This is a genomic window from Parabacteroides sp. ASF519 (genome assembly GCF_000364265.2).
Taxonomy (GTDB): domain Bacteria; phylum Bacteroidota; class Bacteroidia; order Bacteroidales; family Tannerellaceae; genus Parabacteroides; species Parabacteroides goldsteinii.
In genome coordinates, this window is record NZ_AQFV02000006.1 from 115,343 (window position 1) to 576,715 (window position 461,373).

The following is a 461,373-nucleotide window of genomic DNA, read 5'->3' on the forward strand; positions in this document are numbered from 1 at the left end:
AAAATTCAGTTCTTCCTGTTTGTCTTTAGGCAGATAAGCGATCGAGTCTTTCATTATGCTTGATTATGTACAACGTTAAAATACAAAAGTACATTATTATGTGAACAACTGCTACTTATTGGATCTTTCTTTGAATCTGTCGGCAAGAATTTCTTTGCAGACTTCTTTAAGCTGACCGATAATCTCTTGTCCTTTTTTACGGGAAATACGGATACCCTCGCCCACGACAAGCATGTCTTCAATAGTTGGATTTCCGCTGCCGTTAGCAGTTGTAGCGTGTTCACCATTATAACCGCCACTACATCTTGTCAAATCGTAGGCTGGTGCCAATTCCCATTGGGCGTTCCTATAATAAAAACTGAAGTTTTTAGCATGGTCGTCTTTGTTTTCAGCCAGTATATTAAAGACCATTCTTCGGAACATTTCTTCCACCTGAACAGGGTCTTGCGTGATGACCCCGGTTAAAGCCAATAAATTCTCATAAGTCAATGCCGGATAATGGATAGATTGGTTAAGTAAAGCTCCGGCTGTTGCGGTGTGTAAACGTTGACCATCTTCTATATCAAATCGTTTTGTAGCAAAATATTTATTTTCAATAAGTTTAAAGTCAGGCACATTGATACCTGATGCACGAGCAGCTTTATTATATTGATATTCCATTTTACCCATATCTTTCGGATCATTGATATGACGGAATTTCAATATCCAATCTCCTTCCTCATCTTTATAAAGTGATTTTGGGCGACAGCCACCTGAATTACCACTATTAAAATAAAGAACATCGACATCCTTATCCGTTTTCTCGGCAAGCACCTCGAGAGCTAAATTTTGCATATAATCTAATTCCGGTAGACCTTTTGGCTCACCGATATATAATTCAGGCACATACGATAAGGCCCCCATTCCGGAAGCGCCAACAATACTTAAACGTTGCACAGGAGTCAAGCTGGTATCATCTATCCCCTCTTTTTGCAATATTCTGTTTAAAAGATAACGCCCGTACCCGTCAGGCAGGCTGTCTTCAAAAATTCCAAAATTGCCATAGAAAGGTTCTATGGGGGCAATAAACAAACCTTCTTTCAAGTCTAATTGCCTTGGAGCAATAGAAAAACCGGACTTTAGCCATTCTTTATCATATTCAAAAGCACACCTTTGAGTAGGAGTCATAGCAAGTTCACCCACCTTTTTGTCTCCATAGAATACAGACACTTTATTTATCTGTCTGATTTTCTCCAAAGACCTTATTTTCCTGGTTTCACTCTTTTTCTTTCCTGACATTACGGCTTCCTCTTTTCCTGTTTAAATTCCTGTTTATCTCATCCAGTTCAGCCATTGTGTTGTATAATGGTTCTGACAATAATTGTTTCAAATCATTGGTATATCCCAACGCTTTTGCCAATGCAACAAAAGAAACTAAAGATATGACATGCTTCGTTTCAAATTTCGCGATTGTAGCAGCAGGAACCTTACTCAAATCTGCCAAAGCATCTCGTGAGAGGCCTTTTTCCAAACGTCTCTTCTGACAGTTTTGTGCCAGAACCTTCATTATGGCTTCTGTCTTATCTTCGTCGAATGTATATAATAAAGTCATACTATAGTAGCAATAAACGGCTTAATCAATATTATTGTATTAGTTACAAAGATAATATTTATTTCCAGTAAATACAAAAAGGACAACTATCGAAAGTGTCAATGTATCTATATACCACTCTGCTCCCCATACTCCTTAATTTTCGCCTCACAAATCCGCTTCGTTATATCCCTAAGCAATTCGACTTTTGGGATAAGCGCATCGATATCCTCTTTAGTCACGACGAAGTGAGGATTATACCGGGCATCCACATAAGCGGCTTTTAATAGTTTAAAAAGTCGTTTCTCTTCAAGTGTGTTTTGAGGGAATACAGTACTCAGATCATCGGAATAGCGCCTGGTGGTAGAAGATAATTTGGATAGATTATGTTGTTTGTTATTTCGCAAAGTAAATGTCAATCGGATAGCATAGTAATAATTTTCACAGGATTGATGAAGATAAAAAGATGCCATTTGATACCTATCTCTTTCTTTATTTGTTATGGCATCATCAAAAAAGAAATTTCCTTTTTCAAACTTCTCATTAAAATAATCCTGTGCCTGTTTCTTTATCTCATCAAAATTGAGTTTTCTCCTACGGGACAATTTGTATTTTCCACTATCATAAAGTATAATTCCTTCCTGCTTTATTTGTGTATGGAAATACCGACCCTCTTCAATAAACTTATTAAGCTGCTTAATATCATCGTTGATAAACTCGACCGGAGTGTCGCGGTCAAAATCTTTTCCGGCAAAGAAGATATCTTCTACGTTATCCAGGATGGTTTCCGTTTTTTTGCTGTTTATTCCGCTTGTTATCACGTAGATGTCATAATCTGAGATTTTAACGGTAGGAATACCGCCGTCTTCAATTCGTATGCTACGGCGAACATAATTACCCCTCGCATAACTTCCATACAGAATAATAAACTCCGTCTGAGGTAAGCGACGAAGTATCTCCGTTACAAGAAAATTCAGTTCTTCCTGTTTGTCTTTGGGCAGATAAGCGATTGAATCTTTCATTATGCTTGATTATGTACAACGTTAAAATACAAAAGTACAAAAAAAGCAGAATTGCCTTTAGCTTTTTGATTCTAAATCATATATTTACACAACGTTCCTGTTTTTATTTGTTTTGTTTGATAGTACAGAATGAATAAGTCTATATAATACAGGCAATTAAAATATCATAGTATTAATATAAGCTCGATTCCTCCGAATCAGGCTTAGAAAGGAACGTATTCATATGGACAATAATAATATAACTGGAATAAAAGGCTATTACTATCTGCTACAACAAATTACTTCTTTATTAAATCTGTCATTACCAGAAATCAGACAGAAATATATAAACTATCCATATTGCTTAATTGACTATTTCGAAAAAAATGTGGAAGAAAAATCGATCGAGATACGATTTGACCAGGAAGCATTTACGATGACTTGTCTTTTCAGCAACGAAGGTAAATGTGAGTTTGTTTATTTATTCCCTGATAAAAATGAGTATGTAAAGGGGTTCATCTCTTATCTGGAGATAACCCAAAACTACGACTATTTAATGAATAGATGGGCGATACCAGGTTGTTACATAAAAGCGAAGGCAATAGAACATCTATCCAATAATATTTGCCTGATGTTTTATAATTAACCGGTAGTCCCTAAACCATAAGAAGACTATAGCAAAAGCCTTTTTATACTTTCTTACAGGCACGGATTATACGGATTTGACAAATTGCTTATTTATCTAAACAATGAAATCTGTATAATCCGTACTTGAATTATATTATTATGAAGAACTCACGAATATCAAACTGTCAATTCAACCCTCCTATGGAAAGGCTGCACGGGAGAGAATCAAGACCTGCTACCTTTTACATCACTGTCAGCAACTTAAGAAATAACATATCATCTTGCCTGAAGCAAACAAAACAGCATTATGCTGCCCATATCAAATAAAACAAAACAATCGACCAAATATTTATCGTATACACTACATATTGTCAATCCACTTACAACACTCATCTGCCTTGTTATAGAACACAAAAAGTGTTATTCAACATGCTTTTATACTACAAAATAGCTTCAAAAGAGGCCATAATCAACACTTATTAACAAAGAATTTCCCTTTAAATAAATCCCTATCTCATTTAAAATGAAAAAAAATTCGTTTTAAACGAGATGGAAAATCCTTTTAAACGAATTGCAAAAGTCATATACCTAAAGGGGATTGTTAAATATTGTATTCAACACTCTTCTATAACACTAATTTGACATAACATACAAGTTACTAAAAGAGCTATAATGAAATCTTTTTATTCAAAAGAAAAGCAATATTACCTCATTTTGTCAAATTCCATAATTTCACTTCAAAAGTTCGTGTTGTCATCTTATCATTTCACGTAATATCCCACTTTAACACATTGCATTAAAGGATAAAACAGCTGTTTTCCAAATATTTACTATCTTTGGAGATGAGTAAAAATTGTATTCTTAGAAAATACAATTGCCACAATGGAGTCTTAAATCAAATAAAAAGAAAAGACATATGCTTGAATCCAAAAACGTTGATAGAGCAGGTACTACTTTCGGCAATATTCTGACCGACAGGTTGATTATACGGTTAGCAAACCCGGATGATGCGGAAGAAATATACGCTTACCGCTCTGATACTATTGAAAACCAATATCAGGGCTGGTTCCCCGAATCTGTGGAGGAAGTTCGTAATTATATAACCAATATGCCGGTGACTATAGATATAGCCGACATATGCTTTCAATTTGCCATTCTTACCAAGAATGAAAACCGTCTGATCGGAGATTTGGGAATAATCTTCACAGGACACGAAAGAATGCAGGTAGAGGTCGGTTGTACGTTGAATAAAACTTTTCAAGGCAAAGGATATGCCACCGAAGCATTAACGGCAATGGTAAACTATTTTTTCACAATCCTAAAGAAACATCGTATTGTAGCATCTATTGATCCAAGAAACACCGCCTCTATCCGACTTATCGAACGACTGGGATTCAGGAAAGAAGCTCATTTCAAAGAGAGTTATTTCCTTCGTGGCGAATGGGTAGACGATATAATTTATGCCATGCTCGATAAGGATTGGGGTAACAAATGAATACTTACACTTTTTCCAATGCTGCGATCATATTTTTCTTCGCTTATATGTATCTCTATATTCCCGGAGCAATTGATTGACCATAGCATCACCACCTTCAAATGTTCTCATCCGCTTCAACATGCGGGCTACACAATCATAAGCAGAGGAATGAGTTATTAAAGCCTCTTCCTCTACATAGTCATGGTAAATATCCAATATCTCTTTTTCGAAATGTGGCTTTAGAGAAAATTCTCGAACGAGCCAAGTATTTTAAAGAAAAGCTAAAGGTATTGTTTCCGGCTGATACGCAGCAAACGGAAAGGGCAGGAATAATCATTTGCCTTACGTCGTTAGTCCTGAATATTCGTTTTGCGGAACGGATGCAGCAGTTACAAGACAATGATATGAAATACCGTTATCTCCTGATGAAATGAAAAGCGGACGGGAAAAGCCTTGATTTGCTGGAGATGAATTTTAACCGGAAACGGGATAATGTATTTATTCAAAGCGTAACAGATACGGTTATAGATTTTGAATATCGTAGCAGGTTGTCATCTTCAGGCAGCACCTTGAAGAGGTGGTTTATCAAGTTGCCGTTTAAACTGCTCGGGATATTTTATTTGCTATTCTAAAATGTGTATTTCATTATTTATTAGTCCTATTGCTTCATCAATGAGATACCAATAAGACATTTTCACTTATATTTCAGTGAGAAAGTAGTTTATTCTTGTGTCTTGGGTACAACAACAGTAAACCATTCACAAAGCAACCTTGTTTCTCCTGTGAGTTTTAACCCAATTTTCTTTAATATAGAAGAATAGTATTCTGTATGAATTCTTTTCCAATTTTCTAAACTTACATCTCCTTCTTCTATTGAAAATTTTTCTGTAATACTTTCGAATTTTACAATTTCAATTTTAGTAATTTGTATTATACAGATTTCTTTATTGTGTGAATCAAGTATAGAAGCAAATTCATTTACTTTTATTATATCTTTGTATTCATTGTAGTGATAATCATATAAAGATGAAGTCGCTGTTTTTTTTCCTGATAATACTTTCATTGCTAATTCATCAGCATTACATCCAAACTGAATTTTATGTTTTATATCCATTTTAATTGTGTTCTTAGTTGATTGATATTAAAAATCGCAGATAATCTAATCAGTATACAACCTGTGTTATAGTTCATTTGCAGTTAGCAGAAGGCATTATATAATAAAGATGCAAAGTAAGGCAGAATGCAGTAAAAAAGTCTTGAAAAAATTCAAGACTCTTTTAATAATATTTTTTTTCGGATATGGCTGACGGTCTCAGGAGTAACACCAATAAAAGACGCAATTTCTTTTAGAGAGACTTCTTCTTTCAAATTGGGACACCGCTGCATTAACGTTATGTACCTCTGTTCTGGAGAATCACAATATGCCTGCAGCATTCGTTTGTATGCCATTTTAAACATAGACTCTGCTACATTACGCCCCAATCTCTGTGTATCTGCGTTCATTTCTAAGAAATCAATTAATTCTTTATATGTTAGTTGATAAACTACACAATCTGTAATGGCTTGAATGCTTACAAGTGCTGGTTCTCTATGGATAAAAGAAGCATAATCACAAACAAATTCTTTCTCGAACGAAAAACAGACAATACGTTCATTTCCAGCTTCATTCATGTAAGTATATCGAAATGAACCATTTTCTATCCATCCAGCAATTAGAGATGGAAAATTTTGTTGCAAGAAGTATTCCTTTTTTGTGTATTCAACTCTTTTGCCTTTTTCTAAGAAAAACTCTTTGAGAATTGTGTAACTATTTAAATGTGATATTGATAAATTGACCTCTGACATAGTATTTCTTTTTGCCTGATGCACAAAGATATAAAGAATATCCTATAAAAGCCTCTTTTTTAGAACAAGTGCGTACATTCCTTTTTCCTAAAACATCTTTTTTAATTTAGAATTATCCAAATCATTTATATGGGATTAAAAATTTCATTTCTATATTGACTTTGTTTACTTCAAAATTAGAAAAAACATATAAAGCAAAGTTCAAAAATTGTTGAATACTCGTTCCACATCCCCATGAACAAGAAAGATGTTTCGAATTTTCCATTGGTGAATTGTTCGATCTACCTTTTATTCCCAATAGTACCAACCCCAAAGAGGAGGAGTTCAGAAAAAGGTAACCACTTCTTTGTGTATGTTCAAAATAATTACCGCCTAAAAATCATATCTTTGCAAATATAAGCGGATTATAAGATGGTGAACTTCAATGAATACATAAATGAGATTGATTTCTCAGAATTCAAAAAGCACTTTTTAGAAAAGGGAAAGTCAATCGAGATTAAAAAGAAGGATTATTTTGTTAGACAAAATGAGCCATGTAAATATGTGGGATTTGTCGAAAGTGGCATTTTTAGATATACTCGTATTGATAATGCTGGTAACGAACCTATTGTCGGTTATAGTTTTACCGAAGATTTTGTGTGTGATTACCCATCACTGATTAAGCACATGGGGTCATTAACCAATATTCAAGCTGTTACAGATTGTTCTGTGTACGTGTTATCTATGAAAGAACTGAATGATTTTTGGGAAACAAGCATAAATACTCAACGTTTTGGTAGATTGGTAGCAGAAGAAATTTTTGTAGAAATGTATCAACGGCTACTTGGCTTTTACTGCGACACAGCAGAGCAGCGTTATGTTGCGCTACTAAAGCGCTGCACAAACCTCCCCCAGCATATTACTTTAAAAGAGATAGCCTCGTTTCTTGGTGTGACACCTGAAACCGTCAGCCATATACGAAGAAAACTACGGCAAAAATGAAAGTCTTGAAGTATTTCAAGGCTTTTTTTATTCATGTTCTCCAACTTTGCACGTATTATTATTCCCTGAATTATTATCAATTAAAATATAGTTATATGAAAAATTTATTCAGAACATTTGTAATACTGTTTTTGGCAATCGTATCCACTTCTTGCAGTAATGATAATGATGATTTTAGATTTGACTCTGAATCATTGAAACAGACGACATGGGAGGGAGTTAATCTCGTAACCGATGGAGATAAAACTATAAGGACAATTAACGTAGAGATGCAATTCTTTGATACACAGAATGGTCAATATATTCTTAGGGAAGACGGATTCGGAGCTGAGGTATATAAGTTTAACTATTCCATTGAAGGTAAAATTATGAATATAGAGGACGGACCTCTTTTTAGTAAACGTACTATGTTAGAATTTGCTAAAGATAGGATGGTATTAGAAGCACTTAGTTCATACAAGTCGACACTTACCTTAAATCGACGATATTAACGAAACTGTTTATCACCAATTATTACTGACATTTGATAATTAAAGGAAATTATAAGCAAGGGGGACTTATTCTCAAATTGGAGTGAAGTACCCCTTTGCTTGTTTTCAGAAGTTCGTAAAATTGGGGTTCAGGAAAGAAGCACTATTTCCTTCGTGGCGAATGGGTAGACGATATAATTTATGCCATGCTCGATAAGGATTGGGGTAATTGAGTAGGGGGAGCTAAATAAATATCCACATATTGTATTTCTAAACAAATTTGTTTATTTTTGTAGTGATATGAAAGATCAATTAGAAATATTGAAAGGTGTTCACCCTGGCTTATTTTTAAGCAGGGAGTTACGAAATCGTCAATTAAGAAGTGGTGCATTTGCAGAATCCATAGGAGTTCATCCTCAAACGTTAAGTGCCATCATTAAGGGACGAAGAAATATGAACATACCTTTGTCTCTAAAGATCGAGAGATCACTCCATTTAGACGAAGGACTACTAATGACCTTACAGGTTTATTATGATATTGAATTGGAAAAGAAGAAAGAAGCTCAATCATATCATCCTGATCTTTCTATATATCGTAAGATCTTGTTTTGGGATACAGACTTTGATAAATTAGATTGGAACACCAATAAACGGTATATCATTAATCGTATTTTTGAACGGGGAAATGAAAAAGAAATACTTGAAACAATTCGTTTCTATGGTAAAGACACAATCCTGTCGTTGCTGGACTTAAATAATAAGTATGCAGTCAATCTAAAATCTAACATTCAAAAATATCTGAATTATGCCAACTAAACTCAAATATCAAACAGTAACGCCATTACTAAAAAAGGTATTGACACAATTAATGTCCAATGACCTTTTTCACCCCTTCCAGCTTGTAGGTGGAACATCATTGAGTTTACAGTTAGGACACCGTATCTCTGATGATATAGATTTATTTACTGATTACGAGTATGATTCTATTGATTTTAGGGTTATTCAAGACTGGCTAAGAACTCAATTTGCATACTGTAACGGAGATTGTGGTGAAATTGTTGGTTTCGGATGTTCCTATATAATAGGTGACTCTGTTGACGATTCTGTCAAACTCGATCTATTTTATACAGATCCTTTTATTCGTCCTGCAAAAGTCATTGATAATATACGTCTAACGTCTTTTGAGGATATTATAGCCATGAAACTAGATGTAATCGGGCGTGGTGGACGAAAGAAAGACTTTTGGGATATTCACGAATTACATAATACATATTCGATAACTGAAATGTTAAACTTATATGTAGAACGTTTTCCTTACAATCATACGAAAGAAGAAATTATTCAAGGTTTCACTAATTTTGATATTGCAGATTCCGACCCCAATCCCAAATGCTTAAAAAAGAAGAACTGGCAACTGATAAAATTAGATTTCATTGATTGGCTAAAACAAACCTAGCAACCAGCACAAATCAAAAAATCCCTCTAAGAGCATCTTAGAAGGATTTTACATTTTGTGCGGCTGAAGGGACTCGAACCCCCACGCCGTGAAGCACCAGATCCTAAGTCTGGCGTGGCTACCAATTACACCACAGCCGCATTTGGTTTGCGGTGCAAAGGTAAATCTTTTTTATTAATCTGCAAGTATTTCGGGGGAGATTTTATTTATATCAGGCTCTGACAATTCTGAACCGGACAAAAGGCGTGAGATAGCAGCTTCTATAATAGTGTCTTTTCCTTTCTGCATATCTTCTTTGGTCATGGCTACTTCCTGATCCGGGTCAATGCCAAACTCTGTATGTTTCTTGTCTGCATCAAGGATCGGGCAAGCGGAAAAACGGACACTCCACCCTATGGGTAACTCCGTTGTAAAGGGAAAACCGCTACCACCTCCGGTACGGTCACCCATAATCATTACGTGGGGTAATAAACGCATCGTACTCACAAAATTATTCGTGGCACTGTAACAATGACGGTTCGTCAAAACGATAACCGGTTTCTGCCAACGAAGCCGGTCGGACGGAGAAAGATATAAAGGATAAGGAGTGGAAAAGTCATTATGCCCATTCCCTTTTTTATACATGACATAGCCGGTCAATATCTTTTCTTCCAGGAAACGTTGGGTGATCCGGTCCGAATTTGACATCGCACCTCCCCCGTTATTTCGTACGTCAAAGATGATACCTTTACAGTCTTTGAAATGCAGGAACATATTATCCAGATTACTTTCGCCTACCCCGCTGGAGAAATTACCATAGTAAACATAACCCACCTGGTTATCAGACAGACATTTATATTTCAGGCCACCGGCTATTTTATAATCTGTTCCCAGATAATTCTTCTGTATGTCCGAATCGAAATTAGCCGGATAATCCTCATACCAAGCCCAGTAACGGGCTACATCGAATGAAGAAAACAGATTCGTATGTCCGTCCTTCAGTTCCGCCAGCATTTTACCCAATACATCAAATAGGTCGTACTGGCTCATCTTATCATCGATCTGAACACTGTAACGGTCGTGCACTTCATCCCAATCAATATTCTTAAATTCGAAGAAACAATAATTCTCATCCAGAATCCGCCAAAGCGCCTCAAAGTTATCCCTGGGAGACGGATTATACTTATCCGCCTTCTCGCAAGCCGAAAGAAGGATACCCGTCAGGAATAAATAATATAGAATATGTAATTTCATTTTTTCGCTTTCAATAGTAGGCACTGCTGTACTTATGCCTCTGTTTCAGGCGTTTCCCTCCAAAGGAATAAAACTCCTTCACCAGGCCGATCATAAAGGAGTTGGATAAAACATGCGTCTTAATCCCGTTCACATCTGTCCGGTACATGCTGTTCAGATAGCCGGCCCTCACCGTAAAATTTGCTATCGGAAAGTCGAAGGTAAAATAATTCCTCATGGCGAACTTATTATGAAGCGAACTGAACTTTATCACACCGCTACGGTCTCCCTGGCTGAGATAATAATAAGGTTGACCTTTATGGATGGCAAACAGGGCACCGATAAACGGTATTTCCATCTGGTAACGGAAAGTCACCGGATAATTCCCGAACTTAAAACCATAAATCCCCATCGCCGAGAAGTTCAAATCCAGATCAGCCTTGCCCGAAGCCGGATTGTTCGTGTTACGAGTATTATAAATAAAACCACCCGACAAACGACCTGAAAGGCCTGTCAGAACTTTCAGATTCGGCAACAGGTTGGTAAATCGGTAGTGATATCCAAGCGAATAGTCCACAAAACCCACATAATCGGTTGCCACGTCCGCAGCATTCCGGGTAGATGCAAACTCGACATTGAGAAACTGCTGGCGCGATACCTTATAATCCGCCAGCCGGACAATCTTCATCCGTTCATTCTGTATCCGTACACCCCATCCCGTATATTTCGTTTCTATTCCGGGAGTCAGGTAGGTATCCATGACATTGTAACCGCCTATTCCTATCATCGTCGCCTCATTGACCGATCGCGGAATTTCGTCTTCCACATTTTTGTCTGTCTGAGCCGCAAGCGGAAACACCAGACAAAACGACAAAATCATCAGAGAGGCCAACGTCTTCATAGGCTATTCATCAAACAGCTTCATCTGCCCGGTTATTTCGTCTATAATATCCGAATCACTCTCTGTTTGCCCGGTATCGTCATTATCCGGATTACCTTCTCCACTCGTATCTCCCGGCTGTTCCGCAGGAGCGAAGCGGGTTGGTTCAAGCTCGTTGACTGTTTCCACCTCAAAGGTAGAGATACGTTTGCCTTTCGCTTTGAAGCCTTTCACTGCGATAAACTCTTCCGCGTCCAGCACAAGAGGCTCGCGGAAAGCGTCATGACCACCGAATACCACCTCAATACGGGGATAAACCTCATCGGTAAGCAACATCAGGCGGCTCTTCGGATTCTCACCCAGGAAGTTCTGCTTCTTGCTACCGGCTTCCAGCACGAAACGTTTCAGATACGGATATTTCTGGTCGGCATCATATAAAGCGGCCGTCCAAACTTTATTCGAGTTAAATTTCTCTATAATCTGTATATTGTCGTCGTAGTGATTGCTCAGATCAAAGTTCGTCGTATAGAAATCGCCGTTGCGTAAAACTACCAGGATCAGGTCATCGCTCTGGAATTCGCCCAGTTCGTCACCGCGACCGTCATAGTTCAGGCGCAGCACATCCCAGTCGAACCAAACCTGGCGTCCTCCCAACGTAGAACTACCCTTCTGTTTCAGGCTGATCTTATGCACATCCGCCTTTGTCAGGATATTTCCCATCGAGCCACGTCCCTTAATGGCGATCTCGCTGAAATCTTTTTCAAACACAAGCAGTTTCTGGCGGGGTTTCGGTTTAAGGATCACCTTGACCGTTTCAGCTTCCCCATTGGGGTTCGCACTGAAATATAACACCCGTGAACCCTCCGTTCCTTTCGTCACGTCATACTCCTTATCACGTGTCACACCGGTGACGGCAAAACGTTTGATGTAGTTATAACCGACTTTTCCATCACGGTAAATAACATTGTAAATAGTGCGGGTATCGTTACGTTTGAATACATTCACATACAAAACATCTTTCCCGACAAACATTTTATCGCTGACCTTCACAATCTTATACGTCCCGTTACGATAGAACAGGATGATATCGTCTATATCCGAACAGTTACAAACATATTCATCTTTCTTGAGGCTCATTCCCATGAAACCTTCCGCACGGTTGATATAGAGCTTTTCGTTTGCTTCCACCACCTTCGTTGCTTCGATCGTGTCGAAGTTACGGACTTCGGTCATACGCGGATAGTTCTTGCCATATTTCTCCTTCAACATGGTAAACCAGTTGATCGTATAGTCTACGATATTATCCAGATGATGATTGATGCGCTCGATCTCTTCACGAATCTGGGCAATCAAAGCATTGCTCTTTTCCGAGTTGAATTTAAGGATACGTCCCATCTTGATCTCCATCAGTTTAAGGATATCTTCGCGGGTTACTTCACGGATAAAATCAGGCTTGAACGGAGTCAGGCGCAAGTCGATATGAGCCACGGCCTCATCCATATCCTTCGAGTTTTCAAACTCTGCATCCTTATAAATACGTTCTTCAATAAATATCTTTTCGAGGGAAGCGAAGAAGAGAGTTTCTTCCTGCTCGGCTTTCTGTATCTGTAATTCGGTACGCAACAGATGCAGCGTATCGTCTGTCGAATGACGCAACACGTCGCTCACTTTGAGGAAGTGAGGTTTGTTGTCCATGATCACACAACAGTTGGGCGAAATGCTGATCTCACAATCTGTAAAGGCATACAAGGCATCGATCGTTTTGTCTGACGATACGCCCGGAGCCAGATGCACCAGGATTTCTACATCTTTCGCCGTATTGTCATCGACTTTCCGGATCTTGATCTTTCCCTTGTCGTTTGCTTTCAAGATGGATTCGATCACGGAAGAAGTCGTTCTTCCGTATGGAATTTCGCTGATTACCAATGTTTTGTTATCCAGCTTGGTTATTTTAGCACGGACTTTTACCGAACCGCCGCGCTCACCGTCATTATATTTAGAGACATCGACATAACCTCCTGTCTGAAAATCAGGATATAAAGCGAAGTCTTCCCCCTTCAGGTAAGCTATCGAAGCGTCCAGTAACTCGTTAAAATTATGAGGAAGTATTTTAGAAGAAAGACCTACGGCAATACCTTCCACTCCCTGTGCCAGCAGCAAAGGGAATTTCACCGGCAAAGTAACCGGTTCTTTATTACGCCCGTCATAAGATAGCTGCCAAAGGGTAGTCTTCGGATTAAAGACTGTTTCAAGAGCAAATTTGGAAAGACGTGCTTCGATATAACGGGGAGCAGCGGCACCGTCACCGGTAAGGATATTACCCCAGTTTCCCTGGCAATCGATCAGCAGGTCTTTCTGTCCCAACTGTACCAGCGCATCCCCGATAGAAGCATCTCCATGAGGGTGAAACTGCATGGTATGCCCCACGATATTGGCGACCTTATTATACCGTCCGTCATCCAAACGCCTCATCGAGTGCAAGATACGACGTTGCACAGGTTTCAGACCGTCATTGATATGCGGCACTGCACGTTCCAGGATCACGTACGAAGCGTAATCCAAAAACCAATCCTGATACATCCCCGACAGATGATAGGATACGCGGCCTTCTCCCTTCCCGGGTATTTTATATTCCGAATGTGTAGTAGAATCAGATTGCTCACCATTTTCCTGTGAGTCTGTATTTGTCTGTTCTATTTCCTCGTTCTCGTTTTCTTCTGTGAAATCTTCAATATCCTCTGGTTTCATATACTTATATGGTGCTCTATCTTCTTTTTCAGCCTCTGCCGGAAAGTAAATTCCAGCGTGTAAATATACGAAATATTGGCGAGATAATAAAAAAGCATTATTGTTTCGGTGAGATATCTGAATTCTCCCTATATTTGTCTCCTCAAAAATTTAGCGTAATGCTCACACTCGATAAGATTTATCAGGCATCTTTTGCCTTGAAAACAGTTATCCGTCGCACCGACCTGATCAGTGCGCCCAACATCAATCCGGATTCTCATATCTATCTGAAACCGGAGAACTTACAGATTACTGGATCATTCAAAGTCCGCGGTGCCTGCTTCAAAATCGCCCAACTGACAGAAGAAGAGAAGGCCAAAGGCGTCGTAGCCTGTTCCGCCGGTAATCATGCACAGGGTGTCGCCCTGGCTGCCACCACCCATGGCATCAAGTCACTGATCTGCCTGCCGGACAATGCACCGATCTCCAAGATAGAGGCTACCAAATGGTACGGTGCCGATGTTTGCCTGGTCGAAGGCGTGTACGACGACGCTTATCAGAAAGCCCTGAAGCTGAGAGATGAAAAAGGATATACGTTCGTTCATCCTTTTGATGACGAAGACGTTATTGCCGGACAAGGGACTATCGGACTGGAATTATTGGAACAGTTGCCCGACCTGGATGCCGTAATCGTTCCGATAGGCGGAGGGGGACTTATCTCCGGCGTCGCCTTTGCAATCAAACATCTGAATCCGAATGTAAAAATATACGGCGTACAGGCCAGCGGTGCACCAAGCATGCTGAATTCTATCGAGCACAATAAAATCGAACGGATGGGATTCGTCCGTACCATTGCCGACGGTATAGCCGTAAAAGAACCGGGTGAACATACATTTGAATATTGTAAAAAGTATGTGGATGAAATCGTTACAGTCAACGACGATGAGATTTCGACCGCTATCCTGGCTCTGATCGAACAGCACAAATTAATCGCCGAGGGAGCAGGGGCGGTAGCCGTAGCGGCAGCCATGTTCAATAAAGTTCCCATAAAAGGTAAAAAAGCGATCTGCCTGGTATCGGGAGGAAATATCGACGTAACGATCCTCTCTCGCGTTATCGGACGGGGCTTGCAGAAATCCGGCCGATCCTACACCATGACGATCGAACTGGTCGACAAACCCGGACAGTTACAGCACGTTTCTGAAATTATTGCCCGCACCGGAGCCAATGTGGTATCCGTCCATCACGAACGAGTTAGCCATACCGCCGACATCAACGGCTGCTATCTCCGTCTGGAAATGGAAACACGTAACCAGGAACATATCGACCAAATACAATATACGCTGACGGCAGCGGGGTATAAGATTATTCCGGGATAACGTTAAGAGGCTGTCACAAAGACCTGAATCAAAGAAACAGATAACTTTTGACAGCCTCAAAACACGAAAAACTATATTTAATTAAAACACAACATTCTTTCGAATCTTTTCTTATTACTCACCATAGCCAGGATTTTGCTTGATCAGGTTATTAGCACCGATAATACTGTAATGTATCGGGAAGCGATTCAGATTTTTATTATTGGTTGCCTGATGATCCCACCAGCTTTCCGTCACATAAGCATCCCAGCGAACCAAATCAGTACGTCTCCGTCCTTCACCCAGAAATTCCAGTTGCCATTCATCCAACATACGATATTTATCCAAATTGGCAGACGTGACAGGATCAGGATCGTTCCCGCCCTCAAAATAACGCTTCCGGACAGTATTGATCAGATCAGCGGCTCCCTCTTTGTCACCGGCACGCATCTTACACTCGGCCAACGTATAATAAATCTCAGCCAAGCGGATGACAGGAACATCCGGATCAAACTTACGTTTCATCTCATCCTGGTTGGGACGCGGACTGAATTTTACCAGCCGGACACAAGAGTTTTCTTCCGCCATGCCCACATTAGACGGGAGCGATTCGAGATCCGGATACTTCGCATCTTTACCCACTTTGGCAAAATAAGCGACCTGATCGACTACCGTAATTACTTCCCCTTTATATTCACGGCTTCCCGTACAAGTCCATTCCGGATGAATCGGATTAACTAACTTGCCAACAATGAACATGCCTCGATATTTACCGCTTCCTTCATATACATACGGTTGTTTGCGTACATCCCGATCGTGAAATTTTCCATAAGCACCTCCGAGTTTATACGGATATTTCTTACCTGTCGGATCCAGACTCGGTATCAATCCTATTCCATTGTTGGAGCCTGAACCTTCCAGACCGCCCAGATAATTTTTGTAATTATAAGGGACAGACCAATCCCAATAGCCGGCATCCGTCTCCAGTTTTGTATTCTGGCTCGGGATAGACCAGATCAGTTCCGGGCAGGCTTCATTGTCGAAACCAAAAATATTCGTCCAGTCGGAAGCCAACGCATACTGCCCATATTTCCCATCGATGATATCTTTACAGATACCGGCAGCTTCAGCAAACATCTCTTTACCGATATAAGATTTTGCATTGAAATAAAGACGCACTTTCAACGCAGCGGCGGCAGCTCTGTTGATACTTCCGGTCTCTTGCGCTCCCAATTCCTCCTTTAGCGGAAGTTCGGGAATAGCCTCCGTCAATAAAGAATCGATAAAATTAAATGTTTCCAAATCAGTCGACCGCCCTTTGATATCACTTTGCGTCGTCGTATAGAGCGGAACACCGCCAAACAGATCAAGCCCGTCCAAATAAAGCGAAGCCACCAACACTTTCTGCTGGTTCAGCATCGACTCGCGTGTCCCGTCGGCAAAACCCAAAGCATCGAAATCGATTTTAGCCAAATCCTCCAAAGCATCCCAGGCCAAAGCTACCCCCATGGAAAAGCCATACCATCCGTTATTGACAAATGCCATATCTTCGGTATAAGCATGATGATGCACTTTCTGGTAATAGGCCCCGTCATACCAATCGCTACCACGGGTTGGCAGGCAAAATTCATCTGTGCCAATTTCCTGCAAAGCCCAACGATCATTATTGGACCCGACAAACCAACGCCAATGTGTAAACGGACGGTTAAAGCGCTGCCACACGGCATCCTGAGAGGTATAAAACGTTTCAGGAACCGACTGCGAATAAAATGTCGGATCTATATCACAAGACGTAACAGCCAACAGGCTTATGATTCCTGATAAAAACAAATGGATTATATTTCTTTTTTTCATCTTACAATCTGTTTTAGAAGTTAAACTGCATGCCTAATGTATATGTGCGAACCATCGGATAAAAGCGTTCCGTATCCCAAAACTTCTCAGTACCCTGATCCCAGCCGGTAATGTTTACCTCCGGATTCATTCCACTGTAACCGGTAATCGTACAGACATTGCCGACTGTGCCGTAGATACGTATCCGATCGATCAGATTCTTCGTATACTTCTTCATCGGCAACGTATAACCCAACGTAATAGCGTCGATCTTCAGGAAAGTACCGTCTTCCAGATAATAATCGCAAATCTGCTTTTCCCCTTTGATATGACTGAACTTGCCGTAAGCGTCTTTCAACACATTGAAATTACCTTGTCCCTGTATACCATAGTACATATTAATTGTGTTATAGACATCGAAGTCTATCCAGCTACGGAGGTTGACACCCAGATCAAAATTCCTGTAAGTAAATGTATGACTCCAGCCGACAATCAACTTTGGGGTATAGTTTCCGACATAACGTTTGTCATTCTCAGTCTTATCCTTTGCAGGAATCACATTGTTGTCTTTGTCGTACAACAAAAAATTGCCCTCATCATCGAAACCGGCAAACTTCCAGATATAAAAAGAACCGATCGTCGATCCCTCTTCCATGCGTGCCGCATCACCCGGTGAACCCGGGGCAACGAAACCGTTACCGTTTTTATAAGTATTATTTCCCCAAAGCGTAGCAATCTTGCCCGAATTATGGCTAAGATTTAAGTTGGAAGACCAAACAAAATCCTTTGTGCGGATGATATCTCCTCCGACTTCAAACTCCCATCCCTTGACTTCCATACTACCGATATTCTGCCACTGCGTGTTCTGTGTATAAGGAGGCTGAGGCACGGCCACTTCATAAATCAGATTGTCGATCGTACGTTTGAAATAGTCGAATTTTCCATATAGCCGGTTGCCAAATAAAGAATAATCAACCCCTAAGTTCCATTCTTTCTTCTCTTCCCATCCTAAATTCCGGTTCACATTCTGCGTTTTACCGAAAGAATAAGCCCATTCACCATTCGGAAGCATCCAGTATGTATCAGATCCCAGCATATCGGCCATATAAGAGGCATCGAAATCGTTATTGCCTGTCACACCATAACCAAAACGGACCTTCAGGTCATCTACCCATTTTACCTCTTTCATGAAGTTCTCTTTGGAAATACGCCAACCGGCACTGGCAGACCAGAAATTAGCCCAACGATTGTCTGCAGAAAACTTGGAGGAACCCTCATGACGGATGGAAGCAGATAATAAGTACTTATCCCGATAAGCATAGTTAGCGCGGGCAAAGACAGAGAACAGACGTTCCGTGATATTTTTGCCGGAACTCATGCCAGCCTTACCGTCACTCAGATAACTACCTTTGCCGATATCCCAATATTTCAGACCATCGACAGAGAAATTATAGTTATCCATACCGAAATTCTCACCGTTATGCTCGAAATAAGAATAACCGGCGGTAACATTCAAGCTATGATCTTCCTTAAAATCCTTTATATAAGAAAAATATCCCTCGGAAGTCAGATTCTCAGTCTTGCTGAATGCGAGATGCGCATGTCCTTTACGTGATTCGTTCAACTCAGAACGATGCGTCCGCGGCCAATATTGGTGCAACTCCCACTGGCGGTTTTCATACCCCAGGATCTGCTGGTAAGAGAGGCCTGGAACCGGTTTGATATTCAATTTCATATTCACCTCCGGCTTAAACCATTTGTCCACTCCGTAGTAATCCTCCAGCATAGCATCGGCCACCACGTTATAATCGAGCGATTCGTTCAACCACACATTATATCCGGTTTCATTTTCCGGATCATAAGGAGAACGTGTCGGGTTATTACGCATAGCCTGCTGGAAATTTGGAAAATGGTTGTTACGTGCAGCCTGCCGATAATCGACAGACGGATGTATCTCCAACCAATCGTCAAACAGTTTGAAATTAGCATTCACACGCCCTCCATAATCCTGACGTCCATCCTGCTTGGCCACTCCCTGGTTCTTTTCATAGAAAAAAGAAGTATAGACCTGCGCCTTTTCGATTCCGAACTCCAATGCAAGATGATGCTTTTGCGAAAAATTACCATGATTCAGCAATTCATCCCACCAATCTGTATCCTGTCCATAATCGGTACCGATTTCATAATCTGCATATTCACGTCCGGAGAGCATTTCCGGAGCATTATATCCCTGTTTCTTCGTGAATTCGTTACTATAGGTTAGTTTCACTTTTCCATTCGTGTCCGAACCACTTTTGGTCGTAATCAGAATCACACCGGAGGCAGCCCGTGTACCGTAGATAGCTCCGGCAGAACCATCTTTCAAAATGTCGATCGACTTGATGTCGTCTTGCGTCAAAGACCGGATATCACCTCCCGGAAAACCATCGATGACGACTAGCGGAGCTTTGCCGGCATTGATGGAAGTCATGCCACGTAACTGGAATGTGGTGCCTGCATTGGCACTTCCAAGATTATACATCACCAGACCACCAATTTTGCCTTGCAAAGATGTAGAAATGTCGGCACCACTGACACCAACCATCAGGTCGTCAGCTTTCAAAGAGGTGATAGCGCTGGTGACTTGCTTTTTATCCAGTGAGCCATAACCGATAACTACAACTTCTTGCAGGGTCTCGGCATCTTCTACCAATTTCACTTGAATTGAATGCTGTTTCCCGACTTTCACTTCCTGGCTTATATAACCTATATAGGATATGACCAAAGTCGAATTATCCGGGATATTTTGCAGGATAACCATTCCATTATCATCTGATATATTCCCTATTGTCGTTCCTTTTACCACAACATTTGCTCCTATGACAGGCCCGGTTTCATCCCGTACCATAACAGTCACTGTTTTTTCCGCCTGATCAGGCATCCTGTTCTCTATCCAACTTGAGGTTAACAATTCAAGATTCTCATCCATAGCAAAAACTTCTGTCGGCAAACATAAAAACAAGCCACACATAATCTTTATTGCCTGGGAAATCGAATCCTTTCTTCCCGGGAGAAAATCACAATTCTTTTTTTGTTGCATTTTCTTGTATTATTTTACAGGTTAATAATAATTTGACAAGTCATAATTTTGACACGTCTAATGCCGAAGCATAAGACTTTACGGTCTCTATACCATTCACTTCACAGGCCTATTGATCTAAATGATTTTAAGAATTATTGACTTTACAAAGTTAAATTGAAAAGAGGTTACATTATATCCACATTATTTGTTACTTTTGACCGATAAAATAAGAATATTAATCAATTATTTACGAGTATGGAAACAGATTTGAAAAAACTGGTAGGACAACGCCTTCAATTACTTCGTCTGGAAAGGAATTTGACACAAGAACAAATGAGTGAAAAACTCAATCTTTCTACGAGTGCCTATTGCAAGATTGAATATGGCGAAACCGACCTCACCCTTACTCGTCTGAACAAAATAGCGGATATACTCAACATGTCCGCAGTTGAACTATTCACGCGAATAGAAGGAGATACGTATAATAACTATCCTAAAGATTATGGTCGCGTATGGATTACGCGTGACAGTAGTATTGTAAATGTAGACAATAGCGATGACCTCCGCGAATTGGTTAAATCTAATTCCCGTCTTATCGATGTTCTTTTGAAAAGGATTGAAGAGCTTGAAAAGAAATAAAGGTTTACTTGCTCCTATTCAGGACAACCACACCAAAATAACTTGTTTCAGATTTTGTCAGAAGCGAACTATCTTGTCCCCGTGCTTGACACGGGGTCGCAGAAGAACCGGCTGTATCAAAAAATACATACAGGATACGGTTTGTGCCTTTGCGATCCCGTGTCAAGCACGGGATCGGGATAGCTCAATTATTTCTACATTGGAACATCCTTTAGCTACAGTTGCTTTGTTTACTATTGAGGACTCGCTTTTCACGTGCTGCACGAATTTTCACACCGACACGAAGAGATTCCAATTCTCTTTCAAGCTCATTGCGCTCCGGTGTCCCTATTTCACCATAATAACGATCTTTTATCTGATCTAATGATGTTACGTTCATTTCTTTGCCTCCTTTCCCATCTCAACTACAATCTTTCCCCCTTTCAACACTTCATCCTGTGGTATTTTAAAACCATCGACTGGCTTTCCATTCAAAGTCACTGATTGAATGTATTTATTTTCCTTAGATGCACCGGGAGCTTCGATCACAAAAGTTTTTCCCCGACCATACTTACCGTCCAGGCGGATCGTTATTTTCGGATAACGGGGGGATGCCAGTTCATAGAAAGGCTTTTCCGAACAACCGCCCTCCATCTGAAACAGACCGATGGCACTCATAACAAACCAACTACTCATCTGCCCCAGATCCTCATCACCCGGATAAGCGTCATAAGGGGTAGTCCCGTAATACTGTTCCTGTATAGCACGTATCCATTTCTGTGTCAGATGGGGAGCACCTGACCAATTGAAAAGATAAGCCACTTCCATAGATGTCTCGTTGCCATGATTGATCGGGAAAGCAGAGAAATTATCTCCTGCCGCATTGAAATTGGCATGCGACGACTGCTCCATCGCCTTATCCAGGCGGCTTATAAAGCGTTCTTTACCGACCTCACGAATTAACTTTTCGGGGTTATGAGGAACAAACCAGGAATAATTGAAAGCATTCCCTTCCGTAAATCCGGGAGTATGATACGGATCGAAAGGTTCCACCCATTTTCCATATTCATCTTTCGGACGGATAAAACCGGACTCGGCATCAAACAGGTTATGCCAGTTGTCAGACCGTTTGTCGAAGAAATGAAAATCGTCTTTCTTTCCCAGTATTTTGGCCATCTGCCCCAGGCACCAGTCGTCATAAGCATATTCCATCGTATTAGAAACCGTCCCTTTTCCTGCAGGAATATATCCATACTTCATATAGGGAACTAAATTCTCAACACCAACAGTTCCACCGCCTTCGTATTTCTGAGGAGGTGTCGTCATCATCTTTTTCAAACCATCATACGCAATATTCAAGTCAAAATCACGTATACCACTTTGCCAGGCTCCCAGAATCTGAGAGATCGGATGCATGGCAACCATAACACCGGTATGTTCGATTCCGGCAGGGTCCGTATTGAACCATCCGCTATTCTGGTAAAGCTGAATAGCCGAACGTGCCCATTGGCTGGATATTTCAGGAGCCATCAGATTAAATAACTGCTGATTATTCCAGAACGTATTCCAATATTCACCGCTCACGATACAATCGTCCGGTTTCTCCAACTGCCTGATCCGCTCGTCTTCATCTACAAAACGACCATCCACATCGCTCCAGGTTGCTTTAGCAGCCAAGGCACGATAAAGATTCGTATAGAATTTTTTCTTTTGCAGGTAATCATCTGTTTCAATCGCTATCCTGCCCAGATATTCATCCCAGACGGAACGGGCATTATCCACGACTTTCTCAAAATCCCAACCAAACGGATCAGCCAGTTCCTGTTTCAGGTTATTTCGTGCCCCAGCCATATCAACCAGAGAGACACCCGAACGGACAAGAATCTCTTCATTCTCTTTCGTCTTATAATTTAGGAATATACCGACATCACCTTTGCCATCTATCTGCGTGATATTCTGTTTTATTTCAGCAGGAGTCTCAAACTCGTGATTCCTGTTCCATCCAGGGATATAACCGGTTACAGGTTTAACACCTTCGTTCACCCATCCCCCCATCGAGTCAAAAGGCTTACTAAATTGAAGGACAAAATATAACGTATAGTTCTGCTCCAACGTATAACCGGTAAAAGCATTGTAATAAGTCGCATACCCTTCTATCTCAGTATCATTTACTTTCGTGATATGCGCATTCACCAGATTATGCGGATACTCGTTGGGAGTAAACATATCGATCAGAATCCGGGCATCTTCCCTGGCCGGGAAAATATACCGTTGCAGGGCTGCACGACGCGTTGCCGTAATCTCCGCTTTGATCTTTGTGTCGGTCATATAAACGGAATATCTGCCTATTTCAGCTTTTTCGGAAGCCTTATCGATACGCGAACGATAACCTTCGTCGGGAAAATCCTCCCGTCCAGGATTTACTTTCAGTTCCCCGCAGGTAGGCTGCATCAGGAATCCGGTCATGGTCCAGTCGCTGAAATGATTGAAGCCCATGATATTTTCAATCGTATATTCATATCCGGCTTTCCATATCTCATCCTGGTTATCAGGGGCGATCTGCACCATACTCAGCGGGAGACTCGGTCCGGGTTTAAACATCCAGCGTGAATTACCGGTACCCATCAGCAGGTCAACATCATCCGAATAAGAATGAAGAGGCTGCCGGCTACGGGTAATTTCTCCTTTATAAACAATCTCCTTACCATCCTGAATCGTGAACTGCAAAGTTTCCTGTTTGTCATTAGTCTTGACAGCAGGCATCCATATCTCCTGGATACTCTCGCCCGTTTCAATCACACGCGAAACCGGCTGGCATCCCTCTATCCGGAACGTCAGTTCCCGGGAATGGTCAAACTGGTCCATATCCACCAGGACCGGTTGCATACGTTCCCCGTTTTCTTTCCGGTATTCGAACGGAGCTGCTTTGACAGAACGTATCAGAGAAGAAGAGGCTTTCCCCAGCCGGATGCCGGCCGGTGTTTCCAAACGGATACAATCGAAAATCGCCCAGGTTCCTTTGATTGTTCCCAACTGGATTTTATTCATCCCGGCAGTAAGCCACGCAGCAGGAAACTGTATTTTTATTTCTTTCGCCTTTCCAGTCTCCTTGTTCGTAAGTAACTCTCCTGAGTTTTCTCCGTTCAACTCTTCCTCAAACCAGTTACCGTTTATCTCCACCCGTATCTTCACAGGATGGCTGTTATGAGCCCCGGTAAAGAAAAAAGTCAGGGAACATTCTCCCTGCGCAGAGACCTTATCCAGATTAAAAAATACAGCAGGGAAATGGCGGGGATGGAACCCGGCCCAATATCCGCCGCCGGCCCAGCTATCCAGCGGTCCCGGCAAAACATAGGGCCAGTGCTTATCGGCCGACGAATAACCGACATAAAAAGATTTCTCCCCTCCGAAATTAGCCAAAAAACTATTATAGTTATCGGGATACAAAGCAAACTCAGCAGCTGAGTTATCCTGCTTGCCTATTTCAAAAAGGACCTTGTTCCCTGCGTACGTACCGGAAGACAATAGAATAAAAAGAAGAAAGAATAGATGTTTCATTTTTATTAATCAAATTAGCATACAAAAATAAAAGAATCCATGGACAATCTATTTATACATTTTTTCTATTGAGTTATATTATCTTACGTTTAAAGGAGAGTCATAATTGAGAAAACGTACAAATACTCAATGGCGATGGCGGGCCAACCTGCACCTGCGGGGCGAACAGGTTTTGCAGATGTAACTGATACGAACAGGAATAACAGCCGGCAAGCTGTCAGACAATCATTTATTTGCCGGCATTCATTATTCCCGAATCATTATCCTGGTTATATATCTTCTTCCCGTCACTCTGGTATTTGCGACCGAACCGGAAATTCCAAGCAAAGGTCAGGAAAAAGGCATGAGAGCTTTCATTGATATAATTCTCCTTGTACGAGGAAACATACTTATTCCAGTTTTCATAAATCCGTTTATAGTTATTGGCAAAAGGATTGATCATACCGGCTCCGACTGAGAACTGTTTATAATTATACCGGAGCATCAGCATATGAAGATTCTCTCCGCTCGACATTTTCTCTCCCCAGAAACTATTCCGGCGGTTGTAAATACTGAACATAGCCGTCAAATGTTTATACTGCCCCATTATCTCTGCACGATAATACCAGTTCGTATAGGTATGCCGGTAATCTTTCCCATCACTCCAGTAACGGTTCACGCCTCCGCTGAGAGAAAATTGCAGGATATTCCATAACATACCGGCCCGCAGGTTCAACTCGCCATTCAAGGACTGAAAACCATCCTGATTTTCATAAGTATGAATAAACATGCCATCCTCAATAAAAGTAGATTCCATTATCGCTTTCGGAGCATTCCGATAACGGGAAGACAAGCCGACAGAAACTTTCCCCTTCCGATATTCCATATATAAATCGGCCTGGTAACGGTTGTACGGATTCAGGTCCGGATTTCCCCGCTGTATCTGCATCGAATCGATCAGTTGCTCGACAGCACTCAACTCCGACAGTGCCGGCGGATTGTTCGTCAGGCTGCCATTCAGGCGCGCATAGAAATTATCAGAGAAAGCATAACGGAAAGAAAAACGAGGCCAGAACGTATAGGTCTGATAACCATCTTCCCCTTCCTGTTTCAGCCATGAACGGGTAACACCCACACCCAACGAATAATTGAGCTTTTGCCATTTGCCCTGAAACTCGGTATATAAATAGGTATCCGACTGTTTCATCTCCGTTTTATATGTCATATTTCCATCATAGGTATTCTCCGAAAAGGCTTGTGAATGTTTCAGTCCTGCACTTAACCGGCCTTTTTCAAAACCTTTTTCATAAATACCTTCACCAATCACGGAATATTTATTCCCTTTTACACCGGAGTAGATATCAGTCAGCAACAGATCGTTCTGCTTTTCCTGATAAGTACGCTTGGAGTCGGTGTAGATATATGTTCCGACCAGGTTGAGCGCCAGAAACTGTTTGTGCTTCAGGTTCTGCTGATAATATAAATCGACATACGGACGATGTGTTTTTTTATCATTGTTGTCCCGCATATCCGTTACATGGTCCGGATACTCGACATTATACAACTCACTTCTGTAATCCGTATGCGGTTGCAGATACCCCCAGTAACCCAACTTTGCATTCAGCAGATATTTATCCGGTTCTTGATAATTATAGGTGAAAGAACCGCCATGATTCAGTTCCTGAAAATGTCCGGGCTGCCCTTTTTCATACCGGTGCAAAGAGGTACCATCTTCAAAGAGGAAAGATTCTTCATTCGTGCGCCAGCATTTGTAAAAGTCACGCGGACTGGCATAATAACTCAGGCCAAACTCCGATTTCTTATGATTCAGTTTGGCTGATATTTCATCATTATGGAATACTACATGCGGGGAATTCATCATATCCAGGCTGACGGAGCCACCCGTTTCGTACCGACGGGTGATATAATTCAATACGGCTTCGGCATCTCCGTAACGCAAGCCGGGATTCTCCAGATATTCAATACGTATGATATCGTTCGGCTGTAATGCGGAAATATCCTTTGCATCCACTTTCGCTCCATTCAGACAAAGCTGTACAGAGCCGCCACCGGAAACACTGATATCCCTTGTCATCGGATTCACCTGAATGCGCGGTAACATCAGGGCCTGAAGCAAATTCACCCCATTTGTAGAGGCTGCCAGCTGTTGTTTATTGGGAAATACGATCTTACGATCCGCCCGGTTGACAATATTGGCGGCTGTAACTGTCACCTCATCGAGTTGTTCCGCAGCTTCATTCAATGTTAGTTTTCCCAAATCAACTGACTTGGAAAGACCATTCAGATCGGTTATATTATCTGTATACCCAATAGCGGAAATAATCAGACGATAACTGCCTGTTTCTATTTTTTCCAACTGAAAACGTCCCTTCGTATCAGTCGATACACCTGTGACAAAAGTTGAATCGAGCGTTTGCAACACGACATTGGCAAATTCAACAGAGGCATCCGTACTTCCATCTGTCACCATTCCGGAGATCTTTATCTTTTGCGCATAACATAGACTGACTGACAGAACAGCACCTAAAATAAATAGATATATTCTTTTCATATAACATAGAATTTGAGTGATTATCTGAAGGCAAAGGTAGAACCTCCGCAGTAGACAACCTTGAATTCCATGTGGACAAAGAATATCGGATACCTGTACAATGACGAACAGTTAAACTATTAATAAACAATCAAATAAAAGAATCTGTATTTTTCAAGTGGACAAATCACGCCATCAAAATCCCCACAGATAGACATCGGTCGGCTGATCCTTCCCGATCAACTCATTTTTTCCCTGATTAATCCGCTCCTTTATACGCTGTTTCCGTTTGGTGACAGAAGAGGGAGCAATACTATACAACCGGGCAATAGCCGAAGTGGACAGCTGTAATTTAATCAGGCAGCAACACTGAATATCTTCCTCCGTCAGCAACGGGAAAGAAGCACGAAGCCGCCGGGTGTAATTATTAAATATCTTATCTATCAATTTATAAATGGCAGGCCAGTCTATATCCGACAGATTACGGACTTCTCCTTTGTACAAACGTTCCAACTCTTTATATTGCAAGATAACCTGAAGAGACAATTGTTTCGTGCTGGTTGTAAGCGCTTGGTTTTGTATGACCATCCGCTCATACGAATCCATTTCAACGTTTTTTTCCGGGATATTCTGAGCATATCGGGCCATTTCCTGTTGCAGCTGCTTCTTTTCCCGGTTCAATAGCTCATTCTCCTGACGAATCCGTTCAATTTCAGAGAACTGGTCGTTCAATTGCTGTTCGGCTATTTCCTCCTGCTCCGACTGGCGGGCTGACAATTGTTCGATCGCCTCCTCATTTTGCCGGATCAGCTGTTCCTTTTCGCTTAATGCAATTTGATGCAGTCGCATCTGCTCTCTCATCTGCCGGATAAAACGTTCCTTCTTCAACAATTTACGTTGGTATAAATAAGCCAGGAAGAAAATCAGGCAAGCGGCTGCCGACAGAATATAAAGAGCCAGGCGGTGGTTCCGGTCTTTTTGAATCTTCAGATTCAGATTCCTCCGTTCCAGTTGGTTCTGTACAAACAACCGCTCTTTTTCTATTGCCACATTCCTTCTTTCCACCGATGCCACCTTTTCACAAAAATCATAGACAGCAATGATATTCAGAGCATTATTCTTCTTTACATCATAAACACTACGAAGCAGTTTCTCCACATAAAAAAAAGAGGTACGATATCCGTTCCCGTAATAATCCCGGGGGATTAAATCGCAACAATGTTCCAATTGTTTCAGGTAAACCTCCGCAGAATCCAATTTCCCCAGATTTAACCAAAGACATACATAAGTAGCAGTCTTCACAATACTATCATGCAGATGTTTCGGAGGATATTCCCGATCAAACTTCCTCATCAGCGGCAAAGCCTTTTCACTCTGATGGAAAGCATTCAAACCATCTATATAATTACGGAGAATCGAACTGTTATCAACTCGCAGCTCTTCCGCCAGTTTTAGTGCCCGTATCATATAATGCTCCATTGAATCCGGTTCCTGCCGGGAAGCATAATAACAACCGAGACCATACAAACAATGAATCATCTGCAACGAATCTAAAGCATAATAATCGAATATAATGTGCTTAACGTCTTCAGGTACCAGAGAAAGATTCCCCGGAAGCAGATCATGATAACCCAGAGTCGAAGCAAGCTCCACCAGCAAAGTGGTATCTTTATTGTTTGCTGCAATCTGTATTCCTTTTGAAATAAACTCTTTAGCCTCTTCCCTTTTATCTCCCGAATAGTTCACCTGCATAGCAGCTAACATATATGCTTCTGTCAGACGAGGGGATTGTTGTTGCTCATAACAACGAAGTGTATAATGAATCAGCGAATCATTCACCATATTCCGTCCCTGTCGTTGATGCAGCCGGGTGATCCACCAGCCATATTCCGCCCGAAGGCTATCCGAGAGTTCAGCTGGAACGACCTGCTCTTCCAGTATCATCGCCAGGCTGTCCGGATTTTCCCGCAACAGACGTTCAGCCAAACCTTCATCCGGAAAGAAAGCCTCCTGCCGTCCCCACTGACAGGAAGGTAAAAGGACAGTAAAGAACAAGATCAGACAGCAGATGTATTTCATACGAGCGTTATTAGAAAGGCTACAAAGATAATGATAATACCCCGGCAAAAGAAGCCTGTGAATAAAGTCTGACCGGTTTACCTCAAAAATATCATTATAATTATTTCATAATAAGCATATTATAACTACATTTGCATTATTGTAGCGAAAGTTACAGTAATATTGACTACAATAGAAGGATAGCTTATGAAATTTTACAATAGAAATAAAGAATTACAATTACTACATGACTGGGAAGAGTTGTCTGCCGAAGCAGCACAAATGACAATTGTAATCGGGCGCCGGCGTGTCGGAAAGACTACATTGATTAAGAAAGCTTTCGAAAACAAAAAGATGATTTACTTCTTCTGTACTAAAAAGAATGAAGTACTTCTCTGCGAAGAATTTGTAGCAATTGCCAAAGACATATTAGGTACAGATATCCTTGAATACCGTAACTTCCGGGATTTATTCCGATATCTGATGCGCATATCAACTGAACAAAACTTTACATTGGTAATAGATGAATTTCAGGAATTCTATTATATTAATCCCGCCATTTACAGCGAAATGCAAAATGTATGGGATGAAATGAAAGATCACGCAAAAATAAACTTAGTACTTTGCGGCTCGATCTATTCACTCATGAAACGCATATTCGAAAACTCCCGGGAACCACTATTCCAACGAGCCGATCATCGCATTGTGTTACGCCCATTCACAGTAGATGTGATAAAAGATATCATAAGAGATCATTTCCCATCTTTCACTCCGGAAGATTTACTGGCTTTTTATACAGTAACCGGAGGTGTTGCACGGTATATAGAACTATTAATCAAGAGCAAAGCTTTTACAAAAGAGAAAATACTGGATACTATTTTCAGCGAAAACTCTTTCTTTTTAGAGGAAGGGAAAAATGTTCTCATAGAAGAATTTGGAAAAGATTATACTGTTTATTTCTCTATTCTTTCCCTAATAGCCTCTTCTAAAACATCCCGACCGGAAATCGAAGGCGAATTAGGTGTTTCAGTCGGTCCCCAATTAAAAACATTGGAAGAAGACTTTAATGTCATTACCCGTACCAGTCCAATATTTTCAAAGCCGAATACCCGGCAGATCCGTTATTATATTGATGACAATTTCCTGAACTTCTGGTTTCGCTTTATTTACAAATACAGAAGCGCAGTAGAAATATCCAATCTGGGATTCATTCGACAGGTGGTAGAAAGAGATTACAACACATATATAGGACGAATACTTGAAAAATATTTCCGAGACCAGCTAATCTTATCCAAAGAATGGTCTGCTATCGGTTCTTATTGGGAAAACGGAAATAAAAACGAAATAGATATCGTTGCCGTAGACGAATTCAATAAGAGAATGGTCATCGGTGAAGTAAAACACAATCCTAACGAGATCAACTTAGGGACATTAGAATATAAAGCCAAAAATATTGCTGCAAGCCATAAAAAGTACACAATAGAATATAAAGGTTTTTCTCCTGATGACATGTAAGGTAAGTCTGCTCCCGGGAAAACATGCGAAGGGAAAAAAGTACTTTACTCCTTCGCGGCCAACACATAAACCCTGTGCGTTTTATATCCCATCTCACGGATGATACCTTCTTCCAAAAACTGTTTCAGCTCTTTGCCTGCCCGGTAACGAGTAGAATTGTTCAACTCTGCATAATCCGATTCATTGATGCTTTCATGCTTGCGGATATATTCCAACATCTTTTCTTTCCGGGTTTCGATGGGTTCGGAAGAAACATTTTCCCTTTTTACTTTCTTGGGACGTTCTTCTTTAACCATCTCCTTCAAACGGTTGGAACAGCGAAAATTCACCCCGTCGACAGAAACACTAAACCTGATTTTTCCGTTTTCCTCAGAAATTTTCCGGGTACGCAACGCCGGGGAGAAATGCCCGATCCCATCCAACTCGATACTATATCCATAGCCAAGCTCCCTGCCCATATATACGGTCAATGCTTCCAGCACACCTTTTATATCGGCCGAATTAACCGTGCAAGCATCCGAGAGATCTCTGCATATCTCTTCAAGACCTTTTGTTCCTCTCGAAACAAGACGTGCATGTTCTAAGTTATCTTTACTCCCTTTAGGCCGGGGAGTCTTATAAACACTGAATTTGATACTCATGGGAATTTGATTTAAAAGGTTACGTACGATATTTTTCGGGATGCCATACTGTACTAAATTTTATGCCTTACTAACTTATTGCCGACAGCCATCAGTAATATAACTGATAGCTGTCCGTAAAATTACTGATGGCTATCGATAATCTTATCGAAACCAATCGACAATCAGTTTGTTGCGGTACAAATATACGAAGGAAAGGGATAAATTATTCGCCGGAACAGGATATTTTTAGGTTAAATAGACTACCCCTGTTTCAATCCCGCAAATTACGAACTAAATTTCATTCATTCAGAATGAGTAAAAATATCGTTTTTTATTCATTTGCAATGAACAAAATATTATTATAACGATACAGAGTCATGAAAGAATCAGTAGCCAAAGCAGAATCTGAGTGATCTACTTTGGCTACTAACTAAATTATTCTATATAACCAACACTATACATTATAATACTCTTCCCATCCTTTGCGTGGCGGCTGTCCGCTCAGCATCTGGTTGGCGAAGCTGTCGTTGACGATCTCTTTGGTGGTGCGGTCGAGAACTAACTTACGGTTCAGGCGCTGTGCCAATACACCCAGGCAGAATACCTGGCTCAGCGGACCGGCGATAGAGAACGGTGAACGGGGCTTTTCCTTGCCCTGGCAAGCCAACAGGAAGTTCGCGTAATGGTTGGAAGGACTCTTCTGGTATTCGGGAAGGGTTGGATTCATTTCCTTGGCAATCTTATCCGGGATGACAGACAATGTACTTCCATGAGAACCTCCTTTGAATGTCAGCGTCTTCGTATAAATTTCCTTACCCGGATTCAGTTTCATCAATTGCAGTTTGCCACCGGCTACAGTCGGAATATTCGGATCGACATCCGAAGAACCGAAGTTTTCAGGAACAGGAGGGATATTATCCAGACCATCGTACCAGGTAACATCTATTCCCGGCATATCGCCTCTTTCGGGGAATTTGAACAGGATAGTCGACGACATCGGGAAGAAGAATTTATTATGATCTTTCAGATACAACGGGTTGATCTCTGTAGGCAATCCCATATCCAGGAATTCGTGTGCCGTATCCAGAATATGTGCACCCCAGTCACCCAGCGCACCCATACCGAAGTCATACCAACAACGCCATTGTCCCATGTGATAATCATGGTTATAGTCATGATGCTGCACTACCCCCAGCCAGGTATCCCAATCCATTGTTTCAGGAATCGGTTCTCCCATCGGCATATGCTTGATATTCGGATTCCATCCGTGCCAACGACGCGGAGAGTTCATATGAGCGGTGATAGCTGTTACATCCTTTATCAGACCAGCTTCTTTCCATGCCTTGAACTGGAAATAATTGGCTTCGGAATGTCCCTGGTTACCCATCTGTGTGACCACGCCATATTTCTTTTCACCGCGCATCATCAGTTCTATTTCCTGGAAAGTACGCGCCATCGGTTTTTCAACATATACATGTTTGCCGTGGGCCATTGCCTCGATTGTGATCGGGAAATGGGCATGGTCGGGAACCCCCACCGTCACAGCATCGATCTTATCCGCCATCTGATCGAACATCTTACGGAAATCCTGATAACGGGGAACTTTCGGGAACATGGAGATCAGTTCCTGCGTATGCTTCGCCCCCATATCCACATCGCAAAGGGCTACAACATTACACAATCCGGTCTTATACAATTCCTTGGCAATTTCACCACCCCGGTTACCAATGCCAATAAATGCGATATTAACTTTCTCGTTCGCACTAACGAACGGTACACCCGGCATTGCACCAGCCTTCGAAGGGATCCAAAACGAAGGTATTGCAGTAGCTGCCGATAATGCCAATGCCCGTTTCAGGAACGAGCGACGTGAGATGTCTTCTGATTTCATGGTATTCTATTTAGATAATTAATATTGTCTGCGCAAACATTAAAAACATCAACTTCGCAAAAATAGATATTTTTTGTTGATTTGAAAGGAATTAAGGCAGAAAGTTCATTAATTATCCGAAAACTTTACCAGGCATTATTCACCGTATGGTCAGCCAGTACCGTTTCCACCATCTTTCTGTAAACCTCGACACCTGTTGCTATATTCCTGGAAGCATCGGCACTTCCCATGCCATAAACCACCAATGGCGTCTGCCAGGTCATTCCGGCATGTATTGCACATCCCTGATAAGGACGCAGAAGTTCATCCATCGTGAAACAATTCCTGCCTCCGCTACGGTAAGCGGCATACTCCGAACCTGTTGTAGTGACGATCTGCAACGGCTTGCCGGCTACAGCTGGTGTCTTTGCCAGGGAAGTAAAGACCTCGTCCAGCCATCTTTTCAACAACGAAGGTGCTGACATCCAGTGGAAAGGAAATTGAAAGACCACCATGGAAGCATCGGATATAATCGTGCTCCACACATTTACATCAAAAGACTGATCCTGATATTCATACAGATCGTATACCATCACGCCATCGATATCTTTTACCGCATCGGCTAAAGCCTTGTTAGCCTGTGATTCTTTCAGATTGGGATGAGCCAAAAGAACTACTACTTTTTTTGAAACGTCATTCATATTATTGTGTTTTATAATGTAAAATCGTATTAAAACATAAGCTTTCACAAAGCTAAACAAATCCATGAAAATACATCAGGGAGATTTAGATTAAAATTACCAGCATTATCTAAATAACAATTGATTACATAAAAAAGCATTTCAGCAGGAGAGAAAAATAGCAGACAATAGAATATTTAACATATCGAAACATTCAAAAAAGACTCGATACTGTAAATTAAAAATTAAGGCAAACAAATGAACTATAAATATATAGTCAGCATTTTACATTTTTCTAAATGATATTGTTCTAGTAGAACTAATTCATAATATCTATCAAAAAATAGATTAGCAGTTAACATCTCATTTCTGACCTCATTTTTTTATAATTAATTACAACTAATTTGTGACAAAATTAACCCTTTTAGCGCACACAAGCTGGCGGTTAACTAATTTAAAATAGATTTATCCTATTTTAAGCAATTCATCATACTTTCTTTTTGACATAATTCCATAGTTCTACTAGAACTATGATAATAATTTAATTGATGCTGAAACACATTATACACACATCTATTTTTACTTATAAATCAAACGCTTATGTCTAAAAAATTGAAATTTCCAAGCTTGATTTTGCTTGCCGGTGCATTAGCATCTCCGATAGGAGTCTACGCCGACGTATTGCCCGACAGGCAAAGTGTAAACATTTCCCAACAGAGTGGGAAAGTAACCGGAGTCGTAGAAGACGCATTAGGTCCGGTAATTGGAGCTTCTGTGGTAATCAAAGGCACCACTAATGGTATTATGACTGATCTTGACGGTAAATTTACACTGGATAACGTCAAAAAAGGTCAAGTCCTACAAATCTCTTTTGTCGGATACAAAACAAAAGAAATCGCCTACACGGGACAAACGACAATGAAAATTCTTCTGGAAGAAGATTCACAAGCCCTAGATGAAGTTGTGGTAACAGCCCTGGGTATGTCGCGTGACAAAAAATCACTGGGTTACGCCATGACAGAACTGAAAGGAGATGAAATCGCCAAAGTAAACTCTCCTAACCCGATCAATGGTTTGCAAGGTAAGGTTGCCGGTGTACAGATTAACATGGGTAACTCCGGCCCGCAATCTTCACAACGCATCATTATTCGTGGTAACACCTCATTGGGCGGTAACAACCAGCCGATTTTCGTTATCGACGGTATTATCATCGACAATGAAGTAACAAAAACCGGCCAGGGCCAAGACTGGGGTAATGACCTGAAAAACTTGAACTCCGACGACTTCGAGTCTATGTCTGTCTTGAAAGGTGCCGCCGCTACTGCCCTTTACGGTTCACGTGCAGCAAACGGTGTGATCTTGATCACCACCAAGAAAGGACGCAAAGGAGAAGGTATCGGTATCTCTGTTTCTCACACGCAACAGTGGGAAAAGATCTATGCAACCCCTGATTTGCAAAACGAATTCGGTTCCGGTTCATCCCCCGTTTGGGCGTTGAATGATGACGGTTCTGAAAACCGTTATACCTCGGCCGGACGTAGTTTCGGACCGCGTTTCGACGGCAAGCCGTTCTATGTGGACGGTCAGGAAATGATCTATTCTGCAAAAACAAACAACTTGCAGAATTTGTATAAGACCGGCCGTTACATGAACACAAATGTGGCATTGCAAGGTGGTTCTGAAAAAAGTGCATTCCGTTTTTCTTATTCAAATCTGAATTCCGATGGTTTGACTTTCAACAATGAGTTCAAACGTAATTCATTCAGCTTAAACGCCTCACACGATATTAGTTCTCGTTTGAAAGCAGAAGGCGGTTTCTCTTATATCGAATCAACGGCACAAAACCCGACTCGGCAGGGTGGAGCTGGATCGCCGATCTACGACTTCATGTACAGCATCGCCCGCGAATATGACACAGACTATTGGCTGAAAGATAAAAAATACATCAGCCCGGCAGGCGACGGTTACAACTCGATGGACCCATACGGATACTCTAAAACCATCTACGATTACTTGGAAAACATCTACACACAAGATGAAATGAGCGTGCGCGGATACTTGAACCTGGATCTGAAACTGTTGGATTGGTTATCTGTAAAAGTAAAAGGTGACATCTATAAATTGTACACTACCAACGAGTCAAAAGTAATGGCAACAGGCGCCAGCAAGTACGATGGGGCAGCTTACAAGATCCATGAAAACAAGAAAGACCAGTACAAAATTACCGGTATGTTGACGGCCAACCATTCGTTCGAAGACTTCAACATCAGTGGTAGTGTGGCAGTTGAGCAGTGGGATACTCGCAGCGGATACCATAAAACCGACTCGAAGAACGGTTTGCGTGTACCCGGCCTGTTCGACATGACCAACTCTGTGCAACGTGCCGAAACAAGCGTGAGATACAATACCAGCCGTAAACGTATCAATTCAATCTATGCGTTTACCAATATGGACTACAAAGGCGTTTACTTCTTGGATATCACCGGACGTAACGATTGGTCGTCTGCATTGATCTATCAGAACGGAACCGGAAATACCTCTTACTTCTATCCGTCGGTAGGTGCCTCTTGGTTGTTTGTTGAAGGTCTGCGTGAACACATGCCGGAGTTCATCTCTTTCGGTAAGTTAAGAGCTTCTTACGCCATTGTGGGTAATGACTGTGCACCGTATTTAACAACAGGTACAGGTTACTATGCTTTCGACAATACATTCGATAATCAATTAAGTAGCGGAACTTATCCGTATTACAAATTTGACAAGGATGAATTGCCTAACCTGGATTTGAAACCTGAAAAACAACACTCTATCGAAGTTGGTTTGGATATGCGTTTCCTGAAGAACCGCTTAGGTTTCGACTTTGCTTGGTATAAGACCAATACGAAGAACCAAATCCTGGGATTACCGATCGCATCTGAGTCGGGTGTAGGCAAACGCTGGATCAATGCCGGTGATATCCAGAATAAGGGTATCGAGTTATTGATCACCGGTACTCCGATCGAAACAAAAGACTGGCGTTGGGACTTGTCTTTCAACTTGACACGCAATACAAACAAAATTGTTTCCCTGTTTGAAGGTGTCGACAAGTATCAGTTAGTAGGTGGCGGTACAGATACGCAGGGATGGGCAACCGTTGGCGGTTCTTACGGTGATATCTATACTTCATACGGTTACACACGTAATGAAAAGGGCGAAAAACTATTAAATGCAGACGGTTCTTATCCTCGTTCAAACGAAAGTGTAAAGATCGGTTCCTTGCAACCCAAATTCTTGTGGGGTGCTAATACTTCCGTAAGTTGGAAGGGCGTTACGTTGAATGCTGTAATTGATGCCCGTTTCGGTGGTGACATCTTCTCTGCAAGTTATTACTATGGTATGAATTCCGGTAATATCAAGTCTTCACTGGCTGGTCGCGATACACAATATGGCGGTCTACCTCGTACATTGGCCGACGGGAGAACCGTTAACGATGGTGTCATTCCGGAAGGTGTATTCATGCCCGGCACAGAAATCAAGGGACAGGATGTATCCGGCATGAGCTATCAGGCTGCTTACGAAAAAGGATTGGTTGAACCGCTGTCGGCCTACAAGTATTACGACAATGTATATAGTTGGTCTGGCGGTATCCGCGAAGAAGGTATCCACAAATGTTCATGGATTGCGCTGCGTGAAGTCTCCGTACATTGGCAATTACCTAAAAAATGGGTAGAAAAAGCATATATGCAGAATGTCAGTGTAGGCTTGATGGCACGTAACCTGGGTTTCCTGTATAACAGCTTGCCCGACAACATTCATCCGGAAGGTTTGAATACAACTTACAGTTCCGAATATATGGAAAGTGGTGGTGCGGTATTCTCACGTAACATCGGCTTCAGTGTTAATGTTTCATTCTAATCAAACGTATAGTCAAATGAAAAAGATTAAATATTATATTTTCGGTGCTTTAGCATCTATGGCTGCATTGACCTCTTGCGATGCAGATTTTACCGAAATCAATAAAAATCCCGATACGGTGTATGAGGTCGATCCGGAAGTATACCTCTATCAGGTAGAAAATGCGATGCTCAATGCCGGAGAAACCTGGGCAGATTCTTATGCCTGTCGTTTACGCTGGATGCAGTATTGTACAGGTATCTGGGGGTACGGAACGACAAACTTTACAGAGTGTGCCGGATGGGGTGGTACAGTCTATGGCAACTATAATACTGCCGGAAAGTACGCAACACATATCCCTTATTACATCCAAACAAATTTACCGGAACAGGAAGCTGCTTATAGCAACTTGATAGAAGTGGCTCGTGTCCTGCTGATCACCAAAGGTATCCAGACCTCCGATGTATACGGTTCATTGGCTTATACAGATGCCTGGGGAACACGTAACGGACGTCCGGAAATCCTCGAACCGGCATTTCAAACACAAGAAGAGTTGTACACCATCTGGAATCAGGAACTGAAAGAAGCTGCCAATAAGCTGGCTACCGCTACGAACCAGATTTCTTTCAAAAATTACGACCTGGCGTATAATGGCGATATGACTAAATGGGTGAAAGCCGTTAACGCTGTACGCCTGCGCTTGGCATTACGTCTGTTGAACCGGAAACCGGAAGAGGCTAAAGCCATTGCACGAGAAATATTGTCATCCGGTAATATATTCGACAACATTGACGATAGTTTCGTCCTTTATTTCGATAATCACTGGACTACATTGGGCGACTGGCATTCAGTCATTGACATGGACCGTGCTTCTGTCTGCTTCATGAATTATCTGAAAAAATACAACGACCCACGTAAACGTCTTTTCTTCCAGATCAACAACCTGACTCCGGAAAATGTCGCTGCATTCAACGCACTGGAAACAACAACTCCCAAACAAATCATTCCTACCAATTTGAGCCGTTGGGAAGGTGGTCACGTAAGCTATGATTTGCAGGCAGAAGATGTTTGTCGTACTTCGCGTTATCTGGATGATATCGATATGCGCCCGATGAACAGACCACAGACTCGTCTGTGGAAAGGGGCACAGGATGAAGGTACAGCAGGCGGCTGGGTGCCATTGGTGACTTATGCAGACTTCTGCTTTATGGCTGCCGAATTTACATTGGAAGGTGTGGCTAATACGAAAAGCGCACAGGAATGGTACGAAGAGGGTGTAAGAGCTTCTTTGAAATTCTGGAGCAAGATTGCCGACTACTGCAAAATCAACAACTACGAAGCCATTACAGAAGCTGAAATCGACGAATACATGGCACAGGAAGGAATTGCTTGGAACAGCGCTATGGCTAAAGAACAGATTTATTGCCAGACTTGGATAGAACACTTCAAGAACAACAATGAATCGTGGGCGATGTACAAACGTGTAGGCTATCCGAGTACAACCTCTACTTTGGTTACTTGGGAACCGATCCATGTGTACGGCGAATTACAACAAGTTCCGCGTCGCAAAAAATTCACTATGCCGGCAGATGGTTCTCCTAACTATGCTAACCAAGTAAAACGCTTGGAAGATATGCAAAAGGAATCTAACTTCGGTCGTTTGGATAGTGAACATGGCCGTGTTTGGTGGGAAAATTAGAAAACTCCAAACTAAATATTCAACATAATGATTGGTGAAACGAGAGAGGTGACCGTGATGGCCACCTCTCTTTGGTTATTGACTCTACACATTAACTTTATAGTGTTATAATCATGAATAGACATAACCTCAAACAGTTACTTTATATAGTCTTCATACTTCTTACAATATCCCCGATCTATTCTCAAACAATAAAAGAGGGAATCATGATACAAGGAAACATTCAAATCAAGATACCACGTTAATAAACTGCAGGGCAACCGCACTAAATTGTTTGAAAAAGGGCAGCAAAGACTTTTGGAGCTTCAAAAAGTCCTCGTTTTTTGTAAAAAATCAATCTCCCAATGGAGTTTTATAAATTTAATTTCACCTTTCACCGTCTATAACATATTATAAAACAGTTATTTGTAGTGAAGAAAGAGTAAAGGGTGATAAAATGTTGTTCGAACAAATGCGTACGGCTTTTCCCAAGAATACGTACGGTTTTTCCCCTATATTCCGGCAGATTATACCCTGTAAAGTAGCGTCCGGTCCCCTATATCCTATTGGTATGTACGTTATAAGGTAGGTGTACCGTCATGCCGGTACTACTATCCCATCCGCGGTCAGCATCGTAGTGTCAGCACTACTTACATGACTGTATGAAGGCGGGTGGTTCTTCCCCAACGGACAGGCATTGGTTGCCCAACGGATAACTATCCGTCCCTAAACGGATGCCTACTCACCGGAAGGTTTTTCTGTTACGGTTCCCCAAGCAGTAGTGAAAAGGCAGGGTTCACCACAATAAACTATAATACAGCGTGTTACATGTGTGAAGGCAGAAGTATGAAAATCATGGAGGGGGAGGATTGTTTCCGTCACGGACTTTCATGACTTTAAACTACCATTTCAATCATGTAAAACGGTGTTTTGTGTCGGCCAAAATGGTACTTATCAAAAAAGAACAGTTCCCCATCCGTTTTCTTTCGGGCGAGAACTGTTTTGGGGCGGTTGCCCTGAATAAACTGTCAGACATGCCATAACTTACAGAAAAAATCATTTACTTTGCAGGTTGATAATAATTACATATAGTTATGGCACAAGAAGATGTTTTCAAGAAATTAGTTTCACACTGCAAAGAATACGGATTTGTATTTCCTTCTTCAGAAATATATGACGGTTTGGGAGCAGTATATGATTACGGACAGTATGGCGTAGAGCTGAAAAACAATATAAAGAAATACTGGTGGGACAGCATGACGCTGCTTCATGAAAATGTGGTAGGCATCGACTCCGCTATTTTTATGCACCCGACCATCTGGAAAGCATCCGGCCATGTGGACGCATTCAACGACCCTTTGATCGACAACAAGGATTCAAAGAAACGCTATCGCGCCGACGTACTGATCGAAGACCACTTGGCAAAAATTGAAGAAAAGATAAACAAAGAGGTGGCAAAAGCCGCCAAACGTTTTGGCGAAGCATTCGACGAAGCGCAGTTCCGTACCACCAATGGCCGTGTATTGGAATACCAAGCCAAATGGAACGAGATACACGAACGTTTCTCTAAAGACATGAACGATTCCAATTTCGAAGACCTGCGCCAGTTGATTCTGGACTGCGAAATCGTTTGCCCGATTTCCGGTACACGCAATTGGACGGAAGTACGCCAGTTTAACCTGATGTTTGCAACCGACATGGGATCGACTGCCGACGGCGCAATGAAAGTGTATCTGCGTCCGGAAACGGCACAGGGTATTTTCGTTAACTTCCTCAACGTACAGAAGACCGGCCGTATGAAGATTCCTTTCGGTATCGCTCAGATCGGTAAAGCGTTCCGTAACGAGATCGTTGCCCGTCAGTTCATCTTCCGTATGCGTGAGTTCGAACAGATGGAAATGCAGTTCTTCGTTCGTCCGGGAGAAGAAATGGAATGGTTCAAGATGTGGAAGTCTACCCGCTTGAAATGGCATAAGGCTATGGGATTAGGTGACCAAAAGTATCGTTACCACGATCACGAAAAGCTCGCCCACTATGCCAATGCCGCTACCGACATCGAATATGAAATGCCGTTCGGTTTCAAGGAAGTGGAAGGTATCCATAGCCGCACAGACTTCGACCTGAGCCAGCACGAAAAGTTCTCAGGAAAGAAAATACAATATTTCGATCCGGAATTAAATAAAAGCTATACTCCGTACGTTATTGAAACATCTATCGGTGTTGACCGCGTATTCCTGAGCGTTATGGCAGGTTCATACTGCGAAGAGACACTTGAAAACGGTGAAACACGCGTTGTTTTGAAATTGCCGGCAGCCCTGGCTCCTATCAAACTCGCCGTATTGCCACTGGTGAAAAAAGACGGGCTTCCTGAAAAGGCTGAAGAGATCGTCAACATGCTGAAGTTCGACTTTCGTTGCCAGTATGATGAAAAAGATTCTATCGGTAAACGTTACCGCCGTCAGGATGCTATTGGAACTCCGTACTGTATTACAGTTGACCATGATACTTTGAAGGATAATTGTGTAACGATCCGTTTCCGTGACACCATGGAACAGGAACGTGTAAGCATCGACAAGCTGCACGATATTATCTCTGAAAAGGTAAGCCTGAAGACTTTATTAAAAAAGATAACTGAATAATTAAATGAAGAAGTACCTGCAATTCGCGTTGATGATTTTTTGTATGTCTGCCGTCTTTACTTCCTGTAAAGATGACGATGATAGTGATGATGTAGCCGTTGAAGCCTACAAGCTGGAAAACGAACAGGCTTTCGCGGCGAAGGCTAATGACCCGGATTTCTTTAAGGTAAGCATACAGGGAGCCGGAGAAGATTTCATTTATGCTAAAAGGCTCAAAGAAGCAGATAAACCTGAAATTCCAATCTATTACAACAGTCGTGTCACTGTTTATTACAAAGGATGGTTCCCTAACAGCGAGGATGGTGAATATTTCGATAAGAAAGAATTAGAAGACGGATCACCTTCCGAATGGGCTGTCAGTACAGCCTCTTCAAACTACAATAGTTATTATGGAACAGGAATTCCCAGTCCCATATCAGGATGGACTATCGCTCTGCAAAATATGAAAGTAGGCGAGAAATGGGAAGTCTGGATTCCTCAAAGACTAGGTTATGGTTCGGTTGACAAAAAAGACAGCGCCGGGAATGTTACTATCCCTGCCTACTCTACTTTAGTTTTTGAAATTGAAGTAGTAGAGCGGACAGCCGAAGTTGCCGGTACAACTTAATCCGTTCTTATATAAAAAGAAAGGGAACATCAATTGACCTGATGTTCCCTTTTTTATTGTCTGTTAGTTTGATATAATAAGGCTCGCATAAAGCAAACCCCTATAAACAATTAAAGCCTGTCTCACGACAAGCCCTAACCAAACTTTGTTAACCTTAAATCTAATACTATTATGAAAAAACCACAGTACAAAGATAAGGCTGTAGAGGCCTTTTGTCAAGCCTTTTCAGACTAATAAACGTTAAGCAAAACACTTATTCCAGTCAAATTTTGTTACTGAACACAAAACTATATAGATTACAGCCAAATTCTACTAAAATTAACAGCCGGAGAGTAACTTTTCCCCTCTGGAGAGGGGGCAGGGGGTGTGTTATCATTCCGCCTTATAGCTAGCTTTAACACACCCCTTAATCCCCTCTCCAGAGGGGAAACAGATACCATTATTTCACGAACTTCAAACATTCTGACTCCTGCACGGAAGTGACTGCCTGGACAAGAAACATGCCTTTAGGCAAATCAGCGATATTTATATCATAGCGGGCCTGCGGATATAAAGCCGGAAGTTGCTTTACCAATGTTCCCTGCGCCGAGTAAATGAAAAGACCATTCAAGGTCTCTTCACTCTGAATGAACAAATGATCATCCTTCACCCAGCCTGTAATCTTTTTATCCGGCGCAGTAAGACCAGTTAGTCCGGTACCGGTACCTTTCTTCTCTATCTTATATAGTTTCACGCCATACTTGGGTAAGGATACAGGGATTTCTTCGTCTTGCAATGACACATCCTGCCCGGTCCACAATTCCTTAATTCCTTTTACATCGGAAGAGGCGATTCCCAGTCTCGACAATTTTATATTTTCCGAGAAGGCCAGGTCTTTATAGTTGAAAGCCGCAACATACAAATAATCTTCCGTATCCAGCATAAAGAGATTCTCGCCGCGGTTACGTCCCCAACTATTCTTTCCCGAAGCCTTTGCCCCTTCTACCGGATAAAAAGATTTACCGATACGGGCAACTTCGTTTACTTCCGCATTCGTTGCAAACTTTTCTGCTTTCTGTCGGGCTGCCAACTCCCCGACACATGTTCCCTTCTGGCTGAAGTTATCACCCAGGATATATGTTCCGGTAATCACACCGGAGGTAATACGCATACGGTTCTCATCCTCGTTATAATCGTCTCTATGAAGCACCAGGTGGTCGGCATCATTAAAGTTATACACCTTGTCGAGCCACCAACCATAAGAAAGGCCGTTCATAACATATTCCGTATCCTCTTTGGCTCCCCAGGCATCACAACTGATACGACGGGAATTGCCGTATTGAGCCGGAAATGCAGGCGCAATGGATAGAGCCATAAACAGATCGTCTCCGCACAATTCCGTCAGATATTTCATTCCGCTGTTGTAAGCCTGAACGCCAGTCGTTACATTCTTATCATAATAAGAGTCCGCTTCAAGGATCGCATTATTCAGGAAATCGAACTTGATATATTTATAACCTAAATCTTTAAAGCGGTTGATGAAATAACTCATCCGCTGGCGGGTTCCGGGATGCGTGGGGTCCAGGGCACGGGAAGCGATCTTTTTAGGCTGTCCGTTTACATATAAATAGGCTTCCCCGTATTTATAGTTACTCCCTTCCATCGTTCGGCTGCCGTTTTCCCCCCAGTCGGAGAAAGGAGCCCAGTAAATGCCGGGAACCTGTCCGTTGGCAACACATCGTTCGGCGAATGATTTCAACTGGGTATCAGTCAGGTTATCCCAATAAGAATCGAGGATGACATAGGCCGTGCCGTCATTGGTAAAATTGTTCGGTTGCAGGTTCGTACTGATATAATCAGAGACATCCAGCACACCTTCGTAGTTCAGCTTCTCAGCCATGGCGCCCCAGCTGTTCCAACCGAAGATATTGCCTTTCGACCATTTACGGGGAGGCGCGATCAAGGCATTGGCCTCGCCATAGGCTTCCAGCCCTTCGCGCCAATCGTCGAACATACCGATTAAGAGCTTCGGTGATTTCAGTTTAGTGCCGGAAATGCTGCCGTGGGCTTTTGCTCCGGTAGCATCTATATCGTGGGTCACGCGATGGCTTATGCCGCCAAAACATTCGAGACGGTTTACCTTCTGGTTGCCGGAAGTGGAATAACGGACTCCGGTCTTCCAGGTATCGTGTTCTACCGAGCCGATTACCAACCCTTCGCGGGTATCACCACAGTAGAAAGAAGTAACCTCGAACGATACGGAGTCGACCGACAAGGCCAGGGAGGAATAGCCGATCCAGGCATCGTTATCGAAAGGGACGGATAACACGCGGTTGGAGGTATTCGTATTCAGGAAAGAGTTGACTGTTTCGGTAACAACCGGAGCGATATAATTACTCGATGTACCGGCTTCTGAAAGGATAAAAGCCTCTGTCAGGAAATAGCTTTTATCAGGATAGAAATAAAACAGCTGTTGCAAGGAAGGTGCTCCCTCCTGTCCGGCATAGGTAAATGTATATTTATGGCCGGCACCGAAAACGTCATCGACAGCTTCTTCCGAGAAGGTCGGCTGCCCGTATTCCGTACTGCGCAGCAGTTGGTCTTTATCTTTGGCCTGGACGAAGACACCAGCCAGGATTGTTTTTCCTTTATGGATAAAATCACAGGTTTTCGTATCGTTGTTATAAACGATCTTCCAGTCACCGGAAGTTATCGTCTGCTGATCAGCCGCAAACGTCTCCCTCCCGATAAACAGGCAGACAAGACAAAAAAGCAGGGTAATTCTTTGTAAATTCTTTTTCATGATCCTTGTATATTAGCTTAATTCGGTTAGTAAATAAAACACCGGGCAAAGACATGCCTCCCCGGTGTTTTTCTTCTTACAATCTTTTTGCCATTATCGACTAGTGCTTAGTCGATTACAGTTCCCTCGTAGTTCCCTGTTTTGGAACGGGGGCAGCCCTACTACTATCTGTAACCCGGGTTCTGATCGTCTTGCGTCATGTCCGGATTCTGTTCGATCTCTTCGTTAGGTATCGGATAACGGACATTATAATCCTGTATCGTACCCGAACGTTTCGCCCATTTATTGCGTTCCTTAATATACTCGACAAACTTGCCTGTACGGATCAGGTCGGCACGGCGCCAGTTCTCACCCAGAAACTCACGGATACGTTCATCCAATATCTTTGTACGGAAAACATCTTGCGACATGCCTGCATCCCATTTCTTATCAGCCGGGATACTAAAGCCCCACGCACGGTTACGCACTTCGTTTACCTTTTCGACAGCCTGCCCGGTTTGTCCCAATTCATTCAGACATTCAGCATAACTGAGAAGCACATCGGCATAACGGATAGCCGGGATATTCTTACCCGAGTTCCACATATTATTGATACCCAGTCCGGAATGCTGGTCGGTACGGAAATCTTCATATTTCTTTACATGCGGTTTCAACTCGTCATGGTCTTCACCCAGGTCTTCCCAGGCTACACATTCATAGTTGGGAACTTCGCCATAATAAGTGAAATCGTAGCGGATACTTTCTTCTTTACGAACATCTCCGTCTTCCCAAATACCGCCGTTCTCTACGGTTTCATAAGCATATTCAGTAACAACTACATGGTCGTAGCCAGCAAAATAACAACCATCGGTCCACCAGTTCTGTGCTACACGCGAACCGATCTGAAACTGAATCTGATTACGGTTCGGGTTATTGTTGAACTGAAATTCGTAGATAGACTCGGCTGTATTCGGTTTTTCGTAATTCCACAGATCGGCATAAGGAACCAGTTGGTATCCCATACCTATTACTGCTTCAAAGCATTCCTTTGCCTTATTGAAGTCACGGAGTCCTGTTTCAACCGGGGCGGACATATAGGCTTTACCCAGCATAGTGTAACCGGCACCGGAAGTAGCACGACCGGCGGTATTGGTTTTCGGAGCATACTTAGCAGCCTTTTCCAGGTCGTTGATAATGAATTGCCATACATCGGTCAGCGGCTGCCGGCCATAACCCGTTTCATCCAGCTTATCCAGGTCGATGATAGGAATTTCACCCCAGTACATAGCCAGTTCATAATCGACGAAACCACGGACGAAACAGGCTTCACCCAAAAGTCCGGCTTCTTTCGATCCCTCAACCAGTTCAGGAGTATCCAATGCACGGATAATCTTGGCAGCGGCGGTAACAATCGGGAAACGTTTGTTCCACTGATCTTTTACCTTACTATGCAATGAATTCATATTAGCATCGTAACGGTCCATTGCCGCGCCTTCACCGCCTCCTTTATTCTGAAGGGCTCCACGTTGGATTTCGTCAGTACCGGTCATCAGGAACCAGGCCCGTTCATCCTGGCGGGTGTTATCACGCCAGGTATTGTATATACCTTTCAGATTCAGTTCGATAAACTCGACATCCGAATAGATCTGCTCTTCTGTCAGTGCTTTCTTGTTCTCCTGTGTCAGGAAATCGGAACAAGATGTGGTGATCCCGGCTGTAAGCGCCAAAGCCAGTAATCCGATTAAATTATATCTCTTTTTCATAATTGTTTCCTATTTATTCCATTAAAAACTAAAGTTCAAACCTAACACATACATCTTTGTCGGAGGATAACCGTAGTCGCCTGTTTCAGGATCGAATCCCTTATATTTGGTGATACAGAACAAGTTGGATGCAGTAAAGTAAACACGCAGGTTTTCCACTTTGATCTGGCTCAACAGAGGCTTCGGGAATGAATAAGCCAATGTCAGGGTAGACAAACGCAGATAAGATGCATTCTGGATCGTGTAATCCATATCCGACGGGTTGTAACGATTGTAACCGCTGCTGGTATTGGCGATCACGCGGGGAACGGAAGCTCCTGTATTTTCCGGTGTCCAACGATTCAGCAAATCTTCGGAAGCCATGCTTGTACCTGTACTGTTAATCAATGTTTCATAATAAGAACTGATCTTCTTCGCTCCATAAGAATAGTTGAAAACAGCATTCAGGGTGATACCTTTATAGTTGAAGTCTGTTGCAAATCCGCCATAGAATTTCGGGTCTTTCTTACCCACCACTACGCGGTCAAGCTGGTCGACTACGCCGTCGGGTACACCGTCAGGACCGGAAACATCCAATGGGAACAAGTCACCCAAGCTGACATGTTTACCGTTGAAATCCAGATTTTCCCATTGGCTACGGTTCGACTCATTAGCAATACCGCCTGTTTTATAAGTATAAATGTTATTCAGCGATTCGCCCAGGAAGATGTTCTTCTCACGGTCGGAACCGTTCAGGATTTCCTTTACATCGCCATACAGTTTCGAAACCTCGTTCTTGTCAAAGGAGATGTTAGCATTTACATTCCAGGTAAAGTCTCTTGTCTGTATCGGGGTTGCGTTGATAGTCGCTTCGAAACCTTTATTCTTCACAGAACCGATATTCTCCCATGTTTCACTGTAACCGGAAGTCAACGGCAATGAATGTTTCATCAGCAAGTTATCGTTCTTGATAAAGAACCCGTCCAGAGAAACGTTCAAACGATCGTTCAGAAATGCCATATCGACACCGATATTCGTTTGTTTCTGTTTTTCCCAAGTGATGGCAGGCGTACCTCTCAAACCACTGGTCGCGTAAGAAGCCTCACCGTTGCTGACAGAAGAGAAATAAAGCGTACGATACGCATAGTTTTCGATATCCTGGTTACCAACCACACCGTAACCGACACGCATTTTCAAACGGTCAAAGATTGTCTGGTCTTCCATAAACGCTTCATTCGTCACATCCCATGCAGCAGAGAAAGAAGGAAGAATACCCCAACGGTGGCCTTCGGCAAATTTGGAAGAACCGTCATAACGGGCCGTTGCCGTCAGATAATAGCGCAGGTCATAATTGTAGTTCACTCTACCCAGCACAGAAACGAGGGTATTGCCCTTGAAATCTGAATCAAGTTCTTTTTTATCGTTAGCGGCAGCACCTTTCAGGTCGTTCCACAACAGGTCGTCGCTGGCGAAACGGTCGCCCTGCGCTTTTGTATAGTTTTCGGTATTCTTAGTCGTACTCGTACCGAACAGAAAGTTCATGCGGTGTTTGTTGATCGTCTTATCGTAAGTGATCGTGTTATCCCACTGCCAGTTCAGCTGTGACCATCTTTCATGTTTTGCTCTTGCATCACCGTTATAATGGCGGATCGCTTCCTGGATGTAGCTCGGTGTATATTCGAACCATGTCTGTGAAGAAACGTCCAGCGCGAAAGTTGAACGGATATTCAGTCCTTCAATCGGATTGATGTTGATGTAATTGGATGAAAGGAAACGGTTACGGGCACGTTCGCGGGCTACTTCCTGCGAGTTGAACGGATTATAATCGTTGTTGTTTCCTTCATTGTGGACACGGTAATACAGTGTCAGATAATCCCAGGTATAGCGGGTCGACGGATCGCGGAACGGTTCCGGATTCAGCAACGGGTTTGCATTCAGCGCCTTGTCGTACACGTCGTCTGTCGGCAAATTGTTTTCCGTACGTGAGAAAGAAGAGTTCGTACCGATCTTCAACCACGGTTTGATCATCGATTCCGCATTGACACGACCGGAATATTTCTTTTCTTTCGAATCACCGATCAATCCATCGATATTGGCGTAATCGAAACTGATATAAACGTTGTTCTTTTCCGTTGCATTGGAGAAACTTACAGAATGGTTCTGCTGGAAACCGCTGCTGATCACTTCGTCGAGCCAGTTGTAGCTTTTGCCCGAACGATACGTTTCAAATTCAGCATCGGAGAAAGCCGTATTGGTTTTCATCAGCGTATTATCGATATAATCCTGGCGGTTTGCCGTTGGATTATCATGCATGTAACCATTGGCAAAAGCATCCACACGCAGGTCGAACAACTGCTGTGCATTCAGTGTCTTCGGACGCTGGGTGATTTTAGAGAAACCTACCCATCCGTCATAGGTTACGCGTCCTTCGCCAATCTTACCTTTCTTGGTCGTGATAAGAACTACACCGTTAGCACCACGCGAACCGTAAAGAGCCGTAGCCGAGGCATCTTTCAATACCTGTACCGAAGCGACATCGTTTACATTGATCGCATTAAAACCACCATAACCATTGCCCATCACCAAACCATCGACAACGTAGATAGGGTCCGAGCCTGAGTTAATCGTATTCACACCACGGATCTTGATGCTGGAATCGTCGCCCGGACGGGTTCCCTTAGTGATCAAGACACCGGCAACACGTCCCTGAAGGGCCTCGTTAACAGTTGTTACCGGTCTTTCCTCCAACACCTTGGCGTCGACATGGGAGATAGCACCGGTCAGGTCGCTTTTCTTCATGGAAGCACCTACAATCACAACTTCGTCGATAGATTGCGAGTCTTCCGAAAGAGTTACGTTAATAACATTCTGGTTTCCAACTTTTACTTCTTTGGTGTCATATCCGATATAGCTGATCACCAGTGTGGCGCCCGGTGTTGCAGAGATGGAATATTTTCCATCCATATCCGATATAGTCCCTTGCGTTGTTCCCTTGAGAACAACGCTCGCTCCCGGGAGCGACTCCGACGTTTTAGCGTCGGTGATTGTACCTGTTATCGTTATGCCCTGTGCGAAAACGGTACCGCAGCATAACACAAGCATCATCAAAATACTAAAAAGCTTGATCTGTTTCATAATTGATAAATTTAAGAACATTTAGTTGTTTCTGATTTTATAAAGCAACGCATCCTTGGCAGGGACCGTCACAGTTAGTTTTTCCTTTACCGGTTGTTCATTTCCACTCCAGAGCTCTTTTGCCTGATAGTTTGCCGCAGGGTCAAGTCCCATACGTTCCAGTGAAATAGTGGCATTCATCTCATCTTCCGAATAATTAAAGATAGCAAAATAAGATGTACCATCTGCATCATGATGAATAAATTGATGTTCCGATTTTTCACCGTTTCCTTCTACCGGAGAGAAAGAAACCCCTTTGGCTACGGCATTCACATCCGGGTTCGTCAGGAATTTCAAGGCACGATCCTTGTCGATCTGTTTGCCGCCTTTGCTGAAATCGTCGCCAACGATATAAAGTCCGGTAATGGCGCCGGAAGTGATACGGGCACGGTTTTCGCCTTCGGTAGCTTCGCGCAACACCAGGTGGTCGGCATCATTATACTGATACACCTCATCTTGCCACCATCCGTAAGAAAGGGCATTCAGCGTATACTCGGTATCCTTGATCTTGTTCCAGGCATCACAGGCGATACGGCGTGAGTTGGCATAATGGGCCGGGAATACAGGCGAGATGGATAAGTTAAGATACATATCACCGAAATACTTATTCAGCAACTGCATACCGTAATTATATCCCTGGATACCTGTACGGATTTCCGGGTTATACCATTTGTCGGCTTCCATCGCACCATGCGTCATAAAGTCCATCTTTACATACTTGAAACCGCAACGACGGAAAAGATCGGATGTCTTCTTCATCATCTCCTCGATAGCCGGATGGGTCGGATCGATGGCATAAGCACCGTCCAGTTCCTGCGGCTGGCCATTGGCGTAGAGGTAGACATCCTGGAATTTATAGTCAGGAGCGTCTTTGATCGTCCGTTCGGGATGTTTTCCCCAATCGGTGAAAGGCGTCCAGTATACACCTGGAATCTGGCCGTTGGCAGTACAATGATTCACGAAGTCTTTCAACTCTTCTTCCGTGAAACTGTTCCAGCCTGAATCGAGGCCGATCGTCACATTCCCGTCTGTATTGACGAAATGGTTATTTTGCAGGTTTTCTTTGAAAAAGTCGGACACTTCAATTGCATTCTGATGATTCAGCCTGAACTGTAACGCGCCCCAGCTGTTCCAGCCAAAGGTAACGGCACCCGGCCATCTCTTTACAGGGGCAACCACCGCATTCGCTTTTCCATACTCTTCCAGTCCGGCACGCCAGTCGTTGAAGATACCGAAAAATACCTTAGGAGACTTTACCATTTTTCCTTTTAAAGCACCGTGTGCCTTAGAGTCGCGTGTCAACGAATCGGCAACGCCGCCGAAGCAAACCAATGAACCGATATTATTACGGTCGCCTTTCCCCATATCGATACCGGTCTTCCAGTCGGAGTGTTCCACTGAACCGATGACAAAACCTTTACGGTCGTCGTTGTTGAAGACAGTCGCTACTTCATAGCTACGTAATTGATCGAAAGTGAGCGGATGAGACTGATAACGTATCCAGCAATCGTTATCGAAAGGCTGGAATAACGCGCGGTTATCACCTTCAGCCAACACGGCCGGCATGCGGTCGATAGTAACCGGGGCCATATAATTCGATTCAACGTCAGCGGCTCCTCCCTGAAGAGTAAATTCCGTCAGCAGATAATCTTTCTCCGGATAGATGTAGAAAGATTGTACAAGCGTAGGCAGGTTGCTATCCGTGTAGGTCACCTGCAACAATGAACCCTGACCGAAAGCATCGCTGATAGCGGTGACTTTCGAACTGCTCTTTTTGTAGTCACGGGTCGTGACCAACTTATTACCCAACTTGTAGGAGGCATAAACCCCATCGGAAAGAAGCTGGTTCTCCTTCTCGATACGGTGGCCTTTCTGCACCTGGTCATAGCTAACCGTCCACTTTCCCGAAGAAACGGATGATTCGCCGCAGGATACAAGCAGGGCGAGCAATAGCAGCAGATTTAAATTGATGAGTTTCATGTATTGATAATTTATAGATAGTTTCATTGTTCCGTTATCAACAGAACGGTACTTTCATAAGTATTCCCTATCGTCAGGCTGATTCCGGCTTTCATCAGATAATCACCGGGGAAAACCTGACCGTCGCCATAGAAGGTGCTGTTCCCGGCTTTGTTCAACTCTGTGATCTTATACATTTTAGCTGGGTCCAGTCCTTTCAATCTGGTCTCAAAGAATGTTGTACGTCCGTGGTATTTCAGGCTATAAGCAAAAAACACCGATTCCTTTTTATCCTTAGATATATACATATGTGAAGCCCAGCCGGTTCCGTCGTAAGGAGATTTCAGGCGATAGAGGTCTCCAAACTGTACGATCGGGCGGATACGTTTATAATTCTTTATAGCTTGCTCAGCGAAAGGTAGTTCGTCGCCGGTCAAGTCTTCGGGTTGCAGCTCCATGCCCAGGCGGCCTGTCATAGCCACATCAAAACGGAACTTCAGCGGCGCCATCATACCCGTCTGATGATTCGGAGTAGTCGAAACATGGGCGGCCGTAGCCTTTGCCGGGAAGAAAAGATTTGTGCTGTATTGGATGAATATACGGTCAAGCGAATTGGTGTTATCGCTAGCCCAGAACTCGTCATGATATTTCAATGCACCGAAGTCGAGACGGCCGCCACCCGAAGAACACAACTGAATAAGAACATCCGGGTGTTTTGCACGAATCCGTTCGTAAACACTGTACAAGCCCTTTGTATAGTCAATCCAGAAATGAGTCTGATTTTCTTTGGACAGATATTCGGAACCGAAATTATCCACGTGACGGTTTGCATCCCATTTTATATAAGAGATATCAGGAGACAAAGCGATCACTTCATCAAACGTCTTTACAACAAAGTCCTGTACCTCCGGATTACTCAAATCGAGTAACCACTGGTTACGCATCGGGATTATATCACGTTTACCGCTCTTGACGATCCATTCCGGATGCTTCTCTGCCAGTTCACTCTTGGGACTTACCATTTCAGGCTCAATCCAGATACCGAACTTCAATCCTTTACTTACCGCATGCTTCGCCAGATAATCGATTCCGCGTGGCAGTTTTTTCCTGTTCACCTGCCAATCGCCCAAACCAACCTTATCCGAATTGCGGGGATATTTATTTCCGAACCATCCGTCATCGAGTACGAACATTTCAACGCCAAAAGCAGCAGCGTCATCGATCATATCCGTAATCGTTTTTTCATTAAAATCGAAATAAGCGCCTTCCCAGCTATTCAGGACGATAGGCAATTCCTGATCTCCATGGGCCAATGCATAGTTACGCGACCAGTCATGGAGGTTTCTCGATACCTGTCCCTTACCGGTAGAACTGTATGTCCAGACCATTTCCGGAGTCTGCAACGTTTTACCCGGTTCCAGATTATAAGTAGAGGCAAAATCATTCATCCCGCTCATGACATGCAGCAAACCGCATTCGTCTATCTCAAAGGAAGACAGATAGTTACCTAACCAGGCCAGGGAGCCGGCATACACTTCGCCCATGTCTTCATTGGCAGGGCCATTCAGGGAAAGCAGGAAAGAAGAGTTTTCAGACTGGGTAGTACGTATCCCCTTCTTGGATTCCACCCGTTTCACACCCGGTGTCAGTTGTTCTTCTACCAGTTGCATTTCGGAAGCCCAGGCCCCGTGGAAATGGGTCAGATAATAAGAATCTGCATGAAGGGGAAGATAAGCGGAGGCAATATTCTCGACAGCCAGCTTGTTTTTCTCCTGATGGGATATGGAGACTGACTGGCAGATTACATTTTCTTTCTGATAAGCCGTGAAGTTCAGGTTAACGAAAACCGGATACAAAGGATCTTTCAATTGTATCACTGTTTCTATTCTATTATTATCTATATTCTTTACCTGATGAGCTGCATATATTAATTCGGTTGTCTGAACGCCGTCGTCATGGGTCAGTTTCAATGCCGGATTCAGGAAGAAACGTCCTCCGTAAGCCGGATAGATTACCGGAGCATAACCGATTCCGTTATCCGGTTGTTCTTTATACTTCTTATGAAGGAAAGGGGAAACGTCCTGGAATTTATCGCCAAAATAGTTATACACTACTTTCTTATCCGGAGAGATCGAAAAGACCATACTCAGATCGTTTGTAGAGACGGTAATTATCCCCGTATCTTTATCCTGTGAGGAAACGGTTACGCACCCCAGCAGCAGGGCAACAGTTAACAATAGTGCTTTCATGTCTATCAAATTTATTTTACTTATTCAAGGTTGATGGTGCAAACTAAATCAATAAACAATAGCACAAAAAGCACGAACTCGCCAATTATTTGTAATTATGCGCTTAATTCATAGAGGTTTAATAAAAATGCAACATTTACGTCATTTTTTGACGCATCTGTTACAAAGGGATGATCGATCACTGATCCTTTTCTCGAGAGGCTATCAGGTCAGCTAGCCTTCTGGTCAAATAGGTTAATATATAAGTATCCACATTATCGACCGTCAAAGGCGGGTCTGCCGTCCAGAAATTTTGTTCTCCTGTTTCATCCAATGCCCTTTTAGCTTTATATAACAGATCATATTCTTGCAACAGAGGCAGCCTGGAAGATTGATAGAGACTGGCCAGACATTGTATAATCTCCAAAACAGACCTTCGTTCTTCCTGTTCTTCCAGTATAAGGAATATCAAATAATTATTTAATACAGTCTCTTTAGAGAAATACAAATTAAACTCCAGGAAAATCACCTCCACTCTTTTCTTCAATTCTTTTTGAGGGAGAGTCAGAGATGCTTGTTCAGCCATAATTTTCATATTATCACTCACAAATCCGGCATCAAGCATCAGGTTAGCCCAATTCAGAAACCTTTGGTCTATTTTTTGACCGAAAATAAACAGTGCCTGTATTTCCAGTGTTTCAGGAACTTTCAAAGTTATATCCTGCGCCTTGAAGAGTGTTCCGGGGCGAAGGGAAAAACGTTTCATCACATAAATCAACTGATCAATATCTTCACGCAAATCCAGTTTCTGAAACATTTTAAACGACATTCCCAAACATGCCATATCTGGCTCAATCACGAAAAGAGACTTGCCTTTCAGATAAGCAATTATATCTTCGGCATGTATCAGCTCCTTTTCTATCGGTACATAGAAAGGAACGGATATGAAAATCAAAGACACATTACGCCCTTTGGGATTCATTTGCCGCAAAACTTCCGTTCTAAACAGAAAATGGTCCTTCCTGCATTCCAACTGCAACCGTCCGGTTTGATTGATAGGACCATCCCATTCGTAACGCATCAAAACCGTCTGCATTAGTTCCCTCAACTTTTTGGGTTTTCTGTAATTGTTGATGAAAGTCAATAACAATGTCAAAGGCAAAATAAAGAGGAAAGGGATAAAAGAAACAGCCAATAATAATCCGCTATCTATATTTCCGGATAAAAGACCTGTTATTAATAAAATGATTACACAAGGTATACACAACAAAAGAACTAATGACAAAGAATAAACCAACCAACCTTTAATGGTTTTGAATTCAAGCAAATTCAATTCATCCATATTACCTTTCAAAAGAGAAAGATATTTTATAATATCAGCAAGTGATATTTTATCTTCATGCAGTCCTATATATTCCATAGCTTGCAAAGATAACACCTCAAAATCAAAGATTCATACAAAATGATGAGAAAAGAACCCCCTATAAACAATTAAAGCCTGTCTCACGACAAGCCCTAACCAACTTTGTTAACCTTAAATCTAATACTATTATGAAAAAACCACAGTACAAAGATAAGCCTGAAACAAGCGTTTGTCAAGTCTTTTACAGACAATATATGTTAAGCCTTTCGGGCATTGTAGCTAAAAATTGTTTCCGAACACAAAACTTTATACAATACAGACAAAAACTGCTAATTTTAACAGTTAAAACAGCCAAATCTATAGAGAAAGACGTTCTTTAAGCAACTTGTATCCGGTCAGGCTGGCACGCAGACAGACACCTGTTTTAAGACGAACCTGGTAACTTTCCTTGCCGAACAGTTCCACACGCATGATCTGTTCGCTATTAACGATACAGGAACGGTGAATACGGATAAACAGGTTTGCCGGCAGATGCGATTCAAAATATTTCATTGTCTGATCTTTTATATACTGTCCGTCGGTCGTGAAGAGTGCCACATAGTCACCGCTGGCCTGGATATAAAGTAACTCCTCCAGGTGGATCAGATGGATACGGCTGCCATCCTTCACAGAGATGCGATCCAGTATTGCTTCCTCTTCCGGTGACGATACGCCTGTTTCCGCCGGAGCATTTTCTTCTTTTCTCTGTTCCTCCTGTATCTCCATCTGCAACTCCTTCCAACGGATATAATACCACTGGGCCAAAATAATCCATCCCAGCAAACCCAACAAAATACGGAACGGAATGGTAGATGCAAACCAATCCATCCTATCCGGATAAACCAGCGCCCCGGCCATATATCCTCCGGTAACGGATATGATAAGGACGCCAACAGCCAATGCAATCTGGGCCTGTAATGGCCGCAATATGCCTGTTACATACCAGAACAGGAAACCGGAGACACAGAATATACCGACCGAAACCAGACTATCCAACCATGCGACAAGCCATCCCGTATGTCCGTAATAATAGAGGAGCAAGGCGCTTATGCTGCAACTGACCACAGCCAAAGCCACACCAGCCATTCTACACAGGACAGAATTTATAAACGGATGTGTCTGCATAATCAACTCTTAAATTCAATGCCACCGAACATAACAATTCCCCGTACAACCAGTATATGTTCTTTATCCATTTCCATAGAGGCATTAAAACGTTTATCCTCGCATGCCCCCATGATCGGACTGCCATGAAAATTGACCGCCCAATCCCCAGGAAGATAGATTTCCACACCGGCAAACTTACAATCGATATCAATATAGGTTTTAGCACTATCCAGCTTCGTTTTCCGCAAATCCAGGACCGTTCCCCCAAACACAGTCCTAATCCTGGCTCCTTTAAATACCGGATCTAAAATAATTTGTTCCACATAGCCAAATGTATTATCCGATTCCACATATCCGTCCGTATTAATAAAATCACTTTTTACTTTACCGGCAACGGCATTTCCCCGGATATCTTCTCCACCGGTATCCTCTCTCCGGCTATTGTAATGATAGGAGTTCTTTTTACGCGGTTCGAAGATCAGCATTAAACCGACAATGACAAAAGCAGCCGGCCAATAGACCTGCAACCAATCGCTATCCATCCACCCCAGTCGTGGCAGTAAAAATGCCGCACCAACCAAAAAGGTAATCAAACCGCCTATATAATGTCTCCGGGAAATACTCCCTATACCTATATACATTACAAGCATCTGCCAGGATACAATGATATGAAAAAGATCATCCGTGATCATGCCTGTGTTCCTCATGATCCATACGACCCCCACTACAATAAACGGGATGGCCCAAAATAAGTTTTTCCTAAGATTCATACGATATACAGTTTAATTGTTTGAGAGCAAAAGTATGCTCCTGTCAGCCTTCCGGCAATAGAAATACGTCCTATTACAGTCAAATATCGGTGAATTGCCGAATATTACCGATAAAAAAGGGAGTTATTTTTCAGAGAATGCCATATTTAAAAGAAAAAAGGCTTGCATTTCCGAATGCAAACCCCTATAAACAATTAAAGCCTGTCTCACGACAAGCCCTAACCAACTTTGTTAACCTTAAATCTAATACTATTATGAAAAAACCACGATGCAAATATACTGCTTAATCCAAACCTGTCAAGAGGTTTTATGCTAAATGGTGTTTCATACACTATAAGAAAAGCTAACAAGGTTCAATATGTTTGTTTTTTGCTTCCAAAGTGTTAAAATAAACACTTTTTATTCCTATTTCTTCTTTAATATACGTTGTGCACAGTCGGACAATACCACGATCGCTCCGGCTATGATTGCCGTATCTTTTATTACCAGCCGACCTGCTCCGGTCAGTAAGGGGAAACCATGTTCTCCGCTTCCCAAATCGGGCACCCACACTTCAGGTGTTGTCACCAGGAATGAAAGCGTACCCAATGTCATTATGATCGCCAGTCCGGAACCTATCAAGCCAATTTTCGGAGAAAAGATACCCAGGAAAGTCAGGATACCGATCGCCATGATCATAATGCCTAGTCCATGTGAAAAAATATAGGTATTGTTTTCTACATGCCACTGATGCTTGGCTTCATTGAATTCACCTTCTTTCAACTTATATTCTTTGTATTCCGGTGCACTCTTTGCATAGAAAAAGCTCATAAACGGACTGTTTGCCACAAAAGGAACGATCCCTTCCGCTTCATAATTATAGAATTTCAGCCCGCCGATCCATACGAATATAATCAGGATAGCTACGCGGATCAGGTTAATACCCAGTTTCTGTGAAGAAGCTGCAATGTTCAGAAATGTGTCGAATAAATCTTTTAATTTAGTAGTCATGTCTTTCTTTGTTTATCAGTTTAACTTATGATGCAAAGATCCGACATTTTTCCCCTATGGGAAATGGCAATTCTACCGGATAATTTGACAATTATTCCCTTAAACACAATAAAGCCGGTTAACAGAGGTATATTTCCCGTCAACCGGCTTTATAAATGATCCGTTATCGGAACTATTTTAATTACGAACTCCCAGCTCCACCAGTTTCTGTTCGTCCAAGGCATATTTGCGTTCGATACTCTGCAAAAGCTCTTCACTGATATTCAGAGGACGGTTCAGCTTCTTCATCTCCCGGTATCCTTTATAGACCTGCGTGATCATCTTGCGGGGATTGAAAACAAGCGATGAAGTGATCCAACACCCATGCGTACACCAGCAGTTAGCCTTGTCACCATGACCGATAGCGGCAATCTCTTGTTTCATGGCATCGCTCTCCATAATCTTTGCGATATTGCAGTCATAATCCTTGACATTACCGAGCGGTTCGCGAAGTTCACAGGCACGGAAACGACCGTCATAGTCTATTACCAGTGTTGTTTCGCCGGCCGTACAATCCATACCCCAGGGTGTCGGATGATCGATATTGGTCGCACGTACATTATATAATGTACGTATGAAACCCAGGTAGAAGAAACGGGCGATAGGTTTTCTGAACCCACCGGTTTCCTCCGCCATACGCTCCCCATATACATTATAAATAGGAACAACCTTATCCTGCAAGGCGCGTAGAGTAGGCTCGGTAAGAACCTTCACTCCGTCGTCGCGGGTCATACCGCGTGCAGCTTCAATAATATGATTGGAAAGATGGAAACGTCCCAGCATCCATATCATCAGATCCTCGACCTCATTCTCGTTATATTTGGTGATTACGGTGGCCAGGTTTTTCAACACCCTGCCGTCGTCAGCAAAGTTTTTTTCAATCAGCTTCAGTGTCCCCATCGCTTTGTAGAAATTGCCGGGAACGCCGCGCTGTATATCATGCGTATCACCGAAACCGTCCAAAGAAAGGCTCAGGTTGATATTCAGTTCCGGACAATTCTGGCGGATCTGTTTTACCCAGGCGACGATCCGGTCAGGCTTCAATCCGTTGGTAGGGATATTCACGTCCTTTATCTCGTTATTCTTGTAGAACATCTCTATAATTTCAGGTAACTCCTCACGCAGTGTCGGTTCACCGCCGGATACCCACAAACGGTTGAACTGCCCGGCTGTTTCGGAGATTGTCTTGATTTCTTCAAAAGTCAGGTCTTTCTCCTTTTTATCCATGTCTTCTGCATAGAAACACATTTTACATTTAGCATTACACCGTCCTGTGACAAACAGGAAAACAGATTCTAATTTTCTGTTTGTGCTCATTGTCCTGAAAGAGCTCTTTGTTCTTTTCGTACTCATTGTTATTATCGATTAGATTTCTCTATTAGTATTAGCTCCCATATCTTATTTAGCAGATAGACAAATATATACCATCCCAACAAATCTATCAGCAAGACTTGAAAACATTCGCAAATTTCAACTATTATACAGCACAAAACAATCTCCATTTGTGGGATTCGATGTTCTATATTTAAGATTATCGACTAACTTGTCTCAAAAAAACTATCTTTGTACATTCAATTAAGTGTATATAAAAGTATGGAAGACAATATTCCTAAATTCGACCTCCCCGTAGATTTTATTGTAGGAAACAGTATTACAGGTGAAATACTGAACCAGTACGGACGTTTCCCGTGCAAGATCAAGGCTGGCATATTCGTGCTTTGCGTACAAGGGACAGTCCACGCGACTGTAAACTTAACTGAGTTTACCATCCGGAAGAACGACTTTATCACCTTACCCCCGGGTTGCTTCATTCAGATACATGAGGTTTCCGATGATGTAAAACTGTGTTTTGCAGGCTTTTCTTCCGTATTCGTCAGCCATATCAATTATATAAAGACGATTACGAACTATCTGCCTGTCATATTCGACAGTCCGATCATGCCTCTGCCGGAACATATATCCTTACTCTACCAACAGGCTTTCGACTTGCTGATCAATGCTTATTCCATGCCTAAAACCATCGAGAACAAGGAGATTATCAAGGCAATCTTTACTATCTTCATGCAAGGGGTTATTGAATTATACAGGAATCATACGCCATATAGCAATGCTCCCATGACGCGTAACATGGAAATATGCCGGGAGTTCGTACAACTGGCGATGGAAAACTACACGAAAGAGCATAGCGTGTCTTATTACGCCAAAAGGCTCAACATCACCTTGCAGCATTTCTGTTATGTGATAAAAAAGGTCAGCGGACGGACTGCATTGGATATCCTGAGCAATATCATCATTATGGATGCCAAAGCGCAGCTTAAATCGACCGATATGCCGGTCAAGAAAATTGCATTCGCCCTGGGTTTCGACAACCTTTCGTTCTTCAACAAATATTTCCGGCAACATGTAGGAATGACCCCGCAGGAATACAGGGAGAGCTAAAAAAAGGGATATGCCGGACGCAAACCCCTATAAACAATTAAAGCCTGTCTCACGACAAGCCCTAACCAACTTTGTTAACCTTAAATCTAATACTATTATGAAAAAACCACAGTACAAAGATACAGGTATTCTCCAACTTGTCAATAGTTAAAATGCTAATTAGTGTTGTATAGCATATAAGAAACACTAACAACATTCAAGATATTTATCTATGACTTCAGAAATGTTAAAATAGGGGCAAAAAAGAAGAGGCGCTGCCATAAGCAACGCCTCTCCGGACATACATATATAATGTATATTAGTCTTGCAATTTAGCACAAATGAACTCGCGGTTCAAACGAGCGATGTTGCTGACAGAGATGTTCTTCGGACATTCCATTTCGCAAGCACGCGTGTTGGTACAGTTACCGAAGCCCAGTTCGTCCATCTTGGCAACCATTGCTTTCGCACGACGAGCAGCTTCTACCTTACCCTGAGGCAACAGAGCCAACTGGCTAACCTTTGCAGAAACGAACAACATAGCCGAACCGTTCTTACAAGCAGCAGCACAAGCACCGCAACCGATACATGCAGCAGCATCCATAGCCATTTCAGCATCTGCACGAGGAATAGCGATTGAATTGGCATCAGGTACACCACCTGTGTTCACTGATACGAAACCACCTGCCTGGATAATTTTATCGTAAGCATAACGGTCTACCATCAAGTCGCGGATTACCGGGAAACCGGCAGAACGCCACGGTTCGATTGTAATAGTTTCGCCATCATTGAAGCGACGCATATAAAGCTGGCAAGTAGTTGCGCCGGTTGCAGGTCCGTGCGGATGTCCGTTTACATACAAAGAACACATACCGCAGATACCTTCACGACAGTCGTGATCGAATACGATCGGCTCTTTACCTTCACTGACCAAACGTTCATTCAAAATGTCTAACATTTCCAGGAAAGAAACACTCTGATTGATTTTGTCTATTTGGTAAGTCTCAAATTGTCCTTTATCTTTCGGACTTTTCTGACGCCAAACTTTAAGTGTTACTTTTATATCTTTATCCATGATTCTAATTTTTGTGATTGATGATTATTACTTCTTGTAGTTACGTGTTTGAGGAACAACGAACTGATAGTTCAAATCTTCCTTCAGCATAACCGGATCTTTGTCTTCACCCTGGTATTCCCAACAAGATACGTACATGAACTTATCGTCATGACGCAGGGCTTCGCCTTCCTCGGTCTGGTGCTCTGTACGGAAGTGTCCTCCACAAGATTCGGCACGGTCCAATGCATCGTGTGCCATCAATGTACCAATCTCAATAAAGTCAGCCAAACGCAATGCCTTATCCAACTCTACGTTCAGGTTATCGGCTTCACCCGGAATATATACATTACTCCAGAACTCTTTCTTCAGCTCTTTCAACATCTGGATCGCTTCCTGCAAACCTTTTGCATCACGTGCCATACCTACATGTTCCCACATGATATGACCCAGTTTCTTATGGATAGAATCTACCGACTCTTTACCCTTGATACTCATCAATTTCTTGATGCGGTCTTTGATCCCCTTTTCAGCTTCTGCAAACTCAGGCAGGTCGGTGCTGAAACGTGGAACCTGGATCTGGTCTGACAGATAGTTCTGAATTGTATAAGGCAATACAAAGTAGCCATCGGCCAATCCCTGCATCAACGCAGAAGCACCCAGACGGTTAGCTCCGTGGTCAGAGAAGTTAGCTTCACCGATAGCGAACAGACCCGGAATAGAAGTCATCAATTCATAGTCAACCCACAGACCACCCATCGAGTAGTGCAATGCAGGATAAATCATCATCGGAGTTTCGTATGGATCGTCGTTGGTAATTTCTTCGTACATGTCGAACAAGTTACCATATTTAGCTTTTACAACATCTTTACCCAGACGGTTGATGGCGTCGGAGAAGTCGAGGAACACGGCCAGACCTGTGTTGTTCACACCGAAGCCGGCGTCGCAACGTTCTTTAGCGGCACGTGAAGCCACGTCACGCGGAACCAGGTTACCGAATGCCGGATAACGGCGTTCCAGATAGTAGTCGCGGTCTGCTTCAGGAATGTCTTTCCCTTTCTTAGTTCCGGCCTGTAATGCTTTTGCATCTTCCAGTTTCTTCGGAACCCAGATACGACCGTCGTTACGCAATGATTCAGACATCAAAGTCAGCTTAGACTGGTAGTCACCTTTCACCGGTACACAAGTCGGGTGGATCTGCACCATACAAGGGTTAGCGAAGTAAGCACCTTTCTTGTAGCACTGCCATGCAGCAGAACCGTTGGAAGCCATTGCGTTAGTAGACAGGAAGAAAGTATTTACATAACCACCTGTTGCCACCACTACTGCGTGAGCAGAAAAACGTTCGATCTGACCTGTGATCAGGTTACGTGCGATGATACCGCGGGCACGGCCATCCACCTTCACAACGTCCAGCATTTCGTGGCGGGTATACATCTTTACTTTGTTCAAACCGATCATACGGCTCAAAGCAGAGTAAGCACCCAGCAACAACTGCTGTCCGGTCTGACCGCGGGCATAGAACGTACGGGATACCTGAGCACCACCGAATGAACGGTTATCCAGCAGACCACCGTATTCGCGAGCGAAAGGAACACCCTGTGCTACGCACTGGTCGATAATAGAGTTGGAAACTTCAGCCAGACGATAAACGTTTGCTTCGCGGGCACGATAGTCACCACCTTTGATTGTATCGTAGAACAGACGGTAAACAGAGTCACCATCATTCTGATAATTCTTTGCAGCATTGATACCACCCTGTGCGGCGATTGAGTGTGCGCGACGGGGAGAATCCTGGATACAGAAGTTCAATACGTTGAATCCCATTTCTGCCAGAGAGGCAGCAGCAGAAGCACCGGCCAGACCAGTACCAACTACAATCACGTCCAGACGACGTTTGTTTGCGGGGTTCACCAGTTTCTGATGATCTTTATAATTTTTCCACTTCTCAGCCAACGGGCCCTGAGGGATTTTAGAATCTATTTGAGTCATAATGATTTATTTTCAATATTGTTACACCTTAAATTAATGTCCTGCACAAACAGCTACATAGTCACCACCTACACCATTCAGGTAGAAAACGATAGTAATGATAGCAAACACTACGCAAATAACGGTTGCTACAATCTTGGAAATGCAGATCCAACGGTTCATCCAGATCGTGTTACTCCAACCGATAGTCTGAATAGCGCTCCAGAACCCGTGAGTCAGGTGGAACCACAAAGCTACGTACCATACCAGATACAGCACTGTATTCAGGATATTACCCTGGAAATAGTAGTTGATAAACGCTGCACCGTCCTGAGGAGATACGGTTGTTGTTCCGTCGCAAAGTGTTACCATGTGATTGCCTAGGAGTTCGGCGAACATCATCTTATACCAGAACTGGCTGAAGTGCAACACCATGAACAGGATAATGATAATACCCAGTACCAGCATGTTCTGAGATGCCCATTCCACACCTTTCGGACGAGCGTTAATTGCATAACGGTCGTTACCGCGAGCCTTACGGTTTTGCAGTGTAAGGAGAACAGCATACACAAAGTGAATCACAACGCCTGCTGCCAGCACCAATGTTGCTGCCACGGCATACCAATTTGCTCCCAACAATGAACAAATCATGTTATAGGCTTCTCCCGAGAAAGCAGCCGCCACATTCATTGACAAGTGGAACAATAAGAACAAAACAAGAAAAAGGCCTGATACACTCATTATCAGCTTCTTCCCGATAGAAGAATTAAGTAACCACATAAGATAATAATTTAAGTTATTTAATTGTTTTTAGAAATTCATATCAATATACTCAATTATCAGGCAAAGGTATGCTAAATACACGTATCACGCAAACGATTAAAGAAATATTTCGCCAATCAAACCTATACATTTCAGGAGGGACAAACGGTAAATCCTATTCAATAAATAAATTAACGAAAATGTAACCAGTACTAACCGGCATTTTTATATCTTCGTGGCATAATCAGGGGATCGTATGTTACAACGTAAAATGCTGAGCTTCTTATTTATGATGATTTTTATACCGTCTGTTCGTGCTCAGTGGAAAGATAGTACGAGATTCATAAATAAAGAACATGAATTTGAAACCACTTACAACAAAATATCAGAGAATAAGGTATACCAGATGCTGCGTGTCCCTGTTCCTCTTTTCGCCATTTCAGCCATAACATATGGGCAGGGCGATAAATTCCGGACATTGCGCAATACGCATACGCCCAACTTCCATTACAGATACGATGATTTTCTGCAATATACTCCGTTGCTTGCTGTTTACGGGATGAAGCTCGGCGGTGTGGAAAGTCGTAGTTCATGGCCCCGGATGATCGTATCGAACGCTTTTTCGGCAACGATCATGGCCGCTACCGTCAACAGCATGAAATATACGATCAAACGCGAACGCCCCGACGGCTCAAAGAACAACTCATTCCCTTCGGGACACACGGCAACCGCTTTCATGGCTGCTACCATCATGCACCGGGAATATGGTCTGACCCGCAGCCCGTTATATAGTATCGGGGGATATACAGTCGCCACAGCCACCGCTTTCAGCCGGCAACTGAACAACCGCCACTGGCTGAGCGACGTACTGGCCGGGGCCGGTATCGGCATCTTATCCACAGAGTTAGGGTATTTTCTGGCAGACCTGATCTTCAAGGACAAAGGCTTGAATCTCCCTGACAAGCTCAGGGAGTCTGCCCCCAAAGGAGGGCGCCCTTCTTTCCTGGAGTTCGCCGTAGGATACAGTATCATCAACGGAAGTATCGAGGTAGGTAAAAATATACGCCTGAGCTCGCCGGGAGCAACCAATGTCAGCGTAAAAGGCGGTTACTTCTTCAATCCTTATTTCGGTATCGGCGGCGAAATAACAGCGCTGGCAAGCCCGATGGCATTCGACATGTCGCTTTATACAGGAACAACCCCTTCAACCAAATATGACATCACCCGCATCCATGCCGATCCGACCGGTGTTTTTACTTTTACGGCAGGGCCTTATTTCTCGTTACCTGTAGCCAGTAAATTGCTTTTAGGAACAAAGTTCCAGGCCGGATATTCCTATCTGGTGAAAAATGAAGTGGAAATGGACTTACAGGAAAAGCACCCCCCATACGGAACCATAAATAATATTGCTTTTATGAAAGGCAACGGTAGCAGCAACTATGTTTTACGCACAGGCATTTCAGCGACCGGGATCGTCAGCCGCAACCTGGGTATCCGTATGTTCGTAGATTACGATTATACGTTCCTGAAAGCACCTTACGAAATCTTAACCAGCCTCAGAGACAGCCAACCAGTCTACGGCGAGAGCCATTTAAGCAAGCACAAAATACACTATTTTACAATAGGGGCAACCGTAACGGCGCTGTTCTGGTAATTATCAGTCAGCAGCAGGAACCAGCCGGACTTTGATATCGCTCTCCTGCCCGCTTTCCAGACTTACATCGAAAACGATACGGCAGGTTCCCTCATTGGAAGCATCATAGCTATTCTTCGATACATTATCAAGGACGGACACAGAAGTTACGGATGGACTATCAACGATCAGTTGCATACATTTGCCGTCTTTTGTCAGTTCCACCATATGACTGTCCAATACACGGGGAATGGCCCCGGTTACAATCGTCCATCTGACAGTTGCCGGCTGACTGCCAGCTTTTACACGATCAATCACCGACAGATATTTTTCATTGATCAGAGCAACTTCACGGACGGCATTTTCCAATTCTCCGCCGAACAAGTCCGTCATATTCAGAGAAGCTCCGAGTTTATGCGCTTCCGAATAGATATTTGTCACAGGTACAAAACCGTTTACATCATGGTATTTACCGTTTACAGTCAGTGTATTATGCGCCAGGTTATTATAACGGAACACATTCCAGCGCTGCCCGTTCTGCGACATATTCCATAAATCTACATTTTCCTTTTCCAGCGAATAATATTCCTGCATCCCCAGGTCCTGCACCCAGCGAACACCCGAAGCATCGAACACAAACGATCCGGCATCCATATGGGCATGGCTGGTCGAAGCCGTTCCTCCTTTTATTCCCAGATAGAAACCTTCTCCATTCTCCCAACCCGTACGGACCAGCACGACAGGCGTCTGTCCGTTAGCCGCCCACAATTTCATAGCAGGAGGCACCAGTTCATTCATTTTATATTGTGAACCATAAATCGGAATCAACGGAAGGAAACGGCTCTCCTCATCCGAAAAAGACAACTCCGCCCGACTCAACATATCCTTTTCATTCCAAAGCAGTGTAGGGTCTTGCAGCTTGTCGGCAAACCAGTACATAGCCGGCAAAGCAAAGACACTCTCACGGGAATCGCTGAAGTTAAAGCATTTACCGGTCGTTCCGGTCATAAACTGCATAAAACGGGCAGAAGCCAGAAAACCTTCAGCCGAAGAGAGACCGCCGTCAGTCCCCAAGGCGGATTCCAACGCGGCATTCAAAAGAACCTGGAAGGTAGTCCCGTATCCCCAATAATTATATCCTTCGGGATAAGCGCCATCGGGACCATAGCCCTTCAAAGTCAAGCCGACTGTAGATAAAGCACGTTCAATGATTTCACGGGCCTCTTCCGGATGATCTTCTAAAACGGCAAGTGCACCGTAAACCAGTCCGGCATTACAGACCTGGTTCCAGTTATTGGTCGCTCTCAGAAACCAGTTATATCTTTTATCCCTCGACGGGGCAAAACCTTTATTCAGAATCGCCTCCTGCACCAGCCTCCGGGCATCCGGAGATAACCGATCGAACAACCAGTCATAACCGATTGCAACCGCCATAGTCATTTCGCCCGTATCCAGAAAATGGGACGGGTTCCAATCGGTAAACGAACACACGGCAATCATTTCCTGCTCTGCCCGCAAACGATACTTATCCTCTCCTGTCATCCGGTAAGCATATGAAAGATAGAAGATACGCCGCAAGGCTTCACGCGATACGGCCAGCAACCGTTTCCCTTCTTTTTTATATGCCAGCACAGGCGTCGTGATCAGATCGTCGCATTGCCCAAGTAGATAGTTATGCAACCGGAGCATCTCCGGATTAAGAGCCAGATCGGATTTAATCTTTTGCTCCTCTCCTTTCTTTACCAGCAACCGGGGATGAGAAGGGTAAGAATCAAAGCGTATTCCCTGTGAATACCCCGAAACGAACAGGGAAAAGCAAAACACAACAAGCAGGATAGTTTTATTCATACAGGTATTATATTTAATTGGAGTTACAAACTTACATAAAAATTGAGATTTATAAGCGCGTCTAATAAAAATAAAGACCACTCCCTGCTGTTATTCCACCGACTTTCGTTATTTTAAAGTTGTAATACAAAAAAACTATATCTTATGGACAGAGTTTGTGGTCTTGATGTGCATAAAGATAGTGTCTTTATGTGTATTCTCACAGCAAACGGTGAGAAAATTGAAGATGTGTTTGGAACTTTAACACCGGAACTGGATCGCCTTCGTGACACTTTAGTCTCTCATGGTGTTGGTAAAGTTGCAATGGAAAGCACCAGTATTTATTGGGTTCCTATTTGGCGCATTTTGGAATGCGATTTTGATGTTAAATTGGTTAACCCTTATTTCATCCGTCAACTCCCTGGTCGTAAAACTGATATTAAAGATGCCCAATGGATTGCGACTGTTCTTCAGAAAGAGCTAATTAAGGGAAGTTATATTCCTGATTCAAAAATACAGGAATTACGTCAGTACAGTCGTCGTATCTTCCATTTGACTCGTCGCAAACAGCAAGCTGAATCTGCTATCGATCTAACGTTGCAACGTTGCAATATTCGTTTGAGTAATTATGTTTCTGATATTGGTTGTAAATCCATGCGTAAGGTGGTCAATGCATTAATCTGTGGTGAAACTGATTCTGAAGTATTAGCTCTGTTGGTTCACAAGCGTATTCGTAATAAACATTGTCATGAGGTTATTAAGTCGTCTTTGACTGGTATTGTATCTTCATCAGACAGAGACATGCTTAAAATGAGTTTGGAAGAAGTGGAACTTTATGATCGTCAGCTTCTTGAGTGTAAAGAGAAAATGCGAATAATTTGCGAGGGACATTATGCCGAGGAACTGGAAATCCTTCAAACAGCTCCTGGGATAAAAGAGGAAAGCGCTATGAGAATCATAGCAGAAATCGGTGTTGACATGAAAGCCTTTCTAACAGCATCAGCTTTAGTTGGCTGGGCTGGATTAAGACCGCGAAATGATCAAAGTGCAGGAAAGATCAAAGGAAGAAAGACTTTACATGGAAACAAGTATTTACGTGTTATGCTTACACAATGTGCATGGGGAGCCTGCAGGACTCAAACATCTAAATTTTATAGCAGATATCATACCTTGAAAAAGAGAATGAATCACAACAAGGCTTTAATGGCAAATGCTCGAAAGCTACTCGTTGTTATTTGGAATTTATTAGCTAAAAAGCAACCTTATATGCCATTTGTGAATTAATGGTTGCTTCTTAATGAGCGTTCCAAGACCCTTATATTTGTGGTGGAGTAAACCCCGTTTTTGCAAACTGGTATACAGGCACGCTCTGGCAAGGAATTGCGTCTGAGACAAACAAGCTCGAAGAGGAAATTATTTATCACTCTCTGCATAGACAAAATGTAGGGACAGCTACAAAGTGATCTTATTTTAACGGGAGTTCGAAATAAGGTTAGTGTAACTTTTATTACACAGAAAATAATAAGAAAAAAGGGACCCTTATACAGACTCCCTCCCAAAGATCATACATTTCATAGTCAAGACTGTGGCAATGTTATCTCTTTGTGTTTTTCATAGTTAAAATCTTTTCGTCAAAGGACAGGTTTATTTTTCTTTAATACAAACTTTTTGTTATATTTTTACACATACATGTTATTAAACATGGCTTGACTGTTATTCTGAGGAAGGTTATGGTACTTATTTCGAACTCACGTTTGTTTATTTATAGAGGAAATATAGGAAATCGCTTGAAAAAGTGTTTTCTTATCCGGAATCCTTTTAACAGACAAGAAAATACCATTTTGCTACAATTTACAACGATTAAAGATCATTTTGTATATTTTTTACGCATATACGTATCTGCTATATTTCACAAAACAGTAGAAATAGAAGATCCGAAAACACAATATTTAACACTTAGCGTATTCATATAGATTTTCACTCTTCATTTTAAACAAATTGTAATCTCGTTTAAAACGAATTTTTTTTCATTTTAAATGAAATGGAGATTTATTGCAGATGAAAAATTTGTTAATTCTGTCCAGAAAATTTATTATAAACAGGCTTTGGGACCTCAAATCACATGCTAAACAACACATTTTATCTCCAGAATGAGTAAATATCCAGACCAAATTCCAACAGCACATTCACATATTTCAAATGTACTTTACGACATTTATCAACGACTACCACACATCATCAAACATAAAGCTACATTTATTAATCAACAATTAAAATAAAGACATTCGCAATCATCCCGTAGAGCGAATAAAAACAACAAACCTGATTTAGGACACGTACAGCTCACTGACAGAAGGACTATTTGACATTTTGACACATTGACGAAAACAGTACATATATAATAAAGTCGCAAAAGTAAGTCCGAGAAGTTGAACTTTTTTACTATGTTTGCAAAAGCATAATTAAAAATAGTAATGAAGACACTGGTACACACAGAGAAAGAACATATCGAGGAGATTATCCGTAGTTGCGATGTCTGTTTCGTCGGACTGGCTGATACGGATGGTACGCCTTACGTTATACCCATGAACTTTGGCTATCGGAACGGTGTTATCTATTTACATTCAGCGCAGGAAGGCCGAAGTATCTCAATCCTGGAACGTAACCCGAAGGTTTGCATCACCTTCAGCACCGACCATGATCTGGTATTCCAGCATCCCGAAGTGGCTTGCAGCTACCGTATGCGTTCCAAAAGCGTTATCGCATGGGGTAAAGTGCGGTTTGAAGAAGACTTCGACAAGAAAACGGAAGCGCTGGATATAATTATGAAACAGTATTCGGACAAGGAATTCCGTTATTCCGACCCGGCTGTGAAAAACGTAAAAATATGGCTGGTAGACCTCGATGAAGTAACATGCAAAGAGTTCGGGGCACCGCACAAGAAATACTAAACATTTAAGAGAGTGAATATATGAAAAATCTGTTAGCAATATTTTTAATGGTGTTCCTGTTCGCTTCATGCGAAGGACCGATGGGGCCTCCGGGACGAGACGGGGAAGATGGCGGTATAACCTACTGGATATTTGACAAGGATATACAAGTTAAGTCAAGCGACTGGGAATTAGTCGACAATGGTAATAACGAACCTTTTTACATGTATGAGTACAGAATTGCCGATAAAGATTTCGACATATATCAGGATGCTTATAAAGAAGGCTTAATTACCTGTTACATGTATCTGGATCACGGCGAAGACAAAGAAGCACAAACTGCATTACCCAACCCTGTCAATCGAATAGATAAAGAGAATAACATATGGACAGAAACCTATGCTGCCGAATATACAAAAGACGGATTCATCATCTTTAAGGTGACATTCTCCGACTTCTTTACTGATCAACGGCCGCCGGAAACGCATTTCAAAGCAGTTATAACCTATTAAAAGTACACATATATCAGATATTTAATGTACTTTTGCCCAAAATAAGACTTTCGAAATAATGGGATTGCAAAAGCATAGCAAGGTATTGAATGAAACAGTAGAAAAGCTGTCGGACGAATGTTCATACAAACAACTGTTTCATGCCTACCGCGATGAAGAGGCATTGCCTTCAGGTGAAGTACTGGAGGAGATCATTGACTTGTGCCGTGCAATCCTGTTTCCTGGCTATTACGGGAATGCGCGGATCAGTACACAGACGATCCGTTTCCATACCGGGGTCAATATTGAAAAGTTGCACGAGCTGCTCAGCCGTCAAATCTATGCGGGCCTTTGCCTGGCCGACACCAGCTGTACTTCCTGTGCGGAAGAGCTGATCTTCAGCCAGGCAGAAAAACTTTCCGAAGCGTTCATTTCCACACTGCCGGAAATGCGCTGTCTGCTTGCCACCGATGCCGAAGCCGCCTACAACGGTGATCCGGCAGCACAAAACATCAATGAAGTTATCTTCTGTTACCCGGGCTTCCGGGCAATAGGCAATTATCGTATAGCGCACCAGCTTTATAAGTTGGGCGTTCCTTTTATACCCCGGATGATCACCGAAATGGCTCATTCCGAAACCGGTATCGACATTCATCCGGGAGCTCAGATAGGACATTATTTCTCTATCGACCACGGCACGGGTACCGTGATCGGCGAAACCAGTGTGATCGGGAATAACGTACGCATCTTCCAGGGTGTCAGCCTTGCCGGAGAAAAGCTGCCGCCCGATGAGAACGGGAACGCGATCCGCGGTGTCCCCCGCCATCCCATCCTGGAAGACAATGTGACCGTCTACTCCAACGCGACGCTATTGGGGAAAATACGGGTCGGCAAAGGTGCCACGATATGCGGCAACGTCTGGATCACCGGAGATGTTCCCCCCGGTGCTGTCATTACACAAAATAAAGTAACTAAATAAATATCTTTTCTTACAACGCACGCAAATGAATAACGAGACATTTGAAATGGTGGCCAAAACCCTGTACGGGTTAGAAGAAATACTGGCCGGTGAGTTATTAGCTATAGGCGCCAACGATATAGAAATTGGCCGCCGGATGGTATCCTTCACAGGAGATAAAGAAGTGCTTTACAGAGCCAACTTCTGTTGCCGCACCGCCTTACGCATCCTGAAACCGATCTATCATTTCAAGGCAAAAGATGCCGATACGGTTTATAAGGAAGTGAAAAAGGTCGTATGGGAAAACTATATGTCACTGGACAAGACGTTCGCGATCGACTCCGTGATCTATTCAGAAGATTTCAATCACTCTAAATTCGTGGCTTACCGTACAAAAGATGCGATCGTTGACTACTTTATGGAGAAGCACAACAAACGTCCTTCCGTACGTGTGAACAATCCCGACTTATACATCAATATACATATCTCGCACAACGACTGTACCTTGTCTATCGACAGTTCGGGCGAGAGCCTTCACAAACGCGGATACCGCGTGGAACAGACCGAAGCACCGCTGAACGAAGTGCTGGCTGCCGGTATGATCCTGAAGACAGGCTGGAAAGGCGAATCCAATTTCGTCGACCCGATGTGCGGTTCCGGTACGCTACTGATCGAAGCGGCTATGATCGCCCTGAACATCGCCCCGGGTATCCACCGCAAGGAGTTCGCTTTCGAGAAATGGATCGACTTCGACCAGGAACTGTTCGACCGCATCTATAACGACGAAAGCCAGGAACGCGAATTCACTTTCAAATGCTACGGTTCGGATATCAACCCGGCCGCTATCGAGATCGCCCAGAAGAATATCCGTAGCGCAGGCCTGGCCAAATACGTCGAACTGAAAACGATGCCTTTCCAGCAATATACGGAAGCGCCGCAACCGGGTATTCTGGTAACCAACCCGCCTTATGGCGAACGTATCTCCTCCCGCGACCTGCTGGGACTTTATAATATGATCGGCGAACGCGTCAAACATGTGTTTACCGGATATAAAGTATGGATACTCAGCTACAAAGACGAATGCTTCGACAAGATCGGCCTGCGTCCCAGCGAACGGATGAAGCTGATCAACGGCTCGCTCGACTGCGAATACCGTTGTTACGAAATATTTGAAGGAAAGAACAAAGACTATAAGAAAGCATTGAACGAGGAAGGCGCGGAAAGAACGGAAGATTCCGCCTCACGCCCAAGGCCCTCGTTCCCAGAAAAAAGATATGACACCCGTCCTGCAGGTCGCCCGAACTTCAAGACCGACCGCATGGACCGCCCCGACCGTCGTTTCGCCGCTGCTCACAGTGAAGACGAAAACGAACGTACATCCGCAGCACCGGGAAAACGTTTCTTCGGTGAAGAACGCGGTGACGGCCGTCCTGCCCGCAAACAGTTCGGAGGCGAACGTGGTGAACGCCCGGTTCGTCCGATTTTGCACAAAGCCGGCGAAAAACGCCCCGTCAAAATGCGTTACAAAGACGAAGACGACAGGTTCTCTAAAAACAGAAAGAACTTCGGAGACAGAAAACGCGGAGAAGGCCGTCCATTCAAGAAACCATTCAGAAGAGAAGACAACGATGACTTTGAAGATTAAACACTTCCTGGTTCTTTGCGTGTTCGCTTTATCTACATCCATGACGCTGATGGCACAGGACAAACAACTCACATTACACGACCTGCTTCCGGGAGGGAAGACACACAATAAGTTCGTCCCGGCCAGTCTCAAACAGCTACAATGGTGTGGGGACACTTACCTGTATGTCAAAGGAGACAGTATGATATGCGGCGTACCCGAAAAGAAAGAGCAGGTTGCCTTTACACGCAGCCGACTCAATGAGGCGCTTTCGGCAGCCGGACTTCCGACGGTAGGCAGCCTGCCCGGATTTTCGGTTCCCTATAAGGACCAGCCGGTACTGGCTTTTACCAGTAAAGGCCACCGCCTGCATTACAATTTTGCCGAAAACAAGATAATTGGCAATTATCAGCTGGACAGCAAAGGATCGAACTATAACTTCTGTCCGGCCAATAACTGCCTGGCATTCACGGTGGGGAACAACATACAGATTCTTTCACCGGAGAATCAGACGAGTATTGTTACACGTGAAACAAAAGATGGAATCGTCTGCGGACAGGCAGTCCATCAACGTGAATTCGGCATCAGCAAAGGACTGTTCTGGTCACCGGCAGGTTCCGCTCTGGCTTTCTACCGGATGGACGAGAGCATGGTCACAGACTATCCTATCGTCAATATCGATGCCCGCCAGGCAAAAGCCGAACCGGTTAAATATCCGATGGCCGGCATGAAGAGCCATGAGGTAACAGTCGGTGTGTACAACCTCTCGACAGGCGAAACCGTCTGGCTGGAAACCGGAACCCCGAAAGAAAAGTTCCTTACCAACATCGCCTGGAGCCCGGATGAAAAGAGTATCTATATTGCCGAACTGAACCGCGAACAGAATGAGATGAACCTGGTTCGCTATTCTGCCCTGACTGGCAAGAAAGAAGCCGTCCTTTTCACAGAAACGAACGAACATTACGTTGAACCGCAATATCCGGTACTCTTCCTCCCGAACGATCCCGGCAAATTCATCTGGCAAAGCCAGAAAGACGGATACAACCACCTGTATCTGTATGACACCACCGGCAAACAACTAAAGCAACTGACACAGGGAGAATGGGTAGTCACCCAGGTAATCGGTTTCGACGCCAAAGGCGAGAACCTGTTTATCACTTCCACCCAACCGCACATACGGAGTTCGTTCAATTACGGCACTCCGATGAATGTAAACGGCTGGAAGCTGAATCTAAAGAAGGGGGAGACATCCCTGCTGACACCGAATGCCGCCCTGGAAAGTGTACATAACCTTTCGGTCAGCGCCTCCGGCAAATATGCGATCGACAGTTACGACGCTCCGAAAATCCCGCGCATCATCAACCTGATCCGGACCAAAGACGGCAAGGAGATCAAAAACCTCCTGACCGCCCGGGACCCATACAAAGGCTACAAACTGCCGGAAATAGAAGCTGGTACCATAAAATCTGCCGACGGTACAACCGACCTGCATTTCCGCCTGGTCAAACCTGTCGGACTGGATGAGAACAAGAAATACCCGACCATCGTCTACGTCTACGGCGGCCCCCACTCACAACTGGTAACGGGCGGCTGGCAGAACGGCGTAAGAGGCTGGGATATCTATATGGCACAACGCGGCTACGTGGTTTTCACGGTCGACAACCGCGGCACATCTAACCGGGGATTCGCTTTCGAAAGCGTGATCCACCGCAACCTGGGTGTCAACGAGATGGCCGACCAGATGAAAGGCGTGGAATACCTGAAATCGCTTCCTTACGTGGATGCCGACCGTATCGGTGTGCACGGATGGAGCTACGGCGGCTTCATGACGACCAACCTGATCCTGACGCATCCCGATGTTTTCAAAGTCGGTGTTGCCGGCGGTCCGGTGATCGACTGGAGCAACTACGAGATCATGTATGGAGAGCGTTATATGGACCGTCCGCAGGATAATCCGGAAGGGTATAAGAACGCCAACCTGAAGCTGAAGGCAGGCAACCTGAAAGGCCATCTCCTCCAGATACACGGCGACATCGACCCGGTAGTAGTATGGCAACATAGCCTGGGCTTCCTGAAAGCCTGCGTGGATGCAGATACCTATCCCGATTATTTCGTCTACCCCCGCCACGAGCACAACGTGACAGGCAAAGACCGCCCGCATCTCTACGAGAAGATAACACGGTATTTCGATGACTACTTGAAGAATACGAACAAAGAGTAACTGTTTCCCCTCTTGAGAGGGGATAAGGGGTGTGTTAAAGCTAGTTATAAGGCGGGACAATGACACACCCCCTGCCCCTCTCAAGAGGGGAAACAGTTACCATCAGATAATATAATAAACATAACGATATGAACATTCTATTATTAGGCTCCGGCGGCCGCGAACATGCAATAGCCTGGAAGATTTCCCAAAGTCCGAAAGTGGATAAGTTATTCATTGCCCCCGGCAACGCAGGTACTGCACAGGTGGGAACCAATGCATATATCAAGGCGGACGATTTCGCCGCCATCAAAGATTTTGTACTGGCTAACGATGTGAACATGGTTGTTGTCGGTCCGGAAGATCCGCTGGTAAAAGGTGTTTACGACTTCTTCAAAAACGACGCCTCGCTGGCCGGCATCCCCGTGATCGGTCCGTCCAAAGCCGGAGCGCAGCTGGAAGGCAGCAAAGACTTTGCCAAAGCATTCATGATGCGCCATAACATACCGACCGCCCGTTACAAGAGCATCACAGCCGAAAATATCGCCGAAGGATACGCCTTCCTCGAATCGCTGCCTGCCCCTTACGTGCTGAAAGCCGACGGACTGGCTGCCGGAAAAGGCGTACTCATCCTCGAAACGCTGGAAGAAGCGAAAAAAGAACTGGGTGACATGCTGAACGGTATGTTCGGCGATGCCAGCAAGACAGTGGTTATCGAAGAGTTCCTCACAGGTATCGAATGTTCGGTATTCGTCATGACCGACGGCACGAACTACAAAGTACTCCCCGTAGCCAAAGACTACAAACGGATCGGCGAAGGCAATACCGGCCTGAACACCGGCGGTATGGGTGCCGTTTCCCCTGTTCCATTTGCCGACGAGGGGTATATGGCCAAAGTGGAAACACAGATCATCCGTCCGACCATCGAAGGTCTGAAAGCGGAAGGTATCGACTATAAAGGCTTCATCTTCCTGGGCCTTATCAATGAGAACGATCCCAAGGTGATCGAATACAACTGCCGTATGGGCGACCCGGAAACGGAAGTAGTCATGCTCCGCATCCAGAGCGACCTGGTAGACCTACTGGAAGGCGTGGCCGAAGGCAACCTCGACAAGCGCACCCTGACAATAGACCCGCGTGCAGCCGTTACGGTCATGCTGGTAAGCGGCGGTTATCCCGAAGCCTACGAAAAAGGCAAACTGATCTACGGACTGAACGACATCACCTCCGACAACATCATCTTCCACGCCGGCACCGTCTCCGCCAACGACCGGATCATGACCAACGGCGGACGCGTCATCGCTGTCAGCTCTTACGGAGCCAATAAGGAAGAAGCCCTGGCCAAATCATTCGCCGGAGCAAAGACCATCATGTTCGACAAGAAATATTTCCGAAGCGACATCGGGTTCGATTTGTAAATGAACAATACATACAGCTATTCTCGCAGACACACCATTTCGGGACCGGCAACTTTTGCCTGTACCCTGATGGCCTGTGTCGCCTGCTGGATCGTGAGTTACCTGAACTCGGTCGGCTATCCGGTGTATGGAGAAGTGACGGCACCGCCCCTATGGAATGCTATCTGTCAGGTATTGCCCGGCAAGGCTTTCACCTATGCCATCGGCATGCTGCTGATGTTCGGGGCGCCTTCCTGCTCCACCGTGCCAATTATGTCCTGGTGCTGATCCGCGAGAAGACGTTGTTGCCTTTCCTGTTTTATGTACTGTTCATCAGTACCAACCCGGATTTCCTGCCGCTGAAATCCACCTCAGTCGGCGTATTCTGCCTGATTCTGGCCATCTATCAGCTATTCACCTCTTACCACGACCCCGGTGCCAAGAGCAAAGCCTACAATGCCTCTCTGCTGATCGGGATCGGAAGCCTGCTATGGGTACATATCCTCTGGTTCATTCCTCTGTTCTGGATAGGGATGTATAACTTCAGGAGCTTGAGTATCCGTACCTTTCTAGCCTCCCTGCTCGGTGTAGGTACCGTCTACTGGTTCCTGCTGGGTTGGTGTATCTGGTTCCGCGACTTCACGCCGTTCACGATTCCGTTTGCCACGCTGTTCAAGATACGCATCCTGGCCGCTGCCGGCATCGGGTTGCTCGACTGGGTCGGAATCATCGCCATCGCCATACTGACGGCTGTATCCGCTATCAACATCATCACGCACGAATACGAAGATGTGCTGCGTACACGCCAGTTCCTGTCCTTCCTGATCTGCATGTCGGTGTGGGCCTTTGCACTCTATTTCCTGTACGAGCAGGCATCGGAAGAGTTTCTGGAGACAGCCTGTATCCCCTCTGCCATACTGATCGCCCATTTCTTCACCGTCATGCGGGGTAAGATCGTTTTCTGGACCTTCTATTCCACCATTGTTCTATTTATCGCTCTCTTGTTTCTACGCCTATGGAATTTCTTATAGAATACGGATATATCGGGGTGTTCATCGCCTCTTTCCTCGCAGCGACGATCCTGCCTTTCAGCAGCGAAGTCGTCCTGACCGGTGTTTTACTGGCTGGTTCTGCCTACTGGCCCTGCATGGTCGCCGCCACACTGGGCAACTTCCTGGGCGGCATGAGTTGTTACTGGCTCGGCATGCTGGGAAAAGTGGAATGGATCGAGAAATACCTCAAACTGGATGCCAAAAAGCTGCAAAAGGTACAGGACTGGATTGCCGGTAAAGGTTCCTGGATGGGTTTCTTCGTCTTCCTCCCCGGCATCGGCGACTTTATCGCGGTAGCGCTCGGTTTCCTGCGCGCCAACGTCTGGATCGTCGCCATCTCCATGTTCCTGGGCAAAGCCATCCGCTATTGGGTATGGATGGAGTTTGTATATAAGGTGCAGGGAATGTTTTAAACTTTCTTTCCCTTATTATACTACCTGAATGATGACTTCCGTAAAGATACTACCGCGGCGCACATAGATGGAGTATTCTTTCGAATCGGTCCAATAATAATAGGTAACAGTCAATTTACCACCATCAGTCGTTATCTCGAATCCATTGGATGTTGAGTATAAGAACTCGACATCTTTCGGAAAATCCATTTCCACCACATCACCGCTGTTACTCACCTCACCGATCACGCTGCCGTATTCCGGCAAGCCTTGCGGATCGGGATAGACGGGGGCATATTTAACTACGGCTCCCACATTGACTGCCGTTCCCGTATTCGCTATATCCTTCACGATTTCAGATTCAACATAAAACTGGTAATAAGAGGCTTCGAGAGCAATCGCAGGTTTTCCGGAAGGAAATTCGAGTATCGAATTGCGATTGAAGGCCTGATAAAGGCATCCCGGTAACACGGCCGCCTTCCGCACGAGTCCGTCTCCGACCCTGGGAGGAACAACCTTTCCAATCCCGTTTGCACCACCAAGTTCCACAAGCAGGCACGACGAGCCACTGAAATTGTTTTCATCCGTGATATAAATGTCCGAATTGCCCAGATACGTTTTTCCGTTATCCTCATTGAGCATATTCAATGTGGTGACATCCTCCAATTCTACTGAATCATCATCGGAACAAGATGTTGCGAAAAATACATTCGCAACAAACAGAAGTTGAAATAATAGCTTCTTTTTCATCATTTCTTAATTAATAGTTTTACAATAGGAAACACACACAAAGTATTTATGTTATTCCGCCAGCCACTGATTCAGCTGCGTCAAGATCTTTTCCTTCATATCTTCAGGCATATTACCGATGCGGGCACGATGGCTGCCGCGAGGCTGGAAGTAGACTTGTTCATTCTTCTTTCCTTTGAAAACCGGAGCATGGGCGGCACTCCACGGGTCGATTTCACCGTAAATAAAGATCATCTTCGGATCATTGTCCTTCAGAAAATCATAAATCTTATGATAAAGGGCAGGGCGGAACTCGACCTTGCCAACCAGCTCTTTGGGCAACATGATGCGGTTCAGATAACCTTTACTGCTGTCGATAGTCAGGTATTTACGGAACGGCTTCGTGTCGTATCCGTAATAACCCAGTTCACGGGCGGCCTGAACAAAGAAAGAAATATTCGGTTGGTTCTCCGCAAAATAGTCAGGACTGCTGATATCCATCAGGTGTTTGAACAGCGTCGGGGTATCGGAATGGAGAGAAGGAATAACAGATACGGACGTTCCCCACTGCCATAAGGCAAAGGGATACTCCAGCACGCAATAATCGAGTACTTCGGGCATCGGGATACGGTATTCCAGGTTCTTTTCTTTGGAAAAAGCCTCCAGCAAAGGAAGAATCTCTTCTTTGCGTTTCAAGACCTCCTTTTGGAACGCTTCTATCTTGCGGCGCTCCTGTTTCCTACCGACCTTACGCAGGAACGGTTCGTGGCGACCGTCTTCAACGCCTTTGCACAGCGGGCCGACATAAGGGACGGAGATGTCCACATCGTCCGGGAAAAAGGCACGGTAAAGCATGGTCGTCTGGCCGCCTTTGCTGATACCGGTGCTGATCCATTTGCCGGTATAAAGCTGCTTGAAAGTCTGGTTGACGTTATGCAGGTCGTAAGCGGAATTTTCGGCAGTCAGATAATCCCAGTTGCAGGGTTCGGGTGTGGATTCCAGGAAATAACGATACTCCACAAAGACCAGGTTGGCATTCAGCAGCTTGGTCAGTTCCTCCTCGTATTTGGGATTCAGGGCATAAGCGCCGCCATATCCTTCGGTGACAATAACGGTCGGACGGTCGAAACCGACATGGCCAACAACAACGCGCTGCGTGAAAGTGCCGGCCTCCGGATTCTTAGGGTCGACAAGCTGGGTGATACGTACAAGATACTTTTCGGGATAAACGTCCGATTCCAGTTGTTCGACACTGGTGATCCCTTTCAGGGCGGCAAGCTTCTCCTTCAGTTCGCCCGGCGCGGCAAAGGCAGCCAGGGTACAGAGAAAAGAGAGAAGCAGAAGATTGAATGTTCTTCTCATGGCTTATTCTTTTTTGTTATTTATTGTTCTTATCAGTCCTTCATATTTGGCTCGTTTCACAGCCGACCCCGCAAAGATACGATTATAATCGTCGCGGGTAAAGCAGCGAAGGTCTTCTTTTTTCAAAGACAGGAAAGCCGGGGAAGGAGAAAAAGCCGCTTCACGGGTAGGACTGGCAAAGCGGTTCCAGGGACAGACCTCCTGACAGGTGTCGCAACCGTAGAGGCGGTCACCCAGGCGGGAAGCCTGTTCGGAAGGGATATCGCCTTTATGCTCGATTGTAAGGTAAGAGATGCACTTGTTTGCGTTCAGGTGGCCGGGACGTTCCAGGGCACCTGTCGGACAGGCATCGAGGCAACGGCGGCAAGCACCGCAACGGTTCTTCTGAGGGGTGTCGTAATCCAGTTCCAGGGTGGTGACGATCTCTCCGAGAAAGAAAAAGGAACCTTTGCCGGGGATGATCAGGTTGGTATTCTTCCCGATCCAGCCAAGGCCGGCTTTCCAGGCCCAGTAACGCTCCAGGATGGGAGCGGAGTCGGTGAAGAGGCGGGCGGCAGGAAGGGGGGAATCAGCCTGTCCCCGTGCTTGACACGGGCCGCCGAGGAACTGATCTCCTCATTTTCCGGTCGAAGCGGCCTGCTCACTTGCAGCCCCGTGTCAAGCACGGGGACAAGGCTTGTTATGTACTCCCAGAGCTGCCGGAGTTTGTCTTTCACAACGATATGATAGTCCTTTCCATAAGCATAATAGGAAATGCGCGGGGAACCGGGAGATTGCTTCTGTGGCGGATAGTAATTAAGAGCCACGGAAATAACGGAACGGGCACCTTCCACCAGCCCTGCAGGATCAAGCCGGATATCACGGTAGTTCTCCATATATTTCATGCCGGCATGACATCCTTCGGCTATCCACCGGTCAAAAAACAAAGCTTCGGTGTCTGCGGAAGCCACTTCAGCTATTCCGCAGGCATCGAAGCCTAATTCCTTCGCTTTGTTCTTTATTAATATGGATAAACTATGCATCTCAACTAAATGGGAACCTCAACATTCTGTCATGACGGGCTTGACAGATTATTCAAACACCTTAAACACATACCCTTCCTGCTGCAACCACTCGATAGCGCGGGGCATGGCTTCGCGCATGTTCGTTTCGGCTTTCAGGGAGTCGTGGAAGACAATGACGGAGCCGTTGCGGGTATAGTTCTTTACCACATTGAAGACACCGTTCGGAGTCATGTGAGGACTGTAATCGCGGGTCACCACGTCCCACATGATGATCTTGTACTTCCGGCGCAAGGCGACAACCTGCGGAAAACGCATATGCCCGTGGGGAGGACGATATAAATCGCTCTGAATATATTCGGCAGCCTTCTCTATGTTATCCAGATAATTCTTCGTCCAGTATTGAAGTCCCTGGATATGATTGTAAGTATGGTTCCCTACCCGGTGGCCGCGATCGAGCACCATCTGATAGATATCCGGATGTTTGCGGACATTATCCCCCACACAGAAGAAGGTAGCCTTCACTCCATATTTATCGAGTATATCCAAAACCCAAGGGGTAACCTCGGGAATAGGGCCGTCGTCGAAGGTGAGATATACACACTTCTCCTTGGCCGGTATCCGCCAGATTACCCCTGGGAACAGGACCCTGTAGAACCAGGGCGGTTGTTCTATAAACATACGTTATTTATTTCCACGCACCGAACCCCAAGCCATCCGGTAGTTGTCAAACTCTTCCTGATACTTAGCAGCGAATTCGGGATTATAATGTTTGCTGACCGTCAGCACTTGATTCATGACAGCCAGGTTATGTTCCAACTCTCTCGTTACAGAAGCCAGTTGAGAAGGTCTCAGACGGAAGAACCAGTCGATATTACGCATTGCATTCTCTGCAATTCCGGTAAAGACCTCTTCTGCCTTTTCATCCTGGTCGAGCGCATAATACAATTCGCCTGTCGTAAGAGCGGTATAATCCAACGGAACATTCTCCGGCGGCAGTACTTCCATACATTTGTTCAGTACATTCAGCGCTTTTTCACTCTTACCTTCCTTCAACAGGTCTTCAGCCAACTTATTGAACAATGCCATACGGTAGCTCTTGCACATACGCATCACGTTTTCGTCGATGTAAACGCCCGGTTTGTCTACGCCACCCCATTTGAACTTATTCATCACGTTGTCGTACATCTTTTCCGTGTTGGTGCCTTTGTTCGCCTGCTTCGGAACGATCTGGTAAGCCAGACCGGTCTGTTCGAAGTAACCGTCCAGACCGACAAACTGGTCAGGATTTACGGTGATCGCATAATAAATAGGACGTTCCCAGTTATTGGTCTGCAACATATCCAAGATCATCAGTTCCTGTTTGCCCAAAGCAGTCTTGCCTTTCAGGCTGATTGTCATTTCCTTCAATAAACCGGTCGAATCAGTAGCCAGGCCTTTAGCAACGGCTGTCGCCGAATCCACCTTATAAACAAGCGTTTCCGAAGGGATATAGTCGAGTTCCTGATTGAAACCAGGTATCTTCTTGAATTTCGGATCATTGCTACGTACAAAGTTCAGCCCGGTACTCAGGTCGATAGGTTTATCCATCATCGGGACAATATAGGCAGCATCACGCGTACCCTGTATGTAATCGGCACGGTCCCATGAAATAGGCAGCGGAGCCGATTCGTACGCCTGTTTCTTCATCTGGTCGATATACCAGTCTGTCTGCAAATAACTGGTGTTACATACGCGGACATCGGTACGGATACCCTCCACTTCCTGCGCATACCACAACGGGAAAGTATCGTTATCGCCATTGGTAAAGATCACGGCATTCGGTTCGCACGATTCCAGGTAGTTAGCACCGAAATCACGGCAGACATAACGTCCCGAGCGATCATGGTCGTCCCAGTTCTGCCCCGCCATCTGGATAGGCACGAACAGGCACAGTACTGTCGCAACAGAACCTGCCACCACCGGAGACAACTTGCCGTACTTCTGCATCAGCTTCGCCAGGGCCGCGACACCGAACCCGATCCAGATACAGAAGGCATAGAAGGAGCCTGCATACGCATAGTCTCGTTCACGCGGTTGATAGGGCGTCTGGTTCAGATAGAGCACGATAGCGATACCTGTCATGAAGAACAGGAAGAAAGTGATCCAGAAACTCTGGATACCACGCTGTCCGGAATAAGCCTGGTACAAAAGTCCCAGGATACCGAGCAGGAGCGGCAACATATAATATACATTATGTCCTTTATTGTCAGCTATATCGGAAGGCATGTTGTCCTGCGGACCTACAAGCACCTCGTCGATTGCCTTGATACCGGTAATCCAGTTACCGTTCATCACTTCACCATTTCCCTGGATATCATTCTGACGGCCGGAGAAGTTCCACATAAAGTAACGCCAGTACATGAAGTTCAGCTGATAGGCAAAGAAGTAACGCAGGTTTTCGGCAAACGTCGGCTTCATCACCGTCACGTTCTCACCGCAACGGTTGAACTTCACAGGTTCTCCCTTGAACTGCGACCATTCCTTATAAGCTCCCACATGCGCATCCACATTGCTGTACATACGTGGGAAAAGCATATTCAGTTCGTCTACATATTCATATTCCACATCGTGGCGCGAAACAAAATATTTGTCTTTTTCACTCGGATCTTTCTTGATGACGCGGCTCCATACAGCTTCACCTTCCTTGGTTACAGGAACGCAGTTACCGCCCTGGTTCTCGCGCTGTACTTCCGAAGCAAACGTCTGTCCGTACAACAACGGTGTTTTACCATATTGTTCACGAGCCAGATAAGAACGCAAAGTGAAAATATCGCTCGGAGCATTCTGGTTCATCGGCGTATCGGCCGTCGCACGGATCATCGTCAGCGCATAAGAAGAATAACCGACAACGATCACCATCAGGCAAACCAATACGGTATTCAGCATCTTGATATTCACCTTCTTGCTCATAAACAAATAAGCAGTCAGGGCACCTGTCAGAATAACCGCCAACACATAGCCGCTTCCGATAAACGGCACACCCACCAATACGATAGACAGAATAAACGCCACCTTCATGCGCACCGGATTAATTTCATCGCGCATCGTTTCCCAGATAGACCAGATCAGCACGGCGGCCAATACAATCACATAGGCAAATACACCTGAATTGTAAGGCATTCCCAACACATTGACAAACAACAGTTCGAAATAACCGCAGACTTCAACCAGTCCCTGTACGACACCATACATCATCAGTCCGACGATCGCGAACGAAACCAACAACGCATAAATAGTTCCCTTCATCGTAGGATTCGGGAATTTCTTATAGTAATAAACCAGCACGATAGCCGGGATACAAAGCAAGTTCAACAGGTGGACACCGATACTCAACCCCATCAGATAAGCGATCAGTACGATCCATCGGTCGGCATGCGGACGGTCAGCCGCCTCTTCCCACTTCAGGATCAGCCAGAAAACCAATGCAGTAAACAGAGAAGAATAAGCATATACTTCACCTTCCACGGCACTGAACCAGAATGTATCGCTAAATGTATAGGCCAATGCTCCTACCAGACCGCTACCCATAATTGTGATCATCTGACCCAATGAGATTTCACTCTCATCGTCCACCATGATCTTACGGGCCAGGTGTGTGATACTCCAGAACAGGAACAGGATCGTCAGCCCGCTAAAGAGTGCCGACATCGAATTGACCATTTTAGCCACTGAGGAAGCATCGGATGCAAGCTGCGTGAACAGGTTGGCCGTCAACATAAAGAACGGTGCTCCGGGCGGATGCCCAACTTCCAATTTAAAAGCAGAAGAGATGAACTCACCACAATCCCAGAAACTGGCAGTGGGTTCGATAGTCATCAAATAAACGGTTGAAGCGATCAGAAAAACGATCCATCCCAACACGTTGTTGATTAGTTTATACTTTCTCATGTTTGTATAAAGTGTGATAATTAGTTGTCAAATTACGCCATCCTCACACGGACAGTCGGCCGCAAAGGTAAGCATTTACGTTTAATACCAACGCCTTAATACTCCATAAATTGTATTGAAGAGATTAGAATTATATTAAAAAAAGTCTGATTTTTAGCTGACTGAAGATGACAATAATATGACACGGATGTCATATAGCAAAAACCGCCTTTTCATCGGTTACTTTGATCAGATTACCTCTGCTAGTTTCCAGGCTTGAATATGTTTTATGCCCTTATTGGAAGGATACGAAATCTCATCAAAAGAAACTACATACTTATCATAATTATCCTGAATTGCTTCCAAAGGCGCATATTCACGACGGACCGTTTGCTCATCTGACAACAAGTAGGTACTTTGCAAATAAAGAATATGATCCCCTTTCATTGCGACAAAATCAACTTCTTTATCCCGCATAGCACCGACATACACATCATATCCGGAACGCCGCAATTGTAAATAGACAAGATTTTCCAGCTTATAACCGATTCCATAGGCAAAACCCGGATAAAGATAATTTTTATAAGCAAGGTCATTAATGTAATATTTGTAATTGCCGGAAATCGTCCCCTTTCCTCTTATATCATAACGTTCAACTTTATGAATAAGAAACGTATCTTCTATATAGCCAATATAGTTAGAAATAGTATCATAGGTTGTTTTCCGCTTCTTGCTTTTAAAGAAATTCAAAATATTGGTTATCGAAATCAGGTTAGAGGCATTGTTCACAAGATATATAAAAATATCTTCCAATAACTTAGGGTCCTTTATGCTATTTCGTTGTATAATATCCCTTAATAATACGGTATCTTTAATTGCCGCAACATAATTACGCCTCGTCTCATTGTTAGGTAAGATAAATAATTCAGGTAACGCCCCACTTTCCATATAGTCTAAATAACTTTGCCTGTGATCGTCTTTTCCGGTTATCCCGATATATTCCTGATAACTAAACGGAAATATCTCAAAATTCACATATCGTCCGGACAAAAGAGTGGCAAGTTCTCCTGATAACATCTTTGAATTAGAACCACTTATAAAGATTTCATAATTATCAGCAAAATTCTGAGAATAAGAATTCACAAAATGCTCCCATCCTGTAACATTTTGTATCTCATCAATAAACAACCAGACTTTTCCTACAGGTTTTAATGCTTCTTTATATTGTTTCAACAAGATTTCCAGATCATGATAATCTTTTACGCAATCAAAATCCGTAAACTCTTTATTGATATAAAATATATTCTGAGGATTAATACCGTCCTGAACCAATCTGTAAGCAATTTGCCTAAGTATATAGCTTTTACCAGCACGACGTTGACCGACAAGCACTTTGACTAACCTGTTTCCTATATAATCAAAAATTTTATCTGTATAACCAACCCGTATAAAACCTAATTCAGGAACATTCCCATTCCAAAAATTATACTTTGCCAACAATGCAAAATTTTCTTCCATACTCGAAAATATTTCTTCAAATGTAAGAATATTCTTCCACACTCGAAAATTTCGCACTACTAAAATCACATTTTCGGTCTTACTCTTTTGATTAGACTATTTTATAAATCCTTTTTCTTCAAAAAATCCGATAAAAGGTTTTATCCGTTTGCTATAAACAGGTCGTTCAATTATCTTCATAATTTTATAAGTCATAACTTATAAACATCAGAAAATATCATCCTGTATAAGTTATGTTTGATAACCTAATAATGATACAACATATTCTATTACAAAGACCGGGGTGAGTGCGATTTTATCGCGATTGGAAAGAGACATATCCGCGAGCTCCATTGCTTAAACCATTCGCACTGAAACTCCACTGAGTATTATTTCCGTTGGGGTTATTGGCATGCCACCAGTTTGTAAGTGTTGTACCGACTGTACCCACCCAATAAATATAATCCTGATCATTACTTAGCTTCCCGCTGCTACAATCAAAAGTCAACACATAGGGAGAATTCCGACCCGGAGAAATGGAAATATCTGTCCTTACCTGAGTTCCACCGGTGAAAGAGGCACTTCCCCCCTCTTCGGAATCAATAACCATAGAAGCATCAGCCCGCGTAGCTATCAGACCCGGATCATTCGAACCAATCTCATATGTAAGGTTAAAAGCTGTTTTCTTAACCAGGACGCCTTGGCGTTCCGTAACCATCAGAACCTGCGAACATTGGTAATCGTTCAATGCTTTTTTCGTTTGTAGATTTATACTATGCAAATCACCTTTTAGTCGTGCAATATGTCCCGGATAAATTCTCAACGGATCGGTAACCTCTTTAGTTGCACTAAGCTCAAACTCATCATATTCATTCACGATTATATAAGGACGTAGCAATGCATAAGTCTCATCATAACTCCTCGAAGAGTACATCTTTTCATCGTCATCATATGCGCATGAACCTAAAACAGTACCTACCGTAACCAATAAAAGCAATAAACGAAATTTTAAATTCAGAGTATCCATAATCGTATTTTCTTAAATTAATACTTTTCTTACTTCCACCCACAAACCTTATCTTTCATTCGTTCCGGAGCAAAGATACACCAATGTTAGAATTCTCGGACAGATAATGCCCGAATTATGAGAACGTTTCGTATTTTTAAGAGATTCTCATTCGGCAATACAATAGATCACTACCAATGAGTACTTATCATTTAACAATAATAAAAGGAAAGACAGCATAACAATCAGGGTGATATCCATCTCCAGCTTATTAGATGTCTCGCACGATCGTTGTAAATAAATTAAACACTTCGATTTATATAAAAATATAAACTATGATTAAAAAGCTATTCACAAAGATCAGGAAATACCTGGACATTATAACCATCTTTCACCGGAGATATAACCCGAACAACTGCTTCTCCTTCAGCCTTGACAATCATACTATTATCTATAGCAAATAGATAAATCATCTTCCCCGTTTTGTTTTTGAGTAATCTAATAACAGCTTCCTTCCCACTATCCTTCTCATTTTTCACATACAACAGATAATAGTCATCTGTCTTTTCTTTTTTTATAAGTCCTCCTTTAATGGACATTGGCACCAATGTCTTCTCATAAAACATCTTACAATCAAATTCTTCATTTGTAACCCCTTGCATCAAAATAAATAATAACAGTAATAATTTCATATCAATAAATTTATAATCAGAACTTTTTGAAAGTCACGAACATAAGTATAGGATTATTATCTTCTGGTAGTTGAATAGCTTCATCTCCAATCATTGAATTATACTCAAAAGGAGTCAGAGGAATAACAAACTTATTTCCGATGCAACACATTGGAATTTCAGTATAATGACATTTATAAGCCTCAGTTTCACGTTGTAAAAATAAATGATCCGTTTCTTTATCTATCACCAAACGATACTTATTTTCTTTGTACATAAACTCAGCATAAATATGCGATCCTGATTCTAACAAATTGAAATAGTAGACATACTTTGTCCTACTTAACTTATTCATAAACTCTCCAGCGTCTTTCCACTCAATATCTACAAAATCTTGATCCACCCATTTATCTCCAAAATCAAAAGTATAACGAGGTTTCAATTCAAAAGAGTCAATAGTATATATAGTAGGACTATACAATGGGATATATAAAACTTCATCATCTATCTCTTGAAGGGTAACCCTTGGAGAAAAACAAACATCCAAAGGCTTATCATAAGGTAAAAATTTGCTTATTTCTCCTGATAAATACTCAGAACTTATAAACAAATTATATTGCCATTCCTTTTCCGAAGAACAACGCTGAAAATCGAATGCATACTTTTCTTTCTCAACCTGGCAGAAATGAAGAGGAGCCGGGACTACAGGTAATTTCGTTTCTCCAACAGAATACCCTTCCAAATCATAAGAAACAATTTTACCTTGCATAGCATCCAACACTTTAATTCTCTCATTATATTTACCTATAGTGATATCGGTAATCTGTACATATTCTTCTGGGCCATTGCCAATCGCATCTATTTTTGAGTAATATTTCCCATCTTCATTAAAAATAAAAACTCTATTTGTCAACATATCCGTAACAATATACTTTCCATAATGATATAAAATACGACTAATTTGACCGATTTCATTATCACTTTGCGTCTCTAAAGAGATATAAGTTACACTATCAAACATTGAGTAAAAATCATTATTGTTGGCCTCATCTAGATTTAAAACATACACATTTTCTAAATTTCTATTCTGAGGCAAACTACATGAAAATAAGAAACAAATATTTAACAGTATAATAATTAATGTTTTCATGAGATCAGAGAATAATTAATTTAAATCCAAAACCAATTTGAACTTTCACCGAAAATTCAAATTGGTCTTTCCACATTTTATTAAAGAAATATCAATATGGACAATTAAAATATCCACCACTTCTACAACTCCAAGAACAGCCATAAACAGTTACTCGATAATCACCTGATATCCAACCAATCACTTCACAACCAGCTAAAGCATCAATATTCTCCAACGCCAACTCTGATAATTCAATATCATTGTCTTGCTGAACAATATTCCATCCTGCTAAAAATGCAATCGCAATCATAGCAATAACACCAATCATTTTCTTTCTCATCTTTCAATAAATTTATTATTTAACAACCAATACAATTTTGATCATAAGACCATTTTTTATCATAATTAGCATAAAACTCTCCCCAAAGACAATCATCCCATTGATTTTTCAATCCAACGGTATAAGTTCCAGGTTCAAATTCACTCAAATCAATTGTGACACAATCAGTTTTCGATGCCGGGATCATTTTTTCATAAAGAACCTTTCCGTCTTTCAATATACATATAGTTATATCGGAACGTTGAGTACTACTATGAATGGATAAAACACCATCATTAACAAAAGCGGAGATTGGAATTGAAGAAGAAATGGAACGTGCACCTTCTTCCCATCTTCCATAAAATGAAACACTATTGTTTCCCTTCGCCGAAACACTCTGCAGTAATAGACTACTGAAAACAAAAAATACGCATATTGCCCACGTAAGCTTTTTAAAGATCTTTTTCATAACGATAATTTTATAAATTTCTACCCTGTAAAGGTATGCGGTTTACAATAGAAACAGGTAAAAACTAGTGGACAGTAGGGTGGACAGATAAAAACGCTCTAAAGCCTAATAATAAGCACTTTAAAAACGTGAGTCAAAGGTAAAATGTGGACAAGGATTTTCTCAGTACTTCCAAAGATAAGTATCAATGGTGGTTTCAACCCCTAGCGGAGTCTTTAGATGCTGATTGATCCGCTCTTTCAAACGTTGCTTGCGTTTGGTTACGGAAGAGGGAGAAATGGCAGTCAATGCAGCTATAGTAGAATTATTCAATTGCAACTTTATCAAGCAACACATTAGGAGATCACTATCTGTTAAAAAAAAGTCTTTCCTCAAACGCCCAATCAGATTCGGATAAACGATATTTATTGACTCAAAAATTTCAGGCCATTGAGATTCTTCTATATATTTTGGATCAGACTTTAAACAATCGAGTATATTTATATGCTTAATTAATTGAAAGCACAGGTATCTTTGTCGTTCAAATAAATAAGTATTTTCTGCAGTCAGCCGTTCATACGTTTTTAGCACCTCTCCTTTTTCCTTCAAACTAGAAATATATTTCTTTATATCATTCTGCAATATTTCATTTTGAGTCTGTAATGTTGCATTATTCTGGCGGATTCGTTCCATTTCCGCCATTTGATCATTTATATGTTCCTGCGAACCTATATTCTCCTCTATTTGAGAAGATAAGACTCCTATAAGATTTTCATTCTCATGAATTATAAATTCATTTTCATGTAATTGTGTTAAACGCACCTGTAACAGATCTTTATGTTCTTTAATTATACGTTCTTTCTTTACCAATTTTTGCTGATAACTATATATCAGTACACATATTATTATTAATAATGCAATCACTCCCCATAATATACTATTCTCTAATTGATTATTTATATTCAATAGTTTCTCCTGATCATACTTTGCCTGAATTTTTGCAATTTCAGAAGTACGATTTATGTTATCTATAGAATCCTTATAAACCCAATATTGCTCATTATACTTAATCGCATCCTCATATTTTCCTAAGTCCCTACATAAATAATACAAAATATGTACTGCATCTTGCTTTGTATAAGGATTAATAGTATTTAATGCTTTTTCCAAATAACAGTAAGCAGAATCAGATAATCCCATATAATAATAGGTTTCTCCGATTCCCAAATAGGTTTGTGATAAAGCAGAAGCATTATATATCTCTTTTATCTCCTTTGATTTCTGTAGATAGTACATAGAAGAATCAAGCATAGATAAGGCTTGATATACCGTCGATATTTCCCCATAAGCCAATGTTAAAGCATTTAAACTCCCTGACTGCTCCGCAATCTCTATCGCTTTTTTATAATAATCCAACGCCTCTTGCGGATTATTGTTAAGCATTGAAACACGCCCTAAATAGGAATAAGAATTTGAGATGAGCGCACTATCCTTCAATTGAATTGAATAATTCTGTGCATTCACATAGGTATCCAAAGCCAAATCGGGCAAATTACGATAAGCATATAATGTCCCCAAATGATTATTGATCAAATACAACAACCTATAATCCGTCGTATTCTTCGCCACATCCCTAGCCCGTAAATAATAATCAGTTGCCTCTTCCGCATTATGCAAATCATGGTTAACCCGTCCTTCATAATATAGAGTTGACGCTTTCCGTACCGGATCATCCTGTTTTTCAAAATAATCCAATGCAATATTGATCAAGGAATCAGAAGTATGCTTTATATAGTTTTTATCACGTGCCTGAGTAATCAACAAACACCACGTAGCATATTGAAATTTATCTGACGGAGAGGGTACTTCCATTGAATCCAATACCACCAGGGCACTGTTCGGGCAACGTTGCATAAGCGACTCTGCATAAGACAGTTCCGGCAATAACTCTTTTGGTTGTTCAGTACACATCGCGAAAGAGAACAGACAGAATACTATGTAAGATAGGTATCTCATCGCTGCATGGCATAATTGTTATAGCCTCAAAGATAATGAAACAATTCAATCCAAAGCTATTAATAATCAATTTTTTATACGAAAAGGCGTTGAACCGGATATGAGTTTCTTAGTTTTGTTTTTCAGGAATCTGATGATGGGAGAAAATAACGAATTGAAAAATAGAACTATGATTATCAATCCCTCTCAGCATGTTGACCGAACAAGTACCGAACAAGCTAACCGAACAACTTAGCACACAAATTTCAGTAATCGTAAAAGCTATTGGAACAGAACAACATTCTTTAAAAACATTAATGGAGAAAATGGAATTAAAGCATCGTCCCACTTTTATTGCTAATTATCTGACACCGGCTATTCAAGGGGGCTTTGTTACTCCTCTTTATCCTAATAATTCCAAGCATCCTCGACAAAAGTACCTGTTAACGGCGAAGGGGCTGACTGTTTTTAATTCAAACAAAACAACATAAATCGCAACTAATCGTAATTCTTATAAAAGATTCCCTCCATTATCAAAATGTCACTACTCTACCAGGTAAATTGGATTAATATACCGGGTAAATAAAAATACCCCAGCGGGTAATATTTTTTAACATATCAATCCGTTTACAAAACACTTAAATAATAATCATATTGTCATTTGTAAGAAATATAGCGAAAAGGGACTTTACGCCATCCGGTATTCCATAAAATATTCGAATCTCAATACTTAATCCTATACTTATCCAATACCTCTTTATAATTATCCTGCGCAGTCAAACAAGTATCCCGCAAATAGTCTTTGATATGATTCCACTGTTGTAATCCCCGATAATAGAACATTTTCAACTCTTCGGTGATAATAAAGGGGACATATCCGTTTGCAAGGCATTCTTTAAACAGGATCAGGCGACCGACACGTCCATTACCATCCTGAAAAGGGTGAATCGCCTCAAAACAATAGTGCCAGTCCAAAATGTCATCAAAAGATTTCTGTTTTTTCGAATTATAGGCTTTCAGCAGTGCCTTCATCTCCTTATGAACGTTCTCCGGCAGTGTTGTATCAGCACCGCCAACCTCATTTGGCAAACGTTTATAATCGCCTACGGCAAACCAATCTTTCCGGCTATCCGATGTGCCGGATTTCAGAATATTGTGCAATTCTTTAATGAAAGTCTCAGATAAATTCTCCTCAGCCCTGTCAAGGATAAGATCAATACACCGAAAATGATTGGTGGCCTCGATAATATCGTCCACATTGATGCTTTCATCAGTTACTCCGATGGTATTGGTCTCAAAAATATAACGGGTTTGGTCATGAGTCAGACGACTGCCTTCGATGTGATTCGAGTTATATGTAAGATCGATCTGCGTTTTGTGATAGATACCGCCTTTCAATTTCATCTGCTTTTGTTCGCGCAACACGGCAAGCAAAGGCATAATCTTCACTTTCGACTTTTTCTGTGAAGGCAATTCCGCATCTTCCGGTATGTTCCATGTCTTGCCAGTAAGGAATGCACCCTCGATTTTTCCGATAGCGCAATAATTACGTGCCGTACGCTCTGAAACACCGTACTTTCCTGCAAATTCTCCGACTGAAATATATTTCATATTCAAATTCTATCGGCAAGTTTTACACCGATTTTCACTTCAAAGATAGCACATCTTGCCGATATCGGCAAGATATAGAAATAAAGTATAGTATAAATATTCCATAATTATACCTACCCTGAGTACAATTCCTGCTATTGCATCGTATATTTGCCCTCAACCTTTTTTCCTGCCGACGGAATTGCCTGTCGACAATTATCGGCAGGAAAACGGGAAGGCTACGTGCTGTTTTTTCAGGTACACCAGTATAAAACAAAATAAATAAATATCCCAAATGAGACAAAAAAGATTTTTAAGTTTATTCCTGTTGAGCTTCTTCTGCCTTTTCCAGCTGGCTGCCCAGCAACAGGAATTGCAACCGTTGCCTATCGACCCGCAGGTTCGTTATGGAAAGTTGCCGAACGGATTAACCTATTACATCCGTCATAATGAACAACCGAAAGAACGGGCTGACTTTTATATCGCCCAAAACGTAGGCTCCATGCTGGAAGAAGAGAATCAGCGCGGACTGGCACACTTCCTGGAACATATGGCCTTCAACGGCTCTAAAAACTTTCCGAACAAAGGAATGGACGATTTTACCCAAAGCATCGGCATGCGTATGGGTGAAAATTTCAATGCCTATACCAGTTTCGACGAAACGGTTTATATGATCATGAATGCCCCGGTGACACGCGAAAGCGTAGTCGATTCCTGCCTGCTGATCCTGCATGACTGGTCTGGCTTCATCACGCTTGCCGATTCTGCGATCGACAAGGAACGCGGCGTGATCCGCGAGGAATGGCGCACACGCCAGGACGCACAGGCCCGCATATGGGAACAACAGCTTCCGAAAATCTATCCGGACAGCCGTTATGCCCACCGGATGCCGATCGGCACAATCGACGTGATCGACAATTTCAAACCGGATGAACTGCGCGATTATTATCACAAATGGTACCGCCCCGACCTGCAGGCGATCATCATTGTAGGCGACATCAATGTCGACCAGGTAGAAACAGCCGTCAAACGGATTTTTGCCGACATCCCGGCACCGGTAAACGCGGCTCCGCGCCCTCTGTTTGAAGTGCCCGACAATGACATGCCGCTGATCTCCGTGGCTACGGACAAAGAGGCTTCGAACACGATCCTGTCCATCTCCTATAAACACGACAAGATGCCGCAGGATATGTACGGAACGATTGCCGGATTGGTGAAAGATTATATCCAGAGCGTAGCAGCCACGATGATGAACGAACGCTTCAACGAGATGGTACAGAAAGCAAATCCTCCGTTCGTTGCCGCCCAGGCTTCCGACGGCGATTTTATGATCTCGAAAACGAAAGGTGCCTGGTCGGTAGCCGCACTGGTGAAAGATAACGAAGTGGATTCGGCCATGAATGCGTTGGTAACGGAAACGCAGCGTGTGAAACAATTCGGTTTCACCCCATCGGAATACGATCGCGCCCGCATCAATGTGTTGAAACAATATGAATCCCTTTACAACGACCGCGACAAACAAAGGAACAGCACATTCACCAAGGAATACGTACGCCACTTTACCGAAGGCGGTTACATCCCCGGAATCGAAACGGAATACGCCCTGATCAGCCAGGTTGCACAGGCTGTACCGGTAGAACAGGTCAACAAGTATATCCAGGATATGATCGGCGATACCAACATCGTGATCAGCCTGACCGGTCCGGAAAAGGAAGGTCTCGCCTATCCTACCGACGAAGAACTGCTCCGCGACTTTATGAAAGCACAGCAGATCCCTGTCGAACCTTACCGGGAGACCTTATCGGACGAACCGTTGATCCCCTCATTGCCGGCACCCGGCAAGATCACGGAAAGCAAGGAAGATCCGCTCTTCGGCGCTACCGTCCTGACATTGAGCAACGGCATCAAAGTCGTGTTGAAACACACGGACTTCAAAAAGGATGAAATACAAATGACGGCTACCAGCCCGGGAGGAAGCACACTGTTCGGCAACAAAGACATCGACAATCTGAAAGTGTTCAATGAGGTAATCGAACTGGGCGGCCTGGGCAATTTCTCGGCTACCGACCTGGGCAAGATGCTGGCCGGAAAGAAAGTATCCTGCTCCACTTCCCTGGGACTGGACAGCGAAAATGTGAACGGCTCCTCCACCCCGTCCGACCTGAAGACCTTGTTCGAACTGATCTACCTCAGCTTCACTGCTCCGCGCATGGACGAAGAAGCTTACGCTTCCTTCGAAAACCGTATGAAAGCGCAACTGAAGAACCTGGAACTGAATCCGATGGTTGCCTTCAGCGACTCGCTGACGAAAGCCATTTACAACAACAATCCGCGTGCGATGCGCATCGATCCGGCCGATTTCAAAAATATCAGCTATCCGCGTATCATGGAAATGTATAAGGAACGTTTCGGCGACGCCTCCGGTTTCGTCTTTACCTTCGTAGGAAACATCGACACCGACAGTATCCGTCCACTGGTAGAACAATACCTGGCTACATTACCTGCAAACGGCAAGATAGAGCAGGGTAACCCGAAAGAAGTACCCGCCATCCGCAAAGGCGACTACGTAAACCGTTTCAAACGCCAGATGGAGACGCCGAAAGCCTCCGTCGTGAATTTCTATTCCGGGCAAATGGACTATAACCTGGAAAATATCGTTACAGCCACCATGTTGAAGCAGGTGCTCGACCTTATTTACACCGAAAAGGTCCGCGAAGACGAAGGCGGAACGTACGGCGTACAGACATCCGCCCGCATCTCTTCCTTCCCGGAAGGACAAACATTCCTGCAAGCCTATTTCGACACCGACCCGGATAAACGGGAAAAGATGAACACGATTGTCCGCAACGAATTGAAACGCATCTCCGACATCGGCCCGACCCCGGAAGATTTCAAAAAGACGCAGGACAACATCCTGAAACGTCACGCAGAAAGCCTCCAGGAGAACGGTTACTGGCTGAATACACTGGATAATTATTATTACAAAGGCTTCGACGGCGCAACAAAATACGTCGAAACAGTCAACAGCATCACTCCTGCCAAAATACAGGCCTTCGCCAAAAAGTTACTCAGCCAGGGAAACAGTATCGAGGTGGTGATGGAGCCGTAAAACGATATAACATATACGCCAAATTTAAAATATGACAAAACTCGTATGAGATACTATCTTATTTTAAATTTGGCGATTTTATTGGAATATCACTCGGCTTATTTTACTTTTGTACCGAAAACTAAAATAACGTATTAGCTTATTTTACTTTTGTACCGAAAATTAAAATAACGCATCAGCTTATTTCAATTAGATGGTAAATCCTAAAATTAGTTTATTCCCCCGATATTATCATGAAACATCCATGAAATAAATTTCGTCCAAGAGAATGTAAATAGGGGGGTATTGTTTACTTTAGTGTCATTCACTCGAAAAAACGAATGCAATGAAAACAGTACCTTTTGAACAAGTCATCCTCCGGGGTTGTGGAATAGATGTCCACAAGGACATGGTAGTTGCTACGATAAGTGGCGAAGGTCTCAAAACTGAAACCCGCAGTTACAAGACCTTCAGTAGTTCTTTGACAGAATTAAAAGAATGGTTATTATCCAGTGGCATTACGCATGTAGCAATGGAAAGTACCGGTGTTTACTGGAAGCCGGTTTATAAGATTCTTGAATGTCCAGATATGAAAGTCTGGATCGTGAACGCACGGCACATCAAGTATGTTCCCGGGCACAAAACGGATAAAAAGGATAGTGCCTGGATTTGCAAACTGCTTTTAGCAGGTTTGTTGAAACCGAGTTATATCCCGGAGCGTGAACAACGTGAGCTTCGTGATTTAACCCGTTACCGTAACAAGTTGATCCAGCATGTATCTTCTGAGAAAAACCGTATTGTTCGTATCCTGGAAGATTGTAACATCAAACTTTCCAGCGTGGTGTGCAGCCTGGACGGAGTCGTGGCGAACAAGCTGATAGATATGTTGATCGATAAGGGTCATGTAACAATGGATGACATAACTTGCATCTATCATAAAAAACTTGAAGCCAGTCCGGAACTTCTTTATCAGGCTTGTGAAGGCTTTATAGAACCGCATCACATCTATATGTTGCAGACCATCCGTAAAGATATGGAACAGACGAAAGCCATCATAGCTGACCTTACCTGCCGTATAAAAGAGGTTTTATCTCCTTATGAGAATGTGATGGAACTCTTGCAGAAGATCCCCGGACTTAGCCGGAAAACGGTTGAAGACCTGATAGCAGAGATAGGTGTGGATATGGAAGCCTTTCCAACCGAAAAGCACCTGGCTTCGTGGGCCGGTGTCTGTCCAGGCAATAACGAGAGCGCAGGTAAAAAAAAAGTGGTAGAACCACCCATGGCAACAAACAGTTGAAAGCCGTAATCACGGAGGCTGCGTGGGCAGCCACCCGTACCAAGAACACCTTTTACAGTGCACGTTATCACCGTTTAGCCGCCCGTCGAGGGAAAAAGAGGGCTTTAGTAGCAGTAGGACACTCGATCCTGAAATCGGTATGGCATGTACTGAAAGAGGCTTGTGAGTATAAGGAACTCGGTGCGGAATATCTCAACCAAAGGATGGAGCAGAAACGGAAAAATTACTTGAAGAAAGAGCTGGAAGCACTTGGCTATAAAGTTAAAATCAGCCGTGATGATGGTCCAATCCCAGAAGTAGGTTAAAAACATAGAGAAGGTCGATTTTTACTGGCTTGTTGTCGTAAGAAACAGCAAGAGGTCGCTCATGAAACTGATCTCAACTGCTAAGCGGTCAAGACTGCGAGTCCTTTAACGCGTGTATGAAATTTTTTTTCTTAGCTGTTGTAAAATTATAAAATGCCCAAAGATAATAGCCAACCGCATTTGTATCTATACAAGTGCTCTCTTTTGTTTTGTCTGAACTCTAAAAAAATCAATTTATTAATGGTTTAAACGGCTCTCTTGAGATAGGGAGCGCAATTTATTTACATATGAAAAACTTTAAATCAGGCACATACATAAACCAAGGTTACTACAAGAGTTTTCAACCGAACTTAATTAACAACCCTTGGGTAATTGAAAACATGGAGATAGTAACATTGTTAAGCAAAGCGGACAGAATGCTTGGCAGACTAGACATGTATTCAGAACATATACCCAATATCGATCTTTTCATTAGCATGCACATAATGAAAGAAGCGACTCAATCTTCTAAGATAGAAGGTACTCAAACAAATATGGAAGAAGTACTCATGTCTAAAGAAGATTTGCCATTGGATAAAAGAGACGATTGGACCGAAGTTCATAACTATATATCTGCGATGAATGAAGCTATTAAAATGCTCGAGACATTGCCTTTTTCTGCAAGGCTTATAAGAAATGTACATAAAGTATTACTTGCCGGGGTCAGAGGTGAATATAAACAACCAGGAGAATTTCGGAAAAGTCAAAACTGGATTGGAGGTTCTTCTATTAACGATGCCATTTTTATTCCTCCGGTTTGTACTTCAATCCCTGAATTAATGGAAGATATAGAGAAATTTGTACATAATAATTCTATTTTCTTTCCTGAACTATTAAAGATAGCCCTGATACATTATCAGTTTGAAACGATTCACCCTTTTTTAGATGGTAATGGCCGAACAGGGAGATTACTAATTACCCTGTACCTTGTAAGTAAAGGTATATTAAAGCGTCCTATTTTATATTTATCCGATTATCTGGAAAGGCATAGAAGTTCATATTATTCTAATCTGATGAAAGTTAGATTTGAAAATGATATTGAAGGTTGGCTTAAATTCTTCCTCCAGGGAGTTATTGAAACAGCAGAAAACGGAGTAAAAACATTTGAGGAAATATTACTTCTACAAAAAGAATATGAAGAGTGTATAAAACAATTAGGCAGCCGATCAGCCAACGCTTTAAAAGTAATAACCGAACTGTATAAAAAACCGATTATAGATGCAGCCCAGGTTTCAACTATAACAGGTATAAGTCAGGCATCCTCTTACAAACTTATTGAAGAATTAGAGAAGCTTGATGTTTTAAAAGAGATTACAGGTGGAAAACGTGGACGAATCTATATCTTAAAAAAATATGTAGAGATATTCAGATGATATTTTTTATCTTTGTTCCTGTGAACCTTAAATTGAATAAAATGTACATACGAGTAATTCTCTATCTGTTGCCATTTCTGATACTATCCGGAAATATATCCGGACAAACTATTTCTGCTGAGACTGAGAAAATGCTGGCCAGCCTGGACTCGTTGTTGGCTAAAAATGAGACTTTTGTCATTGCCAAGGAAAAAAGAATCGAGGACCTGAGGAAAATGGAACAGAAAGTTGCAACAGAGGAAGAGCAATACTGGATGAACAAACTGTTTTATGAAGAATATATGGTCTATGACAGCGACTCTGCATTTAGTTATATCCATAAAAATCTGGAAATAGCACAACGACTGAACAATCCCCAATGGGTTGCACAGTGGAAGATCGAACAGTCGTTCATCCTGACAGCCACCGGTTTTCTGAAAGAGGGACTGGATGCCCTGAATGAAATAAACCCCGAAAACCTGTCGCCTTATTACAGAACTGACTACTATGGACAAATGATGTATCTTTACTCTCATTACGGGCAATATTCCGGTGAAAACACCGCTCAAAGTACCTTCTACTATGCGAAAGAACAAACCTATCGGGATTCGATCTTCGCCAGTATTCCCGACAACCATCCATATGGTTTATGGTACAAAGGCTGGCAATACAACAAGACTCCACAAGCTGCAGAAGTAAAAGAGCAATTGAAAGAAGAACTTGCTTCCGCCTCCTTCGATTCCAGGAAAGACGCCATGAACGCTTATATCCTGGCAATCATGTATAGGGACGAAGGTAACGAAGATGAATATTTTCGTTACCTCATTTTATCAGCCATGGCTGATATACGGTCGGCCAACCACGATATCGCTTCGCTGGAAGAACTCGGAAAAACCTTGTATGAAAGAGGTTACATCGATCAGGCATATTCTTATCTGAACTACTGCCTGGGATGTGCACAACTCTATAAGAACAGGATACGTATGGTCGGCATTTCGTCCGCACTGGACGCCATTCACAAGACATACGAACAAAGAAACAAAAAGCAGGAAGCCGACTTGCGCCGGTATCTGTACATCGTCAGCACCTTGTCGCTGGTCCTGCTGGCAGCACTGTTCTTTATCGGACTACAGATAAAACGGCTGAAAGAGTCCCGCAGAAAACTGAACGATGCCAACCAGACCCTGAACAAGCATGTAAGCGAACTGGAAAAAGCGCATACGCAACTGGCAGAAGTAAACAGCCAGCTCCAGTCACTGAACGAACAATTACTCGACACGAACTCCAAGCTGACGGAATCCAATTATGTCAAGGAAGAATATATCGGTTACGTCTTCAATATCTGTTCCAGCTATATCAGTAAACTGGACGAATACCGAAAAAATATCAACCGGAAAATCAGGACCGGTATGGTCGACGAAGTCAAAAAGATGACAGACTCCTCCACGCTGGCTGCCAACGAACTAAAAGAGTTTTACAGTAATTTCGATGCCATCTTCCTGCATATCTATCCTGACTTTGTCTCGGATTTTAATGCTCTATTACAACCCGACAAACAAATCATACCCAAAGAGGGAGAACTGCTGAACACCGAACTTCGTATCTACGCTCTGGTACGCCTCGGCATCAGCGATAGCGTGAAGATTGCCGAGTTCCTGCACTGCTCCCCTCAGACGGTCTACAATAATCGGCTGAAAACGCGCAGCAAAGCAATCGTTCCTAAAGAACATTTTGCAGATATTGTGAAATCTTTAGGGAAAATAGAGCGTTGAAACCACTCGGAAAAGCCTCCCAGACTACATTCGGAAACTTACTTTTTACGTATCAAACCACATATTCAAACCACTATATATCAGCAATATAACAATTTTATAGATTTACCGATCCGGTTTACCAGTCCATTGGCACCGGTTATTCGCGCTATACTTTTGCAAGTACAAAAAGTGTAGAACAAATTAGTACGTTAACTTTAAAAAATGTATTCGTCTTATGAAAAACATTTTATTAAAAAAGAGGCTTCTTAAAGGTATGATACCTTTGTTGTGCCTATTGTTATTTCCAACATTTGTGTTTGCCCAAAAACTGACAGTCAGTGGACAGGTCAAAGACGCCCTCGGCGAACCGGTCATCGGCGCCAATGTAGTAGTAAAAGGAACCACCAACGGGGCCATGACGGACCTGGACGGTATGTTCACCATCAATGAGGTAGAAAAAGGCTCTACCATCGTCGTTTCTTTTATCGGTTATTTACCCCAATCCATCGTTGTCTCAGGCAATGCGCCATTATCCGTTACGCTGGCGGAAGACAACCAGGCACTGGATGAAGTGGTCGTTATCGGTTACGGTGTGCAGAAAAAGAGTGTGGTAACGGCCTCCATCGCCAAAGTAGGCGCGGACGAATTGGCCCAGACAGCTCCCGTCCGTGTCGATAACGCGTTGAAAGGACTGGCAGCCGGTGTACAGGTGACCACACAGAACGGCCAACCGGGTACAGGTTCAGTTATCCGTGTACGCGGAACAGGCACCATCAACACCGCCGACCCTCTTTATATCGTAGACGGCATGCCCATCAACGGAGGTATCGACAACATCAATCCGGCCGACATTGCTTCTATCGAAGTATTGAAAGATGCCGCTTCGGCAGCTGTGTACGGTTCACGTGCCGCCAACGGGGTTGTTTTGGTTACGACCAAGCAAGGGGCCATCGGCAAAGTGAAAGTGTCTTACGACTTCTCTTATGGCTGGCAATCCGCCTGGAAAAAACGCAGTATGCTGAATGCGTCCGAATACGCGACCCTGATGAACGAAGCACAGCAGTATTCCAACGGCACCGACCGTTTTTCAAACACTAATCTGGGTGTAGGCACCGACTGGCAGGATGTATTGTTTAACGACGGCGCTCCCGTACAGAACCATCAGTTAAGCATCAGCGGGGCAAACGAGAAAGTAAGTTACTATTTCTCCGCCGGTTATTATAACCAGGAAGGTATTATCGGTGGAAATTACGACCGTTCCAACTACGAACGCCTTTCATTCCGCAGCAACACCCTTTATACCTTATTCGACGAAACGAAGAACCGCAGCTGGTTAAGAAAAATGACCGTCGGTGTCAATATGTCTTATTCCCGTATAAACAATATAGGGGTAAGCGCCGGTAACCTGACCGGTTCCCCGCTGGGAGATGCCCTTTTCCTGGACCCGACCATGGAAGTCTACGCACAGGATGAGGACCATGTAAACGGCTATACGGCAGATATTCGCAGCAAGTACGGCGACCCTGTACGCGACCAGCTCACCGGACAGGTATTGCAGATTCCGGAAAACTTCAACGAAATTACGAATCCGCTGGGCCGCATGTCCGCACAGCCCGGAAGAAAAAACAATTCAGACAAAGTCATTGCCAACCTGACGGCCGAACTCGGTATCTGGGATAACCTGAAATATAAGTTCTCCTGGGGCTCCGACCTTGCATTCTGGGGATATGACGAATGGAACCACCCTTATTATCTGGGCAGAAACTGCAACCAATCCATTGCAGACGGACGTTCCAGCGTGATGTCCGAAATGAATCGCGGCTATACCTGGCAGATTGAAAATGTGTTGACTTACGATAAAACAATCAGCCAGCATACTTTCAATGTGGTATTAGGACAGTCTGCCGAACGCAACACAGGCCGCCGCCTGTACGGTATGGCAAAAGATTTGATTGCCTACATGGGTGATAAGGCCAATATAGACTTTACGACCTCCCTGCCGAACAACGGAAACCGGAATACCGAAGGAGGATTAACCGACCCGCACTCGCTGGCTTCTTATTTCGGACGTTTAAGCTACAACTTCGCCGAACGTTACATGTTGCAGCTCACCGTACGCCGCGACGGTTCATCACGCTTCGGTGAAAATAACAAGTGGGGTACTTTCCCTTCCGTTTCTTTAGGATGGAATTTAACGAACGAATCGTTTATGGAAAAACGCCCGGACTGGCTGACCAATACAAAAATACGCCTTTCATGGGGTAAGAACGGTAACGAGGCTATCGGTAACTTCCGCTACACGGCGAATGTATCGATGAATAATAACTATCCTTTCGGCGCTTACGGCAGAGGCCAACAAATCGTAATGGGTTCCAAACCTTCCGGCACTCCTAATGCCGATTTGATGTGGGAAGAATCAGAACAGTATGATGCCGGTATTGATTTCGGCTTCCTGGGCAACGCATTGACCTTTACGGTCGATTACTACCAGAAGAAGACCAACGGTATGCTGAAAGAAATGGCCATACCGAACTATCTGGGCGAATCCAAACCCTGGGGGAACGTCGGTTCGATGAAAAACGAAGGGGTTGAATTTGAAGTCGGTTATAAATATAGCCACAAGGACTTCCGTTTCGGCGTCAACGCCAACCTCTCTTATTTGAAAAACAAATTGGTAGACTTAGGCACAGCCGACGGTTTCGAGATGATGGACCAGGTACATATCCTGGGAAATGTCGGCCGTGCGGAGAACGGTATGCCTTATCCTTACTTCTACGGTTACAAGACTGCCGGTATCTTCCAGAATCAGGCGGAAATCGACGCTTATACAAACAGCAAGGGAGAGAAATTACAGCCGCTTGCCGTTCCCGGAGATGTGAAATTCGTAGACTTTGACAATGACGGTACAATCGACGATAAAGATAAAACCATGATTGGTAAAGGTACTCCGGACTGGACTTTCGGTCTGAACCTGACGGCCGCTTATAAAGACATTGACTTTTCAGTCTTATTTTCCGGTTCATTGGGACAGGACATTATGGACGTAACCCGCCGCCTGGATGTGTCTTCCGTAAATGTGCCCCAGGAGTTTATGAAACGCTGGCATGGAGAAGGTACTTCCAACACAATGCCCCGCTTCTGTTACCCGGGTGACGATATGAACGGTAACTGGAAGAAAGTATCCGATTTATACGTCCACAACGGTAGTTTCGCCCGCATTAAAAATATGCAGATAGGTTACACCTTGCCGAAGAACCTGACACGCAAATTCTTTGTCGACAGACTTCGTCTCTATGTCGCCGCCGAGAACTTGCTGACACTGACCTCCTATAAGGGTCTTGACCCGGAAATAAATGCGACAGACGTAGCCGGAGATAAATCAAACGGCATCGACCGCGGCTATTATCCGCAGGCACGTACATTCACAGTCGGCTTAAATCTTAATTTCTAATCACTAAAAAATGGAATCGATATGAAAAAGAATAAACTATATACTTTCGCCGCTGCCATACTACTTGCATCAGGACTTGTTTCGTGCGGCGACAGTTTCTTAACCGAAGAACCGGCAAGCAGTGTGCCCATCACAGGGTATTATACTGACAATGCCAAAATGATAGAAGCCATGGCAGCCGCTTACGACCCGATGCAGTGGTTCGATTACTATAACGGCTGGTTCCCTCTGAACCTCGCCTGGGATGCTGCAAGCGATGATATTTACCCGGGTGGCAGCGATACATCCGACCAGGGTTATCTTCACGAAATCTCCTGGTATGGCTGTAGCCCTACCAATGACATAAAAGGAGCATGGACCGTTGCCTACTCCGGCATCAACCGCTCCATCCGCTTAATGGACAATGCTGAAGAGGCAAACATCTCCGAAGCAGATAAAAAGTCTTACAACGCAGAAGGACGGGTATTGCGCGACTGGTATTACCTGGTATTGTGGAAAACCTGGGGGAATGTTCCATTTTATACGGAGAACCTGACTTTCCCGTATATCGCAGAGCAGTTGAAAGCAGACGAAGTATACAATAACATGGTAACCGACCTGGAAGAGGTGCTGGATTCCAAAATTCTTCCGATGAAACGTGAACTAACATGGGCCGGACGAATGACTCAGGCAGCCGCTGCCATGATCTATGCCGATTATGTCATGTATCAGAAAGACGAAAGCCGTTACCCTAAAGCGTTGGGTTATGTAAAAGAGGTTATCGCTTCGGGACAATATAAACTGGTTACGGACTACGACGACCTGTTCACTTATGCTACGGAATGGTCCGATGAAATCATCCTCGATATCAACTACATCTCAGCCGGTGGTAAACGCGGCTGGGGCGATGCTGGGGCCTGTGGGGGTACTGTCATCCCTGCTATGATTGGTGTGGATGGTTTGACTTACGTCGGCGGTCAGGAAACGGGACATGGCCCGTATACCGAATTTGAAGGTGGCTGGGGTTTCTGTGTGATTACTCGGGATGCATATGAAGCCTTCGAACCGGGAGATATCCGTCGGGATGTAGCAGTCCTGAACCTGGATACGTACCAGGAGGAAATGATGAACAGGGGAATCGCCGTGAATTATACGGGACGTTACCAGAACACCGGTTATTTCCTGCGCAAATATCTAGGCCGTCCGGGCGGTAAGGCTGACCAGGCTGGCGATGCGGACCTGAACTGGGAAAACAACTTCCACCTGTATCGTTATGCAGAAACTCTGCTGGTTGCAGCAGAACTGGCATGGCGCACCAATTCGGGAGAAGCACAAGGTTATTTCGACCAGGTACGCGAACGTGCCGGTCTGAGTCCCAAAGCAATTTCCGAAGAAGCCATCATGCAGGAACGCCGGGTAGAATTACTGGGTGAAGGAAAACGTTATTTCGACCTGGTTCGTTTCGGTAAAGCCGCTGAAGTCCTGAAACCGGGTGGCGGTGCTATTTATGTGACAAAGGATGCCCATCGTTTTGTCTGTACGGATGGTACCGTTACGCAGGACAAGCCGAAAGGCGAAGTTAAAACCAATGCAGACGGAAAACCTCTCAATCTGGTTATCAACGGCGAACTGAAATGGACTGGGAAAGGAGCTGCTATTCCGCAGCGTCCGCAGTGGACCGAGAACAAAAAGTATCTTCCGATTCCCCAGATTGAAATTGAATCATCTCATGGAGCTACTGTTCAGAATCCATATTAATTGATTATTAAATAGGGGATATCCAAAGAATGAAATAAGCTGTTTCATTCTTTGGATATCCCTGTTTATCTTACTATGCCATGAAAATAAAACGATTATCTGTCTACCTGCTGCTTTTGCCATTCTTATCATGCGCAGAACCCCAGGGAACCCAAGAAGGAGATATTGAAAGCCGGGTGAATGCCTTGTTAGGGCAAATGACCTTGCAGGAAAAGATTGGCCAAATGAACCAGTTAAGTCCTTTCGGCGGCCTGGAAGAAATGGCCGGGTTAATCCGGGAAGGGAATGTCGGTTCGCTGTTGAACCTGACCGACCCGGAGCTGGTAAACAAAGCGCAGAGAATTGCGGTAGAAGAATCCCGCCTGGGTATTCCCCTGCTTATGTCGCGCGATGTCATCCACGGTTATAAAACCATCTTCCCCATCCCGTTGGGACAGGCGGCGACTTTCAACCCGCAACTGGTGGAAGACGGTGCCCGTGTAGCGGCTGTCGAAGCGTCGGCCGACGGCATCCGCTGGACCTTTGCCCCGATGATCGATATATCGCGCGACCCACGGTGGGGACGCATCGCCGAGAGCTGCGGTGAAGACCCGTATCTGAGCTCCGTGATGGGGGTAGCCATGGTGAAAGGTTTCCAAGGCGATTCCCTGAACAATCCGACGGCTGTTGCAGCCTGTGCCAAACACTTTGTAGGCTACGGTGCATCGGAAGGAGGACGCGATTACAATTCCACCTTTATTCCCGAACGCCAGCTGCGCAACGTCTATTTTCCTCCGTTCGAAGCAGCCGCCAAAGCCGGATGCGCCACGTTTATGACTTCTTTCAATGATAACGACGGAATTCCCTCGACAGGTAACAGTTTCATCCTGAAAGATGTGCTGCGCGGTGAATGGAATTACGACGGACTGGTGGTAACAGACTGGGCATCCTCGGCCGAAATGATTTCCCACGGTTTCTGCAAAGACGAGAAAGAAGCAGCCACGAAGTCCGTGAATGCCGGCATCGACATGGAAATGGTAAGCGGCACGTTTATCCGCAACCTGGAAGAACTTGTCAAGGAGAAGAAAGTATCGGAAGCAGCGATTGATGAAGCAGTCCGTAACATCCTCCGTCTTAAATTCCGCCTGGGACTGTTTGATAATCCATATACAGACACAGACCAACAAGTAAAATATGCGCCCACCCACCTGGCAAAAGCCAAAGAGGCGGCAGAACAATCGGTTATCTTATTAAAGAACGACCGCGAAACCTTACCTTTTACCGATAAGATACGTACCCTTGCCGTAATAGGCCCGTTGGCCGATGCCGCCCACGACCAGATGGGAACCTGGGTATTCGACGGAGAAAAAGCACATACGCAAACGGTTCTGGTCGCTTTGAAAGAGATGTATGGCGATAAAGTACGAATCATCTACGAACCCGGATTAGGTTATAGCCGCGACAAGCATACAGCCGGCATCGCCAAAGCCGTAAATGCCGCTATGCGTGCCGATGCCGTACTGGTATGCGCCGGAGAAGAATCTATCCTCTCAGGCGAAGCACACTCACTGGCCGACCTGCATTTGCAGGGAGCGCAGAGCGAACTGATAGCCGCCCTAGCAAAGACAGGGAAACCACTTGTGACGGTGGTTATGGCAGGCCGTCCGCTGACAATCGGACAGGAAGTCGAACAGTCCGACGCCGTTCTCTACGCTTTCCATCCGGGAACAATGGGCGGACCGGCCCTTGCCGACCTGCTCTTCGGAAAAGCGGTACCAAGCGGAAAAACACCCGTTACCTTCCCGAAGATGGTAGGTCAGATACCTGTCTACTATGCACATAACAATACGGGCCGCCCCGCCTCCCGCCAGGAAACATTGATAGACGATATCCCGCAGGAAGCCGGACAGACCTCCCTGGGCTGTACTTCCTTCTACATGGATGCCGGTTTCGACCCTTTGTTCCCGTTCGGTTACGGATTGTCTTACACCACCTTCGGCTATGACAACCTGCAACTGGCAACGAATCAGTTGGCTGTCAACGGAACACTGGAAATCAGCTTCGACCTGACAAATACTGGTAAGTATGACGGTACGGAAGTCGTGCAACTGTACGTACAGGACAAAGTCGGCTCCATCACCCGTCCGGTCAAAGAGCTAAAAGGCTTCCGGCGGATTCCTCTGAAGCAGGGTGAGACAAAGACAGTCTCTTTCTCACTCCCCGTCGAAGAACTGGCCTTCTGGAACATCGACCGGCAAAGAGTAGTCGAACCGGGCGAATTTAACCTCTGGGTCGGCCCTAACAGCGCCGAAGGATTACAAACAACATTCACAGTAAAATAACAGACATGAAAAAGAATATCTATTTAATGCTCATGCTCCTGCTGGTATCCGTTACCGGATGCCGGCAGCACACCGGCACTACAGATGCGGATACGGCCGACCTGCCGCCGGAAGCATTCATGCGTATCTCCAGCACCGACCTGATTACCTCCAAAGGGCAGAAGTTCTTTATCAAAGGGACGAACCTTGGCAACTGGCTGAACCCGGAAGGGTATATGTTTGGATTCAACAAGACAAATTCGCCGGGACGCATCAACCAGATGCTCTGCGAACTGGTCGGTCCCGACTTCACCGCTGAGTTCTGGAAAGCGTTCAAAGATAACTATATTACCCGCGACGATATACGGTTCATTGCGGCGACCGGTGCTAATACCATCCGTCTTCCCTTCCATTATAAACTCTTCACTGACGAGGATTATATGGGATTGACGGCCAATCAGGACGGTTTCGCCCGCATAGACAGTGTAGTCGGTTGGTGCCGCGAGGCAGGCCTCTACCTGATTCTCGATATGCACGATGCTCCGGGCGGACAGACCGGTGACAACATCGACGACAGCTACGGGTATCCCTGGCTATTCGAGAGCGAAGCCAGCCAGCAGCTATTCTGCAACATCTGGAAAAAGATTGCAGCCTATTACAAGAACGAGCCGGTTATCCTCGGCTACGAACTGGCAAATGAGCCTATCGCGCCCTATTTCAGCAATATGGAAGAGTTGAACGGCAAGCTGGAACCGCTGTATAAACGGGCTACAGCCGCCATCCGCGAGGCAGACACCAACCATATCATCCTGCTGGGCGGCGCGCAGTGGAACGGTAACTTCCGCCCGTTCACCGACTTCACCTTCGACGATAAAATCATGTACACCTGCCATCGTTACGGAGGCGACGCCTCCAAAGCAGCCATCCAGGAGATTATCGACTTCCGCGACCGGGTAAACCTCCCCATGTATATGGGCGAAATCGGACACAACACAGAAGCCTGGCAGAACGCTTTCTGCCATGTGATGGAAGAGAACAATATCGGCTGGACATTCTGGCCGTACAAGAAAATCGACAAATCCTCCTTTGCCGGCATCAAAGCACCGGCTGGCTGGGACGCTGTCGTTGCCTTCTCCGAAGCTCCCCGGGGTACATACCAGGAAATCCGTGATGCCCGGCTGGACCAGGAAACAGCCAAAACAGCTTTAACGGAGTTTATCGAGAACAGCCGTATACAGCAATGCGTCATACAAAACGAATATATCCGCTCACTAGGTTTAAAGACACAATAACAATATGAAATTAATCAAATACATCGCTTGCAGCCTGTTGTTACTACCCGGTTTCGGGCAGGCACAGCAGGAAGTCCCCACTTATCTGGACAGTAGCAAACCCATTGAAGAACGTGTGGAAGATGCCTTGTCACGCCTCACACTGGAAGAAAAGGTCGCACTGACACATGCCCAGTCCAAGTTTTGTTCGCCGGGCGTCGCACGCCTGGGCATTCCCGAATTCTGGATGACCGACGGTCCCCACGGCATTCGTCCCGAAGTCTTATGGGATGAATGGGAGCAGGCGGGATGGACCAACGACTCCTGCGTAGCCTTCCCGGCTCTGACCTGCCTGGCTGCCAGCTGGGACCCGGAAATAGCCAGGTTATATGGCAAAAGCATCGGTGAAGAAGCCCGCTATCGGAATAAAACGGTCTTGCTGGGCCCCGGTGTAAACATCTACCGTTCGCCACTGAACGGACGCAATTTCGAGTATATGGGCGAAGACCCTTATCTGGCCGGAAAGATGGTAGTCCCCTATGTGCAAGGCGTCCAGCAGAACGGCGTGGCTGCCTGTGTGAAACATTATGCACTTAACAATCAGGAAGTAAACCGCCATACGACCAACGTCATCGTAGACGACCGTGCCCTCTACGAAATCTACCTCCCCGCCTTCAAAGCAGCCGTCCAGGAAGGAAATGCCTGGGCCATCATGGGTTCCTACAACCTGTACAAGAATCAGCACGGTTGCCATAACCAGTACCTCCTGAACGACATACTGAAAGGCGAATGGGGTTTCGACGGTGTTGTCGTCTCTGACTGGGGAGGCGTTCATAACACGCAGGAAGCCATCACCAACGGACTCGATATGGAGTTCGGAAGCTGGACCAACGGATTGTCCAACGGAGCCAGCAACGCTTACGACAATTATTATCTGGCAGATCCTTACCTGAAACTGATTCGTGAAGGCAAAGTCGGAACAAAAGAACTGGACGACAAGGTAAGACGCATCCTGCGCCTCGCCTACCGCACTACGATGGATAGAAACCGTCCGTACGGCTCGCTCTGCTCGGAAGCTCATTTTGCCGCAGCCCGCAGCATCGGCGAAGAGGGCATCGTGTTGTTGCAGAACCGGAATGACCTGCTCCCTATCGACCTGAACCGGGCAAAAAGAATAGTCGTCATCGGCGAGAATGCCATCAAGATGATGACTGTAGGCGGTGGTTCTTCTTCCCTGAAAGTAAAATACGAACTCTCCCCGCTGGACGGCATCCGGAAACGGGTGGGCGACCAGGCGGAGGTTATTTATGCACGTGGCTATGTAGGCGACCCGAGCGGTGAATACAATGGCGTGAAATCCGGTCAGGATCTGGAGGACAGCCGTTCGCCGGAAGAGTTGATAGCCGAAGCCGTTGCCGTTGCCAAAGAGGCCGATTACGTCATCTTTATCGGCGGCCTGAACAAGAGCGCGCATCAGGACTGCGAAGATGCAGACCGTAAGGAACTCGGTCTGTCTTACGGCCAGGATAAGGTAATAACCGCCCTGGCAAAGGCTAACAAGAACCTGATTGTAGTAAATATCTCAGGCAACGCCATCGCTATGCCATGGGTGAAAGAAGTCCCGGCCATCGTGCAGGCATGGTATCTGGGGTCGGAAGCAGGCAGCGCCATTGCTTCGGTATTGACGGGCGATGTCAATCCGTCCGGCAAGTTACCATTCACTTTCCCTGCTTCTTTGCAGGATGTAGGTGCACATAAGCTGGGTGAATATCCGGGTACTCCCCGTAGTGACGGCAGCCCTATCGTGGATCAGAAGTACAACGAAGGAATCTTCGTCGGCTATCGCTGGGTGGACAAGGAAAAGACAAAACCGCTGTTCTCCTTCGGTCATGGCCTGAGCTATACTACTTTTGCCTACGGGAAGGCCGTAGCCGACAAGAAAGTGATGGGACAGGATGAAACGCTTACCATTACCCTGCCCGTCACCAATACAGGCTGTCGTGAAGGCTCGGAAGTGATACAATTGTATATCAGTGACCTGCAGTCATCCCTGCCCCGTCCTGTAAAGGAACTGAAAGGCTTCAGCAAGGTAAAACTGGCTCCGGGAGAGACCCGGGAGGTAACCTTTACCATCGGAAAAGAGGCATTGAGTTTCTTCGATGACACCCGCCATGAATGGGTAGCCGAACCAGGTAAGTTTGAAGCATGGATCGGCGCTTCCTCAACAGATATTCGCAATAAAGTAGCTTTTGAATTGAAATAACCAAGCCCCCTTCTCCCTAAATTATAAAGGAGCGCAAAGTTTTTTGCGCTCCTTTATTGATGATATAGCTTCTCTTGTCAGAAAAAAATTTATTCGGCGGCAACAAACGTATACACGTTTCCTCCGAAATTGACCGCTATCAACGTATTCCCCGAAACGGCTACCGAACCGAATACCGGAGCGCCTGTCGCATGCTTCCAGGCAAACCTTCCGGTCTCCTTATTCACGCCATAGATAGTACCGTCGGAAGCTCCTACATAAACCGTATTGCCTGATAAGACAGGACTTGTCTCGATAGTTGCAGATACTTTACGGGAGTAAGGGGAAGTATATACCAATGCATCTCCGGTATTAAACTTCCATTTAATCTCTAGCGTCTCGCTATCCAATGCGACCAAACCGTCTTTTGCGGAGCCGAAGATGATCTCCTTATCTGTCAGTAACGGTGTTGAGGTTACATCGACACTGAAAGGCAGTTCCTTGCGAACAATCACACGGCCTGTATTGGCATCGAGGATAAAGAAAGACTTGTCGGAGATAAGGTAGAGCAGGTCACCATGAACGGCTGCCGATGCGCCGCGGTTACGCAGACCGTTAGTGTCGGCTGTCCATTTCAACTCGCCGGTCTTCAGGTCGTTGCCGTAGAGGGCACGCCATTGGGAAGAGGCGATCAGCATATTCTTTCCTACGGAGAAGGTGGTGGTGGTGCCTTCGCCCTGCCCCCAGTCTTTATTGCGCCAGATCTCACGTCCGTCTTTAGTGTCGATGGCACAAAGACCTTTGCCTGTCCCGGCATACACAACACCGTCGGAGGCAACCAGACCTTCGATCAAAGAAGGCAGGCCGGCTACCGGCAGTTGTTTCTCCCAGCTTAATTTACCGCTTTGGGCATCTACGGCATACAGATATCCCTGGGCGTCTTGTGCCAACACACGACCATTGTCAATGGCGATAGTGTTTTTGATGGAATTACGTGTCTGGTATTTCCAAAGCAACTCGCCCGTTTGTCCGTTCAGGGCATAAATATGAGCATCACCTTGCAGGTTCTCATCGACAGAGGCAACATAAATCATACCGTTGTAAACCAATGGGGAAGTCATATAGATATTGGCTCCAATATTCTTCACCCAGGCCATTTCGAGAGGCGGGTTTACGCTCGAAGAAGCAGTCGTAACATGCTCGGGAGTTCCTAACAGGTTATTCCAGTCGGCTGACAAATCCGGTTTTACATTTGTTGGTTGATAGGTGAATACCGTTTCGGTTTCCGCCACTTCGCCATTGTTGAAGAGTGCTCTTACTTTCAGGGTAGCCATCTTCCCACGTTGAGCAGCCGTAAAGGGTACTTCGGAGTTCCAGCACCAGTCCGTAGCCTGGCTCAACTTACGATTGCTGACAAATGTCTTTCCATCTATCTGACAAGAATAAGAAACCTCTTTCACGGGAGAGACTGACGAATAGACATTCACTGTCACAGGCACAGCACCCGAAGCCAATACCGGAACTTGTCCTTCGGCCGGAGTAGAGATTTGGATACTTTTATCAAGATAAGTGTAACGCAATTCAGAGGTGAAATCACCTTTCTTGTCCACGTGCAGCACGCGAAAAGCGCTGGTAGAATGGTCGATACCTCCCTTGTCCAGGGTAGCAGTAGAGACAGAGTAGACGTTACCCTGTTTCTTTATGTAATTGATATGCCAGTGACCGTATACCCAGGCTTTCAGGTTATGGTCATTCAAGTTAATTTGTTCCTGGTCGTTGATACCGAAGATAAACTGGTCGCCGTAAGTCAGCAAGTCATGATTGAATACGACAATGGGCTTGCCTTGCGGGATTTGCGCCAGATCGTTCTTCAGCCAGCGATAGACATCTTCCTTCGTATAGCCCGGCTGATAATCGCCGCCCGCCATCGGAGTCACAATATAATGCACGCTACCGGCATCAAATGAATAAAAGACCGGACCGTAGATGCTTTCGAACAGTTCCTCACCGTATTTTCCTTTTACCAGGTCGTGATTGCCGACACAGTAGAAGATAGGGCAGTTCATATTGGCCGTATTCATCAATTTGATATGGGCTTTCAGACCGTTCTCATAACAGATATCGCCGGTATGGATAATAAAGGCGGCCTCCTCGTTGGAGGTATAATCGCGTACGTTGGATACCCAGTCACCATGATTGTCGGTGTTGAATATCTCCGTATCGGCGATATGCACATATTTATGACTGCCGTCGGATTTTATACCTCCGCTATAGGGTTGCAGCCCGAAATCGTACGAGATTTGGTCGCCATCAATACGGTGATAATGCTTATTGTTTGTTTTATAGCCGGAAGGGGTGGTGATAAAGATGAAGCGTTCCCGTTCGTGGCCGGGTAGGGTGAAAGAGCCGTCGCCAGCCGTCTTTACGACGTTCAGACCGTCAGAAACGAGAACACCTGCCATAGCTTTCTCGCCTTTATCAAATACTCCATTGTTGTTTTTATCGACAAAGACATGCCCAGTGTAGGCTGCATTGGCAAAAGAAGCGATGCCGCTCAGCAGGGCGATGCTCAAGATTGTTTTCTTCATGTTATTAATGTGTTTATTTAGAATATTAGTAGTAAGTTTTCTATTTTCTAATCGTAAAGGTTGTCAGCACAAACCCGTGATCAGAAGCATAAAAGAAGTCTTCCCCTTTGAAAGAAAATACTTCACCCAGAATATTGTCATAGCATTGGGACTCTACCGCCTGTATCGTCTTTCCTTGGTAATAAATGAAGTCGATACGATCCTGGCGATTGACTGTTTCCAGCGAATCGGCATCCGTCAGCCAGGTCGTCCCGATATTCTTCACCGGGTCGGGATTAATCTCACGGAAGCTATCCTTGAAGTTAGCAGCCTGCATTTCTTTGGAGACAGTCCAGTTCACGACGGCACCACCGTGATTATACATATCTTTGGTCGCCTCTGTCCAGTCCAGATGCGAGTGGCTGTTGAAATCGCCGCCCATGACGATAGGGATACTATCTGATTCGGCAATCATTGGTTTCAAAGCCCGAGTATCTTTCGGATTTCTTCATCGCGTGTTCCGGCATCATCCCAGGCCAATATTTCTTCTTCTGATTTATCGGTCGGAACAAGGCGCATATCCGGCAAATAGTGAATCCAAGTATCGAACAGACGGACAGGAGTCCCGTCCATATCAATCTCTACACCTCCGAAATTGAAGGTATCTATCACATCCGGAAATGTATATTTCTTTATGATCGGATAACGGCTGAAGATACAAAGATTACTGGATATCAAATAATAATCATAACCGAGCGAATCAGCAATCATAGGAGCGGCTCCATATGTTTCCACCATCAAGATGACATCAGCCTGACTTTTTTTCAGGATACCGATCGTCCCGTCACAGGCTTGCTGTCCATAAGCTTTGGAATGCCCTGCATGCCAAACATTCCAGGCAAGGACAGTGAGTTGTTGTTCTTTTTTCTGTTCAGAGCAAGAAATAAAAACACTCAAAACAAGTACTACCAAGGTAATACTAACAAAACTTTGTGTTTTCATGTATATAATTTATCAATATTAAATGTAATTCAACCGCAAAGATAGAAAGATAAAAATGATTCAAAAATATATCCCAAAAGTTCACACCTAAAATAAAAGATGTAACTTTTGAGATATATAATATTCATTTCCTACTCAAAGAGTAAAAAAGCGCTCCCGACTATTTAGTCCAAAATTTATTCTGAATTAAGTTTTTGTTCAGTACGATATCTTTTGTTGATATCGGACTATAATAATACTTCGGTTCAATAAAATTCCATTTATTAACCTGAGAAATCAAACGAATATACCCTTTATCTCCACCAGTCAGTTCAAATGTATTTCCTGCCAAAATCTCTATATTCAATTTATATTTTTCCTTATCTGCCTGTGGAATAGCATCGGCATCTGCCTGTGTTGCCACAACTGCATAATCAGGTTGTCCGTCACCGGTCAAGTCAATATAGCCTAATTCACCGATATACATACCTTCCGGAGCTTTTTCCATTAACTTACCAGCACCCCAACGCATTAAATCCGCATAACGGAACCCTTCGCAAGCCAATTCAATACGTCTTTCACGTCTAACTTCCAAAATTGCACCTTTTTGTGCAGAAGTAACATTCGGATAACGATTAGCCTGAACCGGGTCGACATTTGCCATCCAATCTGCCAAAGTAGCCCGAGGCACACCGGCACGATCTCTAATTAAATTGATACTCAAATCAATATCCTCCTGAGTTAATTCTCCTAACTCAGCTTTCGCTTCTGCATACATCAATAAGACCTCTGCATACCGGATCAATGGCAAGTCTGTATAGGCTTTACCCCATTCTGTCTGATCGAATGTCAGCGGAGAATATTTCACCTGCGGATAACCACCGATCGTTATTTTCTGGCGATGAGGTTCTGTTTCACCCGGACGCATAAAACCAGGCATCATGAAAGTTTGTCCCAGGCGGGGATCTCTGTTTTCAAAGATCTCAAGAAATGTTTTCTTATCATAACCAGGCACATCCTGAAATCTTTTTGTCTTACCATCTTCAATTACATAATAATCTTCCATTAAGTCGCGTGACAAGCCGGTTGTCCAATCAAACCGGGCACCGGCACCATGCTTACGTCCTAATTCATTACTGTAATCTTCAAAAATGATCATCTCCTTATTAGAAGAAAGATCCTGACTATTAAACAAAGCCTCATATGCGCCTTCACCGGTAGACAACTCATAATTACCTGTATTCATAATCGCTTTACAAGCATCAGCAGCCACTTTAAAGAAACGATCAGCATCATTCAGTCCTAATTCCGAATGATATTTGCGCCAACAACCTTCTGACAAGGCGATACGTGCCTGCATAGCCAATGCACCACTTCTATACCAACGTGTTCGTGCACCACTTTCATCCTTCATATGAGTTACAGCGAAATCCAGATCGGCCATGATGGAATCAACAACCAACGCACGCGGATCCTGCGGTTTAAATAATTCTTCCGTATCCGTAGTCTGCAAATCACGACTATACCAAGGTACATCCGAATAAGACAATACTTTATCATAATATAACTTTGCTCTGAACATACGAGCCAAGCCGATATAGTGATTAATTTCCGCCATATCACCTTCTGCTTTATCTGCTCTTGCCAGCATAAAGTTGACATTGCGAATACTACCCCATCCCCATACACTTGCATTATCAGGATTCAGCTCTCCTCTCATCTTAGAATAGATACTTGCCTCCTCTACATATATCACATTATCGGATGCAACATCCCAATAATCGGAAGTAACATATCCGTACATATTATTTGTATAGATTTCCAAATCACCAGCCGACTTGAAAAAACCTTCTTCCGTAATGGAAGTCTCGGAATATTTGTCCATAAACGAATCGTTACATCCGCTTAACCCTAAAATGCCAACGAATCCTATCGCAGCTATTTTCATAATATTTTTATTAATAGTCATAACTTTCAGCAATTAAAAATTAGAACGTAACATTTAAACCAAACGAATAAGAACGTTGCAGCGGATACATTTGGCCACCCAAACATTCCGGATCCAGTTTATAATGCTTATACAAACCTGTTATTTCACACAAGTTGTCACCAGAGAAGAAAAGACGTAAACGTTGGATATTTGCTTTATCTGTCCACTGTTTTGGCAGTGTATATCCGAATGTCAAGTTCTTCAAGCGAGCATAAGTCGCATTTTGCAAATAACGGGTCTGAGTAAGAGCAGCTTCTGCTCCACCTTCCGCAACATACGATTTAAAACGCGGGAAATAAGCATCCTGACTTGGGTTTTCTTCTGTCCAGCGATCATAATAGTTACCATAAGTAATATTAGTCCAAGGTTGTGCATAGATACCCCAGAAATACAAGTCCCCACTCGGACTGTAATTCTTTTTCAAAACTCCCTGTACAAACAGACTTAAGTCAAAACCATTCCAATCTGCATTCATATTGAACCCGAAACCATAACGGGCACGACTATTACCGATAATCTTATAATCACCATGGTCATCAATTGTCCAAGCGCCTTTATCAATTTTGCCGTCACCGTTTAAATCCTTAAATTTCAAATCGCCCGGTGCAATCGGTCGTGTACCGATATAAGAAGCGACCTGTGTCTGGTCGGCATGGTTATCAATATCTTCCTGAGAAGTAAAGAAACCTTCTGTTTCCAACCCCCAGATAGATCCCATTTCCCAGCCTTCATAATAACTATCCAAAGACCCTGTATCATTCGAGAACTTAGTGATCCAAGAACGACTATCACCGATATTGAAGCTTAATCCGTAATTCAACGTTTTCCCTGCCAGCTTCACATTATCACGCCAGCTAACCGTTAAATCCCAACCGGTTGTTTTCAAGTCTGCCGCATTTTCCAAAGGTTCACTGGTTCCTAAAACATTAGGTAACTCTGCACCACCTGTCAACATATCTTTTGTACGACGAATATATCCATCGACAGTGGCAGTCAAACGATTATCTAAGAAATTAATATCCATTCCCCAGTCGGCAGTCGTCACTTTTTCCCAAGTTAAGTTACCAGCAACCAGTCCCGGTGCAGAAACACCTATCGGTTGTTTACCATCTAAAATTTGAGATATCTTTCCGGAACCCATAGTAGCCAGATAAGCATAATAGTTCTCTTTCAAATCCTGATTACCCAAACTACCATAAGAGAATCTGAGTTTCAAGAAATTAACAACATCTCGTACCGGTTCGAAAAAGTTTTCCTCCGAAAGTACCCAAGCCACAGAACCGGAAGGGTTGAATGCATACCGATCATCATGTGGGAAACGTGATGTTCCATCATAACGACCATTAAATGCCAAGATATACTTATTGTTATAAATATAATTCAAACGGCCGAATACACTACGCATAGAAAGTGAATAGATTCGTTGTCCGACATTCATATCACCCGAAGCCAATCCCAATGTAGGCAAAGAAGATGAAATCAATTCTTTACGGCTCGCAGAGGTATAATTATCCCGCCAATCTTCCTGGTTGAAACCAACCATCGCCGTGAAATCGTGTTTGTCATTAAACAACTTGTGGAAAGTAGCATATGCATCAAATGTAAGTGTACGTGCATTGGTATGGTTCAAGTAAGCTTGAGATACCGGGTCTTGCTGAGCAGCCGGTCTATCCGGACCATCATAGTAATCGACAGGCAAAGAATATCCCTCTTCAGCATTTTTATTCGTTGAATAGTTGAACGAACCATTTACAAAAAGAACATCCTTGATAATATCGATCTTTGTTGTAAATTGTGTCGAGAAAGTTGTCTTCTGCTGGTTCCAACGACCTCCGTCTACCAAACGCCCGAATACGATACTACCAGCCTTTGTCCAAGAACCATCCGGATTATAAGTCACATCCAACGGATTGATACGGTTTACTTCCCAATAATAAGAATCTCCCAGATAGTTCGGAGAATCATAGTCTGAATTTACAAAGCTGGTATTATTACCCAACGTCCACCAGTCAGTCAATTTAAAATCCAATTTGGAACGAAGGTTATAACGGTTATATTTATCAGTTCCGTACTTCACCATACCATCCTGAAAATTGTAATTGGCAGAAAAATAATAATTTAAACGATCTGTCTTACCTGAAACATCGACCGTGTGATTGGTAGAAAATGCCAAATTCTTATAAGCCTCATCAAACCAATCTGTACTACCAAAATAAGAATAAGTACCATCCTGATTTAGATAATAAGGAGAAGTGCTCGGATCTTCCGAAACTTTCTTGGCATATGCCAATTGTTCTTCATTGTATAAGTTATACCAAGGGTAAGACATCGTATTACGGGTGGAAGCTACGATATAAGGATCAGTAATTACATCTGCCATCCCCGTTAACCTACGCATTGCAAAATTATTATTATAATTAATTGTCAACTTTTCCTGTCCTGCCGTCTTAGTCGTAACCAAAATCACACCGAATGCAGCACGCGAACCGTAGATAGCAGCCGACGCAGCATCTTTTAAAACGGAAATACTACCGATATCGGTAGGGTTCATTCTGTTTAACTCTTCTGCTGAAGAAACCACACCGTCTATCACAACCAACGGATTACCACCGTTGATAGAAGTCGTACCACGAATATTAAAGCTAGGTGAATCTGTTGCTTGTCCACTACCGATCGAAACAGTCAAGTTAGCAACCGATCCCTGCAAAGCCTGTCCAACGGTCAAAACCGGACGGTTTTCCAATACTTTTTTCGGCACTGTAGCTACAGCTCCGGACAGGTCCGCTTTCTTCTGTGTACCATAACCGATAACTACCACTTCATCCAAAGCCTCGCTATCTTCACTCAAAATCACATTTACTGCAGTTTTACCATTTAAAGCGATTTCCTGCGTTTTATATCCAATATAAGAAACACTAATAACTGCATTCGGAGCGACATCCGATAGAGAGAAATTACCATTGGCATCCGTTATATTCCCCATGGTAGTTCCTTTTACCATCACATTTACCCCAATCAACGGTTCGCCGGTAGCATCTTTTACATTACCTGTTACAGTGATTTTCTTTTCCTGCTGGGGAGCAACGACTGCTACCTGCTTTTTGTTTGTTTCATTCTTGCGAACGATGATTTGGCGGTCATTGATGATATACTCAATGTCCGTTCCTTCAAACATCTTTTTCAATATGGCTTCAACAGTCTGATTATTGACATCCACATTCACCTTTTTATTCAGATTGATGTTTGAACCATGGTACACAAAAATAAATTCACTGTTCTTTTCGATGTAAGAAAATACATCTTTTACAGTCCGGTTATTCATGCGGACAGTCAACGTGGTTTGTTCCGCATAAGTAGAAGCTGCGTAGATAGCAGATCCTCCATAACTTACCAGACATAAGGCTAAACATGCACTTTTAAGAAAATGAGTCGATTTTCGACTGAATTCTTCATTCTTTTTCATACATTTGTAACGTTTTTTCTTTGATACATAAATTAATAGATTAAACAAGAAACTTTAGAACCGAGTGATATGGCCGTATCGTTCGGTTCTTTTTTTTAACTCTAGGGCTTTTACATAGGCATTTTATTTTGATATTATTATATTATTATTTGCATCTGTCTTATACTGAAGGAACATTGACTGGCAAATGATATTGATTACATCTTCCATATTTTCCCGCAAATCCAACTTTCCGGAAATAGGAATATTTCCAATCTCTTCATTATACCAAATGTTACGACCGTAATAACGAGATAACCGATCCAGTGTCTCTCCAACCTTCCGGCCGTTCAACATCATCATATTATCCTTCCAACAGATATATTCAAAAACATCTACCTCCTTTATATCCGTACCTTTATCATTTACTTTAATCATCTGATTGGGAGAGAGTACTGATCTATTATTCTTTCCGGAATTAACCTCCACACTACCGTTAACCAACACAACAGAAGTGAAAGCATCTTCTTTATATGCACAAACATTAAACTGCGTACCGAGTACCTTTACTTCAAACCTGTTGGTTTTGACAATAAAAGGACGAGAAGGGTCTTTCTCTACTTCCAGAAAGACCTCACCTTCTACAAGTATTTCTCTCTTATCTTTTTTAAAGACAGCCGGATAAAAAACACGTGTTCCGGCATTGACATACATTTTCGTTCCATCCGAAAAAGTAATGTCCGCCCGCCGGCCCTTTGGCACGATAATCTGATTGATTTCCTCTTTTTTCTCTTTCTTCTCTTCTGTTATTTCCTTTTTTACGACATGCTGTTCCGCATTCGATTTTCCATCCATATCATATTTGATCGATGATTCATCTTTCAATTGCATCTTATCATCGCTTTCGATCAAAACAATCTCATCGTCGGCCAAAGACGATGTGTTGTTTTCAAGCAAGGCAAGCGACATAGAAGTATCACTCTTCGTATCCATCCAAAAATAAAGGCCTACAGAAAGAAATACAGCTATTGAAGCTGCCACAGACAATATATAACGGGAACGTAATCTGAATAAAGTGCGTGGCTGAGTCGTCCGGACTTCAATCTCCTTCCACGATGCCAGTGCCTCCAGCAAGTTATCAGACTCTGCATCATGAACTTTCCGGAGTAGGTCTTTCCCGGCCTGCTCAAATGATCTTTTATTTAATATGTTTTGCTTTTTATCCACAAGTAACCTCTTTTATCCCTATTACGGGAGAGGTCTCATTTGGTACTCACTTTTTTTGAATAAAATCAATCTTTTTTCAGATATAATTTCTTAAGACTGGATAAAGATCTGAATAACAGATTTTTACTGGATTGATAATTTATACCCATTATCTCCGCTATTTCTTCATGCTTCAGTCCATTTACATAATATAAATAGATAATTTCCTGCTGATGGGAGGACAGCAGAGAAAAAACCTGCATGAGATGTCTGGCACGGTCATCTGCTTCCGAATCGTCGAAAGAGAGTAAAGGGAATAACTCGTCTGTTATAAATACTTCTTCATACAAGGTGATATCATCAGTCGGTTTTTCCTTTTCCAATGCATCATACAGCTTGTTACGTAAGGCTTTGATCAGATACCCTTTCACATTTGGAGTTGGAGAAAGAGAGGGATAGTTCTGAATCAGTTTAATGAAAATATCCTGAATGCAATCTTTTACCAGATCTTTATCGGAAACCAGTTTGGAGCCATAATTATACAACAAAGAATAAAAGCGACAATAGATTTCCTTGAAAGCCTCCTTATCCCCTGTCAAACATGATTCCCATAATTTCTCATCGGATATTTGCATATAAACAATTGCTTATAATTTTGTTATAGCGTCTCAACTATAATTGGTGCGCAAAAATAGATACATAGTATTTCACTCATATTACATCAAAATTAAGTAAGCATTAGTATTAAGATTGTATCATTCATAAACCCATAAATAGTATTTATCTTAAAACATATATCTATCTCTTAAAAGAGTTAGGAAATAGTTCTGTTAGAACTGAGGCATATATCGTTAGTTTTTACTAACAAACAATGATTTGAGCGCTTATAGCTCTCCAGCTATTAACAGATGTTTCTTAAAACATTCATTCTTCTGTCTATTAACCTATTATAATAAAAATGAACTATATTGCATGCGCAAGGATTTAGTTCTAACAGAACTAAGGTGAAATTTTAAATATAATTGATTTAGATTGCGTACTAACAGAAATAACATCCGGTTCTATAAATAATTTTCTGCCTTACTAATCTGTTTACGAAAGCTATCGGTAATATAATCGATAACTATCAGTAATATTGTCGACAGCTATAAATAATATTACCGATAGCCATCGACAACCAGTTAGTAAGGCAGAAAATTATATACAGGACGGTATCTGAATAGAAGCCGAACCCTTATAAATAAATCTATATAGCTATTATATGGAATTATTTTACTTTAATATGGTCGAACCCTTCGCCATACACACCGATGACGGCACTCTGAGAGACAAATGCTTCCGGGTCTATATCTTTAATCAAGCGGAAAATAGTTGTCGACTCACGCTTCTTGGCCAATACGAACATCATTTTCACTCCCAACCCGGTGTACATTCCGGTCCCGTCTATCACCGTCACACCACGGTGAAGATCTTTATTGATGCGATGTCCAATTTCTTCATATCTCTTGGAAATAATAAAAAACTGTACAGACTGGCGGGCACTGTTTACCACCTGGTCAAGCACAAAGCTGGATATATAAAGTGTGGCAAAACCATAAACGACCTTTTCCCAATCATGCAGTACAAAATAACTGGAAGAAATGATAATCATATCCGTCATCAGAATAACACGTCCTAAAGTGATATCCCTGTATTTATTTATAATAGCAGCGATGATATCCGTTCCTCCCGAACTGCCATTGGCCGAAAAAGCGATACCAATACCACTTCCGCAGAAAGAAGCACCGATGACACAAGCCATAAACGGTTGGTCTTGCAACAAATGCAGATTAGATGTAGCACTTTGAATAATGGGAAGGATAGTAGTCATCACTATTACGGCAAAAATAGTTTTCACACTGAACTTCCATCCCAGAACAATAAGAGAAGCGATCAGCAACCCGCCGTTAATTGCAAAGTACGTATACTGCACATTTATTCCGGTCGCCCAATACACGATAGAGGCGATACCAGGCACCCCTCCGGTAGTAATATCATTAGGCAAAAGGAAAACGGTCCACCCAATAGCATAGAAAAGCATGCCAAGAGCGATCATTAAATAATCGTGCATCTCTCTCAGCATTAACTGCCTTGAGGTAATTGATAATGTTGGTTTCATTTTAAATGTTTATTATATATCCATATTATAAAGATCACCTATCTGCCAAAAAAATTGCAGCCCCGCAAAAACGAAGCTGCAAAATTAATGAAGATTAAATCAATTTAGCGGTATGATTTCGATGAATTTACAAAAACATATTGTTAAATTTCAAATACAACAGGACAACGACATCAATAACTCCATTTATCCTGCCATTCGATGATCGGCTGATCTCCTTCAAAACGGATCGGAAGCCAGATGTAACGCCCGTCGATTGCATTCTCGGGCGTCCAGCGGTCACCCATATAGATGAACTGTCCGGGCTTACCGGGAGCCGGCAATACATAGGTACTCTGGGAATGGAAAGAAAGGTCGGAGTCTTCACCGACAAACGGATTCTCTAATTCTTCCCAAGGCCCCCAGATAGAAGGTGCGACAGCCGAACGACCGGCATTCGGGGCCCAACCTGTACAACCAGACATGATCAGATAATATTTTCCGTCACGTTTGAACATCGCCGGTGCTTCCATGAAACGTCCGGGGAAAAAGCGGGCATACGTACCGGAATAATTAGTATAATCGTCCGTCAACAGGGAGATATGCAATGTGCTGTTCTCTTCCGAAGAATAAATGTGATAAGCCTTGCTGTCGTCATCAACAAAAAGGTTCATATCACGCGCCATCTGTCCGCCTTCCATATCACGGCCCAGCAGATTCAGACTGTCCGGGTGAGCCGGCAGACTTCCGCCTGTGAATTTACTCCTGTCAGATTCAGGAACTCTCTGTTTATGAATATCCTGCACATTTGTCGGCCAGGAACCGGCATTCGGACGCACGGCACGAAGAAATTTATAAGGACCTGCCACCTTATCGCTTACGGCAATACCGCTGAGCGCACCGGAATATCCTGCCCCTTTAGGCTCCAGATGGAACCACATCACATAGTTGTTATTCTTTTTATTATAAATTACTTTAGGGCGTTCCAGAATACATCCTTTCGCTATGCTATGTGTAGAATCGTCGGTCACAACGGATAAAGCAACGCCTTCGTCTTTCCAGTTATATAAATCTTTGGAAGAGTAACAGTGAACTCCCACCAGCGCATTATTTCCGGCAGTTCCTTCTGTTTTATGCTCGCCGAACCAATAATAAGTATCGCCGTCATGCAGGATTCCTCCGCCATGCGCATTGATATGCACGCCGTTATTATCCGGCCATAGTTCGCCCGGGGTAAATGCACCGCCAGCCTGTTCCGAACCGGACTTTCCTTTACACCCAGCAAAAGCAACAGCAAACAACAGAAAACAGAGTTGTATAATTCTTGTCTTCTTCATATGGCTAGACATCACAAATACGAATACATTTCTCCAGGGAAGCTATCTTATCCTGCTGGCGGGGAACAAACTCCTGCCCTACAAATCCTTTATACCCGGTTTCTACCAACGCTTTCATAATTGCCGGGTAATAAAGTTCCTGGGTTTCGTCAATTTCCGCCCGTCCGGGATTACCGCCTGTATGGATGTGAGAGAAGTATTCATGATACTTTCGGATATTTTCAATGATATTTCCTTCCATGATCTGCATATGATAAATATCATACAAAAGCTTAAAGTTTGGCGATCCGACACGGCGGCATAATTCTACCCCCCAAACAGTATGGTCGCATTGATAATCTTTATGGCCTACACTGTTCAACAACTCCATCGTCAGGACCACATTATGTTTTTCCGCCAGCGGCATCAGACGTTTCAATCCTTTCTCACAGTTTACCCATCCCTGAAGATCAGTCAGTCCATTCCGCTTTCCGGAGAAACAGATCAAATTTGTCAGTCCGGCTGCCGCCACCTGGGGAATTACCGCTTCATAACTGGCAACCAGTTCGTCGTGCAATTTAGGATCGTTAAATCCACGATCGATACCCAAACCGGCCCCTTGGCACATAGCGACAGTCAGGCCGTGTTTTTGTACAACCGGCCAGTCTTTCGGGTCGAGCAATTCGATCGATTCGATTCCTATATTTTTACATATCCCACAAAATTCTTCCAACGGATAGTCACCGAAACACCATTTACTAACGGAATGGCGTACATTACCCTTCAACGGTTCCTTTGTTTCTGCTTTTTTCTTTTTAGCGGGATTTGCTGCTTCCAAACCTGATACGGCAAGTGCTGCCCCGCCTACTAATGCGGTCTTAATGGCTGTTCTTCTTGAGATGTTTTCCATGTTATTCAGAATTGATAATTAATTAGATGGTACAAATATAAAGAAAAGAATCTATTTCAGAACCTTGTCTATCCACGGCAACACCCATTCCTCCTTAAAATAATGATTCTTCGGGTCGACGTTTACCAAGTTGAAATAGGTATCCCTATCAATACCTTCAGGTACTTGTTCTATTTGTTTTCGGTCTTTTGGGTCAACAAATTTCTTATAATGATAATATGTAAAGTGATCCGGTTTGCCTGAAATCTCATAGGCTTTCCGGATCAAGTCAAAATCACGGTCGAGTCCTCCTTCCGTACAAATAACCGGACGAGGGGCCAGGGCGGCAACCAGATCGGGAAAGTCAAACTGAGTTAAAAAACCGGGAATTAAATGTTCAATAGAATTAGGAAAAAGACGGATACCTTTAGGATCAGGCTTTGTCATGACAAGAATCCTTTCTAGCGTACGACACAAAAAATCATTATAAACAAAAGCATAAATAGAAGGGTCCAAAGTTCCCAAAACCATCAAAGGTTCAGTTCCCAAAGAGAAACCAGAGACAATAAGCCGATCTTTATTCACAAAGTCCAGCTCTTTCATCCAACTCAGGACATTCCAATCCTGATAAGCAGTAAGTCCCAGATAACTCCATCCCATTTCCAATAAAATTCGGGATGTATTCAAATAGTCAAAATGACCGTTATCCGAGAGTTCGGCACATGAGGGATTATCCACTGCAACTGCTACCAGGCCTCTTTTTACATAATGTAAAGCCATTGCTCCCTTCTTTACTGGTTCGACAGGAAATGAGGTCAATTCATAATCCCCTTCGGTTTCACCAGCCAGCCCTTCTTTGCTACCGCCAAATCCTGGAATGCAAAGCACGGCAGGAGCTTTATGGCCGGGATCGACGCCATCCGGAATTAACACCAAATAAGGAACAACACTGCCCGGCAACGGATAAGATTCCCATTTCTCAACCCGGTAACCATCCCGCTGAACCGTTTTGATACAAACCGGAGCAGGTAAATCCGCTATCTCCGGAAAATGCATCAACTCTTTCATTGCTGTACGCAGACCGGATTGCCATTCTTTAAACTCAGCAGGTGTAAAGGATGGATCAAAGGCATAAGCCGGTTTCATTTGTTTCAGCATATACTGAACTGTTCCTCTTGTACTCTGAAAACGCCCGTCCTGACGATCGGTGGTTATTTGAGCTTGTCCTACGACCGGTATAATAAACAACAAGGCTAAGAATAGATTTATAAGTTTATTCATGATGATTATTAGTTTAGATTGTTAACTGATCTACTTTGGGAATACAAAGTACGCTTTTTTTAAGTTTGGCAGCAAAACAATATGCCAGTTTAACTTTTTTCAGAATCTTTTGCACGGAATGAAAATCCGTTATTATCAAACACAAAAAAGCTCCGATACCCCTAAAGGATACCGAAGCCTTTTTATGTCAAGAGTTTTTTAATGTACCAAATCGAAATCAGTCATCAAGCCATAATCCATCATCTGATATTCAGAACCTGGAATCTGTTTGTCTATGTTTTTCCAATGCCACGGGGAAGCCAGGCCCGGGGCCGGATGACGATAATGCGGACCTAACAGGTTCTTATGGCTACCGATCACCCGGACATCTACTTTATTTTTACCCTCTTTCAGATAAGGGGTTATATCCAGACGATACGGATCATAAGCGATTATTCCGGCTTTCTGATCATTCACATACACTTCAGCCAAAGTACCTTTCCAGTCATTCAACTGAACGGCATACGGGGTTGAAAGAGATTTCACCTCATATTCTTTGGAATAGCTTACTCCCCAGGAATAGAACGGTTGTTTCTGTGCCTTCCAACTACCTAACGTAAGATTCTCAACCGGAGCACTGATGCTCCATCCTGTTTGTTCAGGAATAACAGCAAAATCACCCACTATATAAACCGGCTCTATCTCTGCAAAAATACTCATCGGACTCACACTCAGTTCTACGGTATTTATTCCTGTTGTCACCTGGCCGCCTATCGAATAGACGCCAAAGGAGCGGTCCAGCCACCATTCTCCCGGTATCGGTTTCACCTGTTCGCCGTTGATTTTAACAGTAAACAATTCGGGACGTTCCGCTACCAGTTTCATGTTTGAATAATCGAACTTGTCATTTACTTTAAAGCGGTAAGTCGTTGTGAAACCTCCGGTTTTAAACGTATCCCGGTCTAAAATATTTCGTTTATACTGTACCGAAGTATTCCAGGGATTGCCATTCGTAAAACCATATTCGCGGAAAGCGATATCGGCAGCCTGCGCAAAATAGACATTCTTTGTTGTTTTCCCGTTTACACTCACATCACAGAAATCGACATTCAATGCATTATCCTTCAAACGGGTAACCTGAACCGGACTAATAGCCTGAACCGGGGTAGAGCCGGCAACAGCCGGTATTTCCGGATAAGATTTCAGCGAACCTTTCGAACTATATAACAATAAACTTCCAGCCGGTTCCAAATGGAACTTCATTGTCAATTTGCCATCCGCCTTTGTCGATGGGTACGTATAAATATTTCCACTCATGGCATCCATTTGCACTGCCGATTTCCCGTTAACGGTAACCGTACCGTCTACAGCCTCATCCATGGAAGAATTAACCAGGAACAATAATTCCCCGTCGGTAAACTGACGACGTTGATGGTATAAGTTACCTCCGCTAAATGAGAACCGGCAGTCTGCATTCGAAAATGTGTCCCGGATAACCTCGTTCGTCAACCGGGGAACAGACGTTACAGACTGACCGCCAAGCAAAGTCTTCCAGGCTGTATTTTCTGCTCCGTCAACCAACGTCGGAGAAGAAAAAGTTATCACACGGCCACCCTGTTGCACAAAATTCTGCAATAAATCAAATGTCGGTTTGTTCAATGTCTCCATCATCGGAGGTAATACAACGGTCGTATAAGCGACCTTACCTACAACGAACTTGCCATCGGCAACAACCCCATGATCTTTTATGATATTCTCAGAACCAAGGTCATATTCTACCTGACCTTTTTCCAGAGTCGTTATAAAGTCCTGGAAAGCCTGGCCTACTTCCATCAGTTTCGGGCTACTCTTGGTATGTGAATAATAACTCCATAAAGTTGCATTCGGCTCTATGACCAATATATCATTCTGCTGGATACCTTTACTCATCAACAATGACAGGCGGGCAAAATAATCATTCTGCGATTTATAATCGGCCCACCAGGGTGAATGATAAGTAAATACCGGCGGATAGTCGTATTTACGGGCACCGGTCAGTGTCATATGTGCCAGATGCTGGTTCATAAAGTTCACACCCAGGACATATTCCCAATCACCAAGCCGTTTGAAATCCTTGAAAGTTTCATCCCAGCCTCCGCCACCATATGTTTCACTCAATGTACGGGAATATCCCATCTGGTTAGCCACACTACGCAGCTCTTTTACCGAACGGACATTACCAAACTGTGCGACAGGACTTTTCTCATCAAACTGATTGAACAGCATATCAATCGCCGGCGTCTGATGCCAGGCATACATAGCCATATTATCCGGTCCGTCATTCATGTAAGGCCAACCATGTTCCCAATAATGGCCGGTCCATTCCAGCTTGTTTTCCTCGCAATACTGGTGGAAAGGCTTTGACCAACGGTCGATAAACAACTGCAACAAAGTCTCCATATAGTTATGGCGTACCTTCTTCCAATCTCCTGTTTCTTCCTCCAGCAACGGTAATAACGGTTTCAGGTCATATCCCCACTTCTGCTGAAAGACTTCAAATAAATCCGGTGTCCATCGTAATCCGCCCGGACTGCTGATGTTCGGTTCATCAGAAAAGATACCTTTGATAGATGAGCCGAAATCCTCTTTGAACTTTTTCTCATATCCATTCTTCATCGTTACTTCCAGAAACTTTTCCGTTACTCCCGGAACCAACAGGTCTACATATGAATAACCTCCGTACCAGTCAGACTTACCCATATAAGTTTTCTTATACAGGTAATATTCTCCTTTAGTTCCTTTATAGTCAGCTATTTGGTCTGTAATATCTTTCCAGGCATCGTTTTCCTTTTTTAAACACATGTAATAAGGGGCTGTATCCTCCGGCAGTAATTCGGCCTTTGTCAAAGCCAATCCCTGACCCTGATTATAAGACTCAGGCATTTCCTGTGGCACATGCCCACCGGCAAATCCGCTTGGATAGGAGTTCTCATCATAAATCCAGACATTCATACCTATCTCTTTTCCGAACTCTACCGCATGTTTATAAAGAGAGAACCATTCATCTCCCAGATATTCTGTAATCATACCCGGACGGGGATGAATGAAAAGACCTCCGAAACCAGCCTCTTTCAGCTCGCGCATCGTACGCTCTACTTCGGCCTCGGTCACTTTACTGTTCCAGACTGCCAGCGGGGCACTTCTAAAATCGGCAGACGGATCCTTAAAATCCTTTTCTATAGTGGCAAAAGAATCCTGGGTTTGCACGCTGGTATCCTGACAGCTAACCAGACCAAATGATAGGGCACTTCCTGCAATAACACCGGATAAGTATTTTACAATGTTTTGTGCTTTCATATACTTAAAGATTTATTAGTTTGTACAAAAGAATAGATTAAACCTTTCTTCTAAATTATAAAATTGACAATTTAGTTGATAAAAATGATATTTCACTACTGCCTGTCATTCCTACAGAGCACATGTAATCCGATAATTCCCTGATTGCATTTCCAACTGATCCAATTTGTCCGACTTTACATCATTAATCGAAACACTTTTGGCTTTGACAGGTAACAAAACCGTAGCTTTACAGCCAACAGGAATACTCAGATCCAGGGTAAAAGATACGTCTGTCTTTTCCCATTTTACTTCTAACATTCCGAAAGGCGTTTCTTTCGCTGCGTTCACCCATGAAATACCTTTTACCAGTTGAGGCTGAATAAATACATGCTTGTATCCCGGATTCGCTTCGTCTGGGTTGATACCTCCCAAAGCCTGGTAAAACCAGGAGCCGATACCGTTATAACAGTTGTGGATATGGCTACGCTCTCCGTTCCAGTGCTCCCAGGTCGTAGTCGCTCCATTATCCAGCATATACAAATAGCCCGGATACTCTCTCTTCTTCAACATTCCATAGATAAAATCGGCCTGTTTATTCTTTACAGCCCATTCGGTTATTACAGGAATCCCCACCAGCCCTGTTGCCAGATGTCCGTTAAAACGGTCTTTCGTAACACGATACAGGGTATTTCTGACATCAGACTGTTCATCTTCCGGTGTTGCACTGACCAGCATCGGATAGATTAAATCGATCTGCGTACCTGTAGCATAACTCTTCTGACCGGAATCATAAAACGTTTTATGGATAAGCGCATTCAGATCTTTATATTTAGCCGCATACGCCTGTTTATCCTGTTCCTTTCCCAATACATTCGCTATCTTACACATCGTTTGATAGCAAACCGATATATAGCAATTATCTACGACATCTACCGATAAAGGATTTGTCTGGTCGATCCCGGTCGGAGTAGCCCAATCACCTAGATACCAATTTCGGTAATCGGTGTTCGGCCATGTTTTCAGCAGACCGTTCACGGTATATTTATCCACATACTCCAGCCATTTTTGCATATAAGGATAATAACGTTCTATCAAACGACTGTCTCCATAATTTACATAAGTAGCCCAGGAAGCTGTAATGATAAATCCGCACCAGTACGGACCTCCTCCTGCCATATAAGGATTAGGGGCCGTATGAGGCATACCTCCGTCTTCTCTCATGCAATCCGCCCATGCCTGCATCCAGTTCATGTATAAAGGAGTAAGGTTATACATTGTCTGAACGGTCTGCGTCGAAGCATTCCCGTCGCCACCATACCCCAATCGTTCGATCTGGGGGCAGTCTACCATATAACCGCCTAACGTCAAACAACGAAGTGTATAGTGGATCATATCGTGAATTGCATTTAAGTCTTCATCCGAACAACTAAAAGAGGCACTTCCGTTATAATCCGTATGAACTAGGCAAGCTGTTATATCGGTTAGGGCCGGAGCCTCACTCAGATTCGTCAGTTTCAGATACCGATAGGCCTGGTAATTGAACTTATTAACGAAGCTCTCCCCTGCTTTACCGGAAGCGATATAATAATCTTCATAAAGTCTGTCTCTGAACTGCCCCTCTTCGTTCAAAAAATCACAATAGCTAATCCGTATCTTCTGACCGGAAGCCAATGCCGGAAACTTAATTTTCGTCCATCCCGTAAAGTTTGTTCCCATATCGAAGATCCAGGCTGTGTCACCGGATGCCTGGCACGATACCGGATGGAACTCTTTCTGAATCCGGTTTAACTCAGCCATTTGCGGTGTAGCCTTATGGACCGGTATCGAAGCTACTTTTACTTTTTCCCATTCAACGCTGTTCAATGTAGAAGCAGTTAAATCCGGAAGCAGTTCGGAAGCCGTTACAACCTCACCGCCAAACTGATGCGGCCTCCAGTTTCCAGCCGAGACATAACCGCTTTTACGAGCCAGCCAGGAATCGTCCGTAACCAGAACCGTAGTCCAATCTCCTTCGTCTCTGCTTTCCAGTTGGGCGCGGACAAACGGACCACCTTCCACTACACCCGGAAGTCCGTCGCGGTACCAGCCTTTACCTAACCAGAAAACAATCTCATTACTACCTTTCCGGACAAGTTCGGAAATATCATAAGTCACGATCAGGGAACGTTTATCGAACTGAGAAACAGCTGGCGTCAATACAGCATCGCCGACATGTTTTCCATTGACATATACCTCATGGTAACCCAACGAATTCACATGGAGCAACATCTTTTCTCCAAGTGTATTACATTGGAATGTTTTCCGGAATAGCGGCGATTCCATTTGACCTTCGGCCTGGTTCATGCCGATATATCGGGCAGTCCAATCTTCCGGATGCAGCAATCCCACTCCAAAACAAGCAGGTTCACTCCATGCGGACACATTCCCTTCTCCGTCCCAGACACGCACTTTCCAATAAGAAAAGCTCCTGGAACTTAAAGGACTTCCCTGGTATAAAATCCCATTGGATTTATCTGACTCCATCTTTCCCGAATTCCACAGGTCTGCTTTTCCTTCCGACAAATACTTTTTATCCGAAGCGACCAGTATCTGATAAGCTGTTTGTTCGGCACCTTGTTCCTTTGAATTTAACACCCAACTGAAGTGAGGAGAAGTATTGTCGATTCCCAACGGCTCATTTAGGTTTTCACACTGCAAACCATCGACCTCCAACGACGAACGGGTACTGCACGAAACGACTAACAGCGAGATAAATGCAAATAATACTTTTAAATAAATGCCTTTCATATCCGTAATTATTTATTTACCTCAAACTTATAAGTTCCTGCAATCAATTCTTTAAGAGTATTCTCTCCTTCCAGATGTAATGTAGCCGTTGTACCGGGAGGCACAGTTACTTTATAAATAACTTTATCACCCACTCTTTCCCAGGCTGATTTTATCAACCCGTAAGGAGAATTATAAGAAGCTTTTACATAGGTCAGTTCTTCTACAAAATGAGGCTTCAGGATCACATTCTTAAAACCAGGGTTCTGCGGATCGACATTAATCCCCGCCAAGGCCTTATAGAACCATGCACCGATCTCACCATACATTATGTGATTCTGCGAATATCCCCAGGCAAGGCCATTATAATCCCAGTTCTCGTAAAGAGTTGTCGCTCCCTGGCGTAACCAGTTTCCCCATGAAGGATAATCCTGCTGGGTCACCATACGGTAAGCCTGTTCTACATTTCCCGTCTCCGTCAATGCATTAAGGATCGTTTTACATCCCATAATACCCACATCCAAATGATCTTTGTCCGCTTTTACCCGTTTGGTCAACTGTTCTGCAACCTTTTCTTTACAGTCTTCCGGGACTATACCCCAATATAAAGGCATACTAAGCTCCGTCTGATAGCCGTTGGCATAAATACCGGTTTCCCTATTCAGGAACTTCTCATTGATCGCATTCTTTATTTTTTCAGCCGCTGCCTTATAATACTCATAATCTTTCTCAAAACCGAACAATTTGGCCGTACGGGAAACGATGTCTGCATTTTTGTAATGATAAATAGAAGCTGTCAGTTCCTTATCTGCAACCGACTTATGAGGGACCCAGTCACCCAGACAGTAATCTCCGATCAACCCTTCCGGATACTTATTCAGCCAATAATCCGCATGCATCTTCATTGCTTCATAATTATCTTTCAAGCAAGTCGGATCACCGTAAAACTCATACAGGGTCCAGGGAATAATGGTCATCGAGCAAGTCCAGTCAGCGATATCGCCTCCCCAACCTCCGGAAGGAATGATACAACGCAGCCTGCCTCCGTCATACATATTATCCCGATGGTCTGCCATCCATTTTTCATATAAGGTAATTGCATCAAAACTATACAAACCCGTTTCAATAGCCAGATGGGCGTCACCCGTCCAGCCATTTTTCTCACGATGAGGACAATCGGTCGGATATCCGACCAGATTCGATAAATAAGAATAATTCGTAGCCCTCAGCAATCTGTTGATCAACGTATCTGAACATTCGAAAGATCCGTTTGCCGGTGAATCCGTATGAATAAAATGAGATGTTATATTTTCTGTCGTCAGATGCAGAGGCTTATCCGAGGAGACTTCCACATATTGGAATCCCTTATAATTAAAACGGGGTGTAAATTCGTTTTCCTTACCGTCCAATATCAACACATCCGTCTGGAACAATTCATCTTCAGGGTGAACCCCATATTTCAACGGCTCGTTTACATTTTGATAAAACTGGGTATTATTATCATCAAACAATCGTTTCCTGCGGGAATCCAGTTGTTCTCCATGACGTATTTTCACTTTTGTTCCGGGCGCACCCTTCGCCTTAAACGTCGTCACACCTGACCAGTTTTGCCCAAAGTCGTACAAGTAAAGCGTATCATTCAACTTTTTCAGATCAACAGGCTTGCAATATTCCGTAGCACGAATCGGATGCATGGTCTGCGATGTTATATTTGCACCCGGCCAAACAACTTCCGTTGCGTTTTTCCAGGAAGAATCATCATAAGAAACCGTATTCCAACCCGGCAGTTCTTTCCTGAAATCATAATTTTCAGCTACATAAATAGCATTGAATGTAATGGGACCGCCTTTCACCTTGAAACTTTCATCGGATGCCAGAATTTCTTTTGTCCCGTCCGTATATGTTATATGCAAATTCAGGCAGAAAGAAGGACGCTTACGCCATGGAGCTTTATCAAAGGACCATTCAGCAACCGGCTGATGGTTATACCAGCCATTTCCGAGAATTACCCCCACGGCATTATCTCCTTTACTCAAAAGATCGGTGACATCATACGTAACATACAATAACCGCTTGTCATAATCGGTAAAAGCCGGATCTAAAAAATGGTCACCGACCTTCTGCCCGTTAATGGATAGTTCATATAATCCGGCTGCCACTATGTACGCCCTTGCCGATTGGACGTTCTTGTCTAATCGAATAGCTTTCCGGAAATAGGGAGTCTCACGGGACTCTATATCTTGTCCATCTGAAATAAATGTTCCCTCCCAGTTTGAAGGCGTCAACATACCTGTTTCAAAAGAAGAAATTACTTTCCGGGATTCCTGCTTGTCTTTGTCCCAAACAGTAACACTCCAATAATATTTCGTAAAAGGCTCCAGGGCTTTCCCTTTATAACCTGCCATCGTTTTTCCGTCTGCCTTTTTCTCCTGCCACAAGATCTTCTTTCCTTTGGACAAAGCGACAGAATCTTTTCCTACAGTGATCCTGTAGGCGGTTTGAACGGCTCCGCCCCTGCTATCTTCCAGATGCCACGAAAAACGCGGAGCCTGGCGGTCGATACCTAACGGAGCAACCAGATGCTCGCATTTCAAATCTGTAGGCACACACTCTCCGGCTTTCTCCTGCGCCTCTAGTCCACAGATGTTTACAGAACATAAAAACACAATAACCATCCCTCTAATAATCTTATCCTTTTTCATCTCCTAATGAATTTAGTTAACAAATTATTCTTTGTCATGCAAAGATACGTATCAAGTATATTTCAAATGAAGTTCGTATTTTTCCAGACCTTCCACCTTATATACTTTGATTCCATTTTTCTCAGTCCGTAAGAACGGTAGTTTGATTTCTTCCCGTGCATCCAGCCATAATTCGACAGACACTGTATCCGGGATCCTCAACCGAAGGGTCCGTTTCCCTTTCTTTCCCTGCGAATAAAAATGTACTGCCCCTTTTGCTGTGTATACATCAAAATCTACTTTCTCCAAACTACCGGGCTGCGGCTCTATCTTTATTTTACCAGATCCTCCCTCTATCGGATAAATACCGGCTATCCCCTGGCTGAGCGCAATCAAAGGATACATGGCGCAATGACTCCACTGAGAGCCTTCATCCGGATAAGCAGTCCAAAACTCCTGTAATGTGTTATTTTCCCAAACAGAGCTCATTCGTCCCCATTTCGTTCTCAAGTCAGACAGAACGGATTCAATCTTCCTGTATTTAACCAATGCCCACAGACGCCACACGGCATTACACGGGTATGATATCCCCAACTCTGCAGGAGTCTGTTCCAATATTTCCAATGACTTATCTATAGAATTACCCGGGCACAGATCATAGATCAATGCCGTAGACAAAGAACGGTCACAATAACGTATCTCTCCTTCTTCCTTTATCCAGGGTAGATTATTCACATAAACTTTTCGTTCCTCATCCCAAAACTTACGGATACATCCCTGAAGTATCCTATTGCCATAAGCTTCAATCCTGTCAGCCTCTTCCTTATCTCCAAACAAACGGCACAAAGGAGCCAAAGCATTCCTGCACATTGCTATAATATAAAGATTTAACGCCAATTGTTTATGGCTGTTCTTTTTATATGCCTCATGATCGATGTAAACCGAACACATTCCTAAGTTTTCTGCCGGCACCAATTGCTCTTCTTCATTTGTCAGCGAACAGAGAAAAACAAAAAACTTAAGAAGTCTCGGATAGACTTCTTCCAATCCCTTTAAATCACCGGTATACATGTAATAATGATAAGCATCGAAACAAAATCCGATACTATGATCCAGAATAGGGCCCCAACCGGTCAATTGCATCTGCCGTTCCATCGTACGTGCCAACCGATCCCAGGCAGGCCAACTATCCATAAAGTATCCGTCTATGGAAGATCCCTGGCTAAATGTATTTATATACCGGAAAGGAAGCAAACAATCTCCCATTGTCTGAAAAACAGCATGTAACTGATGGCTACCATCTCCGCTGTATTGTTGCCTTTCCCGTGCCATTCCATCGACCAATGTTTCCTGAGCACAGTTGTATAATGTATTTACTGCAGCATTCACAACCTTTTGAATAGTATCGTCTGCTATAAATATAGCAGGTTCTTTTTGCCAGGGATATATTCTACGGCGCATACCGACCGAAGAGATCCTGACCGGACGATTAAAGTTACGAATATGTAACTGAAGCCATCTGAAACTCTCGAAATCAAATGTTTCAAATGTATTAACCCCTTCTTTACAAACAAACCGGGTCCAGGAGTTAAAATGAGAATTTATAATAGCAGGACCTCCGAGCCGATGTGCTTCATGTACCAACAATTCCACAACAGTTCCTTCCGGAGCGTCAATAGTAAAATAAGGCCACCCGACACCTTGTTCACTAAAAGAAAAGGTCAGTGCTGCTGCATTGTTTCCATTCGGCTCCACCAGCCACTCATCTCCGGACTGCCTGACAACCGGCTGATGTATAACATCGAAAGCATCACTGACCAACATATCAAAATAATCTTCCACCGGTCTCTTCCAATGAATCCACATGGATTCTTCCAGTTTGGGCCGGGTCACCGAATATTCCCGCATCAAAGGAATACTCCTCCGACGTATCTCCGACACGTTTTTATCTCCGGATATCTCCCAGGCATATTCCGAGACTCCGTTACAGACAGACGGATGACATCCGTCATCACTCACAACCAATGCTTTTACCCAGTCCGCATTCTGGATAAAGTCAGGCGTATCCCATCCATACGGATAAAGTCGGGCATCGAAAGTCTCCTGTAAAGAACGCAGAAACCATCGTTTGTATTTTCCAGGCTGCCAACTGCGGGATAAATAGCTGAACCACGAGTCATCCGTCAGTATTTTTTGCCCATCGATATCCAGATTCAGGATAAATCCGGGCTTTCCCATCGGAGAAGTTCCATCACCGGTTCCAAAATAACAGACTTCGACGGCTATTGTATTTTTTCCTTCGACTAAATATCCAGCCAGATCCAGCGGATCGGCTTCCTGCCAGCGGGGATCAGACGGAGCAGGTCCCCATTGCACTCTTTTCCCATTCACAAACAAACGATATCTGCTGTCCGCCAGTATCCATCCATCCGCTTTCAACGGTTTTTCTTTCAGTATGACATCTTTCCGGAATAAAATAAAAGTGTTTTGCAGTGTCCGGCCGGCCGGATACCAGATCCATTTCGCAGGAGACAGATTCAAAGCTCCATTCCGGTCTTCCTTCGCAAAGGAAGACATACTCACGAAAAATAAAAGTGTTATAAATAATACCTTATGAATTGTCATACTACAAAATCATTTTATCCGGATGAAACAAATATCTACAACTTATCTAACTTTTATAAAAGGACTATAAACACATGAGAATCTACTCACTCTATAATCCGCGCAATATATTAACCGGACCAAGTAAACCAGCGTCAGTCAGCGGGGTACTTCCCCTCAACATATCGAAACGGAAAACATCATGTGTTTTTGTAAAACGCTTCTCTACCGGCAATTTCCAGTCTCCAATCACCCGGTTCGCCCATAGATTGACAATATCAATCTCCAAAACATTTCCTGTATCCTTTATACAATCCGTAATATCGACACGCCAGGGAGAGCACCACAAAACACCCAGTTCTTTACCATTTAAACGAACAGCCGCCACATGCTTAACATCACCCAAATCGAGGGCAAGCCTTTCACCTGCATGAGAAAACTTTTTCTGCACATTCCCCATGTCAAATACCTTCCGATAAGTTGCTTTACCCGAATAATACTTAATCCCTTCCTCCTGACTATCAATCCAGTTAGAAAGCTTATCAAAACGTACTTCACCGGGACCACCCCAGTCTTTATCAAATAAAACATGCCATGAGTCGCTTAGCTCTTTGATCTTCTCATATTTCAAGAAATTAGGAATTCCTTTGCCGGAACTGTTCTTAGATATAGATTTGCGGAATACAATAAAACAAGAGCCATACGGCGCCAACTCCAACGACAAACCGGTAAGTCCGTCCTTCTGCTCAAAAGAACCCGCCTCTTTCATCTCACCCGTTACCGGATCCCATATCTCCGGTTGTTTTCCGGTAACTCGAAAGGAAAAGTCTCCGACTTCGGTGCTTCCTGTACGATTAATCACAAAATAAATCTCGGACTGTCCATCCACCCGATGGATATAATCGAACTTTTCAGGCTCACGTGTCTGACCCGCATAAGAAAAATCAGGTTGTATTCCATCCGCAAGCAAAACTTCACGTGCAGTCTTCCCCCAGATGATACGTCCTTTACCAAACTTCCGTTCCGTACGAGTTTTCCCATCCAGGTCACCCCAAATTTCTGCGGCAATCTTCCGTACCTCTCTGTCACAATCCGGATACCCGTTCAGTTCTGCCGACCTTTTAGGAGGTGCCCCAACTACAGTAGCCCCATCCCTAATCAATTGCCGAAGTTTCTTGATTACTGGCAGAGACATGGCATCCGAAGGATCGGATAAAACCTTCAACTGCTGATAATGCCCTACTGCCTCACATATCTCTTCTACAGGAGAAACACAATTCTGAAGATATAAAAGACGATAACTCATACCATCAGGTAATACGATCCTTCCATCTTTGACGGACATACGTGTCAGTAGTACTTCTGCATTCGTATAATCACAGTCATAGCCTACCCCGAGAGTCGGCACAACATATTTAGGTGGAACCAGTACCGGCGGTCGTTCACCTAAAAAGAAACAGACATCGCCCACAAACTTACCCTGCTGCAATAAAGACTGACAACGAGACAAATAAGAAAAAAAGGCAGAAGACTGCTCCCACCAAGTTATGTTAGGAGTAAAATGCTGACCGGCACAAAATTCAAACCCGGGCTTCCCATCTTCCGGAGGCTGACAAGTTGCCTGATGTAACATAAAACGGTTTATACCTTCACAAAAAGCATCATTTGCATAGGGTTTTAAATCATAGGGGCCCAATGACCAATGTGTACGATCCTGTTCCATCTGTGTGAAAGCTTCCGCCTGCGCTTCACGCCGGCCATATATATGTGCAGCCGAAGCTGTTTGTTTCAAATTAAGTCTGGCACTTTTACGAGAATTCATTCCGTCTTCAGGTAATTTGTAATGTACCCAGAATTCGCCTGCCGGAATATCACAACGCCCCAAGTTTTTTAGTGCATCCTGGGGAGGTGTATCATTCGGTCCTCCAGCCTCATTACCTACATCCATACCATTTTCATGACATAATTCATAGAAATGTCCATAAAAATTCTCTGCGACACAATCTTGTATCGTTCTGTCAAAATCATCCCGGAAACGAGCCGAAAATACAGAATCATTCACTGTATATCCTGCCAATATAGCCATATATGGCTTTAAATCATATCCTCGGAAACGCCGGAATTGTTCCGGGAAGTCCTGAGTCCATGTAAGTTTTCCGCATTCCCAGCTATCTGACCACAAATAAGCCAATTTACCGCCGGCCTGCCGGGTCTCTTCGATAACCAATTTACCTAGATGGTCAAAATGATCATCCAAAGCAACCGTACTCAAATAATCTATTTCGTATCCGTCTCCTCCTTCAAATGTATCGCCTTTAGGATATGCATGCCATTTACTCCAGGGATGTCCTGTCAATGTATATCCCGTTCGTAAAATGAGCCAGTCGCCTTCCGGAATATCCCAATGCAATCTCCCGTCAGAACTTATACAGTCCGTGATATCTATAGCAGTTTCCGGATGCACTGTTTTAGTTTGGCGTTCTATTTTAAATGCCTGAACCCATACATCATGGTAATAATTATCGACAGTTTCAGGTTGAGGAAATTCTTTAGAAAACGTTACAGGTCCGGTAACGATCTGTTCACTCTGAACTACTTTCTTCATCGCTTTATCCGGCGTAACCCAAGGTCCCATCATGGTCCAGCCTCCCGCCAGGTTAAATCCTATTTCAATATTCAATCGTTTAGCTTCCCGGATTGCATGCCGGTAAAGGGCACGCCATTCAGGCCCCAGCCATTCAACACCTAATAATGCCTCTTTTCCGGCATATCCACCTGTACATATCAGATTAACGCCACTGATCCCTTTTGCTTTAAACTCTTCCAGGTCACGGGTAATAGAACCTTTATTTACACGATTATAGAGCCACCACCAATAGACCCTTGGCTTTGCACGATCCGGTGGTGAGACAAACAAGTCACTAAGATCGCCTACTCGCTGACCTACAACCGAATTGCAGCAGAGAAATATGACCAGTAAAAAGAAGATAGACTTTAATCCAGTATGTTTCATGGTATTTTTCTAATAAAAATATTAACAAAACAAGGAGATTGTTATAAAGAACAATCTCCTCACTACTATCTATTTATCAATATCCCGGATTCTGTTCCAGCAAATAATTGATCTGTCTTTCTCTTAACGGGAAAGCGAATACCAAACGGTTTCCCGTTACCTCAAATGCAGAAGGAAGAATCCACTGATACTTTGCCTTCATCGTCTTTCCAAATTCGGTCATTGTTTCTATGGCTTTACCCGTACGAATTAAATCTGTCCAACGATGGTTTTCAAAGGCCAGTTCATGGCGCATTTCATCAGCTACATCCTCTGCAGTAACGCTGGTCAGCGGCTCCAATCCGGCACGGGTTCTTACCTCATTAACATAAGGTAAAGCCTCTGCATTTCGATTCTGCGCTACCAAGTTTTCTGCCAGTAACAACAAAGCACCTGCATAACGGTAAACCGGGAAGTTATCTCCTGCACGCCCAGCATACTGATAAGGAGGGTGATAATACTTCCGGATGAAGTAGTAGAAATTTTTACCAGTTGTCGGAGTAAAATCCGATACCGTCTTGACTTCTTCGCAAGTAAACTGTTCAGCGTCATCTGTCTTACCTTCTGCTACAGCAATGGAAGCATCCAAACGCTTGTCACCCGGTTCATAAGACTGAATCATCTCTTCCGTAGGAACGCACCAGCCACCGCTTGTACCTGCATAGTTCGAAAAAGTGATACCCATCAGGAAGTCATTATTACTACATTTCGGAATCAAACGCCAAGGAATATCATTATGTACGCCTGCATTAGAGCCATCTTCGATGTACTGTATTTCAAAAATAGATTCTTTCGAGTTCTTATTGGCAGGATTAAATACAGCTTCATAACTGTCCAAAAGACCGTAATTCATCTGTGTGATATCTTTCAAATCCTGTTCAGCAGCTTTGTAATCACGAGTAGGCTGTGACATATAACAATAAGCACGCAGCATTTTAGCAGCTCCCATCGTTACCCGGCCACTCTGCGGGAAAGTACTTGCAACCGGCAATCCCAAAGATATTGCTTCCGAAACATCTGTAAGTACTTGTTTATAAACATCTTCTGCCGGAGATTTAGCAGCAAAAGCTTCTGCTTCGGTAGTAACCTCTTGCAACATAAGAGGAACACCGCCCCAATGCTGTACCAAATCGAAATAATAGAAGGCTCTCAGGAACAAAGCTTCTGCTTTTACCGTTTTCTTTTCTTCTTCCGTCAATTCGGAAGCATCCAGTCTACCCAAAATCGTATTTACCTTGGCAATACTAGAATAAACGCCTTTATAACGGTCCGGACTCCAACCGACAGTTTCGTCATCTAAAAACAAAGCTAGTTTTTCAGTCGAGTTATAAGGACCTCTATCACCGCTATAGTAGGTATAGAATGTATTATCTGAACGCATCTCATCCATAAATATACCACTCAAGGCGATATTTCTCAAACCTGTATACGAAGCAACTGTAGCTTGTTCAAAATGATCTGCAGTTTTATAAAATGTTTCCGTCGTAATAGTTGTCTCAGGAGTCAGATTCAAGAAAGAGTCACTGCAAGAAGAAAGAGACAACACACTTGCCGCAAAAATATATATATTTAACTTTTTCATATTCTAATGCTCTTTAAAATTTAACATTCAAGCCAATTGTATAAATTCTGGCAACAGGATATGTTGTATGATCCACTCCCTGATATAATCCGCTTGTATTCTTATTTACTTCCGGATTCATTCCCGGATAAGAACCTACAGTAAACAGGTTTTGAGCACTTCCATAAACACGTATTCCCTTGATATAAGGATTTGATTTCATCGGAATCGTATATCCCAACGTGATATTCTTTAACGTTATGTAATTATTCTTGAATACCCAACGAGAATTGGTATATCGGAATAATTCCGTCGTACCTGTTCTTGTTCTCGGAATATTACCGTTACCTGGATTATCTTCTGAGCGCCAGCGTTCTGCGACTTCCTTACGAACATTGAATACACCGTCTATATTTTCCGTCCATTCATAAGTTCCGTCTATAATGTCTCCGCCTAATGAACCGGTAAATACAACGCTCGCGTCAAAATCTTTCCATGAGAAAGTATTCGTCATACCGAAAATACAATCCGGATTCGGATCCCCAATGAAAGTACGGTCATTGTTATCGATAATACCATTTCCATCCAAATCTTTCATACGGACAGTACCGACCATAGAAGAGGCATGTTTAGGTCCGGCTTCATATTCTTCCTGAGTCATGAAAACGCCATCATAGACGTAGCCGTAGAACAGACCTAATGGTTTACCGACTTCCGTACGGTTGTAATCTTCCTGATTGTTATTACCGCCAATCGGCGTATTGTTCGTACCCAGCTTCATTGCTTTATTACGGTTAAATGTCAAATTCAAGCTGGTATTCCATTTAAACTTGCCTGTCATATTCTTCGTTTCCAAGCCAACTTCATGTCCCCAGAATCTGAATTCACCAATATTGGATTGGATGTTTTCGAATCCGGAAGAATAAGGAATATCAATCTGATACAACAAACCATCCGTTTTCTTCCAATAGTAGTCATAAACCAAGAATACACGGTCATTGAATAATCCTAAATCCACACCGAAGTCGAGCTGTTTGGTTGTTTCCCAGGTAAGGTCCGCATTACCGATACCACTTGTTCCACGTCCGGCAGAAATTCCGTTATTGAAGACATAGTTGTAAGTTCCGATTGTAGCCAAATGATTATAGTTACCGATATTATAGTTACCTACGATACCATAACTTCCACGTAATTTTAAATAGCTCAACCTATCGAATCTCTCCATGAAGCTTTCATCCGAAGCAATCCAACCGGCAGAAACAGAGGGGAAATTAGCCCACTTCGCATTCATACCAAAACGAGAACAACCATCCCGACGGAAAGATACAGACAGTAAGTATTTACCCATATAATCATAATTGGCACGTGCCAGATAAGAGATCATTGCCCATGAACTTCTATCACCTTCACCGACCTTTGTTGTGGCGGCATTGAACCAACCCACTTCATCATCAGGATAATCTGATGCATTGATTTTTGCATTTTCAGAGGTCGTCTTCTGAGTTGAATATCCGAGCAAAAGATCAACATTATGCTTATCCGCAAATGTCTTATTGTAGGTCAACATATTCTCGATCAACCAATTCACATATTTACTGGTACCATAAGAACCGACAGCCGGTTGAGGAGGAGCAGTGAACATGGCACCATTTGCAATAGAAGGAACCCATGATTCGGTTTGATCCGATCCCAAATCAGCATTTGCGCTGATACGATATTTCAATCCGTCTATAATTTTGACATCTGCATAGGTATTGAGAGTACCTCTCATTCTCTTTTTCGGATCGTCGCGTTCATTCAGCACGAGATAGAAGTTCGGATTGGCAAACATACCCGGTTGTGAATAAGATATCGGATATGTCCCGTCATCATTCTTGTATTTCAACTGTGGATCCATCAAGAAGGCAGAACCAATTATATTACGTCCGCCGCCCAATCCGGGAATAATCTGCCCGCTCATATAAGAACCTGATAAATTCAAGCCAAACGTTACACGGTCCGAAGCTTCATAGACATTATTGGCACGTGCCGAGAAGCGTTCCGAATAGGTATTGATAATAACACCATCCTGCTTATTGTAGTTCAGGTTCACAGCCGATTTCACTTTTGTAGTTCCTGACTGCAAACTCAAGTTATAATTCTGCGTCAATGCAGTCTGCAAAAGTACATCGTACCAGTCCGTACCATTCTGCAATGAAGAAGGATTCTGATAACATTCGGGAACTCCTCCGGTATAGCCTTCATACTTAGCCTGGTCTTCATAATACTCTTTTTTGAACTGGGCAAATTCCTGTGCATTCATTACATCGGGACGTCCTCTTTTTGATACTTGTGTTGCACCGAAATAAGCACTGAACTCGACATCAGTTTTTCCTTCTTTTGCTCTTTTAGTCGTTACCAGGATAACACCGTTGGCAGCCCTGGAACCATACAAAGAGGTAGAAGCAGCATCTTTAAGGATTGTAATATTTTCGATTTCTTCAGGACTTATCGACTCCAGTCCTGTACCTTCATTCGGAGTGATCGGGAATCCATCTATTACTACAAGAGGGCTGTTACCGCCATTCACTGAAGCAGCGCCACGGATACGGATAGCCATACCACCACCGGGTTCACCGTTTGCCTGTGTAATCTGTACTCCAGAGAATTTCCCCTGCATTTTCTGACTGATATTCGGAACTGGGATATCTTCCAGCTCCTCATTATTCAATTTGCTCATGGAACCAGTTACCGCACGGGCTTTCTGAGTACCATAGGCCACAACAACAACCTCATCCAGAGCTTCTGAATCTTCCGAGAGCTTTACTGCAAAAGTAGTTTGATTACCAACCACGATGTTTTGTGTATTATAACCAAGATAAGAAATTTGTAGTGTTGCATTACGAGAAATATCCAAAGAAAATCGTCCGTCTGCATCTGTAACAGTTCCGTTTGTTGTCCCCTTCTCCAAGACATTGGCACCGATAACCGGTACTCCCTCTTTGTCTGTTACAACACCCGTAATTTTCTTTTGTTGCTGACTAATTGTTATTGACACATCCTTCAAATTGGAGTCATTAGCCGCATATACATTTGCTCCTGAGAGCATGCTTAAAAGTAATAATGGAAGTGTGGACTTTAATATAGGAGTATATTTACCCCCCCCCCCCCGTTAAACATTTTTTCATACTTATTTCACATTTGTTATGTTATTAAGAATAGAGTATTTTATCAGTCTTACCTGATATGTTTAAGATTATCAAAATTGTACTTTGTATAAATTTGATACTAGTGCTTTCAATTACAATTAGGGCATAGGCATATTACATTTAAAGTTAAACATGATAGATTCTTTGTATTATATGGCCAGTATATTTACAACAACAAAAGTATTCACTCGAAAATAAATATTGTTTAGAAAAATGACTTTAAATGTTATAAAAATGACAGAATGGTTCTTTTTGTACAAAACGCCCTATACACTTAAGTTTTATAGACAATAAAAGACTTTTATAAAGGACAATAAATAACATATATTTACACACAAATAAAGATAGCCTGCCGGTATCGTTAGATGGGATACCTACTATATTGATACCCATACAATAGACATAGGTATGCTTACACAGACTATGTACCAACCCGGATTCAAACGGGCACAATGCAATTATCCCCATCGGTCAACAGGTCGGTCACGTCGTATGTATAATATCCCAACACCTCGCATTCCGGCATAGCTGTAGTTGCAAAGAAGGTGAATGGCTTTTATATTCATTAGTCTGCCGTAGAAAACAGGCGGACGATCAGATCGAAATTGGAATCACGGAAAGAAGTTTCCCACGGGGTCGTATCCGCTTGTTCATTGCGGGACTTGAGCATTCCGGAGGCTTTTTCCATCTCGCCGCGGTAAACGGCTGCACACCACTGGGTAATCCGGTTTTCAGGGAAATCCGTTTCCCAGGAGGCAACCATACGGTCCGCTTCCGCTTCTTTTCCCAGCTCACGCAAGGCCAGTGCAGTCAGGAGATTGCCGGAACCAAACCGGGAACGTGACGTTTTATAACCGGCCACAGACGACAAGAGTGTCGCTGCTTTTTGGTTATCCCCCTGCCCCGTCAAGGCTTTTGCTTCCAGATAATCTTCCAGACGGCTATCGATCATATCGTCATAAGGTTTGCCTACTCCCAGGTTTTCGGGCCATTCCTTTGAGGCTTCCACATTTCGCATGACCTGCCTGTAGTTTTTCCGGCTCAGCTGTTCCATTGCCTGGTAGAGGTTAGCGGCACGATAAACGGCACGTCCGGCATACGAGCCTTCATTCGGAAGCACCTGCATCTTGTTCAGTAAGGAAATGCAAGGCTGGTACTGGCCTGTTTCACATAAAGCCTTTGCATATTTCAGGCCGATATAATAATTAGACGGATATTTCTTTATGTACTTCTTTCCGGTCTCTACAGCCTGCTGCCATTGGTTGTTCGCAGTATACTGATTTATCAATGCAAACCCTGTACGCCATGACATTCCGACCTGCTCCGCTTTCAGCAAGTCTACCAACCGCTCTTCACCACTCTTCAAAGAAGCACGGCTCAGATAGAAGGGGGCATAACCGGTCTCCCCGCAATCATTGAACAAAGACAATGCTTTCTCCCTGTTTTGATTTACCCAGTAGATCAAGCCTTTATAATAACTGATCTTCCAGTCGGGACGCACGGTTGCGGCCCATTCCAACGCTTTCAAAGAGCCGGGGCGGAAAGGGAAGACCATCTCCGGAGAAACTTCATTAGCACGTTGCAGCACGCGAAGGCTTTCATCGTCATTGCCTGTCCGGTGCAACAGGTAAGCCTGTTTGTAGAGGGCAACCGGATAGTTGCCGGCACAGGACAAGAGAGACAAAGCTTCTTCTGTGCAACCGACCGACTCATACCATTCAGCCAACTCCATATAAGTTTCAAAAGGAAGTTCGTTGCGTATCAATGACTGAAAATCATCTATCGGATGCCCGGAGCCGTCGCCCTGATAGAGTTGTTCAAAACGTGCTGCATGGTACAACGGAAGCTCTTCCAGCAACGGATCGATAAGCGCTTTTGCTTCCGGCAACCGGGCTGTCTTACGATAGACTACCATTAATACCTGATCCGCACTCAGGTTGCGTTTATTAAACTCTTTGCTCTTCAACGCATACTGTTCCGCCTTTGTCCAGTTACGGTCGATCAGATACATCTCTGCCAGCTTCTCATAAGCTGCACTGCGCACGGAGGGGGAATAAGACGCTACCGAGAAACCGTCTTTGGCATCCGTGTTATTTCCTAAAGCCATATTACACAAGCCATACAAATAATTGGTTTCACCCTGATACGTATTGATGCCAAGTGCCGTCCGGCAATGCGCCAATGCCTCTTCATAACGTCCCTGACGGTAATACAAAGAAGCCAGGCTTGTCAGTGCCGGAAGGAAATAAGGGTCTGCTTTCAGAGAGGCAGCCAGATACCTCTCCGCTTTGTCATAGACCTTCTGATTCATCCATTGTTCACCCTGCGTATAAAGACCATATACCGAGTTCCAGTCAAAATCGGCAGGCAATTGTTTCGGGCGACTGGTGATGTTATCCGAAGGTACCTCCGAATAAACCAGCAGGTCTTCGCCAACAACCACTTTCAGGTTTCCCCGGGCTACAGCCCCATTCAACGGAATGGAATCTTTCCAGGTCTCCAATACGCCACAGGCCAATGGGAAAGAATGCACTTCCTTTCCATCGCCGTCATACAACTTTAAGGTCGTGGAAAGTTGCTGTAACGGGGAGAAATATAATTTCAGATAACCATCCTCACGCAATACATTCAATGCCCCGACACGGCCGGCTTTCGACACGCCTTTGATCCCCTTTACCGGGAACCAGTATTCTGTCCAACGGTCTGTCGCCTGAGGGCCGAAAGCGGTATGCTTATAAGGAGTAAAACCACTGTTGGAAGCAGGCTGGTTATACATACGGCCGGATTGCAATTCGATGTACTGCCCGTCGGTATCGGTTAACAGATCTTCCCAGATACCACCTTCACGGGACAGGCCCCAAAGGAAAATCTTCATCCCCAGTTTCTCATCATAATCCGCATGATGGATAGATCCGAAATCATCATCGTGCCAGTAAGCGCCATAGAAGTCATTGTATTTGCCCAGTACATGATAAGACTTCGAGTTTCCGAAATCATTCTTTTCATACCAGGAAATATCGCGTCCCTGTTCGTCGAGCGGGAACGAATGGAGTTCGCCGCCATGACCGATATAATTGGTTCCCGGATAACAGAACTGTGCATTTCCGGCCGCCCGATAACCGGCATTCATCCACTGGTAATAAGGCTGATCGATGGAAGATCCATTATGCCAGGTTGTCGTGGTAGTAAAATAAGCCTTGTCTTTCGGCAGATTCACTTCCACAGTCCAAAACGTACGGGTCACCAGGTCGTAGGAAGAGACGTAGCAGCTTACACTGCCATCGTTCTTCTGTTGCGTCAGGTAATCGACAGGTGTGCTGGAGGTCGGCGCATGGCCTATTATACCGAAATTAAATTCGATACCGCCCGAAGTCCAGGGTCCGCGCATGGCAATATCACGGAACTTCACCACATGGTTATTATAGATAAACTCCTTTCCGGAGGTCTTATCCACAGCTCCCCATATCTTCCCTCCGATCTCCGGGAAAAGGGTCAGGCGGATATAGTCGTTTTCAAGCGTAACGACTTTCCACTCCTTGTCTATTCCTTTGGCAGAGAATCCGTCGAAACGGAAATAGGGATAAAACAAGTCGGAAGGATCGGCCACCGGATCGGGGTCGGAGAACGGGTAGGTTTTTACTGTTTGCAACGTTTCCGTTACAACCGCCTGCTGCTGTGCTGATAATGGTTGCAACATAATTGTTGCAACTAAAAGAAGGATTATATTACTTTTCATATAATGATATTTAGGCTAATAATACTGTTGAAATGCCGGAAACAATGTTTCTGACCACTTGACGCAGGGTCGAAATGGAATTCACAATGTTTCTGGCAGGTTCACCCAGGGGCGAAATCAAATTTACAATGTTTCTGGCATATTTACTCAGGGTTGAAATGGAATTTACAATGTTTCCGGCAGGTTTACTCACGGTTGAAGTGGGAGAAACATTGTTTCCGGCACTTCAACCCTAAATCACCTCAGTTATTTTTGTTGCACACTAATAATCAACCCTTTTCCTTTAGGGACAGTGATCTCATCTCCCGGTTTCCAGGTTGTTTCCGGTTGGAAATTCTCTATTTCCGGGGCATACAACGTTACTTTCGACGGATCCAGGCCAAGCGCCGTCCAATCCACGGAAAGAGTCACTTTAGCATCCGTATCTTCCCAGGTTGCCAGCGAGATCAATGTTTTTTCTCCTGTATGGCGGTAGATAGTCGCCAATGTCTTTTCGCTGTTTGTCTTCACCGGATTATCTTTCACCCAGTAGCCGATCATTTCGCTGTGCTGCATACCGAATGAATCCCATAACTTCCACAACGGGCCGTTATCTACACGCGGACTGCGGCCGGTCATGCCATACAACATGCCCCGCCACGGGTTGCCGCCGCCTTCCAGCATTTCCCCCATCAGTCCGTAAGGAATACCTGAAACCTCAATCAACCAGAACTCGGGAGGAAAATCATAATTGAAATACTCGCCGAACCACAGGCGGTCGAGATACGGGAAATGTTCGAGATAAAGGTTCGCACTGTTGGCAAAGCCGTCACGCTCATTATACTGGTTTGCCGAATGCAGGTCAATCATCGCGCCCGGATTCGTGCGGTTCATGATCTTTCGGATACGCTTCATCGTCATGCGGTCAAATGCCAGGTCATCGATATACAAGCCATCGATACCCACGTTCTTTACCAGCCAGTCGAGGCCTTCCAGATAATAATTATGCCAGCGGGAAACGCCGCTGTTTACGATTGCCGCATCTTTCAGGTGGGGCACAAACCAGGCGCCGATGTAATTCTGGTCCAAATGTTCCTGCAACCAGGAGAAACCGCCGCCGGGACCTTCCGAGAAAATCTCATTCCCCAGGCTGCGCAAAGCGAACATCTCCACACAACTGTTGGACAGTTCGCGAACCGTATTATAAATCTTCACCTTCATATCCCGGGCATGCGCTCCGTCGATATAAGCCTTCATCTCCTTCGTCCGCAGGAACGGATAGTTGATAAAAGGATTGATGCCGTTTGCATGATGTATATTAATCACATTAGCACCCACCTTTTCAACCTTCTCTATAAAATCATAACTATGATAATAACGTTCGCGCCATTGCTTATCCGTATCGATCGGACGGAACGGGGTGATGGCGATATTGAAATAATAATACAGTCTGTCTCCCTTCTTTACCTCCCGCTTCCCGGAATAGGCATTGATCCGTGTACCGTCGGCAGCCCTGTTGATATCGATGCCGCCGTTTCCGTTATTGCACCAGGAAACGGGCATATGCAGCGGTTTCTGGTGATAGAAATTCGTATTCAACGGACGTTCATATGTATTGTCGTAGAAACGGATCTGGAGGCCAGCATTGACATCGCCTACCCAGGGGCCATCCTGGTTTTTCTCCACGTTCCATTTCCAGCGGAGGTCTTTCGGGCAATAACCGCCTTTCTCTCCCAGCCCCATCATATAACGTCCTATGCCGGGTGCCAGATGCGTACGCAGTCCTATATCTTCCACGGAAGCATCTTCGCGGGCAATGAGCGTCACTTTATATTCGATATTCCCATCCGATTCCATCTCCCCTTCCAGGTCCATCAGGAAACGGCTGTTCTGGTTCAAAGCCTTCCAGGCGATAGCTCCCTGTTTGTGCTTTGTGATCTCAAAGTTCAGATTCTCCCAGGCACCGCCATCCGCTGCCAGTTCCATCGGAGCAGACAAGACAGACCGTCCGTCGGTTCCGATTCCCGTCATCGTTTCCTTAAAATAACTGGTAATGCCGGCAGGCAATCCCAAGGACGAAAGCGTAACCTCACGCCCCAGGCAACCGATTGTCTTATCTTTCATCACCAACGGCGTATAAGGAGCGATCACCTCGTCATCAAAACCTATCTGCGAATTGAGCCACCGCAGACGGGAATGGCGCCAGGGCTCGTTATCACCGTGATTCGCTATTACATTTTCAGATACACGCAAGGAGACCTGCACCGTTTTACTTTCCGCATTGGCAGCAGAGACCGTCACCGTCCCCTGATAGGTTCCCGAAGAAAGATGCTCCGGCAGTTGTGTACCGATCCATAAAGCCTGTACCTTACCCTGTTCGACGGAGCAGTTCTTCTTAAATACTGTTCCCGTCACATCCGTCCCTTCCGTATTGAAACAGGTAAACGAAGAGGCGGGTATCTGCTCGCCGGTCACAGCATTAGACAGAGCCGAAAAGTCCACATGCAGATTCTCCACATCCGTACGGGCCGCCCATACGCCCAGCTGGAATACATAATATTCGCCTTTATCGGCCTCTCCCGTAAAGGTATCGTGCCGGTCATCGGCAATCCACTTATAAGGGATATCGGTCGTCATGCGAATCGGATATTTCCGGTCCTCGGTAAACAAAATATAGTTCTCGGAAGGATGTTTTTTCAACAGGCGGGCAGTCTCGTCGGCCGTCGCGATCACCTCCATCGGATAAAAGCTATTCAACTGGTCGATCGCCTGGAACTGCACGATCCGGGCAGCCGGAAGTGAAGGAGCTTTCTTGCCCGACAATTTATTTTTCTTTACCCAGTCGGCCGAAGCGGTATTCTCGAAAGGAGGATAATTGACAGTCGGATAATAACGGCTGCCGCTCATCACATTTTTCAGGTAATAAATGTAATACTCTCCCGGAACAGTCTGCGGCTGGAAAGCCACTTCCCCTCTCTCCCGGTTCACAGCGAAACGGCATACATTGGTAATCCGTTTTCCGGTCGTCGCATCCACTACGATCAGATTCTTATCTTCCGGATTCAGGTCACGGCGGCGCCATTCGATAGTAGCCAGTACCGCATCCGCCGGTTTTTCCACCGATACGACAACCCGGTGATTACCCAGCGAGTCGGCATCCCAGTTTCCCAATCCATACAGTTCATCGGCAGGTATGTTCTGAGCTTGCAAGCCTCCGAAGGTTAACAAACCCAACAATGTAAATAGTAATCGTTTCATATACTTAGTATTTAAAATTCAAATCCGACTGACCAGTATCATAAGTTTCTTACAACAGCGTTTATCCTCCACTTACCGGATAAACTTTTCCTTCGATAATTCTATTCATCAAAGATAATAATATCTTCTTAAGTAACTTATGTAAAACTTATTATCATTTACTTTTTATTGGCAGAATAACTGTTTCAACTCCTTTTACACTACTATTCCGACGGTACCCATATACACATGTGAAAGGAATCAGGACTGGTATGCAGTCCTAATCCCCTTCATATTTATTGTCGATGCTATTTTTCCAGATCTTCACATGGCATTTTTTCTTTAAACCTTCAGTCCATTGCCTGACATATTCAAACCAGGCATCCGCATCTTTATAACCAAAAGACTCCTTCATAGAAGTGAAAACGATATGATAACTAAATGAACACCTCCCTTCCGCCTGTATAATATACAAGTCATTGTATCGATCTTCAGTTTCCTGCCGGATCAAATCGTCAGGAAGAGAAATGGCTAACCCTACCGTTTCCTTAGCGTATTTAACCGTATCGCCTACAGGCCAGTCTGTTCCCCAACAAGCCAGCGTTCCCTTATGATCGGAATAAGACCGGGAATCCTTCATTTTCAGAAGTCCTGTACTAAACACCTCCTTTTTCAACGGTTCACTAAAATAAACCTGCACTTCACAATCGCGATGTCCTGCATACAAAATATAACGGATCGTCATCTGCAAATCGGAACCCTGGTATTTCCAGCGATGAGAACGAACATCTACCACCGTCCGGATCGGACCATAGGCACATATCGTTTCACTAAAGGCTTCCGCATTCTCTATATGAGTAGCCTGCACTCCATCCCAACCTTTCAACGTACCTAGTCCGCAACTATTCCCGACAAGCAGGACATCATCCCCATAGCCTTGGGCAAGCTGCTCATCTGTCGGATAAAACTGGCTTTTCTCAATCTCCAACCGTTTTGTGAACTTTCCGTAAATATCTACCGTCTGTTTCTTATCGAAATAAATACGATAAGCAACCAACTCCGATTCGAAAGCAGGACCATGATGATGCAGATGATCATAGACATAACTGGAAGCAGGGACCGTCAGCGACCGGACCGGTATATGTTTTCCTTTAGGGTCACTGATCAACATTTCTGCATAAACACGGGACGTATAATCATTTGGCTTATCAATAGAGAAGAATTCGATTCTGAACTCCTTTCGGGAGCGAGGCGGTATATCTGCTACAAAAGCCAGTTCATCCGCTAGCCCGTTCCCATCCAGATCATCCAGTTGGGAAGCGATTTCCCGCTCACCATCCCACACCCTTACCGACCGGACATCAAAATCAATGTCAATATCTTTCAAACCGACCACAACCGGTTCATCCTGTTTATGGATTTCCCAGTCATTTACAATTTCTATCTGCCGCACAATCCCGGCAGCAAAAAGCCCGGCCGGTAACTGAACAAAAACAATAAAACACAACCAATGACCGAACTTACTGAATCCCGATTTCATATACATAGCTCTTTTTAAGAAAACCCGGATGTACCTTCCAGCCTGTCCGGTACACCCAGACCGATTTATTCCATAAGTGCCGTAGCACACCAAAGATAAGGGGCCTGCCCGTGATAATCCCCCGCAATACGCGGACGATCATAATAATACTGTTTGTCATTTTTCTTATTCGTTCCTACACAAACCTCACGAACATCTCCCTCTTCATTAATATAAGGAACCAGTGCCAACCAGGCCCTGCGTGCAACCGGAGCATATTCTTTCTTATCCAGCCATCCCTGTTTTACACCGGTGATAATCGCATAAGCAAACATCGCCGAACCGGATGTCTCAGGCCAGCAATCCGATTGATCTATCAACTGATTCCACATGCCGTCCTTTCCCTGGTAAGCTTTCAAACTATCCATCATTTTACGATAACCTTCCAGTATCCGATCCCGGTCCCGATTATTCTCAGGCAATGCCTTTAACAGCTCCGCCATGCCCGCAGCCATCCAACCGTTCCCTCTTGCCCAAAAGAAGGGGACGTCGGGAGCATGATAAAACAAGCCATTCGATCGTTGTAACTCATCCAGGTAATAGACCATTTCACGGGCAGCACGGTCAATATATTTCTTCTCTCCGGTTACCCGGTATGCCTGGCTCTGCACGATCGTGATCATGAACATATCATCGATCCAAAGACGTGTCTGCCAGGAGAAACCTTTCTCTGCATTCCTCTTTTCTTCCGGTGTGGCATCTGTCGGCAACTCCCACTGCGTATCGGCATAAGGCATCCCCAGATCATAATATTTCTGCTCTTTAGTTACCCGGTAAAACTCCAGGGGCAGACAGCCGAACATGTTCAGATCGACATGGTTCTTGACCGGCAAGTAAGCTTTCTCCTCATTAAACAAAGGCTCAAAACGTTTCTCCAGCATTCCTGTCAATTCGTTATCGCCGGCGATCTGCGCATACTTCAAAGCCCCCAACCAGGTACAAACTTCCGCATAATGTATCCACTTTCCTCCGTGCAGAAAATGTTCTCCCGGTATAAAATGCCTGCCAAGCTTCGCCCCGATCTCTCTCGGAGTAAAACCTTCAGGAAAACTCGCCGGGTCAAGGCTCTCATCCGGTACTTCCCTGACCTGGCCGTTTACCTGGTCCGCCAGCGGCTTTACTTCCAATGGGAGAGAATGAGCGCCGTCTTTCCCTCCTATCAGCAGAACCAGAAGCAAACATAGAATTTGTCTCATATATTTCCTGTTTATCATATTTTACAAATTAGCCGGATTCTTACCGGGTTTCACCGGAGCCTGAACAGACAAATCCCCCCAGGAAGCGTTCAACACATTATCTGAAATAACAGCATCGGCTCCGTCGACCGACAGTTCATCCGACTGATTTCCAAATGACAATGCAAATGCATAAATAGCCTGTGCTACCTGAGTCAGATCAAAATCTTTCTCATTACCGGAATAGATCACATAATCCACCCAACTGTTCTCTCCGTCACCCCCTTTTTCCCAGTATCCTTTCAGATGATCAAAACGAGCTTCCAGCAAGCGAATAGCAGTCTTACACCCGGATGCTTCTGCTGTAAAAGCCACATTCTCCCTGACCGGCAGACTGACATCCAAATCTTTACAACTACCGAACTCAAAACGCAGACGAAGGTCTTTCGCTTTGAACTTCCCGTCCCGTATCCTGTCGATACTGATATGTTTATCACCGCCATTTGTTCCAAAGTTAATGACAGCCAACACCTTATTCTCCTTCTGCCGGGTAAAGACAGAAGCCGTACTGAAATCATACATATCATGAAGCAGGCGGACCTGTAAATAGTGAGCCATATTCAATTCGCCCCAGTAAGCAGTCAACGGACGGCGTTGGTTCCACATGCTCGATCTCGAAACAGAAGATAGGACATAGTTATCCGTCAGATAAGCCGTCCCGACAATCTGCGGTTCTTCCTTTTCAAAGATATCTGTCTCCGTACGCGGATAGTCAGGAGTCAGAAAATAAGACAGTAAGTTTTCCGGTATATGATGTTTAGTCTTCACATCTACTCTTTCCGGGTCATATCCCAGGTTTACTTTACCTTCGGAAGCCTCTTTCAATATGCCATAATAGGATGTCGACACCAGTGTCCGGTATGAACGGCTATGCGGGCCTGCCCACTGAGCCGACTTTTTATGGTAATGGCGTGCTATCATTTCCCAGCATTTCACATATAATTCATCAATCATCCGTTTAGCTTCCGGCTCGACGATATGGCGTTGCATACGGTTCAGTTCGTCGATAGCCACGATCGAATAAGTCGGACTGTTATATTCGGAAAAGCCACCTTTCTCCTGCGTATACTCATAGAACTTCTTCAACCGTTCATTGGCATACTCCTGCATTTCAGGCATATCAAAAAGATGAGAAGTGACATAGGTCACATAGGTTCCCATGATCGCTATATTCGTATAGCCGGGACCACAGTTTCTTTTCTGTACGGATTTAGCAGCCAGTACCAAGGCATTCTCTACCTTTTTCAACAGGGCGGCAGGTAGCTTGTCTTTATGCCCCATATAAATATCCAGCAAAGAGACAGCGTTGAAATCAGCCCAGTTATAATCGATCGGCGATTTCTTTGTTGCCAACGGCTCTTCTTCATAGTAAGGCCATATACCACAGGACGGAGAATTCGGATCGGTATCCTGCAAAGAGATCGTTTTGTCTATTACATCGAAAGCACGCTGTTCGTACTCCTTCATTCCGCAGTCCAGCAAAGAGACAGCATAATAAAAGGAAGCGCGTACCTCATGAAAAGTTCCGTTCATAGCATCAGTATGGTAGTTCCAGTCTTTGATTACCTTCGTAATCATCCTGCCTTCCAGATCATACCTTTTATCCATCTCAGCAATATTCTTCAATAATATCTGTCTGTCGAAATCAGAGACGGTTACCGGTTCATATTTGATATAACCGTCATTATATTGACCGCCGTTACTGCAAGACCAGCCAATCAGTCCTGCCAACAGGAAACATAAGGAAACATATATTCGGTTCATAAGTCGCCAATTTAAGTATTAGTAAAAAAGAAAGGCAACCGCTCTCTATATGGAGAACGGTTCCTTTTATTCAGTCAGAGAATCAATAACCCGGATTCTGCCACATGATATTTTTATTGTTATACCGTGACAATTCATCAAAAGGTATTGCAAAGATCTCCCGGTATTCACCATCCATAGAATAACGTCCGCCACCTTCGTCTTCATCGAGGAAATGTTTGTTTATGACCTCCTGTGCAATTCCCCAGCGAACCAGATCATTCCAACGTAGACCTTCGAATGCAAACTCTACGCGGCGTTCCTGCATGATTGCTTTCCGAAAAGCATCCTGGTCAGGTACCGTAGCCGACGTCAAAGCGGGAAGTCCTGCCCTGCCGCGTACTTCATTCAAAATCCTGAATGCCTCTCCGTTGGCAGCATATCCTTCTTCATTCAAACATTCGGCATACATCATTTTCACATCCGTATAGCGGATAACCGGCAGATTGTTCGCCCAGTCCGATTGTGTCTGCGGCGTATACGCATCATAATGGATATATTTCAGGATATAGTGATATTTCGATTCAACCACTCCGTTGATCACCAAATTCGTCACGATAGAGACATCTTTACGCAGATCGCCCTCCTCATAGGCTGCCACCATATCTTTCGAGACATACATGGCCGTTGAATAACCGGCAAAAGGCATCAATACCCCTTCTTTATATCCTTCCGGTAACAGGCCGGTGGTAAAAGTCTGTCCTTCCCCAGTCAGGTTTCCGGTGAACTGTACTTCCCAAACCCGTTCTTTTCCATTATCGTGCGAATCGGTAAAGCAGTTCACATACTCTTCTTCCATTGCATACAAACCGGAATTGATAATATCGGCAAGATAAGGTTTAGCATCCGAGAACCTGGACTGGAACATATACAAACGTGCTAAGCCACCTTCTGCCGCATACTTCGTGATCCGGCCCAGGTTAGAGCCGCTCCATGAATCCGGTAACAAGCCAATCGCATTCTTATAATCGTCTGCTGCAAACTCAAATGTCTGCTCCTGTGTAGAGCGGGCGATCGTCTTAATTTCTGACACCGACATCTCCTTATCGATCAAGGGCATACCACCGAACATCCATCCCAACGTATAATAGGACCAGGCACGTAACGTATAGGCTTCCCCTTTGATGGCATTTTTCAGGTTAGCATCCGGAAAATCGACGGCATCTATCTTATCCAGGATCATATTGCTACGGGAAATGATCGTCCACAACTTCTGCCAGGCGGAAGACAAGTAGCTGATATCGTCCGAATCGGTAAACTGGTCTACTCCAAAAGTATAGCCGGCCCCATTCCGGGTATCGTCACTCCGGGCGATCATTAAACGATACCAGCAGTCATTCGTTTTGTAAAGCTCCTGCTGAGCTGCATAAACCGCTGCTATTGCATAGTCGAAATCCGACTGTGACTGGTAGGAACCTGCCGCACTATAGGATGATTCCGGGATCGTGGTCAGAAAATCATTACATCCCGTCAATAGTGTACAACCACCCATCGCCAGCAGAATAAAATACTTATATAGACTTTTCTTATACTGTTTCATATCCTTTATTTTTAATTAAAATACGACACTCACACCAAAAATAACCCTTTTGCTCAACGGATAAGTACTGTAATCCAGTCCCATCATCGTAGTAGCATTTCCGAAACTGTTCGTTTCCGGCGTATACCCCGGATAACTGTCGAACGTTTTCAAATTATCCAGGGAAACATAACATCTCAGATTACTCAGGATAGTATTTTTCAACACCTGCTTAGGAATTGTATAACCGAATGTTATATTCTTTATCCTCAGATAAGTGGCATCATAAATACGGCGGTCGTCATTATTGTCATTCTTACCCACCGGATTAGGAGTTTCCCCATCCCATGACAGATCGATACCATGTTGCGACAGGTAATCGACAGGCATCGGATTTTCATTGCTGCCGTATAATGCCAGATAGTCCGGCTTATAAGAACGAAGCCATCTTCTCAAACCGTTCACATTGGCACCGCCATTGTCATACTGGCGGGATCCCAGGAAGAGGACATCACCGCCGATCTGTCCCTGTAACAAGATGCTCAGGTCGAAATTATTCCAGGAGAAACGGTTCGTCAAACCGAATACCACGTCCGGCAGGTTATTGCCATAAGGAACATAGTCGGCAGAAGTGATCTGACCGTCCTTATCCTGGTCTACATACTTCACGTTACCCACTTCCTGACCGGCAAGGATCGGAACCAACGCTTTGCCATTGGCATCGAAATCGGAAGGCAACAGGATACCATCTGTCCTGTAGCAATAGAACTGGGATACAGGTCCTCCTACTTTCGTAATGAACTGGGCATCCCAGGAAGTAGAAGTGAACTGGTCAATCTCACCCATATCCAATACTTCGTTGCGGTTGCGGGAGAAGTTGAGAGAAGTCGACCAGTCAAATTTCCCAACAATATTATGAGAAGTAATATCCAACTCCCAACCTTTGTTCCTGATAGAACCGACATTCGCCGTATAAGAGGAGAAACCAGTCGTATAAGGGATGGGAACACTGAACAACAGGTTGTCCGTGGTATTGATATAATAGTCGAAATTAAACTGTATACGGTTTTTCAGGGCGGAGAAATCAAGGCCGAAGTCCAGTGTCTTCGTCGATTCCCATTGCAGGTCTTCATTAGCGATCCTGCTCGGGGCAACACCCGAAGAGACCTTATCTCCCCAGGAAGTATTGTAGCTTCCCAAGAGTGCCATATAGGTATAATCGCCGATACGGTCGTTACCCGACATACCCCAGGCAGCTCTCAGTTTCAATAAGGAAATCCAGTCGAGGCTCTCCATAAAAGACTCTTCATTGATTTTCCAGCCGGCAGAGAAAGAAGGGAACACCCCCCATTTCTTGTTTGAGCCGAAACGGGAGGAACCGTCATAACGGGCACTGACTGTCAACAGATACTTTTCCTTATAATCATAGCTAGCACGCCCGAAGAAGGAAGCGGTAGTATAAGCAGTACGCTGCGTTGTCGCTGTAGTAGGCGTCGTCGCCACATTTAATGTTTCGATCGACTCATACGGCCATCCGCTGGCAGCAGCAGATATTATATAATAATTTTTCTCTTCCGCACTTTGTCCCAGCAAAACACTCAGGTTATGATCCTTGAACGATTTATCGTAAGACAATGTATTCTGGAAAACCCAGTTACGGGTATTTGAAGAGTTACTGTTCCCCCTGGTCACATTCCCATTGGAATAAGTCACGTTACCCGGCTGGAAGAACTCATACGTTTTACCGTCATAATTATAACTGTACTGGGTTTTGAAGGTCAACCCGTCAAGAATATCATATTCTCCCCAAACAGATGCGGCCACACGCATGAATTTAGTATTATCGGTCGTGTACTTCAACTGTTCTACCGGATTCGGATAAGTTGTCCCTATATTCTCGGGGAATCCCCAGTCGCGGGTACCTTCCGTCAGTTTCATTAACGGAGTAAGCATAAGAGCATGGTGCAAAGACGATTCCTTTCCTTTACCGTTGCTACCTCCATTTGAATCTGCACCGTCACGGTCAGAATGCGAAATGGAAACATTCACCCCAGTCCGTAATTTCTTCGTGATATTCATCATCGCATTCAGGCGGGCATTCAGTCTTTCATAGTAAGAATACTTTACAATACCTTCCTGGTTCATATAACCGGCAGAGAAATAGATACTCCCGATATCGCCTTTGGCAGAAGCAGAAGCCTGGTAGCTCTGGATCGGAGCCGTATGCATGACCGCATCCTGCCAGTCGGTAAATTCCGTAGTAGACGCCCAGGAGGAAGGGATCTGATTCCCTGCACTTCTTGCCGACATCGGGTCGCTCATGGAGCCGCCTGCACGCAGGTGATTCAGGTTTCTGCGGAACATATTCCACGCTACCCATTCTTCACCGGACATCACATCCAGTTTCTTCTCCGGAGTAGAAACGCCATAATAGGCATCGAATGTGATCGTCGGTTTACCTTGTCCCTGCTTTGTTTCGATCAGGACCACCCCGTTCGCTCCCCTTGAACCATAGATAGAAGTAGCGGAAGCATCTTTCAATATCTGAATAGAAGCGATATCCGTCGGGTTAAGATCACTCATGTTGTCACGGGGAACGCCGTCAATAACATATAATGGACTGCTATCCCCGTTGATCGTATTCATACCACGGATACGGATCACCAGTTCTTCCCCCGGAACACCACCGCCGGAAGCAGAAGAACGGACACCCGCCAACTGTCCCTGAAAAGCTTCTCCCAGCGTTGTGATTGCCCTGTCTTTCACAGCTTCGTCCGTGATCTTGGATACGGAGCTGGTCAGGTTCTGCCGCTTCACCGATCCATAACCGACTACGACCACCTCGTCCAAAGCCTGTGTATCTTCCGACAGAATAACGATAACAGAGGTTTTCCCTTCCAACTTGACATCTTCAGATACATAGCCGATAAACGATACCTGCAAAACGGCATTCGGCGAAGCATCCAATGTGAATTGTCCGTCCAGATCAGTCATTGTTCCCGTAGTAGTACCTTTGACCATCACATTTGCTCCGGCGATCGTTTCGCCCGATACATCTTTCACAACTCCCGTAATCTTTTGTTGTGCCATTGCCTGTAGTGTCCCCAACAAAAGAAGAAGAAGGACACAACTCATTATTTTACGGCTTTTAAACCGCCACGACAGTTTTCTCATATTGCAATGCGTGTTTTTTATGATAAAATCCATACAATAAATTAATGATTAGTTAGTAATAAATTCAGGTTATCTCAAATACATAAGACATTTGAACCATCCCGGAAAACAACGTATCCGGTTCCTTCTCTGTACTCAGCATATCTTCATAGGCACTCGTTTTTTAATCAATTATACTATTCGTCGATCTCCTTTCATATCCCAGTAATACATACGCGGTCATCTGACCACCTCTCCAACGACAAGGATCTTTCCTATATAAGTATTGAACTCATCGAAATAGGATAATTCTTTCACACTGGACGGTCGTGAAGAATAAATTTCCTTTTTATCGAACCACCGGCTGTCAGGCTTGATTATAACGGTATGCATCCCATTGTCAAGCGTATCGAACAGGTGGTAGGAAGTACGGTTTGTATTACCGCAATACACATCGAATCGGCGTATATACTGCGATCCTTCCCCGTCCGTCTGTACGGAAATACCTCCGGAAGAAGGTCCGATCACATCAAAAAGCCCGGCACGGATACCTTTAAACCGTACCACGATGGAATCTTCCGGATCGGCGGAACTCAATAAAACAGGCAGCTTACCCGAGTCTCCCTGAAAATATTGGTACACCTTATCATCTTTCGTTACAGGCTGCCAACCTCCCGTTCGGACGAATTCATCTACAGAATACATCTTTGCCTGTTCATAATGAGTCGGATACAAAGGGGCAGGCATACGGAAAGCAGCAGAACCGGCTTGTTGCTTTCCTAATTCCGTCAGTGCCGCGGCCAGTGTCCGGGTATAGATCACATGACCGCCATCGAAAGTGGGGTGCGTACCGTCGTTCGTAAAAACAACCTTCCCCGGATAACTTTTATCTTTCTCTCCCTTAAAAACTAATTGATCTTTATTCAGTAAGTCCATCACATCATAAGCGAAGTTGACAGATGGGATGCCGTAGTGCCCGGCGACGTTTTCCATAAAACGGACCGAACGGTAAGTCTTCCCTGCTTTCAGATCATCCAGCATCCCGATATTGAGGGTATACAGAAAGCAGATATCCGTTGCCGGATCCTGCTGTTTGATCTTACGGACAATCCCTTCCATCGAATTGCAGATCAGCAACGAATCGGTTTTCGAATCGTTCACTGCAAACTCGACGAACACTAGGTCAGGATCGTGGAGGAGCACATCTTCATCGGTCCGGAAAACACCCAGGTCGGAACCGGTTCCCCCGATACCGGCATTCACGGCATGGATCTTTATCTCCGGATAGTTCCGTTCCATCCACTCCGTGATCTGCACCCTGTAACCCCGATGGTTCGTAATACTTCCACCCAGAAAGACAACCGTCACTTCCTGCTTCTCCCTGATCTTTGCAAAGAAAGCAGGAAGTCCTCCGCGGGACTGCAAACCGTCCGGATTAATACCTTTTGCCGGATTGCAAAAGAGCAACCCTCCCAAAAAAAATATACAGATCAATGGTAATATGCGGTTTCTCATCTTTATCTATCATTAAAGTTAAACAACGGGGGATTCAGACTGACCGGTGAAACTCCCCGGAACGGTAGTTCACCCGTCAGCACTTTCAGCAACGCCTGATGTGTGGAAGCATCGTTCGAATACGTATTGATATAGGTCGTTACGCGTTCAAAATACTCAGTCCCTACATAGGGGCTTCCCAATGAAATGACAATGATCTTCTTTTTATCCATCGCATTGGCCGCCCAAACCGATTGTGCTTCATCATCCCATAACTGCAACGGGCCGAAAGGAGTATGCGTATTACGTGCCACAAGGAAAATAACCCGATCGTACTTTTCGGTCGACTGGTCTTCCCATCCCTGATTCTCATATAATATGTTCCGCTGAAAATCGACATCGAATCCCTTTCTGACAAACTCTTCCTTCAGATTCAGTAAACGCGTATAATCCCGATCATTCCCTTTTTTCGCAACAGGAGTTACGGCAACCAGCAATATTTTCTTATCCTTTTCCGGTGATAAAGGTAACTTTTTATCGATATCCCTGACCAATGTTATGGAAGATTCCGTAATCTCCCGGGAAGCCTTTTTTATATCTTTCTGTTCGTCAGCCGTTAAGGCACGCAACAATTTCCGGTCAGGCGACAATAATCCGAAACGCTCCTTCATCGCCCACACACGGCCGACGGCATCATCCAGCCTTTCCATCGGGATCTCTCCCCGGGTAATGCGTGCCTCCAGCGTATCCATGTATTGATAAGAGGGCCATAACAAGATATCCACTCCTGCCAGGAAACTCTGTATTTCACCTTCCAGCCGGTCTTCATACCATCCCCGGAAACCGGCCATCGTCATGGCATCGGAGACAATGACTCCCTGGAAATTCATTTCTTTCTTCAGCAGGCCGGTCAATAACTCTTCGGACAAGGTCGCTGGTAGATAATGACCATTCATCTTTTCCTTCTGGTAACAAGGTAAAGTGATATGCCCCGGCATGATACAGGCGACACCGCTATCTATCAATGCTTTAAAAACCTTTCCATGATACTCGTCCCACTTCTCGCGGGATAAGGAATTACAGGTAGTCATCAGATGCTGGTCGCGGTAGTCCACACCGTCGCCGGGAAAATGCTTGATCGTTGCCGCCACACCGTTATCCTGTAAGCCTTTTATCTGACGGGAAAGCAGACGGATCGCCTTGTCGGGGTCGTCCGAGATACTTCTTGTATTGGCGATAGGGTTCAAGGGGTTCAGGTTCAGGTCGGCTACAGGATGAAGTACCCAGGAGATCCCCAATGAACGGCATTCCAATCCAACGCTCTTACCATAGTTATATGCCATCTCTTCCGAATCAGTAGCTCCGAGTGCCATCTCCTTCGGAAAAGGGGTCATTCCCTGCATACCGACACCCATCTCGTAATCTTGCTGGAAGATCAGCGGCATATAGGAAGCCTGCTGGTATTCTTCGACCGATTTTCTGACATACTCCACCCGGTCGGCATCGGGTATTCCGGTAAACAACTTCCAACCCATAAAGTAACCGCTCACCGGATACCGTTTGAAATAAGCTTCCAGCGAACCGTTCCCCAGCTCCAGTTCCAGTTTCCTGTCGGGAAGCATCAGCATGGTCTGCCCGATCTTTTCCCGCAGGCTCAACTGTTTCCAGGCAGTATCTTTCGGTTGCGAAAAGGCGGAAGCTACATATACCAGACTGAATAAACAAATGATTCGGATTTTCATGATAAACTATTTTCGATATTAGATTCTGTTGATTATTCTACGAGGCAAATGTATCTCCTTTACAACGGAACGGCCTTACACACTGGATTCATAAGTTAAGAACATCGTTACTTCTATATGACAGATGTTACATCATTGGGAACTACGTTACAGGGGAACTGAAAAAAGTAAAAAAAGTACCTTCCGACACTGTATATTAACATTCAGAAATCCGTTACTCTAAATAAATACCTATATATTTGGCGTGTTACTTTAATCAGAAATAAGAATGAAAACCATCATTACTCTACTTATCCTGTTACCCTTCATCCAACTATATGCACAAGAAAAGACCGCCTTGTTCAAGAATTATACCGTAAAAGACGGCCTATCGCAGAACACGGTCATCAGGACGTTGGAAGACAGCAAAGGCTACATCTGGTTCTGTACCCGTGACGGCCTGAACCGTTTCGACGGAACCGAATTTGAAGTCTACCGTGCCGACGGCTCGGAAAACTCACTTACCAGCAGCGACGTGACCACCATCACGGAAGTAGAGAACGGCGTGCTCTGGATCGGTTCGCATAAAGGGCTGACCCGGTACGACACCAATACCAAACGTTTCTACCAGTATTATAAAGAAGAAGGGGGCGGAAACAGTCTCTCCGACAACTGTATCAAACATATCTTATGTGACAAACGGAAAAGATTGTGGGTCGGAACGATCAGTGGACTCGATCTCTACAACTCCGAAACAGATGATTTCGAACGGATATCGGATGAAGGTTCCATCTTCTGGCTGATGCAACGGAAGAACGGGAACATCTGTTACCTGGTGAACAACACACTCTGTATTCTCGAACCGGAGTCGATGAAAACAAAGAAGTTCCACTTCGACAACGATGAAAAGCTGTTCTTCCTCTTCGAAGATTCGAACAACAAATTATGGGTCGGCATGTGGAGCTCCGGCCTCAAGTACTTCGAAGAAGAAACGGGAAGACTTATACAGGCTGACTTGTCGTGGACGGACGGTATCACATTCAACAACGAACAGGTTAACTACATCGTAGAAACTGAGGAGGACAATCTGATGCTGGCAACCCGCAATGGACTATTGGTGTACGACCAAAGTAAAAACAAACTGATCAACTGCTTCCGCAGCGAAGATGTAGGCGGTCTAAGCGAAAACACCATTATCTCCCTGTATAAGGACCTGTCCGAGAACATCTGGATCGGCACTTATGGCGGCGGTGTCAACTTGTACACGCCTTACAGCAACTTCTTCATCCCGTATTACCCGGCAAAGTACCTACAGAAAAATATCGGGAACATCAACTCCATCGTCGAATACAAAGGCGACCTGTGGATGGGCACCGACGGCGGACTGATCGTCTACGACCGGGAAGCCGGGACATACGAATATTGCCATTTCCAAATACCCAACTCGAAAACCAACCGGGAGATCAAATACATCCAGAAAGAGGGTGATAAATATCTTTGGATCAGCATCTACTACTGCGGATTATACCTGTACGACATGGAGAAAAGGCAGATCGTAAAAGAGATACCAGACTTCCCCTACAACCAGGTCAGACGTATCACCCGGACTGAAGACGGCATGTATTGGATCGCACTGGGTGTAGACAACCCGATCCTTTTATACGATATGGAAAAGAACACCCTGGCGGCCAGCTTCCCCGTCAAAGGGCGGAACAAGGATGTCTCCCTGATAAACGTACAGGATATATATGCCGAATCCGAATATATATGGATGGGCACCCGCGCCGAAGGACTGTACCGTTACAACGTGCAGACGCAGAAACTGGACCATTTCAGGAACGATAAAGAATCGCCCGACTGCCTCAACAGCAACCACGTCACCTGCATTTACAAAGACAAGAAAGGGAATCTGTGGATAGGTACTTTCGGCGGCGGACTAGCTCTGTACGACCGTATCAAAGAGACTTTCCGCACATTCGACCGGAAAGCGGGACTCGACAACGATGCGATCAGCAGTATCATGGAAGACGAGAAAGGATATCTCTGGATCACCACCCTGAAAGGCATCTCCCGTTTCAACCCGAAAAAGGAATCGTTCGACAACTGGGGATATAACAACGGCTACTCGCTGCAGGAAACAAACCTGCACTCCTGCCTGCGTTCGGGCGATAACCTATTCTATGTGGGAGGAAACAACTTGTTCCTCTCTTTCGACCCCACACAGCTGAGGGTGAACACACGGATCCCCCGCGTCATCATCTCGAAAGTGCTTATCTGGGCGGATAACTTCGGAGAAAAAGCAACCCGCACCTGGATAGAACCGCAAAACGACCGAATAGAACTGAAATACGACCAGACTTCGTTCACCATCCGTTATTCCGCCCTCAACTATGTCTACCCCGAAAGCAACTCGTTTGCCTATATTCTGGAGGGCTTCGACAAGAACTGGACCTACATCGGTAACGAACGGAGCGTGAACTACACCAATATCCCCCCCGGCGATTACATCTTCAGGGTCAAGGCCCGCAACAACGACGGTATCTGGAACAACGTAGGAGCTTCCCTGCATATCAAAGTTTTCCCTCCTTTTTGGAAGACCTGGTATGCTTATCTCTTCTACCTAGCCGTCTTCATTGCGATCATCATCCTCTTTATCCGTTATAAGACAAGAGAAGAAAGGCTGAAGATGGACCTGAGGATCAAGCAGATCGAAAAGACCAACATTGAGACAAGCCACCGGATAGGCGTGCAGATGTTCACCAACTTCTCGCATGAACTACGGACACCGCTCACGCTAATCATCGCCCCGCTGGACGAACTGCTGAGCAAGACAAACCTGTCCCCCGAACTGAAACGCCCGCTCGAACTGATCAACAAGAACGCCCAGCGCCTGCTTTGGCTGGTTAACCGCCTGATGGATTTCCGGAAACTGGAAGCGGGAAAGATGCATCTAAAGGCAGGACAGTACAAACTGGACGATTTCGTCAACGAGATGCTCTTATCTTTCCGCCCGCTGGCTGATAAGAAGAATATCCTGCTGGAATATAACAACACGGGGCGGGAAGCAAAGATATGGTTCGATTATATCCTACTGGAAAAAGTATTCTTCAATCTCTTGTCGAACGCCTTCAAGCACACACCCAAAGGAGGATACGTCATCATCAGCGCCAAAGAAATCGGAGAAGAGGAAATAGTACACACAGAGGAGCTGAAAGATTACCAACCCGTCGGCAATAATCCGAAGTTATTACTCGTCACCGTCGAAGATTCCGGCAAAGGCATCCCGCAGGAAATGCTTCCGAAAGTATTCGAAGCATTCTTCCAGGCGGGGGAGAACGACTATACCAGTGCCTACGGGACCGGTATCGGGTTAAGCCTGACAAAGAGCATCATAGAACTCCACCACGGCCACATCTGGGTGACCAGTGAAGAAAATAAAGGGACCCGCTTCTCGTTTGTCATCCCTCTGGGCAGGGAATTCCTAAAGGAAGATGAACTATTATCGAAGAACAAGGCGATCAAGGTAGAGCATGCCTACGACAAACCGCAGGTTGTTCTCGACGACTCGCCGGTGGAAGAAAACAAAATTCCTGCCCCTCGGAAACGTTACCACCTGGTGGTCATCGAGGACAATGCGGACGTGAGGAACTACCTTTGCGACATGCTGTGCAACGACTACAATATTACTGCCACCGAAGACTGCATGGAAGGTTGCGAAGTTGTGACCAAAGAGATGCCGGACCTGATCATCAGCGACATCATGACACCTCGGATGAACGGCATCGAGTTCTGCCAGAAGGTGAAAAGCAATATCGTCACCTCGCATATCCCGATCATACTGCTGACAGCCCGGGTTACCCTGTCACAGATCAAGGAGGGCTACGATTCGCTTGCCGACGATTACATCATGAAGCCATTCAACCCCGAACTGCTCAAGGTCAGGATAGCCAATCTCCTTGCCAACCGCCAAAAGCTGAGAGAACTGTATGCCCAAAAGATCGTAACCGGAAATTTCCCGACGGAAACAGTTTCTACGGAAGACAAGTTCATGGCAAAGGTTCTCGATTATATCCACAGCAACCTAGACAATACAGAGTTGTCTATCGACAAGTTCAGCGACGATATCGGCATGAGTCGCGTACAGCTTTACCGTAAGATCAAGGCTGTCACCGGCTCTTCGCCGAGCAAGCTGATCCTGGATATCCGTCTAAAAAAGGCTGCGGAGCTATTGTCCACCACCGACGATACAGTCACCGAAGTCTCTTACAAATGCGGTTTCAACGAAGTTTCCTACTTTGGAAAATGCTTTAAAGCAAACTATAATATCTCTCCTTCCGAATATGCCCGGAACTACAGATAAACCCATACCTGCCAGCCTTACGAGGGCCGGCAGGTTTCTTCGGGAACAGTAAGCCTCTGCATGCAAATAACTAAGTCCAAAGGATAGCATCACGGTATCTTCTGACGAAAGGGATACCGTATCAAAAAAGTTACATCAAAGTAACAAAACTCTTATAAAACCGGCTTTATGTAACCATTGTCATACATTTTGAACGACCAGTCCTACTATCCTCCCCCTTTTGTCACGTACTTTTGCCTCGTATCAAACAAACAACAACTTAATTCATTCCATTTATCAGCATGAAGATATTTTATCTGACAATACTGTTCGCCTACCTTTCCCTGGCAACCCTTCCGGCAAAAGGAAGAAAGGTTTACATATCGCCTTTACCCCGGACAGCGGTGCCCGACGGCTCCGTACAGGCTCCGTTCTCTACGATTGAGGAAGCTCTGTCTGCTTTATCTGCCGGGAAAGAAGAAAGTGCCGAACTGATTTTACTCGACGGCGATCATTTCCTGTCCGAAGGTATCCGGCTGTCTGGCAACACCTGTCCGGTCAAAGAACTGACCATTAAAGCCCTCAACTTACATAAAGCCGTCCTTCGTCTCGACAAACCGCTGGCAGGATACCTGAAACCGGTGACCGACGACCGGATCAGAAAACGGGTAAGGAAAGAAGCGGCAGACCGTATCCGGGAGATCGACCTGGAAGCACTCGGCATCCGGGTGGAAACTTTCCCCGAACGGTTCAAAGCCCGGGAGAATTTCCCGCAACTGATCTATCAGGAAGAACTGTTACCGCTTTCCCGTTATCCCAACGAAGGATATCTGTATATGAAAAAGGTTCTCGACAACTTCGGGAACGCAAAGAGAGGGGGTATCTTTGAATACGACGATCCCCGCCACGGCGCTTGGACGGAAGCACTTCCATCGGGTATATGGTTCACCGGCTACTGGAGGATCCCATGGCAGGCATGGACCGTAAAGATACAGGAAATCGACACCGTCCGCTGTATCGTGACACAGGCGGTAGGCATCGAAACGGAAAATGGGAAAGATGTCGGTATATTCGGAGGCATCGGCTCGAAATACGACCGTCCTTCCGGCTCGGGAAAAGAGAACTATTATGTGGAGAACCTGATCGAAGAGATCGACCGGCCCGGAGAATGGTGTGTCGACTTCACTTCCCATAAAATCTATTTCCTGCCCCCCGAATCTTTCGATGAAAGGCTACTGAGCTTGGTTTCACATCCGGGAACCTTGCTCGATATCATCGGAATGAAAGAGCTGAAACTGGAAGGCATCGTACTGAAAAACCATCTGGGAGATGGCATCCGCATCGCGGAAGGGGAGAAGAATCTCATTGCCGGATGCAGTTTCCGGAATATCCTGGGAAACGCAGTATCCATAACCGGAGGAAAGGAACACCGGGTACAAAGCTCCGATTTCAGCCATATCGGGCGGACCTGTATCGAGGTGTCGGGCGGTGACCGCCCATCCCTGCAAACCTGCGGTCATAGCATCGACAATAATTATTTCACCCGCTTCGGAGAGATACAGCAGAGTTATGCCCCTGCGGTAAAAGTCGGCTTCTATGAAACCGGGATAGGAATTCACGAAGGGAATGCGGTCGGGATAAAGGTTTCCCATAACCTCGTCCACAATGCTCCCCATGCCGCTTTCATTTATGGAGGAAACCTGAACGTCCTCGAATACAACGAGGTGTTCGATATTGCCCGGAAGACTGGTGATGTCGGAGCGTTCTATGCCCGCTGGGACTGGACTTCAAGAGGGAATGTGGTACGGAATAATTTCATCCACCATATCCCCCGGGCAAATGCCATCTACGGGGACGACGGACATGCGGGCGATTCGATCTACAACAATGTCGTATATCGCGCTCTGGTCGGCACGATTATCGGTGGCGGACATTATAATTACATCAGCCACAATCTCTATGCCGGTTGTACTACAGCCGGCATCAGCATCGACGCACGAGGCAAACAACGCAATTATAATGCCGGTAACCCGGACTTTGCCGACCTGTTCCGTCTCTTCAGGATACCGGAAGGAACCTGGGACAACCGCTTTCCCGGAATCAGCACTTTCCTGGAATGTCCTCATCTGGAACTCCCCCAGGAAAACGAAATAAGCGATAACATTTTCATCGACTGCAAGGAGGGCGTCCGGAAAGAAGGCCAAGAAGATGATTTCAGATATTCAAGGATAGGAAAAAACAACTGCTTACAACTTCCAGCACCGGACTTCGATGGAGTGATCTTACACAAGGACTTGAAACGAATACCCGAAGTGCAGCCAGACGAACGGTACGAACTGAAGAAATGTGGCTTGTATACCGATCACTACCGGACGGTGTTACCCGACAGAAAGCAATTACTGGATTCGATTGGGAAGCAGGAAGCCGGATTCGATTCGCTGAAAGACCAACAGACCACCAACCGGCACTTCTAAAGAAATAAGTTATTAATAGATATATATTCAAGTATTTATGAAGAAGATATTAGCATGTACCCTCCTGTTTCTGGCGGGAGTACAGGGATTGTTCTCCCAAAACAGGCAGAAAGAGACTTCACCCACAGTCATCATGGATATGGTCCATCATAACCCGGGCGAGGCTTTTACGAAAACCCAATTCAACGCCCCGTCCACGCTGGCGGACTACCATTTCAACGCGCAAGTCATTAACGAGTTCCAGTCGGTACATTGTGCCGTCACCTACGAGTCGCTGAATCCGGCGATCTTCCCGGCAGGCTCTCCGGAAAGAAAGTGGGTCGACTCGCTGGCAACGCGCATCGACCGGAAAATCGAAGAGATACATAAGCACCATCTGAAAGCCTACTATTTCACCGACATCATCGTCCTTCCCCAAAAACTGGTGGAGATATACAAAGACGAAATCTGTGATGCCGCCGGACGGGTAGACTTCAGGCGTCCGAAGACACAGGAGATACACCGTATCATGTTACGAGAGATATTCGACCGGTTCCCAACCCTCGACGGGCTGGTGATCCGTGTTGGCGAAACTTATCTGCACAATATCCCTTACCATACCGGCAACAATCCTATACCCCGCGACGAGAAATCGTGGGACCATAACTTCTCGTACAAAAGCGACGGAGGAGAAAAGATACACCGCGACCTGATCAACCTGCTGCGCGACGAGGTTTGTGTAAAATATAATAAGAAGCTGTTCTATCGTACCTGGGACTTCGGCTACTTCCATACCAATCCCGAATATTACCTAAACGTAACCGATTACGTCCCCATCCACCCGAACCTTTATTTCTGCATCAAGTATGTACAGGGCGATTATCACCGCACTTATAAATTCAATCCGACGCTGGGAATCGGGCAGCATAAGCAGGTGGTAGAGATACAATGCCAGCGGGAATACGAAGGGAAAGGTGCTTATCCCAACTATATAGCCGACGGACTGATCAACGGATTCGAGGAACTGAAGAAAGATACGGTCATCCATAGCCTCCGTCAGTTAAAGGAAACGCCCAATTATGCCGGTATCTGGACCTGGTCACGCGGCGGCGGATGGGTCGGACCTTATATCAGCAACGAGCTATGGTGTGATGTCAATACATTCGTTCTGGCGGAGTGGGCGAATCATCCGGAACTGGACGAGAAAGAGATTTTCGCTCGGTATGCCGCGTCAAAAGGCTTCCAAGGAGAAGATATAGAACGTTTCCACCGGATATGCCTGCTATCGGCAGACGCGATCGTCAGGGGACGTGCTTCCCTGGTACAGCCCATCAATGTCTGGTGGACACGCGACCAGTTCATCGGGGGAGAAAAGGAACTGGAGAAGGATTTCAGGCAGATTGTCGAAAAGAAGCTGGTGGATGCCGTCCTTGCCGAGAAAGCCGAAAGTGTAAAGATATGGGAACAGATCAACGCAATTGCAGGAGCGATTGGGAGCGGAGACAAACCGGTTGCCGATTATATCCGGACATCTTCCCGATACGGTCTGCTGCTGTATTCCATTTACGAACAAGGATGGATCATTTTGCTAAAAGGTTATGAAGGAGAGATGACAGGCCATTTCAACAAGCCATTGATCAGAAAAGCGATAAAAAGATATGACAAGCTATGGAAAGATTACCGGAAGCTGAAAGAAACGAAAGCGGACTGTGCGACACTTTACCTGCCGTATGGTTTCAACTTCAGCTTGCCTCCTGCTTATCACGATGAAAATGGAATAAAGAAAACCGTCGACAAATACAGGAACTTATAAAAAAAGGGACTGTCCAAAAAGTCATTCTTTCGTCCTTGAGAATTGAATATTTGAAATCAATCTCAGATAGGTATCCGAAATACTTTTTAGACAACCCCTTTTTTCAATGAAGCACCGCAGGAACCAAACAACGTAAGTTATTTTTCCACCACCAGCCAGGTATTTCCGCGGGCAGGAATAGTCACCTTGATGTCTACCGTATAGTCTCTGTTCAGCTTATAGGTAACCGGAGCGTTCTCTTTCTCCCTAATCTTCGCTACATCGGAGATACCGGTGTAATAAAGCGGAAGCCGGATCGTACGAGTGATCGCCTTGTCGGTCGGGTTAAACAATAGGGCAAAACCTTTCTCCTTCCCTTCCGGATCGACATGCATGAAACCGTCCCAGTCGCGTCCGTCGGCACGGCGCAGATGGATCAGTTCGCTGTTCAGGATAGTCCGGTATTTCTTGTACCAGTCGATCACCTCTACTACGGCTGCTTTCGTTTCCGGTGTATCATACAGACGCGGACCGCGGTAACAAGCCTGTACCCCCGCACCGTAATTCTGGATCATGTGCGCCTTATAGTCAGGGATATGATCTTTCAAAGGTTCGAGCGTAGCGGCAGCCCCACCGCCATGATATTGGGTAAGCGGAACGAATGTCCAGCACATACCCGGCAGGCGCTCCCACAAGCCATCGTACATCACCTGGCGTCCCAACACCAACTGCCGTTCGCGGGGAAGCGACCAGTTTACTTCACGGTAACCGATACCGACTTTCGTACCACCGTTCAACATATAACCGAAATCGGGTATATTGGTATAAATGCCATTCTCACACATCCATTGGTACAGATTCACAATCTGCTGGCGTTGTTTCCACTGGGAGTCTTTCAAACCCTTATGATGGGCATGGCTGGTCGAAGCACAGACATTGCCCGGATACGAACCGTCGTTCTCAAAGACTGTCATTCCTGTCTTCTCGTAGAAAGAACGTATCTTGCGGAAATAATCGTATCCCCATTCACTGGACAGGCAGGGAGAACTGCCGAAGATCATACCGCCGCGCTTTCCTGTTTCGGGATTGATCACGTCGACCTCATCGCTGATCCAGCGGCTGGACAACAGGGAATAACCGCCCAGTTCGATACCCTTGGAGTTGGCATATTCGGTGAATTCCTTGAATTTGGCGATATTCGCTTCGCTCTCATCCTCCATATTCAGTCCCGAACCGAAGCTGAGGATCACCATCTCATAACCGGTTTCCGCACACTGGTCGATAGCCGTCTTCACCACCTTCGGATCGGAAGATACACAATGCAGGAAGATCGGGTTTTCAGTCGTCCACGGGGCGATCTTACGGTACATCCGCTTCAGGAAAAGCCCTTTCCGGTCACGGTCATCGCTGTCGAAAGGCATCAGCCAGGTACGGAAGCTACTGAACTTAGCACCGTCGGGGATATCTTCGTCCGGCCCCATGGGCAGTTTTACCTCCAGCAAGCAAGGAGTAAGCAGCGGATAATTACATTGTGAAGTATAGCGGGGGTCGGTATTCCAGAATTCCGTGCGGTCGGCCTCCCGTTCGGTAAAGCCGAGAAACGCCCAGTCGCTCTCGACATGGATATTCGGTTTCAGGAACTGCTCCGGCCTTTTGGCTTCCACCGGTGATTCCGGTTCTGCCATCGCCAGTTGCTCCAGGGTAAATTCATCCAGCGTGATTCCCATACCGCTCTTATTCTCGATCTCCATCCATTTACTGATACAGGGAATACCGTCATAGAGGGCATAATTCAGTTTCACCTTCACACCTTTCAGGTAATCCGGTCCTTCCAGATAGAAAGAAAGTACCTTCCCTGTCGTTTCGCCCGGCTTCACCAGCGACCAGCGTTTGTTCGCCCAGTCGATACGGGGAGACAGTTCAGTAATATCGAACCCGGTCACACGGAACGAATTCGGAAGGATCGTCAGACTGTCGACCCATTTATATTGCGTATAGCCATACTCAAACTGCCCGTCGAGGCCGCCAAGCGTATACACTTTATCATCGATTTTCAGAACACCTTCGTTACTGACGGCACGCAGCATACTTTCCCCTGTCATCTGGTTAACCAGGTCGACGGTCGCCAGGTTCGGATAGATACGGAAGATACGGCTTACCAATCCATTGGAAAGGACAATATCTTTGCCATTATGCGTCTGATACACGCCAGCCTTCACCCCTTTGGCATCGAGCAGCCAGTCCGACTCCGGACGCGCCACCGGCAAATCGATGGCAGGCAGAGCAGCAACCTTACTGCGCAACGCCCTTTCCACCTCAGCAGGCATTGTCTCGATAGCCCCTTTATAATCGGCATTCACCAGCGAAGGCTTGATCTCGTTATAAGAAAAAACAGGTTCGATCCAATCGGCATGATCACCGCTTACACCGTCGCCTCCATCTTCAACGACCAGTTCCAGTACGTCGATCCCTGAAACATCGAGCGACACCTCACGAGCTTTCTCACCTCCGCGGACCATGCCACTGTTATACAACTCCTTTCCGTCACCCACCAGGCGAAAGACAACGCTTCCCTTATCAAAGGAGCCATCACCGGCACCTACTCCGACAAACTGCTTCTTTCCTCCGGTACCGTCGGTCCGGTAAAACAGCATCGTTCCGTCCGTCATCGGTATCTTACTGAAATCATCTTTTTTATAATCCAGCGAACGGTCGTTCACACCCACCTTGCAGGTAAACAACCCGGTATTCTTCCGCAGACTCAGCTTGATCTTGCTGTTTGCCTGTACGCCTACCCCTTGTCCGAAATGCTCACCGCCTACCGTCAGTTTCTCACCGGTAACGGCCGCGTTCTTCATCGGCGAACCATACTGCTGGTAGGCCAGGGATAAATCCATATCCGGCAGGGATATTTTATTCTGGGCACTGATATCCCAGCTTGAAAAGAAAAATCCTCCCATAAGGAGAAATAAAGAGATCGTCTTTTTCATGTTAGTCAGAAATTAGAATATATATAAGTCCCCAAAGATACTTAAAACATCTCCGGAGACCGCATTAGTAATATACAACATCAAATCATCGCCTATTTTCCCCAGGCCTTATTCGGGGTATCCCCCATCCATAACTCCAACAAGCCTCCGTCCGAAAAGACTGCATGAGGTATCCGGAAAGAGTTGTATTCTTTTCCGTTAAGTCGTGCACGCTGGATATAACAATTGGCTGCCGAGTTATTGTAAGTCTTTATTTTAAAGGTTTTCCCCTTGTAATAATCAGTATCCAGCGAAATAGTCACCTCGTCGAACACCGGACTTGTTATATCGTATTGCGGATCACGGGAAGAACCGCCGTCCAAGGCAAACAACCCGATCGCCATCAATGAGCTCACGCCGCCCATCTGTCCCTGGTCTTCATCATGCCCGCCATATCCCCTGTCGGGAGTAACCGCCCCGTAAGCCTGTTCCTTCACCCGGCGCACCCAGTATTGAGTCAGCCAAGGTTTCCCAGCATGCGAAAAGACATGTGCATTCGAACAACCCGGCTGGTTCGCATAACTGACATAACCACTGCCGTATCCATAGACAAAATCTGTTGACTCCGACTGCTTGAAAGCAAAATCCAACTTACTGCAAAGACTGTCATTTCCTCCCATCAACCTTGCCAACACAGGGATATCGTGCGAAAGTCCGAACGTCGCCTGCCAAGCGTTGGCCTCTACATATCCGTTACCGCTCAACGGATCGGTATGTACCCATTCACCGTTTGCCTTCTTCGGCAGGATCAGTCCCAGTTCTTTATTAAAAGAAGCAGGCCAGCCTGTAGCCCGTTTATGGAAATAGTTATAATCGCTTTTCTTTCCCATTTTAGCTGCCATTTCAGCCAAAGCCCAATCTTCAAACGCCCACTGGATGGTCAGACCGGCATTACCGGGACAATATCCGTTACGAACATAAAAATCCAACTCCTTATCCATTCCCAAGGCCAGCATTCCTCCTTTGGAATGATTCCGTTTCATCGCCTTGAACGCTTTTTGCTGATCCCACTTCCTAGTCAGTCCTTTTTGGAAAGCACTCGTGATAAGTGAAGTTGCCGGACATCCCGTCATGATATACGAATAACCACCGGCACAAGGTCCGCGGGGAAGCAGATTTCCATTCACATCGTATTCCAGCAAAGAAGCCGCAAAATCATCCAATACCGAAGGATAAGCCAATCCCCAGAGCGTATTCAGGTTCCATTGTGTCAACCAAAACGCATCGGAGTTATACATATGATGTTTCACCTTCCCTTCCCGATCCTTAGCCAGTTGCCTTACATGGAAACGGATATTTTTCGTCTGTGCCCCTACCCGGGTACCATCGGTATAATCCGGATATTCACCGTTATAATCATCCAGCTTATGCCTTCCCAGTAAAGAATGCCACAAATCGGTATAGAACTTCATTTGTTGGTCATGGCTTCCTCCTTTCACATCGATCCGTCCCAACCATTCATTCCATTCCTGCTGTGACTCCTGCCGTACCCGGTTAAAATCCCAGTGGCTGCAATCCTGCTCCAGGTTCTCCCAGGCATTGTCCGTACTGACATAAGAGATAGCCACCTTCATCAGTACCTGTTCGCCCGGTTGTACCTGATAATTCGCTTTCACACCTGAAGTGGGAGCATCATGATAACTCATTCCCTGGTTGCTCGGAATACTTTCTCCGGCTCCCTGCAACTCGCTGATATCTTTGAACTGCTCCGATCCGACCCAGCCGTCCAACGACTTGAAAGGAGTATCGAATGTAACGGCAAAATAAATCCTGACCACATCGGGACCGCCCCACAAGCGTCCGGTCGTATCGAAATAGCCTTCCACACCTTCATTTCCCTTTTTATAAACATGGGCATTTACCATTGTCGAAGTGCCGACATAACCACCCAGGTTCAGCAAAATATCAGCCGGATTTTCCTCCGTATACGTAAACCGGTAGAAGCTGACACGATCGGTAGCTGTCTGCTCCACCCACATTTTATAAGTATCCAGAAACAACCTGTGATAACCCGGTTGTACAATCTCTCCCTGATGCAGGAAAGAAGATTTCCAGGACTGTTCTCCTCCCGTCGGGTCCACCTCGCCCGTCACCGGCATCACCGTCAACCCGGACAGCATCCAGCAATGGATCTGCGGGAACCCCAGCACTTCCGTCGAATTATAATTATACCCGCCTCCATACTGATTCTTGTTTCTTGTCAGAGGCGCCGCCCCTATCATCCCATAAGGTTGATTCCCTGTGATAAAGAAAAAATACCGTCCGCGGGCAGTCTCGATATAAGGATTTACCCAGGATACATGATCCGTATAATCATCGGGAGAAGGAAACACCTCGATCTCCGAAAGCCCTACCTGCGTACCGGCGGCATCAGTCACCTCGAACCGTACCCACTCGACCTTCCGCGACTCAAACTCAATCTCTTTGGGAGTCCCGTCATTAGCCATTCCCCAGACATTGATCGTACTACCGTCACTGAAATGCAATACGCCTCCGGCTACATGTGCCTCCATGGCCGGACGGTCATACAGAATAATTTTATTGATATTCACGGGGCGTTCCCAGTCCAACTGTATCCAGGGATAATCGATCTGTCCCCCAGAAAGTCTCCGTACTTTTAGATACCCATTCCCCTTTTCCCGGTACCCGTATCAGGCCATCGGTCACCTTTGCCGCATCGTGACCGGCATCAATCGAAGAGGAAGCCGATACACGTGCTTGCGGGGCAATATTATAAGGCGTAGCCCAACTAATAGCCGGATAACTCCCCAGCAACATCAACAAAAAGGAGAATAAATTTATTATTTTCTTCATATGGAAGCACTTTATAATTCAATACAAATATAAGTCGTTATCGCCTTAAAATCAACAAAATACATGTTTGTTTTCGAAGAAAATTATTGTCCTGTAAGGCTTGGGACACCCTGTGGGACAACAAACTAAACAATAAGCTTATTCCCCTACCTCTTATGAATAAGCCCATTAACTCATCCTTCAAAACAACTCCGATAACATCACTGGGACAACCGCATGGACACCCTCTTAAATATATAAATATAATATATATAAAACTGTTTTTTTAATTTGAAAAAAGCAACACTACTGTGCCAACCAACTTGACACTATAGTGCTACTTACCATAGCACTATAGTCATACAACCAATAGGACTATAGTTTGACCAAAAACCCCCATTTCATCGAGGATTTTTCTTATTTTATGACGAAATCGGTACCTGTTGAGACCTGTATTTTAATACCTGCTAATACGAGCCACGAAGCCACCGCCCGACATCAATTCTTCTTTAAGCCGCTGGCCGGAACGAACCTTACTATCCTTAACCTCAATCAACTTCCGGTTTCCGGGAGTATCCGATGCCATTTCCATCTTATATTTCCCTTTAGGCAGGAAATCCAGTTTTATATCGAGCATTTTCGGTTCTTCCCCGTTGAGCACCGTCAGATACCACACATCTCCTTTTCTACGTGCCAAAGCGGCCAGTTTCCCGATCTCGCTTTCCGGCAATACAACCGTTTCATCCCAAGTTACAGGGACACTTTCTATAAACGAGCGACCCGGTGACGACAACATGTCTTCCATATCCGCTGCAAAGATCAACATCGGCGAAGTAAACATATAGATAGACGACAACTGATGCGCGAAAGTCACCGAAGGATGACAAAAAGCACGGAAATTCATCGGCGTATAATCGGCCGGACCGACTAGCCAACGGGTAAAAGGCAATACGGTATTATGATACGGCCAAGGTGGTCCGGGAGCCCAGCTATTTTCGCCACCGACACATTCCAAGCCTCTTACAGCCTCTTTTGCCAGTAGATTCGGGTAGGTATACGAATCTCCGGTAGGTTTATTTACACCGTGGAAGATCACCATCAGCTTTTCTTTGGCGGCATCCTTCAATATGTTTTCCATCAGGTTTACCGTAAAAGCATTCTCGGTATGAAAAAAGTCTATCTTTAATCCTTTTACACCCACTTCGGCGCATTTCTTCATAAAGCCTGCACGTTCAGCCGGATCGACCAAACCTATATCCGACTTGTTGCCAAATCTGGGAGATGAGGCTCTCCATACCCAGATATCTACATTCTTCTCACGGGCATAATCGACCAACTCTTTCAGCATCTCCCATTTTGTCCGGCCGTTAGCCTCTTTCTCTGTCTGCTGCCACAATTCCCAGCCATCATCCACTACGACCGACTCTATACCTAATTCGGCACATCCATCCACATATTTCTTATGGTTGGCTATGCTCAAACGGTCGTTACCTTCCACCAACCACGTGAATGTAGCCCTACCAGGCTTAATCCAATCCGTTTTCGCACCGTCAGGGAAAAGCGTTTTATCAGGTTGGTCGGATACCTGGGCTATAATCCGGTTATTCACCAGACCGTTCAAATCTTTTGCCAGCATAAGGACACGCCAGGGAGTAACAATTTCCCGGCTCCCCTCTTTCGGAGACACGATCCACGGTATATCACGCACTTCTTCATGCCAGTATTTCGTAGGCGGAAGGCCGGTAACTATCCCTGTTTCCATATGTCCCTTATTCTCCACATATCCGAACCGGACACAGTTCGGAGCCGTCCCCAGCAAGACAGCTCCATGATAATTAAACAGATTTGCTTCCGTTATCGCCGCATAAATCCCATTCGGCAGACGAAAGGTCGCAGGCGGAGCCAGCAATTCACCTTCTATATGATCGGTCTCCCGTTCCTGATATTCTTGTAGCCAGCCATATTGGAAAGGGCCACTGGCATACCAGGCTTTAGTTTGCGATGGAAAGATAAATGAGGTCTCTTCCCCATAAATACATACAGGTCCATCTGCCGGAACGCGGTAACGCAGGGCAATCCCGTCAGGAAATATCCGGGCATCCAAAAAGAAACGGCTACCATCGACTTGTTGGAACTCATAGACCAGGGTATTGTTCTCCTTTTTCTCCTTGCTCAACTGTTGAGCATCTTTCCCTAACAAACGGTGATCAACATTCAAACCTAAAGGTGCTTCCCGGATAACTGAATTTTCCTCATAAGAGACATCCAGCACCAATTGTTTATCGGCGTTCGCCTCTATTTTCAACTTTACCGGGGTAGCACCGGTAACAGCGTCTACCGCCTCTCCTTTCGCCACCTGACTTATATTCAATAAGAACAGAGCTATGGCTAAAAACTTCGTTATACGATTATTCATCTTAAGTTATATTAGGCTTCAAAACATTGAAATGGTAAAAATAAGAAACAAATCCAATAGATACTTTTATAAAATACGGGATTTATTTTGCAAAATCCGAGATTAAGGAAAGAAAACTATCCGCACCTCATAAAGATAGCGGATGCGATTAAATAAGCAACGGAAATGATAGAATATTCTGTTTTCTTGTGTTTTACTAAAAAAATTATCCTTACTTTGCCATGACAAATTAACCACTATAAAGAGAGGTTCCGCATGTCTTCAAAAAAATCAGTCCTGCGAAAGACTTCGGCAGGACTGAACTTTTCAACTAGATTACAACTGTAACCACAGCCTTCGGGGCAATTATCAATTCCGATAATTTATGTTCTCCCGTATATTCCAGATTTTTATCCATATCAGTAACATACATTTTCCCTTTGGTTGAATTACCACATCTAATCTTCACTTCTTTCTGCTTATCCTCATAATTGATAAAGACCAACACTACCTTTTCCCCATCCGTATAAGCAGAACTCATTAACGAAGTTGCCGCCTCCAGTTCAGAAATTTCCGGTTTTCTATCCAACGAAATCCTCCACATTCCCGGACGAATAAACAGACTAAAATTACCTGTCGCCCACAGCATCTTCGTAGGACTTACAATTCCGTCATATTTCAAACTTTCGGCTGTTGAATGCTCTTTAGGCTTCAACTGGATAGGAACATCTTCACCCAAAGAAACAGCAGTCCACCACTGCCATGCCGATGCATTGGCTACCGCCAAATCAGTATGGATAATCCGTGCAACATATAATCCAAGATTCAGACTTTTGGCAGGGGAAGGTTCACCGGATATTTCATCATTTTTCTCCAAAATACAATATTCCGAAGCCCAGAACTTAGTACCATTATCAGCCGCCGACAGAGCCCCACGTATTTTCTGTCTCAATCCAACCAATGTTTTCGCTGGGTAAGCACTCCAATAATCATGGGCAGAAACACAATTATACACATTGGGCATCCCCATAATATTGTACTGTCCTTTACGAGTAAAAAACTCTTCTATGATATTATCCGGCATTGTCAGACTGGTGTCGCAGTCGAACAAATACTTCATATCAGCCGCCTCTCCAAACACAATTTTCGATGAAACGCCATGTCTGGTTAATGCTTTATCCAATTCTTCGACAAGCATATAAGCATCTTGATTGGTTGCAAAACTACCTTCCTGCCACTTATTTTCTCCCCAATCAATCTGAGGTTCATTTATAGGACTTATATACCTGACATTAAAACCTTCATCAATGAAATGCCTGGTTGTTAACGCCAGAAAATGGGCAAAATCATCGAATTTGTCATGCTGCAAATTAATCCTCTTCTTATCCGACGCCAATGTCGAACCACTTCGCGTCATAAAATAAGGAGCCGAATTGGTAAAAAACAGAAAGTCATCGACTCCTCTTTCTTTTGCCGCCTTCATAAACCACTGCTGTCCGGCCTGCTTACTAAAATCATACGAGCCATCCGGTGATAAAAAACACTCTGTACGATTCCAGGTGCTCGTGACTTCTTTATTTTCCCGGTTTTCAAAACTCCCGGCACCAATATTCACTCTCCAGTTACTCAGACCTATACCAATCGGATTTCCGTTGGTATCCATCTTCGTACTAAAAAGTAAGTCAGCAATCCTTTCGCGTTTTTCCACCGGCCAATACCGACCGACAAAAGCGATCCTCCAGGCATCCGATGCCCCGAAATTATCGATCACCTGATATTTTATATCTTTCCTTACCTGAAACATCACCGGTTTCTCTTTCTTTTGCGTAACTCCGGCAAAAAGATTCGGAATAATACAGGCAGAAAGAAACAGCAAACCTAGATATCTTTTTAATAATCCATATACCATAATCATTCCTTTTATTCAAAATTTGTTTGAACCAGATTCGGATTTCGGTCTAGTTCCGATTGTGGTATAGGAAGATAAGTATTTTTGAAGGAACGTATTTCCAATACGACTTTATTCTCCTCTCCAGTTTTGATAACAGCCCGTTCTTCCTGAGGAATATTCGTATCCATAATGACTGTACCATAGTTGGTTGCATAAATAGGTCCGTTAAGTACTTCTTTTGCAATACCCCATCGTATGATATCACTACGTCTTAATCCTTCGAATGCAAACTCAACGCGTCTCTCACGCCTTAACAACTCACGCAAGGTTGCCTGTGTCGAATATTTATTTCTATCTACCATCGGCATCCCGGCACGTTTCCGCACCTCATCCATCAAATTGCAGGCTTCATCAAGATCTCTGTTGAGCTCGATCAATGCTTCTGCCTTTGATAAAAGCACCTCGGCATAACGAAAAACAATAAAATCGAGTCCTGTATTGTTGATATCCGAATATTGCGTAAGAGGCGACATATATTTACAGCATGTATATCCCGATTGTGAAGCATTACGTGAATCATTTGCATTATCCTTGTTCGGTTTCCCGTCTATAGTCCTATCGAGTGTATTATATATTCTGTAAACGCCGTTAGGATTCACCCAATCTGCTCCGGAGTACAAAACTGTTGCATAAAAACGGGGATCTCTATTCTTATAAGGATGAACCGGGTCATATTCTCCGTTTTTTTCAGCTTCTTCGATCGTCAGACCGGAAGATGTTTCATAAGCGTCGACCAAGCTTTGTATAGGAACAAATGCCGACCATCCCCCGTCGTTCGCATTACAAAATTCAATAATTGTCTGATTCTTATAATCATTCTCCACCTTTTTAGCAGCCAGGATAATCTCGCAATTATCTTCATTCGCTTCTTTAAACAAATCAGCATAAGGAGTCGTTCCGGCAGTAAACAAATTATAAACCCCCAGTTTCTCTATTTCATCGGCTGCTGCAATCGCTTCTTCATACTGCTTGTAATACAAACACATTCTCATTTTAAGTGCCAATGCCGCCCCTCTTGTGATACGACCAGACTCTTTAGGTGTAACATCCAAGTTTCCATCTGCCGAAAGCTCATTCAATTCATCCAATATAAATTTAACTATATCAGTTTCGGGCGATGCCGGTATTTTGGATTCTTCCAATGTAGATATAACTTCTGTTACCAAAGGAATATCTCCATAGGCTGTCGCCATCATATAATATCTCCAGGCACGAAGAAAGCGAACCTCATTCCTCAGTTGTTTCAGCCTGTTCGGATCTTTAAACGGAACTTCGGTGTTTTCGGTAAGAGCCAAGAAATTATTACAACGAGTGATCAAAGTATAATCAAACCATCCGATTCCTGGATTTGAATGCGTCGCTTTTCCGTTGGCATAAGCAGACCAATTCGTATTGATGGCACAATAGCCATTATCACTAAACACATCATTATAAACAGTAAACGTCTGATCCACATAGCCATCATAACAACCGACCACTAACATTTCAATATCTTTTTCTGTTTTCGGGAAAGTAGCAGTCGATAAAGAATCTTTAGGTGCACGATCCAGAGAACAAGAAGTAACCAGAATACCTATAATGAATAAAAATAATATCTTTTTCATACGATTAATCTTTATAAAGTGATAGAAATTCCAACCGAATTAGTTGTTATATGCGGATAATATGCTCCCCAACCGCTCGGAGCCTCAGGATCGATTCCTTCCGGACATTTTTTTATTGTCAGCAGATTTTGTCCGCTGTAATAAATACGGACAGAAGTTATCTTCATATTAGTACACCATGTCTTAGGGAATGTAAAGCCTACCTGTACATCCTTCAATCTCAGATAATTCGTATTGACCAGCCAGAAATCAGAAGTTGTCACTTCCGGCATATTATAAGTTCTGAATTTGGATGCACGCGGCATTTTATTCGTCGGATTTTCAGGAGTCCACCTATCCAACCACAACTTAGAAGGATGACCTGAATCACCGTTAAATTCACCGTACATTTCATCCGTAAAATAACGGGCAACGCCTGCCGCCCCTTGGAAGAATAAAGAGGCATCAAATAACTTCCATTTAGCCCCCAGATTAATACCAAATGTAAACTTAGGATTTTCTGAGTTCAGAATAATCTTATCCTTTTCATCGATGACATTATCCTTATTCCTATCGACCAGCTTAATGTCTCCTGGTATCAGACGTGCATTGTCAATCATCGTATATTTAGGAGCCTTATCTATCTCTTCCTGACTCTGGAAAATTCCGTCAGACTGGTAACCGTAGAATGCCTGATACGGGCGACCAACCATTGTTATGGTGCGGCTACCTTTCTGGTCGTCGAGATCTCCCAGTGACAATACTTTGTTTTTATTATAGGCAAAATTCACACCGGCATTAAAAGCCACCTGACTAATCTGCTTATTATAATTCAGAGAGGCCTCAATACCTTTATTGCTCATCTCACCGATATTGTCATAATATCCTCCGTAACCAAAGGTAGTAGGAACATTAACCTGCATCAAAATACCCGTCGTTTTACGATTATACCAATCAAGAGTCATCGACAACGAATTCAGTACAGTCATATCCAAACCAACTCCCCAGGTATAGGTTGTCTCCCATGACAAGTCATTTATTTTATTATTTGTCTGTGCTGCTCCAGTATTGATTACATTACCAAAAGGATATTTAGGAGATGTAGAATATGTATTAATATACGGATAATAATCATTCGGAATTTCCTGATTTCCTAATACACCCCAGGAAGCTCTGACTTTCATATCATCAACAAAAGTACGTGTACCAGCCATAAAATCCTCATTAGATAAACGCCAGGCTCCGGAGAAAGAAGGGAACCATCCCCATCTATATCCTTTAGCAAAACGGGAAGAACCATCCCCTCTGATATTACCTTCGAACAAATATTTATTATCAAAATTATATTTAGCTCTTGCAAAGAATGAATTCATGGCAAGTTCACGGGTATATCCGCTATTAGTCATTCCGACAACCGAACCTCCGTTCAGGTCGGTTACATCCGAAGAAGGAAAGTCTTTCCTGTAGGCTTTCGTTTCCTTGTATTTATACAATTCCGAATGGAAACCAGCCAATAGATTAACCGTATGCTTTTCTATAAATGTCTTATCGTAAGTCAACATAGCATCTGCTTGTGTACGGTTATTCGTATAATAAGATTGTGTATACTGGGTAGGTCCGTCATATTTGGCTTCATTATATTGAATTTCTTTTCTATATAAATTATAATCCTGATTTTGTACATAATATGAACCGTTCACTCTGGCTACCAATCCATCCAGAATATCATAAGAAAATTCCGCAAAAGCTGTAATATAGTCATTCTGTCTTTCACCTTTTGCCCCCGAATCCTGGAAAGCAATCGGGTTACCATCACTGATTGTTCCATATGTACCATCTTCATTCTTATAGGGAACCATCGGAGATATTCTATTTACTTGGCGGTAAGTCTGTTCGCTTGTTCCCGAATCCCAGGATATCGGATTTGTAGGCTCCTGAATCAAAGAATTGACATAATCCAGATTTATTTTGGATTTTAACCGCTCTGTAATTTTCATATCCAAGTTTACACGCAGGTTGAACTGCCTGCTTGCTGCATTTTTCACTATACCTTCCTGTTTAGAATATCCCAGCGAAGTACGGTAATTTACCCATTCGGTACCTCCACCGACACTTACATTATGCCGGTTGGTAAATCCGGAACCCACAAAGAAAAGTTTATTCCAATCTGTATTTGGATGTCCGTACGGATCGGTTCCATTTGCATACAAGTCGATATCGGTCTGAGAATAAGGCATACGCTTTGTAGCCTGTTCCGGGGTAGCACCTTCGGATATAGCACCCCAATATTCTGCTTCATTAGTCAACTGAGCTAATTCTGCCGAACTGGTACGCGGCATCAATTCCGAAGGGGAAGACCACCCGAAAAGAGCGTTGTAATTGATCTTGGGAGCCCCCTGTTTTCCCCGCTTCGTGGTAATAAGAATTACCCCGTTAGCAGCTTTAGAGCCATATATAGCAGCTGAAGCAGCATCCTTCAAGACAGATATACTTTCGATATCCTGTGTATCCACTATATTCATATCTCCTTCGATACCATCAATCAATACCATCGGTGTCGATACATTGAAAGAGCCGACACCACGAATAAGTATTTTGCCGGCATCCATACCCGGTTGTCCTCCACTATTTGTAACAGTCATACCCGGAACCAGGCCCTGTAATCCCTGAGAGACATTGGATATTGCACGATTAGCCAAAGATTCTGAATTTACGGTAGCCACCGATCCTGTCAGGTTTACTTTTTTCTGGCTGCCGTATCCGACAACGACTACCTCATCCAACGCCTGAGTATCTTCCTCCAAAATAACAGTCAATACTGTATTGTTCCCCACTTTTACTTCTTTAGGACGATAACCTATATAAGAAATCTCAAGAGTCGAACCTTCCGGCACTTCTATATCAAAATTACCATCCAGATCAGAAATTACTCCATTTACGGTTCCTATCTGAACAATATTTGCTCCTATAACAGGTTCGCCATTCGCATCTGTTACGGAACCTTTCACTGACTTATTTTTACCAGTACTCGTATTTTGAGGCTCAGACTCGGCAAGAACTACCTGAGTATCCCCTTTTATAGTATAAGAAACAGGAATCTGCCCCACAATCTGTCCCATCACGGCTTCAATACCCTGATCGTTCACTTCAACGGTAATCGGAGTAGTCATACCAAGAAGTCCTTTCTTATAGAAAAAGCGGTATTTGCTCACCTTTTCAATTTGCTTCACCACTTCCGAAGCGGGTTTGTCTTTGATATGTATGGTTATCTGAGCGTGAATCTCCAGCAACGGAAAGGTTAACAAGATTGTCAGAAAAACCATCTGTTTAAATAAATGCTTCATGTTACTCATTTTTCTTTTAATTAGAAATAAGATGTAGATAAAATAAATGTTTGTAACTTTGTAAGCAGAAGAGTCCCGTTAACAACGGCCGGTCTCCTACATCGGCTGTATCAACATAAGGGATATCTGCAAAAACAGTAATGAGGAGGTAGCTCGAAAGAGTTACCTCTTTTTGTTAATTTTTTATTCCTTTCTCATAGGCGTTGTATTAGATTAGACATATTCGTTTTATTTTTCCGTACGGTTAACTCCTGCTAAGGAACCCTCTTTCTCAAAAATACAGTATCTCCTTTATTTTCATATACAACCGGAGTTGTCAGGTTAATAATGTCGATAAAGTTTTCAAGGTTGTTATTTCGAATGGTTCCTATGTAACATACTTTTTTCAAAGATTCGTCTTCTATACATATTGTTGTATTATACAGGCGACTCATAATATGGGTTATCTCCTCCAAAGACTCACCGTCAAATGTGATCTCATTTTTTCTCCAAAGAGCTATATTCTGCATACTCTCATCTTTGTACCGGGAAAAACTTCGGTTCAATAAATCGACCTTAACCGACTCATGCGGCTTGAGGATTGCCACATGACGATCATAGCTTACCCTGACAGAACCGGAAAATAACGATGCAATAATTTTATTATCATTCTGATACGCATTAACATTGAATGAAGTCCCCAAAGCTTCGACCTGCATACCTTTTGCTTCTACAATAAAGCGTTTATCCGGATTTTTGGCCACTTCAAAATAGGCCTCTCCTACTAATGTTACGTTACGTTCTTTCAAGCCATAATCTGCCGGATAACTAATTTTTGTATCGGAGTTCAGCCACACTTTCGTACTATCAGGCAAAGTAATGAATGCCCGTTGCCCTTTTTCTGCCAATACCGTGAAATTCTGTGTCGACAGTTGCTTTTGTTTATCGTTCATACGATAATTAACCAGGCCTAAAACAATGATAATACAAGCTACCGCAATCTGTGGCCAAACCTTCCATGAAAAACGTGAACGTAATAAAATAGTTTTAGTTTTCTTCTCATCCAACTCCCGGCTCAGCCTGCGGTACATACGTTCCTGTACATCCCTGGGCATCTCATCCGGACTCTCTTTCCATGCTGTCTCAAAAAGCATGAAGAACTCCTCTTTGGATGCGCACTGCCGGAACCATTCCATCAACTGCCGGTTTTCTTCTTCGGTAGTCGTACCTGCTATCAGACGGTGAAGTAATTCTATTCTCATTATTAATCCGTTTATATATTATAGTGGGATAAATATACCTACTACTTAGTCAAAAGATAAAACAAGCTCATTTTTAACTTTAGTTCACAAACAAGCTCTACTTAAAGACAAGGAATATTCAGAAAAGAGGGAAGTCCGTTTTATAAGGAAAGATAGATAAGAATAAAAGCGACCGCTTTATTTCCAAGCACTTTACGAAGTTCTTTCAGAGCCTGATAGATATGTGCTTCTACCGTACGTTCAGACAAGGATAGTCTTTTCGCAATTTCTGCATGCGACAAGTTTTCAAAACGGCTCATGATAAAAACTTTCCGCCGCATTTCCGGAAAGGAAGAGATGACATTGAAAATATATTCTCGTAAGGAGTCGGCTTCAATCGCATCTTCTTCCGAGCTGGAAACCAGTTTCGCATCCCTGATTTCTTCCACCGGAAGGTTTCTATGAAGGGCTTCTTCCACATATTTATAGGCTAAATTACGGGCGATGGTCGAGATATAGGCTTCAAAGTTAAGCTCAGGTAATATATTTCCACGCTTTTCCCAAATAGTCAGGAAGAGTTCCTGAACGACATCTTCTGCCAAATCAGCGTCATTCAGCAAATACAGAACGGTGTTGTATACCTTCGGACTGTACCGCCAGTAGACAGTATTAAAAGCATCCCTGTCTCCCTCCTTCAGACGATATAAAAGTTCACTATCCATGTTTATACTGTAATTCTCCTCATTAAATAGCTGTCAGGTTAACAATTCGGCAAAAGATAATTATTTTTCACCTAGCAACATATCCTAATTCCGATACAAATATAAACCTATTATTATTATTACAAATAGTATTTGCCAATACATGAACCACAAAGTTATAAACAACCGGATCACAGTTATTTCTTGGAAACCGTCACATATCGTAAAAGTTCGCAATGCCCGCTGACATCCATTATTCCTTTTTTGAACAATTCGCTTTTCAACCTCTTAAACGAGACTTCTCCAAAGTTATGTAGTGTTTTCAATCTTTCTATCTCTTCATTTTCTAAAATATATCTCACTAAATCTTCCAACGTATCTATATGATTATCTCTTAAGGCATTATAGGTCCTTGTATCCAGATCAAGAGAGACAGTCAATGGCTTCTTCAGCAAAAGTTGCTGGTTCTCTAATGAAATCTTTTCCCCGGCAAACTTCATTCGCAAATCTTGCTCAGACTGCAGTTTCTTTATTCTGGCATTCAATGATATTATCTTCGATTTCAGTTCCCAGATTTCCTTATCTTTCTTTTCGCTCTCATCCAGATAACTCCTAATAAATCCGGTTTGACTACCGATATCCACCAGGGCTTCCTGAAATATGATCTTTACTTTGCGTTGTGTAATTTTCAGATGTTTTGCCACCTTTTTAATACTTATATGGGTTGCCAACGCATGGAATACGAATTTTTTGTTCTCAGAGTTAAGCAAGTTGCGCATTTCCGTTATAATAAACAGATATTCCGGAGTGAGCTTTTTAAATGATTCATATACAACATCTTTTTCGGTCACGTATTTTTTGGGGGGTACAGGTTGTGGCTGTGCTTCTACGTGTTGTTGCTCAGGCACGGAAGGTTGTTCTTCGGGTGTTGGAGAGACAATAAGAACTTCTTCCTGCAACGTTGCGTCAGGAGCTGTAAATGCGTTATTTACAAGACAAAGCTTCTGTTCTCGGGTAAAAAGAAGTTTTGCATAATCGCGTAATCTAGTTAACATACTCATCATAACATAAATAGTTTAGTTAAGTCAAAATATAAAGAATGTGATATTACTATATCAGCCGAAATTAGAACCGGGGATAATTTATGCAAACTGAAATAAAACTTTAAAATACCTTTTTTCCATAATTATAACGGAAGGAAGTCAACGCCATGGCTTCTAAAACATTCCCCACAGGAACAAAGGTAACAGATATGATTAAAAAAACAACAGATTACGGTAAGAAAATCAATGCTAAAGATTAAAACTGCCCTATCCTCGCGAACCAGACAGCTATTTACATATTTGAATATATTGTATATTATTTCAAATATGAATAGTTGGGAGCTTATAAAAAAGCCCTAACCCCCTTTTAATGTTTACCAATCCTATCTCCTTTCGCATCTTCTACATATATGAATCCAAAACCTGTTATCTTCTTTTTACAAAGAAAGCCAGAATATCCCATGCCCCAATATTCATGGCTAGGTAAAATACATAAACATCTGAATATTTTACATAGCATGGAGGAAAAGAAAAAAGCAGGACAGATTGTTATTTCCCATATGAGTAGGTAAGGGCTTGTCCTTATATTTGTCTCAAATAAAATAAGTTCGATATGGAAAGAGAAACACAGGGAAGCACGGATTTATGAGATGAATTACCTATATTTCCGCGTTCACCTGAGTTTCTTTCAGGTCAGGTCTTTTCTAATTCACTTTTCCGGTACTTACATCCACGATAGTACCGCTAATAGTACGATTTCCATTCGGACCTGTAATATAATAAACAACCAATACTTTACTATTATCAATTACTACCGGCCATGAATATCCCACATCGGTACCGCGACCATTATCGTCACGCAGAATAAACTCTTCAGCGGTAGCAAAATCTGAACATTCGGCATCCAGTATTTTGCATCTGATGCCACAAGGTTCCTGACGATAACCATAGGTCAAGAAAACACGGTCATCCGGAAGTCTTACAGCAGCCAAGGCATGCCCGTTGAAGCCCATAGTCTCCCACTTGAAGGTCTTACCCCCATCGGTAGAACGTGATATGCTTGTCTTCATATCATCCATACGAATAAAGGCAACAATATCACCTTTAGGCGTTTCATAAACCGAAGCCTCTCCAAAAGAATGTCCGCTATCGGCAGCAACCTCTCCCGAATAGCTCCAGGTACGGCCACTATCATCCGAAATAAGCAAATGATTAGAGAATCTTTCTTGTGTTGCATCATCCAGACGAGTCACGACCCAATATACACGCCCGCTTTTACCCTGATACAATGCGCCACGGTTATAAGCTGCCAACGGATCGCCAAATACGTCTTTATAATCACTACCGTCTACCCTAGGAGGATAAATAGGTGAAGACCAAGTCTTGCCATTATCGCTAGAACGTAATACATATCCACCCAACGAAACAAATCCCCGGTTATAATACACCGGTTGCTTCAATCCATTAGCCCGTTCCGCACTCAGCTTACACCAGCCGTAACCCGAACAAAGTAACGTACCGTCATTCAATTTCAGCAAACAAGGGTCTTGTGCACCACCATAAGGATGGGCATAAATCATTTCAGCATCCTGCGTCCAGTTTTCCCCATCATTGGAGCGCACCAGTTTCAGGTAACTATTAACATGAGTAAACGAATAGTTAGTTTCACCAAATAATAAATTGTCGGGGGCACTACGAAATGCCACCAAGTATTCACCATCGTTTTTTACAACAGAGGGTGATGTCACATAAAATTCGGGATTCTCATAAATCACTATATCTTTTATTTTCGTAATTTTATTTTCAATTGGCAACTCAGGATCTTCACCCTCGGGTGTCACAGGATCTGAGTCTTTACACGAAGGGCACACCAAAATAAACGATAACAATAAGACTGCAACCACGCCTGTCTTCCTAAAATTCAATATAATAGATTTCATAAACTTATTTATATTTTAGTATGATAGTCACAAGGTATCTTCAACCCTGCTTATTAATTTTATTATAGGGGGAAACCAAAACCTTGCTGTTCATCATTTCCCCCAATCAATTACATCAGTCTGTTTACTATTTCTGAGGTTCTATTTCAATAATACTTCCGGCTATATGACGCCTAGGATCACCTCCCGGACTAGTGATATAATACACTACCAACACACGGTTATTATCCATCACTACCGCCCACGGATACCCAACATCAGTACCTTGTCCATTATCATCGCGAATGATAAATTCTTTCGACTCCTTATAGTCGGTACCTTCGGCATTCAATATTCTGGCTCTTACTCCGCAAGGTTGTCTACGATAGCCATAAACCAGCAAAATTCGTTTATCCGGAAGTCTTACAGCTGTCAGAGGTAGTCCGTAGAAACCCATGTCTTCACATTTGAAACTCTTACCTCCATCGGTAGAACGTCCTATCATAGCGTTTCCTGGATAATCGGAACGAATGAAAGCCAAAATATCGCCTTTAGGAGTCTCATAAGTTGAAACTTCATTACACATAGGTACACCACCCGGATGTACTTCCGACATATATTGCCAAGTAAGCCCCTTGTCGTCCGATACGATCAAATGCGTAGAAGTTTTCTCTAATGGGAAACCGTCCATACGAGCTACAACCCAATAGATCCTACCGTTTTCACCTTCATAAAGTGCACCACGATTGTATGCCGGATACAATTTACCTAAGGGATTATAGTAGACAGTTCCTGGTAAACTGGGCGGATAAATAGGACCTTGCCAGGTCTTTCCATTGTCTATAGAACGCATAATATATCCACCAATACCCGCAAAACCATTATTAAAATACAACGGTTGTTTCAATTGGCTTGCCGCTTCCTGAGTCATATCGGACCAACCATAACTGGTACAAAGCAAAGTTCCATCACTCAACTTCAACAAGCAGGGATCCTGTGATCCTCCGAAGGGGTGAGCGACAATCAATTCCGGATCTTCAGTCCAGTTTTCCCCATCTTTAGAACGTACCATCACACAATGGCTATTAGGATCGGTGTGGTCATACCATCCTCCTAACAATACTTTGTCCGGAGCACGACGGAAAGCCACCAGATACTCACCCTCGCTCTTTACCACCGATGGAAAAGTACAATAAAACCTCTCATTTTTATAAATCACAAAATCCTTTACCTTTCGCATTCCCGGACCGTTATCTTCCGCCATCGTAGGTTCCGGAGTACTTTCATTTGCTTTAACGACATTTCCCGAATGAGTTGTCAATGTAAACAACATTAACAAACCACAATAAATACCTGTTTTCTTTATATTTGATAAAATAAGTTTCATACATGCCTTTTTTAGAATTCGACAAAAGTTTTATATCGCACATTCTTAATTATTGCCATCCGGGAGTTTGTGTCAATACTCCTCCCGACAAATTGATTTCTTTTTGACTGATTTGCAGGAAACCGCCGGTAGCCCGTATACGTTCAGTCAGATTGAAATTGATCTTATCTTTCGTTCCACAATTCCAAACTTCTACTCCATTTTGATTTCTGTCGATGACAGCACCGGCCTCTTTACCATACCATCTTAACAGATCGTAATAGCGAGATGATTCAGCAAACAGTTCGTAGAGTCGTTCACGCTGCAATGCCTCCAGAGAATAGGCAGGTAACGGTTTCAGACCAGCTCTTTTCCTTACGGTATTCATACCGTCGGGTGTTTGAGTCAATTCGGAATGCATCAGCAGGACGTCGGCAAAGCGTATCAAAACCAAATCTTGTGTGTTTGCAAAAACATAATCGTCGTTGGCATTGTCAGTAAATACCGAATATAGCGAATAGGTCTTAGCTTCTTTATTTTTCCAAACGTTGATAGGGACATACTTTTTCTGCCACCACCCTGTCATCAACATTTTAGTGGATACGATCGTTTGCTCGGGATTTACAATTCCTTCAGCCGGGTCGTTTACATTGAATACCGTACCGCTCCGACGAATGACATCGTCGGGTTCATCACGCATCCACTGCTCCACGATACGAGGATTCACAAAACCACATCCCCAACCTTTACCAAAAGGAAAGATTGCCGCTTCGTCGGCTACATCCGGGAAACCGTAAAAAACACAAACATCGTTATGATAATTAAGTCCCCAGTTACCATTGATACCAAACTGGATAGCAAAGACAGTCTCCTTATTTTCACCCGTTTCTCCGATCCATTTCAGATTTTTACCTTTATTGTAAGCATAATCTTCACCCGTATACTCGTTGGTATATGGCCACAATTCACGGAAATCGCGCACCAATCCATGTCCGCTATTTTGAATACAATCGTTCAGATAACTTATTACTTCATCTTTTCCAACATTCCCTCCTTCAAAAAGTGGCAAGGTTTCCGATTTATAATAACCAGTATAGAACAAGAATACACGTGCCATCATCGCCTCGGCAGCCCATTTACTGGCATGCCCCAAATCCGACTTCAGTATACTGGCAAACGGAGTGGCAGGTAACAGTTCGATAGCTTTTTTCATATCCGAACCGATTAATGCAAAAACCTCCGCAGCAGAAGTACGTGGAATATTGGACACATCAGATGTAGGATACAATGGCACATCACCATACATGCGCGTCAGATCAAAATAATACATACCACGCATAAAATGGGCCTCTCCCAACACCTGTTTTTTGGTTGTCTCCGATTTGAATGATATTTGATCGATCGCTTCGATCAGTTTATTACAACGGTAAACACCTTTGTACAATCTCGGCCAACGATTGGAGAACATCTCTATCGTATAGTCATTCAGATTTTCTTCATACAACATTTCCGGAGAAGAACCCGGCACATCGCCACCAAACATCTCATCAGAAAAGATCGTAGGCCCCATAAAAGAAGCTACTTGATTTTCATGCATAATATGATAGCATCCGGCCAATGCTTGTTGGGCATCGTTTTCCGTAAGCGGGAAATTCTGCTCACTTTTCTGAGTCCTGTCTTTCATGTCTAAGAAATCGTCACATTGAACAAAGGCTATCGACAACATCACCAATGTCGCACAACGTATGAAATTATATACTTTTTCCATTACTATTAGAATTTAATATTAGCACCAAATAACAATGTTCTAGGAGTCGGATACATACCGACATCAATACCTTTCGCCCAATAGTTCATACCGAAACCGATTTCCGGCTCCATGCCATAATAACCGGTAAAGGTGTACAAATTCTGTACCGTCATATACAGTCGCGCCTGACTCAGAGGCATTTTGGGGAATAACTGCTTGAAGTCATACCCTAAGGTAACGTTCTGTATACGTAAATAATCGCCGTTTTCAATATAAATGTCAGAAAAATCATTCCAGTTACGAGTAGAAGCAGCATCAATCCGTGGATAACGATTGGAGGTTCCTTCACCATGCCAACGATTTTCGTACACATGTACAGGCCAGTTTTGTTTATAATTGTTCACATCTTTATAAGTGGTAGCAATCTGATTTCCCAAAACTCCACTGGTTACAACAAGAAGATCGAAACCTTTGTAAGCGAAATTCAAAGTAAGACCAAACGTTGCATTTGGGTTAGGATCTCCAATCATAACCCGATCATCGGCATCTATCCTTCCATCATCGTTAGTATCCAAGTAAATCAAATCTCCCGGTTTGGCGTCATTCAGTTTCGCCCCTGGATAATTATCTATCTGTTCGTAATTCTGGAACACACCATCTGTTTTGTATCCATAAAAATATCCGATCGGATATCCTTCTTGTGCACGATAGATAGAAACAAAATTCGTAACAAAGGAACTAGCCTCGCCATCAATATAACCTTCATTATTAGCGATACGGGTCACCTTGTTCTTATTGACACCCACATTAAATGTTGCTCCATAGTTGAAACTTCCAACATGATCATTCCAGTTAAGCGAAAGTTCTATACCATTATTTTTCACATCTCCCCCATTAATATACGGAGCACCAGCACCGTAAGAGGCCAAAATAGGAGCCTGTACAAGCCAATCTTTCGTCTTTTTCTGATACCAATCAAAAGTAAGGCCCAAACGCCCGTCAAAGAAACGTGAGTCGAATCCCAAGTCGAACTGTTCGGAGGTTTCCCAGGTAACATCTTTATTTTGCAAAATACTGGGGTAAGCTCCCACTGTCCACGTACTCTTATCTTTGCTGAAGAAATAATAGGAATTATTGAATGAATAGAGTGCCATATATTGGAAAGGAGCAATATCCTGATTACCGTTCTGTCCCCAACTAACACGGATTTTGAGAAAGTCCATCCAAGTTTTCGTCGATTCCATAAACTTCTCATTGCTCATCACCCAACCGGCAGATACAGACGGAAAATATCCCCAACGATTGCCACGCGCAAAATTGGAAGAACCATCAGCACGCATAATCAAAGACAACAGATAAGTCTCTCTAAAGTCGTAGTTCACACGTCCGAAAAAAGAAGAGATCGCTGTTTCATTGAATGGCGCACCTCCAACATACGTTCCACTCGGGTCGAAAGTTTGAATATTACTCAAGTAAGCATAGTCCAAACCTTCAAAGCTAGTATTTTTGTTTCCTCCACTAATGCTTTCTCCTAAATTTGCCTTATCAATAGATTGCCCGATAAGCGCACTGAAATTGTGATCGTCTTTAATTTTGAACCGATAAGACAATGTGTTTTCCCATTGATATCCGTAACGTTGCTCCTGCCCCTGAGCCACTGTCGCTTCATTACGATATAAAGTAGGACACAAATAATACACCGGTCCATACGCCCGACGAGAATGAGTATTAAACGAAAATCCGAAATTAGTCTTGAATACAAGATTTTTAATCGGCTGGACTTCAGCATATATACTACCAATCAGGGAGTTTCTCTTATTTACAACCTGCGCATTGTTATAGTAATAATTACCGATAGGGTTGGGAGTCGGAGTATCATAAGTCAACGCCTCATGATAATCTCCCTTTTCATTCATAAGGGGCATCAGTGGGTTTGCCTGCAAAATGGAACGGAGGGAATTGTTGAACTTATTGCCAGTACCGAATTCTCCATCCTCCTTTTTATAGGTATAGAGCAATGTTTCACCGAACTTTAAGATATCATGCGACTTGTTTTTAATGATAGAATGTTCGGTATTAATACGTAGAGCATAACGGGTATATTTCGGAACAATAGGCTGACCTATGATACCTTCCTGTTCCGTATCTGAAATACCAATCGAATAAATCGATTGCTCCGTTCCTCCTACGATATTGAGTGAATGGTTCTGGATCAAGGCATTTTTGTTCTCGGCCTCATCCAACCAGTTCGTTCCCGTCCATCCGTTTTGTATGTCATTCCAATTGGAAAGTGTTGAAAAATCCGGATCGGGTGTTCCAATATTATAATTCGCTTCGTTTTGCAAATCTATATATTGTTGAGCGTTCAGCATATCAATCTTTTTACTGATATTCTGAAACCCCACATAACCGTCATATGAGATATGAGCCTTACCAGCTTTACCGCGTTTAGTGGTAACCAGGATCACACCATTGGCTGCACGCGCACCATAAATGGCCGATGAAGCCGCATCTTTCAACACATCGATCGATTCAATATCAGACGGGGTAACCAGATTGATATCACCGCCCACATAACCGTCAATGATATAAAGCGGATCAGAATTTCCGATAGTACCTATACCGCGCACATTTACCTTAAAACTACTCCCCGGTTTACCCGATTCCTGTACAATAGTCACACCCGGAGACTGGCTCTGCATGGCAGTTAAAGGAGAGGTTGTACTCAGTTTTTGCAAATCTTCGCCTTTTACTTGTATCGTAGCACCGGTAGTCAATTTTTTCTTCTGCACACCGTAACCAACAACAACCACTTCCTCCAAACTCTGAGTATCTTCCTGTAGTCTTACTGAAATCGTATTCTGCCCTTGCAGGCTAATTTCCTGACTGATATATCCTATATAAGAAACCAATAAGGTGGATCCGGATACATTCAATGAGAAATTTCCGTCGATATCCGTTATCGTACCGTTTGTTGTCCCCTTTTCAACAACATTAGCCCCGACAATCGGTTCTCCATTTACATCGGTCACTATCCCCTTGATCATTTTTACCTGTTGTTTTTCTAGGGACAGCTCATGTTCTTTTTCTTTATACAGAACAATATGCTTATCATTGATCACATATTTCACATCGCTGTTTTTCAACAATTTATCCAATACTTCCGACACGCTCTTATCTTTAACGTCTACAGACACTTTCCGGTCGGCATTGATCTGTCTCAAATTATAAGTGAAATAGAACGAACTTTTCTGTTCTATAATCGAAAGCACCTCTTGTAAAGGTTTGTTTTTAATATTTAAGGATAACCTGACTGTTTGTGAATAAGTCACACTAGCTGTGATTTGCATAGTGCCTAATAACAAAAATAATAGGATACATCTCATAATAATCAGACTTTTTCGAAGCCACGGCGAATTAAGCACATCGCCAATTGTGCTTTTCACGATAAAATTCATACATTTGTATTGTATTAGTTAGTAATAAATTTAGGTGTCTCTAATAAGTTACTTGCTAAATTCGAACCGGAGATGTTTGCGGCATCTTCGGTTCTTTATTTTTATATTCCGGTTTATATCATAGGCACATTATTTTGTAGGGTTACAGATTTTTATTTGATCTCCATGAATTCTATAATCCAATTTACGAGTATCTTTCAATAAAGCCATTACCTGGCCTATCGTAGCCGTTTCTTTAAAACGACAGGTAAAAATTTCGGCTGATAATTCTTGATCTGTTATTTCGATACGTACATTAAATTTCCGTTCCAACTCATTTACTATTTCATCCAACCGCTGGTTGATATAAGCAGCTTCACCCAATGTCCAGGATTTGATTACATTCGTGTCAACCTTATCATTTATCACCAGTCCGTTCTTTTTAGAATAAGCAACCTGCTGATCCGGTTTCATTGTCACCTTATGTTCGTTGTCATTCGTCACAACTTCTACTTTACCATCGGCCAAGGTAACAAAAGAGGATTCATTCTCATAAGCTTTCACATTAAACTTCGTGCCCAGCACCTTTACTTTCAGCAAATCGACATGAACAGTAAAAGGTGACTTTTCATTATGTGCCACTTCAAAAAATCCCTCTCCCAGGAGTGTCACACTTCTCTCTTTAGAAGAAAACCGGGTCGGATAAGTAAACTTAGTCCGTGAATTAAGCCACACTTTTGTTCCATCCGACAAAGTTAACGACACACGCTGCCCACCTGGTACCTCCACGACATTCATTTGCGCCGGTTCGTCTTGCAACTGTATATAGATGTTTACACTCAATAACCCGATTAGAACGGCAGCAACCGCATATTTTATCCAGAAAAAAGAAAAAGAACGAGTGCGGGGTTCATGTGTCACCTCTTTTTTCTGTAATTCAGAAATAAAACGGATATATGCAGTTTCAATCTCTTTTTTATCCGAAAAGCGTAACTCATCCTTCAGTCCCCAAATACGTTCCATCTCAAACAACCAATCGGCATTGGCCTGATCGGCAGCAATCCATTTATCCAGTTCTCTGATTTCAGCAGGAGTACAACGATGACTCAAATATTGTATTAACAGATCTTCATTCATACTTCTTTTTATTTATATATAAAGAAGACAACCGACAGATCCGAAACTACGTAGTCAAAATCAAAAAAAAAATCAATTTAAATGACAAAAGGCAACAAAAAGCAACAGAAGGTCCTTCAAATCCTCCCGCAGAAAAAGGACAGCATGCCGTATATGGCTCTCTACCGTACGATGTGAAATAGCCATTATCTTTGCTATTTCTTTATGTGACAAATCATGATAATAGCATAACCGGAAAGCCTCAGCAGTTTTAGGCGGTAATTTTTCTACTGACAGTTCTACAACCTCCCTGATATTCTGACTGATCACCTGTTTCAATACATCATTGGAATCGGTCTTATTATTAAAAAAAGCTATACGCGCTTCGGCAATCCGTATTCTAGCTTCATATTCTTCTACAACCAATTGGTGTTTCAGATAATTTAAACATCTGTTTTGTAGCCATTTATAAAGAAAAGACTGAATATTGTCCGCATCTATCAACTTTTTCTGCTCCCAATAAGAAGCAAACACATCTTGTACTAAATCTTTTGCTACATGTTCATCCACAAAGCGACAGGCTAAAGCCATTAATTTCGGATAGAAACATTCAAAAAAAGATTTGAAAACAACCTGATCTCCATCTTTTACTTTTTGTATATCTATTGGTAGTTGCACAATTTATGATTTTTCCTTTTGCAAAATAAGCATTTATATTTATATCTTATTCACAAAATCCCATATTTATTCTCTATTCAAATGAGATTGTATTGAAAATCATTATATAAATAAACATAAAAAAGAGGCGCCTAACGATCAGCGCCTCCTCTTACTATTTATAAACTATCATTCAACAAATTCATTGAAATACCGAATGCACTCTTTTATATCCGGCACGGAATTTTCCCAGTTGTATTCGTATTCAATAGAGAAAACACCTTTAAAATGCTGCCGTTTCAACTCATGCAACATTCCTTTCACGTCGAGGATACCGGTTCCCCAGATTACGTCGTGTTGCTCTTTTTCTCCTTCCTGTTTTGCTGCAATGTCTTTGAAATGGAGAGAAATGAGGCGTCCTTCGAGTTTTTTCAGGCAATCCAGCTGGTTCAGACCCTCACGACGCCAATGGCCGACGTCCGCACAGGAACCGATCAGCTTGCTACGGCCGGCGATCGCTTGCAACAGATTATCCGGATTCCAATAGTCGGATGGTTGCGGGTGGTTGTGCACAGAGATTTTTATGCCGTACTGCTCAGCCAGTTTTTCTACGAGGTCCCAGTCGTTTAAGGCAGGCTCGCAGGTGATAAACTCCATGTCCATATCTTTTGCAAATCTGAACATCTTCTCCCAGTCTTCCGACTTATCGGCCACATACACACCCGTAGCTATAATTTTTATACCTTTGGAAGCAGCCAATTCTTTCAGCTCTTTCCGGGTCTGGGTATCCAGGTCGAAACCAAAGACTTTATCGCCCCATTTTCCGCCCAGCTTATGGCCCGGATATACTTCTATATACTTCACTCCCAGTTCCTGAGTTTTATCCAACGCTTCCGTCAGCGGAAAGAGATGGAATGTATAAGACTGTATGGCTATCCTCCAATCTTGTTTTTCCGCTTTCGCCTGTTTGCAGGCAGACAAAAAGCATGCAAACAACAAAAGACAAACAACGGGGAATAATACTTTCTTTATTTGTTTCATAACATTATTCTATTAATTATTCAGGCATATCGGGTAACGAGAAGCCATTTTCGTAGGTATGCCTGATCCATTCGGATGCCATATCTGCCGCACTGAAGTCGGCATAACGCCGGTCGAAACGGGGATCTCCGTCAATTACCTTGAAATCGTCTACCGTTACAATCTTTATCTTATCATTGGGGGAAATATTCGTAAAACGCATATTTTCGCCATCCCATTGGAGTTCACGATGGAGACCGTATAAACCGGAGAGACGGACAGCCAGAACGCCCATCACAACCATCTCATTGAAAGGTCCGGAGAACTGGAAGTTGGACGATGCCTCCGTTCTACTACCCGCCGGTTCCTTACACGCACGAATCCAGTCCTGTTCATGTGCATTCGTATTCCAGATATCGCCGTTACCTCCTTTGACACGAGGTATAGTCGGTTTAGGCTGGTTGAAATTCTCCATGGCAGAGAACGGCAACAATGTGGGATTCATACCATAACAACCGGTCATGATCTTCCCTTTCGTTCCGACGAAGATAATGCCTCCGTTCTCATCTCCCATCATCTCCCCGTCTTTCAACTCTTCCGGCCGGGGCGGCATCAGGCCACCGTCATACCAATATACTTTCACCTCCGGCATCTTCACGTTGCCTTTTGACGGACGTGCCGGGAAGGTATAAGTCACCACCTGGGCATGAGGAGGGGAATACAGGTTGCTAAGGGTAGAGCTGCCGATCACACTTGTCGGATACTTCAGATCAAGCGCCCAATAAAGCGGGTCCATGATATGACAGGCCATATCGCCCAGTGCGCCGGTACCGAAATCCCACCAGCCACGCCAGTTCCAGGGAGTATAAACGGGATTGTACGGACGTTTCCGGGCAGGGCCGATAAACAGGTCCCAGTCCAGCGTCTTGGGACATTTCACGACCGTTTTCGGTTCCTGCAAACCCTGCGGCCAGATAGGACGATCGGTCCAGCAATGTACCTCATACACATCTCCTATTATACCGGATTGTATCCATTCCGCCACCTGGCGGCACCAGTCGAAAGAGTTGCCCTGGTTACCCATTTGTGTCGCCACCTTATATTTTTTAGCCAGACGGGTAAGCAGACGGGATTCGTAAACAGAATGTGTAAGCGGTTTCTGGGTATAACAATGCTTGCCCAGCGTAATTGCATGGGCGGTCACACCGGCATGGGTATGGTCCGGGGTAGCCACCATTACAGCATCGATTGAACTGCCGATCTCATCAAACATCACTCTCCAGTCTTTGAACCTGCGGGCATTAGGATAATCCTTAAAGGTCTTATCCGCATAGTGCCAGTCCACATCACATAGGGCAACGATATTCTCCGTGCTCATGTTCGCCAGGTTACGGCGTCCCATTCCACCGACTCCGATCCCGGCAATATTCAGTTTATCACTCGGTGCTGTAAACCCGAAAGAACGCCCCAGTACATGTCCGGGAACGATGGTAAGACCGGCGGCGGCAAAGGCCCCGGTCTTGATAAATGTTCTTCTTGAAATGTTCGTCATGGTATTCTTTATTTATTGTTTAGCATCCCACCACATACGGGTTGTCGTTTTATCCTCACCGATACGGGATACCGCTGCATTATAATTATCTTCATTCACAATAGCTTCCTGTGCCGGATACGTAATACGCCGGACAGATCCCCGCCAGTCACGTTCGCCGGCTTTTACTACATAACCCGGTTCGGGAGCAACAAAAGGCTCCAGATCAGGGATGTTCAGACGACGATAATCATTCCAGGCTTCCCAACCGTTATCCGGGAAATTCGCAAAATACTTCTGGGTGATGATCTTCTCCAACTGGGAGTCGTGTGAAGTTCCTTTATTTTCGAAGGGAACGGTCGTCCCGTAAGCATTCGGCATTGTCGATTTCATATATTTATCGACAGTATCGTCCGGAATTCCGGCTTCTGCCATAGAGGCTTTGATCCCTTCTTCATAGAACTCTTTTGCAGAGCCTCCCATATTCCAGCCACGGAGTGCCCCTTCCGCACGCAGGAAACATATTTCGGCGTAATACATCAGAATCTGGTCGCGGTTAAACTGGATAGTAAAAGGAACTCCCGGGGTCTTCGTGTCGCTCACATAATAGACTCCAATGCGGGAGTTATTCGTCCGGGAATTCTCGGGAAGTTCTCTTTCCGCTACCGGCAGACCGGACGGAACACCTTTCCATCTTCCCCGGAAATCTTCAGTTGCACCATTATACTCGTTAGTCACATTAAAATAAACAGGACCGCGCGGATCGACACAGGCAGGAACATTCGTATATCCTTCTCCTTCCGGGAACGGGATACCACCCAAACCAGTCAGCAATTTCTCCATCGAGTAACTCATGGTCTGCCGTTTCCCGTTGAACAAATGAGCATTCGCATAATAGAACCGTCCATCAAAGATATAACTCTGGCAACGCCAGATCTTCACATTATCGTTGTTTGATGCGAGTAATGCACCTGCTGTCACGGCGGCTTCGGCTTCTTCTTTCGCTTTCGCCGGGTCGACTTCCGTCAGGCGCATGGCAAGACGCAACCGCAAACTATTGGCGAAACTTTTCCAACGGGTTATATCTCCATTGAATATCAAATCACCTTTACCAGGGGTCGCTCCTTGTACGTCCAATGCGGCAGACGCTTCCGCCAACTCCTTGAACATATCATAATAAATATCTTTCTGAGGATCATAGGGCGCAGCCAGGCCGGAACCATCGGCAGCCTTAAAATAAGGGATATCCCCCCACAAATCGGTAGCCCTGTGAAATAGCCAGACTTTCCAGATACGAGCTATCTGAACGGTATTTACCAATTTGGGATCGTCAGAATAGTTTTTAATTATTTCATTCAGTGCATCGATCCATTGCCAGTGCATATTCCAAAAATCCTGTGTCCAGCTTTCTACCGGCACACAGTTGTTAGAGGCATATTTATCATTTGCAAAATACTGCGCGAAATTATCCACATACAGGTTGTGAATACGCTGATACATATCTACATCCAGTGTTCCTTTTATCATCGTCGGAGTCAACAGGAACGTGGGATCGACGGTCTCCGGTGTCGGGTCGTTCGGATTGAGGTTGATACTATCGAAACTCTCGCACGAGGTTAAAGCTACTCCGCAAAAAGCCAAACCTAACAAATATGATTTTATATGTATATTCATATCAAATACTATTAATGATCCAACAATCGTTTAGAAAGAAACATTCAGGTTGAAACCGAAACTACGCATGGATGGCAGTGAGGCATATTCAATACCCTGCCCGTTTCCCGTACTGTAAGAAGATTCGGGATCATACCCCGGAATATTGTTTTTAATCAGCCACAGGTTACGACCTACAAAACTCAGTTTCAGATTGGTAAACGGAGTTTTGGCCAGCATCTTATTAGGAAACATATAGCCAATAGTCAATTCACGTAACCGAAGATTGGTTCCATCGTAGATAAATTCTTCACCGGCACGAGATACACGGTCCCAGTATGCCTGAGGATTAGCTGCGACTGTATTCTGTTTTCCGTCGGCAGTAACTCCGTCCACCACGATACCGCCTGTACCGGCATACCATTCGTCACGGCCTGCCAACGACATTTCAGTTGTACCGTATTGGGAACCACGAGCCAGAGAGTTTACGAAAATATCACCACCATAACGCATATCCAGCATAAAGCTGAATGATAAATTTTTATAGGTGAATGAGTTTATCATACTTCCTGTCCACTTGGGCATATAATTACCGATTTTTGTATTCATATCGCTTTCCAACAATGGCAGACCATTCTCATCAATAATCTTACGACCTTGTTCGTCACGTTGGTAAGCCCGCCCGTACAAATCGCCATACGTACTGCCTTCCGTAGCAACCACATTCACAAAATCGGTATTCGACAGGATAAAACGCCGGGAATCCGGATGTAATTCTTTGATCTTATTGCTATTCTTCGAATAATTTACAGATACATTCCATTCAAAGTCTTTCGTCCGAACCGGAGTTCCGCTCAGAACGATCTCTATACCTGTATTCTGAATATTTCCGGCATTGATCATCCGGGAGCTCTTACCGGTTGTCGAAGAGATAGGCAGAGCCAGAATCTGGTTGGTTGCATTTTTCTTATACCAGGTAAAATCCGCTCCCAACCGATTATTAAAGAAACGGATATCGAAACCAGCCTCGGTCGATTTGATCAGCTCCGGCTTCAGGTCTGCTAATGGGATCGTACTGGCAGTCGATGCTCCCTTGATATCATCGATAACAGTATAAATACCATAAGTGGTGAGTAAGCGGTAAGGATCGGTATCGTTACCAACTTCCGCATAGGAGGCTCTCAGTTTTGCGAGGGACAACCATTCCGGCACATTCACTTCATACGAACGAAGCATATCCGACACAACCCAGCCAAGCCCTACTGAAGGATAGAAGAACGAACGGTTCCGGAAAGGCAGTGTAGACGACCAGTCGTTGCGGGCTGTCACATCCACGAAAATCCAGTTTCCATAACTCAACTGAGCAAAACCATATACTGAATTTACTGACTTCTTGGTGATATAATTACTTGGAGTAGGCGTTTCACCATTGCTGATCGCAAAGAAATCAGGGATCGCCAACAAGCCTGTCGACATCGCATACGAATTACTTTGCTGGAACATCAGGTTGCCACCGACACTCAGGCTCCCGGAGAAACCGGAATCCCACCAGTTATCTTTTGAGGCAGTTACCAAAGCATCCGTATTTCGTTCCCTGAAGTCACTCGTATTCAAGCCGTAATCACCTTTTCCGTTATATTTTCCATAAGGAGTACCGGAGGCATGGCGCCAATCCCCTTTTTCCCAATACATATCTTCACCGTGACGCAACTTAATGGTCAGCCAGGATGTAGGGGTGTACTGCAAAGCCAGAAAACCGATGAAACGGTCGCGTTGGTTATTATTCTTATTAAAATCGGTTGTATAATAGGGATTCAACACATAGTTCGCTTCATCCGTCGTCCAGCGCTTTACAACTCCGTCCTCATCTACACCACCAACCATATCCGAATAATGCACATTCCGGGGCATCATCAGGTAGTTAGCCATGATATTCTCCGGACTGCCTGTCAATTGCGGACGGTTCCAACCACGCTGTTTCACATAGTTGACTTTAGCATCCAAAGAAAGTTTTTTGCTGAGATTGACCGTAGAACGTAAGTTCAGCATATATTTATCCTGATAATTGGTAGGAATAATCCCATCCATACGTTGATACGACAACGTTCCCCGGAAAGATGTTTTTTCATTTACAGCGTTTGCTTCCAATGTGTTCGTTGTCGTCACACCGGTCCCCAGAAAGTCGGTGATATCATTATCATAGGGCGAATAAGGGCGTTCCTGACCGGTCCAGTCCTTCAGCATCTGACCTTCCATCTTCGCTCCCCAACTATAATTGCTGTTGGCATCGAATATGCCATTCGTACCTTGTCCGTACTGGTTCTGCATTTCAGGTTTAATCAACGGAGTTTCCATCATTACATTTGAGTTCCAGGTAATTCCCAGTCCTTTTGCTTTGGAACCTTTCTTGGTTGTAATCATCAGGACACCGTTACCAGCACGTGCTCCGTACAAGGCGGCAGCGGCTGCACCTTTCAAAACGGATATCGATTCGATATCATCGGGGTTTATATCAGACAAGCCATTACCGCCGTCACTACCACCCCACTGATCTATACCGGAAGTTCCACTGTTAAAGTTATTGACAGGGACACCATCCACCACCACCAGTGGTTCATTATTACCGGCAATGGAGTTATTACCACGAATGACTATACGGCTGGAACCGCCTTCCCCGTTACCGCTCCGGCTGATCTGTACCCCAGCGAGCTTACCACTCAGGCTATTCAGTACATTATTCTCGCGGGCTTCCGTCAGGGATTCGCCTTTAACTTCCTGTACAGCATATCCCAATGCTTTAGTCTCGCGTTTGATACCTAAAGCCGTTACAACAACTTCCCCTATATGCTCTGTCGAAGGATGTAATACAATAGTAAAGGTACGCTGGCTCCCTACCGGTATTTCCTGTGACAGGTATCCGATATAAGAAACAACCAATATGGCATTCGCCTGCGATATTTTCAGGTTAAAACGCCCGTCAGGATCGGTTATCACACCGTTATTAGTTCCTTTTACCAAAATATTGGCACCAATGACCGGCTCACCGGTATCATCTTTTATCACACCGGAAATATCTATTGACTGCTGAACAGAAGGCAATATAGATATAGCAGCTTCTTTCCTTTTGACAAGTATCTGCCGATTATCAATTTTATAAGTGAGATCCGTCCCTTTAAACAACTGGTCGAGTATCACCGTTACAGGCTGATTATCAACATTTACATCAACAACTTTATGGGAATCAATTACATTGTCCAGGTAGACAAATACAAATTCACTGTTTTTCTCTATGTAATTGAAAACCTCTTTGATTGATTTATTATTCATCCGCATAGTCAGCGTAGCCGACTGTGCATATGCTTCGGCAGCAAATACACTGCCTACACTCAGGTTTATTAAAAAGCAGAAAAAGAAAACACTTTTAGGTATTTTGGTAAGTGTTTTTATCAAGGCATGTTCTTTTTTCATACATTTGTGATGTTTTTTCGTTAAACAATAAATAGTTAACAGCTAACGTTTAATTGAAAACTCAGGCCGGATAATATTCCCAGTATTATCCGGTTCGTTTTTACAGTTCCAAATTCACTCCATAGGCATTACGATTTAAAAGGTTAATATTCCGAATTCATTTTATTTTATCAGTTCCACTGTAATAACATTTTCTGTTTTATCAAATGCTACCGGAGCAAAGCCTGTAACCAGTCTCAATACCTCTTCAAGGCTATCCCTCAGATCCAGTTTTCCACTCACATAATACGGTTCCCCTGCGCTTCCCTTATATCTGATATCCTGTCCATAGTAGCGGGACAAACGGTTGAACACCTTATCGAGAGGTTCCTTGTTAAATATCATCAGTCCCTGCGTCCAGCAGACATATTCCGAAGCGTCCACTTTGCGCGTACTTATCTCCGAATTTTTCATGCTGAATAACTCGTCAGGCGCTAATGTAACTTTCTGTTTTGCATTTGTTTCGACCTCAACCTTTCCGTAGACTAAAACAACCGACGATTCTTTATCCTCTTTATAGGCACAGACGCCGAATGAAGTTCCCAATACCTGGACACTCATGCCTTCCGCCTTCACATAAAACGGTCGGTTTACATCACGCTTCACCTCCAGATAAACTTCTCCGTCTACATATATCTCACGTTTTTCTTTTGAGAATACTGCGGGATAAGTAACTTTTGTTCCTGAATTCACATAAATATGTGTTCCGTCAGCAAAATAGATATGGGTACGCTTCCCTTTAGGCACAATTATCTGATTATAGACAGGAGACTCATTTGTATCAGATTTGACTTCCTGACCTACAGTCTGAGAATTAACAATGACTGTTCCATCGCTCTTATATTTCAGGCTGGCATCATCATCTACATTCAGCAGCTTTTCTCCGGTAGTAACAAGTAATATTTTATTATTCCCTATTTCCTGAGTACTTAATGTTTGTGCGAGTTCCTCAATAGATTGTCCGTCTATCCTGCCTGAATGCAGCCAAAAAGAGATACCCCCGGCGACAAACAGGACCACAGCAGCTGCTACAGCATAAAGAAGCTTGCGACGTATCGCATGCCGCTCCATCCTTTCAATACGTTCAGTGATTACGTTCCAACTTTCCTGTTCTCCTTCACCATACTTATCTGCCTCATAATGACGATAAGCAAGAAGATGTTTACGGATCATTTTCCCAAACTGTATTTTCGGTTCTTTCCCTATAGCAGATTTCATTTTTTAAGTCTTTATATCAAAAACACCTTCTACAGGAAAAAGTACTCAACTTTTTAAAGAAAAAGATGAGACAAGCAAAATTTTAACACTTCCTGATAAATACCTCTTTAAAGGGAAAGGTAAAATTCACGTAATTTGATCAATGTTCGGGACACTAAATTCTTGGAAGACTGATAGTTTATCCCCAACACCTCTCCTATCTCCTCATAGGACAGATCGCGAATAAAACGAAGATAAATTGCTTCCTTCTGACGCGAAGACAGTAATTTTATAGCTTTCTCAAGCTTCTTTTTCTGCATCCACTCCTCATCATTGTCTACAAAACGATCAAAAAACTCTTCATCTGCAGTAAAGTCGAAGAGAAAGTCTTCGATTGTTTCCATCTGTACGGAACTTGACACTTCTTTAAACAAACGATGTTTAAGTGCACAAATAAGGTATGTATTAATATTTATAGTCTCACTCAGATTACTTCTATTCGTATGTAGCTTTACAAACAGATCCTGGATACAATCCCTGACAAGCTCCGGATCATTACAAAGTTTTATACCGTAAGCAAGCAGTAACCGGTATTGCTTTTTATAAATATAAGCCAATGCCTTTTTATCTCCTTTCAGGAAAAGGTTCCATAATTCAGTATCGGATAACAAAGAATAAGGCATATCACACTATTAATAATTTAAACACTGCCTCAAAAATATCCATTTATTTTTATTTGTACCAAATTCTCAGCCCCCTAAAAGAAAAACGTAAGTTCATTTCACGAAGCCGATCTTTGGCCGTGACTTGTTTAGTGCCTTATTCTTGCTCTGTAGCTCTGCTAACGTTTCGTTGATTAGCTCTAACTGCATACGGGTATCATCGTTGATATCGTTGTAGTCGGCGAATACATCCTCTATGTACTCTTTCAATTCCCTTACCTGATTCTCCAACTGTCCTACTCTGTCAACCGGAGGATTTAATACCAGGTGACGGACCGCAACAAAAGCTCTCATAATGGATATATTTATTTCAATAGCCGTATCAGAGTTGAGAACACTACTCAACATTGAAACCCCTAACTCACTGAAAGCGTACGGCATGTATTTAGGATGCTGCCCTCTACCTTTGTTTAAGGTGCTAAAATTGCACCTTAAAGACTCCCACTCATCCTTTGTTAACTCAAACATGAAATCCGGTGCCGGGAAACGCCTAATATTATTCTTTACAGATCGTTTCAGGTATTTTGTTTCAGTACCGTACATCTCAGCTAAATCAAAGTCCAGCATAACCTTTTGCCCTCGTATCTCGTATATCTTACTTTGTATCAATTGCAGCTGTTCCATATCATTCTACTTTGATGTTGATATTCTTACCATAAACAAAAAACCGTTTACTATCATATGATAATAAACGGTCTATTTAGATTGTGTTGTCTCACGAGGATTCGAACCTCGACAGACAGAACCAAAAACTGTAGTGCTACCATTACACCATGAGACAATCCGGCGCTTTATCTAAAGCGATGCAAAGGTAAGAATAAAATCTTACCTTGCAAGCGTTTTCAGCATTTTTCTTATTTTGCAATCAGCAGATAATAGTTCTTTTTACCTCTCTGAACCAGCAGGTATTTTTCATTCAACAGAGAAGAACAGTCGATAACAGCCTCTGTATCAGCCAATTTTTCTTTGTTTACACTGATACCGCCACTCTGCACCAGTTTACGCATCTCACCTTTTGAAGCGAAAACGGCAGCTTTCTCTGTGAGCAGGTCGATAGCCTTCACGCCGGCACTCAGTTCGTCACGGCTGATCTCAAACTGCGGAACACCTTCAAATACGGCCAACAGTGTGTCTTCGTCGAGCTTCATCAAAGATTCGTGGGTAGAGTTACCGAACAGGATATTGGATGCTTCAACAGCAGCTTCATAATCTTCCAGGGAATGAACCATTACAGTGATTTCCTTTGCCAGGCGTTTCTGCAACGGACGAAGGTGGGCAGCTGCGGCCTGTTCCTCTTCCAATGCGGCTATTTCTTCTTTGCTCAGGTCTGTGAAGATCTTGATATATCTGGCGGCATCGGCATCGCTTACGTTCAACCAGAACTGGTAGAATTTGTAAGGAGAAGTATAACGACGGTCCAACCATACGTTACCCGATTCCGTCTTACCGAACTTGCCACCGTCGGCCTTTGTGATCAGCGGACAGGTCAAGGCAAATGCCTCACCACCTGTTTTACGACGGATCAGTTCAGTTCCGGTCGTGATGTTACCCCATTGGTCGGAACCACCCATCTGCAAGCGGCAACCTTCGTTCTGATACAAGAACAGGAAATCGTATCCCTGCAACAACTGGTAAGAAAATTCAGTGAAGGACATACCTACACTCGATTCGGAGCTAAGACGTTTCTTAACAGAATCCTTAGCCATCATATAATTAACTGTCAGGTGTTTACCGATATCACGGATAAAGTTCAGGAAGGTATACTCTTTCATCCAGTCGTAGTTATTCACCAACTTGGCTGCGTTAGGAGCATCTGAATCGAAATCCAGGAACTTTGACAACTGTTTTTTGATGCTTTCCTGATTGTGGCGAAGCGTTGCTTCATCCAGCAGATTACGTTCTGCCGACTTCATTGAAGGGTCTCCGATCATACCGGTGGCACCACCGACCAGAGCGATAGGACGGTGTCCGGCACGCTGCAAATGCTTCAGCATCATTACACTAACAAGGTGTCCGATATGTAATGAATCGGCCGTCGGGTCAATGCCTACGTACGCAGAAGTCATTTCTTTCTGTAACTGCTCTTCTGTTCCGGGCATCATATCATGAATCATGCCCCTCCATCTTAATTCTTCAACAAAATTCATCGTTTTAATTATTCATTATTATATAGTTAATGTGGGCAAAGATACGACTTTATGTGGATACGCAATTCATAAAGTAAACATAAACAAGACAACCGCATCAAAATAAAGATTCATTTTGTTGACAGATTGCATACATTAGAACCCAAATTGCAGATTACCATCCACAAAAAGCAACACTTTTCTACCTACTAATTATTCATAAATCCGCCAGCCATAATTTTTGCTATTTCAAACCAATATTCTACCTTTGCTACCATTACCGGGGAGAAATCCGGTATAATGTTATAGAGCATTTAATTATCTAAGTGTAAAACTGGAAATTTAACAAAGATGATATTTAGATGTTCGTGCCACGCTTATGTAATTTTTGTTACGATAAGTGGGGGTACGGGCATATTATGTATTCTCATCTTTGGGGTCTTCCAGTACCTACACTTAGGGTTTATGTATATGTTACGTGCCCCTTTTTTGTGCGGTTGCGAAACATATCTGACTTAAAATTCCGTAGGATATGAAAAAGAAAACACTAGTACAACTTCGCCACATCGCCGACCGCATCCCAAAACAATGCCCCTGTGAGATTGCCGCCTTTCTTTACTCCATCTGTGAGGAGTGGAAATTTGCTTTTTTGAACGGTTGCCTGGTATTTATAGCAGATGGAAACCCTGTCCTCGTCATGCCGCTAACCACTATTTATGGGACATTAAGAACAGGCAATACACTCTATATCCTTTGTAATAACGGAGCACTGCATTATTTCGACCGAAAAACACACCAGCATTGGGTTTCTTTCCTCGACAATACGGACGAAGACCTCTTTAACAGTATGTTCAACTGACGCGGATCAAACGAACTTATTATCAGATGTGAAAATGATCTCTCATCCTATTGATCCGATCATTTTATTGCAATGACTGGGAGAAGAGTTCTCAATGTCTTTTTACTTAGAGGTAGGTGTAAACAGATTTAGAGGTAGGTCTATTTTCATTTAGAGGTAGGTGTAAATTGATTTACACCTACCTCTAAATGAAAAGTCATTGGATACATGTCGGAGTAACTATTAGACGATACGGACAAAAGATTATGATGCGGTTGCCCCGGAACATAAACGATGTACTGTTAGTTCAACCTGGTTACCCAACTCATCAACAGATATTTGAAGGGCAGCAGCGATATGCTGATAGATTTCCTGTATAGGACAGGAGGATTCGTCTGTTTCAATCAACAAACGTTCCGGCCAGGCTTTGCGCAAAGCCGATTCCTGGAAGTGTTCCCCAAAAGAGAGGTAAAAGCCTTGTTTCAATAATTGCTCAGCCTGCTCTCCCTTTTTACGGAAGCCGTGAATGATCCAGGGCATAGACGGAGCGTATTTCTTACGGATGGCTATCAACTCTTCCCACGCCCTGACGCAATGAATGATCAAGGGTTTCTTCAACTCTTCAGAAACACGAATCTGTTCTTCAAATACCTTGACCTGCAAATCAAGCGGTATGGATATTTGCTTATCCAGCCCGGCTTCTCCTATCATTATCACTTGCTCATTCAGGGCCAATTCCCGGAACCGCGCCAGTTGCTCTACCACCGCCTCCTCCCGGATATACCACGGATGGATACCGCAGGATACAGGTTGCCCGGAAGATACATCTGAAAGAGTGCCTTTTCCTACAATTACATTGTAACAAGCCACTACATCCTCCGCCACAGAAGTCTGTGCCGAGTGAGCATGTATATCATAATATACAGTATTTATCTGCCTTTTCAATCCATTCATAATGAACGACAAATATAACAAATAGACGGAAGAATATCTCTTTCAAAGGGAGTTTGAAGTAAAATAAGAAACTGGGAAACGATTTTACGGCACCGGATCATATCCGCTTCCGCCCCAGGGATGGCATCGGAGCAGCCGTTTGACAGCCAGATAAAGACCTTTTATGGGACCGTGTTTTTTCAGTGCCTGCACAGCATATTCGGAACAAGTAGGTGTATACCTGCACGAAGCCGGTGTCATGGGTGAGATACAATATTTATAGAAATAAACCGGCAACAGGAGAAGTGTTGTAAAGAATTTCTTCATTATTCCTTGTCGCGCAATATCCTGATTGCTTTTGTCATCGCTTTCTCCATATCGGTGAAAGGATGGATTTCCTTATCCAGATAGAGGAAAGCAATAAGCATGCGCTTGTTTTTTTCTGTCAACGGATCGATCAGATCGTATTTACGTACCCGGTAGGCTTCACGCACCTGACGCTTGATCAGGTTCCGTTTTACGGCACGTTTGAATTTCTTTTTGGGGACGCTGATCAGGATAGAGACAGGAGCAGACATCTCTTCCTCCAGCGATAAATAAACAACCCGCAGTGGAAACGCCACAAACGATTGTCCTTTTTCAAATAACAGGTCAATGTAACGTTTCCACGACAGGCGCTCTTCTTTAGAAAGGGTATACCTTTTATTTTCCATTCTTTTTGTTTCCACCCAACTCTTTCTTCAGATACAAATCCAGGGCAGCCGTCATCGACGGAGCCTCGGGAGTAGGTGCTTCCACATCCAACCGGAGTCCGGCATCCTTCACAGCCTTCGCTGTCGTAGGACCAAAGCAGCCGATCTTTATATCTTCCTGTTTAAAGTTCGGGAAGTTCTTCAGTAATGAAGAGATTCCTGAAGGACTGAAGAATACCAACATATCGTAATCGAATTTCTCGTCTTTCGCAAATTCGTTACTAACCGTTCTATACATTACAGCTTTTGTGTAGTTGATTTTCTTAGCTTCCAACATAGCCAACAGATCATCTTTGTGCACATCGGATACAGGCACCAGATATTTTTCTTTCGCATGCTTTCCGATAACAGTCACCAGATCTTCAGGCTTTCCGGTCTGGCTAAAAAAGATTTTACGTTTTCTGTACACGATATACTTCTGAAGATAAACTGCAACAGCTTCTGTCATACAGAAATATTTCATTGTTTCCGGAATGGCTACACGTAGTTCTTCACATAAATGAAAAAAGTGGTCGATAGCTGTACGGGCGGTAAAAATTACTGCCGTATAGTCCAGAATAGAAATTCTCTGCTGTCTAAACTCTTTGGAAGAAAGAGCTTCTACTTTGATAAAAGGACGGAAGTCGATCTCGACCCCATATTTCTCTGCAATGTCGAAATACGGTGACTTCTCGGATGCAGGCTTCGGTTGTGATACCAGCAACTTTTTGATGTTCAATGCCATAGAGTACTCGTCTCAATAAAGTTATACAAAAAAATCATACCTTCATACAAAAATATGAGGGGTAGGATTTCTTGGGTGCAAAGGTACAAACTAATATATAAAAAACCGACATTATTCTTGTGAAATATCCGTATTGTCTTATAAATTATTACAAAACGACACAAAAAATAGAAAATACAAAACAATATTACGGGAGCTAATGTTTTACTTCCTACGAACATTAACCAGACGACCGGAATATATAATAACATCCCCCAGGACCCCATAATTGCATTATAATTCTTCTTCCAGAATTTATATTTATCAGGGGGCGAAAAAACAAAGCCTAACAAATAATAACTCAACTGTTTGAACTGGTAAAACAGAAATAATACTGAAAAAATAATCAGAATGGCAAAGAGTACATCCTTTTCTCCCAGATGATTGACCATCCCTCTTGCCCGAGCAATTGCAAACAAGGCAATACTGCAAAGAAACAAAGCCTGGAAAGTCATAAAATTACGGAAGAAAGAGCCACTTTTACCGATGGTTTCGTCAAACAGGTTTTGCCGCTCCTTCAGATACACGACATCTTTCAGCATCTTTACAAAATGCTGAAAATTAGAGCGAAATATAATAGCAAAGGCAATCAGCAGGGACAAGAGCAGCGAGAAGATCACATCATCCACCAGCTGCCCGTCCCATAAACGAATGCCTACATACCCTTCAAACATATCCATGCGCTGCGATTTAGCTTTGCAAAGATAGAGATTTAAATCAATAAAGTGCTTCTTTGATTATCTCTCCGACAGTAGGATGCGGGAATACGATTGATTTAAGTTCTTCGGCTTTCATACCTTTCTCGATGGCAAGACCAGCTATCACGATCAGTTCAGAAGCTGGATTTCCCAACAAATGAGCGCCAATCACCGTTTCATCTTCGGCCAGGATCAGCTTGCAGACACCGTTTCCTTGTTCGTTTTCTGCCACGAAACGACCGGAAAAAGCCATCGGCAACTTCTTTACCGTATAAGGGATTCCTTCCGCCTGCAATTCTTCTTCAGTTTTACCGACACCGGCAATCTCGGGATTTGTATAGACAACACCCGGTATTGCTTTATAGCTCATTCCGCCACCGGCTTTTCCCTGAATATGTTTCACGGCGACTTCCGCCTCGCTTACAGCGGTATGGGCAAGCAAAGAGAAAGCAGTGATATCACCGCAAGCATATACGTTCGGCAAAGAGGTTTGCATGTATTGATTCACTTTTATACCGTTCCGGAAAGGCTCGACACCCAACGTTTCCAGTCCGAAACCTTTGGTTACCGGGCGGCGGCCAACGCTTAACAATACTTTTTCTCCGTTGATGACAAAGCTCTCCCCGTCTTTCTCGACGGTGACTTCGCCATCATGAACGGCTGTCACTTTATGGCTCAGATAGAATTTGATACCTCTTTTTGCATATTCAGCCTGAAGCATATCGGATAATTCTTTATCCATCGGACCTAATATTTTGTCCAGCATTTCTACCACATGTACCTCCGTTCCCATGCTATTGAAGAAAGAGGCAAACTCCATACCAATCACGCCGCCACCGATAATAACGAGGGATGCGGGAAGCTCTTTTGTCTGCAATGCTTCACGGCTCGTCCAGTACTCAGTTTCTGCCAGGCCGGGGATCGGTGGGATCACCGTTTCAGAGCCGGTACACAGTAACAGGTTGGCTGCCTCATAAGTTTCTTCACCACAGGCGACAGTGATAGTTCCGTCGGCGGCACGCCCTTTAATTTCAGCCTCTCCACTAACGACAACAACCCCATGTTCCGTCATTTTCATCCGGATACCGGCAGTCAGTTTTTTCACCACCTTATTTTTACGGGCAATAATTTTAGGAAAATCAAATGCAGGATTCTCCGCTTTAACGGCATATTTCTGTGCATGTTTAATAGTATCATACACTTTAGCCGAATAAAGCAATGTTTTTGTAGGAACACAGCCTTCATTGAGGCAGACACCTCCCAAGGCATTTTTTTCAAACAACACAGTGGATAGTCCACTGGCAGCCGCTCTCTCAGCAGCCGTATAACCGGCAGGTCCTCCCCCGATTATAGCAACGTCGTATTTCATGTTTTCAGATTTAATTAAGTTTTATATTTGGATTTATTTCTAATAAAGTTGATATAAAAGTATCGATATCTTTCACAGCAAAGAAACGTTTCCGTTCAGCCTTACCTCCTGGCCAAGTATAGAATACCCTAATCCCTTTATCGATTTCTTGAATACGGTGAATCTGATCTACCTGAATCGTTCCGTTTCCTTGAAGTACATTTATATCGGTCAGCTCATAAGGTTTCAAATAGGCCACTATCATAAAAGGCAAACAACCTAGTAATCCTCCACAGTATGCAAATCTGAGTGAAGTCAACGCCACACAAAGTAAGACTAACAATAAAAAAACAGAAAATAAGACAATAGGAAACCATATCGCCTTGTGACTGAAATCTTTTTTAAATTTCGCTTTCATAATATCCCGGCATTACTCTTAATCTCGATATCCGGATTAATTTTCTTCAACAGCTTTACAAACTCTTTCTCGTTTTGCGGAGATATCAACATCCACATTTTTCCTTCTTTCCAGATAACGATCCTGTCCAACGATAAGGAATAACTAAATACAGGCAGAATGGAAGGTTGTAACGCCTCTATATCAGCGATGGCAATCTCTTTTTTAGGAAAGAAGCCGCAACGGAGCAGCAACATTCCGTCTGCCGTAATCACATAATAGGTATTAAAAAATACATGCAACGTCAATGCGCTGGCAACCAACGATGTAACAATAGCCGCTACATTCTGATGTAAGACAGATATTACACACAATACTGCCAGCACAATAATCAATAAATGATACCACCAGCCGATCTTAGATTTAAAGACTCTATCCATTTTACGAATTTTCGCGCAAGATAGTCATTTCTTCATTTACTTGTTGTAAAGCAGCCACAAATCCTTCGGTATCGACCGGATAGACCGTGTTGGTGTACTCCTTGTCTTTATAAGGTTTAGTGTAATAAATCACGACACTACCAGACTCTTTTACAAATAACTTCTCTATATCCTTGATAAGGATCGCCACAAAATTACCTTGCGTCAGATAACCTTTATCGATCTTATAAGGATAAAATACCGGTATAATGAAAATCAGGATCAAAATATAAGCAATCAACTGTATCTGGTTCAAATAGAACAATCCAAACAGGATTACTATGCTGACCGCTATCGCAACATGCTTCGGGGTCACTATTCTCTTTCCAAACGTCTTCTTTTCCATAACCTTATGTATTAAAGTTAGTAATAAGCAATATTACGAATTTTTGCTCACATTAAAAATGTTTACCGGACTAAAATATTATCATGCAGAAAAACAAATAATACAAAATAACATCAAACAATACGATATTCTAACAAAAATAGAAAATAAGCACTATTTCAGTAACTTCAATTAATAAAAAAAGAGTCGTTCCAGCATTCAAAAATAAACATATATTAACACCAAATCCTGCTTTTTCTCTTTTTTCCTACTCCCAAACAAACTCCAAAATTCGTCTAAAGCAAAATATAAATCCATTTAAAACGAAATAATAATCATTTTAAACGAGATATTATTTCGTTTAAAGGGGAAAAAACGTTCATTTATAGTAGAAAAAAACTGCTATATAGCAGTTTTTACACTCTACAACAACATTACATCCTGTTAAACTCCAACTAACAATATGTCTACAAAAATATTATTAAGACAAAATAGCAATACAATCAGCAACAAAACAGCAACATAAAGCAACCATTACGTCAAATATGCATCTTTACGATATTTCCTATCTCTCCGAGAAACGCATTAAAATCAAACGTTCAGACTCCGCATTTAAATATACGAACCACAGCCAGGGTAAAATAACATTTTGATAAAATCTCATTAAGAATAAAACAGACAAACTTCGGTGTGATCCTGATCACGACAAAAGGCAAATATCTCGGGAAACAAGAAGACAGATATTGGAGGCGTTGTCAGAATAGAATAAAAAAAGAGAGTGAATTCTAATATCCTTCAAGGAATTCACTCTCTTTTAAACAACACTCCCTATTGTTGTTTTAGCCTTTTAATCACCTTTTCCCTCAGGTAGTCGGGGAAATTCTCATGAAAAGGAAATCCGGAAGTAAAATCCGGTTCTTTTTCGATAGCATTCCGATCATCCGGTTTATTTATAAAATTGCCGTAAAAGACATTTCCATCAAACTGAGTAGATTTACTGCTACCTGTTATGAACTTATATTCCAGATCATCGTTTATTACATAAAAAATATTTTTATTGAACACCGTATTTTCCGGCCAGGGTCCTCCCCAGTTATCCATGATAAGTACCGAACGGTCTATCTCCGGTGAAGGCTTTTTCATAATAACAATCACATTCTCTTCAATAGCGGTCTGTTTTGCCGGTCCGGAAATATGTATGACAGGAGAGAACCAGCCGGGACGTGTCGGATAAGCACGCAAACCGTCGTTGATACTTACATTATGACGGATTATCGTATTTTCCGTTCCTATATTATAAGGTTCACCCAAAGTATTGCCTTCGTTACACACCATCACAAAACCTCCGGCATTATCATGGCTGAAATTGTATTGGATAACGGTATTACGACAATTGTAATCCGAATCGAAAGCCTGCCCGTCCCATTTGGCATTCTGTCCGCTTACCTCATTAAACTGGATAATCGTGTTATCACAACTCCAGGGCCAGATACCCGCAGCGGCATCTTCTATCCGCAGAAGATCAGGACTATCCCTCACTATATTATGTTCTACCAATGCACCGTCGCAGGCAATAGGAACAATCCCGTCTCCCGGAACCTGCTCGATCAGGTTCCCCCTGATAACGACATTCAGACTGGGAAACCATTTGTCACGACCACTATTACCATTACCGGTTATTCCATTCCGCTGGCAACGGTAAATATGGCAATTCTCTATCAGTAAATCAACAAAACGGGTCGGCACTTCATCTCCCCCGTTATGCCAGTAAATTCCGTTTCCGGCTCCTTCATTCTTTATACAACTTCCGTTCACATCCCTGACAGTCAGGTTTTTCAAATGGATATGATGTACGTCACCTTTATCCCAGGCATAAATAATAATACCATTTCTACCGGGATCCGGTTTTTCCCCTTTATTGGTAACTTCCAGATTATTCAACTCCCAATACTCAAGTCCTTCCAGTAGTATCGTATGTTGTTTCTGACCGTCTCCATGCAGGATAGGTTTCCCTCCGTCTCCGTATTTATCGACCATCACCGGTTTTCCTTCGCTCCCGCTACCTTTCGGTTCAAACTGCCCGACATATTCAGTCCCCGATTTAAATAAAATCCTATCACCCGGTTCAAAGACTTGCTGGTTCAGTTTATCGAGACTTTTCCAGGCTTCTGTCGGTGAAGACCCTTTATTCGCGTCATCTCCGGTTATGCTATCCACATAAAAGGTTCGCTGTGTTGAGGTACAGGCACATAATAACAATGCCAGTACGAAAGTGTACATTTTCATTTTCTAAAGTTCTATTGTTTCTAAATCGAGGTATTATAAAGAGAAGCCACCGTAAACAGGTTTAGAGTGGCTTCTCTGCTCATTCTATTCTTACCAATCAGGATTTTGTTTCAAAAGTGGATTTTTAAACAATTCTTCATTGGATACAGGATACAGATACATCTTGTCACTCCATGTACGCTTGTCAACAAGCTGGCGGGTATAAATCAATCCGTCCCCCTGTTTCTCAATCTTCACCCCATAAATATCCATTGTCTGAGGAGCGATTTTCCATCTTCTGACATCCCAGAACCGATGATCTTCAAAAGCAAGTTCCACCCGGCGTTCATTCCTGATCCGTTCAAGAAAATCATCCGAAGCAACTCCCGGCATTCCGACACGTGCCCTGACTTTGTCGATGGCTGCCCTTGGAGATAACGTAAACGTATTATCCGTATAGTCCGGATTGCCGTAGGCCTCATAAAGAGCTTCCGCATAGTTCAACAATACCTCTGCGTACCTGAAAAGTATCCAGACATGACGATCGGTAGTCGTATTGTTCGGATTCAGACTGATCGTTTCGACAACATATTTCTTCAAATAATAGCCTGTCGGTGTCGCACCATCCAGAGGCGCTCCGTTTTTACCGCCTACAAAAGTCTCAACAGCCGCATTCTTGAAAGTAGAGCCGTTCGTCAGAACAGTCTTAAACAAGCGGGGATCCCTCTTTTCCGGATTGTACATATTATCGATATGTTCCTGGTTTCCCCAGTCGAACCGGCTTCCATCCTTCATTTCAAAAGCATCCACCAGATTTTGTGTAGGACAGGTTCCGGAGTTTCCTCCCTCATAACCGATAGGAAAATTCAGTTTTTCAAAATCATTTGAATTACCTCTGCGCGTTTCCAGAATCAGTTCTTTGGAAGCCAGATTATTCCATATCTGTTCATCTACCAGTTGATACCGCCCGTCCGATTCAACCTTATCGATCAGTTGTTTGGCCGCTTTAGCCGCTGCAATCCATTTTTCCTGACCAGCCGTCCCGGCATATAAAGGGCTGGCTGCATACAGTAACGTTCTTGATTTCAAGGCCATCACAGCTCCCTGGGTGATACGGCCCGTTTCATATCCCGGCACATCTTTATAAGATACAGGCAGCTTATCCATGATCTCATCGCACTCACTGACAATAAAATCAATCACTTTATCAAAATCAGAAGGAGTCACGCTATTCGCCTCATCGAGTTCCAGGCATTCCGTAATCAGCGGGACGTTCTTATACCGTTTGGCCAACTCGAAATAGTAGAAGGCACGTAAAAAACGAGCTTCATACGGATAGTACTGATATTGCTGCATCAAAGTCTCATAATTATCATTCCATTCAATATTGGTGAAGTCTTCCTGATAATTATTCAGAAACATATTAGCAGAGCGGATTGCGGTATAGTAAGTGCCCCACACATTATCGATTGTCAGGATCGGACTCCACGAACCGTTATTATACCGGATGATGCCCGATGTATTCCAAGCATATTCCGCTTCATCGGTCGCCGCTGCCCGGGTCGCTCCGTCAAAATTACCGAAATCGGCGGGTAGATATGAATATACGGTGGTAAGCATACCTTTTGCTCTTTCAAAATAGGTGAACATATCTTCTTTGTCAAATCCGGACGATTCATTATAATCCAGATAATTGCAGGAAGACATACACACTGCAAAAGCAAATATGGCAGATAATATTTTCTTATTCATAATGTCTATTTTTAAAAATCAAGAGTTAATCCAATGTTATATGATCTGAAAGATGGATAAGTAGCATACATTTGTTCCGGGTCCATATCTTTCACATGGTCAAATGAAAACAGATTCATACCTCTGGCAAACAGGTTGATATTGCTGAGTCTGATCTTGTTTACCCATGATTTAGGTAAAGTATAGGCCAACTCCACATTTCTCAGTTTCAGGAAATTGCCGTTTTCAGCCCAGATAGAACTTTCCCTGAAATTATTATCATTCTGTTTAGTTGTCAGACGCGGATACCGGGCATTAGTATTCTCCGGTGTCCAGCGATTTTCCAGATAATGTTGAGAGACGTTCTTATTACCGACCAAAGGACGGTACATACTTGACATATTTCTAACTAACGTATAGTTGGCTACTCCCTGAAAATCTGCTTTCAGGCTTACATTCTTATATCCCAATCCAATTGAAAACCCGTACATAATTTCCGGCAAAACAGTACTGTAACCGATAGCCACCTTATCATAATCATCGATCACCTTATCACCATTCTGGTCTTTATATTTTACATCGCCCGGAACTACATTGGAGAAAGACTGTGCAGGACTGCCCGCTATATCTGCCTCATCCTGAAAGAAACCGATAGCCTCCAAACCATAATACTGCCCGATCCGGTTTCCTGTATTTTTCAGGTAATCATACGGTTTATATCCTTCGTCCATATTTACAATCTCATTACGGGCAAAAGTGAAATTACCAGCCAGCATATAGGTGAAATCTCCGATACGGTCACGCCTGGAAAGACCGGCTTCAAATCCATAGTTCTTAACTTCGCCATCATTCAAAATCGGTGTGCTGACTCCCAACACGGAAGAGTAAATAGCAGAGGAGTTCACCAGAATATTCGTCCGCTTTTCATAAAAAGCATCCGCTGATAAAGACAACCGTTTGAATACTTCCATATCGATACCGAAGTTAAACTTATAGGCTGTTTCCGGCTTCAACTTCAAATTAGGTAAACGGAACTCGCCATTACCGGATACAGAGTTATTATTATCTCCGAAAAAATAGGAGCTGATGCCCGTTTTGAAATAATATTTATCATAATCATAAGCAAACCGGTCACTTCCGGTAATACCCCATGAAGCCCTCGCTTTCAGATAATCTATCGCTGTAACTTCTTTCATAAAGTCTTCGGAAGAAATGACCCAACCGGCAGAAACGGCAGGAAAAAATGCATACTTATCAGAACTTCCCAACACACTCGACCCGGAATAAGTCAACACCAAATCAGCCAGATACTTGCTTTTATAAGCATAGCTTGCATTTCCTATATAACTCTGCCGTCTATACGTATTATTAATTCCTTTCAGGGAATTTTCTTCCTGATGATAAATGACCGCAGCATTCAGTTGATGCATATCCTGCCAGTTTTTTTCGTAATTGACTTTTGCCTCAAACGTTGTTACACGGTTCTGATATCCCAGGCTGGAACTGAAAGACAAATCCGTTTCCTGTCCGTAACGTGTACGGGTTATATCGATAATAGTACCTCCGTTATCCCTGACCGGCTGCAAACTTTCATACAGATAATTCTTTGTTTTATTATCCCAATAGCTGGCCCGGTTATCATAAGCAATAGCAAGCTCTGCACTCAAACCGGAAGTAAGAACCGACAGGTCCTGGATAATCCGTAAGTCGGCATATAAAGCCCGGTCATTTCCAACGGAAAAACCTTTAGCCACCGATTCTGCAACAGGATTTTTGCGTACATTATCACCGCCCCATACACCAGTACTCGTCTTTACCGGGAAAGCCGCTGCCGGAACATCATAGATCATCGGGAACAAAGTCGAATACTCCGTTGCCGGACGATTATGTTGCGACAATTCACCCAACAAATTCAATTTTACCAGCGTGAGTTTTGTCGCATTAATATCGAGGTTCGCCCTGGCACTCAGTTTATCCCACGACATCTGACTGGAATAATCCGGGCTGAAATAGTTCTCATTCATAAAACCGTTATCGCCGATGTAATTGATTGCAGCAAAATAACTCACATTCTTTCCCCCTCCGGTAAAAGAAGCATTAAACTGATGAGTCGTTCCTTTATTTTTCAATACTTCATCCTTCCAGTTCACATTCGGGAAAAGCTCCGGGTTAGAACCCGTACGAAAAGCTTCCAGATCAGAATTGCTATACAAAGCAGACAGTCCGTCCATCCGTAAAGCTTCGTTCATTGCCAATGCATACGTATATCCGTCCGCCATATCGGGGAGACGAAATGGAGTATTTATCCCGAACTGATAGCTTGCATGCACTTTCATTCCTTCCAAAATACCACGTTTGGTAGTCACCAGAATGACACCGTTTGCACCCCGTACACCATACAAGGCCTGCGATGCAGCATCTTTCAGAACCGTAACACTCTCTATCTCATCCTGTGACAAGGAACTGAGGGGGCGTTCAAAACCGTCGATTAGAACCAAAGGAGTTCCTGCCCCCATCGTGGCAAGACCTCTCACATACATTGTCGGATCATTATCCCATGCTACAGTCGAGCCTTGCAGACTGAACAATCCGGGAAGTTTTCCATACAGGGAATTAGCCGGATTAATATCAGACGTTTTAGAATCATCCATATATATCGTGGAAACTGCCGCCGTACTTTCTTCGCTACGCCCGGATAAATTGAATCCACGGTTTATCATTTTTGTATCCTGTGCATAGGAGAAAACAGACACAGACAAAAATGCAGCTACATATATTTCTTTTATTATTTTCATAACCTGCTTTTATGATTTATCAAATGAATTACCATCCCGGATTCTGGACCAATCCATAACCTTTATTAATCTCTTCAGGCGGGAATGCACACAAATACCATTTGGGCGACCAGTTCTTCTTCCAGTAACGTTCGGCCAACTGCCATTTTTCATATTTATAAGAACCGTCTGCCTGACGCCAGATTTTTACACCGTACAGAGGTTTGGTAAAATCTTCCGCACGTTTCCAGCGGACCAGGTCAAACCATCTGATCTCTTCAAAACCAAATTCCACGGCACGTTCATTCAGTACCATTTCACGGAATTGCTCCTGTGACAGATTACGCTGCAACTTCGGTAAACCGACCCGTCCGCGGACTTTGTCTACCCACTCATAAGCTTCACCCGTACGTCCGAGTTCATTCAAAGCCTCCGCATAGCTCAGATAAATCTCAGCCAGACGCAAGTAAGGCCAGTGAATAACCGAACCGGTCAGAGTGGCATAATCATGTTCACGAAGGAACTTACGCATAACGGAACCGGTACGGCAACGCGTCGAATTTTCAGTATTCTGTTCTTGTCCGCCGATATAGGTTTCAGCCGTACGCCCCTGCCATTTGTCGCCATTAATAACAAGAGTTTCATACAACCGGGGATCTCTGCCATCGAACGGATTGACGCCCTGCGGTATATTATCCCAGTCTATATTAAAAGACGTTCCGTCGGCATTACCGAACATATCCATATAATTCAATGTCGGACAGCTACAACCATACCAGCCGGCCGACTGCATAAAATAAAAGTTTCCATCCCAAATATCCGGGCAAGTATAAGCTACACGCGTAGATATCAGCACTTCACCGTTTCTTCTTTTATACCATGCATCCTGAAAATCCTGCCGGTAATCCCCTGTCTCAACCAACTGGTAGTTATAAGAACCCGAGTTGTTCGCCTGTTCGAATTCTTTACAGGCATCCACAACATCCTGCCAGCGTTGATCGGATTTATTTCCATACCAAACCATCAGGTTCGTACTGGCTTCGCCATCCAGATAAGGCTGGTTGTCATTAAACAAAGGACTAGCTGCAAATAATAGCACACGCACCTTTAATCCGAGTGCAGCAGCCTTGGTGAAGCGCCCGTCTTCTTCCACCGATACCTGCCAGGGAAGTACGGATGCGGCTTCATTACACAAATTGACGATAAAATTAACCGTCTTTTCAATGGTTTCACGCGGATAATTATAGTCATCGCCCGGATAAATAGCTTTATCAATCAAAGGCAAGCCGCCGAAATGACGCATCATTTGAGTGTACTGTACTGCTATCACCATCTTGGCTTCACCCTTACGGATAGCCTTTTCTTCTGCTGTCATATCCGGTACCCTGTCTACGTTTTCCAGGAAAATATACGCTTTACGGATGGCTTCCCAACTGCGTTCTTTTGTGTAAGCATACATTACATCATAGGTGTCGGCAACCGAAGCATTATATTGTCCGTTATAATAATGGCGTTCCGCACCACATCCCCATCCCAGATAAGACTGGCAAAGGTCGGTTGTCGATTCAAGCAGATCCACTCCCAGTTTGTCTTCGGCAGGGTCCCAACTGTACATAACCCCATAGGGTAAATGCCTGTAAGCCGCAGCCAGCGCACGTTCGGCATACTGCTTGGATGCAAAAATCGTATCCAGGGTAACATCTGCTCCCGGGGCTTTTTCCAGAAAATCATCGCCTATTTTCAGGTCGTTACAAGAACCGAAATAGAAAGAGGCGGCTATTATAGATATTGGTATTAATAATCTTTTCATACTATTTGTATCATTAGAAATTTACATTCACTCCAAAATTGTAAATACGCGTATTGGGATACTTGTTCTTATTACTGATTTTTGATTCCGGGTCGATAAATCCCAGATGGTCAAATGTCAGCAGGTTATATCCGTTGGCAAACACCCTGAGTTTCTGGATACCGACTTTCTTCAACACATCCGTATTCAGCGTATATCCTATCTCCAGGTTCTTCAGACGCAGATAAGAGGCATCTCTCACCCAGAAATCCGACATTTGCGAATTATGCATTCTGTTGGTTTGGGTAAAACGCGGGAATTGGGCCGATTGTCCTTTCTCTTCTGTCCAACGTTCCTCGACCATCCATTTCATCAGGGGAGCGTCACCGGTATTGAACGGACGGGTAAAGTCTTCTTCCAAACGTCTGGAAACGTTAGTTGCCCCTGTCCAATTCATCGAGAAGTCAAAACCTTTATATTCAAATCCGGCATTCAGACCGAAAATATACTCGGGATTTTCTCCATAACCGAAATAAGTTTTATCATCCCCATCGATTACTCCGTCATTATTCAGGTCTTTGAACAGAATATCACCTGGCTTGAATGTTCCCGACTGCGTAGGGATTCCCGTGATTGTCGAACCATCCTCATTAAAGTCTTTTGCCTCGAAGAAACGATCGAAAACATATCCGTAATTCAAACCGATAGAACGTCCTGTTTCATACATATAAGGTTCATTCTGTGGAATTTCATCTTTATAAACAATCTCATTTCTGGAAAAAGAGACATTTCCTTTCAGCCAGTAGCGGAACTTGCTGCCAATTTTATCGTTCCATCCCAAAGAGATTTCATATCCTTTATTGTTCACTTTACCCAAATTGACAGCAGGCAGGTCGGCTGCAACGAATCCCGGAACTGTATTTTGCTGAATAAGAATATCCTTACGTTTCTCAAAAAATACATCCAAAGAGAAATTCAAACGCTGATCCAGCAGATTCATATCCAAACCGTAGTTTTGTTTGGCAGCCTTCTCCCAGGTAACATCCGGATTTCCCAAAATCAGTTCCGATGCGCCCGGATAAGCCTGCGGAGTATTCACTCCCCAATAATATCCGCCCGAACTGGCTGAATATGAGTCCGGCAAATACAGAAAACGTTTATATTCATTCAATATATCGTTACCTACCAGACCGTAAGAGGCTCTTAATTTAAGGAAGCTGATAAAATCTACCTGCTTCATAAACTTCTCTTCCGATATCACCCAACCGAGTGAGGCAGCCGGAAAAAATCCGTACCGTTTACCCGGAGCAAAGTTTTCCGAACCATTATAACCGGCATTGAAATCGACCAGATAGCGGTCTTTATAAGCATAGGTGACACGCCCAACCAATCCCAAATATCCTTTCGGGATATCCGTATTAGCCTTGGGATAATACTGTTTGGTCATATTATACAAAAGCAAGCCGCCGACTTTATGATCCCCGAAAGTACGGTCGTAACGTAAGCTGGCCTCTACATACCAATCACGCGTCTTGGTACTCCAGTCCTCCGACGCAGACAAAGCACTCGCTGTACCTTCAAGCTGATACACAATCGTATGATCAAAATTAGGATCATCGATAGCCAATCCCGGATCGGTCAGACTGGATTTGTAGACCGGAGTATACGACTCCATCGAGCCGTTCCATGATTTACTTCCCGTATAAGAGGTATTGTAAGCTCCTTTAATATTAAAAGAAAGACCTTTGGTGATAAAATCCAGTTTTTGCGTTAAATCCATATCCAGATTCATCGTATTTTGCGAAGCCTCTGTATATCCTTTTCCATAATACATGGAGAACAGGTTACGCATTGTCATCGGGATATAACGGTTCTTAATCTGAACCAGATTTCCATCTACAAAGCCCGGACTGGAGAATGGTTGTACACGGAGAATCTCCATCCATAAATTGTTTTGTTCGCCGAATTTAGGATCCTTCTTTGTTTCCAGACGTCCGCCCAACCCCAATTTCAAAGTAGTGCTCTTAGTTACGTTAATGTCGAGATTCGCCCGGTAGTTATAACGATTATTTTTATAGTTCGGATTATAACTTTCATAAAATCTCTTCAGCAAACCATCCTGATACAGATAACCCAGGGAAATAAAAAACTTCACATCCTTCGTTCCTCCCGAGATATTCAGGTTATGCTGGGTTTGCAAAGATGTTTTCTTAAACATCAAATCTTCCCAGTTCGTATTCGGGAACATGATCGGATCGGCATTCGTCCGGAACATATCCAATACATAAGGCGAGAATCTCAAATCGTTGGGACCTAAATCGGGATTGTCGCTCAATTGCATTTCATTGAAATATTTGGCATGGTCATAACTCCCCATCATTTCCGGAACACGCATCGCTTCACTGATACCGACTGAAGAAGACAGCGATATTTCCGTACGTCCTTCTTTTCCTCTACGTGTCGTTACCAGGATAACTCCATTCGCACCCCGTACACCGAATACGGCCGTTGCCGAAGCATCCTTCAAAACAGTAATATTCTCTATTTCATTAGGGTCCATGCGGAAGAAAGAACGTTCCACCCCATCCACCAGAATCAATGGTTGTGAGCGAGCGCCATCCAAAGAAGCAATACCTCTGACAAATATTTCCGGGTCTTCAGCTCCGGGCTGTCCGCTATACTGAACGGTTGAAATACCCGAAACAGAGCCGGCCAGCATATTACCGATACTGGACGTGGGCGATTTCAATAAATCTTTTGTGTCTATCGAAGAAACAGAGCCGGTCACAGTTAGTTTCTTCTGGGTTCCATAAGCGATAATTTGCACCTCTTCCAGCAATACATTATCGGAAGTCAAAATAACATCTATGACTTTTCGGTTACCGACCTTTATATCCTGAGGCGTATAACCCAGATAAGAAACCTGAAGAATATCATTATCCGTACATTCAATTTCATAATTTCCATTCATATCAGAAAGAACTCCCTGGGTCGTTCCTTTGATAGAAATCGTGGCTCCTATCATTAATTCGCCAGCATCGTCGCTGACCGTTCCCTTTACCAGCTTCTTTTGTCCTTTTTGCTGGGTTATAGACGGGACATTACTATCCGGACCGGAAGCAAAGGCTGGATTGTTAGCTTCAGCCTGTACATCTGGTCGTATAAACAAAATAAGCAGCAACAGTACGCCGACCTTTTGAAGGGGACTACCTACCAGCTTATACTTAGCCTGTACTTGATTCATAAGTTTAATCGTATTTTTAGTTTAAAGTCAAATTCACCAATCATTTTTCTAAGAGTCCGTCGATTAGACGGAGGTGGTCCTTTCTGCATAATAATTACATTTTTTTTCATCTGATTTCAAATTTAAGATATACCGACAAATGTATAGTCTGCTTTCAAAAAGGGCGTCAAATCCTGTCTAAAAGTATTCCTCTATCGTATAATCATTTATTAATCAGCAGATAACAATCAATGGTTTTGAGTACAAATTCACTCTTCAGGCTATTATCCTTGTTGGGAAATTCATTGTTTAGCCGTATATTTGTAAAAAAAGTAAAACTGAATTATGAAATTTTTTTCACACATAGCATATATTATTCTACTCTGTCTTTTACCTGGTACCGGACGGAGTAACAACGCCAGCTATTACTTCAAACAAATAGCAATCGAGCAGGGATTATCACAATCGAGCATCAACTCTATTCTATGTGATCATAAAGGAATATTATGGATAGGAACAAAATCCGGATTAAACTGCTACGACCAACATGAGCTAAAAAGCTTCTTCAACGAAAAAGACAATAAATATTCGCTTCCCGGTAACCACATACAGTTTGTTGCAGAAGATTCACTCAATAATCTTTGGGTTTCTACTAACAAGGGACTGGTTAAATACAATCCGGACTATAACCACTTCGACCCGATCATAAAAGAAAAGATATTTTCTTATCTCTGTATACCCGGAGGGATTCTTTTCGGAGGAGAAAAAACACTCTACCGATTCGACTACAAAAACAAAAATACCGAACGTATCCTTCTCCATACGGAAAATCACCTACGGGAAACCGGAGAATACTCCATTCTCAACATATTAAAGATAGAAGGAAATAAAGTATTACTGAATACAAAAAAACATGGGCTGCTCACCTATAATTATACGACAAACGAAATTTATAAAGATAACTCGTTGCCGTTTACCAATACCGTATCCGCCATTTTTATCAATGAAAAAGGATATATTTACCTGTCACCATACAGACAGGGACTTTTCTGCTACGATCCGAAAGGAAAATTGATCGCCCACTATAAAAGTGAAGACTCTAAACTCAGTAACAATATCATTCTCAGTATTCTGGAAAAAGACGGAAACATATGGATAGGGACAGACGGAGGAGGAATCAATATTTATCATCCCGACACAAAAGATTTTACCGTCTTACAACACATTCCGGGAGATGTGAATTCACTTCCCGTCAATTCCATCACTGTTCTCTATATGGATAATGAAAATAACCTCTGGGCCGGTAGTGTGAGAGGCGGTATATTCGGAATTAAAGAAACTTATATCAAGACATTCAAAGACGTAGCCTTAAACAACACCAACGGATTAAGCGAAAAAGCCATTACCAGCCTGTACGAAGACAATGACAGTCTTTTATGGATCGGGACAGACGGCGGAGGAATCAATGTATACAACCCATTTACCGATACATTCAAACAATTCACCTCCACCTACGGCGATAAGGTGACTTCCATCACCGGCTTATCCGACACGGAGCTTTTGGTTTCGTTATTTAACCAGGGAATAGTTGTCTTCAACAAGCAAACGGGAAAATACACCCCATTTACCATTGTCAACGACCAGATCAATACAGAAGAATGTTATTACGGCTTTATGCCCCTGGCGCATAAAGTCAGCAACGACAAAATATATATTCTGTCGCTCAGTGCACGTATCTACTATCCTGAAACAAAGACCTTCTCTACCCTAAAAACAAAAGAAACCGATTTCTCCCTGGAAGCGTTGAATCTGACCTATGCGGACGATTCGCTTATTTTTATGATAAAAGAGAATTATGTTTTACAGACATTACAAAAGAACGACAGCCTGTCCCTTCTATTCACCACTGAACCAAGCGAAACGATCCATACCCTGTGTTATGACAAAAAAGGGACCGTCTGGATAGGAAGCGACCAGGGACTCAGCTATTACAATCTGAACGAGAAAGTATTACACCGAATCAATACCCGGCTTTTCAATAACGTGTCTTATCTTTTCTTCGACGATAAAGGGCGTCTCTGGATAGGTGCACAGAATATGCTCTTTTCGTATGTTATCGATGAAGGGAGATTTATTATCTGGAGCGAATCCGATGGATTTTCGCCGAATGAAATCCTGTTTATGTATCAGGAACAGTCCAAAACAAATAACATCTACCTGGCAGGAACCGACGGACTGGTAAAAATAGATAAGAATATTTCCTATAATGACGATCTTCAACCGGAAATTGATTTATCCGATATTCTATTCAACGGAAGTACCTATCTGAAACAATTCAACACGACTCACCGGTCGGTTGCAATTCCCTGGAATTATACATCTCTATCGGTCGTATTCAATATAAATCAGAAAGATATATTCAGAAAAACAATGTTCCGATACAAAATAGAAGGGGCAAACGAGCAATACATCGAATCTTATAATAACAAACTAAACCTACCGGTATTACTCCCGGGAAGTTATTCGATTATTGCATCCTACAATACGAAAAGCGGGATATGGAGCCAACCCAAAAAGATACTCACACTCCATATCACTCCCCCTTGGTATAAAAGTAACCTTTTTATTTTCAGCATAATTCTGTTAATCTTAGGAATCATTACCGCCACGGTATATATTATCCTGAAGAAAAAAGAAAACCGACTGAAATGGGAAATGAAAGAACATGAACAGGCCATGAACGAAGAAAAGATACAGTTCCTGGTCAATATAAGCCATGAACTCAGGACTCCCCTTACACTCATTTACGCTCCGCTGAAAAGACTTATCGACACCAGCCATGAGAATCTGACTCCCGAAGTTATTCACGGACAGTTAAATACTATTTACAAACAGTCGAGAAAAATGAAAAACCTGATTAACATGGTTCTCGACCTGAACCGTATCAAAACGGAGCAGAAGTCTTTACAGAAACAGCCTCATCCATTAAATAAATGGATAGTATCCGTCTCCGAAGATTTCAATACTGAATTAAAGGAAAAGAGTATCCAGCTGATATATCAGCTGGATACTCAGATTGAATCAATCTGGTTCGATGAATGGAAATGCCAGACCATTTTTTCCAACATACTGATGAACGCCTTCAAATTCAGTGAACCGGAGACACAAATAACAATATCGACCCAACTAATAGATAACTATGTCAGAGTCGCCGTCGCAGACCAGGGTATCGGTCTGCAAAATGTGGACCCGAAAAAGCTTTTCAACCGTTTCTACCAAGGTGAACATAATAAGAGCGGTAGCGGAATCGGTTTATCTTATGCCAAAGTATTGATTGAAATGCATGGAGGGCGGATAGGCGCCTATAACAATCCGGACAGAGGAGCTACATTCTATTATGAGTTACCCGCATTGACCGATAGCATCAACTCCGGACAGCAAGAGGTACAGGAAACAGAGATTAGCGAAAATCTATCTATACCGTTAGACTTGTCCGCGACCGGAATTTCCTGCGCGGGATATTCTTTACTCATCGTAGAAGATAAAGATGAACTCCGCCTTTTCCTGAAAGATTCGTTCAAAGATATATTCAAGCAGGTTTATACCGCAGAAAATGGTCTTGCCGCCCTGGAAATAACCAAAGCCAAACAACCGGATATCATCGTCAGCGACGTCATGATGCCCCAAATGGACGGCTATGAACTCTGTAAGAATATAAAAAACGATATTGAAATCAGCCATATCCCCATCATCCTGCTGACAGCCAAATGCGACCAGGAAAGTACTGCGCAAGGGTATAAACTCGGTGCGGATTTTTATATCCCGAAACCGTTTGAGTTAGACTTCCTGCTGACTATCATTCTTAATTTGCTGAAAAGCCGGGAAGCCGTCAAACAAAAATATAAGGAATCTTCTACCCTGCTCCTGCCGCAGGAAGTCACGATCAGCAATGCGGATGAACACTTCATGTCAAAGATGAATGAACTGATAGATAACAACCTGGCCAACCCGGACCTCGATGTAAGCTATCTGATGAAAAAGATGACCATGAGCCGTGCTTCCTTATATAATAAGGTAAAGGCTCTGACCGGTATGGGCGTTAACGATTACATCAATAAAATCCGTATAGAGAAAGCCTCTTTGATGCTTATACAAACGGATTTGACCATATCGGAAATATCTTATGAAGTAGGTTTCACTTATCAACGGTATTTCAGTACCATATTTAAACAAGTTAAAGGAATGACTCCAACCCAATTTAAAGAAGAAAACAGAAGGAAAGAGAGCTGACAGGGGAAAAGAAAATACGCCGCCGCTTCACAGCAACAGCGTATCCACTTAAACCGGTCAAACAATTCCAAAAAGGAATATATTTTACTTATTTCACTTCTTCGAGTACGGAATAAGATTGTAATACATTATTATTATTGTATTGCTCCGTACGGACTACCCCGATATTGGGAGCATACCATTCATATCCGTAACCTTCGATTGTTTCTTTCGGGGAACGTGATTTGATTTTAAATTTTACTTTCGTACAATCGAATGTTCCTGCCGGAGTGGTGATCTCTTCGGTTTTCACATATTCGCGGTCGTAAATCGAAATGTTCTTTCTGTCTTTACGATTCTTCTTTGAATAAATGTTGATGACTGCATCGTCGAAATAGACATCATCCGAAGATGCTCCCTGCGCTACGCTCGGATAATTGATTACAGCATCGGTAGCCGCCATTGCGGTATTCGTTGTAGTAACAAAAGATGGATTGGACAGCACCTCTTTCATATCCATAAAGAATTCGCCATCCTGGCAAAAAGCCTCCAGTTCGCCTTTGTCGATAACTGTTCCGCCATTATTGACGAACACATAATCGGCTTCGACTTCCAGGCCGGATTGTTTACTTTCCACCTCATCCACTACATAAGTCATCACACCTGACAGGTTTCCTTTGCCGTCATAACTCTTTTTCACCAGTTTTGTACCTTTTGTCGTAGGGAAAAAGAATGTACAATCTTGTGCCATAGCCCCGCCTGCCAACATAGCGGCCAAAGCTACCAGTAAAACTTTAGAATTCATATTTCAAAACGTTTAAGTATTAATAATAAGCCGGATATCCAATGCGTAGTTAAAACAGGGGAAACCTGTGAATGTTTATGGCTTTTCTTTTAAAAATAGCAAAAGAATGCCTATTTCGCCCTTATTTATAAGGAAAGGGGGCATCGAAGGGTACAACCATAAAAGTTAATTCCTAACTTTGGCGGTCTAAACAGTAATGTCTTATGGTACAAAGATTCGATTTCTTAGTGATAGGTTCCGGTATTGCAGGAATGAGTTTCGCACTTAAAGTTGCCAGCAAGGGAAAAGTAGCCCTGGTATGCAAAACTAATCTGGAAGAAGCTAACACATATTTCGCTCAGGGAGGCATCGCCTCGGTAACGAACCTGATTGTTGATAATTTCGACAAACATATTGAAGATACAATGATAGCCGGCGACTGGCTCAGCGACCGCGATGCCGTGGAAAAGGTCGTGCGCAACGCCCCTCAGCAAATCAAAGAGCTAATCAGTTGGGGTGTAGACTTCGACAAGGACGAGAAAGGCAACTTCGACCTGCACCGTGAAGGGGGACATTCCGAATTCCGCATCCTGCACCATAAAGACAATACAGGTGCCGAAATACAGGATAGCCTGATTCAGGCCATCCAAAAGCACCCCAACATCACCGTATTTGAGAATCATTTCGCAATCGAAATACTGACGCAGCACCATCTGGGTGTCACCGTCACCCGTCAGACACCGGATATAGAATGCTACGGAGCCTATATCATGGACCCGAACGGACGAATCGACACCTTCCTTTCCAAGGTAACGCTGATTGCAACCGGCGGCGTAGGTGCCGTTTACCAGACAACGACCAATCCGTTGGTAGCCACAGGCGACGGCATAGCGATGGTTTACCGTGCAAAAGGGACCGTTAAGGACATGGAGTTTGTACAGTTCCATCCAACGGCCTTGTACCATCCGGGCGACCGCCCTTCCTTCCTGATTACGGAAGCGATGCGTGGTTACGGCGGTGTTTTGCGTACGCTGGACGGAAAAGAGTTCATGCAGAAGTATGATAAACGTCTTTCACTGGCTCCCCGCGATATTGTGGCACGTGCCATCAAAAACGAGATGGATACCCGTGGAGATGACCATGTATATCTGGACGTTACACACAAAGACCCGGAAGAGACAAAGAAACATTTCCCGAATATTTACGAGAAATGCCTGAGCCTGGGCATCGACATTACCAAAGATTATATCCCGGTAGCTCCTGCCGCCCATTACTTGTGCGGAGGTATCAAAGTAGATTTGGATGCACGTTCTTCTATCGACCGTCTCTATGCGGTAGGCGAGTGTTCCTGCACCGGCCTGCATGGCGGCAACCGTCTGGCTTCCAACTCACTAATCGAAGCCGTTGTCTATGCCGATGCAGCAGCCAAGCACAGTTTGGGAATCATTGATTCATTGAAGTATCAGGAAAACATCCCGGAATGGAACGACGAGGGCACGACCTCTCTGGAAGAAATGGTCCTTATCACCCAAAGTGTGAAAGAAGTGGGACAAATCATGAGTACATATGTCGGCATCGTCCGCTCCGACCTGCGCCTGAAACGTGCCTGGGACCGTCTGGACATCATCTATGAAGAAACGGAGAGCCTGTTCAAACGCTCGGTCGCTTCGAAAGATATCTGCGAACTGCGTAATATGATTAATGTAGGTTATTTAATCATGCGCCAGGCCATCGAACGAAAAGAGAGCCGTGGATTGCATTATACGTTGGATTATCCGCCGGTAAAGAAGGAACAGTAAAATAAAAAAGAGCATCTCTGATTCACGGGATGCTCTTTTTGTTTAAAATATTTCATTTTCCTACTAGGGATTTCTGAACTTGTGTTGTCTTTTCTATACAAGACAATAAAAACAACATAAGTTAGCCTATAATGGATAAAGAGATATTACAAAGATATGTAGAAGGAAATGTCAGCCCGGAAGAAATAATTGCTGTTGTCGACTGGCTGGACGCAGATGAAAGTCATGTCCGGGAATTTATGGCGTTACACAAATTGAATGATATATCCTTATTGAATCAACCGGACAGCAAAGTCGATGTCCAAAAGAAAAAGAAAACAATTACTTTCCGTCAAATAGGCTACGAACTTGCCAAAATTGCAGCTATACTCATCCTCTTCTGGGGAGGAACAAAATTATATGAAACAACTTCAGTAAAAGAAAATGTTATCGCTTATCAAACATTATACGTACCTGCCGGACAACGTGCCGAATTAATTTTACCGGACAGCACACATGTCTGGCTCAATGCACGTAGCAAACTCGTATATCCCATCAGTTTCGGGAAAGATATCCGTCAGGTAGAACTGAACGGAGAGGCTTATTTCGATGTTATCCATAATGAAAAACAACCTTTTGTTGTAAAAACTCCTCAAATGGATATACAAGTATTAGGGACAGAGTTTAATGTGACAGCATATTCCAGTTCCTCTGATTTTGAAGTAGCATTATTAAGAGGTTGTATAGAATTATCCTCTCCCCGCTTATCTTCCAATTATAGAATGAAAGAGAAAGAACATATCAGATTACAAAATAACAAACTGATATCCAAAGACATTTCTGATTATGATTATTTCAGATGGAAAGAAGGCCTTATTTGTTTTAACAACGAATCAGTCGCTACAATCATAGAAAAACTCAAGCTATATTATGACATTGACATTGAAGTTTATAATCAGAAATTTATAAACAGCCGATATACCGGCAAATTCAGAACCAAAGACGGCATAGAACAAGTATTGAGAGTATTACAGATAGAACATAAATTTACCTATACAAAGAATAACGATTTGAATCTAATAACCATTAAATAAAAATGCCTATGATATAGAACGATCAAAGTAAAAAAAATTTAACCGGATCATGCTCCAACATAATCCGGTTATGGCAGTCAGTACTCTGACACAATAGCAAATTGATTTTAGTACCAACTTTCTAGAAATTTCAAAGTTATGAAAAAAAAACCTATAGGGGAAAAGTATGCCCTATTATTATCAAATTTTAAACACATATTCAGAGTTATGAAGTTAACCTTTTTATTATTTCTGTTATGTATTTCAGGTGTTTGGGCAAATAAAGCCAATTCTCAGACAACTAAAGTGAGTATCCAGGCTGAAAATATGCATATGAAGGATATTCTCAGTCAGATCGAATCACAAACAGACTTTTTGTTTGTTTACAATTATGAAAATGTTGACCTATCCCAAAAAGTATCATTGAATGCTTCGAATATCTCGGTTGCCGAAGTTCTGAAAATAATTTTCAGGAATTCGGATGTAGTATATGCTATGGAAGGTAATAACATTCTGTTAATGAAAAACACAGCAGAAGGGCAACAACAAAATAGCAAAAGAATAACCGGTAAAGTAACCGATTCAAAGGGAGAAGCTATTATTGGAGCAAATGTTGTAGTAAAAGGAACAATGAACGGGACAACTACAGATATGGATGGTAACTATTCTCTGAATGTTTCTCCTTCTTCTATTATACAGGTTTCTTATATCGGCTACATTACACAAGAATATCCGACACAAAACAAAAAATCTTTCAATATCATTCTGAAAGAAGACTTACAGGCTTTGGATGAAGTAGTAGTTGTAGGATACGGAACCCAGAAAAAGGAAGTGGTTACTGCTGCTATTACAACAGTAAAAGCATCGGATATTGCAGTCAGCCCATCAGCAGATGTTGCAGCAGGTCTGGCCGGACGTTTGTCGGGAGTTATCATCAATACCCGTTCCGGAGAAGTCGGAAACGAAGGTACTTCCATCTTTGTCAGAGGTAAAAGTACCTATGCTAACGGGACAGAACCTTTATATGTTGTCGATGGCATTGCCAGAACAGAAGAAGATGGAATTCTATCCAGAATGGACCCTAATGACATTGAGTCGATCTCTGTATTGAAAGATGCTTCTGCCGCCATTTATGGTTCAAGAGCAGCAAACGGTGTCATCCTGATTACTACTAAACGTGGTAAAGAAGGGGTAAAGCCTACTATTAATATCACCTACAATCATTCTTTTGCGCAACCAACCCGCATTGTTGAAATGGCAGATGCTGCGACATATGCAACAGCACACAATTGGGCTAATTTAACAAAAGGTCTTGAACCCACTTATTCTGAAGAGGAAATCCGTAAATTTGCAGACGGATCTGATCCGCTGAACTATCCGAATACCGATTGGTACAGAACAGTACAAAAAACATGGACACATCAGGATAAAGCCAATTTGTCTCTACGAGGAGGTAGCGAAAAAGTTCAATATTTCATGTCCGGCGGATTTTTGAATCAAGGTACGCCCTTTAATAATGGTTTCACCCACAACAGACAGATTAATGTCCGTTCAAATCTGGATGCCCGGGTAAATAATTATATAAAGGTCAGCTTGGATTTATCTGCAAAAAAATTAGACCGTGTTTTACCTCGTGACGGATCCGTAAACGGAGGATCTATGTATTCGCACGTAGCATTAAACTTACCGACTATATTGGCCAAATATCCGGGAACAGATCTGGCAGCACCAGCCCGTGACGGAGATAATCCTTTAGTACAAACTTCCGGAGAAGCAGGTGAAACCAAAACAGACCGTTGGATTTTTAATTCCCTGGCAAATATTACAATCGATCTTCCTTGGGTAAAAGGACTTTCTCTGGTTGGAAGTATCGCTTATGACTATTATCATCAGAAGTACAAACAGTTCAAAAATGTAGCCTATGTCTACAATTATGACCAGGCAATGAATGAGTATTCTAAAGTAATGGTTCCTACGGTATCCAGTCCGTCCCTGAATATAGAAGAAAAACGGTCGGAAAGCTTAACAGGAAATGTTCGTGCCAATTATCACAACACATTTAATAGTGTACATACGATCGATGCCTTCCTGGGATTTGAAGGAAATAAATCGAGTTCTAATATGCTGAGTGGTTATAGAGGTAATTTTCCCAGTGGAATGATTCCCGAGTTACCGTTTGGAGACAGCAACACACAGACAAACAACGGCTCCTGGTCTGAAACTGCCCGTCTGAATTATTTCGGTCGTGCTTTATATGATTATGATAACAAATATATGGTCCAGTTCCAGTTCCGTTATGATGGTTCTCAAAACTTCCCTCCGGGCAATCGTTATGGTTTCTTCCCTGGAGTATCTGCCGGATGGACCCTTTCCAAAGAAAACTTCATGTCCAATATCAATTGGCTGGATAATTTGAAATTAAGAGCATCTTGGGGACAAATGGGTAATGATGCGATTGCTGCTTATCAGTATTTGGTATTGTATGGATTATCTTCCGGTGCTGTGTTCAATGGAGCTCAGGCTTCCGGACTATATCAGAAAGGTACACCTAATCCGAATATAACATGGGAAATCGCAAACTCCTACGATGTGGGTGTAGAATCCCGCTTCTTCGGAGGCCAGTTAAGCTTTGAATTTGACTGGTTTAAATCCCGCCGTACAAACATTTTGACAAAACGTAACGCATCTGTTCCTGAATTTACCGGTTTGTCTTTGCCTGATGAAAACATTGGTATTGCAGAAAATACAGGTATAGAATTCATGATCGGTCACCAAAAGGCTGTCAATAAAGATTTCTCATATTCTATTTCCGGAAACTTCACTTACGCCAAGAACAATGTCGTATTTTCAGATGAAGCACCTATGGCAGAAGAGTATCAGAAAGCCGAGGGACATCCGATTGGCAGTTCATTGCGATACAAAGCAATCGGTATCTATAGCGAAGCAGATATAAATGACTCGAATGTAGCAAAGCGTCCGGGAACTATGGCTGGCGATATTAAAATATTTGATGCAAACGGAGATGGCGAAATCAACTCATTAGACCGGATTCGTCAGGACTTGACCGATATTCCTCAAATTGTGTATGGTCTAAACTTTAGTGCTACCTGGAAACAATTTGATATCTCATTATTGTTCCAGGGACAAGCAAAAGTAATCAATACAATCCAGGAAGCATGGGTAGATCCTTCATCAGGAGGTGCCGGAAACTTAATGAAATGGTGGACAGAAGACATGTGGACTCCAGAAAATCAAGATGGTACAAAACCACGCTTAGGAACCCCAAACAGAATTAACGGCACAACATTTACTAATATAAACGCAGCTTTTTTCAAATTAAAAAATGCTGAAATCGGTTACACTTTACCTGCATCAGCCAGAGGAAAGATCGGCGTAGCGAATGCCCGTATTTATTTAAGCGGAACAAACTTATTCTCGATCGACCATATGAGAGGTATGGGTATTGATCCGGAAGCTACAGGTTCCGGTTACGGAGGTTGGGCACTCAACCCGCAACGATTGATCAATTTAGGTGTTAATATTTCATTTTAAAAAACAGTAAGTTATGAAAAATCTAATAGTATATATAGTATCTGCCATGTCATTACTAACAGCGTGCGATGCTTTAGATATTACTCCCAGTGACAGTTATTCTGATCCCGTTGTCTGGCAGGATCAGAATTTGATAAAAATGTTTGTAAACGACCAATATGGAGCATTGGTCGGACAAGATAACTTTTATCGTTATTCATTCTTTTCAGACGAGGTATATCAAAAATACAACGATGAAGGATGCAATTATGTTCGCGAAAATATTTTAACATCTGATAATATAGGCGCTGTCGGCGAAATCCTACATTTTTGGAAAGCCGGATATAAATATATCCATAATACAAATACTTTCTTCACTAACATTGAAACGGCAAAGGTCGATGAAGACTTCAAGAAAACAATGATTGGTGAAATGAAATTCATCCGTGCCTTTATCTATTTCCGGCTAATCCGCTCCTATGGCGGTATTCCCATCATAGAAGATGCTTATGATATCAACAGCGACTGGTCTGATGTTAAGCGAAATACTTATGATGAATGTGTTGACTATATCATTAAAGATTTGAATGATGTAATAGCCACTCTACCCGACCAACCGGGAGAACGGAACCGTGCAAGTGCAAATGCAGCCCGTGCTTTAAAATCGAGAGTTTTGCTTTACAGTGCCAGTGCTTTGAATAATCCGGAAAATAAAAAAGAAAAATGGCAATTGGCCTCAGATGCTGCTAAAGACCTGTTCGATAAAGGATATGCTTTATGCGACAACTACAGAGAAATGTTTTTAGATGTAGCAAACAGTGAATATATTTATGCCAAAGAATTCAGTGAAACTTATTCCCATGCACTTGGCTTCAATCTGGCATGTACAGGAGACGGCGGCCGCGGATGGTCTACTCCTTCACAAAATTTGGTAGATGCTTATGAAACGTTAGAAGGAGAAATACCCGTACTGAATTCAAAAAGTGGAGAAGTGAATCCTAACTCGATGTATAACCCGGAGAAACCTTATGAAAACCGGGATCCTCGTTTTTACGATTGTGTTTATTATAACGGGTCTACCACAAAAGACGATCGTATAGTTGAAACATTCCAAGGTGGAGCTGATATGCTAAACCAGGATATGACAATGACCAGTTACTATTTGAGAAAGTTTGTAAATGAAAAAGAACCTATTTCTCAATCACACCATTATACGACACCATTCCCGTTCTTCCGTCTGGCTGAAATCTATTTGAACTATGCGGAAGCTGAATATCATCTGGGAAATGAAGATATAGCCAGAGAATATGTAAATAAGGTAAGAGCACGCAAAAGTGTGAATATGCCTCCTATTACAGAGAGTGGAGATGCATTATTAAAACGTATCTATCATGAACGTCAGATTGAACTGGCATTCGAGGGGCATCGTTATTTCGATCTGAGACGCTGGAAAATTGCAGACAATGCACCTATCATTGGTTTCAAAATTACTAAAAACGGAACAAATGATTATACATATGAAAGATATACATTGTCGCTGACATCTCGTGAATCAGACTGGAAAAATGCATTCTTTGTGTTACCTATTCATTATCAGGAAATACAGAAGAGCAATAACAGCCTGGAGCAAAATCCGGGATATTAATAAAATGATATGACAAGAAACTTTGTAGTTACAATAACGATCAGTAGTTTCTTTATATTAGCAGGGTGCACGTCTTCCAGTGCACCCACTGATAATATAAAAGAAATGCATACAAATTTCGTGAACCCTCCGAATATGTATCGTCCTCAACCCTTTTGGCACATCAACGGAGAATTAACGAAAGAAGGTATTTATGAGCAAATAACAGATGCCCACCGAAAAGATGGCTTTGGCGGTGTTGCTATATTACCATTAACTCCCGCACAAATGTGGAACGGAAAAGATATTTGCCCGGGAACAACTCCGGAATATCTGAGTGAAGGTTATTTTGATCGCTACCGGGATATTCTGGAATGTTCAAAAGAATTGGGAACAGAAGTAATCCTCTATGATGATGTCGATTTCCCCAGCGGTGTACTTGGAGGCAGAATGACAAAAGAATTTCCCCAACATACACAAAAGAGACTTAGCAAAGAGGAGAAAGATATCGTAGGTCCGCAAAAAGTCCACAAACATGTTCCTACAAAAGATTTGTTCATGGGAGCTGTTGCAATGAATACAGAAACCCGGGAAAGAATCGACCTGACTGACCTGGTTGCAGATGGCATATTAACCTGGGATGCTCCGGAAGGGAAGTGGAAAATTATGTCTTTCTATTTGGAATATAATGTAGACTCCCGGTTGGATTATATGGATGAAGCAGCGATTGACCAGTTCATATCAATGACTTACGAGCAATACGCTAAACGTTTCAATGATTTCTTTGGAACAACTGTTCGGAGATCTTTTTTTGACGATGTCGGTTATCTGGGTAATTCCCGATATTGGAATGCCGCACTAACCGAATCCTTTGAAAACCGTTATGGGAAAAAGGCTGTTCTTTATTATCCGGCTTTATGGTATAACATAGGATCAGAAACAGAAGCAGCCCGTATCGCATTTTACGGACTACGGGCAGAACTGATAGGCGAAGGATATCCGAAAAAAGTAGGAGAATGGAGTGCCCGCCACGACTTGATCAGTATGGGGCATCCGCCTGGAAATTATGAGCCAACGGCTGTCGATATGTATGGCGACCCGTTTAAATATTATCGCCACGTACCCGTTCCGCTGATGGATGCTATCCACGGTTATCCTTATGGCCGACCGGGATTCAAACTGATCAGTTCGGCCGCAGATGCTTTTGATCGTCCTAATGTTGCAGTTGAAATTTACGGAAATTACATCGCAGAGATGGATTCTTTGATGTTGTACCGGGCAGCAATGGAATTGATGGTTAGAGGCGCAAATCTTTTTGTACCCCATGGAATGTGGTATAATCCGGATATGGTCAAAATACCACCGTTAATCGCCCATTATAGTAAACTATTAGGACCAGCATTACATCAATACAGTGATTACATGGGACGTTCCGTTTCTCTGTTACAGGATGGGAATCGGGTTGTCGATATAGCTGTACTGTATCCGATTGAATCATTGGAAGGATGGTATGAATTGGATAATCCGAACCGCCCTACAATAGGAAAAGACGTTCCTCCCGGAACAGACTATAATCGAATCAGCGATATGTTGACAGGGCAAATTCGTCAGGATTTTACATTTGTTCATCCGGAAGAACTGATAAAGAATAAATATCAGATTATAAATGATGAACTATGCTTATCCGCTTCAGTAACACATCAGAAATACAAACTATTAATTATGCCTTCATCACAAATTCTATCAGTCGAGGCCTTGAAAAAGATCAAAGCTTTTTATGAAGCAGGAGGCAAAATATTAGCAACCCATCAGTTACCTAATAAATCCGCTGAATTTGGTCGGGATACAGAACTGGTAAATCTGATAAAAGAGATATTCGGTATTAATCCTTTGGAAACTATGCCAGACAAACAGGTTTCCGAATCAAATCCACAAGGGGGAAAAGCCTTATTTTTACCCTCTGCTGAAAAAGATATTCTAGCGAAAGCGATAGAAACTTTATTACCTGATCCGGATGTTCACATCGAAAAAGTCGACCACTTAGATCAACCGGATGCTTTACACCGTCGGTTATTAGGTGTAGATGAATACCGTAATCTTCCTTCCGAAAAGCTGGGTATGCTTTCATATATTCACAAGCAAAAGAATCGAAAGGATATTTATCTGTTTGCCAACTCTACCGATCACCCGGTAAAGACGAATGTATCATTGAAAGGAAAACTTAGTCTGGAAATCTGGAATCCGTATACCGGTTCAATGGGAAAAAAAGTGAACAGTAAGTACGAGAAAAAGGAGAATGGTATAACCTATACAACCTTTACCCTTGATCTATCTCCTGTAAATTCTGTTTTTATAATCGGAGAAGAAAAGTAAGTGAGTTTATAATTTATGAGGGCATATCATCAAAAATGCTCTCATAAATTATACAGATAATATTTCTCCATGCCTTTTGCTATTTCAACATTTCTTAATAACTTTCAAGCCTCATTCGATTAGACTAATGCTTTGAAAAATAATAGATTAATTTGTACCATGAACACGAAATATTCTGCAATTCTACTTTCCGGCTTGATTTTATCAGCCGATGTATGTCCTTGTATCGCTGCTCTGCATTCTTTTCAAAAAGAACCTGTAGCAACAGAAATCGGAAAAAGCCAATGGAAAGGGAAAAAGGTAGCTTTCCTGGGTGATTCCATTACCGATAAAAGCCATGTCGGCACAACAAAAAATTACTGGCAGTATCTGGAAGAGATGCTAGGTTTGGAAGCCTGGGTCTATGGCATCAATGGAGACCAATGGAAAGGTATATTGGCACAAGCACAAAAACTGAAAGAAGAAAGAGGTGATCAGGTTGATGCGATAATCATTTTTGCCGGAACCAATGATTATAATGAAGGTATACCTTTAGGAGATTGGTATCGAACGGAAAATACCAGTGTTGAGGTTGCCGGACCATCACAGGAAATGCGTGTTAAGCGTATCCAACAAACGGAAGATACCAATTTTAGAGGACGCATAAATAAGGCAATGTCATTCCTGAAAGAAAACTTCCCTACTCAACAAATTATTTTACTCACACCAATCCATCGTGCCCAGGCTTACTTCGGAGACAATAATATTCAACCGGAAGAAGCCTTCCCAAACAAATCAGGATTATATGTGGACACTTATGTCGATATTATAAAGGAAGCCTCCAATATATGGGCCGTCCCGGTTATAGACTTAAATAGTATTAGCGGACTTTATCCAATGGCAGACTCACATACTGTTTACTTCCATAACGAAAAGACCGACCGCCTTCACCCAAATGCAAATGGTCATTACCGGATGGCAAAAGCACTCGTTTATCAGTTATTGGCTTATCCTGCTGATTTTAAGTAAAAAATAAATGTATCACAGCAATTAATCTTACTGAAATATGAACAGACTAATTTCAAAACAATATCTATTATATATTGCTTTTTCACTTCTATCCCTCGGACATTTGATAGCTCAGGCACCTGTTGCACCTTCCCTGAGTGAATTGAACCAACCATTCGATGAAGGAGATAAAAAAACATTTTCACATCCGCCCAAAGTCTTCTACCCCGAAACCTGGTTCCACTACATCGGGGGTAACGTATCCATCAAAGGTATTACTGCTGACCTGGAAGCGATTGCGGATGCCGGATTCTCCGGGATACATCTGTTTCACGGACAGTTCGGCGGGCCCTGGCCGGGGGGCGACCCGCAAATAGCCTGCCTTAGTCCGCTATGGGATGGAATGGTGAAACATACGGCAGAAGAATGCCGGCGTTTAGGGTTACGGTTCACCATGCAGAATTGCCCGGGATGGGCAATGGCGGGCGGTCCCTGGATAAAACCGTCTAATGCCATGCGCCATCTGGCCTGGAGCCGCACGGACATAGAGGGGAACTCGGATGAGATAATGCAAAAGTTACCTCTCCCCCAGCCCAGTGAAGAAGATTGGAGGGATTATGAAGACTTAATGGTAATAGCATTCCCAACGCCCGTGGATGATGACGGAAAGCCATTGATACCAGTCTCGTTCAAAAGCAATAAAGAGGCGGCATGGGAACATTTATGGCAGGGAAAAAGTGAAAACCCGATACAGCTCACCGCAACTACTGCCGAGAACCCGTACTGGATCGAAGTCGAATTCCCGGAAAACGAGATTATCCGTACACTGGAACTTCCTTCCAGTAACGAAATGAACCACCCGTGGTGCTTTGAACCTGATATGCGTGTGAAGCTGGAGGCCTGTTTGCCTGACGGAACAACCCGGGAAGTTCTGAACACAGACCTTCCCCAGAGCAATACACAAGATAATTACCCTATCTCTTTAGCCTGTGCAGAGACAAAAGGGGCAAAGAAATATCGTATCACCCTCATTAATCAACATAATATCGCCCTTAAATCGTTACGTTTATTCACTGCTGCCCGCAAAAACAGCTGGGAGTCACAGGCCGCATGGGTATCAAGAAGCATCGAACGGACAGGCGATCTGAAACAGCATGACTCGGAAACCTACCTGAATACGAAACAAATCAAAGATATAACCACCTTTATGGATGCACAAGGCAATCTGAAATGGAAAGCACCGAAAGGAAAATGGACTGTTTTACGCATCGGCCATGTGAATACCGGACGACGTAATTCTCCAGCACCACCGGAAGGTACAGGATGGGAATGCAACAAACTCTCCGTAGAAGGTTCCAGTGCACAGTTCGCCGGATATATCGGACGGCTCTCAGGAGAAAACGGTCCTTTGGCCGGAGGGTTGCTCAATGGCTTGTTAATGGATAGCTGGGAGTGTTACACACAGACCTGGACAGCCGGACTCGACAAAGAGTTTGAACAAATCACAGGTTATCCGCTGAAAAAATGGATTCCGGCACTCTTCGGCTATATAGTGGAAGATCAAGAAACCACTTTTCGCTTTTTATGCGATTGGCGCAGGGTACTCAATACTCTTTTTGTCAATAACTTTTATGGGAATATAGCCAGGCTGGCCAAAGAGAATAATCTCTCCCTGACATACGAAACCAGTGCCGGTGACGGTTTCCCCACGGATATCCTGGAATATTACAAATTTGCCGATGTACCTATGTGCGAGTTCTGGCAACCTATGACGGAGAATTTCGTAGGTTCAATCAATTTCAAACCGATCAAACCGGCGGCCTCCGCAGCCCGCATATATGGGAAACCCCGCGTTGCGGCAGAAGCATTCACTTCCTTTAGCCATACCTGGGACGAACATTGGCAAATGCTGAAAGAAGTAGCCAATGTCAATTCTACGGAAGGAGTTACCCACCTGGTATTCCATACATATACACATAATCCGCAAGTAGGTTTTCCCCCTCCCGGAACTTCTTTCTCCGGAGCAGGCATCGGTACACCGTTCTTACGCGGACAGACCTGGTGGAAATACATGCCTGAGTTTACGACTTATTTAGCCCGATGCAACTATCTGTTGGAAAGAGGGAAACCAGTCTCCGATGTGCTTTGGTATCTGGGAGACGAGACCGATCATAAACCAGACCAGAAAGCACCATTCCCGGAAGGATTCAAATATGACTATTGCAATCCGGATGTGCTGTTGAACCGGCTTTCCGTAAACAACGGTGACCTGGTGACTCCGGAAGGTTTACGTTACCGTCTCCTCTGGCTACCGGAGGTACCGCGCATGCGCCCGGAAACAGTCGAAAAATTATATGAACTCATTTATGAAGGAGCGACTGTCGTCGGAGAAGCACCATCCGGACTTGCCACACTTTCAGGAGGAAAAGATGCACAGAAAAGATTCGACAGGACCATAAAGAAAATATGGGGAAATACGTCGGAAACAGGTATCCGGCAGATAGGAAAAGGCCGTATCATTTCCGGTATAACTTTGGCTGATGCTTTGGAACAACTGGATATTGCCCCGGATGTAAAAGGTTCGGGTTCCCTGTGGCTGCACAGGAAGACAGAGAATGCCGACTGGTATTTTGTTACAGTACCGAAAGACAAAAGTTTTCAGGGAGAGCTGGATTTCCGGAATAGCGGACATGCCGAGATATGGGACCCTCTGACAGGAAATGTTATTCCTGCCATATATGAAAAAAAGGGAGACCGGACATCTGTAAAGATCAGTTTACCCCAGGCCGGATCTTATTTTGTCGTATTCCGCAAAGACAACCCCGAAATACCTGCAAAAAGTGCTGTGGAAAAGCAAGTCATAACAACGATTCCTCTCAGCCAGCCATGGGAACTCAAATTCCCGGACGGTTGGGGAGCACCTGCATCTTTTCTGATATCTGAACTGAAACCGTGGAAAGATCTGGATACTTCAACAGAAGCGAAAGCATTTTCCGGAACAGTCGAATATTCTTCGACCTTCAATATTGATAATACATCCGGCAACCGGTTTATTCTTGATCTGGGAAGAGTGGATATGATTGCGGAAATAATCATCAACGGCAAACCTGTCCGGACAGTCTGGACCACACCCTACAAAGCCGATGTAACAAAAGCCGTTCGTCCCGGAAAAAACACACTTCAGGTAAAAGTAACCAGTACCTGGTTCAACCGTCTTGTCTATGACGCAGGACAACCGGAAAGTAACCGGAAGACATGGGTGTTAAGATGGCCGGATAAGAACGAACCCTTGAGAGAAAGCGGCCTTATGGGACCGGTAACCCTTTCAATTGAAAAATAAACAAACAATGAGTCATGAAACATAAAATCATTCTATCCTTATTAATTGCAGCAGCATTGAATAGCCTTCCCTTTCCAGGGAAGGCCGATAATCCGGATTACCCCAATAACCGCTATCCGCTTGTAAGAAAACCTTATATAGAACTACCTTTGGGCAGCATCAAACCTAAAGGCTGGCTCCTTGAAATGCTTGAACGGCAGAAAAAAGGGGCATCCAGCCAGATGGATATCCTGTATCCGGAAGTAATGGGAGCACGTAACGGATGGCTGGGAGGCGACGGCGACCAATGGGAAAGAGGTCCTTACTGGATAGACGGATTGCTGCCCCTGGCTTATATCCTTGATGATAGAGAACTGAAACAAAAGGTACAACCCTGGATAGAATGGGCTTTGAAGAGCCAGCGTGAGGACGGTTTCTTCGGACCGGCCAAAGACTATGCACCGGAACCCGGACTTCAACGGGACAACTCTGCCGACTGGTGGCCCCGGATGGTTCTGTTGAAGATCATGCAGCAATATTATTCGGCAACCGGAGATAAACGGGTGACAGACTTTATGACCCGGTATTTCCGCTACCAGCTGGAAACTCTTCCGTCCACCCCGTTGGGAAACTGGACTTTCTGGGCTGAATACCGTGCCTGCGACAATCTCCAGGCCGTATACTGGCTTTACAATATAACCGGAGATGCCTTCCTGCTCGATTTAGGTCATTTATTACATAAACAGAGCTATGACTTCGTCGACATGTTCCTCAACCGGGATGACCTGACCCGCTTCAACACCATCCATTGTGTCAATCTGGCCCAAGGTATCAAAGAGCCGGTCATTTACTATCAACAACATCCTGACAAAAAATACCTGGATGCCGTAAAGAAAGGATTTGCCGATATCCGGCAATACAACGGCCAACCGCAGGGGATGTATGGCGGAGACGAAGGATTGCACGGTAATAACCCTACGCAAGGTTCCGAACTGTGTTCTGCCGTCGAATTAATGTATTCACTGGAAAAGATTATGGAAATAACAGGGGACCTGGCTTTTACGGATCATCTGGAACGGATCGCCTTCAATGCCCTCCCGACCCAGGTCACTGACGACTTTATGGACAAACAATATTTCCAGCAAGCCAACCAGGTCATGATAACCCGCCACGCCCACAATTTCTATGAAGACGCCAACCATGCAGAAACAGATATTATATACGGGACACGGACCGGATATCCATGCTGTTTCTCCAATATGCACCAGGGATGGCCCAAGTTCACCCAAAGCCTTTGGTATGCAACCCCGGATAACGGTATTGCCGCATTGGCCTACTCGCCTTCGGAAGTAACGGCCAAAGTGGGTAACGGCTGTAAAATTAAAATTACGGAAGAAACCTGTTACCCGATGGACGATAAAATCCAACTGACAATCCGGTTGCTCGACAAAACGAAAGAAATAGCATTTCCGCTCCATTTGCGTATTCCCGGATGGTGCAAGGAAGCAACCGTAACTGTCAACGGCGTCCCGGAATCAACGGTAAAAGGAAACAGCGTGGCTATCATCCGGCGGACATGGAAAAGTGGGGACCAGGTTCTTTTACATTTGCCCATGGAGGTTTCAACAAGCAAATGGTATGAGAACTCTGTTGCCGTTGAACGCGGACCATTGGTATATGCCCTGAAAATGGATGAGAAATGGGAAAAGAAAGAATTTAAGGGAGATGAAATTACCCAGTTCGGAAAGTCTTATTATGAAGTGACTTCACCAACCAAATGGAATTATGGCATAGTTGCTTTCGATCCTGATAATATGCAGGAGAATTTCCAGGTAACGATCGACAAGAGCAAGCAGGCCGGCAATTATTTCTGGAATGTAGAGAATGCCCCCATCCTTATCAAAGTAAAAGCGAAAGAAATAACTTCCTGGCAATTGTATAACGAAATGGCCGGTCCGTTACCTTTCTCTACAGGGAGAAGCAAACAGCCTGTAGAAGAGATCACACTCATTCCTTTCGGATGTACGACTCTCAGGATTTCTGAATTTCCGCTGGTAAGATAGTAGCGGAATAGTTGAGTTAACAGATTGTTTTATCGGATATATACTGTCAGATAACAACAATCTGTTATCTTAGAAACAAGAGATAGAAAACAGGCAGATAATCTTTCAAAGCCACCCTCAAAACCTTTAACGATCTGGTAATATGGTATTCGACCCCTTTTGGGCTTATAGACAATTCTTCCGATATTTCCTTGACCGTACGGCATTCATAACGGCTCATTTCAAAAACGCGGCGGGTCTGTTCGGGCAAAGCCTGTAAGGTATCATTGACAATACGGGTTATTTCAGACGAGAATATTTCTTCCAGGTCACAAGCCTGTAAAGTCGAAATACGATAATACAGGTCACGGTCCATTTTAGAAGAGATGGATTCAGAGACAGCCTGTTTCACGTCCTGATGCTTCAAATAGTTCAGGGAACCGTTTTTCAACATCTGGACAAGCAGTGCCAGTGGATATTCAACTTTCTCCTTCTTACTGGTCTCCCACAAATTAATCAAAGATTCAGATACAATATCCTCTGCCGCCATATCATCCCTGACATATGACTTCACAAACAAAAACGAACGTTTGTAGTAGTTTGTATATATATCGCTGAAACTTATATTACTCATCTCCTAGGAAATCTAAAGAAGGCTCTCTCCATTTACTCCAATATCATACAAAAATAAGATTTATTCCATAATAGTCAATATCCATTGGCAATAATTCTTTTTTTAATCTTTCTATTACTTATCACAACTGCATTCCTTTCATATCACAGTTGGATTCCGTTTGTTTCACAGATGGATTTCTTTTGTTTCACAGCTGTGATATGCAAAGGGAATGCAATGGTAAGGGAAACGATACACCGGGTTAACGGCAGTCTCTCCCTTGTGACCGGCTCTATCCCAAGGGTAACGGAAACTATAAAGCATTATAACGGGAAGGCGATACACCAAACTGATTCGTAAAGTGCTTGCGGAATGTATTTATATCGTTATAACCGACCATTTCGGCCACCTCCTGAACAGAATATTTCTTCTGCATGATCAGGGAAGCTGCCTTGCTGATACGGATACTGCGGATCACTTCGATAATCGACAGGTTACTTTGCTGCTTCATCTTCCGGTATAAGGTAGGCTGGCTGAGATTCAATATGCTTGCCAGGCTTTTGGCACTGAAATCCGGGTTCGTCAGGTTGGCTTCGACGATACTGATTACCTGCTGCATGAAAAGGCCGGCCTGCTCTTCTTCCTCCGGCTTCTCTACCGTATGTTTCAACATCAGGGTTTTCGTATAGATACGTTTCAGCTGCTCACGCATGCGGATCAGGTTCTCTGCCTTGGCTTTGAGCACTTCGGGGTTGAAAGGCTTCATGATATAATCGTCCACACCGATCCGGGTACTTTTCAACAAATCCTCCTCTTCGGCTTTGGCCGTCAGCATGATGATCGGGATATGGGCCGTCTGCAACTCCTGCCTGATCTCCTGGCAACAGGTAAAGCCGTCTTTGACCGGCATCATTATATCCGAAATGATCAGGTCAGGGATCTCTTCACGGGCGATCCGCACGCCCTCTTCACCGTCCCGGGCTTCCAGGACACGGTATTTCTTCTCGAATAGAGTATGGATATAATGTCTTATCTCATCGTTATCTTCAATGACCAGCAATTTCTTGCCTGATTCGGGGGATGTCTCTTCACGAACCTTTTCCGGGGCAGTGAATGCTTCCTCCTTCTGTTCATCACGGGTATCCTCAACCAGTTGATATACATCTTCTTTAAAATGCTCGCGCCCCAACGGAAGGTAAAGGATGAACTCGGAGCCTTTGCCGGGAGCACTGTTCAGCAAGACTTTCCCATGATGGAGGTCCATCGTGTTTTTAACGATACGCAGACCGATACCCACCTTGGTAGAAAATGAGGGATCATTTTCGCCCGTTATAAAGGATTCAAAGATGCGTCCCTGCAAATTTTCAGCGATGCCGGGACCATTGTCTACAACGGATAATAAACAGAACATTTTCCCGTCCACTTCCTTCTCCGTGATCGTAACTCTTATCTTTCCGCCCTTCGGGGTATATTTGAGCGCATTCGAAAGAAGGTTCTTCAAGGCTGATTCTATTTTCGGAGCATCCAGCCATAAATCAAGCGACGAGATACCGGAGTTCAGGACATACTCAGTACTTTTTATCTCGGCCATATGCCTGAAAGAAGACATTACGTGTTCAACCAGAGCAACGATCTCCACTTTCGACAAATGTAGCTGAACCATTCCGGCCTCGATTTTCTGGACGTACAGCAATTGGTTCACCAGGGTAGATAATGAGGTCGCATTATTATAGACCAACGATAACTTATCATGCAAAGTTTCTGAAAGACGCTCCGTCTGCAACAACTCCTGTAAAGGAGAAAGAATCAGTGTGAGAGGTGTACGAAGTTCATGGGATACGTTCGTAAAGAAGTTTCCGCGTTCACGGTTGATCTGCTTCTCTTTCTCGCGTTCCAGATTGGAAACAAACAACTCATGTTTCAGGCGCTCCTCCTGTCTCAGCCGGGCTTGCTCTCTCCTTACACGACGTATCAGGTAATAAATAAGAAAGGCAGCCAGAGTAGCTATCAGGAAACGGAACCAGGCTGTTTCATACCAGAAAGGCAAAATGTGGATTACCATCGAAGTCGCATTCCCATTGGAACCGTCCGGCATAATACTACTTACTTCAAAAAGATATTCTCCCGGGGGTAAATTGGCATAGGAAACCCTTTCCCCATCGGCAGCAATCAGCCAGTCCGACTGAGCCGGCGTTAACCGATAGCTGTACTTCTGTAACTCGTCCGAATAAGTCAGATTACTGAACATCAGTGAAAAGTTATTATTGGCAGCAGTCAGTGTAAACTCATTGGTATAGGGAATACCTTTCTCCAGAATGACCTGATCGTTCACCTTTTGTCCGATCTCGACGGATTTGTTATCGACTTCCAATTGGGTTATTACCACTTTGTCAGAGACTGGATGGTCATTCATGGCTTCGTCCGGAAGGAAATAGGTCATATTCTTGTTATTTCCCCAGAACAAGAAATTCTTATAATGCATTACCGAACGGTTATTACCTGATATATAATAGTTATAAAAGAGTTTCTGATGCTTGCTGTAACGCGAAATGCTGGAGTTGGAACCCAGCCAAAGATGTCCTTTCGAATCCTCACTGATACAACCGATAAAGTTGCTACTCAGCCCATCATGGGTTGTATAAAAACTCTCGATCGTATCAGAAGACAAATCCATTATACCAAACCCGTCTGTAAAACCGATATACAACTTTCCGTCAGAGGAAGAAAAGAGGGAACGAATCTCCTTGGCCGGGATATTAGTTTGCTTTTCAAATCCCGAACGGATAGTACCATCTGTGAAGCTAAACTTTTTAAGTCCGTATATAGTTCCTAACCACAGACATTCTCCAGATATCTCTGTCATTGCCCGTATAGCACCGGAACCGGTAGAATAATGCGTAAACAATCCCGTAACAGGATCGAAAAGTAACAAACCGTTTGATGTCCCTAACCATAAACGCTCCTGGCTGTCAAACAATAAAGTCCAGATCCAACCCGTCCATTGAGGATTATCGGATACACGAATAGGAAAAATACTCAGCTTACCGGTATCCGAATGATAGTGAATCAGTTCAGACCTGTTATTACCAAACCACAAATCACCCCGTTTATCAGTGGTAACACACAAGACCGTATTTCCGCTACCGGACGACACCGGTTCAAAAGACAGACGGCTTTGCGGGTCAAACGGTTTCGTACTTCTAAGGATTCCTTTGTGGAAAGTTGCCAGCCAGATATATTGCTTTTTATCGGTTGCCATTCCGCATATTTCATTATGCGTCTCCTGATGAAAACGCTGATAAAACTGCTTACGCAAATCAGAAGCATAAACTCCTCCTCCCTGTGTTCCCACCCAAATAATTCCTTCAGGATCATAATAAGCAGAGATCATACGAGTCTCCAGATTGCGATGTAACTGCGATGCTGTATTATTATATACTTCTGTCGTAAAACGGGTAGAATCATCTTTGTCAGGTACCATGATCGTATATCCATTCCAGGTGGCTGCCAGGTAACGGCTGTTGCTGATCGATACCATCTGGTAAACATCCCAATGGGATAATGTTCTTACTTTGTCCTCCGGATTATAAGTATATTGCGTATAAGTTCCCGATTCCGGATTATAGCGGATCGCCCCGTTCGCCCAAGTGGCGATCCACACATATCCTTCGGAATATAAAAGTCTATGTACATGCATTTTACTAACCTTCGGCAACTCACCTTTACTTATTACCTGGAATGTCTCCGGATCGAATGTAATGATATTTCCCCAATTCGTCCCGATATAGATCAAGCCTTCCGGCGACTGGCAAAAAGCCATATAATCGGTATCGTTTCCTCCTAAACCGGTAAACTCCATTTCTACCCTCAGGTCAACCTCTGCTATATTTCCATCTTTATTTTTTTTGTAATCGATCAGGACAAGGGAAAGAACATCAGGCGATATAGACCAGAAAGAAGTATCGTTTTGCATGAGTATGTCCTGAACTCCGGTATATTTTTCACTGATCCTCACCGGTATGAAATGCTCCATCCGGCGGTCGAAACAAAACAGTTGTCCGTTGGCTATCAGCCAAAGCAAGCCGTTCTCCGTCTCGCTGATATGAAACACCTTCATATAAAGGCTATCCGAACCGAAGTTCTTAATGTTTTTTCCGTCATACCGACTCAGTCCGTTATCAGTACCGAACCACATGAAACCATCCCGGTCCTTATGGATGCAGGAAACCGTATTATCGGCCAATCCATTCTGCATAGTAAGTACCCGGATATCCTTTTCAAAAAAAGCATAGCCTGTAAAGCTATAAAAGATAACAAACGATATAACTATAATAAATTTCCTCATTTCCACATTCACGTACCTCCCTGAGGTTAACATCAGGTTCATATACAAAGAAACAAAAAAAGAAGGAGAGTAAGGACAATTAAACAAAAGAAAAACCACCCGCATAGCACGAATGAACAAAATACCCACTATCCGTGAATAAAATACAAAGTATACTGAATATCAATAAGCGAAATAAAGAAAATACCCATTGTTAATGACTAAAACACTTGCCAGTCCATTCAGGCATACCCGATACTTTTGCTTACAAAGATTATTTAAAATTTAGTATTCACAACCTTAAAACTAAAAGAGGATGAAGAAGAGAGTCACATTATTAATTGCACTGCTGATGGCCAGTATATCCTATATATATGCACAGCAGTTAACCATTACTGGTACTGTTACAGACAAGGGTCTGGGTGATCCGGTTATCGGAGCAACCATTCTGGTACAAGGAACCACCAACGGAACTGTCACCGATATGGACGGTAAGTTTTCCCTGGATGTATCAAAAGGAGATATACTACATATTTCCTATATCGGTTACCAGCCACAAACCATCAAAGTTGACGGAGTACAGAAGGTGTACACCATCCAGTTGGGTGAAGATACACAGGCACTCGACGAAGTAGTCGTTGTCGGCTTCGGTACACAAAAGAAAGTAAACCTGACAGGAGCCGTTTCCACCGTCGACACCAAAGCACTCGAATCACGCCCGGTAGCTCAGGTAGGACAAGCCCTGCAAGGTGTTGTTCCCGGTCTGAACCTTTCACTCAACAACCAGGGAGGCGCCCTGGGTAACGCTTTGAAAGTAAATATCCGCGGTACAGGTACAATCGGTGAAGGTTCTAACGATGCCCCGCTGATCCTTATCGACGGCATCGAAGGAGATATGAACGCATTGAACCCGGATGATATCGAGAACATCTCCGTATTGAAAGATGCTGCCGCATCCAGTATTTACGGTTCGCGTGCCCCGTTCGGTGTGATCCTGATTACTACCAAAAGCGGAAAGAGCGGAAAGACGCAGGTTACCTATAATAACAGCCTGCGCTGGTCTACCGCCACCAACTTGCCGGATATGATGGACTCATACACGTTTGCCAAGTACTTCAATGCAGCTGCCCTGAACAGCGGACAAAGTGCATCATTCAACGATGAAACTATCGGTCGCATTATCGCTTATCAGAAAGGAGAATTAACGACATCAACCATACCGAACAGTGCCAACGGAATGTACCAGTTCCACCAACTGGCCAATGACAACCAGAACTGGACCCGCAATCATTTCAAAACAGCTTTCAGCCATGAACATAATGTTAATGTAAGCGGCGGTACAGAAAAGCTGACTTATTTCATGTCGGGTGCCTTTATGGACCAGGGCGGTAACATGCGTTACGGCGATGATGACTTCAAACGTATGAATGCCTCGGCTAAGATCAACTCGAAAGTAAACGACTGGTTGCAGATTGGTTTAAGTACCCGCTTCATCCGTGAAGAACTCGATCGTCCGACTTATGCAAATGACGATCCGGACAATACGGCAAACGGTATCCAGGTCGGTTTATATTACCACGACATCTCACGTACCTGGCCGACCATGCCTTTCCAGGACCCAAACGGCCACTACATGCGTAACTCCAAGATCATCCAGATCAAAGACGGCGGACGTTATAAACGCCGGAAAGACATTATCTATACACAGGCCAACGTAACTATCACTCCGCTGAAAGACTGGAATATCCGCGGAGACGTTAGCCTGAAGGCAGAACATATAAACAAAGACGAAAACCTGGCTAAAGTGTATGAATGGAACTCAAAGAATGAACCGGTGCCTATGGCATTTGCCGGGAGTTATGGTCCGGGAGCAACCTATGCATGGTCTTCCGCACAGGACAATAACTTATTGACAACCAGCTTGTATACCGATTACTTCAAGTCGTTCAATAAGAATAACTTCAAAGTAATGGTCGGTTTCAACACCGAACTCTACAAGCAGAACTATGTGTATGCTAAACGTGACGATGTGATCAGCGACGAAGTACCGAGTATCGACACCAGCATGGGTAAAGATTATACTTCTGCAAACAAGAAGGAATGGGCAACTGCCGGCTTCTTCGGACGTTTGAACTACGACTACGACGGTCGTTACCTGGCTGAGATCAATATCCGCTACGACGGTTCTTCACGCTTCCTGCGTGATAAACGCTGGAATGTATTCCCTTCTTTCTCGTTGGGATACAACATCGCACGTGAAGCATTCTGGGAAGATCTTTCGGAATATGTAGGCACTTTGAAGCCCCGTTTCTCATGGGGTAAGCTGGGCAACCAGAACACGAAGGAATTTTATCCGTTCTATCCGGCACAGCCGCTGGGACTGAAAAACGGAAAATACCTGATCGGCGGACAGCAACCGACTACGGCTACTGCCCCATTGATGGTCAGCGACCTGATGACATGGGAAAAGATCACGACCACCAATATCGGTTTCGACTTCGGTGCCCTAAACAACCGCCTGACAGGTTCGTTCGAATGGTACATGAGAAAAACAGACGACATGGTCGGTCCTCCCGAAGAGAAATCACCGATCATCGGTATCGACAACGACAAACTGCCGCGTATCAACAATGCAGCTATGCAGAGCAAAGGATGGGAACTGGCTTTAACCTGGAACGACCAGATCGGCAAGGTCGGCTATACCGTCGGATTTACCCTGGCCGATGCCCGTACCAAGATCACCAAATACCCGAATGATGCACAGATCATCGACCGGAAGAATTCGGACGGAAACATGGAATACGTACCTTACAACGGCAGATACATGGGTGACATCTGGGGATTCGAAACCATCGGCATTGCCAGGACAGACCAAGAAATGCAGGATCACCTGGCAACGACAGACCAGTCACAGATCGGTAGCAAATGGGGTGCAGGAGACATCATGTACAGAGATATCAATGGTGATGGTAAGATCACGACAGGCTCCAACACGGTCGGCGATCCGGGCGACCGCAAGATCATCGGTAATGAAACTCCCCGCTACCAGGTAGGTATCACACTGGGAGCCGACTGGAACGGTTTCGACTTCCGCGCTTTCTTCCAGGGAGTCTGCAAGCGCGACATCTGGCTGGACGGTAACTTCTTCTGGGGTGCTGTAGGCGGCGGTATCTGGCAGTCTATCGGATATAAGGAACATTTCGATTACTTCCGTCCGGAAGGCGACAATATGGGTGCCAACCTGAACTCTTACTTCCCCAGACCTTACTTCGATGCCAATGCTACGAAGAATCAGAAGGTACAAACCGGTTATCTGCAAAATGCCGCTTATTTGCGCCTGAAAAACCTGCAAATCGGTTACACGTTGCCTAACCAGCTCACTTCGAAGATAGGTCTGAGCAAAGCACGCCTATTCTTCTCCGGCGACAACCTGTTTACCATTTCTTCCATCTTCGGTGTATTCGATCCCGAAGCAGTAGGCGGAGCATTGGGTAACGGTAAAATCTATCCGCTTTCAAGAACACTGTCATGCGGAGTAAATGTTTCATTCTAAAATATTAAAGCATCATGAAACATCCATGAAATAAATTTCGTCCAAGAGAATGTAAATAGGGGGGTATTGTTTACTTTAGTGTCATTCACTCGAAAAAACGAATGCAATGAAAACAGTACCTTTTGAACAAGTCATCCTCCGGGGTTGTGGAATAGATGTCCACAAGGACATGGTAGTTGCTACGATAAGTGGCGAAGGTCTCAAAACTGAAACCCGCAGTTACAAGACCTTCAGTAGTTCTTTGACAGAATTAAAAGAATGGTTATTATCCAGTGGCATTACGCATGTAGCAATGGAAAGTACCGGTGTTTACTGGAAGCCGGTTTATAAGATTCTTGAATGTCCAGATATGAAAGTCTGGATCGTGAACGCACGGCACATCAAGTATGTTCCCGGGCACAAAACGGATAAAAAGGATAGTGCCTGGATTTGCAAACTGCTTTTAGCAGGTTTGTTGAAACCGAGTTATATCCCGGAGCGTGAACAACGTGAGCTTCGTGATTTAACCCGTTACCGTAACAAGTTGATCCAGCATGTATCTTCTGAGAAAAACCGTATTGTTCGTATCCTGGAAGATTGTAACATCAAACTTTCCAGCGTGGTGTGCAGCCTGGACGGAGTCGTGGCGAACAAGCTGATAGATATGTTGATCGATAAGGGTCATGTAACAATGGATGACATAACTTGCATCTATCATAAAAAACTTGAAGCCAGTCCGGAACTTCTTTATCAGGCTTGTGAAGGCTTTATAGAACCGCATCACATCTATATGTTGCAGACCATCCGTAAAGATATGGAACAGACGAAAGCCATCATAGCTGACCTTACCTGCCGTATAAAAGAGGTTTTATCTCCTTATGAGAATGTGATGGAACTCTTGCAGAAGATCCCCGGACTTAGCCGGAAAACGGTTGAAGACCTGATAGCAGAGATAGGTGTGGATATGGAAGCCTTTCCAACCGAAAAGCACCTGGCTTCGTGGGCCGGTGTCTGTCCAGGCAATAACGAGAGCGCAGGTAAAAAAAAAGTGGTAGAACCACCCATGGCAACAAACAGTTGAAAGCCGTAATCACGGAGGCTGCGTGGGCAGCCACCCGTACCAAGAACACCTTTTACAGTGCACGTTATCACCGTTTAGCCGCCCGTCGAGGGAAAAAGAGGGCTTTAGTAGCAGTAGGACACTCGATCCTGAAATCGGTATGGCATGTACTGAAAGAGGCTTGTGAGTATAAGGAACTCGGTGCGGAATATCTCAACCAAAGGATGGAGCAGAAACGGAAAAATTACTTGAAGAAAGAGCTGGAAGCACTTGGCTATAAAGTTAAAATCAGCCGTGATGATGGTCCAATCCCAGAAGTAGGTTAAAAACATAGAGAAGGTCGATTTTTACTGGCTTGTTGTCGTAAGAAACAGCAAGAGGTCGCTCATGAAACTGATCTCAACTGCTAAGCGGTCAAGACTGCGAGTCCTTTAACGCGTGTATGAAATTTTTTTTCTTAGCTGTTGTAAAATTATAAAATGCCCAAAGATAATAGCCAACCGCATTTGTATCTATACAAGTGCTCTCTTTTGTTTTGTCTGAACTCTAAAAAAATCAATTTATTAATGGTTTAAACGGCTCTCTTGAGATAGGGAGCGCAATTTATTTACATATGAAAAAGCAATCAATCATTATATTATCGCTGGCAGTCGGTTCCCTCAGTTTCACTGCGTGTAACGATTTCCTCGACCGTGAACCCCTGTCGTCCGTCACTTCTGAACATTATCTGAACACGGAAACCGAGTTAGCCAGTTTCGGAGCTGCCCAATACGACGCACTTCCGGCACACAAACCGGGTGAATACAGCATCGGCGTCTTCAAAACAGACAATAACAGCGACAACCAATGCGCTGCAAAAGAAGATGATAACTTCGTTCCCGGCGAACGTCGCGTACCGACCAGCGGAGAATGGGATTTCAAGAAGATACGAGATTGTAACTATTTCCTCGAAACCGTACTGCCCAAATATGAAGAAGGTAAGATCAGCGGTTTAGATGCCAACATCCGCCATTATATCGGCGAAATGTATTTCTTCCGCGCTTTCCAGTACTTCACATTCATGAAAAAGTACGGAGACTTCCCGATCGTAGATAAAATCCTGTCGGACGACTATGTCGAACTTGCCGAAGCCAACCAACGCCGCCCGCAAAACGAAGTGGCACGTTTCATCCTGGCCGACCTGGATAAAGCCACAGAGATGATGAAAGAAACAGCTCCCGAATCCAACCGTTTGACCAAATATGTAGCCCTTCTGCTCAAATCGAGAGTCGCTTTGTACGAAGGAACCTGGTTGAAATATCATGCAGGAACCGACCGTGTTCCGGGCGGACCAGGCTGGCCGGGTGCCAATGCCGATTATCTGAAAGATTTCACCATCGACCTGAATTCGGAAATAAACTTCTTCCTCTCGGAAGCAAAGAAAGCATCCCAGGAAGTTGCCGATGCTTTCCCGCTGGGAGATTATTCAAGCATGTTCAACAGTGTTGACCTGTCCGATATGAAAGAGGTTTTGCTTTGGAGACGATACGACATCAGCCTGAAAGTATTCCATTACGTTGTTTCTTATCTGCAAACGGTTAATCCCTCCGGCAACGGTTGCGGAAATACAGGTTTTACCCGTACGCTGGTTGAAAGCGTTCTGATGAAAAACGGGCTGCCTATCTATGCCTCCGGTTCCGGTTATAAAGGCGATAAGACATTGGAAGATGTAGCGACCGACCGCGACAATCGTTTCCGCGAATCAATAAGTATCCCGGGCGATCCGATCAACAGCCTCAACAACTTCACCCGCCCGGGCATAACTATCGTTACGGAAAACAAGAGTACCACCGGTTATTGCCTTCGTAAAGGATTGAACCAGGATATCAACATGGGCCCGACGTTGCCGAGCAATACCGGATGCGTAATTTTCCGTGCCGCAGAAGCATATCTGAATTATATCGAAGCAAACTACGAACTCGACCATAATCTGGATGCCAAGAGTACCGCCTACTGGAAAGCCCTGCGCAACCGTGCCGGTGTGGATGAAGATTTTCAGAAAACTATTGCAGCTACCGACCTGTCGAAAGAAAACGATTTTGCCACTTATTCCGGCGAACAACTGGTAGATGCTACATTATATAACATACGCCGCGAAAGACGTATCGAGTTTTTGGCTGAAGGCTTCCGCCTCGACGACCTGTACCGTTGGAGAGCACTCGATCGAATGAAAGACTACCAGGTAGAAGGTTTCAACCTCTGGGATGAAAATTATAAGTTGTATGACGACCTGAAAGTGGAAGGTGAAACAGACGAACCGAACGTTTCCAGCCGTTACAACAAGTATCTCCGCCCGTACCAGATACAACGCAACAACAAAGCGTATCTGGGATATACCTTTATGAAGGCTCATTACCTGGCACCTATTGCTTACGATGTGATCCGGCTGAGTACACCCCAAAAGGGAGGTGATATAAGCACTGCTTACATCTACCAGAACCCGGGATGGGACATACAACCGGGAACAAGTGCACAGAAATAAGGGACATAGTAAGCAGAAAGATACGACCTACTAATCCAAACGTCCCTATCTTCTATATTTTTGACCTGGGTCGAAAACGTTTATCACCCAGGTCAAAAACATTTTCCACCTAGGTCAAAAACGTTTACTACCTGGGTCAAAAATATAAAAGGTCCCATACAAAATATTACAAAGCAGAGATGAAATACTTACCGGAATACTTACTTTTGATTACTTCCTGCCTATATGGCGGTAATATACAAGCCAAGGAGAAAGCTTCTTCCCCTAACCTGGTCTTCATCATGGCCGACCAATGGCGCGGACAGGCAATGGGTTGTCTGGGACTGGAACCGGTACAAACACCCAACCTCGACCGTCTCGCCGCCGAAGGGGTCTATTTTACAGATGCCATCAGCAGCTATCCCGTCTCCTCCCCTGCCCGGGGCATGCTGATGACGGGTATGTATCCGACGAACAGCAAGGTAACAGGCAACTGCAATTCAGCCACGGCTCCTTACTATGTGGAGCTACCCACCGAAGCTCGTTGCTGGTCGGATGTGCTGAAAGACCAGGGATATGAGCTCGGATACATTGGAAAATGGCATCTCGATGCTCCTTATCAACCTTATATTGACTGTAATAACAACAAAGGAAAAATAGCCTGGAATGAATGGTGTCCCAAAGAACGCCGCCACGGTTTCAGCCACTGGATCGCCTATGGCACATACGATTATCATCTGAAACCCATGTACTGGGATACGGATGCTTCGCGCGACGAATTTTATTTCGTCGACCAATGGGGACCGGAATATGAAGCCGACCGGGCCATCGACTACATCGCCAATCGAGATAATAAATTACGCGACGCAGGCAAACCTTTTGCCCTGGTCGTATCCATGAACCCGCCTCATACCGGATATGAGCTGGTTCCCGACAAATACAAAGATATCTACCGCAACGTAGATGTCGAAACAGTATGCAACTCCCCCATCATCGCCCCCAAAGGGACAAAAATGGGAGACTTCTACCGCAAGAGTGTATTGGATTATTATGCCTGTATGACAGGTGTCGACGAACAGGTCGGCCGTATCATCCGCCAGTTGAAAGAACAGGGATTGTTCGACAATACAATTGTGGTGTTTACTTCCGATCATGGCGACAGCATGGGGATGCACGAGCATATCGGTAAAAATATTTATTACGAAGAAGCCATGCGCATCCCGATGATGATTAGCTGGCCGGAAAAGATCACGCCGCGCCGGGATTCTACCCTGATGATCGCTTTCGCCGACCTGTATCCTTCCCTCTTGTCATTAATGGGATTCAAAGACCGGATACCGGCAGAGATCCAGACTTTCGACCTGTCCGCTTCTATCCTCTCACCGGAGAATACACAGGAGATCGTACAGCCCTATTATTATCTTCTCCCTGAAAATTTAACAACCGGATACAGGGGATTACGGACGAAAAAATATACATTTGCAGTACACGCCACAAACGGCCGGACTGACGAATGGATATTATTCGACCGCGAACAGGATCCATTCCAGCTAAACAACATAGCCCCCGATCAGCCGACACTGATTAAACAGTTTTCAAACCAGTTGAAAGACTGGCTGAAGAAGACCAACGATCCATTTATGAACTGTCTGTAAATTATATACACATGAAAACACATCTTTATCTGGCAATCTTACTGATAGCAAGTATTTTCCCGGCAACGGGACAAGAGGCGGATATCCCCCGTCCGGCCCCTCACCAGTTGAAATGGCACGAGTCGGAAATGGGCGTCGTCTTCCATTATGATCTCCATGTCTTCGATGGCATCAAATACGGTCAGGGCAACAACCGCGTCCAGCCGATAGAAGATTACAATATCTTCAACCCTACCCAACTAAATACGGACCAGTGGGTACAGGCGGCAAAAGCAGCGGGGGCCAAGTTTGCCGTCCTGACGGCCACCCACGAGACAGGCTTTGCCATTTACCAGAGCGATGTCAATCCTTATTGCCTGAAAGCGGTAAAATGGCGCGACGGGAAGGGGGATATCATCCGCGACTTTGTCAATTCATGTAGAAAATACGATATAATGCCGGGGATCTATGTCGGTATCCGGTGGAACTCACTTTTTGGCGTTCATAATTTCAAGGTACAGGGAGAAGGAGAGTTTGCCGCTAACCGTCAACAATGGTATAAGCATTTCTGCGAACGCATGGTTGAAGAACTTTGCAGCCGCTACGGTGATTTGTTTATGATCTGGTTTGACGGTGGCGCAGACGATCCGAAAGGCGACGGACCGGACGTATTGCCCATCGTCAGCAAGTACCAGCCGGAATGCCTTTTCTATCATAACGTAGACCGGGCGGACTTCCGCTGGGGCGGTTCCGAGACAGGGACGGTCGGTTATCCCTGCTGGTCTTCTTTCCCCTACCCTTACTCACACAGTAATAATACGGAAGGGAGCCGAAACCATAACGATCTGTTGAAACAGGGCGACAAGGATGGAAAATACTGGGTTCCTGCTATGGCAGACACTCCCTTGCGAGGCATGAACGGACGGCATGAATGGTTCTGGGAGCCGGATGACGAGAATACGGTTTACCCGGTTGAATCTTTAATGAATATGTATTATAAATCGGTCGGAAGGAATGCAACACTGATTGTCGGTCTGACACCCGATACAACAGGCCTGATCCCATCCGGCGACGTACAACGACTGAAAGAATGGGGCGACGAGATAAACCGCCGCTTCTCCTCTCCGATTACCTCTACCTCCGGACAAAAGAAAAGCCTGACACTGAAACTGGATAAGGCGCAACCGGTCAATCATTGCATTATCCAGGAAAACATCCGGAACGGTGAGCGTATCCGTCAATATAAAGTAGAAGCCAGGGTAAACGGTAAATGGCAAACCATTTGCGAAGGCGAATCGGTAGGGCACAAGCGTATAGAACAGTTCCCGGCAGTAGAGGCTTCCGCTTTGCGCCTGACAATCTCTCAATCGGTAGCACAACCGGATATACGTAACTTCAGTGTTTTCAACGTTCAAGAAGTAAATAAATGACAAGAAACAAGACATATTTGCTGACATTGATCCTGAGCAGTGCGGCCTGGCTCAGCCCTTCCCTCTCCGGACAAACAACCTTTGTCTATGAACGGGGAAAGATGTTCAACGATGTCGATGCTTTCCGGATGGAGCAGGCTATCGATCTGAAGAAGCAACAGACACCTGTCTATTATGAAAAGAACATACCGGGAGAGCAACAAACAGTCTCTTATAAAACGAATATACCCTCCTATAAACAAGGCATATTCTTTAGTCGCGACTCCCGCTCCGGCGATTATCAGTGGCCCAATAATACCAACCGGTTGCTGACCTGGGTATTTACCCGGCTCGACGATCTGGCGAAGGAAGATTATCCGGGTATCCCGTCTAACGGGGCGCCTTCCCTGCTGGGGGATGCCTTATTGCTGGAACTGGTTGACGGACAATATATGTTTGCCAAAGCTGTTGCCGGAGAGAATAGTATCAGCTGGTTCCGGGTGAACAGGGATGGTTCGTTAACAGTCTTCCTCTCTACTTTGGGAACAGACAATCTCGCTCCGCAAGCTCCCGTCCTGTTAATGAAAAAAGGGAAAACGGCCTATGAAGCCATTCATAAAGCATATATCGCTTTAACCGGCAACCGGGAGATTTCGGCATTGCAGAAGAGGACGGATAAAGATTATTTCGAAGCCTTTAAATACCTGGGTTGGTGTTCCTGGGAACATTATCATTACGATATCGACGAAACAAAGATACTGAACGACCTGGACGGCATCGAGGCTTCCGGCCTCCCCATCCGTTACGTCCTGATAGACGACGGCCATCTGGCGAATAAGAACCGCCAGCTTACCAGCTTCGTCCCGGATAAAGAACGGTTTCCCAACGGATGGAAGAACATCATCTCCCGGAAGAAAGAAGATAAAGTGAAATGGATGGGGTTATGGTATAACTTCTGCGGGTATTGGATGGGGATATCTCCGGAAAACGATTTCCCGGAAAAGGTGAAGCAATCGCTTTACCCCTACAACGGCAGCCTGTTACCCGGACAAAGCAGGGAGAATATCGACACGTTCTATCACTATTATATCCGGACATTGAAAGGATATGGTTTCGATTTCCTCAAGATAGACAACCAGTCTTTCCTGTTGCCTCTTTATATGGGAAACAAGGAGGTCGTACGGCAGTCTAAAGCATGTAACCTGGCATTGGAAGAGCAAACCCATAACCAGCAGGTCGGACTGATGAACTGCATGGCACAGAATATCCTGAACATAGACCATACACAATACAGCGGTGTGACCCGTGTCAGCATCGACTATAAGAAATATGATGAAGATATGGCCAAATCGCATCTGTTCCAGTCGTATACCAATACGTTACTGCAAGGACAGACAGTCTGGCCCGACCATGATATGTTCCATTCCTGCGATACGGTTTGCGGCAGCCTGATGGCCCGCTCGAAAGCCTTATCCGGTGGTCCGGTCTACCTGTCGGACTCTCCCGTCGATTTCACCCGGGAAAACATTCTTCCTTTGATCGACGAGGAAGGAAAGTTATTCCGTCCCGAAGCCCCGGCTATCCCGACACCCGAATCGATCATCACCAATCCTTTACAGGGTGGAAAGGCATACCGTGTATTTGCTCCGACCGGAGACGAGGCCGTTTCACTGATCTGCTATAACCTCAACACATCGCCTCGATACCGCAAGGTACAGGCTACGATCAGCCGGTCCGATTACCTGTTGCGTGAAACCATGACAGGAAAACCCGTTCCTCAGAACAAACGGATCATCCTTTACGACTGGACCGGACAGACGGCCAGCGAACTGGATACGGATCAACAGACAGAACTGGAAGGTTTCACCGACCGGTTATATCATCTCTGTCCGGTAAACAATGGCTGGGCGGTTATCGGAGTACAGGAGAAATTTCTGTCGCCGGCAACCGTCAGGATCATCTCCTGCAACCGGAAACAACTCACCCTCGATGTCCTCTGCTCCGGAACTGTCCGTGTATGGGTAGAATCAGGGAACAAAAAGGAATTACGCAGCATTCCGGTAACAACTCCGGGCACTATAACAATTAACAAATGAACTAAAAACGATACGAGCATGAACAAGAGACTATTTCTATCGCTGGCTACACTCCCGTTATTGGGAACAGCCGGGCAAGCCGAAGCGGCCAAACCGCAGGACCGGCCGAATATTATTCTCTTCCTGGTAGATGATATGGGCTGGCAAGATACTTCCCTCCCTTTCTGGAAGGAAAAGACACATTATAATGAAGTATACGAAACGCCTAACATGGAACGCCTTGCCCGCCAGGGTATGATGTTTACCCAGGCTTATGCATCCAGCATCAGTTCGCCGAGCCGTTGCAGCCTCTATACCGGTATGAATGCAGGCCGCCACCGGGTAACGAACTGGACGTATCCCAAAAACAAATCGACAGACCGGCAAAGCGATGTGCTGGAATTGCCAGACTGGAATGTAAACGGTATCTGTGAGGTCGCAGGCATCGAACATACCTATCAGGTCACCTCCATGGCTCAAATACTGAAAGATAACGGTTATCATACCATCCATTGCGGAAAAGCCCATTGGGGAGCGGTAGACACACCGGGAGAGAACCCGTATCATTTCGGATTCGAAGTAAACATTGCCGGACATGCCGGCGGTGGCCTTGCCAGTTATTTGGGAGAAGCCAATTTCGGTAACCGGACAGACGGCAAGCCGAATCCCTGGTTCGCCGTTCCGGGCCTGGATAAATACTGGGGAAAGGATATCTTTATCTCGGAAGCCCTGACACAGGAAGCTACCAAAGCACTGGATAAGGCGCAACAATACGATCAGCCGTTCTTCCTTTACATGTCGCATTATGCCATTCATGTCCCGATAGATAAGGATATGCGTTTCTATCAGAAATATATCGACAAAGGACTGGGAGAGAAAGAAGCCGCTTATGCCGCCCTGATAGAAGGAATGGACAAAAGTCTGGGCGATATCATGGATTATCTGGAGAAGAACAAGCTGGCGGATAACACGATCATCATCTTCATGTCCGACAACGGCGGTCTGGCTGCCGAACCGGAATGGCGCGACGGCAAACCTCATACCCAGAACTCCCCGCTGAACAGCGGTAAAGGTTCCGCTTACGAAGGCGGCGTTCGTGAACCGATGATCGTCAGCTGGCCGGGCAAGGTACAGCCGCAGAGCAAATGCGATAAATACCTGATCATCGAAGACTTCTTCCCGACCATCCTCGAAATGGCCGAAATAAAGAAATACGAGACTATCCAGCCAATAGACGGCGTCAGCTTCATGCCGCTGCTGACCAATACCGGCGATCCCTCCAAAGGGCGCAGTCTGTACTGGAACTTCCCGAACCTCTGGGGCAACACAGGACCGGGTATCGGAGCCACCTGCACAATCCGCCAGGGTGACTGGAAACTGATCTATTATTATGAGACAGGAAAAAAAGAGTTATTCAATATTCCCGACGATATAGGCGAAAAGAATGACTTGTCCGCTTCCCATCCCGACTTGATAAAGAAACTATCCAAAGACCTGGGCAAACAATTACGAAAGATGGAAGCACAGCGCCCGTCATTCAAGGCAACGGGTAAACCTTGCCCCTGGCCGGATGAGATATAATTTTTAGCAGTTATTCCTGTACTCTTTCAATATTATACCCTATCTTTGCCTGTAACAAAATTATTTAACTATGAAGAACAGGCATAAGATAAGGATTGTACCTGTTCCTGTCATACAGGAGCAGATACGGAAAGAGGAAATCCGTTTCTCTAAAGAGTTTGGAAGATACTTATTGGATCTATCGAAGCTGATCATTGGAGGAGCTGTTATTACAACAGTTATACAGCTTAACTCCGATAAATATGTGGTAATAGTATCGCTATAGGTTTAGCCATTACATTATGTATTGTTGGGTTTATAGTATTAACTTTAAAACATAAATAATTATGGGACCTGCTATATTATTATATTCTCTTTTAGGAGGCGCTGTCCTTATAGCATATATTCTCCTTTTCAAAACTAAGAAAGGTAGGGATTGGGTAGACAAGAACAGTTAAGATCATACAGTTCAGGCACGAATTACACACAACTTATTAATAAAAGCATGTGATCCGTGCCTGATTATTTATATAAACCTTTCCCTCTTCTGCAAATTCAGCAACCCGATCATCATCCACACAATACCACCTATCAAAAGGAAAATACGGTTCTTGACGATCAACCCTTCCCAGATTACCGGCAGGAAGTTATCAGGTACTTTAAAAGGATTCAGGAGGATATTCCAGAATGAACGTTCTATTATTTCCATCTCACTCGTTATCAGAAGGAGAATAGCCAGAATAATCGTAAACACAGCCGTGCCGTTACCGCTACGGGTGATGGTGGAGAGCATAAAAGCCAGATTCCCAAAAAAGACAAGGGGGAACATCAACTGGACAGACATCTCAAACGGATTGACCGGATATAACAATAATGTAGCTAGATAAGAAAAAGCCACCAGGATAAAAAATATAGCGACATAAATCATCAACAGGCGTACTCCCCAGACCTTATATTTGTAGTCAGGGATACCGAAAAGGATTTCCAGTATCCGGTTATCCTCATCATTCTGGATGCCGAATACGGCAGGATAGAATACCAGCAGGACACAAGGGAACATCAAAAGGTTATAGATCAGTCCTTCGTTGATCTCCGCCCTATTCCAGGCAGCCTGGAACATGAAATAGGCAAAGAATGCGAATGCCGCCAGCAAGAACCAGATGAACTTGCCGGCGAAGATGATCTTCAGGTTATATTTTACCACCTTGGGTAATAAAGGTATCAATTGCTTTATCGTCATAACTATCTTTTTACAACATTAATCTACCACTTGAGTCTCGCATCACGCCTGAGATTAGCAAGAAACTCATTGTCCGCTTTTCCCTTCCATATTTTTCAGCAAGCAGAGATAAGCATCTTCCAGATTCGGCTCTACCTCTACGGCTCCCTCATAAGGCGAACCGACAGACAGGTAACGCACCTGTATCGTATCTCCATCCTGTATATGATGGACCACCATCGTTTTGTCCAGCACCTGTTCGAACGACTCACGATCGATATGGAACTGCCAGACCTTACCGGTAGCCATGTCTACCATATCGGTCGGATCGCCGAAGTATTTCAGCTCGCCTTTGTTGATAACCACCACCTGGCTGCATGAACTGGAAATATCTTCGATAATATGCGTGGAGAAGATCACGATACGGTCTTTACTCAACTCTACCAGCAGGTTACGGAAACGGATACGTTCACGCGGGTCGAGACCGGCTGTTGGCTCATCCACCACCAGAATACGGGGAAGATGAAGCAGGATGAGGGCTATACCGATACGCTGTTTCATACCGCCGGAGAAAGAACCGATCTTGTCGTCTTTCCGTTCGTACATATGAACTGCTTTCAACACATATTCCAGACGTTCTTCCCTCAGCTTATTATCGGTAAGCCCTTTCAGGATCGCCTGATAATCGAGAAACTCCCAGGAAGACATATTCTCGTAAGTTCCGAACTCCTGCGGAAGGAAGCCGATCAGGCTCTGCAATTCCTCTCGGTAAATGCGGGTATCCAGTCCATTGATCCAGATACTGCCGTAACTCTGTTCCAGGATACCGCAGATAATACGCATCAGAGTTGATTTGCCGGCGCCATTAGGTCCCAGCAGACCGAACATTCCCGTACGGATCTCAAAAGATACACCTCGCAAGGCTTTGAAAGGCCTGCGCTGTTTCCCGATCAACGGAATCCCTTTGACCATACGGAACCAGGAGCGGCGAAGTCCGGCCAGTCGTCCTTTGATACGTTCTATATTGACATTCTTTTCATACAAGTATTGCGAAGAAACATATACGGCAATACAGAAGGCCCACAGAAGGCCCACAACGGAAATCAGTCCGGTATTATCCATCTTCCGGAACAGAATAAACAGGATGATCGGAGGAATACTCCAGAATATCAGACGGTTTATATATTTCACCCGCTTATTTTCCCCGAAACGGTAGAACAGGTATTGACGGACCTTCCGCCACAGATAAAGGATCGTGGCATAGATGGCAAACGACAACAGGAATATCCACAGCCTGTTATTGATGAAGAACCAGGTGAAATATATACCGAAAAGCAACATACCGAACTGCCACAGAACGTTGACAAAGTCTTTCAGCGAACGATATTCATTGCTCAGTCCCAGATGCCGGCGGATATTCAGGCCGCTATTCCACTGACGGCTGATACGTCCCGGCCAGTCGTATATCTTCACCAGGTTGCGGACAGAGATATGTATATCTTCCCCGGGATCGATTACTTTCGAACGGGCACGCCTCAAACTGGTCTGAGCAAAATAAGTCACTCCCGGAATACCGAAAACCAGAAGAACCATGTAAACAGACTGCCACAGCATCCCGTCGGCATACAGCCAAATACCAGCAACCCCCAACAGGAACAGTACCAGATGGAATATCCAGATTTTACGGGACAGGCCCCGATACCACTGCAAGGTATTCTCCAGCCCCATACAAACAGTCGGTATCAGGATCAGCGTCAGCAACGCAGAGAATGTCAACCCACCGATCACCGTAATGGCAAACGGTGCACCGATAGCACCGGCATATTCCGAATCTCCCATCGCCAACGGGAACATGGCGACAATTGTCGTTATCGACGTAATCAGGATCGGATGGATACGTGACAAGCCAGCCGTCATCAATGCCCTGTTACGCCTGTAGCCTCGTTTGCGGAGGATATTGGAATAGTCTATCAGGATGATACCGTTATTCACGACCACGCCCAGCAGGATCAGGAAACCGGTCAGCGTATTCGCATTCAACAGGCTATTGCTTGTCAGCAACAACGCCAGCAAAGAACCGATAGCAGCCAACGGTATTGAGAAAAGCAGGACAAAAGGCGTCACCAGCGATTCAAAGACAGAGGCCAGTATCATAAAGATAAGGATGAAAGCTGCCAGTATCAGGAACTTAAAATCGGCAAACTGATCTTCTTCATGGAACACCTCCACGGCAACCCCCGACGGCAGATTATAATTGGCAACCAACTGGTCGATATCCGAGCGATATCCCTCGAGCAGGTCTTTCGACGATTGCACGTCTTTAGAGAAATTATAGAACACCTCTATCTGTTTATCCTGGTTGACCCGCATGATACGGGTACGTCCCCGGCCATAATTGACAGAAGCCAGGTCCTGCAAATCATGCAGTCCGCCGTTGGCATTCTGTATCTGTACGCGGCGCAGGTCATCGACGGTTTTGTCTTTCTTTTCCGTCTCCGCCTCTTCTTCTTCGTTCTCTTCGTCACCGGGGATATCGTTACGGATGATGATATCGTAGGTATCCTCTCCGATCTTGAAAGAGGTACCCGAAGAATACTCCGGATTAAGCGCCGCCAGCCCGGAGGAAATATTGGCACGGGTAATCTCATATGAAGTCAGCAGGATCGGATCGAAATCGAGATGTATTTCAGGCTGCCGGCGGTTGTAGGAGACGCGCGAACCACGGATAAACTCCTGTTCATCGAGGTAATAGCGGAAATCTTCGGCTACCAGTTGCATCACATCGAAATCGGAACCTTTTATCACGATCCGTTCACGGTTCTCGCCGATACCCAGCAGACGCATGAAATTACCCAGACCAGCCATGGCCCTCCTCCTGCGCCACCTCCGCCGCCGCCACCCGACATCGATTCCTCCACGGAGATTTCCGCTCCCTGGATATTGGATACGGTGGCCTGCACCGTGGCTTTATATTCAGCCATTTTACTTCCCGCCTTCTTCACAAAGTCATCGGTGAAGTTAAGCGTGAGGACGGCATTCTTTTCATTTATACGACTGATCAAGTCTTTCCTGCCGGGAAAACTGTCCAGGCGCGCTTCGATCACCTTCACCAGTTTATCCGCATTATCGAGCGTACTGCCCGTCGGCATCGTCACATAGATATTGATACGGTCGGTATTCACATCTTTCATCTGCTGCACATTCATGTAGATGGAAAGGATCAGGGTGACGAACAAGACGATGATCGCTCCGAAGATCGTCACGCCCGGATTCCGCATACAGGTTTTCAGCAAAACCAGGTAGACCTGTACAGGACGCTGTACAATCGAAACCTTTTCATAAAAGACGCTCTGCCCGTTTTTCTTCCTCAGCAGCAGGTAAGTTGCCATCGGGATGAACAGCAGGGCGACAAACAAGGAGATGGTCAGGGTAGAGATAATCGAAACACCGACATGATGCCCGATCAGCTTGATCATAAAGTTGTCGGAGAAAACGAAAGGAAGAAAGACCGTCACCGTCGTCAGCGTAGCCGCCACGATAGAACGCCATACCTCCTTTGTACCCTGTGTAACGGAACGTTCGGGCGTACAACCGGAAGCCGAAAGGCGGTAGATATTTTCAAGCACCACCACACTATTGTCGAGCAGCATCCCGATTGCCAGCGCCATCCCCACCAGCGTCAGACTGTTGATCGTTATACCGAAGGCATAGAAGAAATTAAATGCCGTATAAACGGATATAGGGATTGAAAGGGCAATAAAAAATACCAGCCGCAGGTTCTTCAGGAACAGCCAGAGAATCAGTATGGCCAGCAGACCGCCCACCAGGGCGAGATTGATGATCTGGTCGATATTATTCTCCATCGTCTCAGCCGTATTCTCCTGCACCACCACTTCCACCTCGAGATAAGCCAGCTTCTCGTTCAGCCGGTCGATTGCCTCGACGGCCCGGTGCGACAAGTCGATCAGGTTCGCCTGCGAATCGCTCATCAAGGCGACCGATACCGCATCTTTTCCGTTCACACGGCTATAGGAAGTCTCTTCCTTCAGGTCGAAAAAGACGGTGGCTACATCTTTCAGCAGCACAGGACCGGGGGCGACCACGATATTCTCCAGGTCGGACACCTTCGAATAGAGAGCATTGACATGGATAAAGTATTTGCTGTCCGGTTCATTGGCAAAACCGACAAAGGCCTTATCCTGCGTGTTCTGCGTCAGCAGGCCGCTGATGGAAGACGGCGTCAGGTTCAACGCCTTGCAAGCCTCGGGATTGAGGCGTATCTCGATCGCTTTCTCCCGGCCGCCGTAGATATTGACGGAAGCAACCCCGTCCACATTCTCCAGGTCGGAACGAATCTCCTTATCCACAATATTACGTACCCTGTCGACACCGCCCGAACCGCGCACCTGCAAAACCATAAAGTTATTGGCCATCTGGCCGACATCGACCTTTTGCAACTGCACATTGAAGCCGTCGGGGAAAGTGGCTGCCAGTTCGTTCACCTTCTCCTGTAGACGGAGGGAGGTGATCTTGAAGTTCACCGTGTTTTTGAAATCTATCTGTATGGTAGACTGGCGACTGGCGACGGTGGATTGTATCTTATCCACCCCTCCGATCGAACTGATCGCCCCTTCAAGCGGAATAACGATTTCCGATTCCACGTACGAAGGGTCCATGTCCTGCTGGGATGAAACCTGTACGAACAGCATCGGCAGTTCGGCATTGGGCAATAACTCCACCGGCAACTGCTTATACGACACGTAACCGAGCATGGTCAGTGCGATAAACAGCATACAGATCGTTATTCTTCTATGTAGTAAAAAGTTCATATTCTTTTTTTTATATATTACACCCTGTAAAATACCTTCGTATCGTGCGCCGGGACTTTGCAGGCCTGCAAAATGCTTTCGCATCGTGCGCCGAGGCTTTACACGTCTGCAAAATGCTTTCGCATCATGCGCCAGGACTTTGCATGTCTGTAAAACGTTTTCGCATCATGCGCCGGGACTTTACACGCCTGTAAAACGCTTTCGCATCATGCGCCGGCATTTTACATTATTTGTTCCCTCTATTCCAGCTATTCTTGAGTCTTTCCAACACATAATAGACACATGGTATCACCATCAAACTCATCAAAGTAGATGTCACCAACCCTCCGATCACGGCAATAGCCATCGGCGAACGCAACGAAGCACCTTCGCCAAAGCTGAACGTCATCGGGAGCAGGGCAAGTATCGTAGTGAGCGTTGTCATAATGATCGGACGGATACGTTGTTGTCCGGCCTGTACGATGGCATCTGTCAAGCCGGTTCCGTCTGCTTTCAGCTGATTGATACGGTCTACGAGGATGATCGAGTTATTCACCGCGATACCTACCAGCATCACGATACCGATCACTCCCATCATATTGATCGTCGTACCGGTCAGGAAGAACAACAGGATAGCACCAACCACCGCCAGTGGAATTGTCAACAGGATCGTGAAAGGATGCAGCAGCGATTCGAACTGGGAAGCCAGCACCATATACACCAGGATGACCGACAGGGCAAGGGCAAACAGCAGACTGTTCATCGACTCCTGACGCTTCTCCTCTTCTCCGGTTACCGTAACCGAATAGTTGACCGGCAGTTCGATGCCTTTCATCGCCTGACGGATTTCTTCCGCCACCTTGTCCAGCGACTTGCCGGCATCCATATTGGCCATTATCTTGCTGATGCGGTTCTGATTACGCCGGTATATTTCTTTCGGGGCCTGCGATTCACCGAAGGTGGCTATCTCACGCAGGCGGAACTCCTGTTCGCCATTCTTGATAACCAGATCGCCCAGGGCACGCAACGGAATATCAGGAACCTTGATGACGATGTCGCGCATCTCTCCGCGATATTCCATCTTTCCGGCTTCTTTCCCGCTGAGTTGTTGTTTCAATTGTTCGATGACGGTCGATACACTCAGGTTGTTGATACCCGCGATCGTCCGGTTGATAGAGATCGTTATCTCCGGAGCACCGTCTTCAATGGAAGATACAATATTATAGAGTCCCGGTACCTCCTGCATCCGGCTTTTCACTTCTTCCGTAATATCGGCTATTTCATCCAGTTCTTCCCCTTTCACCTCAACAACGATAGGGGCACCTTCGCTACCCAGTAACGAGCTGAGAGAATTTTCCTCCTGTTTGATGGTCAGTTCCAGTCCGTCGGGATTCTCCGCCGTATGGACAAACTGCTCGATAACAGCCTCGGGAGCTACCCGGCACTCGGAGGAAAGGACTACTTTCATCATTGCCGTGTTCTCTCCTTCGAAGATGGCATTCTCCGAACCGCTACCCTCGCCGATATGGCTGTAAACGGTCAGCAGGCTATCGCCCGTAATGGTATAAAGCAATTCTTCCAGGTTCGCCACCGCCGAAGAAGTACGTTCCAGTTTTGTCCCTTCCGGCATCTTCACCACAACAGTAAAAGCCTTACTTTCCATGCGCGGCATAAACTCCGTCCCAATGAAAGGAAGCAGAAAAACCGTCAGCACCATCAACCCGACTGCCGCCGAAATAACAATCCAGCGATGTCCGATCAGGCTACGCAACAGATGGCTGTACCCTAATAACTGGATACCTCTTCCAGCCTCATTACCTGCTTCTTTTTTAGCGTCCGATGGTATCCGGCTCCCCTCTCGAGAGGGGGCAGGGGGTGTGTTCATCAACCTATCATACAACATCGGTATCACCAAAATAGCCACAAACAACGACGATACCAGCGAGAACGTCACCGTCCAGGCCTGGTCCTTGAATAATTCCCCCGAAGCTCCATGCAGGTAAACGATCGGCAGGAAAACCACAATAGTCGTCAGCGTCGAGGCAATAACAGCCCCCGCCACCTCCGACGTTCCCCTGATAGCCGCTTCACGTATGGACAACCCTTTCTCCTGGTTCCGGAAGATACTTTCGATAACGACAATAGCATTATCCACCAACATACCGGCTCCCAGAGCCAAACCTCCGAGCGTCATAATATTCAGCGTAAGCCCGTTAAAGAACATCAGGTTGAAAGTAGCGACAATCGAAATAGGAATCGCCATACTGACAATCAGCGTCGTCCCGAATCGGCGAAGGAAAACGAACAGCACGACAACCGCCAGGACGATACCTAGCACGGCACTGTCTTTCACCTCCCCGATCGCATTCTTGATAAACGTCCCCTGGTTGGTTATCACTTTAAACTGATAACCAGGCAACGCCTGTTCGATAACACCCAGCTGGCGGGATACACCGTCCACCACCTTCACGGTGTTATAACGCATTTCTTTATAGATCGAAAGTCCTATGCTACGTTTGCCGTTGATACGGACGATATTGTCGGGGCGGGCATTTTCAAAAGTTACGGTAGCGACTTCCCGCAAGAAAAGCGGAGCCTTGTCGCCCGAAGCCGTTGCCGTACCGGCGGAAGCATTCGTACCTGTTTCCTGTTTAGCCACCTGTTTATAACCGACTATCAGGTTCTCGAAATCTTCTTCCGAACCGAACAGACTGGAACTTTTCACCAGATACTGCAAGCCCAGTTCACTGACACGGCCTCCCGATATGCTCTGATTGTTTGCTTCGATACGCGAAGCGATATCTTCTATCTTCAGACCGAAAGCATCGAGTTTATAAGGATCGGTGCGGATCGTCAGGGTACTCTCCTCCTGTCCTGACAACGTTACCTCGGCAACGCCTTCCAACCGGATCAGCTCGTTGCGGATATAGCTTTCCGCCACTTTCCGGAGCTCCGCCATATCGGTTATATTCTGATGGGACATTCCGATCAGGATAACCGGTGACTGGTTCGGATCATGTTGCGTGATCTTCAACTCGGTGATATCTTTATTCTGGGCAAACGGATTCATCGCTTTCTGCAAGTCGAGGAAAGCCTCATCCATATCTTTCGTCCAGGTATATTCCACTGTGATACGGGCCGAACCGGCTTTAACAACCGACGAAACCTGCGTGACATCGCTCTGACGGATAGCCATCGACTCCATGTTCTTCACAAACTGTTTCTCGATCTCTTCCGGCGGACGCTCGCCGGCCTTCAACTCGATGAACAGCCGGGGATTATTCAGGTCGGGCAGCAGGTCGACACTCAGCTGATCGTAGGAAATCTTTCCCAACAGCAGGATGGCCAGCACGACCATACAGATAGTGACCGGATTGCTTACCGCAAATTTGACAATGTTCTTCATAATGTTCCAATATTATCAGATATAAACTGTCCGATTATTGACCGGTTGTACCTGGCTCCCCTCTTGAGAGGGGGAAAGGGGTGTCATAGTTTCGCTCTATAACTAGCTTTAACACACCCCTTATCCCCTCTCAAGAGGGGAATTGGTTACTCCCGTTACTACAAACAGATAGTTCACCTTTTTCTATTTCTGTACTTTCACTTTACTGTTCTCCTTCAATGTTTCAAAGCCTTTGGTGACAAGGTTGTCGTTTTCGCGAAGGCCTTCCAGAACCTCGATATTGTTCTCGTCTTCCATTCCGGTCTTGATATTCCGCAGGATAGCCGTATTCTTATCCACGATAAACACAAATTTGCGGCGACGGTTGGATTGTACCACGTCTTTCGGAATGATGATAGCACTGTCAGCCCTGTCAACGACGATATCCGCCTTGACGAACATTCCCGGACGCAGTTTCAGGTCATTATTCTGTATCATCACTTTTCCCTTGAATGTGCGTGTTTCCGTACTGATAGCCGGCGAAAGTTCGCTGATTACTCCCTTCAATGTATCTTCCGGCAATGTATAATGCGTAATAAATACAGGCTGATCCGATTTGACATAACTGATGGCACTTTCCGGCAGGTTGACATCCATGTACATCCGGGCATAATCCATAATACCCACCATCGGTTTTCCCTGTTCTACCCGCACATCAGTCGTGTAATGAGGCAGATCGACAATAACACCGTCGAAAGGAGCCTTTATATTCATCTTCTCCAGATTGATCCGGGCATTCTCGAGGTCATAACGGGCATTCGTCACTTTCACTTCGGTATTACGCATTTCGCTCAGGGTCACACCGCCTTTTTCATAAAGGGCTTTCTGTTTCGACTGTTCCTGTTCCGCTATTTCCAGACTCAATTCCTTGGCATCTATGGCAATACCGTTCTCATATTCCTTATCTTCCAGATGGATAATCAACTGTCCTTTAGAGACCAGGTCGCCCAGTTTGAAAGGTCTTCCTGTCTTCGGGTTGATCTGGAGTTTGTACAGACCGCTCATTTCCGAGTTAAGATCGACTCCATATGTAGGCTGTGCCGTCCCGGTCGTGTTAATCAGTTTACTGATAGAACCTTTTTTCAGTTCCGTTACCGAAACCGGTGTGGCTATATCGCTGGGAGGATTCTGCGGCTGATTGTTACAACCGGTTGTTACTATGGCAAGTAATACAAAAGATACAAAGGTATGACTATACTGTTTCATGGCTGATTATTTTTCTGATATAAAGTCTTTCATCGGAACGATCGGAGCATTCAGCTCAAAGTCGTACAGGGAAAGTATTTTAAGATTCAACAATTCGATCTTGTAATTGATCAGGGCTTGTGTATAAGAGATCTTCTTATTCGACAACTGTGTCTGAAACTGACTCATTTCCATTCCGGTCAGATCGCCTTCACGATAACGGGTCAGGTTCAGATCGTATGTACGTTGTGCATTCAGCACGTTCTGTTCGGCAATCTCTATCTGTGTCCGTAAGTTTTCCAGGCTACGCCATACTTGGCGGATATTCAATTCGATATCGACTTTATCTTCATGGAAATCGAGTTTGTTGATATTCTGGGCCACTTTCTGCGCACGGACACGGGCTTTCTTTTCTCCCCAGTCGAAGATGGGCACCGTAAAGCTGATTGCCACCCGCGGGTTCTGTGTCGGGTTTTCATAGATATTCTGAAAACGTTTGTTGTCACCTATCAAACCAAAAGAGAGTGAGATATCTCCCTTAAATTCATTCAAGGCCTTCGTCTTGATCATTTGAAAATCCAATTCTTCACTCTCGATTTCCCGCTGGCGAAGTTCCAGGCGCGACTCCAACCCATGGGCTATCGCCTGTTGCAGATTAACATCGATCGGTTTGATATCAATCTCGGCAAAAACCATCAAGTCGTCATCCAGGTTCATACCCAATGCCTGTTTTAGTTTATCTTTTGCATTCTCCAGGGAGACTTGCTGTTCTTCTACCGAAGAGCGGGCGGTTGCCAGGTTCAGTTCCGCCTGAAACAGTTCGTCTTTGGCTGACAGATCAGCTTCCACCTTATTCTTTATAATATCGTAGCTTTGCTGGGCATTCACCAATTCTTCGCGGGTAATAGCCAACTGACTTTGTGCCATATAGACACTATAGAATTGATTGGTGATGTCTTTTTCGGTATTCAAGCGTTGGAGAGCATAGCTGATATGGGCATTCTCGTAATCATACTCGATCTGTTTCAACTCCATCTTTCGCTTATTGTAAGTAAAGATTGGTTGCGAAAGTTGCAGATAGAGGTTGTTGTTAAACGCCTTATTACTATTCTTGTCACCGTCGATATTCGAATTATTATCCTGCCAGCCGAACGTATTGATCAACGAAATCTCACCATCCGTCCACAAGATAGGCTGGTCCACCCGGAATGTTCCGCTGGTACTGAGTTTTTCGTTTGTATACCATTGCGACAAACGATTGTCGAAACTCCTGTTCTTACTATAATCCAGGGGATTCAGGTTCAGTGAGAATTTAGATTTAAGGGAAGCCCGCTGGGCTATCAGCGTTTCCTGATACCGGTCCAGGTTCATGTGCGAACGGCGCAGGGTCGGACTGTTCTCTTCTGCTATATCCAATGCCTTCTCGATGGTCAGTGACAGTTGTCCGTGGGAAAACAGAGGGATTCCCGACAGGAGAACAACCACAAGGATCATCTTTTTCATCCATACTAACTCTCTTTGCATATAAGTAGACTGTTTTAATGATTATCGTTTTACCAGTTTGACGGCATCGGCCGTTACACTTCTTAATTTACATTCATTCGTCAGGGTAATGTAAGCCGTATCGGCCACAAAATAATAGACGCCCAGCTGTTCCCATCCTTCATTCGCTTTCCGGAGGTTGATATACGCATCTTCGCTTTCTTCCCCCTGTCTGATCCTGAAACGATATTCCCCCTGGGCCCGGTCATTATACCGGAGTTCGTTATCCTTACTTACATAATAATAGGCATCATAGGTACCCTCCGACGGGACAGGAATTTTCCAGGTTGCCGTCTGGCTACCGTTGCCGCTCTTTATCACATAAGCGGAACGAATATATTTACCGTAATAGTTTGCATTGGTGGTTGCCGTCCATTCCAATGGAGGCCGCCAGCTGGAAACACCTGAATACTTGAATGAAGTATCTTCCACCTTATCCAGCCATTTAGGTAATAACCCCACTACATCCGGTTCGGAAAGGATGAACAATGTACTGTCTTCATTATCTACAATAATTTCTCCCTCCGTCCCGAAAGAGGAATCGGAAATTATAAAATCTCCTTCTGCATCTATATTCTGCCTTCTCTCCTGTCTGATATTTCCGACAGGTTGATTGATCACACTCGGCAAATTACCGGATATCAAGGTATTGACGGTTACATCACGGGGAGCATCCTCCCAAACGGATACCAGTTCCTTTGTCTGGTGAGCTTCCAACGGAATCTTCCGGCTGGTACGCGGATCGATATCGTTCTGGCTGCTTCTTCCGACTCCCTGAATATCGATATGTATAATTCCATCATAATCCGAATTATTGCTGACCTGCATTTTCAGGACAAAAGATTCCTGTCCCCGGTTGGTGATTTTTGTCACTTCCGGTCGTCCCAAACTATAAATTGGCAGAGGCGTAGGATGCGACCATTCCTCCAATCCCGACCGGATATCCGCATGGCTAATCATCCCCAACGTATCCAGTAAACTTTCAAACTGGATATTCCGGAAAGTATTCCGTTCGAGTAATGTATAAAGCGAATCCCTGAATGCATTCACCCCGATATTGATCTCAGGAATAGCAAACAACCGATAAGTCTTTAAACTGATAATATTCTCCAGCAAATCCCGGTATTCCACATTACCCAGCAACTCCTTAAAGGTTTGCTTTTCCATCAGCAGGCTGGCTTTTTCATTGTTACTGATGCCATTGATCTCACGCTCCCAGCCATAGTTATCCGATTTCTTTTGCAGATAAAGTTCGATCGCAGTATTGGCGACCGGCCATTCGGGAGAAAATATATTGTACCGGTAATTATACAGTTGCGGGAACAGGAAATAAGGGTTTGCCTGCGAACTGATATTATAATTACCACGGCCGCTGGATGAGAAATTATAGTTTCCTTCCGGCCGCTGGAATATCCAGAAGAAGTTGTTCAGTGTACGTATCTTTGCCTCTTCTTCCGTTATCTCACGTCCTCCCCGCTTCGACCACTTCACCTGGTTACGCCACATCTTGTCCACATCCAGCTGGCCGAACATACATCCTTTTTCCGGGAATAAGACCATCTCGGGCTGTACAGCTTCCTGAGCCTGCGACCAGGCACGGGTATAGGTGGAGAACTGAACAGGCACTTCCACAATCGAGAAACGGCTGAACGGATAACTCAGTTTATAGTTACGTTCCAGATTATCTCTCATATTACGGATAAAGCTGGGGATGGTATCGAGTATGGAGTCGAAAGTAGCCGTATAATAATCGTTTCCCTCAATGTGCCATATACTATATAATGTACTGTCCGATTCCAGACTTTGCTGTTTGTACTTACCCACAATCACGGAAATTGCCTGTGCCGGATATTCGGAGGCAAACGAATAAACGCCGTCCTCTCCTTTCACTCCCTCCCCTTGCGAAAGCGGGGTGAGACCCAGAAGAGGCTTTACCCGCAAACCGAATTTACTGAAATAAGTCTGCTGCCAGTCCGGACTCATATTGCTGTAGGAGGTTCCGGGGCGCGGATACCAGTATGTTTCGGGAGTGAACAACAGATAATCCGGTGTCTGAAACACATATTGCTTATCTATATTGAACAGGAAATCCCTGCGCTCTTTCTGCAAAACCTCTGCCGGAATATCCAGGTAACAGAACTTACTGTCAATTTTCCCGCTATACCTGATAGAGAAAGATACCGTATCGCCAGGTAAAACCTCCTCACCGAAATCGACCAGCAGTATCTGATTATCCCTCTTGAAATCAAGAGGCTTCCCTCCTCTTTTTATTTCCTCCACCTGCAAACCGGGATTCAGGCAAAAAGTGAAAACAGTCGCCGGCTGCAAAGCCATTCCTTTCATTTCCACCTCCGAAACCACCCGTTCCGATTGCTGTTCGAGTGATATATCGTATTGATTGATTATCATCTTGGGAGTATTCACATACTTATTATTGATCTCGGTGTAAAGGGTACGCACCTCCCCTTCTCCCAGGATGGAATGAACATGTTTATATCCGGCCGCCCCACTTATCAGCAGCATACAAAACGAAAGGAACAACCACGGATAATTACTGCGCGACGAATTGGGCAACCGCCTGAACAGAAAGATCGTAAAAAAGATAAAAGCCAATCCGGCAAAGAAATAGATCGCCCGGTGATTCAATACAACTTCCAGATTGGTAAAGCCCACGATAGTCGATTTAACCAGCGGCAGACTATAAGCCATATAATCGAACAGGTAATAAAACTTATCGCTGATATAAAACAATGTCAACCCGATATATCCCAATAAGATAATAAAGGTCAGCGCCTGATTTTTCAGTACCAGCATCAGGAAGATGGACAATCCGATGATAAAGATCAGTGTCGGAATACTTATCAGCAGGAAATAAACCGGATACGATAGCCAGTCTACCGACATGCCCGATCCTATAAAATTAAATATCAGAGCCATTCCCATGACGATCAGGTTCAGTATCAGGAAAACCCGCAGGTTTCCCCATATCTTTCCGATCACATACTCCGCATTGCTCAACGGACGGACATAAAAGACCTCCGAAGTATCCAGCTTCTTATCCCTTTTCAAAAACTCCGAAGCAAGGAATATCGATATGACTGCCTGCCCGGTATTCAGTAAAAGCAGGTTCAGGTAAGGGAGATTGGAAGGGAGCGCTTTCAACATCCACATACCTCCGCCATTGTCGGCAACCAACATACCAAAGTCAAAGAATCCGAGTATCAGAAGAGCCAGTACGGTAAACACCTTAAAGAACCAGCTTCGGATCAATATCTTGCTTTCGTATTTTGCTACCGATTGTATATTGTTGACAAACGACATAGGGGGTAAAGTAAAAGGTTACTAATCATTGGTCCAGAGATTCAATTTATTTTCCATATAATATACATAAGCATGTTCCAGATTGGGAGGATACGATTCAGCCTCATACCCTTCGATCTCGTCGGCCACCACCTGCACTTCCCAACCCGAACCGGAAGGAATCGTAGAGATAACAGGATATTTCTTATCCACCTCGTGCAGTTCATCACTTGTCACTTTAATGCGCCAAACTTTCCCTTCCGCCTGTTTCAGCATATCCTGCGGAGAACCGTAAAAGGAAACCTGTCCCTTGTTCATCAACGCCATGCAGTTGCAGGTACTGGATATATCTCCCACAATATGGGTGGAAAGGATAATCGTCACATCATTCTCACTGACTTCCGACAGCAGATTACGGAAACGGATACGTTCTTCCGGGTCCAACCCTGTCGTCGGTTCGTCCACAATTATCACCTTCGGATGGTGGATCAATGCCTGGGCAATACCCAGACGGCGTTTCATACCGCCCGACAGTTTATTCGCATACCGTTCGCGCACATCGAAAAGACCGACATTTTCCAGCATGGCATCGACTGCCTGCTTGCGTTGCTTACCATTTGTCATGCCCGATAAACGGGCCGCATAATCCAGAAATTCATGTGTCTTATATTTGGCGAAGAAACGGAAATCCTGCGGGAGATAACCTAATATTCCCCTGATCTCCTTCCGCTGTTTGAACAGATCGTATCCGCAAATATTCACCTGTCCTGACGACGGTTCCATTAATGCAACCAGGATACGCATCAATGTAGATTTACCGGCACCATTGGGCCCGAGCAGTCCAAACATGCCCGTAGGTATCTCCAGATTAATGTCTTTCAAGGCGTGGTTTCCGTTCGGATACACCTTATTTAGGTCTTTTATCGATATGCTCATTCTGCCAACTATTCAGAAGAAATTAGAATTAAGTATTAATGGCTGGTAAAGATATATTTTATTCGCATGAATACAAATAAAAAACGTCCTTATCCCCAATATATTGGATAAGGACGCTTAATTTTTTAATTAAAATCAGATTTTAATAGTTCTGCTTCATCGGTTCGAAGAATGCCTGAGGATGTTCGCATGCCGGACATTTCATCGGCGCTTTCTTGCCTTCGATCACGAAACCGCAGTTACGGCACTGCCAGAAGATAGCTTCGTCTTTTTCGAATACTTTGCCTTCTGTCAAGTTAGCCAACAGTTTACGGTAACGTCTTTCGTGTTCAGCTTCCACTTTAGCAATCATTCTGAAAGCAACTGCAATGTTTTTGAAACCTTCTTCTTCTGCGATGTCAGCGAATGCAGGGTATAAGTCAGCCCACTCTTCGTTCTCACCGTCAGCAGCAGCAGCCAGATTTTCCATTGTTGTGCCGATCACACCGGCCGGATAACAAGCAGTAATTTCCACCATGCCACCTTCCAGGAATTTGAAGAAACGCTTAGCGTGTTCTTTTTCCTGTTCAGCTGTTTCCATAAATACACCGGCTATTTGTTCGTAACCTTCTTTTTTAGCTACGCTTGCAAAAAATGTGTAACGACTTCTTGCCTGAGATTCTCCGGCAAATGATTTAAGCAGATTCTGTTCGGTACGTGTACCTTTAATACTTTTTTCCATAATGCTAATTATATATGTAGTATAAAATGAGTTTGTAAGATCGCCCTATTGAAATAACTCTCAAAAGTAGGAAAATGTTTAATACTTTAATTCATTCTTTTACTTAAAATATATCTATCCACAGATAAATTCCATCTATTACTTTTCTCCCGAAAGACAAGTAATCATTAGTTCAGGACAGATACAGATACAATTTTTACCACATTTGCAATGTCGACATTACAATATATCCTATATTTTATGCTTTACGCTAAATATTATTGTATCTTTGCATCAAAATTTAACATACTAGGCAGAAAGATGGAACGTAAATTTGATTTTCAGCCCAAGTTGATCTCGGCACTGAAAAACTATTCCAAAGAAAAATTCATGGCAGACCTGATGGCAGGGATCATTGTGGGCATTGTGGCCCTTCCGCTTGCCATCGCATTTGGTATTGCTTCGGGAGTTAGTCCGGAAAAAGGATTGATCACCGCTATTATCGGTGGGTTCATTGTCTCTTTTCTGGGAGGCAGCAATGTGCAGATCGGGGGACCGACGGGAGCATTTATCGTCATCGTATACGGTATCATACAGAATTTCGGTATCGAAGGACTTGCCATTGCAACCATTATCGCCGGTATCATACTGGTAATTATGGGAGCATTAAAACTCGGCACAGTCATTAAGTTCATCCCCTACCCGATCGTTGTCGGCTTTACCAGCGGTATCGCACTGACTATTTTTACCACACAGATGAAAGACCTGTTCGGACTGACGATGGAAAAAGTGCCGGCCGATTTTATCTCCAAATGGATTGCTTACTTCGAACATTTCCATACGGTCAATCCTTGGTCGTTTGTAATAGGGATTGTCAGTATACTTATTATTGCCATCTCTCCCCGATTTTCCAAAAAGATACCGGGATCGTTGATTGCTATTATCGTCATGACAGTCATCGTATATATTATGCGCAATCATCTGGGTATCGCAGGTATTGAAACCATTGGCGACCGTTTCACCATCAATGCTTCCCTCCCGCAACCGGAAGCTATTTCTTTCAATATGGAAACAATCAATCTCCTGCTTCCTGCGGCTTTTACCATCGCCATGTTGGGGGCTATCGAATCACTTCTTTCGGCAACTGTAGCCGACGGTGTAACGGGAGATAAGCATAATTCGAACACGGAACTGATCGCCCAGGGAGCCGCCAATATCATTGTTCCCATTTTCGGAGGTATTCCCGTTACCGGAGCAATTGCCCGTACGATGACCAATATCAACAACGGAGGCCGCACGCCTATAGCCGGTATTATCCATGCAGTCGTACTGATGCTGATCCTGTTATTTCTCGGACCGCTTACCAAGCATATTCCGATGGCTTGCCTGGCAGGGGTGTTGATTATTGTATCTTATAATATGAGCGAATGGCGTACCTTCCGTTCGTTGATGAAGAATCCGAAAAGCGATGTTTCTGTTTTGCTGGTCACATTCTTCCTGACCGTTATTTTCGACCTGACCATCGCCATTGAAATAGGTTTGCTGATCGCCATGTTCCTGTTTATGAAACGGGTAGCGGAAACGACGCATGTGTCTGTTTCCAAAGACGAGATCGACCTGTCCGATGAAGGAGAAATCCATCATGATGAAGAAGTGCTGACTTTACCGAAAGGCGTAGAAGTGTACGAAATCGACGGTCCGTTCTTCTTCGGCATAGCAAATAAGTTCGACGACGTCATGAATATCATAGGTGACAAACCTAAAGTGCGTATCATCCGCATGCGCAAAGTCCCGTTCATGGATTCGACCGGTCTGCATAATCTGGAAAGCCTGTTCCGTCTGTCGAAAGCAGAAAATATCCATATGATATTATCCGGAGTAAACGAAGATGTACGCCGGGTATTGACCAAATCCGGATTCGACAAGAAGATCGGACCGGATAATATCTGCTCCAACATCAACGAAGCTGTCAGGAAAGCGGAAGAAGCTGTAAAATAATTTCTAAAACTGAATGCCTATGGAAAGGAAGAACGAATGCGTCATCTTCTTTTTCCATAGCATATCGTTTAGCGGTTTCCGTTCAATCACGAGGTTACGGCGACCGCCATACACATCATAGTTAGAAATGGTATATCCGGCTGAAAATACCCAGCTTTCTACTTCGATCTGCATAAAACTCCTTACATTCCAATATAACCAATCCCCCTTCAGGTTAGTCACATCTTCCGTATGCAGAGCCGGAGTGGGGTGTTTTTCATTTTCATAACCCACCCGAAGCGTTTCGTTGGCAGGAACAACCATATATGCGCCGGGTTCCATATTGAACGTTACCTTCAGGTCACGATCTCCCCACCTGTTTATATTGGGTGTACGCAACCGGAGGGCCGGACGGAAAAGTATCCGTTTTACATTCGATTCATCCGAACCAATATACCATCTCATGTTTCCCGGAGCAGAGCCGGAATAATATTCATCGTAAAACTGTCCTGTAAAATTAACACCTCCTGTTATACCGACATACCGGCAAACAAAGAAAGTAAACGCCGGCTCCACCTCCCAGGAATAGTTATTATTCAACCCTCCTGAAAGAGCAAATTCCCATCTCCTGAATGCCTCTTCCTCTTTTGCCCCGGCAACAACAGGGAGCAACAACACCATCCATAACAACAATCGTTTCATATCTTTTCCGTTTTCACTATTGTGAAGACATGAAAAACAAGAAATACCCCTATCCTACGGCAGGAAATTTCTATAATTTATAAGTCAGCATAAGACGTCCTTCCGAAGTCTGTGAATAAACATTCTTTCTTTGAAAGTTACCAATGATGTCGGAATATAGACGAAAAAGAGATTGTATTTACAAATTGAATTTATATCCTAAAGTGATAGCTACACTTCTATTCTTATATTTAAAATAATGTCCCGGATCAAATTCTTTCCATACTTTTTTAAGTCCAAGGTCATAAGACAAAGTCAAATTGAATTTATAAACTTCAGTACTTAATGCAAATCTTAAGCCAGTATCAAAACGTTTAAAAGGTTCAATATATTCCTCTTTCCCCGTATTCAAATCAAATCTTTTAAAAGGATTATACCATATTCCATCTGTATTACCGATCCCGGTATTCACAAAATTCGATCCAAATTCCCCATATCCGTTCACACCGCAAGCAAAATAAGCCCCCATTTGAGGTATCATATATATATGTTCAGCCACAGGGAGACGATACCCCACCATTACAGGCAATTCAATATATCCTAAACGGACCATCAATTCCTTAGAACCATTGACAAGGCTATTAGCACCTTTCATCACATAATGAAGTCCACTCTGGATTATCATATTATTTTCAAACTGATAATCGACAACCAAACCCCCTACAGGTACAATTTGAGCATGATTACCTCTGACTCCCAAACTAGTCATATTAACACCAGCTTCAACACCTAAACGTACTTGTCCATTCATCTTCACTATACCCAAACACATGAGCATACTCATAATAATACAAAGCTTCATTTTCATATTGTCTCAAATTTATATCTTATAGACAGATTTTAATAAAATACCCCTACTTTGAAGTGATACTTTTTATTATCAGATTTCGTTTCCAATAAAAGTCGCGTCAGTATAACAGACAAAAATAAGCTATATTCTACTGAACATTAAGGTTTTATTTTATATATGATATAATCCTGTTCTTTTTACTTACATTTGCGTCTTATAACCGAATAATCAAAATTATGGCACAATCAGGAAGACTGCTCTCACTGGACGTAATGAGAGGTATTACAATTGCAGGGATGATCATGGTGAACAATCCGGGAAGCTGGGGATATGTATATGCTCCGCTACGGCATGCATCATGGAACGGCCTCACTCCTACCGACCTTGTATTCCCGTTCTTTATGTTTATTATGGGAGTTTCCATGTTCTTTTCATTGCGGAAATACGACTTCAAATTATCCAGAGAAAGCGTTACGAAAGTACTGAAACGGACCGTGCTGATCTTCCTGGTCGGATTTGCCTTGAATTTATTCGGACATCTCTGCTACAACGGATTTTCCAATTTCGAAAACCTGCGTATCCTAGGAGTTATGCAGCGGCTGGCACTGGCTTACGGGATCGGCTCACTGATCGGATTATCCGTTAAGCATAAATATATTTTACAGACAGCAGCCGGAATACTGCTGTTTTACTGGATACTTTTAGCCGCTACCGGTAGCCAGACGTTGTCGGAAGATAATATTATTGCAATAGTCGACCGTGCACTGTTCGGAAATACGCATATGTACCATGATTATCTGGCAGACGGAACCCGCATCGCCTTTGATCCGGAAGGGTTGTTGAGTTGCCTGGGAAGTATCGGGCATGTATTGCTCGGTTTCTATGTGGGCAAAATGATTCTCGACTGTAAGAAGAACAATGAATTAATTATCAGGAATTTGTTTATCTTTGGAACAATTATTATGTTCCTGGGATTCCTGCTAAGTTACGGCTGCCCGATCAATAAAAAACTATGGAGCAGTACATTTGTATTAACCACTTGCGGATTCGGCTCGTTGTTTCTGGCGTTGCTGATCTGGATCATCGACATAAACGGCAAAAAGAAATGGTCGCTGTTTTTCGAATCTTTCGGGATTAATCCGTTATATCTCTATGTACAGGGAGATGTATTTGCAGTGGTACTCGATAAATGCGGAGTGACACCGTATGTATATGCAGATATCCTGGTCCCGCTCTTCGGAAACTTCGGAGGTTCGTTGGCATGGGCTATTTTGTTTGTCGTATTGAACTGGATACCGGGATATTGGTTATATAAGAAACGTATCTACATCAAATTATAATGAATCGTTACAGACTGTTTTATCACTGCATTTATATAAGTATCATCTGCTTATTCCTGTTTTGCCCCGGCAAAGCAAAATCGCAGATAAGCGAAGGAGGAAAACCGGTTAGTTTCAACTATCAGAACCCGTTGAAAAGCTGGCAACCGGCTGTTCAGATACCGGTAAATTTCAGTGTGGAAGACAGGATAGCAGTCGATGAATGGCGGGTAAGCCAGGGAGCACCTCTGGCTGTTTCTGCATTGATAGATACGGATTTGAATATGGAAAATGCCGGAGAATGGCGGGTATTGCCCGGCGGAGAAAAAATCTGGCAGCTTCGCCTTCAGGCAAAAGGGGCGATTGCCTTAATGTTATATTATGAAACATTTTACCTGCCGGAAGGCGGAAAATTATTCATATACAATGCAGAAAAGACGCATTTACTGGGAGCCTATACTTCGCAAACCAATCCGGACGGAAAATCATTTGCTACGGAATTTGTGGCCGGCGATGATATCATTCTCGAATACGAACCGCCTGTTTCGGACGAAAAAGCCCGTATAGCCATTAATCAGATAGGATACGGATACAATCATCTGCATGTAACTACTGACTTACGGAGTACCGGTCCGGGAACTTCCGGTTCCTGCATGGTCAATATCAACTGCGAAGAAGGAGAGGAGTGGCAACACGAAAAGAACGGTGTTTGCATGATGGTTGAGAAAATAGGGAAGGCCGGATACCTCTGTTCCGGTTCACTGGTGAACAACACGGCGAAAGACATGAAACCTTATATATTGTCGGCTTTCCATTGTACACAAGATTACGATAACGGAACAACTGCTTCGGAAACAGATCTAAACCAATGGGTATTTTATTTCCATTTTGAACATACCGGATGCGAAAACGCTTCGCCAATAGCCGGACATAAAACAATGACCGGCTGCCGGCGAATTGTAAGTATTCCGATAGAGGGCGGTTCCGACGGACTGTTATTATTGCTGAACGACAAGATCCCGGCAGAATATAATGTATATTTCAACGGTTGGGACAGAAGTGAAACGGCTACTTCATCCGGAGTGAATATTCATCATCCTTCCGGCGATTATATGAAAATATCGACCTTCGGTAATCACCCGGTAAAAACAACGACCTGGATAGATAATCTATCCAAAGCCGGAGCTCTCAATGCCCATTGGAATGTCATTTTCGACAAAACAACCAACGGGCACAGTATCACGGAAGGCGGTTCTTCCGGTTCGCCGCTTTTCAATGAAAATAAGCAGATAGTAGGTACACTGACCGGCGGTAATTCTACTTGCCGCCTGACAAGCGGCAATAACTTATACGGCAAGTTTTCTTATCACTGGGATAAATACAGCCAAGCTGATACCGGACGTATGGATATCTGGCTCGATCCGTTGAACACCGGTGCAACAACAATTCCCGGTTTGTCGCAAACCGGAGAGGAGGGGAGCCTTATCAATTATAAGTCACCGACAAATGTTACTGCCCAATCCATTTCTTCCAATAATGTTCTTATTCAATGGAATGCACCTGTATATACACAGTTGATCAGCTGGGGTACACAAAATTCGGACGCACAAATCGGATACCATGGCACTCCTTTTTATTTCGGTCAAAGATGGGAGTCTAAAGAATTGATAAACATACATAAAAAGAAATTGGTAAACGTAAAATTCATTCCTGTCTACAGTGTGAATTATGCCATCTTTATCAAACAAGGAGAACGGACCTATCAACAGGAAATAACCAATCTGACGGCCAACCGGTCCAACACGATAGAGTTGAAAACACCTTACACGATTGATGCCAACCAGGATCTGATCGTTTCCATCTATGCCAGGAAATACGGACGTTCGGTTTATCCTGCTTTCGTAGATAACGGTCCGGCCGTTAACGGAAAAGGGAATCTGGTATCTTTTGACGGAAACGAATGGGAATATTTGCTGGACGAAGAATTCAATATTAATTTTATCCTGTCTGCTACCGTCACTTCCGAAGAAGGTGAACCGACACTTCCCCTTCCCGCAGCAAACAGTGATATACAGATTCCGGCTTTCCCTGCTATTACCGGATATAATATATACAAAGACCAGATGTTACTAGCTTCTGTCCCTGCTTCCACATTACAACACACAGATAAAAATGTCACCGGAGGCAAGCATGACTACAGTGTTTCTGCTCTATACGATTCAAAAGAAAGCAGAGCAGCCACAGCTACAGCAGAAACAAATGTAAATACGGAGAGTATACAGGAAACAACCGATTTCCATATCACCCCTGCAATATTCAAAGACCGGATACAGATAAATAATTACCAGCAAGTCAAAAGCCTTGAAATTTATTCATCCGACGGAAAACTGATCCGGAAATTAACCGATCCGGCAGAATGGATAGAGACAGGTAATCTCCCGCAAGGTGTTTATTTCTTCAAACTAAGCAATGATAAGACTTTCAAAACCATTCGCGGCATCAAACAATAATGAACAAACATTACTAATGTGTTAATGAATAGAGCAATTAGTTCAATTATTTCTATATTGGAGTTTCATAATAATGTTTCATCAAATGCACTGTCATACTATCATATTTTTATATAATACGCATATAATCAATATGTTACTCTATGACAGTTGCCATTTTCAACTATCATAATACTGTCATAAAACCATCATTTGGACTATATTTTAATTAAACATACATTGTTTAAGACCTAAAAAAGGCTTTACAAATAGGATAAATCGCACTTATATATTGCTTTCCCTACTATATATTTTGCGAAAATATATAGACTAATCTCACAGGAATACATACTTTTTGTTCTCAAGATGCCCTTCTCAGCCTGTTTTACACCCGGATGTTGACCGTGTCCAGACCCGGGTCTCAATATTGTCGACACCCGGGTCTCGAGCAACATAAATAACTATTTCGCTGATAATAAGTCATATATTTCAGTAAAACAAGAAGCATATATTGGGTTTCAGGATAAGACTATGATAGTTGCATGATAGGTAAATGACAGTTGAAAACAGGAACTATCATAGGATAACATATTGATTATAGGTATATTATATAAAAATATGATAGTATGATAGTGCTTTTTACCCTGTGATAGTTTTGAGAAACGCCTTTCATCTCTTTAATAGGAAACCGTCACATCAAACCCTTCTTTCCGTGCCCGGTCGGCTATGGCGTCCAATGCTTCTTTGGAAACTTTTTTAAGTCCTTTCAAAGGAGTTTCACGGTCGATGGTATAGATCATTACCTGTTTCGGTTTGATTTGCTTCAAGGCTTCAAGCCAGCCGGTTATTTCTACTTCGGTTGTATTATCCACTGATTCGCCATTCACTTCGCCTTTCAGGAACATAGTCTGGATAATCAGGTTTCCTTCGAAACGGCATAACTGTCCGAGCAATTTATCGAATGTAAAAGCAGGAGAATTGGGAACATTCAACTGTTGTATCCGGCTGTCGAGCACAGAATCGAGTTTCAGGATATTATCTTCAATTTTATTCAATGCCCGGAATACTCCTTCCTTATGCAACATGGTTGAATTGGATAGGACAGCAATCTTGGCATTCGGAAAGAAACGGTCGCGGGTGGCAATCGTATCTTCTATAACACCTTCGAACTCCGGATGCATGGTAGGTTCTCCGTTACCGGCAAAAGTAATCACATCGGGAGCAATTCCTTCGGCCTGCATAGCCGATAACTTTTCCGTCAATGCCTCCTTCACTTCTGCACGGGTCGGTAATTTGGTATGTGTACGCCGTTCCCCATTCAGTCCGCATTCACAATAAATGCAATCGAAAGAACAAAGTTTGCCGTCCACAGGAAGCAGGTTCATACCCAGAGAAACACCCAACCGCCGGCTATGTACCGGACCGAACACTATTTTATCAAAAAGAATCGTTGACATATCTAATACGTTTTTATCTATCAAGTTCTCTATATAACAAAGAACAGAACAATATTTCCTGAATTACGGATACAAAGCTACAAAAGACCTTATAATTACCAAGGAAGAAAAGCTAAAAAGAGAATCATCCCCCTTGCTTTATTGAAACATAATTTATTATTAATTAAATAGGCAATAAGCTATGTTTCACTACTTTTGCGACTGATCGATGATCATATATAGGCGATATTTATCATAGAAAGCGTCCGGCTTTATCCTTTTCAGTTTATATTTCATAGTTTATAGAATTTCGACACACTAGTATTTCACATTACCTGTTACGGGTAAGTAGTGATATACCAGGGTGCCTTATTGTGTGCTGTAAACTGTGATGACTGACTGTTGATACGATAAAAACCGGTAAATTCCTGCGTTTTCTTTTATAACAATTGTCACTTCAGGGAATCAGTGACATAACTTTTTATATTGTGCTGTTTAATTCCATAGAATTCATTTGCTTCCTGCCGATCGTTTTCATTGTATATTGGTTAGCAGACAAGCATTTGAAATGGCAGAACTTCCTTGTCGTAACAGCAAGCTATATCTTTTATGGCTGGTGGGATATACGTTTTCTTTCTCTGATCATACTGACCAGTTCCTTTTGTTTTGTCAGCGGACTTCTCATCGAACGAGCCGAAGGTAACCGGAAGAAACAGAAGATAATCAACACGATCAATATTTTACTCAACATAGGTATCCTGGGAACGTTCAAATATTTTGATTTCTTCAGTACCAATATTGAAACTGCATTACATTCATTAGGGTTTGAACCGGATTGGATAACACTGGATATACTTCTTCCCGTAGGTATTAGTTTTTATACTTTACAGGCTTTAAGCTATAGCATCGACGTATATCAGAAGAAAATATCCGCCTGTCATGATCCGATTGCATTCTTCGCTTTTGTCAGTTTCTTTCCGCAGCTGGTGGCAGGTCCCATAGAAAGAGCTACCAATCTGTTACCCCAATTTTATAAACGACGTACATTCGACTACAGTAAGGCAATAGACGGTTGCCGGCAGATGTTATGGGGATTTTTTAAGAAGATGATCATTGCCGATAATTGTGCGATGGCAGTCAATGAAATATGGGGCAGTTATCAGTATCAGAGTGGTTTTACTCTTTTACTCGGCGGTCTTTTATTCACTTTTCAGATATACGGAGATTTTTCCGGTTATTCGGATATTGCTATCGGATGTGCCCGGTTATTCGGAATAGATTTAATGAAAAACTTCAATTATCCCTATTTTTCAAGAGACATATCCGAATTTTGGAGACGCTGGCATATTTCATTAAGCACCTGGTTCCGCGATTATATCTATATCCCGTTGGGAGGAAGCCGTTGCAAGAAAACAAAAGTAATCAGAAATACTTTCATCATATTCATTATTAGCGGACTCTGGCATGGGGCAAACTGGACGTTCATTCTATGGGGTATTTATCATGCCTTGTTGTTTATGCCTCTCTTGCTGCTCAATAAAAACAGGAGATATACGAAAAATGTAATCGCCGTAGGTAAACTTTTACCCTCTTTCAAAGAAGCTGTACAGATGTTTTCCACCTTCTTCCTTGTCCTTATCGGATGGATTATTTTCCGGTCCAACGACATCGGCGAAGCATCCGACTATTTAGCACGCCTTTTTTCCCCGTCTTTATTCGAGGTGTCCTTTCCGCACGGCAAAAGAGCGTTGATATATTGCTTAGTGCTACTAATCATTGAATGGATGCAACGGGAAAAAGAACATGCATTACAGATAAACAAAGAGATCAAATCACCTGTGGTCCGTTGGGGAATCTATTATATCCTGATTTTTATAATCGTCTTTCTGCAAGGTACACCGGCCGATTTCATTTATTTTCAATTCTAAACGATATGAAGAAATTTATAAAACGATTAATTATCTTTCTGATACCTATCCTGATACTGTTCATCCTGTTAGAGTATGCTATCCGGCAAATACCGAACACTTACAAATATAAAAACGAATGGATGTCACAGCATGCAGATAGCCTGAATACACTCATATTGGGTAATTCACATTGTATGTCGGGAGTCAATCCTTTATACCTGACCAACAGCGCTTTCAATTTCGCAAATTCTTCACAGGATTTGGAACGTGACTATTTTGTATTGACCAAATATGAGAATATGTACAATAATTTAAAATGCGTTATCCTTTCTTTTTCGTATTGTACACTTCAGGACAAGATGGATAATACGGACAAATCCCGGTTAAAATATTATGGTATTTATATGGGATATGAAAAATATAAATACAGTGTGGAAATAACGAGCAGCATTACTTATGAGAAAATAAAAGACTATCTGAAAGAGGATACTTCACAATATTCTCCTTTAGGATTCAGAGTAAACAAATTTTCAAAAGATAATTTGGAAGTAAGTGGTATAAAAGCAGCCAAACGACATACATTAAACAACCGGAAAAATTTGGATGATAATCTGAAATATCTTCACAAAATCATTCAGTTCTGTGAAGATAAACAGATTCAATTAATTCTTGTCACTACACCAACCTGGCATAGTTATTATGAGCATCTGGATAAGCATCAACTCGACCAATTATTATCCACCGCAAAAGAGCTGGATAATAATCACGAAAATGTATTTTATTTCAACTTTCTAAAAGATGACCGATTCAATGATAACGATTTCAAAGACGGCGATCATTTATCAGAAGAAGGTGCTGAAAAGTTTACTAAAATACTAAAGGATTCCATCAGACATAAATTAGATATTGAATTGTAAATATATATTCTAAAACTTATACCGTAAAAGCATATACATATCCGTTTTATTATGTCCTTTTATCTCTTCCTGATCCGTACCGATTAAGTCGCGGTCTGCATAATAACTATGTCCCAGTTTAGCAGAAAGAGAAAGTTTCTTTAGTATATCCCATCGGAAAGAAAATGACAACCTGATTCCTTTCCCATAAAACGAAGGCATACTGAAAGCATACAATATATTTTTCTCATACGAATTGATACGGCTGTAATAATCGTCCGTATGAAAATAAGCCAGGTAAATATCTGATTGGAATGGGAGAGAAGACGGCTTCCAGCCTGCACCTTGCGAAATCATCCACCCGAGACTTCGTTTTCCTTTTCCTTCATCATAATAAACACCGTCGGCCGATGTTTTCAACACCCATGTCGATTGTATTCCGTAAAGCAATTGCAGTCTGATACGCTGCTGGGAATAAGGCAGAATACTCAATGCCGATTCATTTTCCAATGTCCGGTTCTTTTCTTTCTTTCTGTATTTATAACGTAAATAAGTCGTAAAGTTCTTTCCCGAATTATAATCCAGCTGAACCATATATTCCTGGCCCGAAGAAGGAGCATCCACACCGTATTTCAACCAGGGGAAACGGAACAAATCCGCATACGCCGACAATTTGAAACGGGCAAACGGCGTCCACTGCATCCCGGTATAGAAACCCTGTTCATTCTGTACGGATGAATGCTGTCCGAAAGCATTCCCGAAAAAAGCCTGATACTTTTTGTCATAATAACGATGAAGCAACAATAAAGAAAAATAGGAGACAGGCGTTAATCGGATGGCGTTCAATGTGGCAACTGCCTTGTTTGAGGACATGGCTGTTTCTCCGTAAAACTTTATTTTCTTTGTTTTAAACATGTAATCGACGCTTATGTCGATATTATCGTTTCCACGGAAATAGAAAAGATTATAGGGTTTCGGATCCGGTTGTACCTGATATTTTCCGAAAGAGTAGGAGAGAGCTGTAAACCCGACGGAAAGATTTGAAGTCGTATAGTGTACATTTCCACCGTATGTCTGCATAGGAACCGTATGTTTCTTTTCGCAATCCCGTTCCAGTCGGTGCAAACCATCTGTTTTAAATGTACTGACTTCATAGTTATCAACACCGGCATCTAACTTTCTATACGAGTATAACAAACTGATATATATCTGTTTTAATACTAAAGTAGAAGCTACTCCGCGAAAGTAATCATTTTCATTTGTTGAAAAGTGACGACGGAAACCATTGCTGCGTCTCTCTGCCTGTGCCACTATCGAACTGCGGCCGGGAGTAAAATCATTACTGATAACCAGACCTTGCCCGAAAGAAACCTTATAATCACCGATGGCCAAAGTTTTCAACCATTTATTCATATCTTTGAAAAACAGGTGTACCGAATAAAAATCATAGCCTTTATGATGGTTATTCCAAAACGGTTCACCGGCATCCTTTTCAGCTACCATTCCCCATTGGAGCCTGTCATCAAAAGTATACGAATAACGCAGGGAATGATAGAAAGGTTCCCCCAGATATTTCCGGTTCGGATATTGCTGCAAGATACTATCCGGATATGAACAATATCCCTTTTTCTGTTGAAAACACTTATCATATCTGATTTGCAACTCATTAGAACCATACTTCAACATGTTCTTAACAGAAAAGGGTCGCTTATTAACCGATATATCTCCGATATAAACAAACGGAAGCAATAAAGAAATCGTTGAAAAATCCATTCCTTCCACATTCTTCAGTTCATAAAGAGTGACCAGCTTTCCATATTTCACACGATAAGCCAACAGGCTGTTTATTTGTTGGTCGGACAGGAAAGGCAGGCGTTTCAGTTCAGTTTCGGTCACACTGTTCAGTTCAAAAGGGTGTTCCGACAGGTAGGAAAGGTCCGAATACAGGTTTTCAATCTGTGTTTCATCTTCCGTTTCAGAAGCCATTTCTTCTATATATTCCATCCACTTATCAACAGAATATATAGTCTGACTATTAAGGTTATAACTGTTTATAAACAGGTATACCAACAGGGTTGTCAACAATCTTTTCATAGTGATCATTCCGTTAAAAACAATACTTCAAACCAATACCTGTACTTATTCCCAACACCGGGTGATAAAGAGCGGCTACATCTACAATAAAACCCGATAACCGGTATCCTATCCCCAAGGTAGGCAGGAGAGGGGTTGTCTTAATACCGGTGCGTACATAAAAATGAGTAAGCAACTGATATTCCATGCCGATACAACCTGTTAATACAGTCTGTTTATTCGTCTCCGCATTTCCGGCTATTAACAGGTTGTTAATTACTTCCCATTGAAAACCTATTTGTAATGAATAGGATATAAAAGACTCTATATCAATCTCTTTTTCCTGAATGCTGACAGATGGAAAATCCTGTATCAACACACCAATCAACAGCTTTTCAACGGGAATAAACAAGATACCGACATCGGTTGACAAGTATTGCGGCTTTTCTTCAACCAACTCGGTCTGAAGAAATGTATATTGAATACTGATACCGGCCGTCCATTTTTCAGTCAACGATTTTCCCAGGAAAACACGAAACATACTTTCCTGGTACCGGTCATAACCGAAAGAAGAGATATTAACACCCGCAGAAAGTAAGTTGTTCGGATAACTGACCGACAAACCCACCGTTCCCAGTTCTTTCAGTCCGTAATAATTAAAGTAATTGATATCAAAAGACTTATAGTTATCCAAAGCAACTACCGCAGGATTAAAAAGTACAGATTGCACAACGCCACATTCACCCATTCCCATACAACGGACACCGGGTAAACGAAGGTTATTAACAGCATACAAACAGGGAGAAATCCCCAACAGGAGACATAAAAACAATTGTTTCATAGATAAGATATTTTTGGTTGTTAATAAATAAACGCTCTTTTAATGCAAAATACTATTCAATGTTCATAGTCATATCGTTTTGTCATTATCAGAATCGGAGCAAATATAATGATTCTTATTGACTTGACAACTTATTAACAACTAAATTATCATTTCCATATAATTAGTCAAATTCTGTAAAACCGGTACAAGCTATTGGTAAATCACCTACTTTTGTAAACGATGATAAAGAAGAGATGGTATAAAATCCTGATTTTATTTCTATTCTGTGCAGTCGGAAGCCAGGCGCAGAAGCTGAAAATAAATACACTTCCCGAAGGTGTACAAAGAGCGTATGTCGACGGGAAAGATACCATTGCCGTTGTTAACTTGCAGGAAGTCTTTGTCTTTCCGCAAGTTCGTTTTAAAAACAAACGGGAAGAACAAAAGTATAACAAACTGATCCGCGATGTCAAACGTACGTTACCTTATGCCAAGATGGTCTACGAAACATTAATAGAAACGTACGAATATATGGAAACCCTTCCCGATGACAAAGCCCGCCAGGCTCATCTGAAGCGGATGGAAAAAGACTTGTTCAAAGAATATAAACCGGAGTTGAAAAAACTGACTTTCTCGCAAGGCAAATTACTTATCAAACTGATAGACAGGGAATGTAACCAATCCAGTTATAACCTGTTGAAAGCCTATCTGGGTAGTTTCAGGGCCGGCTTCTGGAACCTGTTTGCCGGTATGTTCGGAGCCAGCCTGAAATCCGAATACGACCCGAAAGGAAAAGATGCCATGACGGAACGGGTCGTTATCCTGGTGGAAAGAGGATTACTCTGACAACTGTTTAAAGAAATCCCAGATAACAATCCCGGTCGTTACCGACACATTCAATGAATGTTTTGTCCCGTACTGAGGTATTTCAATACACATATCACAGTTATCAACAACGGATTGTTGAACACCTTTTACTTCATTTCCCATGACAATAGCGTATTTTTTATTCCTGTCTAACAACAACTTATCCAACATCACGCTTCCCTCTGCCTGTTCAATGGCACATACGACATACCCTTGTTGTTTCAGGTTATCAACAGCCTCGTGTGTATCTTTAAAATATTTCCAGTCGACTGTTTCTTCCGCCCCTAAAGCCGTCTTGTGAATCTCTGCATGAGGAGGACAGGCTGTAATGCCACATAAATAAATAGCCTCTACCCGGAACGCATCGGAAGTACGAAAAACGGAACCGACATTGTTCAGGCTCCTAATATGGTCAAGTACAACAATTAAAGGTATCTTTTTACTTTCCTTAAAAGCCTCCGGCGTGAGGCGGTTCATTTCTGTTATCTTCAGTTTACGCATAGCTATTTTCTTTGGTTGCAAAAGTAGCGAATTAATGTGGATATGCCGTTGAAAAGGTATTGATAAGTAGTGAACACAAAATGAAAAAAAGTTCTTGCATTATTCAGAATCTCCGTTATACACCCCCTTGTTTTAATTATGCAACAATTATAACCCATTATTTATTACGAGCTATTAACAAGGGTTATACACGTTTCAACAACCATCCGGAGATATAAACTTTTACACACAACCAGTTATCAACATAAAACTAATAAAGTACGTAATATAAAGATATACAGCAATTAAAATATCATTATTCATGTTAGTATCCTCTTGATAACCGGTTCATATACTTTAATAACTCTCCAAACAAATATTGTAACATAAATGTATTAACTGTTTCAACAGGATATCATATTCATCATATTTAAAATTAAAGATTAATAAGAATATAATATATAATTGTGGATAACTAATGGTTGATGAAACCTCATGTCATTAACTCCTGTCATCGGATTAAGAATAGTGACAGCGAATGTCCCGAAGGGACTAACTGTGAATATCCCCCGGTGAAGCCGGGGAACCTCGGGATATTTATGACTAAGGTCAAAGGTAATAGACTTTAAGCGTAAAAGCAATAGGCTTTAATGATAAAAGCTATTAGTTTTGAATATTGTCGTCCCGGTGAGGCGGTATCAACACCGGGATGGCATTTCAATGTCATCGGGATGATAATAAGCTACTTCCATTGAATGTATTCAAATGTTAACGGTGACAAACTCAAGGGTAAAAGTAGTATGTTTTTACCCCTGGTTGTAATCGTTTTTAAGGGTAATCATTTGATAATGAGGTGTGACAAACTCTCTGCTCACCCCTATAGAATAAGGTAAATAATTTATACCTTTTTTGTCATCGGATAGCTAAGTTTTGCTTTAGTTTTTCGGCGGGAATGAATAAAGTTTTTACCTTTGCAGATTATCAACAAGAAGTTAATAACTATACTAATAGTAAGAATATCAATAATAAAGACTGGTGATAACCTTGTTGATAGGCTATTGAAATCAGGAATAATATAATAGATATACTATGTTGACGAATCAATCAATCGGATATATGGACGCACCGGTTCCCAAAGATATAAATCTGAAGGAGGCCATTGATAAGTTGCGTAAAGAGAAAAATGCAGTTATCCTTGCTCATTATTATCAGACAGGTGATATACAGGATATAGCGGATTATGTAGGGGATAGCCTGGCACTGGCTCAGTGGGCGGCTAAAACAACAGCGGATATCATTGTTCTTTGCGGTGTTCATTTCATGGGTGAAACGGCGAAGATTCTTTGTCCGGATAAGAAGGTACTGGTTCCCGACCTGAATGCAGGCTGTTCGCTGGCAGACAGTTGTCCGGCTCCGGAGTTTGCTGAATTTGTAAAACAGCATCCGGATCATGTGGTTATTTCTTATGTGAATACAACTGCTGCTGTGAAAGCGGTGACAGATGTGGTGGTAACTTCCACGAATGCCCGTCAGATTGTTGAAAGTTTCCCGGAAGGAACGAAGATGATTTTCGGCCCGGACCGTAACCTGGGTAATTATATCAACAGTATTACCGGACGTAATATGTTGCTGTGGGATGGTGCCTGCCATGTACATGAACAATTTTCACTGGAAAAGATACTGGATTTGAAGAAACAGTATCCGGATGCAGAAGTAATCACCCACCCGGAATGCAAACAGCCCGTTATACAGGTTTCCGACTTCGTAGGTTCGACTGCGGCACTTTTGAAGCATACTATTAAGTCAGATAAGAAACAGTTCATTGTAGCGACGGAAAGCGGCGTCATTCACGAAATGCGGAAAAAGAGTCCGGAAAAGGAGTTTATCCCGGCTCCGCCAAACGATAGTACCTGTGCTTGTAACGAATGTAATTTCATGCGTTTGAATACGATGGAGAAGCTCTATAACTGCCTGAAGTATGAGATGCCGGAAATATTCGTAGACGGAGAGGTGCAGAAAAAAGCTATTAAACCGATTCGGAAGATGTTGGAGATATCTGAGAAGTTAGGTTTATAATAAAAAATCAGCCCTGTTATTCATCATGATAACAGGGCTGATTTTTTATTTTACTACCATTATTTTAGTAACGACACTTTCTTTAGCTTCCGGTGTTGCTGATAATACCAGGTAAATTCCGGTAGCAACACGGCCACCACCTTTTCTTCTGCAATCCCATGTAAATGTTCCGCCGGCCGATTTACCCTGATAAATGATATTGCCTTTCAGGTCGGTTATTTTTACATTTGAATCATTCATCAGTCCGACGATGGTTACACGGTCATTCTGTTCCGGCCGAACGGGATTCGGATAAGCATATATATCCGAATAATCTTCACTGCCTTCCGTGGCATCTCCCATATAAGATACCAGTCCTTTTTCGGTACCGATGAAGACTTCTCCTGTCTGCTGGTTGATAGCTAGAGTATTGACCTGGTTGGATGGGAGTGGAGAATTGGCTGTTGTAAAGTTGGAAATGGTTTCCATCCCGTCTTCACTGACTAAAAATACACCGGAACTTTGTGTTCCTATCCATTTACGGTTTCCTCCGTCAACGGCGATGGCATTGACTTGTTCACCATCCAGAAATGCATAACCTTCTCCATTTCCGTCTTCTAACGGACGAATGACACGGGAGAATTGTAGTTTACTTATTTCAGCTTTGGAATTAAGACAATAGACAGGACCTCTGTTTGTCCCAATCCAGATTTGTCCGTTCTTATCTTCTGTAACACAATAGAAACCGGCAGCTTCTATACTTTCGTTATTATTCTTGAATATTGTAAATGAATCAAATTCATCATCGCTGACGTCATCTATCGTTCCTTTATCATCTAAAACGAAAATACCAATTGGAGATGGAGAGTTAATCCATTTTCGATTATTTGAAGCAATTAATATTTTATCTGCCTGATAAGCATGATTCAATTTGTCATGAATCAGAGAAATCCAAGTACCATCTGCTTTTAATACTTTGATGCTTCCATCGTCTATCTCACAGTTGGTCATCCATAGATTACCTTCTTTATCGAAGGTTAAACTTCCTATTCGGTTGTAAGTGAATTGTTGTTCAGTTGTTTTATTTAATGCGGGAGATATAGTACTATTAGTATGATTGTATAGTTTTACGAATTTATTTTCTCTAAACTCTAATACACCTTCTCCATAAGCGGAAACAAAATAATGGGTAGGATCTTTGGGGTCGACTGCTATCCCTGTGTAATCTTTTGTTGTAAATATGAAGTTATTCTCTGGAAATTGTTTGTTGACTTCTTTATTAACTTCGTTTTCGTCGAGATTAAACCATTCGTTTCCATTGTAAATCATTAATGTTCCGGGAATATTTAATCGATCAGAATTACGGCCTCCACCTACAATATATAATTGATTGTTTTCTATGGTCATAAAATAATTATAATTCCGTTTGGGAGAATATAATTCATTATTTGTATTTTCCAGGATAGTAGTATATTGTTCGTTGCTCTTTTTAATTCCTTTTATACCATTTATTCCGGTAGCTATCCAAAATGTATTAGCATCTTTACCGGATGTAACATCATTGATATTTTCTACATTAATAGCATCTTTAGTCGTAAAATTTGAATAGATATAAAGAGTGGAACCAGTATAAGTAATTAGCTTTTCATTCCGGACAAGTAAATTTTTTAATTGATTGTTTTGAGAGATTATGTTTATCTGTCCGTTAGATTGGTAATAAACTCCACTATTCTGAACAAAGAAACATAAATTATTTTGGAATAAAACCATTTTTCTGATGTTATTACTATTAAATATAGAAGTATTGAGAGAATAAGCAGACCAGTTATTATGATCTAATAAATTACTATCTAATTTAGCTCTGATTACTCCGCTCTCTGTAGCAGCATAGATATACTCATCTTTAATACAGACAGAATATACTTTTTTATTCAGCTTATAGGTATCTGTAATGTCTTTTTTATCTATATTGATTAGCATAATTCCAAAATTGGTGGATAAATAAGCGTATTCATTATATATGAATATACTGTTAATCGTCTTATCCTGAATATTGGAATTATTCATTAAATAAGGTAGGTTGTAGATACCTTTATCACTCAATAGGTCAATATTTCCACTGATGCTATATGTAATTAGTAGTGTATTTGTAGTCGGGTTGAATGCTACATTATTTATATCATTGTCACTTAACCCTGTTTGTTTTGAGTAATAGGATATACTGTTATCTTCTTTATTATAACTGTATAACGAACCGTTGGCTACACCGAATACATGATTATTACCTTCAGCAACCAAAGTTGTTGAGTAATAAGATAAATAAGTATTCCATTGGCCTATTGCCTTTTGAGCTACTGCATTCGTAACGAGTAAGCAGAAGAATATAAGTGTATATAGTATCTTCTTCATAATTTATTCTGATAATGTAGATAAAAAAGCACTTAATTTTTTTACAGCTTCAGCCCGGTGGCTGATTGTATTCTTTATATCATTACCCATTTCGGCAAATGTCTTCGTATGATTGTCCGGCATAAAGATAGGGTCGTATCCGAATCCGCTTGTTCCGCGTTTATCCTTTGTTATCTGACCGTTTACTATGCCTTCGAACAGATATTCCTTTCCATCCAGAATAAGTGCTATAACGGTACGGAAACGGGCTTTGCGGTTTTCCATCCCTTCCATTTCCCGGAGAAGTTTTTTCATATTGGCTTCCGAATCATGTCCGGGACCGGCATAGCGGGCAGAATATACACCGGGAGCATTGTTCAGCGCTTCTACTTCGAGGCCGGTATCGTCGGCAAAGCAGTCGTAACCGAATTTATCTTTAATGTAACGAGCTTTCTGGAGTGCATTACCTTCCAGGGTATCGGCTGTTTCCGGTATGTCATCATGACAATCGATGGCAGCCAGGCTTACTATTTCTGTATGACCGGCTGTTATTTTTTGTACTTCATCCAACTTATGTTGGTTATTTGTTGCGAATACGAGTTTCATATCTGTAAATGTCTAAATAAAAAAGCACTTCTGTACGATATATAACGTATGGAAGTGCTTTTAATTGTTTGAATGAATCTTTTATGTTTTTATCTGGTCAAATCCTTCTCCGTAAACTCCCCGGACAATACTTTGCGAGATGAATGCCTGATGGTCTATCTGTTTTACCAGACGGAAAATGGATACTGATTCTGATTTCTTAGCTAATAATACGACAACTTTGACCGGTTTGCGGGAATAACCTCCGACACCGTCCAGGATGGTACATCCACGGTCCAGGTCGTGAATGATTCGTTCGGCTATTTCATCGTATTTCTGTGAGAATATGAGGAATTGCACCGATTGACGGTTACCATTCAATACCATGTCGAGGACATAGTTGCTGATTATCATTTCTACGAAACCAAACACGATCTTATCCACATTATGGAAGAGGAAGAAAGAAGAACTGATAATAAAGAAATCGCAGAATAACAAGGCACGTCCGATGGATATGTTCTTGTATTTATTTACGATAGCTCCGATAATATCGGTACCTCCCGTACTTCCGTTTGCAGAAAAGACCAGTCCGAGTCCGGCTCCGCAAAGGAGGGCGCCAATCATGATAGCCATAAACGGCTGGTCGTGCAGAATCGGGTTTCCTTTCAGTAGCCATTCAAAAAATGAAAGAGAAGCGGAAAGGGAGAATACTCCGAATATGGTTTTTATCAGGAACTTAAAACCTAATATTTTAAGTGCGGCCAGTAGTAAGACTACATTGATAACAAAATATGAAACCGATACCGGTATGGCGCCACCTGTGGCGAAGAATATCAGCGCACAGATACCACTAACGCCACCGGTAACAATTTCATTCGACAGGATAAATGCATTGAATCCGAAACCATATAATAAGGTCCCGAACAGAATCATCAGATAATCCTGTATTGAAAAATAAATTTTATAAAACTGAGCAGCTTTCATCAGATAACGATATTAACAATCTTACCCGGAACGACAATAACCTTTTTAGGTGTTTTGCCTTCCGTCCACTTAGCGGAACTTTCGTGGCTGAGAGCTGCCTTTTCAACTTCTTCACGGGGCATGTCAGCCGGAAGTTCCATACTGAAACGGGCTTTTCCGTTGAATGAGATAGCGTAGGTAACTGACTTTTCTTTCAGATACTCTTCGTTGTGCTGGGGCCATTGAGCATCGCAAACCGTAGTCGTATGACCGCATTCGTGCCATAACTCTTCTGCCGTATGAGGTGCAAACGGGGCAAGCAGGATAACCAGTTGCTCCAGGATGGCACGCTTGTTACATTTCAAGCTGCTTAATTCATTGACACAAATCATGAAAGCACTGATAGAAGTATTATAAGAGAAATGCTCGATATCGAATGTTACTTTCTTAATCAGTTTATGTAATGATTTTAATTCCTCAGCTGTCGGTTCGGCATCGGTTATCTGAAGGTTGTCGGTATTTCCGTAGAATAAAGCCCATAGCTTTTTCAGGAAACGATGAACACCGTCGATACCGTTTGTATCCCAAGGTTTGGATTGTTCCAACGGGCCTAAGAACATTTCATACAGACGTAATGTATCTGCACCGTATTTTTCAACAATCATATCCGGGTTTACTACGTTGAACATAGATTTTGACATCTTTTCAACAGCCCATCCGCAGATATATTTGCCGTCTTCCAGGATAAATTCAGCATTCTTATATTCCGGACGCCAGTTTTTAAAGGCTTCGATATCCAGAATATCATTGTATACAATGTTTACATCTACATGGATAGGAGTAACTTCGTACTGGTCTTTCAGGTTCAGAGAGACAAATGTATTGGTATCTTTGATACGGTATACGAAGTTTGAACGTCCCTGAATCATACCCTGGTTAATCAACTTTTGGAACGGTTCGTTCTCGCAGATAACTTCCATATCATACAGGAACTTGTTCCAGAAACGACTATAAATCAGGTGACCGGTAGCATGTTCCGTACCACCGATATACAGGTCTACGTTTTTCCAGTAATCATTTACCTGTTTATCTACCAAACCTTTGTCGTTATGAGGGTCCATATAACGCAGATAATAAGCGGAAGAACCGGCAAAACCAGGCATTGTACAAAGTTCCAGCGGGAAGATTGTTTTATTATCTATCTTGGAGGTTTCAACTACTTCTTTATTAACCGAATCCCAGGCCCATTTGGTTGCATGTCCCAATGGAGGTTCGCCTGTGGCAGTCGGTAGGAATTTGTCTACTTCCGGTAATTGTAAAGGCAATGCTTCAAACGGTAACATCTGAGGCATTCCGTTCGCATCATAATATACGGGGAACGGTTCGCCCCAATAACGCTGACGGCTGAAGATAGCATCACGCAGACGGTAATTTATTTTTACACGTCCTAACTTATGTTCTGCTACAAATTTCTTGGTGGCGGCAATAGCTTCTTTAACGGTTAATCCATTCAGTGACAATTCGCAATAAGGAGTAACGTCCGGTCTCGGTGAGTTGCAGACGATACCTTCCTTGGCATCGAAACTTTCTTCGCTAACGTCGCAACCTTCAATCAACGGGATGATAGGCAAGTTGAAATGTTTTGCGAAAGCATAGTCGCGGCTATCGTGAGCCGGAACAGCCATGATGGCTCCTGTACCGTAACCGGCCAGCACATAATCGCTAATCCATACAGGCACTGCATCTCCGGTAAACGGATTGATTGCGTATGAACCGCTGAACACACCTGTTACCTGGCGATCGGCAATACGTTCACGTTCTGTACGTTTTTTGGTACGGTCCAGATAAGCGTCTACTTCTTGTTTTTGTTCCGGAGTTGTTAATTTCTCAACCAGTTCGCTTTCGGGAGCCAGTACCATGAAAGTAACACCGAACATCGTATCGGCACGGGTAGTGAAGATAGTAAATTCCAGGTCGCTGTCTTTTACCTTGAAATTGACTTCGGCACCTTCGCTTCGGCCTATCCAGTTACGTTGTGTTTCTTTCAATGAATCCGTCCAGTCGATGGTATCCAGTCCGTCCAGTAAACGCTGGGCGTAAGCAGATACACGCAGACACCACTGACGCATCATTTTTTGTTCTACCGGGAAGCCTCCACGTTCGGAAACGCCGTTTACAACTTCATCATTTGCCAGTACGGTTCCCAGTTCGGAACACCAGTTAACCATTGTATCACCCAGATAAGCGATACGGTAATTCAGTAATATTTCTTGTTTTTCTTTGTCACTTTTAGCTTTCCATTCAGCGGCGGTGAAACTTAATTCTTCGCCACAGGCAACGTTCAGACCTTCAGTACCTACGGTTTCAAAGGCTTCAATCAGGGTTTCGATAGGAAGTGCTTTCTTTTCATCGTTGCAATAGTAGCTGTTGAACATTTTGATGAATGCCCATTGTGTCCAGTGATAATATTCCGGGTCGCAGGTACGGATTTCACGACTCCAGTCGTAGCTGAAACCTATTTTATCCATCTGCTCACGATAACGGGCGATATTTTGTTTGGTAGTTACTTCGGGATGCTGTCCGGTCTGGATGGCATATTGTTCTGCCGGCAAGCCGTAAGCATCGTATCCCATCGGGTGTAATACGTTGAAACCCTGTAACCGTTTGAAACGGGAATAAATGTCAGAAGCGATGTAACCGAGTGGATGACCTACATGTAGTCCTGCACCGGATGGGTAAGGGAACATATCCAACACGTAGTATTTGGGTTTATCCTTATTTTCTTTCACTTTATAAACCCCGTTGGCAATCCAATATTCTTGCCATTTTTTCTCGATTTCTCTGAAATTGTACTCCATAATATCTAATCGTTTTTTATCGTTTTCAGTTTAAAGCCACAAAGTTAGTTATTTTATTTAGTTTTACTTCACATAACGAATCTTCGGTCCGGGTTTATCGTTCTTTTTGAACGAAGACTCGTACAAAATGAGCCTGCTTCGGCGGATACTTATTTGCCTCATTCTACCCCGTCACAATTTTCTTAGCAGGAAACTCTAGTTTCTTCCATAGGAAACACGTGTTTCCTGCCTGGGAAATTACAGTTCCCTACGGAGGAAATTGAACCTTCTTTCCATCCTCTTTGTTATTGAATGACAATAAATTTGAAACGCCATTAATGCCTTTAACCCGACCTCTGACAAGCAAGCTAAATTTAAACTATAAAAATTACAAGTAATGAGAAGATGTACTATTGTTTTCCTGGTTGCCTTGTTGACAATGTCGATAAGTGCCGCCCCTGTCGATGTGGAACAGGCCCGGAGCGTTGCGCTCAGTTTTCTGAAAAGCAATCGTCCGCAGACCAAATCCTCGCTTACGAAACTGACGTTAGTCTGGTCGGATGGCGGAGTCGCTACCAAATCGGATGCCGGTTCGCAGGATGCTACTTTTTATGTGTTTAATCAGGGCGATGATAATGGTTTTGTGGTCGTTGCCGGTGATGACGTTGTTTATCCTATTCTGGGATATGGTATGCAGGAACCGTTCCGGAAAGATTCCATGCCGGTTAACCTGCGTTCATGGTTTGACAGTTATCAGCGTCAGATTAACTGGATGCGCGAAAATAAAACGGTAGCCGGTAAAGAGATAACTGCCGCCTGGAATCAGTTGCGGCAGGGCACTATGCAACTGAGTTCGGATGGTGTATTACTGACGACTGTGTTGTGGGACCAGATGACGCCTTATAATAATCTTTGCCCGGTGGTAAACAGCCAGCGTACTCCGACCGGTTGCGTGGCGACTTCCACTGCTATTGCCATGCAATACCATAAATGGCCGGATGTAGGACAGGGCAGTCATTCCTATACTTCACAGACGTATGGCTTATCTCTTTCCGCTACTTTCAATACGCCTTACCAATGGGATAATATGCCTTCTACTTATACTGCCGGGCAGTACACTACCCAGCAGGCGCAGAATGTAGCCACTCTGATGTATGATGTCGGTGTTATGTCGGAAATGAATTACGCGCCCGGAAACAGTGGTGCGCTGACAATTACAGCAGCCCAGGGCCTTGTCAATTATATGAAATACGATAAGTCTCTTCATGTATTGCAACGTGAAAACTATCAGACGGCTGAGTGGGAGTCTATCATCAAAGGTGAATTGGATGATAATCGCCCTGTCATCTATGGTGGTGAAAATGATCAGAACGAAGGCCATCAGTTTATTATCGACGGATACAATACATCCGATTATTATCATGTGAACTGGGGTTGGAGCGGACTGGCGAACGGTTATTACCTGCTATCGGTTCTCGAACCCGAAGAACAGGGAACAGGTGGCAATAGCGGCGGTGGTTTCTCCCTCGACCAGAATGCCATTATCAGCATGATGAAGCCGGTGGAAGGTTCGACCTATCAGGACGTACTGGTGTTTTTCTATGGTGAAAATGAGGGTACTGTATTCAATGGTCTGTCTGCTACGACTGACGATTTCGAACAGAACCAGCTTTTCGGTCTTCAATACGGTTATGTAGGAAATATGAGTATCCGTGATTTCACCGGTAACCTTGTTGCAGCCCTTGTGGATAAGAATGGAAATACCAAAGAATTTATTTCCAGCGAAGAACCTGTCACTATCGAGATAGAACGCGGAGTGGGGCAGGAGATACCTTGTACGATTACCAAAGCAATCGCTCCGGGTGATCGTATCCGTTTGCTTTATAAGAGCAGTGACGGCAGCGAATGGAAATGGGTAAGAGGCGGTGGTAATACGACCGGCGAGATTCTGGTGGCTGCCGACCCGACTTCGACGGAAGAAATATCTTCGGATATGAATGTTTCTGTCTCCTATGTGGATGGTACAGCTTATGTAACTTCTCCTGTAGCTATTCTGGAAGTTGCTTTGTATGATATGAACGGCCGCCTGTTAAAAAAGCAGCCGGGAAGCAATAACTCAACCGTTACGCTTTCTTATAGTGGATATCCGGCAGGTATTTATGTGATGGAAGTACAGACTGTGGAAGGAAGAAGCAGCCATAAGTTGGTAAAAAAGTAAATATATAATAGAAGTAGAAGGGATGTCCAAAAGTCGGACATCCCCTATTTTCAATGGTTTTACTTTTTCAGCAACGGCCAGTTCGGGTCTTCGATGTGTTCACGAACCATGATTTCTTTCAGTTCGGCTACTTTTTCAGGATATTTATCCAGGATGTTATGTCTTTCCGAAGGATCGGCTGCTAAGTTGTAAAGCTCATAATAAGGCTTATCGCCACGGATGTTCATGTGAACCAGTTTCCACGGACCTTGACGGACAGCCTGACGACCGTTCATTTCCTGAAATTCGAAATACAGGAATTCATGTTCTTTCTGACCTTTACGGTTTTGAAGCAATGGCAACATGCTTACGCCATCCATCTCTTTCTGTTTGGCTTTCGGGCTGATGATTTCTTCGAATGTAGGCAATACATCCCAGAAAGAACACATAAAGTTTGTTTCTGTTCCCGGTTGGATATGTCCCGGCCATGAGATAATCATCGGTACGCGGATACCGCCTTCATATAAGTCACGTTTGTAGCCACGGTACATACCGTTGCTATTGAAGAAATCAGGATCAGCGCCACCTTCCATGTGCGGACCGTTGTCGCTGGCGAAAATAATGATTGTATTATCGTATAAACCTTTATCTTTCAGCTTCTGAACAATCTGTCCCACATATACGTCCAGACGATATATCATAGCAGCAAATGTAGCGTGCGGATGAAGCTGTGTGCAATAACCGCCTTTGCGGAAAGCCGGACTGCCCGGTTCTGTTCCTTTGTAAGCCTTTTCGGGATACATGCCACGGAATTTCTTAATAATACTGTCTTCCGGTACGATCAGTTCGGCATGTGGCAGGATAGTCGGATACCACATAAAGAAAGGTTCGTCTTCCTCGAGGTTATCCAGATAATCGAGTGCTTTCGAATGGATAAGATCCTGCGAATAAGTACCTTTTCCGTATTGAACTTCCAATACATTATCTTTTAGTTCCACTCGTTGGTCGTTATCCCACAGGTGGTCGGGATAGTAACTATGTGCCAGCAACTGGCAGTTATATCCGTAGAATGTTTCACAACCCTGGTTTTTAGGATCGCCCGAAGTACCGATATAACCTAATCCCCATTTACCGAAGGCAGAAGTCTTATATCCTGCATCCTGCATCACATGGAAGATGGTGCGGGTACCTTCCGGCAACGGGAATTGTCCTTCCGGGTCGAGTTCTTTGTTTCCCCGAACAGGAGTATGTCCGCTGTGTGTACCGGTCAACAGGCAGGAGCGGGAAGGGGCACTGACAGTCGTTCCCGAATAGCACTGGGTGAAACGCATACCGTTTTGCGCCAGTTGGTCGATGTTCGGAGTTTCAAACTTTTCCTGTCCGTAGCAGCTCAGGTCACCGTATCCCAGGTCATCTGCTAAAATAAATACGATGTTCGGTTTTTTGTCTTTGTTCTTTTGTGCTTGTACAAAAGGAACAGCCAGCATAAAGCCGGAAGCGAGTAATAAAGTTTTTTTCATGATTCTAAGATGTTTCTTGTCAGACATGCTGGCAAAGTTATATTTTTTATTTAAAAAGTGTAGGAAAGTTTTCTAATTAATAAAGAAGCTGATGCAAGAGGAGGTTATTTTTCTCTCATAAAAATTTGTACCTTTGTGCGGTTGTAAATAAAATGATAAAAGATATATCCCGTGGCAAAGATCGTTGAAACCCCATTGATGAAGCAGTATTTCGATATAAAGGCGAAACATCCGGATGCTGTACTTCTGTTCCGTGTAGGAGACTTTTACGAAATGTATGGCGAAGACGCCGTGATTGGTGCCGAGATACTGGGAATCGTACAAACAAAAAAAGCCAACGGGCCGGGCCAGTTTATTGAAATGGCCGGATTTCCGCATCATGCCCTCGATACTTATCTTCCCAAGCTGGTCCGTGCCGGTAAACGTGTTGCTATCTGCGACCAGCTGGAAGACCCGAAGATGACTAAGAAGCTGGTGAAACGCGGAGTGACGGAGTTGGTTACACCGGGTGTCTCTATCAACGACAATATCCTGAATCATAAAGAGAATAATTTCCTTGCCGCCATTCATTTCGGTAAAGATGTTTGTGGAATTTCCCTGCTGGATATTTCCACCGGTGAATTTCTGACTGCTGAGGGAACAATCGACTATATCGACAAACTGCTCAATAACTTCTCTCCGAAGGAAGTTCTGATCGAGCGTAATAATAAGAAACGTTTCGAAGAAGCCTTCGGTCCCCGTTTCTTTACGTTTGAAATGGAAGACTGGGTATTCTCGGCCGATGCCGCTAACGATCGTCTGTTGAAACATTTCGAGACAAAGAATCTTAAAGGTTTCGGAGTAGAACATTTGAAACTGGGCGTCGTCGCATCGGGAGCAATCCTTTATTATCTGGATCAGACACAACATACACATATTTCGCATATTACAGCATTGTCACGTATTGAAGAAGACCGTTATGTGCGCCTGGATAAGTTCACCGTGCGCAGTCTGGAACTGGTCGGTACGATGAATGACGAAGGAACCAGCCTGCTGGACGTAATCGACAAGACGGTTTCTCCGATGGGTTCACGTATGTTGCGGCGTTGGGTACTTTTCCCGTTGAAAGATGTCAAACCGATTCAGGAACGGCAGAATGTCGTAGATTATTTCTTCCGTCATCCGGAGGTGAAGGAGATACTGGATGAACAAATAGAACATATTGGCGACCTGGAACGTATTATTTCAAAGGTAGCGGTAGGCCGTGTTTCTCCCCGGGAAGTGGTGCAACTGAAAGTTGCTCTCCGGGCAATCGAACCTATAAAGGAAGCCTGTATGGCCAGCGACGAACCGAGTCTTTCCCGTGTCGGTGAGCAGTTGAATGCCTGTACCGAAATACGTGACCGTATCGAGAAAGAAATCAATAATGACCCGCCCGCTTTGCTGAATAAAGGTGGTGTGATAGCTAAAGGTATCAATGCAGAACTGGACGAATTGCGTGCCATTGCCTATTCCGGTAAGGATTATTTGTTGCAGGTGCAGCAGCGGGAAAGTGAGAAAACGGGTATTCCGAGTTTGAAGATTGCTTTCAATAATGTATTCGGTTATTATATCGAAGTGCGTAATGCGCATAAAGACAAAGTTCCCGCCGAATGGATACGCAAACAGACGTTGGTAAACGCTGAGCGTTATATCACGGAAGAACTGAAAGAATACGAAGAAAAGATATTAGGAGCGGAAGAAAAGATTCTCGCCCTCGAAAACCGCCTGTTTACCGAATTGGTTACCTGTCTGGCTGAATTTATACCACCTATTCAGGTGAATGCTAATCTGATAGGTCGTCTGGATTGTCTGTTGTCGTTTGCTAAAGTGGCGGAATGTAACCGCTATATCCGTCCGAATGTGGATGATTCGGATGTAATCGACATCAAGTCTGGTCGTCATCCGGTGATCGAAAAACAGTTGCCGTTGGGGGAGGCTTATATTGCCAATGATGTGTATCTGGATAGTGAGAAGCAGCAGATTATTATTATTACCGGTCCGAATATGGCGGGTAAATCAGCGTTGTTACGTCAGACGGCATTAATTACCCTGATGGCGCAGATAGGTTGTTTTGTGCCGGCTGAGTCTGCCCGTATCGGTATGGTAGACAAGATATTTACCCGTGTAGGAGCTTCCGATAATATCTCTGTCGGTGAGTCTACTTTTATGGTAGAGATGAACGAAGCATCGAATATCCTGAACAACATGTCTTCGCGCAGCCTGGTTCTTTTCGATGAGTTGGGCCGCGGAACAAGTACTTACGATGGTATCTCGATTGCTTGGGCGATCGTTGAATATATCCATGAGCATCCGAATGCCCGTGCAAAGACGCTTTTTGCCACTCATTATCATGAATTGAATGAGATGGAACGTTCTTTCAAACGCATCAAAAACTACAATGTTTCGGTGAAAGAGGTTTCAAATAAGGTAATATTCCTGCGTAAACTGGTTCCCGGAGGTAGCGAACATAGTTTCGGTATCCATGTAGCCAAGATGGCCGGTATGCCGAAAAGTATCGTGAAACGTTCCAACGAAATCCTGAAACAACTGGAAACGGATAACCGCCAGGAGGGAATCGATTGCAAGGAGAAAGCTAAAGGTAAGGTAAAAGCGAAACCAGTCAAGGAGATTGCCGCTGCTGCCGAAGGCTTCCAGTTGAGTTTCTTCCAATTGGACGACCCCGTATTAAGCCAGGTTCGCGATGAGATCAAGAATCTCGACGTAAACAACCTGACACCTATCGATGCGTTGAACAAGCTAAGCGAGATACGGAAGATCATTACAGGAAAGTAGGTTTACCTGTGGAATGTCGGATATTTATTATGGAACCGGTATCCGATACCCAGCATTAAGTAATTGGGAGTATGGAAATTTTGCAGGTTATATCCTACGTGGATAAATGAACTGCGGGTAACTTCTACTTTGAGGGCCAGTACCTGGTATAAACCTTTCAGGTCACCGCCACGATGTATGACATTTCCTCCCAATCCTATTCCGACTGTGAAATAAGGCATGACATATTCTGCCCGGGCAGAAAGTCCCAACGCCATTTGGTAGCTGAGAGGCGGCCTGTAGAAGCGGTCGGACGAAGAATATTCGTCGGCATAAATATTGGCGCTCTCATCATAAACGCCATCCAATGATACTCCGGCGCGGAAGTTATATCCGAAGTTGTACATCGGGTTTATATTGAATCCCGCTACTGCAAAAGCACCGGGGGCGGCAATTTGTCCTTCTCCTACATAAACACCTTTCCGCCGCCAGGAACCGAATAAGACCACATCATAACTGATATGACGGGGAAAGCGGGGAACAGGAGGTTGGAATAAGGGACGGGAAAGACATTCATCCTTCCTGTTGAAGTTATATACTAATCCGATTTTTAATCCGATCGTGTTCAGTCCGGCATTCGGGAATCTTGTGTTACCATTCGAGAAATGCGTCAAATCGACTCCGGCTGTCAGGTCTATTTCTTTTGAAAGGATATAGTCCAGATAGAAATTCGTATTGATATAAGCATTGATTTTCGAACCTATCACCTTATTGTACCGGTTTTCAACTTCATCGAAAGGTTTCCAGCCGAAAGATGCGCCAAAGTTCCATTCATAATTGAGTGACAAACGTGGATTGAATCGTTTGATGCGGGCTCCCTGGAAAACGTAGACAGCTATCGGATTTCCCAGTTCTTCCTTATTCTGGAACGAGTATCCCGATAATCCGATACCTTGGTAGGAGCCTCTGTAAATCCGGTCTGTGTAACTGTTCGGATAGTATTGGAACGAGTATTTTAAATGTGCAGAGACAGACCGCCGGATGGGTTCCATTTCCGTATTCTCTCCTTTCAGGAAAGAATTGGTAGGGAAAATATAAGTCGGCCGCACGTCGAAACCTAACCGATGGATTAAACGACGTGAATAGGATACGGAATCCGTCATATCCCCCGATGCGTTTTTATGTGCTCCTTCATCAGCTAATGCAATGGCGGATGGAAAACACATAGCAATCAGGATAATCAGTACATTCAACCTCTCTGTTCCACTTTTCATACGTTATTCTGCTCGTTTGTTATTTTAGATAATCAAGGTAAATCCTTTATATTTCGCAAATATAACATTTTAGAGCATTTACTATGGTCTATAATCGCTTCATTTTTACTTATTCATTTCTTTTGTGATCTCCTGAATGTCCTGGAGGGTGAAGTTACCCAATAACTGGATTACGTTGAAGCTATTGTCCGTATCGGCCAACATGATCATTTCGCTTATCAGGTCTCCTTTCTGTTTGACATAGAAGGTGGCGCGTGTCTTGCCGTCTTTCACCCGCATCAGTTCCTGGTGGTCTTTACTGATCAGCTTTTTGAAATCATCACGCATTTTTTCCTTTATGCTGTTGTTCTCGGTGGTGAGGACTTGCAGACCTTCTATTTTCCCTTTCAGGTTCATCAGGTTGAGGCCGTTTGTTTCGATCTTGGGCATCATCTGGAACATGGCTTTTGAGATATAGACGGAGGTGACGTTATCCATTTCGGAATATTTGTCGAAAAGTTTGTTCTGGGCAAAGCAAATGCTTGTGCAGCACAGAAAGAGAATGAGCAATATATTTTTAGTTTTCATCTTGTTAATCTTTTAAATGTTTATTCAGTATTTCATTTACTTTATTCATTTCCTGCTGGGCTTCGTTCACTTGTTCGATTCCCTTATTCAGGTTTACAGACATGAAAGCGAGTGCTTTCTGGGCGGCCATGGCGGCTTCTTGCGGATTGGTATACGTATCTGCCAGTTGGTGTTCCTCATTGGGGGTAGTAAACTGGAAGATGCCTATGCATAACAGTGCTACGGCAGCGGCTCCGCTGAGCCAGTAGAGAGAACGGCGGCGGAAAGATGAACGGATCGTCTCCTTCTTTTCGGCGGCGGCCCAGGCATCTATCTGCTGCTCCAACCGTTCGGAAAGTCCTTCCGGTAACGTTTGATCCTCCCGGAGGACCTTGTTGATTAATTCATCTATCTGTTTATCGTTCATATTCGTATAATTTTTCAAATTGTTCCCTGATTACTTTTCGTGCCCGGGAAAGTAGCACACGTACATTTACGGCATTCAGGCCGGTTATCTGTTCTATTTCATCCATCGAGCAATCGTCGATTCCCCGGAGACGGAGTACCTGCCGCTGGTTTTCGGGTAAACGGTTGATCAGCTGCCGGATTTGTTGTTCCTTGTCTTTCGTTTCCAGTTCCTTTTCCGGTGAAGAATCGGTTGCCAGCGTAAATACACTTTCTATTTCTTCTTCCCGTCGGTTGGCACGTGGGGAACGAAGGAAATCGAGAGAGAGGTTCTTGACCAGGGTCACACAGAAGGCTTCGGGATTCTCTATGTCGGGCAGTTCGTCCCGTTTGTTCCATAATTTGAAGTAAGCATCCTGAAGGATATCTTCTGCATCGGCTTTATTCTCAACAAGTGCGTAGGCGATCCGGAAAAGCTTGGGGTGGAAGGAGAGGAACTTTCGTTTGAAGTTCTCAGCATCCATTCCCATGATCTTTCACCACTTTTTCTATATCGGATGGTTTGATCTTACCTTTGATGCGTACCAAGGCATTGCTGTTGCCGGTGGTGAGGACTACCATTTCGCGGATCATGTCTTTTTCGATACGTACCATGACCTTTGTGCGACTGCCTTTTTCGTTGGAGGTGACCATTGTCTCGAAGTCGGGGTCTTTCAGTTCCTTGATCGCTTTTTCGAAACGTTGTTTTACATCGCTGTTACAACTGCCGAACTCGAGGACTTCGATGCCGTTTACCCCCATCGTTTCGGTGAACAGGCTGGCAAGTTTCATAGTGATATTGCCTATTTTGACATGGTTGATCTGTTCTATTTTCGAGAACTCGTTGAACAATTGGTTCATTGTCTGGCTGTTTCCTGCCTGGCAGATCAAGATCAGCGCCAGGATAACAAAGTATCGTTTCATCTTTCTATTGTATTAAATGATTACTAATTCTGTTTGTTTCCGCCTTTCCTCGTGCGCACTTCGGAGAGGCTTCATAAGGTAGACGGGAACAAAGAATAAGTTGTTACAAAGAAAGGGAAAAAAATTATCTTTTATCCTTGCTTTCCGCTATTTCAACGAAATAGACGCTCGAACAGATCAGTGCGATGGCGATCATCTGATACCAGCTGAAACGGTCCTGACCGATGGAAAGGGAGACGATGGTGGCAACAATCAATATAATGTAGCCGTAGAGGGCAACCAGCGTAGTACTCAGATATTTCAAGCCTATCGGAATGAGTAGATAACTGATTGTGGTGGGAAAGATAAGGACAAACATCAGGACAAGGAAAGGCGTCCATTCGAAATGACTGAACAGATGGCCGTCGAAACCGGTAAAAGCCATCACGATCAGAGAGGAAACAGCTGCTCCGAGGAAACTATAGCGTAACATATTGAGCGAACTGACTTTTCCCAATACTACATTGCTTACGATCAGATAAGCAGCGTAGGCTATAGAACTGATCAAACAGAGCATATTACCCGTAAAAGCATCGGAAGCCAAATCGTCGCTTTTCTGCGTCAGGATACAGAGCAGTGCGCCGCCCAAGCCGATCGCGATACCGATTATCTTCATTGCCGTAATATGTTCCCGTAGGAAAATGACGGAAAGGATGAATACCCAAATCGGTTGCAGGCTGCTGAACAGCGAACTGGAGACCGGTGTTGTTTTGCTGACTCCAAGCAAATAAAAGAACATGAAACCATATAATCCGATCGCTCCCAGCAGGAACAGGGTTATCTTCTCCCGCCGGGTTGTTTTCTCTTGTTTCCAGAATATACTGATGATCCAGAACACAATGGCAGCGAATACACAACGAAACATAACTCCTGTCAGCGGAGCAATCCATAAGGGTAGGAGATATTTGAGGGCATTCGCATTCAAACCGCTGAAGGTTTTGGATACGATCATACTTAGGTTGGCTTCTGTCTTTTTATTCTTCATATTATTGGCGTTTTAATGATTAAAAATCGGATGTAAAGGCTTCTTAGGCCTAGGAAATGGCATTTGAATGGTGAAAGTGGCTTCCCGAGGCCTCGGAAACCGGTTTTCAACGTTGAAAGTGACTTCCCGAGGTCTCGGAAATGACTTTTCAATAGTGAAAGTGGCTTTCTTAGGCCTAGGAAACCGACTTTAAACGTTGAAAAGTCGTTTCTGCTTTTCCGGAAGTCAACTTTCACCATGTAAATGCCATTTCCGGAAATGTTGAAGCCGTTACATCATCTAAAACTTATCGTTAAACAGGAACGAATCCTGTTTGATATAAGCCCAAACAGCAGCAGCCAGTGCAATGATCATATTGAATATGAAAGCGAACTGTTGTGTTTCTATGTGGAGCATATCTTTGAATACATTGATGATAAACGGGCATAACAGGATGGCCAGGTAATTCATTGCCATCACGAAAGCCAGTGCCAGTGTTACTTTCGATGGAATAGCCGTGCGGGTCGTCTTGTCGTAAGCGATTGGCTGAATAACGCCATAGGCAAATCCGGTAAAGATACAGCCTAAGCCGATCAGCCATTCCGTTCTTGAAATCAGGATCAGTAGCATACCCAGAGCGATCGAGAGCAAACAATAGAATTTCGTCTTTTTGCCCAGGAGGTCGACGATCTGGTTCAAGATAAATCCCGGAGCCATGATAGCCAGGAAAAACAGCGAGATCATGATACCTGAATTACCGCTGGTGAAATGGTATTCTTTCATCAGGAAGGGCAGGTTGAAGCTGACTATGATGACCAAATAAGTCGCCAGCCCGTAGAACCCCATGATCTGCATCAGGTGTTTAACCTGTATGCCCAGTTTTCCGAATGTGGGATCAGCAGTAATAGTTTTGTTTTTCTCCGAAACTGTTGCATGAACGGGTAGGGGATCGATATTCTTTTTCAGATAGAACGACAGCACGATCGAGATCAACGGAAATAGATAAACCAGGAACGGCAGATGCCAGTTCACCTCCGCCAAATAACCGGTCAGGATGGTTGCCAGGACCAGTGTAACGTTGGTGATGGCGGAACTCAGACCGAACTGCTTTGTCCGGTATGCCCCGACGAAAAACCGTGAAATTAAGCCGGTCGATAGCGGAACAATCAGTCCCGAACCGATGCCCAGCAGGGCGCTTACTGCAATCAGCTGCCACATCTTGGTTGACAGCAGATACAATACTCCGCTGACGGCGAAGATGCTCAACCCGATTTGTAACAACCAGATGTTGTTGACCTTTTCCGTCAGCTTCCCCGATAATATAATAAAAGGTATAATCAGCAGCGAAGGCAGAGATGATAACATTTGTATATCCAGCTCCGTCGAGTGGGGGAATATGGCGGACAATTTTCCCAGGATAGGAGAGACCGCCAATCCCGGCAGCGCATTCAGCGCCGAAATCGACCATATACCTATTAATGTAATAAGGGGTATCGTCCCTTGTCCGGTTTTTATTCTCATAATTAAATAGCTGTTTTATAAGACAAAAAACAATTCTTATGGCTGAATGTTCATTTTAACAGAATTGTCATCTGCGTGCCATTAACGAACTTATTACTGTTTTCTCTCATTTTAAATAACATTGTTTTAATAAACCCCAAATATTCCCTCATTAACCAAAATCGAAGAACAATTCTTTTCAGAGGCTGTTTTTGCACTACAAATCGACGCACGAATGTCGGTTGCGCCAATTCTTAATAATTTAAAAACAAAAAGACATGAAAGATTCAAGTTTTAGAGAAGGTGATGCCAAAACCGCGATTTTTGGCTCGAATGCAATGTTGCATCCCGCTCCAGTAGATGTAATCCCTGATGGTCCGACCACTCCGGAGATTGCTTATCAGATGGTAAAAGACGAAACTTTCGCCCAGACACAACCCCGTCTGAACCTGGCTACATTCGTTACCACCTGGATGGATGATTATGCAACAAAGTTGATGAACGAAGCAATCAACATCAACTATATCGACGAAACTGAGTATCCGCGTATTGCTGTGATGAATGCTAAATGTATCAACATCATGGCTAACCTGTGGAACAGCCCCGAACAGGCACAGTGGAAAGCCGGAGCCTTGGCTATCGGTTCTTCCGAAGCATGTATGTTGGGTGGTGTTGCCGCCTGGTTGCGTTGGCGCGAAAGAAGAATAGCACAGGGCAAACCGACCGACAAACCTAACTTCGTTATCTCTGCCGGATTCCAGGTAGTATGGGAAAAATTCGCCCAGCTGTGGCAGATCGAAATGCGTGAGGTGCCATTGACACAAGAACATATCACACTCGACCCGCAGGAAGCCCTGAAGTATTGTGATGAAAACACCATCTGTATCGTCCCCATCCAGGGTGTTACCTGGACAGGTCTGAACGACGATGTGGAAGCCTTGGACGCTGCACTCGACGCATATAATGCAAAGACAGGTTACGACATTCCTATCCATGTGGATGCCGCTTCCGGTGGTTTCATCCTGCCGTTCCTGAAACCGGAACTGAAATGGGACTTCCGCTTGAAATGGGTACTTTCCATCAGTACTTCCGGCCATAAATTCGGCCTGGTATATCCGGGTCTGGGTTGGGTTGTCTGGAAAGATAAAAAATACCTGCCGGGCTCCATGTCTTTCAGTGTAAATTATTTAGGTGCAAACATCACTCAGGTCGGTTTGAACTTCTCTCGTCCTGCCGCTCAGATTCTGGGACAATACTATCAGTTCATCCGTCTCGGATTCCAGGGTTACAAGGAAGTACAGCAGAACAGTATGGCTGTTGCCGACTACCTGCATGCTGAAATCGGCAAGATGGCTCCGTTCCAGAACTACAGCAAAGATGTTGTGAACCCATTGTTCATCTGGTATCTGAAACCGGATTATGCTAAATCAGCTAAATGGACACTGTATGATTTGCAGGATAAACTGAAACAGAGCGGATGGATGGTTCCGGCTTATACATTGCCTGAAAATCTCGAAAACTGGGTAGTTATGCGTATCGTTGTCCGTCAGGGCTTCAGTCGCGACATGGCAGACCAGTTGCTGGGCGACATCAGCAATGCGATCACCGACCTGGAAAAACTGGAATATCCGACCCCGACCCGTATCGCACAGGACAGACAACAGGCTGTAAAAGGTTCTGTCTTCACTCATACCGGCTGTCCTAAATCAACTAAATAATTTGTTTGGTTATGGATAAAAAGATTTCCGTTTCACAAATAAAAGAAGTGGCTCAGGAAGCCTATGAAATGTTCAAGACGAACACAGGCGGTAAGAATGCCGATTACATTCCTTATCTGGCAAATATAGATAAGAACTTGTTCGGTATCAGTATCTGTCTGATGGACGGTACACTTATCCAGTTAGGTGATTCTGAATATCGTTTCGGTATAGAATCCGTCTCAAAGGTACATACCGCTGTGTTGGCATTGCGCCAGTACGGTGCACAGAAATTGTTGGAAATGATTGGTGCCGATGCAACCGGACTGCCTTTCAACTCCATCATGGCTATCCTGCTGGAGAAAGACCATCCGTCTACTCCGTTGGTCAATGCCGGTGCAATTACTGCCTGTAGTATGGTTCAGCCGATAGGCGACTCAGCTAAGAAATGGGACGCCATCGTTGCCAATATTACCGACCTTTGCGGCAGTGCGCCTCAGCTGATCGACGAATTGTACAAATCGGAATCGGCTACCAACTTCAACAACCGCTCCATTGCCTGGTTATTGAAGAACTACAACCGTATCTACGATGACCCGGATATGTCGCTCGACCTGTATACCCGTCAGTGTTCGCTGGGAATCACAGCTGCCCAATTGTCTGTCTGCGGAGCAACGATTGCCAACGACGGCCTGAACCCGGTATCCAAAAAGCAGATATTCGACGGTTCATTGTCACCGAAGATTACTTCGCTGATTGCCACCGTAGGTTTCTACGAACATACCGGCGACTGGTTGTACACCTCCGGTATTCCTGCAAAAACAGGTGTAGGCGGTGGTGTGATGGGAGTGATGCCCGGCCTGTTCGGTATCTCAGCCTTTGCCCCTCCAATTGATAGCGCGGGTAATTCTGTAAAAGCACAATTGGCCATCAAATATATAATGAATAAACTGGGTCTGTCCATTTTCAATGGCGACCGGGTAACAATAACTGAATAACAAACAGTTTATTCTTTTAATTGGCAAGCCTCTTCGTCCCTCGTTCAGAGGGCGGGAGGCTTGTTTGGTTATTGTTTAGGTTTAACAAATCCTATCGGGTTACGAGACTTATTAAATAGCTTCTTCTGTATTTGCAACTCAGCCAATGTTTTATTTATTAATTCCAGTTGTATACGGGTATCTTCGTTAATGTCGTTGTAATCGGTAAAGACATCTTCTATATATTCCTTCAACTGTCTGACGTCGTTTTGTAACTCCTGCAACTCATCCTTTGGAGGAGTGAATGCAATATGACGAATTGCTACAAAAGCACGCATGATACTCATGTTTATTTGTATAGCCGTTTTAGAGTTAAGAACGCTACTGAGCATTGCAACTCCCAATTCTGTAAAAGCATATGGATTTCGTCTAACACCCATCTTTATGGAATTGGTGGTCACAATTTGTGACTTCCAATTTTGAGTTTCTTCGTTTGTTAATTGAAACATGAAGTCTTCGGGGAAGCGGTCTGGATTACGTTTTACTGCTTGATTTAGAACTTTTGTCAACACTCCATACATTTCAGCTAAATCACGATCCAGCATGACTTTTTGTCCTCTGATCTCGTATATCTTACTCTGTATCACCAATAATTCATCTTTGTCTTTCATAATTAATCTGTTTTGATTGTTAATATGGAAACAAAGGTATTAAAAGCAATTGATATGTAATAGAAGTTGATTCTCTTTTTAATAATTAGCTCTCAGTATTCTCATTTATGCAAGTATGTATTTATTATTATGCTTATGACAACAACCTTCTTCACCTACGCCGATGCGTTGGTGAAACGTAAACGCAAGGCGGGCAAATATTCGACCGCCGATCTTTACCGCGCTTCCTCCAACTGGTTGCTGCGGTTTTGGGGTACCGACGAACTTTCGTTTGACGCGATAACCCCTGGTATGATAGACCGGTTCTATGACTGGCTTCTGGCACTGGGACATCTGAAAACAAATTCGGTGAACAGTTACCTCAGTAGTTTCCGGGCCATCTATCACACTGCTGTCCGTGAGGAACTGGCGCCGGCCGACCGCCTCTCGCCTTTTGCACACCTCAACTTGCGACAGGAGGAAACGGCTAAACGCGCCCTTCGTATTCAGACAATGGAAGAGATTGCCCGGATGGACCTCTCTGCCGAGCCGGAGTTGCAGGCAGCGAAGGACTTCGCTCTTTTCTCCTTCCTTGCCTGCGGGATGCCGTTCATCGATTTGGCGCATCTTACCCGCGACAATATCGTCGATAATGAACTGGTCTACAACCGTTGCAAGACGGGGGTCCTGGTGCGTGTCGGTATTACTCCCGGCATGCAACGGCTATTCGATAAATATGCATTGTCCGACAGCCGCTATCTTTTTCCTGTTTTGCCCGAAAAGGCGGAAGGCGAACGGTTACATGAGGCCTATAAACAGGCTCTGCACCATTACAACGGTTGTCTGGTGGAGATTGGATCGCGCCTTTCCGTCCCGGTCTGCCTCACCTCGTACGTCTTTCGGCATACCTGGGCGACGGCAGCTTTGTACAACGACACACCGGTAGCCATCATTAGCCAGGCACTCGGACATACATCGGAGCGGACGACACGTCACTATCTGGCTGCACTCGACCAGTCGAGACTCAATTCTGCCAATGAGATTATTACAAAAGGATTGGATGTCCTGGTAGGAATGAGGGTGTAACCTTATTTGTGAAATAAGGTATTTTGTCCCATTTTATACAAGCTGTGAAAAACAAAGTTTATACTAGTGTAGGAACGAGGCAAATATAGGGATTTTATTTGAACAATGGCAAACATCTCTGCTTATAATTAAGTGGGTGGGGGATTTTTTAGGTAAAAAGGTGACATTCATACGTTTTTTCATGAGATATGGGCATAGTAAGGCGGAGGGTATCTTTTCCTCTCTCGAGAGGGGGCAGGGGGTGTGTTAATACTTTAAATAAAGACTTTCCAGATAGAAAATCACAGATAAAACAGTTAAATATCCGCGTTAATCTATGTAGTTCGTGCTTTAGTACGGCAATTTACACACCCCCTACCCCCTCTCGAGAGGGGAGGAAGTTACTCTCTGTTATGATAATCATAAGATAAACTGATACCTTATTTCACAAATAAGGTTACGGATCACACAGGTAACGCCTTGTCCAACCAACAGGCTTAATTATTTATTATTATGGCTGAAAAAATCATTTTGACTGCCGATCTTTACGACAATGCCGTCACGGAGCGAAAAGGCGATTACACAGCGAAGCCCCGTATTACAGGAACAGTGCGAAACCATCAGATTGCCGAACGCATCCTGGCAAGAGGTTCTGAATTGCGATTGGATACAATCGAGTATATCCTGGGCATGGGCGATCAGGAAAAGGTAACCGCTATTGCCGAAGGTAAAAGCGTTGTTGACGGTGTAGGCCAGTACATGGCGACACTCACAGGTCCTTTCGAAGGCGAAAAAGCAGCTTTCGACCCTGCTAAAAACAAACTCACTGCCAGTTATGTACCCGGTAAATTACTGCGTGACACATTGAAAAACGTAGTGGTTGAAACCCGCCCTGCTGTCACGGGCCCAATCATCAATTCAATTACCGATTCTACCACCGGCGAAATGAATACTCAACTCACTTCTGCCGCCCCTGCCGTTATCAGTGGCTCTAATATCAAAGTGGCAGGTGATGATGCCAGCATAGGCATTTTCTTTACAAAAACAGGCGGTACTGCACAGAAATGTCCGTTGCTAGTTCATAACAATCCTTCTGAATTGACTGTCATGATGCCAACCCTCGAAGATGGCGAATACACGTTGAGTATCGTTACCCAATCGGCTGCGGGTAATAAACTTGTAAAAGAACCGCGCACTTATATCTTCCCTGTATTACTTTACGTAGGTAACAAACCGAGTGGTGGAGGCGGAGACCGTCCTGAAATCGAGTAATACTATCCGACCAACGTTGGTTAGACCGACTAACCAATGGCAGAGACACTATCTAACTGGAGGCAGTTAGGGCTTCTAACCAACGTTGGTTAGGCTATGCGCCTAAAATATGTTAAATGAGATAAAGTGCTTAAACTCTAATATTACCTATTTGCACATGAAAAAGATTAATACAAGCCAATCTAAACGAACCTCCTTTCTGATTTGGCTGATGTTTTTGGGAGGTGTTTTAATATCGATGCCTGTAAAAGCTCAAAGTACAGTAAGCGAATTACAACAATTGATCAATGATGTTCCGGCTAACGGAACGAAAGTTCTCGATTTGGGTGGGAAAACCTATCAGCAGGCCGATCTGTTGGAAATTACCGGAGGAAGGAATATTACTTTAAAAAATGGTACGCTTTTAAGAAATAACTTTTATTCTCCCGGAACATTTGTGCATGTGATGGATAGTTATTTGACGTTAGAGTCTGTTGTTGTAGATGGCAACGAAAAAAATAAGGATACAAGAGGTCCTCTCATTTCTTTGATAAGTTCGGAATTAACGGTTAAAGCAGGGACTATAATAAAGAATAATGATATTATAGGTAAAGTAACAGCCGGAGGTGTTAAGGTAGACGGAAGTTCTTCTTTTGTTATGACAGGAGGAGAAATATATGGCTGTTATGATTATGACATGGGTCAGGTCTATGTTGCTAAAGGAGGACAATTCACAATGACTGGTGGTACTATTCGTTCTGTTTGTACTGAAGGTAATGCTACTATAGGAGGTTCTGCCAAGATTACATCTTACTTTAGACTAAATGGAGAGTATCATCTGATGCTTTCTTCTGCCTTGGAAAATGTAATTCCTATTTGGAGAATATTGGCAAAAGAAGGTGCCATTGCCGTGACAGCTGCGGCTGGATACACTTTGACAACTGCTGATGTTGCAAAATTCAAGGATTATCAAAATACTTGGTCTTTTGATCTAAAAGATGGTAATATTATATGTACCAAACAGTCTTCCACTGTGAACAGCGAAGACGAACTACAGAAGAGAATAGATGCAGCTCCAATAGGTAGCATAGGGTCTCCTACCTCTATATCCATTGGAAATGTGGAAATCACGAAAGGTATCACAATTAACGGTAAGTATATCACTTTAACAGGTGGAAATATTATAGGAAACATCAATGACGCATGGATTAGTTTAGAAGGAGGAGGACTTAATATAGATCAAATCAAAATAACCAATAAAGGATCATACGGTGGTTTACCCATTTATGTAGATGGAGGACGGTTGATAATAAATAATTCATTAATAGACGGAGGCGAGGGTGGAGGAATCAGTGCGGGTTTCCAACCTGGATCTATAGAAATCAATCAGGGTACAATTAGGGGAGCTATAGTAAATTTAAATTCCTCTATAACCTTTAATAGCGGAAGTGCCACAGCTATACTTAGTACGATCCCGGTTAGATTGAGCGGTAGTGTACAAATTTCTGACGAAATTTCGTGTCAAGTTATATTGACAAGCGCTCCTCAATATAAACTTAAATTTAGCTTAACCCAAGGTAATATAGTAGCGAGCGGAGGAGACGGATTTGTGTTGGCAGAAAGATATCTTTCAATGTTTGAGAGTATTGATACCGATTACAAGATGGTGTGGAAAAACAATCAGATTCTTTATGAAAAGATAGGCGGAGGAACCTCCTCTGTAATTGAGACGGAAGACGACCTGCAAAAAGCCCTTGATGCTGCATCCCCGGGAACAGTATCTACCCCGACAATTATCCCCATCAAAAATGTGACATTGACAAAGCCTCTTACTATTGATGGCAAATATATAACCTTCAATGGAGGAAGCCTGATATCATCTAACAGTTCTGCCAAGATCAACATAAAAAAAGGCGGACTTATTCTCGATAATATTGCAGTATCTGCCGGATGGAGCAGTTCCGGTAAATTCATTACAGTGTCCAGCAATGGAACGCTGGTAATCCGTTCGACAGCTACCATCAGCAGTAACTCCAAAGACTTGAATTTGATTTATATAGAAGCAGGAAGCACGTTGAGAAACGAGGGGATTATCACCGGATGCATATCGAGCGGGGGCATACTCTATTTGACAAATGGAACGGTTCATGGCCAGGTAAGTTCCTCCGGTCTGTTTTACTTGTCAGGGACAGTTAAAATAGACACCGGAGTTTATCTTTCAGGAAGTGCCTTGATAACGATGACCAGTGCCCCCAAATATCTATTGAAAATATTAACCGACGGTGAATCATCAACTGTCATAGTTAAAGGAGGAAGTGGGTTTGTTCTTTCTCAGTCCTATTTGGATAAGTTTGTATGTGTAACAGAAAACTGGCAGTTTATCTGGAGTAACAACCAAATTTTAGTAGTAAAAATACAAAGTACGAATTATAAAGTAACCTGGAATATACTCTCCGGTGTAACAGTCAAACCGGAAAGCGGATATAATGCAACATCTATTGTAAAAGGAGGTGATTTCAAGTTTACAATCGTCTTTCCTTCCGATAAAAAAGTGATTGTAAAGCAAGGTTCTATTGTGATAACTACTGATATAAATGGGGTTTATACGCTCTACAATATTCAGGCAGATATATTATTAACGATAACGTTGGTGGATAAAATCAGATATACGGTAACTCTTCCCTCTCAAACCGGCTTTGAGATTAAAGCTGTTGAAGGATATGACGCATCATCTGTAATGGAAGGTGCTGATTTCAAATTCAGCATCAAACCTAAAACCGGGTATGAACAGAACGTTGTAAGAGTGTTTGTCAATAATGCGCTTATAACAGCCGGCAGCGGATCGGTATATACCATTATAAATGTACAGGCCAATCTGATTGTGAAAATAGAAGTGACTCCGCCAACCATTGAAGAACTGTTCTATATTGTTTGGAATGCAGAAGAAGGAGCAACACTGATTCCGGAATCCGGTTATGATAAGAATAAGGTAAAACCGGGAGAAGACTTTAAATTCCACATTGTATCAGATGCTTTACATAAAGGTTGGGAGATACAGGTACGGGTTAACGGTGTTCTTCTTTCTCCTGATATCTGGGGTATATATACCCTGTCAAACATTCGCTCGGACAAAAATATTGTGATTACTTTATCTGAAGTATTTAGCGTAACGTTCGTTAAACCGAAGGAAGATGTAAAAATGATAGCTGAGACGGGCTATAATCCGGATAGGGTGCTGGTCGGAAATAACTTTAAGTTCCGATTGGAAAGCAGGTATAAAACCGACCAGTTACAGGTCAGGGCCAATGGAGAATTATTGATGCCCATAAATTCTGTATATACTATTTACGATATACATGAAAATAAGACTATAACTGTAATTGTCAATACTTCTGTCGGCAATGAAGATATCCATTCTGCTGGGATAGAAATAGCAATAAGGGGTTATAAACTCTGTATCAAACATCCTGAGATGAGAAATAAGCCTTTATATATCACTTCATTCAATGGAAGTATCGTTAAGACAAACTTGTTGAACGGAACCTATACCGAAATAGATGTTCCGGCTAAAGGCACATATATTATTTTCTTTGAAGGATTCAGTCAAAAGATTGTAATAAAATAGTAGAATAAAACACTCACTACAGGCATGGGTTTCTTTTATGAGGTCCATGCCTGTTTTTTTTGTATAGAACGTTAGTGATCGAAACAGCTTGTTTCCTACGATGTTATTTTTCCCCTTCCGCAGGTTTCGATGCCGTCTGTTTTGCTGCTTCCGGTTGCGGCGTATTATCTTCATTATATAATTCATTCTTCCGTTTATTCGCGTTCTGTACGAGACTGGTTACATAAACGGTGAAGATCGGGAACATCATCATTCCCAGTGCTGCCAGCAGAACCGATAGTATCCGTCCTGTCGGTGTGACGGCGTAAATATTTGAGCCAACTGTCGTAACGTCCATAAAGGCCCACCAAAGAGCATCATCATAGCCGGTGACCTGCGGATTTACCTTATGTTCGATCACGAAGAATATCAGGCTGGAGAAATAAACCGTTGCCAGCAACATGGTCAGGTAGGATACGAATAGTCCTGAAGCCTTGTTTGAAGATAGCCATCCTACTACGATAGCCAGTGCATATCCGCTGCGTGCCAACGGGATAAAACGCAGGAAATAGGTGATTTCCGGGGAGAATTCAATTCCGTAATAACTGATAATATTAAGATAAGGAATAGATACGATTAAGAAAATAAAGTGGGTTTGCAGATAATATAATTTACGTTTTGATAAGAAAAACTCCAAAACGAAATCGGCAATAAAGAACATGCAGATCCAGAACTGTATCTTCAGATAGGAACCCTGTGTCATGAAAGGGATGTTCTTAAATGTATCGACTGAGATGACTACAATAAGGAAAAGGGAGAGTAGCAAAATGATAACATGCAAGACTCCGTATATTCCTCTTTTCTCGTAAATAATGTCATTGAAAGCAGACTTCATTGCGTTTAATTATTAGGCGTTTAGATAGAAATATTTTAGGTTATCTAACAAAGGATACCGTGATTTTGTTTTTAACACTATTCTGTTAATTAACCTAGTTTGACATCTTGTTGACAAACTAACACAATAACGATTTGTTTTACTGACATATTTAAAGCGAAACTAAACAATACAAAATTCACATTTAAACAGTAAAATTCATGGCAAATGTAGGAAAAGCAGTAAAACTTGGAGTTTTTACTCTTGCAATTATGAATGTTACGGCGGTAGTGTCTCTCCGCGGACTACCTGCCGAGGCTGTATACGGATTAAGTTCAGCCTTTTATTACTTATTCGCGGCAATCGTATTTTTGATCCCTACGTCGCTGGTGGCAGCCGAGTTGGCAGCTATGTTCCAGGATAAACAAGGTGGGGTTTTCCGATGGGTGGGGGAAGCCTACGGGAAAAAATGGGGTTTTCTCGCTATCTGGGTACAATGGATTGAAAGTACGATCTGGTATCCTACCGTGTTGACCTTCGGTGCTGTTTCCATCGCCTTTATCGGGATGAATGATGCGCATGATATGACACTGGCTTCAAACAAAATGTACACGCTGGCTGTGGTGCTGATCATTTACTGGCTGGCTACTTTTATTTCGTTGAAGGGGTTGAGTTGGGTTGGTAAGGTTGCTAAAGTGGGCGGTATTGTCGGTACGATCCTTCCGGCTGCCCTGTTGATCATTCTCGGAATCGTTTATCTGTCTATGGGTGGTCATTCAAACATGGACTTCCATGGTGATTTCTTCCCTGATTTCTCTAAGTTCGACAACCTGGTGCTGGCCTCCAGTATCTTCCTGTTTTATGCAGGTATGGAGATGGGAGGTATTCACGTAAAGGATGTGGAAAATCCCTCTAAGAACTATCCAAAAGCCGTATTTATCGGTGCGTTGATCACTGTTCTTATCTTCGTATTAGGTACTTTCTCTCTGGGTGTTATTATTCCTCAGAAAGATATCAACCTGACACAGAGTCTGCTGGTCGGTTTCGACAATTACTTCAAATTTATCCATGCTTCCTGGTTATCTCCGATCATTGCCGTAGCTTTGGCATTCGGTGTGCTGGCAGGTGTATTGACATGGGTTGCCGGTCCGTCAAAAGGTATCTTTACCGTGGGTAAAGCAGGTTATCTGCCTCCTTTCTTCCAGAAAACAAATAAGATCGGTGTTCAGAAAAACATTCTGTTGGTACAGGGATGTGCGGTTACTTTATTGAGCCTGCTGTTCGTGGTAATGCCTTCCGTACAGAGTTTCTACCAGATCCTGTCACAGTTGACAGTGATCCTTTATCTGGTTATGTACCTGCTGATGTTCTCCGGTGCTATCGCATTGCGTTACCGGATGAAGAAGGCAAACCGTCCGTTCCGTATCGGTAAACATGGCAACGGATTGATGTGGTTTATCGGTGGTCTTGGTTTCTGTGGCTCGTTATTAGCTTTCATATTGAGCTTTATTCCACCCAGTCAGATTTCTGTCGGTAGTAATACCGTCTGGTTTGCTGTATTGATTATCGGTGCCATTGTTGTTGTGGCTGCTCCATTCATTATCTATGCTTCTAAAAAAGCATCATGGGTTGATCCGAATGCACATTTTGAGCCTTTCCATTGGGAAGAAGCTAAAGTACAGGCTCCTGTTGCCGGTGCAACAGCCACAACTCAGACTGCCAATACAAATAGCACAAATACAACTACGAATACAACTAAATCGAATAATACACAAGCATAATATATACTTATGTAATTTCTATTCTACGTACTAAAAAGAGGAGGGGCGGAACCGTGATGGTCTCGCCCCTTTATTATACAGTGCGGGTCTCGGATTAACGGACTATTTCGATGGATGCAGTACCCAACAGGCCAGCTTTCGTACTACCCCGGTACATGGTCGGGACAGACAGGTAATAGTTGGCTGCGGTATTGTAAAGCAATATCTCGATCTGGTTATCTCCTTCCCTTATATATTCCGTGATGTCGAAACGCCAGGGCGGGGTGAGCTTCAATCCGGCTTTCTGCTTGTTTATCCAGACTTCGGCTGTGGAGACCACTTGTCCCAGGTTCAGATATACTTTATCTCCGTTATTCTTTTCCAAATGAATGTTTTTCCGGTACCAGGCACCGCCGGAGTAAGTGGAAAGACCCTCTATCTGTGTCCAGTCTCCTGCGGAAATCAGACCGTCCCCGCAGGTTTGTTTGATCGGACCGTCGATAGCGGCGCCTCCGGCATTTCCCCAGGGTTCTTTTATGGATATGGCTACGGTTGATATCCGTTTGGACGGATTGGTCACTACGGCTTCATACCGGGTCAGGCCGTCCGGACGTTTCTCTTTTACGCTTAGATTGCATAAGGTACCGTTTACCCAAACTTTGGTCTCACCGAAGGCCGAAAACTCGAGTTTCTTCAGTCCGGGAGCAGAGGTGAAACGGTATTGGCCGTAAGTAGGCTCTTCGGTTTTGTTTATATCGAATGGCAAAAGGGATAAGTCCCCCTGGAAATTCGTAGCGAGAGGTTTTTCTGCGGTAACTTCTTTCAGTATACGAGGGGTATCTCCGGCTTTACGCACCACACAGTAAGTTACCCCGAATGTATCGTAATGGAGAACGATTTCATTGGTTCCCCGGTTAAGAGTGACGGTAGAAGTGGAGGGGCTGACTGTTTTACCATTGATGTAGATATCGGCAGGTTTTAGTTCTCCGAATATCAGTTGGTAGTTACCCGTTTCGGGAGCCAGAACGTTTGAATAGAGGTAATAGTTCTTGTTTCCGTTAGGATCTTCTACGCGGACTGTTTCCCTGAACTCTTTTTCGAGTTTACCCATGCGGATAAAATCATCGTGAACAGTGGCTTTCAATCCATGCCATCCCTGATGACCGTAATCATTCTCAACACCCCAGCGCCATGAATATTCATAGGGTTTCCAGGCATATTTCTTATTATCGATTTGAACCCTGTTGCTTTGATAGGGAAGATGGGTGAGAAGTTCTTTCTCAGATAATTCAGGAGTGGCTTCCAGTATCATAAACTTGGTTCCGTAGGTGAAAGTCTGGCTTTTCCATCCTGAATCGTCGAAGGAGGGAGATTGCCAGTCCGCTGTTTCGGAAGAGGCCTGGTTGTATCTGGCTTTATAGATATAAGCACCCAGCAGTTCATCGGTTGCAGGCCAGTGGAAGTCTCCGAATTTATTATTTAAAGAAGGTTTGAGGTCGAATGACCATTCACCGTCGAGTAATATGGTTTTGGAGACGCTCGTTTGAGGTACTTCTGCAATTATAGCCTTTTTGGCCGGATCGAAGACGAATAGATGGAGGTCTTGTTTTTCCATCGGCATTTGGATGATAGTTCCTTTGTCTGTTGTTTTTGAGGCGGTAATTTCTTTTGTTTTACCTGTCCAGGGATCCCATAATTCGATTCCTCCGGTGGCGTGGAAAAAGCATTCGGTACCGGAAGGAACATTGTATACGGCATACAAGTCCTTATTTCCGAGTTTACGGTGCATGATGTATGGCATATCTTTTTGCGGTTGCTGCGACAGGATGCGGAAGTCGCGGGTAAGGTTTGTGTCGAGAATGTCGAGTACTTCTTGGTTCTCCTTGGCTACAAACGTGTTCTTGCTGTCGGGCCCGAACAGTTTGTTTAGTAACGAACGTACTTCGGGATCGTTCAATCCTTTCTTTTCCGTTGCTTCAGGTAGTTCTCCCAGGTTGATGACTATCCCGCCATTCTGTTTGAACTGCAAGGCTTTTTTCAATGAAGAATGACGGATTGCTTTCATGGACGGGATGATCAATACTTTGAATTCTTCGCCGGAGATATGGATTTTACTGTTTTTTATACTGGCTTTTGCAAGCGATTCATAATCCATAAAGTCGAAATCGACACCTTCCCGATATAGATATTCTCCCAGGCTGAATGCTTTTTGTACAGCTGTCTGGTCGTAGCCGGCTACAACTGATTCAACCGGATACAGGATAGCGACATCGGCCCGGTGGTATCCCTGGGAGAGAATGTAGCTGAGACGTTCGGTACATTCCAGGAACGGTCCCATTTCTTCCCAGTAAGGCATGTGGGTATGATTACATGGAGGCGCCCATTCCCACCAGCCGCCCATCGTACTGTAGTAGAAACCATGCAGGCTGAGCAGGTTTTGCCCCATCACGAAGTTGGCAAAGGTGGCATCGGTCAGATTGGCTGTATTGGTATCCCAGTTACTGCTGTGGAAACCTTCCAGCCATACCCTTGGACGTTTGTAAAGGTGGGCGATGGAGGAGGCTACTTTGTTCTTTATAATGTCTTTTCCCAGGTTCGGCTGGTCGCAACCCGGTGCCTGGTTCCATCGCTGGGTACGGAAATAATCGCCGAATTCGCTGACATCTTTTCCCCGTCCGCCATGGTCGCAACCGTAGATCAGGTTACGGTCTTCGTGCCATTGGTATACCGGAATAAAGAAGTTTTCTTCGCTCAGTGAAACCATGACATCGTTGTAGTCAAGCCGTATTTTAGGTGTGATCGGACCGATATGGGTGAACAGGGCGGTAAGATAAGGAACGATATCGTATCCCTTGCGTTTCCGGAATTCGTCTCTGAAGATTGAATTCCATATATAACCATGCAGATTGAAGTTCAGCTCATCGGAGAAGAAGAAGTTCAGTCCTCCTTTGGATTGTTCCGGGAACCGGTCTTCAAACCGCTGGAAGAAGTGTTTGACATAACTTTTTCCGGAAAGAGGGTGCATCGGGTCGAGCGAAGGTTTTTTAGCTACGCTGTATACCTGGGTGACGATCCAGTTTCCTTCCGCGGGTGATTGCCATTCTATTTTGTTGCCTTTTAGATTTCCGGACAGGTCTATGCCTGAGTTTTCGATGATTTTCCCATCTGTTCCCAATTGGTAGGCGTAGAGGGAGAGTAACTGGTTGTGGCATGTTTTTGCATACTTATCCTGGATCGTATCGCTTTCGAATTTAAGTTCGGCTCCTGTCAGTCCGGGATTTTCATTGAGGGCGTCGTCTACATAGGAACCTTGTCCCACTCCTAAAGTATAATCGCTGAGGCTGACGGTTATATTCCGTTTCTTTGCTTCCTCCATGAACCATCCGAACAGGTCCCACCATTCTTCCGTGAACAGGGCCGGTTTGGAAGGGAAAGTCAGTCCATAGCTGACGCCTCCTTTGTCCGAATGGGCATAATTTACCTGTAGGCTGGTTACTTTTTTAGCTGCCATCTGATCCAGATGATAGGTAAGATGTTCTTTGGTTAGTGTATCTCCCATCCACCAGTAAAAAGGTACTTCACCATACCCTTTGGGTGGCGTTGCAAAACCTTTCTTCAGGTCTGTCTTAGCGGTGCGGTCCGGATGGCCGGGAGATAATTGTCTCGTCTGTGCAGCAATGGACAGGGACAAGACAGATAGAATAAGGGTAAAAAGTTTTTTCATGGGTGATTAGTTTAGAATATGTATTGAAGCAAAAATAACTATTAATCAGAAGAATAATGTTTCAATAATGATATTAATGTTATGTGTTTTGGCTGAAAAAGCAGAGGGATGCCATAACGAAGGCATCCCTCGATCTGTTTATAGTTGATTTGTTCCGGTATTTGCGATTCGTTCGTTGAGTATCGTTTGTTTGTTGCTGTCCCAGTACTTACAATCGAGTTCGAAGAAGGTGGAAGTATAGGGTTTTGTCAGTTTTGTTTTGATGATGACTACTTCAAACAGATTGCTGATGCTATCCAGTCGGGCTATCAGGTCATCATGCCTGATGCTCGTTATTTCAGTTGTCGGAAGGACATTTCCCATCTCTGTTTTCAGATCATTTATCCCCGGGCAAAAACCTTCTTCCAGAAAAGATAGTTCTTCGTCCTGATAGATATGGGCATACACATGCAAAGAGTTATCCACCATCTTTTTTACTGTGCCCAAAACTTCCGTATAAGGCTCGTTTGCATATAAAGTGGTGATACCTTCCCTGGTTTGTAACGGATAAGCCATATCTGTGATGACAATCCAGTTACGGTGTCCCAGCAGAGGGAGTTTGTCTTGCAGGACGGTTTGCCAGTTTGTTTTGTGTTGGGAGTGGTGGTTGGTTGCTTCTTTTTGGATACACCCTCCACTCAGGAACAAACAAGCGAGTAAGTAGTAGATAATGTTTGATTTACCCATGGCTTTATCGTTTTATGACTTGTTTGTTGCCTTCTTTCAGGTCAAAATGCTTTAACCGTATTTCTTTTTCGCTACCGACGGTAAGGGATTTCAATTGGAGAGAACCGCTTATTACTTCGATTGTGATATCCTTGTCGCTGACGTCGATAGTTCCCCATGAATAGCCATTACTCCAAAAATAATTTCCCGGGCGTGCCGTAATTTTCATACTTTTATCAATGCCTGAATACTGAAAGTCGCTAAGTGCAATGATAGCAGACCAGCTTGCCATGGATCGAGCATAATGATGACCGCATTCCGGTTCGCTGAATGGATTACGTTTTGCCCCATCATGGCGGTCGCGGATGGACCGGATACAGGTGAGTGCTTCTTTTTCCATTCCTTCGTAAATCATACCTACGGCTGCACAGTATTCAAATCCTGTCATTACCTCAGCAAAATAAGGAAACGGTACTTCCAGACGGCCTTTGGGCCAGGATGCCATAAGTAGCCCGGATTCATTGCCCATCACATATGAACGCATATTGTTGAAATGACGGCTGAAATCTGATACGTAGTTGTATTTCATGATGCTGTTCATGGTGGTCTGAATATGATCTTTGTTTCCGAGATAACCCAGCCCGCATAAATGTGACATGTATTGGCCGACTAACTGGTCTACCAGACAGCCGGGGCCTAGCTGGAAAGATGGAATTTTGACATTCGGATTATTCATATCGAGGTATTCAAATGTCTCCGGATCGGTTATTTTGTGTTCATAATATTCGCCGTTGAATAAATTTTTGTCCATCCAGTTACTGCCTTGTTCGAATAAAGTTCGGCACTTTTGAGCGAAGCCTTTATCTTTCATCGCTATAGCCATTTTTTCCGCTGCTTTTAGTGCTCCCATATACCAGAAGCCCATTTGAGGGTTGGGACCAAAGTAATTCACGTCCATAGTGTTGTGTTGCGAACCCTCCATTACGCCATCCTGGTTGCCATCCCAACCCTTTTCAGTCCAAGCGTAAGAAAGTACTTTTTTGATCTGTCCCCAGTTATTTTTCAGGAAATCATTGTCTCCGGAAAGTTGCCATTCGCGGTATATCTTCATGATACAGCCCATTTGTCCATCGGCTGCGGCACTGTTTCCTTTATTTGCTTCATTTAGTGGGAGAGAGGCTCTGAAGTTCATCAGGCCGTTCTCTTTAGTTGCGTAATTGAACTCTACGTCACGCATTGTTTTTGCCAGTTCTCCGAATAGATAAGGAGTAGCTGTTTCATAGTTCCAGACATGCGTACAGGAACCGGCGCAGGAACCGAAACGATCCATTACGCCTTCCCAACCCATCATATGACCGCTGGGTAAACGGAATACGGTTTGCGACCGTAAGGTTGCCAGGTTGAATAATGCTGCTTCTTTTACAACATCCGGATAAGAAGTATTGAGTAAGGCGTTTACGAAAGATAAGGTTTTTTTCTCCAGTCCGGGAATTTGCGGAATGATTGTTTCTGCCGCTTTCCAGGCATCTGTATATTGACGGCTGTAATAATTTCCGACAACTGTGGAGGACCAGGCTTTCCGGTTTGGAAAATTCCAGGTGATATAGAATGTGAATGTTTCCGTGCTTTGCGGTTTTACTGTTTTTTTTACGGAGAGTGAGGCCATCGGGTCTTCATCTTCCTGTTTGTTTCGCTCGGTTAGCATACCGTCGGCACTGAAATCATCCCAGAAGTTCAGGATACCGTTATTCCAGTTGTCGGCTTTCGATGAAGTACGGTAGCTTACTCCACTGGTTGCCTGTGTCGTGAGAGCGACTGTTCCCCAGGCAGGATCATTTTTATCCACTCCGTCTGAATAGAGATAGATTCCTTTTATTCCTTTGTTTTCAACGTATTTGTTTTTATTGTCTTTTACACCGGTTGGGATATAGTCTCCTTTCCAGTCGGTACGGAATTTGCTTCCGTCTTTCCCTATAAAATTGCGCATGGAGCCACAAATAGCAATTTCCATCGGTTGACTGGTTGTATTGGTCACTTCATAGGAAAGTACGGCAACAGGTAATCCGCTTGCTTCTGCATCCCCCGGAATAAGCGGGTTGAATCCTTTTATCGTGACTTTCACCGGTAGGTCTTTGTCTGATAAATGTACTTGTCCAAACGGATAAGCAGCATCAAATGAAGCCTGTGCAAAGCGAGGTAAGCCATGATGATTTACCGGACGACCTTCATAATGGAGATATTCCTGAGGGTATAAAGGACCGGCCAGTAGAGTGGTGGTGGCTTCCTGATTTTGTGGCTTCGCATAGATTGCGAAGAACGGGGCATTGTTTCCGGTTGTTACCGTACTGTATTTCTTGGCAGGTACATTCATGATCTCCCAATCCCGGAGTTCTCCGCGACCACCCAGCGATACCGTTCCGGTTCCGATGCCTCCTAATGGAAGTGCAATCTGGTAAAGGTGTTCCTGGTCGTAGTTTTTCAGTACCGGCCATTCTTGTGGCTTCCATTCCTGAGATGCAATGGCTCCGGAAACGAGTGTACAAATTGTTAGTAATATTAATTTGTTCATATTTTAAAGTTAGTATAAAAAGCCGATCAGACTTTATTCGGATCGGCTTTTTCTTGTTAATATAATTACCAATTCGGATTTTGTCCTAAGTTAGGATTCTTATCTCTTGCTGACTGAGGAATCGGCCACAGGTAATGTTTACTTGCGTCAAAAGTACGGTTTTGTCCCAGGAATTGTTCTACGGAATAATCTCCAATAGGAGCCTTTTCATCCTTATTGATGCCGTACCCTGGTTCGTTTAGAACTTTTTCTGCTGTTTTCCAACGAAGAATATCAAAGTAACGTTTATGTTCCGCTACGAATTCGTGTCGTCTTTCTTCCCGTATCTTTTCTCTCATTGATACCTGGTTCCCTGTCAGTTGATCCACACCAGGCAAACCTGCTCGTCCGCGCACCTGATTGGCAGCCCATGCTATCTGTGGGTTTCCCGGATCATATTCATTTAATGCTTCTGCATAGATCAAGAGGACTTCTGCATACCGGTACAGGCTGAAATTAGTCCAGGAGGCATCGGGTTTCACCAGTTCCTGATCATTGTATTTCAGATACATATATCCTGTAATACCGCCTCCTTCATGATTTATTCTCTCGTTTTTATTGTAAGCCGGATGCGGCATATAAGGTTCGTATGAACCGTTCGGACGCAAGCATTCATAACCAGGCAGGAAGAATGTTTTCTTCAGTCGGGCATCTCGGTTTTCCCACGGGTTGTTCATGTCATATAAATCCGATTCAAAAATGGTTTTACCGTCTGTCATTTCGTAAGAATCGACCAACTGGCGGGTCGGACAGAAACTTGCCCATCCTTGTCCGGTAATTCCGGTTCCGGCCGGAGATGCTAAAATCGGTAACATGTGAGTGATTTCATCTTCCTTATATTGGTAAGCCAGAATAACTTCCTTATTGTTATTATTTGCTGCTGATTTAAAAATGCTTGCAAAGTCATCTTCCAAACTGTACAGGTTCATGTCGATCACTTTCTTTGCAGATTGGGCGGCTTCTTTCCATAACTCTGTGCCGTCCTGGTTGTGATGAAATTTTGCGTAACTAGCCATATCCAGGTACATATCGGCTTTCAATGTCAGAGCTGCTCCTTTGGTTATGCGTCCGATATCATCACCGGAATAGGTTTCCGGCAGATATTCGATTGCTTTATTAATGTTTTCCAATGCGTAGTCGAGTACCTCCTGTTTAGGCGAACGTGGCAATGCTGCTTCATCCAGGTCTATCGGCTTTTCTTTGATTAGCGGAATGTCGCCGAAGTGACGTGTCATACGGTAATAGCGTAATGCCAGGATAAACCGTGCTTCCCCTTCGAAACGTTTCTTTTTGCTCTCATCGATGTTCATACCTTCCAACCGTTCCAGGAAATAAAGGATTCTGCGGATATGGTCGTATTTCCACTCCTCGGAAAGGTAACCGGTAGCTGCGTTATGTGATCCCTGACAGATATATCCCAGCCCGCTTTCGCCCCAGGCATTGGTCATTAATGAGTTATCACTTTGGCAATCTCTCCAGAAATCACGGGAGTTGGGTAATAATGGGTATAATGCGTTTACACCTGCCAACGCATCAGCCTCTGTTTGCCAGAATGTATTTTCTGAGGCTTGGGAAAGAGGATCCCGGTCCAAAAAGTCCGAACAACTGCCGAATGTAAGGGCAGAAGCCAATATCAATGCTATACTATATTGTTTCATAACTTATTAAAATTGAAGATTAAAACCAAATGAGAATGTTCTTGCCAGCGGATACCATCCACCTTCCGGGTCGAAACCGTCATAGCCTGTGATCGTAGCTAAATTCTGGCCGGACAGATATACTCTCAAATATTTAATATTAACACGTTCCAACACACTTTGGGGGACAGTATAACCGACCTGTACGTTTTGAATTTTCAGGTAATCGGCTGTACGTAACCAGAAACTATTATATCGTGAATCATAATCATTGGATGTGTTTGTCAGTGTCAATCGTGGATAAGAGGCATCCGGATTACTTTCGCTCCATGCATCCAGGTGCATAGGGCGTGCATTGTCTGTCAGATAGAAAGCCCATCCTTCGTATCCTTGCAGATACTTTTTCGTATTCAGTTTTCCATACATATTCAGGGAGAAATCGAAATCTTTGTATCCGAAAGACAGGTTCATACCGAAGTTCAGAGGGATTTTCCGGTTCAGCACTACGCGGTCTTCCCCGTCGATAATGTTATCGCCGTTTTGATCTTTATATTTGATATTACCGGGTAGAACATTTCCCTGGTTCGGAGAATTGGCAATCTCTTCTTCGCTCTGGAACAGGCCGATCGCTTCGTAACCGAACGGTAGCTGATAACGGTCGTTCAGATAGGTTACCGTATTATTTTCAATCCATCTTTCAGAATCTCCCATTTCCAGCACCTTGTTTTTGGAATAACTGAGGTTGACGTCGATGCCCCAATGGAAATCACCGTTCCCATCCTGATAACCTGCCATGATATCCATACCCTGATTCTTCATTTTCAGCAAGTTTGAGTAAGGAGCATTTAAGCCGAATTCGCTTGGAACGGGTGGTCTGTACAAGATGTTATCTCTCATGTTTATAAAATAGTCGGCAGACAATTTGATCCGTTGGTCAAACAATCCGAAATCCAAACCGATATTGGTATATTTGGATTCTTCCCATGTGATGTTCTGGTTGACGGCGATGTTATTGTATGCACCCCCTACCAGTTTATCATTGAAGGCATAAATCTTTGGATCATAAGATAATATCTGAGCTGTCGGATAGTAACCTACTTTTTCGGCATCTCCCAGGACACCCCATGATGCTCTTATTTTCAATTCGGATAGCCAATTGTTCGTTTCAATCATAAATGATTCACGGTGTAAATTCCAACCAGCCGAGAAAGACGGGAATACCCCCCATCGGTGGTTTTTGGCAAAACGGGAAGAACCGTCCGCACGTAAACTAGCTTCGAACAAATACTTTCCTTGATAATCATAATTCAATCGACCGAACCAGGATTGAACCGCCACGTCATTGGCGTATTCGTTTCCGTCACCGTCTGCACTACCATTTTGTTTATTGCTGCTACCGGTGTTTAATACGTCAACATTGTCGAACGGCATGTTATCCCGGGATGCCCAGAAACCGTCGGATTTATAATATTCCTGCGAGTAACCGGCTAACACTTTAAAGTTATGATCGGATGCAATTTTAAAAGAATAGTCGGTTGTAAACTGCAACTGTGTACGGAAATTGTATGTATTCGTTTCTTTTAGAGAAGATACCCGGTTTTCCGTTTTTGCGATATTGCCTTCTTCGTCGTATAAGTAATATGTACTTACACGGTTTTTGGTAGTCGTATTATGGGAATAAGTAGCTATATTTCCTTTAATATTCCAGTCTTTCAGAGGAGAATAGGTCACATCGAAGATCGCCATCATTTCTTTATGTCTTTCTTTGGAATAGCCAGATTCGTTTACTCCCGCAATCGGGTTGCCTCCCATTGCCCCACCGGCAGCGTATGAACCGTCGGAATTCCTGATCGGAGTGATCGGAGAGATTCGGGCAGCCTGTGATTGCCATCCTGTAGTACCTCCATTCGGATTTTTGATATTTGTCTGTGTATATTGCAGGCTGGCATGTGCTTCCAGGTTCTTCAATATCTGAAAACGCATATCCGGTTTGAATATCAGACGATTGTAATTATTATTCGGTAAGTTTCCATCCTGATAGTCGTTGGATATGGAGAAACGGTAAGCAATCGATCTCTCTTTACCTGACAACGCCAGATGCGTATTATTGATAATGGTATTTTTCTTATAAATTTCTTTGTACCATTTATTATCTACATACTTACCGGCTCTCAGGTCCTGGATGCCCTGTTCTCCGTAAATAGCATCCTTTCCATCGTTGATCATTGCCTGGTCGTATAGACGCATGAAATCTTCTGATCCGATAAAGTCCAGCTTAAACTGTGGATTTTGTATACCGATATTACTGGAGAACTCCACAGTCGGACGCTCTGTTGCTTTGGCCGTTTTGGTAGTCACCAAAACAACACCATTGGCAGCGCGTGAACCGTAGATAGCAGCAGAAGCAGCATCTTTCAATACGGATACACTTTCTATATCATTGGGATTCAATGTATAGATATTACCCGGCATACCATCGATGAGAACCAGAACGCCGGAACTGTTACCGATAGTGGAAGTACCACGTATGTTGATGCTTGCACCGGAACCGGCTGCACCGCTTCCTTTCGATACGACCATACCCGGTACCGAACCGGCCAGCAATTCCTGTACGTTGGTAACAGGACGGGATTTAAGGACCTCATCTGTTTTAACGGTACCGATTGATCCGGTCAGGTTCACTTTCTTTTGTGTACCGAACCCGACCACAACCACCTCGTCGATAGCCTGGGTATCCTCCTTCAGAATGATTTTCAAACTGGTTTGTTTTCCGGCTTTGATTTCTTGTGAAGTATAACCGATGTATGAAATAACGATAATATCATTATCAGATATATTTTCCAGGCTGAAATTGCCATCTACATCTGTGATCGTCCCGTTCGTAGTACCTTTGACAGATACATTAGCACCGATCACAGGCTCTCCGTTATTGTCTTTAACCGTACCTTTAATTTTCCTGTTTAACTGTTGGTTATCATTAACGGCATCGGAATGATTCTTTTTAGATAACAAAATGTATTTGTTGGTAAATTCGTAACTGATATCTGTACCTTCGAAAGCGTTTTTCAGGTATGAGATCACTTTTCCTGATTTCTCCTGAACACGTATTGTCCGTTCCGTATCAACTTCCCGGTTGCGAAATACTACCAGATAGTCTGTTTGTTTCTCTATTTGATTGATGAGTTGCCCGATGGATATCACATTTGTTTCCAGTTTCATAATGGCATTCTGTGCTTCTGTATTTGTTGCCATCAGTTGAAAAATACAGACGAATAGCATAAATAGCGATACTCTCATGATTCTAAAATATTCTTTAAAGTGTTGATCATGTACAATAAAGAGTGGTAACAAAGTTTTTATTTTCATATCTTTGCTAATAATTAAGTGAATACTAAAAATTTTTGACTTGATGTGTTTACTTGATTGTCAACGGCGGATGTTACAGCATCTGCCGTTTTTGCTTTTAAAAGTGTTTCTTCATAGGCATACTAATTTTAAAGATTATACATGTTATCTGCTTAATGTGAAGATATTCTTTTCTTCATCTTTGCGGATTTTGAATTTGTGTATTTTCTGTATCATGTGTAAAATTTGATCGATGCCATCACGTTGACGGAATTTCCCGGTGTATTCCCAGTTGTATATGGATTGATCTTTTACAATGATCTTTACGTCATAATAGAGTTCGAGTTTCTTCAATATGTCGATAAGCGGTTCGTTGATAAAGCTATATATCCCGTCTCTCCATAAGAAATAATCTGCATGGGGCAGGGAGCCTATTTTCATTTGGTTTCCCTTTATTGTCACTTGTTCATCCGGTTTGAGGATAACTCCTTTGGATTCGGCATGAGGAAAATATACTTTTAACCCTCCTTCAAGCAGGCTTGTTTGAATTGTCTCTTTCCCCGGATAACTGTGGACATTGAATTTTGTGCCCAGGACCTTCATTTCTACTCCCTGTGAAGATACGATAAACGGTTTTTCCGGGTTTTTAGCGACATCGAAAAAGGCTTCACCTTCCACGGTTACTCGTCTTTCTTTTCCAGAGAATAAAGCCGGATAAGTTAATTTTGTTTGTGAATTCAGCCAGACTTCAGTTCCATCCTGCAAAGTCAGTTTTACACGTTGACCGGCCGGTACATACAGGGTATTCTCAATGTCTGCTACAGACTGTTGTATATCATAGTGACTGGTGGTGAACCAGTAGGTAGACAAAACCAGTAATGTGATGGCTGCTGCATAACTGGCAGTATGTAATATGATTTTGCGTATCTTTTTTGTTCGGATGATTTTGTTGAACAGTATATATCCCTGTCTGTTTTCCTCTTTATTATCAGACTGGTCGGAAAGAGTTAGCAGGGCATGCATGTTTTTATATTCAATGAATTGTTTTTTCAACTCACTGTTAGTTTCCACCTGTCTTAAAAACTGCAGTCTTTCTGTAGTATTAAGTTCTCCCTGGAAATATTTTATTATTTGTTCATTCATAATTTTGTCCTTGTATATAGTAAACACCTAAGCATGAAAAATCCGCTAAACGGGAAAATATTTTTTTCTGATTTCTTAAAGACAAAGAATAAATAGTAGTATCGGAAAGTAATCTTTAAGTTCGATTCTGAGTTTTTTATAAGCAATGCCCATTTGAGTTTCAATGGTGTTAATAGAGATATTCAATTCCTGGGCTATTTCTTTTTGTTTTTTACCTTCGATTTTACTCATAATGAATATTGTCCGGCATTTTTCAGAAAGGGTGTCTAATGCACGGGAAATAATTTTTTCTATATCCTGGTCAGAAAAAAGGTTATTATCGAATGCTTCTAATGAATCTAAATTCATTCGTAGGGAAATGGTGTATTCTTCCTGTAGTTTACTGGCTGTTTCTTGTACGACTAATTTGTGACGAAGATGATTTAGGCATTTGTTTTTTATGGTAGTGAATAAATAGGCAATGAGATTCATATGCATATTGAGCATTTCTTTGTTTTCCCAAAGTTCAACGAAGACATCCTGCACAATATTTTCGGCATCTTCCTCTGAGATAACGTATTCTTTGGCAAAATACTTCATCTTTGAGAAATATGAGAGATAGATGTCTTCAAATCTGGTCTCTTCTCTTTGCTCAGGGAATGCCTTTATTTTCATAGGTTAATAACTTTGTTCTAGAAGAACTACTATGTTTATTCAAATGCAAATATAAGTTATTTATGAGATAAGTACCTAATTATGTGGAACAATTCATTTAGTTCCTCAAATTGTATAAAAAGGATGTTTACGTTGTAAGTATGAGTATGTATCTTAATAATCAGTGTGTTGATTTTGTAATAATGATATAGTTCTTCTAGAACTAAGTCAGTTTTAGTATTTCAAAAGCTTTTCCTTCCTTTTTGTTGAATAAAGAAAACCTGTTTCCAGAGTCAATTTGTTTGAATATTGACCTGATGCGTTGCCCATCCAGATTTCGATAGTTCTGAGAAGCTGTTTTGATTTCATTGTTTTGCTTCATTTATAGAAAAAGGTGAAACCTTCAGAGAAAAAGCTTACGTTTTTTTCAGAATGGGTAGGCAGCCATTTCAAATAAGTGCCGCAGTGATTTTTCATAACCGCGGCAACTACTGCAAATGACTGTAGTTGGTATCTAAAATGGCTCCTACAAGCGAGATCCATATATTTATCTTTCAGCCTTCAGTTATTTCAAGGTGTTGATTTATAAAGTGTTATCCTGAAATGATAATAAAACGTGTCATTGAGGTAAAATATGTACTGTAGCGTCCTGAATTTAGTTGTCAGATTGTATTTCTGCCAACTATTTTCATCCTTCAGGATTATGATCTGATTATCAAAGGGAGGAAGCTCCTGAAAGCTGAAACGTGTATAATGAATAGATAGTTATGTATGTGACGTTACATAGTTATCTATATGCAATTACATAGTGACTAAAATCCAGCCTATAGGGAAACAACTGCTACCTTCAAGGGAATAAGCAGGCAGGATATAGAGAAGCGGCAGCTGCCCTTTAGGGAAAAAACAGGTACATTTCCGGGGAATAAAGTCTGCTTGACCAGGGGTCACCGCCACTTTCATACCAATTTCTAACAAATAAAGCAATAAGTTATTCATAAACGGCAGTATAAAAAAACTCCGGCTCATACTTTTGTTATAATAAGTATGAACCGGAAAATGTGTGGATTGGAAAAGTAGTCGTTATTTATTCATGTTTACGTAATCCTGTTTCAACTTTTTCCATCTGTCTCCTAAACTTTGAATCGTGACAATATTAGGTTTTTTACCTTTGCCGGCCTCGTAAATAAAAGGGCCTTCATAGCCTGATTCTACTAAAGCTGAGAGTAACTCTGTCCAGTCAATAACTCCTTCTCCTGGTAACCAATGTCGTTCGTTTTTACGGTCGTAGTCAGACATGTGGGTATTTTGGATCTTTCCTTTTGTATTTTTCACAAAAGTGACCTGGGGTTCAATTAACAGGTGATTCACATCGAAGCATATTGCTGTATTATCAATGCCGTTAATGATCTCCAGTAACTCGGTGGATGTATTTCCCAGGCATGTTCTGGGAAGATTTTCAACCAATAAAGGAATATTCAGTTCCTTTGCTTTAGCAGCCAGTTCTTGTAGAGACTTCTTACTGGCTACTATCCTTGTTGCACGTTCCTCATTGGAAATAGGCTCTGCACTGGGATGAATGACAAACTTTTCAGGTGCAACGATTTTTGCACTTAATATCATATCATTCATATTCAGTTCTACCGCTCTTTGTCTTAAAGTATCGTTCGTTTGCGAAATATCGTAAGGACCGCCAAATGGCAAATGAACAGACCATATCACGATTCCGGCCTTATCTGCCCGATTTTTGACTTTTATGGCCCATTCTTCCATCTCCTCCTGCGTTTTTTTAGCAGAATAAGGCCAGTCTATTTCCAGATACGGCAGATCGTTTTTGGCGAGTGCATCCATCTCTTCCTGCGTCATTTCAATAAATACGTCATCGTTGGCCGAACCTGCTTTCCAGTAGTCTAGTGGAGATGACTTTTTTTGACTGCAGCTCATCGTGAGAAAGGCTGTGGCAGCAATTATCAAATGTATCTTTTTCATTGTTTATCAGAATATTAATCAGTTGAGAATAATTGTCCATTGTTGGGAGCGTGTACCGCTGGCAGAAGTGACGGTAAACGTCTTCGTCTTTGAAGACCAGTCACTGTATCCATCTAATGCCGGTGAAATGTTAGCTCCTGAAGAAAGCCCGCAAGTGAGGAAAATACTGGATAGATCCGTTCCTGTTTTCACAGAAATGGTTACAGTTCCTTTCTCTGTATCGATAATCGGATTTTCTGAGATGATATTTCCTTTGTTTCTATCATAAGCATTCACTAATAATATTTCTGTTTTATCGAAGTTAGGTGCATCCGGGATTTCTGTTTTTTCGCATGCGGAAAGGACAAAACAGGTTATAATGGCTATTATATATTTTAATTTGTTCATAATGATACATATTTATGTTAGACAATTGCTTAGTAACCAGTATTTTGTTTGATGGCACTCACTCTGATAATCTCCTCATAAGGAATAGGATGGAGATAAAGGCGATCGTCCCAACTTCTGGTGTCGACTGTCTCAACAGTAAATTCAGTTGGTGAAACGAATTTGAGTCCATGAAGTTTACCTTGTGTCTGTGCACCGATTCTCCATCGGCGAACATCGTAGAATCGATGATCCTCAAAGGCAAGTTCCAGACGGCGTTCTTTCCGGATCAGCTGACGGAGTTTTTCCTGATTTGTTTCTGTATAGGCAGGTAACCCGACGCGTGCCCGAATTTCGTTTACGGCTTTTAAGGCACCTTGTATGTCATTAGTCTCTACACGGGCTTCTGCTTCATTCAAAATAACTTCGGCGTAACGGATCATGATCCAGTTCGTACTATGATCTTTGCCCGAAGCACCTGCATATGGATAATTATAATTGTCATAATCGATCCATTTCCATACGTTATAACCGGTTTGTGAAGCATCGCCTTTGTCGGGGGTATCCATTAAGTAATGATCTACCGTAACGGGGCCTTTATCTCCTTTGAAAAATATTTCCGATCCGTGGAAGACTATATTAGCGTAAAATCTTGGTTCTCGGTTTTCATATATTTTGGAGGTATTGACATCAAACACTTCTCCGTTATCTTTTTGTGAGAATGCGGGAGCAGGTGTTCCGTCTTTCAATTCAAACTCGTCTACCAAATCCTGTGTCGGTCCGATGCCGCCCCAACCTCTGTCTCCATAGGGATTATTTATATAGCAAACCAGATTGAAAACCATCATATTATTATATACGTCCGGGCTTTTGAATTGTAGGTCGAATATGATTTCCTTATTATCCTTATTCGTTATCCACCAGATGGAACGATAATCTTCGGGTGTTGTGCCGGGTATCAATTCATAATCCAGTTGTCTGACAGCTTCGCAACTCTTAATGGCATCGGCATATCGTTTGTCATATAGTTCTGCTCTCGATTTTAAAGCCAGGGCTGCACCTTTAGTTGCTCTTCCCTTGTCTTTGCCGCTCCACGTGTTCGGAAGTAGTTCGATCGCTTTATTCAGGTCGGCAATGATAAAGTCATAACTTTCTTTTTCTGAGCTACGTGGAATTTTCCAGTTATCTTCCATCGTAAGTACTTTATCAAGAAGTACTACTCCGCCATACCGTTTAACAAGGTCGAAGTAAAACATGGCCCGCAGGAAATGGACTTGTCCTGTCAATACATTTTTTTCATCTTCTTCAATACTAGACTCTCCTATTCTTTCGAGAAAACGGTTACACTTACGGATTTTCTCGTAGTGATCGTTCCAGATGTTATCGTTCGGATCGGTGGCACTCACCAGATTATAATTAAACAAGTAAGTACTGGCACGAAACTTATCTCTTTGAGCCGAAACGGAGTTGTCTGTTCTGTTTTCTTGCTCCAGACGTGTGTCCAAATAGATTATTGAATATAGATTATTTACATAATAATCGACTAATATCGGGTCTGCCCAGAATGCATCATCTCCAATCTCATCCAAAGGAGTTTTATCCAATATGCTGTTACAGCCATACGACAGGAATGCCAGCAGGAATAAAAGTGATAATTTTATATTTTTCATACTGTGGTAATTTTATTATTAGAAGGTAATATTTACTCCAAGTGTATAATTCTTCATCTGAGGATATGCCGAACCATCCATACCGGCATCTGTTGCGTTGTCGGTACGTAACTCAGGGTCCATGTATTTGATGGCAGAGATTGTAAACAGGTTCTGTGCACTGGCAAACAGTCTCAATCCCTGGATCATAGCTACATTCTTCAGGAGATACTTTTTGAAGTCATATCCTATTTCAATGTTTTTCAGGCGCAGGTAAGAACCGTCTCGTTGCCAGAAAGATGAAGTATAGTTGTTATTGGGATTGCCGCCATAATACAGGCGTGGAAACTCTGCATCTCTATTCTCCGGTGTCCAGGTATTGTTTATATGATGTTCGAACAACGTACTACCTTTACCTTCTGAATAGGGATGTGCCAGAAATCCGGTGTAACCATAAGTTGTAAGCCCTGCTCCCTGAAAGAATAACTGGATATCAAAACCTTTGTATTCACCGTTCAGATTTAGACCGAATACCAGTTCGGGGAATTTGCTTCTTCCGATAGCCACCTTATCTTCTGCATCAATAATACCATCACCGTTCTGGTCTTTGTATTTGATATCTCCTGCTTTTGCTTTACCGAATTGTGGTTGCGGAGAGTTATCTGCTTCTTCGTCGGACTGGAATAATCCTAAAGCCTCATAACCGAATTGCTGGTTCATCGGACGTCCTGTTATTCTTGTGTTAGGGTTATTTTTCTGTCCGGCGGGTTCCAGCAGGTCTATAACCTTATTTCTGGCCCATGTCAGGTTTCCTGTTACCGAGTAATTGAATTCGCCTACCGTATTTCGGTGAGAAAGATTCATGTCAATCCCGCGGTTATCAACCGTACCTACATTGGCTGCCGGTAGTTTGTAGCCTAAGATTCCCGGCATATCAGTACGTTCACGTAAGATGTCGCGGGTAATTTTATAGAAATAGTCGGCTTCCAATGTCAGCTTACTGTTGAAGAAGGAAGCATCCACACCCACATTGAACATTTCTGAAGTTTCCCAGGTAATGTTGGGGTTCGGGAATCTGTTTTCCGTATATCCTATGGCAATTTCGGGCGACTGACCGCCGAACACAGCATTATCTCCGGTTCCATAAGCAGACATATATCTGAATCGCCCGATATTGTCTGTGCCGGCTTTACCCCACGATGTTCTTATCTTCAGGTTGTTGACAATGTGTTCTACCGGTTCCATAAAAGGTTCCGATGATATTCTCCAGGCTGCAGATACGGATGGGAAGAAACCATATCGTTTGGCTTTAGGAAATTTCTCTGAACCGTCTATACGTCCGTTTGCTTCGAGCATATACTTTTCTTTATAGTTATAGGTCAGACGGAACACGGATCCAACTTTTGCATCTTCCTTGGCCTTGCCGCTGTTGTCTTTATCTTTGTCGGGTCCCGCAAATAGTTGATGGATAGATGATATTTGATATTTATACCGGGCAGCCCAGAAGTCATCTCCCTGTCCCTGTGATGTCGTGAATACGAATAAGGCACCTAACTGGTGATCTTTTGCAATCGTTTTGTTATAACTGGCTTGTGCCTCAAAGGTATAAGACTGGTTTTGTTCAAATGATTCTTTCAGGTCGGCTCCTTCTTTGTTAGGCGAGCTACCGTCGTATTCACCCAGTATCTTGTTCCAGATATAGAAATTGACGGGGCTTGTCCATGTTTTTGTTTTGTCGAAGTCCTTGTCGTAGGCGAAGATACCTTTTACATTTAATCCTTCTACACCGGGTATTTTTAAGTCAAGAACAAAGCGTGTGTTCAGGATGCTTTTCCTGTCATGGCTATAACCGCCGTCTGTAACCAATCCGATCGGGTTGTATCCTAACGACACCTTTCCCAGTTTGCCGTCAGGGAACCGCCCCGGGTCTGTCTGTGGATTACGATACATATTAGAGAAGATAAAAGAGGTACTTTCTGCAATTGTATTTCTATCTTCCTGTCTGTATGCCATGTCTGCCGATAAGGTAAGCCATTTGTCAATGATATTGGCGTCTATATTGGCACGGATATTATAACGTTTGAAATCAGTAGAAGGTGTATTAGTACGTGTATCTCCATATAGGGCGTCCTGATTTACAAAACCGAATCCTACGAAATATTTCACGCTCGAATTTCCACCGCTGGCTGTCAGGCTGTGTTGTTGTTGCCATGCTCTGGGCAGCAGGACTTCTTTGGTCCAGTTGGTGTTCGGGTATCCGTAAGGATCTGAGCCGTCTCTGAACTTTTGCAATTCGTCTTCCGTATATACACCATACATACCCGGATCATTGCCCATGCTCATTTCTTTGTTGCGCCATGCATCATTCATAAGGCGTGCATGATCGTAAGAACTGGCTATTTTCGGCATGCGCGTCGGGACTCCAAAGCCACCTTTGAAGCTATAATTGACAGATGTTTTTCCGGTATTCCCGCGTTTGGTGGTAATCAGGATAACCCCGTTGGCTCCGCGTGCACCGTAAGGAGCAACAGCAGATGCATCTTTCAGGACCGTCATACTTTCTATCTCGCTGGGGTCGAGCTGACTCATGCTACGTCCGACTATTCCGTCCACAACGATCAGCGGATCTGACGACGTAGGAGAACTTGAACCGCGGATAATGATTTTAGGATTCTCATAACCCGCTTCACCACTACTTTGTTGTACCAGCAAACCACTGACACGTCCGCCCAGCGAAGATGATAAGTTGGTAGAAGGCAATGACTCCAGGCTCTTCACCTTTACAGTAGAAGCGGATGCTGTTACCGTCTGCTTTTTCTGGACACCGTATCCTACTACTACGACCTCTTCGATCTTTTGCGTATCCTCAAGCAGTTTGATCGAAAAAGAACTCTTATTTCCTACAGCTATTTCTTGGGTAAGATAACCGATATATGATATCTGCAATAAAGAGTTTTCAGGTATGCTTAAAGAGAAGTTACCATCTACATCGGTAATTGTTCCGATAGTGGTTCCTTTTACAGATACGTTTGCTCCGATAATTGCTTCACCGTTCTCGTCGGTAATTATGCCGTTAACTGTTTTTTCTTTTTGCTGTGAAGCCTGAACCTCTGCTTTTGATTCTTTCTTCATCAGCATAATGTTGCTGCCCTCCATTGCATAGACGATATCGGTATTACTGAACGTCTTGTTTAGGATCTCTGCTACCGTTTTGTTGTCTGCATTGATCGTTACTGTTTGATTCAGGTCAACTTCATTTTTATTATATACAAACAGATACTCTGTCTGTTTCTCTATTTCCCGGATAAGATCTTTTGTAGAGATACTATTGGCAACAATGGAAACTCTCGCAGTCTGTGAGGAGGCTTCCGTTGCAAATAGTCCGGAAACAAATACAAAGAGGCACATAAAGGCTAGTTTCATAATACGAAATATGTGTTTAAATTGTGGTTTAAGCGGGACAAAAGAGCCCCTGTACAAAATATTTTTCATACTTTTGTAAACTGTGTTAGTTAATACTTAGATATTTAAGGAAAGAAGTCGGGTATTGACTTACTCTTGGCCGGAAAGTGTTGGAGCACTTTCCGGTTTTTGTTTGTTCATGTCTTTTATCTCATAGGCTAACTGTTTTTGTGATTAATTATTTAATGATTATCAGATTCAAGTCATTGTCTTTCGTATAGGTAAACTTATTCTTTAATTGAAGAACTTTCAATACATGCTCTACACCGTCTTTGGTACGGAATTTTCCAGAGTAACGGTTCCTGAGCAATTCCTTGTTTTGTACATCAATCTTTACATCATAGTATAATTCAAGTTTTTCTATCATTTTACCTACAGGTTCATCATAGAAGCATATTAGTCCTTCTTTCCATAAGAAATAAGTGTCGTGTTCTATTATTCCTTTTTTCAGCTTACCGTTTTCTATATAAGTACGGGTGTTGGGCTCCAACCTGACGGTGGTGTGGGTGTCTGACGACGAAACTTCGACAGAGCCTTTTAGCAAAGAAGTTTCAAAGTTAGAAGAAGCGGAATATGCTGTGACATTGAATTCTGTTCCTAATACCCTGATATCATATTTCTCGGTTTTTACGGTAAAAGGCTTTTCTGCATCTTTAGCAACATCGAAATAACCTTCTCCGTCCAATATGACGTTGCGGCTGTCGGCTGTAAATCTGTCGGGGAAACTAAAAGTAGTCTTTGCATTTAGCCAGACCTTTGTTCCGTCTGTCAGTGTCAGCTCGGCCCGTTGTCCAGGCGGAACAAAAATTGTTTGCATATTAGCCGGGTCTGTTGTTTCCTCATTTATAATAAATGAGTACACGACGGTAAAAGCGATGAAGAAAATGGCAGCTATTTTAGATAATTCAATGGCTATAGTCCGTAATGTCCATTGCTTCTTGTCTGTCACTTTGTTTTCCTGAATAGTGGAATTCGCTTCCTGCTGCCAGATAGATATATCATATAGTTTACGCAGGGCAAGAAACTCTTTCATGTTTTTCTTGTCGGTATCCAACCAGCGGGCAACCTCTTCTTTTTCTTCCGGAGTTGCATCACCTGCGATATATTTATTTAATAATTCCTGGTTCATTCCTTTACTTTTGTGGGGATGTGTTTCATGCCCCGTTATTATTAAAACGATTCATTGAGTGATAACCCTAGTGGAGTATGAGAAATTATTGGAAAAAAAAGTAGAAATAGAAGAGCGGCAGGTAATCCTTCAGATTTTCACGCAGAGGCTTTAAAGCCTTTGTGATATGATACTCAACGCCTTTAACTGTAAGTTGGAGTTCTTCGGCTATTTCTTTATTTGTTTTGTTTTCGAAGCGGCTCATTTCAAAGACACGCCGGGTCTGTTCTGGCAGAAGAGCTAAAGTTGCTGTGACAATCTGCTGCACTTCGGTAGAGAATATGTCTTCGGGATTACATGCTTCCAACGTAGAGATGCGGATATCCAGTTCCCTTTGTCTCATATCCGTCAAGGTGCGAAGTGCTTCTGTTTTGACAGCTTCATGTTTCAGGTGGTCGAGCGATTTGTTTTTTAATGTCGTCAATAGCAAGGCTTCAATATGTTCTATCTCCTTTTCCTTCAATATTTCCCATAATTTAATCAGGACGTCCGATACAATATCTTCGGCAATACATTCGTCATGTACATAGGATTTAGTGAACAGAAAGGATTTTCTGTAGAATTTAGTATATAAAGTGTTGAAGTTATGTATTTCAGTCCCGATCATTTATTTCCGTTGTATTCACAATAGTCATTGGAAAACAAAAGTAGGGAAAATATGGAAAATATAATTCTATTTGATGAAATAATACGTATTGAATTTTTGAGGAAAAGAAAATAGTAGCATAATGAAACCGGCCCCGGCAAGGTTTATAGTCAAATAAAAGAGTGTTGTCGGCGATAAGTTGAGAGGGAATATGCGCCCTGTTGAGTGCAGGACGCGGTATTCGGGGCCGGCTTCATTACTACTATTTTAGTATTAATTAAATGTATACGTAACTCTCACGAGTTAGTTCGTTCAATCTTTTTCAGAAAGGATCGGCCGCTGCCGTATCCCGGATGGTTGTTTCGGTGTAGTGGCCGGTGGCAAGAAGCATGGAACAACTTGCCACGGCGTTTACACTTATAGAATCCTGTCGGAAGGTTGTTTTTTAGGCCTCTTAACCGGATGTCGGGGTTGTGAGGGAGACTGCTTTCCTTCCTTGGCGGTAACTGTATTTCTTCTTGCAATGCCGGACTGTCTGCTCTATCAGACGAATCGTCCGTACATCCGGGCACCAGTGCATCGACATCGCAACAAAATACAGTTACCCAGTGATTCTAAACCATAACCAAAACATAAAATAAAACTTACATAATGCTGCTTGTAGCATCTTCACCGTTACCCTGTATCCAGTCGGTAACGGATACCTCTTTCAATGTAAGAGCCTCTCCGCTGAGAGTTAATTTGTAGAGGTATTTATGTCCTTTTTCCCACATCGTCTGTGCAGGCATCTTGTACTTATATGAATTCCCGTTGATTGTGAAAAGAGCTTCGATGTCTCCTTCCGCTATGGGGGCCGTTGTCGGAATCACCCTGATCTGTTGGGTTTTGCAATATTCCTTACCTAATGTAACCGGTTCCGGCAAATTCAGACGGGTCGAGGTGCTGCAACCGGCTATTTTAGTGATTCGTCCGTTTCTGATGTCCATCATGCCTTTGCATATCAGGGCGCTTCCTCCGGCTTTATTTCCTATCTGTATGGCACTTAGCTGATAGCTTTCATTTTCTCCTTCCGGCAGATTCACCTGGAAAGAAATGAGCGACAGCGCATGTTCCATATTCAGCAAGACCACCGGGGAGATGCTGTTTACTATTTTTTGGCCGAGAGCGTGTGTGCCATACATATAGTCGCGGGTTTGAGTGGCATCGGGCGACAGCTTCACAGGAATGCTTGCTGTTCCGAGCTTCATCTGCGACTGATATGGATAATAGGCATACACGGTGGCCGGGTCAAAATTAAGTGTGACTTCCGGCGTTTGCCGCCAGGAGATTTTATTACTAATTAAATTTGCTTCTGCTTTTACATTTATATAATCACTATCCTCGTCATAAAGTCCGCCGTCGCTTTCGCGTGTAATCAGCAGTCCTATTTCCGAACCTTCTTTGAATTCCTGTACGAAATTCGCCGATTTAGTAGTTAAAATACGTGTAATAATTCTTAATGGCTTTTCTTTCGCGCTAATACTCTCAATGGCTGAGAAATTGCTCTCGTGCGAACAACCAGCCAAACCCGAAATCAGTGTAATTAATAGTAATAAATTTCTCATACTTTTATGCTATTTTTGTATCAAATTTCATATTGCAAATATCCGGCAGTTTGGGGAAAGAGAGGGATCATACGGTATAAAACCACGATGAAATGGTATAAAAACGCATGGTGCAAATAATCCAGAGGCGTCAAATTGTCTAAATAGAGTGCAAATCAACTAATTGAGGGACCAAATTGTTTATACTAAAACGAGGGGAAAGAATATGCTGGACAAAATACAGTTTTTATTGAGTATGCAAATAATAGGCCTGTGCGTATTAGGAGGCATTATGATGCTATTGAGGTCATTTGGTAACCGAGCACGACTTATTTTGGCATGGAGTATGATTATGTGGGCTTTGATGGCTGTAATCAGAATTTCCGTTAATTCTTATGTGGATGAAGCAAAGGAAGCGTTCCATCCCGACGTTCTTATTGCAAGCTGTTTTGTGACAGCCTGCCTTGCTAGTTATGTGATTGAAAAGCTACGTCCCGGTTTCCTTACTTTAAGGCGTTTTTCGGTTTTTCTTTCGCCTGTTATAGTAGGTGGTTTATCGTATCTTACTTATCGGTTATCGGGTGGGGAGATCCATGTTTTTTATTCGATAAAAGATGTTTTTACGCATTTTAATCTGGATGTATTTCTGCGGCTATTGGTCTTGGCGCTTACTCTTTTTTATATGATTGTGCCGATATATCTGGTTATAAAATATGCCGATGAATATACAGCTTATTTAAGTGAAAATGTGTCGGACCCTGAAAACTATGACCTGGAGTGGTTGAGGCGGACAATGATCGTGTTGTCTATCCTGTATTTCCTTTATGTTATTTTGTTGCTGACCGACCGGACGATTCTTTATGTCGTTATTAAGTCTGTTATGCTGGTAGTATGGTTTTATTTCTTCTATAAAGCTTTATTCCTTAAAAATATCCGGCTTGAGCATTCCTTTAAGAACGGGTGGGATCTTCCTTCGAATGATGAGGAAGAGGATGATGATGACGAGGAACAGCGGGGTGCCCTTTTCAAACGTTATGCAGAAGAGGTGAATACTTGGTTCGAGCGGGAGAAACCTTATCTGAATGATGACCTCCGGTTAACTGATCTTCAACGGGTGTTCCCAATCAGTCGTTCTTATCTTTCGCAATTGTTTAATAAGGAATTGGGAATGTCGTTCTCCGATTATGTAAACCAGTTCCGGGTGGAGGAAAGTAAACGTCTGATGGATGCCGAGCCGCTTGCCAGTATCCAGGAGATTGCCGAACGTTCCGGTTTTCATTCCATGAGTACATTCCGCCGTGCCTTTATTAAGCAGACAGGGATTGTTCCTTCCGAGTACAAGAGGGGATAGGTTGTATTATCGGTTTTACTATATAATGGTCTGAGAGAAGTATCATATATTATGATATTATAGTCGCATATATTATGAAAATGTTGTATCATAATATATGATATTTTGTTATCGTAATATATGAAATAAATATGTTGTAATGTACGGAACTATTTTCTACTTTTACGTCCTATTAAAAAATACGCTTACCATGAATAACACAACTACTACTGCCCGTCCGCATATCGTCTGGCTGGACGCACTTCGCTTCGTTGCTATCCTGATGGTGATTGCCTGCCATTGTACGGACCCTTTTAATGCCTCTCCGGAGTCGCGTGCCAATCCTGATTTCAATTTCTGGGGATCAGCTTATGGATCAATGCTGAGGGCTTGTGTGCCTCTGTTTGTGATGATGACAGGTTTCTTGTTGCTTCCGGTGAAGCAGGAGGCTTCGGTCTTTTATAAGAAACGTATTCCGCGTGTCTTTTTTCCTTTCCTGATCTGGTCAGTGCTGTTTAATCTGGCTCCATGGTTTATCCAATGGGTAGGAGGGAGTCCGGAACTGGTGACAGACTTTTTTCCTTACGCACCCAATCCTTCAGCTTCTTTGGCCGACGGGTTTAAAGATGTAGCTATGATACCGCTCAATTTTACCGTTTACGCAACGCCGATGTGGTATATTTATGCTTTAATCGGATTGTATCTTTATATGCCTGTCTTTTCTGCCTGGGTGGAAAAAGCATCCGAAAAGGGTAAACGCTGGTTCTTATATATTTGGGGAGCTTCGTTGTTTATTCCTTATCTGATGGAGTTTGTTTCTCATTATCTTTTCGGAACTTGTTCATGGAATGCTTATGGCCTGTTCTATTATTTTGCCGGTTTTAACGGGTATTTATTGCTCGGGCATTATTTAGGGAAAGGAAATGACTGGTCGGTCGGCAAAACACTGGCTGTTGTTGTTCCTTTGTTCCTGATAGGCTATCTGGCCACTTTCATTGGGTTCAGATATATGACATCGGACCCGAATGTGAGTGAGGAAGGGATGGAACTGTTCTTTACTTATTGCTCTCCGAATGCGATGTTGATGACGGCGGCCATATTCCTTCTGATGCAAAAGGTCCGTATTACTTCTCCTTTGATTTGCCGGGCGTTGGCTAATCTGACGAAACTGGGGTTCGGCGTTTATTGCGTACATTATTTCTTTGTAGGGCCTTCTTATTTACTGACGCTTTGGCTGGGTATTCCTATTCCGGCAATCGTTCCGGTATCGGCTGTCTTTACGCTGGCAGCGACCTGGCTGTTTGTCTATTTATTGAGCAAACTGCCTTACTCCAAATACATTATCGGGTAAGGCGCTTCAACGCTCCGGCCGGTCTTTTGTGCAAATGATGTTAAAAGCCGGTCCGGGGAGTATATCGTATCTATATAACCACTACTTTTGTGTTATAAAACATATTTATAGAATATGTTTAGGCAAAGAGATCGTTTTAAATAATTAGTATTGCGCTATGAAAAAGTTAGCAAGAAAGTGTCTCAGCTACCTGGAAGTTTTGGGTAGATATGCGATGCAAAAGTATGGAATAGAATAAAATGAAGTTTTTCAGTGTTGGGGATATCCGGAAGGGTGTCCCTTTTTTATGGCTGATAATAGCCATAAGGTATTAACTCTTCTCTGTTTTTTATCTCTTTCAGGTAACAATCGTCGAGCAGAGTGATTCGGTTCGCTATTTTGTGTACTTCCCTGAAATTGTGGTCTGTCAGAATGATTCCGTGGTTTTGGGCGCTTTCGGTCATCAGTTTGCGTATCTGTTCGGCAACAACGGGCGAGACGCCGCTGAAAGGTTCGTCCAGCAGGATATAAGGGGCCGGACTGAAAAGGGTGGTTTTGATTTCCAGGTAACGTTGTTCTCCGGTTGATATTTCACAGATACGGGAGGTCCGGATGCGAAATAGTATTGGGTCTGCGAAAAAGCGTTTCCTGTCTTCCGGAGCGATACAAAGTTCTGCTATCCGTGACACTTTCAGATGTGAGGGAAAGGAGGGATGCTGTGGCAGATAGGCAAGCAGTCCGGAGCGGAAAGCCGGCCCTTTTATGACTTTTCCGTCGATGCGGATAAACTTCCGGTCGGCTTTCAAGGTGCCGAAGATGATATTTAGCAAGGTTGATTTGCCTGTCCCGTTTCGTCCGAAAAGGGCAATAATATCTCCCCGGCAACATTTCAGGTAGACGTCTGCCAGTATGGTCCGTTCGCCGAACGATTTAAGTATGCTGTCTATTTCAAGGCCTGTGTACATAGCTCGATGATTTGATTCAGTAGATTACAGCAGATGAACATGACGATAAACGTAACGATCCAGAGTTGATACTTGCCGATTCCCTGATTATAATAGAAAAAATATTCTTCTTTGCGTGTCAGTTCCTTGTAGATATAGTCGAATCCCAGTCCGACCGTAGGAATGAGTTGTAGCCATAGTCCGATAGAGTCGATTATGCTAACATAGAATCGAAGTGCGCTAAAAGAGGCAAACAGAAAACCGATCAGGACACTGAATTTTAATGTACTGAGGAAGAATGTCCGGTAAAACCGGTATTGTGTTTTCCATCTTTGCAGGCTATCCATAACTGATCGGTTTTAAGAGGATAACTGATTTTCCGCTAAGATATTCAAATCCGGGGGAATTGAGGTGGGATTCTTTTTAATAAAGTATAAAAGGGGATGAATAAGATCTTTTAATTCACACCTCAATGTAGGTTTCATTGTCTGTTTGGTTCCGCATAAACCACATAATTGGAATATCCTGTATTATCATCCAGCAGCAATAAAACAATATTGACACGTTCTGTCACCCAAATGGCAACAGGGTAAGCACTAGGATATACCTTTTGTTCGGAGAACAGTTCGTCATACAGTTGCCACATCTTATCTCTATTATCTTCATATGTGGGGACTGAATAGAGTTTGCAGAAATAGTCGTAAAGTTGGTAGCTTTGAGTCATGTTGCCGTTAAAAACCCTTACTTCAGTATATGGGACAGTGCCGCAAAGGCCGTATGTGGTCATCAAATTAGGGCCACTTTTAAGTACATCTGCATAAGTACTCCATGCTGATGAGTTTTTAGTAATGTCTTTCCAGTTGTATTCCAGAAAATCCTTCTCATCGGTAATGGTGACGGCGAGTTGATGACGGAAGATAACCTTGTTGTCTTTCCATGCAGTCAGGTTAGTTTTATATTCACCGGGATATTTAAAACAGTGCCCCCATTCCAAAGTCAGACGGTTACCTACCCCTTCGTGTTCAAACACTCTGAAACTGTTGTTTATCTCATCTACTGTCCAAACAATAGAATCGCATACAACAGAAAGACTATTGGAATTAATTGACTTCGAATCTTCATTATAGAGATAAAAATTCATCGTATCGAAAATGTTCCCTTTCGGTTGTTTTACGGCAAGACGGGGCATCGGGTATTCTGTCACTTTCACCTTTATTGTGGCTGATTCTCCCGTTTCATGGTCGGTGACGACAAGATCTGTTTCACCTTTCTGTTTACCCTTAATTTCTATTTTAGCCTTATAGTCGTCAAGCTCCCAAATATAAGCGGCATCAATAAGCTCCGGGTTTTCAACATTCAACGTAGTGTTTTCATGAGCAGTCAGATCAATGGAAATACTGTATCCCTGTATTACTTCGCACGAGTTTTGAGAAAGCTCCAAATAGTATTCCTGTTTATCATCTTCACTACAACTTGTAAAACCCATTGTGAACAGGAACAAAAGCATTCCAAATAGACTTTTTATTTTCATATATTTCTTGTTATATATTCTTATATTCTGCCAAAGATACGAAAAGTATTCACTAATCTCCGCTTTTTGTTTAATAGCCAATAAGATTCATGATTTTTCAAGCCTTTTCTCCTTTATCTCTGTGGCAAAGAGAATAAATCTTTCTTTTTTCAAATAAATATTCCCTCTTACTTTGCGAAATCTCTGAATTGTTCCGAAAGCAAGAGGGAATAAAATAGGCGGATAGGCTATGATTACCTGTCTTTTACTTTACAACAAAAGTCTCTTTTAATTTGATATCGTTGGAAGAGGCTCCGATGCGGACTTCAAATTCGCCCGGTTCGACTGTCCATTCCATATGTCTGTCGAGAATTTGCAGGTCTTCCGGCAAGAGGACGAAGGATACGGTCTTTGTCTCGCCCGGTTGCAGGGAGATACGTTCAAAGCCGCGTAACACGGATTCGTAAGCGATTACACTGCTTACTTTGTCGCGGATATATAACTGTACGACTTCGTCACCGGCACGTTTGCCTGTGTTGGTGACATCTACGGTAACGGTTACAGGACTTTGCGAATAGGGTGTTTCCTGTTTTACGGAAAGGTTTGAATAAGCAAAGGTGGTATAACTCAATCCGTAGCCGAACGGGTAAAGAGCACCGTTTACACGGGTTCTTCCTGAACCGTTAGGGCCTTCGAAGTATTGGCCGTCCTGTGAACCCGGCTTGAACGGGAAGTTGAACTCGATCTGTCCGATTGAACGGGGGAAGGTAACAGATAAGCGGCCCCCCGGGTTATAATCGCCGAATAAGGTCTGCGCGATCGCTTCTCCACCCAACTGCCCGGGGAACCAGGCTTCCAGGATGGAAGGAATGTTACGGTCGGCCCAGTTGATTGTCAGCGGCTGTCCGTTGATCAGGACGAGTACGACGGGTTTGCCGGTGGCGTGCAAGGCTTCCAGCAGTTGTTGCTGACGGCCCGGAAGATCGAGGCCAGTGCGGGATTTACTTTCGCCAGTGCAGGATTCGTCTTCTCCCAGTACGGCAATGATAACGTCACAATCGGCGGCGGCGGTGGCGGCTTCGGCAATCCCTTTCTTTTCCTCGTCGGTCAGCGGAGTCGGGACGATTTCGCTGTCGGGCCAGTTGGCGTCTTTTACTTCGCAGCCTTTGGCGTAAATAACTTCTGTCTGATTGCCCAGATAGTCTTTGATGCCGTCGTAAACAGTGATGTTATCCAGTCCCTGAGGGCCGTAACGGCTGATCATATAGTTCGTTTCCTTGGCTAACGGACCGGCTATAAGAACCTTTTTCGTCTGGTTCTTGTCCAATGGGAGCAGGTTGTTTTCGTTTTTCAGCAATACGAGGGATTGTTTCTGCATATCCAGTACGAAGTCGCGATGTTTGTCGGCTCCGACAATCTTATCGGCGGCTTTCGGGTCTTTTACATACGGAGAATCGAACAGTCCCAGTTCGAATTTAACGCGCAATACGTCGGCAACCATGCGGTCGACCGATTTCATGGAGAGTTTGCCTTCTTTCACTAGTTTACGTACCGGCAGGATATAGTCTTTCGGATGCGTGAAGTTGGTGCGGACGTTCAGGCCGGCTTCTACTACCTGGCGTACGGCTTCCTCATAAGAATCGGCTACATGGTGCTTGGTCTGAACGAACTCGACCGCTTCGCTGTCACTTACTATGTATCCTTTGAAACCATATTCCTGGCGCAACAGCTGTGTCAGGAAATAATAGCTGGCTGTTACAGGCACACCGTCCCAGTCGTTATAACTGCTCATCACACCTTTCGGATGCGCTTTCTGGACAACTCTTTTGAAAGGATAGAGATGGATCTCATGCAGTTCGCGGGGAGCCACATGCGGGTCGGTACGGACGGCGGCATCGCGGCCACCCTTCGGAATGCTGTAAACGGCAAAATGTTTCAATGTGGAAGCTACACCGTTCTGCTGGATACCTTTTACCATCTGTGTGCCCAGTTCGCCTACCAGATAAGGGTCTTCTCCGTAAGTCTCCAGCACACGTCCCCAGCGCGGATCGCGGGCGACGTCGAGGATGGGAGCGTACACATTATTGTATCCTAAAGCCTTTGCTTCCTTACCGGCTATATCTCCCGCCTGATGAACCAGGTCGCGGTTCCAGGTGCTGCCGATATTAATGGGAGCGGGCAGGGGAGTTGCCTTGGTATGGTTCAAGCCGTGGATGCCTTCGTTGGAGAAGTCTACAGGGATGCCCAGGCGTGTTTCTTCGATGAACCAGCGCTGCGTTTTGTTGATCGCTTCGGCATGGTTGCTGAACGGGTAGATCAGGTCGGGTGTGCGGCGGCGGGCGCTTCCCACACCGTTCAGTTGTTCGTCGATATTGGCGATACCGTCTTTCCAGATCTCATTCTTCCATCCTTCGGTGGGCAGGGAGTCTTTCAGGACACGCCCGAAGCCGTAGAGGGTGGCCATCTGGCAACTTTTTTCTTCCAGTGTCATCTGGTTCAGAAGGTCTTGTACACGCGCTTCGATAGGGGCTTCGGGATCTTCATAAACGTCTTTTACGCCGTTCTTGTTAAGGTCTATCCACCCTTTTTTGTAGATCGAGTCTTTCGCTTGTATAGTCACACTACCCAGACAGGCGGCAGCAAGTAATAGATACTTCACATTCATGTTTTTCTTCGCTGATTATGATATTTTTGTAATAATAAAAACCGTATGATTGTAATCATTACAACAAAGATAAGGATTATCAACCATACGGTCAAGAGATTAGTGACAAAGTGAAAAATACTTATTTAGTATCCCACCATAAACGTGCATCAATTTTGTTGAATTCAGCTTGCGTGTTATAGTTTTCAGTATTCATAGAAGCCTCTTTTGCCGGATACAACACACGTACAGGTGCATTTTCCTTGTTTAGCAAAGCCCCGTTCAAGCGGTCGTCATCCAATATAGGCAGGTCTGTACGACGATATTCAGCCCATGTTTCATAGATTTGCAGGAAGTTAAGATGCATCCACTTTTGCGTAGCGATCTGTTCCAACGCCTTTGAAGCATCAAACTTGTAGGCAGAAGAAGCAATCCAGTTACGTAAAGTCTCGTCCGAAACGTCTGTTCTGGCTAATTCTTCGTCCTTGCCTTCCGCATCACTGGTCTTGTAGTAGTCGTAATAGTTTTGTACAGACAAAGCGATGCCTTTGTTATAAAACTCCTCTGCATTCCCGCTGTACAATCCACGTTGAGCAGCTTCCGCCAGGCAAAGGTAAGTTTCGGCAGCCGTCATACCAATTCCGACAGGGAACTGGAAGTTCTTACGGAAAGTAACCGAATTTAAACAACCATAGGTTTCGCGCAGACTTTTTTCAGTGTTTCCATTATATTCGTTGATCAAAGCAATGGCCTTGTCGGCTGAAGCCGGATAACCTAGGATCTCTTTGCTGTCTTCATATACCTTGCCTTCGTCATCTGTTGCAGGTTGATACAAGACATACAGGCGAGGGTCGTTTGCTTCTTTGAACTTGTTGACCATCAACTCCGGCGCATACATATAAAAACCTTGTCCCGTAGAATGGCTTTCATTCATAGCACGCCATAGGGCATCAGGAGCGGTTGACTGGCCTGAAACTTTGATATACGCATTATCATCGTTGGTTGTAATCAATTGGTCGATAGACAATTCAGACAGTACAGATTTGGCCTTTTCAGGATCTACGTTTGAGATACGCATCGCATAACGCAGGCGCAGTGAATTAGCAAATTTAGACCAACGCTGGCAATCGCCTGCATAGATGATATCCTGACGTTTGAATGTATCGTCTGAAGTTGCTGTCTTGAAATAATCGGCAGCCACCTTCAAATCGTCCAGCATGTTGTAGTAAATATCCTTTTGCGTATCATATTTCGGGCGGAAAATCACTGCTCCTCCGTAGATAACATTACGTGCGGTAAAGGCTTCCGAGTAAGGCATATTGCCAAAAAAGTCACTAGCGATAGCCGTATTGAAGGCCTTCATCACCTTTGTCGCTTCGAAATATTTTTGATAGCTTTTTTGTTCTTCGGGAGATAACGTGGCATAAATCTTATCGATTTCCGTCAACGTTCTCATACGCGTTTCGTAATAGTTTTCCCAACGTCCCAGGTCGTCGGTAATATTCTGATACAACGTATTGCGGTTTTCACCTTCCTGGCGGGCCGTTGTCTGGAGATAAACACCCAGGCGGCGGAACGTCAAGTTGTATGTATCTACATAGTCGATAGCGATTGTTTGAAGCGCTCCTTTAGTAAACAGATATTCTATTTCGCTGGAAGTAAACGCATCCGGATTATCATGCTTTTCATCCAACTTGTCTGAACAAGAAGAGAAAGCGACCATTGCGCTTAAAATGAATCCATATATTGTTTGTTTCATAGATTTACTTATTATGTACATTAATTTTCAAAAAACTTAGAAACTTGTTTTAAGTGCAAAACCGAAACTACGAGCCGACGGGTAAGTCGTATATTCTACATAAGCGTTGGTTCCGCTTGTACCCAAAGTAGCTTCCGGATTGATGTTGGGGACGCTCTTATAGATGTAGAACAGGTTGCTACCGATAAGAGAAATATTCAGGTTCTGCAAACCGATTTTAGACACCCAGTTGTTAGGAAGCTGGTAAGACAGTTTCAACTCACGCAGTTTGATATACGTGTTGTCATACAGGTTATCTTCCGAACCGTTACGGTTATAACGCGAATTGTAGTAATCCGAAGCTGCCACGATGATGTCGTTCTTGCTGCCATCAGCCTTTACACCTTCTGCAATCATACCGTCATGATGTACGCGGCCTTCCAACGCATTGGCAGGAGCCGAAGCACTGTGGCTATCCAAAGCTACTTTTTGGTTGGTGTTCTTGTCAATATAGTAAGCCAAACCGCCATATTCTTCATCACGGCCGAACAAAGATTCTTTGCCGGCACCTGTGGCTTTCAAGAAGTTGTTGGTGAATGAAAGCAATTTACCGCCAAATGAACCGTCAATATGCGCACTCAATGAGAAGTTCTTATAGTGGAAGGTATTTGTGAAGCCGGCTACCATCTTGGGTGCAGCGCTTCCGGCATACGTAAATTCTGCTTCCTGCTGGTAATTACCGTTTTTATCTACAATCATATTTCCCTGATCATCGCGTACCCATTTGCGGATGAATACACTAGGAGTAGCATATCCCGGGACAGCTTTGAAGATAGCCGCACTCCAAGGAGAACCGATCTGGCGGTCTTCCATACCATCAATCAACGAGATCAACTCATTGTGCGTGAAAGAGAAGTTCAGCGTACTTTCCCACGTGAAATTCTTTGTTTCAACCGGTGTACCGTTCAGTTGAAGCTCGATACCGTAGTTACCGATTTCACCGGCATTCATACGCATACCTGTGGCACCTGTAGAGGGAGCGACCGGCACGGTGATAATCTGGTTTTTGGTTCTGTTGGTATAATAAGCCAGGTCGAAACCGAGGCGGCCGTCAAACATGCGGCTTTCCAAACCGAATTCCCATGAATACGTCTTTTCGGGAATAATGTTTGTAGGCGGAACGTCGTTGCCGAAGTCGTTGGTAATGGCCGAGTTGTTGAACGAACCGTAATTGTATTCCGTATTAGTGAAATAAATAGTCGGTGTCGTATTACCTACAACCGCGTATGAACCTCTGATTTTTCCGTAATTCCACCAATCCGGCAGATCCAATGTTTCGGTGAACACAAAGCTTAAACCGGCAGAGGGATAGAAGAAACTGCGATTGCCTGCGCTCAGGCGTGAAGACCAGTCGTTGCGGGCCGTCAAATCCAGATACAAGAACCGTTTGTAAGCCAATTGGGCAGATGCGAACACAGCACCCAGGAATTCACCTCGGTTGTAGCCCGTATCTCTACCTGCAGCTTTCGGGTCTTTCTTGTTATTGTTGGTAGAGAACATGCCGTTGTATTTCAAACCTTCAGAGCTCCAGGTCATACCGGTTTCCGCGATATCTTCGCCTGAGATACCCAAGTTGGCTGTCACGTCGAAGTCTTCTTTAAAGGTTTTGTTGAACATCAACAAACCTTCTACATAATCTTTGCGGTAATGATTGTCGGTCTTGCGGTAAAGCCCCTGCAAGTCGCTCATGTTTGCCGGATCGGCATATCTCTTGAACATTTCCTTGTCTTCCTTCTTGTCGTTGTAACGGTCCGTACCCCCACGCAGGCGGAAGTTCAAGAAATCGAATATCTTGACATTGGCAGACAACGAAGCGATCAAACGTTCGCGCGTCTGTGTATACTGGTTTTCATTCTGCTGCCATAACAGATAGTTGATGATGTTGTCGCGGTTTGAGCCGCTGATGCCACTGATTTCGTCGGTCAGGTAGTAGCCTTCGCTGTTCTTATAGTGATCCTTCCACAACTGGGTGATTTCGTTACGAGGCATCGGGTAATTGGATACGCGGTCAATACGCGTGGGCGGATTTTTTGTATCTGAAATGTTGAAAGAGACGGCAGCATCGAATGTCAAACGTTCGTGCACTTTGAAGTTGCCCGAGAGGCTGAAGTTATGCTTGTTCTGTTTAAAGTTTTCCAGGTAACCGGCATAGTTCATATTGGTATATGACAAGCGGATGTTGTTCTTGTCGGTGCCGTTTGTAATAGAGATACTGTTATTGTTGGTAAAACCATCTTTAAAGATATCGCGATAGTTATTAGGCTGCGGAGAGAACGGACGTTTCACGCCATCCCACCAAACCACCTCCGTACCGTCCATGCGCGGACCGAAGCTGCGGTAAGTAGTACCACTGTAGGTATAATCTCCGTTTTCGTTAGCCACGAAATAAGGCGTGCTACCTCCACCGAAGACGTTCTGATATTCAGGCATGTAAGCACGCTGGTCGTATGTATAGGAGGTACCTACCTGGATGCCTAATCCCTTCTTTCCGCCGTCGCCGCGTTTGGTTGTGATCACGATCACACCATTCGTTGCACGCGAACCATACAGGGCGGCCGCATTAGTACCTTTCAGGATAGACATGGATTCGATGTCGTCCGGATTGATATCGTTCAAGGCAGAACCCTGTTGCGTCTGGTCACGTTCGCGACCAGCCCAGTTAGAGTCTGTATCGTTAATAGGAATACCGTCAACAACGATTAGCGGACGTGTATTACCTTCTACGGAGTTGATACCGCGGATTTGAATCTTTGTACCTCCCGTAGGACCGGCAGCCGTCTGTGCAATTTGTACGCCGGCAGCCTTACCATATAATGAGTTGGCTACGTTTTGTACCGGCACGAGCTGGATATCGTCCGACTTCAGTTCGCTCATGGCATAACTCAAGGCGCGTTTTTCCTTTTTGATACCCATGGCGGTTACGACTACTTCATCCAGTTTCTGTGTGTCTTCCACTAATTTGATATCCAACGAAGTCTGTCCGGTATACTTGATTTCTTGCGAAATATAACCGATAAAGGAGATCGTGATAGTAGCACCCTGGTTTACTGCCAAAGAGAAGTTACCGTCCATATCTGTAATAGTACCTTCATTGGTTCCTTTCACAGAGACGGAAGCTCCGGCAACGGGTCCGAATTCATCAACAACGGTTCCTGTTACCTGTTTTTTTTGTTGATTGATGGCAAAAGCCATTTCCGGCTTACTGTCTGCCGCATACACCTGGTTGGGAGCGCAGAAAATACCGGAAAGCAAAATAAGTCCGATAGGTCTGAATACTTTTTTCATAAACGAATTTTTAAGTAGATTCAAGAAATCTGAAATTTTTGATTGCAAATCTATATGATTGTTAAAGGATGATGTATTAATATAGGTTGTTAAAGTGTTGAATGCGGTTTGCGACGGATTTTATCGTTTTTTTGACAGATATTGCTATTTTATTGTTTCATAGTCGCTCTTGCTTCAATGATCCTTTAATGATCCTCCAGTGAAGGTCCACTCATGGGAAGTGACGTAACAGTGACGTAACAGTGGCGTAACAGTGGCGTAAATGCAGTAAACATACGATAAAATGTTATTTGTATGTCATTTTGAGGCCCGCCGTCCGGCCGGATATTCGTTTTGGAGGTATAATTATATATAAACATTATCATTAATCGTTGAAAATAGTTTATTTTTGCATTAAATACCTACTAATCATGAAATCCAAATGCTTCTGTCTGCTTCTTTGTTTATGCGTATTTCTTCCCGTATTGCCGAAAGATTTATATTTCAGGCATATTGATTTGAATGAAGATTTTACGCAACCTTCTGCCATATCCGTTTATCAGGATGCTCAAGGACTGATTTGGTTTGGAAATGATAATCTGAATGCCTATGATGGGAGAGTGGTACACTCTTTTCGCCTTTCCAATTATCTGGAAGGGGCGGAAGATAATAATATCCACGGGATATGTGGGGATGGAGAGGCGTTGGTTTATATGCTGGCCAACAAGGATGTGGTTATTTTTGACAAACAGGCTGAAGAGTTCCGCTGGGCAGGCGTAAAGGCGCAAGCCATCGAATATCATGAGGGAGTGTTGTATTATGCTGTCGGGAATGAAGTGTTTCGCTATCTACCGGAGGGGGAGGCGGAAAAGGTCTGTGCGTTGCCTGAGCGGTCGGTTATAATCAAGGATTTGTTTTGGCAGGACGGGGTTTGTTGGATGGCTACCACGCGTGGCGTGTATTGTTTTGATAGGAACACGTTGCAGGCGATGTTGGAAGACGAGTCGGTCACTTCCTTGTTTATGGATCGCGACGGGAGATTGTGGGTAGGTACGCTGTCGAACGGGGTGAAGATGCTTGATCGGGGGAGGTGGCTGTCATGGCAGGAAAACGACCCTGTACGTCCTTTGGTCAATAATCAGGTACGCGTCATCAATCAAGACGACAAAGGGAATGTCTGGATCGGAACCTACGATGGCATCACTGTGGTAGATCCTTCTCTTCGCGATCATTATCATTTGTTGCATAAGGAGCAGGCGCCTTGGTCGTTGAAGCATTCGTCGGTGTATGCGATTTATAAGGATAACCAGGGGGGCATGTGGGTTGGCACCTATTATGGCGGGTTGAGTTATTTTAATCCGGATACGGAGAATTATGCTTTCTATTCCAATGTCGGCGGAGCGGGCGGTTTGAACGGTTTTTTGTTCGGCAAAATGACTGAAGACGGCAGGGGCAATTTGTATGTGGCCACCGAACACGGGAAGTTGAACTGCCTGGATCGTAATACCCGGAGGGTAAAGCCGCTCGATGCGGCCTTGTCGGGGCTACCGGCCTCTACTACCAAATCTGTCTGGTATGATGCTGCTACCGGGTGTCTGTATATCGGCACGTTTCAATATGGTTTGTATTGCTATTCGTCGGGTCGCCTCGAAGCGGTGGGGACAGATTTGCTTGCGAATGATAGTCAGCGTATCATAACCGACCTGATTCCCTGGAAGGACGGGCTGATAGTCGTTTCGCAAGATGGATTGTTTTTGCTGGATTTGGATACCCGGCAGTTGTCGCCTTTATTTTCCGACAAGGGCCTTCGTGAGCAGGCGGGAGGTATTATCAGGTCTGCCTTTTTGGATAGGGAGAACCGGTTGTGGCTTGCCCTGGCCAATAAGGGGGTGGTTTGTGTCCGTATGGATGACCAGGTTGTCGAGGTGATTCCTTCGGTGAGAAACCGGATCGGAAAGAAACCGGTACAAAGCATTGAGGGCGACGGGCGCGGGCATATCTATTTTGCCGTGTCGGGTATCGGCCTGCTGGCGTATGATCCGGTGGATGACTTTTGGTCGTGTTATAACCAGGAGCAGGGGCAGTTGCTGACGAACGATTCTTTTCGTGTGCTGGTCACTCCCACGGGGCGGTTGTTGGTTACTTCGAGCCGGGGCATCACGTTGTTGGATATGAAAACCGGGAAAGCGGCTCATACGCTATTGGGGGTATCTTCGCCTTTGCACCGTCTGAATGCCAATTGCGGCGTGTATCTTTCGCCTACCGACAGCATGATTTTTATCGGTGGGATAGAGGGGATGATTGCGATGAAAGAAGCTGGCTTTTCGTCGGTGGAGACGCCTTATACGATATTGTTTAACAGTCTTTCCGTGAATAATACGCCGGTCGGGCCTTCTGCTTCTTCCGGTATTTTACAGAAATCGATTTTCTATACCTCCGGATTTACTTTGCCTTATGACCGGAATAACATAACGTTGGGTTTTACTTCCACAAATTACCGGCATGTGGAAAAGAATCTGTTTGAATATAAAATGGAGGGGTTGGACAAGCAATGGACACGTACACGGCACCGGCAGATTGTCTATACTTCCATTCCTCCGGGAAAGTATACTTTATGCCTTCGTGAGATGGGTGGGGGGAAGCAGATTAACCTGTCTGTACAGGTACGTGCGCCTTTTTATGCCTCGTGGTATGCTTTTGCGTTGTATGGTTTATTGATTCTTTTATTTTTGGTCTGGTTGATTCGTTTTAACAGGAGCCGTGCGGTTTTGAAGGCTTCGTTGCAACTGGAGCAACAGGAAAAGGAGCGTATAGAGCGGTTGAACCAGATGAAGTTGAAGTTCTATATTAATATATCGCACGAACTGCGTACGCCGTTGACCTTGATAATTACTCAGATTGATCTTATTCTACAAAATTACGGCTTGACAGGAGCCTTGCGGAGCAAACTGTTGAAAGTACGTCAGTACACCTCTCAGATGCAACAGCTTATTACTGAAGTACTTGATTTCAGACGTTTGGAGCAGGGGAAGATGCCGCTTCGTGCCAGGCCGCAGAATATGGTTGTATTCATGCGCCGGTTGTTTGATTCCTTTAAGGATTATGCTTTGACCAATCAGATTCAGTATAGTTTTGAAACAGTGGAAGATGAGATACCTGTATGGTTCGATCCGATACAAATACGTAAAGCGTTTAATAATTTGCTTTCCAATGCGTTTAAGTTTACTCCGAAAGGAGGAACGATCCGGGTGAGTCTACTTCGTAAAAAAGGGATAGTCGAGATACGTATCTCTGATACTGGCTCCGGCATTCCCCGGAGCCAGCAGGCGCATATCTTCGAACGATTTTATCAGGCGGATAATGCGTCGGGGGTTACTTCGGCGGGAAGTGGTATCGGTCTGTCGCTGACCAATGAGATCATTATGCAGCATAAAGGGCAGATCGGGATGGAGAGTGAATTGGGAAAGGGAACCACCTTTACGGTTACTTTGCGCTTGGGTGACGAGCATTTTACTTCCGAACAGAAATCAACAGAGACGCAATCTACCGACATGCTGCCCGGACAGGAGGTGGTGCAGGAGAGGGGTGTGGCCGGTTTATTGGATTTGCCGGACATCGGAGAGGAGGCAAAGTCTTTTTCCGTATTGCTTGTAGAGGATAATAAAGATTTGTTGCAAGTCTTGGAAGAGGCTTTTTCCATCAAATATAGGGTCTATAAGGCAGAGGATGGAGAAGAAGGCATTCGTTTGGCTGAGGAGAAGCAGCCGGATCTTATTATCAGCGACGTGATGATGCCGGGTATATCGGGGACTGCTATGTGCCAGCGGCTGAAACGTCAATTAGAGACGTCGCATATTCCGATTATCCTCTTGACAGCCCGTGTCGATTTAGAGAATGCCTTGGAAGGGCTTAAATGCGGTGCTAGCGATTATATCATGAAGCCCTTCAATATTGAGTTGCTTTTGTTGAAGTGCCATAATATCATTACCACTTTGAAAAGCCATCAAACTCGTTTTCATGCAGAGGTGGCATCGGTTCCTTCCGAGTTGGCAACCAATCGTCTGGACCAACAGCTTTTGGACGAATCTGTGCGGATTATAGAGGAAAATATGGAGAATAAGGATTTTGACATCGATATGTGGTGCCGTGAGATTGCTATCGGCCGTACCCGTCTGGGTACCAAGATCAAAGCGATAACAGGCCTGACCTTGAATGATTTTATCATTCAGACGAAACTTCGTAAGTGTGCCTCTTTGTTGGAAAAGACAGATTTGACGATTGCAGAGATTAGCTGGAAGACCGGCTTTTCCAGTTCCAGTTATATGGGGAAAAACTTTAAGGACTATTTCGGTGTCACTCCGTTACAGTACAGGAAAACGAAGAATGCTTCTTCCTGAAATCAGTAAGAAGAATCCTTTTCTTCCCCCTCCATGATTTTTAAACTTCATCCATCACAGCTGTAATGTGTTGTATTATAGTTTTTTGTGGTGAAGTCTGCCTTTCCCGATTATTTTTATGCTCAGAAGAAAAAAACTTCCGAATGAGTAGGCATCCGTTCCGGAACGGATAGTTATCCACCGGGCAACCGATGCCTATCCGTTTGGGAGACCGTACGCTTTCGAATAATTCACATAGTAGTCCTACCATTAATCACACTATTGTGCTAGCTATACTGACACAGTAGTGTGATTAATGGTAGGATTACTATGCTATAAGGTACCGCCCGATAGTGTATAGGGGATCATTTGTATTACAACGTAATATAATCGGTGAAGGGTGAAAGTAAATATATAAAACCCCATTGTAGGAGAGCGTTTTTCATAAAAAAAGACATTTTTGTTTGGTTTTATAAGGAATATATCATAAATTATATGCGTAAAAAAGATACCTTATGAGAAAAGTAATGTTTTATTTAGTCCTGTCGCTTTCGTGTCTGGCACTAAGTGCTCAGAAGGTAACCCGTGACAGCTCGCTTTGTGCACGACGAACGGCAGAGATTGTTGCCGAGAAGTTACAAACCCAGTTGGCCTTGTTTCCGCAAGAAAAGCTTTACCTGCATTTGGACAAACAGGTGTATGCACCGGGCGAGCAGGTCCGGTTCAGAGCCTATCTGGTGGATGCCGCTTCGCATCGGCCAGTGACGAAGAGTGGTTATGTATATGTGGAATTGGCTGACCGGGAAGAACGGGTGGTGAGCCTGGCGAAGGTGCGTGCCGATTCGTTACATCTGTTCCATGGTTATTTGTTGCTTCCTAAAACGTTGGAGGCGGGTAGTTATCGGGTGCAAGGGTACACGGATTATATGAGGAATACGGGGAATAAAGAGTACCTGTTCCGGCAGACGATTCAGGTGTTGGCAGAAGCATGCCCGATTGCAGAGCAAGAAACGGTACTTTTGGAGCAAGAAAACTATGTTTTGCAGGTGAAAGAAGTATCGGATAAGATCGCTATAGAGGTGACACAATCGGATCATGTAGCCTATCCTACCGATTCTTTGTATCTGTTGTTGCATACGCGGGGTGAACTGCTTTTTTGGACAAGCTGGAAACCGGGGCAGGAACTGCTTTGTTTGGATAAGGATCGTTTGCCTGCCGGTGTTTCCCAATTGCTTTTGTTGGATGGAAGGAATCGCTTGCTTAGTGAACGGTTACTTGTCATGAGACAACCTGAGAAGGAACAGATAAAGGTCGAAGCCGAACGGCATGGGGAACGGATGACGTTGCATTTCTTTTTAGTGGATAGTACGCTGATTGCTTCAGATAATTACGTTTCCATAGCGGTAGTGGCGGGCAAGAAGAAGGTTGCAGGTTCTTCAGGTATCTATTCAAATATGTTGTTCACTTCTGATTTGTTGGAAGGGGAGGTGCCTGAGGATGGCCTGTCGGTGATGCGTCAATCTTGGAAGAGGTATGACATGGAAGCTGTATTGAATAACCGCTATGTCGTTCCTTCTATTCCTTATGAGTCGGCTTTGTCGGAAGCTGACGATTGGCAGGTAACAACCAGGTTGGATGAAGATGGAAAGCAAAAGGTTTCTTCCGAAAAAGGATTTTCCCGTTATCAACACTATTGTTCCTCTTCTCTTTCTAAGAAGGATATAGAAAAAAGGAAAGCAACGACTACAGATGAGTTGTTGGTTCGTTTGCCGGGAATGAGTAAATATCGGAACTTTTATCGGGCTTTGTCGGGCGGGACAACGCCTAAGGGGGATGGTTGTATGGTGGTTTTCAATGATGAGTTGATGCAACCTTATTTTGATATCAATCAGATAGAACCTTCTGCTATTACCTTTATGGGGGTTATTTCCGGTCCTAAGATGGCCATGTTTGGAAGAGAAGGTTCACCGATTGTGGATAGGAATAATTTGACAATAACACCACAACATGCGTTGGTGATTTCTACCCGTTCTGTGGATGATTCATCTGAAAAACGTGTAGAGCTATCGGAGGTTAAAGGAAGGGATAAAGATACGATCTTCTATTGGAATCCGGCGGTAAAGTTGGAAAAGGAGTTTTCCATATCGTTCGACATGCCCTTATCTCACTCAAACTATCGGGTTGTGTTGGAAGGGATACTGGAAGACGGACGGGTTGTTTGTGTGGATGCCTATTGCTGATTATTTTATGATGGAACCACGTTTGAAAGATAAGTATTGTGAATACACGTTACCCATCGGATTCCATCCTTATTGGGAGACAGGAAAAGGAGAGGTGACGATAGGCGATAAGCAGTAATGTTGTGAAGGTGAAAATAGCGGTGCCATCGTGTGACTGGTACCGCCATTTTTATTCTTTTACACGTTGAATCGGAAGTGCATGATATCTCCATCCTGTACGACATATTCCTTGCCTTCCACGCTCATCTTGCCGGCTTCTTTCACGGCGGTTTCCGAGCCGTAGTGGATATAGTCGTCGTATTTGATTACTTCGGCACGGATGAAACCTTTCTCGAAGTCGGTATGGATCACACCGGCACATTGCGGGGCTTTCCAGCCTTTCAGGAACGTCCAGGCACGGCATTCGTCGGGACCGGCGGTCAGGAAGGTTTGCAGGTTCAGCAAGCGGTAGGCCGATTTGATGAGGCGGTTCACGCCCGACTCTTCCAGCCCGATCTCTTGGAGGAACATCTGGCGTTCTTCATACGTTTCGAACTCGGCGATTTCGCTTTCGATCTTGGCGGCCACCACCAGGATCTGCGCATCTTCGTCTTTGACGGCTTCGCGTACGGCTTCGACATATTTATTGCCGCTGACAGCACTCGCTTCGTCGACGTTGCAGATGTACATGACCGGTTTGCTGGTCAGCAGGAAGAGGTCGTGGGCGATCTTCTGCTCGTCTTTGGTCTCGAAGGTGACCGTACGCGCGCTTCTACCCTGTTCCAAGGCTTCTTTGTATTTGACTAATACTTCGTAGGCTTGCTTGGCTTGCTTGTCACCACCTGTCTGCGCCTGTTTCTGCACTTTCGCGATGCGGCTGTCGATGGTTTCAAGGTCTTTGATTTGGAGTTCGGCGTCGATGATTTCTTTATCGCGCACAGGGTCTACCTTGCCATCTACATGCACGATGTTGTCGTCGTCGAAGCAGCGCAAGACATGGAGAATTGCATCGGTTTCGCGGATATTGGCCAAGAATTTGTTACCCAGCCCTTCGCCCTTGCTGGCACCTTTCACCAGGCCGGCGATGTCGACGATTTCGACGGTTGTCGGGATCACTCGTTGCGGATGTTCAATTTCCGCCAGTTTGTTCAGACGCTCGTCGGGAACGGTAATTACACCAACGTTCGGTTCGATCGTACAGAACGGGAAGTTTGCTGATTGTGCTTTTGCATTTGATAAGCAGTTAAAAAGGGTAGACTTCCCAACGTTCGGAAGACCTACGATGCCACATTGTAATGCCATAAATTAGTATGTTGTTTTTATTATCTATTCGTATTGTTTCATCTCGGAAGCTGCCGTCCGGCAGACTTTTTCAGCGGGCAAAGATAACCATTCTTTCTTGTATATGTGCAATTTTCATTTATTGAAGAGGTTATTCATAGTTTCCCGTAGATTTCCAACTTGAGTTCGTCTATCAGATACAAATCGCTTCGGCAATGTAAATCGGCTTCTCCATCCTGCAATAATTGAAATGTAAGGGAATGGAAAAATAAATCCATAGCTTTTGCGTAAGGTATTTTCATTTGCTCTGCGAACCCTTTGATGATTCGTGCATATTTCAATAGCTTTAATGTTCCGACTGCATCCATAACTTTTTATATCAAATCGATTGCTTCTTTAAATACCAGATATTGCTCCAGGATAGCATCATTCAATATGCAAATCTGATGGTTAGGCTTTTCATATTTCAACCTGTCCAATGCAATGTCTTTACTCATATATCCTGAAAAATAAGCATCCAATGTGGCAAACACATTATCATTCGCCACACCTCCGATTATTACATCGTATTGTAGATAAATAGTTTCTCCCTTCCGGCAAGTGAATATAAAATCCAGCCATTCTTCATCATAGGCAGTAAATGTTTTTACCTTGAAGCCGGAGGACTTTAAAAGATTTTCATCCAGTTCGTATACATTGAGTATAGCTGCTTTTCGGGCTCTTAGAAAACGTTTGCTCCAACGTTCTGCCTGCTCGCGGATAGGGGTTATATAGAAGCCTTTACCAAAGTCTAACTTTTCCCAGGAGAAAGTGAGTTCCGGCCTCTCCACCCTGCAATATGAACCGTGATAAACAATCATAGGATCTGATTTTCTTTCATTAAGTTGATAATATCTTCCACTATATATTCCCGGCTTTGTGTGTGTAGTACATCATAAAACTCGACGATATAGTCTTGCAGAACCCGGTTTTGCATCATGAGGTCATATATTTCTGTTGCCGGTTTTTGCAGTTCTTCAGCAACGCACATCACACAAAAAACAGCAAATTCCATTTGCCGGGGTGTCATATTATTATATTCTGCATCGCTCATAGATTTTTGTTGTTAATTGGAGTTGGCAAAGATAACCATTCTTTCTTGTATATTCTTCAAGAACAGGGATTATCCTGGTTTTTACAGTTAATTTATGCTGCTGCGGGAGAAGGCCAGATGCCTGTGACCTGCGGTGTAGCGGGTGCCTTCTTTTTCGTAAGGGATTTTACGCAGCATTATTTTCCAGATGTAATCGTAGAGTGACATAATCGGTGGGTTTATAGGGTTGTTTTTAACTTGCTTAGGTACAAATGTTGTTTTTCTATGTCGTAAGAGACGGCATATAAATTTTCCTCACGGCTGTCTGTTACCAGGTAGACGACGGGGTTTTTTATCCGGAGGCAGGAGAGTAGCTTTCCGCTTTTGTCGAATACTAATATTCCGTTTTCTTTCATCTGTTTTTCCGACAGGTACTGGCTGAAGGCGTAGATATGTTCTTTTCCGGCTGTGATGCATCCGAATCCCTCGTGGTGAAGGTTGTCGAATTCGATGCGGTTGTTTACCCTTTGGTACAGGAAGTCGGACGTTTGCTTTTCCCATTGTTTGGTCAGGCGTTCGTTTTCGTAAGAATAGGAAGCGATATAACCGAAATAGGTGCTGGCGTATATGAACTGGTTGTCGTGCCGGGCCAGGTATCCCTGGAAATAGTCGAGGTATTCCTGGTATTGATATTCCGTGCCGGCAATGGGATAATTTCCGAAGAAGTTGATTTCTTTGCTTTGCTTGTCTTTGTCGAAAACACTGAGTAGTCCTTTGAGGTAAGGGCCGAGACCAACAAATAGTTTATCGCCTACCTTGAACGCTTCTTTGGGCGAGAATTTACCTAACCGCAGGCGGGTGAAATCGGCGATCGACATTTCTCCGCGGTCTACAGCGAGTTCGTAATAGACGTTGTTGGCCGGGTTCAGATATTCGAGCCGGGCCTGTAAATTCTCATCGGGAGATATGACGATGGCGGTGTCTTTCTTCTTTAGCGTATACTGGTTCATTTCTTTGCCTGTAGTCTGGAAGATACGGATGGAGGAGGCATCCTGCTGGTTCAGCAGGCAGAGTAATGTATCGTTCAGCAGATGCAGGGGAGGAGCGAACAGGTCCGGGAGATCGGTCAAGGTCTCTTCTTCGAGGGGGATTTGCGGGACTGCGTATGGTGCGATCTTTTCTAATCTCACTTCCGGCCCTGAGCAACTGCCGACCAGTAAACTTGCGAATAGAACAGATAAAATGTTTCTTTTAGTCATCTTTCTTTGATTTATTTCATATTACCGTATTATACTGATGCTGTTTCATGCACTATCCGTCTGTCTTTTAGTTTTTGAATTTCAGGATCATCAAGACCGGGTTATCTTCTTCCTTTAGGTTGGAGGCTATTTCTTTCAGTTTCTCGTCCGTTATCTGGTTATTGGCGTAGGCTTCTGCCAGGTCCATGGCATTCAGTTCGATCAGGCCGTAGCCGTAGGGGACAGCTGTAGTGTTGATGAACTTCGGGTCCATCTCGCAGTTGTTTATGGCACGGTTGCGATAGACCGGTTCGCACCATTTCGGCGATATCTTGCAACCAGACTTCTTTGGGTGGATAGTCCTTTGCGACGTCGACTGTGACCAGTTGTATGTTTTTATCGTTCGTTTGCTTACAGGAGCAAACGAACGATAATGCCAGGGCAAGAATGAGGTATTTCATATACTAGTATGTTTTATCAGACCTCTGTTTAATGTGCCTCCAGCCAGTTCTTCCCTTCACCGCAGTCGGCGATCAGGGGGACTTGGAGCTGGATGGCGTTTTCCATTTCTTCGAGGACGATCTGACGTACTTTTTCCTGCTCGTCTTGGCAGACGTTGAAGTTGAGTTCGTCGTGTACCTGAAGGATCATTTTGCTTTTCAGACCTTCTTCTTCGAAACGGTTGTAGATGCGTACCATCGCTACCTTGATGATGTCGGCGGCGCTACCCTGGATAGGGGCGTTGATCGCATTTCGTTCGGCATAACCGCGTACGATGGCGTTGTGCGAATTGATGTCCGGCAGGTAACGTTTGCGTTTGAATATCGTTTCGACATAGCCTTTTTCTTTTGCGATGCGGATACTCTCGTCCATGTAATCGCGGATACCCGGATAGCTTTTGAAATAACCTTCTATAAGCTCTTTGGATTCTGCCCGGGGAATGTTCAGCCGTTCGGCAAGTCCGAATATGGAGATGCCGTAGATGATCCCGAAATTGGCCGTTTTTGCCTTGCGGCGCATGTCACCGGTCACTTCCTCGACCGGGATGCCATATATCTTGGCGGCGGTTGCGGAGTGGATATCGGCGCCGCTGCGGAAGGCTTCGATCATGTGCTCGTCCTGGCTCAGATGGGCCATGATGCGGAGTTCGATCTGCGAGTAGTCCGCCGAGAAGAAGGTGCAATCTTCGTTGTCGGGAATGAATGCTTTACGGATCTCACGTCCCAGTTCGTCGCGGATAGGGATATTCTGGAGATTCGGATTCGTCGAACTCAGGCGGCCGGTAGCCGTGACGGTCTGGTTGAACGAGGTGTGGACCTTGCCTGTTTCCGGATTAATCAGTTCGGGAAGGGCATCTATATAGGTACTCAACAGTTTTTTCAGTCCGCGATATTCCAGCAGCTTGCCTACCACCGGGTGTTTGGAACGCATTTTTTCCAGAATATCTTCGCTCGTACTGTAACTGCCTGTTTTTGTCTTTTTGGCTTTCTCTTCGATCTTGAGATGTTCGAAAAGGACTTCGCCCACCTGTTTGCTGGAGTTGATATTGAATTTGACACCTGCCAGTTCGTAAATCTCTTTTTCCAGGTTGTTGAGTGCGGCGGTCAGTTCTTCCGATGACTGCTTCAACGCAACCGTGTCGAGCTTGACGCCTGTCACCTCCATTTCTACCAATACATATATTAAAGGCATTTCGATGTCGAAGAAGAGAGACTCGATACCGGCTTTCTTCAATTCGGGGGCAAAGAAGTTTTTGAGCTTGAGGGTGACGTCGGCATCTTCGGCGGCGTACTCGGCGATCTGGGCGAGAGGGACGTCGCGCATGCAAAGCTGGTTTTTCCCTTTCGGACCGATCAGCTGCGAGATGGGGACGGGTTTATATTTGAGATACGTTTCCGCCAGGTAGTCCATCCCGTGACGAAGTTCCGGGTTCAGCAGGTAGTGGGCGATCATCGTGTCGAATAACGGACCGGCCACGCGGACTCCATACTTGCGGAGGACGATAATATCGAATTTGATGTTTTGTCCGATCTTTTGTGATTTGCGATTTTGGAGGGCAGGGGAGAAGTGGGCGACAACTTTCGTAGCTTCTTCCTTGTCGGCCGGAACCGGGACGTACCAGGCTTCGTTTTCCTTCACCGCGAACGACATTCCGACCAATCCGGCAGTAAGCGGGTCAATGCCATCTGTTTCCGTGTCAAAAGCGAAAAAATCCTGATCTGCTAAAAAACGGCCTAATTTAGCCATTTCTTCTTCAGTATCAACGGTTTTATATACATGAAGGGTCGTTTTTAAGCTCGCGAGAGTCGAATATTTTGGAACACTCGGCTCCTCGGTCGCAAATAAGTCAAAGAGATTGCCTTGAACAGGGCCTTTCGCTACTACCTTCTGCGGGGCGAGGGCGGACTTTTTCTCTTCGCCTGTCATTTTGTTAATAAATGTTCTGAATTCTAATTCCGTGTAAATCTCGGTCAGACGGGTTTCGTTCGGTTTTTCACGGACGCATTTCGCGGCATCGAACTGGATGGGGACGTCCGTCTTGATCGTTGCCAGGAATTTGGAGAAACGGATTTGTTCGGCATTCTCCGTCACTCTCTTCTGGAGGGCACCTTTCAGCTTGTCGGTATTCTCCAACAGATTTTCGATCGAGCCATATTCCTCGAGAAGTTTCTGCGCCGTCTTCTCTCCGACACCCGGGCAGCCGGGAATGTTATCGGAACTGTCACCCATCAGACCCAGGAGGTCGATCACCTGGTCGACCGAAGTCAGCGAGTATTTATTCAGGACTTCTTTGACGCCCATCACCTCGTAGTCGCCTCCGAACTTGGGGCGGTACATAAATATATGTTCGGATACCAGCTGGCCGTAGTCTTTGTCGGGTGTCATCATATAAACTTCGAATCCCTCTTTCTCGGCCTGCTTCGATACGGTGCCGATCACATCGTCTGCCTCAAAGCGGGGGACTTCCAGTATAGGGATATTGTATGCTTCTATAATATCCTTTATAATAGGAACGGATTGCCGGATCACTTCCGGGGTTTCTTCCCGCTGTGCCTTGTATAACTCGTAGGCTTCGTGACGGAAGGTCGGGCCTTTCGGGTCGAAAGCCACGGCGATATGCGTCGGGTTCTCGCGTTTCAGAACGTCTTCCAGACTGTTGATAAAACCGAAAATGGCAGAAGTGTTCATGCCTTTCGAGTTGATACGCGGATTTTTAAGAAATGCGTAGTACGACCGATAGATCAGTGCATACGCGTCTATGAGGAATAGCTTCATCTCTTTTAACACGTTTTAGGGTGACAATAGACGGTAAATGTACGAAAAAACTCGCTTACTCAATACTTTTTGTTACTTTTGCGAATCTTTGGATAGATTATGAATGATAGAAAGAAAATAGAACAACCGGTTGCGGAAGAGTTTAAACGCTTTAACGATGAGTTTGCGGATTCACTTCGTAGTGAGACGCATAGGTTGCAATCAGCTATCGACCAGCTCTTGCATGCCAGTGGCAAACATGTCCGCCCGTTACTGGTACTTCTCACAGCAAAAGCTTGTGGAAAAGTAACCGACCATACGATCAATTCGGCCGTTTTCCTTGAATTGTTGCATACGGCTACCCTGATACATGATGATGTTATCGACGAGACGAAACAGCGTAGGGGAGTCCCTTCGCTGAATGCTATTTTCGATAACCGCATTTCGGTGTTGGTAGGTGATTATGTCCTTTCCACCGCATTGATTCGTTCTATTCAAACAGGCAATTTGCAAATCATAAATATCGTATCCAACCTCGGACGTGACCTATCGGAGGGTGAGATCAAGCAGCTCGAAACGGCCGAAGAGAGTATCCTCGACGAGGCTTGCTATATGCAGGTGATTAAGAAAAAGACGGCTACGCTGCTTTCTTCCTGCACGGAGATCGGTGCTATTTCGGCGGATGCTTCGCAGGAACTGGTGCTTAAATGCCGTAAGTTCGGAGAGTATCTGGGGTATTGTTTCCAGATCAAGGATGATATTTTCGACTACTTCAAAGAAATGAATATCGGCAAACCGACCGGTAACGATATACGTGAGGGAAAGGTGACGCTGCCTTTGCTGCATGCACTTGAAAGTGGCAGGAGAGAAGAGGTGGAGTCTTTCTTGAAAGTGATTAATGAAAAGGATTTCTCATCCGGAAATATTGATGCTTTGATCGAGTTTGCCAAGGCGAACGGAGGTATTGAATATGCAGAAATGCGTATGAAAGAGTATCACGACAAAGCAGTGGAGGTGCTTATGCAGCTTCCGGAATCGGATGCCCGCGAAGGTTTGCTGGCGTTGGCCGATTATATTATGGAACGGCAGAAGTAATAGCTTCCAAGTTTGTTGGTTGTATCTGATATCTTAGAAAGGGGACGCGGATTACGCAGACGGGCGCAGATGAACACAGACTTTTTGTTTTTGAACAATAATTATCTGCGTTTCTTTGCGCCCGTCTGCGTAATCCGCGTCCCTTTTTTCTAAGATCGCTTTTCCGGAGATGAATTTATTTGCCCAGGCGGTGCTCAATATCTTCAACCAGGCTGCTGGCACCGATACGGAACAGTTCCTTGTTCAGCCAGTCGTTGCCCAGTACTTCTTTGACGATTGTATAGTATTTGACACCATCTTCGGCAGTGCGTACACCTCCCGATACTTTTATACCGATCTGCTTTCCTGTGATGGAATGGTACTTTTTGATCACTTTACACATCGTATAGACGGCTTCCGGGGTTGCACCGGGGTAACCTTTGCCTGTGGATGTTTTAATGAAATCTGCGCCTGAATACAGGGCTAAGATAGCAGCTTTCCGGATATTCTCCGGAGTGACCAGGGCACCGGTTTCGAGAATCACTTTCAGTTTGCTTTCGCGGCAGCTTTCTTTGATCTCCTGTATCTCTTCGGTCAATTCTTCATAGTTATCTTCCATGAAATAACCGAGGTTCATCACTACGTCTATCTCGTCGGCTCCCGTCATGACTGCCATGGCTGTTTCTGCAATCTTCACTTCGATGAATGTCTGTGAGGAGGGGAACCCGGCAGCTACCGAGGCGATCTTTACTTCCTGTGCCGTCAATGCCTGCTTGACTGTTTCCACGAATAGGGGATAGGTGCAGATGGCAGCGACATTCGGAACGTCGGGGCGGGTACCTTCGAAATCATTTACCCGGTCTACCAGTTTCCAGATACTTTCTTTTGTGTCGATGCTGGTCAGCGAAGTCAGGTCGATGCATCCGTGGATTTGTTTCAGGACTTCGGGGGTGAAGTTCTCTTTTTCGTGTTTTTCCAGGATGGATGCGACGTGCTTTCCTACTATTTCTTCCGTTCCGGCCGGGTCGAATTTGGCGAACGCTTCATGGTATTTGTCCATGTGTTCGTGTTCATGATCGTGATGATGTTCATGATCATGGTCGTGACCGCAGCTGCAATTGTGTTCGTGTGCCATAAATTATAATTTATTGTTGTTTATATGTCGTTCTTTGTCCCGGCTGGTTTTCTTCTGCATATTCTTTTCGAATGCTGCGGTCAGGTCCACGCCGGTCTGGTTTGCCAGGCAGATCAATACCCATAGCACATCGGCCATTTCATCGCCCAGATCGCGGTTTTTATCGCTTTCTTTGAACGATTGTTCGCCGTAGGTGCGTGCCATGATCCGCGCCAGTTCGCCAACTTCTTCGGTCAGGATCGTCATATTGGTAAGCTCGTTGAAGTAGCGTACGCCATACGTTTTGATCCACTGGTCCACTTTCTCCTGGGCTTGTTGCAAGGTAATATCAGCCATCTTATTCTTTATTTTGCGAGTCGATCAGGATAGTGACCGGCCCGTCATTCAGTAACTCTATTTTCATATCTGCGCCAAACTCTCCGGTGGCAACATTCTTGCCGATTTGCAGTCCCATTTCGGCACAGAATGATTCATACATCGGGATGGCAAAGTCTGGTTTGGAGGCATGGATGTAGGAGGGGCGGTTTCCCTTCTTTGTAGAGGCATGTAAAGTGAATTGGCTAACCACCATTACCTCGCCGCCCGTATCGATTACAGAGCGGTTCATAACCCCGTTTTCATCGTCGAAAATGCGCAGATTGGCAATCTTCTTGCACAACCATTCGATGTCCTCCTGTGTGTCGCGGTCCTCGATACCGACCAATACCAGCATCCCGTTTCCTATATTGGATTTGAGTTGTCCGTCGATTGTAACGGAACAATGCTGTACACGCTGTATAACTGTTCTCATTTGTATGTTTACTTTAAACCATTTATTAATGCTTTTGTTTTAGCTTCCCCGATCAATTCCTTCAATTCATCGAAGCTGGCTTCCCGTATTCTCTTTACGCTCTTATAATGGCGCAAAAGTAATACTTTAGTCTTTTCTCCGATCCCATTGATGCTGTCCAGTTCGGAGCGGGTCTGGCTTTTGCTGCGCTTGTCCTTGTGGAAGGTGATGGCAAAGCGGTGCACTTCGTCCTGTATTTGTGTAAAGAAGCGGAACATCTGGCTTTGTATTGGCATACCGACCGTAACGGGAGGGAAGCCGAAAAGAAGTTCTGAGGTCCGGTGCTTTCCGTCTTTCGCCAGTCCGGCTATCGGTATGTCGAGATGAAGCTCGTCTTGTATGACTTCCCGAACGACTTCCATTTGCCCCTTTCCACCGTCGGTAAGGATCAGGTCGGGCAGGGGAGAACCTTCGTTTACGGCTCGCTGGTAACGGCGGCGCACTACCTCTTTCATGGATGCGTAATCATCGGGCCCGACCACTGTCTTGATAATGTATTTGCGGTAGTCTTTCTTCGATGGTTTCGCCATTTTGAAGACAACGCAGGCAGCCACGGCATCGCTTCCTTGTATGTTTGAGTTGTCGAAACATTCGATATGTATCGGTAATTTAGGCAGGTGCAAAGCGTCCTGTACTTCTTTCAGAATACGTGTGCTCCGTTGTTCTGGGTTGAGTTTTTCCGCTTGCTTTAATCGGTCTACCTTAAATTGCTTTACATTCATTTCAGACAGTTCCAGCAATTTCTTTTTATCGCCACGCTGTGGAACCGTAAAGGTCACATTACCTAATTCCATTTCCATTTCGAAAGGAACGATGATTTCGCGTGCCGTACTTTTAAAACGATCACGCATTTCTACGATACCCAGGCTGAGCAGTTCTTCTTTGGTTTCGTCCAGCCGTTTTTTGTATTCAAAAGTATAAGCCTGTACGATCGCCCCGTTTCCAATATGCATGAAATTGATATAAGCCGACTTCTCATTCTCTGCAAAAGAGAATACATCTATATTATGAAGCATAGGCGTAACTACTGTCGATTTTGCGCGGTAGTTTTCTATTACTTCGTATTTCTCCTTTATTTTTTGAGCTTCTTCAAACTTCAGTTCTCCGGCCAAAACCTGCATCTCTTCATAGAGGTGTTTACTGATCTGGGAGATATTTCCGCGAAGGATTTCCTTTATTTCGGAAATGTTTTGCTGGTATTCTTCCATAGATTGCAAACCTACGCAAGGCCCTTTGCAACATTTGATATGGTATTCCAGACAGACCTCGTATTTCCCCGCTGCGATAGATTCCGGTGTCAATGGATATTTGCAGGTACGTAACGGATAAAGTTCCTTCAGCATCTGAAGCATGACTTTGGCAGTGTATACGGACGGGTAGGGGCCGTAATATTGTGAGCCATCCTTTACTATATTCCGGGTCTGAAATATGCGGGGAAAATATTCGTTCTTTACGGTAATCGAAGGATATGTTTTGTCATCCTTCAGCATGACGTTGTACCGGGGACGATACTGTTTGATCAGATTGTTCTCGAGCAGCAAGGCATCCTCTTCTGTATTGACAACAATGTATTTGATGTCGCGGATTTGCTTTACCAGTACACGTGTCTTATTGCTGTCGTGTTCCTTATTAAAATAGGAGGATACACGGCGCTTCAGGTTCTTTGCTTTGCCTACATAAATGATCGTTCCCTTATCATCGAAGTACTGGTAGCAACCAGGCTTGTCCGGCAAGATAGAAAGTATCATTTTTATATGTTTCTCCGTTTCTGAACTCATCTTGTTTAACTGTTTCTGTCCTATACCCAGTGTTTTAGCTTCTTTTACCTAAAGTAAATGTTTCACGTGGAACAATTCGCGTTTTATCTTCCGAGGAGCACCAGCAGAATATTTATATCGCTGGGGGAGATGCCTGGAATACGGCTTGCCTGCGCAATAGTATCCGGATCGATCTTCGTGAGCTTTTGCCTTGCTTCGGTCGATAAAGACTGGATCGAATTGTAGTCGAATTTACCTTTGATATGGATATTCTCCAGGCGGTTTATTTTCTCTGCGATGATTTGTTCGCGCCGGATATAACCGCTATACTTGATCAGGATTTCGGCTGCTTCGATAATCTCTTCTTTGCGTGAAACAGGAACCTTGTCCAACTCTGTGCGGAGTGCGGGGACGAGGGTGGCAACGCTTTCCAAAGTGAGTTGCGGACGAAGGATCAGGTCGATCAGTTTACAACCGTGAGCGAGTGGGGTAGTACCCAGCTTTTCCAATCCTTCGTTTATGTATTGCGACTTTACGGAATAGTTTTCTGCAAAGTTGATAATAGCATCCCTGTGTTCTTTTTTCTCTGTCAGCAGGTCGTAACGCTCTTGTTTAGCCAAACCTATTTTGTAGGCTTTTTCTGTCAGGCGCATATCGGCATCATCCTGGCGGAGCAGGATGCGATATTCGGCACGGGAGGTAAACATACGGTAAGGTTCGTCTACACCTTTCGTTACGAGGTCGTCAATAAGTACGCCGATATAGGCTTCATCGCGTCCTAGGATAAACGGTTCGCCTCCGTGGCAATTGATATGTGCGTTGATGCCGGCTATCAATCCTTGTCCGCCTGCCTCTTCGTAACCGGTTGTACCGTTAATTTGTCCGGCAAAGAACAGGTTACGGATTTGTTTTGTTTCCAGGTTATGATGTAATTGCGTCGGATCAAAGAAATCGTATTCGATTGCATATCCCGGGCGATAGATTTGAATATCTCTGAATGCAGGGATTGCTTGCAGCGCACGCAACTGGATGTCTAATGGGAGAGAGGAGGAGAAGCCGTTCAGGTAATACTCCTGTGTTGTTTCGCCTTCCGGTTCCAGGAACAGTTGGTGTTGGGTTTTATCTGCAAATGTTACGATCTTTGTTTCGATGCTGGGACAATAGCGCGGACCGATACTCTGGATTTGTCCGTTGTACAGGGGAGAGTCGGGGAGACCTTCACGCAAAATATTATGACATGCTTCGTTTGTGAAAGTCGTCCAGCAGCTAAGTTGTTTTAACGGGCGCGGCTGAAAATCGAGATAAGAGAATTTATGAAAGTCGTTCTCTCCCGGTTGTTCGCCCATTTCATCGAAGTGTATGCTGCGACCGTCGATACGTACAGGTGTTCCGGTCTTCATCCGTTCCGATTTAATTCCCAGAGAAACCAGTTGTTCCGTGAGCCCCGTTGCTGCCGGTTCCGAGATGCGTCCGCCACGTAATTGTGTACGTCCGATATGCATTAGGCCGTTCAGGAACGTTCCGTTAGTTAAGACTACGCTTTTTGCTCGGAATTCTACATCCATATTGGTTTTGACCCCACAGACAGTATCTCCGTCCAACATTATTTCGCGGACAGTATCCTGCCAGATATATAAGTTCGGAAGGTTCTCCAGTATTCCCCGCCAGCAATCAATAAAGCGGGCACGGTCACTCTGGGCACGCGGACTCCACATAGCCGGACCTTTGCTCCGGTTCAGCATGCGAAACTGAATCGCAGTGCGGTCTGTTACAATCCCCATATACCCACCCAGCGCATCTATTTCACGGACGATCTGTCCTTTGGCGATACCGCCTACGGCCGGATTGCAACTCATCTGTGCAATCTTGTTCATGTCCATGGTGATAAGAAGCGTTTTTGAACCCAGGTTGGCGGCAGCTGCTGCGGCTTCACAGCCTGCATGGCCAGCACCTACCACGATCACATCGTAATTGAAAGTCATTGTCGTAATTCTCTTTGTTTCTTTTGCAAAGATAGTCATACTCCGCCTTTTAGCCACCATCCCAAAGGATATTTTGCTTATGCTTTGTTTCGTTAAAGATTCCACGGATGCAGATCTGTTGTTGGCTTAATCCTAAATATGTTTTTTATATGTTCTTATGCAGCTTTTAAATTCTATAGTCCATCATATATTAATATAAGTTTAAAAAGAATGTTATGAAAAAGTATTTGTTTTTATTGGGGCTGTTGATGTCAACCCTTTCGTTGTTTGCCCAGGAGGCATCGGTCGGAAAATCGTTGTTTTCTGTCCATGCGGGTCCCTCCTGGTATTTGGGAAAGATGATCGGGATTACAAACAACTCCGATGCTTATCGCAGTGATTTGCGGAACGGGGTTTCCTGGGGTGTTAACTACTATTATCTGGGGGATAAATATATCTTCGATTCATTTAAACTGTCTCCCGGTCTCATTTATCAGGGTGGACAGTATAAAAACAGTCATGATGAAGGCTCTGATAAAATTCTGATGAACTACATTGCGCCACAAATCGCCCTGTTCTACGTCAAGCAGAAGTTTAATTTGTCTTTGTCGACGGGTTTGGGATACCAGCTTTACAAAGATAAAAGTTTGGTGTACGATAAACCGCGGAATGTGTCGATGAACAAGCTCGCTTATAATTTATCAGCAGGCGGTGAATATCTCTTTTCCCAACATATAGGAATCTCTGCAAAGGTGAATTGGATCGTTACCTCTTCGGACAGCTATTCTGTCAAATACCATGGTCAGAAATGGCAGGTCGAGTCACCTGAATTGAATGGCGGTGGCGGCTGCTTTTCTCAATTATCGTTGTTGTTCGGTATGAATTTTCATTTTTAATTAGACACCATTATGAAACATATAGTATTTATCTGTTTGCTTTTTTTCTGTATAGCTTGTGAAGAGAATAAATCGGTTGATCCCACTCTTATGCCTGAGGCTACTGCGACCGGTGCGAATACATTCGGTTGTCTGGTTGACGGTTGGGTATCTGTAAGCGGCCGCTGGGGTTTGCCGGTAGCTGAATTTACCCAACTGGAAGATAGTACCGGCATGACGATTTCGGCACAAATAGGTTTCGATTCTTACCTTCGCTTTTCAATACCCAATCCCAAACAGGGAGAAACGCTTCCGTACACGAATGTCTCTTTTGATAACCAAAAAATTGGAGATGGAAAAGTCCACATTACCCGGATGTCTGACGGGATATTCAGCGGGACTTTTGAGGGAGACCGTATTACAGAAGGACGCTTCGACCTGAAATATAAAGAGTGAACGGGAATCCGGGCCGCTACGGCTTACAACTGCTTTAAAACTTCCATCACATAATTCCGTCGTTGGCGGGAAATGCTGATGGAAGAACCGTCCTTCATGCGGATATATCCCCCATCGCTTTTGATGAAACTTTTTATTTCCTCCAGATTGATCAGATGTGATTGATGAACACGGAGGAAATTGTAAGGTGTCAGCAAGTCGTCAAATTCTTTTAATGTTTTTGATACGATCAGCTTCTCTCCCGATTTAAGATAAAAAGTGGTATAGTTGCTTTCCGATTCGCAACGGACGATAGAGCCGATTTCAACAAATTCAATTTTATCGGCGACCGACAGGGCTATTTTCTTTTGTTTATCCAGTGCCCGCTTGTTTTGCAGAAGGTTTTGCATCCGTTTGTTTTCCTGTTTTCGTAAGACGACCTGGACGGCTTTATCTACAGCATGTGTCAGTTCTTCCGGGTCAATAGGCTTCAGTAAATAGTCGAGTGCGCTGAAGCGGATAGCCTGGATCGCATAGCTGTCGTAAGCCGTTACAAAGATCACTTCAAAAGGAATATCCGGCAGACTTTCCAGGAGGGAGAAACCGGTATCGTCGCCCAGCCGGATATCCAGAAAAAGGATATCCGGTTTAGCTTCGGGCAGGACGGTACGGGCTTCCGTGACTGAACTGCAAATAGCCGATATTTTGATTTGCGGACAATAGGTACCGAGCATGCGGAGCAGGTTTTCCCGGTTCCCCTGCTCGTCATCAACAATTGCTGCGGTTATTTTTGTCTCCATATTTTTGTTTTTATAGAGGAATGGATAATTGGACGTGACAACCGGAAACAGACTCTTTCTCCTGTCTGTTTTCGATCGTAATACCGATTTCCGTATTGTACAAAGTCTTTAATATTTCGAACTCATTGGTGACGGCACGGATACCGAAGCCTCCATTTGCCTCTGTTTTCAATCCGGGACCATCGTCAGTGATATCGATTATCAACAACTGATCCTGCAAAGATAATCGAATTATGATTTCTCCCGTACCGCGCGGAGCGATTCCGTGCTTAACAGCGTTTTCAACGAAAGGTTGTATCAGCATTCCCGGTATTTCGATTGCATCCGGCTCGATATTCTGATCGACAGTCAACGAGTAAGAGAAAGGATAACGAAGTTGTTCGAGTTTCAGATACAGTTCCAGTTGCTCGATCTCATCCGAGAGAGGAACCAGTTTCTTTTCGGATGTAGCCAGAACTTTGCGCAGTAAACGTGAGAAATCGATCAGGTATTTGTTCGCCTCCTGATTGGCCGAGCGATTGATCAGATTCTGTATCGAACTTAGCGCATTAAAGATGAAATGCGGGTTCATCTGGGAACGAATGGCACGGAGTTCGAGTTCGCGGATATGACGGCGGTTACGTTCCTGCTTCTGTTTGTTTTTGTTTCGGAAATAGTATATGATACCGATGATTGCTGCGATTAGGAGCGCACCTAAAATGCCCTCCTTGAATCCTTTCATAAAATCGTTGAAAGATTTGTCTTCTCTGTTCAGGTCTTTTTTTATTAATTCAAGGATTGGCTCGGTGTTTAAATATCCGAAATCCCGATGGATAATCGTCCCGTCTTCGCGCATCAGGACCGTCAGTAAAGAGATTCCCTTATTATAAATTAAATCCTTTTCGACCTTTTCGGGTATGGCTTTAAACGGTTTTACCACTTTCGCGTTGTGAGCTTTAAAATGTGCGTAAAGTTCGAATTGGACGATAGAGGCCAACCCTTCTGTTTTGAGTTGTTTTTCCAAGTCGAGTGCCGTTTGCAGGCTCATTCCGCCAAGACCATCGGGGGTGGATACATATAGCAGGATGTATTTCCGGTCGCTTCCTTTCACCAGATGCAGGCTGTCGGTTACGATTAGACCGGTTTCCTTGATATTCTTTCCATATTCGAAAGGTAATAGTTTATTGTATGCTCTTTTTACTTCGTTTGTCAGGCTGGTATCTGGACAGGAAGCGATAAAATCGTTATAATCATCTTCTATTTCATGTAGTGTCTTACTATACATCAAACTTGTCAAGTTCGCTCCGTTTACAAAGTATTTAGGATAGCCAGAGAAGATTTGTTTATTTAGCAGATAGTCTTCTTGTGGAGTTATTTTTTGTTTGTTCAGACACAGATTGTCCGATTTGAGCTCCTGCTTTTTATAGGTAGCATACATATGCAGGAAAAAACCGTAATGTGCTGAATAAGGATTCTTCAAGTGGTAGGCATTATCAATAAGCGGATTGACTGATGCGAAAGGAGGAGCTTGCCAATCGAGTAAACTGCTATCATACCAGGCTTCTTTGTTGCTCTTAAACATGTAGCACCGTAGGATAAATCCTCCTTTGAAATACTGTTCCGATAATTCAAATACTCTCTTCCAATAAGGATCCATTTTCTTAAAATCTTTTTCTAAGGTAGTTTGAAAAAGAGAATCACGGTGCTGAAAGGATTTTTTTAACTCGTCAGGAGAAATGTTGCCGTATTCAGAATTGTAATAAGAAAATCGTTGAGTGTTGTATTGTAGGTTATTCTGTTCACTACCTCGTCCCTCGTAACGATAGGTATGTGCATTCGTAAATGCCTCTTTGTCTTGAATAATGGAATCTCCCGGAGTAAGCAGAAGTTTTATTCGTTCTCCTACTTTATATTCTGTCGGGTAAGCGATAAATATTTTCTTGTGAATAGTCGAATCTTTAGATGTATCGAGACCATAATTACTACAGGTAAATTCTGTATTCGGAGGAAGAGCAAATGAGGCATCCACAACCCGTGTATCCGGTGCGAATAAGATAGTTCCATCTGTTTTCCATTTGGTCAGGATATCGTAGGTTATCGGAGTCAGTAACTGTTCCAGGTTAACCGAGTCGCGGATAGTAATTGCCATATAATCGGATAATCTTTCCGATCTTACACCGAAAGGAACATACGTTTTCGAATAGGAATAGGATGAGTTCTCTTTATCGAATACGAGTGGTTTCCGGCTTTTCCGGTCGTACGTGACACGTAAAATCTGTTTGTCTGACGTATTATTTTCGAAAGCAAAATCCTGCTGATAACGGCTGTCGAAATAATAAAAGCCGGGTTTCTCTTTGGCGTTATGGCAATCGTACAGGTTATCCAGCGTATAGTCGATAGAAATGGACTTGTCTGTTTTTTCTGCTACTGTAGCTAGTATGGTTATCCGGCGTATATTCTCCGCCCTCCAAGGGATTTCTTTTTTAATCCCCGGAGCGATATAGGGATAGTAATGGACAGTTTCGAGGGTTATCCAATCTCCCTTTTTCAGTGAGTCGGGATTGTAAGGGACGAATGTGTCCGCCCAGCCGTTCCATGTCAGGCACAGGAATAAAAATAAGAGTCTCGCTTTCATAACTGTAAATTTAAATGAAAAATCTGATTACAGTTCAAAAGTATAGGCGAAAGACTCTTATCTGTTTGAACAATGAGTAAATGGCAAGTTCTGATGAGTATCAGGATTTATTTTAAACTTTTGTTTGTAGAGGATATTTTTGCTGTTAATCGGTATACAGTTTGTATGCTCCTTGGAAACTCATTTTGATAGCCAAGGCGAATGATATTCCACCGACGATTGTTCCGAAGGCAAGTAATGAAAGGGCATTAGGTTCGGTTCCTAGTGGAAATTCATCATACTCGGAGAGGGCTGCTGCTATAAAAAATGAAGAAAAGAAACACAAAACAACTCCCAGTACAAGGCTTATCCATGCAGTTTTTTGAATCAATTGTTTGATAAGTATGCTTATTAAAATGACCGCTATTGAAAGAAGAATGAAAGGAATTGTCCATTTCCCTTTACTTCCTATTTCGAAGATTGCGTCGAAAATAGTCGGTACAGCCAAAATCAACAGGAACCAAATTTCAGATATGTTATTGATAGTTTTTTGGATTCCGGGTTTTAAAGAGGTTGTGTTCATGATAATATGTTTTTGAGTGACTACTATTTAATAAACGAAGTATTCACCAGTTTTATTGTTTCAATGACTTCATGCATTAAAAATTAAGTTCTCATGCAACATATTAGTAATATCCGGCATCTATATATTTAACAATGTTATTAGATATGTTATGAAAAAGTTAGTACTCCTTTTGTTTGTTGCAAAAGAAAAAAATGCCGGGATTAACTCTCCCGGCACTCTCCCGGCAAAATAGCCAGTGCTTTGTTTTCGTTCTCTTCCATGATCTCCCTCTCCCCTGGCCCTTTGTCGTTGATGCCGCACAGATGAAGGATTCCGTGGATGATGGTACGATGCAGTTCTTCGTTGTATGGAGTTTCGAACTTCTCCGCATTTGTTTTTACCGTGTCCAGACTGATGAAAAGGTCGCCCGATATCTTGTTTCCACTGGTATAATCGAATGTGATGATATCCGTATAATAATCATGTTGCAGATACTGGCGGTTTACTTCCAGGATCTTTTCGTCGGAACAGAAGATGTAACTGATATCCCCTGTCTTTTTACCGTATGTTTCGGCAACTCTCCTGATCCAGTTGCTGACAGCCTCTTTCTTGATGGCCGGAAGTTCGATGTCTTCTGCGTAAAATGATATTGTCATAATGCTATTATTATTCTTATTTGTCTTTCTGAATGATATGTTAAAAAATATTACCCGGTATAGTATTTTCAAATACCTGCCATATTAATCCGATTTACCCGGTATAGTAGTGACATTTTGATAATCGGAAATTTGTTGTCAGGCAAAGAATATATACGTCAAAGTTATTGCGGCAATAGCCCCTACCAGGTCTGCCAACAGTGAACATTGTATGGTGTAACGGGTATTGCGGATGCCAACGCTTCCGTAATAAAGTGCGACTACGTAAAAAGTCGTATCCGTCGAGCCTTGTACGATGGAAGCCAGCCGTCCGACAAACGAATCGGCACCATAGGTATTCATCGCATCCAGCATCATTCCGCGTGCACCGCTTCCGCTAAGCGGCTTCATCAGGATGGTCGGCAGGCCACCGACAAAATCAGTATTGATCCCTAATGCACCGACACCCATACGGATTCCTTCAATGATAAAATCCATCGCTCCTGAGGCACGGAATACCCCTATCCCGACCAGTATGGCGACCAGATACGGTATAATCGTTATTGCCGTCTTAAAGCCTTCTTTGGCTCCTTCTATAAAAGTGTCATACACATTGATTTTTTTTCGTATGCCGCTGACAATGAATCCGCAGATTATAGTAAACAATAATGTGTTTGCAAACAAGGTGGAATAAAGCGAAACCTGTTCCTGTTCCAATGAGTTGAACAACCAGACCAGTCCGCCTATAAAGGCAGCCAGGCCTCCGAAGAACAGGACCAGATTTCTTTGGAGTATATTGATGCGTTGTTTGATGCAGACGGCCAGTATGGCAACCAATGTGGATGAAAATGTTGCTAGCATAATCGGCAGGAAAACGTCCGATGGATTGGCTGCCCCCATCTGTGCCCGGTACATCATGATAGTGATTGGGATAAGGGTTAATCCCGAAGCATTGATGCAAAGGAACATAATCATCGGGTTGCTGGCAGAATCCTTTTCAGTATTCAGTTCTTGTAGTTGCTGCATTGCTTTCAGCCCCATCGGTGTCGCTGCATTGTCCAGTCCCAGCAGGTTGGCGGAGATATTCATAAAAATAGAACCTGTCACCGGATGCTCTTTCGGTATGCCCGGGAAGAGCTTGCTGAAAACCGGTGCCCCCAACCGGGCAAACGACTGGATGACTCCCCCCCTTTCGCCAATCTTCATAATTCCCAGCCAGAGTGACAAGATACCGGTCAGTCCGAGCGATATCTCGAATCCGGTCTTGGCAGACACAAAAGAGGAATTGATAATCTCTGTGAAGACAACCGTATCTCCGGCAAAGATAAGTTTGCCCAGCGCGACGACGAAAGCGATTAGAAAGAAAGCGATCCAGATGTAGTTCAGAACCATAATTAATGGGTTTTTGTTTGAGCGTTGATAAATTGCAATACCGATCAATATGATCTTTATAGAATATAATTTGACAAATTTAGAAATTAATGATCAATTATTTTCTATTTCTATTGGATGAATTGCAAATATGTCTGATATAAAAATGTAATATTCATATATTAATCAGCTATAAGGGGAGCTGTTTAGGAGGTCGGTTGGGATAACTATTAAAAAAGTAACAATAAATAGAGTACAATTTTTTATTATTGAAGTCTAATATATAAAGTTGTAGACATTAACGAAGAAACAAATACGATCGTCGCTACCTGAGTGGAAAATGATGATCCGGTTATAAGATTTAAAATATAGTAGGAGTATGAATGCTTTTTGTTATTGCATATTATTAACAATCATTCTCTTATCTTGTCACAACGAGCAGAAAGAGAAGACAAAACAGATTACACATTTGGTGAATGAATGGCAGGGGAAACAAATTGTGTTTCCTGAAAATCTGATTTTCACACGTTATCTGATAGATACTACGGATTTCCAAATTCCGCAATCAGGATACAAAGTATTAATATATGTAGATTCTATGGGCTGTACCGGTTGTAAACTGCGGCTTCATAAATGGAAGGAACTGATTGAATACACCGATTCAGCAACACAGGGAAAGGTTCCTTTTCTCTTCTTCTTACATTCAAAAGATACGAACGAAATACATTCTCTGTTAAAATATGAGGTTTTCGATCGTCCAGTCTGTATTGACATAGACGACCGAATAAACAAATTAAATAAGTTCCCGGCTGATATAAGATGTCAGACATTTTTGCTGGATAAGGATAATAAAGTCGCTATCTTGGGTAACCCTGTATATAATACAGCAGTCAAAGACTTGTATCTGAAAAAAATTACAGGTAAAGATAACTCAAACAAAAACATACCGAAAACAACAGTAGAAGTTACTCAAACTGTAATTGACTTCGGAATTTTCGATAAATCGGAGACAAAAGAAATAACCATAGATATTAAAAACACAGGGAAGACTCCCCTTGTGATCATGGATGTAAGTACTACCTGTGGTTGCACGGTAACTACATATGAGAAACAGCCAGTCCAACCTGGAGAATCTCTCTGGGTACAAATCAAGATGTCACCGAAAGATACAGGTTTCTTCGATGAAGTTGTGACAATCAGGTATAACAGTATAAATAATCAACCTGTCAAAGTTAAAATTAAGGGGAATGTTCAGTGATCGAATGAATGGGAGTTTGCTACACAACCGCAAAATAGTCAAGCAAACTCCCGGAGACCCCAAGAAAGGAGGTGTATGATGGTAATATAACCTGCAAAAACAGAATGAACTATGGTTCATTCGACTATCTGAACTAAATAACAGTAGGCAAAGGTAGAAAATTAACAAATTTATAACTTAATAAAACAATAAGATCATGAAGAAAAAGATCTTTGGGGCAGTTTTTATCACTGCTATGGCTATTATAGCCGGCTGGAATTTCAACCAGAGCAAAAATGAAACACAACTTTTGGATTTGGCTATGGCTAATGTGGAGGCATTGGCTAGTGGTGAAGATACTTCAGGAAAAATATGTTTCTACCCTGGTACTTCAAATTATGATGAGCTTATACCATGTGATGCAGCATATCCTAATATAGGTAAATGTAAAGAGCGTCAATGGAGATACTATTCTAAAGATAAAGCTCAATGTTTTGAATAAGTAATACTTTATAATTTAGAGGATAGAACTATGTTGAAATTCAATTTCCTGTCATCCTAGATCGGGTCTGCTATAACGAAACAGTATTTTGACATACCTCTACCCTCTAATTACAATTAGATATTAATATGAGAACAATTAACATTATCATTTCAGTTATATTTCTTAGTCTATTTATTTGTTGTAATTTAGATAATTGTGATAAGAAATACTTTAATGGTGAAATTCAGTATTTCGATGAAAACAGTGTGATAACAAGGGATGTTAATAGTAAAATTCTTACATTGAATGGAAATAATACAGGCATGATAGCCGTATATGATTCGTTGTTGATTTGTTGGAATCCTGGTTATCAAAATCATTTCTTTAAGATTTTTAATGTGGATACTGGAGATGAAATAGGATCCTTCTGCAATAAGGGACGGGGTGACAATGAGGTTATATCCGTTGGTTGCATAGCGCAATTGTTTAAAAAAGGAGACGATATAATGACTTTACTTTATGCCTCTAATGAAGGTAAACTGTTTTTATGGAATATCAGTCAGTCAATAGAAAAAAATACGACAGTATATGATACAATTGTTCCATATAATAATGATCGTATTTTCTTCGAATTTTATCAATCTGATAATATACTTTTTGCTTATAAACCTGCTGAATATTTGAATACAAATGAAGCAACCACTCCATATTATGAAAAACGTACAATTTCTACAAATGAGCTAATGCAGGATTATCCAATTTACAAAACAAAGTCTGTACAAAACAATGATGTAAATGAAAGAAATCCTGTAAACTTATTTTTTTATACATGGGATGTAATGAATCCAAATGGATCTAAGATAGTCCAGGTAATGAAATATCTTCCGCAAATAAATATCTTAGACGTTTCTACAGGAAACCTTACGGGATATAGGATGAAAAATAGTCCTGATTTTTCTCTTTTGGAATCGAGTATGGAGTCTATGGATGTGTATTATAATTGTGTACATGCAGATGAAAACTATATTTATGCAGCCTACTGGGGAAGAGAAGCATGGGATGACCGTCTTGGTGTTGAACTCCCGAAGTTTAATATAATACATGTATTTGATTGGAACGGTAAACTTCTTTATAAGCTTACAACTGATCGCTCTTTCTATCGTGTATGGTTAGATCCGGTTAGAAAACGATTATATACAATAAATTTGAATAATGACGAAGTGTATTATTTAGATTTAGAAGATTTATCTTTGGATAAAATAAATCCTATTTTTTAAGTAAGTTGCATTTTAATGGATTTTTTTATAGATTATCAATGAAACATCCGCTATTTTTACAAACAATCTTAATCTTGTCCTTTATCCTTACAGCTTGTTCTTCTCCAGACGACCGACGTTTGGAACAAGCTCTTGTTTTTGCAGGAAGTAACCGTGGTGAATTGGAAAAGGTATTGTCTAATTATACTGATGAACCGGAGAAACTGGAAGCTGCACGGTTTTTGATCAGAAACATGCCACGATGGTATGGCTATAAAGGATGGCAATTGGATTCAATTAAACCGGTATTGGTACAAGGAGCCAAAGATAGATTCTTTAACAAAGATGTCGTGCAAAAATGGCAAAATGTTTCTTTTAATTCATTGCAGAAAGTATATGATTGTCATGTTATTACTGCTGATTATCTGATAGAAAATATAGATCTGGCTTTTGATGTTTGGAAACGATATCCTTGGAACAAACATGTCGGGTTTGATGATTTTTGCGAATATATTCTTCCTTATCGAATAGGTGATGAACCGCTATCGTCGTGGAGAAAGCTATACCATGACTATTACTCGACAATGGTTGACACTGTTTATCAGGGAAATGATGTATTGGAGGCTTTAAAGATTATAAATATTAGTTTGAATTGGGTTAATTGTGTTTGGAGTACAGAGTTTTCTTTGCCCCATCAAAGTGCAGACTTTCTTTTTTATCATCGGGTAGGCTATTGTCGGGATGCCTCGGATATTACTATTTACGCCATGCGGTCGTGTGGCATTCCGGTTACGGCAGACTTTTTCGTTTATTCTCCGGAATATCAACGAAGCCATGAATGGAACTGTCTGCTTGATACTACAGGCTTATTTATTCCGTTTGCGATGAACGAACAGGCTGCTGAACGGAATAGGAAAAATACGGATGGAAGGAAGAAAGGAAAAATATATCGTTTTTGTTACGGATTACAAGAGGAACGATTCCCCGGAATTACAGCAGATGAAAAAGTGCCCGGTTTATTTAGAAATCGTTTCATAAAAGATGTGACAAAATATTTCTTTGAAAATGAAGTATGTATTCAGGTTCAGAATAAGAAAGAACCTTATGTCTATTTAGGCGTCTTCAGTCCGGAGGGATGGGTTCCTATTGATATCGCACGAAATAAGGGAGGAGAAGCCGTTTTTCAGAATATTGAGCCGAATATTATTTATCAACCACTCGTATCGGATGGCATCCATCATCAACCTGCCGGATATCCATTTATTTATAGGGAAAATGGAGTACATTATTTGGAACCAAATACTGTTTCTTGGAAAACAGCCTTGTTAAAAAGAAAAATGTCAATGGTAAAAAAGATCAAGGAAGGATTATATAAGAATATTATCGGAGCAAAAATAGAAGGTGCCAATCAGCTGTCTTTTGCTGATGCCGAATTGTTGTACCAGTTTAATGATACGTTGCCCACACATTATAATGTATTGGAATCATATAATTTGGATAAAAAGTATAGGTACATACGCTATGTATCTCCATTGTATAGACCTTTGGAATTAGCAGAAATAACTGTTTATAGTGATACGGCCTGTAGGCAAGCAGTTCCTTTACACATTGTGGATTTACCCGATCCTATGCATGCGCAGGAAAATTGTATAGATGGAAATATTCTTACCTATTTTCGAACTCTTGATGTCAATCGTTCAATTGTTTTTGATATGGAAAAAACCACAGCTGTCAAAAGATTTATTTTCTTTCCACGTAATGATGATAATTATGTTTGGCCGGGAGACGAATATGAACTTTTCTACCAGGATGGAATAAATGGATGGAAAACACTCGGTGTTCAAACAGCAACCGGATGGGAACTGGAGTATCGCGTACCGGATAATGCATTGTTATGGTTACGTGACCGGACTAAAGGGCGTGAGGAACAGGTTTTTATTTATAAGGATGGAAAACAGTATTTTACGGTTGATTTGTGAAATGTAACGATATATAAGAGACTCATTCCTCATTGTGAGTGGAGAATATGGACAAAAATAGGAATTAATTAACAATAGATTTGTATTTTTGCCTGAATAATAAAACGTAAAGACTTATGGCAAAGATATTAGTAACCTACGACATGTTCCGCGAAGGGTTCACCGAGCTGGAAAGCAATTATGACGTGACTTTTCCCGAAGGAAGAGATTTCACCTATGAAGAAGTGTTGGAAATGATTCCGGAATACGATGTTCTATGTTCCATGTTCGACTTTCCGGTGAATAAGGAACTGGTCGACCATGCCCCGAATCTGAAGTTGGTAGCCAACTACGCGGTGGGTTATAATAATATAGATGTGGCGTATTGCCTGGAAAAAGGTATCACCGTAGCCAATACTCCCGACCCCGTCACCGCCCCTACCGCCAACCTGGCTTTGGGACTGATGATCGATACCGCCCGCCGTATCACCGAATGCGACCGCAAACTGCGTACGCTCGGCAAAGAGATGAAGGTGGGTGTACTCGAAAATCTCGGCGTGAATATTACCGGACAGACACTCGGTATCATCGGCATGGGACGTATCGGAAAAGCGTTGGCCAAACGTGCGAATGCCTGCGGTATGGAAGTGGTTTACCATAACCGTCGCCCACTTTACGTGGAGGAAGAGACGAAACTGAATGTGATGTACGTCTCTAAGGAAGAGCTGTTGGCGAAGTCCGATTTTGTCTCCCTGAATGCTCCTTATACTCCCGATACCTACCATATCATCGGCGAAGCGGAACTGAAGCAGATGAAACCGTCGGCTATCCTGATTAATACCGCCCGTGGCCCGCTGGTGGACGAACATGCGCTGGTAAAGGCCTTGCAGGACGGAACGATTCATGGCGCCGGACTGGATGTATTTGAATTTGGCGACTATCCGCTGCCCGAATTGCTGGAAATGGAAAATGTGGTACTGACGCCTCATATCGGCACGCAGACGATGGATGTACGTATCGTTATGGCACGTACCGTTTGCAACAACGTAATCGGATTCCTGGAAGGCGACCGTCCTGTGTCACGCGTCATGCGTCCATGACGGCAGCTTTTGTGTTGAGCGAACTTCTCTCGGTGGCGAATCCGGAGAAGGCCGCTTTCCTGCAACGTTTTTTCAAGACGGGGCCCGGTGAGTATGCCGAAGGAGATGTGTTTCTCGGGCTGGTCGTTCCCCTCACCCGCAGTATTGCAAAAGCGAATAAGCAGACGCCTTTATCCGAGTTGCAGCTATTGATTGAAAGTGAATACCATGAAGCTCGCCTTTGTGCCCTGCTGATTGCGGTCGAGCAGTTCAAGAAGGCCTCTGAGGCCGACCGTAAGAAATTGTATGATTTCTATCTGGATAATGCCCGGCGCATCAATAACTGGGACCTGGTAGACGTTACCTGCCCACATCTGGTAGGCCTTTACCTGCTGGATAAAGACCGCACCCGATTATATGAACTGGCGGATAGCGACTGTTTGTGGGAGCAGCGGATTGCTATGGTTTCTACCGTCACTTTCATCCGTAACCGCGAATATACCGATACATTGGCATTGGCAGAAAAGCTGATGACGCATACACATGACCTGATGCATAAAGCGGTGGGTTGGATGCTCCGCGAAGTCGGCAAAAAAGACCGGGAAACATTAACCGACTTTCTCGAAAAACACGCTACACGCCTCCCCCGCACAGCTCTCCGTTATGCCATCGAACATTATCCGGAGGAACAACGGCAGTATTTCCTGAAGAAGAAGTAATGTATGAATGAAGAAATAAAAGAAAAACTCCGCCGGTGGGCGAATGAATATAATGTTAGCGGTTTTATCAAGGACGATCCTGTCCAGTTTCCCCATCGGTACACGGAGAAAAGGGATATTGAGGTGTCTGCTTTTATTACCTCCTGGATTTCTTACGGACGCAGGGAACTAATCCTCCGGAAAGCGAACGAACTGCATGATGCAATGGGCCTTAGTCCTTACCGTTGGATTAGGAATGAAGGATATAAGAACTTGGCGGGAAATTCGGTAGAACTCGGTAAGAGAGATACTTTTTACCGTTTCTACACCTACTCCCATCTACGTCAGTTGTGCGACCGGCTGAAAAGTATTTATGAAGAATATGACTCGCTGGAAGATGCTTTGTCTGCCAGCCCTTATCCGAATCCGGTGACAAAGATACAGGATATTTTCTCAGGAATCGAAGGGATTCCCGTACTGACGGGGACGTCTGCCTGTAAACGTCTTGCCATGTTCCTCCGGTGGATGGTCCGGAAAGATGGTATTGTCGACTTCGGCATCTGGGAAACAGCCATCAAACCGCATGAGTTAATCATCCCTTTAGATACCCACGTCCATCAGATTTCGCTGGAACTGGGATTGACTGAGCAAAAGAATGCTACCCTCAAAACCGCCGTCGAGATTACCGAAGCCTTAAAGAAGGTATTCCCTGATGACCCGTGTCTGGGGGATTTCGCTTTGTTCGGGTATGATATAAACCGGAGGTAAACTATATCCAACCCTGGCATCTTTTAGCGTCAATTAAGGGAGAAACTAATCCTCGGGTCATGACTTTGTATTATTCCCTGTACACCCTGGCTTATTAAGGTGTACACCTTGCGTAACTATCCTGTACACCCTGATCGATTATCCTGTACAGGGTAGTTTTAGTGGGTAAGGACTTTCGGGCTAGTTCCTTATTACTTTGAAGTTAGTTGTATACTATATTCGGGTTAGTTCTTACCCGGAGCATCTGTGTTGGTGGCTGATGACAGATAAGGTTGCAGATGAAAAGAATGTATCTGCAACCTTATATTTGTTGATTGATCGTAGTTTATGGGAAGAGGTGACAGATGGCAGATTGTTTCCAGAAACTTTATGTAGAACTATTTAATCTCTGCGCAATTCACCTGCGGTGTCCGGATACCCGGCTTCAGTTCACCGTTGACGATGATCAGGCTGTCACCTTTCAATACGGCTCCTGCCCCGGCACGGGCTAACTGTTCGTAATCTCCCTGCTCGGTCCATTCTTTGGTAAATGTGTTGTATTGTAAGAGGAATGTATTGAATTTGTACCATTCCACCGGATAATGCATGTACTCTTTTCCCTCTTTTATCAGCCTTTCGAGTCCTTCGAACTCTAATCTTTCTTCGGCCCGCTCCATATAGATGGAACGGTTGAGGGCTGTTAAGAAACGGCCGTAGTTGACGCCGCCCATAAGTAGGATTGAACTGTCGCCGTAAGCAATTGCGCAACCTCCGGTGAAGGTACGCCAGACTTGGCCCTTGACTGAAGGCAATTTAGTCTCCGTAGTCCAACTTTTTGTAGCCGGATGGTATGAGAGCATATCTGAAGAGACAATTGCATCTACATCCTTTCCATACGCATCCTTGGAAACAGGCTGAAAGCCGCTCGACAGGTAAATACGTACTCCGTCGGCCGACTGTTGGGCGGCTAAGACCGGTTGAAGGCGCGTCTGACCGGGGAAGTCCGGCAGTTTTTCCCAGTTTCCATCGAGGTTTTTGTTCAGTTTCATTGAATAGAAGCTATGACCAGGTTTCCCGTTCTCATTTCCTCCGGCTACATAGATCGTGTGGTCGATATAGGCCGCAGAAAGATTATCCATCGATACGGGAAGTGTATCCAATTTGCAAATGTGTGCCTTTTCATCGGACCTGGACATGGACAGCAGATAGACATCGGCTAAAAAATCGGTGCTGTTGTTTCCCCCTATGCAGACGATACCTTCCGGCGTCGTGACGGAGGCTCCGTAGGCAACTGGAAGAGGCAGGTTACCGGCTTTCTGCCATTGGGCGTTTTTGTCTGAAAGGTCGAGGGCGAATATATCGCTGTAATATCGTTTGGCTCCTCCCTCGGTGACCGGTTTGTCGGGGAAATTACAACCGCCGGCAACCAGCAGTATTCCGTTACTGATGCCGACAAAAGGGGCTGAAACCCCTAATGAGGCGGTGTCTGCCATGCCCGGCAAATCGGGTAGTTTATTCCAGGTACAGGTAATCATATGATTCGGTTTAGATGTTGGTGGCTGACTGCATCCGGCTAACATGACTGCCAGCAGGAGAAGACATCCGGTTAATATGGATTTGTTGTGCATGATACTATTGTTTCTTTGTCCTGAATGTTGAAGCCGGGAGTTCATCGCTGTTGACCAGGTTGGCACGGGTGAATGGTTGCCAGCCGTAGCGGACCAGCTTCGGATTCGTAACCTTCTCACTGCGGATTATCACCTTTCCATCGATTATTTCGGCCTGGGCGGGGAAGAATAACCCGTCGTGTTCCGCTATTTCGAATGTGCGTATCGGCTGCCCGTCGGAGGTGTGCAGGCCGTCGGCATAATCGAAGGTGATGTAGGTGGCGTTGTCCCTGAATTCGACTGAACGGAATAAAGGACCTGACGGAGTGAGTGCATGTCCGTATGTCTTGTTGAGTGCCCAACGGGCCAGGCGTTCCCCTATTTCGCGTTTGTATACCGGATGCACATTCAACGAATCTCCCCGGTCGCTGCTGACGGCCATGCCGCTGTTCGGAATCGTCTCCATCAGTTCACGTTGGCTGTTGCGGAACCAGGTCCAGCTCGGACGGTCGATGCTCGATAGCTGAACGTAATAGAACGGAAACTCTTCTCCCCAGTTTTTGCGCCAGCTTTCCACCAGCAACGGGAACAAACGTTCGTGTGTTTCGATATTCTGGGCATTCGATTCGCCCTGGTACCAGATGACTCCTTTGATCGGATATTGTTGCAATGGCTGGATTCCCGTTTCGTACAGATAGCAAGGCTCATACGGATGGCGTTGCAGTTTGTCGGATGATTTCTTCGTGTTGAGAACCGCACGACCGCGTACCCAGTCCTGGATAAAGTCGTTCTGTGTCCAGTTGTACAGTATATCGGTAAATTCGAATTCCAGTGTTTTCCGGTCTATCCAGGCTTCGGTACCCGACCCCCCTATGGCATTCAGGACGAGTCCGACCGGAACTTGCAGGCTGTCCGACAACATCCGTCCGAAGGCAAAGGCTACGGCCGAGAACTTATCGGCTGTCTGTTCGTTGCATGGTGTCCACCGGGTGTCGTGGTAATATTGCAGGCGGTTGAGGGAATCCATGGCAGAAATGTCCCATTCCACCGCATTCGTATACCAGCGGGGCTGCATATTGAAGAGACGTATCTGTGGCTGGCTGTCCGCATATTCGAGTAGTTCCTTACGCTGGCTGTCTGCCAGTTCGTCTACCCGGAAAGCCATGTTGGACTGCCCGGAACAGAGCCATACTTCGCCGACCAGTACCTCTTTATAGGTCAGTTTCTGTGAAGCCGGTGCTTTCTTTTTGCTTTTCTTTTCAGTGGCGGGCGAGGCTTCGATGGTCAGTTCATAAGGACCTCCTGCCTGTAACGGGTCGAGCGTGACAGACCATTTGCCGTTGGAGGCGGTTACAGACTCTTTCTTTTGTCCGGCAATCTGCACGGTTACTTTCTCACCGGCATTGGCAGTCCCGGAGATGAGTAAAGGTTTTTCCCGCTGTAAGACCATATTGTCGGAGTACGTAGCAGGCATACGGAGACCTCCGTAGTTGCCGGTCAGTTCCCCGTAAACCGTTTTGGCGAGGATACCGGCTCCTTCCGTGTTCGGATGAAGGGCATCGGGTAACAGGTCAGGGCGGTTGTACAGGCCTTCCTGCAAGTCAATCAGTCCGGTGTTGGCCAGCCGGGCTATTTCTTCGATTGTCTCCTGCTCCAGCCAGTACCAGTCACGGGTACCCGATTTGAAACGCGGATGCCGGTGTGAGATGGGGGTCATCCGGCAAATCCATATCCGACAATCCGGATTAGCTTTGCGGAACGACGCTATCAGGGAAAGATAGTCTTTCACGAAATGATCCCGGTAGTTGGGCCAGTTGCGTGGGTCGGTATCGTTCAGTCCGAGATGGATGACTACCCTGTCGCCGGCAAAGTCGAGTGCCGCTTTGTATTCTTCCTGCTCGCAGTAAGGGCGATGTCCTTTGTTGAGCAGCGTGGCACCGCTTTTACCGAAATTCACCACTTCGTAGTCGTCTCCCAGCATGCGTTGCAGTTGAGCCGGGTAAGAATTGACCTCCCGGTTCTCTATGCCTGCACCGTATGTCACGCTATTACCTACACAAGCTACCTTAATCTTATTCTGACCGTAGGCAGTTGTGCAAAGTAACAGGCATAATAGTAAAAGAGTTTTTTTCATTGTATGATAGTCTGTTTATTTCTTTTTATCCGGTGAATAGACCAGGCCGTCTACCGCCTTTTCACCATCCGGGGTGACAAAGACGAATGTGAACATCCATTTGTTTAGCCTGACTTCGGGAAGCGTGAACTTTCCGACGGGAAGTTTCAGGAAAACCTTGTTCCATCCCTTTTGCAGGTGTACTCTGAGTGGTTCCCTGGCAACACAGTTCTCATTCCCCAGCGCGATTTCATTCGATTTTACGGTATGGGTCGCAGTCCATTCCGGCGGAAGCAGTTCTTGGTCGTTCAGCCATACGCGACTACCTTTGTAGTCCCACTTGCCCTGCGGTGGCGCCAGGTCCATTTCCGAACGGCCGTAGTTCTGGAATTCTATCCAGGCCCCTGCTTCCTGGTCTTTGGGCGAATATACCCAGGTCCAGGCATAAGCGGTATGGTTTTCTTTCGGGTCTTTGTAAAAGCCGGGAACGAGTGTGCCCCATACGTGGCGCAGATAGATTCCGGCACCGATCGTTTCGTTTGTTTCGTAGGTTTTCCCGTCGTAGGTATAGCTGTTTTGCAAGGCTGTTTCGGGCGGGAACACGCTATTCAGGTCGCCGTTATTGGGGAATGCGTCGGTGATGCGCCATTTCACGTTTGTCTGTTTTACGTATGAAAACGGATAACCTTTGAAATGATGCTCTTTATGCCAGAGCATTCGTTGTTCGAATTCGGCAAAGGAAGTGTATGCGCGGCTGTCTTCGGAAGACAGGTTGGTCCCTTCTTTATCGAAGTATTCGTAGCCTCCTCCCCGCCAGGCACGGTCGGCTATGGCGAGCATGTTGGGATACAGGTGGTTTTCCCGTATCATGTTTTCTTCCGGTTGTACCAGGCGGTCGTTCCAGACGGCCAGGATGACACCTGCCATATCATCGCTACCTTCGGTATCCCCGTAGACGGTACTGTTGTATAAAGCACGGATGTCGGCAAAGGTATCGAAATGGTTCAGATAATGGAAACGGGAGTCGATGGCCGGTATTCCCGATTGGGCTTTTCCCCGGTAACTCCACAGGTGTGTCATATCTATTTCACCCGGTTGGTAGTGCCAGCCAGGGTTCCAGGAGATTGCTTTTTTGCCTTTCGACCGGACGAATGCGACCATCTCCGGCACAAACCGGGAATTGGTGAACTCCACTTCGTCGGTCCCGATATGCAGATAAGGCGTATCGAATGTTTCGCAGACTTCTTCTATGAGCAGTTTCAGTATTTTCATCCCTTCCGGACTTTGCATGTTGTGGCGGAAGGTCCGTTCGAAAGCGGCACTGTGCCCGGGCATGTCGAGTTCAGGTATCAACATCACCTGGTGTTGTTTGCAGAAAGAAACGAGTTCTTTGGCCTCTTTCAGGGTATAATATTTGCCTGGCATGCGGGTTGTGTTGATGCTGTCGTTTATCATCGGAAAGACTTTGCTTTCCAGGCGCCAGGACTGGTTCTCGGTGAGATGCCAGTGGAAAACATTGATTTTGTAACGGGATAAAATGGCTATTTCCCGTTTCAGTTCTTCCAGGGAGATATAACTGCGGCCTACGTCCTGCATGAATCCGCGGATACGGAAGGCAGGCCAGTCTGTAATCCGACATCCCGTGATATGGGCTCTGTTTCCTTTCTTTTCCGTTAGTTGGCGAAGGGTCTGGATGGCCCAGTACACTCCCTGTTCCGTGGTGGCTTCGATGGTGATACCCTGGGAGGATACTTGCAGTTTATAGGCTTCGTTTGCGTTCAGCTTTGCTTCCGGCAGTTCTTTTACAAGTTTTATTTGTAATTTGTGTTTGCTGGTGGGGTTGATGCCGATGTTATTCTCCTGCAACCAGGCCGTAACCATCTGCTCCGTATTTCCTTCCGCCAGGAGGGCGATTTCTTTTCCGGAAAACGTTTGCTTGTTCCAGTCTACCTGTTGCGGCCAGGGAAGCAAGTGCGGAATACCGGCAGCATAGGCCACCGGTATCCATACACATAATATGAACGTTATGAACAGCTTTTGTTTCATCGTATTTATTTAATCAGGTCTGTTAGTTTGACAGCCTGGAAGGTCATGTGTGCCACACTTGACTCGTAGAAGATACCGACTGTTTCCTTGTCGATCATGGACAGGCAGGAATATCCCCATCCTTCGTCTTCGTCCAGTAATACCTGATGTTCTGCCGGCCAGGTCAGACCACCGTCGAGACTGGCTTTGATCGTGATATGGTTGCGTCCTTTCGTAGTGTTCGGATTGGAGAACAATAACAGTTTCTTTCCGGTGATGTTGTCTTTCGCATCCACTTTGATGAGGCTTGCCATACAGACCGGTTCCTGTAAGGCGCTGCGGCTTGAAGGATGCTCGGTCCAGGTCTTGCCCAGGTCTTTGGTAACGGCTACGGCACGGCTGCCGCCACGGTTATCGCGCATGTTGAGCATGAGCACGCCGGGTTCAACTTCTGCCACCTGTGCTTCGGTGGTATTGGTGCGTGCCAGGTTATGCAGATGCCAGGTTTTGCCACGGTCTTTGCTGTACATCACGCCTGCATTCGGTACACGTGTCGCGTCGATGAACTGGATGGGGAAAACCAGCGTGCCGTCCTGCATGGTGATGCCGCGTCCCGGACCCTGCAACAGGAAATACCAGGAAGGGTCTTTCACCTGCGAAGTGATGTTGATAGGTTCGCTCCAAGTCTTTCCGTCATCTTCGCTCTTGACAAGCATCAATTGGGCCGTTTCATCGGGAGTCATGCCCGGCATGGAGTTCCACCAGGCGCGTCCGTTACCCATTCCGTGAGTCCAGGCGGCAACAATCCAGATGGTGTTTGTCTTTTCGTCTACCAGGATGGACGGGTCACCTACTCCGTTTTGTGCATGAGGCAGACCGCCGGTTTCACCGAAGGTCATGGCTACGCGCATCGGCTCCCAGGTTTGTCCCTTGTCCGTACTGCGGCTCACGCCTATGTCGACCATTTCCTGTAAGTCGACACTGCTGTTGTAACGGATATCGTAAACGCCGAGAAGCGTGCCGTTGTTGGTCGTAACCAGTCCCGGGATACGGAAGGCTGCCGAGCCGTCATCGCCTGCCTGGCGTACGCCGACGCCTACGCGACGGGGTGTTTCTGCTTTCCCTTTCCATTCGATGGCTGCGGGTTTGTTATTGATGGTGGCCTCCGGCATCGTGAAGGATACTCTCGACAATAAAGAGGTCTCCGGTTTCATTTCGATGCTTACCCAGAAGTAGTTGGGACCTTTAATCATTGGTTGTTTGGAAGACAGCCTGATTGTCTTTGCCGGGGCGGTAACTTCATCTTGTTTGACAGAATAAGAAGGGTTCGCTACCCGTGTCTTGCCCGGTGTATAACTGGTAATGTATGTCACCGGGTTGAAGTGCGTACCTTCCCTGGACGGTGCTTCCGTGCCGCTATAGAATAACCGTACGGCTTTTATGTCAGACAGGTTCGTCTCTTCTCCGAATTGGAGTGTGAAATTATTTAATACATCTCCCTTCTGAGCGGGAATACGCATTTCCAACAGTACATTGTCCGTACGGTCTATCAGAATAGGAATCTGCTGTTCCCTTACGTACAAGCTGTCTGCTGCAAAGGCGGTTTGTGCGATGAATAGAAGACAGAGATAAAAGATGCTTTTTTTCATGGTGATTGTTCTATATGTGTTGTTTGTTAAATACTGAGTCAAATATAATCATATTATTTTCAACTAATCCGTCATATTTGCCACTTTCGGTCGAAGGAAGCAAATCTGAATGAGTAAAGCGATTGCGACAAGTCCTGCCAACATGGCAAAGTCGTGCCCCAGGTTGCCGGCATCTGTCGATCTGCCCAGCAGGTCTGTAATGGCTGCCCCGGCAAATACACCGGTCATATTCATGATACCGTAAGCCGTAGCCCGGTAACGTGGTGAGATGAACTGGCAGAGTATCGGCATATTATTGGCATCAAAGATACCGAAACCGATACCGAAACACAAGCCTCCGCCTACAATCATCAGGAAGTTATGTCCGAAACCGAGCAATAACAGCGATGGAATGGTCAATGCCAGTCCGATAGCTCCGGTATAAACACGGCCGCGTACGTTGGTCTGTATCCATTTATCAGATAAGATACCGCCTGCAATGACTCCGATAAACGAAGATAAAGCGATTGTAATCGTTGATAACGGACCTGCTTCCGACATGTCGATTGACAGATTCTCGGAGAATAATGTCGGTAACCAGTTCTTGGTAGCCCAGCCCGGTAGACTCGGTGTAGCAAAATAAAGCAGGATAATCCAGAAAGAGATGTTCGTAAATAACATACCCATCCCTTTGAGAGCCCCTTTCACCGGATTCTCGACGGCAGCACCCGCCTCTTTGATTTTATGAACGATATGGTCTTTTTTATCTTTCAGGAACAGAATAAGAATCACACTGTATGCAATACCGACAATCCCGAACCAGTGGAAAGTCGTTTCCCAGGTAAAGGCGTTTGCCACTGTCGCACCGAAACCGCCTAAAGCCTGTCCGGTGTAAAGACCGGTCATGTGGATGCCTACTGCCAGCGAACGGGTTTTCCCCTGGTGGTAATCGGTTATCAGCGACAATCCTGCCGGGATATACAAGGCTTCGCTTACCCCCATGAGGGCGCGCAGGAAATAAATCTGGTTGAAAGTGGTGCAATAACCCATCATCAGCGTGACGAACGACCAGACGAACAGGCTGCCGACGATCAACCATTTGCGGTTTACCCTGTCGGCTATCATTCCCGCTACAGGGCTCATGAATCCGTATATCCACAGGAACACGGCCATCAGGCGGCCGAAGTTGGCTGCCGATTCCAGTTCGGTGATGTCTATCATCATCGCGTCTTTCATGGTGGAGAGCATTTGCCGGTCCATATAGTTCAGTAAGGCTACGCCCCACAACAGGCCGACAACTACCCAGGGATAGATTTTCTTATTGCTCATATCGTTTATTTTGAAAGCATTTCTTTACAAAGCAGGTTACATTTCAGAAGCATCCGGGGGATGTGGAACGGGCCTTTATACATATTACCTTTGGCCGGCTGTGACAATGTCCCGTCATAATGGAAATAGCCGTACCATTCCCCATATTCCCTGTCCGGGAAACGGGCGTATGTGTATTCATTAATCCTCCGGTGCATTTCAAGGTATTTCTTGTCGCCGGTAGCTTCATAGGCATAAAGTGTGGCGATGATGGCTTCGCATTGCGGCCACCAGAATTTCATATCGTGCCAGTATTCTTGCTGCGGAAGGTTCTTGCAGTCTTTGAAATAAGTGATTCCACCGTATGTTTTGTCCCAGCCCCATTCCCAGGCCCAGTTGAGGATAGTCAGTCCCATTTCTTTCAATTCCGGGTCCCAGTTGCGGTACTTGGCTTCTTCCAGGATGAACCAGGCTGTCTCGATGGAATGGCCCGGATTGATGGTTCGTCCGGGGATGGAGTCGATGAATTCGCCATTCGGTCCGACTGTTTCGAGGATTGTTTTGAATTCCGGCTTCATGAAGTCGCGACGGAGTTCGCTGATGGACTCGTCTATCTGTTTTGTCAGTATTTCATCGTCGATAGCTTCGCGGATGCGGGCAGCCGTATCAATCAGTATCATGCATAAGGAATGCCCTTTGGCGACGAAGCCTTCGCGGAATTTAGGTTCAAGCAATCCCGGTGTATTTTTATAATGAAGGACTTGTTTGAAGAGGTTGACTGCTTTCTCCGCATAGCTTTTGTCTCCCGATGCGATGGAATATTGCGCCATGGCGATAGCGGCAAAAGTTTCGGAAAAGACATATCTTCTTTTGCGGACCGGAACGCCGGTTGCCGTCACCTCATAAAACATGCGGCCATCCGTGTCGAAGCAATATTTCTCGATGAAATCAATGCCATTCTTACAAGCCTGCAACCATTCTTGACGTTTCTCTATATGATTGTAGGCATAGGCCAGGATGAAAGCGAAACGTCCCTGAAACCATACCGATTTGTTCGAATCCATCAGGGAACCGTCCCGGTTGAGGCAGGTGAAATAACCGCCGTTCTCTTTGTCGATGCCGTATTTCAGCCAGAAAGGCATGACATCGTTCACGAGGTCGTTTTTGTATGTTTCTTCCCAGTAACCCAGATATTCTGCCGGTTGGGATATGTTTGTTTTTGCTTCCATAGTCGTTAGAATTTGTTACATCTTTCAAAGAAATTGATAGCTTCGAGTTCAGCTTTCATAGCCGCTTCTTCGGCATCGGTCATATTCTGGAACGGTGTACGGTTTTTGCCCAGGTCCAGACCAATCAGTTTCATGATACGCTTGCCTCCTACGATGTTTCCGCGGTAATGACAGATTACGTTAATCACATCCTGTGAGAAGTTTTGTTTTTCGCGGGCTGTTTCCAGGTCTCCGGCTTCCCAGGCTGTGATGATGCCGACCAGCTCCTTACCGTTATAGTTGGTTGTTCCGCCGATGCCGCCTTGTGCGCCACCCATAGCCAGGCAGGGCAGAATAGTTTCGTCCTGTCCGTGAAGCATGTCGAATTTGCCGTCTTTATATAACCTGCACTGGTTATATTCGTAAAGGCTTTCATAGGTATATTTGATTCCTGCGAAATTAGGGATGCGTCCGTCTACAGCTTTTAAGAAATCTACCATTGAAAGGAATGCGCCGTTGAATGCCGGAATATGATAATAATAGAAAGGCAGTTCCGGTGCCCCGCAAGCAATTTCTTCGCAATATTTCACCAGTTCTTCCACACGGTTTACTTTAGGGAACGGAGAAGCCATGGCGCCTATCCCCCATGCTCCGATCTTTTGTGCGTGGGCAGCCAGGTTGCGGCTGGTCTTTACACAAGTACTACCTACATGTACGATTACTTTGAACCCTTCCGGCACAACTTCCATCCATCTTTCGGCCAGTTTAATACGCTCTTCTTCCGTCAGCATATAGCCTTCGCCCGATGAGCCGTTGATGAAAACACCTTTCAAACCGTTGTTGGCTAAAAGTTTGGCATAGGCTTCAATGGGTTCGTAATTCACTTCTCCATTTTCATAAAACGGAGTAAAAGGGGCATCAATCAGACCTTTAATCTTTTCCATGGTACGCAGTATTTAATAGTTGTTATGTGTGTTATTTTAAATATGAGGCAAATATAATAAAATAATTTAATAATTGCTGTAGCGATATGAAATAATTTGTGCTAGATGGTGTATAAAGTTACCTGTAAACCGGCTGTCGATAAAAACAGGTCGGTTTACAGGTAACAGTTAGATGAAATAGATTATTCGTAACCTGGTGTTTGAACCAGCTTGGGGTCTTTGTTCAACATTTCTGTTTCAATGGGCCAAAGCACTTTATATGACTCTGCTTCGCTTAGGATAGGCTCGGTTGTTCCGATGCTCCCTTCTTTACAGAATACTAAATGTTTGCCTCCTTTGGTGAGGGTCATACGCCGTACATCCCACCAACGCTGTCCTTCTCCAACGAATTCTTTATCTTTTTCGTTGAGGATTGCCAGTTCGTTCGTTGTGAAATCCGCATTTACATAACCGTACTTGCTAATATCCCAATTATTACCATACGCGCGTTCGCGAATCATGTTGATATATTTAGCCACATCGCCATTCTGCATATTCTCAATTTCGGCAAGCATCAGGTAGACGAGAGGTAAACGGTAAATAACAGCATCCGCATCCCATACGTACTGGTTAGTGCTTACATTGAAATGTCCCATTATTTTCCTTAAAAAAGTACCGGCCAGTTCTCCGTTCGGATGTTCGTCGGAAACCTGATAATAAGCTGCCAGAAATGTAGCATCGCGACGACTGTCTGCTTTATCATATTTCAGGAACATCTCTTTTTTAAACTCATGTCGTTGTTGCGCGGTGGTCCCAACCTGAAGAGTATCGCCCATCAGAACACCATCTTCGCTATTATAACCGATTGTTTTGAATTGTCCGGTTTGGTAATTGTACATGAAACTGGTATAGCTGTTAGCCGCTTCACCTTCAGTGTATCGTACAGCCATAATGATTTCGGAATTACCTTTATTTGTGGAGGAAAATACATTGGTAAAATCCTCTTGCAACGACAAACCGTAATTGTTGACAACATTCAATAAATGATTTTTGGCTATTGCCAGATCTGCTTCATTGGCCTGATTGTCATCGGTCGACACTTTTGCGTTCCAGAGATATACTTCTCCCATCAGGCATTCGGTAGCAGCCTTTGACCAATAGGCTTTCTTGTTGCTTCTGTTGGATGGGTCGAAGGAATTGTTGTCTCCGAAATATTTCAATGATTCTTCGAGGTCTGATTTGATTTGTGCCATCATGGCGGAACCACTTGCACGGCCTTCGTATAAATCTTCCGGATTGAAATTTCCGTTTACGACTTTGTTCGGGTCCAGTTGCAACGGGGCTGTTCCGTAAGTCCTGTATAAATCGAAGTAGTGGAAAGCCCGTAAGCCGTAGGCCTGGCCCAGGTAATAAGCCTTGTCGGCATCCGACATATAAGTGGCTTCTTTCGTATTTTGAAGGAAAATATTGATATTAGCTATGAGACCATATAATTCTCCCCATTTGCTTACGCCTGAAGTAACGGCTGAAAGTTTCTGTAGTTTCAGTCCTTGGTCGGATACACTGGTGCCATCTATGGCTAATGTTTCCACATTGGAACCACCGCGGACTTCACCGAAAATAAACTGGTGCTGGTATGTTTTGTCACGCAGGTTTTTATGGAGTCCGTCCATATATCCTATGATATGCTCCGGCTTTGTCCAGTAATTCGAACTACCGTAATAGTCGATAGGCGACAAGTCAAGTGCATCACAAGCGCTACACAGATAAACTGTTGTCGCCAGAACACCGAATCGTATTGTTGATTTTAAGATATTCATATTGTGTATACTTTAAATTATTATTACTATTGAATTAGAAAGTAACGTTTATCCCAAATAAAACTGAGCGGGGCAGGGCATAACCGGATCCAGCCTGGCCGTTGGCTGCCACTTCAGGTGTTGCCACATTCTTGGCTCCGGTCAGATATCCGAGATTTTGTCCTGTGATAGAGACAGACGCTTGTTGCATTTTAGCCATATCCGTCCATGTTTTAGGCAGCGAATAACTTAACGACAATTCACGTATGGCAAGATAATTCCCTTTATAGGCGAAAAGGGTGGACGCTGTGTTATAATTGCCTTTCCCTAACTGGTCTGCCCAAAGGAAACGCGGATATTTTGCATTGGGATTGTCTTCCGACCATGTGTCGTAGTATAATTCGGCCGGTACATTGTAGGAACCTTGCATACAGCCCATATACCAGGGTGTTTTACTTTGGGCAGAGTTCTCATAAATCCAGAAGTCGAGGGCAAAGTCAAAGCGGGCATACAGTTGTAATCCTTTCCAGCGCAAGGTTGTATTGAAGCCGCCTGTCCAATGCGGATCCGTATTTCCGACTTTTACTCTATCGTACTGGTCGATTACACCATCGCCGTTTACATCTTTCCATTTAACATCACCCGGTTGGATCGGTAGGTTGCTGGTACCGTTTTGTTCGCTTGCGCTAAGGTTATCCCATACTCCTGTTCCATAGAGAGTCTTGTCTCCCAGGTGTTTGTCAATCAGGTTGGTTGGAATTTCGTCTTTCGATTTGTAAATACCTTCGGCTTTATACATATACAGAACATTAGGTTCATATCCTTCCTGATAGCCACCGACCCAGATTTTTTCATATGAACCGTCTGGCAGTTTATTGCCGGAATAGATTTCGAATGCATCTTGTCTGTTTCTTTCCAGATTATTATAAGGCAACGATACGATTTTATTCTTGTTGAATGAAATATTACCGCTGGCAGTCCATGACCAGTCTTTGTTCTCGAATATTTTTCCGGATAATTCAATTTCAAGACCTTGATTACGTAACTCCCCGTTGTTGTTGGTTACAGAGGAGAAGCCGGTTGAAGTCGGAAAGCTCAGATTGGCATATTTATCGGAAGTCAGGCGGTTGTAATAAGTAAAATTGGTTGTCAGCCTGTTTTCAAAAAAGCTCATATCGAGACCTGCTTCAAATGTCGCTGTCTTTTCCCAGCGTAATCCGGCATTAGGCAGACTTCCTATGAGGTAACCGATGTTGCCATTGTATGTCTGCGTGTTGTAAGAGCCTTGCAGCGTATACTCTCCGATACCAGAGGCATTTCCGTTGATACCATAACTCATGCGTAATTTACCAAAGGAAAGGACTGGCAAATTGTCTTTTACAAAATCTTCGCGTCCAAATATCCAACCGGCCGAAACGCCTGGGAAGAATCCCCAGCGGTTGTCTCCCAGTAAAGAAGAATAACCGTCACGGCGGAAAACAGCTGAAAGTAAATATTTATTCTTAAAATCATAATTTAAACGTCCGAAGAAAGAAAGTATTCTCAGCTGTTTATGTTCTGAATCTATTGTACGTTTGTTTTCGCCTTTATCTGTAAGTCCTAAATCTCCAAAGTCATCTGTCGGTGCACCCTGACCTTCCGCTTTATAATACCGGTAGTATTTATCGTAATATTCGGTACCCAACATTAAATCAACGTTATGATCACGCGCAAAAGTTCGTGTGAAATTTAGGACGGCATTGTAAGTTTGTCTGAAATCACGGCTGTAATCAGCTTTGCTGCTGCGTGTACGGTCGAATACCCCAGGAGTTTTCTCGTAATCTTTTGTAAAAGATTCTGTTAATTGCTCGGCGTAATACCAATTGGCAGATGCGTTAAGTGTTAATCCTTTCATTAGGTCAACCTGAAATGCCTGTACCATCGTGAACTTGTCGGACTGGTTAAAATTCTCCCATTTTTCCGGTTGATAGGACTGGTTTCCGTCAGCGGTTCCCGGTCCTAATTGCATGTTGCCTTCTTCATCTTCGAAGATAACCGTAGGAGGTAAAGACATGATACGACCGAAATAGTTTGCTTCCGACCCGTTTGATCCCGGCATGTTTTTCCAGTTTGCACGGTTGTAATTCAGAGAGGATTTGGAGGTCAGCCAATCTGCAATTTTGTAACTTGCATTAGTTACAAATGAATACCGTTCGTAGTAAGTATTAATAGGGACGGCTTCCTGATGATTGTATCCCAGACCTGCATAATAAGTAGCACGATCATTTCCTCCGGACATATTTATGTTATAATCTTGAGTGAGAGACGGGTTGTTCAGGTTATAACTGGCAAGGTCCGTGTCTTTGTAAATAATTTCTTTTCCGGTGATCGGGTCTGTCATTTTTTGCCATCCTTTTTCCAGAAGGTTAGCGTTCTCGTTACTTAAAAACATAGGACTGTACACTGATTTTCCATATACGTTACCGGTACCATAAGGTTGTGCCCCTTCCAATGAACCGCCTGAATAAGGACCGTAGCCTTTTACAGTTCCATTTTTGTCGGTAAAGAGATTACCCGCATTATAGACGGCTTGGCGTAAAGCCGAGATATATTCGCCTCCATTTAAAAACTCATAAGGCATATAAGCATAGTTTAAACCGACTTTAGCCTTAAAGTTTATTTCCCGGTGTCCGGCCTTTCCTTTTTTAGTTGTGACGAGAATTACACCGTTACTGGCACGTGCTCCGTAAATGGCAGTTGCTCCCGCATCTTTCATAACCTCCATTGATTCTATGTCTTCCGGGTTTATGTCATTTAAGCCGTCACGCAATTGTCCGTCGACTATAACCAGAGGTGATCCTGTTCCATCGAGGTTAGTACCACCACGGAGGACGATTGTCGGAGCGGCTCCCGGACTTCCCGATGATTGGATTACTTTCAATCCGGAGACAGCTCCGGAGAGTGCTTGCGCCGGATTGGAGAACAAACCTACATTTAATGTTTCTTGTTTGACTTTTGCTATGGAATTAGTCGTTTTGGAGCGTAGCTGAGTTCCGGAATAACCGGTAACAACGACTTCATCCAATGTTTGACTATCTTCATTAAGAATGATTTTTAATACTTGTTTATCTGTCGCTGTAATTTCAACCGTTTTGTATCCGATGAAGGAAACTACGAGTTTAGATCCTTTTTTCGCTTGTAGAGTGAAATTACCATCCATATCCGTTACGGTTCCGTTTTGTGTTCCTTTTTCAACTACGGAAGCACCTGGCACGGTCATATTTAGGTTATCAAAGACAACCCCTTTAACACTTATACTCTCTTGAGCCCATGTAATAACCGGTAAAAGAGAGAATAGTATTAGAATAAAAAGATTCTTCTTCATAATGATGTTATTTTTGTTTGAATCGTATAAAGGAGTAATACAATAATCCTTTTGTTTTAAAATAAATCGATTAATACGGCAGTTTTTTAGCCGTGGGAACATTTGCATTCAATGTACGTTTAGTAGCATTCGGGTAGATTCATCTCATTTTCATAAGCATTGATTTTTAGGTGATACATATTTTTATTTTAATTCGATAGAGAATCTGAAATGTTTTCCGACTTTTGGATATAATTGAATGGGAAAGAGTAGGATAAGAGTACGCCAGAGTTCATACAAGACTCAGGTGTTGAATGAAGCTTATATGTTTTTTATAAATATGATATATGTGTCTATGTTTTGTATATCATTGTTTATATGCAATATTATGTGTTTTGCGGAATTAGGAAAGTTTTGTATTACAGATTGTTTTATTTGAAGAATGCCTTCTAAATGGATCTTTTCTGCGATATATATGAAATAATTTTCTGTTTGTGGAGTATATTATTAAAAATATTTATTTATATTTGCGCTGTATTTAAAAAAAGAGCGAAAAGGGTATTGTGAGCTGACAATGAAAAAGAGTTTTTTTGGTACCTAATTCCTACTTTGATAATATGCTAATTTTATATCTTTATTAAAGTGATATGTATGAATGAGAAAGATAAATATGATCTGTTTATGCTCAAAGGGTTGGATATTAGCGATCTAAATGATATTCTTAATCACGAAATATCATCAGTCTGGTTACAGGTGAAGGATGTTATTCATTGTAATGAACCTGAGTCTTGTATGAACTATGGCTTACTTTTTCATTATAATAAGATGAATTAAAATAAACTTATGATTTTCGAATTTTTAATGAATCAGCTATGAGGATGCCGGAGATCTCTGTTAATATGCCAAAACACTCTCTTTTTGTATCTTAGTTCTTAAAAGACTATGATATTCTCTATTTTTTTGTTTAAAAGGAAACCTTGTTTTTGAAAGTAAGTCTCATCTTTGGCTTATGAATGGGGCTTATATGAACGTTTATTGTCGATTTTTTTTATTTACTCAGAGGACTATTTGAAGAATATTTATCTACTTTTGTTTATTCAAATTTATAGTAGACAAAAAAGAACACCATGAATACAAAATTCCTTATCACGGCCGATAGCAATCGTAGTGCATTATTAAAAAAGAAGATTATACATTATTATATAGCCAATGGCGATGCCACAATTGCAGAGTTATGCAAGGAAATGGATTTGAGTATTCCTACCGTAACGAAATTGGTAGGAGAATTACTAGATGACGGTTATATCCTGGATTTTGGAAAACAGGAGACAAATGGAGGACGCAAGCCGAATATCTATGGTTTGAACCCGGTTTCCGGTTATTTTGTCGGAGTGGATGTTTTCCGGAGTAAAATTAATATTGCAGCAGTCGATTTTAAAGGAGACAAGCTGCGTGTGGAAGAAAATATCCCGTATTCATTGGAGAATACGCCGGAGGCTTTGGAGATGTTATGCAATCTAATTAATGATTTTATTGACCGGTTGAGTGTCCCTCGCGAAAAAGTATTGGCGGTAGGCGTTAATATTTCCGGGCGTGTCAACCCTGTGTCAGGTTATAGCTACAGTATTTTCTATTTCGAAGAGAAACCGTTGTCCCAGATTCTGGAAGAACGCATTAATATAAAAATTTATATCGAAAATGATACTCGTGCGATGATGTATGGTGAATATATGCAGGGTGTCGTAAAGGGTGAAAAAAATATATTGTTCATTAATATGGGATGGGGATTAGGACTTTCCATCTTTATAAACGGTGAACTGTATTATGGTAAGTCCGGTTTTTCCGGTGAATTCGGGCATTTCTGTTTCTTTGATAACGAAATTCTGTGCCACTGCGGTAAAAAGGGATGTATTGAAACCGAAGCATCCGGCTCTGCCTTGCATCGTAAGTTGCTGGAACGTTACCGCGAAGGTAGCAGTACTATTCTCGCTGAGAAAATAGAGAAAAAGGAGAAGATAAAAATGGCCGATATGATAGAGGCAATCCAGAAGGAAGATGTGCTTTGCATCGAAATCCTGGAAGAAATGGGTGAGAAGCTGGGTCGTGGAATTGCCGGGCTTATGAATATTTTCAATCCGGAGCTGGTGGTACTCGGCGGAACTTTGTCTTTGACCAGCGAATATATCAGTCTGCCTATTAAAAGTGCGATACGGAAATATTCACTGAATCTGGTTTCTCAGGATACTGAGATCAAAGTTTCTAAGTTAGGAGAACGTGCAGGTGCATTAGGAGCATGTCTGCTTTCCAGAAGTAAAATGCTTGGGATGATTCATTATTAATTTGTCGGTCTGTTATCTCAATATTCCCCACTATTTTATTGAAGTGGGGATTTTTCCCCATTACAGTGGGGAATAAAACCCGTTACAGTGGGGAAAAAGTTTCATTGGGATGGAACTATAATTGAAATACCTTAAATATCCTATTAAGATCAACTTAGACAAAATAAATTGTCAGTGTTCGTTTTGATTTAAATATTAGCTTCGTATATTTGCTGCTATGCTAACAAAATCTATCAACGAGGAACTATTAGTGAAGGAACTGGTCCAGGGAAGCCAAGATGCTTTTCAGGCAATATTCATGCACTATTATCCTAAAGTCCACAATTTTGTATACGGCTTGGTTAAATCGCAACAAGATGCGGAAGATATTACCCAGGAGGTTTTTTCAAAAGTGTGGGGAAGTCGCAGTATGTTTGCCGATGTCAGGAATTTGGGAGCTTATCTGTTCATTTTATCTAAAAATACTACTTTTAATTTTTTGGAGGCTCGACAAATACGTATAGAAAGGTTGAATGAAAAGCCTTTTGAGGAAGAGGCTCATGACTCACCGGATGAAGATCTGATAGCAAAAGATTTACAACTTTTGATAGATATGGTAGTGGCTAATATGCCGCCTCAGCGTAAACTGATTTATCAGCTGAGCCGTGAAGCGGGATTATCGAATGCAGAGATCGCAGAGAAATTGGATCTGAGCAAGAAGACGGTAGAGAATCACTTGAATCTGGCGTTAAAAGAGTTAAGAAAAATCTTATTATACCTATTGATACTTTATTTGTGTTAAAAAATTAGGGGTGAATAGCATGAGAGTAGTCTTTATAATATAATCGTAAAGGAGAAATGAGTTATATAAAAAAAATAGTTGATTATTTCTTTCACCATGATCTCCCGGAGGAGATGAACTGGAAGATACATCGACGGCTATTGAAAAAAGAGGACAGACCGGAAGTTGATGAGGCATTGCAATCGGTTTGGGATACTATGGGATTTCCGGAAATGAATGAAGCTCGTCCCCGGCAGGCTTATTCCATATTGAGTAGGAATTTAGGTTTTACGGAACAGAAAAAATCTGCATCAAAAAATGTGCGGATCATGCCGTTTTGGGTAAAACTGACAGCTATATGGCTTTTACCATTGATTATGTTTTCCACATCCGTTTATTTTTATTGGCAAGCAACCAGTGTGAAAGATGTGTTGGCGACTGTTTCGCTGATAGAACATTTTGTTCCTGCGGGAAAGCGTGAGCAGGTTGTTTTGCCTGATAGTAGCCGAGTTTGGTTGAATTCCGGTAGTGTACTGATATACCCTTCTATATTTGTGGGAGACAGACGTGAAGTTTATTTGTCAGGTGAAGGTTATTTTGAGGTGGAAAAGAATGCGGAACAACCGTTTATCGTTAAAGCCCGGACACTGAATGTCGAGGTGTTGGGTACCCGGTTCAATCTTTTTGCTTATCCTGAAATAGGGCAGATTGCGACTACGCTTGAAGAAGGGGCTGTACAAGTCCGTTTGCAGGATGAAGAGGGGAAAACTTTTCACCTGGTGCCTGATGAGCAATTGGTCTATTATATAGAATCCGGAAGCGTTGATGTGAGAAAGGTTGTTTCTGCCGATTATTCTGATTGGCGTGAGGGAGGTTTGCTGTTTGATAATTATTCATTCACTGATATTATTCGTATCCTGCAACGTACATATGGATTGGATATACATTTGCAGACATCTGCCTATAATAAGAATCTGCTGACAGTTCATTTTAATAAAAATGAATCGGTAGAAAATATATTCATGCTTCTGAAAGAGTTGATACCCGGTCTGGAATATAAAATTGACGGGAAAAGTATTTATCTGAAATAGGAAACAATAAAAAAATCACATGTAATTTGAAAAAGTTTTACGATTGATTGGGTGCAACGTTTTTTCCATCTGTCATTATAGATGAGTACGTACTCAAATCGGTGCAATTGTTTAACTATTTTAATTACATATGAAGAACAAACACAAATCCAGACGAATTGGAACCTATTGTCTGAGCTTTTTGATCGCAGGTTGCCTGCAGATCAATGCGCAAAAGGTCTCCTTTAGTGAAGGGACTGTTTCTTTAAAGGAAGCATTCCAAAAGATTGAAGCTTCATCCAAGTACAAAATCGCCTATAATGGCACACAGTTGGATGTAAACAAGAAAGTTGTGCTTAATCAGAAAAATGTGGAAGTATTGGATGTATTGAGTCAGGTGCTGGCTGGTACAGGCTATACTTATTCGGTAAAAGGTGACTATCTCGTCATTACCTCTCCCTCCCAAAATGCGGTCAATCAGAAAGTAAAGAACGTAAAAGGTGTTATTGTCGATGAAACAGGCGAGCCTGTTATCGGTGCAAACGTCGTTGTTTCAGGAACAACGAACGGTACGGTTACTGATTTTAACGGTAATTTCTCGTTAGAAGTTCCGGAAAATGGCACATTGGACGTTTCTTTCATCGGTTATCTGACACAATCGGTATCTCTGAAAGGGAAAAGTGATTTTCGTATTACATTGAAAGAAGACACCCAGAAACTGGACGAAGTAGTGGTTGTCGGTTATGGTACCCGTTCCCGTAAGAGTATTACCGGATCTGTGGACCAGGTGAACAGCGAGATTTTTGAAAATCGTCCGGTAACCAATGCGACTCAAGCGTTGCAGGGAGCTTCTGCCAACCTTATTATCCAGAGCAAAAATGCGAATCCGAACGATAACAGTATGAACATCAACATCCGTGGTGTCAGTACGATGGGGAACAATGACCCGCTGATCGTTATCGACGGATTGGTATCGAGTTCATCGACTCTGAACAATCTGAACCCGAACGATATTGATAATGTATCTGTCCTGAAAGATGCAGGTAGTGCAGCCATCTATGGTTCCCGTTCTGCAAATGGCGTTATTCTGGTAACGACTAAAAAAGGTTCCAAAGGCAGTAAACCTGTTGTGGCGTTCAATGGACAGGTCGGTATCCAGGACCCGCATATTTTATTTTCACCGGTCGAAGGCTGGCAAAACGCCATGTTGAGAAACCAGGCAAATATGAATGTGGGTAGTGCCCCCCAGTTCACACCAACCCAGATTCGCGATTTGTATGATCACCGTAATGAAGAAGAATGGTTGTATGACCAAATCATCAAATCCGGTCTCCAACAGAACTATAATATAAATGTGTCCGGGGGTAGTGAAAATACGACCTACATGGTATCCGCCAGTTACTATAACCAGGAGAGTAACTTCCAGGGTAGCTTCGGTATGGAACGTTATAACTTCCGTAGTAATCTGAGTACGGAATATGGACGCTTTAAGTTGACATCCTTGATGGCTTATAACCGTCGTAAAGACAGAACTGTGGCCGGTGGTACAGGAAACACGATCATCAACTCATCCCGTGTCCCTTCTTATTATTACTACAAATTTATGGAAGGCGACAAATATCTGGTCAATGATATAGTCGGCGATGACAACCCGTTGGCATTGTTGCAGGACGGCGGTTATGAGAAGAAAGACGAAGACAATTTCATCGGAAGTATGAACCTCGATGTTAAGATCATCGATGGTTTGAAAGCAACCGGTTTGGTAGGTCTGGATTTGACTCAGCATCATCGTTATCGGCGCGACAAGAAAGTGCCGTTGTATTCTTCTGCCGATTTGGAGAATCCGGTACTGTACATGCACTCCAATACAATGACTGAAGATTATAATGAAAAGCGTTATACTCTGAGTACACAATTCTTATTGGATTTTAACCGTACATTTAATAATGCCCATAACGTAAGCGCATTGGTCGGTGTTTCAAACGAATCTTACACAAAACAAGCAAGCCGTATTGCCTGGGAATACACGGATGAAGACCTGGGATTGCCGACAACAGACGAATCCATCCAGAATAAAGATAACAAAAACTCGAACAATGATACGGACCAGACAAGCATTACTTCCGTATTTGGTCGTGTAGGCTATAATTATATGGATAAGTATTATGGAGATGTCTCTTTCCGTTATGACGGTTCTTCAAAATTTGCCAAAGATCAGCGCTGGGGGTTCTTCCCTTCGTTCTCTGCCGGCTGGCGTTTGTCTGAAGAAGCCTTTATGGATACGTATAAGAGTAACATCGGCGATTTGAAACTGAGAGCATCGTACGGTGTACTAGGAAATCAGAATGTGGACAATTATTCTTACCAGACTGTCTATCAGATGAACAACAACGGCTATGTATTCAATGGCATATCTGTCCCGGGAACGAGCTATACGGATGGTAATGCCTTCCTGACATGGGAAAAATCTGCTAACTTTAATATCGGTGCCGATGCCACTTTCCTGAATGGGAATTTATTCTTATCCGTAGACTATTTTGATAAGAAGACATCTAATATATTGTTAACACCGGAAGTTTCGTCTATCTATGGCGGTTCTGCAGCCAAGGAGAATGCTGGCGAAATGAAAAACAGAGGTTGGGAATTAACGATCAACTACAAATTAAATTCTGGCGATTTCCAGCATAACTTCAATTTCAATGTTTCCGACTCAAAGAATAAAGTGACCGATTTCGGAGGAAAAGAACGTATTGACCAGAATGACCAGTTGTATAAATTGATTCGTGAAGGGCAGCCGTTAGGTTCATATTTCGGTTATAAAACAGACGGATTGTTCCAGAGTTACGATGAGATTGCGAACAGTGCGCTGCCGGTAGGAGCTTCCGTTCAGCCCGGTGATGTGAAGTATGTCGACCAGAACAACGATGGTGTCATCGATGAGAAAGACCGTGTAATATTGGGTAATGCATTTCCGCGTTATACATTCGGTTTCACTTATAATATGACATGGAAAGGTTTTGACCTGAACGTCATGCTGCAAGGTGTGGGCAAACGTTCCATGTATCTGCGTGGTGAGTTGATAGAACCATTCCACTCAAACTATTCCTATTGTATTTATCAACATCAGTTGGATTTCTGGACTCCGACAAATCCGGATGCCCAATGGCCTCGTTTAGTTGCCCCAGGCTCATCTTCTTCTACGAACAACTGGGGTATGGCCGGATCAGATATTTATTTGTTGAATGCAGCTTACTTACGTGTAAAGAATATCCAGATCGGATATACCTTACCGAAGGCACTGACTCAGAAGTTTGGTGTACAGAAATTACGTGTCAGCGTAAATACCGAAAATCCGTTGACATTTACCAAGAACTCATTTATCGATCCGGAATCTTCTGAATTCGGCAGCGATATGGGGGGCATCGGTGGCATTGGGGCAAACAGCGGACGTAACTACCCGACACTGACTTATTATGGATTTGGTTTGGATATAGAATTTTAAGACATAGACTTTGTTATGAAAATGAATATTTTGAAATATTTGCCAAGTATAGCATGCGCTATACTTGCATCATTCGTATCTTGTAATGATTTGGATCTGGCTCCTACCAATAAGTTTACGGATTTGAATTACTGGACTTCCGAGGCAAAGGCTTCTTCCGTATTGAGCATGGCTTACAGTCAGATGATGAGTTCTGGCTATTTCTTCGCAGACGAACGGTTATCGGACAACTTATACGAAGGGCGTGGTAGTACGGATGAGAAACTGATTATTTCGGGTCAGGCAAACGCCGCTTTGGGACGATTCTCTGAAGATTGGAAAAAATGTTTTGAAGGCATTAAAACATGCCACACATTCCTGGAAAATGTTGATCGTGTCCCCGACATGGATGAAACATTAAAAAACAGGATGAAGGCAGAAGCACGTTTCATTCGCGCCATGCTGTTCTTCCGCCTGGCTAATAATTATGGCGATGTTCCTTTGTTTGACTATACACTGACAATCGAAGAGGCTAATACGATTGCCCGCTCGCCGAAAGCGGATGTTATCAAGTTTGTCCGTGACGAACTGAATGATATTGTCGGTACATTGCCGACAAGACAGGAATATGCGGCAGCTGATAACGGCCGGATCACAAAAGGGGCTGCTATGACTCTGCTCGCCCGTACTTATCTGTATGAGAACGACTGGCAGAATGTTTCGTCTGTCTGCGAGAAAATAATCAATGGCGAATATGGTGAATATGCATTATTTTCAAGCTATGCAGGTCTGTTCTTGCCGGAAAACGAATACAACAGCGAAGTGATCCTGGATATGGGATATCTGCTGAATCTGAGAACCTGGAGTGAAATGTACGATGGGATTCCCTTGTCTGTGGGCGGACGTGTAAACGGTTTTGCTCCGACACAGGAACTGGTGGACGATTATATCATGAAAAATGGCCGGTCGATTCATGAAAGCGGTTCCGGCTATAAAGAAGACGATCCCTACATAAACAGAGATCCTAGATTGCAGGCTACTATCGTTTACCATGGTTACCAGTGGACAGACGGTAACGGCAAAACGTCCACAATTTATATCAAACCGGGTTCTTCTGCCGATGCAGGTGCTGCTAATCTGGATGAATATATCGGTCCGGGACAGAACTCCACCGCTACAGGTTATTATCTCCGTAAATGGTTTGATCCGACCGCTCCGGCAGGTCTTGCTTCCGGCTTGAATCTGATTCTGATGCGCTATGCCGATGTCTTATTGATGTATGCTGAAGCAAAAACAGAACTGGGTGAGATGAACGAAACCGTTTGGAACAAGACGATCCGTCCGATCCGCGAACGTGCCGGTTTCACAGACGCTTCTGCTTTGAATTACCCGGCTTCAGGTGATATGCAGACTATTGTACGCCGCGAACGCCGTTGTGAATTGGCTATCGAGGGGACAAGACTCTATGATATCCGTCGTTGGAAAACGATCGAGACGGCACTAAATGGCAATCCTCGCGGAGCTAAATTTGCTGCGGATAATACACAGTATATCCAATTGGATAAGAGATCTTTCAATAAAGATAGAGATTACTTGTTCGCTATTCCGCAGTCACAACGGGATATCAATAAGAATCTGACTCAGAATCCGGGATATTGATTAAAATTTTAAATCCAAAAAATCTAAGAGATATGAAAATAATATCTATAAAATATATGATGCTGTTCGCTTTTGCTATGGTCTTTGCGGCATGTAGCAGTGACGGGGAAGTGAGGCATTTGGGCGTGACTGCCGTTAAAGCGTTATATGAACCGGATAATGGGAAAGCCGTTGTCCTGCAAGCATCGGCATCGGCTTCTTTGTATTTTGAATGGGAGCCGTCGTTAGCCGAAGATGGTGGTGCTGTGTTGTACGAAGTTGTTTTCGATAAGGCGGATGGTGATTTTTCCGATCCTGTTTCTATAGTTACTGCCGACAACAATGGCGGAACTAATCATGCAACGATCACACATAAACAGTTGAACCAGATCGCCGCTTCAGCAGGGATCGGATCTGCGGAAGAAGGGACTCTGAAATGGACGGTGTATGCCTCCAAAGGTATTAATCCGGTCAAGGCTGAAGAAGAACGTACGCTGACGCTTACCCGTTTGGCAGGATTCGCAGAAGTTCCGAGCCAGTTGTATATCACCGGTGAAGCCACGGAAGTAGGAGCTGACCTGGAGAATGCCATGATCATGAAGAAAGTGGCTGACGGCGAATTTGAAGTTTTCATGAAACTGACGGAGGGCAAGTCCTTCAAGTTTGTCAGTGCCAATACCGGTACTCCGACTGAATACTCGTTGAATGGTGAAAAACTGGTAGAAGGCGGTACTACGACAGCAACCAAAACCGGTATCTATAAATATTATATTGATTTTAATGCCGGATCGTTTACTTCCAAAGAGGTGACTAAAGTGAAATGGTTACTGAACTGGTCACAGAAAGAGATAGAACTGGATTACCAGGGTCTCGGTGTCTGGGCTATCAGCAACTATACAGTAACGGGATTGACGGATAGCGATAATTCGGACGATCGTTATAAGTTCAGAATGGAAAGTTCTGACGGAGAGACCGAATGGAGAGCCGCCATCAATAATGATAGCAAACCGACTGGAAATGATGAGTATTACTACATGGCTGAAAAGACGAATGTAGAACAGTGGACAAACAACGAAGTCTGGAAGAGCCCGGCTACCGATGGCTGGAGCGATAAGGCATATGATGTTACATTCTCTTTGAATACGCAGGGTGAATATACTCATAATTTAGTAATCAAATAAAAAGGAGGAATTATGAAAGCGATATTTATAAAACTGATGTTCATCACCTCTGCCGTGTTGGTCTTCATGGGATGTAATGATAATATGGGTGACACGGATAACCGTTTGGCAAGTGTCAGTACATTACTTGAACCGGCGGATGGAAAATCCGTTGTTCTGGAACCGTCCGCATCATCCAGTGTTTATTTTGAATGGCAAACACCGAGTGTAGAGGAAACAGGTACTGCTCTTTACCAGATTGCATTTGATAAGGTAGACGGTGATTTCTCAAAACCGGTGTATGTGATGTGTGCCAATAATAACGGATTTGGCAATTATGTATCCGTTACGCATAAACAGTTGAATCAGATTGCAGGTAAGGTCGGCATAAAACCGTCTGATACGGGTACATTCAAGTGGACTATACTCTCTTCAAAAGGTCTGCAGAGCGTAAAAGCCGGCGTTGAAAATAAGATTACGGTAACCCGCCTGGCAGGTTTCGAAGATGTTCCGATCGATGTCTATGTGACCGGAGAGGCTTCTGAAGGTGGGGCTGACCTGGCAAAGGCACATAAAATGAAAGCTGTTGCCGGTGGTGAATTTGAAGTGTATACAAAACTGGCGGCAGGCAAACCATTCTATTTTACGGACGGAAAGACCGGTACTCCGAGAGAGTTCTATACAGCGGACGGTATGGTGAAAGAGAACGGAACGACAACGGTCGCTAAAGACGGTGTTTACCGTATTACATTAGACTTTAATACCGGTGCCTGTACCTATACGTTGGTAAACAAAATAACTTTCTATTTCTGTCCGGACGGAGAATCTCTGTTTGAACTACCTTATGTAGGTTATGGTGTATTCCAGGCGAAGGAAACGGTAACTTTCAAGCAAGAGAGCTGGGGTAGGGACGAACGCTATAAGTTCAGAATGACTATCCGGGAAAATGGAGGTGCCGATGCAGAGAAGGAAGTCGACTGGGGTACATTGAACCAGACAGACTCCCGTCCGACGGCAAGCAGTCCGGAGTCTTATTATTACCTGCAACTGTTTACCGAGGTATCCCAGTGGGATAACAAATGGAAGCTGATGGGTGATTTTGATGGTGTTCCGGCTACTTATACCGTTTATCTGACGGCAGACCAGCCTTACACACATACAATCGTTAAATAGTTTATTACAAATATTGGGTAAGAAGGCCCCGGAATTGTATATTTCGAGAAAAATGGATCTTATTCCGGGTCCTTCTTTTTTTAACAGCTAAAAATAATGTCATGAAGAATATACTCCTTTTCCTGTTTCTCCCTCTTTTCCTGGGGGCTTGTGGCGATGATGATAATACTCCGAACGGACCGGATGAAAATGATAATATTAATTGGTATGCCGCTGCCGACAGCAGTACGACAGCATTGGTAAATTCATTCTGGAATGCAGGAGGAAAATATTTTAATTATGATAGCAACGGAAATACGACGTTCCATTACTGGCCTCAGGCGCATGCGCTGGATGTTTTGACGGATGCTTATTTGCGTACGGAAGATGCAAAATATAAAACCTATTTCGACCAATGGTTTGAAGGCGTGAAGATCAAGAACGGTAATTCGTTCCGGAATGACTATTACGATGATATGGAATGGAATGCCCTCGCTATTCTTCGTGCTTACCAGGCAACCAAAGAACAGAAATATAAAGAGGCGGCATTGCAGATATGGGATTATATCAAAGTGGGTTGGAATGAGAATGCAGGTGGAGGTATCACCTGGGTAAAAGGGCAGGAGTATAGCAAAAATGCCTGTTCAAACGGTCCGGCTTGTATTCTGGCAGCCCGCCTGTATCGTGAGTTTGGAGATGAGACCTATAAAGAATGGGCACTCAAGATATATAACTGGGAGAAAAGTACATTATTCAATAGTAATAACGGAATGGTGTATGACAATATAAACAGTAATACAGGAGAAATACAGAAAGACTGGATATTTACTTACAATGAAGGAACATTTGTCGGATCGGCTGTTGAATTGTATAAGATATTGGGAGAAAAAGCCTATCTGAACGATGCCGTTTTGGCCGCTGATTATACCATCAGTACATTGGTCAACAATTCCATCCTGAAAGATGAAGGAACTGGAGACGGTGGATTATTCAAAGGTATTTTTATCCGTTATTTTACGGATCTGATCCAACAGGACCGCCTGGATGCAGGTGCTAAACGACGTTATGTGCAGTTCCTGAAAACCAATGCCGAGACATTATGGACGCAGGGAACCAATAAATCGAATGTCTTATTCGGTACTTACTGGCGGAACGCCCCGGGAGCATCTACAGGACTGACCGAACAACTGAGCGGTTGTATGTTGATCGAAGCGGTTGCGTTGCTGGACGATTTGGATCTATTATAAGTTATACGTGTTTTTAATTTCAGACAGATATAGTTTTTAATTCTTGATCATTATCATATTCTAATAATTAATTTAGCATGAAAAACTCTTTTTTTGCAGGTTTGCTGTCATTAACCATAATGATAAGTTGCCAGCCGGATAAACAACTTACGAATTATGTGAATCCTCTTTTGGGGACAGCTACGCTATGGGAAACGAAAGATCTGGGTTATGAGCGTCATTTGAAGACAAGGACCTGGGGGGCAGAAGTCTTTCCCGGTTCTTCCGTCCCGAATGCGATGGTACAGCTGAGTCCGGTGACTCAGTTCCGGAGTGGGGCCGGTTACCAGTATGAAGATACGGTCATCTATGGTTTTTCGCATACCAACAAAGGACATTGGAATTTGCTGCATCTCCCTGTCCTTCCGGTGACAGGAAATGTTTCCTCCGGTGATTATGCTTCAACATACAGTCATTCGAACGAATCGGCCCGTCCGGGTTATTACCAGGTGTTTCTGGAAAGGTACGGGGTCAATGCCGAACTGACTTCCACGCTCCGCTGTGCTTATCATAAATATACTTTCCGGCCGGATGACGACAAGAAAGTATTAGTGGATATCACACGGACAAACAATGGAGTAAGAGACTGGAGTATTCAAAAAGTCGACGATTATACTTTTTCCGGTAATCAGGATGCGGAAGGAAATATCCGTTTCTATGCTGTTTCCAATTATAAGATTGAGGATATCAGACAGTTGAAAGATGGTGAACATGAAGTTTCGGTTGTCAGTTTTGCCGATAGCAAAGGAAGTAAACCGCTGGAATTAAAGATCGGTTTTTCTTTCGTAAGTATTGATAATGCAAAGATGAACCTGGAGCAGGAAATGAAGGATAAGAGTTTTGTGCAGGTTCGTAAGGAGGCTGATAAGACCTGGGAGAATTTGTTATCCAAAATAGAAGTAACCGGCGGAACAGAACGTGAGAAAGGTATTTTCTATTCCTGCCTGTACCGTTCGTTCTTATGGCCGGCGTTGCGTAGCGACGTGAACGGGGAATATACGGATGCCAAAGGTAATGTGGTAAATAATGGTTTCCGTTATTATACCGATCCGTCATTCTGGGACGATTATCGCAATAAGTTGATTTTATTGGGAATGATTTCTCCGGATGTAACGACCGATGTGATCAAGTCCATCACGGATAAAGGCGAAAAGCGAAATGGTTATATGCCGACCTTCTTCCATGGTGACCATGCCTCTGTATTTGTTGCCGGTAACTATTTACGTGGCTTGAAGGACTTCGATCTGAACCGGGCTTATAAACTGTTGGTGAATAATGCCACTGTCCCGGGAAAAGGCGGCAGGCCATATCTGGATGAATACATCGAACAAGGATGGATTGCAGAAAAGGATACCACCAATGTCCCGACCTGGGATGAATACAAAGCCGCTGTAACAAAGACTGTGGAATATGCATACGATGATTATGCGACCGCTTTGTTGGCTAAGGAGTTGGGAGATGAAAGTATTTATAAAACATTGATGGAACGTTCCGGCAATTATAAGAATCTGTTTGACCCGGGTACGGGCTTTTGGCGCGGAAAGATTGCCGATGGCAGCTGGATCAAGGATTTCGATCCTTACTATCCTTATTATGCCTATATGTATCGTGAGGCTAATGCCTGGCAGTCACTGTTCTTTGCTCCCCATGATCCGGAAGGCATGATTGCCCTTTATCCCGGTGAAAAAGCGGTCGAACAGAAGCTGGATTCACTGTTCACTGAACCGTGGAGAAACTATGAAGCGCATAATATGACCGGTTTCATTGGAAATTATTGCCATGGTAATCAACCGGACCACAGTGTTCCCTATACTTATTATTTCATCGGTAAACAGGAGAAAGCGCAATGTGTGCTGGATAGCATCATGAACCATTATTACGATATGGGTAAAGAGAAGCTCGCCTATTCGGGAATGGATGATGCCGGTGAAATGTCTGCCTGGTATGTATTCAATGCCATTGGTTTATATACCTATTCTCCGGCTGATCCGGAATATATTGTAACCGTACCTTTGTTCGATCAGGTGAAATTCACTTTAGGCGATAATAATCAGTTCGCGATCGTAAAGAACGGCAATGGGCGGAAGATTACGGATATCTCTTACGACGGTCAGAAAATCAAAGGTTGGTTTATTTCACATGACCTGTTGAAACAAGGAAAACAACTGACGATTACTACTGAATAAATATATAAAACGTTTTTCTATTCGAATTAGGGGGTGTTTCAAAGCCCCCTAATTTGTTTAGTACATGCCTATCGGATTGAAGGACTAAATAAGTCTCTTTATCTGATCGGAAGCCTGATCTTCTATGGTTGAATAGAGCCGTTTTTGAAGCATTTCGAACTGGTCCTTGGAATAGCTGTGGTCAATTGCCCCGTGATCGATATGGTGGATATAATCGCAACAGGAAGTCAGTGTTTCGAAAACATGTGAGGTGACCAGCACTGTTTTGCCCCCTTTCCGGAGTTGTTGCAGGATGAGGGTGAGGATATGGGCACTTTCCAGATCCAGGCCGTTGAACGGTTCATCCAGGACAACGATTGGTTTATCCAGCTTCAGAACGGCCAGCAGAGCGAGTTTCTTTCTCATCCCGGTTGAATAGTTCTCTGTTATATCGTCTAACGGAATATGGAAAAGTTGTTGCCAGTTGTCTGTTTTAAAGCCGTTTGTGCCGGCCGGGAAAAGATCCAGATATTCGCGCCCTGTCATATAAGGATAAAAGTAGTTTTCTGCTTCCAGATAGGCAATATCCTGCCTTTTTAGAGATCTGTCGTTATAGCTGACCGAGCCTGCGGAAGGACGGATGAAAGAATACAGCGTATTCAGCAAAGTCGTTTTTCCGACACCGTTCAGGCCGACCAGACCATGTATTTTCCCTGATTCCATCGATAAGTCGATCCCTTTCAGTACAGGAAATTCTTTTTTATATTCTACTTGTAGATTCCGGATTGTAAGCATATAAATAAGTTGTTAGATTCCGGCGCGCAGCCAGATAGTTTTTGACCAGGAAAAACAAGACTACCGGTAAAAGAACCGGAAAGAAAATGCTTATTACGGCTATTGTTATGGGGACCTGTCCTCCTGTTATTTTTGTATTCGGCAGATAATGGGCATATTTATTTATAATAAACAGTGTTATGTTCAGGGAAACCGCAGCCAAAAAGGTGAGGATGAACCACCAATGCTCCGGATATAAAAGTGTATATATTGCGCAAACAGGAGTTGTTGCACATAAGAATAACTTCAAATTTAAACGAAGCTTTCCGTGCAGGAACCTGTTGACCGGACGCTCCTGTGAGCAAAGTATCTGTACCGGTTCTGAAAATCTGAATATATCGGATACTATGACTGTGAAGAACCAGAGCGATGCCAAAGAAGCAAAAGGCAACAACAGGCCTATCCATGCACTCACATAAAGGATCAGTAATAAACCGCCGTATTGCCGTATCCCTGACCGCAGTTCAAAGGCTTCCGCCGGTATCCATTTAGGGGAGTTCATTCCTTTTTTTGTCCGGTGGAAAGGCTGTTTTATGAAACCAAGACTTATGCATCCGGCTATAATTGCCAGCGATACATACCAGTATGAATTTACCGATATGATGATAAGGACCGGCAAGGACAGTAAGAGATAATCCATACTGAATACTTTCCAGGCTTTCTCCTCTGCAAGATGGATAAAATGATAGTCTTTTCTCCGTAATTGAATCAATGAAAGGAAAACAAGCAGGATACCCGCTATAATCAGGCTCCCATGTAAATCTTTTGTAAACTGATACAGTGCAATCCCGGCTATCAGTAAAATACCTGTCAGTATAACCAGATAGATAACAGGTATTTCACGAATAAACTTTCCTGCCTGGCGGAGCCGGAAACGGAGGAATGCGCTGTTCATATTATACGTAATTTAGTGTTCTGGACAAATGTAGGTAATTTTATTTGTTCTGCTAAAAATAAAAGCGGATTCCAGCATCAAAACTCAGGCGGAAAATACCGCTTCTTTCGTCATCCGATTTCTGGTACCCGGCATTTTATTGTTTCTTTAAACGCCAAGTTCTGTTTTTTGTTGTATCCGACGGATATTATCCCTATCTTTCGGCTATCAAACCATACCTTTCATTATCAACGCTTATTCCATACTTCTCTTGCTGACATCCCATACATTTTAGCGGCCGATAATTGTGAGCCGCTTGGCTCATAATTATCAACCAAACGGCTCATAATTGTCGGCCAATCGGCTGATGGTTATCAACCGCTGATTTCCTGCCGGGGAAATTGGAGTTAGTACGTATGGTAATTATAAAAGGATAGGGAAGAAATAGAAGTTTGATCGGGAGCTAATTGTTAGTTTTCTATAAACATAAGTTTGTAACTATCTTTAAATTCATATTGGATATATAATCCCAGTGGTTTTAAGGTTATATTTAAACGCGAGATAGCCTGTTGAATAGTGTTCTCTTCTACTGTACATCCTTTCCAGACCAGATTGCATAAGTCATTTATTGAACAGGTATTTTCAGGTGCATTGCAAAACGCGACTAATAATTGTTGTTGCTGACGGGTTAGTTTTATAGTTTCTCCGTTGTACTTTAATGTCTTTGTGCTTTTTTCAAATAGCAGATGAGGAGAGAAGATATGGATATCAGGATCATTGCTCTGTTTTTCCAGTTGTTTGAGTATTTCTAGTTTCTCTTCCGTTTGGATCAACTCATTTTGCAGTGAATTTTCTCTTTCTGTAAAATCATTGATAAGGACCGGGATCTTTTTTTTTAGATTGTCCCAGGCATACCCCATAGACAATGTGAATAAAACCCAACCGACTAAGGCAACCCAATATGAGGTAGGCATACGGTATCCTAATGTAAATCCGGATATTTTTATATAAGCATTCAAAGTGATTCCCGTGGAACTAACTATATAAGGTTCCGTAAATAACGGGTCGAAAGAGGTTATATTAAAACGAGTACACTTTTGGCTCTTTTTATTGATCGTGTCGGTCATACATACAGCAGTAGTTATATGTATATTCTCTTTTTTCAATTTTTGTTGGAAAATCGTATCCAATTGATAAATGTTTATTGGATTTTTGAAAGATAATATAGATTGGAGGAAAGCGGTTAGTTTTTCGTCTAATGACTGATTAGATAAAGCAGGTGCTTTTACCTCAATTGTTTCAGATTTGAAAATACAACTGTCGGGAGTGGTTATAGCTGACGGTACATCCATCAAAGATACTTTTTCTGTTAATCCCTGAGATCTGTTATGAAAATCTTCTTTGACCGATTCTTTAAACAGGGTGACAGACTTTTCCAGAATATGTCTTTTTTCTATTTGGAAGAATGATATCTCATAGATGGACAATTAGGAAAGGATACTATAGGGTTGAAACGATTTCAACTTTTTTCAAAAGGGAATATTGAGGCAGAATATAATCGTTTCCCTGTTTCGGAAACTGAAAAGAATCCGGTTTTTATAACAGCTTCAGTTTCAGTTTCTCCGGATAAAAGGAAAATGGCTGTGGGAACTTTATTTGGTGGTATATTGGAGTTTTTTCAATTATCTGATGATATAAATATATCTTCCACACGTTATTTTTATTCTCCTGAGGTTAATTTTAGTGGTGGTTCATTACTTCCTACAGATCAAACTGTATATGGTTTTTCTGCTTTGTGCGCAACAGATGCTTTATTATATAGTGTGTTGATTGCCGATAAAGATCCGAATCAGTTTAATAAGATTTGTTCTTTTGATTGGAAAGGTAATGAAATTGCTAAATATCAAACAGATTGCCTTGTTTTTAATCTTTGTGCATCTGATACCGACACAAATAGATTATATGCAATAGCTATTTCTCAGGAAAAAGGTTTTTATTTAGTCAGTTTTGATTTGGAATAACTAATTTGAAAATATAGTCAGCTATTTGAAAATCGGAAATAGCTGACGTAACAATTTTTGCTCTACTCTCATTTGGTCAGGAAAGATGTTTCTCTTATGTTATCAGAGGATAGGCTGTTGTGTCTTCGACTTGTTTGACTGCCCCTTTTCAAATATAGGAAAGGGGCTAATAATTAAGTCCGAATTGCCACAAAGGAATTACGTTCATATATCCCTGTTCAATGTTATCCTTTACAATAAAACCATTCTCAGAACCTTGTAATTGTTTTTGTTTTTTATTTTTGCCACCAACTTCAAAAATATAGTTAGCTATTTGAAAATCGGAAATAGCTGACGTGATAACTTTTTGTTCTACTCTCGTTTGGTTTAGAAAAAATGTTTCTCTTATGTTACCAATCTCTGAAGTATCCTGACCTAAACTATATATGAGAGTTGGATTATCTAAATAGACTTTATCCACTTTTCCAAGTCCTCTGATACCGCCTGTTCCGTCACGTAGTTGTGCTATTAACCCGGCTTCTTCCAGGTAAAGAAAATAGTCTGATAAATTGTTGCGACTTACTCCTAATATGGTAGCAATACTACTCATATTGGGTTTGAATGGTACACTTTGGGCTATGATTATAAGCAATTGTTTTAACTTTCGAGTTGTCGATATACTCATTTCTGCATATTGTGGAATGTCAACTTCCAGTGTTTTGTTTATCACTTGTTGCAAACGAATATTGAATTGATCTTCTTTAGAGAATGGATAATATCCTTGTTCTAAATAAGATTGGAAATAAGCGTAAGGGCGGAATTTATCAGGGAGTTCTGCACGATGTTGTATGATATCTGTCAATGAATAGGCGGGAATCTTTATATGATGAAACATCTCTAGATATTCACGGAATGAAAGTCCTTGCATGGAATAGACAATAGCGCGTCGGCTCAGATCTGTTGATCCTTTGTGGATATCAAGAATGGAAGAACCTGTAAAGAAAACTTTTAAGTCTGCATGATAGTCATATATTAGTTTTAATTCGCGTGCCCAGTCTTTGTATTTGTGGATTTCATCAATAATGAGATGTGTTCCGCCTCGCTTCACAAATTCATCGGCCAGATCAACGAGGTGATGCGCGGAAAAATATAAATCGTCAGCATTGACGAATAGTGTTGTATTTCGATTTAGTTTTTCTTTGGCATATTGTAACATCAATGTTGTTTTACCTATGCCACGTGGACCAACCAAGCCTAACAGACGATTATCCCAATTAATGCGGTTGAACATGTATCGATGAAACGTAGTGGATATACTACGTAACATTGCGTCAAAACTAGCTTGTAACTTTTCCATATGCTATGTGTTTTCTGCAAATATACTAATTTGCACTTCGGGAAGTGCAAATATGGCCTGTATTTGTGTTTTTTTTAGTGCAAATTGTGAATAAACTATCCGTAGATTGTTTCAGATAGCTCTTTCTGAGGATAGACCGCTACGTAAGTTATGAACGGGAGCCAGACGGTATAAAGCAAATATATTTACTATCTTTGCAAGTCAATGAGCAAAAATATGGAAGACGATTTTGATATAAGGGACACCCGTATGCCGGAAAGTGAACGAGAGTATGAGAATGCGCTCCGACCGCTTTCTTTTCATGATTTCAGCGGACAGGCCAAGGTGGTCGAGAACCTGAAAATATTCGTGATGGCTGCCCGTATGCGTAAAGAAGCATTGGATCATGTGTTGCTGCATGGCCCTCCCGGATTAGGTAAAACAACGTTGTCGAATATTATAGCCAATGAGCTGGGAGTTGGTTTTAAAGTAACTTCCGGGCCGGTTCTGGATAAGCCCGGTGATCTGGCGGGGGTACTTACTTCGCTGGAAAAGAATGATGTGCTTTTTATTGATGAAATCCATCGGTTGAGTCCGATCGTGGAAGAATATCTTTACTCGGCTATGGAAGATTACCGGATCGATATTATGATCGATAAAGGACCGAGCGCACGTTCCATTCAAATAGACCTGGCTCCTTTTACACTGGTTGGGGCGACAACCCGTAGTGGTTTGCTGACCAGTCCGCTGCGTGCCCGTTTCGGTATCAATATGCATCTGGAATATTACGAGATGGAGACATTGACGAAGATCGTGTTGCGTAGTGCCGATATTCTAAATGTAAAATGTGAACTGACAGCTGCCCGTGAGATCGCTTCCCGGAGCCGCGGTACGCCTCGTATTGCCAATGCGCTATTGAGGCGTGTACGTGATTTTGCACAGGTAAAAGGTTCCGGTGAAATAGATAAGGCAATTTCCTGCTATGCGCTGGAGGCACTAAATATTGACCGATATGGCCTGGATCAGGTTGATAATAAGTTGCTGACTACAATTATAGATAAATTCGGCGGTGGTCCGGTCGGACTGACTACGATTGCTACGGCTTTGGGAGAAGACCCCGGAACGCTGGAAGAAGTGTATGAACCTTTCCTTATCAAAGAAGGATTTATCAAACGCACACCGCGGGGACGTGAGGTCACGGATCTGGCTTATACCCATCTGGGACGTAAAAGGGGCGAAGAACAAGGGTTTTTATTTGACTGAAAATAGTTATGGCTGGAGGAATGAAGCGGCTCGCAGGAGAGACTGCGATTTATGGTGTTAGTAGTATCGTAGGGAAGTTCCTGAACTGGATGCTGGTGCCGATGTATACGCGTGTGCTGGCGACGGAAAGCGATTATGGAATCGTGACCAATTTGTATGCCTGGACGGCATTGCTGATGGTTATTCTGACTTATGGGATGGAAACGGGATTTTTCCGTTTTATGAATAAGAAAGAAATTGCGCTCCCGATGCGGGTTTATGCTACTACATTATTTAGCATTGCTCTTACTTCTGTTCTGTTTGTGGTATTGATATTCAGCGCGCTGACTCCAATCAGTGATTCTTTGGGGTATGGTTCGAATCCTGAGTTTGTAGGGATGATGTCGGGAATTGTGGCAGTCGATGCCTTTTGTTGTATACCGTTTGCATTTCTCCGGTATCAGGGGAAAGCGGTTCGTTTCGCTTCTATTAAGCTGTTTAATATTTTTCTGAATATTGTTTTAGTTCTTTTCTTTCTGATAGCTTGTCCATGGCTCTATGATCATGCCCCTGCATTGGTCGATTGGTTTTATATCCCAGATTATCAGGTTGGATATATTTTTGTTGCGAATGTAATAACATCGCTTGTTACATTTGTGTTATTGTTTCCCGATATGATTCCGGGTTTACGGGAAAAAGCCAGTTTTGTTTTACTCAAGCAGATGCTTGCTTATTCTTTTCCGATCCTGATTTTGGGGATTGCAGGTATTTTTAATCAGACAGCCGATAAAATACTATTTCCTTTCCTATTCGAAGATAAGGAAATGGCTAATACCCAATTGGGGATATATGGCGCTTGTTTTAAAATAGCAGTTGTGCTGGTAATGTTTACACAGGCATTTCGCTACGCTTACGAGCCATTTATTTTTGCAAAGAATAAGGATGATGACAGTAAAAAGTCATATTCGGAGGCGATGAAATATTTCATTATATTCGCTTTGCTTATTTTTCTGGCAGTGATGTTTTATATCGATATATTTAAACATATTGTCCCTGCTTCCTATTATCCGGGTTTGCGCGTTGTTCCTATTGTTATGTTGGGAGAATTGTTCTTCGGAATATATTTTAATCTCTCGTTCTGGTACAAACTGATTGATCAGACACAGTGGGGTGCTTATTTCTCGACGATAGGATGTGTTGCGACGATTCTGATCATTGTTTTATTTGCTCCGACATACGGATATATGGCTTGTGCCTGGGCTTCTTTTGTTAGTAACCTGGTTATGATGTTGTTATCCTATTTTATCGGACAAAGGAAATTCCCGATCCAATATGATCTTAAATCGGTGATCACTTATTCTGTATTGGCAACCGTATTTTATCTGGCCGGCATGTTGCCGACGATAGAGTCGGAAATCCTGCGTCTGGGTTACCGCACATTGCTGCTTTGCCTCTTTGTCGGTATCGTTGTAAAACGCGATCTGCCATTGGGAGAGTTACCTTATGTAGGGCGTTATTTCGCTAAAAAGAAATAATTTTATTCCGGTTTGATCGGGATGATCAGCGTAATGCGTAGTCCGGTTGTATAATCCGGGTCTACGTAGATCTGACCTTTCATACGTTCTGCGATCTGGCGGCAAAGATATAATCCCAATCCTGAACCGGGAACGAAATCATCCGCTTTGGTGAACCGTTCGAATATCCATTCACGTTTATCGGGCGAAATACCGCAACCGGTATCTGTGATGCTGACGATCATCCGGTTTTGTTCTTCTTCCGCTTTATAGGAAAGGACAATACTTCCCCGTTCGGTGAATTTGTTTGCATTGTTCAGCAAGTGGGCCAGGATCAGACTGAAATGGCTAGAGTTGGTAAAAGCAATATCCTTATTCCGGTCACCTTCTATCTGGTAATCGATGTCTGGTTTGCTGTTGAGTCTTTTGAGTTGTTCCATTTCACAGGAACAGAGCAGATGGATATTTACTGGTGATAAGGGCAAATCCTCCTTGTTGCTATCCAGCTGGGCAATTTCGAGTACGCTGTTCATCATGGAAGTGATATGGTTGCAGTTCTCGAAAATGATCTTGCTGAATTCCTGCTTTTCTTCAGGCGTAATGTCTTCTGTCGTAATCAGGTCGGCAAACCCGTTGATCGCGTTCAGGGGTGTGCGGACTTCGTGACACATGTTCTTAATGAAGGCATTCTTCATCTTTTCACTTTCCTGTGCTTTCTCGCTGGCGAGGATGACCAGGCGGTTCGAGTCCTGTAATTTCTTATACAATGAATTGATTTTCCATAAGCGGAACGCAACAAAGACTGCGAAACTGATAGCCAGGATAAACAAGGCCAGGAACATATATAGCTGGCTACGGCTTTTCTGTAAGTCCACTTCCAGTGCTTTCTTCTCAATAACCAGTTCGTCTACCCGTTTATTGATTTCCAGGTCTTCCAGTTTGTCTTTCATGTTTTTGAGTCGTGCCGAATCCACCAAAGCTGCGTATTCTTTGTGGGATTCATAAGCTTCCTTATATAGATGCAGGCTGTCGAGCATATCTATCTTTTCTTTGAGCGTCGAAACGACATGGTCTGATAAATCGATTTTAAAGTCGGCATTGCGGAAATAATGAATAACGGAGTCGCAATATCGTATGGCCATCGGATAATCGTTGGTTGTACGGTAAAAATTCAGAGCTGTGAAGAAACGGTCATATTCGGCAGAGAAAGCAGCGTCTTCCGGATATTTCCTGTTCAGTTCCATAAAGTGCTGGAAATAAGAAGAGGCTAGGTCTTTTCCAAGCGTCTTTGCCGTAACGGCCAGAGAAGAATAGGCGTTCAGTAAATGCCGTTTGCTGATGTAAGGACGCTTTTTCATCTCTTTCGTTTCTGCATATTCTTTTTGCATTTCCAGATAGCGAAGCGCATAAGTCGCCTGGTCATTCATCGCGCCTGAATAATTCGATTCACCTGAATAGAGGGTCAGAATACTGAACGTATTTAAGCGGAATAAGTAAGAATATTGTAGCGGGATATTTTCCGACAAGTCGATGATCGCTTTAAAACGTGTGCATATACGCTTGTTCCATTCCTCTTCGTTACCCGGTTCGACCCGGTTGCCGTAAGCCATTCCGAGCACATAATTGATCGATATTTTTTCGAGGACCGAAAGATTTTTGTCTGTTTCCAGTTTAAGCCGGTATTGCTCGATCAGTTTCTTCCTGTCTTCTCCTTCGGTATAGAAAACCACGCGTACGTCGATGATTGTCTGCATATAAGTTACCAGAAAATCGCGTGCTTTGCCTTTCAGCTCGCGTTTTGCTTCTTCCATGTAAACGTTTGTGCTGTCTTTGATGTCGTTGTTGACATAAAAGCGGAGAATTTCGGTCAGGGCAGCTTCTTTATAATAATCGTTATCGTTGGCCAGTGCTTCCTTATACAGCTGTTTGGCATAGTCAACCTGTTCTTCCTGCCGGGAGATATCCATCAGGTTTGTCAATGTCTCCAGCTTTTCTTCCGGGGAGGATATTGATTTTAAAGCAACGCTTAAAGCCTCTTTGGTAGCCGTGTTGTCGGCAGCAGCAAAGAGTATATTGCCAAGCATGCATATCAGAATTAAGCAGCGTTTCATTATTTATATAAACATTTAGATGGACTCCTTTTCAAAATAATATTCTTCTTTGTGCAAAGTTAATTGAAAATCAATAAGACTTCGAATTTTATGCCGGTTATTCTTGTTCACACTTCTTATTTTTTATTTAGGGATACTATTTCTATCTTTGCACGATTAAGGTGTGGCTATTAGTCGGAGTATTTATCAATACAAGATAGTGGGATGGAAAAAGGAGTGTTACACAAGCAAATAAGAGACTTCTTTGTTCGTAATTTTGACGTTCGCCAGGAGAAGGAAGATGAACTCGAAACGGTTGAGTCTATAAGAAAAGGTATTGAGTTTAAAGGTACTAATCTTTGGGTTTTGATCTTTGCAACATTTGTCGCTTCGTTGGGTTTGAATACAAACTCTACGGCGGTGATTATCGGTGCGATGTTAATCTCTCCGCTGATGGGACCTATCATGGGGTTCGGTCTCGGATTGGGCATCTATGATTATGACCTGATCAAGCGGTCTTTCCGTAATTTTGCGACGGCAACGGTGTTCAGTGTGATCACTTCAACCCTATTCTTTTTGATCTCTCCGATCAGTGAGGCGCAAAGTGAATTGTTGGCGCGTACGCAGCCGACCGTCTATGACGTCCTGATCGCTTTCTTCGGTGGATTGGCCGGTATTGTTGCCAGTTCAACCAAAAGTAAAGGAAATGTGATTCCGGGTGTGGCTATCGCTACGGCGTTGATGCCACCGCTCTGTACGGCCGGTTTCGGATTGGCAAGCGGGAATCTTTATTATTTCTTCGGTGCTTTTTATCTCTATTTTATCAATACGGTGTTTATCAGTCTGGCGACTTTCCTGGTGGTCCGTGTACTGAAATATCCAAAGAAGATATTCCTGGATAAACAACGGGAAAAGGTGGTAACACGCTATGTCGGGGTGATTGTTTTTTTCACGATCGTACCGAGTCTTTTCCTGAGCTATAACCTGATCCGTACCAGTTATTTCAATGACCGGGTCGCTAATTTTGTGACGGAAGAACTGGCTTTTCCGAATACACAGATATTGAGTAAAACAGTGACGGATACGAGCGAGAAGAAAGAAGTGAAAGTCGTAATGATCGGTGAAAATGTGCCGGAACCCATGATCGAAATTGCCCGGACCCGGCTTCGCAAATATGGTTTGAAAGATGTCTCTCTGGTCGTCCAGCAAGGTTTCGGACAGGAAGCTACCGATATAAACGAACTGAAAAGCATGCTGATGCAGGATCTATATAAAAATAGTGAAGAGGTTCTTCGGGTACAATCCATACAGATCGATTCCTTGAAAAAGACGGTAGACCGGTATAAGAGTGCTTCGCGTATGACTTCGGAGTTGATCCCGGAGATGAAAGTTTTATTCCCGTCTGTTCTTGAAGCCTCTTGTTCGAATACCTATATTGTAAGTACTGACAGCATGAAACAGGACACAGTCATGTTGGTTTACCTAAAAAGCAAAGAGCGTATCAATGAAAAAGAACAGTTAAAGATCCGTGAGTGGCTCGGTGCACGCGTAAATGCGAAAAATATTAAATTACTAATAGAATAAAAAAGAATGAATTTTATGAAGAAGGTGTGGGCAGTTTTACTGCTTCTTGTTGCTGCAGGCCAGGTATATGCCGACGAGGGCATGTGGGTTCTGAAGGAACTTAACAAACAAAATCTGGCTCGAATCAAGGAATTGGGATTTGTCCCGTCCTATCAGCAACTCTACAGTGAAACCGACCCGTGTGTGGCCAATGCTGTTGTTATTTTCGGTGGCGGATGTACCGGTATTACCGTATCGGAAGAAGGATTGATCTTTACTAATCACCATTGTGGTTTCGGTTCTATCCAGCAGTTGAGTAGCGTTGAACATGATTATCTGAAAGACGGTTTCGTTTCTCAGAGTAAGGAAGAAGAGTTGCCCGTTCCGGGACTGAGCGTGCGCTACTTGCGTGAAACGGTTGACGTAAGCGACCGTATCAACGGTGAAATCGCCGGTATTGAAGAAGAATATCTGCGTTTGGCTGCTGCCGATTCTATCGGACAGGTCATCTGCGACTCGATCGGCAATACGGAATTCCAGGCTGCGGATGTAGTTCCTTTCTATAATAATAACAAGTATTTCCTGGTTGTTTACGATGTGTTCAACGACGTTCGTATGGTATTTGCTCCGCCCAGTTCAGTCGGAAAGTTCGGTGGTGACACGGATAACTGGATGTGGCCGCGTCATACAGGCGACTTTTCCGTATTTCGTGTGTATGCCGATGCTGATAACAAACCGGCGGAATACAGCAAAGACAACAAGCCTTACAGCCCTAAATATGTAGCAGAAGTTTCCCTTCAGGGATACCAGGATAAAGATTACGCGATGACAATTGGTTTCCCGGGCAGCACAGACCGTTATTTATCTTCCTGGGGTGTGAAACAGCGTATTGAAGACAGCAACAAGCCTCGTATCGAGGTACGCGGCATCAAACAAGCTATCTGGAAAGATGCTATGTCGGCAAGCGATGAAGTCCGTATCAAATATGCCTCCAAATATGCCGGTAGCTCTAACTACTGGAAGAATTCTATCGGTATGAACCGCGGTCTGGCTAATCTGAACGTGATAGAGCGTAAGAAGGAAGAGGAAGCTGCTTTTGCCGTCTGGGCCGGTCAGACACCTGAACGTAAAGCCAAATACGGCGAAGTGCTGAACCTGTTGGAAAAAGGATATACTTCGACGGATGAATACCGGAAAGTTTCCACTTATCTGTCAGAAGCATTTGTCAGCGGTACTGAAATTGTGCGCCTGGCGCGTATGGTACAGGGTGTGGATATAAACGGTTCTACTCCGGAAGAAATAGACATGGTCCTGAAAGATAAGATCCAGCCGTTCTTTAAAGATTACGATGCCTCCCTTGACCAAAAGGTATTGGCTGCCATGATGAAAGTGGTGAAAGAACGTGTTCCGGCTCAATATCTTCCGGATATCTATCAGAAAGTGGATAAGAAGTATAAAGGTGACTATGTAAAATATGCAGCAGACGTCTTTAAGAAGACTTCACTTCTGTCATACGACAAGATCGAGAAGATGCTGAAAGATCCGAAACTGTATGCGAAACTGAAAAAAGACCCGGCAGCCGAACTGAGTTTGTCCACGCTTATCTCTTTGTTCGAGTTGCAGCAGTTTATGGGTGATGCTCATTACGATATTGCCAAAGGCGAACGCCTGTATTTTGCCGGACTGAAGGAAATGTATCCGGAAAAGCCCCTTTCTTCGGATGCGAACTTCACGATGCGTTTAAGCTATGGTTCTATCGGAGGGTATCATCCGTATGATGCAGCCTGGTATGACTATTATTCAACGGAGAAAGGTATCCTGGAAAAAGAAAATCCGGAAGATGATGAGTTCTGGGTTCAACCGGAAATCCTGGACCTGATCCGCAGCAAGGACTTTGGCCAGTATGCCAACGAAAACGGACAGTTGCAGCTTTGCTTCCTGACAAACAATGATATTACCGGCGGTAACTCCGGTAGCCCTGTATTCGATAAGAATGCCCGTCTGATCGGTCTTGCTTTCGACGGAAACTGGGAAGCCATGAGCGGTGACATCGCTTTCGAACCGGACTTGCAGCGTTGTATTGCAGTAGATATCCGTTATGTACTTTATATGATCGACAAGTGGGGTAAATGCCCGCGACTGATCAAGGAATTGCAACTGGTCAGATAATATTGAAAGATCAACGTACTGAAAAAGCATGAAACTGTGCCAAAAGTCTTTGGCTGGTCTGTGATTGATAGGCCGGTTCCGGAAATAGACTTTTGGCACAGTTTTTTTTCTCTAATGCACTTCCAAAATGTTAAATAATGATTGTAATGACATAGTTTTTGAAGAACTATGGTATAAAATCGATGCAAATATAATGTAATTTTCTAATAAATTAATAATACACCCTTATTATTTTCACATATAGATTAAATTTTAACATAGAGATAGCCACTACCATAATGTCTGATTTACAATTACATACTATTAACGGAATACAATTAGATAACAAATGAAACAACCAAAAGTTTATTAACATTTATTTACTGTATTGAAAGTATAGAATAAGCGACAACGCTATTCTCAAAAAATGCATATAATGTTGAAACCAGTCGATTCAAAACACCTTTCTCGTTCAAAATTCCATCTGTTTTCGATGCTTGGAACGGAGTCAGAACGGACTCACAACGGAGTCAGAACGAAGGCAGAGTGGAGGAAACCGGGTCAAAACGGGTTCAGATAGGCTTTACACTGTTAAGGTATCAAAAAAAACAAGATCATCCATTGTTCATTTTATTTATGGTTATTTAGTATATATCCGCCGCAGAAGGGGTTGCTTAACACTTAGTTTGTATTTTATTCAAAAAGAAACATATGTGATCATTTCTGTCTTTTTGATAACTATTGTCACCATAGTTCTTCAAAGACAATGGTCTTTTTAATGAGTTTAAACAAACGAATAAAAAACCTACGAGTATTTCTCAATGCGATTAACTGTGGTCGAAGTTGTTGATATTAAAAGAGCTTGCGCTCTTCTATATATTTTTAATATGAAAAAACAGAATTGTTTAACTTTTAAATTTATTTTATGTTGACAAATTCGAAACTGGTTAAAGCTTTGGTTCTGGCAACCGTATTCGGTATGGGCGGAACTATCCATGCAGCCGTAATCCCTTCCTCCGAAGGAACTATGATTACACAGCAGAAAAACAAAGTTACAGGTAGTGTTGTAGACGAAATGGGACCTGTAGCCGGTGCTTCCATTTCTGTGAAAGGTACTTCAAACGGTACGATTACCGACCAGGATGGTCGCTTTGTTTTAGATGGAGTACAAAAAGGAGCGGTATTGGTTATTTCGTTTGTCGGAATGGCTACACAGCAGATTACTTGGGATGGACATAGTGCCGTGAATGTAAAACTACTGAGCGATACGCAGGATTTGGACGAGGTGGTTGTCGTTGCCTATGGTACGGCAAAGAAATCGTCGTTTACCGGTTCTGCCTCAATAGTCAAATCCGACCAGTTGGAAAAGATTTCAGGGGCCGGTTTTGCGGAAGCTTTGCAAGGTATGTCGGCCGGTGTGAATGTCTCTAATAATGAGGGTAACCCGGGGGGCGAAACGCGTATTCAGATTCGCGGTATAGCTTCCATGTCTGGAAAGTCGACACCTTTGTATGTGGTAGACGGTATGCCTTATGATGGTAAGTTGACTTCTATTTCGCCTTCGGATATAGAGTCGATGACGGTATTGAAAGATGCCGCGGCAGCTTCGTTGTATGGTTCGCGTGCAGCAAATGGGGTCGTGGTGATTACGACAAAGAAAGGCAAATCGGGTAAGCCTGTTATCAATTTCAGAGGAGCGTGGGGTACTTCCGATAATGCGGTGGCTAACCCTAAAAAGGCAGATCCTTACCAGCAAATGACCAATTTGTGGCGTGCCTTATATAATGATAAGTATTACGTGGAAGGGATGAGCAAGCAGGATGCAGGCGATTATGCGTCGGCAAACTTGTTGTCGCGTGCTGTAAATCCACGTGTAAATTCAAAAGGCGAAACGGTTTATGTAACCCCGTTCAAATGGACCGGCGATGCTTCGAATTATGTATTGCATGATGGAAATGGCAACTGTTGGGCTAATCCTAATTTGGAAATGGTTTGGGATGAAAGCGATTATGACTGGTACGGGGCTGTTTTCTCACGTAAGTTGCGCCAGGATTACGGGCTGGATGTCAGTGGTTCGAGCGATAACGGGAAAACAAACTATTATACTTCTATTTCTTATTTGAACGATAAAGGGTATGCTAATAACCAGTATTACAAGCGTTACTCATTCCGTGCGAGTGTGACTTCGCAAGTGATGGATTGGTTGCAGATGGGAGGAAACTTGGCCTATAGCTATTCTCGTCAGAACGTTTCAGGGGCAAACCGTGCGTTGGTTTATTCAAACACGTTGAATTCGCCTTGGTTAAGAAATGAAGACAATACGGATTGGTATCGTTCGGAGAAGACCGGTATGCGTATGAACGATTACGGTGTGAACAGTCGTAATTTCTTCGGAATCCATGTCTTAAACGGGGCCGGCGATTATTGGAATAACCCCAATGATGATAATTTCAGCAATAAAGAGGGAGGTATGTTGACGGCTCATTATTTTGCCGAATTTTCTTTGCCGTTCGATATTAAGTTTAAGACGAATGTGAATCTTGACGATATTCAGGAGAATGGCTACGGGTATAGCTCGGCCGTGCATGGTTCGGGG

Annotated in this window: 287 protein-coding genes, 1 tRNA gene and 6 pseudogenes (2 of these 294 only partly in view); 102 read left to right on the top strand and 192 right to left on the bottom strand. The window is 43.6% G+C overall.

Going from position 1 to position 461,373, the window contains the following annotated elements; translation table 11 throughout:
* The 4 genes from C825_RS00855 to C825_RS00870 form a co-directional block, all read right to left on the bottom strand.
* Nucleotides 1–54: the 5' portion of a HEPN domain-containing protein gene (locus tag C825_RS00855; RefSeq protein WP_010801023.1), read on the bottom strand. Its footprint begins 834 nt before the window's first position; only the first 54 of its 888 coding nucleotides appear in the window; the start codon lies at nucleotides 52–54; its stop codon lies off the left edge, out of view.
* 57 nt (nucleotides 55–111) lie between these two features.
* Nucleotides 112–1,278, bottom strand: coding sequence for a type II toxin-antitoxin system HipA family toxin (locus C825_RS00860; protein WP_010801024.1), 1,167 nt, complete (start codon nucleotides 1,276–1,278; stop codon nucleotides 112–114).
* Nucleotides 1,256–1,591 carry a helix-turn-helix domain-containing protein gene (locus C825_RS00865; RefSeq protein ID WP_010801025.1) on the bottom strand — a complete coding sequence of 112 codons (336 nt, stop codon included), beginning with the start codon at nucleotides 1,589–1,591 and terminating at the stop codon, nucleotides 1,256–1,258. The genes C825_RS00860 and C825_RS00865 overlap by 23 nt, the downstream gene beginning before the upstream one ends.
* A gap of 107 nt (nucleotides 1,592–1,698) precedes the next feature.
* Complete coding sequence (locus C825_RS00870) at nucleotides 1,699–2,592, bottom strand: HEPN domain-containing protein (protein WP_010801026.1); 894 nt, start codon at nucleotides 2,590–2,592, stop codon at nucleotides 1,699–1,701.
* A gap of 367 nt (nucleotides 2,593–2,959) precedes the next feature.
* Between C825_RS00870 and C825_RS00875 the strand changes: the two genes are divergently transcribed.
* The 3 genes and pseudogenes from C825_RS00875 to C825_RS00885 form a co-directional block, all read left to right on the top strand.
* A complete protein-coding gene (locus tag C825_RS00875) occupies nucleotides 2,960–3,217 on the top strand; it encodes a hypothetical protein (protein WP_135033541.1) in 258 nt (85 codons plus the stop codon).
* 897 nt (nucleotides 3,218–4,114) lie between these two features.
* Entirely contained in the window at nucleotides 4,115–4,693 is a 579-nt protein-coding gene (locus C825_RS00880) for a GNAT family N-acetyltransferase (RefSeq protein ID WP_010801028.1), read from the top strand.
* Between the two features lie 305 nt (nucleotides 4,694–4,998).
* Nucleotides 4,999–5,307, top strand: a pseudogene (locus tag C825_RS00885) (hypothetical protein); the annotation flags it as partial.
* Nucleotides 5,308–5,396: 89 nt separating this feature from the next.
* Here C825_RS00885 and C825_RS00890 read toward each other — a convergent pair.
* The gene (locus tag C825_RS00890) at nucleotides 5,397–5,789 is read right to left on the bottom strand and encodes an ASCH domain-containing protein (RefSeq protein WP_010801029.1); all 393 of its coding nucleotides are present in this window, start codon (nucleotides 5,787–5,789) and stop codon (nucleotides 5,397–5,399) included.
* A gap of 152 nt (nucleotides 5,790–5,941) precedes the next feature.
* Nucleotides 5,942–6,520, bottom strand: a complete 579-nt coding sequence (locus C825_RS00895; protein WP_010801030.1) for a Crp/Fnr family transcriptional regulator — start codon at nucleotides 6,518–6,520, stop codon at nucleotides 5,942–5,944.
* 411 nt (nucleotides 6,521–6,931) lie between these two features.
* Here C825_RS00895 and C825_RS00900 point away from each other — a divergent pair, with 411 nt between their 5' ends.
* The 4 genes from C825_RS00900 (at nucleotide 6,932) to C825_RS00915 (ending at nucleotide 9,427) form a co-directional block, all read left to right on the top strand.
* A complete protein-coding gene (locus C825_RS00900; RefSeq protein ID WP_010801031.1) occupies nucleotides 6,932–7,501 on the top strand; it encodes a Crp/Fnr family transcriptional regulator in 570 nt (189 codons plus the stop codon).
* A 95-nt stretch (nucleotides 7,502–7,596) separates the two neighbouring features.
* Nucleotides 7,597–7,992, top strand: coding sequence for a BSAP-5i family immunity protein (locus C825_RS00905; protein ID WP_129698065.1), 396 nt, complete (start codon nucleotides 7,597–7,599; stop codon nucleotides 7,990–7,992).
* Between the two features lie 279 nt (nucleotides 7,993–8,271).
* Nucleotides 8,272–8,787: a helix-turn-helix transcriptional regulator gene (locus C825_RS00910; RefSeq protein WP_121719534.1), complete on the top strand. Its 516-nt coding sequence runs from the start codon at nucleotides 8,272–8,274 to the stop codon at nucleotides 8,785–8,787.
* Entirely contained in the window at nucleotides 8,777–9,427 is a 651-nt protein-coding gene (locus tag C825_RS00915; protein ID WP_010801033.1) for a nucleotidyl transferase AbiEii/AbiGii toxin family protein, read from the top strand. The genes C825_RS00910 and C825_RS00915 overlap by 11 nt, the downstream gene beginning before the upstream one ends.
* Before the next feature lie 58 nt (nucleotides 9,428–9,485).
* On the opposite strand, the gene C825_RS00920 is transcribed toward C825_RS00915, so the two are convergent.
* The 4 genes from C825_RS00920 to C825_RS00935 form a co-directional block, all read right to left on the bottom strand.
* Nucleotides 9,486–9,567, bottom strand: a tRNA-Leu gene (locus tag C825_RS00920).
* A gap of 34 nt (nucleotides 9,568–9,601) precedes the next feature.
* Nucleotides 9,602–10,660, bottom strand: coding sequence for a S41 family peptidase (locus C825_RS00925; protein WP_010801034.1), 1,059 nt, complete (start codon nucleotides 10,658–10,660; stop codon nucleotides 9,602–9,604).
* A gap of 10 nt (nucleotides 10,661–10,670) precedes the next feature.
* The gene (locus C825_RS00930) at nucleotides 10,671–11,540 is read right to left on the bottom strand and encodes a DUF3316 domain-containing protein (RefSeq protein WP_009860206.1); all 870 of its coding nucleotides are present in this window, start codon (nucleotides 11,538–11,540) and stop codon (nucleotides 10,671–10,673) included.
* A 3-nt stretch (nucleotides 11,541–11,543) separates the two neighbouring features.
* Nucleotides 11,544–14,267: a DNA gyrase/topoisomerase IV subunit A gene (locus tag C825_RS00935; protein WP_009860207.1), complete on the bottom strand. Its 2,724-nt coding sequence runs from the start codon at nucleotides 14,265–14,267 to the stop codon at nucleotides 11,544–11,546.
* 158 nt (nucleotides 14,268–14,425) lie between these two features.
* Here C825_RS00935 and ilvA point away from each other — a divergent pair, with 158 nt between their 5' ends.
* Nucleotides 14,426–15,625: a threonine ammonia-lyase gene (ilvA, locus tag C825_RS00940; protein ID WP_009860208.1), complete on the top strand. Its 1,200-nt coding sequence runs from the start codon at nucleotides 14,426–14,428 to the stop codon at nucleotides 15,623–15,625.
* Nucleotides 15,626–15,739: 114 nt separating this feature from the next.
* Here the strand turns inward: ilvA and C825_RS00945 are convergent, their stop codons facing one another.
* Nucleotides 15,740–17,458, bottom strand: coding sequence for a RagB/SusD family nutrient uptake outer membrane protein (locus C825_RS00945; protein ID WP_010801035.1), 1,719 nt, complete (start codon nucleotides 17,456–17,458; stop codon nucleotides 15,740–15,742).
* Between the two features lie 13 nt (nucleotides 17,459–17,471).
* Nucleotides 17,472–20,516 carry a SusC/RagA family TonB-linked outer membrane protein gene (locus C825_RS00950; RefSeq protein ID WP_010801036.1) on the bottom strand — a complete coding sequence of 1,015 codons (3,045 nt, stop codon included), beginning with the start codon at nucleotides 20,514–20,516 and terminating at the stop codon, nucleotides 17,472–17,474.
* Between the two features lie 237 nt (nucleotides 20,517–20,753).
* Between C825_RS00950 and C825_RS00955 the strand changes: the two genes are divergently transcribed.
* Nucleotides 20,754–21,137 carry a helix-turn-helix domain-containing protein gene (locus C825_RS00955; protein WP_010801037.1) on the top strand — a complete coding sequence of 128 codons (384 nt, stop codon included), beginning with the start codon at nucleotides 20,754–20,756 and terminating at the stop codon, nucleotides 21,135–21,137.
* Nucleotides 21,138–21,348: 211 nt separating this feature from the next.
* Here C825_RS00955 and C825_RS00960 read toward each other — a convergent pair whose 3' ends face one another.
* From C825_RS00960 to C825_RS00975, 4 genes are all read right to left on the bottom strand, one after another.
* Nucleotides 21,349–21,516 carry a hypothetical protein gene (locus C825_RS00960; RefSeq protein WP_010801038.1) on the bottom strand — a complete coding sequence of 56 codons (168 nt, stop codon included), beginning with the start codon at nucleotides 21,514–21,516 and terminating at the stop codon, nucleotides 21,349–21,351.
* Nucleotides 21,513–24,674 (bottom strand): GH92 family glycosyl hydrolase, encoded by a 3,162-nt coding sequence (locus C825_RS00965; protein ID WP_010801039.1) that lies wholly within the window; start codon nucleotides 24,672–24,674, stop codon nucleotides 21,513–21,515. The genes C825_RS00960 and C825_RS00965 overlap by 4 nt, the downstream gene beginning before the upstream one ends.
* 229 nt (nucleotides 24,675–24,903) lie before the next feature.
* A complete protein-coding gene (locus C825_RS00970; RefSeq protein ID WP_044215069.1) occupies nucleotides 24,904–27,225 on the bottom strand; it encodes a TonB-dependent receptor in 2,322 nt (773 codons plus the stop codon).
* 174 nt (nucleotides 27,226–27,399) lie between these two features.
* Nucleotides 27,400–29,283 carry a coiled-coil domain-containing protein gene (locus tag C825_RS00975; protein WP_010801041.1) on the bottom strand — a complete coding sequence of 628 codons (1,884 nt, stop codon included), beginning with the start codon at nucleotides 29,281–29,283 and terminating at the stop codon, nucleotides 27,400–27,402.
* 186 nt (nucleotides 29,284–29,469) lie between these two features.
* On the opposite strand from C825_RS00975, the gene C825_RS00980 reads away from it, so the two are divergent.
* The gene (locus C825_RS00980) at nucleotides 29,470–30,777 is read left to right on the top strand and encodes an ATP-binding protein (protein ID WP_010801042.1); all 1,308 of its coding nucleotides are present in this window, start codon (nucleotides 29,470–29,472) and stop codon (nucleotides 30,775–30,777) included.
* Between the two features lie 44 nt (nucleotides 30,778–30,821).
* Here C825_RS00980 and C825_RS00985 read toward each other — a convergent pair whose 3' ends face one another.
* From C825_RS00985 to C825_RS00995, 3 genes are all read right to left on the bottom strand, one after another.
* Nucleotides 30,822–31,418, bottom strand: a complete 597-nt coding sequence (locus tag C825_RS00985) for an HU family DNA-binding protein (protein ID WP_010801043.1) — start codon at nucleotides 31,416–31,418, stop codon at nucleotides 30,822–30,824.
* Nucleotides 31,419–31,854: 436 nt separating this feature from the next.
* Nucleotides 31,855–33,291, bottom strand: coding sequence for a Gfo/Idh/MocA family oxidoreductase (locus C825_RS00990; protein WP_009860298.1), 1,437 nt, complete (start codon nucleotides 33,289–33,291; stop codon nucleotides 31,855–31,857).
* Between the two features lie 125 nt (nucleotides 33,292–33,416).
* On the bottom strand, nucleotides 33,417–33,971 hold the full coding sequence (locus C825_RS00995) for an NAD(P)H-dependent oxidoreductase (protein ID WP_009860299.1): 555 nt from the start codon (nucleotides 33,969–33,971) through the stop codon (nucleotides 33,417–33,419).
* A gap of 579 nt (nucleotides 33,972–34,550) precedes the next feature.
* Between C825_RS00995 and C825_RS01000 the strand changes: the two genes are divergently transcribed.
* The 4 genes from C825_RS01000 to bamJ all read left to right on the top strand — a co-directional run bounded on the left by C825_RS01000 (nucleotide 34,551) and on the right by bamJ (nucleotide 42,744).
* Entirely contained in the window at nucleotides 34,551–37,841 is a 3,291-nt protein-coding gene (locus C825_RS01000; protein WP_010801044.1) for a SusC/RagA family TonB-linked outer membrane protein, read from the top strand.
* 16 nt (nucleotides 37,842–37,857) lie between these two features.
* Complete coding sequence (locus C825_RS01005; RefSeq protein ID WP_010801045.1) at nucleotides 37,858–39,519, top strand: SusD/RagB family nutrient-binding outer membrane lipoprotein; 1,662 nt, start codon at nucleotides 37,858–37,860, stop codon at nucleotides 39,517–39,519.
* A 1,073-nt stretch (nucleotides 39,520–40,592) separates the two neighbouring features.
* Entirely contained in the window at nucleotides 40,593–42,137 is a 1,545-nt protein-coding gene (locus tag C825_RS01010; RefSeq protein ID WP_010801046.1) for a glycine--tRNA ligase, read from the top strand.
* Between the two features lie 4 nt (nucleotides 42,138–42,141).
* On the top strand, nucleotides 42,142–42,744 hold the full coding sequence (gene bamJ, locus C825_RS01015) for a BamJ family beta-barrel-assembly machinery protein (RefSeq protein ID WP_010801047.1): 603 nt from the start codon (nucleotides 42,142–42,144) through the stop codon (nucleotides 42,742–42,744).
* A 439-nt stretch (nucleotides 42,745–43,183) separates the two neighbouring features.
* On the opposite strand, the gene C825_RS01020 is transcribed toward bamJ, so the two are convergent.
* From C825_RS01020 to C825_RS01065, 10 genes are all read right to left on the bottom strand, one after another.
* Complete coding sequence (locus C825_RS01020) at nucleotides 43,184–45,526, bottom strand: alpha-galactosidase (protein WP_010801048.1); 2,343 nt, start codon at nucleotides 45,524–45,526, stop codon at nucleotides 43,184–43,186.
* A gap of 164 nt (nucleotides 45,527–45,690) precedes the next feature.
* Nucleotides 45,691–47,268, bottom strand: a complete 1,578-nt coding sequence (locus C825_RS01025) for a RagB/SusD family nutrient uptake outer membrane protein (protein WP_010801049.1) — start codon at nucleotides 47,266–47,268, stop codon at nucleotides 45,691–45,693.
* A gap of 21 nt (nucleotides 47,269–47,289) precedes the next feature.
* A complete protein-coding gene (locus tag C825_RS01030) occupies nucleotides 47,290–50,382 on the bottom strand; it encodes a SusC/RagA family TonB-linked outer membrane protein (RefSeq protein ID WP_010801050.1) in 3,093 nt (1,030 codons plus the stop codon).
* A 21-nt stretch (nucleotides 50,383–50,403) separates the two neighbouring features.
* Nucleotides 50,404–52,401, bottom strand: coding sequence for an alpha-galactosidase (locus C825_RS01035; protein WP_010801051.1), 1,998 nt, complete (start codon nucleotides 52,399–52,401; stop codon nucleotides 50,404–50,406).
* A gap of 23 nt (nucleotides 52,402–52,424) precedes the next feature.
* Nucleotides 52,425–54,629, bottom strand: coding sequence for an alpha-galactosidase (locus C825_RS01040; RefSeq protein WP_010801052.1), 2,205 nt, complete (start codon nucleotides 54,627–54,629; stop codon nucleotides 52,425–52,427).
* A gap of 178 nt (nucleotides 54,630–54,807) precedes the next feature.
* Nucleotides 54,808–56,028, bottom strand: a complete 1,221-nt coding sequence (locus C825_RS01045; RefSeq protein WP_010801053.1) for a hypothetical protein — start codon at nucleotides 56,026–56,028, stop codon at nucleotides 54,808–54,810.
* Nucleotides 56,029–56,328: 300 nt separating this feature from the next.
* Nucleotides 56,329–57,135, bottom strand: coding sequence for a LytR/AlgR family response regulator transcription factor (locus tag C825_RS01050; RefSeq protein ID WP_010801055.1), 807 nt, complete (start codon nucleotides 57,133–57,135; stop codon nucleotides 56,329–56,331).
* Between the two features lie 2 nt (nucleotides 57,136–57,137).
* Nucleotides 57,138–57,887, bottom strand: coding sequence for a LiaF transmembrane domain-containing protein (locus tag C825_RS01055; RefSeq protein WP_010801056.1), 750 nt, complete (start codon nucleotides 57,885–57,887; stop codon nucleotides 57,138–57,140).
* A 405-nt stretch (nucleotides 57,888–58,292) separates the two neighbouring features.
* Nucleotides 58,293–58,877 (bottom strand): DUF417 family protein, encoded by a 585-nt coding sequence (locus tag C825_RS01060; RefSeq protein ID WP_010801057.1) that lies wholly within the window; start codon nucleotides 58,875–58,877, stop codon nucleotides 58,293–58,295.
* A gap of 177 nt (nucleotides 58,878–59,054) precedes the next feature.
* Nucleotides 59,055–60,269 (bottom strand): radical SAM protein, encoded by a 1,215-nt coding sequence (locus C825_RS01065; protein ID WP_009860311.1) that lies wholly within the window; start codon nucleotides 60,267–60,269, stop codon nucleotides 59,055–59,057.
* 240 nt (nucleotides 60,270–60,509) lie between these two features.
* Here C825_RS01065 and C825_RS01070 point away from each other — a divergent pair, with 240 nt between their 5' ends.
* Nucleotides 60,510–61,355: a helix-turn-helix domain-containing protein gene (locus C825_RS01070; protein ID WP_009860312.1), complete on the top strand. Its 846-nt coding sequence runs from the start codon at nucleotides 60,510–60,512 to the stop codon at nucleotides 61,353–61,355.
* Between the two features lie 298 nt (nucleotides 61,356–61,653).
* On the opposite strand, the gene C825_RS01075 is transcribed toward C825_RS01070, so the two are convergent.
* From C825_RS01075 to C825_RS01085, 3 genes are read right to left on the bottom strand one after another with little or no spacing between them, the layout of a single operon-like run.
* Nucleotides 61,654–62,409, bottom strand: coding sequence for a succinate dehydrogenase/fumarate reductase iron-sulfur subunit (locus C825_RS01075; protein WP_009860313.1), 756 nt, complete (start codon nucleotides 62,407–62,409; stop codon nucleotides 61,654–61,656).
* Between the two features lie 27 nt (nucleotides 62,410–62,436).
* Nucleotides 62,437–64,380 carry a fumarate reductase/succinate dehydrogenase flavoprotein subunit gene (locus tag C825_RS01080; RefSeq protein ID WP_009860314.1) on the bottom strand — a complete coding sequence of 648 codons (1,944 nt, stop codon included), beginning with the start codon at nucleotides 64,378–64,380 and terminating at the stop codon, nucleotides 62,437–62,439.
* A gap of 33 nt (nucleotides 64,381–64,413) precedes the next feature.
* Nucleotides 64,414–65,139 carry a succinate dehydrogenase/fumarate reductase cytochrome b subunit gene (locus C825_RS01085; protein ID WP_009860315.1) on the bottom strand — a complete coding sequence of 242 codons (726 nt, stop codon included), beginning with the start codon at nucleotides 65,137–65,139 and terminating at the stop codon, nucleotides 64,414–64,416.
* Between the two features lie 238 nt (nucleotides 65,140–65,377).
* On the opposite strand from C825_RS01085, the gene C825_RS01090 reads away from it, so the two are divergent.
* Entirely contained in the window at nucleotides 65,378–66,775 is a 1,398-nt protein-coding gene (locus C825_RS01090) for a phosphatase PAP2 family protein (protein WP_010801058.1), read from the top strand.
* A gap of 3 nt (nucleotides 66,776–66,778) precedes the next feature.
* Here C825_RS01090 and C825_RS01095 read toward each other — a convergent pair whose 3' ends face one another.
* Nucleotides 66,779–68,602, bottom strand: coding sequence for a heparinase II/III domain-containing protein (locus tag C825_RS01095; protein WP_010801059.1), 1,824 nt, complete (start codon nucleotides 68,600–68,602; stop codon nucleotides 66,779–66,781).
* Nucleotides 68,603–68,746: 144 nt separating this feature from the next.
* Between C825_RS01095 and C825_RS01100 the strand changes: the two genes are divergently transcribed.
* From C825_RS01100 to C825_RS01140, 9 genes and pseudogenes are all read left to right on the top strand, one after another.
* A complete protein-coding gene (locus C825_RS01100) occupies nucleotides 68,747–69,865 on the top strand; it encodes an IS110 family RNA-guided transposase (protein WP_010800321.1) in 1,119 nt (372 codons plus the stop codon).
* A gap of 1,190 nt (nucleotides 69,866–71,055) precedes the next feature.
* Nucleotides 71,056–71,532 carry a pyridoxamine 5'-phosphate oxidase family protein gene (locus C825_RS01105; RefSeq protein ID WP_009860318.1) on the top strand — a complete coding sequence of 159 codons (477 nt, stop codon included), beginning with the start codon at nucleotides 71,056–71,058 and terminating at the stop codon, nucleotides 71,530–71,532.
* 20 nt (nucleotides 71,533–71,552) lie between these two features.
* Nucleotides 71,553–72,023, top strand: a complete 471-nt coding sequence (locus tag C825_RS01110) for a hypothetical protein (RefSeq protein ID WP_009860319.1) — start codon at nucleotides 71,553–71,555, stop codon at nucleotides 72,021–72,023.
* 58 nt (nucleotides 72,024–72,081) lie between these two features.
* Nucleotides 72,082–72,981 (top strand): serine O-acetyltransferase, encoded by a 900-nt coding sequence (locus C825_RS01115; RefSeq protein ID WP_010801060.1) that lies wholly within the window; start codon nucleotides 72,082–72,084, stop codon nucleotides 72,979–72,981.
* A 25-nt stretch (nucleotides 72,982–73,006) separates the two neighbouring features.
* Nucleotides 73,007–74,605: a THUMP domain-containing class I SAM-dependent RNA methyltransferase gene (locus tag C825_RS01120; protein ID WP_009860321.1), complete on the top strand. Its 1,599-nt coding sequence runs from the start codon at nucleotides 73,007–73,009 to the stop codon at nucleotides 74,603–74,605.
* Nucleotides 74,589–76,805, top strand: a complete 2,217-nt coding sequence (locus tag C825_RS01125) for a S9 family peptidase (RefSeq protein ID WP_010801062.1) — start codon at nucleotides 74,589–74,591, stop codon at nucleotides 76,803–76,805. The genes C825_RS01120 and C825_RS01125 overlap by 17 nt, the downstream gene beginning before the upstream one ends.
* A gap of 128 nt (nucleotides 76,806–76,933) precedes the next feature.
* Complete coding sequence (purD, locus tag C825_RS01130) at nucleotides 76,934–78,202, top strand: phosphoribosylamine--glycine ligase (protein WP_009860323.1); 1,269 nt, start codon at nucleotides 76,934–76,936, stop codon at nucleotides 78,200–78,202.
* Nucleotides 78,203–79,212: pseudogene (locus C825_RS01135) on the top strand (hypothetical protein).
* Nucleotides 79,197–79,646, top strand: a complete 450-nt coding sequence (locus tag C825_RS01140) for a YqaA family protein (RefSeq protein ID WP_010801064.1) — start codon at nucleotides 79,197–79,199, stop codon at nucleotides 79,644–79,646. The pseudogene C825_RS01135 and the gene C825_RS01140 overlap by 16 nt, the downstream one beginning before the upstream one ends.
* A gap of 15 nt (nucleotides 79,647–79,661) precedes the next feature.
* Here C825_RS01140 and C825_RS01145 read toward each other — a convergent pair whose 3' ends face one another.
* From C825_RS01145 to C825_RS01200, 12 genes and pseudogenes are all read right to left on the bottom strand, one after another.
* A complete protein-coding gene (locus C825_RS01145; protein WP_009860326.1) occupies nucleotides 79,662–80,378 on the bottom strand; it encodes a DUF5036 family protein in 717 nt (238 codons plus the stop codon).
* Nucleotides 80,379–80,426: 48 nt separating this feature from the next.
* The gene (locus C825_RS01150) at nucleotides 80,427–81,716 is read right to left on the bottom strand and encodes a S28 family serine protease (RefSeq protein WP_010801065.1); all 1,290 of its coding nucleotides are present in this window, start codon (nucleotides 81,714–81,716) and stop codon (nucleotides 80,427–80,429) included.
* 3 nt (nucleotides 81,717–81,719) lie between these two features.
* Nucleotides 81,720–82,738 (bottom strand): annotated as a pseudogene (gene queG, locus C825_RS01155) (tRNA epoxyqueuosine(34) reductase QueG).
* 48 nt (nucleotides 82,739–82,786) lie between these two features.
* The gene (locus tag C825_RS01160) at nucleotides 82,787–83,398 is read right to left on the bottom strand and encodes a polysaccharide deacetylase family protein (protein WP_009860329.1); all 612 of its coding nucleotides are present in this window, start codon (nucleotides 83,396–83,398) and stop codon (nucleotides 82,787–82,789) included.
* Between the two features lie 3 nt (nucleotides 83,399–83,401).
* On the bottom strand, nucleotides 83,402–86,647 hold the full coding sequence (locus C825_RS01165; RefSeq protein ID WP_044215062.1) for a DUF2723 domain-containing protein: 3,246 nt from the start codon (nucleotides 86,645–86,647) through the stop codon (nucleotides 83,402–83,404).
* A gap of 228 nt (nucleotides 86,648–86,875) precedes the next feature.
* The gene (locus tag C825_RS01170; protein WP_010801068.1) at nucleotides 86,876–88,144 is read right to left on the bottom strand and encodes an ATP-binding protein; all 1,269 of its coding nucleotides are present in this window, start codon (nucleotides 88,142–88,144) and stop codon (nucleotides 86,876–86,878) included.
* Nucleotides 88,145–88,439: 295 nt separating this feature from the next.
* Nucleotides 88,440–89,150: a hypothetical protein gene (locus C825_RS01175; RefSeq protein ID WP_010801069.1), complete on the bottom strand. Its 711-nt coding sequence runs from the start codon at nucleotides 89,148–89,150 to the stop codon at nucleotides 88,440–88,442.
* 326 nt (nucleotides 89,151–89,476) lie between these two features.
* On the bottom strand, nucleotides 89,477–89,821 hold the full coding sequence (locus C825_RS01180; RefSeq protein WP_010801071.1) for a hypothetical protein: 345 nt from the start codon (nucleotides 89,819–89,821) through the stop codon (nucleotides 89,477–89,479).
* A gap of 16 nt (nucleotides 89,822–89,837) precedes the next feature.
* The gene (locus tag C825_RS01185; RefSeq protein WP_010801072.1) at nucleotides 89,838–90,950 is read right to left on the bottom strand and encodes a 6-bladed beta-propeller; all 1,113 of its coding nucleotides are present in this window, start codon (nucleotides 90,948–90,950) and stop codon (nucleotides 89,838–89,840) included.
* Nucleotides 90,951–91,041: 91 nt separating this feature from the next.
* Nucleotides 91,042–91,272 (bottom strand): NVEALA domain-containing protein, encoded by a 231-nt coding sequence (locus C825_RS01190; RefSeq protein ID WP_010801073.1) that lies wholly within the window; start codon nucleotides 91,270–91,272, stop codon nucleotides 91,042–91,044.
* 19 nt (nucleotides 91,273–91,291) lie between these two features.
* Nucleotides 91,292–91,720, bottom strand: coding sequence for a DUF3244 domain-containing protein (locus C825_RS01195; protein WP_010801074.1), 429 nt, complete (start codon nucleotides 91,718–91,720; stop codon nucleotides 91,292–91,294).
* Nucleotides 91,721–91,882: 162 nt separating this feature from the next.
* Nucleotides 91,883–93,670 (bottom strand): tetratricopeptide repeat protein, encoded by a 1,788-nt coding sequence (locus C825_RS01200; protein WP_228110488.1) that lies wholly within the window; start codon nucleotides 93,668–93,670, stop codon nucleotides 91,883–91,885.
* 236 nt (nucleotides 93,671–93,906) lie between these two features.
* Between C825_RS01200 and C825_RS01205 the strand changes: the two genes are divergently transcribed.
* Nucleotides 93,907–94,185, top strand: a complete 279-nt coding sequence (locus C825_RS01205) for a Fic family protein (protein ID WP_010801076.1) — start codon at nucleotides 93,907–93,909, stop codon at nucleotides 94,183–94,185.
* A gap of 232 nt (nucleotides 94,186–94,417) precedes the next feature.
* Here the strand turns inward: C825_RS01205 and C825_RS01210 are convergent, their stop codons facing one another.
* Entirely contained in the window at nucleotides 94,418–95,305 is an 888-nt protein-coding gene (locus C825_RS01210) for a Fic family protein (protein WP_010801077.1), read from the bottom strand.
* Nucleotides 95,306–95,579: 274 nt separating this feature from the next.
* Between C825_RS01210 and C825_RS01215 the strand changes: the two genes are divergently transcribed.
* From C825_RS01215 to C825_RS01260, 10 genes are all read left to right on the top strand, one after another.
* Nucleotides 95,580–98,393, top strand: coding sequence for a M16 family metallopeptidase (locus C825_RS01215; protein WP_010801078.1), 2,814 nt, complete (start codon nucleotides 95,580–95,582; stop codon nucleotides 98,391–98,393).
* A gap of 325 nt (nucleotides 98,394–98,718) precedes the next feature.
* A complete protein-coding gene (locus tag C825_RS01220; protein ID WP_010800681.1) occupies nucleotides 98,719–99,672 on the top strand; it encodes an IS110 family RNA-guided transposase in 954 nt (317 codons plus the stop codon).
* The gene (locus C825_RS01225) at nucleotides 99,669–99,977 is read left to right on the top strand and encodes a hypothetical protein (RefSeq protein WP_007657317.1); all 309 of its coding nucleotides are present in this window, start codon (nucleotides 99,669–99,671) and stop codon (nucleotides 99,975–99,977) included. Before C825_RS01220 ends, C825_RS01225 begins: the two co-directional genes overlap by 4 nt.
* A gap of 287 nt (nucleotides 99,978–100,264) precedes the next feature.
* The gene (locus tag C825_RS01230) at nucleotides 100,265–101,389 is read left to right on the top strand and encodes a Fic family protein (protein WP_044215059.1); all 1,125 of its coding nucleotides are present in this window, start codon (nucleotides 100,265–100,267) and stop codon (nucleotides 101,387–101,389) included.
* Nucleotides 101,386–103,140, top strand: a complete 1,755-nt coding sequence (susR, locus tag C825_RS01235; protein ID WP_010801080.1) for a SusR family glycan utilization regulator — start codon at nucleotides 101,386–101,388, stop codon at nucleotides 103,138–103,140. The genes C825_RS01230 and susR overlap by 4 nt, the downstream gene beginning before the upstream one ends.
* Nucleotides 103,141–103,357: 217 nt before the next feature.
* Complete coding sequence (locus C825_RS01240; protein WP_010801081.1) at nucleotides 103,358–106,573, top strand: SusC/RagA family TonB-linked outer membrane protein; 3,216 nt, start codon at nucleotides 103,358–103,360, stop codon at nucleotides 106,571–106,573.
* A gap of 21 nt (nucleotides 106,574–106,594) precedes the next feature.
* Nucleotides 106,595–108,310 carry a RagB/SusD family nutrient uptake outer membrane protein gene (locus C825_RS01245; protein ID WP_010801082.1) on the top strand — a complete coding sequence of 572 codons (1,716 nt, stop codon included), beginning with the start codon at nucleotides 106,595–106,597 and terminating at the stop codon, nucleotides 108,308–108,310.
* Between the two features lie 80 nt (nucleotides 108,311–108,390).
* The gene (locus C825_RS01250; protein WP_010801083.1) at nucleotides 108,391–110,631 is read left to right on the top strand and encodes a glycoside hydrolase family 3 N-terminal domain-containing protein; all 2,241 of its coding nucleotides are present in this window, start codon (nucleotides 108,391–108,393) and stop codon (nucleotides 110,629–110,631) included.
* Between the two features lie 5 nt (nucleotides 110,632–110,636).
* Entirely contained in the window at nucleotides 110,637–111,902 is a 1,266-nt protein-coding gene (locus C825_RS01255) for a glycoside hydrolase family 5 protein (protein WP_010801084.1), read from the top strand.
* A 4-nt stretch (nucleotides 111,903–111,906) separates the two neighbouring features.
* Nucleotides 111,907–114,144 (top strand): glycoside hydrolase family 3 C-terminal domain-containing protein, encoded by a 2,238-nt coding sequence (locus tag C825_RS01260; RefSeq protein WP_010801085.1) that lies wholly within the window; start codon nucleotides 111,907–111,909, stop codon nucleotides 114,142–114,144.
* Between the two features lie 89 nt (nucleotides 114,145–114,233).
* Here the strand turns inward: C825_RS01260 and C825_RS01265 are convergent, their stop codons facing one another.
* The 26 genes and pseudogenes from C825_RS01265 to C825_RS01390 all read right to left on the bottom strand — a co-directional run bounded on the left by C825_RS01265 (nucleotide 114,234) and on the right by C825_RS01390 (nucleotide 168,558).
* The gene (locus C825_RS01265) at nucleotides 114,234–116,711 is read right to left on the bottom strand and encodes an outer membrane protein assembly factor BamB family protein (protein WP_010801086.1); all 2,478 of its coding nucleotides are present in this window, start codon (nucleotides 116,709–116,711) and stop codon (nucleotides 114,234–114,236) included.
* 40 nt (nucleotides 116,712–116,751) lie between these two features.
* A pseudogene (locus tag C825_RS01270) lies at nucleotides 116,752–117,692 on the bottom strand (endonuclease/exonuclease/phosphatase family protein).
* 160 nt (nucleotides 117,693–117,852) lie between these two features.
* On the bottom strand, nucleotides 117,853–119,640 hold the full coding sequence (locus tag C825_RS01275; protein ID WP_009860353.1) for a RagB/SusD family nutrient uptake outer membrane protein: 1,788 nt from the start codon (nucleotides 119,638–119,640) through the stop codon (nucleotides 117,853–117,855).
* A 19-nt stretch (nucleotides 119,641–119,659) separates the two neighbouring features.
* Nucleotides 119,660–123,124: a TonB-dependent receptor gene (locus C825_RS01280; protein WP_010801088.1), complete on the bottom strand. Its 3,465-nt coding sequence runs from the start codon at nucleotides 123,122–123,124 to the stop codon at nucleotides 119,660–119,662.
* A gap of 123 nt (nucleotides 123,125–123,247) precedes the next feature.
* On the bottom strand, nucleotides 123,248–124,330 hold the full coding sequence (locus C825_RS01285) for a FecR family protein (RefSeq protein WP_010801089.1): 1,083 nt from the start codon (nucleotides 124,328–124,330) through the stop codon (nucleotides 123,248–123,250).
* Nucleotides 124,331–124,395: 65 nt separating this feature from the next.
* Nucleotides 124,396–124,944, bottom strand: a complete 549-nt coding sequence (locus C825_RS01290) for an RNA polymerase sigma factor (RefSeq protein ID WP_009860356.1) — start codon at nucleotides 124,942–124,944, stop codon at nucleotides 124,396–124,398.
* Nucleotides 124,945–125,576: 632 nt separating this feature from the next.
* Nucleotides 125,577–126,467 carry a YitT family protein gene (locus tag C825_RS01295; RefSeq protein WP_009860357.1) on the bottom strand — a complete coding sequence of 297 codons (891 nt, stop codon included), beginning with the start codon at nucleotides 126,465–126,467 and terminating at the stop codon, nucleotides 125,577–125,579.
* A 173-nt stretch (nucleotides 126,468–126,640) separates the two neighbouring features.
* Complete coding sequence (locus C825_RS01300) at nucleotides 126,641–127,783, bottom strand: glycoside hydrolase family 43 protein (RefSeq protein WP_010801090.1); 1,143 nt, start codon at nucleotides 127,781–127,783, stop codon at nucleotides 126,641–126,643.
* Between the two features lie 4 nt (nucleotides 127,784–127,787).
* The gene (locus tag C825_RS01305; protein WP_010801091.1) at nucleotides 127,788–128,672 is read right to left on the bottom strand and encodes a TIM barrel protein; all 885 of its coding nucleotides are present in this window, start codon (nucleotides 128,670–128,672) and stop codon (nucleotides 127,788–127,790) included.
* A 51-nt stretch (nucleotides 128,673–128,723) separates the two neighbouring features.
* A complete protein-coding gene (locus C825_RS01310) occupies nucleotides 128,724–129,932 on the bottom strand; it encodes an alpha/beta hydrolase family protein (RefSeq protein ID WP_010801092.1) in 1,209 nt (402 codons plus the stop codon).
* A gap of 198 nt (nucleotides 129,933–130,130) precedes the next feature.
* Nucleotides 130,131–133,247: a glycosyl hydrolase gene (locus tag C825_RS01315; protein WP_010801093.1), complete on the bottom strand. Its 3,117-nt coding sequence runs from the start codon at nucleotides 133,245–133,247 to the stop codon at nucleotides 130,131–130,133.
* Between the two features lie 111 nt (nucleotides 133,248–133,358).
* The gene (locus C825_RS01320; RefSeq protein ID WP_010801094.1) at nucleotides 133,359–136,016 is read right to left on the bottom strand and encodes a family 78 glycoside hydrolase catalytic domain; all 2,658 of its coding nucleotides are present in this window, start codon (nucleotides 136,014–136,016) and stop codon (nucleotides 133,359–133,361) included.
* A gap of 8 nt (nucleotides 136,017–136,024) precedes the next feature.
* Complete coding sequence (locus tag C825_RS01325; RefSeq protein ID WP_010801095.1) at nucleotides 136,025–138,697, bottom strand: glycoside hydrolase family 78 protein; 2,673 nt, start codon at nucleotides 138,695–138,697, stop codon at nucleotides 136,025–136,027.
* A 51-nt stretch (nucleotides 138,698–138,748) separates the two neighbouring features.
* Nucleotides 138,749–141,301 (bottom strand): alpha-L-rhamnosidase-related protein, encoded by a 2,553-nt coding sequence (locus C825_RS01330; RefSeq protein ID WP_010801096.1) that lies wholly within the window; start codon nucleotides 141,299–141,301, stop codon nucleotides 138,749–138,751.
* Nucleotides 141,302–141,392: 91 nt separating this feature from the next.
* A complete protein-coding gene (locus tag C825_RS01335) occupies nucleotides 141,393–144,293 on the bottom strand; it encodes a glycosyl hydrolase (protein WP_010801097.1) in 2,901 nt (966 codons plus the stop codon).
* A gap of 76 nt (nucleotides 144,294–144,369) precedes the next feature.
* Nucleotides 144,370–145,914 (bottom strand): RagB/SusD family nutrient uptake outer membrane protein, encoded by a 1,545-nt coding sequence (locus C825_RS01340; RefSeq protein WP_009860367.1) that lies wholly within the window; start codon nucleotides 145,912–145,914, stop codon nucleotides 144,370–144,372.
* Nucleotides 145,915–145,927: 13 nt separating this feature from the next.
* The gene (locus C825_RS01345) at nucleotides 145,928–148,981 is read right to left on the bottom strand and encodes a SusC/RagA family TonB-linked outer membrane protein (protein ID WP_121719484.1); all 3,054 of its coding nucleotides are present in this window, start codon (nucleotides 148,979–148,981) and stop codon (nucleotides 145,928–145,930) included.
* Nucleotides 148,982–149,646: 665 nt separating this feature from the next.
* Entirely contained in the window at nucleotides 149,647–152,817 is a 3,171-nt protein-coding gene (locus tag C825_RS01350; RefSeq protein WP_010801099.1) for a DUF5107 domain-containing protein, read from the bottom strand.
* 246 nt (nucleotides 152,818–153,063) lie between these two features.
* Nucleotides 153,064–156,054 carry a glycoside hydrolase domain-containing protein gene (locus C825_RS01355; protein ID WP_010801100.1) on the bottom strand — a complete coding sequence of 997 codons (2,991 nt, stop codon included), beginning with the start codon at nucleotides 156,052–156,054 and terminating at the stop codon, nucleotides 153,064–153,066.
* A gap of 259 nt (nucleotides 156,055–156,313) precedes the next feature.
* Nucleotides 156,314–157,573, bottom strand: coding sequence for a DUF4861 domain-containing protein (locus C825_RS01360; protein WP_010801101.1), 1,260 nt, complete (start codon nucleotides 157,571–157,573; stop codon nucleotides 156,314–156,316).
* A gap of 65 nt (nucleotides 157,574–157,638) precedes the next feature.
* A complete protein-coding gene (locus C825_RS01365) occupies nucleotides 157,639–158,808 on the bottom strand; it encodes a glycoside hydrolase family 88/105 protein (protein WP_010801102.1) in 1,170 nt (389 codons plus the stop codon).
* Between the two features lie 21 nt (nucleotides 158,809–158,829).
* Nucleotides 158,830–160,611, bottom strand: coding sequence for a DUF8769 domain-containing protein (locus C825_RS01370; RefSeq protein WP_010801103.1), 1,782 nt, complete (start codon nucleotides 160,609–160,611; stop codon nucleotides 158,830–158,832).
* Between the two features lie 82 nt (nucleotides 160,612–160,693).
* Nucleotides 160,694–162,190 (bottom strand): RagB/SusD family nutrient uptake outer membrane protein, encoded by a 1,497-nt coding sequence (locus C825_RS01375; RefSeq protein WP_010801104.1) that lies wholly within the window; start codon nucleotides 162,188–162,190, stop codon nucleotides 160,694–160,696.
* Between the two features lie 15 nt (nucleotides 162,191–162,205).
* Nucleotides 162,206–165,343 (bottom strand): SusC/RagA family TonB-linked outer membrane protein, encoded by a 3,138-nt coding sequence (locus C825_RS01380; protein WP_010801105.1) that lies wholly within the window; start codon nucleotides 165,341–165,343, stop codon nucleotides 162,206–162,208.
* A 219-nt stretch (nucleotides 165,344–165,562) separates the two neighbouring features.
* Complete coding sequence (locus tag C825_RS01385; RefSeq protein ID WP_010801106.1) at nucleotides 165,563–166,837, bottom strand: SGNH/GDSL hydrolase family protein; 1,275 nt, start codon at nucleotides 166,835–166,837, stop codon at nucleotides 165,563–165,565.
* A 2-nt stretch (nucleotides 166,838–166,839) separates the two neighbouring features.
* Entirely contained in the window at nucleotides 166,840–168,558 is a 1,719-nt protein-coding gene (locus tag C825_RS01390) for a glycoside hydrolase family 3 protein (protein ID WP_010801107.1), read from the bottom strand.
* Between the two features lie 268 nt (nucleotides 168,559–168,826).
* Between C825_RS01390 and C825_RS01395 the strand changes: the two genes are divergently transcribed.
* The 3 genes from C825_RS01395 (at nucleotide 168,827) to C825_RS01405 (ending at nucleotide 177,142) form a co-directional block, all read left to right on the top strand.
* Nucleotides 168,827–172,897 (top strand): hybrid sensor histidine kinase/response regulator transcription factor, encoded by a 4,071-nt coding sequence (locus C825_RS01395; RefSeq protein ID WP_010801108.1) that lies wholly within the window; start codon nucleotides 168,827–168,829, stop codon nucleotides 172,895–172,897.
* 281 nt (nucleotides 172,898–173,178) lie between these two features.
* Nucleotides 173,179–175,350, top strand: coding sequence for a right-handed parallel beta-helix repeat-containing protein (locus tag C825_RS01400; protein ID WP_010801109.1), 2,172 nt, complete (start codon nucleotides 173,179–173,181; stop codon nucleotides 175,348–175,350).
* Nucleotides 175,351–175,387: 37 nt separating this feature from the next.
* Nucleotides 175,388–177,142 carry a hypothetical protein gene (locus C825_RS01405; RefSeq protein ID WP_010801110.1) on the top strand — a complete coding sequence of 585 codons (1,755 nt, stop codon included), beginning with the start codon at nucleotides 175,388–175,390 and terminating at the stop codon, nucleotides 177,140–177,142.
* A 137-nt stretch (nucleotides 177,143–177,279) separates the two neighbouring features.
* On the opposite strand, the gene C825_RS01410 is transcribed toward C825_RS01405, so the two are convergent.
* From C825_RS01410 to tyrS, 23 genes and pseudogenes are all read right to left on the bottom strand, one after another.
* Nucleotides 177,280–180,111, bottom strand: a complete 2,832-nt coding sequence (locus tag C825_RS01410; RefSeq protein WP_010801111.1) for an NPCBM/NEW2 domain-containing protein — start codon at nucleotides 180,109–180,111, stop codon at nucleotides 177,280–177,282.
* Nucleotides 180,112–180,203: 92 nt separating this feature from the next.
* A pseudogene (locus C825_RS01415) lies at nucleotides 180,204–182,964 on the bottom strand (GH92 family glycosyl hydrolase).
* Nucleotides 182,965–183,400: 436 nt separating this feature from the next.
* Nucleotides 183,401–185,359 (bottom strand): glycoside hydrolase family 97 protein, encoded by a 1,959-nt coding sequence (locus C825_RS01420; RefSeq protein WP_010801114.1) that lies wholly within the window; start codon nucleotides 185,357–185,359, stop codon nucleotides 183,401–183,403.
* Between the two features lie 310 nt (nucleotides 185,360–185,669).
* Nucleotides 185,670–187,247 (bottom strand): glycoside hydrolase, encoded by a 1,578-nt coding sequence (locus C825_RS01425; protein ID WP_010801115.1) that lies wholly within the window; start codon nucleotides 187,245–187,247, stop codon nucleotides 185,670–185,672.
* Between the two features lie 11 nt (nucleotides 187,248–187,258).
* Complete coding sequence (locus C825_RS01430; RefSeq protein WP_010801116.1) at nucleotides 187,259–188,893, bottom strand: RagB/SusD family nutrient uptake outer membrane protein; 1,635 nt, start codon at nucleotides 188,891–188,893, stop codon at nucleotides 187,259–187,261.
* 11 nt (nucleotides 188,894–188,904) lie between these two features.
* Nucleotides 188,905–192,216: a SusC/RagA family TonB-linked outer membrane protein gene (locus tag C825_RS01435; RefSeq protein WP_228100113.1), complete on the bottom strand. Its 3,312-nt coding sequence runs from the start codon at nucleotides 192,214–192,216 to the stop codon at nucleotides 188,905–188,907.
* Between the two features lie 254 nt (nucleotides 192,217–192,470).
* On the bottom strand, nucleotides 192,471–193,457 hold the full coding sequence (locus C825_RS01440; protein WP_009860382.1) for a FecR family protein: 987 nt from the start codon (nucleotides 193,455–193,457) through the stop codon (nucleotides 192,471–192,473).
* Nucleotides 193,458–193,597: 140 nt separating this feature from the next.
* Complete coding sequence (locus tag C825_RS01445) at nucleotides 193,598–194,158, bottom strand: RNA polymerase sigma factor (RefSeq protein WP_010801118.1); 561 nt, start codon at nucleotides 194,156–194,158, stop codon at nucleotides 193,598–193,600.
* Between the two features lie 176 nt (nucleotides 194,159–194,334).
* Nucleotides 194,335–195,201: a DNA-directed RNA polymerase subunit alpha C-terminal domain-containing protein gene (locus C825_RS01450; RefSeq protein ID WP_009860384.1), complete on the bottom strand. Its 867-nt coding sequence runs from the start codon at nucleotides 195,199–195,201 to the stop codon at nucleotides 194,335–194,337.
* Nucleotides 195,202–195,884: 683 nt separating this feature from the next.
* Nucleotides 195,885–197,120, bottom strand: coding sequence for a sialidase family protein (locus C825_RS01455; RefSeq protein WP_009860385.1), 1,236 nt, complete (start codon nucleotides 197,118–197,120; stop codon nucleotides 195,885–195,887).
* Between the two features lie 127 nt (nucleotides 197,121–197,247).
* Complete coding sequence (locus tag C825_RS01460) at nucleotides 197,248–198,486, bottom strand: sialidase family protein (RefSeq protein WP_010801119.1); 1,239 nt, start codon at nucleotides 198,484–198,486, stop codon at nucleotides 197,248–197,250.
* Nucleotides 198,487–198,535: 49 nt separating this feature from the next.
* Nucleotides 198,536–200,233, bottom strand: a complete 1,698-nt coding sequence (locus C825_RS01465; protein WP_010801120.1) for a RagB/SusD family nutrient uptake outer membrane protein — start codon at nucleotides 200,231–200,233, stop codon at nucleotides 198,536–198,538.
* 5 nt (nucleotides 200,234–200,238) lie between these two features.
* Nucleotides 200,239–203,601 (bottom strand): TonB-dependent receptor, encoded by a 3,363-nt coding sequence (locus tag C825_RS01470; RefSeq protein ID WP_228100112.1) that lies wholly within the window; start codon nucleotides 203,599–203,601, stop codon nucleotides 200,239–200,241.
* 201 nt (nucleotides 203,602–203,802) lie between these two features.
* Complete coding sequence (locus tag C825_RS01475) at nucleotides 203,803–204,789, bottom strand: FecR family protein (RefSeq protein WP_010801121.1); 987 nt, start codon at nucleotides 204,787–204,789, stop codon at nucleotides 203,803–203,805.
* 72 nt (nucleotides 204,790–204,861) lie between these two features.
* Nucleotides 204,862–205,446 carry an RNA polymerase sigma-70 factor gene (locus C825_RS01480; protein ID WP_009860390.1) on the bottom strand — a complete coding sequence of 195 codons (585 nt, stop codon included), beginning with the start codon at nucleotides 205,444–205,446 and terminating at the stop codon, nucleotides 204,862–204,864.
* 168 nt (nucleotides 205,447–205,614) lie between these two features.
* The gene (locus tag C825_RS01485; RefSeq protein ID WP_009860391.1) at nucleotides 205,615–206,466 is read right to left on the bottom strand and encodes a sugar phosphate isomerase/epimerase family protein; all 852 of its coding nucleotides are present in this window, start codon (nucleotides 206,464–206,466) and stop codon (nucleotides 205,615–205,617) included.
* 16 nt (nucleotides 206,467–206,482) lie between these two features.
* Nucleotides 206,483–207,997 carry a glycoside 3-dehydrogenase gene (locus C825_RS01490; protein ID WP_010801122.1) on the bottom strand — a complete coding sequence of 505 codons (1,515 nt, stop codon included), beginning with the start codon at nucleotides 207,995–207,997 and terminating at the stop codon, nucleotides 206,483–206,485.
* Between the two features lie 12 nt (nucleotides 207,998–208,009).
* Nucleotides 208,010–209,650, bottom strand: coding sequence for a SusD/RagB family nutrient-binding outer membrane lipoprotein (locus tag C825_RS01495; protein ID WP_010801123.1), 1,641 nt, complete (start codon nucleotides 209,648–209,650; stop codon nucleotides 208,010–208,012).
* A 30-nt stretch (nucleotides 209,651–209,680) separates the two neighbouring features.
* The gene (locus C825_RS01500; protein WP_010801124.1) at nucleotides 209,681–213,097 is read right to left on the bottom strand and encodes a SusC/RagA family TonB-linked outer membrane protein; all 3,417 of its coding nucleotides are present in this window, start codon (nucleotides 213,095–213,097) and stop codon (nucleotides 209,681–209,683) included.
* Between the two features lie 162 nt (nucleotides 213,098–213,259).
* A complete protein-coding gene (locus C825_RS01505; RefSeq protein ID WP_010801125.1) occupies nucleotides 213,260–214,354 on the bottom strand; it encodes a FecR family protein in 1,095 nt (364 codons plus the stop codon).
* A 107-nt stretch (nucleotides 214,355–214,461) separates the two neighbouring features.
* Nucleotides 214,462–215,016: an RNA polymerase sigma factor gene (locus C825_RS01510; protein WP_009860396.1), complete on the bottom strand. Its 555-nt coding sequence runs from the start codon at nucleotides 215,014–215,016 to the stop codon at nucleotides 214,462–214,464.
* 93 nt (nucleotides 215,017–215,109) lie between these two features.
* Nucleotides 215,110–215,679, bottom strand: a complete 570-nt coding sequence (locus C825_RS01515; protein WP_010801126.1) for an ORF6N domain-containing protein — start codon at nucleotides 215,677–215,679, stop codon at nucleotides 215,110–215,112.
* Nucleotides 215,680–215,909: 230 nt separating this feature from the next.
* Complete coding sequence (tyrS, locus tag C825_RS01520) at nucleotides 215,910–217,202, bottom strand: tyrosine--tRNA ligase (protein ID WP_010801127.1); 1,293 nt, start codon at nucleotides 217,200–217,202, stop codon at nucleotides 215,910–215,912.
* A gap of 511 nt (nucleotides 217,203–217,713) precedes the next feature.
* Here tyrS and C825_RS01525 point away from each other — a divergent pair.
* On the top strand, nucleotides 217,714–218,040 hold the full coding sequence (locus C825_RS01525) for a hypothetical protein (RefSeq protein WP_009860400.1): 327 nt from the start codon (nucleotides 217,714–217,716) through the stop codon (nucleotides 218,038–218,040).
* A gap of 243 nt (nucleotides 218,041–218,283) precedes the next feature.
* Here the strand turns inward: C825_RS01525 and C825_RS01530 are convergent, their stop codons facing one another.
* From C825_RS01530 to C825_RS01595, 14 genes are all read right to left on the bottom strand, one after another.
* Nucleotides 218,284–218,973 carry a TatD family hydrolase gene (locus C825_RS01530; RefSeq protein ID WP_009860401.1) on the bottom strand — a complete coding sequence of 230 codons (690 nt, stop codon included), beginning with the start codon at nucleotides 218,971–218,973 and terminating at the stop codon, nucleotides 218,284–218,286.
* Between the two features lie 84 nt (nucleotides 218,974–219,057).
* The gene (gene yidD / locus C825_RS01535; protein WP_009860402.1) at nucleotides 219,058–219,279 is read right to left on the bottom strand and encodes a membrane protein insertion efficiency factor YidD; all 222 of its coding nucleotides are present in this window, start codon (nucleotides 219,277–219,279) and stop codon (nucleotides 219,058–219,060) included.
* Nucleotides 219,279–219,665: a ribonuclease P protein component gene (rnpA, locus tag C825_RS01540; RefSeq protein ID WP_009860403.1), complete on the bottom strand. Its 387-nt coding sequence runs from the start codon at nucleotides 219,663–219,665 to the stop codon at nucleotides 219,279–219,281. The genes yidD and rnpA overlap by 1 nt, the downstream gene beginning before the upstream one ends.
* The gene (locus tag C825_RS01545; RefSeq protein WP_044215119.1) at nucleotides 219,655–220,422 is read right to left on the bottom strand and encodes a uroporphyrinogen-III synthase; all 768 of its coding nucleotides are present in this window, start codon (nucleotides 220,420–220,422) and stop codon (nucleotides 219,655–219,657) included. Before C825_RS01545 ends, rnpA begins: the two co-directional genes overlap by 11 nt.
* Nucleotides 220,419–221,147, bottom strand: a complete 729-nt coding sequence (locus tag C825_RS01550; protein WP_044215052.1) for a DUF4271 domain-containing protein — start codon at nucleotides 221,145–221,147, stop codon at nucleotides 220,419–220,421. The genes C825_RS01545 and C825_RS01550 overlap by 4 nt, the downstream gene beginning before the upstream one ends.
* 37 nt (nucleotides 221,148–221,184) lie before the next feature.
* Nucleotides 221,185–222,534: a dihydrolipoyl dehydrogenase gene (gene lpdA / locus C825_RS01555; protein ID WP_009860406.1), complete on the bottom strand. Its 1,350-nt coding sequence runs from the start codon at nucleotides 222,532–222,534 to the stop codon at nucleotides 221,185–221,187.
* Between the two features lie 10 nt (nucleotides 222,535–222,544).
* The gene (locus C825_RS01560) at nucleotides 222,545–222,931 is read right to left on the bottom strand and encodes a hypothetical protein (protein ID WP_010801131.1); all 387 of its coding nucleotides are present in this window, start codon (nucleotides 222,929–222,931) and stop codon (nucleotides 222,545–222,547) included.
* On the bottom strand, nucleotides 222,928–223,350 hold the full coding sequence (locus C825_RS01565) for a PH domain-containing protein (protein ID WP_010801132.1): 423 nt from the start codon (nucleotides 223,348–223,350) through the stop codon (nucleotides 222,928–222,930). Before C825_RS01565 ends, C825_RS01560 begins: the two co-directional genes overlap by 4 nt.
* 1 nt (nucleotide 223,351) lies before the next feature.
* Nucleotides 223,352–223,735 (bottom strand): hypothetical protein, encoded by a 384-nt coding sequence (locus C825_RS01570; RefSeq protein ID WP_010801133.1) that lies wholly within the window; start codon nucleotides 223,733–223,735, stop codon nucleotides 223,352–223,354.
* An 807-nt stretch (nucleotides 223,736–224,542) separates the two neighbouring features.
* Nucleotides 224,543–226,000, bottom strand: a complete 1,458-nt coding sequence (locus C825_RS01575; protein ID WP_010801134.1) for a right-handed parallel beta-helix repeat-containing protein — start codon at nucleotides 225,998–226,000, stop codon at nucleotides 224,543–224,545.
* Between the two features lie 90 nt (nucleotides 226,001–226,090).
* A complete protein-coding gene (locus tag C825_RS01580) occupies nucleotides 226,091–227,731 on the bottom strand; it encodes a RagB/SusD family nutrient uptake outer membrane protein (RefSeq protein ID WP_010801135.1) in 1,641 nt (546 codons plus the stop codon).
* An 11-nt stretch (nucleotides 227,732–227,742) separates the two neighbouring features.
* Nucleotides 227,743–230,505, bottom strand: a complete 2,763-nt coding sequence (locus C825_RS01585) for a SusC/RagA family TonB-linked outer membrane protein (RefSeq protein WP_010801136.1) — start codon at nucleotides 230,503–230,505, stop codon at nucleotides 227,743–227,745.
* 28 nt (nucleotides 230,506–230,533) lie between these two features.
* Complete coding sequence (locus tag C825_RS01590) at nucleotides 230,534–232,294, bottom strand: RagB/SusD family nutrient uptake outer membrane protein (RefSeq protein ID WP_010801137.1); 1,761 nt, start codon at nucleotides 232,292–232,294, stop codon at nucleotides 230,534–230,536.
* 13 nt (nucleotides 232,295–232,307) lie between these two features.
* A complete protein-coding gene (locus C825_RS01595; RefSeq protein ID WP_009860414.1) occupies nucleotides 232,308–235,517 on the bottom strand; it encodes a SusC/RagA family TonB-linked outer membrane protein in 3,210 nt (1,069 codons plus the stop codon).
* Nucleotides 235,518–235,841: 324 nt separating this feature from the next.
* Here C825_RS01595 and C825_RS01600 point away from each other — a divergent pair, with 324 nt between their 5' ends.
* The gene (locus tag C825_RS01600; protein ID WP_010801138.1) at nucleotides 235,842–239,786 is read left to right on the top strand and encodes a two-component regulator propeller domain-containing protein; all 3,945 of its coding nucleotides are present in this window, start codon (nucleotides 235,842–235,844) and stop codon (nucleotides 239,784–239,786) included.
* An 88-nt stretch (nucleotides 239,787–239,874) separates the two neighbouring features.
* On the opposite strand, the gene C825_RS01605 is transcribed toward C825_RS01600, so the two are convergent.
* Nucleotides 239,875–240,570: a TapB family protein gene (locus C825_RS01605; RefSeq protein ID WP_010801139.1), complete on the bottom strand. Its 696-nt coding sequence runs from the start codon at nucleotides 240,568–240,570 to the stop codon at nucleotides 239,875–239,877.
* Nucleotides 240,571–240,773: 203 nt separating this feature from the next.
* On the opposite strand from C825_RS01605, the gene nadB reads away from it, so the two are divergent.
* From nadB to C825_RS01645, 8 genes are all read left to right on the top strand, one after another.
* Nucleotides 240,774–242,348 (top strand): L-aspartate oxidase, encoded by a 1,575-nt coding sequence (nadB, locus tag C825_RS01610; protein WP_010801140.1) that lies wholly within the window; start codon nucleotides 240,774–240,776, stop codon nucleotides 242,346–242,348.
* Between the two features lie 131 nt (nucleotides 242,349–242,479).
* On the top strand, nucleotides 242,480–243,421 hold the full coding sequence (locus C825_RS01615; RefSeq protein WP_009860418.1) for a FecR family protein: 942 nt from the start codon (nucleotides 242,480–242,482) through the stop codon (nucleotides 243,419–243,421).
* Nucleotides 243,422–243,628: 207 nt separating this feature from the next.
* Nucleotides 243,629–246,952 carry a TonB-dependent receptor gene (locus C825_RS01620; protein WP_009860419.1) on the top strand — a complete coding sequence of 1,108 codons (3,324 nt, stop codon included), beginning with the start codon at nucleotides 243,629–243,631 and terminating at the stop codon, nucleotides 246,950–246,952.
* 13 nt (nucleotides 246,953–246,965) lie between these two features.
* Nucleotides 246,966–248,576 (top strand): RagB/SusD family nutrient uptake outer membrane protein, encoded by a 1,611-nt coding sequence (locus C825_RS01625; protein ID WP_010801142.1) that lies wholly within the window; start codon nucleotides 246,966–246,968, stop codon nucleotides 248,574–248,576.
* Nucleotides 248,577–248,585: 9 nt separating this feature from the next.
* Nucleotides 248,586–250,928, top strand: a complete 2,343-nt coding sequence (locus C825_RS01630; protein ID WP_010801143.1) for a glycosyl hydrolase — start codon at nucleotides 248,586–248,588, stop codon at nucleotides 250,926–250,928.
* A gap of 159 nt (nucleotides 250,929–251,087) precedes the next feature.
* Nucleotides 251,088–251,936, top strand: coding sequence for an SGNH/GDSL hydrolase family protein (locus C825_RS01635; protein WP_009860422.1), 849 nt, complete (start codon nucleotides 251,088–251,090; stop codon nucleotides 251,934–251,936).
* 37 nt (nucleotides 251,937–251,973) lie between these two features.
* Nucleotides 251,974–255,255, top strand: coding sequence for a glycosyl hydrolase (locus C825_RS01640; RefSeq protein ID WP_010801144.1), 3,282 nt, complete (start codon nucleotides 251,974–251,976; stop codon nucleotides 255,253–255,255).
* 14 nt (nucleotides 255,256–255,269) lie between these two features.
* Nucleotides 255,270–257,297: a beta-L-arabinofuranosidase domain-containing protein gene (locus C825_RS01645; RefSeq protein ID WP_010801145.1), complete on the top strand. Its 2,028-nt coding sequence runs from the start codon at nucleotides 255,270–255,272 to the stop codon at nucleotides 257,295–257,297.
* Nucleotides 257,298–257,361: 64 nt separating this feature from the next.
* On the opposite strand, the gene C825_RS01650 is transcribed toward C825_RS01645, so the two are convergent.
* Both C825_RS01650 and C825_RS01655 read right to left on the bottom strand, forming a co-directional pair.
* Nucleotides 257,362–257,910: an RNA polymerase sigma-70 factor gene (locus tag C825_RS01650; protein WP_009860425.1), complete on the bottom strand. Its 549-nt coding sequence runs from the start codon at nucleotides 257,908–257,910 to the stop codon at nucleotides 257,362–257,364.
* Nucleotides 257,911–258,202: 292 nt separating this feature from the next.
* Complete coding sequence (locus tag C825_RS01655) at nucleotides 258,203–262,234, bottom strand: hybrid sensor histidine kinase/response regulator transcription factor (protein ID WP_044215117.1); 4,032 nt, start codon at nucleotides 262,232–262,234, stop codon at nucleotides 258,203–258,205.
* A gap of 295 nt (nucleotides 262,235–262,529) precedes the next feature.
* Here C825_RS01655 and C825_RS01660 point away from each other — a divergent pair, with 295 nt between their 5' ends.
* The 9 genes from C825_RS01660 to C825_RS01700 all read left to right on the top strand — a co-directional run bounded on the left by C825_RS01660 (nucleotide 262,530) and on the right by C825_RS01700 (nucleotide 276,269).
* Nucleotides 262,530–265,766 (top strand): SusC/RagA family TonB-linked outer membrane protein, encoded by a 3,237-nt coding sequence (locus C825_RS01660; RefSeq protein ID WP_010801147.1) that lies wholly within the window; start codon nucleotides 262,530–262,532, stop codon nucleotides 265,764–265,766.
* A gap of 106 nt (nucleotides 265,767–265,872) precedes the next feature.
* Complete coding sequence (locus C825_RS01665; protein ID WP_010800681.1) at nucleotides 265,873–266,826, top strand: IS110 family RNA-guided transposase; 954 nt, start codon at nucleotides 265,873–265,875, stop codon at nucleotides 266,824–266,826.
* Nucleotides 266,823–267,131 (top strand): hypothetical protein, encoded by a 309-nt coding sequence (locus tag C825_RS01670; RefSeq protein ID WP_007657317.1) that lies wholly within the window; start codon nucleotides 266,823–266,825, stop codon nucleotides 267,129–267,131. The genes C825_RS01665 and C825_RS01670 overlap by 4 nt, the downstream gene beginning before the upstream one ends.
* Before the next feature lie 287 nt (nucleotides 267,132–267,418).
* Entirely contained in the window at nucleotides 267,419–269,326 is a 1,908-nt protein-coding gene (locus tag C825_RS01675; RefSeq protein WP_009860428.1) for a RagB/SusD family nutrient uptake outer membrane protein, read from the top strand.
* Between the two features lie 179 nt (nucleotides 269,327–269,505).
* On the top strand, nucleotides 269,506–270,960 hold the full coding sequence (locus C825_RS01680) for a sulfatase family protein (protein WP_010801148.1): 1,455 nt from the start codon (nucleotides 269,506–269,508) through the stop codon (nucleotides 270,958–270,960).
* Nucleotides 270,961–270,971: 11 nt separating this feature from the next.
* Nucleotides 270,972–272,369 carry an alpha-L-fucosidase gene (locus C825_RS01685; RefSeq protein WP_010801149.1) on the top strand — a complete coding sequence of 466 codons (1,398 nt, stop codon included), beginning with the start codon at nucleotides 270,972–270,974 and terminating at the stop codon, nucleotides 272,367–272,369.
* Nucleotides 272,366–274,444, top strand: a complete 2,079-nt coding sequence (locus tag C825_RS01690) for a Sip1-related alpha-galactosidase (RefSeq protein WP_010801150.1) — start codon at nucleotides 272,366–272,368, stop codon at nucleotides 274,442–274,444. Before C825_RS01685 ends, C825_RS01690 begins: the two co-directional genes overlap by 4 nt.
* An 18-nt stretch (nucleotides 274,445–274,462) precedes the next feature.
* A complete protein-coding gene (locus tag C825_RS01695) occupies nucleotides 274,463–276,004 on the top strand; it encodes a sulfatase (protein WP_010801151.1) in 1,542 nt (513 codons plus the stop codon).
* A gap of 70 nt (nucleotides 276,005–276,074) precedes the next feature.
* Nucleotides 276,075–276,269 (top strand): DUF6722 family protein, encoded by a 195-nt coding sequence (locus C825_RS01700; protein WP_010801152.1) that lies wholly within the window; start codon nucleotides 276,075–276,077, stop codon nucleotides 276,267–276,269.
* 240 nt (nucleotides 276,270–276,509) lie between these two features.
* Here C825_RS01700 and C825_RS01705 read toward each other — a convergent pair whose 3' ends face one another.
* The 8 genes and pseudogenes from C825_RS01705 to rbr form a co-directional block, all read right to left on the bottom strand.
* Nucleotides 276,510–277,223 carry a hypothetical protein gene (locus C825_RS01705; RefSeq protein ID WP_009860435.1) on the bottom strand — a complete coding sequence of 238 codons (714 nt, stop codon included), beginning with the start codon at nucleotides 277,221–277,223 and terminating at the stop codon, nucleotides 276,510–276,512.
* Between the two features lie 66 nt (nucleotides 277,224–277,289).
* Nucleotides 277,290–282,031: pseudogene (locus C825_RS01710) on the bottom strand (efflux RND transporter permease subunit).
* Between the two features lie 226 nt (nucleotides 282,032–282,257).
* Nucleotides 282,258–285,416 carry an efflux RND transporter permease subunit gene (locus tag C825_RS01715; RefSeq protein ID WP_010801155.1) on the bottom strand — a complete coding sequence of 1,053 codons (3,159 nt, stop codon included), beginning with the start codon at nucleotides 285,414–285,416 and terminating at the stop codon, nucleotides 282,258–282,260.
* A gap of 183 nt (nucleotides 285,417–285,599) precedes the next feature.
* Nucleotides 285,600–286,661, bottom strand: a complete 1,062-nt coding sequence (locus C825_RS01720) for an efflux RND transporter periplasmic adaptor subunit (protein ID WP_010801156.1) — start codon at nucleotides 286,659–286,661, stop codon at nucleotides 285,600–285,602.
* 6 nt (nucleotides 286,662–286,667) lie between these two features.
* A complete protein-coding gene (locus C825_RS01725) occupies nucleotides 286,668–288,164 on the bottom strand; it encodes a TolC family protein (protein ID WP_010801157.1) in 1,497 nt (498 codons plus the stop codon).
* A gap of 21 nt (nucleotides 288,165–288,185) precedes the next feature.
* Nucleotides 288,186–291,503, bottom strand: a complete 3,318-nt coding sequence (locus C825_RS01730) for a golvesin C-terminal-like domain-containing protein (protein ID WP_010801158.1) — start codon at nucleotides 291,501–291,503, stop codon at nucleotides 288,186–288,188.
* A gap of 21 nt (nucleotides 291,504–291,524) precedes the next feature.
* Nucleotides 291,525–292,418: an ABC transporter ATP-binding protein gene (locus tag C825_RS01735; protein ID WP_044215046.1), complete on the bottom strand. Its 894-nt coding sequence runs from the start codon at nucleotides 292,416–292,418 to the stop codon at nucleotides 291,525–291,527.
* Nucleotides 292,419–292,560: 142 nt separating this feature from the next.
* Nucleotides 292,561–293,139, bottom strand: a complete 579-nt coding sequence (gene rbr / locus C825_RS01740; protein ID WP_009860442.1) for a rubrerythrin — start codon at nucleotides 293,137–293,139, stop codon at nucleotides 292,561–292,563.
* A gap of 300 nt (nucleotides 293,140–293,439) precedes the next feature.
* Here rbr and C825_RS01745 point away from each other — a divergent pair, with 300 nt between their 5' ends.
* Nucleotides 293,440–295,116, top strand: coding sequence for a SulP family inorganic anion transporter (locus C825_RS01745; protein ID WP_044215115.1), 1,677 nt, complete (start codon nucleotides 293,440–293,442; stop codon nucleotides 295,114–295,116).
* A 3-nt stretch (nucleotides 295,117–295,119) separates the two neighbouring features.
* Here C825_RS01745 and C825_RS01750 read toward each other — a convergent pair whose 3' ends face one another.
* Together C825_RS01750 and C825_RS01755 are read right to left on the bottom strand one after the other, a co-directional pair.
* Complete coding sequence (locus C825_RS01750) at nucleotides 295,120–295,797, bottom strand: hypothetical protein (RefSeq protein WP_010801160.1); 678 nt, start codon at nucleotides 295,795–295,797, stop codon at nucleotides 295,120–295,122.
* 178 nt (nucleotides 295,798–295,975) lie between these two features.
* Nucleotides 295,976–296,644, bottom strand: a complete 669-nt coding sequence (locus tag C825_RS01755; protein WP_010801161.1) for a porin family protein — start codon at nucleotides 296,642–296,644, stop codon at nucleotides 295,976–295,978.
* 218 nt (nucleotides 296,645–296,862) lie between these two features.
* On the opposite strand from C825_RS01755, the gene C825_RS01760 reads away from it, so the two are divergent.
* Together C825_RS01760 and C825_RS01765 are read left to right on the top strand one after the other, a co-directional pair.
* Nucleotides 296,863–297,966: an acyltransferase family protein gene (locus tag C825_RS01760; RefSeq protein WP_010801162.1), complete on the top strand. Its 1,104-nt coding sequence runs from the start codon at nucleotides 296,863–296,865 to the stop codon at nucleotides 297,964–297,966.
* A complete protein-coding gene (locus tag C825_RS01765) occupies nucleotides 297,966–300,455 on the top strand; it encodes a T9SS type A sorting domain-containing protein (RefSeq protein WP_010801163.1) in 2,490 nt (829 codons plus the stop codon). The genes C825_RS01760 and C825_RS01765 overlap by 1 nt, the downstream gene beginning before the upstream one ends.
* A gap of 656 nt (nucleotides 300,456–301,111) precedes the next feature.
* Here C825_RS01765 and C825_RS01770 read toward each other — a convergent pair.
* Nucleotides 301,112–301,891, bottom strand: a complete 780-nt coding sequence (locus tag C825_RS01770) for a radical SAM protein (protein WP_010801164.1) — start codon at nucleotides 301,889–301,891, stop codon at nucleotides 301,112–301,114.
* Nucleotides 301,892–302,358: 467 nt separating this feature from the next.
* On the opposite strand from C825_RS01770, the gene C825_RS01775 reads away from it, so the two are divergent.
* Together C825_RS01775 and C825_RS01780 are read left to right on the top strand one after the other, a co-directional pair.
* The gene (locus C825_RS01775) at nucleotides 302,359–303,798 is read left to right on the top strand and encodes an MBOAT family O-acyltransferase (protein WP_010801165.1); all 1,440 of its coding nucleotides are present in this window, start codon (nucleotides 302,359–302,361) and stop codon (nucleotides 303,796–303,798) included.
* Between the two features lie 5 nt (nucleotides 303,799–303,803).
* Complete coding sequence (locus C825_RS01780) at nucleotides 303,804–304,697, top strand: SGNH/GDSL hydrolase family protein (RefSeq protein WP_010801166.1); 894 nt, start codon at nucleotides 303,804–303,806, stop codon at nucleotides 304,695–304,697.
* A gap of 9 nt (nucleotides 304,698–304,706) precedes the next feature.
* On the opposite strand, the gene C825_RS01785 is transcribed toward C825_RS01780, so the two are convergent.
* Nucleotides 304,707–306,770 carry a helix-hairpin-helix domain-containing protein gene (locus C825_RS01785; protein WP_010801167.1) on the bottom strand — a complete coding sequence of 688 codons (2,064 nt, stop codon included), beginning with the start codon at nucleotides 306,768–306,770 and terminating at the stop codon, nucleotides 304,707–304,709.
* Between the two features lie 13 nt (nucleotides 306,771–306,783).
* Nucleotides 306,784–307,590 carry a hypothetical protein gene (locus tag C825_RS01790; protein ID WP_010801168.1) on the bottom strand — a complete coding sequence of 269 codons (807 nt, stop codon included), beginning with the start codon at nucleotides 307,588–307,590 and terminating at the stop codon, nucleotides 306,784–306,786.
* 222 nt (nucleotides 307,591–307,812) lie between these two features.
* Between C825_RS01790 and C825_RS01795 the strand changes: the two genes are divergently transcribed.
* The gene (locus C825_RS01795) at nucleotides 307,813–308,418 is read left to right on the top strand and encodes a DUF4294 domain-containing protein (protein ID WP_010801169.1); all 606 of its coding nucleotides are present in this window, start codon (nucleotides 307,813–307,815) and stop codon (nucleotides 308,416–308,418) included.
* On the opposite strand, the gene C825_RS01800 is transcribed toward C825_RS01795, so the two are convergent.
* The gene (locus C825_RS01800; protein WP_009860453.1) at nucleotides 308,410–308,940 is read right to left on the bottom strand and encodes an RNA methyltransferase; all 531 of its coding nucleotides are present in this window, start codon (nucleotides 308,938–308,940) and stop codon (nucleotides 308,410–308,412) included. The two genes, C825_RS01795 and C825_RS01800, sit on opposite strands and share 9 nt — an antisense overlap.
* A gap of 1,068 nt (nucleotides 308,941–310,008) precedes the next feature.
* On the opposite strand from C825_RS01800, the gene nadA reads away from it, so the two are divergent.
* Entirely contained in the window at nucleotides 310,009–310,995 is a 987-nt protein-coding gene (gene nadA, locus C825_RS01805; protein ID WP_010801171.1) for a quinolinate synthase NadA, read from the top strand.
* A gap of 45 nt (nucleotides 310,996–311,040) precedes the next feature.
* On the opposite strand, the gene porZ is transcribed toward nadA, so the two are convergent.
* The 4 genes from porZ to leuS all read right to left on the bottom strand — a co-directional run bounded on the left by porZ (nucleotide 311,041) and on the right by leuS (nucleotide 317,768).
* Nucleotides 311,041–313,383 (bottom strand): type IX secretion system anionic LPS delivery protein PorZ, encoded by a 2,343-nt coding sequence (gene porZ / locus C825_RS01810; RefSeq protein WP_010801172.1) that lies wholly within the window; start codon nucleotides 313,381–313,383, stop codon nucleotides 311,041–311,043.
* A 3-nt stretch (nucleotides 313,384–313,386) separates the two neighbouring features.
* Entirely contained in the window at nucleotides 313,387–313,968 is a 582-nt protein-coding gene (locus C825_RS01815) for a non-canonical purine NTP diphosphatase (RefSeq protein WP_010801173.1), read from the bottom strand.
* 81 nt (nucleotides 313,969–314,049) lie between these two features.
* Nucleotides 314,050–314,931 (bottom strand): YitT family protein, encoded by an 882-nt coding sequence (locus tag C825_RS01820; protein WP_009860457.1) that lies wholly within the window; start codon nucleotides 314,929–314,931, stop codon nucleotides 314,050–314,052.
* Nucleotides 314,931–317,768: a leucine--tRNA ligase gene (gene leuS / locus C825_RS01825; RefSeq protein ID WP_010801174.1), complete on the bottom strand. Its 2,838-nt coding sequence runs from the start codon at nucleotides 317,766–317,768 to the stop codon at nucleotides 314,931–314,933. The genes C825_RS01820 and leuS overlap by 1 nt, the downstream gene beginning before the upstream one ends.
* Nucleotides 317,769–318,144: 376 nt before the next feature.
* On the opposite strand from leuS, the gene C825_RS01830 reads away from it, so the two are divergent.
* A complete protein-coding gene (locus C825_RS01830) occupies nucleotides 318,145–319,965 on the top strand; it encodes a C10 family peptidase (protein ID WP_010801175.1) in 1,821 nt (606 codons plus the stop codon).
* A 59-nt stretch (nucleotides 319,966–320,024) separates the two neighbouring features.
* On the opposite strand, the gene C825_RS01835 is transcribed toward C825_RS01830, so the two are convergent.
* Entirely contained in the window at nucleotides 320,025–321,431 is a 1,407-nt protein-coding gene (locus C825_RS01835; protein WP_289833524.1) for an arylsulfatase, read from the bottom strand.
* A gap of 231 nt (nucleotides 321,432–321,662) precedes the next feature.
* Here C825_RS01835 and mutS point away from each other — a divergent pair, with 231 nt between their 5' ends.
* Nucleotides 321,663–324,278, top strand: coding sequence for a DNA mismatch repair protein MutS (gene mutS, locus C825_RS01840; RefSeq protein WP_154278007.1), 2,616 nt, complete (start codon nucleotides 321,663–321,665; stop codon nucleotides 324,276–324,278).
* Between the two features lie 2 nt (nucleotides 324,279–324,280).
* Here the strand turns inward: mutS and C825_RS01845 are convergent, their stop codons facing one another.
* The 7 genes from C825_RS01845 to C825_RS01875 form a co-directional block, all read right to left on the bottom strand.
* Nucleotides 324,281–325,531, bottom strand: coding sequence for an acyloxyacyl hydrolase (locus C825_RS01845; RefSeq protein WP_010801178.1), 1,251 nt, complete (start codon nucleotides 325,529–325,531; stop codon nucleotides 324,281–324,283).
* A gap of 105 nt (nucleotides 325,532–325,636) precedes the next feature.
* Nucleotides 325,637–326,098: a DUF4252 domain-containing protein gene (locus tag C825_RS01850; protein ID WP_010801179.1), complete on the bottom strand. Its 462-nt coding sequence runs from the start codon at nucleotides 326,096–326,098 to the stop codon at nucleotides 325,637–325,639.
* Between the two features lie 4 nt (nucleotides 326,099–326,102).
* A complete protein-coding gene (locus tag C825_RS01855) occupies nucleotides 326,103–326,504 on the bottom strand; it encodes a FecR family protein (protein ID WP_010801180.1) in 402 nt (133 codons plus the stop codon).
* Complete coding sequence (locus C825_RS01860; RefSeq protein ID WP_044215113.1) at nucleotides 326,494–327,006, bottom strand: GFO_1088 family ECF-type sigma factor; 513 nt, start codon at nucleotides 327,004–327,006, stop codon at nucleotides 326,494–326,496. The genes C825_RS01855 and C825_RS01860 overlap by 11 nt, the downstream gene beginning before the upstream one ends.
* Nucleotides 326,996–327,445 carry a DUF4252 domain-containing protein gene (locus C825_RS01865; RefSeq protein ID WP_009860466.1) on the bottom strand — a complete coding sequence of 150 codons (450 nt, stop codon included), beginning with the start codon at nucleotides 327,443–327,445 and terminating at the stop codon, nucleotides 326,996–326,998. The genes C825_RS01860 and C825_RS01865 overlap by 11 nt, the downstream gene beginning before the upstream one ends.
* A gap of 124 nt (nucleotides 327,446–327,569) precedes the next feature.
* A complete protein-coding gene (locus C825_RS01870) occupies nucleotides 327,570–328,469 on the bottom strand; it encodes a DMT family transporter (protein ID WP_010801181.1) in 900 nt (299 codons plus the stop codon).
* A gap of 279 nt (nucleotides 328,470–328,748) precedes the next feature.
* Nucleotides 328,749–329,969, bottom strand: coding sequence for an MFS transporter (locus tag C825_RS01875; protein ID WP_010801182.1), 1,221 nt, complete (start codon nucleotides 329,967–329,969; stop codon nucleotides 328,749–328,751).
* Between the two features lie 257 nt (nucleotides 329,970–330,226).
* Between C825_RS01875 and gad the strand changes: the two genes are divergently transcribed.
* Complete coding sequence (gene gad / locus C825_RS01880) at nucleotides 330,227–331,666, top strand: glutamate decarboxylase (RefSeq protein ID WP_010801183.1); 1,440 nt, start codon at nucleotides 330,227–330,229, stop codon at nucleotides 331,664–331,666.
* An 11-nt stretch (nucleotides 331,667–331,677) separates the two neighbouring features.
* Nucleotides 331,678–332,643 carry a glutaminase A gene (gene glsA / locus C825_RS01885; RefSeq protein WP_009860470.1) on the top strand — a complete coding sequence of 322 codons (966 nt, stop codon included), beginning with the start codon at nucleotides 331,678–331,680 and terminating at the stop codon, nucleotides 332,641–332,643.
* 68 nt (nucleotides 332,644–332,711) lie between these two features.
* Here the strand turns inward: glsA and C825_RS01890 are convergent, their stop codons facing one another.
* The gene (locus C825_RS01890; RefSeq protein ID WP_010801184.1) at nucleotides 332,712–333,293 is read right to left on the bottom strand and encodes an ORF6N domain-containing protein; all 582 of its coding nucleotides are present in this window, start codon (nucleotides 333,291–333,293) and stop codon (nucleotides 332,712–332,714) included.
* Nucleotides 333,294–333,428: 135 nt separating this feature from the next.
* On the opposite strand from C825_RS01890, the gene C825_RS01895 reads away from it, so the two are divergent.
* The 3 genes from C825_RS01895 to C825_RS01905 all read left to right on the top strand — a co-directional run bounded on the left by C825_RS01895 (nucleotide 333,429) and on the right by C825_RS01905 (nucleotide 339,213).
* Nucleotides 333,429–334,358, top strand: a complete 930-nt coding sequence (locus C825_RS01895) for a tyrosine-type recombinase/integrase (RefSeq protein WP_010801185.1) — start codon at nucleotides 333,429–333,431, stop codon at nucleotides 334,356–334,358.
* Between the two features lie 492 nt (nucleotides 334,359–334,850).
* Nucleotides 334,851–335,609 (top strand): DUF4469 domain-containing protein, encoded by a 759-nt coding sequence (locus tag C825_RS01900; RefSeq protein WP_010801186.1) that lies wholly within the window; start codon nucleotides 334,851–334,853, stop codon nucleotides 335,607–335,609.
* A gap of 157 nt (nucleotides 335,610–335,766) precedes the next feature.
* Entirely contained in the window at nucleotides 335,767–339,213 is a 3,447-nt protein-coding gene (locus tag C825_RS01905; protein ID WP_135033533.1) for a hypothetical protein, read from the top strand.
* 103 nt (nucleotides 339,214–339,316) lie between these two features.
* On the opposite strand, the gene C825_RS01910 is transcribed toward C825_RS01905, so the two are convergent.
* Nucleotides 339,317–340,087 (bottom strand): potassium channel family protein, encoded by a 771-nt coding sequence (locus C825_RS01910; RefSeq protein WP_010801188.1) that lies wholly within the window; start codon nucleotides 340,085–340,087, stop codon nucleotides 339,317–339,319.
* Between the two features lie 200 nt (nucleotides 340,088–340,287).
* On the opposite strand from C825_RS01910, the gene gadC reads away from it, so the two are divergent.
* Complete coding sequence (gene gadC, locus C825_RS01915; RefSeq protein WP_010801189.1) at nucleotides 340,288–341,847, top strand: glutamine/gamma-aminobutyrate antiporter GadC; 1,560 nt, start codon at nucleotides 340,288–340,290, stop codon at nucleotides 341,845–341,847.
* A 94-nt stretch (nucleotides 341,848–341,941) separates the two neighbouring features.
* On the opposite strand, the gene C825_RS01920 is transcribed toward gadC, so the two are convergent.
* The 15 genes from C825_RS01920 to C825_RS01990 form a co-directional block, all read right to left on the bottom strand.
* Nucleotides 341,942–345,550 (bottom strand): glycosyl hydrolase, encoded by a 3,609-nt coding sequence (locus C825_RS01920; RefSeq protein WP_010801190.1) that lies wholly within the window; start codon nucleotides 345,548–345,550, stop codon nucleotides 341,942–341,944.
* Nucleotides 345,551–345,688: 138 nt separating this feature from the next.
* Entirely contained in the window at nucleotides 345,689–346,276 is a 588-nt protein-coding gene (locus tag C825_RS01925) for a hypothetical protein (RefSeq protein WP_010801191.1), read from the bottom strand.
* 4 nt (nucleotides 346,277–346,280) lie between these two features.
* A complete protein-coding gene (locus C825_RS01930; RefSeq protein WP_010801192.1) occupies nucleotides 346,281–348,824 on the bottom strand; it encodes a GH116 family glycosyl-hydrolase in 2,544 nt (847 codons plus the stop codon).
* A gap of 65 nt (nucleotides 348,825–348,889) precedes the next feature.
* Nucleotides 348,890–350,521, bottom strand: coding sequence for a RagB/SusD family nutrient uptake outer membrane protein (locus C825_RS01935; RefSeq protein WP_010801193.1), 1,632 nt, complete (start codon nucleotides 350,519–350,521; stop codon nucleotides 348,890–348,892).
* A gap of 6 nt (nucleotides 350,522–350,527) precedes the next feature.
* Entirely contained in the window at nucleotides 350,528–353,752 is a 3,225-nt protein-coding gene (locus C825_RS01940) for a SusC/RagA family TonB-linked outer membrane protein (RefSeq protein ID WP_228100053.1), read from the bottom strand.
* A gap of 258 nt (nucleotides 353,753–354,010) precedes the next feature.
* Nucleotides 354,011–354,988 (bottom strand): FecR family protein, encoded by a 978-nt coding sequence (locus C825_RS01945; RefSeq protein WP_010801196.1) that lies wholly within the window; start codon nucleotides 354,986–354,988, stop codon nucleotides 354,011–354,013.
* A gap of 75 nt (nucleotides 354,989–355,063) precedes the next feature.
* Nucleotides 355,064–355,642 carry an RNA polymerase sigma-70 factor gene (locus tag C825_RS01950; protein ID WP_010801197.1) on the bottom strand — a complete coding sequence of 193 codons (579 nt, stop codon included), beginning with the start codon at nucleotides 355,640–355,642 and terminating at the stop codon, nucleotides 355,064–355,066.
* 780 nt (nucleotides 355,643–356,422) lie between these two features.
* A complete protein-coding gene (locus C825_RS01955; RefSeq protein ID WP_129697212.1) occupies nucleotides 356,423–356,617 on the bottom strand; it encodes a hypothetical protein in 195 nt (64 codons plus the stop codon).
* Nucleotides 356,618–356,701: 84 nt separating this feature from the next.
* Nucleotides 356,702–357,562, bottom strand: a complete 861-nt coding sequence (locus C825_RS01960; RefSeq protein ID WP_157310087.1) for a sugar phosphate isomerase/epimerase family protein — start codon at nucleotides 357,560–357,562, stop codon at nucleotides 356,702–356,704.
* A 63-nt stretch (nucleotides 357,563–357,625) separates the two neighbouring features.
* A complete protein-coding gene (locus C825_RS01965; protein WP_010801201.1) occupies nucleotides 357,626–357,994 on the bottom strand; it encodes an SGBP N-terminal domain-containing protein in 369 nt (122 codons plus the stop codon).
* 29 nt (nucleotides 357,995–358,023) lie between these two features.
* Nucleotides 358,024–359,643, bottom strand: a complete 1,620-nt coding sequence (locus C825_RS01970; RefSeq protein ID WP_010801202.1) for a RagB/SusD family nutrient uptake outer membrane protein — start codon at nucleotides 359,641–359,643, stop codon at nucleotides 358,024–358,026.
* 18 nt (nucleotides 359,644–359,661) lie between these two features.
* A complete protein-coding gene (locus tag C825_RS01975; protein ID WP_044215039.1) occupies nucleotides 359,662–363,114 on the bottom strand; it encodes a TonB-dependent receptor in 3,453 nt (1,150 codons plus the stop codon).
* Between the two features lie 148 nt (nucleotides 363,115–363,262).
* A complete protein-coding gene (locus C825_RS01980; RefSeq protein WP_010801204.1) occupies nucleotides 363,263–364,213 on the bottom strand; it encodes a FecR domain-containing protein in 951 nt (316 codons plus the stop codon).
* An 85-nt stretch (nucleotides 364,214–364,298) separates the two neighbouring features.
* On the bottom strand, nucleotides 364,299–364,859 hold the full coding sequence (locus C825_RS01985; protein ID WP_010801205.1) for an RNA polymerase sigma-70 factor: 561 nt from the start codon (nucleotides 364,857–364,859) through the stop codon (nucleotides 364,299–364,301).
* Between the two features lie 623 nt (nucleotides 364,860–365,482).
* Nucleotides 365,483–366,442 carry a fimbrillin family protein gene (locus C825_RS01990; RefSeq protein ID WP_010801206.1) on the bottom strand — a complete coding sequence of 320 codons (960 nt, stop codon included), beginning with the start codon at nucleotides 366,440–366,442 and terminating at the stop codon, nucleotides 365,483–365,485.
* Between the two features lie 205 nt (nucleotides 366,443–366,647).
* Between C825_RS01990 and C825_RS01995 the strand changes: the two genes are divergently transcribed.
* Nucleotides 366,648–367,772, top strand: a complete 1,125-nt coding sequence (locus tag C825_RS01995; RefSeq protein ID WP_010801207.1) for an AraC family transcriptional regulator — start codon at nucleotides 366,648–366,650, stop codon at nucleotides 367,770–367,772.
* Nucleotides 367,773–367,962: 190 nt separating this feature from the next.
* Nucleotides 367,963–369,102 (top strand): acyltransferase, encoded by a 1,140-nt coding sequence (locus C825_RS02000; protein WP_044215037.1) that lies wholly within the window; start codon nucleotides 367,963–367,965, stop codon nucleotides 369,100–369,102.
* A 284-nt stretch (nucleotides 369,103–369,386) separates the two neighbouring features.
* Here C825_RS02000 and C825_RS02005 read toward each other — a convergent pair whose 3' ends face one another.
* From C825_RS02005 to C825_RS02030, 6 genes are all read right to left on the bottom strand, one after another.
* The gene (locus C825_RS02005) at nucleotides 369,387–370,046 is read right to left on the bottom strand and encodes an ATP-binding cassette domain-containing protein (protein ID WP_010801209.1); all 660 of its coding nucleotides are present in this window, start codon (nucleotides 370,044–370,046) and stop codon (nucleotides 369,387–369,389) included.
* A complete protein-coding gene (locus C825_RS02010) occupies nucleotides 370,025–370,372 on the bottom strand; it encodes a hypothetical protein (RefSeq protein WP_010801210.1) in 348 nt (115 codons plus the stop codon). Before C825_RS02010 ends, C825_RS02005 begins: the two co-directional genes overlap by 22 nt.
* 134 nt (nucleotides 370,373–370,506) lie before the next feature.
* Nucleotides 370,507–371,556 (bottom strand): hypothetical protein, encoded by a 1,050-nt coding sequence (locus C825_RS02015; protein WP_044215111.1) that lies wholly within the window; start codon nucleotides 371,554–371,556, stop codon nucleotides 370,507–370,509.
* Nucleotides 371,557–371,800: 244 nt separating this feature from the next.
* A complete protein-coding gene (locus tag C825_RS02020) occupies nucleotides 371,801–374,200 on the bottom strand; it encodes a glycoside hydrolase family 3 N-terminal domain-containing protein (RefSeq protein WP_010801212.1) in 2,400 nt (799 codons plus the stop codon).
* A gap of 121 nt (nucleotides 374,201–374,321) precedes the next feature.
* Nucleotides 374,322–375,938, bottom strand: coding sequence for a SusD/RagB family nutrient-binding outer membrane lipoprotein (locus C825_RS02025; protein WP_010801213.1), 1,617 nt, complete (start codon nucleotides 375,936–375,938; stop codon nucleotides 374,322–374,324).
* A gap of 36 nt (nucleotides 375,939–375,974) precedes the next feature.
* On the bottom strand, nucleotides 375,975–379,262 hold the full coding sequence (locus C825_RS02030) for a SusC/RagA family TonB-linked outer membrane protein (RefSeq protein ID WP_010801214.1): 3,288 nt from the start codon (nucleotides 379,260–379,262) through the stop codon (nucleotides 375,975–375,977).
* Nucleotides 379,263–379,672: 410 nt separating this feature from the next.
* On the opposite strand from C825_RS02030, the gene C825_RS02035 reads away from it, so the two are divergent.
* Both C825_RS02035 and C825_RS02040 read left to right on the top strand, forming a co-directional pair.
* Complete coding sequence (locus C825_RS02035; RefSeq protein ID WP_010801215.1) at nucleotides 379,673–383,638, top strand: hybrid sensor histidine kinase/response regulator transcription factor; 3,966 nt, start codon at nucleotides 379,673–379,675, stop codon at nucleotides 383,636–383,638.
* Between the two features lie 494 nt (nucleotides 383,639–384,132).
* Complete coding sequence (locus tag C825_RS02040; protein ID WP_010801216.1) at nucleotides 384,133–385,857, top strand: MG2 domain-containing protein; 1,725 nt, start codon at nucleotides 384,133–384,135, stop codon at nucleotides 385,855–385,857.
* A gap of 177 nt (nucleotides 385,858–386,034) precedes the next feature.
* Here C825_RS02040 and ychF read toward each other — a convergent pair whose 3' ends face one another.
* The 7 genes from ychF to polA form a co-directional block, all read right to left on the bottom strand.
* Entirely contained in the window at nucleotides 386,035–387,138 is a 1,104-nt protein-coding gene (gene ychF / locus C825_RS02045) for a redox-regulated ATPase YchF (RefSeq protein WP_010801217.1), read from the bottom strand.
* Nucleotides 387,139–387,272: 134 nt separating this feature from the next.
* A complete protein-coding gene (locus tag C825_RS02050) occupies nucleotides 387,273–387,485 on the bottom strand; it encodes a hypothetical protein (protein WP_009860502.1) in 213 nt (70 codons plus the stop codon).
* A 6-nt stretch (nucleotides 387,486–387,491) separates the two neighbouring features.
* Nucleotides 387,492–387,977: a DUF3990 domain-containing protein gene (locus C825_RS02055; RefSeq protein ID WP_010801218.1), complete on the bottom strand. Its 486-nt coding sequence runs from the start codon at nucleotides 387,975–387,977 to the stop codon at nucleotides 387,492–387,494.
* Nucleotides 387,974–388,210, bottom strand: coding sequence for a DUF3791 domain-containing protein (locus tag C825_RS02060; protein ID WP_009860504.1), 237 nt, complete (start codon nucleotides 388,208–388,210; stop codon nucleotides 387,974–387,976). The genes C825_RS02055 and C825_RS02060 overlap by 4 nt, the downstream gene beginning before the upstream one ends.
* 218 nt (nucleotides 388,211–388,428) lie before the next feature.
* Entirely contained in the window at nucleotides 388,429–389,448 is a 1,020-nt protein-coding gene (locus C825_RS02065) for a hypothetical protein (RefSeq protein ID WP_010801220.1), read from the bottom strand.
* Nucleotides 389,449–389,515: 67 nt separating this feature from the next.
* Nucleotides 389,516–389,872, bottom strand: a complete 357-nt coding sequence (locus tag C825_RS02070) for a hypothetical protein (RefSeq protein WP_135033534.1) — start codon at nucleotides 389,870–389,872, stop codon at nucleotides 389,516–389,518.
* A gap of 44 nt (nucleotides 389,873–389,916) precedes the next feature.
* Entirely contained in the window at nucleotides 389,917–392,703 is a 2,787-nt protein-coding gene (gene polA / locus C825_RS02075; RefSeq protein ID WP_010801222.1) for a DNA polymerase I, read from the bottom strand.
* Nucleotides 392,704–392,802: 99 nt separating this feature from the next.
* On the opposite strand from polA, the gene C825_RS02080 reads away from it, so the two are divergent.
* Complete coding sequence (locus C825_RS02080) at nucleotides 392,803–393,777, top strand: polyprenyl synthetase family protein (RefSeq protein ID WP_010801223.1); 975 nt, start codon at nucleotides 392,803–392,805, stop codon at nucleotides 393,775–393,777.
* A 175-nt stretch (nucleotides 393,778–393,952) separates the two neighbouring features.
* Here C825_RS02080 and deoC read toward each other — a convergent pair whose 3' ends face one another.
* From deoC to mnmG, 5 genes are all read right to left on the bottom strand, one after another.
* The gene (deoC, locus tag C825_RS02085; RefSeq protein ID WP_010801224.1) at nucleotides 393,953–394,891 is read right to left on the bottom strand and encodes a deoxyribose-phosphate aldolase; all 939 of its coding nucleotides are present in this window, start codon (nucleotides 394,889–394,891) and stop codon (nucleotides 393,953–393,955) included.
* A 3-nt stretch (nucleotides 394,892–394,894) separates the two neighbouring features.
* A complete protein-coding gene (locus tag C825_RS02090) occupies nucleotides 394,895–395,227 on the bottom strand; it encodes a nucleotide pyrophosphohydrolase (RefSeq protein WP_009860511.1) in 333 nt (110 codons plus the stop codon).
* Nucleotide 395,228: 1 nt separating this feature from the next.
* Nucleotides 395,229–395,681: a D-aminoacyl-tRNA deacylase gene (gene dtd / locus C825_RS02095; protein ID WP_010801225.1), complete on the bottom strand. Its 453-nt coding sequence runs from the start codon at nucleotides 395,679–395,681 to the stop codon at nucleotides 395,229–395,231.
* 8 nt (nucleotides 395,682–395,689) lie between these two features.
* Nucleotides 395,690–397,498 carry an excinuclease ABC subunit UvrC gene (gene uvrC / locus C825_RS02100; RefSeq protein ID WP_010801226.1) on the bottom strand — a complete coding sequence of 603 codons (1,809 nt, stop codon included), beginning with the start codon at nucleotides 397,496–397,498 and terminating at the stop codon, nucleotides 395,690–395,692.
* Between the two features lie 83 nt (nucleotides 397,499–397,581).
* On the bottom strand, nucleotides 397,582–399,459 hold the full coding sequence (mnmG, locus tag C825_RS02105; protein WP_044215035.1) for a tRNA uridine-5-carboxymethylaminomethyl(34) synthesis enzyme MnmG: 1,878 nt from the start codon (nucleotides 399,457–399,459) through the stop codon (nucleotides 397,582–397,584).
* Between the two features lie 215 nt (nucleotides 399,460–399,674).
* On the opposite strand from mnmG, the gene C825_RS02110 reads away from it, so the two are divergent.
* Both C825_RS02110 and C825_RS02115 read left to right on the top strand, forming a co-directional pair.
* Entirely contained in the window at nucleotides 399,675–400,334 is a 660-nt protein-coding gene (locus C825_RS02110; RefSeq protein ID WP_010801228.1) for an outer membrane beta-barrel protein, read from the top strand.
* A gap of 12 nt (nucleotides 400,335–400,346) precedes the next feature.
* On the top strand, nucleotides 400,347–400,769 hold the full coding sequence (locus tag C825_RS02115; RefSeq protein ID WP_010801229.1) for a Riean_0653 family protein: 423 nt from the start codon (nucleotides 400,347–400,349) through the stop codon (nucleotides 400,767–400,769).
* A 23-nt stretch (nucleotides 400,770–400,792) separates the two neighbouring features.
* Here the strand turns inward: C825_RS02115 and C825_RS02120 are convergent, their stop codons facing one another.
* The 5 genes from C825_RS02120 to C825_RS02140 form a co-directional block, all read right to left on the bottom strand.
* Nucleotides 400,793–401,548: a LytR/AlgR family response regulator transcription factor gene (locus tag C825_RS02120; protein ID WP_009860517.1), complete on the bottom strand. Its 756-nt coding sequence runs from the start codon at nucleotides 401,546–401,548 to the stop codon at nucleotides 400,793–400,795.
* A gap of 10 nt (nucleotides 401,549–401,558) precedes the next feature.
* Nucleotides 401,559–404,162: a sensor histidine kinase gene (locus tag C825_RS02125; RefSeq protein ID WP_010801230.1), complete on the bottom strand. Its 2,604-nt coding sequence runs from the start codon at nucleotides 404,160–404,162 to the stop codon at nucleotides 401,559–401,561.
* 145 nt (nucleotides 404,163–404,307) lie between these two features.
* On the bottom strand, nucleotides 404,308–404,724 hold the full coding sequence (locus tag C825_RS02130) for a hypothetical protein (protein WP_009860519.1): 417 nt from the start codon (nucleotides 404,722–404,724) through the stop codon (nucleotides 404,308–404,310).
* Nucleotides 404,725–404,927: 203 nt separating this feature from the next.
* Nucleotides 404,928–405,362, bottom strand: coding sequence for an rRNA maturation RNase YbeY (gene ybeY / locus C825_RS02135; RefSeq protein ID WP_009860521.1), 435 nt, complete (start codon nucleotides 405,360–405,362; stop codon nucleotides 404,928–404,930).
* A gap of 138 nt (nucleotides 405,363–405,500) precedes the next feature.
* A complete protein-coding gene (locus tag C825_RS02140) occupies nucleotides 405,501–406,733 on the bottom strand; it encodes a spore maturation protein (RefSeq protein WP_010801231.1) in 1,233 nt (410 codons plus the stop codon).
* A 358-nt stretch (nucleotides 406,734–407,091) separates the two neighbouring features.
* Here C825_RS02140 and C825_RS02145 point away from each other — a divergent pair, with 358 nt between their 5' ends.
* The 7 genes from C825_RS02145 to C825_RS02175 all read left to right on the top strand — a co-directional run bounded on the left by C825_RS02145 (nucleotide 407,092) and on the right by C825_RS02175 (nucleotide 414,192).
* Entirely contained in the window at nucleotides 407,092–407,970 is an 879-nt protein-coding gene (locus C825_RS02145; protein WP_009860523.1) for a DUF1573 domain-containing protein, read from the top strand.
* 196 nt (nucleotides 407,971–408,166) lie between these two features.
* Nucleotides 408,167–408,451 carry an NVEALA domain-containing protein gene (locus C825_RS02150; RefSeq protein ID WP_009860525.1) on the top strand — a complete coding sequence of 95 codons (285 nt, stop codon included), beginning with the start codon at nucleotides 408,167–408,169 and terminating at the stop codon, nucleotides 408,449–408,451.
* Between the two features lie 128 nt (nucleotides 408,452–408,579).
* Nucleotides 408,580–409,710, top strand: coding sequence for a BF3164 family lipoprotein (locus tag C825_RS02155; protein ID WP_009860526.1), 1,131 nt, complete (start codon nucleotides 408,580–408,582; stop codon nucleotides 409,708–409,710).
* 38 nt (nucleotides 409,711–409,748) lie between these two features.
* Nucleotides 409,749–411,668: a discoidin domain-containing protein gene (locus C825_RS02160; protein ID WP_009860527.1), complete on the top strand. Its 1,920-nt coding sequence runs from the start codon at nucleotides 409,749–409,751 to the stop codon at nucleotides 411,666–411,668.
* A 116-nt stretch (nucleotides 411,669–411,784) separates the two neighbouring features.
* Nucleotides 411,785–412,747 carry a 2-hydroxyacid dehydrogenase family protein gene (locus tag C825_RS02165; RefSeq protein ID WP_010801232.1) on the top strand — a complete coding sequence of 321 codons (963 nt, stop codon included), beginning with the start codon at nucleotides 411,785–411,787 and terminating at the stop codon, nucleotides 412,745–412,747.
* The gene (locus C825_RS02170; protein WP_009860529.1) at nucleotides 412,744–413,445 is read left to right on the top strand and encodes a DNA alkylation repair protein; all 702 of its coding nucleotides are present in this window, start codon (nucleotides 412,744–412,746) and stop codon (nucleotides 413,443–413,445) included. Before C825_RS02165 ends, C825_RS02170 begins: the two co-directional genes overlap by 4 nt.
* A gap of 3 nt (nucleotides 413,446–413,448) precedes the next feature.
* Nucleotides 413,449–414,192, top strand: coding sequence for a TIGR02757 family protein (locus C825_RS02175; protein ID WP_010801233.1), 744 nt, complete (start codon nucleotides 413,449–413,451; stop codon nucleotides 414,190–414,192).
* A 377-nt stretch (nucleotides 414,193–414,569) separates the two neighbouring features.
* On the opposite strand, the gene C825_RS02180 is transcribed toward C825_RS02175, so the two are convergent.
* The 9 genes from C825_RS02180 to C825_RS02220 form a co-directional block, all read right to left on the bottom strand.
* Nucleotides 414,570–415,799 carry a cyclically-permuted mutarotase family protein gene (locus C825_RS02180; RefSeq protein ID WP_010801234.1) on the bottom strand — a complete coding sequence of 410 codons (1,230 nt, stop codon included), beginning with the start codon at nucleotides 415,797–415,799 and terminating at the stop codon, nucleotides 414,570–414,572.
* A gap of 4 nt (nucleotides 415,800–415,803) precedes the next feature.
* Complete coding sequence (locus tag C825_RS02185) at nucleotides 415,804–417,912, bottom strand: GDSL-type esterase/lipase family protein (protein WP_010801235.1); 2,109 nt, start codon at nucleotides 417,910–417,912, stop codon at nucleotides 415,804–415,806.
* Between the two features lie 15 nt (nucleotides 417,913–417,927).
* Nucleotides 417,928–419,937, bottom strand: coding sequence for a family 20 glycosylhydrolase (locus tag C825_RS02190; RefSeq protein ID WP_010801236.1), 2,010 nt, complete (start codon nucleotides 419,935–419,937; stop codon nucleotides 417,928–417,930).
* 5 nt (nucleotides 419,938–419,942) lie between these two features.
* Nucleotides 419,943–421,565: a sialidase family protein gene (locus C825_RS02195; protein WP_044215030.1), complete on the bottom strand. Its 1,623-nt coding sequence runs from the start codon at nucleotides 421,563–421,565 to the stop codon at nucleotides 419,943–419,945.
* A gap of 63 nt (nucleotides 421,566–421,628) precedes the next feature.
* On the bottom strand, nucleotides 421,629–422,873 hold the full coding sequence (locus C825_RS02200) for an MFS transporter (protein ID WP_010801238.1): 1,245 nt from the start codon (nucleotides 422,871–422,873) through the stop codon (nucleotides 421,629–421,631).
* 5 nt (nucleotides 422,874–422,878) lie between these two features.
* Complete coding sequence (locus tag C825_RS02205; protein WP_010801239.1) at nucleotides 422,879–424,081, bottom strand: AGE family epimerase/isomerase; 1,203 nt, start codon at nucleotides 424,079–424,081, stop codon at nucleotides 422,879–422,881.
* 5 nt (nucleotides 424,082–424,086) lie between these two features.
* A complete protein-coding gene (locus C825_RS02210) occupies nucleotides 424,087–425,004 on the bottom strand; it encodes a dihydrodipicolinate synthase family protein (RefSeq protein ID WP_010801240.1) in 918 nt (305 codons plus the stop codon).
* Nucleotides 425,005–425,186: 182 nt separating this feature from the next.
* Nucleotides 425,187–426,803 (bottom strand): RagB/SusD family nutrient uptake outer membrane protein, encoded by a 1,617-nt coding sequence (locus tag C825_RS02215; protein WP_010801241.1) that lies wholly within the window; start codon nucleotides 426,801–426,803, stop codon nucleotides 425,187–425,189.
* 34 nt (nucleotides 426,804–426,837) lie between these two features.
* A complete protein-coding gene (locus C825_RS02220; protein ID WP_010801242.1) occupies nucleotides 426,838–430,146 on the bottom strand; it encodes a SusC/RagA family TonB-linked outer membrane protein in 3,309 nt (1,102 codons plus the stop codon).
* A 1,106-nt stretch (nucleotides 430,147–431,252) separates the two neighbouring features.
* Here C825_RS02220 and C825_RS02225 point away from each other — a divergent pair.
* The 9 genes from C825_RS02225 (at nucleotide 431,253) to C825_RS02265 (ending at nucleotide 445,197) form a co-directional block, all read left to right on the top strand.
* On the top strand, nucleotides 431,253–432,464 hold the full coding sequence (locus tag C825_RS02225) for an ROK family transcriptional regulator (protein WP_010801244.1): 1,212 nt from the start codon (nucleotides 431,253–431,255) through the stop codon (nucleotides 432,462–432,464).
* A 217-nt stretch (nucleotides 432,465–432,681) separates the two neighbouring features.
* Complete coding sequence (locus tag C825_RS02230; RefSeq protein WP_009860543.1) at nucleotides 432,682–433,245, top strand: RNA polymerase sigma-70 factor; 564 nt, start codon at nucleotides 432,682–432,684, stop codon at nucleotides 433,243–433,245.
* Between the two features lie 56 nt (nucleotides 433,246–433,301).
* Nucleotides 433,302–434,315: a FecR family protein gene (locus C825_RS02235; RefSeq protein WP_010801245.1), complete on the top strand. Its 1,014-nt coding sequence runs from the start codon at nucleotides 433,302–433,304 to the stop codon at nucleotides 434,313–434,315.
* Between the two features lie 130 nt (nucleotides 434,316–434,445).
* Complete coding sequence (locus C825_RS02240) at nucleotides 434,446–437,796, top strand: TonB-dependent receptor (RefSeq protein ID WP_010801246.1); 3,351 nt, start codon at nucleotides 434,446–434,448, stop codon at nucleotides 437,794–437,796.
* Nucleotides 437,797–437,811: 15 nt separating this feature from the next.
* Nucleotides 437,812–439,434, top strand: coding sequence for a RagB/SusD family nutrient uptake outer membrane protein (locus C825_RS02245; protein ID WP_010801247.1), 1,623 nt, complete (start codon nucleotides 437,812–437,814; stop codon nucleotides 439,432–439,434).
* Between the two features lie 32 nt (nucleotides 439,435–439,466).
* The gene (locus C825_RS02250; protein WP_010801248.1) at nucleotides 439,467–440,594 is read left to right on the top strand and encodes a SusE domain-containing protein; all 1,128 of its coding nucleotides are present in this window, start codon (nucleotides 439,467–439,469) and stop codon (nucleotides 440,592–440,594) included.
* Nucleotides 440,595–440,606: 12 nt separating this feature from the next.
* Nucleotides 440,607–441,746 carry a SusE domain-containing protein gene (locus tag C825_RS02255; RefSeq protein ID WP_009860548.1) on the top strand — a complete coding sequence of 380 codons (1,140 nt, stop codon included), beginning with the start codon at nucleotides 440,607–440,609 and terminating at the stop codon, nucleotides 441,744–441,746.
* A gap of 101 nt (nucleotides 441,747–441,847) precedes the next feature.
* The gene (locus tag C825_RS02260; protein WP_010801249.1) at nucleotides 441,848–442,972 is read left to right on the top strand and encodes a glycoside hydrolase family 76 protein; all 1,125 of its coding nucleotides are present in this window, start codon (nucleotides 441,848–441,850) and stop codon (nucleotides 442,970–442,972) included.
* 77 nt (nucleotides 442,973–443,049) lie between these two features.
* Nucleotides 443,050–445,197 (top strand): GH92 family glycosyl hydrolase, encoded by a 2,148-nt coding sequence (locus C825_RS02265; RefSeq protein WP_010801250.1) that lies wholly within the window; start codon nucleotides 443,050–443,052, stop codon nucleotides 445,195–445,197.
* Nucleotides 445,198–445,281: 84 nt separating this feature from the next.
* On the opposite strand, the gene C825_RS02270 is transcribed toward C825_RS02265, so the two are convergent.
* The 3 genes from C825_RS02270 to C825_RS02280 form a co-directional block, all read right to left on the bottom strand.
* Complete coding sequence (locus C825_RS02270) at nucleotides 445,282–445,971, bottom strand: ATP-binding cassette domain-containing protein (RefSeq protein ID WP_010801251.1); 690 nt, start codon at nucleotides 445,969–445,971, stop codon at nucleotides 445,282–445,284.
* Nucleotides 445,937–446,905 carry a hypothetical protein gene (locus C825_RS02275; RefSeq protein ID WP_010801252.1) on the bottom strand — a complete coding sequence of 323 codons (969 nt, stop codon included), beginning with the start codon at nucleotides 446,903–446,905 and terminating at the stop codon, nucleotides 445,937–445,939. The genes C825_RS02270 and C825_RS02275 overlap by 35 nt, the downstream gene beginning before the upstream one ends.
* A gap of 449 nt (nucleotides 446,906–447,354) precedes the next feature.
* Nucleotides 447,355–448,236, bottom strand: coding sequence for a winged helix-turn-helix domain-containing protein (locus C825_RS02280; RefSeq protein ID WP_010801253.1), 882 nt, complete (start codon nucleotides 448,234–448,236; stop codon nucleotides 447,355–447,357).
* A gap of 156 nt (nucleotides 448,237–448,392) precedes the next feature.
* Here C825_RS02280 and C825_RS02285 point away from each other — a divergent pair, with 156 nt between their 5' ends.
* On the top strand, nucleotides 448,393–448,905 hold the full coding sequence (locus C825_RS02285; RefSeq protein WP_224263886.1) for a hypothetical protein: 513 nt from the start codon (nucleotides 448,393–448,395) through the stop codon (nucleotides 448,903–448,905).
* Nucleotides 448,906–449,071: 166 nt separating this feature from the next.
* On the opposite strand, the gene C825_RS02290 is transcribed toward C825_RS02285, so the two are convergent.
* On the bottom strand, nucleotides 449,072–450,241 hold the full coding sequence (locus C825_RS02290) for an ATP-binding protein (RefSeq protein ID WP_010801254.1): 1,170 nt from the start codon (nucleotides 450,239–450,241) through the stop codon (nucleotides 449,072–449,074).
* Between the two features lie 216 nt (nucleotides 450,242–450,457).
* Between C825_RS02290 and ruvB the strand changes: the two genes are divergently transcribed.
* The gene (gene ruvB / locus C825_RS02295) at nucleotides 450,458–451,483 is read left to right on the top strand and encodes a Holliday junction branch migration DNA helicase RuvB (protein ID WP_044215110.1); all 1,026 of its coding nucleotides are present in this window, start codon (nucleotides 450,458–450,460) and stop codon (nucleotides 451,481–451,483) included.
* 8 nt (nucleotides 451,484–451,491) lie between these two features.
* The gene (locus tag C825_RS02300; RefSeq protein ID WP_010801255.1) at nucleotides 451,492–452,997 is read left to right on the top strand and encodes a lipopolysaccharide biosynthesis protein; all 1,506 of its coding nucleotides are present in this window, start codon (nucleotides 451,492–451,494) and stop codon (nucleotides 452,995–452,997) included.
* Between the two features lie 2 nt (nucleotides 452,998–452,999).
* Here the strand turns inward: C825_RS02300 and C825_RS02305 are convergent, their stop codons facing one another.
* Nucleotides 453,000–455,060 (bottom strand): sensor histidine kinase, encoded by a 2,061-nt coding sequence (locus tag C825_RS02305; RefSeq protein WP_010801256.1) that lies wholly within the window; start codon nucleotides 455,058–455,060, stop codon nucleotides 453,000–453,002.
* A gap of 231 nt (nucleotides 455,061–455,291) precedes the next feature.
* Between C825_RS02305 and C825_RS02310 the strand changes: the two genes are divergently transcribed.
* The 3 genes from C825_RS02310 to C825_RS02320 all read left to right on the top strand — a co-directional run.
* Nucleotides 455,292–456,650 (top strand): TIGR00341 family protein, encoded by a 1,359-nt coding sequence (locus C825_RS02310; RefSeq protein WP_010801257.1) that lies wholly within the window; start codon nucleotides 455,292–455,294, stop codon nucleotides 456,648–456,650.
* A gap of 15 nt (nucleotides 456,651–456,665) precedes the next feature.
* Nucleotides 456,666–458,798, top strand: a complete 2,133-nt coding sequence (gene dpp7, locus C825_RS02315; protein ID WP_010801258.1) for a dipeptidyl-peptidase Dpp7 — start codon at nucleotides 456,666–456,668, stop codon at nucleotides 458,796–458,798.
* Nucleotides 458,799–459,702: 904 nt separating this feature from the next.
* On the top strand, nucleotides 459,703–461,373 hold the 5' portion of the coding sequence (locus C825_RS02320) for a SusC/RagA family TonB-linked outer membrane protein (RefSeq protein ID WP_010801259.1). 1,650 nt of this gene lie beyond the right edge of the window; 1,671 of the gene's 3,321 nt are visible here — the first part of the coding sequence; the start codon lies at nucleotides 459,703–459,705; its stop codon lies beyond the right edge, outside the window.

What these genes read in the sequence shown, in the direction of transcription:
- C825_RS00860 (WP_010801024.1), bottom strand. Translation starts at nt 1,278, where the DNA reads ATGTCAGGAAAGAAAAAGAGTGAAACCAGGAAAATAAGGTCTTTGGAG.
- C825_RS00865 (WP_010801025.1), bottom strand. Translation starts at nt 1,591, where the DNA reads ATGACTTTATTATATACATTCGACGAAGATAAGACAGAAGCCATAATG.
- C825_RS00870 (WP_010801026.1), bottom strand. Translation starts at nt 2,592, where the DNA reads ATGAAAGATTCAATCGCTTATCTGCCCAAAGACAAACAGGAAGAACTG.
- C825_RS00880 (WP_010801028.1), top strand. Translation starts at nt 4,115, where the DNA reads ATGCTTGAATCCAAAAACGTTGATAGAGCAGGTACTACTTTCGGCAAT.
- C825_RS00890 (WP_010801029.1), bottom strand. Translation starts at nt 5,789, where the DNA reads ATGGATATAAAACATAAAATTCAGTTTGGATGTAATGCTGATGAATTA.
- C825_RS00895 (WP_010801030.1), bottom strand. Translation starts at nt 6,520, where the DNA reads ATGTCAGAGGTCAATTTATCAATATCACATTTAAATAGTTACACAATT.
- C825_RS00900 (WP_010801031.1), top strand. Translation starts at nt 6,932, where the DNA reads ATGGTGAACTTCAATGAATACATAAATGAGATTGATTTCTCAGAATTC.
- C825_RS00905 (WP_129698065.1), top strand. Translation starts at nt 7,597, where the DNA reads ATGAAAAATTTATTCAGAACATTTGTAATACTGTTTTTGGCAATCGTA.
- C825_RS00910 (WP_121719534.1), top strand. Translation starts at nt 8,272, where the DNA reads ATGAAAGATCAATTAGAAATATTGAAAGGTGTTCACCCTGGCTTATTT.
- C825_RS00915 (WP_010801033.1), top strand. Translation starts at nt 8,777, where the DNA reads ATGCCAACTAAACTCAAATATCAAACAGTAACGCCATTACTAAAAAAG.
- C825_RS00925 (WP_010801034.1), bottom strand. Translation starts at nt 10,660, where the DNA reads ATGAAATTACATATTCTATATTATTTATTCCTGACGGGTATCCTTCTT.
- C825_RS00930 (WP_009860206.1), bottom strand. Translation starts at nt 11,540, where the DNA reads ATGAAGACGTTGGCCTCTCTGATGATTTTGTCGTTTTGTCTGGTGTTT.
- C825_RS00935 (WP_009860207.1), bottom strand. Translation starts at nt 14,267, where the DNA reads ATGAAACCAGAGGATATTGAAGATTTCACAGAAGAAAACGAGAACGAG.
- ilvA (WP_009860208.1), top strand. Translation starts at nt 14,426, where the DNA reads ATGCTCACACTCGATAAGATTTATCAGGCATCTTTTGCCTTGAAAACA.
- C825_RS00945 (WP_010801035.1), bottom strand. Translation starts at nt 17,458, where the DNA reads ATGAAAAAAAGAAATATAATCCATTTGTTTTTATCAGGAATCATAAGC.
- C825_RS00950 (WP_010801036.1), bottom strand. Translation starts at nt 20,516, where the DNA reads ATGCAACAAAAAAAGAATTGTGATTTTCTCCCGGGAAGAAAGGATTCG.
- C825_RS00955 (WP_010801037.1), top strand. Translation starts at nt 20,754, where the DNA reads ATGGAAACAGATTTGAAAAAACTGGTAGGACAACGCCTTCAATTACTT.
- C825_RS00960 (WP_010801038.1), bottom strand. Translation starts at nt 21,516, where the DNA reads ATGAACGTAACATCATTAGATCAGATAAAAGATCGTTATTATGGTGAA.
- C825_RS00965 (WP_010801039.1), bottom strand. Translation starts at nt 24,674, where the DNA reads ATGAAACATCTATTCTTTCTTCTTTTTATTCTATTGTCTTCCGGTACG.
- C825_RS00970 (WP_044215069.1), bottom strand. Translation starts at nt 27,225, where the DNA reads ATGAAAAGAATATATCTATTTATTTTAGGTGCTGTTCTGTCAGTCAGT.
- C825_RS00975 (WP_010801041.1), bottom strand. Translation starts at nt 29,283, where the DNA reads ATGAAATACATCTGCTGTCTGATCTTGTTCTTTACTGTCCTTTTACCT.
- C825_RS00980 (WP_010801042.1), top strand. Translation starts at nt 29,470, where the DNA reads ATGAAATTTTACAATAGAAATAAAGAATTACAATTACTACATGACTGG.
- C825_RS00985 (WP_010801043.1), bottom strand. Translation starts at nt 31,418, where the DNA reads ATGAGTATCAAATTCAGTGTTTATAAGACTCCCCGGCCTAAAGGGAGT.
- C825_RS00990 (WP_009860298.1), bottom strand. Translation starts at nt 33,291, where the DNA reads ATGAAATCAGAAGACATCTCACGTCGCTCGTTCCTGAAACGGGCATTG.
- C825_RS00995 (WP_009860299.1), bottom strand. Translation starts at nt 33,971, where the DNA reads ATGAATGACGTTTCAAAAAAAGTAGTAGTTCTTTTGGCTCATCCCAAT.
- C825_RS01000 (WP_010801044.1), top strand. Translation starts at nt 34,551, where the DNA reads ATGTCTAAAAAATTGAAATTTCCAAGCTTGATTTTGCTTGCCGGTGCA.
- C825_RS01005 (WP_010801045.1), top strand. Translation starts at nt 37,858, where the DNA reads ATGAAAAAGATTAAATATTATATTTTCGGTGCTTTAGCATCTATGGCT.
- C825_RS01010 (WP_010801046.1), top strand. Translation starts at nt 40,593, where the DNA reads ATGGCACAAGAAGATGTTTTCAAGAAATTAGTTTCACACTGCAAAGAA.
- bamJ (WP_010801047.1), top strand. Translation starts at nt 42,142, where the DNA reads ATGAAGAAGTACCTGCAATTCGCGTTGATGATTTTTTGTATGTCTGCC.
- C825_RS01020 (WP_010801048.1), bottom strand. Translation starts at nt 45,526, where the DNA reads ATGAAAAAGAATTTACAAAGAATTACCCTGCTTTTTTGTCTTGTCTGC.
- C825_RS01025 (WP_010801049.1), bottom strand. Translation starts at nt 47,268, where the DNA reads ATGAAAAAGAGATATAATTTAATCGGATTACTGGCTTTGGCGCTTACA.
- C825_RS01030 (WP_010801050.1), bottom strand. Translation starts at nt 50,382, where the DNA reads ATGAAACAGATCAAGCTTTTTAGTATTTTGATGATGCTTGTGTTATGC.
- C825_RS01035 (WP_010801051.1), bottom strand. Translation starts at nt 52,401, where the DNA reads ATGAAACTCATCAATTTAAATCTGCTGCTATTGCTCGCCCTGCTTGTA.
- C825_RS01040 (WP_010801052.1), bottom strand. Translation starts at nt 54,629, where the DNA reads ATGAAAGCACTATTGTTAACTGTTGCCCTGCTGCTGGGGTGCGTAACC.
- C825_RS01045 (WP_010801053.1), bottom strand. Translation starts at nt 56,028, where the DNA reads ATGGAATATATAGGACTGCATGAAGATAAAATATCACTTGCTGATATT.
- C825_RS01050 (WP_010801055.1), bottom strand. Translation starts at nt 57,135, where the DNA reads ATGCAGACACATCCGTTTATAAATTCTGTCCTGTGTAGAATGGCTGGT.
- C825_RS01055 (WP_010801056.1), bottom strand. Translation starts at nt 57,887, where the DNA reads ATGAATCTTAGGAAAAACTTATTTTGGGCCATCCCGTTTATTGTAGTG.
- C825_RS01060 (WP_010801057.1), bottom strand. Translation starts at nt 58,877, where the DNA reads ATGACTACTAAATTAAAAGATTTATTCGACACATTTCTGAACATTGCA.
- C825_RS01065 (WP_009860311.1), bottom strand. Translation starts at nt 60,269, where the DNA reads ATGAGTACGAAAAGAACAAAGAGCTCTTTCAGGACAATGAGCACAAAC.
- C825_RS01070 (WP_009860312.1), top strand. Translation starts at nt 60,510, where the DNA reads ATGGAAGACAATATTCCTAAATTCGACCTCCCCGTAGATTTTATTGTA.
- C825_RS01075 (WP_009860313.1), bottom strand. Translation starts at nt 62,409, where the DNA reads ATGGATAAAGATATAAAAGTAACACTTAAAGTTTGGCGTCAGAAAAGT.
- C825_RS01080 (WP_009860314.1), bottom strand. Translation starts at nt 64,380, where the DNA reads ATGACTCAAATAGATTCTAAAATCCCTCAGGGCCCGTTGGCTGAGAAG.
- C825_RS01085 (WP_009860315.1), bottom strand. Translation starts at nt 65,139, where the DNA reads ATGTGGTTACTTAATTCTTCTATCGGGAAGAAGCTGATAATGAGTGTA.
- C825_RS01090 (WP_010801058.1), top strand. Translation starts at nt 65,378, where the DNA reads ATGTTACAACGTAAAATGCTGAGCTTCTTATTTATGATGATTTTTATA.
- C825_RS01095 (WP_010801059.1), bottom strand. Translation starts at nt 68,602, where the DNA reads ATGAATAAAACTATCCTGCTTGTTGTGTTTTGCTTTTCCCTGTTCGTT.
- C825_RS01100 (WP_010800321.1), top strand. Translation starts at nt 68,747, where the DNA reads ATGGACAGAGTTTGTGGTCTTGATGTGCATAAAGATAGTGTCTTTATG.
- C825_RS01105 (WP_009860318.1), top strand. Translation starts at nt 71,056, where the DNA reads ATGAAGACACTGGTACACACAGAGAAAGAACATATCGAGGAGATTATC.
- C825_RS01110 (WP_009860319.1), top strand. Translation starts at nt 71,553, where the DNA reads ATGAAAAATCTGTTAGCAATATTTTTAATGGTGTTCCTGTTCGCTTCA.
- C825_RS01115 (WP_010801060.1), top strand. Translation starts at nt 72,082, where the DNA reads ATGGGATTGCAAAAGCATAGCAAGGTATTGAATGAAACAGTAGAAAAG.
- C825_RS01120 (WP_009860321.1), top strand. Translation starts at nt 73,007, where the DNA reads ATGAATAACGAGACATTTGAAATGGTGGCCAAAACCCTGTACGGGTTA.
- C825_RS01125 (WP_010801062.1), top strand. Translation starts at nt 74,589, where the DNA reads ATGACTTTGAAGATTAAACACTTCCTGGTTCTTTGCGTGTTCGCTTTA.
- purD (WP_009860323.1), top strand. Translation starts at nt 76,934, where the DNA reads ATGAACATTCTATTATTAGGCTCCGGCGGCCGCGAACATGCAATAGCC.
- C825_RS01140 (WP_010801064.1), top strand. Translation starts at nt 79,197, where the DNA reads ATGGAATTTCTTATAGAATACGGATATATCGGGGTGTTCATCGCCTCT.
- C825_RS01145 (WP_009860326.1), bottom strand. Translation starts at nt 80,378, where the DNA reads ATGATGAAAAAGAAGCTATTATTTCAACTTCTGTTTGTTGCGAATGTA.
- C825_RS01150 (WP_010801065.1), bottom strand. Translation starts at nt 81,716, where the DNA reads ATGAGAAGAACATTCAATCTTCTGCTTCTCTCTTTTCTCTGTACCCTG.
- C825_RS01160 (WP_009860329.1), bottom strand. Translation starts at nt 83,398, where the DNA reads ATGTTTATAGAACAACCGCCCTGGTTCTACAGGGTCCTGTTCCCAGGG.
- C825_RS01165 (WP_044215062.1), bottom strand. Translation starts at nt 86,647, where the DNA reads ATGAGAAAGTATAAACTAATCAACAACGTGTTGGGATGGATCGTTTTT.
- C825_RS01170 (WP_010801068.1), bottom strand. Translation starts at nt 88,144, where the DNA reads ATGGAAGAAAATTTTGCATTGTTGGCAAAGTATAATTTTTGGAATGGG.
- C825_RS01175 (WP_010801069.1), bottom strand. Translation starts at nt 89,150, where the DNA reads ATGGATACTCTGAATTTAAAATTTCGTTTATTGCTTTTATTGGTTACG.
- C825_RS01180 (WP_010801071.1), bottom strand. Translation starts at nt 89,821, where the DNA reads ATGAAATTATTACTGTTATTATTTATTTTGATGCAAGGGGTTACAAAT.
- C825_RS01185 (WP_010801072.1), bottom strand. Translation starts at nt 90,950, where the DNA reads ATGAAAACATTAATTATTATACTGTTAAATATTTGTTTCTTATTTTCA.
- C825_RS01190 (WP_010801073.1), bottom strand. Translation starts at nt 91,272, where the DNA reads ATGAGAAAGAAAATGATTGGTGTTATTGCTATGATTGCGATTGCATTT.
- C825_RS01195 (WP_010801074.1), bottom strand. Translation starts at nt 91,720, where the DNA reads ATGAAAAAGATCTTTAAAAAGCTTACGTGGGCAATATGCGTATTTTTT.
- C825_RS01200 (WP_228110488.1), bottom strand. Translation starts at nt 93,670, where the DNA reads ATGTGTACTGAACAACCAAAAGAGTTATTGCCGGAACTGTCTTATGCA.
- C825_RS01205 (WP_010801076.1), top strand. Translation starts at nt 93,907, where the DNA reads ATGTTGACCGAACAAGTACCGAACAAGCTAACCGAACAACTTAGCACA.
- C825_RS01210 (WP_010801077.1), bottom strand. Translation starts at nt 95,305, where the DNA reads ATGAAATATATTTCAGTCGGAGAATTTGCAGGAAAGTACGGTGTTTCA.
- C825_RS01215 (WP_010801078.1), top strand. Translation starts at nt 95,580, where the DNA reads ATGAGACAAAAAAGATTTTTAAGTTTATTCCTGTTGAGCTTCTTCTGC.
- C825_RS01220 (WP_010800681.1), top strand. Translation starts at nt 98,719, where the DNA reads ATGAAAACAGTACCTTTTGAACAAGTCATCCTCCGGGGTTGTGGAATA.
- C825_RS01230 (WP_044215059.1), top strand. Translation starts at nt 100,265, where the DNA reads ATGAAAAACTTTAAATCAGGCACATACATAAACCAAGGTTACTACAAG.
- susR (WP_010801080.1), top strand. Translation starts at nt 101,386, where the DNA reads ATGATATTTTTTATCTTTGTTCCTGTGAACCTTAAATTGAATAAAATG.
- C825_RS01240 (WP_010801081.1), top strand. Translation starts at nt 103,358, where the DNA reads ATGAAAAACATTTTATTAAAAAAGAGGCTTCTTAAAGGTATGATACCT.
- C825_RS01245 (WP_010801082.1), top strand. Translation starts at nt 106,595, where the DNA reads ATGAAAAAGAATAAACTATATACTTTCGCCGCTGCCATACTACTTGCA.
- C825_RS01250 (WP_010801083.1), top strand. Translation starts at nt 108,391, where the DNA reads ATGAAAATAAAACGATTATCTGTCTACCTGCTGCTTTTGCCATTCTTA.
- C825_RS01255 (WP_010801084.1), top strand. Translation starts at nt 110,637, where the DNA reads ATGAAAAAGAATATCTATTTAATGCTCATGCTCCTGCTGGTATCCGTT.
- C825_RS01260 (WP_010801085.1), top strand. Translation starts at nt 111,907, where the DNA reads ATGAAATTAATCAAATACATCGCTTGCAGCCTGTTGTTACTACCCGGT.
- C825_RS01265 (WP_010801086.1), bottom strand. Translation starts at nt 116,711, where the DNA reads ATGAAGAAAACAATCTTGAGCATCGCCCTGCTGAGCGGCATCGCTTCT.
- C825_RS01275 (WP_009860353.1), bottom strand. Translation starts at nt 119,640, where the DNA reads ATGACTATTAATAAAAATATTATGAAAATAGCTGCGATAGGATTCGTT.
- C825_RS01280 (WP_010801088.1), bottom strand. Translation starts at nt 123,124, where the DNA reads ATGAAAAAGAATGAAGAATTCAGTCGAAAATCGACTCATTTTCTTAAA.
- C825_RS01290 (WP_009860356.1), bottom strand. Translation starts at nt 124,944, where the DNA reads ATGCAAATATCCGATGAGAAATTATGGGAATCATGTTTGACAGGGGAT.
- C825_RS01295 (WP_009860357.1), bottom strand. Translation starts at nt 126,467, where the DNA reads ATGAAACCAACATTATCAATTACCTCAAGGCAGTTAATGCTGAGAGAG.
- C825_RS01300 (WP_010801090.1), bottom strand. Translation starts at nt 127,783, where the DNA reads ATGAAGAAGACAAGAATTATACAACTCTGTTTTCTGTTGTTTGCTGTT.
- C825_RS01305 (WP_010801091.1), bottom strand. Translation starts at nt 128,672, where the DNA reads ATGGAAAACATCTCAAGAAGAACAGCCATTAAGACCGCATTAGTAGGC.
- C825_RS01310 (WP_010801092.1), bottom strand. Translation starts at nt 129,932, where the DNA reads ATGAATAAACTTATAAATCTATTCTTAGCCTTGTTGTTTATTATACCG.
- C825_RS01315 (WP_010801093.1), bottom strand. Translation starts at nt 133,247, where the DNA reads ATGAAAGCACAAAACATTGTAAAATACTTATCCGGTGTTATTGCAGGA.
- C825_RS01320 (WP_010801094.1), bottom strand. Translation starts at nt 136,016, where the DNA reads ATGAAAGGCATTTATTTAAAAGTATTATTTGCATTTATCTCGCTGTTA.
- C825_RS01325 (WP_010801095.1), bottom strand. Translation starts at nt 138,697, where the DNA reads ATGAAAAAGGATAAGATTATTAGAGGGATGGTTATTGTGTTTTTATGT.
- C825_RS01330 (WP_010801096.1), bottom strand. Translation starts at nt 141,301, where the DNA reads ATGACAATTCATAAGGTATTATTTATAACACTTTTATTTTTCGTGAGT.
- C825_RS01335 (WP_010801097.1), bottom strand. Translation starts at nt 144,293, where the DNA reads ATGAAACATACTGGATTAAAGTCTATCTTCTTTTTACTGGTCATATTT.
- C825_RS01340 (WP_009860367.1), bottom strand. Translation starts at nt 145,914, where the DNA reads ATGAAAAAGTTAAATATATATATTTTTGCGGCAAGTGTGTTGTCTCTT.
- C825_RS01345 (WP_121719484.1), bottom strand. Translation starts at nt 148,981, where the DNA reads ATGCTCTCAGGAGCAAATGTATATGCGGCTAATGACTCCAATTTGAAG.
- C825_RS01350 (WP_010801099.1), bottom strand. Translation starts at nt 152,817, where the DNA reads ATGAAAAGTAATATAATCCTTCTTTTAGTTGCAACAATTATGTTGCAA.
- C825_RS01355 (WP_010801100.1), bottom strand. Translation starts at nt 156,054, where the DNA reads ATGAAACGATTACTATTTACATTGTTGGGTTTGTTAACCTTCGGAGGC.
- C825_RS01360 (WP_010801101.1), bottom strand. Translation starts at nt 157,573, where the DNA reads ATGAAATCGGGATTCAGTAAGTTCGGTCATTGGTTGTGTTTTATTGTT.
- C825_RS01365 (WP_010801102.1), bottom strand. Translation starts at nt 158,808, where the DNA reads ATGAGACAAATTCTATGTTTGCTTCTGGTTCTGCTGATAGGAGGGAAA.
- C825_RS01370 (WP_010801103.1), bottom strand. Translation starts at nt 160,611, where the DNA reads ATGAACCGAATATATGTTTCCTTATGTTTCCTGTTGGCAGGACTGATT.
- C825_RS01375 (WP_010801104.1), bottom strand. Translation starts at nt 162,190, where the DNA reads ATGAAACAGTATAAGAAAAGTCTATATAAGTATTTTATTCTGCTGGCG.
- C825_RS01380 (WP_010801105.1), bottom strand. Translation starts at nt 165,343, where the DNA reads ATGAGAAAACTGTCGTGGCGGTTTAAAAGCCGTAAAATAATGAGTTGT.
- C825_RS01385 (WP_010801106.1), bottom strand. Translation starts at nt 166,837, where the DNA reads ATGAGAAACCGCATATTACCATTGATCTGTATATTTTTTTTGGGAGGG.
- C825_RS01390 (WP_010801107.1), bottom strand. Translation starts at nt 168,558, where the DNA reads ATGAAAATCCGAATCATTTGTTTATTCAGTCTGGTATATGTAGCTTCC.
- C825_RS01395 (WP_010801108.1), top strand. Translation starts at nt 168,827, where the DNA reads ATGAAAACCATCATTACTCTACTTATCCTGTTACCCTTCATCCAACTA.
- C825_RS01400 (WP_010801109.1), top strand. Translation starts at nt 173,179, where the DNA reads ATGAAGATATTTTATCTGACAATACTGTTCGCCTACCTTTCCCTGGCA.
- C825_RS01405 (WP_010801110.1), top strand. Translation starts at nt 175,388, where the DNA reads ATGAAGAAGATATTAGCATGTACCCTCCTGTTTCTGGCGGGAGTACAG.
- C825_RS01410 (WP_010801111.1), bottom strand. Translation starts at nt 180,111, where the DNA reads ATGAAAAAGACGATCTCTTTATTTCTCCTTATGGGAGGATTTTTCTTT.
- C825_RS01420 (WP_010801114.1), bottom strand. Translation starts at nt 185,359, where the DNA reads ATGAATAATCGTATAACGAAGTTTTTAGCCATAGCTCTGTTCTTATTG.
- C825_RS01425 (WP_010801115.1), bottom strand. Translation starts at nt 187,247, where the DNA reads ATGGTATATGGATTATTAAAAAGATATCTAGGTTTGCTGTTTCTTTCT.
- C825_RS01430 (WP_010801116.1), bottom strand. Translation starts at nt 188,893, where the DNA reads ATGAAAAAGATATTATTTTTATTCATTATAGGTATTCTGGTTACTTCT.
- C825_RS01435 (WP_228100113.1), bottom strand. Translation starts at nt 192,216, where the DNA reads ATGAAGCATTTATTTAAACAGATGGTTTTTCTGACAATCTTGTTAACC.
- C825_RS01440 (WP_009860382.1), bottom strand. Translation starts at nt 193,457, where the DNA reads ATGAGAATAGAATTACTTCACCGTCTGATAGCAGGTACGACTACCGAA.
- C825_RS01445 (WP_010801118.1), bottom strand. Translation starts at nt 194,158, where the DNA reads ATGGATAGTGAACTTTTATATCGTCTGAAGGAGGGAGACAGGGATGCT.
- C825_RS01450 (WP_009860384.1), bottom strand. Translation starts at nt 195,201, where the DNA reads ATGATGAGTATGTTAACTAGATTACGCGATTATGCAAAACTTCTTTTT.
- C825_RS01455 (WP_009860385.1), bottom strand. Translation starts at nt 197,120, where the DNA reads ATGAAATCTATTATATTGAATTTTAGGAAGACAGGCGTGGTTGCAGTC.
- C825_RS01460 (WP_010801119.1), bottom strand. Translation starts at nt 198,486, where the DNA reads ATGAAACTTATTTTATCAAATATAAAGAAAACAGGTATTTATTGTGGT.
- C825_RS01465 (WP_010801120.1), bottom strand. Translation starts at nt 200,233, where the DNA reads ATGGAAAAAGTATATAATTTCATACGTTGTGCGACATTGGTGATGTTG.
- C825_RS01470 (WP_228100112.1), bottom strand. Translation starts at nt 203,601, where the DNA reads ATGAGATGTATCCTATTATTTTTGTTATTAGGCACTATGCAAATCACA.
- C825_RS01475 (WP_010801121.1), bottom strand. Translation starts at nt 204,789, where the DNA reads ATGAATGAAGATCTGTTAATACAATATTTGAGTCATCGTTGTACTCCT.
- C825_RS01485 (WP_009860391.1), bottom strand. Translation starts at nt 206,466, where the DNA reads ATGAAACAAATAAAGAAAGTATTATTCCCCGTTGTTTGTCTTTTGTTG.
- C825_RS01490 (WP_010801122.1), bottom strand. Translation starts at nt 207,997, where the DNA reads ATGACGAACATTTCAAGAAGAACATTTATCAAGACCGGGGCCTTTGCC.
- C825_RS01495 (WP_010801123.1), bottom strand. Translation starts at nt 209,650, where the DNA reads ATGAATATACATATAAAATCATATTTGTTAGGTTTGGCTTTTTGCGGA.
- C825_RS01500 (WP_010801124.1), bottom strand. Translation starts at nt 213,097, where the DNA reads ATGAAAAAAGAACATGCCTTGATAAAAACACTTACCAAAATACCTAAA.
- C825_RS01505 (WP_010801125.1), bottom strand. Translation starts at nt 214,354, where the DNA reads ATGAAATCTGCTATAGGGAAAGAACCGAAAATACAGTTTGGGAAAATG.
- C825_RS01510 (WP_009860396.1), bottom strand. Translation starts at nt 215,016, where the DNA reads ATGCCTTATTCTTTGTTATCCGATACTGAATTATGGAACCTTTTCCTG.
- C825_RS01515 (WP_010801126.1), bottom strand. Translation starts at nt 215,679, where the DNA reads ATGGAACAGCTGCAATTGATACAAAGTAAGATATACGAGATACGAGGG.
- tyrS (WP_010801127.1), bottom strand. Translation starts at nt 217,202, where the DNA reads ATGAATTTTGTTGAAGAATTAAGATGGAGGGGCATGATTCATGATATG.
- C825_RS01525 (WP_009860400.1), top strand. Translation starts at nt 217,714, where the DNA reads ATGAAAAAGAAAACACTAGTACAACTTCGCCACATCGCCGACCGCATC.
- C825_RS01530 (WP_009860401.1), bottom strand. Translation starts at nt 218,973, where the DNA reads ATGAATGGATTGAAAAGGCAGATAAATACTGTATATTATGATATACAT.
- yidD (WP_009860402.1), bottom strand. Translation starts at nt 219,279, where the DNA reads ATGAAGAAATTCTTTACAACACTTCTCCTGTTGCCGGTTTATTTCTAT.
- rnpA (WP_009860403.1), bottom strand. Translation starts at nt 219,665, where the DNA reads ATGGAAAATAAAAGGTATACCCTTTCTAAAGAAGAGCGCCTGTCGTGG.
- C825_RS01550 (WP_044215052.1), bottom strand. Translation starts at nt 221,147, where the DNA reads ATGGATATGTTTGAAGGGTATGTAGGCATTCGTTTATGGGACGGGCAG.
- lpdA (WP_009860406.1), bottom strand. Translation starts at nt 222,534, where the DNA reads ATGAAATACGACGTTGCTATAATCGGGGGAGGACCTGCCGGTTATACG.
- C825_RS01560 (WP_010801131.1), bottom strand. Translation starts at nt 222,931, where the DNA reads ATGAAAGCGAAATTTAAAAAAGATTTCAGTCACAAGGCGATATGGTTT.
- C825_RS01565 (WP_010801132.1), bottom strand. Translation starts at nt 223,350, where the DNA reads ATGGATAGAGTCTTTAAATCTAAGATCGGCTGGTGGTATCATTTATTG.
- C825_RS01570 (WP_010801133.1), bottom strand. Translation starts at nt 223,735, where the DNA reads ATGGAAAAGAAGACGTTTGGAAAGAGAATAGTGACCCCGAAGCATGTT.
- C825_RS01575 (WP_010801134.1), bottom strand. Translation starts at nt 226,000, where the DNA reads ATGAAAATGTACACTTTCGTACTGGCATTGTTATTATGTGCCTGTACC.
- C825_RS01580 (WP_010801135.1), bottom strand. Translation starts at nt 227,731, where the DNA reads ATGAATAAGAAAATATTATCTGCCATATTTGCTTTTGCAGTGTGTATG.
- C825_RS01585 (WP_010801136.1), bottom strand. Translation starts at nt 230,505, where the DNA reads ATGAAAATAATAAAAGAAATATATGTAGCTGCATTTTTGTCTGTGTCT.
- C825_RS01590 (WP_010801137.1), bottom strand. Translation starts at nt 232,294, where the DNA reads ATGAAAAGATTATTAATACCAATATCTATAATAGCCGCCTCTTTCTAT.
- C825_RS01595 (WP_009860414.1), bottom strand. Translation starts at nt 235,517, where the DNA reads ATGAATCAAGTACAGGCTAAGTATAAGCTGGTAGGTAGTCCCCTTCAA.
- C825_RS01600 (WP_010801138.1), top strand. Translation starts at nt 235,842, where the DNA reads ATGAAATTTTTTTCACACATAGCATATATTATTCTACTCTGTCTTTTA.
- C825_RS01605 (WP_010801139.1), bottom strand. Translation starts at nt 240,570, where the DNA reads ATGAATTCTAAAGTTTTACTGGTAGCTTTGGCCGCTATGTTGGCAGGC.
- nadB (WP_010801140.1), top strand. Translation starts at nt 240,774, where the DNA reads ATGGTACAAAGATTCGATTTCTTAGTGATAGGTTCCGGTATTGCAGGA.
- C825_RS01615 (WP_009860418.1), top strand. Translation starts at nt 242,480, where the DNA reads ATGGATAAAGAGATATTACAAAGATATGTAGAAGGAAATGTCAGCCCG.
- C825_RS01620 (WP_009860419.1), top strand. Translation starts at nt 243,629, where the DNA reads ATGAAGTTAACCTTTTTATTATTTCTGTTATGTATTTCAGGTGTTTGG.
- C825_RS01625 (WP_010801142.1), top strand. Translation starts at nt 246,966, where the DNA reads ATGAAAAATCTAATAGTATATATAGTATCTGCCATGTCATTACTAACA.
- C825_RS01630 (WP_010801143.1), top strand. Translation starts at nt 248,586, where the DNA reads ATGACAAGAAACTTTGTAGTTACAATAACGATCAGTAGTTTCTTTATA.
- C825_RS01635 (WP_009860422.1), top strand. Translation starts at nt 251,088, where the DNA reads ATGAACACGAAATATTCTGCAATTCTACTTTCCGGCTTGATTTTATCA.
- C825_RS01640 (WP_010801144.1), top strand. Translation starts at nt 251,974, where the DNA reads ATGAACAGACTAATTTCAAAACAATATCTATTATATATTGCTTTTTCA.
- C825_RS01645 (WP_010801145.1), top strand. Translation starts at nt 255,270, where the DNA reads ATGAAACATAAAATCATTCTATCCTTATTAATTGCAGCAGCATTGAAT.
- C825_RS01650 (WP_009860425.1), bottom strand. Translation starts at nt 257,910, where the DNA reads ATGAGTAATATAAGTTTCAGCGATATATATACAAACTACTACAAACGT.
- C825_RS01655 (WP_044215117.1), bottom strand. Translation starts at nt 262,234, where the DNA reads ATGAGGAAATTTATTATAGTTATATCGTTTGTTATCTTTTATAGCTTT.
- C825_RS01660 (WP_010801147.1), top strand. Translation starts at nt 262,530, where the DNA reads ATGAAGAAGAGAGTCACATTATTAATTGCACTGCTGATGGCCAGTATA.
- C825_RS01665 (WP_010800681.1), top strand. Translation starts at nt 265,873, where the DNA reads ATGAAAACAGTACCTTTTGAACAAGTCATCCTCCGGGGTTGTGGAATA.
- C825_RS01675 (WP_009860428.1), top strand. Translation starts at nt 267,419, where the DNA reads ATGAAAAAGCAATCAATCATTATATTATCGCTGGCAGTCGGTTCCCTC.
- C825_RS01680 (WP_010801148.1), top strand. Translation starts at nt 269,506, where the DNA reads ATGAAATACTTACCGGAATACTTACTTTTGATTACTTCCTGCCTATAT.
- C825_RS01685 (WP_010801149.1), top strand. Translation starts at nt 270,972, where the DNA reads ATGAAAACACATCTTTATCTGGCAATCTTACTGATAGCAAGTATTTTC.
- C825_RS01690 (WP_010801150.1), top strand. Translation starts at nt 272,366, where the DNA reads ATGACAAGAAACAAGACATATTTGCTGACATTGATCCTGAGCAGTGCG.
- C825_RS01695 (WP_010801151.1), top strand. Translation starts at nt 274,463, where the DNA reads ATGAACAAGAGACTATTTCTATCGCTGGCTACACTCCCGTTATTGGGA.
- C825_RS01700 (WP_010801152.1), top strand. Translation starts at nt 276,075, where the DNA reads ATGAAGAACAGGCATAAGATAAGGATTGTACCTGTTCCTGTCATACAG.
- C825_RS01705 (WP_009860435.1), bottom strand. Translation starts at nt 277,223, where the DNA reads ATGACGATAAAGCAATTGATACCTTTATTACCCAAGGTGGTAAAATAT.
- C825_RS01715 (WP_010801155.1), bottom strand. Translation starts at nt 285,416, where the DNA reads ATGAAGAACATTGTCAAATTTGCGGTAAGCAATCCGGTCACTATCTGT.
- C825_RS01720 (WP_010801156.1), bottom strand. Translation starts at nt 286,661, where the DNA reads ATGAAACAGTATAGTCATACCTTTGTATCTTTTGTATTACTTGCCATA.
- C825_RS01725 (WP_010801157.1), bottom strand. Translation starts at nt 288,164, where the DNA reads ATGCAAAGAGAGTTAGTATGGATGAAAAAGATGATCCTTGTGGTTGTT.
- C825_RS01730 (WP_010801158.1), bottom strand. Translation starts at nt 291,503, where the DNA reads ATGTCGTTTGTCAACAATATACAATCGGTAGCAAAATACGAAAGCAAG.
- C825_RS01735 (WP_044215046.1), bottom strand. Translation starts at nt 292,418, where the DNA reads ATGAGCATATCGATAAAAGACCTAAATAAGGTGTATCCGAACGGAAAC.
- rbr (WP_009860442.1), bottom strand. Translation starts at nt 293,139, where the DNA reads ATGGAAAAAAGTATTAAAGGTACACGTACCGAACAGAATCTGCTTAAA.
- C825_RS01745 (WP_044215115.1), top strand. Translation starts at nt 293,440, where the DNA reads ATGGAACGTAAATTTGATTTTCAGCCCAAGTTGATCTCGGCACTGAAA.
- C825_RS01750 (WP_010801160.1), bottom strand. Translation starts at nt 295,797, where the DNA reads ATGAAACGATTGTTGTTATGGATGGTGTTGTTGCTCCCTGTTGTTGCC.
- C825_RS01755 (WP_010801161.1), bottom strand. Translation starts at nt 296,644, where the DNA reads ATGAAAATGAAGCTTTGTATTATTATGAGTATGCTCATGTGTTTGGGT.
- C825_RS01760 (WP_010801162.1), top strand. Translation starts at nt 296,863, where the DNA reads ATGGCACAATCAGGAAGACTGCTCTCACTGGACGTAATGAGAGGTATT.
- C825_RS01765 (WP_010801163.1), top strand. Translation starts at nt 297,966, where the DNA reads ATGAATCGTTACAGACTGTTTTATCACTGCATTTATATAAGTATCATC.
- C825_RS01770 (WP_010801164.1), bottom strand. Translation starts at nt 301,891, where the DNA reads ATGTCAACGATTCTTTTTGATAAAATAGTGTTCGGTCCGGTACATAGC.
- C825_RS01780 (WP_010801166.1), top strand. Translation starts at nt 303,804, where the DNA reads ATGAAGAAATTTATAAAACGATTAATTATCTTTCTGATACCTATCCTG.
- C825_RS01785 (WP_010801167.1), bottom strand. Translation starts at nt 306,770, where the DNA reads ATGAAAAGATTGTTGACAACCCTGTTGGTATACCTGTTTATAAACAGT.
- C825_RS01790 (WP_010801168.1), bottom strand. Translation starts at nt 307,590, where the DNA reads ATGAAACAATTGTTTTTATGTCTCCTGTTGGGGATTTCTCCCTGTTTG.
- C825_RS01795 (WP_010801169.1), top strand. Translation starts at nt 307,813, where the DNA reads ATGATAAAGAAGAGATGGTATAAAATCCTGATTTTATTTCTATTCTGT.
- C825_RS01800 (WP_009860453.1), bottom strand. Translation starts at nt 308,940, where the DNA reads ATGCGTAAACTGAAGATAACAGAAATGAACCGCCTCACGCCGGAGGCT.
- nadA (WP_010801171.1), top strand. Translation starts at nt 310,009, where the DNA reads ATGTTGACGAATCAATCAATCGGATATATGGACGCACCGGTTCCCAAA.
- porZ (WP_010801172.1), bottom strand. Translation starts at nt 313,383, where the DNA reads ATGAAGAAGATACTATATACACTTATATTCTTCTGCTTACTCGTTACG.
- C825_RS01815 (WP_010801173.1), bottom strand. Translation starts at nt 313,968, where the DNA reads ATGAAACTCGTATTCGCAACAAATAACCAACATAAGTTGGATGAAGTA.
- C825_RS01820 (WP_009860457.1), bottom strand. Translation starts at nt 314,931, where the DNA reads ATGAAAGCTGCTCAGTTTTATAAAATTTATTTTTCAATACAGGATTAT.
- leuS (WP_010801174.1), bottom strand. Translation starts at nt 317,768, where the DNA reads ATGGAGTACAATTTCAGAGAAATCGAGAAAAAATGGCAAGAATATTGG.
- C825_RS01830 (WP_010801175.1), top strand. Translation starts at nt 318,145, where the DNA reads ATGAGAAGATGTACTATTGTTTTCCTGGTTGCCTTGTTGACAATGTCG.
- C825_RS01835 (WP_289833524.1), bottom strand. Translation starts at nt 321,431, where the DNA reads ATGCTGGCTGTTCCTTTTGTACAAGCACAAAAGAACAAAGACAAAAAA.
- mutS (WP_154278007.1), top strand. Translation starts at nt 321,663, where the DNA reads ATGAAGCAGTATTTCGATATAAAGGCGAAACATCCGGATGCTGTACTT.
- C825_RS01845 (WP_010801178.1), bottom strand. Translation starts at nt 325,531, where the DNA reads ATGAAAAGTGGAACAGAGAGGTTGAATGTACTGATTATCCTGATTGCT.
- C825_RS01850 (WP_010801179.1), bottom strand. Translation starts at nt 326,098, where the DNA reads ATGAAAACTAAAAATATATTGCTCATTCTCTTTCTGTGCTGCACAAGC.
- C825_RS01855 (WP_010801180.1), bottom strand. Translation starts at nt 326,504, where the DNA reads ATGAACGATAAACAGATAGATGAATTAATCAACAAGGTCCTCCGGGAG.
- C825_RS01860 (WP_044215113.1), bottom strand. Translation starts at nt 327,006, where the DNA reads ATGGATGCTGAGAACTTCAAACGAAAGTTCCTCTCCTTCCACCCCAAG.
- C825_RS01865 (WP_009860466.1), bottom strand. Translation starts at nt 327,445, where the DNA reads ATGAAACGATACTTTGTTATCCTGGCGCTGATCTTGATCTGCCAGGCA.
- C825_RS01870 (WP_010801181.1), bottom strand. Translation starts at nt 328,469, where the DNA reads ATGAAGAATAAAAAGACAGAAGCCAACCTAAGTATGATCGTATCCAAA.
- C825_RS01875 (WP_010801182.1), bottom strand. Translation starts at nt 329,969, where the DNA reads ATGAGAATAAAAACCGGACAAGGGACGATACCCCTTATTACATTAATA.
- gad (WP_010801183.1), top strand. Translation starts at nt 330,227, where the DNA reads ATGAAAGATTCAAGTTTTAGAGAAGGTGATGCCAAAACCGCGATTTTT.
- glsA (WP_009860470.1), top strand. Translation starts at nt 331,678, where the DNA reads ATGGATAAAAAGATTTCCGTTTCACAAATAAAAGAAGTGGCTCAGGAA.
- C825_RS01890 (WP_010801184.1), bottom strand. Translation starts at nt 333,293, where the DNA reads ATGAAAGACAAAGATGAATTATTGGTGATACAGAGTAAGATATACGAG.
- C825_RS01895 (WP_010801185.1), top strand. Translation starts at nt 333,429, where the DNA reads ATGACAACAACCTTCTTCACCTACGCCGATGCGTTGGTGAAACGTAAA.
- C825_RS01900 (WP_010801186.1), top strand. Translation starts at nt 334,851, where the DNA reads ATGGCTGAAAAAATCATTTTGACTGCCGATCTTTACGACAATGCCGTC.
- C825_RS01905 (WP_135033533.1), top strand. Translation starts at nt 335,767, where the DNA reads ATGAAAAAGATTAATACAAGCCAATCTAAACGAACCTCCTTTCTGATT.
- C825_RS01910 (WP_010801188.1), bottom strand. Translation starts at nt 340,087, where the DNA reads ATGAAGTCTGCTTTCAATGACATTATTTACGAGAAAAGAGGAATATAC.
- gadC (WP_010801189.1), top strand. Translation starts at nt 340,288, where the DNA reads ATGGCAAATGTAGGAAAAGCAGTAAAACTTGGAGTTTTTACTCTTGCA.
- C825_RS01920 (WP_010801190.1), bottom strand. Translation starts at nt 345,550, where the DNA reads ATGAAAAAACTTTTTACCCTTATTCTATCTGTCTTGTCCCTGTCCATT.
- C825_RS01925 (WP_010801191.1), bottom strand. Translation starts at nt 346,276, where the DNA reads ATGGGTAAATCAAACATTATCTACTACTTACTCGCTTGTTTGTTCCTG.
- C825_RS01930 (WP_010801192.1), bottom strand. Translation starts at nt 348,824, where the DNA reads ATGAACAAATTAATATTACTAACAATTTGTACACTCGTTTCCGGAGCC.
- C825_RS01935 (WP_010801193.1), bottom strand. Translation starts at nt 350,521, where the DNA reads ATGAAACAATATAGTATAGCATTGATATTGGCTTCTGCCCTTACATTC.
- C825_RS01940 (WP_228100053.1), bottom strand. Translation starts at nt 353,752, where the DNA reads ATGGCAACAAATACAGAAGCACAGAATGCCATTATGAAACTGGAAACA.
- C825_RS01945 (WP_010801196.1), bottom strand. Translation starts at nt 354,988, where the DNA reads ATGAATGAACAAATAATAAAATATTTCCAGGGAGAACTTAATACTACA.
- C825_RS01950 (WP_010801197.1), bottom strand. Translation starts at nt 355,642, where the DNA reads ATGAAAATAAAGGCATTCCCTGAGCAAAGAGAAGAGACCAGATTTGAA.
- C825_RS01955 (WP_129697212.1), bottom strand. Translation starts at nt 356,617, where the DNA reads ATGAATAACTTATTGCTTTATTTGTTAGAAATTGGTATGAAAGTGGCG.
- C825_RS01960 (WP_157310087.1), bottom strand. Translation starts at nt 357,562, where the DNA reads ATGAGCTGCAGTCAAAAAAAGTCATCTCCACTAGACTACTGGAAAGCA.
- C825_RS01965 (WP_010801201.1), bottom strand. Translation starts at nt 357,994, where the DNA reads ATGAACAAATTAAAATATATAATAGCCATTATAACCTGTTTTGTCCTT.
- C825_RS01970 (WP_010801202.1), bottom strand. Translation starts at nt 359,643, where the DNA reads ATGAAAAATATAAAATTATCACTTTTATTCCTGCTGGCATTCCTGTCG.
- C825_RS01975 (WP_044215039.1), bottom strand. Translation starts at nt 363,114, where the DNA reads ATGAAAAATATTTTGTACAGGGGCTCTTTTGTCCCGCTTAAACCACAA.
- C825_RS01980 (WP_010801204.1), bottom strand. Translation starts at nt 364,213, where the DNA reads ATGAACCAGGAATTATTAAATAAATATATCGCAGGTGATGCAACTCCG.
- C825_RS01985 (WP_010801205.1), bottom strand. Translation starts at nt 364,859, where the DNA reads ATGATCGGGACTGAAATACATAACTTCAACACTTTATATACTAAATTC.
- C825_RS01990 (WP_010801206.1), bottom strand. Translation starts at nt 366,442, where the DNA reads ATGAGAAATTTATTACTATTAATTACACTGATTTCGGGTTTGGCTGGT.
- C825_RS01995 (WP_010801207.1), top strand. Translation starts at nt 366,648, where the DNA reads ATGCTGGACAAAATACAGTTTTTATTGAGTATGCAAATAATAGGCCTG.
- C825_RS02000 (WP_044215037.1), top strand. Translation starts at nt 367,963, where the DNA reads ATGAATAACACAACTACTACTGCCCGTCCGCATATCGTCTGGCTGGAC.
- C825_RS02005 (WP_010801209.1), bottom strand. Translation starts at nt 370,046, where the DNA reads ATGTACACAGGCCTTGAAATAGACAGCATACTTAAATCGTTCGGCGAA.
- C825_RS02010 (WP_010801210.1), bottom strand. Translation starts at nt 370,372, where the DNA reads ATGGATAGCCTGCAAAGATGGAAAACACAATACCGGTTTTACCGGACA.
- C825_RS02015 (WP_044215111.1), bottom strand. Translation starts at nt 371,556, where the DNA reads ATGAAAATAAAAAGTCTATTTGGAATGCTTTTGTTCCTGTTCACAATG.
- C825_RS02020 (WP_010801212.1), bottom strand. Translation starts at nt 374,200, where the DNA reads ATGAATGTGAAGTATCTATTACTTGCTGCCGCCTGTCTGGGTAGTGTG.
- C825_RS02025 (WP_010801213.1), bottom strand. Translation starts at nt 375,938, where the DNA reads ATGAAACAAACAATATATGGATTCATTTTAAGCGCAATGGTCGCTTTC.
- C825_RS02030 (WP_010801214.1), bottom strand. Translation starts at nt 379,262, where the DNA reads ATGAAAAAAGTATTCAGACCTATCGGACTTATTTTGCTTTCCGGTATT.
- C825_RS02035 (WP_010801215.1), top strand. Translation starts at nt 379,673, where the DNA reads ATGAAATCCAAATGCTTCTGTCTGCTTCTTTGTTTATGCGTATTTCTT.
- C825_RS02040 (WP_010801216.1), top strand. Translation starts at nt 384,133, where the DNA reads ATGAGAAAAGTAATGTTTTATTTAGTCCTGTCGCTTTCGTGTCTGGCA.
- ychF (WP_010801217.1), bottom strand. Translation starts at nt 387,138, where the DNA reads ATGGCATTACAATGTGGCATCGTAGGTCTTCCGAACGTTGGGAAGTCT.
- C825_RS02050 (WP_009860502.1), bottom strand. Translation starts at nt 387,485, where the DNA reads ATGGATGCAGTCGGAACATTAAAGCTATTGAAATATGCACGAATCATC.
- C825_RS02055 (WP_010801218.1), bottom strand. Translation starts at nt 387,977, where the DNA reads ATGATTGTTTATCACGGTTCATATTGCAGGGTGGAGAGGCCGGAACTC.
- C825_RS02060 (WP_009860504.1), bottom strand. Translation starts at nt 388,210, where the DNA reads ATGAGCGATGCAGAATATAATAATATGACACCCCGGCAAATGGAATTT.
- C825_RS02065 (WP_010801220.1), bottom strand. Translation starts at nt 389,448, where the DNA reads ATGACTAAAAGAAACATTTTATCTGTTCTATTCGCAAGTTTACTGGTC.
- polA (WP_010801222.1), bottom strand. Translation starts at nt 392,703, where the DNA reads ATGAAGCTATTCCTCATAGACGCGTATGCACTGATCTATCGGTCGTAC.
- C825_RS02080 (WP_010801223.1), top strand. Translation starts at nt 392,803, where the DNA reads ATGAATGATAGAAAGAAAATAGAACAACCGGTTGCGGAAGAGTTTAAA.
- deoC (WP_010801224.1), bottom strand. Translation starts at nt 394,891, where the DNA reads ATGGCACACGAACACAATTGCAGCTGCGGTCACGACCATGATCATGAA.
- C825_RS02090 (WP_009860511.1), bottom strand. Translation starts at nt 395,227, where the DNA reads ATGGCTGATATTACCTTGCAACAAGCCCAGGAGAAAGTGGACCAGTGG.
- dtd (WP_010801225.1), bottom strand. Translation starts at nt 395,681, where the DNA reads ATGAGAACAGTTATACAGCGTGTACAGCATTGTTCCGTTACAATCGAC.
- uvrC (WP_010801226.1), bottom strand. Translation starts at nt 397,498, where the DNA reads ATGAGTTCAGAAACGGAGAAACATATAAAAATGATACTTTCTATCTTG.
- mnmG (WP_044215035.1), bottom strand. Translation starts at nt 399,459, where the DNA reads ATGACTTTCAATTACGATGTGATCGTGGTAGGTGCTGGCCATGCAGGC.
- C825_RS02110 (WP_010801228.1), top strand. Translation starts at nt 399,675, where the DNA reads ATGAAAAAGTATTTGTTTTTATTGGGGCTGTTGATGTCAACCCTTTCG.
- C825_RS02115 (WP_010801229.1), top strand. Translation starts at nt 400,347, where the DNA reads ATGAAACATATAGTATTTATCTGTTTGCTTTTTTTCTGTATAGCTTGT.
- C825_RS02120 (WP_009860517.1), bottom strand. Translation starts at nt 401,548, where the DNA reads ATGGAGACAAAAATAACCGCAGCAATTGTTGATGACGAGCAGGGGAAC.
- C825_RS02125 (WP_010801230.1), bottom strand. Translation starts at nt 404,162, where the DNA reads ATGAAAGCGAGACTCTTATTTTTATTCCTGTGCCTGACATGGAACGGC.
- C825_RS02130 (WP_009860519.1), bottom strand. Translation starts at nt 404,724, where the DNA reads ATGAACACAACCTCTTTAAAACCCGGAATCCAAAAAACTATCAATAAC.
- ybeY (WP_009860521.1), bottom strand. Translation starts at nt 405,362, where the DNA reads ATGACAATATCATTTTACGCAGAAGACATCGAACTTCCGGCCATCAAG.
- C825_RS02140 (WP_010801231.1), bottom strand. Translation starts at nt 406,733, where the DNA reads ATGGTTCTGAACTACATCTGGATCGCTTTCTTTCTAATCGCTTTCGTC.
- C825_RS02145 (WP_009860523.1), top strand. Translation starts at nt 407,092, where the DNA reads ATGAATGCTTTTTGTTATTGCATATTATTAACAATCATTCTCTTATCT.
- C825_RS02150 (WP_009860525.1), top strand. Translation starts at nt 408,167, where the DNA reads ATGAAGAAAAAGATCTTTGGGGCAGTTTTTATCACTGCTATGGCTATT.
- C825_RS02155 (WP_009860526.1), top strand. Translation starts at nt 408,580, where the DNA reads ATGAGAACAATTAACATTATCATTTCAGTTATATTTCTTAGTCTATTT.
- C825_RS02160 (WP_009860527.1), top strand. Translation starts at nt 409,749, where the DNA reads ATGAAACATCCGCTATTTTTACAAACAATCTTAATCTTGTCCTTTATC.
- C825_RS02165 (WP_010801232.1), top strand. Translation starts at nt 411,785, where the DNA reads ATGGCAAAGATATTAGTAACCTACGACATGTTCCGCGAAGGGTTCACC.
- C825_RS02170 (WP_009860529.1), top strand. Translation starts at nt 412,744, where the DNA reads ATGACGGCAGCTTTTGTGTTGAGCGAACTTCTCTCGGTGGCGAATCCG.
- C825_RS02175 (WP_010801233.1), top strand. Translation starts at nt 413,449, where the DNA reads ATGAATGAAGAAATAAAAGAAAAACTCCGCCGGTGGGCGAATGAATAT.
- C825_RS02180 (WP_010801234.1), bottom strand. Translation starts at nt 415,799, where the DNA reads ATGCACAACAAATCCATATTAACCGGATGTCTTCTCCTGCTGGCAGTC.
- C825_RS02185 (WP_010801235.1), bottom strand. Translation starts at nt 417,912, where the DNA reads ATGAAAAAAACTCTTTTACTATTATGCCTGTTACTTTGCACAACTGCC.
- C825_RS02190 (WP_010801236.1), bottom strand. Translation starts at nt 419,937, where the DNA reads ATGAAACAAAAGCTGTTCATAACGTTCATATTATGTGTATGGATACCG.
- C825_RS02195 (WP_044215030.1), bottom strand. Translation starts at nt 421,565, where the DNA reads ATGAAAAAAAGCATCTTTTATCTCTGTCTTCTATTCATCGCACAAACC.
- C825_RS02200 (WP_010801238.1), bottom strand. Translation starts at nt 422,873, where the DNA reads ATGAGCAATAAGAAAATCTATCCCTGGGTAGTTGTCGGCCTGTTGTGG.
- C825_RS02205 (WP_010801239.1), bottom strand. Translation starts at nt 424,081, where the DNA reads ATGGAAGCAAAAACAAACATATCCCAACCGGCAGAATATCTGGGTTAC.
- C825_RS02210 (WP_010801240.1), bottom strand. Translation starts at nt 425,004, where the DNA reads ATGGAAAAGATTAAAGGTCTGATTGATGCCCCTTTTACTCCGTTTTAT.
- C825_RS02215 (WP_010801241.1), bottom strand. Translation starts at nt 426,803, where the DNA reads ATGAATATCTTAAAATCAACAATACGATTCGGTGTTCTGGCGACAACA.
- C825_RS02220 (WP_010801242.1), bottom strand. Translation starts at nt 430,146, where the DNA reads ATGAAGAAGAATCTTTTTATTCTAATACTATTCTCTCTTTTACCGGTT.
- C825_RS02225 (WP_010801244.1), top strand. Translation starts at nt 431,253, where the DNA reads ATGAATACAAAATTCCTTATCACGGCCGATAGCAATCGTAGTGCATTA.
- C825_RS02230 (WP_009860543.1), top strand. Translation starts at nt 432,682, where the DNA reads ATGCTAACAAAATCTATCAACGAGGAACTATTAGTGAAGGAACTGGTC.
- C825_RS02235 (WP_010801245.1), top strand. Translation starts at nt 433,302, where the DNA reads ATGAGTTATATAAAAAAAATAGTTGATTATTTCTTTCACCATGATCTC.
- C825_RS02240 (WP_010801246.1), top strand. Translation starts at nt 434,446, where the DNA reads ATGAAGAACAAACACAAATCCAGACGAATTGGAACCTATTGTCTGAGC.
- C825_RS02245 (WP_010801247.1), top strand. Translation starts at nt 437,812, where the DNA reads ATGAAAATGAATATTTTGAAATATTTGCCAAGTATAGCATGCGCTATA.
- C825_RS02250 (WP_010801248.1), top strand. Translation starts at nt 439,467, where the DNA reads ATGAAAATAATATCTATAAAATATATGATGCTGTTCGCTTTTGCTATG.
- C825_RS02255 (WP_009860548.1), top strand. Translation starts at nt 440,607, where the DNA reads ATGAAAGCGATATTTATAAAACTGATGTTCATCACCTCTGCCGTGTTG.
- C825_RS02260 (WP_010801249.1), top strand. Translation starts at nt 441,848, where the DNA reads ATGAAGAATATACTCCTTTTCCTGTTTCTCCCTCTTTTCCTGGGGGCT.
- C825_RS02265 (WP_010801250.1), top strand. Translation starts at nt 443,050, where the DNA reads ATGAAAAACTCTTTTTTTGCAGGTTTGCTGTCATTAACCATAATGATA.
- C825_RS02270 (WP_010801251.1), bottom strand. Translation starts at nt 445,971, where the DNA reads ATGCTTACAATCCGGAATCTACAAGTAGAATATAAAAAAGAATTTCCT.
- C825_RS02275 (WP_010801252.1), bottom strand. Translation starts at nt 446,905, where the DNA reads ATGAACAGCGCATTCCTCCGTTTCCGGCTCCGCCAGGCAGGAAAGTTT.
- C825_RS02280 (WP_010801253.1), bottom strand. Translation starts at nt 448,236, where the DNA reads ATGGATGTACCGTCAGCTATAACCACTCCCGACAGTTGTATTTTCAAA.
- C825_RS02290 (WP_010801254.1), bottom strand. Translation starts at nt 450,241, where the DNA reads ATGGAAAAGTTACAAGCTAGTTTTGACGCAATGTTACGTAGTATATCC.
- ruvB (WP_044215110.1), top strand. Translation starts at nt 450,458, where the DNA reads ATGGAAGACGATTTTGATATAAGGGACACCCGTATGCCGGAAAGTGAA.
- C825_RS02300 (WP_010801255.1), top strand. Translation starts at nt 451,492, where the DNA reads ATGGCTGGAGGAATGAAGCGGCTCGCAGGAGAGACTGCGATTTATGGT.
- C825_RS02305 (WP_010801256.1), bottom strand. Translation starts at nt 455,060, where the DNA reads ATGCTTGGCAATATACTCTTTGCTGCTGCCGACAACACGGCTACCAAA.
- C825_RS02310 (WP_010801257.1), top strand. Translation starts at nt 455,292, where the DNA reads ATGGAAAAAGGAGTGTTACACAAGCAAATAAGAGACTTCTTTGTTCGT.
- dpp7 (WP_010801258.1), top strand. Translation starts at nt 456,666, where the DNA reads ATGAAGAAGGTGTGGGCAGTTTTACTGCTTCTTGTTGCTGCAGGCCAG.